At 58.8% G+C, this 461373-nt stretch carries 444 protein-coding genes, 1 tRNA gene and 2 pseudogenes (1 of these 447 cut by a window edge); 216 read left to right on the forward strand and 231 right to left on the reverse strand.

The genetic code is table 11. The features are described from left to right. Positions 1–188, reverse strand: partial view of a GTP cyclohydrolase II gene (locus IEW73_RS02085; protein WP_188670208.1) — the beginning only. Its footprint begins 1096 nt before the window's first position; 188 of the gene's 1284 nt are visible here — the first part of the coding sequence; the start codon lies at positions 186–188; its stop codon lies off the left edge, out of view. Between the two features lie 284 nt (positions 189–472). Between IEW73_RS02085 and IEW73_RS02090 the strand changes: the two genes are divergently transcribed. Beyond that, complete coding sequence (locus IEW73_RS02090) at positions 473–961, forward strand: DUF4112 domain-containing protein (protein ID WP_188670210.1); 489 nt, start codon at positions 473–475, stop codon at positions 959–961. 11 nt (positions 962–972) lie between these two features. Here IEW73_RS02090 and IEW73_RS02095 read toward each other — a convergent pair whose 3' ends face one another. Continuing rightward, the gene (locus IEW73_RS02095; RefSeq protein ID WP_188670213.1) at positions 973–2373 is read right to left on the reverse strand and encodes a WS/DGAT/MGAT family O-acyltransferase; all 1401 of its coding nucleotides are present in this window, start codon (positions 2371–2373) and stop codon (positions 973–975) included. Between the two features lie 9 nt (positions 2374–2382). Further along, positions 2383–2955, reverse strand: coding sequence for a PadR family transcriptional regulator (locus IEW73_RS02100; protein WP_188670215.1), 573 nt, complete (start codon positions 2953–2955; stop codon positions 2383–2385). A gap of 88 nt (positions 2956–3043) precedes the next feature. Here IEW73_RS02100 and IEW73_RS02105 point away from each other — a divergent pair, with 88 nt between their 5' ends. Then, positions 3044–3433 carry a nuclear transport factor 2 family protein gene (locus tag IEW73_RS02105; RefSeq protein WP_188670217.1) on the forward strand — a complete coding sequence of 130 codons (390 nt, stop codon included), beginning with the start codon at positions 3044–3046 and terminating at the stop codon, positions 3431–3433. A gap of 119 nt (positions 3434–3552) precedes the next feature. On the opposite strand, the gene IEW73_RS02110 is transcribed toward IEW73_RS02105, so the two are convergent. Next, the gene (locus IEW73_RS02110; RefSeq protein WP_188670218.1) at positions 3553–4716 is read right to left on the reverse strand and encodes a fatty acid desaturase family protein; all 1164 of its coding nucleotides are present in this window, start codon (positions 4714–4716) and stop codon (positions 3553–3555) included. A 13-nt stretch (positions 4717–4729) separates the two neighbouring features. After that, complete coding sequence (locus tag IEW73_RS02115) at positions 4730–5821, reverse strand: ferredoxin reductase (RefSeq protein WP_188672742.1); 1092 nt, start codon at positions 5819–5821, stop codon at positions 4730–4732. 85 nt (positions 5822–5906) lie between these two features. Between IEW73_RS02115 and IEW73_RS02120 the strand changes: the two genes are divergently transcribed. The 5 genes from IEW73_RS02120 (at position 5907) to IEW73_RS02140 (ending at position 13636) form a co-directional block, all read left to right on the forward strand. Then, entirely contained in the window at positions 5907–7118 is a 1212-nt protein-coding gene (locus tag IEW73_RS02120) for a PucR family transcriptional regulator (RefSeq protein WP_188670220.1), read from the forward strand. 210 nt (positions 7119–7328) lie between these two features. Continuing rightward, positions 7329–9272 carry a YhgE/Pip domain-containing protein gene (locus IEW73_RS02125; RefSeq protein ID WP_188670222.1) on the forward strand — a complete coding sequence of 648 codons (1944 nt, stop codon included), beginning with the start codon at positions 7329–7331 and terminating at the stop codon, positions 9270–9272. 118 nt (positions 9273–9390) lie between these two features. Next, complete coding sequence (locus IEW73_RS02130) at positions 9391–10551, forward strand: PucR family transcriptional regulator (RefSeq protein ID WP_188670224.1); 1161 nt, start codon at positions 9391–9393, stop codon at positions 10549–10551. Between the two features lie 107 nt (positions 10552–10658). Further along, positions 10659–11561: a 1-acyl-sn-glycerol-3-phosphate acyltransferase gene (locus tag IEW73_RS02135; protein ID WP_188670226.1), complete on the forward strand. Its 903-nt coding sequence runs from the start codon at positions 10659–10661 to the stop codon at positions 11559–11561. Then, positions 11558–13636, forward strand: coding sequence for an AMP-binding protein (locus IEW73_RS02140; RefSeq protein ID WP_188670228.1), 2079 nt, complete (start codon positions 11558–11560; stop codon positions 13634–13636). Before IEW73_RS02135 ends, IEW73_RS02140 begins: the two co-directional genes overlap by 4 nt. Here the strand turns inward: IEW73_RS02140 and IEW73_RS02145 are convergent. Next, positions 13622–14305, reverse strand: a complete 684-nt coding sequence (locus tag IEW73_RS02145; RefSeq protein WP_188670230.1) for a TetR/AcrR family transcriptional regulator — start codon at positions 14303–14305, stop codon at positions 13622–13624. The two genes, IEW73_RS02140 and IEW73_RS02145, sit on opposite strands and share 15 nt — an antisense overlap. A gap of 143 nt (positions 14306–14448) precedes the next feature. On the opposite strand from IEW73_RS02145, the gene IEW73_RS02150 reads away from it, so the two are divergent. From IEW73_RS02150 to IEW73_RS02160, 3 genes are read left to right on the forward strand one after another with little or no spacing between them, the layout of a single operon-like run. Next, on the forward strand, positions 14449–15312 hold the full coding sequence (locus tag IEW73_RS02150; RefSeq protein WP_188670232.1) for an SDR family oxidoreductase: 864 nt from the start codon (positions 14449–14451) through the stop codon (positions 15310–15312). Beyond that, entirely contained in the window at positions 15309–16226 is a 918-nt protein-coding gene (locus IEW73_RS02155) for a patatin-like phospholipase family protein (RefSeq protein WP_229675677.1), read from the forward strand. The genes IEW73_RS02150 and IEW73_RS02155 overlap by 4 nt, the downstream gene beginning before the upstream one ends. Further along, the gene (locus tag IEW73_RS02160; RefSeq protein ID WP_268236251.1) at positions 16223–17677 is read left to right on the forward strand and encodes a flavin-containing monooxygenase; all 1455 of its coding nucleotides are present in this window, start codon (positions 16223–16225) and stop codon (positions 17675–17677) included. Before IEW73_RS02155 ends, IEW73_RS02160 begins: the two co-directional genes overlap by 4 nt. Before the next feature lie 4 nt (positions 17678–17681). Here the strand turns inward: IEW73_RS02160 and IEW73_RS02165 are convergent, their stop codons facing one another. The 3 genes from IEW73_RS02165 to IEW73_RS02175 all read right to left on the reverse strand — a co-directional run bounded on the left by IEW73_RS02165 (position 17682) and on the right by IEW73_RS02175 (position 20313). After that, positions 17682–19103, reverse strand: coding sequence for a sodium/glutamate symporter (locus tag IEW73_RS02165; protein WP_188670234.1), 1422 nt, complete (start codon positions 19101–19103; stop codon positions 17682–17684). 263 nt (positions 19104–19366) lie between these two features. Continuing rightward, a complete protein-coding gene (locus IEW73_RS02170) occupies positions 19367–19576 on the reverse strand; it encodes a hypothetical protein (protein WP_188670237.1) in 210 nt (69 codons plus the stop codon). A 50-nt stretch (positions 19577–19626) separates the two neighbouring features. After that, positions 19627–20313, reverse strand: coding sequence for a hypothetical protein (locus IEW73_RS02175; RefSeq protein WP_229675678.1), 687 nt, complete (start codon positions 20311–20313; stop codon positions 19627–19629). Between the two features lie 148 nt (positions 20314–20461). Between IEW73_RS02175 and IEW73_RS02180 the strand changes: the two genes are divergently transcribed. Then, positions 20462–21088 carry a hypothetical protein gene (locus tag IEW73_RS02180; protein WP_188670239.1) on the forward strand — a complete coding sequence of 209 codons (627 nt, stop codon included), beginning with the start codon at positions 20462–20464 and terminating at the stop codon, positions 21086–21088. Here the strand turns inward: IEW73_RS02180 and IEW73_RS16500 are convergent. Further along, positions 21057–21869, reverse strand: coding sequence for an ANTAR domain-containing protein (locus tag IEW73_RS16500; protein ID WP_308422157.1), 813 nt, complete (start codon positions 21867–21869; stop codon positions 21057–21059). The two genes, IEW73_RS02180 and IEW73_RS16500, sit on opposite strands and share 32 nt — an antisense overlap. 57 nt (positions 21870–21926) lie before the next feature. Then, the gene (locus tag IEW73_RS02190; RefSeq protein WP_188670241.1) at positions 21927–22298 is read right to left on the reverse strand and encodes a hypothetical protein; all 372 of its coding nucleotides are present in this window, start codon (positions 22296–22298) and stop codon (positions 21927–21929) included. Between the two features lie 218 nt (positions 22299–22516). Between IEW73_RS02190 and IEW73_RS02195 the strand changes: the two genes are divergently transcribed. Together IEW73_RS02195 and IEW73_RS02200 are read left to right on the forward strand one after the other, a co-directional pair. After that, positions 22517–23323: a HugZ family pyridoxamine 5'-phosphate oxidase gene (locus tag IEW73_RS02195; protein WP_188670243.1), complete on the forward strand. Its 807-nt coding sequence runs from the start codon at positions 22517–22519 to the stop codon at positions 23321–23323. A 52-nt stretch (positions 23324–23375) separates the two neighbouring features. Next, complete coding sequence (locus IEW73_RS02200) at positions 23376–23678, forward strand: thiamine-binding protein (protein WP_188670245.1); 303 nt, start codon at positions 23376–23378, stop codon at positions 23676–23678. A 4-nt stretch (positions 23679–23682) separates the two neighbouring features. On the opposite strand, the gene IEW73_RS02205 is transcribed toward IEW73_RS02200, so the two are convergent. From IEW73_RS02205 to IEW73_RS02215, 3 genes are read right to left on the reverse strand one after another with little or no spacing between them, the layout of a single operon-like run. Continuing rightward, positions 23683–24459, reverse strand: coding sequence for an ABC transporter ATP-binding protein (locus tag IEW73_RS02205; RefSeq protein ID WP_188670247.1), 777 nt, complete (start codon positions 24457–24459; stop codon positions 23683–23685). Between the two features lie 3 nt (positions 24460–24462). Continuing rightward, a complete protein-coding gene (locus IEW73_RS02210) occupies positions 24463–25527 on the reverse strand; it encodes a FecCD family ABC transporter permease (protein ID WP_188670249.1) in 1065 nt (354 codons plus the stop codon). Further along, positions 25527–26645, reverse strand: a complete 1119-nt coding sequence (locus tag IEW73_RS02215) for an ABC transporter substrate-binding protein (protein ID WP_188670251.1) — start codon at positions 26643–26645, stop codon at positions 25527–25529. The genes IEW73_RS02210 and IEW73_RS02215 overlap by 1 nt, the downstream gene beginning before the upstream one ends. Before the next feature lie 60 nt (positions 26646–26705). Here IEW73_RS02215 and IEW73_RS02220 point away from each other — a divergent pair, with 60 nt between their 5' ends. The 15 genes from IEW73_RS02220 (at position 26706) to IEW73_RS02290 (ending at position 41605) form a co-directional block, all read left to right on the forward strand. Then, entirely contained in the window at positions 26706–28139 is a 1434-nt protein-coding gene (locus tag IEW73_RS02220; RefSeq protein WP_188670253.1) for a type III PLP-dependent enzyme domain-containing protein, read from the forward strand. After that, positions 28136–29455 (forward strand): pyridoxal-phosphate dependent enzyme, encoded by a 1320-nt coding sequence (locus tag IEW73_RS02225; protein ID WP_188670255.1) that lies wholly within the window; start codon positions 28136–28138, stop codon positions 29453–29455. Before IEW73_RS02220 ends, IEW73_RS02225 begins: the two co-directional genes overlap by 4 nt. 1 nt (position 29456) lies before the next feature. After that, positions 29457–30665, forward strand: a complete 1209-nt coding sequence (locus IEW73_RS02230) for an aminotransferase class V-fold PLP-dependent enzyme (protein WP_229675679.1) — start codon at positions 29457–29459, stop codon at positions 30663–30665. Next, positions 30656–31906, forward strand: a complete 1251-nt coding sequence (locus IEW73_RS02235; protein ID WP_206050421.1) for an ATP-grasp domain-containing protein — start codon at positions 30656–30658, stop codon at positions 31904–31906. Before IEW73_RS02230 ends, IEW73_RS02235 begins: the two co-directional genes overlap by 10 nt. Further along, positions 31899–33140 (forward strand): MFS transporter, encoded by a 1242-nt coding sequence (locus IEW73_RS02240; RefSeq protein WP_188670257.1) that lies wholly within the window; start codon positions 31899–31901, stop codon positions 33138–33140. Before IEW73_RS02235 ends, IEW73_RS02240 begins: the two co-directional genes overlap by 8 nt. Further along, entirely contained in the window at positions 33137–33856 is a 720-nt protein-coding gene (locus IEW73_RS02245) for a class I SAM-dependent methyltransferase (protein WP_188670259.1), read from the forward strand. Before IEW73_RS02240 ends, IEW73_RS02245 begins: the two co-directional genes overlap by 4 nt. Positions 33857–33903: 47 nt before the next feature. Continuing rightward, positions 33904–34353, forward strand: a complete 450-nt coding sequence (locus IEW73_RS02250; RefSeq protein WP_188670261.1) for a helix-turn-helix transcriptional regulator — start codon at positions 33904–33906, stop codon at positions 34351–34353. A gap of 10 nt (positions 34354–34363) precedes the next feature. After that, complete coding sequence (locus IEW73_RS02255; protein ID WP_188670263.1) at positions 34364–34804, forward strand: VOC family protein; 441 nt, start codon at positions 34364–34366, stop codon at positions 34802–34804. 55 nt (positions 34805–34859) lie between these two features. Continuing rightward, positions 34860–35390, forward strand: coding sequence for a glycine cleavage system transcriptional repressor (locus IEW73_RS02260; protein WP_307816165.1), 531 nt, complete (start codon positions 34860–34862; stop codon positions 35388–35390). 249 nt (positions 35391–35639) lie between these two features. Further along, positions 35640–36089, forward strand: a complete 450-nt coding sequence (locus tag IEW73_RS02265) for a hypothetical protein (RefSeq protein WP_188670265.1) — start codon at positions 35640–35642, stop codon at positions 36087–36089. After that, on the forward strand, positions 36082–36843 hold the full coding sequence (locus tag IEW73_RS02270) for a SigB/SigF/SigG family RNA polymerase sigma factor (protein ID WP_188670267.1): 762 nt from the start codon (positions 36082–36084) through the stop codon (positions 36841–36843). The genes IEW73_RS02265 and IEW73_RS02270 overlap by 8 nt, the downstream gene beginning before the upstream one ends. Before the next feature lie 118 nt (positions 36844–36961). After that, positions 36962–38296 (forward strand): ATP-grasp domain-containing protein, encoded by a 1335-nt coding sequence (locus IEW73_RS02275; protein WP_188670269.1) that lies wholly within the window; start codon positions 36962–36964, stop codon positions 38294–38296. Further along, the gene (locus tag IEW73_RS02280) at positions 38262–40319 is read left to right on the forward strand and encodes a CocE/NonD family hydrolase (RefSeq protein WP_188670271.1); all 2058 of its coding nucleotides are present in this window, start codon (positions 38262–38264) and stop codon (positions 40317–40319) included. Before IEW73_RS02275 ends, IEW73_RS02280 begins: the two co-directional genes overlap by 35 nt. Before the next feature lie 178 nt (positions 40320–40497). After that, positions 40498–40857, forward strand: a complete 360-nt coding sequence (locus IEW73_RS02285; RefSeq protein WP_188670273.1) for an STAS domain-containing protein — start codon at positions 40498–40500, stop codon at positions 40855–40857. 43 nt (positions 40858–40900) lie between these two features. Beyond that, the gene (locus tag IEW73_RS02290; RefSeq protein ID WP_229675681.1) at positions 40901–41605 is read left to right on the forward strand and encodes a GAF and ANTAR domain-containing protein; all 705 of its coding nucleotides are present in this window, start codon (positions 40901–40903) and stop codon (positions 41603–41605) included. A 45-nt stretch (positions 41606–41650) separates the two neighbouring features. Here the strand turns inward: IEW73_RS02290 and IEW73_RS02295 are convergent, their stop codons facing one another. Genes IEW73_RS02295 through IEW73_RS02305 form a run of 3 tightly spaced genes read right to left on the reverse strand, consistent with a single transcriptional unit; the run spans position 41651 to position 44611 of the window. Next, complete coding sequence (locus tag IEW73_RS02295; protein WP_188670275.1) at positions 41651–41944, reverse strand: hypothetical protein; 294 nt, start codon at positions 41942–41944, stop codon at positions 41651–41653. 56 nt (positions 41945–42000) lie between these two features. Further along, positions 42001–43077 carry a baeRF2 domain-containing protein gene (locus tag IEW73_RS02300; RefSeq protein WP_188670277.1) on the reverse strand — a complete coding sequence of 359 codons (1077 nt, stop codon included), beginning with the start codon at positions 43075–43077 and terminating at the stop codon, positions 42001–42003. A 1-nt stretch (position 43078) separates the two neighbouring features. Continuing rightward, positions 43079–44611: an FAD-dependent oxidoreductase gene (locus IEW73_RS02305; protein WP_188670279.1), complete on the reverse strand. Its 1533-nt coding sequence runs from the start codon at positions 44609–44611 to the stop codon at positions 43079–43081. 185 nt (positions 44612–44796) lie between these two features. Here IEW73_RS02305 and IEW73_RS02310 point away from each other — a divergent pair, with 185 nt between their 5' ends. From IEW73_RS02310 to IEW73_RS02325, 4 genes are all read left to right on the forward strand, one after another. Continuing rightward, positions 44797–46029, forward strand: coding sequence for a glycosyltransferase (locus tag IEW73_RS02310; RefSeq protein WP_188670282.1), 1233 nt, complete (start codon positions 44797–44799; stop codon positions 46027–46029). Between the two features lie 119 nt (positions 46030–46148). Then, positions 46149–46352, forward strand: coding sequence for a CsbD family protein (locus IEW73_RS02315; protein WP_188670283.1), 204 nt, complete (start codon positions 46149–46151; stop codon positions 46350–46352). Positions 46353–46707: 355 nt separating this feature from the next. After that, positions 46708–47115: an STAS domain-containing protein gene (locus tag IEW73_RS02320; RefSeq protein ID WP_188670285.1), complete on the forward strand. Its 408-nt coding sequence runs from the start codon at positions 46708–46710 to the stop codon at positions 47113–47115. An 81-nt stretch (positions 47116–47196) separates the two neighbouring features. Further along, positions 47197–47403: a hypothetical protein gene (locus IEW73_RS02325; protein WP_188670287.1), complete on the forward strand. Its 207-nt coding sequence runs from the start codon at positions 47197–47199 to the stop codon at positions 47401–47403. Positions 47404–47481: 78 nt separating this feature from the next. On the opposite strand, the gene IEW73_RS02330 is transcribed toward IEW73_RS02325, so the two are convergent. After that, the gene (locus IEW73_RS02330; RefSeq protein ID WP_188670289.1) at positions 47482–48141 is read right to left on the reverse strand and encodes a hypothetical protein; all 660 of its coding nucleotides are present in this window, start codon (positions 48139–48141) and stop codon (positions 47482–47484) included. Between the two features lie 162 nt (positions 48142–48303). On the opposite strand from IEW73_RS02330, the gene IEW73_RS02335 reads away from it, so the two are divergent. Next, complete coding sequence (locus IEW73_RS02335) at positions 48304–48966, forward strand: HAD family hydrolase (RefSeq protein ID WP_188670291.1); 663 nt, start codon at positions 48304–48306, stop codon at positions 48964–48966. Between the two features lie 52 nt (positions 48967–49018). Here the strand turns inward: IEW73_RS02335 and IEW73_RS02340 are convergent, their stop codons facing one another. Then, on the reverse strand, positions 49019–49480 hold the full coding sequence (locus tag IEW73_RS02340) for an SRPBCC family protein (protein ID WP_188670293.1): 462 nt from the start codon (positions 49478–49480) through the stop codon (positions 49019–49021). Between the two features lie 230 nt (positions 49481–49710). Here IEW73_RS02340 and IEW73_RS16755 point away from each other — a divergent pair, with 230 nt between their 5' ends. Genes IEW73_RS16755 through IEW73_RS02360 form a run of 4 tightly spaced genes read left to right on the forward strand, consistent with a single transcriptional unit; the run spans position 49711 to position 51745 of the window. Then, on the forward strand, positions 49711–49944 hold the full coding sequence (locus tag IEW73_RS16755; RefSeq protein WP_229675683.1) for a metallothionein: 234 nt from the start codon (positions 49711–49713) through the stop codon (positions 49942–49944). A 35-nt stretch (positions 49945–49979) separates the two neighbouring features. Beyond that, positions 49980–50819, forward strand: coding sequence for an SDR family oxidoreductase (locus IEW73_RS02350; RefSeq protein WP_229675685.1), 840 nt, complete (start codon positions 49980–49982; stop codon positions 50817–50819). Between the two features lie 22 nt (positions 50820–50841). Next, positions 50842–51273, forward strand: coding sequence for a ChaB family protein (locus IEW73_RS02355; protein WP_188670297.1), 432 nt, complete (start codon positions 50842–50844; stop codon positions 51271–51273). A gap of 19 nt (positions 51274–51292) precedes the next feature. Beyond that, the gene (locus IEW73_RS02360) at positions 51293–51745 is read left to right on the forward strand and encodes a DUF4383 domain-containing protein (RefSeq protein WP_188670299.1); all 453 of its coding nucleotides are present in this window, start codon (positions 51293–51295) and stop codon (positions 51743–51745) included. A gap of 41 nt (positions 51746–51786) precedes the next feature. Here IEW73_RS02360 and IEW73_RS02365 read toward each other — a convergent pair whose 3' ends face one another. After that, positions 51787–52161 (reverse strand): winged helix-turn-helix transcriptional regulator, encoded by a 375-nt coding sequence (locus IEW73_RS02365; protein ID WP_188670301.1) that lies wholly within the window; start codon positions 52159–52161, stop codon positions 51787–51789. A 114-nt stretch (positions 52162–52275) separates the two neighbouring features. Between IEW73_RS02365 and IEW73_RS02370 the strand changes: the two genes are divergently transcribed. From IEW73_RS02370 to IEW73_RS02415, 10 genes are all read left to right on the forward strand, one after another. Further along, complete coding sequence (locus IEW73_RS02370) at positions 52276–53130, forward strand: SDR family oxidoreductase (protein WP_188672767.1); 855 nt, start codon at positions 52276–52278, stop codon at positions 53128–53130. Between the two features lie 1665 nt (positions 53131–54795). Continuing rightward, on the forward strand, positions 54796–55539 hold the full coding sequence (locus IEW73_RS02375; RefSeq protein WP_188670303.1) for a class I SAM-dependent methyltransferase: 744 nt from the start codon (positions 54796–54798) through the stop codon (positions 55537–55539). A gap of 168 nt (positions 55540–55707) precedes the next feature. Beyond that, the gene (locus tag IEW73_RS02380; RefSeq protein WP_188670305.1) at positions 55708–56001 is read left to right on the forward strand and encodes a lactococcin 972 family bacteriocin; all 294 of its coding nucleotides are present in this window, start codon (positions 55708–55710) and stop codon (positions 55999–56001) included. Positions 56002–56060: 59 nt separating this feature from the next. Then, a complete protein-coding gene (locus IEW73_RS02385) occupies positions 56061–58124 on the forward strand; it encodes a bacteriocin-associated integral membrane family protein (RefSeq protein ID WP_188670307.1) in 2064 nt (687 codons plus the stop codon). A gap of 37 nt (positions 58125–58161) precedes the next feature. After that, complete coding sequence (locus IEW73_RS02390; RefSeq protein WP_188670309.1) at positions 58162–58536, forward strand: YxeA family protein; 375 nt, start codon at positions 58162–58164, stop codon at positions 58534–58536. 53 nt (positions 58537–58589) lie between these two features. Continuing rightward, positions 58590–59189 carry an ATP-binding cassette domain-containing protein gene (locus IEW73_RS02395; protein WP_268236276.1) on the forward strand — a complete coding sequence of 200 codons (600 nt, stop codon included), beginning with the start codon at positions 58590–58592 and terminating at the stop codon, positions 59187–59189. 355 nt (positions 59190–59544) lie between these two features. Further along, the gene (locus IEW73_RS02400; RefSeq protein ID WP_188670313.1) at positions 59545–60147 is read left to right on the forward strand and encodes a hypothetical protein; all 603 of its coding nucleotides are present in this window, start codon (positions 59545–59547) and stop codon (positions 60145–60147) included. A 46-nt stretch (positions 60148–60193) separates the two neighbouring features. Next, positions 60194–60775 (forward strand): hypothetical protein, encoded by a 582-nt coding sequence (locus tag IEW73_RS02405; protein WP_188670315.1) that lies wholly within the window; start codon positions 60194–60196, stop codon positions 60773–60775. Between the two features lie 50 nt (positions 60776–60825). Continuing rightward, complete coding sequence (locus IEW73_RS02410) at positions 60826–61377, forward strand: hypothetical protein (protein WP_188670317.1); 552 nt, start codon at positions 60826–60828, stop codon at positions 61375–61377. A 49-nt stretch (positions 61378–61426) separates the two neighbouring features. Then, entirely contained in the window at positions 61427–61996 is a 570-nt protein-coding gene (locus tag IEW73_RS02415; RefSeq protein ID WP_188670319.1) for a hypothetical protein, read from the forward strand. On the opposite strand, the gene IEW73_RS02420 is transcribed toward IEW73_RS02415, so the two are convergent. From IEW73_RS02420 to IEW73_RS02435, 4 genes are all read right to left on the reverse strand, one after another. Continuing rightward, entirely contained in the window at positions 61997–62674 is a 678-nt protein-coding gene (locus IEW73_RS02420) for a pyridoxamine 5'-phosphate oxidase family protein (RefSeq protein WP_188670321.1), read from the reverse strand. 20 nt (positions 62675–62694) lie between these two features. Further along, the gene (locus tag IEW73_RS02425) at positions 62695–63057 is read right to left on the reverse strand and encodes a hypothetical protein (RefSeq protein WP_188670323.1); all 363 of its coding nucleotides are present in this window, start codon (positions 63055–63057) and stop codon (positions 62695–62697) included. Continuing rightward, positions 63054–63689, reverse strand: a complete 636-nt coding sequence (locus IEW73_RS02430) for a hypothetical protein (protein ID WP_188670325.1) — start codon at positions 63687–63689, stop codon at positions 63054–63056. The genes IEW73_RS02425 and IEW73_RS02430 overlap by 4 nt, the downstream gene beginning before the upstream one ends. A gap of 998 nt (positions 63690–64687) precedes the next feature. Then, complete coding sequence (locus tag IEW73_RS02435) at positions 64688–65098, reverse strand: hypothetical protein (RefSeq protein ID WP_188670327.1); 411 nt, start codon at positions 65096–65098, stop codon at positions 64688–64690. 1058 nt (positions 65099–66156) lie between these two features. On the opposite strand from IEW73_RS02435, the gene IEW73_RS02440 reads away from it, so the two are divergent. From IEW73_RS02440 to IEW73_RS02450, 3 genes are all read left to right on the forward strand, one after another. Next, positions 66157–66585: a hypothetical protein gene (locus tag IEW73_RS02440; protein WP_188670329.1), complete on the forward strand. Its 429-nt coding sequence runs from the start codon at positions 66157–66159 to the stop codon at positions 66583–66585. Positions 66586–66672: 87 nt separating this feature from the next. Next, positions 66673–67584 (forward strand): hypothetical protein, encoded by a 912-nt coding sequence (locus tag IEW73_RS02445; protein WP_188670331.1) that lies wholly within the window; start codon positions 66673–66675, stop codon positions 67582–67584. Positions 67585–67621: 37 nt separating this feature from the next. Then, on the forward strand, positions 67622–68650 hold the full coding sequence (locus IEW73_RS02450) for an alpha/beta hydrolase (protein WP_188670332.1): 1029 nt from the start codon (positions 67622–67624) through the stop codon (positions 68648–68650). Positions 68651–68674: 24 nt separating this feature from the next. Here IEW73_RS02450 and IEW73_RS02455 read toward each other — a convergent pair whose 3' ends face one another. From IEW73_RS02455 to IEW73_RS02465, 3 genes are read right to left on the reverse strand one after another with little or no spacing between them, the layout of a single operon-like run. Further along, positions 68675–69664, reverse strand: coding sequence for an alpha/beta hydrolase (locus IEW73_RS02455; protein WP_188670334.1), 990 nt, complete (start codon positions 69662–69664; stop codon positions 68675–68677). Between the two features lie 36 nt (positions 69665–69700). Further along, positions 69701–70216 carry a hypothetical protein gene (locus IEW73_RS02460; RefSeq protein WP_188670336.1) on the reverse strand — a complete coding sequence of 172 codons (516 nt, stop codon included), beginning with the start codon at positions 70214–70216 and terminating at the stop codon, positions 69701–69703. Further along, positions 70213–70851, reverse strand: a complete 639-nt coding sequence (locus IEW73_RS02465; RefSeq protein WP_188670339.1) for a hypothetical protein — start codon at positions 70849–70851, stop codon at positions 70213–70215. The genes IEW73_RS02460 and IEW73_RS02465 overlap by 4 nt, the downstream gene beginning before the upstream one ends. Positions 70852–71339: 488 nt before the next feature. Here IEW73_RS02465 and IEW73_RS02470 point away from each other — a divergent pair, with 488 nt between their 5' ends. Continuing rightward, positions 71340–71570 (forward strand): hypothetical protein, encoded by a 231-nt coding sequence (locus IEW73_RS02470; RefSeq protein WP_188670341.1) that lies wholly within the window; start codon positions 71340–71342, stop codon positions 71568–71570. A 78-nt stretch (positions 71571–71648) separates the two neighbouring features. Further along, positions 71649–72368, forward strand: coding sequence for a hypothetical protein (locus IEW73_RS02475; protein WP_188670343.1), 720 nt, complete (start codon positions 71649–71651; stop codon positions 72366–72368). 537 nt (positions 72369–72905) lie between these two features. On the opposite strand, the gene IEW73_RS02480 is transcribed toward IEW73_RS02475, so the two are convergent. Beyond that, a complete protein-coding gene (locus IEW73_RS02480; protein ID WP_188670345.1) occupies positions 72906–73334 on the reverse strand; it encodes a hypothetical protein in 429 nt (142 codons plus the stop codon). 18 nt (positions 73335–73352) lie between these two features. Next, positions 73353–73676, reverse strand: coding sequence for a DUF4158 domain-containing protein (locus IEW73_RS02485; RefSeq protein ID WP_188670347.1), 324 nt, complete (start codon positions 73674–73676; stop codon positions 73353–73355). 542 nt (positions 73677–74218) lie between these two features. Between IEW73_RS02485 and IEW73_RS02490 the strand changes: the two genes are divergently transcribed. After that, complete coding sequence (locus IEW73_RS02490) at positions 74219–74896, forward strand: hypothetical protein (protein WP_188670349.1); 678 nt, start codon at positions 74219–74221, stop codon at positions 74894–74896. 866 nt (positions 74897–75762) lie between these two features. Here the strand turns inward: IEW73_RS02490 and IEW73_RS02495 are convergent. Beyond that, the gene (locus tag IEW73_RS02495; RefSeq protein WP_188670352.1) at positions 75763–76401 is read right to left on the reverse strand and encodes a hypothetical protein; all 639 of its coding nucleotides are present in this window, start codon (positions 76399–76401) and stop codon (positions 75763–75765) included. Between the two features lie 1028 nt (positions 76402–77429). Between IEW73_RS02495 and IEW73_RS02500 the strand changes: the two genes are divergently transcribed. The 5 genes from IEW73_RS02500 (at position 77430) to IEW73_RS02520 (ending at position 80715) form a co-directional block, all read left to right on the forward strand. Beyond that, entirely contained in the window at positions 77430–78248 is an 819-nt protein-coding gene (locus IEW73_RS02500; protein ID WP_188670354.1) for a hypothetical protein, read from the forward strand. A 380-nt stretch (positions 78249–78628) separates the two neighbouring features. Next, positions 78629–79180, forward strand: a complete 552-nt coding sequence (locus IEW73_RS02505) for a hypothetical protein (RefSeq protein ID WP_188670356.1) — start codon at positions 78629–78631, stop codon at positions 79178–79180. A gap of 265 nt (positions 79181–79445) precedes the next feature. Then, entirely contained in the window at positions 79446–79841 is a 396-nt protein-coding gene (locus IEW73_RS02510; RefSeq protein WP_188670359.1) for a hypothetical protein, read from the forward strand. Positions 79842–80006: 165 nt separating this feature from the next. Beyond that, positions 80007–80294 carry a cytochrome P450 gene (locus IEW73_RS02515; protein WP_188670361.1) on the forward strand — a complete coding sequence of 96 codons (288 nt, stop codon included), beginning with the start codon at positions 80007–80009 and terminating at the stop codon, positions 80292–80294. A gap of 169 nt (positions 80295–80463) precedes the next feature. Continuing rightward, positions 80464–80715, forward strand: coding sequence for a hypothetical protein (locus IEW73_RS02520; RefSeq protein WP_188670364.1), 252 nt, complete (start codon positions 80464–80466; stop codon positions 80713–80715). Between the two features lie 226 nt (positions 80716–80941). On the opposite strand, the gene IEW73_RS02525 is transcribed toward IEW73_RS02520, so the two are convergent. Beyond that, a complete protein-coding gene (locus tag IEW73_RS02525; RefSeq protein ID WP_188670366.1) occupies positions 80942–81574 on the reverse strand; it encodes a TetR/AcrR family transcriptional regulator in 633 nt (210 codons plus the stop codon). A gap of 83 nt (positions 81575–81657) precedes the next feature. On the opposite strand from IEW73_RS02525, the gene IEW73_RS02530 reads away from it, so the two are divergent. Together IEW73_RS02530 and IEW73_RS02535 are read left to right on the forward strand one after the other, a co-directional pair. Further along, positions 81658–83076, forward strand: coding sequence for a serine hydrolase domain-containing protein (locus tag IEW73_RS02530; RefSeq protein WP_188670368.1), 1419 nt, complete (start codon positions 81658–81660; stop codon positions 83074–83076). A gap of 355 nt (positions 83077–83431) precedes the next feature. After that, positions 83432–84424: a YdcF family protein gene (locus tag IEW73_RS02535; protein ID WP_229675686.1), complete on the forward strand. Its 993-nt coding sequence runs from the start codon at positions 83432–83434 to the stop codon at positions 84422–84424. Positions 84425–84457: 33 nt separating this feature from the next. Here IEW73_RS02535 and IEW73_RS02540 read toward each other — a convergent pair whose 3' ends face one another. Further along, the gene (locus tag IEW73_RS02540) at positions 84458–85099 is read right to left on the reverse strand and encodes a TetR/AcrR family transcriptional regulator (RefSeq protein ID WP_188670370.1); all 642 of its coding nucleotides are present in this window, start codon (positions 85097–85099) and stop codon (positions 84458–84460) included. A gap of 77 nt (positions 85100–85176) precedes the next feature. Between IEW73_RS02540 and IEW73_RS02545 the strand changes: the two genes are divergently transcribed. The 5 genes from IEW73_RS02545 to IEW73_RS02565 all read left to right on the forward strand — a co-directional run bounded on the left by IEW73_RS02545 (position 85177) and on the right by IEW73_RS02565 (position 90496). Next, a complete protein-coding gene (locus IEW73_RS02545; protein WP_188670372.1) occupies positions 85177–87522 on the forward strand; it encodes an FAD-dependent monooxygenase in 2346 nt (781 codons plus the stop codon). Between the two features lie 8 nt (positions 87523–87530). Continuing rightward, a complete protein-coding gene (locus IEW73_RS02550) occupies positions 87531–88490 on the forward strand; it encodes a carbon-nitrogen hydrolase family protein (protein WP_206050419.1) in 960 nt (319 codons plus the stop codon). Between the two features lie 15 nt (positions 88491–88505). Continuing rightward, the gene (locus IEW73_RS02555; RefSeq protein ID WP_188670374.1) at positions 88506–89030 is read left to right on the forward strand and encodes an ester cyclase; all 525 of its coding nucleotides are present in this window, start codon (positions 88506–88508) and stop codon (positions 89028–89030) included. A 132-nt stretch (positions 89031–89162) separates the two neighbouring features. Then, positions 89163–89486, forward strand: a complete 324-nt coding sequence (locus IEW73_RS02560) for a thioredoxin family protein (RefSeq protein WP_188670376.1) — start codon at positions 89163–89165, stop codon at positions 89484–89486. A 152-nt stretch (positions 89487–89638) separates the two neighbouring features. Further along, positions 89639–90496: a hypothetical protein gene (locus IEW73_RS02565; RefSeq protein ID WP_188670378.1), complete on the forward strand. Its 858-nt coding sequence runs from the start codon at positions 89639–89641 to the stop codon at positions 90494–90496. Positions 90497–90530: 34 nt separating this feature from the next. Here IEW73_RS02565 and IEW73_RS02570 read toward each other — a convergent pair whose 3' ends face one another. Continuing rightward, positions 90531–91970 (reverse strand): dihydrolipoyl dehydrogenase family protein, encoded by a 1440-nt coding sequence (locus tag IEW73_RS02570; RefSeq protein ID WP_188670379.1) that lies wholly within the window; start codon positions 91968–91970, stop codon positions 90531–90533. A 506-nt stretch (positions 91971–92476) separates the two neighbouring features. On the opposite strand from IEW73_RS02570, the gene IEW73_RS02575 reads away from it, so the two are divergent. The 3 genes from IEW73_RS02575 to IEW73_RS02585 all read left to right on the forward strand — a co-directional run bounded on the left by IEW73_RS02575 (position 92477) and on the right by IEW73_RS02585 (position 96463). After that, positions 92477–94000, forward strand: coding sequence for a Re/Si-specific NAD(P)(+) transhydrogenase subunit alpha (locus tag IEW73_RS02575; RefSeq protein ID WP_188670381.1), 1524 nt, complete (start codon positions 92477–92479; stop codon positions 93998–94000). 5 nt (positions 94001–94005) lie between these two features. Then, positions 94006–95451: a Re/Si-specific NAD(P)(+) transhydrogenase subunit beta gene (pntB, locus tag IEW73_RS02580; protein ID WP_188670383.1), complete on the forward strand. Its 1446-nt coding sequence runs from the start codon at positions 94006–94008 to the stop codon at positions 95449–95451. A 400-nt stretch (positions 95452–95851) separates the two neighbouring features. Continuing rightward, on the forward strand, positions 95852–96463 hold the full coding sequence (locus IEW73_RS02585; RefSeq protein WP_188670385.1) for a class I SAM-dependent methyltransferase: 612 nt from the start codon (positions 95852–95854) through the stop codon (positions 96461–96463). A 17-nt stretch (positions 96464–96480) separates the two neighbouring features. On the opposite strand, the gene IEW73_RS02590 is transcribed toward IEW73_RS02585, so the two are convergent. Further along, entirely contained in the window at positions 96481–96945 is a 465-nt protein-coding gene (locus IEW73_RS02590; protein ID WP_188670387.1) for a winged helix-turn-helix transcriptional regulator, read from the reverse strand. A 143-nt stretch (positions 96946–97088) separates the two neighbouring features. On the opposite strand from IEW73_RS02590, the gene IEW73_RS02595 reads away from it, so the two are divergent. The 3 genes from IEW73_RS02595 to rox all read left to right on the forward strand — a co-directional run bounded on the left by IEW73_RS02595 (position 97089) and on the right by rox (position 100506). Further along, positions 97089–98054: an NADP-dependent oxidoreductase gene (locus tag IEW73_RS02595; RefSeq protein WP_188670390.1), complete on the forward strand. Its 966-nt coding sequence runs from the start codon at positions 97089–97091 to the stop codon at positions 98052–98054. A 12-nt stretch (positions 98055–98066) separates the two neighbouring features. Further along, the gene (locus IEW73_RS02600) at positions 98067–98903 is read left to right on the forward strand and encodes an alpha/beta fold hydrolase (protein ID WP_188670391.1); all 837 of its coding nucleotides are present in this window, start codon (positions 98067–98069) and stop codon (positions 98901–98903) included. 154 nt (positions 98904–99057) lie between these two features. Further along, on the forward strand, positions 99058–100506 hold the full coding sequence (gene rox / locus IEW73_RS02605) for a rifampin monooxygenase (RefSeq protein ID WP_188670393.1): 1449 nt from the start codon (positions 99058–99060) through the stop codon (positions 100504–100506). Here rox and IEW73_RS02610 read toward each other — a convergent pair. Both IEW73_RS02610 and IEW73_RS02615 read right to left on the reverse strand, forming a co-directional pair. Next, a complete protein-coding gene (locus IEW73_RS02610; protein ID WP_229675688.1) occupies positions 100478–101407 on the reverse strand; it encodes a dihydrodipicolinate synthase family protein in 930 nt (309 codons plus the stop codon). The genes rox and IEW73_RS02610 overlap by 29 nt on opposite strands. Positions 101408–101583: 176 nt before the next feature. Beyond that, a complete protein-coding gene (locus IEW73_RS02615) occupies positions 101584–102390 on the reverse strand; it encodes a DUF6226 family protein (protein WP_188670395.1) in 807 nt (268 codons plus the stop codon). Positions 102391–102467: 77 nt separating this feature from the next. Here IEW73_RS02615 and IEW73_RS02620 point away from each other — a divergent pair, with 77 nt between their 5' ends. The 5 genes from IEW73_RS02620 to IEW73_RS02640 all read left to right on the forward strand — a co-directional run bounded on the left by IEW73_RS02620 (position 102468) and on the right by IEW73_RS02640 (position 108136). Then, a complete protein-coding gene (locus IEW73_RS02620) occupies positions 102468–103310 on the forward strand; it encodes an alpha/beta fold hydrolase (protein ID WP_188670397.1) in 843 nt (280 codons plus the stop codon). A gap of 114 nt (positions 103311–103424) precedes the next feature. After that, positions 103425–104888 carry a flavin-containing monooxygenase gene (locus IEW73_RS02625; protein ID WP_188670399.1) on the forward strand — a complete coding sequence of 488 codons (1464 nt, stop codon included), beginning with the start codon at positions 103425–103427 and terminating at the stop codon, positions 104886–104888. Positions 104889–104987: 99 nt separating this feature from the next. After that, complete coding sequence (locus IEW73_RS02630) at positions 104988–105407, forward strand: YciI family protein (RefSeq protein WP_188670401.1); 420 nt, start codon at positions 104988–104990, stop codon at positions 105405–105407. Positions 105408–105559: 152 nt separating this feature from the next. Next, positions 105560–106840 carry an RNA polymerase sigma factor gene (locus IEW73_RS02635; protein ID WP_188670404.1) on the forward strand — a complete coding sequence of 427 codons (1281 nt, stop codon included), beginning with the start codon at positions 105560–105562 and terminating at the stop codon, positions 106838–106840. A 105-nt stretch (positions 106841–106945) separates the two neighbouring features. Next, the gene (locus IEW73_RS02640; RefSeq protein ID WP_188670406.1) at positions 106946–108136 is read left to right on the forward strand and encodes a Fic family protein; all 1191 of its coding nucleotides are present in this window, start codon (positions 106946–106948) and stop codon (positions 108134–108136) included. Positions 108137–108268: 132 nt separating this feature from the next. Here IEW73_RS02640 and IEW73_RS16740 read toward each other — a convergent pair whose 3' ends face one another. From IEW73_RS16740 to IEW73_RS02655, 4 genes and pseudogenes are all read right to left on the reverse strand, one after another. After that, positions 108269–109813: a DUF4153 domain-containing protein gene (locus IEW73_RS16740; protein WP_444542876.1), complete on the reverse strand. Its 1545-nt coding sequence runs from the start codon at positions 109811–109813 to the stop codon at positions 108269–108271. A gap of 45 nt (positions 109814–109858) precedes the next feature. Continuing rightward, a pseudogene (locus IEW73_RS16745) lies at positions 109859–110869 on the reverse strand (HAMP domain-containing sensor histidine kinase); the annotation flags it as partial. Then, complete coding sequence (locus IEW73_RS02650) at positions 110866–111546, reverse strand: response regulator (RefSeq protein ID WP_188670409.1); 681 nt, start codon at positions 111544–111546, stop codon at positions 110866–110868. The pseudogene IEW73_RS16745 and the gene IEW73_RS02650, both read right to left, overlap by 4 nt. A 209-nt stretch (positions 111547–111755) precedes the next feature. Beyond that, entirely contained in the window at positions 111756–112685 is a 930-nt protein-coding gene (locus IEW73_RS02655; RefSeq protein WP_188670411.1) for an SDR family oxidoreductase, read from the reverse strand. Positions 112686–112905: 220 nt separating this feature from the next. On the opposite strand from IEW73_RS02655, the gene IEW73_RS02660 reads away from it, so the two are divergent. From IEW73_RS02660 to IEW73_RS02695, 8 genes are all read left to right on the forward strand, one after another. Further along, positions 112906–113631: an aquaporin gene (locus IEW73_RS02660; RefSeq protein WP_188670413.1), complete on the forward strand. Its 726-nt coding sequence runs from the start codon at positions 112906–112908 to the stop codon at positions 113629–113631. A 113-nt stretch (positions 113632–113744) separates the two neighbouring features. Then, positions 113745–114482: an AAA family ATPase gene (locus IEW73_RS02665; protein WP_229675690.1), complete on the forward strand. Its 738-nt coding sequence runs from the start codon at positions 113745–113747 to the stop codon at positions 114480–114482. Between the two features lie 30 nt (positions 114483–114512). After that, positions 114513–114800, forward strand: coding sequence for a transglutaminase domain-containing protein (locus IEW73_RS02670; RefSeq protein ID WP_188670416.1), 288 nt, complete (start codon positions 114513–114515; stop codon positions 114798–114800). A gap of 46 nt (positions 114801–114846) precedes the next feature. Beyond that, positions 114847–115089: a hypothetical protein gene (locus IEW73_RS02675; protein WP_188670418.1), complete on the forward strand. Its 243-nt coding sequence runs from the start codon at positions 114847–114849 to the stop codon at positions 115087–115089. A gap of 84 nt (positions 115090–115173) precedes the next feature. Then, a complete protein-coding gene (locus IEW73_RS02680; RefSeq protein WP_188670421.1) occupies positions 115174–115569 on the forward strand; it encodes a tautomerase family protein in 396 nt (131 codons plus the stop codon). Between the two features lie 409 nt (positions 115570–115978). Beyond that, the gene (locus IEW73_RS02685) at positions 115979–117985 is read left to right on the forward strand and encodes a bacteriocin-associated integral membrane family protein (protein WP_188670423.1); all 2007 of its coding nucleotides are present in this window, start codon (positions 115979–115981) and stop codon (positions 117983–117985) included. Between the two features lie 8 nt (positions 117986–117993). Then, complete coding sequence (locus IEW73_RS02690; protein WP_188670425.1) at positions 117994–118647, forward strand: ABC transporter ATP-binding protein; 654 nt, start codon at positions 117994–117996, stop codon at positions 118645–118647. Between the two features lie 83 nt (positions 118648–118730). After that, the gene (locus tag IEW73_RS02695; RefSeq protein ID WP_188670428.1) at positions 118731–119648 is read left to right on the forward strand and encodes a hypothetical protein; all 918 of its coding nucleotides are present in this window, start codon (positions 118731–118733) and stop codon (positions 119646–119648) included. Positions 119649–119897: 249 nt separating this feature from the next. Here the strand turns inward: IEW73_RS02695 and IEW73_RS02700 are convergent, their stop codons facing one another. Further along, positions 119898–120524 carry a TetR/AcrR family transcriptional regulator gene (locus IEW73_RS02700; protein ID WP_188670429.1) on the reverse strand — a complete coding sequence of 209 codons (627 nt, stop codon included), beginning with the start codon at positions 120522–120524 and terminating at the stop codon, positions 119898–119900. A gap of 93 nt (positions 120525–120617) precedes the next feature. On the opposite strand from IEW73_RS02700, the gene IEW73_RS02705 reads away from it, so the two are divergent. Continuing rightward, on the forward strand, positions 120618–121340 hold the full coding sequence (locus IEW73_RS02705; RefSeq protein WP_188670431.1) for an SDR family NAD(P)-dependent oxidoreductase: 723 nt from the start codon (positions 120618–120620) through the stop codon (positions 121338–121340). 33 nt (positions 121341–121373) lie between these two features. On the opposite strand, the gene IEW73_RS02710 is transcribed toward IEW73_RS02705, so the two are convergent. After that, positions 121374–122006, reverse strand: coding sequence for a TetR/AcrR family transcriptional regulator (locus IEW73_RS02710; RefSeq protein ID WP_188670433.1), 633 nt, complete (start codon positions 122004–122006; stop codon positions 121374–121376). Between the two features lie 66 nt (positions 122007–122072). On the opposite strand from IEW73_RS02710, the gene IEW73_RS02715 reads away from it, so the two are divergent. Continuing rightward, a complete protein-coding gene (locus tag IEW73_RS02715; RefSeq protein WP_188670434.1) occupies positions 122073–123983 on the forward strand; it encodes an acyl-CoA dehydrogenase family protein in 1911 nt (636 codons plus the stop codon). A gap of 175 nt (positions 123984–124158) precedes the next feature. Here the strand turns inward: IEW73_RS02715 and IEW73_RS02720 are convergent, their stop codons facing one another. The 8 genes from IEW73_RS02720 to IEW73_RS16690 form a co-directional block, all read right to left on the reverse strand. Further along, positions 124159–124647, reverse strand: a complete 489-nt coding sequence (locus IEW73_RS02720; protein WP_188670437.1) for a hypothetical protein — start codon at positions 124645–124647, stop codon at positions 124159–124161. Positions 124648–124771: 124 nt separating this feature from the next. Then, positions 124772–125632, reverse strand: a complete 861-nt coding sequence (locus IEW73_RS02725; RefSeq protein ID WP_188670438.1) for a hypothetical protein — start codon at positions 125630–125632, stop codon at positions 124772–124774. Positions 125633–126461: 829 nt separating this feature from the next. Continuing rightward, positions 126462–126911, reverse strand: a complete 450-nt coding sequence (locus tag IEW73_RS02730) for a DUF8820 family protein (protein ID WP_188670441.1) — start codon at positions 126909–126911, stop codon at positions 126462–126464. Between the two features lie 14 nt (positions 126912–126925). Further along, the gene (locus tag IEW73_RS02735; protein WP_229675692.1) at positions 126926–128035 is read right to left on the reverse strand and encodes a DUF6745 domain-containing protein; all 1110 of its coding nucleotides are present in this window, start codon (positions 128033–128035) and stop codon (positions 126926–126928) included. Between the two features lie 113 nt (positions 128036–128148). After that, on the reverse strand, positions 128149–128952 hold the full coding sequence (locus IEW73_RS02740) for an SDR family oxidoreductase (protein ID WP_188670443.1): 804 nt from the start codon (positions 128950–128952) through the stop codon (positions 128149–128151). Next, on the reverse strand, positions 128949–129524 hold the full coding sequence (locus tag IEW73_RS02745; RefSeq protein ID WP_188672784.1) for a TetR/AcrR family transcriptional regulator: 576 nt from the start codon (positions 129522–129524) through the stop codon (positions 128949–128951). Before IEW73_RS02745 ends, IEW73_RS02740 begins: the two co-directional genes overlap by 4 nt. Positions 129525–129895: 371 nt before the next feature. Beyond that, positions 129896–130576: a tetratricopeptide repeat protein gene (locus tag IEW73_RS02750; RefSeq protein ID WP_188670445.1), complete on the reverse strand. Its 681-nt coding sequence runs from the start codon at positions 130574–130576 to the stop codon at positions 129896–129898. A 1081-nt stretch (positions 130577–131657) separates the two neighbouring features. Then, entirely contained in the window at positions 131658–131795 is a 138-nt protein-coding gene (locus IEW73_RS16690; RefSeq protein ID WP_373286497.1) for an ATP-binding cassette domain-containing protein, read from the reverse strand. An 801-nt stretch (positions 131796–132596) separates the two neighbouring features. Here IEW73_RS16690 and IEW73_RS02760 point away from each other — a divergent pair. Continuing rightward, positions 132597–132866 (forward strand): DUF4242 domain-containing protein, encoded by a 270-nt coding sequence (locus tag IEW73_RS02760; RefSeq protein WP_188670447.1) that lies wholly within the window; start codon positions 132597–132599, stop codon positions 132864–132866. Between the two features lie 18 nt (positions 132867–132884). Here the strand turns inward: IEW73_RS02760 and IEW73_RS02765 are convergent, their stop codons facing one another. Beyond that, positions 132885–135800: an ATP-binding protein gene (locus IEW73_RS02765; RefSeq protein WP_188670449.1), complete on the reverse strand. Its 2916-nt coding sequence runs from the start codon at positions 135798–135800 to the stop codon at positions 132885–132887. A gap of 204 nt (positions 135801–136004) precedes the next feature. Between IEW73_RS02765 and IEW73_RS02770 the strand changes: the two genes are divergently transcribed. From IEW73_RS02770 to IEW73_RS02785, 4 genes are all read left to right on the forward strand, one after another. Further along, positions 136005–136367 carry a cupin domain-containing protein gene (locus IEW73_RS02770; RefSeq protein ID WP_188670451.1) on the forward strand — a complete coding sequence of 121 codons (363 nt, stop codon included), beginning with the start codon at positions 136005–136007 and terminating at the stop codon, positions 136365–136367. A gap of 61 nt (positions 136368–136428) precedes the next feature. Then, entirely contained in the window at positions 136429–137802 is a 1374-nt protein-coding gene (locus tag IEW73_RS02775; protein ID WP_188670454.1) for an FAD-binding oxidoreductase, read from the forward strand. A gap of 1245 nt (positions 137803–139047) precedes the next feature. Then, on the forward strand, positions 139048–140214 hold the full coding sequence (locus IEW73_RS02780) for a winged helix-turn-helix domain-containing protein (protein ID WP_188670457.1): 1167 nt from the start codon (positions 139048–139050) through the stop codon (positions 140212–140214). A 57-nt stretch (positions 140215–140271) separates the two neighbouring features. Continuing rightward, positions 140272–141687 carry a WS/DGAT/MGAT family O-acyltransferase gene (locus IEW73_RS02785; protein ID WP_188670459.1) on the forward strand — a complete coding sequence of 472 codons (1416 nt, stop codon included), beginning with the start codon at positions 140272–140274 and terminating at the stop codon, positions 141685–141687. A gap of 21 nt (positions 141688–141708) precedes the next feature. Here the strand turns inward: IEW73_RS02785 and IEW73_RS02790 are convergent, their stop codons facing one another. Both IEW73_RS02790 and IEW73_RS02795 read right to left on the reverse strand, forming a co-directional pair. Next, positions 141709–142485: a sulfite exporter TauE/SafE family protein gene (locus tag IEW73_RS02790; RefSeq protein WP_188670461.1), complete on the reverse strand. Its 777-nt coding sequence runs from the start codon at positions 142483–142485 to the stop codon at positions 141709–141711. A gap of 95 nt (positions 142486–142580) precedes the next feature. Continuing rightward, positions 142581–143078 carry a DUF2505 domain-containing protein gene (locus IEW73_RS02795; RefSeq protein WP_188670463.1) on the reverse strand — a complete coding sequence of 166 codons (498 nt, stop codon included), beginning with the start codon at positions 143076–143078 and terminating at the stop codon, positions 142581–142583. A 126-nt stretch (positions 143079–143204) separates the two neighbouring features. Here IEW73_RS02795 and IEW73_RS02800 point away from each other — a divergent pair, with 126 nt between their 5' ends. Next, positions 143205–143648: an SRPBCC family protein gene (locus IEW73_RS02800; protein WP_188670465.1), complete on the forward strand. Its 444-nt coding sequence runs from the start codon at positions 143205–143207 to the stop codon at positions 143646–143648. A gap of 53 nt (positions 143649–143701) precedes the next feature. On the opposite strand, the gene IEW73_RS02805 is transcribed toward IEW73_RS02800, so the two are convergent. Both IEW73_RS02805 and IEW73_RS02810 read right to left on the reverse strand, forming a co-directional pair. Continuing rightward, positions 143702–145783 carry a PhoX family protein gene (locus IEW73_RS02805; protein ID WP_188670467.1) on the reverse strand — a complete coding sequence of 694 codons (2082 nt, stop codon included), beginning with the start codon at positions 145781–145783 and terminating at the stop codon, positions 143702–143704. Between the two features lie 131 nt (positions 145784–145914). Further along, positions 145915–146421, reverse strand: a complete 507-nt coding sequence (locus IEW73_RS02810; RefSeq protein ID WP_188670470.1) for a TetR/AcrR family transcriptional regulator — start codon at positions 146419–146421, stop codon at positions 145915–145917. Between the two features lie 63 nt (positions 146422–146484). Between IEW73_RS02810 and IEW73_RS02815 the strand changes: the two genes are divergently transcribed. The 4 genes from IEW73_RS02815 to IEW73_RS16695 all read left to right on the forward strand — a co-directional run bounded on the left by IEW73_RS02815 (position 146485) and on the right by IEW73_RS16695 (position 148710). Continuing rightward, the gene (locus IEW73_RS02815) at positions 146485–147099 is read left to right on the forward strand and encodes a biotin transporter BioY (RefSeq protein WP_188670473.1); all 615 of its coding nucleotides are present in this window, start codon (positions 146485–146487) and stop codon (positions 147097–147099) included. Continuing rightward, the gene (locus IEW73_RS02820; RefSeq protein ID WP_188670474.1) at positions 147086–147778 is read left to right on the forward strand and encodes an energy-coupling factor ABC transporter ATP-binding protein; all 693 of its coding nucleotides are present in this window, start codon (positions 147086–147088) and stop codon (positions 147776–147778) included. The genes IEW73_RS02815 and IEW73_RS02820 overlap by 14 nt, the downstream gene beginning before the upstream one ends. Continuing rightward, positions 147775–148416, forward strand: coding sequence for an energy-coupling factor transporter transmembrane component T family protein (locus IEW73_RS02825; RefSeq protein ID WP_188670476.1), 642 nt, complete (start codon positions 147775–147777; stop codon positions 148414–148416). The genes IEW73_RS02820 and IEW73_RS02825 overlap by 4 nt, the downstream gene beginning before the upstream one ends. Positions 148417–148518: 102 nt before the next feature. Then, positions 148519–148710 (forward strand): RGCVC family protein, encoded by a 192-nt coding sequence (locus IEW73_RS16695; protein ID WP_194451466.1) that lies wholly within the window; start codon positions 148519–148521, stop codon positions 148708–148710. Positions 148711–148719: 9 nt separating this feature from the next. Here IEW73_RS16695 and IEW73_RS02830 read toward each other — a convergent pair whose 3' ends face one another. After that, positions 148720–149418, reverse strand: coding sequence for a type 1 glutamine amidotransferase domain-containing protein (locus IEW73_RS02830; protein ID WP_188670478.1), 699 nt, complete (start codon positions 149416–149418; stop codon positions 148720–148722). A 227-nt stretch (positions 149419–149645) separates the two neighbouring features. Here IEW73_RS02830 and IEW73_RS02835 point away from each other — a divergent pair, with 227 nt between their 5' ends. Continuing rightward, positions 149646–151466 carry an SDR family NAD(P)-dependent oxidoreductase gene (locus IEW73_RS02835; protein ID WP_188670480.1) on the forward strand — a complete coding sequence of 607 codons (1821 nt, stop codon included), beginning with the start codon at positions 149646–149648 and terminating at the stop codon, positions 151464–151466. Then, on the forward strand, positions 151463–152926 hold the full coding sequence (locus tag IEW73_RS02840; RefSeq protein WP_188670482.1) for a flavin-containing monooxygenase: 1464 nt from the start codon (positions 151463–151465) through the stop codon (positions 152924–152926). Before IEW73_RS02835 ends, IEW73_RS02840 begins: the two co-directional genes overlap by 4 nt. Before the next feature lie 6 nt (positions 152927–152932). Here the strand turns inward: IEW73_RS02840 and IEW73_RS02845 are convergent, their stop codons facing one another. The 4 genes and pseudogenes from IEW73_RS02845 to IEW73_RS02860 form a co-directional block, all read right to left on the reverse strand. Continuing rightward, positions 152933–153259: an ArsR/SmtB family transcription factor gene (locus IEW73_RS02845; protein WP_188670484.1), complete on the reverse strand. Its 327-nt coding sequence runs from the start codon at positions 153257–153259 to the stop codon at positions 152933–152935. Continuing rightward, a complete protein-coding gene (locus IEW73_RS02850) occupies positions 153246–153698 on the reverse strand; it encodes an SRPBCC domain-containing protein (protein ID WP_188670486.1) in 453 nt (150 codons plus the stop codon). The genes IEW73_RS02845 and IEW73_RS02850 overlap by 14 nt, the downstream gene beginning before the upstream one ends. 102 nt (positions 153699–153800) lie before the next feature. After that, a pseudogene (locus IEW73_RS02855) lies at positions 153801–154226 on the reverse strand (ribonuclease H family protein); the annotation flags it as partial. A gap of 10 nt (positions 154227–154236) precedes the next feature. Beyond that, positions 154237–155226, reverse strand: a complete 990-nt coding sequence (locus IEW73_RS02860; RefSeq protein ID WP_268236253.1) for an LLM class flavin-dependent oxidoreductase — start codon at positions 155224–155226, stop codon at positions 154237–154239. A gap of 96 nt (positions 155227–155322) precedes the next feature. Between IEW73_RS02860 and IEW73_RS02865 the strand changes: the two genes are divergently transcribed. After that, complete coding sequence (locus IEW73_RS02865) at positions 155323–155874, forward strand: dihydrofolate reductase family protein (RefSeq protein WP_188670489.1); 552 nt, start codon at positions 155323–155325, stop codon at positions 155872–155874. Between the two features lie 115 nt (positions 155875–155989). Beyond that, the gene (locus IEW73_RS02870) at positions 155990–156508 is read left to right on the forward strand and encodes a C40 family peptidase (protein WP_188670491.1); all 519 of its coding nucleotides are present in this window, start codon (positions 155990–155992) and stop codon (positions 156506–156508) included. On the opposite strand, the gene IEW73_RS02875 is transcribed toward IEW73_RS02870, so the two are convergent. The 8 genes from IEW73_RS02875 to soxR form a co-directional block, all read right to left on the reverse strand. After that, on the reverse strand, positions 156505–157515 hold the full coding sequence (locus IEW73_RS02875; protein WP_188670493.1) for a C40 family peptidase: 1011 nt from the start codon (positions 157513–157515) through the stop codon (positions 156505–156507). The two genes, IEW73_RS02870 and IEW73_RS02875, sit on opposite strands and share 4 nt — an antisense overlap. Then, positions 157509–159626, reverse strand: a complete 2118-nt coding sequence (locus tag IEW73_RS02880; RefSeq protein ID WP_188670495.1) for a CapA family protein — start codon at positions 159624–159626, stop codon at positions 157509–157511. Before IEW73_RS02880 ends, IEW73_RS02875 begins: the two co-directional genes overlap by 7 nt. A 1-nt stretch (position 159627) precedes the next feature. After that, positions 159628–160641: a poly-gamma-glutamate biosynthesis protein PgsC gene (pgsC, locus tag IEW73_RS02885; protein ID WP_188670498.1), complete on the reverse strand. Its 1014-nt coding sequence runs from the start codon at positions 160639–160641 to the stop codon at positions 159628–159630. Further along, complete coding sequence (pgsB, locus tag IEW73_RS02890) at positions 160638–161957, reverse strand: poly-gamma-glutamate synthase PgsB (protein ID WP_188670499.1); 1320 nt, start codon at positions 161955–161957, stop codon at positions 160638–160640. The genes pgsC and pgsB overlap by 4 nt, the downstream gene beginning before the upstream one ends. Further along, positions 161954–162805 carry a diguanylate cyclase domain-containing protein gene (locus IEW73_RS02895; protein WP_188670501.1) on the reverse strand — a complete coding sequence of 284 codons (852 nt, stop codon included), beginning with the start codon at positions 162803–162805 and terminating at the stop codon, positions 161954–161956. Before IEW73_RS02895 ends, pgsB begins: the two co-directional genes overlap by 4 nt. Before the next feature lie 6 nt (positions 162806–162811). After that, a complete protein-coding gene (locus tag IEW73_RS02900) occupies positions 162812–163132 on the reverse strand; it encodes a hypothetical protein (RefSeq protein WP_188670503.1) in 321 nt (106 codons plus the stop codon). 545 nt (positions 163133–163677) lie between these two features. Next, entirely contained in the window at positions 163678–164472 is a 795-nt protein-coding gene (locus IEW73_RS02905; RefSeq protein ID WP_188670505.1) for a MerR family transcriptional regulator, read from the reverse strand. Between the two features lie 92 nt (positions 164473–164564). Next, complete coding sequence (gene soxR, locus IEW73_RS02910; RefSeq protein WP_188672790.1) at positions 164565–165050, reverse strand: redox-sensitive transcriptional activator SoxR; 486 nt, start codon at positions 165048–165050, stop codon at positions 164565–164567. Positions 165051–165143: 93 nt separating this feature from the next. On the opposite strand from soxR, the gene IEW73_RS02915 reads away from it, so the two are divergent. Next, positions 165144–165566, forward strand: a complete 423-nt coding sequence (locus tag IEW73_RS02915) for a DoxX family protein (protein WP_188670507.1) — start codon at positions 165144–165146, stop codon at positions 165564–165566. Between the two features lie 4 nt (positions 165567–165570). Here IEW73_RS02915 and IEW73_RS02920 read toward each other — a convergent pair whose 3' ends face one another. The 5 genes from IEW73_RS02920 to IEW73_RS02940 form a co-directional block, all read right to left on the reverse strand. Further along, positions 165571–167937 (reverse strand): ATP-binding cassette domain-containing protein, encoded by a 2367-nt coding sequence (locus IEW73_RS02920; RefSeq protein WP_188670509.1) that lies wholly within the window; start codon positions 167935–167937, stop codon positions 165571–165573. A gap of 35 nt (positions 167938–167972) precedes the next feature. Beyond that, entirely contained in the window at positions 167973–168383 is a 411-nt protein-coding gene (locus IEW73_RS02925) for a VOC family protein (RefSeq protein ID WP_188670511.1), read from the reverse strand. Between the two features lie 9 nt (positions 168384–168392). Beyond that, positions 168393–168836 (reverse strand): helix-turn-helix transcriptional regulator, encoded by a 444-nt coding sequence (locus IEW73_RS02930; RefSeq protein ID WP_229675695.1) that lies wholly within the window; start codon positions 168834–168836, stop codon positions 168393–168395. Positions 168837–168840: 4 nt separating this feature from the next. Continuing rightward, a complete protein-coding gene (locus IEW73_RS02935) occupies positions 168841–169938 on the reverse strand; it encodes a class I SAM-dependent methyltransferase (RefSeq protein WP_188670515.1) in 1098 nt (365 codons plus the stop codon). A gap of 128 nt (positions 169939–170066) precedes the next feature. Continuing rightward, the gene (locus IEW73_RS02940) at positions 170067–171371 is read right to left on the reverse strand and encodes a condensation domain-containing protein (protein WP_188670517.1); all 1305 of its coding nucleotides are present in this window, start codon (positions 171369–171371) and stop codon (positions 170067–170069) included. A gap of 200 nt (positions 171372–171571) precedes the next feature. On the opposite strand from IEW73_RS02940, the gene IEW73_RS02945 reads away from it, so the two are divergent. Further along, the gene (locus IEW73_RS02945) at positions 171572–171862 is read left to right on the forward strand and encodes a hypothetical protein (RefSeq protein ID WP_188670519.1); all 291 of its coding nucleotides are present in this window, start codon (positions 171572–171574) and stop codon (positions 171860–171862) included. Between the two features lie 254 nt (positions 171863–172116). Here the strand turns inward: IEW73_RS02945 and IEW73_RS02950 are convergent, their stop codons facing one another. From IEW73_RS02950 to IEW73_RS02970, 5 genes are all read right to left on the reverse strand, one after another. Further along, positions 172117–172797, reverse strand: coding sequence for a CE1759 family FMN reductase (locus IEW73_RS02950; RefSeq protein ID WP_188670521.1), 681 nt, complete (start codon positions 172795–172797; stop codon positions 172117–172119). After that, positions 172790–173233 carry a MarR family winged helix-turn-helix transcriptional regulator gene (locus IEW73_RS02955; RefSeq protein ID WP_188670523.1) on the reverse strand — a complete coding sequence of 148 codons (444 nt, stop codon included), beginning with the start codon at positions 173231–173233 and terminating at the stop codon, positions 172790–172792. Before IEW73_RS02955 ends, IEW73_RS02950 begins: the two co-directional genes overlap by 8 nt. A 3-nt stretch (positions 173234–173236) precedes the next feature. Next, positions 173237–174400 (reverse strand): LLM class flavin-dependent oxidoreductase, encoded by a 1164-nt coding sequence (locus IEW73_RS02960; protein ID WP_188670525.1) that lies wholly within the window; start codon positions 174398–174400, stop codon positions 173237–173239. A gap of 214 nt (positions 174401–174614) precedes the next feature. After that, positions 174615–175205 (reverse strand): helix-turn-helix transcriptional regulator, encoded by a 591-nt coding sequence (locus IEW73_RS02965; protein WP_188670527.1) that lies wholly within the window; start codon positions 175203–175205, stop codon positions 174615–174617. Positions 175206–175356: 151 nt separating this feature from the next. Continuing rightward, positions 175357–176025 (reverse strand): TetR/AcrR family transcriptional regulator, encoded by a 669-nt coding sequence (locus IEW73_RS02970; protein WP_188670529.1) that lies wholly within the window; start codon positions 176023–176025, stop codon positions 175357–175359. A 39-nt stretch (positions 176026–176064) separates the two neighbouring features. Here IEW73_RS02970 and IEW73_RS02975 point away from each other — a divergent pair, with 39 nt between their 5' ends. Next, positions 176065–177222, forward strand: a complete 1158-nt coding sequence (locus IEW73_RS02975; RefSeq protein WP_188670531.1) for a DUF2306 domain-containing protein — start codon at positions 176065–176067, stop codon at positions 177220–177222. A 49-nt stretch (positions 177223–177271) separates the two neighbouring features. Here the strand turns inward: IEW73_RS02975 and IEW73_RS02980 are convergent, their stop codons facing one another. Then, positions 177272–177919, reverse strand: a complete 648-nt coding sequence (locus IEW73_RS02980) for a class F sortase (RefSeq protein WP_188670533.1) — start codon at positions 177917–177919, stop codon at positions 177272–177274. Positions 177920–177956: 37 nt separating this feature from the next. Then, positions 177957–178769, reverse strand: a complete 813-nt coding sequence (locus IEW73_RS02985) for a hypothetical protein (RefSeq protein ID WP_188670535.1) — start codon at positions 178767–178769, stop codon at positions 177957–177959. Between the two features lie 505 nt (positions 178770–179274). On the opposite strand from IEW73_RS02985, the gene IEW73_RS02990 reads away from it, so the two are divergent. Both IEW73_RS02990 and IEW73_RS02995 read left to right on the forward strand, forming a co-directional pair. After that, complete coding sequence (locus IEW73_RS02990) at positions 179275–180486, forward strand: bifunctional alpha/beta hydrolase/OsmC family protein (protein ID WP_188670536.1); 1212 nt, start codon at positions 179275–179277, stop codon at positions 180484–180486. Between the two features lie 141 nt (positions 180487–180627). Next, entirely contained in the window at positions 180628–182898 is a 2271-nt protein-coding gene (locus IEW73_RS02995) for a heavy metal translocating P-type ATPase (protein WP_188670539.1), read from the forward strand. A gap of 7 nt (positions 182899–182905) precedes the next feature. On the opposite strand, the gene IEW73_RS03000 is transcribed toward IEW73_RS02995, so the two are convergent. Genes IEW73_RS03000 through IEW73_RS03010 form a run of 3 tightly spaced genes read right to left on the reverse strand, consistent with a single transcriptional unit; the run spans position 182906 to position 184179 of the window. Beyond that, entirely contained in the window at positions 182906–183193 is a 288-nt protein-coding gene (locus IEW73_RS03000) for a hypothetical protein (protein ID WP_188670541.1), read from the reverse strand. Positions 183194–183250: 57 nt separating this feature from the next. Further along, positions 183251–183928: a hypothetical protein gene (locus IEW73_RS03005; RefSeq protein ID WP_188670543.1), complete on the reverse strand. Its 678-nt coding sequence runs from the start codon at positions 183926–183928 to the stop codon at positions 183251–183253. Beyond that, positions 183925–184179, reverse strand: a complete 255-nt coding sequence (locus tag IEW73_RS03010) for an SHOCT domain-containing protein (RefSeq protein WP_188670545.1) — start codon at positions 184177–184179, stop codon at positions 183925–183927. The genes IEW73_RS03005 and IEW73_RS03010 overlap by 4 nt, the downstream gene beginning before the upstream one ends. A 300-nt stretch (positions 184180–184479) precedes the next feature. Here IEW73_RS03010 and IEW73_RS03015 point away from each other — a divergent pair, with 300 nt between their 5' ends. After that, positions 184480–185145, forward strand: coding sequence for a hypothetical protein (locus IEW73_RS03015; RefSeq protein ID WP_188670547.1), 666 nt, complete (start codon positions 184480–184482; stop codon positions 185143–185145). A 197-nt stretch (positions 185146–185342) separates the two neighbouring features. On the opposite strand, the gene IEW73_RS03020 is transcribed toward IEW73_RS03015, so the two are convergent. From IEW73_RS03020 to IEW73_RS03030, 3 genes are all read right to left on the reverse strand, one after another. Next, positions 185343–185792, reverse strand: coding sequence for a hypothetical protein (locus tag IEW73_RS03020; RefSeq protein WP_188670549.1), 450 nt, complete (start codon positions 185790–185792; stop codon positions 185343–185345). Between the two features lie 26 nt (positions 185793–185818). Next, entirely contained in the window at positions 185819–186415 is a 597-nt protein-coding gene (idi, locus tag IEW73_RS03025) for an isopentenyl-diphosphate Delta-isomerase (protein ID WP_188670550.1), read from the reverse strand. A gap of 82 nt (positions 186416–186497) precedes the next feature. After that, positions 186498–187385, reverse strand: coding sequence for a LysR family transcriptional regulator (locus IEW73_RS03030; protein ID WP_188670552.1), 888 nt, complete (start codon positions 187383–187385; stop codon positions 186498–186500). A gap of 218 nt (positions 187386–187603) precedes the next feature. Here IEW73_RS03030 and IEW73_RS03035 point away from each other — a divergent pair, with 218 nt between their 5' ends. Further along, complete coding sequence (locus IEW73_RS03035) at positions 187604–188821, forward strand: MFS transporter (RefSeq protein WP_188670555.1); 1218 nt, start codon at positions 187604–187606, stop codon at positions 188819–188821. Between the two features lie 2 nt (positions 188822–188823). Here IEW73_RS03035 and IEW73_RS03040 read toward each other — a convergent pair whose 3' ends face one another. Continuing rightward, on the reverse strand, positions 188824–191853 hold the full coding sequence (locus tag IEW73_RS03040) for a sacsin N-terminal ATP-binding-like domain-containing protein (RefSeq protein ID WP_229675697.1): 3030 nt from the start codon (positions 191851–191853) through the stop codon (positions 188824–188826). A gap of 11 nt (positions 191854–191864) precedes the next feature. Beyond that, the gene (locus IEW73_RS03045) at positions 191865–192857 is read right to left on the reverse strand and encodes a patatin-like phospholipase family protein (protein WP_188670558.1); all 993 of its coding nucleotides are present in this window, start codon (positions 192855–192857) and stop codon (positions 191865–191867) included. Positions 192858–193057: 200 nt separating this feature from the next. On the opposite strand from IEW73_RS03045, the gene IEW73_RS03050 reads away from it, so the two are divergent. Continuing rightward, positions 193058–194284, forward strand: a complete 1227-nt coding sequence (locus IEW73_RS03050) for an alkane 1-monooxygenase (protein WP_188670560.1) — start codon at positions 193058–193060, stop codon at positions 194282–194284. 51 nt (positions 194285–194335) lie between these two features. Here the strand turns inward: IEW73_RS03050 and IEW73_RS03055 are convergent, their stop codons facing one another. After that, positions 194336–196015: a SulP family inorganic anion transporter gene (locus IEW73_RS03055; RefSeq protein ID WP_188670563.1), complete on the reverse strand. Its 1680-nt coding sequence runs from the start codon at positions 196013–196015 to the stop codon at positions 194336–194338. A 466-nt stretch (positions 196016–196481) separates the two neighbouring features. On the opposite strand from IEW73_RS03055, the gene IEW73_RS03060 reads away from it, so the two are divergent. The 6 genes from IEW73_RS03060 to IEW73_RS03085 all read left to right on the forward strand — a co-directional run bounded on the left by IEW73_RS03060 (position 196482) and on the right by IEW73_RS03085 (position 202784). Then, positions 196482–197708, forward strand: coding sequence for an alkane 1-monooxygenase (locus IEW73_RS03060; RefSeq protein ID WP_188670565.1), 1227 nt, complete (start codon positions 196482–196484; stop codon positions 197706–197708). 102 nt (positions 197709–197810) lie between these two features. Next, positions 197811–199076 carry a glutamate-cysteine ligase family protein gene (locus IEW73_RS03065; RefSeq protein ID WP_188670567.1) on the forward strand — a complete coding sequence of 422 codons (1266 nt, stop codon included), beginning with the start codon at positions 197811–197813 and terminating at the stop codon, positions 199074–199076. Then, on the forward strand, positions 199073–200386 hold the full coding sequence (gene egtB / locus IEW73_RS03070; protein WP_188670569.1) for an ergothioneine biosynthesis protein EgtB: 1314 nt from the start codon (positions 199073–199075) through the stop codon (positions 200384–200386). The genes IEW73_RS03065 and egtB overlap by 4 nt, the downstream gene beginning before the upstream one ends. Next, positions 200386–201150 (forward strand): ergothioneine biosynthesis protein EgtC, encoded by a 765-nt coding sequence (gene egtC / locus IEW73_RS03075; protein ID WP_188670571.1) that lies wholly within the window; start codon positions 200386–200388, stop codon positions 201148–201150. The genes egtB and egtC overlap by 1 nt, the downstream gene beginning before the upstream one ends. A gap of 7 nt (positions 201151–201157) precedes the next feature. Beyond that, positions 201158–202156 (forward strand): L-histidine N(alpha)-methyltransferase, encoded by a 999-nt coding sequence (gene egtD / locus IEW73_RS03080; RefSeq protein WP_188670573.1) that lies wholly within the window; start codon positions 201158–201160, stop codon positions 202154–202156. Between the two features lie 79 nt (positions 202157–202235). After that, positions 202236–202784, forward strand: coding sequence for an AMIN-like domain-containing (lipo)protein (locus IEW73_RS03085; RefSeq protein WP_188670575.1), 549 nt, complete (start codon positions 202236–202238; stop codon positions 202782–202784). Between the two features lie 19 nt (positions 202785–202803). Here IEW73_RS03085 and IEW73_RS03090 read toward each other — a convergent pair whose 3' ends face one another. Then, complete coding sequence (locus IEW73_RS03090) at positions 202804–206250, reverse strand: TM0106 family RecB-like putative nuclease (RefSeq protein WP_188672793.1); 3447 nt, start codon at positions 206248–206250, stop codon at positions 202804–202806. A 214-nt stretch (positions 206251–206464) separates the two neighbouring features. Continuing rightward, positions 206465–206860 carry a hypothetical protein gene (locus tag IEW73_RS03095; protein WP_188670577.1) on the reverse strand — a complete coding sequence of 132 codons (396 nt, stop codon included), beginning with the start codon at positions 206858–206860 and terminating at the stop codon, positions 206465–206467. 143 nt (positions 206861–207003) lie between these two features. Here IEW73_RS03095 and IEW73_RS03100 point away from each other — a divergent pair, with 143 nt between their 5' ends. Both IEW73_RS03100 and IEW73_RS03105 read left to right on the forward strand, forming a co-directional pair. Next, positions 207004–208035, forward strand: coding sequence for an NUDIX hydrolase (locus tag IEW73_RS03100; RefSeq protein ID WP_188670579.1), 1032 nt, complete (start codon positions 207004–207006; stop codon positions 208033–208035). Next, positions 208032–208358 (forward strand): tRNA-binding protein, encoded by a 327-nt coding sequence (locus tag IEW73_RS03105; protein ID WP_188670581.1) that lies wholly within the window; start codon positions 208032–208034, stop codon positions 208356–208358. The genes IEW73_RS03100 and IEW73_RS03105 overlap by 4 nt, the downstream gene beginning before the upstream one ends. Before the next feature lie 38 nt (positions 208359–208396). Here IEW73_RS03105 and IEW73_RS03110 read toward each other — a convergent pair whose 3' ends face one another. From IEW73_RS03110 to IEW73_RS03155, 10 genes are all read right to left on the reverse strand, one after another. Next, entirely contained in the window at positions 208397–209593 is a 1197-nt protein-coding gene (locus IEW73_RS03110) for an RNA polymerase sigma factor (RefSeq protein WP_188670583.1), read from the reverse strand. Positions 209594–209599: 6 nt separating this feature from the next. Further along, the gene (locus IEW73_RS03115) at positions 209600–210007 is read right to left on the reverse strand and encodes a YciI family protein (protein WP_188670586.1); all 408 of its coding nucleotides are present in this window, start codon (positions 210005–210007) and stop codon (positions 209600–209602) included. 84 nt (positions 210008–210091) lie between these two features. After that, a complete protein-coding gene (locus IEW73_RS03120; RefSeq protein ID WP_188670588.1) occupies positions 210092–210535 on the reverse strand; it encodes a hypothetical protein in 444 nt (147 codons plus the stop codon). Positions 210536–210549: 14 nt separating this feature from the next. Further along, on the reverse strand, positions 210550–211341 hold the full coding sequence (locus IEW73_RS03125; protein WP_188670590.1) for an SDR family oxidoreductase: 792 nt from the start codon (positions 211339–211341) through the stop codon (positions 210550–210552). A 74-nt stretch (positions 211342–211415) separates the two neighbouring features. Next, positions 211416–212324, reverse strand: a complete 909-nt coding sequence (locus IEW73_RS03130) for an oxidoreductase (RefSeq protein ID WP_188670592.1) — start codon at positions 212322–212324, stop codon at positions 211416–211418. 36 nt (positions 212325–212360) lie between these two features. Next, entirely contained in the window at positions 212361–213716 is a 1356-nt protein-coding gene (locus IEW73_RS03135) for a wax ester/triacylglycerol synthase domain-containing protein (RefSeq protein WP_188670594.1), read from the reverse strand. A gap of 73 nt (positions 213717–213789) precedes the next feature. Next, positions 213790–214536 (reverse strand): respiratory nitrate reductase subunit gamma, encoded by a 747-nt coding sequence (gene narI / locus IEW73_RS03140; protein WP_188670595.1) that lies wholly within the window; start codon positions 214534–214536, stop codon positions 213790–213792. Continuing rightward, positions 214533–215204, reverse strand: coding sequence for a nitrate reductase molybdenum cofactor assembly chaperone (narJ, locus tag IEW73_RS03145; protein WP_229675701.1), 672 nt, complete (start codon positions 215202–215204; stop codon positions 214533–214535). Before narJ ends, narI begins: the two co-directional genes overlap by 4 nt. Before the next feature lie 23 nt (positions 215205–215227). After that, positions 215228–216838: a nitrate reductase subunit beta gene (narH, locus tag IEW73_RS03150; RefSeq protein ID WP_229675703.1), complete on the reverse strand. Its 1611-nt coding sequence runs from the start codon at positions 216836–216838 to the stop codon at positions 215228–215230. Positions 216839–216846: 8 nt separating this feature from the next. Further along, positions 216847–220506 (reverse strand): nitrate reductase subunit alpha, encoded by a 3660-nt coding sequence (locus tag IEW73_RS03155; protein WP_372433594.1) that lies wholly within the window; start codon positions 220504–220506, stop codon positions 216847–216849. 485 nt (positions 220507–220991) lie between these two features. Between IEW73_RS03155 and ehuB the strand changes: the two genes are divergently transcribed. Genes ehuB through ehuA form a run of 4 tightly spaced genes read left to right on the forward strand, consistent with a single transcriptional unit; the run spans position 220992 to position 224042 of the window. Further along, positions 220992–221867, forward strand: a complete 876-nt coding sequence (gene ehuB / locus IEW73_RS03160) for an ectoine/hydroxyectoine ABC transporter substrate-binding protein EhuB (RefSeq protein WP_188670601.1) — start codon at positions 220992–220994, stop codon at positions 221865–221867. After that, the gene (gene ehuC / locus IEW73_RS03165; RefSeq protein WP_188670604.1) at positions 221860–222597 is read left to right on the forward strand and encodes an ectoine/hydroxyectoine ABC transporter permease subunit EhuC; all 738 of its coding nucleotides are present in this window, start codon (positions 221860–221862) and stop codon (positions 222595–222597) included. The genes ehuB and ehuC overlap by 8 nt, the downstream gene beginning before the upstream one ends. Positions 222598–222601: 4 nt before the next feature. After that, a complete protein-coding gene (ehuD, locus tag IEW73_RS03170) occupies positions 222602–223249 on the forward strand; it encodes an ectoine/hydroxyectoine ABC transporter permease subunit EhuD (protein ID WP_188670606.1) in 648 nt (215 codons plus the stop codon). Between the two features lie 31 nt (positions 223250–223280). Continuing rightward, positions 223281–224042 (forward strand): ectoine/hydroxyectoine ABC transporter ATP-binding protein EhuA, encoded by a 762-nt coding sequence (ehuA, locus tag IEW73_RS03175; protein ID WP_188672798.1) that lies wholly within the window; start codon positions 223281–223283, stop codon positions 224040–224042. 89 nt (positions 224043–224131) lie between these two features. On the opposite strand, the gene IEW73_RS03180 is transcribed toward ehuA, so the two are convergent. Next, entirely contained in the window at positions 224132–224881 is a 750-nt protein-coding gene (locus IEW73_RS03180; RefSeq protein ID WP_188670608.1) for a hypothetical protein, read from the reverse strand. 92 nt (positions 224882–224973) lie between these two features. Here IEW73_RS03180 and IEW73_RS03185 point away from each other — a divergent pair, with 92 nt between their 5' ends. The 7 genes from IEW73_RS03185 to IEW73_RS03215 all read left to right on the forward strand — a co-directional run bounded on the left by IEW73_RS03185 (position 224974) and on the right by IEW73_RS03215 (position 232411). Continuing rightward, the gene (locus tag IEW73_RS03185; protein WP_229675705.1) at positions 224974–226389 is read left to right on the forward strand and encodes a DHA2 family efflux MFS transporter permease subunit; all 1416 of its coding nucleotides are present in this window, start codon (positions 224974–224976) and stop codon (positions 226387–226389) included. 126 nt (positions 226390–226515) lie between these two features. Beyond that, complete coding sequence (locus tag IEW73_RS03190; protein ID WP_229675707.1) at positions 226516–227502, forward strand: alpha/beta hydrolase; 987 nt, start codon at positions 226516–226518, stop codon at positions 227500–227502. Positions 227503–227630: 128 nt separating this feature from the next. Continuing rightward, positions 227631–228920, forward strand: a complete 1290-nt coding sequence (locus tag IEW73_RS03195) for a lipase family protein (protein WP_188670610.1) — start codon at positions 227631–227633, stop codon at positions 228918–228920. An 83-nt stretch (positions 228921–229003) separates the two neighbouring features. Further along, on the forward strand, positions 229004–229930 hold the full coding sequence (locus IEW73_RS03200; protein ID WP_229675708.1) for an ABC transporter substrate-binding protein: 927 nt from the start codon (positions 229004–229006) through the stop codon (positions 229928–229930). After that, positions 229927–231048 carry an ABC transporter ATP-binding protein gene (locus IEW73_RS03205; RefSeq protein ID WP_188670612.1) on the forward strand — a complete coding sequence of 374 codons (1122 nt, stop codon included), beginning with the start codon at positions 229927–229929 and terminating at the stop codon, positions 231046–231048. Before IEW73_RS03200 ends, IEW73_RS03205 begins: the two co-directional genes overlap by 4 nt. Continuing rightward, positions 231045–231743, forward strand: a complete 699-nt coding sequence (locus tag IEW73_RS03210; protein WP_188670614.1) for an ABC transporter permease — start codon at positions 231045–231047, stop codon at positions 231741–231743. Before IEW73_RS03205 ends, IEW73_RS03210 begins: the two co-directional genes overlap by 4 nt. Beyond that, positions 231743–232411, forward strand: coding sequence for an ABC transporter permease (locus IEW73_RS03215; RefSeq protein ID WP_188670616.1), 669 nt, complete (start codon positions 231743–231745; stop codon positions 232409–232411). Before IEW73_RS03210 ends, IEW73_RS03215 begins: the two co-directional genes overlap by 1 nt. A gap of 135 nt (positions 232412–232546) precedes the next feature. Here the strand turns inward: IEW73_RS03215 and IEW73_RS03220 are convergent, their stop codons facing one another. The 12 genes from IEW73_RS03220 to IEW73_RS03275 form a co-directional block, all read right to left on the reverse strand. Then, positions 232547–232990 (reverse strand): GNAT family N-acetyltransferase, encoded by a 444-nt coding sequence (locus tag IEW73_RS03220; RefSeq protein ID WP_188670618.1) that lies wholly within the window; start codon positions 232988–232990, stop codon positions 232547–232549. A 690-nt stretch (positions 232991–233680) separates the two neighbouring features. Then, positions 233681–234604 carry an ectoine hydroxylase gene (thpD, locus tag IEW73_RS03225; RefSeq protein WP_188670620.1) on the reverse strand — a complete coding sequence of 308 codons (924 nt, stop codon included), beginning with the start codon at positions 234602–234604 and terminating at the stop codon, positions 233681–233683. A gap of 138 nt (positions 234605–234742) precedes the next feature. Next, positions 234743–235843: an ABC transporter ATP-binding protein gene (locus IEW73_RS03230; protein WP_188670621.1), complete on the reverse strand. Its 1101-nt coding sequence runs from the start codon at positions 235841–235843 to the stop codon at positions 234743–234745. Beyond that, positions 235831–236502: a molybdate ABC transporter permease subunit gene (modB, locus tag IEW73_RS03235; RefSeq protein WP_188670623.1), complete on the reverse strand. Its 672-nt coding sequence runs from the start codon at positions 236500–236502 to the stop codon at positions 235831–235833. The genes IEW73_RS03230 and modB overlap by 13 nt, the downstream gene beginning before the upstream one ends. A gap of 75 nt (positions 236503–236577) precedes the next feature. Next, positions 236578–237279: a molybdate ABC transporter substrate-binding protein gene (gene modA, locus IEW73_RS03240; RefSeq protein WP_188670625.1), complete on the reverse strand. Its 702-nt coding sequence runs from the start codon at positions 237277–237279 to the stop codon at positions 236578–236580. Next, the gene (locus IEW73_RS03245) at positions 237276–237665 is read right to left on the reverse strand and encodes a TOBE domain-containing protein (RefSeq protein ID WP_188670627.1); all 390 of its coding nucleotides are present in this window, start codon (positions 237663–237665) and stop codon (positions 237276–237278) included. The genes modA and IEW73_RS03245 overlap by 4 nt, the downstream gene beginning before the upstream one ends. A gap of 30 nt (positions 237666–237695) precedes the next feature. Next, positions 237696–238379 carry an urease accessory protein UreD gene (locus IEW73_RS03250; protein ID WP_188670629.1) on the reverse strand — a complete coding sequence of 228 codons (684 nt, stop codon included), beginning with the start codon at positions 238377–238379 and terminating at the stop codon, positions 237696–237698. Continuing rightward, positions 238369–239061, reverse strand: coding sequence for an urease accessory protein UreG (ureG, locus tag IEW73_RS03255; RefSeq protein WP_188670631.1), 693 nt, complete (start codon positions 239059–239061; stop codon positions 238369–238371). Before ureG ends, IEW73_RS03250 begins: the two co-directional genes overlap by 11 nt. 45 nt (positions 239062–239106) lie before the next feature. After that, positions 239107–239733: an urease accessory protein UreF gene (locus IEW73_RS03260; protein WP_188670633.1), complete on the reverse strand. Its 627-nt coding sequence runs from the start codon at positions 239731–239733 to the stop codon at positions 239107–239109. A 1-nt stretch (position 239734) separates the two neighbouring features. Beyond that, positions 239735–241456 carry an urease subunit alpha gene (locus tag IEW73_RS03265; protein ID WP_188670635.1) on the reverse strand — a complete coding sequence of 574 codons (1722 nt, stop codon included), beginning with the start codon at positions 241454–241456 and terminating at the stop codon, positions 239735–239737. Then, positions 241456–241767, reverse strand: coding sequence for an urease subunit beta (locus IEW73_RS03270; RefSeq protein ID WP_188670638.1), 312 nt, complete (start codon positions 241765–241767; stop codon positions 241456–241458). The genes IEW73_RS03265 and IEW73_RS03270 overlap by 1 nt, the downstream gene beginning before the upstream one ends. A 13-nt stretch (positions 241768–241780) precedes the next feature. Further along, positions 241781–242083, reverse strand: coding sequence for an urease subunit gamma (locus IEW73_RS03275; RefSeq protein ID WP_188670640.1), 303 nt, complete (start codon positions 242081–242083; stop codon positions 241781–241783). Positions 242084–242331: 248 nt separating this feature from the next. Here IEW73_RS03275 and IEW73_RS03280 point away from each other — a divergent pair, with 248 nt between their 5' ends. The 4 genes from IEW73_RS03280 (at position 242332) to IEW73_RS03295 (ending at position 246857) form a co-directional block, all read left to right on the forward strand. After that, entirely contained in the window at positions 242332–242934 is a 603-nt protein-coding gene (locus IEW73_RS03280) for a LemA family protein (protein ID WP_188670642.1), read from the forward strand. A 116-nt stretch (positions 242935–243050) separates the two neighbouring features. Then, complete coding sequence (locus IEW73_RS03285) at positions 243051–245006, forward strand: M48 family metallopeptidase (protein WP_188670644.1); 1956 nt, start codon at positions 243051–243053, stop codon at positions 245004–245006. 40 nt (positions 245007–245046) lie between these two features. Next, the gene (locus IEW73_RS03290; RefSeq protein ID WP_188670645.1) at positions 245047–245496 is read left to right on the forward strand and encodes an SRPBCC family protein; all 450 of its coding nucleotides are present in this window, start codon (positions 245047–245049) and stop codon (positions 245494–245496) included. Positions 245497–245585: 89 nt separating this feature from the next. Then, complete coding sequence (locus IEW73_RS03295) at positions 245586–246857, forward strand: amidohydrolase family protein (protein ID WP_188670648.1); 1272 nt, start codon at positions 245586–245588, stop codon at positions 246855–246857. On the opposite strand, the gene IEW73_RS03300 is transcribed toward IEW73_RS03295, so the two are convergent. After that, positions 246820–247152 carry a hypothetical protein gene (locus IEW73_RS03300; protein ID WP_188670650.1) on the reverse strand — a complete coding sequence of 111 codons (333 nt, stop codon included), beginning with the start codon at positions 247150–247152 and terminating at the stop codon, positions 246820–246822. The genes IEW73_RS03295 and IEW73_RS03300 overlap by 38 nt on opposite strands. Before the next feature lie 213 nt (positions 247153–247365). Here IEW73_RS03300 and IEW73_RS03305 point away from each other — a divergent pair, with 213 nt between their 5' ends. Continuing rightward, entirely contained in the window at positions 247366–247710 is a 345-nt protein-coding gene (locus IEW73_RS03305; protein WP_188670652.1) for an RNA polymerase-binding protein RbpA, read from the forward strand. Between the two features lie 64 nt (positions 247711–247774). On the opposite strand, the gene IEW73_RS03310 is transcribed toward IEW73_RS03305, so the two are convergent. The 6 genes from IEW73_RS03310 to IEW73_RS03335 form a co-directional block, all read right to left on the reverse strand. Beyond that, on the reverse strand, positions 247775–248557 hold the full coding sequence (locus tag IEW73_RS03310; RefSeq protein WP_188670654.1) for a polyprenol monophosphomannose synthase: 783 nt from the start codon (positions 248555–248557) through the stop codon (positions 247775–247777). Between the two features lie 130 nt (positions 248558–248687). Further along, the gene (gene lnt, locus IEW73_RS03315; protein ID WP_188672809.1) at positions 248688–250217 is read right to left on the reverse strand and encodes an apolipoprotein N-acyltransferase; all 1530 of its coding nucleotides are present in this window, start codon (positions 250215–250217) and stop codon (positions 248688–248690) included. A gap of 53 nt (positions 250218–250270) precedes the next feature. Beyond that, the gene (locus IEW73_RS03320; RefSeq protein WP_229675712.1) at positions 250271–251875 is read right to left on the reverse strand and encodes an amidohydrolase; all 1605 of its coding nucleotides are present in this window, start codon (positions 251873–251875) and stop codon (positions 250271–250273) included. A gap of 19 nt (positions 251876–251894) precedes the next feature. Next, a complete protein-coding gene (locus IEW73_RS03325; RefSeq protein WP_188670656.1) occupies positions 251895–252518 on the reverse strand; it encodes an FxsA family protein in 624 nt (207 codons plus the stop codon). A 102-nt stretch (positions 252519–252620) separates the two neighbouring features. Then, on the reverse strand, positions 252621–253280 hold the full coding sequence (locus tag IEW73_RS03330) for a response regulator (RefSeq protein WP_188670658.1): 660 nt from the start codon (positions 253278–253280) through the stop codon (positions 252621–252623). Between the two features lie 40 nt (positions 253281–253320). Then, positions 253321–254463 carry a sensor histidine kinase gene (locus IEW73_RS03335; RefSeq protein ID WP_188670660.1) on the reverse strand — a complete coding sequence of 381 codons (1143 nt, stop codon included), beginning with the start codon at positions 254461–254463 and terminating at the stop codon, positions 253321–253323. Positions 254464–254575: 112 nt separating this feature from the next. Between IEW73_RS03335 and IEW73_RS03340 the strand changes: the two genes are divergently transcribed. After that, positions 254576–256096 (forward strand): TldD/PmbA family protein, encoded by a 1521-nt coding sequence (locus IEW73_RS03340; RefSeq protein ID WP_188670662.1) that lies wholly within the window; start codon positions 254576–254578, stop codon positions 256094–256096. Continuing rightward, entirely contained in the window at positions 256093–257466 is a 1374-nt protein-coding gene (locus IEW73_RS03345; protein ID WP_188670664.1) for a metallopeptidase TldD-related protein, read from the forward strand. The genes IEW73_RS03340 and IEW73_RS03345 overlap by 4 nt, the downstream gene beginning before the upstream one ends. A 244-nt stretch (positions 257467–257710) precedes the next feature. On the opposite strand, the gene IEW73_RS03350 is transcribed toward IEW73_RS03345, so the two are convergent. From IEW73_RS03350 to cobN, 4 genes are all read right to left on the reverse strand, one after another. Next, on the reverse strand, positions 257711–258115 hold the full coding sequence (locus IEW73_RS03350) for a PPOX class F420-dependent oxidoreductase (protein ID WP_188670666.1): 405 nt from the start codon (positions 258113–258115) through the stop codon (positions 257711–257713). Between the two features lie 17 nt (positions 258116–258132). Beyond that, the gene (locus IEW73_RS03355; RefSeq protein WP_188670668.1) at positions 258133–259203 is read right to left on the reverse strand and encodes an ABC transporter ATP-binding protein; all 1071 of its coding nucleotides are present in this window, start codon (positions 259201–259203) and stop codon (positions 258133–258135) included. A 128-nt stretch (positions 259204–259331) separates the two neighbouring features. After that, positions 259332–260162, reverse strand: a complete 831-nt coding sequence (locus IEW73_RS03360) for a shikimate 5-dehydrogenase (protein WP_206050416.1) — start codon at positions 260160–260162, stop codon at positions 259332–259334. After that, a complete protein-coding gene (cobN, locus tag IEW73_RS03365) occupies positions 260159–263761 on the reverse strand; it encodes a cobaltochelatase subunit CobN (RefSeq protein WP_188672818.1) in 3603 nt (1200 codons plus the stop codon). Before cobN ends, IEW73_RS03360 begins: the two co-directional genes overlap by 4 nt. Positions 263762–263973: 212 nt before the next feature. Here cobN and IEW73_RS03370 point away from each other — a divergent pair, with 212 nt between their 5' ends. From IEW73_RS03370 to IEW73_RS03380, 3 genes are all read left to right on the forward strand, one after another. Beyond that, positions 263974–265680 (forward strand): alpha/beta hydrolase, encoded by a 1707-nt coding sequence (locus tag IEW73_RS03370; RefSeq protein ID WP_229675713.1) that lies wholly within the window; start codon positions 263974–263976, stop codon positions 265678–265680. 24 nt (positions 265681–265704) lie between these two features. After that, positions 265705–266838, forward strand: coding sequence for a precorrin-3B synthase (gene cobG / locus IEW73_RS03375; RefSeq protein ID WP_188670671.1), 1134 nt, complete (start codon positions 265705–265707; stop codon positions 266836–266838). A 170-nt stretch (positions 266839–267008) separates the two neighbouring features. After that, a complete protein-coding gene (locus tag IEW73_RS03380) occupies positions 267009–268418 on the forward strand; it encodes a S8 family serine peptidase (RefSeq protein WP_188670673.1) in 1410 nt (469 codons plus the stop codon). A gap of 7 nt (positions 268419–268425) precedes the next feature. Here IEW73_RS03380 and IEW73_RS03385 read toward each other — a convergent pair whose 3' ends face one another. Next, positions 268426–269046: a DUF305 domain-containing protein gene (locus IEW73_RS03385; protein WP_188670675.1), complete on the reverse strand. Its 621-nt coding sequence runs from the start codon at positions 269044–269046 to the stop codon at positions 268426–268428. Positions 269047–269131: 85 nt separating this feature from the next. Between IEW73_RS03385 and IEW73_RS03390 the strand changes: the two genes are divergently transcribed. From IEW73_RS03390 to IEW73_RS03410, 5 genes are read left to right on the forward strand one after another with little or no spacing between them, the layout of a single operon-like run. Then, positions 269132–269338: a heavy-metal-associated domain-containing protein gene (locus IEW73_RS03390; protein WP_188670677.1), complete on the forward strand. Its 207-nt coding sequence runs from the start codon at positions 269132–269134 to the stop codon at positions 269336–269338. Between the two features lie 23 nt (positions 269339–269361). Further along, on the forward strand, positions 269362–271698 hold the full coding sequence (locus IEW73_RS03395; protein WP_188670679.1) for a heavy metal translocating P-type ATPase: 2337 nt from the start codon (positions 269362–269364) through the stop codon (positions 271696–271698). Continuing rightward, positions 271691–271999, forward strand: a complete 309-nt coding sequence (locus IEW73_RS03400; protein WP_188670681.1) for a metal-sensitive transcriptional regulator — start codon at positions 271691–271693, stop codon at positions 271997–271999. The genes IEW73_RS03395 and IEW73_RS03400 overlap by 8 nt, the downstream gene beginning before the upstream one ends. A gap of 9 nt (positions 272000–272008) precedes the next feature. Continuing rightward, complete coding sequence (locus IEW73_RS03405) at positions 272009–272686, forward strand: precorrin-8X methylmutase (protein ID WP_372433593.1); 678 nt, start codon at positions 272009–272011, stop codon at positions 272684–272686. Further along, positions 272683–274242, forward strand: coding sequence for a precorrin-2 C(20)-methyltransferase (locus tag IEW73_RS03410; protein WP_188670683.1), 1560 nt, complete (start codon positions 272683–272685; stop codon positions 274240–274242). The genes IEW73_RS03405 and IEW73_RS03410 overlap by 4 nt, the downstream gene beginning before the upstream one ends. Here the strand turns inward: IEW73_RS03410 and IEW73_RS03415 are convergent. Then, entirely contained in the window at positions 274239–275069 is an 831-nt protein-coding gene (locus IEW73_RS03415) for a F510_1955 family glycosylhydrolase (protein WP_188670685.1), read from the reverse strand. The two genes, IEW73_RS03410 and IEW73_RS03415, sit on opposite strands and share 4 nt — an antisense overlap. 47 nt (positions 275070–275116) lie before the next feature. Then, complete coding sequence (locus tag IEW73_RS03420; protein ID WP_188670687.1) at positions 275117–275866, reverse strand: metal-dependent hydrolase; 750 nt, start codon at positions 275864–275866, stop codon at positions 275117–275119. Between the two features lie 214 nt (positions 275867–276080). Here IEW73_RS03420 and IEW73_RS03425 point away from each other — a divergent pair, with 214 nt between their 5' ends. Both IEW73_RS03425 and IEW73_RS03430 read left to right on the forward strand, forming a co-directional pair. Next, on the forward strand, positions 276081–276368 hold the full coding sequence (locus tag IEW73_RS03425) for a DUF427 domain-containing protein (protein ID WP_188670689.1): 288 nt from the start codon (positions 276081–276083) through the stop codon (positions 276366–276368). A gap of 78 nt (positions 276369–276446) precedes the next feature. Continuing rightward, positions 276447–277586: an acyl-CoA dehydrogenase family protein gene (locus IEW73_RS03430; protein WP_188670691.1), complete on the forward strand. Its 1140-nt coding sequence runs from the start codon at positions 276447–276449 to the stop codon at positions 277584–277586. A gap of 20 nt (positions 277587–277606) precedes the next feature. Here IEW73_RS03430 and IEW73_RS03435 read toward each other — a convergent pair whose 3' ends face one another. Further along, complete coding sequence (locus tag IEW73_RS03435; protein ID WP_188670693.1) at positions 277607–278431, reverse strand: maleylpyruvate isomerase family mycothiol-dependent enzyme; 825 nt, start codon at positions 278429–278431, stop codon at positions 277607–277609. 133 nt (positions 278432–278564) lie between these two features. Between IEW73_RS03435 and IEW73_RS03440 the strand changes: the two genes are divergently transcribed. Continuing rightward, complete coding sequence (locus tag IEW73_RS03440; RefSeq protein WP_188670695.1) at positions 278565–279815, forward strand: M24 family metallopeptidase; 1251 nt, start codon at positions 278565–278567, stop codon at positions 279813–279815. A 23-nt stretch (positions 279816–279838) separates the two neighbouring features. Here the strand turns inward: IEW73_RS03440 and IEW73_RS03445 are convergent, their stop codons facing one another. The 3 genes from IEW73_RS03445 to IEW73_RS03455 form a co-directional block, all read right to left on the reverse strand. Beyond that, positions 279839–280261, reverse strand: a complete 423-nt coding sequence (locus tag IEW73_RS03445; RefSeq protein WP_188670698.1) for a DUF1801 domain-containing protein — start codon at positions 280259–280261, stop codon at positions 279839–279841. 31 nt (positions 280262–280292) lie between these two features. Continuing rightward, positions 280293–280634: a hypothetical protein gene (locus IEW73_RS03450; protein WP_188670699.1), complete on the reverse strand. Its 342-nt coding sequence runs from the start codon at positions 280632–280634 to the stop codon at positions 280293–280295. A gap of 321 nt (positions 280635–280955) precedes the next feature. Further along, positions 280956–281390, reverse strand: coding sequence for a DUF6653 family protein (locus tag IEW73_RS03455; RefSeq protein ID WP_229675714.1), 435 nt, complete (start codon positions 281388–281390; stop codon positions 280956–280958). 452 nt (positions 281391–281842) lie between these two features. Here IEW73_RS03455 and IEW73_RS03460 point away from each other — a divergent pair, with 452 nt between their 5' ends. Beyond that, positions 281843–282412, forward strand: coding sequence for a hypothetical protein (locus tag IEW73_RS03460; protein WP_188670701.1), 570 nt, complete (start codon positions 281843–281845; stop codon positions 282410–282412). On the opposite strand, the gene IEW73_RS03465 is transcribed toward IEW73_RS03460, so the two are convergent. The 6 genes from IEW73_RS03465 to IEW73_RS03490 all read right to left on the reverse strand — a co-directional run bounded on the left by IEW73_RS03465 (position 282409) and on the right by IEW73_RS03490 (position 288446). Further along, positions 282409–283032 carry an ABC transporter ATP-binding protein gene (locus tag IEW73_RS03465; RefSeq protein ID WP_188670703.1) on the reverse strand — a complete coding sequence of 208 codons (624 nt, stop codon included), beginning with the start codon at positions 283030–283032 and terminating at the stop codon, positions 282409–282411. The two genes, IEW73_RS03460 and IEW73_RS03465, sit on opposite strands and share 4 nt — an antisense overlap. Then, positions 283032–283988 carry an ATP-binding cassette domain-containing protein gene (locus IEW73_RS03470; protein WP_188670705.1) on the reverse strand — a complete coding sequence of 319 codons (957 nt, stop codon included), beginning with the start codon at positions 283986–283988 and terminating at the stop codon, positions 283032–283034. The genes IEW73_RS03465 and IEW73_RS03470 overlap by 1 nt, the downstream gene beginning before the upstream one ends. After that, positions 283985–284806, reverse strand: a complete 822-nt coding sequence (locus IEW73_RS03475) for an ABC transporter permease (protein WP_188670707.1) — start codon at positions 284804–284806, stop codon at positions 283985–283987. Before IEW73_RS03475 ends, IEW73_RS03470 begins: the two co-directional genes overlap by 4 nt. Next, positions 284799–285752 carry an ABC transporter permease gene (locus tag IEW73_RS03480; RefSeq protein ID WP_188672830.1) on the reverse strand — a complete coding sequence of 318 codons (954 nt, stop codon included), beginning with the start codon at positions 285750–285752 and terminating at the stop codon, positions 284799–284801. Before IEW73_RS03480 ends, IEW73_RS03475 begins: the two co-directional genes overlap by 8 nt. A gap of 116 nt (positions 285753–285868) precedes the next feature. Further along, positions 285869–287503: an ABC transporter substrate-binding protein gene (locus IEW73_RS03485; RefSeq protein WP_188670708.1), complete on the reverse strand. Its 1635-nt coding sequence runs from the start codon at positions 287501–287503 to the stop codon at positions 285869–285871. Between the two features lie 739 nt (positions 287504–288242). Then, positions 288243–288446 (reverse strand): cold-shock protein, encoded by a 204-nt coding sequence (locus IEW73_RS03490; RefSeq protein WP_188670710.1) that lies wholly within the window; start codon positions 288444–288446, stop codon positions 288243–288245. Positions 288447–288788: 342 nt separating this feature from the next. Here IEW73_RS03490 and IEW73_RS16620 point away from each other — a divergent pair, with 342 nt between their 5' ends. The 3 genes from IEW73_RS16620 to IEW73_RS03500 all read left to right on the forward strand — a co-directional run bounded on the left by IEW73_RS16620 (position 288789) and on the right by IEW73_RS03500 (position 291922). Beyond that, positions 288789–288923 carry a hypothetical protein gene (locus IEW73_RS16620; protein WP_268236256.1) on the forward strand — a complete coding sequence of 45 codons (135 nt, stop codon included), beginning with the start codon at positions 288789–288791 and terminating at the stop codon, positions 288921–288923. Between the two features lie 125 nt (positions 288924–289048). Further along, positions 289049–290455, forward strand: a complete 1407-nt coding sequence (locus IEW73_RS03495; protein ID WP_188670712.1) for a serine hydrolase — start codon at positions 289049–289051, stop codon at positions 290453–290455. Positions 290456–290491: 36 nt separating this feature from the next. Beyond that, the gene (locus tag IEW73_RS03500; RefSeq protein WP_188670714.1) at positions 290492–291922 is read left to right on the forward strand and encodes a wax ester/triacylglycerol synthase domain-containing protein; all 1431 of its coding nucleotides are present in this window, start codon (positions 290492–290494) and stop codon (positions 291920–291922) included. Here IEW73_RS03500 and IEW73_RS03505 read toward each other — a convergent pair. Then, positions 291902–293095 carry a hypothetical protein gene (locus IEW73_RS03505; RefSeq protein ID WP_188670716.1) on the reverse strand — a complete coding sequence of 398 codons (1194 nt, stop codon included), beginning with the start codon at positions 293093–293095 and terminating at the stop codon, positions 291902–291904. The genes IEW73_RS03500 and IEW73_RS03505 overlap by 21 nt on opposite strands. Positions 293096–293343: 248 nt before the next feature. Between IEW73_RS03505 and IEW73_RS03510 the strand changes: the two genes are divergently transcribed. Continuing rightward, the gene (locus IEW73_RS03510; protein ID WP_188670719.1) at positions 293344–294909 is read left to right on the forward strand and encodes an arylsulfotransferase family protein; all 1566 of its coding nucleotides are present in this window, start codon (positions 293344–293346) and stop codon (positions 294907–294909) included. Here IEW73_RS03510 and mmsB read toward each other — a convergent pair. From mmsB to IEW73_RS03525, 3 genes are read right to left on the reverse strand one after another with little or no spacing between them, the layout of a single operon-like run. Then, positions 294906–295802, reverse strand: a complete 897-nt coding sequence (mmsB, locus tag IEW73_RS03515; RefSeq protein ID WP_188670721.1) for a 3-hydroxyisobutyrate dehydrogenase — start codon at positions 295800–295802, stop codon at positions 294906–294908. The two genes, IEW73_RS03510 and mmsB, sit on opposite strands and share 4 nt — an antisense overlap. A gap of 30 nt (positions 295803–295832) precedes the next feature. Continuing rightward, a complete protein-coding gene (locus IEW73_RS03520) occupies positions 295833–296972 on the reverse strand; it encodes an acyl-CoA dehydrogenase family protein (RefSeq protein ID WP_188670723.1) in 1140 nt (379 codons plus the stop codon). Positions 296973–296978: 6 nt separating this feature from the next. Then, positions 296979–298484, reverse strand: a complete 1506-nt coding sequence (locus tag IEW73_RS03525; protein WP_188670725.1) for a CoA-acylating methylmalonate-semialdehyde dehydrogenase — start codon at positions 298482–298484, stop codon at positions 296979–296981. A 117-nt stretch (positions 298485–298601) separates the two neighbouring features. Between IEW73_RS03525 and IEW73_RS03530 the strand changes: the two genes are divergently transcribed. Then, positions 298602–299129 carry a MarR family winged helix-turn-helix transcriptional regulator gene (locus IEW73_RS03530; RefSeq protein ID WP_229675715.1) on the forward strand — a complete coding sequence of 176 codons (528 nt, stop codon included), beginning with the start codon at positions 298602–298604 and terminating at the stop codon, positions 299127–299129. A gap of 18 nt (positions 299130–299147) precedes the next feature. Here IEW73_RS03530 and IEW73_RS03535 read toward each other — a convergent pair whose 3' ends face one another. The 4 genes from IEW73_RS03535 to IEW73_RS03550 all read right to left on the reverse strand — a co-directional run bounded on the left by IEW73_RS03535 (position 299148) and on the right by IEW73_RS03550 (position 302557). After that, positions 299148–300065, reverse strand: coding sequence for an SMP-30/gluconolactonase/LRE family protein (locus IEW73_RS03535; protein WP_188670727.1), 918 nt, complete (start codon positions 300063–300065; stop codon positions 299148–299150). A gap of 29 nt (positions 300066–300094) precedes the next feature. After that, positions 300095–301318 (reverse strand): lipase family protein, encoded by a 1224-nt coding sequence (locus IEW73_RS03540; protein ID WP_188670729.1) that lies wholly within the window; start codon positions 301316–301318, stop codon positions 300095–300097. Positions 301319–301517: 199 nt separating this feature from the next. Then, positions 301518–301676, reverse strand: a complete 159-nt coding sequence (locus IEW73_RS03545) for a hypothetical protein (RefSeq protein ID WP_188673170.1) — start codon at positions 301674–301676, stop codon at positions 301518–301520. Between the two features lie 74 nt (positions 301677–301750). Beyond that, positions 301751–302557: a TspO/MBR family protein gene (locus IEW73_RS03550; protein ID WP_188670731.1), complete on the reverse strand. Its 807-nt coding sequence runs from the start codon at positions 302555–302557 to the stop codon at positions 301751–301753. Positions 302558–302813: 256 nt separating this feature from the next. On the opposite strand from IEW73_RS03550, the gene IEW73_RS03555 reads away from it, so the two are divergent. The 5 genes from IEW73_RS03555 to IEW73_RS03575 all read left to right on the forward strand — a co-directional run bounded on the left by IEW73_RS03555 (position 302814) and on the right by IEW73_RS03575 (position 310312). Further along, positions 302814–304199 (forward strand): hemolysin family protein, encoded by a 1386-nt coding sequence (locus IEW73_RS03555; RefSeq protein WP_188670733.1) that lies wholly within the window; start codon positions 302814–302816, stop codon positions 304197–304199. Continuing rightward, positions 304196–305254 (forward strand): hemolysin family protein, encoded by a 1059-nt coding sequence (locus tag IEW73_RS03560; protein ID WP_188670735.1) that lies wholly within the window; start codon positions 304196–304198, stop codon positions 305252–305254. The genes IEW73_RS03555 and IEW73_RS03560 overlap by 4 nt, the downstream gene beginning before the upstream one ends. Before the next feature lie 68 nt (positions 305255–305322). Next, positions 305323–306054 carry a PP2C family protein-serine/threonine phosphatase gene (locus IEW73_RS03565; protein WP_188670737.1) on the forward strand — a complete coding sequence of 244 codons (732 nt, stop codon included), beginning with the start codon at positions 305323–305325 and terminating at the stop codon, positions 306052–306054. A 272-nt stretch (positions 306055–306326) separates the two neighbouring features. Beyond that, positions 306327–309287, forward strand: a complete 2961-nt coding sequence (locus tag IEW73_RS03570) for a hypothetical protein (protein WP_188670739.1) — start codon at positions 306327–306329, stop codon at positions 309285–309287. Positions 309288–309307: 20 nt separating this feature from the next. Next, complete coding sequence (locus tag IEW73_RS03575; protein ID WP_188670740.1) at positions 309308–310312, forward strand: stage II sporulation protein M; 1005 nt, start codon at positions 309308–309310, stop codon at positions 310310–310312. On the opposite strand, the gene IEW73_RS03580 is transcribed toward IEW73_RS03575, so the two are convergent. From IEW73_RS03580 to IEW73_RS03605, 6 genes are read right to left on the reverse strand one after another with little or no spacing between them, the layout of a single operon-like run. Next, positions 310313–311608, reverse strand: a complete 1296-nt coding sequence (locus IEW73_RS03580; protein WP_188670742.1) for a DUF58 domain-containing protein — start codon at positions 311606–311608, stop codon at positions 310313–310315. A 9-nt stretch (positions 311609–311617) separates the two neighbouring features. Then, on the reverse strand, positions 311618–312580 hold the full coding sequence (locus IEW73_RS03585) for an AAA family ATPase (protein ID WP_188670744.1): 963 nt from the start codon (positions 312578–312580) through the stop codon (positions 311618–311620). Then, positions 312570–313730, reverse strand: a complete 1161-nt coding sequence (locus tag IEW73_RS03590) for a DUF4350 domain-containing protein (RefSeq protein WP_188670747.1) — start codon at positions 313728–313730, stop codon at positions 312570–312572. Before IEW73_RS03590 ends, IEW73_RS03585 begins: the two co-directional genes overlap by 11 nt. After that, positions 313727–314395 carry a DUF4129 domain-containing protein gene (locus tag IEW73_RS03595; RefSeq protein WP_188670749.1) on the reverse strand — a complete coding sequence of 223 codons (669 nt, stop codon included), beginning with the start codon at positions 314393–314395 and terminating at the stop codon, positions 313727–313729. Before IEW73_RS03595 ends, IEW73_RS03590 begins: the two co-directional genes overlap by 4 nt. An 11-nt stretch (positions 314396–314406) precedes the next feature. Beyond that, entirely contained in the window at positions 314407–315465 is a 1059-nt protein-coding gene (locus tag IEW73_RS03600) for a DUF7847 domain-containing protein (protein ID WP_188670751.1), read from the reverse strand. 39 nt (positions 315466–315504) lie between these two features. Beyond that, positions 315505–316323 (reverse strand): RDD family protein, encoded by an 819-nt coding sequence (locus tag IEW73_RS03605; protein ID WP_188670754.1) that lies wholly within the window; start codon positions 316321–316323, stop codon positions 315505–315507. Between the two features lie 223 nt (positions 316324–316546). Between IEW73_RS03605 and IEW73_RS03610 the strand changes: the two genes are divergently transcribed. After that, a complete protein-coding gene (locus IEW73_RS03610) occupies positions 316547–318283 on the forward strand; it encodes a VanW family protein (RefSeq protein WP_188670756.1) in 1737 nt (578 codons plus the stop codon). Here the strand turns inward: IEW73_RS03610 and IEW73_RS03615 are convergent. Continuing rightward, positions 318280–319242, reverse strand: a complete 963-nt coding sequence (locus IEW73_RS03615; RefSeq protein ID WP_188670758.1) for an arsenic resistance protein — start codon at positions 319240–319242, stop codon at positions 318280–318282. The two genes, IEW73_RS03610 and IEW73_RS03615, sit on opposite strands and share 4 nt — an antisense overlap. Next, the gene (locus tag IEW73_RS03620; protein WP_188670760.1) at positions 319239–319580 is read right to left on the reverse strand and encodes a hypothetical protein; all 342 of its coding nucleotides are present in this window, start codon (positions 319578–319580) and stop codon (positions 319239–319241) included. The genes IEW73_RS03615 and IEW73_RS03620 overlap by 4 nt, the downstream gene beginning before the upstream one ends. 43 nt (positions 319581–319623) lie before the next feature. Between IEW73_RS03620 and IEW73_RS03625 the strand changes: the two genes are divergently transcribed. Together IEW73_RS03625 and IEW73_RS03630 are read left to right on the forward strand one after the other, a co-directional pair. Further along, positions 319624–319986 (forward strand): ArsR/SmtB family transcription factor, encoded by a 363-nt coding sequence (locus IEW73_RS03625; protein ID WP_188670762.1) that lies wholly within the window; start codon positions 319624–319626, stop codon positions 319984–319986. Beyond that, the gene (locus IEW73_RS03630) at positions 319983–321887 is read left to right on the forward strand and encodes a heavy metal translocating P-type ATPase (protein WP_188670764.1); all 1905 of its coding nucleotides are present in this window, start codon (positions 319983–319985) and stop codon (positions 321885–321887) included. The genes IEW73_RS03625 and IEW73_RS03630 overlap by 4 nt, the downstream gene beginning before the upstream one ends. Here IEW73_RS03630 and IEW73_RS03635 read toward each other — a convergent pair. The 8 genes from IEW73_RS03635 to IEW73_RS03670 form a co-directional block, all read right to left on the reverse strand. Further along, a complete protein-coding gene (locus tag IEW73_RS03635) occupies positions 321876–322346 on the reverse strand; it encodes a GatB/YqeY domain-containing protein (RefSeq protein WP_188670765.1) in 471 nt (156 codons plus the stop codon). The two genes, IEW73_RS03630 and IEW73_RS03635, sit on opposite strands and share 12 nt — an antisense overlap. Before the next feature lie 118 nt (positions 322347–322464). Next, positions 322465–322905: a hypothetical protein gene (locus IEW73_RS03640; RefSeq protein WP_188670767.1), complete on the reverse strand. Its 441-nt coding sequence runs from the start codon at positions 322903–322905 to the stop codon at positions 322465–322467. A gap of 132 nt (positions 322906–323037) precedes the next feature. After that, positions 323038–325449, reverse strand: a complete 2412-nt coding sequence (locus IEW73_RS03645) for a lysylphosphatidylglycerol synthase transmembrane domain-containing protein (protein WP_188672834.1) — start codon at positions 325447–325449, stop codon at positions 323038–323040. Between the two features lie 143 nt (positions 325450–325592). Beyond that, the gene (locus tag IEW73_RS03650; protein ID WP_188670770.1) at positions 325593–326033 is read right to left on the reverse strand and encodes a plastocyanin/azurin family copper-binding protein; all 441 of its coding nucleotides are present in this window, start codon (positions 326031–326033) and stop codon (positions 325593–325595) included. A 26-nt stretch (positions 326034–326059) separates the two neighbouring features. Beyond that, positions 326060–326677 carry a class F sortase gene (locus tag IEW73_RS03655; protein WP_188670772.1) on the reverse strand — a complete coding sequence of 206 codons (618 nt, stop codon included), beginning with the start codon at positions 326675–326677 and terminating at the stop codon, positions 326060–326062. Positions 326678–326764: 87 nt separating this feature from the next. Beyond that, on the reverse strand, positions 326765–328045 hold the full coding sequence (locus IEW73_RS03660) for a copper amine oxidase (protein ID WP_188670774.1): 1281 nt from the start codon (positions 328043–328045) through the stop codon (positions 326765–326767). Between the two features lie 100 nt (positions 328046–328145). Continuing rightward, positions 328146–329477 carry a DNA polymerase IV gene (locus IEW73_RS03665; RefSeq protein ID WP_188670776.1) on the reverse strand — a complete coding sequence of 444 codons (1332 nt, stop codon included), beginning with the start codon at positions 329475–329477 and terminating at the stop codon, positions 328146–328148. A 53-nt stretch (positions 329478–329530) separates the two neighbouring features. Continuing rightward, on the reverse strand, positions 329531–329815 hold the full coding sequence (locus IEW73_RS03670; protein WP_188670778.1) for a HigA family addiction module antitoxin: 285 nt from the start codon (positions 329813–329815) through the stop codon (positions 329531–329533). Positions 329816–330011: 196 nt separating this feature from the next. On the opposite strand from IEW73_RS03670, the gene IEW73_RS03675 reads away from it, so the two are divergent. Then, positions 330012–330674 carry a TetR/AcrR family transcriptional regulator gene (locus IEW73_RS03675; RefSeq protein ID WP_188670780.1) on the forward strand — a complete coding sequence of 221 codons (663 nt, stop codon included), beginning with the start codon at positions 330012–330014 and terminating at the stop codon, positions 330672–330674. Here the strand turns inward: IEW73_RS03675 and IEW73_RS03680 are convergent. After that, positions 330651–333473 carry an FAD-binding and (Fe-S)-binding domain-containing protein gene (locus tag IEW73_RS03680; RefSeq protein ID WP_188670782.1) on the reverse strand — a complete coding sequence of 941 codons (2823 nt, stop codon included), beginning with the start codon at positions 333471–333473 and terminating at the stop codon, positions 330651–330653. The two genes, IEW73_RS03675 and IEW73_RS03680, sit on opposite strands and share 24 nt — an antisense overlap. Before the next feature lie 50 nt (positions 333474–333523). Continuing rightward, a complete protein-coding gene (locus IEW73_RS03685; RefSeq protein ID WP_188670784.1) occupies positions 333524–334297 on the reverse strand; it encodes a maleylpyruvate isomerase family mycothiol-dependent enzyme in 774 nt (257 codons plus the stop codon). 44 nt (positions 334298–334341) lie between these two features. Here IEW73_RS03685 and IEW73_RS03690 point away from each other — a divergent pair, with 44 nt between their 5' ends. Beyond that, a complete protein-coding gene (locus IEW73_RS03690; protein WP_188670786.1) occupies positions 334342–334875 on the forward strand; it encodes a DUF1697 domain-containing protein in 534 nt (177 codons plus the stop codon). 77 nt (positions 334876–334952) lie between these two features. Here IEW73_RS03690 and IEW73_RS03695 read toward each other — a convergent pair whose 3' ends face one another. Both IEW73_RS03695 and IEW73_RS03700 read right to left on the reverse strand, forming a co-directional pair. Next, a complete protein-coding gene (locus tag IEW73_RS03695; RefSeq protein WP_188670788.1) occupies positions 334953–335144 on the reverse strand; it encodes a hypothetical protein in 192 nt (63 codons plus the stop codon). A 100-nt stretch (positions 335145–335244) separates the two neighbouring features. Next, positions 335245–335814: a TetR/AcrR family transcriptional regulator gene (locus IEW73_RS03700; protein WP_188670790.1), complete on the reverse strand. Its 570-nt coding sequence runs from the start codon at positions 335812–335814 to the stop codon at positions 335245–335247. A 46-nt stretch (positions 335815–335860) separates the two neighbouring features. Between IEW73_RS03700 and zapE the strand changes: the two genes are divergently transcribed. Continuing rightward, positions 335861–336877 (forward strand): cell division protein ZapE, encoded by a 1017-nt coding sequence (gene zapE, locus IEW73_RS03705; RefSeq protein WP_188670792.1) that lies wholly within the window; start codon positions 335861–335863, stop codon positions 336875–336877. Between the two features lie 272 nt (positions 336878–337149). Here the strand turns inward: zapE and IEW73_RS03710 are convergent, their stop codons facing one another. Together IEW73_RS03710 and IEW73_RS03715 are read right to left on the reverse strand one after the other, a co-directional pair. Next, positions 337150–337605: a GNAT family N-acetyltransferase gene (locus IEW73_RS03710; RefSeq protein ID WP_188670795.1), complete on the reverse strand. Its 456-nt coding sequence runs from the start codon at positions 337603–337605 to the stop codon at positions 337150–337152. Between the two features lie 4 nt (positions 337606–337609). Next, positions 337610–337981, reverse strand: a complete 372-nt coding sequence (locus IEW73_RS03715) for a hypothetical protein (RefSeq protein ID WP_188673174.1) — start codon at positions 337979–337981, stop codon at positions 337610–337612. Between the two features lie 162 nt (positions 337982–338143). Here IEW73_RS03715 and IEW73_RS03720 point away from each other — a divergent pair, with 162 nt between their 5' ends. Beyond that, positions 338144–338407: a hypothetical protein gene (locus IEW73_RS03720; protein ID WP_188670797.1), complete on the forward strand. Its 264-nt coding sequence runs from the start codon at positions 338144–338146 to the stop codon at positions 338405–338407. Between the two features lie 91 nt (positions 338408–338498). Here IEW73_RS03720 and IEW73_RS03725 read toward each other — a convergent pair whose 3' ends face one another. Then, on the reverse strand, positions 338499–339383 hold the full coding sequence (locus tag IEW73_RS03725) for a LysR family transcriptional regulator (protein WP_188670799.1): 885 nt from the start codon (positions 339381–339383) through the stop codon (positions 338499–338501). A 95-nt stretch (positions 339384–339478) separates the two neighbouring features. On the opposite strand from IEW73_RS03725, the gene IEW73_RS03730 reads away from it, so the two are divergent. The 5 genes from IEW73_RS03730 to IEW73_RS03750 all read left to right on the forward strand — a co-directional run bounded on the left by IEW73_RS03730 (position 339479) and on the right by IEW73_RS03750 (position 343500). Next, the gene (locus IEW73_RS03730; RefSeq protein ID WP_188670801.1) at positions 339479–341020 is read left to right on the forward strand and encodes a malate:quinone oxidoreductase; all 1542 of its coding nucleotides are present in this window, start codon (positions 339479–339481) and stop codon (positions 341018–341020) included. 624 nt (positions 341021–341644) lie between these two features. Next, the gene (locus tag IEW73_RS03735; RefSeq protein ID WP_188670803.1) at positions 341645–342052 is read left to right on the forward strand and encodes a hypothetical protein; all 408 of its coding nucleotides are present in this window, start codon (positions 341645–341647) and stop codon (positions 342050–342052) included. Between the two features lie 79 nt (positions 342053–342131). Then, a complete protein-coding gene (locus tag IEW73_RS03740; RefSeq protein WP_188670805.1) occupies positions 342132–342452 on the forward strand; it encodes a hypothetical protein in 321 nt (106 codons plus the stop codon). Next, on the forward strand, positions 342401–342649 hold the full coding sequence (locus IEW73_RS16700; protein ID WP_373286500.1) for a tetratricopeptide repeat protein: 249 nt from the start codon (positions 342401–342403) through the stop codon (positions 342647–342649). The genes IEW73_RS03740 and IEW73_RS16700 overlap by 52 nt, the downstream gene beginning before the upstream one ends. An 83-nt stretch (positions 342650–342732) precedes the next feature. Further along, positions 342733–343500 carry an NRDE family protein gene (locus tag IEW73_RS03750; protein ID WP_188670808.1) on the forward strand — a complete coding sequence of 256 codons (768 nt, stop codon included), beginning with the start codon at positions 342733–342735 and terminating at the stop codon, positions 343498–343500. Position 343501: 1 nt separating this feature from the next. On the opposite strand, the gene IEW73_RS03755 is transcribed toward IEW73_RS03750, so the two are convergent. Beyond that, entirely contained in the window at positions 343502–344947 is a 1446-nt protein-coding gene (locus tag IEW73_RS03755; protein ID WP_188670810.1) for an HAD-IG family 5'-nucleotidase, read from the reverse strand. 26 nt (positions 344948–344973) lie between these two features. Continuing rightward, positions 344974–345570 carry a TetR/AcrR family transcriptional regulator gene (locus IEW73_RS03760; protein ID WP_188670812.1) on the reverse strand — a complete coding sequence of 199 codons (597 nt, stop codon included), beginning with the start codon at positions 345568–345570 and terminating at the stop codon, positions 344974–344976. A 108-nt stretch (positions 345571–345678) separates the two neighbouring features. Between IEW73_RS03760 and IEW73_RS03765 the strand changes: the two genes are divergently transcribed. The 3 genes from IEW73_RS03765 (at position 345679) to IEW73_RS03775 (ending at position 349104) form a co-directional block, all read left to right on the forward strand. Further along, positions 345679–346647 (forward strand): threonine ammonia-lyase, encoded by a 969-nt coding sequence (locus tag IEW73_RS03765; RefSeq protein ID WP_188670814.1) that lies wholly within the window; start codon positions 345679–345681, stop codon positions 346645–346647. Between the two features lie 434 nt (positions 346648–347081). Continuing rightward, entirely contained in the window at positions 347082–347660 is a 579-nt protein-coding gene (locus tag IEW73_RS03770) for a C40 family peptidase (protein WP_188670816.1), read from the forward strand. 97 nt (positions 347661–347757) lie between these two features. Then, complete coding sequence (locus tag IEW73_RS03775; protein ID WP_188670818.1) at positions 347758–349104, forward strand: TIGR01777 family oxidoreductase; 1347 nt, start codon at positions 347758–347760, stop codon at positions 349102–349104. Here the strand turns inward: IEW73_RS03775 and IEW73_RS03780 are convergent. The 4 genes from IEW73_RS03780 to IEW73_RS03795 form a co-directional block, all read right to left on the reverse strand. Then, positions 349101–349718: a hypothetical protein gene (locus tag IEW73_RS03780; protein WP_188670821.1), complete on the reverse strand. Its 618-nt coding sequence runs from the start codon at positions 349716–349718 to the stop codon at positions 349101–349103. The genes IEW73_RS03775 and IEW73_RS03780 overlap by 4 nt on opposite strands. 144 nt (positions 349719–349862) lie before the next feature. Continuing rightward, positions 349863–350294 (reverse strand): type II toxin-antitoxin system Rv0910 family toxin, encoded by a 432-nt coding sequence (locus IEW73_RS03785; protein WP_188670823.1) that lies wholly within the window; start codon positions 350292–350294, stop codon positions 349863–349865. A gap of 27 nt (positions 350295–350321) precedes the next feature. Then, positions 350322–351803, reverse strand: a complete 1482-nt coding sequence (gene putP, locus IEW73_RS03790; RefSeq protein WP_188670825.1) for a sodium/proline symporter PutP — start codon at positions 351801–351803, stop codon at positions 350322–350324. Between the two features lie 111 nt (positions 351804–351914). Continuing rightward, on the reverse strand, positions 351915–352829 hold the full coding sequence (locus IEW73_RS03795; protein ID WP_206050415.1) for a LysR family transcriptional regulator: 915 nt from the start codon (positions 352827–352829) through the stop codon (positions 351915–351917). A gap of 105 nt (positions 352830–352934) precedes the next feature. On the opposite strand from IEW73_RS03795, the gene IEW73_RS03800 reads away from it, so the two are divergent. Next, positions 352935–356408 carry a bifunctional proline dehydrogenase/L-glutamate gamma-semialdehyde dehydrogenase gene (locus IEW73_RS03800; protein ID WP_188670827.1) on the forward strand — a complete coding sequence of 1158 codons (3474 nt, stop codon included), beginning with the start codon at positions 352935–352937 and terminating at the stop codon, positions 356406–356408. 59 nt (positions 356409–356467) lie between these two features. Here the strand turns inward: IEW73_RS03800 and IEW73_RS03805 are convergent, their stop codons facing one another. Both IEW73_RS03805 and IEW73_RS03810 read right to left on the reverse strand, forming a co-directional pair. Beyond that, positions 356468–358459, reverse strand: a complete 1992-nt coding sequence (locus IEW73_RS03805) for a hypothetical protein (RefSeq protein WP_188670830.1) — start codon at positions 358457–358459, stop codon at positions 356468–356470. Between the two features lie 20 nt (positions 358460–358479). After that, on the reverse strand, positions 358480–359703 hold the full coding sequence (locus tag IEW73_RS03810; protein ID WP_188670832.1) for an ATP-grasp domain-containing protein: 1224 nt from the start codon (positions 359701–359703) through the stop codon (positions 358480–358482). 386 nt (positions 359704–360089) lie between these two features. On the opposite strand from IEW73_RS03810, the gene IEW73_RS03815 reads away from it, so the two are divergent. Further along, on the forward strand, positions 360090–362180 hold the full coding sequence (locus IEW73_RS03815; protein WP_188670834.1) for a RecQ family ATP-dependent DNA helicase: 2091 nt from the start codon (positions 360090–360092) through the stop codon (positions 362178–362180). Here the strand turns inward: IEW73_RS03815 and IEW73_RS03820 are convergent. Beyond that, the gene (locus tag IEW73_RS03820; RefSeq protein WP_188670836.1) at positions 362177–363109 is read right to left on the reverse strand and encodes a DUF3048 domain-containing protein; all 933 of its coding nucleotides are present in this window, start codon (positions 363107–363109) and stop codon (positions 362177–362179) included. The two genes, IEW73_RS03815 and IEW73_RS03820, sit on opposite strands and share 4 nt — an antisense overlap. A gap of 171 nt (positions 363110–363280) precedes the next feature. Between IEW73_RS03820 and IEW73_RS03825 the strand changes: the two genes are divergently transcribed. Beyond that, on the forward strand, positions 363281–364858 hold the full coding sequence (locus IEW73_RS03825) for an SLC13 family permease (protein ID WP_188670839.1): 1578 nt from the start codon (positions 363281–363283) through the stop codon (positions 364856–364858). A 6-nt stretch (positions 364859–364864) separates the two neighbouring features. Here the strand turns inward: IEW73_RS03825 and IEW73_RS03830 are convergent, their stop codons facing one another. Beyond that, the gene (locus IEW73_RS03830) at positions 364865–366130 is read right to left on the reverse strand and encodes a hypothetical protein (RefSeq protein WP_188670841.1); all 1266 of its coding nucleotides are present in this window, start codon (positions 366128–366130) and stop codon (positions 364865–364867) included. A 168-nt stretch (positions 366131–366298) separates the two neighbouring features. On the opposite strand from IEW73_RS03830, the gene IEW73_RS03835 reads away from it, so the two are divergent. Next, positions 366299–366934 carry an MBL fold metallo-hydrolase gene (locus IEW73_RS03835; RefSeq protein ID WP_188670843.1) on the forward strand — a complete coding sequence of 212 codons (636 nt, stop codon included), beginning with the start codon at positions 366299–366301 and terminating at the stop codon, positions 366932–366934. Here IEW73_RS03835 and IEW73_RS03840 read toward each other — a convergent pair. Continuing rightward, positions 366931–368517, reverse strand: coding sequence for a GMC family oxidoreductase (locus tag IEW73_RS03840; protein ID WP_188670845.1), 1587 nt, complete (start codon positions 368515–368517; stop codon positions 366931–366933). The two genes, IEW73_RS03835 and IEW73_RS03840, sit on opposite strands and share 4 nt — an antisense overlap. A 6-nt stretch (positions 368518–368523) precedes the next feature. Further along, positions 368524–370233: an aldehyde dehydrogenase family protein gene (locus IEW73_RS03845; RefSeq protein WP_188670847.1), complete on the reverse strand. Its 1710-nt coding sequence runs from the start codon at positions 370231–370233 to the stop codon at positions 368524–368526. A gap of 171 nt (positions 370234–370404) precedes the next feature. Here IEW73_RS03845 and IEW73_RS03850 point away from each other — a divergent pair, with 171 nt between their 5' ends. Continuing rightward, positions 370405–371982, forward strand: coding sequence for a BCCT family transporter (locus tag IEW73_RS03850; protein ID WP_188670849.1), 1578 nt, complete (start codon positions 370405–370407; stop codon positions 371980–371982). Between the two features lie 17 nt (positions 371983–371999). Here the strand turns inward: IEW73_RS03850 and IEW73_RS03855 are convergent, their stop codons facing one another. Next, positions 372000–372389 (reverse strand): DUF2237 family protein, encoded by a 390-nt coding sequence (locus IEW73_RS03855; protein WP_188670851.1) that lies wholly within the window; start codon positions 372387–372389, stop codon positions 372000–372002. A gap of 154 nt (positions 372390–372543) precedes the next feature. On the opposite strand from IEW73_RS03855, the gene IEW73_RS03860 reads away from it, so the two are divergent. Continuing rightward, positions 372544–373011 (forward strand): RDD family protein, encoded by a 468-nt coding sequence (locus tag IEW73_RS03860; protein ID WP_188670853.1) that lies wholly within the window; start codon positions 372544–372546, stop codon positions 373009–373011. Between the two features lie 11 nt (positions 373012–373022). Here the strand turns inward: IEW73_RS03860 and IEW73_RS03865 are convergent, their stop codons facing one another. Continuing rightward, positions 373023–373484 carry an SRPBCC family protein gene (locus IEW73_RS03865; RefSeq protein ID WP_229675718.1) on the reverse strand — a complete coding sequence of 154 codons (462 nt, stop codon included), beginning with the start codon at positions 373482–373484 and terminating at the stop codon, positions 373023–373025. 117 nt (positions 373485–373601) lie between these two features. Here IEW73_RS03865 and IEW73_RS03870 point away from each other — a divergent pair, with 117 nt between their 5' ends. Next, positions 373602–375248 (forward strand): phospholipase D family protein, encoded by a 1647-nt coding sequence (locus IEW73_RS03870; RefSeq protein WP_206050414.1) that lies wholly within the window; start codon positions 373602–373604, stop codon positions 375246–375248. Positions 375249–375263: 15 nt separating this feature from the next. Here the strand turns inward: IEW73_RS03870 and IEW73_RS03875 are convergent, their stop codons facing one another. Next, positions 375264–375746, reverse strand: a complete 483-nt coding sequence (locus tag IEW73_RS03875) for an anthrone oxygenase family protein (RefSeq protein WP_188670855.1) — start codon at positions 375744–375746, stop codon at positions 375264–375266. 263 nt (positions 375747–376009) lie between these two features. Between IEW73_RS03875 and IEW73_RS03880 the strand changes: the two genes are divergently transcribed. Together IEW73_RS03880 and IEW73_RS03885 are read left to right on the forward strand one after the other, a co-directional pair. Further along, positions 376010–378247 carry an NADP-dependent isocitrate dehydrogenase gene (locus IEW73_RS03880; RefSeq protein ID WP_188670857.1) on the forward strand — a complete coding sequence of 746 codons (2238 nt, stop codon included), beginning with the start codon at positions 376010–376012 and terminating at the stop codon, positions 378245–378247. A 75-nt stretch (positions 378248–378322) separates the two neighbouring features. Beyond that, positions 378323–378748 (forward strand): nitroreductase/quinone reductase family protein, encoded by a 426-nt coding sequence (locus IEW73_RS03885; protein ID WP_188670859.1) that lies wholly within the window; start codon positions 378323–378325, stop codon positions 378746–378748. Here the strand turns inward: IEW73_RS03885 and IEW73_RS03890 are convergent. After that, positions 378745–379278, reverse strand: a complete 534-nt coding sequence (locus tag IEW73_RS03890) for a hypothetical protein (RefSeq protein WP_188670861.1) — start codon at positions 379276–379278, stop codon at positions 378745–378747. The two genes, IEW73_RS03885 and IEW73_RS03890, sit on opposite strands and share 4 nt — an antisense overlap. Before the next feature lie 104 nt (positions 379279–379382). Beyond that, positions 379383–380231 carry a hypothetical protein gene (locus IEW73_RS03895; RefSeq protein WP_188670863.1) on the reverse strand — a complete coding sequence of 283 codons (849 nt, stop codon included), beginning with the start codon at positions 380229–380231 and terminating at the stop codon, positions 379383–379385. A 195-nt stretch (positions 380232–380426) separates the two neighbouring features. Between IEW73_RS03895 and IEW73_RS03900 the strand changes: the two genes are divergently transcribed. From IEW73_RS03900 to IEW73_RS03915, 4 genes are all read left to right on the forward strand, one after another. Continuing rightward, complete coding sequence (locus IEW73_RS03900) at positions 380427–380990, forward strand: NUDIX hydrolase (RefSeq protein WP_229675720.1); 564 nt, start codon at positions 380427–380429, stop codon at positions 380988–380990. A 36-nt stretch (positions 380991–381026) separates the two neighbouring features. After that, the gene (locus IEW73_RS03905) at positions 381027–381305 is read left to right on the forward strand and encodes a hypothetical protein (RefSeq protein WP_188670865.1); all 279 of its coding nucleotides are present in this window, start codon (positions 381027–381029) and stop codon (positions 381303–381305) included. Between the two features lie 316 nt (positions 381306–381621). Then, a complete protein-coding gene (locus IEW73_RS03910; protein ID WP_188670867.1) occupies positions 381622–382860 on the forward strand; it encodes an alkane 1-monooxygenase in 1239 nt (412 codons plus the stop codon). A 214-nt stretch (positions 382861–383074) separates the two neighbouring features. Next, positions 383075–383773 carry a lysophospholipid acyltransferase family protein gene (locus tag IEW73_RS03915; RefSeq protein WP_188670869.1) on the forward strand — a complete coding sequence of 233 codons (699 nt, stop codon included), beginning with the start codon at positions 383075–383077 and terminating at the stop codon, positions 383771–383773. 4 nt (positions 383774–383777) lie between these two features. Here IEW73_RS03915 and IEW73_RS03920 read toward each other — a convergent pair whose 3' ends face one another. Then, a complete protein-coding gene (locus IEW73_RS03920; protein WP_188670871.1) occupies positions 383778–384083 on the reverse strand; it encodes a MerR family transcriptional regulator in 306 nt (101 codons plus the stop codon). 132 nt (positions 384084–384215) lie between these two features. Between IEW73_RS03920 and IEW73_RS03925 the strand changes: the two genes are divergently transcribed. Further along, positions 384216–384638 (forward strand): Hsp20/alpha crystallin family protein, encoded by a 423-nt coding sequence (locus IEW73_RS03925; protein ID WP_188672847.1) that lies wholly within the window; start codon positions 384216–384218, stop codon positions 384636–384638. An 84-nt stretch (positions 384639–384722) separates the two neighbouring features. Here IEW73_RS03925 and uca read toward each other — a convergent pair whose 3' ends face one another. The 3 genes from uca to IEW73_RS03940 are packed head-to-tail and all read right to left on the reverse strand — an operon-like array spanning position 384723 to position 389716. Next, positions 384723–388256, reverse strand: a complete 3534-nt coding sequence (uca, locus tag IEW73_RS03930; RefSeq protein WP_188670873.1) for an urea carboxylase — start codon at positions 388254–388256, stop codon at positions 384723–384725. Continuing rightward, positions 388253–388858, reverse strand: coding sequence for an urea amidolyase associated protein UAAP2 (locus IEW73_RS03935; protein ID WP_188670876.1), 606 nt, complete (start codon positions 388856–388858; stop codon positions 388253–388255). The genes uca and IEW73_RS03935 overlap by 4 nt, the downstream gene beginning before the upstream one ends. Before the next feature lie 27 nt (positions 388859–388885). Continuing rightward, the gene (locus tag IEW73_RS03940) at positions 388886–389716 is read right to left on the reverse strand and encodes an urea amidolyase associated protein UAAP1 (RefSeq protein ID WP_188670877.1); all 831 of its coding nucleotides are present in this window, start codon (positions 389714–389716) and stop codon (positions 388886–388888) included. A 277-nt stretch (positions 389717–389993) separates the two neighbouring features. Here IEW73_RS03940 and IEW73_RS03945 point away from each other — a divergent pair, with 277 nt between their 5' ends. The 3 genes from IEW73_RS03945 (at position 389994) to atzF (ending at position 393923) form a co-directional block, all read left to right on the forward strand. After that, positions 389994–391490, forward strand: a complete 1497-nt coding sequence (locus IEW73_RS03945) for a high affinity choline transporter 1 (protein WP_188670879.1) — start codon at positions 389994–389996, stop codon at positions 391488–391490. 44 nt (positions 391491–391534) lie between these two features. Further along, positions 391535–392206: a TetR/AcrR family transcriptional regulator gene (locus IEW73_RS03950; RefSeq protein WP_188670881.1), complete on the forward strand. Its 672-nt coding sequence runs from the start codon at positions 391535–391537 to the stop codon at positions 392204–392206. 64 nt (positions 392207–392270) lie between these two features. Next, positions 392271–393923 (forward strand): allophanate hydrolase, encoded by a 1653-nt coding sequence (gene atzF / locus IEW73_RS03955; protein ID WP_206050413.1) that lies wholly within the window; start codon positions 392271–392273, stop codon positions 393921–393923. A gap of 73 nt (positions 393924–393996) precedes the next feature. Here atzF and IEW73_RS03960 read toward each other — a convergent pair whose 3' ends face one another. Then, positions 393997–395349 carry a peptidoglycan recognition protein family protein gene (locus IEW73_RS03960; RefSeq protein WP_188670885.1) on the reverse strand — a complete coding sequence of 451 codons (1353 nt, stop codon included), beginning with the start codon at positions 395347–395349 and terminating at the stop codon, positions 393997–393999. Between the two features lie 424 nt (positions 395350–395773). Between IEW73_RS03960 and IEW73_RS03965 the strand changes: the two genes are divergently transcribed. The 6 genes from IEW73_RS03965 to IEW73_RS03990 all read left to right on the forward strand — a co-directional run bounded on the left by IEW73_RS03965 (position 395774) and on the right by IEW73_RS03990 (position 402300). Beyond that, positions 395774–396190: a Fur family transcriptional regulator gene (locus IEW73_RS03965; protein ID WP_188672848.1), complete on the forward strand. Its 417-nt coding sequence runs from the start codon at positions 395774–395776 to the stop codon at positions 396188–396190. Between the two features lie 50 nt (positions 396191–396240). Beyond that, on the forward strand, positions 396241–398427 hold the full coding sequence (gene katG / locus IEW73_RS03970; RefSeq protein ID WP_188672849.1) for a catalase/peroxidase HPI: 2187 nt from the start codon (positions 396241–396243) through the stop codon (positions 398425–398427). Positions 398428–398689: 262 nt separating this feature from the next. Next, positions 398690–399568 carry an RNA polymerase sigma-70 factor gene (locus IEW73_RS03975; RefSeq protein ID WP_229675721.1) on the forward strand — a complete coding sequence of 293 codons (879 nt, stop codon included), beginning with the start codon at positions 398690–398692 and terminating at the stop codon, positions 399566–399568. 97 nt (positions 399569–399665) lie between these two features. Next, positions 399666–401147, forward strand: a complete 1482-nt coding sequence (locus IEW73_RS03980) for a flavin-containing monooxygenase (RefSeq protein WP_188670888.1) — start codon at positions 399666–399668, stop codon at positions 401145–401147. 40 nt (positions 401148–401187) lie between these two features. Beyond that, a complete protein-coding gene (locus IEW73_RS03985; protein ID WP_188670891.1) occupies positions 401188–401802 on the forward strand; it encodes a class I SAM-dependent methyltransferase in 615 nt (204 codons plus the stop codon). A 66-nt stretch (positions 401803–401868) separates the two neighbouring features. Next, positions 401869–402300: an SRPBCC family protein gene (locus tag IEW73_RS03990; protein ID WP_188670893.1), complete on the forward strand. Its 432-nt coding sequence runs from the start codon at positions 401869–401871 to the stop codon at positions 402298–402300. Position 402301: 1 nt separating this feature from the next. Here IEW73_RS03990 and IEW73_RS03995 read toward each other — a convergent pair whose 3' ends face one another. From IEW73_RS03995 to IEW73_RS04005, 3 genes are read right to left on the reverse strand one after another with little or no spacing between them, the layout of a single operon-like run. Further along, positions 402302–403363, reverse strand: coding sequence for a DUF6670 family protein (locus IEW73_RS03995; protein WP_188670895.1), 1062 nt, complete (start codon positions 403361–403363; stop codon positions 402302–402304). A gap of 2 nt (positions 403364–403365) precedes the next feature. Beyond that, on the reverse strand, positions 403366–404172 hold the full coding sequence (locus IEW73_RS04000; protein ID WP_229675726.1) for an SDR family NAD(P)-dependent oxidoreductase: 807 nt from the start codon (positions 404170–404172) through the stop codon (positions 403366–403368). Beyond that, the gene (locus IEW73_RS04005; RefSeq protein WP_188670899.1) at positions 404169–405041 is read right to left on the reverse strand and encodes a sterol desaturase family protein; all 873 of its coding nucleotides are present in this window, start codon (positions 405039–405041) and stop codon (positions 404169–404171) included. Before IEW73_RS04005 ends, IEW73_RS04000 begins: the two co-directional genes overlap by 4 nt. Positions 405042–405131: 90 nt before the next feature. On the opposite strand from IEW73_RS04005, the gene IEW73_RS04010 reads away from it, so the two are divergent. Next, positions 405132–405725, forward strand: a complete 594-nt coding sequence (locus tag IEW73_RS04010) for a TetR/AcrR family transcriptional regulator (protein ID WP_188670901.1) — start codon at positions 405132–405134, stop codon at positions 405723–405725. A 3-nt stretch (positions 405726–405728) separates the two neighbouring features. Next, positions 405729–406460, forward strand: a complete 732-nt coding sequence (locus IEW73_RS04015; protein WP_188670903.1) for a class I SAM-dependent methyltransferase — start codon at positions 405729–405731, stop codon at positions 406458–406460. Here IEW73_RS04015 and IEW73_RS04020 read toward each other — a convergent pair whose 3' ends face one another. Beyond that, on the reverse strand, positions 406461–407663 hold the full coding sequence (locus tag IEW73_RS04020) for a hypothetical protein (RefSeq protein ID WP_188670905.1): 1203 nt from the start codon (positions 407661–407663) through the stop codon (positions 406461–406463). 185 nt (positions 407664–407848) lie between these two features. On the opposite strand from IEW73_RS04020, the gene IEW73_RS04025 reads away from it, so the two are divergent. After that, positions 407849–408163 carry a hypothetical protein gene (locus tag IEW73_RS04025; RefSeq protein ID WP_188670907.1) on the forward strand — a complete coding sequence of 105 codons (315 nt, stop codon included), beginning with the start codon at positions 407849–407851 and terminating at the stop codon, positions 408161–408163. Positions 408164–408296: 133 nt separating this feature from the next. Continuing rightward, positions 408297–409355, forward strand: coding sequence for a beta-ketoacyl-ACP synthase III (locus IEW73_RS04030; protein WP_188670909.1), 1059 nt, complete (start codon positions 408297–408299; stop codon positions 409353–409355). A gap of 8 nt (positions 409356–409363) precedes the next feature. On the opposite strand, the gene IEW73_RS04035 is transcribed toward IEW73_RS04030, so the two are convergent. Continuing rightward, positions 409364–410572, reverse strand: a complete 1209-nt coding sequence (locus IEW73_RS04035) for a PrsW family intramembrane metalloprotease (RefSeq protein ID WP_229675731.1) — start codon at positions 410570–410572, stop codon at positions 409364–409366. A gap of 527 nt (positions 410573–411099) precedes the next feature. Between IEW73_RS04035 and IEW73_RS04040 the strand changes: the two genes are divergently transcribed. Continuing rightward, positions 411100–412167 carry a hypothetical protein gene (locus IEW73_RS04040; protein WP_188670911.1) on the forward strand — a complete coding sequence of 356 codons (1068 nt, stop codon included), beginning with the start codon at positions 411100–411102 and terminating at the stop codon, positions 412165–412167. A 120-nt stretch (positions 412168–412287) separates the two neighbouring features. On the opposite strand, the gene IEW73_RS04045 is transcribed toward IEW73_RS04040, so the two are convergent. The 7 genes from IEW73_RS04045 to IEW73_RS04075 form a co-directional block, all read right to left on the reverse strand. Beyond that, positions 412288–412893, reverse strand: a complete 606-nt coding sequence (locus tag IEW73_RS04045) for a response regulator transcription factor (RefSeq protein ID WP_188670913.1) — start codon at positions 412891–412893, stop codon at positions 412288–412290. Next, positions 412890–414014 carry a sensor histidine kinase gene (locus IEW73_RS04050; protein ID WP_188670915.1) on the reverse strand — a complete coding sequence of 375 codons (1125 nt, stop codon included), beginning with the start codon at positions 414012–414014 and terminating at the stop codon, positions 412890–412892. The genes IEW73_RS04045 and IEW73_RS04050 overlap by 4 nt, the downstream gene beginning before the upstream one ends. After that, positions 413951–414697, reverse strand: a complete 747-nt coding sequence (locus IEW73_RS04055) for an ABC transporter permease (protein ID WP_188670917.1) — start codon at positions 414695–414697, stop codon at positions 413951–413953. The genes IEW73_RS04050 and IEW73_RS04055 overlap by 64 nt, the downstream gene beginning before the upstream one ends. Continuing rightward, entirely contained in the window at positions 414694–415638 is a 945-nt protein-coding gene (locus IEW73_RS04060) for an ABC transporter ATP-binding protein (protein WP_188670919.1), read from the reverse strand. Before IEW73_RS04060 ends, IEW73_RS04055 begins: the two co-directional genes overlap by 4 nt. 98 nt (positions 415639–415736) lie before the next feature. Continuing rightward, positions 415737–417209 (reverse strand): cytochrome P450, encoded by a 1473-nt coding sequence (locus tag IEW73_RS04065; RefSeq protein ID WP_188670921.1) that lies wholly within the window; start codon positions 417207–417209, stop codon positions 415737–415739. Positions 417210–417309: 100 nt separating this feature from the next. Further along, positions 417310–418017 carry a polyamine aminopropyltransferase gene (locus IEW73_RS04070; RefSeq protein WP_188670923.1) on the reverse strand — a complete coding sequence of 236 codons (708 nt, stop codon included), beginning with the start codon at positions 418015–418017 and terminating at the stop codon, positions 417310–417312. A gap of 56 nt (positions 418018–418073) precedes the next feature. Then, complete coding sequence (locus IEW73_RS04075; protein ID WP_188670925.1) at positions 418074–419180, reverse strand: Glu/Leu/Phe/Val family dehydrogenase; 1107 nt, start codon at positions 419178–419180, stop codon at positions 418074–418076. A gap of 157 nt (positions 419181–419337) precedes the next feature. Here IEW73_RS04075 and IEW73_RS04080 point away from each other — a divergent pair, with 157 nt between their 5' ends. Further along, positions 419338–419811, forward strand: a complete 474-nt coding sequence (locus tag IEW73_RS04080) for a M15 family metallopeptidase (protein ID WP_188670927.1) — start codon at positions 419338–419340, stop codon at positions 419809–419811. Between the two features lie 9 nt (positions 419812–419820). Here IEW73_RS04080 and IEW73_RS04085 read toward each other — a convergent pair whose 3' ends face one another. Both IEW73_RS04085 and IEW73_RS04090 read right to left on the reverse strand, forming a co-directional pair. Next, entirely contained in the window at positions 419821–420177 is a 357-nt protein-coding gene (locus IEW73_RS04085) for a DUF952 domain-containing protein (protein ID WP_188670929.1), read from the reverse strand. A 4-nt stretch (positions 420178–420181) separates the two neighbouring features. Continuing rightward, complete coding sequence (locus IEW73_RS04090) at positions 420182–420517, reverse strand: hypothetical protein (protein WP_188670931.1); 336 nt, start codon at positions 420515–420517, stop codon at positions 420182–420184. Positions 420518–420671: 154 nt separating this feature from the next. Between IEW73_RS04090 and IEW73_RS04095 the strand changes: the two genes are divergently transcribed. Then, the gene (locus tag IEW73_RS04095) at positions 420672–421160 is read left to right on the forward strand and encodes a VOC family protein (protein WP_188670933.1); all 489 of its coding nucleotides are present in this window, start codon (positions 420672–420674) and stop codon (positions 421158–421160) included. Between the two features lie 10 nt (positions 421161–421170). Here the strand turns inward: IEW73_RS04095 and IEW73_RS04100 are convergent, their stop codons facing one another. The 4 genes from IEW73_RS04100 to IEW73_RS04115 all read right to left on the reverse strand — a co-directional run bounded on the left by IEW73_RS04100 (position 421171) and on the right by IEW73_RS04115 (position 426127). Continuing rightward, positions 421171–422625 carry a YfcC family protein gene (locus tag IEW73_RS04100; protein WP_188670935.1) on the reverse strand — a complete coding sequence of 485 codons (1455 nt, stop codon included), beginning with the start codon at positions 422623–422625 and terminating at the stop codon, positions 421171–421173. A gap of 195 nt (positions 422626–422820) precedes the next feature. After that, entirely contained in the window at positions 422821–423276 is a 456-nt protein-coding gene (locus tag IEW73_RS04105; RefSeq protein WP_188670938.1) for an SRPBCC family protein, read from the reverse strand. A 99-nt stretch (positions 423277–423375) separates the two neighbouring features. Beyond that, positions 423376–423843: an SRPBCC family protein gene (locus IEW73_RS04110; protein ID WP_188670940.1), complete on the reverse strand. Its 468-nt coding sequence runs from the start codon at positions 423841–423843 to the stop codon at positions 423376–423378. Positions 423844–423853: 10 nt separating this feature from the next. After that, entirely contained in the window at positions 423854–426127 is a 2274-nt protein-coding gene (locus IEW73_RS04115; protein WP_188670941.1) for a DEAD/DEAH box helicase, read from the reverse strand. 353 nt (positions 426128–426480) lie between these two features. On the opposite strand from IEW73_RS04115, the gene IEW73_RS04120 reads away from it, so the two are divergent. Beyond that, positions 426481–426891 (forward strand): hypothetical protein, encoded by a 411-nt coding sequence (locus IEW73_RS04120; protein WP_188670944.1) that lies wholly within the window; start codon positions 426481–426483, stop codon positions 426889–426891. A gap of 1 nt (position 426892) precedes the next feature. Here IEW73_RS04120 and IEW73_RS04125 read toward each other — a convergent pair whose 3' ends face one another. The 3 genes from IEW73_RS04125 to IEW73_RS04135 form a co-directional block, all read right to left on the reverse strand. Continuing rightward, on the reverse strand, positions 426893–428122 hold the full coding sequence (locus IEW73_RS04125) for an APC family permease (protein WP_188670946.1): 1230 nt from the start codon (positions 428120–428122) through the stop codon (positions 426893–426895). A gap of 57 nt (positions 428123–428179) precedes the next feature. After that, positions 428180–428512, reverse strand: a complete 333-nt coding sequence (locus IEW73_RS04130) for a DUF8108 domain-containing protein (RefSeq protein ID WP_188670948.1) — start codon at positions 428510–428512, stop codon at positions 428180–428182. A gap of 91 nt (positions 428513–428603) precedes the next feature. Next, positions 428604–429431: a tRNA (adenine-N1)-methyltransferase gene (locus IEW73_RS04135; protein WP_188670950.1), complete on the reverse strand. Its 828-nt coding sequence runs from the start codon at positions 429429–429431 to the stop codon at positions 428604–428606. A gap of 309 nt (positions 429432–429740) precedes the next feature. Between IEW73_RS04135 and IEW73_RS04140 the strand changes: the two genes are divergently transcribed. The 3 genes from IEW73_RS04140 (at position 429741) to IEW73_RS04150 (ending at position 432144) form a co-directional block, all read left to right on the forward strand. Beyond that, a complete protein-coding gene (locus tag IEW73_RS04140; protein ID WP_206050443.1) occupies positions 429741–430541 on the forward strand; it encodes a RecB family exonuclease in 801 nt (266 codons plus the stop codon). Positions 430542–430580: 39 nt separating this feature from the next. Continuing rightward, entirely contained in the window at positions 430581–431390 is an 810-nt protein-coding gene (locus IEW73_RS04145) for a thioesterase family protein (protein WP_229675733.1), read from the forward strand. A gap of 103 nt (positions 431391–431493) precedes the next feature. Further along, complete coding sequence (locus tag IEW73_RS04150; protein WP_188670954.1) at positions 431494–432144, forward strand: TetR/AcrR family transcriptional regulator; 651 nt, start codon at positions 431494–431496, stop codon at positions 432142–432144. Between the two features lie 8 nt (positions 432145–432152). Here IEW73_RS04150 and hisG read toward each other — a convergent pair whose 3' ends face one another. The 5 genes from hisG to metH form a co-directional block, all read right to left on the reverse strand. After that, positions 432153–433001, reverse strand: a complete 849-nt coding sequence (gene hisG, locus IEW73_RS04155; RefSeq protein ID WP_188670957.1) for an ATP phosphoribosyltransferase — start codon at positions 432999–433001, stop codon at positions 432153–432155. 47 nt (positions 433002–433048) lie between these two features. Continuing rightward, entirely contained in the window at positions 433049–433330 is a 282-nt protein-coding gene (locus IEW73_RS04160; protein WP_504739199.1) for a phosphoribosyl-ATP diphosphatase, read from the reverse strand. Between the two features lie 143 nt (positions 433331–433473). Beyond that, positions 433474–433860 (reverse strand): MmcQ/YjbR family DNA-binding protein, encoded by a 387-nt coding sequence (locus tag IEW73_RS04165; protein WP_188670959.1) that lies wholly within the window; start codon positions 433858–433860, stop codon positions 433474–433476. 24 nt (positions 433861–433884) lie between these two features. Beyond that, entirely contained in the window at positions 433885–434562 is a 678-nt protein-coding gene (locus IEW73_RS04170; RefSeq protein WP_188670961.1) for an HAD family hydrolase, read from the reverse strand. Beyond that, positions 434555–438124 carry a methionine synthase gene (gene metH / locus IEW73_RS04175; protein WP_188670963.1) on the reverse strand — a complete coding sequence of 1190 codons (3570 nt, stop codon included), beginning with the start codon at positions 438122–438124 and terminating at the stop codon, positions 434555–434557. Before metH ends, IEW73_RS04170 begins: the two co-directional genes overlap by 8 nt. Before the next feature lie 227 nt (positions 438125–438351). Here metH and IEW73_RS04180 point away from each other — a divergent pair, with 227 nt between their 5' ends. Next, positions 438352–439245, forward strand: a complete 894-nt coding sequence (locus IEW73_RS04180) for a PAC2 family protein (protein ID WP_188670965.1) — start codon at positions 438352–438354, stop codon at positions 439243–439245. A 13-nt stretch (positions 439246–439258) separates the two neighbouring features. On the opposite strand, the gene IEW73_RS04185 is transcribed toward IEW73_RS04180, so the two are convergent. From IEW73_RS04185 to IEW73_RS04220, 8 genes are all read right to left on the reverse strand, one after another. Further along, the gene (locus tag IEW73_RS04185; RefSeq protein ID WP_188670966.1) at positions 439259–439624 is read right to left on the reverse strand and encodes a hypothetical protein; all 366 of its coding nucleotides are present in this window, start codon (positions 439622–439624) and stop codon (positions 439259–439261) included. A gap of 185 nt (positions 439625–439809) precedes the next feature. Beyond that, positions 439810–441066: a cysteine--1-D-myo-inosityl 2-amino-2-deoxy-alpha-D-glucopyranoside ligase gene (gene mshC, locus IEW73_RS04190; protein ID WP_188670968.1), complete on the reverse strand. Its 1257-nt coding sequence runs from the start codon at positions 441064–441066 to the stop codon at positions 439810–439812. Positions 441067–441147: 81 nt separating this feature from the next. Further along, positions 441148–441969 carry an SCO1664 family protein gene (locus IEW73_RS04195; RefSeq protein WP_229675735.1) on the reverse strand — a complete coding sequence of 274 codons (822 nt, stop codon included), beginning with the start codon at positions 441967–441969 and terminating at the stop codon, positions 441148–441150. Next, complete coding sequence (locus tag IEW73_RS04200) at positions 441938–442528, reverse strand: DUF3090 domain-containing protein (RefSeq protein WP_188670970.1); 591 nt, start codon at positions 442526–442528, stop codon at positions 441938–441940. Before IEW73_RS04200 ends, IEW73_RS04195 begins: the two co-directional genes overlap by 32 nt. Before the next feature lie 52 nt (positions 442529–442580). After that, positions 442581–443264 carry a histidine phosphatase family protein gene (locus tag IEW73_RS04205; RefSeq protein ID WP_188670973.1) on the reverse strand — a complete coding sequence of 228 codons (684 nt, stop codon included), beginning with the start codon at positions 443262–443264 and terminating at the stop codon, positions 442581–442583. Positions 443265–443283: 19 nt separating this feature from the next. Continuing rightward, positions 443284–444117, reverse strand: a complete 834-nt coding sequence (locus IEW73_RS04210; RefSeq protein WP_188672862.1) for an undecaprenyl-diphosphate phosphatase — start codon at positions 444115–444117, stop codon at positions 443284–443286. 41 nt (positions 444118–444158) lie between these two features. Then, entirely contained in the window at positions 444159–445202 is a 1044-nt protein-coding gene (locus IEW73_RS04215) for an LLM class F420-dependent oxidoreductase (protein WP_188670975.1), read from the reverse strand. 87 nt (positions 445203–445289) lie between these two features. Further along, the gene (locus IEW73_RS04220; protein WP_229675737.1) at positions 445290–445655 is read right to left on the reverse strand and encodes a hypothetical protein; all 366 of its coding nucleotides are present in this window, start codon (positions 445653–445655) and stop codon (positions 445290–445292) included. Positions 445656–445980: 325 nt separating this feature from the next. Between IEW73_RS04220 and IEW73_RS04225 the strand changes: the two genes are divergently transcribed. After that, complete coding sequence (locus IEW73_RS04225; RefSeq protein ID WP_188670977.1) at positions 445981–447021, forward strand: NHL repeat-containing protein; 1041 nt, start codon at positions 445981–445983, stop codon at positions 447019–447021. A 40-nt stretch (positions 447022–447061) separates the two neighbouring features. Next, on the forward strand, positions 447062–448138 hold the full coding sequence (locus IEW73_RS04230; RefSeq protein ID WP_188672865.1) for a quinone-dependent dihydroorotate dehydrogenase: 1077 nt from the start codon (positions 447062–447064) through the stop codon (positions 448136–448138). 83 nt (positions 448139–448221) lie between these two features. Here IEW73_RS04230 and IEW73_RS04235 read toward each other — a convergent pair whose 3' ends face one another. Together IEW73_RS04235 and IEW73_RS04240 are read right to left on the reverse strand one after the other, a co-directional pair. Further along, positions 448222–448752, reverse strand: coding sequence for a YbhB/YbcL family Raf kinase inhibitor-like protein (locus IEW73_RS04235; protein ID WP_188670979.1), 531 nt, complete (start codon positions 448750–448752; stop codon positions 448222–448224). A 32-nt stretch (positions 448753–448784) separates the two neighbouring features. Next, the gene (locus IEW73_RS04240) at positions 448785–450179 is read right to left on the reverse strand and encodes a M20/M25/M40 family metallo-hydrolase (protein ID WP_188670981.1); all 1395 of its coding nucleotides are present in this window, start codon (positions 450177–450179) and stop codon (positions 448785–448787) included. Positions 450180–450344: 165 nt separating this feature from the next. Between IEW73_RS04240 and IEW73_RS04245 the strand changes: the two genes are divergently transcribed. Then, positions 450345–450432, forward strand: a tRNA-Leu gene (locus tag IEW73_RS04245). Positions 450433–450588: 156 nt separating this feature from the next. Here the strand turns inward: IEW73_RS04245 and IEW73_RS04250 are convergent. Then, positions 450589–450912, reverse strand: coding sequence for an HPF/RaiA family ribosome-associated protein (locus IEW73_RS04250; protein ID WP_188670983.1), 324 nt, complete (start codon positions 450910–450912; stop codon positions 450589–450591). 192 nt (positions 450913–451104) lie between these two features. On the opposite strand from IEW73_RS04250, the gene IEW73_RS04255 reads away from it, so the two are divergent. Together IEW73_RS04255 and IEW73_RS04260 are read left to right on the forward strand one after the other, a co-directional pair. Beyond that, on the forward strand, positions 451105–452538 hold the full coding sequence (locus tag IEW73_RS04255) for an SDR family NAD(P)-dependent oxidoreductase (protein WP_188670985.1): 1434 nt from the start codon (positions 451105–451107) through the stop codon (positions 452536–452538). 65 nt (positions 452539–452603) lie between these two features. Continuing rightward, positions 452604–452993, forward strand: coding sequence for a DUF2784 domain-containing protein (locus IEW73_RS04260; protein WP_188670987.1), 390 nt, complete (start codon positions 452604–452606; stop codon positions 452991–452993). Here the strand turns inward: IEW73_RS04260 and IEW73_RS04265 are convergent. The 3 genes from IEW73_RS04265 to IEW73_RS04275 all read right to left on the reverse strand — a co-directional run bounded on the left by IEW73_RS04265 (position 452990) and on the right by IEW73_RS04275 (position 455649). Next, complete coding sequence (locus IEW73_RS04265) at positions 452990–453970, reverse strand: Acg family FMN-binding oxidoreductase (RefSeq protein WP_188670989.1); 981 nt, start codon at positions 453968–453970, stop codon at positions 452990–452992. The genes IEW73_RS04260 and IEW73_RS04265 overlap by 4 nt on opposite strands. Positions 453971–453999: 29 nt before the next feature. Next, positions 454000–454827 (reverse strand): nitroreductase family protein, encoded by an 828-nt coding sequence (locus tag IEW73_RS04270; protein WP_188670991.1) that lies wholly within the window; start codon positions 454825–454827, stop codon positions 454000–454002. Between the two features lie 138 nt (positions 454828–454965). Next, a complete protein-coding gene (locus IEW73_RS04275) occupies positions 454966–455649 on the reverse strand; it encodes a TetR/AcrR family transcriptional regulator (RefSeq protein WP_229675738.1) in 684 nt (227 codons plus the stop codon). 166 nt (positions 455650–455815) lie between these two features. Between IEW73_RS04275 and IEW73_RS04280 the strand changes: the two genes are divergently transcribed. The 5 genes from IEW73_RS04280 (at position 455816) to IEW73_RS04300 (ending at position 461146) form a co-directional block, all read left to right on the forward strand. Continuing rightward, complete coding sequence (locus tag IEW73_RS04280; protein WP_188670993.1) at positions 455816–456844, forward strand: nucleoside hydrolase; 1029 nt, start codon at positions 455816–455818, stop codon at positions 456842–456844. 88 nt (positions 456845–456932) lie between these two features. Continuing rightward, positions 456933–457748 carry a histidine kinase gene (locus IEW73_RS04285; protein WP_188670995.1) on the forward strand — a complete coding sequence of 272 codons (816 nt, stop codon included), beginning with the start codon at positions 456933–456935 and terminating at the stop codon, positions 457746–457748. Then, positions 457726–458490: an energy-coupling factor transporter transmembrane component T family protein gene (locus IEW73_RS04290; protein WP_188670997.1), complete on the forward strand. Its 765-nt coding sequence runs from the start codon at positions 457726–457728 to the stop codon at positions 458488–458490. Before IEW73_RS04285 ends, IEW73_RS04290 begins: the two co-directional genes overlap by 23 nt. Position 458491: 1 nt before the next feature. Next, positions 458492–460204 carry an ABC transporter ATP-binding protein gene (locus tag IEW73_RS04295; RefSeq protein ID WP_188670999.1) on the forward strand — a complete coding sequence of 571 codons (1713 nt, stop codon included), beginning with the start codon at positions 458492–458494 and terminating at the stop codon, positions 460202–460204. A gap of 465 nt (positions 460205–460669) precedes the next feature. After that, complete coding sequence (locus IEW73_RS04300) at positions 460670–461146, forward strand: hypothetical protein (RefSeq protein ID WP_188671001.1); 477 nt, start codon at positions 460670–460672, stop codon at positions 461144–461146. Positions 461147–461373: the final 227 nt, after the last annotated feature.

The raw sequence follows: 461373 nt of genomic DNA on the forward strand, positions 1-461373 counted from the left end.
TGGGTGCCGATCACGTTGCGTTGCGCGCGCATGCCGGTCGTTCCGATGACAGGCCCACGGTGGCTCGGTACCGCTGCGCCCCAGTTGATTTCCCGCGAACCTGCGCTGCTTGCGTGTGATGTGAGCCGAATGTGGCCCCCGTGGCTCGCGCCAGTTGCTGGCGGGAAAGCACTCGCATCAATCGCCATGGTCGCCCCCGTTTGTGGGTCCCGGTGCTCACTACAACGCTGGAGTGTAAACCTCAAGAATACTGGTCCGGCGGGGAATGCGCCCGGGAGTGCACTTGCCCCCTGCCCCTCCGGCGAGAAATCCATCAGCGGATGTCAACAAAACCGCCGGAAAGTGGCTAGTTATGTTGACCTGCGCTGATGGATTCGCCGGGAACCGGGAGCCGGGAACCGGGAGCCGGGAACCGGGAGCCGGGCCAGTGGAGGAGTGGGCGGAGGGTGCCGCTTGCTGAAATACTTCAAGAGTGACCATTCAACAGCAGGATCCTGCCGACGTTGTCGAGCAGCGGCGGAGGCAGATCCGCCGATTCGCGAAAGTGATGGATTCGCGGTTCCGCATACCAGGGACTAAGCAGACGTTTGGTGTCGATCCCATCCTCGGCCTAGTGCCCGGGGCGGGGGATGCGGCGAGCATGATGATCAGCGCGGGCATTGTGATCCAGGCTGCCAGGTTCGGGGCACGTGGCCCAACCCTAGCGATGATGCTGTTTAACGTCGCGATCGATGCGATTTTTGGCAGCATCCCATTTTTCGGCACGATTTTTGACGTGATGTTCAAGGCCAATAACCGCAATGTTGCGCTGCTCGATCGTCACGTCACCGATCCGAACCTGACGCGGGCGCAGGTTCGCCGACGCGTCTACTGGTCAATCGCCATCATTGTCGCGTTCACAGTGGCGCTCTTTGTGACGCTTGCGGCTATTACCGTGTGGATTATCGCCTGGCTCATCTAGCGCCCGGTACCTCAGCTTCCGGCAACGAAGGCTTGCTCAAGTTCTTCGACGGCTTCCCCACACGCGAGTGCGAGGCGCTGTAGGCGGGGGAGAGTGTCGCGGCACCCGACAAACCCAAAGTTCAGGGTGTCGCCGTAGCTTTCGCACGTGATGTTCAGGGGGCCGCCGTGCATGAGGAACGACACGGGGTAGACCGAAGCGAGGCGGTTGCCGCGGAAGTACAGGGGTTGCTTTGGTCCCGGAACATTGGAGATGACCACGTTGAAGCTAGGTGGGATGATCTTGCTCAGCCCGAATTGGGCTAGGCCTGTTTGAATCAACAAGGGCGAACCGACGTATGTTGTGTAGGCGATGATCGCGGCTCGCGTCATGTTTTCCATTTGCTGCTTCGCCGCGCTCGTCGATGCGACTACAGCCTTGAGTCGTTCCTCTGCGGTCTCAGCGTCGGTGCCAAGTGAGGCAAGCATGCCGCCGACCATGTTGCCGCCGCCCGGGTCGTCTTTGGGGCGAATGTTGACGGGCACGAACGCGATCAGTGGTTTTGATGGCAGCGCTTCGATGCTTTGGAGGTAGGTTCGGAGCCCACCACCGCAGACGGCAAGGACTACGTCATTGAGCGTGCAGCCCGCAGCGGTTGCGATCGCCTTGAGCCGAGTGATGTCGTATTGCTGGGTGGCAAAACGCCGGTTGCGGCCGATTCGACCATTCAGGATGCTTTTGGGTGCTTGCAGCACAGTGACGATGGGGTCGTGTTTGCGGAATCTCGACCGCGATAGTCGACCGAGGCTTTTGCCGATATCGCGTACCGATGTTGTGTGGCCTGCGACGGCGCTGATGAATGACCCTTGGTCGGCCGGAGCATCTGTGGTCGACCTGAGGCGTTTGCGCGGGGGCGGGATCTGGAAGAAGAACGGTTCTTCAGGTGCGTCTGGGGTTTTCGAGAAGGATCGCATCAGCGTCTTGACAGCGGTGTAGCCGTCGACGAGCGAGTGGTGAACCTTGGTGTACATCATGAGGTTGCCGGACTCGTGGCCTTCGATGATGTAGCACTCCCAGGGCGGGCGTCGGAAGTCCAATGGGCGACTGTGTAGGCGTGATACCAGCACACCGAGTTCACGTTCGCTGCCTGGGCTCGGCAAGGCGGAGCGGCGCACGTGGTACATCGCGTCGAACTCAGTGTCTTCAACCCACCGGTGTACCGGATTCTTGAGGAACCTCGGGGTGGCGAGCTTGAGGTTCCACGGGGACTCCGCAGAGGTCATTTCTTGGAGTTCGTCGCGGATCTGCCTGCTCATATCCCCGGTTGTGCCATTGGTGACCTCAATTTCAATCAAACCACCTACGTGCATCATCGAATCGGGCGATTCCATGTACAGGAACATTGCGTCGAGCGGGGACAACCACTTTGCCATGTACTTAACTTACCCGTTTGCCGGTTTCGATCCGATGCGTAGCCGTAGGACTCGCGCTGACTGCTCGCACCACAGCAGTGTTTCCGTCTCGAAGGCCCTACCCCGCAGGCCTGTCAGGTAAGGGCCGATGCGGCTGTTGGAAGCAAGGTAGGTTTCTTCGTCCGTGCCGCCACGTAACTCTCGGAGCAGCTTGTCGAAAAGTGTGATCTTGGCGCGGGCCTGCACGGCGCGTTCCTCAAGCTGCTCGATGAGCTCGGCGTGTCCGCCGACCTCGCAGGCCCGTACTTTGACTAGCAGGTCATCCCGAATAAATGAGGGGCGTGAGGGTTCGGTGATGAACTGGGTAAGCGTCTCGGTGCCTGGGTCGGCAAGGCTGAATAGCCGCTTGTTGGGGCGGCCTTGCTGGATCACAACTCGGCCGGTGATCAGGCCTTCTTTTTCTAGCTTGGTCAACTCGCCGTAGAGCTGTTGCGGAAGTGCGTGCCAATAGTTCGACACGGAAACGTCGAAGGTTTTGGCGAGCTGATAACCCGACATATCTCCGTCGAGTAGTGCCGCGAGGACGGCGTGCCGCAATGTCACGAGGCAGCCTCCTTCGCTAGTCAGTTATTGACATAGTCATATTTAAGACTATGTTTGCTGTGACCCACATTACACAAGGAGTCCACTCGTGCACCCATTCCGCGCTGCGGTCGAGGCCAATGACTTTTCAAACCTGCCCAGCATCTTCTCCGAGGACGTTGTATTCCGTAGCCCCATCGCTCACCGCCCCTATCAGGGTCGCGACATGGTGGCCCTGATCCTGGGCGCCGTCACCCAGGTGTTCGAGGATTTCGAGTATGAGAAGGAGATCTCTGAGGGAGATGATCACGCGCTGATCTTCCGTGCCCGTGTCGGCGAATTCGAACTGCAGGGATGCGATTTCCTCCACACCAATGCCGACGGCCTCGTCGATGAGTTCACCGTCATGTTGCGCCCACTGAAGGCCACCACAGCCTTCGCTGAAAAGATGGGCGTCATATTCGCGGCCGCTATGCGACAGCGGGAGGCAGGCCAGTAAGTGGCGTCGACGTTGGGTCGAACGTGACGGCGGGGCGACCCAGTGCACAACGAGGGCAACCCAGCACAGACGGAGAGGGCGTGCCAAGAATGCTCGGCACGCCCTCGTTTCGCGTAGGACTACGCTGCAGATTTCGCCGGGGTCCGGTTACCGAATTGTGCGCTGATGACCTTTGCCGGTGCCGATTTGACCTTGCTGCCGAAGTCGTTGGGTAGCGACAACCTAATGACCTTTTTCCACGCGGAGGCGACCTGCTTGGGTAGCGGACCGCTGACGTAGTTGAGGTTGTAGCGGTCGAACACTGCGCGCACCTGTGGGGCGATTTCCTGGTAGCGGTTGCTCGGCAGGTCCGGGAACAGGTGGTGCTCGATCTGGAATGACAGGTTGCCGGTCATGAAGTGCGTGACCTTGCCGCCGGAGATGTTGGCCGAGCCAAGCATCTGGCGCAGGTACCATTCGCCCTTGGTTTCGCCGTCGATGGATGCCTTCTCGTAGGTTTCTACCCCTTCGGGGAAGTGCCCGCACATGATCACGGAGTGGGTCCACCAGTTGCGCATCAGGTTGGCGACGACGTTGGCGGCGAAGGTGGTGGGTGCGGAGGGGCCGGAGAGCAGCGGGTGCACCAGGTAGTCCTTGGTGGCCTGCTTGCGGATCTTGGCGAGTACGCCCTTCTTTTTGCGGTCGAACTCCTCTTTGGGGATCCGGCCCTTCATGTATTTGCCGATTTCGAGGTCGTAGGCGGCGATGCCGTACTCGAAGACGCACGCGTTGATGAAGTTCCACAGCGGCTGGGCGAGGTAGAACGGCATCCACTTCTGATCCTCGTCGACGCGCATGATGCCGTAGCCGAGGTCGTTGTCTTTGCCGATGACGTTGGTGTAGGTGTGGTGCAGTTCGTTGTGGGAGTGCTTCCACATGTCGGCAGGTGAGGCGTTGTCCCACTCCCAGGTGGTGGAGTGGATCTTCGGGTCGCGCATCCAGTCCCACTGGCCGTGCATGACGTTGTGGCCGATTTCCATGTTTTCGATGATCTTGGCGATCCCGAGGCCTGCGGTGCCGAGTAGCCATGCCGGCGGGAACAGTGAGACGAGCAAAACTCCGCGGCTGCCTAGCTCGAGGTAGCGCTGAAATTTGATTACCTTGCGGATGTAGTCGGCGTCGCTCTCGCCTCGGGCATCGAGGACTTGCTGGCGGATCGCGTCGAGCTCGCGGCCGATGTTTTCGATGTCCGCGGCGGTGAGGTGGGCGATTGCGTTGTTGGGCTTCTTCTGGATGACAGTCATGTCAGGTAAGTCCTTATACGTCAAGGGTGCAGGGGCCCGCGGCGGCGGACACGCAGGTCTGGATGAGGACTCCGTCGCCTTCGGCCGCTGAGGTGATCTCGCCGTTGCGGAGGTCACGAACAACGCCGTTGCGCAGTGGGATGACGCAGCCGAAGCACACGCCCATCCGGCAGCCCGATGGCATGAGCACGCCTGCGGATTCTCCGGCGTCGAGCAGGGATTCGGAGCCTGCCGATTCGACGGTGGTGCCAGCGCGCTCGTAGGTGACGGTGCCGCCGTCCCCGGCGACGATCGGGGTGATGCGGAATCGTTCGGTGTGTAGCTGATCGGCGATGCCGAGGGCCGTCCAGCGCTGCTCGATGCCATCGAGGAGTTCGGCGGGACCGCACGCCCATGCCTCGCGCTCGGCAAGGTCGGGAACGAGCATGTCCAGCTCATCGATGCTGAGGCGGCCGCTGGTGGCGGTGTGGCGTTCGATCAGCGTGATGCGGCCCTGGCGGTGCAGTGTGCGGAGCTCCGCGCCGAAGATCGCGTCGTCGGCGGTGGGTGCGGAATGCACCACGATGACGTCTTCGAGTTGGTCGATCGCATTGCGTAGCATGCCCATCACTGGGGTGATGCCGCTGCCTGCGGTGACGAACAGGGCTTTCGCGGGATGCTCGGCGCCTAGGGTGAAGTCCCCGGCGGCATAGTCGAGGTGGACGATCGTGCCCACGGTGGCGTGGTGCACGAGGTGGTTGCTGACGGTGCCGCCTTCGATCGCTTTGACGGTGATGGAAATGCACCCGTCGGCGCTGCCAACCTCAGAGGTCAGTGAGTAGGTGCGCCACTGCCGCACGCCATTGACGTCGATGCCGATGCGGGCGTACTGGCCGGGGGTGTGGGGCCGCCAATCGCGGCCAGGTTTGATGACGACGGTCACCGCGTCGGCGGTCTCGCGGTGGATTGCTGTGATCCGTCCGCGCAGCGCCGAACCGGACCGCAGGGGCGCGACCAGATCGAAGTAGTCCGAGGGTAGCAGTGGTGTGGTTGCCAGCTCGGCCAGCCTGATCAGCCGGTCACGCAGGGTGCCGGGTGCGAGTGTTTTCGAAGCCCGTATTGTCATACCTTCACTTTCCCCCACACATGGGGATAAAGTCTTGTCCAAACCGTGTGAATAAATTGGCTTGTTTTATCCTCAAGGAACAAAAATGCCACGATCGGACGCTGGGCGGGACCCTGGTCGCGTTACCGGGCTAGCTTTGGACCCCGAGATCATCACCGCCCTGCAATCAGCACTGCCCCGGATTGCAGAGCAGACGGTGGCAGCTGTCACCATCGAGGTGCCCAGCTATTCGCGTGCGTTTAGCGGTCGGATGGGCCGAAACATTGAAACCGCGGTGCGCATGACGCTGGGCGCACTGGTGCAAATCGCCGCGCGCACCGAGGATTCGATTCACGCGTCGCCGCTGCCTGCAGCGCTCGACGCGGCATATGAACTCGGCAGGGGAGAAGCGCGCAACGGCAGGTCCACGGACGCATTGCTTGCGGCTTACCGGGTCGGTGCCCGCGCATCCTGGCGCGAAATGGCGGCCACAGCAGTGTCTGGTGGCCTACCTGCACTGTCGGTCGCCCGGTTCGCGGAACTGGCGTTCGCGTTTATCGACGAACTCTCCGCCGCCAGCATTGCCGGACACGAAGACGAAAGCGCCACCTCCGGCCGCGTCCGGCAACACTATCTCGATCAACTGGGACAGAAGATCCTCACAGGGAGGTCGGACGACACACTCATCGCCGGTGCTGAGCGTGCCAACTGGCAGCCACCGTCAACCCTGACGGCAGTACTGCTACCCATCGCACAAACACGCGGCCTCGTATCCCGATTTGGCGAATCCACCTTGCACATCACAGAGGATCTACCCGAGGTCGACGCATCGGACTCACTCGCACTCCTGTTTGTCCCAGACATGGGCGGCGCAGCCCGAGCCGAACTCATGCAGCGCCTCGAAGACAGGACCGCCATCGTGGGCCCACCCCGCGAATGGATGCAGGCACGCTCCTCGTACGATCGGGCCCTACGTACGCGAGCACTTGTGCCGACGGGCACGAAAGGCCCTGTCGACTCCGACGACTATCTCGTTCAGTTGATTCTCACCGCGGACGAACAGGCGTTAGCGGACCTACGGCAGCGCACACTGGCACCACTATCAGACTTGCGCGGAGCCACAGCGGAGCGCCTCGAAAAAACGCTCCTGTCCTGGCTCTTGCACTTAGGGCAACGCGACCGTGTGGCCGCCGACCTCTATGTCCACGCACAGACCGTGAGATACCGCATGTCGCAAGTTCGCGACGTCTACGGAGACCAACTCAACGATCCGCGCACAGTGCTCGAGCTCATAGTCGCACTGTCGGCCTCGGAATAAGAACACATAGTCACGGGCCGATTGTGTGAGCTGCCAAACTAAGCCAGCGGGGTTTGGCAGCACAGCCATGTTCATAGGTCGCGTTAACCCGGAGTATCAGTATGACTCGGGTCATGTTTAGCAAAAATTCTGCTCTGCATCACAGTCGATGCCAGTGGCCACGACCCGGGAACTCATTCGTTATTACCGAGTCAATCCTCTGGAGATCTGATGACTGTGCCCGACCGGCCTTCACGCTGGTACCAATCGCGTTTCGCGCGCCTTGTACTCACCTTGGGCATAACCTTGCCCCTCGCTTTCTCCGCGTTGTTCATGTGGGCCATGTGGAATCCCACGGAAAAGCTGAGTGAACTCCCCGTCGCGCTCGTCAATTCCGATCAACCTGTCGGCGAGGGTGAAGATGCCATTAACGCGGGCGCAGAAATCACCCGTAACTTGGTCGATAGTGGCGCGTTGAACTGGCAGGTCGTCGCCCACGATGAGGCGGCTGCGGGGCTACGTTCTGGGGATTACTACTTCATCGTGGAGATCCCGTCAGACTTCAGCCAGACGCTCAGCACATTGTCCGATGGTGCTACGGCACCGGCAAATATCGCCGTCACCTACAACGACAACAACACAACGATGGCATCGACTGTCGGTACACGCGTGATGACCGCGGTCAACGCCGCACTGCTGGAATCCACCTCCAGCCGGGCTGTCGGAACAATGTTGACCGGAATGAACGATATTGGTGTTGGCCTCAGAGAGGCATCTGAGGGATCTGGTCGACTCTCTGACGGAACCGCTCAACTCGCCGACGGTGTCGACGAACTTGTCGGCGGCGTTACTACTCGCCTTGCCCCTGGCATGCGCGAAGCAGCCGATGGTGCGACCGCACTTTCATCGGGTGCGACCCAACTCTCAAGTGGGCTGACTCGACTGCAGAACGGCACCGTCGAACTCGGTGCAGGCGCCCAGCGGCTTTCGGACGGAATCAGCACATTGGCGGCGAGAATCGACGCCGACAATACATCTGCTGAGCGAATCCGCCTGGTGCAGTCACAGTTGTCGTCGATTTCTACCCCTGCTAGTCAGGAGATTTCGTCTGTCCTTGACCAGGTCGCCGCGCTTCTCGATGGAATTTCACAGCTAGAAGCGGGAAGCGCCGAACTTGCGCGCCAACTGACGGACCCGTCCGCCGACTACCGCTCAGGTGTTGATGCGCTCACCGTGGGTGGGGCACAACTTGCCACCGGTGCCAGCGCACTCTCTGACGGGCTGGGTCGCCTGGACGACGGGGTTAGTTCGCTTGCCGAGAACCTACCTAGACTGCAGGAGGGGAGCCGTCAGGTCGACAACGGGGCAAGGCAGCTCTCAGAGGGCCTCGGCTCGGGAGCTGCACGTGTGCCTGACTTGAGTGACGATTCAGCGCGTAGTTCACTCGCTTCGCTCGTAAGTACTCCGGTCGCACTGCAGTCGGACTACGTGGCTGCGAAAACTGTTCCAGGTTCTTCACAGCTCGGACCCGGCGCTATTCCAGTGCTCCTAGCGGTGGCCTCAGCTCTCGTCGCTGTGTTGGTGTGGATGTCCTTCCGTGTGTCAGGGGAGGATCGCAGGTTGGGGGCTCACCCCCGTCGCCCTCTGCGACGTTTGTTGGCCGTATCAGTCGTGAGCGTGGTGGCGATGGCAGCACTGTTGGCAACGATGTGGTCGATTGTTAGCCCCGCTCCAAGTCCAGCGCACCTCGGCCAGGTTGTGGCGATTGTCGTTGCGGCAACTTTGATGTCAGTCGCATTGACCGGCGCAGCTTTCCGCATATTTGGCTACGCAGGCGGCGCTCTGGTGTCACTTGCGGCGTGGATGCTGCAACTGTTCGCTTTCGGGGGTATTTGGATGGTGGAAACCGTCCCAGCACCGCTGCGAGCTCTGCATCCGGTCGCGCCGATGACGTACACACGCGAAGGACTCATCGCAGCCTTCAACGGCGGTCCCGGCTTTGCGTCTGCTCTCGCGGTAGTTCTGGGCATCACCGCCATCGGCCTGCTCGGCCAGTTCGCCGCCCACCGCAAACAAGCAGCAAACCCCGAAATCGCACCCCTGAACAACGAAGAATCCACGGATTTCGTGGGGGTCGATCACGGTGAGCTAGTCGGCGCTGTGCCTCAGCGTTAACAAACTCAATGCAGGACCGCTGCCCAGCTCCAGTGACTTCGCGTCACAGAGCAGGGCAGCGGTGTTGTATTGACGCGAATGGGACACAGCGGCTCTGACAGGCCGATACCATCACGTCATGACTGAGTCGCCGAAAGCGGACAACGCGGCGCTCGACAATCTGGCGTATGCCCTGCATCAGCGCCTCGACGCGCAGACCGACGCGATCGTCGCACTGATTCGCCGCAGCGTGCCTGAGTACGACGTGTTGCCCATCGAGGATGTCCGTTTCGGGATCGTCGAGATCGTGCGTGAGGTCATCGCCCAGGTCGCATCACTTCAGGTGGATGCCACCCGAATTGCCCCGCTCGCGGATCTTGCGCGAAGGCGCGCCGAGCAAGGATTCCCTTTGGGTGCATTGACCCGAAGCATTCAGCTTGGGGCACGTTATCTGCTCAGCGAGGCCGACACACTCGCCCCCAAGTACCACATCGATGCGCCGACGATGCTGAAAGTGCATGACTTCGCCTGGCAGTTCGTCACCGATGCGGCGAGTGTCATCGCCGAGATTCAACGTGACATTGCTATCGATGCGGGGCATCGGGAGAGTGGCCGCCGCGCAGACTTTCTGCGAGGGGTGCTGCATGGCACCCTCGCGCCAGCCAGGCTCGCCACGGAGGCTCGGGTTTTCGGCATCGATCCCACAGCCCGGTACTTTCCGCTGCGAGCGCGGCCTTCAGGGCAACAAGCGGAGGACCGGATTTCGTCGGCCATTCGACGCACAAGCACCACCGCGCGTCACAAACCTGTCCTCGCAGTCCTCGAAGGTGACCTCGTGGGGCTGCTCCCGCAACCGCCAACGCTGCCGGAAAATACCCTCGCTGCCCTCGGTGAAGCAGTGCGTCTGAGCCAAGCAGCTGACTCGTTCCGGTCGGCGAGCCTCGCACTCGACGCCGCCGCAGCGTTCGGGCGCGAGGGCGTGGTGACGTTAGCTGATCTTGGCCCGCTACCACTTGCATTGATGGCCGACGACCTCGCCGCGACCGTGGAACAACAGTATTTTCGTGATCTCGATAGTGACTACGAAGCAAACAGGGATATTGAGCAGACTGTGTGGACATTTTTCGAATGCGACCTCAATGCTGACGCCGCGGCGGAGAAGCTGCATGTCCATCGCAATACTGTGCGCTACCGGCTCGGCAGGTTTCGCGAAATCACCGGCCTAGACGTTCGGGCGAACACGCATGACTTCGTATTGGCCTGGTGGGCGCTTGCACGGCGGGCGCGTCAACGACAGTGACGAGCGCCAGGCCAATCAGTGGCTTTTCACTCGGCGGCTGGTTCGAACGTCCTAGACTTGCGGAATCGTAGCTCGGCTCGTCCGCTGCAACCGAAGCGAGGGGATCGATGGTTTTCGGCAACGGCGCCGCTGGCCAACTGATTGGCACTGTCCGTGCGGTCTCTCGTGGCGCGACTGGACCTATCCGGCGGCCGTTGTCGGGTTTAATTCCGAGGTTTAGGCCAGGCACCCTTGAGGATCGTGATCCTGACGCGATGCGGGAAATATTGCCTGGCGTGTGGCTTCTCGTCAGCATTTGGTTTCGCCCCGAAGTCCGTGGGTTGCACCATATTCCACGCGAGGGCCCGGCGCTGATCGTTGGAAACCACACCGGTGGTTTGCAGTCCCCGGAGGTGTTTATCTCCAATCTCGCGATCGCGTCCTATCTGGGAACGGAACACCCGTTCTATCAACTTGCCCACCGGATGGTGTTGAACTCGCCGTTCGCGTGGATGTTGCGGCGTTTTGGCACCATCGAAGCGGATCCGCGGAACGCTGATTTGGTCCTGTCGGAAGGTGCGGTGCTGCAGGTGTTTCCTGGCGGTGACTACGAGGTTTTCCGGCCGACTTGGGAGTCAGCGAAGATTGATTTCGGTGGCCGCAAAGGATTCTTGCGCCTCGCCCACAAACACAATGTTCCGATCGTGCCGCAGGTGACTATCGGTGGACAAGAAACCGCGTTCTTTCTGTCGCGCGGCGAGTGGCTGGCCAAATTACTGCAGGTGGACCGTACTCTGCGGCTTAAGACGATTCCCATCATGCTTGCTCTTCCGTACGGGATCGCGCCGCCGTTTATGCCATTTGTGCCATTGCCGTCAAAGATCGTGATTCAGTACGGAACACCCATTGACCTGCGCGCGGAGTACGGTGACGATCCAGATTGGGATGTTGCTTACGACGAGGTGGTGGGACGTATGCAGTACATTCTGACGTCCCTGCAGGCGGAACGAAAGCTTCCGGTGATCGGATGAGGTTCGAGCTACGTATCGATATTGACGCGCCACCGCAGAAGGTGTGGGAATTGTGCGCGGACCCGGTGGGCATTGGTCGGCTTATCGGCACCGACATGACGGTGGAACCACGTACCCCTGGTCAAGAACCTGGGCTTGACGGTCGTTACCGCGTGCTCATCAAAATGGGAGCGGCCCTCGCTGGCGGTGATGTCATCATCGTTAACTTCACCCCTGCGCGAGAGTTTGCGTGGCACGCGTTCACTGGGGTGGATCACAGGTTCCGGCTTCGTTTGCGACCCGCGCAGGGTGGGCGGACATCTGTGACGTTGCGTTTCTCCTACGACGCGCCGGGCCTGCTGGGGTCGGTTTCCGACCTCGCTGCCTATCCAAGGCTACGAGGAATGTTCACCCGTGCTCTGGAAGCGGCGAAGAAAGAACTTGAAGAAGGTGCCCTGAGCCACCCACCGACGCCGTCGATCCCGATGCGTGTCGTGCGGGAACTAGGAAACATTGTCGTTCTTGCTAAAGCCGGTGTCGTTCAACCCATCCGGCCTGATCGGCTGCTTCGGATTGCGTGGGCGGCTCGTACGTGGGGACTGAGTTTGGGGACGTCGGTGGCTACAGGTGCAGTGCTGCACCCCGATACGCCGATGATTATCGACGAGCGCGGACCGTTCAGCTATGCGGACGCAGATCGACGAACGGATGTCATCGCTCGTGCGCTGCTCGACAATGGGCTCACCGAGGGCGACATCATCGGCGTGCTTACGCGTAATCACCGTGGCTTTATTGACGCCGTGGTGTCCGCGGCCAAGATTGGGTCCGATGTGGTGCTGCTCAACACTGGTTTTTCGAGTCCTCAAGTGGGCGAGGTGTGTCTGCGTGAGGGCGTTTCAGCGATCATTTTCGACGCTGAGTTTGATGCTCTCCTGTCTGATTGCCCTCAGAATATTGTGCGCATCATCGCGGACGCGCACGCGAAAGCTGGCGTAGCTAGTCTTGATGCCTTCGCTTCGTCGAACAGTGGGAGGAGAGCGCCCGTTCCCGGACGGGCGGGTCGGGTGACGATTTTGACCTCCGGTACGACTGGGACGCCACGCGGAGCGAACCGTGGAGCTATCGGTGCTAGCGGCGTTGTCACGTTGGAAGCTCCTGCGGCGCTGCTTGATCGGATCCCGCTGCGGGCTGGGATGCGAATAGGGTTGGCGGCTCCGATGTTTCACGCTTGGGGCATCGCGAACCTAGCGCTTGGGTTGAGCCTCGGCGCGACCCTCGTGACGTTGAAGTTCTTCGACGAAGAGGCATGGCTTGCTGAAATTGAACGATCCCAGTGTGAGGCCTTGATCGCGATCCCCGTGATGTTGCAGCGCATCCTGGAACTACCAGCGGACGTCCGCCGAAAGTACGACACGTCGACGCTACGAGTTGTGGCGGTTTCGGGCTCGGTGATACCTGGTGATCTCGCGACTCGGTGGATGGATGCTTTCGGGGATAATTTATACAACTTGTACGGCTCAACGGAGGCCGCCAACGCCACAATTGCGACACCTGAGGATCTTCGCGCCTCACCGTCGACAGCTGGTCGGCCAACACGCGGGACCACGGTGAAACTGTTGGATGACGACGGCTTGGAAGTTCCGCAAGGCGAAGTCGGTCGAATTTTTGTCGGCAATGCCCAACTGTTTGAGGGCTACACCGGAGGTGGGGATAAGGAGCGTCGTGGGGGGTTGCTCGCCACGGGTGACCTTGGCCGATTTGATGAAGCTCGACGTCTGGTGGTGGTCGGGCGTGATGACGACATGATTGTTTCTGGTGGGGAGAATGTGTTCCCCTATGAGGTGGAAAACATCCTTGCGCTGCACCGCTCAGTGCGGGAGGCGGCGTGCATCGGGGTTGAGGACGATCATTTTGGCCAGCGCCTGCGTGCCTTCGTGGTGCTGCGTGACGGGGAGTCTGTCACTGCCAATGAGTTGAAAGACTTTGTGCGCGATCATCTCGCTCGCTACAAGGTTCCACGGGACGTGCGATTTGTGGAATCGTTGCCGCGCACTACTACGGGAAAAGTGCTCAAACGGGAGCTAGTTTCGGATTGAGGTTGTGGGGCAGACGACGCCGAGGACAAAGTCGGTGATTTCTTGGCCTAGTTCCGTGATCGTGCTCGGCGAATCGTGGACGAGATGCCCGACAATCATTTCCATCCCACCTCCAACGATGCCGCGAACGATAGTGCGGTTGAGCGGCGGCAAATCGGGGCTGGTGCTTGACCTCAAAAGGTGCAGTGTGGCTGCGGCAGTATCGACGAATTGGTTGATGGCGGCGTCGCGGCGGCGGCGCACTTCGTCACCTGCGCCGAGGACTTCGAGGAAGAACATGCGCGCAGCGGCGGGATAGGTAGCGAGGACGGTGAGCAGGGCGTGGACCGCTGCGCTTATTCCGTGGGGGGTAGCTAGGTCGGCGCGATTGTCGGCGGTTAATCCGGAGTCTCGAAGGAAGCCGTCGAATGCTCCGTAGGCAGCGAGGATGACGGCTTCTTTGGAGTCAAACATTTCGTAGAAGGTTTTGCGTGATACGCCCGCTTTTTTGACGATGTCCATCACGGTGGTGGCAGCGAATCCGTTGTCGCCGAAGAGTTGTATGGCCGCATTGACGATACGGGCAGATTGGCTGCTTTTGACTTCGGCTCGTGAAAGATTGTGGCGATGGCGGGGGAGGTGGCCGTCAAATCGGTCGGGGATGAGCGCATCGTGTTGGATGTTTGCCACGCCTACGCCCTCTCGTCATGGTTCGGAGTTTCAGTGTAGGAGTCTACGTGTATCACCCGTTGACTTTCCAGAAACAGGCTGTACTCTGACACTGAGAATTAGAGAAACGCTATGTATCTGGATGGCCTATGAGGGGGCAAACGATGAACCGCTACCCAAAAATCGATCTCACAAACGCCACCGTGGTCATCACCGGCGGCGCTCGCGGTATCGGCGCCGCCACGGCACGTGCGTTCAGCAAGCGTGGTGCCACAGTCTGGATTGGAGACCTTGATGCGGCGCTAGCTCAGGAAACGGCCACCAGCATCCCGCGCTGCCACGCCACCGAACTCAACGTCACCTCTGAAACATCGTGGACAGAGTTTCTCAGCACTGTCGCAATCTCATCGGGATCAATAGACGTACTCGTCAACAACGCGGGCGTGATGCCGCTCGGCGGGTTCCTTGAGCAACCAAGCGAACTATCCAAGCTGATTCTCGACGTCAATGTCCACGGCCCCATCAACGGGGTCAAAGCAGCGTTACCTGGAATGCTCGAACAGGGCCGCGGACACATCGTCACAGTGGCATCAATGGCAGGCAAACTCCCCATCCCCGGCATGGTCGTCTACAACGCCAGCAAATTCGGCGCAGTAGGGTTATCCCTCGCCCTGCAGCACGAATACGCCAACAGTGGCGTCAGCTTCAGCTGTGTTATGCCCAGCGCAGTGCGCACCGAACTTTCCTCCGGTGCCACCCTGACCGGCATCCCCACGGTCAATCCTGAAGACGTCGCAGACGCCATTGTGAACACCGTACACACCCGAGCACAGCAAGTGTCAGTGCCACGTTTTGTCAACCCTGCCGTAGCACTCATGGACGCTGTAGTACCGGAAAGGCTCGAACGACTCGCACGGCAAATATTCGGTGACCGCAGGGCGCTTGACGGTATAAACCGTAATGCCCGACGAGCCTACGAAGATCGCGTTGCCAGCCAAACAGTTGCCAGCCAGGGTGGTGCGGAGTGAGACGCGGACTCGTACTCGGATGTGGCGGCACCCTGGGCGGTGCCTGGATGATTGCAGCGTTGAAGGCGATTGAAACGCAATTGGAGTGGGACCCGCGCACTGCAGACGTCCTCCAGGGCACATCAGCCGGAGCCGAACTGGCCACCATGCTGGGCAGCGGCGTAAGCGTCGACGACCTGGTTGCGATGCAGAACGGTTCGACGACAGACCCACGGCTGCAGGCCCATCTCGCTGACACCCCAGGAATGATTCCACCTCTTCCGCGTGCCGCTCTAGGATCGTTTGGACTCTTCCGGCGCGCACAGGGTGTCGTGGCGCTGTCAGGACTGGCCCCACGTGGCAGTGGAAACCCCGCATGGCTGACGCGACTCGCTGAGAGCCTCAACCCTGACGAGACCTGGGTCGAGCACCCCGATACCAGGCTTGTCGCCTTGGACTACGACACAGGCAGTCGTGCCGCGTTCGGAATTCCTAGCAGCCCGCCTGCGACCATTGAGCAGGCTCTTCGGGCGTCGTGGGCCATCCCAGGGTGGTTCCCGCCCGTCCAGATTGGGGATCGCCGATACGTCGACGGTGGTGTCGCATCAACAGCATCGGTGGACTTGCTTGCAGCCGACGAACTCGACGAACTGTTCATCCTCGCACCCATGGCGTCGATGTCCGGGGCACGCGCCCCGGGGTTGAGCGGTTTCGCTGAAAACCAAGCACTCCGCAAAGGCATGACGGCAACACTGCGCAAGGAAATCGCCGCCGTCGAGGCAGGCGGGACACGAGTGTTTCTCCTCGATGCCCCAGCGCACGACCTTGCCGTATTGGGCGGCAACTTCATGGACTATCGGCGCCGCGAACGCGTCTTCACTTACGCGATCAATGCGCTCGAACAGCGCGTGCAGGCTTGGGAGGTACAGAAGTGAGTGTTCGAAAAACTGTCGTCATCATTGGCGCTGGAATGTCCGGCATCGCCATGGGCGCCACGCTACGCAAGGCCAACATCGACGACTTCGTCATCCTCGAAAAGGGGTCGGACGTCGGGGGAGTATGGCACTGGAACCGATACCCAGGGCTAGCCTGTGACGTCCCTTCCCATCTCTACCAGTACTCGTTCGCGACCAAACCGGACTGGTCCCGCGTGTTCGCAACAGGCCCGGAAATCCAGCGGTATCACCGCGACGTCGTCGAAGAACACGGCCTCACGCCCTTCATTCGCACCAGCACCGAAGTGACGTCCGCGCGATTCACACCGACCGGCTGGGTTGTCGAAACAGCCGCAGGCGACACCTACGAATCTGACTTCCTCATCGCCGCAACGGGCGTGCTCCATCACCCCAACATCCCCGACATCAAGGGCCTCGACACGTTTACCGGCCCTGTCGTCCACACCGCCCGGTGGGACGATTCCGTAGAAACAGACGGACGCAGAGTGGCCGTCATCGGCACAGGGTCCACCGGCGTACAACTCGTTTCAGCATTGCACAAGCACGCAGCCCAAGTAACTCAGTTCTCGCGCACACCGCAGTGGGTCCTGTGGGGTCCGACAGATATTAAACAACCCGCGATCCTTGGTGCCGCACTTCGTCGACTTCCCGGCCTCAATCGCGCCGTGTATAGCTCGTCGTTGTGGGCATCAGGCATCCTCGCGGACATCACCACACGCGACACCTGGAGACGGTCCCTTGTGCAAGCCGCAGCCCGGGCGCACCTCCGCACCGTTCGTGACCCCATTTTGCGCGCCAAGCTCACCCCCAACTACGAGCCCCTATGCAAGCGTCAAGTCGTGTCCGGGACGTTCTACAAAGCAGCACAACAACCCAACGTGGAGATTGTGGACACGGGCATCGACCGCATCACCGAAACGTCCATCATCGCCGCTGACGGCACCGAACGTGAATTCGACATCATCATCCTGGCCACGGGGTTCAAAGCGCACAGTTACATGCGCCCGATGAACCTTGTTGGCAGAGATGGCCTCACGATCGACGATGCCTGGGCGAAAGGACCCCGCGCCTACCGGATGACCGCGATCCCTGGGTTCCCCAACTTCTTCACCATGCTCGGCCCCAACTCACCCATCGGTTCAATCTCACTGCAATACACAGCAGAACTCACGTCTCGTTACATTCTGCAGATGATTCAACGATTCCAACGTGCCGAGTTCACCGCCGTCGAACCAACTGAAGACGCCACCAACGAGTTCAACGAGCAAGTACGCGACGCGTTAGGCTCCACAATCTGGACCACCGGCGGGTGCAACTCCTGGTACCACAACGACGACGGCACCATCGACCTGTGGCCGTTCGACCGCAAGACGATGACACGAATGCTCACCGTGCCCGACGATCGGCACTATCACTTCACGAGGGGCTGATCTGTCAGACGGCAGGTTTGGGTGACTTCTTCTTGCCGAAGTACAAGAATCCGGCAGCGAGCGAACCGATGAACAACGCCAACATGCCGGCAAAGAACCACCCGGCACCGAAGCCCACAATGAGCGGAATGGATCCCGCGGTAATGAGACCGCCACCGAAGAATGGTTCCAGCACCAACTGCTTGTAGCCGAATGCGGGGTACGCCGGCGTTTTCAGATCGGGGTCAGCCACACGAAGCAAGATCAAACCGGTGGACGTCACACCCAAGGATTGACCAACGTCAGCGATGGCACGTTCAAACCAGTAGTCAGGCATCACGTGACGAGCAATCACGATAAACGCAAACAACGCCCACGCCAGGCCCGTTACCGCAAGTAGCACGAATGGCCAGAAGTTCGCAGCAATGGCGAGAAGCGACAAAGTGCCCAAGGCGGCAACGATAAGGACATCCAACGACACACCCTGAATGCGTTCGACGAGTTGCCGGTCTACGATGTCGTGTTTGTCGAAGGTTTGAATCGCGATCTGAACGATGATGCCACCGATCATCGCGACCGGGAACAGCGGCACGAAGGCGATGATCTCGATGCTGTCGGCCCACAATTGTTGCTCAATCCATCGCAGGCTCTCCAAAATGATCCACCCGATGAGCACGGCCGTGGCGATGAGACCGAAGTGAAGCGTCAACGGCTCAATCGAAGCGGGCTGCACAGTAAGTGTGCCGGCGCTCTTGCGGTTGTCCTTCTCAACAAGACCAGCTTGCTCAGCGACGGAGAGGTTTCCTTTTTCCTTCAGCTGCGTGGTCTTGCCGGTGCGCACACCCCAGTTGATGAGAATGATGCCGACAACCACACCGGACAGGATGCCGATGGTAGCCAGGCCAAGGGCAAGATCCTGGCCCTCAGGGAAGCCGAACTCTGCGAAAGTTTCGGCCATACCAGCTGCTGTGCCGTGCCCGCCTTCGAAACCAATCTCAATAAGTGTTCCGGAAATGATGGGCATGCCAAAGACAGGTCCCAGAACAAGGAACGCGAGCAATAGTCCGAGAACGTACTGGCCACTACCCAACGCCATGCCGAAACTGATCTGTGGTCCGGCCACATGGAAGGCCTGTTTCAGGGTGGGCAATCGATGGCCCAGGAACAGTGCCGCAAAAATCATCGAGATAAGAAGACCCGGCAGCGAACTCCAGACAGTCAAGATGCCTTCAGTGAAGATGCCCGATTCGGCGAACCGGTCTGTTCCTAAAGCAGACATGAGCCGCCCAAAAACGTCCGGACCCAGAAGTAAAACGAGCGCGCCGCCAATAATTGAACTCGGGATAAAAAGCCGCTGGGCGAAACGCCACTTCACCCGAATAATCTTCGATATCAGCATTACTAAGCCGATGAGAAGCAACGAAAAACCAATAACATTGGCGGACATTGACATCCTTCCCCGCGCGTTAACTCAAGCAGCAGCACAGGCGGCGCTGTGATGGTGATGAAGAAAAACTACAGCACACTAGAAGGTGCTGTGACTTCAACCAAGAGATCAAGAACGCACGGATTTGACCAACTTTTTGATAGAGGCAACAGAAAAATAGGACATACGCAATAAATCCACCAAACTTTCGCCCGCATATGCGCAATGCTCGGGGCACACGGCACGGTGCAGCAAGAAAAAATTTAATGCCGCCGTAACGATGGTCAGTGCTTACGACCCCGCGCAAAGTACACGATAGGGCCAACGAAATTGATCGCAATGATTCCGGCCCATTTCGCCTTCGGGCCGTTTACCTCAGCCGCGGGGCGGCAGGCGAGGTCCGACCACGCGGACACAGCGAGGCTGATTTGAACGGCCACTGCCCCGATGAGTACGCCGCGCTGGGCCGGGGTGAGATCTTCCCATTTGATCATGAACTTGAATTTAGCCCACGCGGGCTGCGGAGCACAGGTGCCGAAAGTCCCTAAACGCTGTCGGTCATGACGGGGGAGAGTGCCTTAATTGTCAGCAGCATCTTCCGGCTCATCACGAAACTGATGGGCTCCAATAGCAGTCGACCGAAAGTGAGTCGGCTTCGCAGTGATTCTCCGTGGGTGCTGCCGCCCCGTTCAATCAGTCTCGTGCGCCCACTACCTTCGGGCGTCAGGTGGAACCCCCAGACGGTCGAATCGCCCGACTGCGCATCCGAGGCGAAGAGCACTAGATGCCGCTCTACTTCCATCATCGCCACCGTCAAAGGAGGCGCCTTCGGATGGAGGCGGATCGAATCCCCCACCTCAAGGTTCTGGCAATGAGGGAGGATTTGGTTCGCGTTGGTGATCCTGCAGCCGACGAGATTTTCAAGAAGTTCGTAGCTATAAAAGCCTCCGCAACCTTGCCCAATCTGCACGATCCACGGCCACACCTGTCCTGGTGGCGCATCAACCGTGACCCCGTGCGTGTAGCTCCAGCATGGATTCGGCAGTAGTGCATCACCAGGGTACGCACGCTGTCTTTCACTAGGGGTGGTACCCCACGTAGTGCGCCAGTTCCGAAGGGGACGACCAAGGATTACGTGGATCTTCATCAGCGCGATGCCACTGAACGTCTCGATGACTGTTCGCACAACTCTGCGGACCGGTTGGAAGTTGACGCTGCGACGGGTCGTCATACTGTCCATCGTCCGCCGCGCGGGGAGTGTGGAACAAGAGTCGGCGGGTCCTTCAGTCATAGGACCATTGACCCAGATGACGATGCCCTCGGGCCCTAACCGCAGGTGACCACAAGGCGGATACTTAAGGCTGAAGCACGGAGGAACCTTGAGTACAGGACGCGCAAGCATCGATCTCTATTGGCTCCCACTCGGAGCGGGCGGCACTGTTGTCCGCTGGAATGGACGCCTCTACGAGGCTTTATCTGCGCGGCGCAACCATAGACCTACCGCAGACCTGTACCACGCGGCGCTCCTTGTCACCGAACATGGCCACACATTCTCGATCGAAATGGGGCCAGTGTGGAATCTCAAGGAAGCCCAACGCGGCGTCGTGAGGGTCGGCCCGGTTGGTGCTCGATGGTTGGGCCGATTTCGGTTGTTCCGATACGAAATCCGCTGCTGGCGAGACGGTCGTATTCCCGACTTAGCGGAAGCAGTGGATGGCCCACGCCGCGTCAGCACCGATGAAGTCCATGCCGCGACCATCCTGAAACTTGTTCACTCAGCGCCGACGTTGACGTGGGGCCGCGATGAGCTGCAAGTGGGCGACATGTGGAACTCGAACTCGCTTGTCTCGTGGCTTCTTGCTAGGACAGGACTCGATACGTCTGCAATTACCCCACCAGAGAATGGGCGAGCACCGGGCTGGGATGCGGGCCTAGCGCTGGCCAACTCTCAAATTGGGCAAGGGCGTCCAGGGATTACGCTGAACGAAGCCCGGCGTTCTCCTTGACCAATGCTGCTGCGACATCTCTTAGTTTCTCGTTGGTGGCCTGAGACATCTGCCGGAGAATCTGAAAAGCCTCATCGGGTGAACAGTGGTGTTGGCCCATCAGGATGCCTTTGGCCTGCTCAATCACCGCCCGAGAGGCTTGAGCCTCGCGCAACTGGTTGTTTTCCTGCGCGAGAGCGAGATAGGTTTCACGGTAGCGGGGCAGAGCGCGACCTACTGTCCCGAGTTGACGCACCACGTCCCACCAGTGGTCGTCATCTGCCTCTGCAACTGACAATGTTCTAGCCAGCGACGCCAAAACACAATCGAGAGCCGTTATATCTTCAGCATGCTGAACTACTCCAATCACCGTGCCGTCATTGCCAACCAACGGCTGATGATTCAACGTCCAGACTTTTTGGATAAAACCACCCGGTGTTGCTGGGTCGGGAATGTCGTAACGCTGCACCCACAACGTGTTTGACCTCCGGCAGCGCAGCACCCGTTCGTAGGAGCCTCTAACTCGGTCAACCTGATTTTCTGAATTATCGGGGCTGTCGGGAAACAGATCGAATAGTAAATGATCTTGCATTTCGCCACGTGAGAGCCCAGTCGCCGCTTCGTAAGCTTCGTTAAAACCCCGGATGCGAAAGTCGCGGTCAATCAGTACACACCCGGTCGAGGTGTTCTTGCGTGAATATTCAACCTCAGCACACCGGAAAGCCGATTCATGCGCCCGTTCAAGAGCTGACCTGCCGACCAATGTGGTTCCTCCCTTCAGAAGGGGACCATAAATCCTCAATCTTGAAGCTTAGCGGGATCCGAACCGTTGGATACGGTTTCGCGCAAACAGGGTTAGTTAGCTTTCGTCCGCTGCGGACCGATTAGCCACCACCCAGGCGACCCAGAGAATGACAGGCGCACAGAGCGTGATCCAAGTGACGGCACCCATGAGTTCCCGGCTTTCCGATAGCCACAGAACACCCAAACCAAACGCAACGAAGGCAACCACAACCAACGCTTTAGCCCACGACGGTAGCCTCGGGTCTTTGCCCCAATTGTTGGCGTAGCGAGGTGCGGCGCCAAACAGTTCCTCCGGGTGCTGCCCAGTTGAGGACGACTTCTGCTCAACTTCAGCGACAATAACGCGGATAGTGCTTTGAGGAACCTTGCGAACTGAAAGCTCCGTAACAAGCTTGTCGAGATACTGAACCGGCCCGGGCGCGCCCATATACTTTTCCTCGACACTCGTGCGGACAAAAACAAACCAATGGTACCCGTATCTGGCCAGAATGTGACCTGGCTCATGGTGGTGCGGGTAACAACCGCGGCGGGGAATCGCACTTTACCTACTGATCCCTCTAGGCCGAGTAATCAGCAGTAGCGTGGGAGCGGAAAGCGCAGTCGCTCGGTGATAACCCGCAGTCAGCCTCACGAAGGAACACTCACATGCCAAATTCGGACCACGGGACAACAAACAATGCGCCCACCCTTGCGCCACCGCTGACAGCCGTCGCTATTGCTACGCAACCCTCCGCTGCCGAAGAAGCCCGCACCATCGTTGCGTCGACCAACTTCGGAACCCTCGCCACCCTCACGTCTGGCGGTGACCCGTGGGCTTCGTTTGTCACCTACGGAACACTGCACGGCGACCCCGTATTGTGCGTGTCCACCCTTGCCGAGCATGGCCGCAATCTCGCTGACGATCCTCGGGCGAGTATCGCCGTTGTGTCACCCGAAATGGCTGATGACCCTCTCGCTACCTCACGCGTGACTCTCGCAGGCGTAGCTGAACGCCCCACCGCCGATCAGCTATCAGCAGCCCGTGATGCCCACGTAGGTGCTGTTGCCGCAGCAAAATACTATGTCGACTACTCAGACTTTCAACTGTGGGTGTTGCGCGTTCAACGGGTTCGCTGGGTTGGTGGCTACGGGCGGATGGCCTCAGCTTCGGGCGTCGATTACTCTGCTGCACAACCTGATCCAGTGATGGGTGCGTCCGGGCACGCGGTGGCGCATCTCAACGCCGATCATGCTGATGCGCTCTTGGAAATGGCCCGTAATCTCGGTGGATACCCGGATGCGACACAAGCGCGTTGCGTTCGTGCGGACCGGTATGGGCTGAGCCTGACTGTGACTACGCCACGTGGGTGGGCACCTACTCGGGTGGGTTTCCCTAATCCCATCGCTAGTGCGGACGAACTGCGCAGCGCCACTATTGAACTGGTACGGCTTGCTCGGCTCGTCAAAAGCTAGACCTGAGCAGCTCCACGGCCGCCACGGACTGTGTGTCAACTACTGTGAAGTGATGGTGATTGCATTTTCCGTCGCGCCAGCAGGGAACATGTCGGGTGACTCGATGTCTGACGCTGTCGCAGCCGCAGTTCGCGTCGTTCGAGAATCTGGACTGCCAAACCGCACCGATGCCATGTTCACGACCATCGAAGGCGAATGGGACGAGTGCATGGCGGTAGTTAAAGGCGCATGCGATGCGGTCGGGCAGTATGGTGCTCGCGTGTCTCTTGTGCTTAAAGCAGACATACGGCCCGGCCGCAGCGGCGAACTCGACGGCAAAGTTGACCGTGTCGAGGCGAAACTTCGTGAACTTTAGCTGATCACCCCGGTACCTTGACGAGACCTGGCACTACGACGCGTCGCAGACCAATCATGCCCAAAGTGGCAGCGCATGCGTAGAGGTCGTTGACTCGGGCTGCGTCGATAACGTCGGCTGCGCCTCCAGTGGCCAGAACTGATCCGCGCTTGTTGAGAACCACTGCATCGTCGGCGAACCATAGTGCGTGGTTCGGATCGTGCGTGCAGACGAGTGCTCCATGTCCTTCGTCGACGAGGCTTCTGATTGTCTCCCATACGAGCATCTGGTTGCCGAAGTCGAGGCTCGCTGTTGGCTCGTCGAATAGCAGAAAACGAGCATTTTGAGCTAACGCCCGTGCGATGAGGACAAGTTGACGCTGACCCCCACTGAGGGTGGTGAACGAACGGTCCGCCAAGTGCAGCAAACTGAGCCGTTCGAGCGCGTAATGTGCGGCTTCTACGTCACTTGTTCGAGGGCCGAAAACGCCGCCGCGCTGGGGGTTGCGTCCCATCAGGACGATGTCGCGGACCAAGAATGAGAACGTGGTGGCGTGGTCTTGTGGAACGTAGGCGATGGCGCGAGCGATAGCTTCTGTGCGCCAGGATCGGATCGATTCTCCGTCAATGGAGACTTCCCCGGTGTGTTTTTGTGCCCCAATGATGCATCGAAAGAGTGTTGATTTTCCTGCACCATTAGGGCCAAAAAGTACACCGAGACGCCCTTCGGCTACGTCGACGGAAATCCCATCGAGAATCCGTTGCCCCCCGAGTGATGTGGTTACATCTCGAACACTGAGCATTTCTTACGTCCCCCACGAAGTTGACTTGCGGCGAAGCAACATGATGAGGAATGGTGCACCGATGGCTGCGGTGATAATTCCGATGGGAAGCTCACCCGAATGCAAAGTGCGGGCAAGGCTGTCGCACATCATCATGAATGATGCTCCAAGAAAAATGGAAAGTGGCACTACGGCACGGTTGTCTGCGCCGACGATCATGCGAGCTGCGTGCGGGATCAACAACCCGACCCACGCAATGATTCCAGCAACGGATACGGCTAGTGCGGTCAATGCCGTCGCGATTAAGACAATGGCTCTGCGGGTTGGTGCTGGGTTAACGCCTAGTGATCGGCATTCTTGGTCGCCTAGCGTCAGAAGGTTCAATCGCCATGCCAGCGCCCACAGTGCCGCAGCCCCGAGGATCGTCGCTGGCAGCACGAGCCATACGTCGTCCCAGCGGGCGGTGTAGAAGCCGCCGAGCACCCAAAAGACGAGGCGCCGCAGTTGGGCATCCGAACCGAAGTACTGGAACAGTGCGAAGATCGACATGAAGAATGATCCGACGATCACGCCGGATAGCACGATGGTTGTTGTGGATTCGCGCCCGCGGGCAAAGTATGCGGCTAGTGCGACGGCTAACGTGCCCATGATGAAGGCCGACAGTTGCATGGACAGGGGAATGTTGAGGAGAACCGACATTCCCGCTCCGCACGCCGCGCCCGCGGATACGCCAAGAATGTAGGGCTCGACGAGCGGGTTGCGAAAGGTTCCTTGGAAAGCGGTTCCGCTGGCGGCAAGGGCTGCGCCGACCGCCGCGGCGAGGAGGGTGCGTGGCATCCGGATGTTCCAGATGACGGTCTCTTGGGTGGAGTCTCCACCACCTGGCAGGCCTAGTCCGCCGGCGACCACACGGACAACGTCCCCGAGTGGAATCCAGTACGCGCCTGTGCAGATGGAGATGAGCAGCACGACGATGGTGGACAGTGCCGCTGCGATGATGGCGAGCCGTCTTTTCACCGCACCGCGTGCGGCCTCTGTAACAACTGAGGTCGCAGCGGTGTTCGTCTGACGGGTGAGTGTGTCAACCATTAGTTGTCCAGTTCGCCGCGGAATTGCTGGCCGTCGATTGCGTCGCGTGCAGATGCGTCGTCGAGGCCGAAAATGTCCTGGTAGTAGTCGAGTTCTTTCTGTGCGATATCAACATCGGCGAATGCTTCGGGGTATAGAACCGAAGCGACTTTGAGGAGCGCAATTGGGGTTTCGAGCGTGGCGCGCCATTCGTTGTAGCCCAACGCTGTCACGCGCTCGGAGCTGATCGCGCGCAGTGTTTGAACTTTGCTCCAGTCGATGCCTGTGTTGGCCCCGCCGTATACCTCGTCGAGTCCGATGTAACCTTCGTGGCCCGCCACGACGAGCACGTCTGGGTCAAGCGCGAGGAGCTTCTCTTCGGAGATGGGCACAAAAGTGCCACCGCCTGCAACATTGCGAGCGCCCAGCATGCTGGCGAAGAGTTCGGACTGAATGCTCTTTTCACCCATCAGGTATGCGATGGAGGCAAAGATGGCGACAGTCGGTCGTTCGTCGTCTGGCAGGTCTGGAATTTTGTTGACGACATCGTCGATGCTTGATTTCATGCCTTCGACGATGCTGTCGGTGGCGTCGCTACGGTCTAGGACGTCGCCGACCTTAGTAATGACGTCGTAAGCCGTGTCCATTGCGGGGTTGTCGAAGTTTGATGGCGACATGAACACGATCACAGGGATGCCGAGACGCTCGATCTGTTCGACGGCGTCTTCGTGCAGTTGGCGGTCTTCGTCGCTGGAAACCCAGGCCTCCAGGAACATCATGTCTGGGGCAAGTGAAGCGAGTACTTCGTAGTTGATTCCGCTCCACGGTGATCCGACGTCGGTGGCGTCGGCAATCGCGGGGACGATCACTTGGCGTGCAGGGTCGCTCTTAGTTGCGGGGTCTACCGCAACGATGCGGTCATCCTCGTTGAGAACGGCAAGTGTTTTAGCGACGAGGCCTTCCCATTCGAGTACGGCGATGCGGCTGGGATCGACTGGAACATCGACGCTTCGATCGAAGTCGTCGACTATTTGCAGGGTTTCGTCGCTAGTGGACGTTGGTTCAATAGCTTGCGAACACGCGCTGGTCAGGAGCAGTGCCCCTGTGAGCACCGCCAACACGCGGAGTTTGGTGACCATTGAGGTCCTTTCGTGAAAGTAACTTGCCGTGGACAAACAGTAATGATAATCATTGTTATTATGCAAACCAGTGCGCCTTTGTACCTGGATCCCTCTCTCACCACCGCGTTAGCCGACACGGTGTGCCAGCAGGAACTCCTCCACACGCTCGTCACTGCCCTCGGCAGCCCACTTAACGTCGTTCTTCCCGACCAGGCAGTAGCTAACGCTCAACAGTTCTATGGCCTTCTTGACCGCTTACGTTTGCGAGGTGAGGTGTACTTTGCGCACAAAGCGAACCGGTCCACCGCATTCCTGCGGCGTCTAGCTGCGAGCAAGACCCGAATTGACATCGCTTCCATCGGGGAGTTGCAGCACGCGCTCGGCTGCGGATTCCACCCCGAACGAATCATGGCTACGGGGCCGAAGACGCCAGAATTTCTCTGGCTCGCTGCCCGGGCGGGTGCCATCGTCAATGTTGATTCCCTGGACGAACTCTCAACCCTGGCAAAGCTCCCGGCCTACCTCGGCCCAACGCGGGTACTCCTGAGGTTTTCTAGCTTCACTGCATCCGGCACTGTGGCGGCACGGACTTCACGCTTCGGCATGGCCGAAACTGATCTGGGCGCGTGCCTCGATGTCGCTGATGCTTTCCGCGACAGGCTCGATATCCGCGGCGTCGCCTACCACCTCGACACGGTGGGGGTGACAGAAAAAGCCGCAGCCCTTGATGGCTGCATACGCATGCTTCTCGAAATCCAACGACGCTCGCACAACGCCGACGTCATCGACATCGGTGGCGGATTCGGGGTCAACTACCTCGAAGACTCGCAGCAATGGGACAACTGGACTTCTGAACTGACACAAGCCGTGCTCGGCCACCGTGATCCCATCACCTGGCGCGGACACGGCTACGGACTCCGGGCAGAACAAGGGCGCCTGAAAGGTGCGCTGAGTTTGTATCCGGCGCACCGCCCCGTGGCCGGACCCCGATACGCGGAAGAGCTTCTGGTGCAACGGTCACCGAGCCTCGGTCAGCGATACTCCGACATCTTGCTCGAAACTCTCACTCAGGTGTACATGGAACCCGGGCGCGCTCTCGTAGACCAGGCCGGACTGGTATTGACGCGCGTCCTCGAAGTCCGACAGACGGCGGGCGAGACGCTCATCCGCCTGGACCTCAACCACTCGGACGTCAGCCTCGAAGAACACGGCGTCGTCATGGACCCAATGGTGATACCGCGAGGTGGTGAGCAACACGGACCAGGTGCTGGCTACCTCATTGGAAATCTGTGCCTCGAAGCTGATCTCATCTCCCGGCGGAAAATCTACTTTCGTTCCATGCCACGCCCCGGCGACCTTCTCGCCTTCGTCAACACGGCCGGCTACTTCATGGACTTCTCCGCCGACCATGCGCTTCACCAACCCATCGCGCGCACGGTAGCGCTCACCGGCGACCGCTGGACCCTCGACGACCAGTACTGGCCAATGAATCGTGAAACGGAAGTGGCATGAGATACGAATCAGTTACCGACGCAATCGGTAATACACCATTAGTACGCATCAGCAGTGACGTACACGGGCTGCAGAATATTGACCTGTACGCCAAGATGGAACTGCTCAACCCTTTCGGATCAGTCAAGGACCGTGCGGCCTGGGGAATGCTGCGCGAACACGTCGGTGACGCTCAAGCCGAGCAGCAGTCGATCATTGAGCTTTCGAGCGGTAACACAGCAAAAGCACTTGCGATCCTTGCCGGCATGCACGGGCTCACTTTCAAATCGGTGACAAACCGGATGAAGGTTCCTGAAGTTAAAGACGTGCTCCAACTGATCGGCGCGGAGATTGAAGAACTGCCCGGTCAAGCCGAGTGCCTCGATCCCACCAACACTGATGACCCGCTGACTCGCATCCATCAGGAAGTAAGCCGTGATCCGGCGTACCTTCACACAGACCAGTACTACAACTCCCGCAACACCCGAGCACATTCTGATAGCACGGGTCCCGAGATCGTCGCCGATCTTGATGGAACGGCTCCGGACCACTTCATTGCCTGCATCGGCACTGCAGGATCATCAACTGGCGTGGCGCAAGTTCTCCGCGCAGCACGCCCAGATGCGCGCGTCATCGGCCTCGTCGGTCAAAAGTCCGACTTCATCCCCGGTATTCGCAACATCGACGAAGTTCACGAAGTGGGACTCTTCGATCCCTCTACATACAACGAAATCGAAGCGGTATCCGCCGACGAAGCGATTGACGGCACCCTCACGCTCATCCGGCGGTGCGGCATTCTTGCTGGCCCGACCGGCGGCGGCGCCTACTTCGGGGCAGTGCGCTACCTAGAGAAAATCGACGCCCAGCTTGCGTCGACGGGGGAGCGGCACACCGCAGTCTTCATTGTTTGCGACCGCGTTGAGAGCTACATGAGTTACTTCCGAAGCCGCCGACCTGATCTTTTCGGCGATACAGTTCGACGCCGGGTTGCGGCCACGGCAGAGCAAATCGAACAGGTTTCCACCCTGGCGCCGCTCAATGCACAAACATGGATTAAAGCCGAAGACCCCTTGATTGTTGATTTGCGTGGCAGCTTCGCCTACTCGGCTGCGCATATCGAAGGATCGATCAACATCCCCGATCAACTGTTCGCTGATCTCCTGCAAGGCGGAGTGCCGTTTCCGCGCCAACGCCCCATCCTGCTCGCCTGCCCCGTGGGCGAACAATCAGCGAAGTATGCAGCGGTACTCGCAGGCCTTGGTCACCCCGATGCACGCAGTCTCGACGGCGGGATCGTCGCCTGGCGTGATGCGGGTGCGGAACTCGTGAGGGATTGATGTGACCACCGCATCGATCCCGGACACCTTGACCGCATGGCATGAACACATGCGCGCACAGTTCCCACAGATAAAAAGTTCACCCCACGCCTATCTCGACTCGTCCGCTACCAGTCAAAAGCCACAGGCCGTGCTCGACGCAGTGGCCCACTACCTCACGACAACAAACGCCAACGCGGGCCGCGGCTCATACCCGTGGGCCAACCGAACAACCGCGATGATTGAGTCAACACGGGACCAGGTGAAGTGTTTTCTCCATGACCCTGACCCGGGCCTGTCTTCGGTTCATTTCACGAGCGGGGCCACTGAATCGCTGCGCAGGATCGCTACCGATTGGCTAGTGGACACACTTCGAGACGGCGACGAGATCATCGTTCCCGCGGCCGACCACCGAGCGAATGTGGTCCCGTGGACCGACGTCGCCGCAGACCTGCGACGTCGCGGCACCCAGGTTGTCGTGCGATCCATGCCGTACGAACCGTCAGGCGACTACGACCCAGTCAAGCTTGCCGAATTGATAACCCCGCGAACCCGATTCATCGCCGCGACGCACGTGCACCACGTATACGGCGTGGATATGAATGTGCACCGAATTCGCGCCGCAGCGGGCAATGACGTGGTTATCTGCCTCGATGCCGCGCAAAGCGTTGGTCACCTCGACGTCTCAGTTGCCGAGCTGGACGTGGACTTCGTAGCATTCGCGGGCCACAAAGCGATGGCCCTACCTGGGGTAGGTGTGCTGTGGGCACGTAATCTCCGCACTACACCGCTGGTTGTGAAGGGATGGTCCGGCACCCCCAATACTGTGGGGATCGCGAGCCTCTCAGCAGCATTAACCTGGCTCACTGAGGCTGGCCTGGACCGAATCGATTCGTGGACTCAGATGCTCGGTGCCGTACTCACTGATGGTCTTTCGCAGATGCGGTCCTATGACGTCCTCGGCTGTCAGTCCAGCCTCACTCTCGACTCGACGGTGCAACGACGCCAGGGCATCGTCGCATTCAGACACCGGGGCATCCCCGCCGGTGATCTTGGTTTCATACTCGAGCGCAGCGGCTACCTTGTTCGCGCCGATCATCACTGCCAAGCAAGCCCAGAAGCTGACACACCCTCAGTTCGCGTCAGCACGCACGCCTACACAAGCATCGACGAGATCACAGGACTTCTCGGCGCCCTCCAGGAACTAGATAAGGAAAAACAGTGGCAGTAGTGGCGATCACCGACGTCTACGCCCCAACGCTCCGCCTCGCGCAGGCATTCAGCGCGGCCGGACATGATGTTGTACGGGTGCAAAGCTCCCGCCAGATTCCGCGCGTCTACCAGCCCGGGCTCCCCCCGGAAGACTTAGCTGACACATTCGTCGCCAACATCAACTGCGATGATCCCGTCAGCGCGCTCGCACCGTATAACCCAGACGCAGTCGTGGCAGGGGGAGAATGCGGCGTCGAGCTCGCCGATATGTTGAGCGAACGCCTCGGTGTTCCCACGAATGGCACCGCCCACAGCCACACGCGCCGCAGCAAGTTTGATCAAGTGGAACTAGCCCGCAAGTCAGGACTCGGCGCGGCAAGGCAGATCCTCGTGCAGAACAGTGACCATCTGCGCGCTTGGCATTCCGACATCGGCGGGAAGATCGTCATTAAGCCACTGCGCAGCGCAGGCAACGACGGCGTTCACTTCTGCACAACACCAGCGGAGTCTGTGGCGGCCTACGAGGCGATCAAAGACGTGGAAAATATCTTCTCCGTCCGCAACGAGGGTGTGGTGGCGCAAGAGTTTCTGGTCGGTACCGAATACGTCGTCAATACGGTGAGCTGCAACGGCACCCACCGGATTACTGATGTGTGGCGCTACACCAAGATTTCCGTCAACGGCGTAAGCGACCGCGTGAGCGCCGCAGTCTCTGTAGGGCCACATTCGTCTGCCTGGCCGACGCTCGAAAAATACGCACTCGCGATGCTCGATGCGATTGAGATTAGCTATGGGCCAGTGCATTTCGAGATCATGCTTACCGACGACGGAGCCAGCTTGGTCGAACTTGGAGCCAGACTATCGGGTGCAGACACGGCGTACTACGCCACCCTCGCCACGGGATCATCGCAAATTGATTGGACGGTTCTGGCCTACACCGACCCCGACGGTTTCGCGCGTCAATGCGCACAACCGCTGAAGCTGCAGCAGCATGTGGCGATGTGTTTCCTGACCTCGCCACAAACGGGAACACTCAAGTCGTACCCGCTGCTCGACGAAGTGAAGCGCCTTGAAAGTCACCACAACATCGTCCCCATCGTCGCCCCTGGCGGCCACCTTCACGTCACGGTCAGCGACACCACCGAACCAATGATGGTGGGGCTCGCGAATGCCACGGAATCGGCACTCGAACGGGACTTGCTCACACTGCACTACCTTGACGGCCGCGGCTTTTACGAACTCGAGGCTGCACATGGATAGGTACGCACAGATGTGGCGGATCCCTGGTGCGCCGACATTGCTTCTAGGCGGAATAGTAGCGAGGCTCGGGCAAGGCGTCACCGTCATCGCATGGCTACTGCTCGTGCGAGAAACTCGGGGTTCCTACGCCGACGCAGCTGCGGTCACCGCAGCCATTTCGCTAGCCACAGCTGCTGCCGCTCCTGTCGTTGGCAGACTCGCCGACCTCTACTCAGCGCAGCGGGTACTGTCGGCGTGCGCCGTCGTGTACTCGTTGAGCCGAATCGCGCTCCTGACAGCCGTGCTCAACGGCCGACCACTCATTGAGTTATGTGTACTGGCTCTGATTACAGGAGCCTCGTTCCCACCAGTCTCGCCTGCGTTGCGCGCAACATGGTCCATGCTCACCGCGCAAGACAAACCTCATGCAGACCTGCGGCAAACCACCATGGCAGCCGAATCAGCCCTATTCGAGTTTGTCTTCGTTGTCGGACCGCTCTTGCTGAGCGCAACAATTCTCATCACGGGCTTCTTCGCGCCAGGGGATCCCGCCATCGGCCCAGCCGCAGCGATCCTTGGTGCCGCAGCATGTTCACTGTTGGGGTGCCTATGGCTTGCGCGTGGCACAGGTATGCGCTCGATGACCCCAATCGGTGAGAACCCACGCACCACAGGACTCGGGCCGTTGCGTGCACACTGCTTTCCGGCGCTTCTCGGCGCTGCAGCCGGGGTGATGTTTGCCTTTGGTGCCGCACCAGTGGCCATTGCCGCCTTCGCTGAGGAAATTCACGCCGGAGGTGGACCAGGCGTAACGGGTGTGCTGATCGCGATATGGAGCCTAGGAAGTGCAATTGGCGGTATCTGGTTCGGCACCATCCGCTTATCCGCGCCGCTACGAACCCAGTTCCTCGTCATCCTCGCGATACTCGCGGCCGGATACTTCCTCTGGGCCGCATCGCCCAACACTTTCGTGCTCGCTGCGATCCTGTTTATCAGCGGCGCGATCATTGCGCCCGCACTTGCCGTCATGGCCAATATCGTTGCCGAACTCACCGTTGAATCGATGAGAAACGAGGCCTACACCTGGCTGACCACCATTTCCATGAGCTTTGCGGCGGTCGGTGCGGCCGTGACTGGATTGGTCGTCGAAAGCGCCGGTGGGGCGCGCGCTGGGTTCATCGTCGCCGGGTTAGCGACCTTTGTTGCACTCATCGTGGCGTTACGAGTACGAACACCAGAAAGGGTGCCCGCATGATCTCACGCAATGTGGCCAGACAATGGATGGAAACCTGGGATGCCCAACAGCAGATCTACGCCGTCCGGCGCGAGCACCGGTTTGCTGTGGTCAGCAAAGCGGTCAAGGCGGCAACCGGGCATAGTGATACACCAATCATCATTGATATTGGCGCTGGGCCAGGATCACTCGCGGAGCACATTGCCCGAGACATGCCTGACGCACGGGTCATAGCTATCGAAGCGGACCCGTTCCTCATTGAACTCGGCCGTGCAGCGTTCGGAAAGCGAATCGAATTCGTAGAAACCACGGCAGGCGCGGACGGATGGCTTGATGCTGTGGGAGTCGACCGGATCGACGCCGCCGTGTCGTCTACAGCACTGCACTACTTCGCCGTAAACGACCTCGCGAGGCTGTACCACGACTTACACAAAGCTGTCTCACCCGGCGGCCTCGTCGTTAACGCCGATCATTTCCCCCTCAATCCACTCGTCGGTGAACTCCTAGGCAACTCTGGTGACGGCGGTACCGCATGGCAGCAATGGTGGAACGCGGCACGCGCCTGCGACGACCTCACTACTGCACTTGCGCTGCGCGAACACGTCGTGTTACCAGACGGCGGGGACAATGACCTTTCCGCGGACGCGCACATGCTTCTGCTCAGCGATGCTGGTTTTACAGCAACCGACGTGATCTGGCGTGATGGTGTCAGCACGATAGTCGCCGCGCGAAAATAGGCGCAGTACATCTACAGGGAGGTGCGCGCCTGGATAGAATCCCGGGCATGGCCAAGCGAGTGCGGCGCGCCCCCGATGAGGTGCTGGTTCATCTGCGAGCGGCGAAGGACCACACTGATCGCAACTACACCACACCACTCACACTCGATGAACTGGCAGCGGTTGCGACCCTGAGCAAATTTCACTTCCAACGACTGTTCAAAGCGACCTACGGTGTTTCGCCCGCAGAGTATTTATCGCAACGCCGCATCGAGCGAGCGCAAGATTTACTCCGTGCCACCAATTTAACAGTGACCGAGGTGTGTCACGCGGTAGGTTTCAGCAGCTTGGGCTCGTTTAGCAGCCGCTTCCGGGACATCGTGGGGGAGTCACCGAGTGCTTTCCAAGCGCGCTATGCGTCCACGGGCGCGCCGCACGTTCCAGGCTGTTGGGTCTTTATGCGTGGGCTCGTCGAAGTGCGCAATCAAGGAGAAGCGAAGGACAAGCCCCGCGCATAAGCTCAAACGCATGATTACTAATGTTTCTCTCACCAGCATCTGGGTCAAAGACATCGACGAGTCACTGGCGTTCTACACCGACGTGCTTGGGTTCGACGTTGGCGACAATATTCACGTAGCCGAGGACTTCCACTGGTGCACAGTGACGCACCCCAAACAACCCGAATTGCACCTCCACCTGACAACGCCGAGCCGCCCCCTGTCGGATGACCTCATCGCGGCCATAAACAGAGCCCTAGACGAAGGTGGGATGCCGGGAATCGGGTTGAATGTTGACGATTGCCAATCGACGTACGAGGAACTTCAGGCCAAGGGCGTCGAGTTTCTTCAGGCCCCTGCCGAGCGGCCGTATGGCATTGAGGCCTTGATGCGTGACAACTCGGGTAACTGGATCGTGTTGGTTGAGCCGCGTGAGTACACCCCAGAAACCATTCAGGCCGGGCTTGGGTAGCAGCTTGGAATGGTGTAGTCCCACGTATCAGCGCTCTGGTTGTTAGCATTCCGGGGTGCAGCGAAATCTCGTGATGACAGTAATAGGGGACGACCGACCAGGACTCGTGTCAGCAATCGCACGTGTCATCACCTCTCACGGTGGCAACTGGGAACGAAGCCAGATGACCGAACTTGCTGGGCTGTTCGCCGGAATTGTTGTCGCCACGGTTGACGACGACAAAGCCGAGGCGCTCATCGCTGCCACACGGGAACTGGACGGTCTCCTCGACGTTTCGGTCTACACGGGGACAGAACTTGTCACCGGCACAGACGAGTCATCTAACCGCTTGTCGATCAGCATTCTGGGCAACGACCATCCCGGCATTGTGCATGAACTTTCCTCTGTTCTAAGCAGTGGTGGGATGAGCATCGAGAAGATGACCACAAATACTCGTGAGGCGCCGATGGCTGGCGGGATGTTGTTTGAGGCCCACCTCGACGTGCGACTTCCGGCGGGTACGCGGTCCGCTGATGTCAGGGCGGACTTGGAACGCATCGCGGCTGAACTGCTTGTTGACCTTGAAATCGTTGAGCCCGGCGAATGACGGCACACAGCACGGCATCTCTGTCTTGACTGCGGTCACTGTCGCTGGTATCTCCAAGGTAGGGACATTGAAGGTAACCTTGTAAATCTAATAGTCGTGAGGCAGTGCTTCTTGGTGACTGGTAACGGTCCAATTGAGGCATCCTGAGATGGTCGGCCCGCAGGGCAGACACTTATTCACCCGCAGGTTCCGGTCCGTTGCGGGGTTTTCGCAAGGATCTACCCACCACAACCCAAGCGGGGGAGATAAGTGACAGGATCAGAACTACGCAGTGTTAGCGACCAACCTTCAGTGAAAGTCGCTGTTCGGGCCGATTTGGCTCTGCTTCACATCTTCCGCGGTGTCAGTGAAATGATCTCGCATGCAGCAGATTTTGACCTCGACGCCTCAGAAGACCTCCGTCTCGCTGTGGATGAAGTGGCTGCTACGTTAATTGGAATTTCTGATTCTGACGCAGATGTGCTGTGCGAATTTAGTGAACACAGCGCGGGTGGGCTCCGCGTGACGATGACAGCAGAGAGAGCTGTTGCGCGTTTGCCAAAATCAAATAACTTTCGTTGGCATATCGTCCGCACGCTCACGGACGAACTTAGTTGGGATGAAGATGTGAGACCCCCTCACACTGATTCGGCAGCGGACTCTTACTCAAAAACGGTTGTTCAGATGGTCAAACGAAAGGCCTCAAGCCCTCGTGGATGATCCGAACTATTCCGACATTCCACGGCGAATTGCCTTATTGCGTAGTGCGAACTGCAGTGAAGCTGAAGTAGATGAGCTTCGAAATGACATCATTGCCCACTGCATGCCCTTAGCGGAGCACATCTCTCGCCGGTACGTCGGTCGCGGCGAGCAAGCCGACGACTTGAAGCAGGTAGCCCTCGTCGGTCTCATCAACGCGGTAGATCGGTTTAATCCTGAATTCGGTGACGATTTTCTGGCCTTCGCGGTTCCGACAATTATGGGTGAGGTTCGGAGGCATTTCCGTGACACCCGATGGGCGGTTCGTGTCCCGCGACGCCTTCAAGAGGTTCATCTCGCGATCGGTAATGCCACAGCCGAGCTGGTCCAGAAGCTTGGTCGTGCCCCGACTTCGAAGGAACTTGCTGACGACCTCGATATAACGCTTGAGCAACTTGAGCAAGCGCAACTCGCTGGTAGTGCGTTCAGCGCACAATCCGTTGATGTCCCACGTGGCAACGACAGTGACTCGCAACCCTTTATGGACGCAGTGGGGGAACCTGATGTCAGCTTCGAGAGATTTGAGAACCACGATGCGCTTCGGGCTGCCCTCGACGCTCTCCCTCCGCGGGAACGCACCATCATCATTATGCGATTCTTCGGAAATAAGACTCAAGAGCAGATCGCAGCGCAACTGAACATCTCGCAGATGCATGTGTCGCGCTTGCTGACAAAGACGCTGAGGTCGTTACGCGGGCGGATCGACGGAGATTAGTTCGCCCGATGACGTTTGACTCCACGAGATTCGGGTAGGGAATCGATCACTACCCCTCGCGCGGGAGGCGGCAGGCTCCGCCAGACGGCTACCGTGCCTAATCGTGAGAGGCTCCGCCATGTCTTTCAATGTCTTTGTACCAGGTATTACTGAAGCACAGCTTGGCATGCTCGACGAATCAGCGGAGTCCTGCGACGTGGTTTTTCATCCACTCTTGAGCTTCGACCGACTCGTTGTTGCGGAAGAAATCAATATGCGGCAGCTACTCCATGATGCTCGTGAGCAACTCAGCGCGTTCGACGGCAGGATCGACGCGATTATTCCGCACTGGGATTTCCCCACGAGCGTCTTGGTTCCCATACTTGCGGCTGATCTAGGGCTTCGTGCGCCGACTCTCGACAGCGTTCTCCGGTGCGAACACAAGTATTGGAGCCGGGTTGAACAACGCGATTGCATACCTCAGGTAGTCCCCGCGTTTGATTTGGTAGACCCCTTCGATGATTTGGCTGAACAGAAAATTTCGCTTGCTTACCCTTTTTGGCTTAAACCCGTGAAATCGCATTCATCCACCTTGGGGTTCCGCATCAATGACGCCGAGTCCTTCAAGGAAGCTCTTGCGCTCGTTCGCGACAAGATTGGTGATATCGCCGATGCATTTGACGAGGTGCTAGATACCGTGGACTTTCCGTCCCACATCCGCAGAGCGTCCTCGACGATGTGTGTTGCGGAAGAGCTGTTGGTCGGGCACGAATTTGCTCTCGAAGGGTATGCGACGCAGGGCGAAGTTGTTATCTATGGTGTTCTCGATATCGATCTAGATGAGCAGACCCATTCGCTCACCTCGTTGATCTATCCGGCTAGCAACACACCCGCGCGTGTGGAGGAGGAAGCCGTCGACGCAACACGTCAGTTTTTGTCGCATATCGGATTTTCTGATGGGTGTTTCAACGCAGAATTTATCTGGGATCGCGAGCACGACCGTTTACGTCTCATCGAAGTCAACACTCGCATCTCCCAAGCTCATACTGACCTTTTTCTTAAAGTCGATGGGGCGCCGAATCATCTCACCGCGCTCAATGTCGCCCTAGGTCGCCAACCCAATTTTCCGTTCCGTAAAGGAGATTTCAGCGTTGCAGGGATGTACTACCTGACGACCACGAAAGAAGGCGTGGTGCGCACGGTTCCCTCGCAAGCTGACATTGATTCGCTGAGAAAGGAGTTTCCCCAGACGCGGGTCAATCTGGCTGTGAAACCGGGTGACGTACTTTGCGAAATGGCACATCAAGACCAGTACCGATATCGCCTAGCGGACTTGTGGATCGGCGCGCAGAGCGTCGAACAGTTGCAGGAGGTCTATGAAAAATGTGTGACCCATTTGCGTTGTGAAATAGATGATCCGAGTGAGCAGGAGGAAACTAATGGAACACATTGCGAAGTTTCCGTATGCAATTGAGTCTACGGAGAATGTGTTTATTCCGATGCGCGACGGGGCGCGCTTGGCGGCGCGTATGTGGATGCCCACCGATGCGCTGAAAAATCCGATTCCTGCAGTAATTGAGTACATTCCGTACCGCAAGAGAGATGTCACTCGAGGCCGGGACAGTTTAAATCACCCGTATATTGCAGGCCACGGCTACGCCTGCGTGCGGATCGATCTGCGCGGTAGTGGGGATTCCGACGGTGTCCTCGAAGACGAGTACCTCGAGGTCGAACATACCGATGCCGTGGATGCGATCTCGTGGATCGCGAGCCAACCATGGTGTGACGGCAACGTCGGCATGATGGGTATTTCGTGGGGCGGTTTCAACAGTCTCCAAGTTGCCGCCAAACAGCCTCCAGAACTGAAAGCAATCATCAGCGCATCAGCCACCGAGGACCTATACGTCGACAATATGCACTACATGGGTGGGTGCTTACTGTCCGACAATCTGTCTGAAGCAACTGTGATGTTTGCCTTCAACAGTTTGCCGCCGGATCCGCTGATTGTTGGTGACAGGTGGCGTGAAATGTGGAGCGAGCGTTTGCGCGACAGCGGATTGTGGATTGAGAAGTGGTTGCGGCACCAGCATCGAGATGACTACTGGCGGCGCGTCGCGATCAATGAAAATTATGCGTCGATTCAATGTCCAGTCTTCGCGGTGGGCGGCTGGGCCGACGGGTATACCAACGCGATCTTTCGTCTCTTGGAGCACCTTCAGGTGCCATGCCATGCGCTTATTGGTCCCTGGGGGCACAAGTATCCCCACACCGGGGTCCCGGGCCCGGCGATTGGTTTTCTCGACGAGGTGGTTCGCTGGTGGGATCATTGGCTGAAAGGGCGCGATACGGGCTTACTGGATGAGCCATCCCTGCGGGTGTGGATGCAGGATTCAGTGCCGCCGAAGTCGTCCTACGAAGACCGGCCAGGTCGGTGGGTGGCGGAGGAGCACTGGCCGTCACAGCGAATTGAAGAAAAGCATTTGCGGTTACGTATAGGGTCACCAGCCGGTTTGAACGAGACGTCTCTCGCCGCAGAGGACGGTGAAAACGGATCGGTTCATGTCGTGCGTTCACCACTGAGCGTCGGCATGTTTGCGGGAAAGTGGGCCTCATACGCAGCACCACCGGATCTTCCGTCTGACCAGCGCGAAGAAGATGGCGGTGCGCTGGTGTATGACACCAACCCACTAACGGAGGATGTTGAGATTCTCGGTTTGCCTAGGCTGCAACTCGCGGTGTCATCGGACAAGCCCGTGGCGATGGTCGCTGCGCGATTGTCTGACGTGGCACCAAGCGGCGAAGCAACTCGCGTGACGTACGGTTTGCTCAACTTGACGCATCGAAATGGGAGCGCGAATCCACAGCCCCTGGAGGTCGGGAAGACGTACCAGGTGGAGGTGCAACTAAATGGCGTAGCGCAAACTTTCCCCGCTGGTCACAAGATTCGAGTGGCTTTGTCAACGTCCTACTGGCCGTTGGCGTGGCCTTCGCCTGAGGCCGCCACGTTGTCGATAGAGCCCGAGGCGAGCGTACTTATCATTCCCATGCGACCCCCTTCTGCGGCAGACGAATCGTTACGGCCGTTCGGACCCCCTTCTGCAGCAGCTGAATTGTCGACTACCCGTTTATCGGCACCTGAACATCATTGGAAAGTCACACGGGACTTAGCGTCGGGGAACTCAACCCTCGAAATCGCAAACGATCAAGGCGCGTTCCGCATCGACGAAACGGACACTGTGCTACGTCGCTCCACTACAGAATGGTTTAGTTTTAAGAACAACGATGTCGAATCTGTCCGCGGTGAGACGCGAACGGTGAGACGGATTTCGCGCGGATCGTGGCAGATTGAAGTGATGACACGGACGGTCATGACATCGACCGCAAGAAACTTCCACATCACGGCCGAGTTAGATGCGTGGGAATGTGACAGCACACGGGGGGATCGACGTGTGTACTCGGAAAACTGGGAGCACCAAATTCCGCGCAACCTTGTCTGAGTATCTTTCGCGTGGGTGGCTTGCTGTTGCCTACCTACGTGTCATAAATTTGGCAGTGGGGTTGAGCCAGCAGCCCGAACCGCTGCGACATGAACCACACGCACCATCATGGCTTCACGTTCGCATTACACGGTTTACCTGACCAGTGGTTTTTGTGAATTACTGCTAGGAGCTGCAGATGGCGCTAGCTATTCGGCGATGGAGCGCTGAGTGGTCCGTGACAATTTCCCCGAAAGCCGACGGAGCCGGACCTGGAACAGGCGTAACTGGGTACAGGGTGGAGTTGCATGGTGAACTCGATGCCGCATCACGCTGCGAACTAGGTGCGCAATTGACGTCACTCGTAGATCGTGGTGTTCCTATAATTTTGGATCTCACGCACCTTAGTTTCTGTAGCGTGGCTGCGGTCGAGGAGGTAGTGCGGGTGGTTCAGGTTGCTCGCGAGCACAATGTCAGCGTGTCGATCATTGCGCCTACCAGGCTTGAGTGCCTTTTTCGGCAGGTAATGGAGCCTGTGATTGACGAAAAGGTAAGGTGATGGATGACGGTCGGAGGTAGATATTTCACAGGTTCCGAGCGGTGTGCATCTGCGCATTGCTGAACTCGCCCGCGCGATGCATGGTCGTTCTAGTGCAGATTTAACGGCAGTTCTTCAACAGACAACAAACGCAGCGGTAGTTCATGTTCCAGGCGCCCGCCATGCGGGGATCACTCTCATCACGGGGCGCCGGGAAATCGAATCGGTAGCACCCACCGATGAGTGTGCGGCGCTGCTCGATGAAATACAGCGCCGACACAGAGAAGGTCCGTGCCTGGCCTCTGCATGGGACCACCAGATTGTGCGTATGAATGACTATGCGAATGACACGCGTTGGCCTGAGTTCGTAGCAACGTCTATTCGCGAAACCCCGGTTAGAGCGTCCCTATGCTTCCAGTTGTTCACACAAAACAAGTTACTGGGTGCCCTCAATATTCACGCGGATCAACCGAATGCCTTCTCCGACGTCGCTGTGGAGGTAGGGATGGTTCTTGCCGCCCACGCAGCGGTAGCGCTCGGTACTGCTCGTCGAGATGGGGAGTTTCGCAGCGCTCTCGCCACGCGTGATGTCATTGGTCAAGCAAAGGGCATCTTGATGGAGCGGTACAAGATTGACGCTACGGAAGCATTTCAGTTGTTGGTCGGGCTCTCACAAGACACCAATTGCTCTTTAGCAGCAGTCTCGGAAGAATTGGTTTCCACCAACATTCCTGAGCGATCTTCGGACAGCGCCGCACAGCTCGATTGAGCCGTTGGTTGCGCTGCCCGAGAACGCTATCCCCGTAGATTCCCCTCAGATTTCCAGCGGCCCTTTACCCTCGGTGGAGATCTCACGGTCCCGAGACTCGGGGTGGGCCTTGGCCTTCTGGTGCGCCTGCCATTTCCAGAGTGAACCGCCAAGTAGCAGTAAGGCAACGGCGCAACCACCAGCAATCCACGCCCACGCGGCTTCTCCTGAAGCAGCGGCGATAAGGGCCAGTGGTATGGGGATCAGAGCGAGCACGATCAGAAGGTAGCTCAACAGTGCGAGCGCACGCCCAGTGGACGAAAAGGTGTCGCCGCTGTCGGGATAGTCTACTTCGCGCATAGTCCCTCCTATGTCGTTGTTCATGCAAAATCCCTGATGGGCGACCCTAACGGAGGTCAGTCCGTATAGGTGTCGCTCACAGCGAGTGCGGGTGCGCGCAGAATCGCACCGAAACCGTCACCAAATTTGACGTCATCTCGTTTGCACACAACGATGTTCCCGCCTTGGCGGAGTGTTGCCGCAAGCACCGCATCCTCGACGCGGCTGTCTTCACCGCTCGGTGCTGGTTGTGTGTCATCGGTGGGTCGAGCCACAAGTAGTGTGTCGACATTCGCTTGTTGTACATGGGCGGCAACTGTCCGTATGCCATCGACGGCAAATCCAGAGGATCTGCCGAATTCGATGCGAAAGCGCTCCAATGCTTCAGCTACTTTTTCGGAACGAAGCTGTTGCACGATCCCAGCAATCGCGTCAGTGAGCTGAGTATCGTCGGCCCCGTCAGCGCGTCCGCCTTCCGGCACCGCAAAGGTCAGATTCCTGACGTGATCCGGCAAGAGCCGTTCAATGCCGGTGCGTGCTTGAACTTCGCCGCTAATCACGAGAATGGACGGTTTTATTTCCTCCACCGTGCTGGTGAGGTGAGCGGCCGTGTCACGAAAGTTTCTCTCGATCATCTCTTCGGTTCGTTCTTCCACACGAGCCCAACTGAAGCGATCCCCAACCTTTGCTTTGTGCACCGGGTGTCGGTCCAAATCTTCGCTGTCCCAGGCGACCGCGTGTCCATATTCATCGATGAGACTGACATCAACACCGTTACGGTCGACCTCAGCGAGCAGAATTGTGAATTCGGCTGCCCCGAACTCAAACAGCGGGAGGAGGTGCGGCATAACCGAGAATCGCACATCCGGCTGGGAGGGCACGACAGGCAGTTCTTCGTCGACGACAACGCCTGTCTGTCCGACGATGAGTGCTCTTCCGCGATTACCAATTGGTGGGCGTCGGTCGGCAAACTTAACCACTCTGGCTGACAGTTCGTCGGGGGCACCTTGACTGCGGAGTTCGTCAAGCACGGTTCGCCAGTGAAGTTCGCGGGCCTTCCCTGAGTCTTCGGTGTTATTGGAGTCGTCTACATAGATCGAAGCAAATGGGCCGCGCGCAGAATCGAGACGCTTCTTCAATGTTGCAGTGTTCATCTTATTTTCCTTTCCATTGTGGTGACGTGGTTGACGCGAGGTCACGTGTAGCGGGCCCCTCAAGCAGCGTGCCGTCGGCGCTGAATCGGGAACCGTGGAGCGGGCAGTCCCACGTTCGTTCGGCCGAGTTCCAGCACACGAGGCCTTTCAAATGTGGGCACACGGCAGAGACTGTGCGGGTGTGGCCATCGACAGTGCTGGAGGCAACTGGCCGCCACCCGCTCCGATGCACGACACCTTCCCCTTCGGCAGGAGGCTGAGCCGTGGTGTGCGCGAACTGGGCCCAACCTGTGGCGACGTGAACGCCGACTTTGGCGTTCGTGGCCGCGAAACTGGGCAGCCGTCTGATTGCAATGGAACGCTGACTGTCAAAAAGTGTTGCCCCAGGAATAGAGTCGCTGGACCCGCCCGCTAGTCGCGCCGACAAGATGCGGCCTGCAGCTACTCCATTTGTCATTCCCCACTTCGCGTACCCGCTGGCAAACAGAACCTTGTCACTTGTGGGGGTGAGTGCACCCACAACAGGTAACCCGTCGACGGTTTGATAGTCCTGAGCTGACCACTGGTGGGTCGGACTCAACGACGGAAAATAATGTTGAGTCCAGTCCACAAGGTTGCGGGCACACATGCGGGTGTTTGCGGCGCGCCCCACGACATGCCCGTTTCCGCCGACAAGCAGGTGTCCGGGCGCGGAGCGCAGCGATCGTGTTGGTGCCACGTCCGGGGGATCAACAGATACGTACATACCTGTTAGCGGCTGAGTCCCATTCGGAACGGCAAACGCTGCTAGGTAGGACCTCTGAGCCTCAAGTTTCGCGAAAAAGAAGCCGCGGTCGAGGATCGGGGTACCCGTGGCGAGCACCACCCGGTCGGTTGGGATGTCACCGCGGGACGTGTGTACCGTGACAGAACCCGTGGTGCTGACACGTCGCACCCGTATTCCTCGGTGGACGGTGCCGCCGAGCTCGACGATCGCAGCGACAAGCGAGTCAGCGAGCGAGACGGGATTGAACTGGAGTTGATTCTTCAGCGCGACGTAACCAGCGACCGGGAATGGCACAGACTCGGCAGGGGCACCCCGCGCGCTCTCGACTCTCAGACCGGCTGCATCAGCCGACTCTGCTTCGCGCTCCACAATCCGGAGTGACGAGTCGTGTTGCGCGAAGGTGTATGCAGTGCGTTGCTGGACCTCGACACCTGAGGTCGCACAGAATGCGCGAATCCAGTCCAAGGCTGCCTGGTTGATGGTCATGTATTCGCGTGCCGCATCCGCGCCGTGTTTGTGGGCGATCTCGCTAGCCTTTGCACCTTGGAGACACGAGGCTTTCGCTGTAGTGAGGCCAGTGGTGACTTCGGCGACGCCACGAGCATCGAGCACTGCGACACGGAGCCCTGCTCGTGCGCATTCAAGCGCACAAACTAACCCGGTCAGGCCAGCACCGATGATCACTACGTCGGATTTTGTTTGGGGTATGCCATCGATGAGTGTCGTGTCGGTGCGTACCTGTCGAGTGTCGAGCCAAAGGGACGTCATGGGTGGGGGGTACCACCGCCACTTGCTCGATAATCATCTGCGGCACAACTTTTTCAGTATTCGGACGTTTAGGGCCCGCAATGTTTGGTTTTCGTTCCCGCGGGTAATGCTGTCGACATGACACATAGTCATGGGGTTCTCTGCGCTTAGCGCCGCACTCACATTCATTTAGAGGAAGGACCACTATGCGCGTTGCGTTTGTATCAGAAAACGTCAGCCCGCTGGTGTCGCCCGGAGTAGCTGAAACTGGGCGGCAGAGCGCGCATGTCGCTCAGCTTTCTGCCGCACTTGCGCGCCGCGGGCACGACGTAGTCGTTTACACCCGACGCCAGGATTTGGACGCGCCTGATCGAGTACATGCTGATGCAAATTTTGACGTCGTCCACGTCTCAGCAGGTCCCGCCCAACCGAGTTCACCAGATAACCACCTGGCCCACATGGCAGATTTTGCACGCTACTTGCGGTGCCAATGGCAGGAAAACCCTCCCGATGTGGTGCACGCTCACTACTGGAGCTCCGGACTGATGGCCCAACTCGCAGCCCGCACCCTCGGTCTTACGTCGCTACAAACCTTTCATGGATTGGGAAGCATGAAAGCGCGCGTAAAAGGTGGGTCTCAGCGACAGTACGAGCACCAGATCCGCACCGAACGCGTAGTCGCGAAAGCCGCATCGCGGATCATTGCTACTCATGCCGATGAGGCGCTTGAACTGGCCCGAATGGGTACGCCACGTACCCGGATTTCTGTTGTGCCAAACGGAGTTGACTTGAATCTCTTCGCACCGTCCGACAGGGTGCCGAGTATCGAAGCCAGGGAATCCAGAATGCGACGGATTGTGTGTGTGGGCCCGCTCGAACCACGCCGGGGCTTGGACGCAGTAATTAAGGCCGTAGCGGTGCTTCCTGATGTGGAATTGATCATTCCAGGCGGCCCTCCGGGGTGCGAACTCGACGATTACGACGAAGCGCAGCGACTGAATCGACTAGCGGTCGAACATGGGGTGGCGAATCGAGTGCAACTCGTTGGACATGTCGCTCACGCGGCAATGCCCGCGCTTTTACGTACCGCAGATGTAGTCATTTGTACGCCGTGGTACGAGCCATTCGCAGTTTTACCTGTGGAGGCGATGGCGTGTGGGATTCCTGTAATTGCTCACGGAGTCGATGGTCATGACGATGCGATTGTCGACGGCGTAACCGGAATGCTCGTTCCACACGGCAGTCCACTCCGGTTGGTTGATTGTTTGCGAGAGATTTTCGACCATCCTTCCGTGGCAGAGGGATTGGGTGCGTCCGGTCGAGATCGCGCTGTTGCGCGGTACTCCTGGGACCAAATAGCCATTGAAACGGAACGCGCGTACATGCGCGCCACACCGAATGTTGTGGGTGACAGGCATGTCAGTGCCGGGCAACATTAACGCTCTTTTGCCCGAGATGTTTAACACGCTAACCCCTGGGTAGACCACAACAGTCCGCGTTGTGAGGCACTACCACGGCCGGACAAAAACTATAGGTTGGATTGACGAAAGGGAAGCTGATGTCTGACTTCACCGATGATATGAAGCACAAAGCCGAAGAACTCAAGGGCCGAACCAAGGAAACTGCAGGCGAAGCCACAGATGATCAAGACCTCAAGAATGAAGGGGCTGGCGAAAAAACGGCTGCAAAAGTGAAGCAGGCCAAAGATAAAGCCGCCGACGCGGCAAAGAAGGCGAAAGATGCCATCACCCCCGACAACTAGCCATTAGCAGCGAATCAGGCGGGGTTCCCATGGGCATCCCGCCTGTGAGCGCGAAGGGGCACGTATTTATATGCCTTTCATATGTGGCAACTTGAAGCATGCTCAAGTAATAGTTTCTGGGTCCATCAGGAATGGCCTACATGGTTTACTTATGTAATGAGCTAGTAAAATGCAAGCAATATAGCTTTCGAATGCTTGCGCCGCCCCTCGAAGTAGGGGATGCTTAATACAGGTTGAGCGAACAGCCGAAAATCCGGATCATAACCCGGAAGGCTGGGAAAAGCCCGGCGCTACTATTGCAGCGCCGGATTTTTATGCTCTCTCGGACTTCCTGGTTTTTAGAGGAGGAGCTGAGATGAAATCTGTCGCATCTATTCGGGGCAAGTCTAAGTGGGCCATGTCGGTGGCTCGTACGCACTCCGCGGATGGAAATATCTGCGTAGCTACGCTGGTCGGTGAGCTGGACGCTTGCGGCTTGGCCACGCTTGATCGTGCACTATGTGAGCTCCTTGCCCTCGGCGAACCTGTGATGCTCGACTTATCCCGCGTTAGTTTCTGCAGCATTGCATGTGTGGAAGCAATCGCACATTGCAGAAAAAAGGCGGTGAAGAAAAATCTTGAATTGTCAATTCGAGCTAATCGACGAACCGCTCGCTATTTAGAAATGTGCGAACCTGATCTGAAAATAGTTGCAGCCGAAGACTTCACTTCCCAAGTAGCCGTCAAATGGCTCAGCAAAGGGCATGCACTGCAACCCGTCTGAGCTAAAAAGATGAGCGCACATTTGAGTTCCAAGAAGAGCCTTGAGACAGACTGATTTATATCGCAACGATCGGAGCGCGCCATGGTGGAACACGAAAATTCGAAGTCTCGACCGGAGCCCACCCCGCCAGCGGAAGATCAGACAAGCCTCGTTCATGAGGAGCACCAACCTAGCAATGGTCCGCAACCCAAACTAGCTGGTGCAGTGGTAACCCTCGCGGTAGTAGCTATTGCAGTTGGATTCCTCATCGTGGCGATCTACGTCGGAGTCCAAGCCTTCAGCGGTTGATAACCGCACGTCGTCTTAAAAAGCCTGACAGGGAGCGTGACTATGCCATCGCGGCTACATGCCACCCCAGCGCACTGCTCAATCTGACAACGTAGCACCACGTGATTGTCGGCTTCCCAGGTAAGCGCTCGAACGGATAGCCGTGAGCCAACCTGGGTAAAGGCGCAGGTATTCCACCTGGTTAACGCCGGGATCGAAAGACAATCCAGGTTCAGCGGTCCGCTCCAGGGTCAGTTCGCCGACCCAGTGAACCGCACCATTTGACGCACCGGAAAGCAACTCAAAGCCCAGCGGAGCACCCTTGATTGCTTCAGTGAGCGCGTTTCTGCGAACCGACACGGTGTGGCCACCCAGTGCGCGCGCGTGCAGCCACATTAATTCACCATCAGCACGCTGATAGGGCATCAAGGTGCTGTAACAAGGCCGTGTCCACAACGCGGACGGTGTGATAATCAAACGACCCAGTACGCCGGTACCAGCACTACTGACCATGAGAACATCCCACGGCTGGGGCCGTTCGATCCGAATAGCGAGGCCCAGCGCGTCAGGAACGGCGCCAACAAAACCTAGTCCTTTCGAAAGCCTGACGAGGCACGGGTACTCCTCGCGTATCCCAAGCGTGCCGGGAACAAGAAGTGTGATCGTTCCGGCGAAGCATTCACCCCAAGGGTGGAAGAGTCGGCGGCTACGCCGGAATCCCGCGGCAGCCTGAGCGACCACGCGAGTGAAAGTCGCCATCCATGTTGACGGTGATGCAGGAACCATACGCTCTAGATACCCGTAGTTGTTGATGCGCAAACTCGTGACATGAACAACTTGTACGACTGCAGATGGGCCTCCGCACACAATTAAAGGAGACATCCCCAGTTTATTTCCAGTGAGAGAGGGTATGCCCACAGGATGCAAGCAGCAGTCCTCTTCGACATCGACGGAACATTGGTTGACTCAAACTACCTACACGTCCACGCGTGGCAACGTGCGTTTGACGACGCGGGAATCCCGGTCGAGAGCTGGCGGATACACCGCTCAATCGGCATGGACGGCTCCAGACTCGTTAGTTCACTGAGCGGTGGTGCAAGCGAAGCTGTGATGAGTGTGGTTAAGAAACTTCACACGCAGTACTACCGTGAACTGAGTCCGCAACTACGCGCATTCGAAGGTGCGCGCCACATTCTCGACAAGGTGGATTCGTGCGGAATGCGTTCGGTACTCGCGACATCCGCCCCGGAAGACGAACTGGTACAACTGCGCAAAGTACTAGACAGAGAAGACGTCATTTCTGCGGTGACATCGGCAGAAGACGTCGTGACCGCGAAGCCCGACCCGAAAATCGTTGAAATCGCACTGGAACGTGCAGGAGTCCCACAGAACCGGGCAGTGTTCATTGGTGACACTGTCTGGGATGTTGAGGCATCTAACCGAGCTGGCGTTAACTGCGTGGGAGTTCTCTCCGGCGGAGTGTCGCGTGCGGAACTCGAAGATGCTGGCGCGATCGCGGTGTACAGCAGCGTCGGCGAATTGTGCGCCAACTTTTCGTCCAGCCCCCTTGCTCGTCTGAAGTAGCGCTCAGCTCCAGGCCCTCAATATGGACCTGGAGCTGAGCTGGATTCGAGCTTTATGGTTTGGGTGGTTCGACGTTTCCCCGCCATGAACCTGTCGACGTTCCCAAGTCTTCGATGTATTCCTTAAAGCGCTTCATGTCGCCTTTGATTTGCACATCGACGATGTTGAGCGCATCTGCGACCTGCTCAGCAATCCCTTCCGGATCAATATCAATCTGAGCTGTTACTCGCGTGGTGTCTTCATCGAGCCGGTGAAACGTGATGACACCGGCGTGCGTTGGCCCCTCGGTGGAGTGCCAGGCCACGCGCTCGTCAGGATGCTGCTCATCAATCACCGCCGCGAACTCTCGAGAAACCGGCCCGAACTTCACATGCCACCGCAGGTGCGTGTCGTCGAGCTGCTCAATCTTCTCAACATGTTCCATAAACAGTGGGTACCGTTCGAATTGCGTCCACTGGTTGTAGGCGACGCTAACAGGTACGTTCACGTCGATTGCTTGGGTGACTGTGCCCATGAGGAACTCCTTACGGTTGCGTTATCCAGAAATTTTCTTAGTCATGCGGTTCCTATCGTCGCGGTGACTTCCCGCGCAGTTTTCCCGTCGCATGGAGTGTGACTACCCCGGATCAGTTCGAATAAACGAATAAGCGGCGGGGCAAATAAATTTCCTTGAGATGTTTGCGGCGCCCAAAAGGGGGAAGCCCATAGTCCCGCGATGAATTTCGACCGGTGGAGGAGGACCCGATGACTACGTGTGCAACATGCGGAAATGATTACGACAAGCCGCTCTTAATCACACAGGGTGATAGAACGGCGGCCTTCGATAGCTTCGAATGCGCAATTCAAAGCATGGCGCCCCAGTGCCATCATTGCCATTGTCGAATCATTGGACATGGCCACGAAAGCGGTGGGCAGATGTTCTGCTGCGCGCACTGCGCAAACCAAACCGGAGTCACAGGTGTAGAAGATCGCGTGTGAGAACACGTCATCAACAATCAACATCAAGGATCGTTATGGATGAACCGATGATCGAACACCCGGGGCACACCGACGAGATGCCGTCGCCGCCCGCCGACGAAATGCGTGGCTATGTAGGTAGATCATTGCTTTCCGGGCAAAAAGCACTCATTACGGGTGGTGACTCAGGAATTGGTCGTGCGGTCGCAGTGGCCTTCGCGAAGGAAGGCGCAGACGTAGCTATTGCATATCTGTCAGAGCACGACGACGCTCAACACACTGTCGACCTCATCGAAAAGGAGGGTCGCCGGGCCGTCAGCTACGCGGTGGACATAGCTGACCCACAAGCGTGCCGACAACTAGTTGCCGACACAGCCAGCGAACTTGGGGGGCTGTCTATCCTGGTCAACAATGTGGCGTATCAGATGCCGGTGGAGGAATTCGAGGACATCAGCGACGAACAATGGCGTCACACATTCACCGTGAATATCGATTCGTTCTTTCACATCACCAAAGCTTCCCTGCAGCATCTTTCGCGCGGCTCCGCGATCATCAACACGTCGTCCATCAACGGTCTCCGCGGCAACAAACAGTTGATCGACTATTCCGCAACCAAAGGTGCAGTTCTCGCACTGACATACTCGCTTGCGCAGTCGCTGCTAGATCGCGGCATTCGGGTCAATTGTGTTGCACCGGGACCAGTGTGGACACCGCTTATACCAGCAACCTTTCCGAAGGAAGCGGTGGAAAACTTCGGGGAGCAAGCCCCTTACAACCGTGCCGCACAACCAGACGAGATCGCCCCCTCGTTTGTATTCTTCGCGGCAAACCAGTTTTCGTCCTACTACTCGGGCGAAGTACTCGCGCCGATCGGCGGCGAAACTCTGCCTGGCTAAACTTTCGACGAAGGGTCACGACATGCCGAAGACCAAGAAAACTGGAGCTGCAAAGAAGGATGAGCTCCCCGAGACGCTGCAGCGATCGGAAGCAAAAGCTCAACGCACCTTCTCGAAGGCCTACGACTCCGCGATGTCGGAATACGGGAGCGAAGCGCGCGCCCATCAGGTCGCCTATGCCGCACTCAAACACACCTTTCAGAAGGTTGGCGACCATTGGGAACCCAAAGAAGAAAAGGGCCCATCCGATGAACGAGCGGAGAACAGCAACGACCCCGATGCACAAACGCGGGGTGGGGTCGATGCCAACGCGACAAAGGATGAGTTGTTGAAGATCGCCCGAAAGCTGGACATCACGGGCCGCTCAACCATGCGTAAGGGCGAACTCGTCGATGCCATCGAAGCGGCAAACAAGCGTGAGACTCAGCGCTCACGGCGCGACAACAAGAAATGAAACCAGAGAGGATCGAGCCATGACCGCGAGCCCGCAGTTTCGCAGCAACCTATCGTCTCAACGCGTCCGCAAAGTCTTTGCCTTCTCAGTAGGACTTGCGTTCCTGGCCATCGGCGTTTTGGGTTTTATCCCCGGTGCCACCACGGGAACTGACGAGTTGTCCTGGGCGGGGCCACACACTGATACGTACCTTTTCGGCATATTCGCCGTGTCAATACTGCACAATCTAGTGCATTTAGGTTTCGGAATCTTGGGTCTCATCATGGCGTTAAGGCCCATCGGTGCCCGCATTTATCTGATCGGCGGAGGCCTTGGCTATATCGCTATCACGATTTATGGACTCATGATCGATCACGGTAGCGACTTAAACTTCCTGCCAGTGAACGACGCCGACAACTGGCTTCACCTCGGTGTTGGTTTGGGGATGGTTTTCCTCGGAATCGTTCCGTTGCGGACACCGAACAAAGGATAGTGAGGCGTTCTACCGGTAAGGCGCGGGCGTTTCTGTCGCGCTTATGAGTTGGAGTCGTAGTTGTGTTGCGCGGTTTCGATCTGGGGCACTGCTTCTTCGACCAGGTCAATGAGCGTGAGCAGTGGGGAAGTGATGCGTTGGCCTAAATCAGTGAGGGAGTATTCGACGTGTGGGGGAATGGTGGTGCGGACGGTCCGGTTGACGAGGCCGTCGCGTTCGAGGTTTTGGAGTGTTTGCGACAGCATGCGTTCGCTGACGCCGTCGATGTGTCGACGTAATTCTGAGAAGCGGCAGGTCTTTTCGGTGAGTGCCGCGAGTACTAGGACACCCCAGCGGCCAGTGATGTCCTGGAGTACACCGCGGGAGGCGCAGGCGCGGGCGAAAACATTCGCGGCCGGGGTGGGGCTTGTGTTCATGGTTTGATTCTAGCGAAAAACGCGCAGCGCTAACCGTCGGTATTGCGCTAACTAAAAGGAAGTGCTGTAATGGTTGTGCAAGCAACTACTCGCATCATCCTGCTAGGAGTAACCATGACCATCGCAGTCACCGGAGCAACCGGCCACCTCGGACGCCACGCACTCACCGCCCTCCGCAACCGCGGCGTACACCCCACCGACATCGTGGCGATCGTCCGCGACCCAGCCAAAGCCGCCGACCTGGCCGAAGCAGGAATCGACGTCCGTCAGGCCGACTACACCAACTCCGAAGCCCTCACCCGAGCGCTCGGGGGCGTCGATAAACTCCTCCTCATTTCCGGCAGCGAAGTTGGCCAACGCGCCACCCAGCACGCGAACATCATCGACGCTGCAGCCACAGCGGGCGTCACCTACATTGCCTACACATCAATCCTCGACGCACAGAACAGCCCCCTTGCGCTCGCCGACGAGCACAAAACCACGGAAAACTTGCTCGCCAAGTCCGGGATCGAGCACACCATCTTGCGCAACGGCTGGTACTGGGAAAACTACGCATCAGCCATCGAAACCGCGAAAGCTACCGGTGCGCTATTCGGTGCCGCAGGTGACGGTCGAGTCGCCGGAGCGGCGCGCGAAGATTACGCCGAAGCCGCAGCCGCCGTCATCACAAACACCACCGACCACGCCGGCAAAACCTACGAACTCGGCGGCAATGAACACCTCACCTACACCGAACTCGCAGAAGTAATCAGCGGAGTAATCGGAACACACGTTCCCTACAAAAACCTCGGCGAAGCTGAGTACGCAGAACTGCTCGAGAACGCAGGTGTGCCAGGGCCCTTCGCCCGCATCCTGGCCGACTCCGATACCGGAATCACACTCGGCGCACTCGATACCCACAGTGGCGACCTGCAGCGACTCATCGGCCGGACATCGACACCAGTCGCGGACGTGCTGTCACAGGCTTAACCGTAAGCGAGTCTTGACCGCGAGAAACCCCCAGTTCTCACGACCAAGAATGGTCCATCAGTGAACGAATAGGGTGGAGGATCCTTCGGTAAAGCACTGATCCGCTACCAAATACGCCGCACTAACAGCGCCTGCCTACGCTGCTGCCGATCATTTGCCAACGAACGAGGTCTGTACAGACGTCTAAGCAGGTAGTTTTGAGGGCACTGAGACAGTAACAACATTGGTCGGTCGACAGATTTTGGCTTTGGCCTCCGTTTACTTTGGTCCCGGAAATATGGAGTCCGTTCTCGCGTTTTCGCTGTACAGTTGGGCGCGACGACGCTGCCAACTGAGTTAGTGCACGAATGGCATTGCAAATGCATTTCGTCGGGTTCGATTGCCCAGATATAGTGCCGCAGCAGGTCGTATGCTCGCGTGACTGTGGATACAGTGCTGTTGGCAGCGTTCTACGCTCTGCGGTCGGCAACACTTTGGGCGATGATGTCCCTATGCCAAGGAGCCTAAACCGATCGGACACTTTCGCGTCTCGACTGGATGGCCGCGCAGTCTCTTTAGGCGAAATAGCGGAAGCTGCGGGGCTCAGTCTTGCCGATGTTGTTCATGTCTCAGGAATTTCGAAGAGCACCATCGCTCGCTTATGGCATTTAACAGATTGGCTGGACCATATCTCCGGAGCTTTGCTGCAGCAAGTAATCGCTGTCGTTCCTTCCGTGTCGCCATATGTCCAGTATCGGAGCGATAAAGCAAGCCTCGATCGAGCGGTACGAGAATGTATGGCAGTTGGTCTTGATGTCCAATTCGATGCGGTTCGATCACTCCTCCATAGTCACTCCAGTCGTGGCGGTGTTGCTGTTGCTCTTTTAGCTGGTGCAGCGGTCATGCGGGGAGATATTAAGCGATCGCTTCATCTTTTCTCCTATTGTTGGGGTAGTTCGACAGACACTGCGATTGATGCTCTCTTCGCGCCTGGACATAACAGTCTCTTCGTCGGTAGAGAATATTTCTTAGAACGCGCTCGAGATTTGATCATTAGAATTAGTTGTAGTTCGGGCACGCACGACCAGTCTGCGGTAGTGGGCCGCGGAATCCTTTCTCACAAGCTTGCCAAATATGGCGCGAACCAAGAAGTGAATGCTTTAGCTATACCTCGGCGCCCAAATGCCCACGATGCTTTTGCTTTGCGTAGTGAGATGATTGCAAGAATCCTCAGGGGCGACGATGATGCTGCAGAACGATACCGGCGTCTGGTACTGAGTAGTCAAGTACTAGCGTGTAACGAGCTGTGGTCGCTGGCAACATATTCAGGTGATTTGACCATTCAGCGTAGCTTAGAGTCGGTTATCAGCGCCAAGATCAGCTTGCCTCGGACAGCTGAAGAAGTTGCCTCCGACGTTCGGACGCAGAGCGAAGCCTACCTATTCTACGTATCTGGTTTGGCTATCCCACTCATGTTGAGCCGAGGTTGCACGATTGGAAGTCGCCTACCAATGTTAGTCGCCGCGTTACAACAACGTCGTGATAGCTCAGACGGCCCTCGCGAGGGTAGAGAAATCGATCGGCTCCTTGAAACGCTGCGCCCACTGTCGGTTTGACGAACGCGAAGCGTTAGGCACAGAACCCTGCAAAACGAAAGCGAGCTACTTTGTGTTAGGCGATGAGCAGGTGACGACGAGTTATGCGGCTAATGCTAGTTTTTGGATTCGCATTGTTCGCGAAGAGCTAGATCGTTTTCAAACTGAACTGACCGACCGAGCTCTGTTTGATTCAATCGGAGATTGCAAAAACTTAGTTGTTCTGGATGCCGGCTGTGGCGAGGGTCATCTCACAAGAGGATTGGTGGCACTAGGGGCTTGTCATGTACACGGTGTCGACACCAGCGAGCCACTGCTCAATTCCGCGCGTCTGCACCCCGAGTCTGATCCCGCGACCAGTACTTTTCACCATGCTGACGTGGCCGATTTACCCTTGTCAGAGTCGAGTATTGACCTAGTCGTCTCCAATCGCTTGCCACATGGTCTGACGAACCCTGAACGGCGGTTTGTTGAGTTCTCGCGAGTCTTAAGACCCGGGGGAAGGATGCTGCTGCTTAGCTTGCATCCATGCTTCTACTCAGGTAGAGCAGACAATAATACATCCGCGCGCACGCACTTCACGGTGACTGACTATTTCGACGGGCGCACTGTGCAACAACATTTGCGCGTCGCCGAGCACACATCGCCGATGCCGACAGTGCAGCGATTCTACTCACTTGAACAATACGTCGGCATGTTGACTGGCGCAGGTTTTGTCATCACAGGCCTATTCGAACCACACCCAACAACGAACCAGATGTCGGAGAGTAGTTGGTGGCGCGAAAACTTCATCGCTCCGCTCTTCTTGCTCATCGAGTGCACCCGACCCGCGTAACACAATCACACATGGTGCGCAACTGTTGTTCTAAAGATGGGTCAGGAGTTCCCTTAGCCAATTTCAGAGAACAAGCTGGTACTGCGGATCGAACCGGAGCCAGCGCACAATCGTCTGCCTTGCGTCAAGTCCGCTGACTGTCAATTTCAATGCGAGAAGGGGATTTCTATGAAGATGAATCGCGTGGTCACGGCTGCCGTACTTACAGCTGGAGTTTCGATGGGAGCGGTCGGCGTCGCTGCTGCCGCCATCGTAAATGTTGACGGTGGTACTTGGAACTATGGAGTTAGCTCAAGCAAGGTGTGGTCCTATTACCAGCATCACCAGAAGGAGCACCGTGCGTCTGTCTCGAATGGCGATGGAAACTATCAAGACTCGTGGTGGAAAGCCCCTGGCGTCGAAGCTAGGGCTGAAACTTATGCAACGTGGTCGGGAAACAAGAGCTACTACGACGTTCGCTAACAGATTGGTGACGAGAGCCTGGGATGCTCGCCCGTCCCAGGCTCGTCCTTATGGACAGCATGGCGAACGGAAGTGAGGGCAGTGTGCACAAGCTAGTCAGGGTTGCGGTGGGCATCGGAGTGGTGTTTGCAGCGGCGTTCGCTCATCTGTTTATGACTGCCAGTGACCGCAGTGAATTTGTCGGGGCGGACACGGTTGTTTCGATTGACTCATTCGACATGACTCAGTCAAATGCTTCGCTCTACGCCTCGATCAATTCCGTGGCGGACGAATCGAATGTTGTCATCTTTAAACGGGTCTATGAAAAGGACCAGAATGAGAGGTCCTTCTACCTGTTCGGAGACCAGTCCTCGGTGCCTAAGCGCATCCAGCCTGGCGGCGCCTACGATCACTTTGCACGTTCGATGCATACAGAAATCTTCGACGCCGGTCTACTTACTCACCAGGACGTCCGCGGAGCCTATTATATGGTCGGCGATGACCTCAGCACTGCTCGGGCTATACAGGGTTTGCAACAACAAGGATTCAGCACCAGCATTGCACCGAACGATGCACCGTTAGTGTTCAAAGTTCACCAAGTGCTTGCAAACACTCACCTGCTGCCACTATTCGTTGTGATCGTGTTCATCATCTCCATCGTGATGATGTATTCCACACTGTCACGTGCGAGATCTCTTGCCGTTCAACGACTACAAGGCTACAGCAGAAGAAGGGTGTTGTTCCAGCAAGAGTGGATGAATGTACGCGAGTTGGTGTTTACAGTGCTCTTTGTAGGCACCGGTACAACATTGTTCCTCAGCTGGTACAACGGCCTCAATCGCATTGGCATGTACATGCAGGTATTCGGCGGCGCGGTGTTAGGCCTACTGCTGCTGGTTGTTGTCAGTACCGTGGCTGGAGTGTTGCTTGCCTTGGCGCCGACAATCGTCAGTGCGCTGAAGGGGCACTCTTCCGCCGATCAACTATACCGGTTCACACTGATGATCAAGGTCACCCTGAGCCTCATGGTAGTACTGCTGACCTGGGCCGCGTTACAGGCAGTTTCTACCTCTTCGCAAGCAACTGCGAACGGTAAGCACTGGGACGAAGCGCGCGACTACGTATGGCTAGGCATGTCCCCACTGGCACATGCCCTCAGTGTTGAGGAAGAAATTAACTACCACGCCACTTTCCGTGAACTCCTCAACGCGTACAGCGAGTCCGGGCATGCACTCTTGACTCTGAATAATCAGCAGCACGTACCAAGCGCTGACAATGTTACAAACACCTCCGGGAACATCATGGTAGTTAACGACAGCTATCTGTCCGACAATCGAGTAATTGATACCGACGGGCACCGAGTTGAAAATCTCAGCCCAGCCGATCTTGAGCTTGTTCTCCTCATTCCCGAAAGTCTTTCAGGAATGAGCGACGCGATTCAATCTGGGTTGACCGATCAGGTTGTGTTCGAGCAGCATCTGCAACGGACTCCCATCGAGAGCGACCAGGTCACAACCCGCCCCCTCATCATTGAGGCAAACCAAGAACGCTTTACATACAACCCTGCGAATTCGCTGGCCGCTTCGATTGCTCACGACCCTGTCATAGTTGTCGCGAATCCGCAGAAACGGCTCCTGTCAGACGGCTTTTATGTTGCAGCTGCGTCCCGGGGCGAGATCTTGTTCACTGACGGAGGTTCATTGCAAAAGGACGTCGCCTACCTAGGATTGGATGATCTTTTTCCGCGTTTGACGTCAGTACAAGGCCTTGCCCAGCAGGAGTTGCAAGAGTCACGGGCAGCAGCACGAAACCAAGTAGCGGTCCTGATCGCGGTTGTCATTGCGAGTCTCGCTGCAGCAACTCTCCTGGCGATGCTCTATTGCGAACGAAACAAAAACCTGAATTTTGTGCGGCGCCTGCACGGATGGCCAATGCGAAGCCGACACCGCGCACTCATAGTCACCATGCTCGCTGGGCTTCTCCTCGCCACCGGAACCGCAACAGCACTCATCTTAGTTTTTGGCGGGAGTATAGCCAGCGTTCTCTATCTTTGCGCGGCGCTGTTTGCTGCCGAACTCACATTAACCCTCACCGCTACTTCCTGGTACGAAAGCCGAACACAAAGCTCTCTCGTCCGCTCGTAACCGTTGAAGCAATTAAGGATTGAAGGGAAGTCCTCATATGAAAAGAAACCGACGCCGTAACACCTTTCGCGTTGTCATGGCTCTGGCGGTGGTGGCAGTAGCCATCACAGGCCTGATGCTATCTCGATACAACATTTCGACAGTCGACAGATTTAACCCCCTTGTAAGTTCGACAGAGTCGTATGTCCTAGTCGAGCCCGGTGCTCGTGAGGTGCGCAACGCGGATCCTGTCGACGAATTGGGTGCCAACAGGCCATACACCTTGGATTTCACTGCTTGGGGCACCGAAGACACCGTCATCAAAGTTCGACATAAAGGCACCTATGTCTCATCGATCGAATACCCCGAGCAAGGTGACATTCCAGAAGCTACGCGAATGAAACTTGACCGTGAAGCTGGTGAAGAATCTTGATCGAAGCGCACAGCATCTACAAAACACTCGGCTCAAGACCTGTCCTCCAAGGAGTGTCCATCACCGTGCCCTCTGGCTCTCTGACCTGCGTAACCGGGCCCAGCGGATGTGGTAAATCGACACTCCTAAACTGTCTCGGCATGCTCGAACCGATCGACGAAGGACGTATCCTGCTCGACGGAGTTGACACCACCTGTGTAAAGGAGCGAACCCGAACACGCCTCTACCGTAGGAAGATTGGATTTCTTTTCCAGAACTACGCGCTGATCGAGTCCGACTCCGTCGACGCCAATCTTGATATTGCGCTTACCTACTCCGATACTCCAAAGTCTGACCGGCGCGAATCCAAGGAACAAGCTTTGGCGACAGTCGGACTGCGCGGCTACAGTGCCCGAAAGATCCACGAATTAAGCGGCGGGGAACAACAACGTGTAGCCGTCGCGCGCCTGCTCATCAAAAGGCCTCACATCATCCTTGCCGATGAACCCACCGCGGCCCTCGATCCTATCAACCGAGACGTGATTCTGACGCTTCTTCAGGCATTGCGGGATAGCGGATGTGCCATAGTCCTCTCAACCCACGACCGGTTCGTAGCAAAACAATGCGATACCGAAATTTCACTACCAACGCACAGTAACGCTAGTAGGAGCTAAATTCGGAAATCCGGTATTGTTATCTGTAAATAACACCGAAAGATGTTTATGACTTCACAAGTATTTCACGCATAAAAGCCGAGACATTTCACGAAACGGGTATTAGAAAATGCATCCCTCGACGCTGTTGTCTCCCTGGTGCTCTTAGAAGAAACGTACCGTTATGATTCCGTACATCCAGCGTTTACCAGGCACCGCAGGGGCTTTATCCCGTTTGCCGACTTTTTAGACGGAAACTAGTGTTGCTTATCACTTTTGGGTTTGTTTCTTTTAATAATCCGGTTTGAATCAATACAACAGCAGTCATCTTTGGCTGAATGTTATTGGCGAATGCGTTAGTCGAGGGAATCGTGTAATGGATACGGTCAAACCTGTGATGGGTGATTTGGAGCGTCAGGCGCAGTTTGAGGCGGTGGAGGCCAAGCGCCAAGAGATGGTGCGGAAGCTTCGGGAGGCTCAGCAGCCGATTTTGGCTGATTTGCGGGCGGTGGGGTTTGACGTACCGTCGGTGTGGAGTTTGGGCCGCGGTGGTGAGGGCTTCAGTGTCGTGTTGCCGGTGTTGTTGAAGCATTTGGAGCGGGGTGGGTATCCCGATCGTATTATGGGCGCGCTCGCTTCCCGGTTGGGTGTGAAGGAGATGCGTCCGTATTGGGACAAGCTTCGCGACATGTATGTGCGCGCGACTGGTCCACATGAAAAGGACTCACTAGCGGCAGCGCTGGCTGAGACTGTGACGCGGGAGCGGGAAGAGGACCTGATTTCCTTGATTCGCGATGACAGTTTGGGCGACAGCCGAATAATGCTCCTGCGTGGGTTGATTCGGTTGCGGTCTGACCGAAGTCGGGCTGTGATGGACAGTTTGGTTGATCACCCGGTACTCGGCAAGGCGGCCACACGTGTTGTGCATCAGCGCAAGCTTCGTCAGGCCCGCAAAAACCGGAAGTCGGCTGCGCGGTGATGTCGATGTCCGTTGGTGGTGGGTTCAGTTCCGGGACGGTGGTGTGATGAGTGATTCGGAGCGTCAGGCGCAGTTTGAGGCGGTGGAGGCCAAGCGCCAAGAGATGGTGCGGAAGCTTCGGGAGGCTCAGCAGCCGATTTTGGCTGATTTGCGGGCGGTGGGGTTTGACGTTGACTCTCTGTGGTCATTGGGGAGTAGGCCTAAGTCGTATACAGCGGCGTTGCCCGTGTTGTTGAAGCATTTGGAGCGGGGTGGGTATCCCGATCGTATTATGGGCGCTCTCGCGTTTCGGTTGGGTGTGAAAGAGATGCGTCCGTATTGGGACACGCTTCGCGACATGTATGTGCGCGCCACGGGCGGGGATGAGAGGCAAGGGTTCGCGGCAGCGCTGGCTGAAATAGTGACGCGGGAGCGGGAAGAGGACCTGATTTCCCTCATCCTTGATGACAATCTAGATGACAGCAGAATATTGCTCCTGCGTGGGTTGACCCGGTTGCGGTCTGACCGAAGTCGGGCTGTGATGGAGAGTTTGGTTGATCACCCGGTACTGGGCAAGGCGGCCACGGGTGTTGTGCATCAGCGCGAGCTTCGTCAGGCCCGCAAAAACCGGAAGTCGGCTGCGCGGTGATGTCGATGTCCGTTGGTGGTGGGTTCAGGTCTGAGTGGGTGGTGACCTGCATGAACCGTTGGTGGCGAGGTTGTATTGGTGTTGCGATTCTGATGGTCACTGCTGTCGGATGTGGCAGTGACCATGGCTCGGAGCAACGAGGTTTCGAAAACGACGAAAGGGAAAACATGGTGGCATCGTGGAGGGAAACTGCTTCACAGCAGACCGTTGATGATCTGGACAAGTTAGCTGGAGTAGCGTTCGATGTGGCTGAGGATCACCTCGCACAGTATGGAGAGTTTTACCCAGTGGCGGTGGCGTTGCTGGAGGGAAACCAAGGTGCGCTCATAGCGCCGGATATGGAGACCGAGTTTCCGGAAACGGAAGCGGTACTCGCTGAGCTGTATAAGGCGATTGAAGCTGGGGCCGATGATTACCTAGCCGTTGCAGTTCTAGTTAACGTCCGGATTCCGTCGACTGATTCAGATGCGGTGGAGTTTCAGGTGGAGCATAACGATGGTACGGCGATCCGGGTCGTGGCCGAGTACGCCCTCGGTGAAGATAATGCGGTCGAGTTTCGGGAACCATCAGTGTCGAACAGTCAGCCGCGCATCTGGGGATAAAAATGTGCCCGGTCAGGTTGGGCCGGGCCGGGGTCGGGAGAGTGGTGTGATGCGTGATTTGGAGCGTCAGGCGCAGTTTGAGGCGGTGGAGGCCAAGCGCCAAGAGATGGTGCGGAAGCTTCGGGAGGCTCAGCAGCCGATTTTGGCTGATTTGCGGGCGGTGGGGTTTGAGGTGCCGTCGGTGTGGCATTTGGGCTATGGCGGTGAGGGATTTAGTGTCGTGTTGCCGGTGGTGTTGAAGCATTTGGAGCGGGGTGGGTATCCCGATCGTATTATGGGCGCACTCGCTTCGGCGTTGGGTGTGAAAGAGATGCGTCCGTATTGGGACACGCTTCGCGACATGTATGTGCGCGCCACGGGCGGGGATGAGAGGCAAGGGTTCGCGTCGGCGCTGGTCGATACTGTGACGCGGGAGCGGGAAGAGGACCTGATTTCCTTGATCCTTGATGACAGTTTGGATGGCAGTCGGATAATTCTGTTGAGTGGGTTGTCGCGGTTGCGGTCTGACCGAAGTCGGGCTGTGATGGAGAGTTTGGTTGATCACCCAGTGTTAGGTATTCAAGCAAGCGAGACGGTGCATCAGCGGAAGCTTCGTCAGGCCCGCAAAAACCGGAAGTAGCTAACTCTGGTCGTCACGACCGCCTGAAAGTGTTGCTACTTCAGCTTCGAGTTCAGCAATCCGCCGTTGCAATGTTTCCCGCTCCCGTGCGGCATCGGCCGCGTACAGCGCAGAAAGTTCCTTGACGTACTCGCGGTCAAAGCGAGGAATTATGCTTCGTGAACAATTCCAGTCAATAGCTTCGACCTTCAGCACGATGCTGCGCTCGCACTTCGCTGCGATTGTGCCCGATGGGGTGTGACGCAAAGTCTCAAGAAGCTCCGGATCATCGCTGCCCTCAATCACCGAGGCGGTCGCGAACAGTTTTAGACGCAACTTGCGTGGATAGTCCACCAGTATCAGTGCGATGCGCTTGTTGTGCTCAAGGTTTGCGACCGTCACAAACTGGTTGTTTCCCCGAAAATCGGCGAACGCGATCGTTTTATCGTCGAGCACGTGGAGGAATCCCTGCGGACCGCTTCGATACTGCAAATAGGGCCAGCCTGACGGTGTGATTGTGGCGGCATAAAATTGGGTCGCCTTCTTAATAAGGTTCGCTTCCCGGGCCCCTAACCCCATCGGTCCGTCGTCGGTGCGTTCCGTGTGGACACCGTAGGCAACATAGCTCCCGTTGCGACGTTGACGGTCTAGGGCATTCTGACCGAACACCAAATGGTGGTAGTGATTGTTGTCGACCAAGGTGAACCGTCCTCCTCATATCAACTCGGAGCAAAACCGTAATACTCGAAGCTCATGAAAGCTGCACCAAGTACACCACCAACTGTGAATAACGCAATCACGTAACCCCATGCGGTCCGCCTCGCGCGCGCCTCAGCTAGAAGCGCAATTCCCGGAAGCGCCAGAATTACGAACGACAGAGCCCAACTCCACCAATATTCGACTGGAACCGTTACTGACGGGTCGCGTTGTGCGATCGGGACAGGGCTAGGATGGGGTACTTCAAAAAACTGCATCGACATCAGCGCCAATGGGACATAGAGGAAGACTGCAATCAGAAATCCGCCTAGAACACCCGGCCACGCACTCCACTTCGGCGGACTCTGAGCGGCGTCGAGCGTCATACCGAACTCCGGATAGGCGAGCGGTCACCCTGAGCAACATTCGCAACCAAGAGTAGGGCCAAACCCATTACCAAGCCTGTCCACGGAACGTGGTGAACCTGCAGCAACGCCACCCACGGATTCGACCACGTGGTAGTTACCCCGTCTAGGATTTTCCAGTGCGCGAGCGCCGAGATCGTATGAACGGCGATCGATCCAATCAGGAGATACCAACCCAAAGCCCTCGTCGTCTTTAGCGAACGTGGCGACGATGCGCCATGCCGCTGCACTGCACTCAAAACGATCGCTGCGCCGATGAAAGCTCCGTACAACCACAGCGCACCTGACCACCATTGAAGATAACTCGCTGCCACCTGCGCTGCGCCCGGGTCAATCACACATACCTCAGCGCCCCCGCGCACCACGGCCGAGGCACCCGGCAACAACGAATTAGGGTAGTCAAACTCGATTGCCTGAACCGCAGCATCGTGCGCGCACACACCCGGACCGGGCGGGACGTGCAAAGAACTCGACAGCATAGGGCCCGCAAGAACAGCGAGGAAGTAGACCCCACCCAAAGTGACAGCAAGGCCAACGACACCTCGCGCAACCCTATGGGGTAACCCGTACAAGTGTGAGCCGCTATCGTTCATCCCGACCCCGGTCCCTCCGCCGATACGTTCGATAACGCAACCGTACATGTGAACCGCTAGCGTGTCTTGACGGAGCTCCCACGGTCAGGCACGACGGTGCACCACCGGAGTCAGTTGCTGGGCACCGGAGTCACGCTGTATCGCAACAGGTTTGAGAAGGTGCGCTTGCACCAGGCACATGCGGCGGACCACCAATTCAGCCAGTCGATCCGGCTCACCGGGCGCAAAGACTTAACATGCCCGGCAAATACCCACCGCGGCTCATCCTTAACGCGGTAATACGTGAGCCCCGAAGAACAATGAGGGTGCGGGCCAGTCACGAACACGCGATCGCCACAAGTCAATGTTGCCTTGTAAGTGCCATTGGATGCCGGTGCGTGCGCGATCAGTTGGTATCCGACCTGAAACATTCTCCGTACCGACGCTTTCACACCAATTACATCGTTGTGAGTCCATAAGACGTTTCAGGTGGCAGCGACCTTCCAGCGGCTCACGCATGCTGATGTGTGGTGCGGCAGCCTGAAAGTAGCCCGTTGGCGACACCGATGTCTTGTGAAATTAGTTGACCTTGCTGAGGCATGATGTCCGGTAGGCAGCGAAAACCCAGGTGAATTAGTGCAATAGCGAAGCCATCGCGCGAGTTGATGAAGTATCCACGTGCGGGGATGCCTAGTGTGGGATCGCCAACTTGGGAGGAGCGACCGCACGACCCCAATCAGACCAGTGCGTCTGGACTAGCGAATACCTTTGTTGCGGAGGACTGTTCGTAATGCCTCCAGCCATCCAGGTTGGTACAGCGCGCACCATGAGGTGCCCATGATCCTCCATCAGGGACGCCATATGTCCGAAGGCTACGACATTGTCGCATTCGCGCTCGTATGCCCCACACGAGAACCCATCAGGAACGGACTACTGGAGTGTCTCGAAATTCGGCGTGAAAACCAGGGGAGGGCATCGCGAACGGCTCATTCTGAGACCCTAGGTGCCACATTGTGGCATCAACGGCCGCGGTGAGAGAACTTTCTCACCATGGCAGGACCCGAGGTGGCCAACGCTGCCGTCCCACCCGCCAATAGCACGCCGACTGCGGAGGCACGGCGGGGAAGTCCTTGCTGTGCCGCCAGAAGAACCACCCCGGCATCAAACAGGTCCATCATGATCCCAGCGTGGAGCGTCGCTCTCCTGACTGCCGCATGTGGGTGCAGCGCAGCCGCACCGAGGACAACATCGCGCACACCGAATGCTCTAATCCAGATTCCCTGGTCTGGGCCCGGATATGCCACCCCTAATGCGCCGTGAACGCGGGAAGGGGCAAGCACAGTCGTCGCACCCCATACGATTCGCCCAAGACCGATCGCTGCGAGAACTAGATCTTCAGCCGAATCATGGTGCACTTCAACCTCAGCCACCGTTGTCTCCTCCGCGAAGGTCCTCTGTGTCAGTTCTGAAATAACCCTAGATCCCTGGCAGCATTCCAGCATTCGATTCGTTCGATCGGGAGAGCGATTGCTTACGGCCCGCACTCGTCGGCCTATGCACTTCACCCAGGAGATGGCTCTACGAGTTGGCGGAACCACACGAAACCGGTGGTCGTCTCAGTCGTGCGTACGGTCAGCCTTACGAGGCGTCGCCCGCGCTGTAGAGGTCATCGAAAAGGTGGCGTCCGCTAAGGGGCGTTGAAACCGTGACCTTCGAACGACTTCCCCTGGTCTCCCGAGATCGAGAGCAGACCAGTGATGCGTTGTCGGTAGCGCAGAAAAGATCCGGTCCAAATCACCGCGGAGCTCAAGGCCCTGCGCCGGTGGTTACTTCGATCGCCGAAGCGTCACGCGATCAGAGCTCATTTCGGCGTCACATGCAGTGCAAATCCAGATCCGACACGGAGGTGTTCGCATGGAGTCCCAACCAACTAAACACGAGTTCGCCAGCGTCAGATCGTGCCCCTGCGGGCAAACCTTCGGGGCTACTTCTTCCATCCGCACATCGTGACGATAGTTACGCAGTCTGACGCTAATCGGAATGACAACCTCACGTGATGGGCGTGAGGACCAGTCAGCTCGGTGCGCTCGACGCGCCAGCTGCTGCGGCTGTCCTTGACTGTTAGTGCACCGACTCGAATCTATTGACACCCCCGCGTATTTGGAATCCAGCAACGAACGCAGCATTCCGCTTTACGAGCGTTTCGGGGTTCCGCATCACCGACGAAGTCCACTTGCCCCGCGGCGGCGCGCCCGTTTGGCTTATGCTTCGACTGTAGGTCTGCGGTCGCACACCGACTGGCCGAAGATGTCACGCTCACTATGTACGGGAGTGAATGTCGTTGCGCGCTGACCGAAAACCTTCCTATTTGCGCAGACCTGGCTTGATTCACCTGTCTTTTGTAGCTGTGGCTTGTGGGTTTCTCATATCAGCGCGTCTGGTGTGGTGGCCGCGTGATTTTGGTGTCGTTTTAGTCTGGCTGGCAGCGATGGCTGTACTCGCCGTGTGTGGGTTGTACTGGTTGATTCAATCTGTTGTTTCTTTGCGCAAGGCGCGGCGCTGGTCCTGGCGGATTGCGTTGAGCCCCATTCTGGTTGTTATGACGTACGTCGGTATCCAGGTGTTTGAGCCAAAGTTCGATAATGCGCTACCGGAATTCGAGCGTGTAGTAGAGGAACTGCACGCGCAACCGGGCTACACCAGCATTGGCTCGCTTCGCCTAGGCGGTTTCGAGATCTATCGCGCCTATGACAGAAGTGATGGTCAGGTCTTCTTTGTTGACGCGACCACTGTATTTTTTTGGGGCTCTGGTGGGTGGGCCTATTCACCGGATGGACCGCCCAGCGATGCCCACCTAGTCTCGGTGAACCACATTGTGGGCGATTGGTACCACGTCCGTTGGTATTTCGATCTCTAGTTCGTATGTGCGTACGTGAGTGAAATCGCTTAGCGCAGAACCAGGCCTGCGCATTGCGGGGTCGTTGATAGTTGCAGAGGAGACGGTATGTCGGCGTGGGTTGAGGTGCTGACTGCGATGTCGGCAGAATTGCATACGTCGATTCGGGGAACGATCCGCTCCAACGAAGCGGGCGAGACGACCAACGACGTGAGGGTGTGGAGAGCACCTGGTGGGAAGTTTCGCGTCGAAGACCCGAGCGGCGAAGTGCTGTTCATCTCTGATGGGCAAAACAGCTGGAAATTCCGGGATGGTGAACCTCCAGTGTCGGGCCCTGCCAAGCGCGTCCGGTATCTCGGTCCAGAATGCGACATGATTTATCCACGACTGCCTGGCGATTGGCTGGGCGATGACTTCACGCAACCTACCGGCGCAGTGCTCGACATCGACTTCCTGGGGCGTAAATGCTGGGAAGTGGAACTGGCGCCACCACCGAGGAAGCCGTCACCGATGCAACTCGTCGTAGATGCAGACACAGGTGCCGTCCTGGCTGAGCGAAATGACGCGGTGGGGTTGTCCATTGCGTATACAGACGTCGCGGTGGGGCAACCACTCGATAGTGGGTTGTTCACATGGACCGGGGCAAGTCGATCTGAAGAAGAAATGTTGGCGGAACATCGTGCGCGAGCGATCGAGGCGGAACAGGCGAATCTCAACTGGTTTCGCGAGCACGTCACCGGGAACAGGCTTGTCGTTCCCATAGAGCTCGACCTCACACCCGACACGATCCGCACACTGGATTCGGCGACAGGTGCATTTGAAGCAAGCGTTAGCCGCGGTTTTATGGTGTGCTTATTTGCCAGGAGACCACGAAGCGATGAACCGTGGGATTTGCATTGGAGCGGCACTATCCATAGGTGGTCGACGGCCACGTTTGACTGGGCCATCGCCGTGCACGGTGCTGAGTTTGGCGACGAAGCACTGAGGGCATTGCAACAGCAGTTGCAGCGAAGTGAGTAGGTAGCGACAGGGGAACATCGTGGTGAGAATCGGTCCGGTGAATTTGGATCTAGCAGCTAGGGGAGCGGCGCGGACGCTATTCTCCGCCCCCGATCCGGTGTGGAGACTATTGGCCCCGATCCGGCCGACCATTGACGGTCAGCGGATGACTCCGCGGTTGCAGTTCCTAGCCAACATTGGCAGTCACGATCTCAAAGCGCTTCGCCGACCAACACCTTTGAAACGCAAGCGTATGGACGTTTTGATGAACCTGGTCGGCTATGTCAAAGGTCTCGATGTCGCTGCTAAGAACCTCGAAGTTCCAGGTCCCGCGGGACCGATTTCCGCACGACTGTATGCGCCGTCCACCGTGGAATCGAGTGGCCTTTTGATTTATGTGCATGGTGGCGGATGGCACCTCGGTAGCACAGCAGGATTCGACGGACTTTCTCGCTTTCTCGCCGACCGGGGGCGAACCAAAGTTTTATCTCTGAACTACCGTTTGGCGCCGGAACACCCATTCCCAGCGGCATTCGATGATGTGCTCGCGGGATTCCGTTTCGCTGTTGACCAGTCGTCTGAGCTCGGGGTCGATCCTCAGCGCATCGCTATTGCCGGGGACAGTGCGGGAGGCAACTTAGCCGCCGCTGTCGCCTTGCACCTTGGCGACGATGAGAAGTATCGGCCCGCACTGGCAGTGCCGATTTACCCTGTGGTGGACGCGGATGTGGGCAATCACCGTTCCATCGACCTTTTCCACAAACCGCTGGACCGCGGGGCTGTGGCTCGAGCAATCGCCTGGTACGGATCGCGCCCCTCCGATTTCGAAGATCCGCGATGTTTCGTCATGGCGGCAACCGACCTGTCGACGATGCCGCCGACCTACATCGCAACAGCAGGGATGGATGTTCTACGTGATCAGGGTGAAGCCTTCGCGGAGCGGCTCAAGGACGCTGACGCCGACGTGACACTGCGCCGATTCGACAACATGCCGCACGGATTCGTCAGCATGCTGGTCGACCCAGACGCCCGCGCCGCGACCGAAGAGATCGCCGCCGTTATCCGTGACCGAATCGGCGAACGCTGAAGCGGCTCAGACTGCGGGACATCGCTATGCGCCACCCTCGGCTGCACTCACAGATTCAACAAACTCGGCGACCTCATCAAGAGCTCGTGACGCCGCCCGTGACACCCGGTGTGCGGCCTGGAATACGTGAAACTTGCGGTGAAACAGGCTGAGTCGAGCATTCCCACCGATCGCATTCAAGCTGTCGACATAGGTCTTGGCGTCACCGGCCAGCAGTTCATTGTCACTCGCTTGGACAAGCACAGGCGGCATCACTGACAGGTCATCGTTGGTCAACAGCAGTTCGGGGTGGGCAGCCTCAACCCCCTTCCAGTTCGGAGCCATCAATGCGCGCCCAGCGTCAGTGAAATAGTCGGGCAGATCTGCACTATTGCTGGCAACCCAACGGCCACTGAGCTCCATCGTCGGATCGACCACGGGAGACAACGCAACTACACCGGCCGGAACAGGAAGACCAGCCCGATGTGCACGAGGGGAAAGGCCGAGCGCGAGATGCCCACCAGCCGAATCACCACACACCACAATCTGCTGCGCACTAAGCCCGGACTCAAGAAGCCAAGCATAAGCACGCAAAACATCGTCCCCAGCAGCGGGATACACATACTCAGGCGCTCTGCGGTAGTCAAGCGAAAACACAGGCCGCTTAGTGCGGGCCGACAGTTCACTCGTGAGCCCACGATGCGACAAGGGCGAACCAGCCACGAATCCGCCGCCGTGTACATACAACACAACAGCGCTATCCCGTGAACCAACACCCGGACGTTCCACCCACTCGCCGCGCACCTGCCCGCCATCAAACCGCTCGCGGACCTGCTCCACGCTCGTCGACGGATCAGCTCGGAACTCAGGCCGCGTCATATACCGCTCCAGCATCACACGCATGGCACGAACCTCAGCCAACGTGATCGTGCCACGTGCAGCGAGACGGCGAACATACAGAGCCGCCGTGTGCCGACTCCTCGTCACCGCCACGCGGCGTAATAATTCCAGTCTGGAAGCCACTATTTGGCGCATCACTCGATAGTGCCACAGCGACGGACAACGGCGCGGCTACCCCCGTAGCTGGTAACTAGGAGCTGGGCCTTTAGGTGTCTGCTGCTTTCTTGCCGCCACGGCTCGCACATATGCATGATGGCCGGGCAACCACAGCATTGCTGCAGCCACGAGCCCCGTTCCAACGCACAACGCCAGCGGGGCCACCAGGGCAGAGGCAGGAATCGCCAGAACGGCAAAGATGGTCACAAAGATCCGTGCGCGCTTTCGACCCTGATGTGCCGCTATTGCAATGACAATGCTGATGACAATGGAGAACCCCAGCAGAACAGCTCCAATTGTACGTGCGACTTCGATGTAGTCATGCATCGTCCGAAAGCTCCATCGGTCAAGCAATGCAGTGACCCGATATAGCCACCATGCGCCCAAAAGTGCAACTAGGACTGCGTTGAGCATTAATAGGGCGGAAGCTATTCGAGTAGACCACGGCGGTCGGGGTTTTCCACTGCGTCGATACCGCGCGAACTCGTCGACAGTTGTGCGCATCGCGACAGCTCGCACTGTGCCGGTCACGGCGTGGGACTCTCTGAGACTCCCGTTGCGCTTCGGTAAAACGCCGTAAGGATCAAGCACGCCAAGGGACCGGTCACGGCGTAGCCAAATCCGAGAAACAGGCTACCGGCAATCGCCAGTGCCATCGCTGTGAAAACTGCGAGCAACGCATGTACGGGGTTCGCGACCACGAGCCGCCAACTCGTCGTTACCGCACGAACGGGGTTAGCACCGTGCGCTGCGGCCTGCGCACTGAAAGCCCCCAGAACAAATGCGATAATCCCCGGGATGATTAATAGAATAATGCCGACCACGACGGTGGCGGTGTACACGAACTGAGCTGCCAAAATTCTCGGCAAGTACGAGAAGTCGAACATCGAGACGATAGTAAGTCGATTTCCCTGGAGTGCTGTGGAAGCGCATGCAACCAACTGGCATGTCAACACAACCATAATCAAAGATGCGATGACCCATCCGATCAGCGGCACCAGGCCAATCGCGATTCCTGCCACCATATAGATTGCAGTTCCAGCAATAAGCGGTAGCGCGTTCCTGCCGTAAGTACTCAACGCAGGGCTATAGACGCTTGCAAAACTTACTACAGGACCTTGTGGACGTTCAATGTTGTCAGCGACGCCATACTGCGAGTAGTTCATTTCCCCCCCAGGACACAATGATCGTTAATAACGTACATGTCCGAACGTGCACCTGCAAACGATGCAACATTGCTCTACTCTCTTTGAGATGCTTGCTTACAGTGAGAGCTTGGGACGAAGTCCGAGAAAGGTACTGGCCGAACATCTACGACGTGAGCAATGTTCGCTGAAGCAAAGCTGGGCAGGGCGTAGCCCCGCCACATGCGGCCTCGCGGCCTGCCTAGCCCGACTGATCGACACCATCACAGAAACACTGTGGCCCTGCGTTTGGGCGAAAAAGACAAGTATGTCCGCGCCGTTGCGAAGAAGACGTGATCTTCGGTCGTAGCATGGCCGATTTTGGTTTTGGGGTCGGTGCAGCAACCCGAACTTGTCGTAGGCGCCTTTTACGATGAACCACATGCAACACAGGTCCACGCGCACAACGGCGTTGTGGGTTCAGCACCAGAACATTTGGTTACCACCATACCGTCGCCGAGTTCGACGGCATGCTGGCCGAAGCGGAGATGAAGCCCGATCATGGGCACCTGCCGGTCGACCTGCCGCCGAATGGGCTCGCATATGAAAGACCTGCCAGTGTTGAAGGGGCGCTCGCCTCGGTTGTTTTCGAGATTGCCCAAGAAATAGGTGCACAAGGAAGGACAAAAAATTTGATCAGCGTAAAAGCGGGGAAGAGTCTGGTGGTGTGGATTCCGACACCACCGTTGTCGTTCCTGTGACTGCACAAGCTGAATCGACAACCGCGACTGAAACTCACCCCGCGGAACCAGTGGATGTGGAACCTGAGACCTAACATCATGGGGAACGGGGATTATCGGTTCGCGCTGGAATCCGGCCGCGAATGCGTTTTTGGCTCAGCAGATCAGGGCCACACGATCTACTGCTCGGTGTTATTCCCCCAAGACACTCGGCATGTTGTGAACCATCCCTTCTCTGGTACGCCCGACACGATTGTGGTTCGCCGTGATGGCTTTTACCCCAGCATCAGTTCAGGGGTACCACCTGGAGCTGTGCTGCTAGCACCAAGTCAGAGACTTCGGATCGGTGGGGCAGAGTGCACTGCACTTGACGGTGGGATTGACTGCCAAAACGGAAACGCAGGATTCACCTTTGTCGATGACGTGCTCATCACCCACGGTTCGCAGCTTGAGCACCCAGATACAACGCCACGCCCTGCCGACCACCAACAACAAGCGGAACAGAATTCACAGCTTGGCCCACCCATGCACGCCCCTTATCAAGATTCCACAAAGCCCGCGCAGTCAGGTGAACTGTGCGGCGCAGCAACAGGACGACGTTTCGTTGAAGTCACATCCGGAGGGATTTCCTGTAAAGACGCGTTGGACCTGATGGACACCTACATTTCGACGAACACCGGACAGTTCGGTAACGCCGACATCCGTCCCGTCGGTGACTGGGACTGTGTAACCACGACGACTGCGGAGATGCAGAGGCAACTGGGGTACGCGGCGCGCTGCACCAACGGTGCTTTAGAGATCCGCTCTCCAGCCCGCTGAGTGGTGTCGCGCTTGTGGTGACATCGCATAGCAGACTCTCGGGCACTAACAATCTCACGGTTCGCCGTTATGACCACCACTCAATGGGGGCGGTCCGGATGGTGAACCCGCTCGATACTGTCACCTCGTCCGGATTTTGAAAACCGCAGAGCTCGGCTACCGATGATGAATGCACGTACCCCAATTAGTTTGGAAGAATCGGTCAACGCTTATCCAAAAGCGTCGACCGCACGGGCAATAACCGGGGATAGCCGTTCCTTGCGCTGTCCATCGCGAACCTGCGCCGATACGGCACACGGGGTCCAGAACTGAAAAATTCGACGCTTGGAGACGACGAGAAGGTTCCGGACGAGATTGAGCGGTGGCGCGCCGAGTGCGGTGATGAGCTTGCGGGCGCTGGCTCAGGTGAGCCGCAAAACCTCCCGGCCGGACTAACTGAGACGACACAGGTCCTGTCGCGGCTCAGGCTAGTCGACGAATGCCCGACTCTTCGAATATGGTCGGCCGTGTGGAGCACAGTTCGATTGTTCGCTGTAACTATCGATATTCTAGGAAATAGGTGTGGACGCGCCAGTCCACGGTTTGTCCAGACTTCCCTCTAGGCTCTAGTTGGTCGAGTCCCTTCACGGTGCCGAGGGTGGCATTGGGGAGCGTGTCGGTGAGAGCGACCAATTCTGCTCGGGTTCCACAGAGGGGCGGCGCCGCGGCGGTGATGGTATTCAGCTGACCCGCCAGCTTCTCCCAGAGTCTCCGGTCGGCTTCCAGTTTGCCGTCTGTGACCTGACGTTCCAGAGTAGTGACATCCGGTAGTCGAGCATTGTGTTCTCGCAGCCATACCATCGCACCGGACGGGAGTGCATTCGGGTCGGCGCCGGTTATCTCAGATTGATCAACATTCGACTCCAGCAGTTCGGCCTCGACATGCGCGAATGAGATCGGCCGCAACCGACGCTGGATCTCCCACACATTCTCGAACTGAGTTTTCTACCAGTTGCTACCGGACTTCACGTACGACGGATCCGCGATCTCGAGCTGTTCCGCAAGATAGTTGACCAACCCTCCTGGAGTATTGACAGGATCCAGTAGGAACGTGTCGCGATAACGCACAGTCAGGAGCTGCAAAGCATAGGCAGGATGATTGAGAATCCGGCTCCGGGTCGCGACCAACTCCCGCCAAGGTGTCATCGAGATGAAAAACCTATCCAGTTCGACCTGAGACAGCGCATCGAAGAATTCGGTCCGGCCCTCATCACCCACAATTCGGTACGCCACAACCACGCGGCCGCCCACCCCCCACTGATTCAACACATTGACCTCCACAGCGCGGCGTTTCGGTCTCTGCTTGGCGCCAGTTTCCGTTCGACTGAACTCCATCGTGCTGTGTTCGAGAGGTTTCGGCGGCACTGGACAGCCGATCTGCCCCTGAGACTGCCAGGCTGCGTAACCCACCGTCCGCTCACACAGGAGAGCCTCATGATGACGATGGGGTCTCTACCATGCTACGAAATACGTTGAGTTACAGTCGTTGTTCGCGCAGAATGGCGTTGAATAATTCGTTTCAACTGCCGCGCCATGGCTTCTGCGGGGGATACTGGCGATGTCGTCCTTGCCTGCGCACGCCGCGGGCGTTTTGGGAGCTGTTTCAAAGCACGATTGGTTGCAGCACCAATGCAAATCCTTGGTGATCAACGAAGACAGCTGCCACATGAATCAAGCCCGAACCAGTAGAAGAAAACCAGCAAGAAACTAGTGGTTCACACACGAGTAGCGGCAACACCATACTGACCTTTGACAAAACTCCATTTCGTCGAATCTTATTAGTGTCAGTGCCAATCGTTACGATCTGCGCTATGACCCCCTATAAGAAGTATGCTGTGTTGGGTACCTTAGTTGACCGCGCTGTCTGCATGCCGTACTCCAAGCCGTATGTGCTCTGTGAGGGAATACGTCAAACGTGGTGGAACAATGTTCCGATTACTGCCGACATCATTAACGCCGCTGATGCGCTCCACCGCATTCTTCAAGAGCCGACTGCGGAACGAGATTGGTCAACCGCGGATTTCGCAGTAGACCCTGCTGGCCCCTGGTGGTCGAAGACCAAAAACGACTTTTTTCAACTGTCCCTGGACGATCAGAGCTGGCTCCTCGCTAAGCTTGTCTCCACTGCTGCGCGGGCTGCGGAAGCCATAGAAGAGAAGGCCGTGGAGGAAAAGTGGACCTGGTTGTGGTCCCAACCGTCGCTAGCGATGCCAGGGGACCACTATCCTCAAATTCTGAGGCCGGACCTCGTAGCTGGCCTCGACAAGGATTCTTGCGTATTAATCGATCTCAAAACCACGAAAGATGCCTCCAATCAATTCAAAAATAGGGAAGGCCTCAAAAAACCAACCGATGACTTTCATGAATGGTCAAAGCGACTGAAACACTCGGGTTTTAACCCCAAGCGGCGCTGGATACTCTCGGTATCGACAGGCGAAGAGGCACGTGATCCCCACAAGTGGATCGGAATCAGGCGGCGTAGATTTTGACCTGCTGGGTCGCGCGGACGGAGATGGCATTGAAGGCGTCTCACGATAATTCCAGTTCCCGGACCATCCCCGAAATCGTCACGCGGTCATCATCAGCCGTCGCGGAGTGAAGCGGGCACACCGTCTCGTGGCCGCCCAGACCCGGCGTACCAGACTGACGTTGTTGTGCGCACGAACTTTCCGGGCGCCAGCTATGACAAAGCGGCAGCCCGGAGCACTTAAACTCAAATACAGCGGTGACCCCACGACGGGCACTGAGCGAGGCGGATTTTGAGCCGGGCTCAGACCACGACCGTTAAATGACCATGTAACACCGAGTTAGTGATCGTGGCACTAATCTCGCCACTGCGGATTATTGTGTCGGCAACAACAGCAGCAGACAACGTAGGCGTAAACACAGGGTCCTTTGGTGTGGATTTGATGCGGAGTAGGCACCTGCATGATTAACCCCCCAGGAGCCCGATTTAACTTGTCGGCGCGATCGGCGCCCGTGGGGTAAACCACCCAACGCTGCAATCCAGTTCCGGAAGAGTAACTTTGCCCCTGTGCGGTTCACAGCGAATAGATGGCACCACCACCGTCACCGCACAGACCAGGTTTGGCTGCAACGATATACGAAAAACAAGGGACATGACCGGCCAAAACCGGCGACCAACCGGTGGCCACAATTTGGGACCGCTAGCTAGCCACCAATGGATATGTATTCGCGGCCATGGACAAGCCTTGACCTGCCCGATGCTTTCCGGGCAGGTAGCTTAGGGGATTCCGTGCCGCCAGGTGCTCATACAGGAATGCGGTGTGAACCCAAATACCCTCAGCAGGAGCATCAATCCTCCCAACTTGGTGTTCACCAAATTGAGTAAGCCTTAGCTAACCAGAAACCCCGTTGTCAGCTTTTGGAAGAGCTCGTGCGGCAAATGATCGGTAGGTCCATCGTTCCCACAACTCAGCACGAGTGTCGCTATGAGGCCCAATGCGTCGCGCGGATCAGCGACTAAAACGCCCTCGTCTCGCAAAATCTCATTCGCGTCCTCATCCGACCCGATCATAGTCTCGATCCAGTCTGCAGCAATGCCAGAAGACAGCATCGCCGCGAGGGCAAGCGGGTTAAGTGGTTTATCCTTGATTCGTCGCGCCGCTACAAGATCAAGTGTGCGCTCCGAAGCCCCCAGCATCGCAGGTACGAGGAGATCAAGCGCCGCCGGTTCCTGACTGCTCTGAAACAAAGTTCCGATAGCACCGTCGCTGGGCCTATTTGCGCCGACCTGGGCGATCATGCGGAGCATGGCTGGTCGGACGCGTCCATGCTCCACGAAATCCCTAGCGGCAGCGAAGCATACGACAATCCAGTTGATCGCAGCCAGTAGCCCCAAAGTTGGCTTGTGGAGGTAGGCGATTGTCAGCCGCGGAAGGACGTCATGGAGATTCGATAAGCGGTGGCGGTCGAAGTCCGTGGCACAACAAGCTGCTGTCTGCAGCGTCGCTACGATATCCGCTCGCTGCATGCCTTGGTTTTCCATCATCGATATACCGGCAATTAACCCCCTAACTGAAGGGTCACCTAAACGTAACGCATGGAAGTTGAATCCCTTAGGCAGAGAACTCCTTCCGGAGCGCTGGAGCTCACGATGGCATGAAAAGGCCCGATAAGACCGACATCCGGTCACATCTAAGCAGGCGCCTGCGTTTCGAAGTGCGGGGATTAGTTTTGGGGTGAACCCTGCCATCGCCCAGGCGACCGCAACCTGCGGGGTCAGACCACTTGTTTTCCAATCGTGAACGAACTGCGGATCCATTGGCAAAACCAAATCGCCACGCGGCGATGCGAGAAGTATGCTACGGAGTGCAGGTACCCCTGCGCTCATCGTCGACGGAAGTCGCGAACTATCGTGATAATCAAGTACTTCCCGGACTGTACGCAGTGGAATGTGTACTTTGTTTTCTTGCCATGCCCGGTCGGTGCCCATCCGATGAGTTCCTCTCTAGTTTGGAACGACGCGTTTCGCCGATGTGGCCGGAATATGTTTCCGCGTGTTTGACCGGGTGGTGGGATTCCGTCGCGAGGTTGCCCCCGTGGCACGAGCGTGCAGTTACGGAATTTGCGTCCCCGCTTTTGGTGGCTACCGACCAGTGTCAACCCTGCCGGAGCTTGTAGGTGAGTTCGAGTTGCCCAAGCCGACCCATGCTGCGCAACTACGTTCGGCAAAAGCTCAGCGGTGTTTACGGTTGTGTGGTGCGACGATCATTTGCAGAGCGATGCCGACCAGGCTTAAGTAGTCGCCAGCCAATGTGCAGACCAGTGGATCACCTTACTCCCGACCTACCTCAACCTATGACCTAGGTTTGGTATCCGCTGATCTTGACTATAATTGAACGTTCTTCACTGTCTAGGTAGCTCTATACCTGGCCCAACACTGTTCGACCTCAAACTTTGGACTGAAGTCTGCCGTAGACTTATAACCCATTGAGGCCGTGCTTCTTGCGGCAACCAATAGGGGTGAGTTGAGGTTCATGGCGCAGGAAGGGAGTTCGCGTGGACCCTTTTAGTGGTACTGAGACGGCTCATTACGCTGCAATCCTGCACGACCTTGATTGCATCCCCCTGCAGGTTGCTCTGGGGTGCGTGGGCGCGTCAGAGGCAGACCTCGTTGTGCTTGACGATGCAGGCACAAAAGTATGCCCCGCCTTCCAGTTCGAATCCGATTTAGTCAGTCCAGTGGTTGTGTATGCGAACCGGCTTCTTGGCGCATCATCAGATCCGTGGCGTGCAGCCGCATGGTGGTGCAGGTCAGCAGAACCTCTTGGTGGGGCAACCCCGGTGGAATGTTTGAAGGACCAGACTCTCACTGAGCGGAAGGTCACGGAAACGATCGCGTGGCATCGCCGGATGCAACATGTGCTGCGGGAAGCGTTGACCGGGCAGGCTGTCGTTGATGATGATGTGCCGTGGGATCAGTTTATTCGCGCCCGGGTGGAGAAAGTGGATGCAGCAGTCGAGACGCATATTTTGCGCAACGACATGCTTACCTTGCCCAGTGCGGCCGAGCGTGCAGGCATCAGTGTCGAGGATTTGACCAACTGCATTAGGTCAGGGGAGCTGATTGCCATTGCGGATGCGGGTGAGCAGGTTGTTCCTGCTTTTCAGATCAGTGACGATATGCAAAGAAACGAACTGGTGCGGACGATCAACGGGTTGTTGGACGTTGCGCGATCACCTTGGGCAGCTGCATCATGGTGGACTCAGCCCAGCGCCTACCTAGAAAAGGAACTCAACCCTGTGCAGCTCCTTGACGCGGGTAAACACGAACTCCTCATGCAGCTCGTCGACGCTGAAATCAATTGTGAAGTGTAGTAGAGCAATCCCCGGGGGCGTCTCTTCCATCTAGATATCTGCGCTCGTTTTTCCTGCCGTCCCACGGTGGGGGCGTTCACCCGTCGCGCGACCTAAACAGCTGTAAATAATCTCGTGAGCTGCGCCGATGAGATGTCCCGGCGCCGGTGTGCACAGGATAAGAGTGACTCTCCGATCAACATTCCGTTCTTGCGATGAGAAGCAACACGAACGTCCTCTGAATGTCGAGGAAGACATCCACCAAAGATTGATGAATGTTGCAATCAATGCGTTCATAACGAACATGGAGGAAGCATATGGAATCACATAGCTCATCTCATCGCCCTCCAATTCGGGTTAATGGGAATCGGACTCGTATCCGGTCTGCTTTCGCTCCCGTCATGAGTCCGCGCCTTCGGCTCGTGCGGGACAGGGATACGGCTCGCAAGGCTCTGGAGATTCAGGAACGGCTTCTGGGGCTGATTCAGCAGCTGCTCGAAAGGAGCGACCGCCATCTTCCATATACGGACTCTCGTCCAGAAGGATACGAAGAGGCTCTGGCTAAAGGAGAGCAGTACATTCGTGATCACCTAGAAACAGTAAAGTCCGGCCAGGCAGGTAAATTGATCTCACCGACCTCGGGATCTGGCGGCAGATCAGCCATTAAGAATCTTCGAGATGCCGGTAAACTCATCGGTCTTCCCGTTGGGAAGCGCCCTGATTACCTGTATCCGGTCTTTCAATTCGATGTTGCTCAGTGCCGCGTTCGCCCTGTTGTCGCCTATACGAATCAACTCATCATGGCGAACGAGGATCCATACGGTTCAGCGACCTGGTGGATCACGCCGACAGATCTCCTTGACGGGGTGAGTCCACTCGACGCACTTAATGCAGGAGAGCTAACCGAGTCCCTGGTGGACGCCGTAATCCGCTTCTCTCAGCAGGGCATGTGAATGGCGGCGCCATGACACGTCGAACTCAAAGACTTGAGCGGAATCGAAGACGCGAATGTGCTGCAGACGGGAATGCTGCTTCGTTGCGTTTCAGGGTAACGGTCAGGCATTCCCCTCGAGGAACTGCAACTCCTAGTCGACGAGAAAGAGCACTTACTTTCGCTGTTGAGGCCGGTCGCGTCGTCTCTGCTTTTCATATCCTGGCCAGTTGTTTTCCCCGCATGGGCCAACGCAACCGATGAGACGGTCTGCGTAGAATTCGCCCATGACGAAGCTTACGGATGATGCTTACCGCAAGGCTATCGAGAAGGGCGAACGGTTTATCCTGCAGGCCCTGCCGTGTATGTCTCTCCGCGATGTAGTGGAACAACTCGGCATATCCGACAAGGAACTGGTCCGAACGGCCATCATCCTCGAAGACAACAGTGAAAGAGTGTGCCCCTCATTCCAATTCGACTTGGTAAACCGGCGCGTTCACCCGGTAGTGGGCTATGCGAATCAAATCCTTAGTTCAGTGTCGGATCAGTTCGATACAGCGGCTTGGTGGATAACATCGACCGATACAATTGATGGCTCGACTCCACTCGATCTCCTTGACAAGGGAGAGCTTACTGAGGACCTCGTAGATACCGTGATCCATTTCTCCCAGCAGGGAATGTGAATGACGGTGCCATAACACGTCGAACTCAAAGACTTGAGCGGAATCGAAGACGCGAATGTGCTGCAGACGGGAATGCTGCTTCGTTGTGTGTCAGGATAACGGTCAGGCATTCCCCTCGAGGAACTGCAACTCCTAGTCGACGAGAAAGAGCACATGTATTGACCGATGCAGGGGCGATCAACAGAATTGTTCGGCGAGGACGCTCACGAATTCAACCCGAAGCGCTTCGATGATGCTGCCCAGCGGCGGGCGTTGGCGACGAATGTTAAGCCTTTCGGTACAGGGGTTCGCGCATGCCTGGGCCGGGCATTAGCGACACAGGAATTGGTCATTGCTATGTCTGCGCTTATCCGTGACTACCGGTTCAGTGACCCCTCCGGATTAATCATGCGCGACACTTTGGGGCTGCGTCCGCAGAGCGAAACTCTTGATGTCGTCCGAGAGCGTTCGTGACAATTTCACTATTCGATAAAGCCGATCTGCTGTCGCATGCAGCAACTACTAAGCACTGGTGAACGCGTTTTACTCTAAACTGGGAGCATCTCAGTCATCAATCGCAAATGTAGTCGTCAACGAGATGGGTTTCTGTGGTGAGTGAAGCGGTCGAACAGCGAGCAGTCAGATGACCGTTAAGGTTCGCGCCTCGATCCATATAAAGGGTTACGCGTTAGCGCTCCTAGCCATGGTGGTAACAGTCAGCTTGATGGCAATGGTTTTGGAATTTCTTGGGCTTCGAGAAACTACTCCCAGTTGGGTGTACGTACTTGTAGCTGTCCCCGTGATCAGTTTCGTCAAAGCTGCCTACACCTCGATTAAGTTTGCACAGATCAGCGAGCTTGAGCGGCTGGAGAAGCTTGAGATGATTGACCCATAGTGGTGTTGGAACCCCGCTAGACAAGCTCCAGACCCACCCGCCTACCCCCAATTTTCGCGTCCGCAGTCGGTTTGAACGGCGCTTGCACCACAACGCTGTGGAATTCCTTAATAGTGGAGAACCATCGCCATCACCCAAAGGCGTCGAACGGCGTGGGTGGTGTTGCGTTAACACGATGGGGGCCGCCGATCACGCGTAGATTGTGATGCCACCGTGCGCCACTGCGCTAGACGGATTGTTCTCGATGGCAAGGCCCGCTGAAGATGTCGCTGATACAGCTCGCCAACGTCGCTTTCACGTGAGTAATGGTGGTGTGCTGCGGGTCTTCGAAGAGTGTCCAGGAAAGGCCACGCACCACGTGGCTCAGGTGCCACGAGACGGCTTCGGCGTCTTCGCCCGGGGCGACTTCGCCGCACAATTTTCCATTCATGACGGCCTGTGCAATGAGTTTCCGCAAGCGTAATTGCCATCGCCGTGACTCTGCCGCAAACTCGGGTTGCTCGACGGCGAGACCCGAAAATGCAAGCATGCAGGATGCTTCGGCGCGACGGTTTTCGTCAAGCGGCAACAACTCACACATGGCTCGATGCAGGATCTGCTCTATCCGTGAATGCTGCTTCTCCATGTCTGAGACGAGGTCCTCAACGCGCTTCTCGATGTCGATAATGAGTAGGCGGTGCGCGGAGATGAGCAGCGACTCCTTGCGTGGAAAATAGTGTTGAACCAATCCGACCGAAATGTTTGCCGCCTCGGCGGTGCGCGAAATCGTCACTGCGGACAAGCCTTTGGCGTCAGTGATCGTCCGTACCGCTTCATAGATTTGCCGTTGTCGCGCGGCGTGGTCGGCTGATCGTGGCATCTTCTTACGATACGGCGAGCGCGCGTGATCCACGCCAAACTTTAACCATATAGTCATACGGTTATTCCGGTAGGGTCTTCACTATGCGCCGCATCGCCCTGCTGTCACTTTTGGCTGCCCTTGTTCTGTCGCCCTTGGGCGTACCCTCCGTGGTTGCTGACTCGCCGCAAAATCCGCCATCAATGGCTTCACTGACACCAGCACCCGCAAAGGTATTTTTGGTCGGCACTGCCCTGGGCGCGCCGACAACCGAAGCTTCTGGAGTCATCGACAAGCGCAAAGTCGACGCTGATACGCCTTTTCTCATTGGATCAATATCGAAGGCCTTTACTGCAGTCGCGGTCATGCAATTAGTCGAAGAGGGGCACCTATTGCTGGATGAGCCACTCGGAAACTCCGTACCGCCGGCACTAGCAGACGTAACCGTCAGGCAGCTGCTGTGGCACACCAGCGGACTTACGACTGGCGCGGGACTGACACGGGCTGACGTAGTCGACAACCGTCCTGGTGCCCTCGGCGGCCTAGTGATGTCATTTGATGAAAGTGATGTGAACGCGGCTCCCGGTGCAACTTACCAGTACAGCTCGGCCAACTACATGGTTCTCGGGTACTTGGTGGAGGAAGCGACCCAAATGCCCTTCGGGGCGTACCTCGAAGGGCGAGTTCTAGCCCCGCTAGGTATGACTAACAGTGGGGCGACTTCTGACTCTGCCAAGAAACTTGATGTGAACGCAGGTCATCGGCTGATCTTTGGGCGCGTTAACAAACTTGAGAGGGGCTATGTATCGAGCGGCGCATCCTACGGATACGTCATTAGCACTGCGGCTGACCTGAATCGATTTGCGCAGTGGCTAGCAAGTCCGGAGACGACCGATGGTCCTCTCAATGCCGACGCTGTCCGCGAGCTCACGACGCCCGGGCCACGAACATCGACAGGGCAGCACTATGCGATGGGCTTGCGGGTAGGGAGCCTAGACGGAGAAGGACCCGAGGTTCTCGAACACACCGGAGCCACACCAGGAACCTTTGCCCACTTGGTCATCGTCCCCAGCGAGAAAACTGCAGTCGTTGTGTTGGCGGATATATATGCGGAAGCGTTGGCGCCTCAGTTGTCTTCTATCGGCTGGAACGCTGTTCGCGAGCACGTCGGCTACCCTGTTCGGGCGGCGGGGAAAAGTAGCCTCTTAATGGCTGCGCCGTGGTTGATCGCTGCATTGGCTATTGGTGGCTTCGTCATCGCTCTGTTTGCCGCACGCAGGCTATTTCGTGCAGATCTTCGGCGCAAAGCTTTGTCCCGCAATCGATCGCTCATCTTGGCGATCGTCGCAGCACTGATAACTGCAGCGGGTGTACTTGCGCCTCGATTGTTCGGATTTGGATGGCGTGAGCTGATGTTGTGGGCTCCAGATGTGGGCTTTGCTGCAATCGCGACCACCGGTGCATGGGGGCTATCTGCGCTCATGTTGCTTGGCTTGGCAGCACTTTCTCGGCCCCGTGCGTGAAAGTGGGAGAGTCGCGCGGCAAGCATCTGCGGGACCGGTGGGCGGCTGCACTAACTAACTCCGTGATGAGCAAAAGCAGGCCACGGAGGTTTCGATCTCCTTGAGGTAATGCGGAGGGTGCGGGGAAATATTAGCCGATCATTTACACGGCTTACCCATGAATGTTTCCCTGCGCGATGTCGAACCCGACCGTGGAGAAGTTGCACAGTTGCCCTGCGCTATTCTCGCCGTCAGAGTCTACGCTCGGCTTCCAGACAATCCTTTTTCGAATACGCCCTCAAACAGGAGCGTTCTTGTTATTGAACTGTTTCCGCAAGTAAGTCGATAAATTTGGTCAGCAGATAGCGTTTCGTCTGTGACTAAAGTAGCTCGTGTTGGCGCGATGGGGCTCGTAGTGATGTCGGCTGCCGCCGGTCTTATGGTTGTTGGCGCCGCATCTTCGTCGACGCCGAGCGGCACGGTGAGTGTGATCAACACAGCGACGACCGCTGATGTCATCACGTTCTACAATTCCGCGCAAAGTAAGTTCGCGAGGCACGATGCCGTCGGAGGACTTGCAGACATTAAACGCGCACTGACGATTGATACTACTGATGTAGATTCCTTGCAGTTGCAAGTTATCTGGGCGGAACAGGTTGACGATACGGTCACGCGTGACGCCGCGCTGAGAACGCTCGACACTGTTGATCCGTCGGCTGCGCAGACGGCCCGCAACGTGATCGCGGGGGTGGACGCCGCCGCCCAGATTGTGCCATCGACCGACCCCGTTGAAGCAGCTTCGGTGCCCGTTGCGATCGTCATTCTCGGACATGGTCTCCGCCCTGACGGTTCCATGCAACCCGAGCTAGTCAAACGTCTCACCGCCGGGCTCGCACAGGCGATCACCACGCCCAACGCGCCAATCGTTGTCACTGGGGGTTCGCCACAGCAGGGGATTACCGAAGCTGCGGCGATGACACAATGGCTGGTCGAACACGGCGTACCCCGATCAAGGATCCTCGTGGAGGATCAGTCCGTTTCGACGGTCGCGAACGCCCAAAACACCACCAAACTACTGTCCCAACAAGGCATCTCAGAGGTCATCTTGGTGACCTCCCCGAGCCACGTACGCCGAGCGGCGGCGAACTTTGCGGCAACAGGTACCAGATTCGTTGGCACTGTCACCACGGACACGGACCTCGACAAGTTCCTTGTGCCGTACACCAAGGCGCAGCACGCCGGTATTCGGCTTGAAGCGACTCGCGCTGCCGGTATCCCAGCGACGAAGAAGCACAGCACGGACGTCATCAGCGATCTGCTCGGGTCGGTCATGCGGTTCAGGGGTTCGCTCGACGGGCTGGGAAGTTAGGCCCCCGTCCCCGCGCGGCACTTGGTGCTGACCTTAGCTGCTGAACCATGTCTGCGATGAGGTATCTGCGTCTGGTGCTTTGTCGCCGAGGCCGATGATGAGGTTGCGCATCATGGGTTGTAGGACGTTGCGAACTCCGGCGCTTGGTGGTGTGTAGTAGCCCGCTAGTTCGAGGACTGTGTATCCGTGGAGAGTGGTCCAGATTTGGGCGGCGACGGCGACGGGGGGTTTCTTGTCGAGCCGTCCGGCTTCGATGGCGCGTTCCGCAGCGTTGACAATGTAGTCAAAGGTGTAGCGCCCGGTGTGCAGGATTTCTTCGCCGGTGCCTCGGTAGCCGCCTAGTGATGCGGAGCCGAACATGACGACATACAGTTCGGGGTTTTTGCGAGCGTTGGTGATGTAGGCGTCGAAGATTCCGCCTAGGTCCGCGATGGGATCGTCGGTCTGTGGGACCTGCGCGAATGCTTGTTCGAGGCGAACGAATCCTTCGTCGACTACGGCTTTGACGAGGTCGGGCATGGAGCCGAATTGGCTGTAGAGGGCCATGGTCGATGTGCCAGCTTCGGCGGCGACTTTTCGGGTGGACAGTCCGCTTGGTCCTTCGGCTGCCAGTAGGCGGGCTGCGCTTTCGAGGAGTCGCAGACGCATCGGCGATTCGTTCCGGCGCACAGTCATAACCATGTACTTATCACACCCACTCGTTTACACTGCTATAACACTGTTATTCACTGTGCAATCGGAAAGGGCGTGCAATGACGGAACGCGCAGACGTAGTAATCGTAGGAGCGCGCTGCGCAGGCACCGCTATGGCCGCACCACTAGCAAGGGCGGGCCGAAAGGTCATTGTTCTCGACAAAGCTGCATTTCCTGCGGACACAATGTCGACGCACGTTTTCTTTCCCATGGGAGTGAACGAGCTCGCCCAGATGGGTGCGCTCGATAGAATCCTGGCACTGAACCCGTCCCGTATGACGCACCTGCGACTCGACCTGTTTGGTATTTCACGCACCGAACGGTTCAAACAGGTCGGTGACATCGACTACGGAATCAGCGTCCCTCGCATCGATCAAGATATGCAATTGGTGGCCACCGCGCGTGAGGCTGGAGCCGACGTCCGCGAGCAATGCACCGTGCAAGACATTCTCATCGAGGACGGGCGGGCCGTTGGCGTCACCTACTTCGACAGCAACGGGGACGTTCACGAAGTGCGCGCACAATTAGTCGTTGGCGCTGACGGACGCCATTCCACCGTTGCTCACCAGGTTGGGGAGTGGGAACCATACCGACGCTCCCGCAACGGTCGCGGGATGGTCTTCCGATATATGGATGATCCGGCCGCCGATACTGAATTGGCCTCTATTCTCTGGGAAGGCCGCACGGCCGATACCATCGCCTTCGCGTTTCCCTGCACACCGAAAGGTCGCTTGCTGGTCCTGTTCATGGGGCCTCGCGCTGAGGTTGCTGAAGCACGCGCCGACGCCGAAGGCTATTGGGCCCGCAAGGTTTCCGAGTTTCCGATTCTTGCTGACCGGCTCGTCGGCGCCACGAATCAATCGACCATTCGGTCAACTTCACAGACACATGCCTATTTCCGACGCTCATCAGGGCCTGGTTGGGCACTGATCGGAGATGCCGGACATTTCAAAGACCCCGTACTCGGCCAGGGAATGCGGGATGCAATGTGGATGGGCCGCACCCTAGCCGACCACGTCGCCACAACACTCGACCACCCCAAAAAACTGGATTCGGCTACACGTAAATGGGAACGAGCCCGCGACATCGAGGTTCTCCCGACTTACCACTACGGCAATCTTGAAACCCGAATACCTGCTCCACCGCCGGAACTGCTCGCCTCAGTGGTCAGGAACTCCGCCGGTACTGAACTGTCCGATATCCACCAGCGACTAACGAAACCCCACGGTGTCTTCACCGTCAGGCGAATTCTCAAGGGCGGTGCGACCGCATTAACAAGCAGAAGGCCCACGGTAGGGGGCGTCGCCGGGCTTGCTGAGCTCCTCGGTGTCGAAGCAGCAGTACGGGTGGAACTTCGTGCAGCCCGGGTATACCGCGGTCGAATGCCATTCCTTGGTCCCGTAGTCGGCGAACACCGCGACAACGCTCCTTGGAGCAGGCCGCCGCGCCGCGCAACCCCTCACCGAACGAGCCTCGCTACCTCCCCAGCAATTGTTGCGGAAAGCCGCACGCTGAGTGGGGATACCAAGTTGCTCGAATTGCGGCGGACAGACGATCAACCGTGGCCACAATGGTCGCCCGGATCCCATATAGATCTCCACCTGCCCTCGGGGAAGGTTAGGCAATATTCGCTGTGCAGCGGCGACAGCGACGTTCTGCGTGTAGCGGTACTTCGCGAACCCGAAGGCCGCGGCGGCTCTGTTGAAGTCCACGATCTTCGGGTCGGCGCAAGCGTCACCGTCAGCGGTCCTCGAAACAACTTCGAACTCCATGACGAAACCGAGTACCTCTTTATCGCCGGAGGGATTGGGATCACCCCCATGCTGTCGATGATCGATGCGGTAGAAGCTGCCGGCAAACCCTGGAGACTCCTGTACTTGGCCCGCACCCAAAACCGCATGGCGTTCGGTACGGAGCTAGTAGCCAAATATGGTGACAGAGTCACGTTGCACAGCGACGACACCGATCCGGCCCCGAACCTTGACGCATGGTTAGACCAGCTCGGCGTTGGCGCAGGCGTCTACTGCTGCGGACCCGCCGGCCTAATGGATGCCGTCGTTTGCCTTGCCGCGCAACGCGAAGAGCTCACAGCCCACATTGAACGATTCGTGCCACTAGAACACAACGCTGGGCAGAACACGCAGTTCGCTGTGGAGCTCGCACAATCCAACACCACCATCGAAGTGCAAGCGGAAACATCCATGCTCGACGCCCTCCGAACAGTCGTCCCGGACTTTCCAGCGTCGTGCGAAAACGGTTTATGCGGCAGTTGCGAACTCGCGGTGGTATCCGGGCGACCGGACCATAGGGACGACATTCTCGGACCAGGGGAGCGGGATCGGACCGACATCATGTACCCCTGCGTTTCACGCGCGCGTGACACCAAACTCGTCGTCGACATCTAAAGGACACCATGACCCGCCAGATCAAGATCGCTGCTATCCAGCCGGCGCTCGCCCTCGCCGATGTCGACAACAACCTGACTCGACTCGAGGCGCTCATCAGGGACGCCCACCGGGAGCATCAGCCCGAGGTGATCGCCGTGCCGGAAGCCGCCTCAGCGCCGAATGTGCATCACCCCGCCATGCGCACAGTGGCACGCCGTGAACGCGGCGAACCCTACCGTCTACTCACTGGGCTCGCCCGTGAACTCGGCGTTGTCATCGGCGGCGGTTACCTGAGCGAACGTGACGGCGACGTCTACGGGCACTACATCCTGGCAGACCCCGACGGCACTGTGAATTCCCACGACAAAGACATCCCGACGATGTGGGAGCAAAACTACTACACCGGAGGCCACGATGACGGCGTCTTCGACAGCCCCACACTCGGTTCCGTAGGACTCGTGTCCGGGTGGGAATGGGCGCGGTATCGCACCGCGGCACGGCTGCGCGGACGCGTCCAGTGTGTCGTCGGCGGAATGTGCTGGCCCACCACACCGCACAACTGGTTCGGTCCCCTCGGTTGGTGGGGAAACCGCGACCATCGCCTACAGAAAGAACTCGCCCGCAAACTTCCGGGCCAAGTTGCCAGGCTCGTCGGCGCACCAGTCGTTCATGCCAGCCACGTCGGCCCCATCACCATGCACATGCCTGGCCTGCCAAAAGTTCCCTACCGCACATCGATGCTCGGCGAAACCCAAATCACCGAACGTGACGGCACCATCTTGGCACGACTGCGGGAGGAAGACGGTGAAGGGCACGTCGCCGCGACCATCGAATTGGCAGAACCACAACCGCTCGACCCCATCGAAGACACCTTCTGGATCCCCGACATGACCCTCACCATCCGAACCACCTTTGACCTAGCCAACATCCACGGCAAAGCGAACTACCAAGTACGCAAAATTCTCGGCCAACACATCACTCGATAGCAGAAAGCACACACCATGACACCTCCAGCTGAATTGAAAACCCCGCCCAGCAACATTTCCAACACTGAACTGATCCAGTGGGTGTTTGAACGACTCAACGAAAACGACTCGCACTCGCTTCGCCAACTCTGGACAGCCGAGACGGTGGAATACTTTCCCGACGTGACCTGCCAGGGCCCTGACCAGATCGCCGCCTGGTTCGAAGACAAATTCGCCGCCATCGAAGGTTTTCGACTTAACGTCCTGTGCATCACCGAATCCGGTAGCGACGTTCTTGTGCACTGGCGCATGACGGGTCGACACACTGGCACGCTAGTAGGCATCGCCGCGACAGGCCGACCTATAGATGTCGAAGGAATCGACCACTTCGTTCTCCAGGACGGAAAAGTCGCCAGCAACACCGTCATCTTCGATCAACTAAAACTGGCTCGGCAACTAGGTTTCATGCCGCCGGACGCCTCACACCTCGAGAACGCGGCCAAGACAGCATTCAACCTCAAGACGCGCGTGCGCACTGCCATTACCAGACGCTCTGCCTGAGAGTGTTCGTCAGGGCTGCTAGCAGGGAGTTTGTGCACGCGGTTCACGTTTTGCCTGCGACTCCATTGACTGCCGCACAGGCGAAACGGGGCGATACGATTGGTCTGCGTGTACAACGATGAGGAGCTTCACATGGCAGCCATCACCCAAGTTGGCAACTCTGACTTCTGGACGAAAGTCCGTGACAGCGACGATGTGTCCCTTGTCGAATTTTGGGGCCCCTGGTGCGGCCTATGCCGCGTATACACACCCACGCTGGAACAGTTCGCCGAAGACAACGGAGAAAAAATCGGAGTCTTCGCAGTAAACGTGGGCAATGAGCCAGATATTGCGAGCGAGTACGGCGTCACATCCACACCGACAACACTTGTTTTCCACCACGGGGTAGTGGTTAAGACATTAAAAGGCGTTAAGACGCGCGCAGAACTTGACACGGAGCTCGCCGAGTTTGTGTAGCTAGTCACGTCCGTTTTATCTGAATTGCCCGTAAAATACGCTAGCGGTGGGGTTAGTTCCGTGTAGTCGAGTGTCCGAACCGACGCAGTCTGTCTCGCGTCCGAGCCTCCGGTGGAAAACATACGGTGGAGAGATCGCGGAGGCGAAAATCGATGTCACAGCGCAAACAGACCCAAAAACTGCGGTACACCACGTCCGCGTCGGATGGCTTCTTTCGGCGCCTGATGTCACCTCTGTCATGGGTGATTTTTGGGCTCACCGCCGTACTGGTGGTGTCACTGCCGTGGTTTGTCGTCACCGTAGCGCAGGTCAACTTCAACCTGGCCGGGTGGCTCGTCATTCTCGCGGCTGCACCGGTCACCGCGTGGGCTGTGCTCGAATCGTTGTGGCGGCCAGATAAAGAAAGCGGTGTTGTTGGCGCGGCTGTACAACGCGCCTGCGTCGTCCCATTCGTCACGGTACCGGTGCTGGTCTTGCTGTCCTTCGCAGCTTCCGTCGTGCCAGCAATACGACAGCGTTTTGAGTCGCACCCGTGGCCGACAAACCAATATGAAAGCGAATGGACTAACAGCAGCATTCTCCCCACTGACGGCACCTCGATAATGAGCTGGCTAGCATTCCTGCCTATCGCGTGGTTCTTCTCGGCCTTGATGGCAGGCTTGGCGATCGCAGTTGTTGTCGTAGCCCCGGTGTCTGCGCTTTTCACGCCCGAGCGCTTCATTCAGGACAACAAGATGAGCGCCAAAGCTGAGGATCGACGACGCAATACAGTCGCCGTTCGAGCGATGGTGTTCATCGTGCCGCTGGCATTCCTGTCCAGCGGCGTGAAGGTGGCCGAACAGGGCAGTGGTTGGTGGTGGATCGGTGTCGCAGCACTCGTCGGGCTTGTAGCAGTGGTGTACTTCATTTGGGCAACGCAGAGGGTGGATCACAAAGCGCGCGCAAAAATGGGTGCATTTCGGGGTGTCCCCAATCCTGCTGACCCCAATCCCGACGACGCGCGCCGATGACATTTTGGTGAGGTGACATTTTGGTGAGGCAGCGCTACTGATCGCGAAGCGCCTCGAGCAACCGAAGCCAAACTTCACTCACGGTAGGGAAGGCCGGCACCGCGTGCCACAGCTTGTCGAGCGGCACCTCACCCACCACTGCGATGGTGGCGGCGTGAATTAGTTCGCCAACCTCCGGTCCGACAAAAGTTGCACCCAAGAGGCATTGAGTGTGGTTGTTGATCACCAATTTGGCGTGGCCCTTGTACTTGTTGCGCAGCAGTGAGGAACCAGCAACTGCGATGTCAAGCTCAACAGTCGTGACGTCGAACCCGTCACTGGCAGCGGCGCTTTCGGTAAGACCAACGGACGCTACCTCAGGCGCTGTGAATATCACCTGCGGAACTTGCTGCAAATCAGCTGTGGCACAGTATCTCGAACCCTCTAGTGCGCGCTTTTCACTGCGAGCGGCAATGACGTCACCGCAAACACGTGCCTGATACTTACCCATGTGAGTAAGTGGTGAGCGACCGTTGACGTCACCAACCGCGTACAGCCAGTCGTTCCCTGATCTCAGTACTGTCATATGGTCGTCGACACCGACGTACCCACCGTCTGTGAGCCCCACAGTCGCGAGACCGAGTTCGTGCGTGGACGGCGCCCTGCCTGCCGCGACGACAATCTCATCCGTCGTGAGGGTCTCATGACCAAGATCGACCGTCACGGGCCCACCGTGAATCCACCCCTCGCCGGTATCTCGCACTTCTGGGCGAACCACACCTTTAGGGCTGGTGCTGAAAAGAATCTCCACCCCATTGCTGCGCAAGCCGGCGGCCACCATTTCCCCAACAAACGCTTCCGCCTTGGGTAGGAGCGATTTCCCACGCACCAGCATGATGACTTCCTCAGCGCCTAGCGCAGCGAGCCACGTCGCACACTCACAGGCCACCACACCGCCGCCCACGATCACTACCCGCTTCGGAAGTTCATGCATATTTGTTGCGTCGCGAGAGGTCCAGGGCAATGCCGCACGAAGACCCGGGACGTCGGGGACGCTCGCGGTCGTACCAGTGGCCAGAACTACCGCATGGCGCGCCCGCAGCACTTGATCGCCGACCTCTACTAGGCGCTCTCCAGCTAATCGGCCGGCACCACGAATGATGTCGATCCCGTTGTTGTTCGCCCATTTGATTTGGGATGAGTCGTTGTGGTGGCTGACAAACGCATCACGCCGAGAAAGAACCGCCTCGAAGTCCAGAGTTTGTGATGAAAGTTGCTCGCGAACACCGGGCATCGATCGCGCCGAATCAAGCACATGACCTGGGCGCAGCAGAGCTTTACTCGGGATGCACGCCCAGTACGAGCACTCGCCACCAACCAAGTTTCGTTCCACTAGCGCAGCCGTCCGGTCGCTACCTGCGATCGCATACGCGGCAGCATTCTCTCCAGCAGGACCGCCGCCGATCACAATGACGTCATACATGTCGTAGGCCATAACCAAAGTTAGCGTGCGCCGCCTATTCCCGCTGCACCATGAGCGACTAGATCATTGTCGGAACGGTGATAACTGCGTGCCACGAGTAAGCCACACAACAATCACTTGTGCAGAAAAATACATGCCGATAGGACTTCGATTCGATGCATTTCTCTGCACAAGTGAACAGAACGCCTGAACGCGCCGTCACCAACGCTCGGTGAGACCAGCGGGACCACCTTTTCCAGCTTTTGTTCACGGACGGTTAGGCGTCGAAACTCACCGGCAACCATCAGGAAAATGGGGGCGTGGCTGCTACGCTGCTGTTCTGGCTGATTCTCGGAATATGGCAGCTGGCAATAACTACCGAAGGTGTGATGAGTTGCACAAATCGGTGACCGGTATGCATATCAACAGCAGAAATGCTGAACGGGTCGGTCACCGACTCGCTGAGTTATCAGGCATACGGCATTGCCGACATTACGGGAATGTAACCTAGTACACCTGTCCACCGATGGAGTATCTTCATGATTATTGGTGTCCTACGGGAAGTAAGTCCCGGCGAGACGCGTGTGGCAGCAACACCTGCCACAGTTGGGCAGCTAATGAAGCTCGGGTACGACGTAGTTGTCGAATCCGGCGCGGGTGAGCTGTCGAACTTTTCGGATGTAGCGTATGCGGATGCTGGGGCGTCGATCGGGTCGGCCTCTGAGGCTGATGTGGTGTTGGGCGTAAATGCCCCATCACCGGAGCAGTTAGATGGGCTCAAGCCTGGGGCGACCCTCATCAGTACGCTCAACGCTCGGTTTGACGAGTCGCTAGTACAGGATTTGTCGAAGCGCCCACTCACGGCACTATCAATGGATGCGGTACCGCGCATATCGCGGGCGCAGTCGTTGGATGTGTTGTCGTCGATGGCCAACATCGCAGGGTATCGCGCGGTCGTCGAAGCGGCGCACGAGTTTGGCCGTTTCTTCACCGGCCAGGTCACCGCGGCGGGGAAGGTTCCGCCAGCAAAGGTACTCATTGTGGGTGCCGGTGTGGCGGGTCTGTCTGCGATCGGTTCAGCCGGATCGATGGGCGCTATTGTGCGCGCAACCGATCCGCGCCCTGAGGTCGCTGATCAGGTCGCCTCCCTCGGAGGTGAATACCTCGCCATTGAGAACCCCGAAGCTGAAGTTTCCGCCACCGGGTATGCAAAAGAAATGGGCGATGACTACAAAGCCCGCGAAGCGCAGCTGTATACCGCGCAGTCCAGCGAAGCTGACATCATCATCACCACAGCCTTGATTCCGGGCCGCCCGGCACCACGGATCATCACCGCGGCGATGGTCGCATCGATGAAGCCTGGTTCGGTCATCGTCGATATGGCTGCTGCCAATGGCGGCAACGTCGAGGGCACCGTCGCTGGGGAGAAGGTCGTCACCGACAACGGTGTGACCATCCTCGGATACACCGATCTGCCAGGCAGGCTTCCTGCACAGGCATCGCAGCTGTACGGTCAGAACCTCGTTAACTTGTTGAAGCTAATGACTCCGGGCAAGGACGGGCAACTTGTCGTCGATTTCGACGACGTCGTCATCCGTTCGATGACAGTGGTCAAAGATGGCGAATGCACGTGGCCGCCACCACCCGTACAAGTTTCTGCGGCACCCGCCGCAGCTGCCGCACCAGCGCCCATGCCGGTGGCAGCGAAGGAACCAATGTCGCAGGGCAAACGGATCGGAATGGTCGCGGTTGCCGCGGCTGTTTTGTTCGCCCTCATCGCAGCGGCACCCGCAGCTCTGCAGGGGCATCTGATCGTTTTCGCTTTAGCGATCGTGGTTGGGTTTTATGTGATCGGGCATGTGCACCACGCCCTGCACACACCTCTGATGTCGGTGACCAACGCGATTTCCAGCATCATCATCGTGGGAGCGCTACTGCAAGTCGGAGTTGACAATGTGATTGTCACAACGCTTGCGCTCGCGGCGATCCTGCTGGCCAGCATCAACATTTTCGGTGGCTTTGCGGTGACGCGCCGCATGCTCGCTATGTTCTCGAGGAGTTGATCTGCGTGCTCACCCTATCTACTGCCGCCGCGGCTGCCTATGTCATCGCGGCCTTACTGTTCATCCTCGCCCTAGCGGGTCTGTCTAAGCACGAAACCGCTAGAGCTGGCAACACTTTCGGGGCGCTCGGCATGGCCGTGGCGCTAGCCGCCACGCTCGCACTGGCATTTGATGACGGCATCAACGTCACCACCTTGGTGTTGCTTGTCACTGTCGTTCTGATCGGTGGCGCAATTGGTTTGTGGCGCGCCCGGGTCGTACAGATGACCGGGATGCCTGAATTGATCGCGTTGTTGCACAGTTTCGTCGGCTTGGCCGCAGTGTTCGTCGGTTGGAACCGCTACCTCCAGGTAGAGGCCAACCCCACCGGGCCATATGCAGCCGAACTCGCCGAACTTGACCTTCTCGGCATTCACGCCGCTGAAGTCACCATCAGCGTCTTTATCGGTGCGGTCACACTCACCGGGTCAATCGTGGCGTTCTTGAAACTGTCGGCAAGAATGAAGTCGACGCCGCTGATGCTCCCAGGGAAAAACTTCATCAACCTGGGCATTCTGGCCGCCTTCGTGGCATTGACTGCATGGTTTGTGATTGACCCGCAATTGTGGATGCTCATCACCATCACCGTGCTTGCACTCGTGCTCGGCTGGCACCTGGTCGCATCAATCGGTGGCGGCGACATGCCAGTTGTCGTCTCCATGCTCAACAGTTACTCCGGATGGGCAGCCGCCGCACTCGGGTTCCTGCTGCGCAACGACCTCCTCATCATTGTCGGCGCCCTCGTTGGTGCATCCGGTGCGTACCTCTCGTACATCATGTGCAAGGGCATGAACCGTTCATTCCTCTCCGTCATCGCTGGCGGTTACGGAATGGAAGCTGGACCAAGCGTCGACAAGGACTACGGCGAGCACCGGGAAGTCACCGCGGATCAAGCGGCTGAAATGCTCGCAGCGGCCCGTTCAGTCATCATCACCCCCGGTTACGGCATGGCTGTTGCACAGGCGCAGTATGCAGTGGCGGAACTGACCCGCAAGCTCCGCAGCCACGGCGTCGAAGTCAGATTCGGTATCCACCCTGTCGCAGGGCGACTACCCGGACACATGAATGTGCTTCTCGCCGAGGCGAAAGTCCCGTACGACATCGTGCTGGAAATGGACGAGATCAACGACGACTTCGGTGACACTGATGTTGTCTTGGTCATCGGGGCGAACGACACCGTCAACCCCGCGGCCGCTGAAGATCCAACTAGCCCGATCGCCGGAATGCCTGTGCTCAATGTCTGGAACGCGCGCAACGTGATTGTGTTCAAACGTTCCATGGCGTCAGGCTACGCAGGGGTTCAAAACCCGCTGTTCTTCCGGGAGAACACCGCCATGCTCTTCGGCGATGCCAAAGACAAGGTCGAACACATTCAGCTCGAACTTGAGCAGGCAATGCACGTCGGCCACTAACGGCAAGACAACCTAATGTTCGCGGCCCCGGAAGTACACACTTCCGGGGCCGCGAACATTTGTTTCCCAGGCGACACCGTGACGCGCGGCAATCAGTGCCGGGTGGGGATTGGGGATCGCATGTGCTGAAGAATGCAGCTTTCTGACCGCCGTTCGTCATGCATTTCTCTGCACATGCGAATCGGTTTGACTCGAACGATCCCCCTAATGTCGCAACCGAACACCCGCTATGGGGAAAGGTGCTTGGTCAACCAAGACACGGCGTAGGGTGCGATCGAGAGCGTATGCCCAGTCATGTCCTTAGTGGGTCCGCAAGTTTGTCCTAAAATCCCGACGGTTATTTCGGGTCGACCGTCAGCGTTACTTGACATGCAGCAACGCGGGAATCGATGGAGACGCAATGGGTGAATTCGACAAAGGTTATTGGGAAGAGCACTGGGCACCCACTGTCGGGAAAGATTCTGCGGAGTTGCCCGTGAACCCTTACATCCCGACGGAAACCAAGCATCTGACCGTGGGAACCGCACTAGATGCCGGATGCGGGACCGGGGCTGAAGCGCTTTGGCTTGCCGCGAATGGGTGGGTCGTCACAGGCGCCGACATCTCAGCGAATGCGCTGACCACCGGAGCCGCGCGAGCGTCGGCTGCGAATCTCACCGACCAGATTGAATGGGTTGAAGCTGATTTGGGCCGTTGGGAGACCGATCGTCGTTGGGACCTGGTAGTGACCAGCTATGCCCACCCAGATACCGGCCAACTAGCGTTCTATCGACGCCTATCGTCGTGGGTTGCACCAGGTGGCACGATTCTGATTATCGGACACCTCCACGGGGCCGATCACGGCCACGGACACCCCGATGGCGCCACGGCCACACTGTCCGGAATTAAGAGTCTGTTTGAGGGGCCAGGCTGGACAATAGATGTCGGCTACCAGACGGTTCGAACCGTCCACGTGCGCGGACACTCAACGCAATTGCACGACGTGGTTGTGCGCGCCCACAGCAACTCCTGACGTTTGGTTCCAGTCTTTCAGTCTTTGGCGTGATAGGCCAGTAGTCCAGGCCCCGGCGCCAATTCGATGTCGCGTGCGGTGAGTTCGCTTGTGCAACTGTCGCATTCGAGACGCACGTGTGCCTCGCCGGAGCACCCGCGGTGCTGATAGTGCACGGGCGGACCATCGGGCGCCATGTAGACGTCGCCCCAGTCTTTAATCGCCATGAGGATCGGGTAGAGGTCGTGCCCCTTCTCGGTCAGTCGATACTCGTCATGGGCGCTCCCGGGGGCCTGTTGTTTGACCAGGATCGCGTGTTCGACCAGGCGGTCGAGGCGATCTTGCAGCCTACTTCGGGAGATGCCAAGCGTGCGTTGAAACTCGTTGAAGCGTCGAATGCCAGTAAACGATGCTTTGAGCACTAGAAAGGTCCAGCGGTCTCCGAGGATCACCAGTGGGCGGGTGATTGAGCACGGATAGTCGGCGAGATCGTCATAGCGCATGACTTGATCGTACCTCACTGGTTCTAAAACGAGACTAGTCGTGGTAGCGTCAGTCTCGAAATGAGACCACGGTGTGCGGAACTCACAACGAAACCTGCTGAGTTGGTACCGCCAGCGCATCGCCGAAACAAGGAGAGCCCTTCATGGAAGCCATCTATTTCGAGAAACACGGAGGACCCGAGGTCCTGCGCTACGGGCCGCGCCCAACCCCTCAGCCGTCATCGAAGCAGGTTCTCATCGAAGTGCACGCGGTCGGGGTTAACCCACGCGACTGGATGCTGCGCCAAGGCAGCTATGTCGGACGATACCTAGTCGGGCGGCCCCCAATCATTCCCGGCTCCGACGTATCCGGCGTCATCGTCGACGTGGGCGCAGAGGTCGAGGACTTCTCTGTTGGCGACGAAGTCTTCGCGATGCAAAGCCAACTCGGCCATATGGGTGGATACGCACAATACATGGCGGTCAACGCCTCGTGCGTCGCACTGAAACCCCCCACAATCAGCCATATCGAGGCGGCGGCAGTGCCCGTGGCAGGCCTCACCGCATGGCAAAGCCTATTCGGGATGGCGAAAATCGGGGAGGGTGACAATGTCGTCGTTGTCGGCGCCTCCGGCGGAGTAGGGCACTACGCAGTCCAACTCGCCCACAACGCCGGAGCACACGTCACCGCGGTGTGCAGCACAGCCAACGTCGAGTTCGTTCGTGAACTTGGTGCGACCGACGTCGTCGACTACACCAAAGAGAAATTCACCGACGTTGTCAGCGGCCAAAACCTTGTCTTTGACGCACTGGGCAGGGAGAGCCTCGACAGCTGCCGCAAGGTTTTGACCTCAGACGGGCTGTACATCACGACAGTGCCAAACCTCGGCACAATCGCCCGTTGGGCGCAGACGAGTTTGCGTCACCGCGTGCTCGGCGGCCAACGCGCTTCGGTTGTCGCAGTGAAATCTCGAGGCCAAGAGCTAAGCGCAATCGCTGAACTCATGGCGCAAGGCCACATCCGATCCGTGGTCGACAGCGTCTACCCCCTCACCGAGGCTGCCGAAGCCCACCGCAAGAGCCGAACATTCCGCACACGAGGCAAACTCGTGCTGCAAGTCCGCGACTAAAGGCGCACAGCGATGATCACAGAGAGTCGAACCGACTACGCCGGCTTTAACACCCGAATCCTTCGCTGCGACGGAGACGGTCCATCAATCGTGCTGCTGCACGGCATATTTGACAGCGCGGACACATGGAAAGGAGTGCTGTCCGCGCTCGCACACCGCGGACGCCGCGCTATCGCGGTAGACCTCCCCGGTTACGGAGACGCAGATCCCAGAGCTCCTGGCCCCGCGCTCCCGCAACTCGACGCCTTCGTCGCGGAACTGGTCACATCGCAAGCGCAGACTAAGCCCGTTGTACTGGTCGGGAACTCGCTGGGCGGCGCCCTCGCTGTGAGAGCAGCGCTCACAGAGGACATGCCCATCCACAGCGTCATCCCAATTGACGTCGCGGGGCTGGGCTACCGGCCATGGATCGAAGCCACCATAGGACGATACTCACCGCCAGCCACCCTGCTCAGCAGAATCCCATACCCCCGTCGGGTAGCCCGCAGTCGCGCCGCTACCAAACTCGTATCTCGGTCCCTCTACGCTCACGCCGCGAACGCAGATCCAACAGTCGTGGCGCGCTTCGTCCAAAGAGCTAGTGACCCCCGAGAAATAGCGCTTGTCGCTGCCGAAGGCCGCGCCATGCTCCGCGAACTCCACACCAGTCGACCAACCGGCGACTCGCCCCCGATGCTGATACTGCATGGGCGCCGTGACTTCCTCATTCCGCCGTCCGGTTCGGAACGTCTGCATCGCCGTTATCCCGAAAGCGAACTCGCGATACTTGAGCATTGCGGGCACTGTCCTCAGCTCGACGACCCGGGCCTCATCGCCGACCTGATAGCTAACTTTTCTCCTCGCGAATAGGCCGCGGCGGCGCATTCCCTGCGCCCCTTTCAAGATATAGCGCACAGGGGGTCTTGCGGCAAGGCCCCCGTCATGGCGCAGAATGGTCCAGCCTGGTCAGCGGCTACGAAAGCTGCGATATTCGCCAAGGCGGGGAATGAGAAGGGGAATACCCATGTTTGATGTGATCATCGTTGGGGCAGGACCGACCGGTTTGATGCTTGCCAGTGAGCTGCGGCTGCACCGCGTTCAGGTGCTCGTGCTGGAGAAGGACCCCACCCCGCCCACATGGGTCCGCGCGCTTGGCCTGCATGTGCGCAGCATCGAGGTGCTCGACCAACGCGGTCTCCTTGAACGGTTTCTTGACCACGGCAAGCAATACCCAGTTGGGGGCGTCTTCGCTGGGATCGACAAACCCACACCACCGGGGCTCGACACCGCACACCCTTACGTTCTCGGCATCCCGCAGCCCGTCACCGACCGCCTGCTGGCCGAACGAGCAACCGAACTAGGCACCGAACTCCGGCGCGGTTGCGAGGTAGTCGGCCTGAGCCAGGACAACGACGAAGTCACCGTCGACCTAGCCGACGGCACTACCTTGCGCTCGCGCTACCTTGTCGCCTGCGACGGAGGCCGAAGCACAGTCCGCAAGCTCGTTGGCATCGACTTTCCGGGCGAACCCTCCAAGGTTGAGATCCTGCTGGGAGAGATGAAAATCGACGCGGCACCAGAATCAGTGATGACGGTGGTGGCCGAGGTGCGCAAAACTGAGAAGCGGTTTGGCCTTGGGCCACTCGGCGACGGCACATACCGAGTCGTGGTGCCCGCAGCGAATGTGACGGATGATCGCTCGGTCGCACCCGTCCTCGACGAGTTCAAGCAGCAACTGCGTGTGTTCGCCGGTACTGATTTCGGGGTGCACTCACCGCGCTGGCTATCCCGATTCGGCGACGCCACCCGGCTCGCCCAACGCTACCGGGAAGGCCGGGTACTACTTGCCGGGGATGCCGCACACATTCACCCTCCGTTGGGCGGACAAGGCCTCAACCTTGGTATCCAAGACGCGTTCAACCTCGGTTGGAAACTCGCTGCCACAGTTCATGGTTGGGCACCGCCAGGACTGCTCGACAGCTACCACACTGAACGCCACCCCGTCGCAGCCGACGTCCTCGACAACACTCGCGCACAAGGTGTGCTGCTTTCGACGGAGCCCGGTCCTCAATCGGTGCGCACACTGGTGACGGAGCTGATGGACTTTGAGGACGTGCACCGGTTCTTGATTGAGAAGGTCACGGCGATCTCCGTTCGGTACCCCTGCGGCGAAGGAAACCTGCTCGGCCGAAGGCTACGCGATATGACACTGAAGCACAGTCGACTGTACGAGTTGATGCACGAAGGGCGCGGCCTACTGCTAGATGGGACGGGCCAGCTCTCAGTGGAGGGCTGGGAAGGTCGGATCGACCACGTAATCGACCGTAGCGACGAGCTGAATGTTCCCGCTGTGCTGCTGCGACCGGACGGCCACGTCGCATGGGTTGGAGACCACCAGGCGGACCTTCTCCACCACCTGCCACGCTGGTTCGGCACCGGTGCACCTAGTGGGCGAGCTGAAGCTCGTCGATGACCTGCGCTACACGCAGTCGTTGGATCGAATCCAATCCTTGAATGGGCAACGGTAGGCAATTCTTCGGTGCCAGTCCGAGGTATTCGGCGATCGCTGCCACTACCCGCAAGCTGCCACCAAATTCTGCGAACAGTGCCCACAGTGGTGCAAGGCGTGCAGACTCAGCTCGTGCGTCGGCGGCGCTACCGGCTAGCGCCGGGCGGACGATGCGGAGTGCTTGTTGGGGCAATGTCCCACCAATCACGGAATACCAAGCGTCGCACCCTGCGTTCAGCCCCTCAGCGGCCATCGCGTCACCTGAGATGCCGATACTCACGTGATCGGGAATCACCGAGCGGATCTTTTGGATCCGCGACATGGTCATCTCAGGGTCAGCTTGGATACCCGGAATCTTGATGGAGGCAATGCCGGGCATCTCAGCGATGCGCGCGTACAAGTCGTTGGTGAACGTGAAATGCGTGGTTATGGGGTTGTCGTACACGATGACCGGCAGTGACGAACGCTCCGTCACGGTTCGGAACAACGCAACAACATCGTCGGCGGTGAGTGCCTGGTACGTCATGGGTGCCAGCAGGACACCCGCGGCCCCGGCAGCCTCAGCGTTTGCGACATTGGTGAGCACCTGCGACGTGCGAAGCGCCCCCACACCAATGAACACGGGAGTCTCGCCCGCACATTTAACGGCAAGACGCGCGACTCGGCTACGTTCCTCCACGCTCAGGTAAGCGTAGGAGCCTGTGGAGCCAAGCGCGGTGATCGAATCGACCCCTGCCGCCGAAAGACGCTCCACAAGAGCGGAAAAGGCCCGCTCGTCAACTTCGTCATTCGACAGCGGCGTCAGAGGAAACGCACTCAGTCCAGTAAACATCGAATTCTGTAGCTGCCCCACACTTGCGTCCATGCGGGAAATATAACCCACCGTGGAGGCACACGCCCGTACGCGGAAGTCCTGGACCCTTGTGCCCGGTCATCGGGGAGCGCATGTGCAGAAAAATGCACCATCCCATCCGTCGTTTGTCGTGGATTTCTCTGCACATGTGAAGCCGCTCGACTCGTAGGCGGGATGGACACGGCCACCTAGGGTCGGCGCAACAGACGACGCACGATCACGCCGACCGTGCTGCGCGGGAACGGTGCGCGAGGTGGTTGCATCTCGAAGCCGGGGGAGAGTGTGCGCGGAGTCCAGTCCGGGGGCCACGGTCCAGCCGTAAACGCCGTAGGTTTACCGAGGTTCTGTACCGAGCCGCCGTGAGCACCGAACGACGTGCGAGTGATGAAGCGGTCCGCAGTGATTTCGGCGTGAAGGGAACCATCAACGACCGAGAGCACCCACTGGTCTAGGTCCTCCAGGAGTGCGTCGGAACCATCATCGCAGGCGTCGCATTCACAGTGGGGAATCGAGGCCAAACTGACCGCCGGGTTCCCTGCAGCGATCCTGACGTTGACCAGATGGTCGCTGTCCACTCGGGTGTGTGTCGTCAAAACAAGTGGAACCGCACCCTCTGCCGCAGGCTCAAGAATTGTGACGGCCCCGTCGGGCACAGTCGGGCGAAACGCCCAGTCCACGTCCGAAGTTTCTCGCGCCCAACCTCGATTGAGGAGAACCTTTGTCCACGCCTGAGCTCGCGCCACGACGATGAGGAACTTTTCCGGGTTGGGACAACGCCCGTACTCCGCCTCATCTGGCGCGACACCAGCGATATGCGGATCCGCCCATCCCGGTGTGTCGGCGCCGGTGATCGTAAACGCCGCGTCGACGTCGGTGAGCAAATTGCAGATTTCATGCGAAAGCAATGACAAATTCTCGCCGAAACCAGTTTCGTGCACTTGGCGAATTCTGTCGTTGTGTTCCTCCCACCACGACTGTTCCGCGTCGGTACCCATGTCGTGGACATTACCTCCCCTGACCGTGCTGCGCGGGCCTAGAGCTGATTGAATTGGCCCATGACGGATGAGGCGCGATGACCGCTCCCGAGTGGTTCCGAACCGCACTCGAGGTACCTGTTGAGACCGGCGCCGTACGAGTCGATGGGGTGGACATCGCCTACCGTGCCTGGGGTCGGATCGGGGACCCGGTCGTCGCCCTCGTGCATGGAGCGGCTGCGAATGCACACTGGTGGGACCACGTAGGGCCATCACTCGCACAGGGGCGGCGGGTAGTGGCGTTAAGCCTGTCTGGTCATGGTGACAGCGGCCGACGTCCACGGTATAGCTACGCATTGTGGGCGCGGGAGGTCGCGGCACTGCTCGATGGTTGCGAAAAGCCGCTCGTTGTGGCTCACAGCATGGGCGGCAGGGTGGCCTACCACTTGGCGCATACCTGCCCTGGCCTCGGTGGCATCGCGTTCATCGATACCGGTTTCGCGGGAATGCCAGGACCTGCCGCTCGGGCGGTTTTCGCGGACATTGCTTCGCGACCGGGCCGTGCCTACGCGACGCGGGAGGAGGCTGTGGCAGCATTCCGACCGTTTGGCTCAGCTGAACCGATCGCTGCCTACTTGCAACGGCACATCGGCGAGCATTCTGTGAAGCCGGTGCCTTACGGGTGGTCTTGGAAGTTCGACCCGGAGATTTTCCACGCCTTAATGTTCCCGCACACAGTGAGTGGCGTGGTTCCGGTTCCAGCCGCGCTGCTGCGGGCGGGGCGGGATTCAGTGGTCACCGAGGAAGTTCTCACAGCTACTCGGCTGGTGCTTCCCAGTGCTGCCGCGTACGAGGCGATCGAACTTAGTGGCCACCACGTCATGCTCGATGCGCCGCTTGAGCTTGTGGCGTGGTTACGCAAGACGCTCGCGTCATGGTGACCCCGTAGTCAGCCGCCAGGCGATGACACGACCCGCCAGCCTGGAGCACTACCCTCCCGACTGCACTACTGTGATACAAGACACATCGCGAAGCCAGATCGGAGAACGCCACGTATGGACGCCCCATCCATCGCGATCATCGGAGCTGGACTCGGTGGCATCGCCGCGGCCATCGAGCTTAAGAGATCTGGCCACGACGACATCACAATCCTCGAGAAGGCTAGTGACGTCGGGGGAGTGTGGCGCGACAATACGTACCCCGGCGCGGCGTGCGACGTACCTTCACCGTTCTACTCGTACTCCTACGAGCCGAACCCGCGCTGGCCACGGCGGTTTTCCCAGCAGCCCGCGATCCTTGGCTACATCAGCGACGTCGCCGATACCTACGACGTGCGCCGACACATTCGCTTCGGCGTCGAGGTCACCGCCGCAAGGTTCGACGAGACTACCGGCCGATGGACGCTGGAACTTAGCAACGGCGAGACTCTCGATACCGACGTGCTCGTGCATGCTGTCGGCCAACTCTCCCGGCCTACAACCCCCGCCATTCCCGGGCGCGACACCTTTGCGGGGGAGTCATTCCACTCCGCACGGTGGGACCACGACATCACCCTCGATGGCAAGCGAATTGCCGTCATCGGCACAGGAGCCAGCGCCATCCAGTTCGTCCCCGAGATTCAGCCCAGGGCCGCGCATCTCGACGTCTATCAGCGCTCCGCCCCATACCTGTTGCCCCGACCCGACCGCGAGTTCACGGAGCTGCACCACAAGGTCTTCAAACTGCTGCCCGCAACCCAACTCGCCGAGCGCGGAACCTGGTACGGGCTAGTCGAGTCGCTCAGCGTCGCGTGGGTGTACTCCAAGCCGCTCGCCGCCCTGGTGCGCCGCGTCTCCCACGCGCACATGAAGCGCCAGGCTAAGGACAAGCCCGGCCTATTCGAGAAGGTCTGGCCCGATTACCCCATCGGCTGCAAGCGAGTCCTGTTCGCCAATGACTACATCCCAGCCCTCGCCCAGCCCAACACCGAGCTCATCACGGACGGCATCCGAGAGATCACCCCCAACGGCATCATCACCACCGACGGCACCGAGCACCCCACCGACGTCATCATCTGGGGCACAGGCTTCAAGGCCACCGAGTTTCTTGCGCCCATGAAGATCACAGGACTCGGCGGTCGCGACCTGCATGAGCAATGGGCCGACGGGGCCAGCGCCTACTACGGAATGACCGTCACTGGATTCCCGAACATGCTCATCATGTACGGGCCCAACACCAACACCGGCGGGGGGTCGATCATCTACTTCCTGGAGATCCAAGCCGCCTATTTACGCGATTTCGTCGACGCAATAGCATCGCGGGGCGCACCCCTAACAGTCAAGGCCGTCGTCGAGCGCGCGTATGACCAGCGCATCCAGAAGAAGCTCGCCGGAAGTGTCTGGAGCCAGTGCGAGTCCTGGTACCGCACCGCCTCCGGTCGGGTCACCACAAACTGGCCGCTACTCGGCATCGAGTACAAGCGCGAGGCCAAGTTCGACCCCACCGACTACCAGGCGATACCGGTCAAGCGGCACGCGTGAAAAAAGAATTGCGCGTCCGTGTCGATCTGGGGGACGCCCACTCGACCTTGAGATGAAGCCCGGCGCATCGGCCCGGGCCCTCCAGCAAAGGTACACCCCATGAAGTACATGCTGATCATGCGGAGCACCGACGAGGCCGCCGCGACGATGGCGGACCGTGATTTCACTGAGATGCTCGAGATAGTCGGCCGATTCAACGACGAGCTCATAGGAGCCGGGGTGCTCGTCGCGGCGGAAGGACTCGACGATGCGGCGGACAGCGTCATCGTTGACTATTCCAGCGAGCCTCCGGTGGTGACCGACGGCCCCTACGGCGAGACTAAGGAGCTTTTCGGCGGGTTCTACCTCCTCAACGTCGCGTCGAAGCAGGAAGCGGTCGAGTGGGCGACGCGAATGCCCTCGTTCGGCGCTGGCTTCAAGACCGAGATCAGGCGCGTCCCCACCATCGACGAGTTCCCTCAGGACAATGAATGGATCCAGCGAGAGCGTGCCTGGCGCGAGGCCACCGGTCAGCTCTGAGCCGACAAAGCTTCTCCCACCGTTCAGCGAACCTGATCGCCAGAGCCGCGGCCTCGTTCTCCACCGTCGAGAAGATCTCGTGGATCGTGACGTTGAAGCAAGTGTCGATGTTGCGCGCAGTTGCGACAGCCCACGGAGAGGAGGCGAAGGGAATGGGCGAAGCATCCGGGGCCACAGTGAGCCGCGCTGCGGTAGCGGCGGTCTGGCGGATCGAATCGGCGCGGATCGTGGGGGCGCTCACCCGCTACACCGGTGACTTCGCGCTCGCCGAGGACCTCGCGCAGGAGGCCCTTGCCGAGGCGCTGGTCACCTGGCCACGCGACGGGGTACCGCGCACCCCTGCGGCGTGGCTGCTCACGGTGGGGCGCCGCCGGGCGATCGATGGGTTCCGACGGCGCGCTGCGCGCGATGAGCGATACGCCCTCCTCGCCCACGAAATCAGGGAAGACGCGCGCACCGGGCAGCCGGGGGAGTTCCCATGGGACCCGGACCAGATCGACGATGACATCCTTGCGCTCATGTTCATCTCCTGCCACCCGGTGCTCTCCCGAGAGGCCCGGATCGCCCTGACTCTGCGCGTGGTAGCAGGCCTTACCAGTGATGAGATAGCGCGCGCCTGCCTCGTTCCCACCGCAACCGTTCAAGCCCGCATCACGCGCGCCAAGAAGACCCTCGCTGAGGCCTCCGCGACCTTCGAGGTGCCCCCGGCGGAGGAGCGGGCGAAACGACTTAGCTCCGTTCTTAACGTCATCTATGTGATCTTCACCGAAGGGTCATCGGCAACTTCCGGCGCCTCGCTGATCCGCCTCGACATGGCAAGCGAGGCGCTGCGCCTCGCGCGCATGCTTTCCCGGCTGACGCCCCGATCCGCGGAAGCACACGGATTGCTCGCCCTGCTTGAGCTCACCGCGGCGCGCTTTCCCGCCCGCACCGGACCCGATGGCCGTCCAGTGCTGCTTGACGAACAGGACCGCAGAAGATGGGATCAGGGGGCAATCCGGCGGGGTAGGGCCGCTCTCGAGCATGCCCAGACGCTCGGCAGCGGCCTCGGCCCCTACGGGGTGCAAGCCGCCATCGCACAATGCCATGCGATCGCTAGTTCCATCAACGAGACCGACTGGCACCGGATCTCGCAGCTCTACGAGACCCTCGCACGGCTCGCCCCCTCGCCGATCGTCGAGCTCAACCGCGCAGTGGCGGTATCGATGTCCCGCGGACCGGCAGCTGCACTACCGATGGTCGATGCGCTTGCCACCGACGAGGGGCTCGCGCGCTCGCACCTTCTGCCTAGCGTGCGCGGCGAACTGCTCGCCCGCCTGGGGCGCGAGCGGGAAGCCCGCGCGGAGTTATCCCGGGCCATCGAACTGTGCCGTAACGAGCAAGAGCGGGGCGTGCTCCAGGCCAAGGTCGCCGCGCTGGGGAACTCGACGTAGAGGTGGTCAGGGCAGTCAACAGCAGAGGCGCGCCTTTCCCGGATATCCGAGCAGAAACGTTGCTCTTATTATCATTTATCTAGCAACTGAGTCTAGAGTGGAATGATGGCATCAGAAGTCGACTGGCCCGCCCTCGGGGCTGAAACCCGCCCCTGGGTGCCCCGCATACCGCCGGACCTCGTCGCCGCCGCCATCCGGCAACGACATGCCGGCCCTTACCAGGCCGCCATCGTTCCGGCCATCGCGCACCAGCCACTCCAGCTGCCAAGCTCGGTGCTCGCCTTCGCCGAACAAGCCGCCACCGAGCTCACCCGGTTCGACGCCGAACTCGGCTCCGACATCGCACCCTTCGCCGCCGTGCTCCTGCGCTCGGAATCCGCATCATCATCGATGATCGAGAACCTCACATCCAGCGCCAAAGCAATCGTCCTCGCCGAGCTTGGCGAGACCGCCAAGCGCAATGCAACCTCCATCGTCGCGAACACCCGCGCGATGCGCGCCGCGCTCGACCTCGCCAACCACCTGTCCCCAGAAGCCATCCTTGACATGCACCGAGCACTCATGGACGGAATCGACCCCCAGGCAGGGCGCTGGCGGGAGGAACAAGTATGGATCGGCGGCACTACCTACGGACCGCACGACGCCACATTCGTCCCGCCACACCACGAGCACGTCCACGCACTGATCGACGACCTTACGATATTCCTGCGACGCACGGACCTACCGGTGCTTGTCCTCGCTGCGATCGCGCACGCTCAGTTCGAGACCATCCATCCCTTTACTGACGGCAACGGCCGCACAGGCCGCGCGCTCGTCCATTCCTTACTGCGCGGCCGCGGCCTCGCTCGCAACGTGACCGTTCCAATCTCCGCCGGCCTGCTCACCGACACCACCCGCTACTTCACCGCGCTCACCGACTACCGCAACGGCGAACCCGAGCACATCGTTGCCACATTCGCCGACGCCGCGTTCGCAGCCACCGCCAACGGGCGCGCCCTCGTAGCGGACCTACGCGGCATCCGAGCACACTGGAGCACCGTCATCACCGCCCGCAGAGGCGCATCAGCTTGGACACTCGCCGACCTGCTACTCCGCCAGCCCATTATCGATGCGGCGACAGTCGCCGCGGAGCTTGGCGTCGCCCCGCAAAACGCGCAACGCGCCATCGCGCCGCTTGTAGACGCAGGAATTCTGACCGAATTCACAGGGCAGCAACGCAACCGTATGTGGCAGGCCCGTGCCGTGCTCAACGCGATAGACGAATTTGCTGACCGTGCAGGCCGACGGGCTCGATAGGCCACTCGAGGCACCGAATAATCGAAGCGTGGCAAGCACACACACTCCGCCCCGCGCGTTACCCACGGCATCATTGTGTTCGGTATCGCCGGATGGGCTTGTATCGCGATGCCCGCGCTCAGCCCCCGCAGATCAGCCCTCGCAGCCCAGCCGAACGGCGTCGGGGAATCCCTCGGCGGCCTGCGCGGCCCGCGACCGACCCAGGTTCCAATCAATCAGGCTGCCACTATCCTGGGGCGCTGCGATGATGCATTCCGCAAGCCCCCGGGGCAGCCCCTCGATGATCGCGGGGGTGGCATCAGGACCGAGCGACCGCAGGTAATGGAGGTCGATCTTGCCGATTTGCGCGTAGCGCTCGATATTGTGCTCCGCCACCCACGCCTCCGGGTTCATCAGCCCGATGCCCAGGATCAGCAGCGCGCCAGAAACGAGCGCTGCCCGCGGGATCCAACGCCCCGTGCGCAGCGCCGTGGCGATCAGCACGAGGACGAGCAGGAAACCCATCCACAGCTCGAAGCCGGTAACAAGCAGCCGCATGACAGTGAACCCGTAGGCCTCCTGGTAGACGTGCATGCGATACAGCGCCGAGGCGACAACCGCGAGGGCTAGGCTGCCCAGCAGCCCGAGCGCGGTGGTAAGCAGCGCGCGATCAACGGATGTCGCACGCGGCGCCTTGCGCGCCACGATTGCGACGGTGATCAGCGTCAGGAACGTCACGGCTACTAGCTGCCCGAACCCCTGGTGCACGTACTCGGCGTAGGTAAGCCCCGTGGTCCGCTGCACGTAATCGTGCCCGCCCCACATCGCGGTGGCCTGGGCTGCGACGAAAGCCATAAAGATCGCGATGAGCATTCCGAGCGGAATGATCCATTCGAACCTCCGGCGCACCGGGGTTGCCGGCGGCAGGGTCGCCTTCTCGACCGGTGGGGGATTGACCGCCACATACGTCGCGGCGAGGACGATGCCTCCGACGAAGAAGCCGACGAACGCCCGGTTGATGAACCCATCGACCTGCATATCGGGGACGATCCGGTCCGCCCACGAGCCGAAGATCGCATCACCGGAGGCAAAGAGCCCGCCGAAGACCACGAGCACCACCAGCGTGACCGCGACCGTGCGCACCACGGGCCAGACGCTGGAGCGCCGTGACAGCACGTTCAAGGTGTGGCCCAGCAGTGGCAACCCCCGGATCGCGGCGAGCACCCACGCCGCCATCGCCGCGACCATCGCCCCGAAGGACAGCGCCCCGGTCAGTCCTGCCATCGCTAGCACCGCCGCAGCCAGCACCGCGAGGACCGTCACCCACTCCGCCGCGCGCAGCACCAGCAACGAGGCCAGGGCCAGGCTGGTTACGGCGAGCATCATCGTCCATGGTTCACGCCGACGAACCGAACCGGCCAGGATCACCCCGCCCGCCGCGAGCAGCACCAGCAGCAGGCCAAGCCCCATGCTCGACTGGGCGGGCAGGATGATGGCCGCGAGCACGCCTACCGCTACGCTGCCCAGCACGAGCCCGGGTCGGGGTCGCTGATCCTTCTCCGGCCACGCGCGGCCGAAGAGCTGCGCTACCGTCGAATCGGCTACTGGCTGTACTGGCCGCATGGGTGGCACCGGCCCGCTGGGCATCTCTCTCGCAGTGAGCGTTCCCGCGCCCGCGGGCCCTGGCTCATCAGGCATGAGCTTCTCCTCCGTGTAATACCCGGCGCTTGGCAGCCGGGGTGCCTTGGGCAGGACAGCGCGCACGCGCGCGCCCCGCCCGGAATCCTCATCCGTGCCGCCGATGACGGCGATGGAGCCACCGTGCAGCTCGCACACCCAGCTCGCGATCGCCAGGCCCAGCCCCGTGCCGCCACCGGAGTTGTCCCACGAGCCGAAGCGCGCGAATACCCGCTCCGCCCGATCCGGCGGGATGCCCGGGCCCTCGTCGGTGACCTCCAGCGCCCACCGATCACCGTCGAGGGAGTCTGCGCGCACCGTCACGATGCCGCCCTCCGGTGAGTGGCGCACGGCGTTGTCCAGCAAGTTCGCCACGACCTGCGCGAGCCGTCCGGCATCGGCCTCGACCTCCCGCGCCCCGTCGGCGATCGCCACCTTGATGCGGATGCCGCGCTGCGCGCCGCCCTGCGCGCGCGCCTCGGCCACGCCCTGCCCGACGACCGCTTCGACATCGACGAGGCCGATATCGAGCCTGGCGACGCCACCATCGACCCTGCTCAGGTCCAGCAGGTCCGTCACCAGTCCGCTCAGCCGCTCGGCCTGCGCCAGAGCCGTTCGCAGGCTCTCGGAATCCGGCGATACGACGCCATCGACCAAGTTCTCCAGCAAGGCCTGCTGCGCTGCCAGCGGGGTGCGCAGCTCATGAGACACTGTCGCGACGAGCTGGCGTCGTTGCTGGTCCGCTGCCGCGAGATCGCCAGCCATCACGTTGAATGCCCGAGCGAGCTCACCTACCTCGTCCAGCGAGGTCGCCGTCACCCGCCGCGAATGGTCGCCGGTCGCCATCACCGCAGTGGCCGCGGTCATCTCCCTCAGCGGGGACGTCATGCCGCGCGCGAGCCATTGCGTGACGAGCAAGGCCACGACCACGGTCACCGGCATCGTCAGCCAGCCCGGCACGCCTGCCCGCGATCCCGCCTGTGCGACCAGGACAGCGACGATGACGCTCGCGCCCACGAGGATGCCCAGCTTCGCCTTGATCGACCGGAAGCCATCGAGCGGCCGCGCCCTGCTCATGCCGCCACCACCAGCGCGTAGCCGACGCCATGAACGGTGCGCACCCGGTGCGCCCCGATCTTCGCGCGCAGCGCCTTGACGTGGCTGGCCAGCGTGCGGGTTCCCGACGCCTCCGACCAGCCCCACACCTCGCGCATCAGCTCCTCGTGCGAGCGCACCACTCCTGGCTCGGTCGCCAGCGCCACGAGCAGGTCGAACTCCAGCGGGGTCAGGTGCACGGCCGATCCCGCCACGAGGACCTGCCGGGTACGTGGCTCGATGCTCAGGCCACCGACGGTCACCGCGACGGCGGCCGCGGCCTCCCGCGATCGCTCCACTCGCCGCAAGAGGGCCTGTACACGGGCAACGACCTCGCGCATCCGGAACGGCTTGGCGACGTAGTCGTCCGCGCCCACGCCGAGCCCGATCAGCACATCGGTCTCCGAGTCCCGCGCGGTGACCATCAGCACCGGCACCGGGCGCGTCGCCTGGATGCGTCGGCACACCTCGAGACCGTCGAAGCCGGGCAGCATCACATCGAGCACCACCACATCAGGCGCGTGAGCCTCGTGGGCAGCGACCGCCCCGGGACCATCGAAGGCCCGCACCACCTGGAAGCCCTCGGCGACGAGGCGATCGCTCAGCGCCTGATTGATCGCTGGGTCATCCTCGACCACCAGCACCACTGGATCTGTCATGCCGCAAGCGTATGCGAGCGCTCCTGCATTGATCGGGGCCAAATCGTGGAGATCCTGTGAAGATCCAGGCTTCCGCGCCCTTGTCCGGGCCGATGGGCCTCGACAGGAGCGTCAAGCGCGAGAGAAGCTGCGACAAACCCCGGGCAGGTTCTCTCGCGCTTGACGCTTTCCGGTGCTTCCGCCGACGGGTGCGGGGTGGGATCGTCGAGCTAGGCGCTGGGCTCGCCGTCGCCGGGGAGCTGCTTGGCCTCCCGTGCACTGAGCGAACGGCCGAGGGCCTGAACCTCCCGCTCCAGGTCCGGGATGATCCGTCGCGACATTCCCCGCGCAAGTTTCACTGCGAGCGGCGCCTGGATCATCGCCCGCGACCAGTACACCGTGCCCACAGATCCTGGGCTGAACACCCTCGACGCCCGCTTCTCCATCCCGGACACTATTGCAGCGGCACACTTCTCGACGGTAGTAGTCGAGTGCAGGGGCCACGGCAGCATGGAGCGGAGCTTGCGGAACGTCGGCAGATCATGTTCTGCGTCGCGCACCATGTCGGTGTCGATCCAGCTCGGGTGCACGGAACCGACTGTGACGCCAAGATGGGCAACTTCCATCGCGAAAGCGTGGGTCAGCGATTCCGCCGCAGCTTTGCTCGCCGTGTAGGCATGCAGACCACCGAGCGGAGTAAATGACGCAACTGAGCACACAGTCAGCACATGCCCCCGCGTTTCGGTGACGTGCGGAAGCGTGGCGTTGAGAGTGTTCCACACGCCTCCAACATTGATCGCCATGGAGAGGTCGAACGTCGCCTTGCCGATTGTCGCCACTGTCCCGTAGGGGGCAACGCCAGCATTGGCCAGCACAACATCAATACGACCGAAACGCTCCACGGCTGCCGCGACGGCCGTCTGAACCGCCTCGAGGTCAACAACATCGGTCTCAAGCGAAGCCGCGTTCGCATTACCGAGCTCCGCGCACAAAGCTTCCATCAGCTGTGGTTCAAGGCCCGCGAGGAACACCTTTGCGCCCTTCGCGGCGCACAGGCGCGCGACCTCCGCCCCAATGCCACGGGAGCCGCCGGTAATAAACACGACCTTCCCATCAAGGTTGATTCGTTCGCCCCGGAGCCTGGCAAGTGGGTTGTCCATGAGGCTAAACCTACCGCCTCCACGCAAGCCTGACTCCGCAAACTTGAGCCATCAACTGACTTGGCTAGCGCTCACAAAATCACCCTAAATCGGGTACGGACAATAACATTGTGGTCATCTGGAGTGATGCGCCTCGCTAATCGCTTCTAACACGAATCGATCTACCATATTGTTTCTCCTCGTTGGCGGCCGTGGGTTGCCCTGTATTAGTGGAGGAAATATGTCCGGATCTATCGAGGTCGAAGAAACCGCTGCACCTGCAATCAGCGATGTTTCCAAGTTCTCCGCCGAAGCGATCGGCACGTTCGTGCTTGTGTTCGTCGCTGTCGGTACAGCTGTGTTCGCAGGCGAATATGTTGGGTTCCTTGGCATCGCGCTTGCCTTCGGCCTCACGCTCGTTGCGTTGGCCTACGCGATTGGGCCGATATCAGGTGCCCACGTCAACCCAGCGGTGACGCTAGCGTTCCTTATCCTTAAGCGCCTCACCCCAGTTCAAGCAGCCGGATACGTCATCGCCCAGGTTGTCGGTGGCCTTATCGCCGGTGTCGCGTTGCTCGCGGTTGCCTCTGGACTGCCGACGTACGACCGCGCGGTAGATGGACTCGGGGCCAACGGATTCGGTGAATTCAGTCCCGCAGGCTATGGGCTTGGGTCAGCGATCATCGTGGAGATTGTACTTACGGCACTCCTCGTGTTCGTTGTTCTTGCTTCAACTGACAGGCTCGGCAATGCAGCACTCGCTGGCATTCCGATCGGCTTCACCCTTGCAGTCATCCACCTCGTGTCAATTCCTGTTGACGGCACCTCAGTTAACCCCGCACGAAGCTTGGCTGTGGCGCCATTCCAGGACGGCGCACTGGGGCAGATCTGGGCGTTTATTGTGTTCCCACTTATCGGTGGCGCTGTCGGTGTCGGCGTCTACCGCTTGCTGTTTCCGCGCAGCTGATCGAATGAGTTGAGACTGTGCCCCGGTTGCCACGGCTGCCGGGGCACAGTGCTGAGATCCATCCCCGGTACCCGGAGCGCACCGATAGATTGGAGCGGCAAAGGAGGAACGCATTGTCAGACGCTGGCCACTTCGTTACTGAGGTCATGTTCGACGGCCCACCAGATCTGCCCGGATACCCATTCGAACTTCCAGTCGTGCGAACACTAGCAACCACTGGCAGCCTTACATTCGCACCTGGGGTGACGTTCTTCGTCGGCGACAACGGTTCTGGTAAGTCCACGCTCGTGGAATCGCTAGCAGTGGCCGCCGGATTTAATGCCGAAGGCGGTTCAAAGTCTTTCCAATTCTCCACGCGATCATCCGACTACGCACTCGCCGATCGGATAAGACTGAGATGGAACCCCGGCAAACCCCGCTCGAACTTCTTCCTGCGTGCTGAATCGCTGTTCAACGTGGCAACGGAAATTGAGCGGCTCGGCATCCTCGACTTTTACGGAAGCCACTCTCTGCATGAACAATCCCACGGGGAGTCGTTTCTCCACCTCGCGAACCAACGATTCCGCCCCAATGGGTTCTATATCCTCGACGAACCAGAAGCAGCGCTGTCAGTGCAAGGGTGTTTGGCACTAGTCGCGCGTATCGCCCATCTCGTTCAACAGAACTGCCAGTTCATCATCGCGACGCATTCGCCGATCCTCCTAGCACTGCCCCACGCGCGCATCCTAGAAATCGACGGCCATGGCGCCATATCCAAGGTCGAGTACGACAGTGCAGAACCGGTACAACTAATGCGCAGGTTCCTGGACCGCCCCGATCTCTACCTGCACCATCTGCTCTCGGACGACTGAGACCATGTTCCACACTGATACGGTGAACAGGTGATTTTTGCGCCCAGTTCGAGCGTCATCGACACATATCTTGCTTCCGACGATGTAATCAATTTCCACACCCGCGAAGTCCTCAATACAGCGCAAATGCTGGGTGGACCCGAAGCCGCCTTCACGTTCGTACGGGACAACATCGCACACTCCAGAGACGCGGGGCGATGGAGCGCGGCATATAAGTCCGCAGATGTTCTCGAAGCGCAAAACGCCATCTGCCACGGCAATGCCCACCTCCTAGCCGCGCTACTTCGGGCGCAAGGAGTTCCCGCAGGTCTGTGCTAGAAAAAGACTAAGAGACGACGTCCCCGGTGGCTTTGTTCTGCACGCATTGGTTGGTATCTACAGCAACGGGAAGTGGGCTCGGATCGATGCCCGAGGCAACAAGCCTGGTGTGGATGCCCAGTTCGACCTCGACCGCGAACGAATAGCCTTCACCGCAGACCCCAAACGCGGCGAGATTGACTACACGCTGGTGTACCCCGAGCCACCGCCCGCCCTACAAGCGGCATTAAAAAGCGCCATTCCAGGCACCGCAAACTACCTCTACCTACCGAGCCGCCTAGACACGTAAACTCTGTGACATTCAGAAGCGTCCCGTGCAAGTTCGGCTCGCATGCGGTCAAAAACATTGCACTCCCATCAGGAGAACATTCGAATGCCCACTGCGCAGATTGAAGTCCGCCGTCAATACTCCGAAGCAGACGAGGTAGGCATCATTGATGCGGTCCACGCTGCGCTCGTTGATGCCTTTCGAATCCCGGCGGAAGACAAGCATGTGCGGCTTGTCGTGCATGAACCGCACAGGTTTGCGTCGTCACCGAAGCACGCGAACCCCGAGTTTTGCACACTCATCACCATCGACTGCTACGCCGGCCGATCCATCGAAGCAAAACGCAAGCTCTATTCGCAGATCGTGCAACGCCTTGCACCGTTCGGCATCGACCCACTCGATGTGCTCATCACTGTCCGAGAATTCCCAATAGAAAACTGGGGGATCAGGGGCGGTCAGGCCGCGTGCGATGTCAACTTTGGCTTCACCGTAGAAGTGTAGGGATCTCACGACAAGCGCAGAGCACGGACTTAATTTGCGCAACAATTTCGTCGCCAAGTTCTCTGCAACATTTGGTGAGTCAAGCCACGCCGTTTTGGCACCTCAGTGCCACCCTTAAATGTTCGCGCGCATACGTCCCACAGGATTCAGTTTGACTGCGCGTGCAACGGTGGCGCCTGGGTGCCACATGCTTTGGACGGAGCCGACCAGGAAGTGTTGCGGGGTTCGGCGGTGGCGGAGATGCTAGGGGCGTAGGCAGCGGAATCAGCTTCAACGACTAGCCATCAAATCCTTGGGGGCGGTAATGCCGCCAGGCCGGATGAGCGTTACGTCGGTTGGCACAGCACCCGTATTGGAAATGATGCGCGCTCAGCTTGTGTACCCAACCTCGTGATAGGCAGGGATGATCGTGGGACGACCGTACCGAATGTTTGCACTGAGCTTGTGCAGTGCAGCAGTGCTTGCGATGATCCTCGCTTTTCTTTTTGCCGCGCGACTCGACGGTGCAATTGGAACCACGTTTTCAGGTGTCCAAATCTCCCAGCCAGACACAGACGCGGACGCTGAGGGAGCTATCGCAGCGCTAGAGGACCTCGCCGCGCGCGAGAACGCGCTGATCGTCACAAGTGACTACGACCTCGTCGACGGCACACGCACCAACTTGTATGTTCTCGATGCCGGGCGCGGCAGCGAGGTGCTTGCCACAGGGCACCGACAGTTCACCCGAGGTGAGGAGCTGGAGACGCTTCCGCTCGCACCTCGGATGAGTGCCGAACTTGCCGGTGGCTACAATGTCGTCGGTCCAGACGGGTTTGCTTCGGAAGTAGTTCGAGTCCTGGATGAGCATGGTGTCTCCGCCCACGAATGGCACGGAAGTGTCATCGTTGAGATGCTCCAAATCCCGTCGAACCAGACGCTGTTGCTGCTATCTGTGCTGACGGTTATCGTCCTCACCGCCGCGGCTACGATGCTGTCGTCAAAACGGTACGCAATCAGTCGGCTCAATGGCTCGTCAATTGGCGGTCTGTTTTTGCGTGATCTGGCCGCAACAGCCCGGTACGGGGCAGCAGCGTTCGCTGCAACAGTGGGTGCGGGTTTCGCTGCACTTTATGCCTATAACCAGTTTGCCGAGGTCAGTAGTTTTTGGTTTTGGCTGGTGAGAGCATGGCTTCTCCTGTTGATTGTGTCGCTCCTGGCGCACTGGATCGTGCTGCTGGAGGTGTGTGCGACCCCATTGGCCGTGGGCATCAAAGGCCGAGTGCGTCAGATTCTGCTGGTCCCGGCGATCTACGCAGTACGTGTCGCAGCCCTACTGGTTGGCGTATCGATCATCACGGGCGCCGTTGCTGGATATCAGCACTACCAGAACTTCACTCAGGAAAATGCTGCTTGGCAGCCCCACAGCGAGGATCTTCTGATCAACATGGGTGGTCCTGCAGCAATGGATCCACATGACGATCGACCAATGAACGCTTTGGGAGCAGCCCTGCACGAGATGGAGGCAACAGGGCAGGTTAAATATGCGGATCGGACCTTCAGCCCTGATCTGATCACTGCCGATATTGATGCGCTGATCACCATCAACGCGTCGGCGGCCCAGTCCTACCTCACGGGTGTCGACGTCACCGCCGACCTCCCGACCACCGCAACGCGCGACACTACGATTGTTATCCCACCCCGATATGACGAGGCGTCAAAACTCCAAGTGTTGGCGAAGTACACCTCAGATTACGACCGGGAGGGTGCTCCGCCGCCGCGCATCGTCGTTGCCGAAGACTATCGACTGTTCTATCCAGACACCACAGGAGGGCCTGTGTTGTTCGACGAACCAGCAGTGGTGATTCGCGCTGACGCCGCTCCGATGGAATACGTCGGGAGCCTGGCCGGCAGAGGTGCGGTTCTGCTCACCGCGGAAGCGGCGGCGGGACTTGAGGCGGACCCGCGCGCGTACGGCGTCTTGCAATTCAACTCCGCCTACGACACATGGCAGGCAAGCCAATCCGTGTGGGTATCTGAGGTTCGAAAACTACAGTTCAACGCTGTAATCTCGGCAGCGCTGCTCATGATACTCGCCGTGGCATCGGTCATTGTGTACGAGTTGCGAAATGCGCAACGGCTGCGCATCCAGTTCGTTTCGGGTTGGTCGCCGCTGCTGTCACGCCGTTGGCTGTGGGCGGGCGAGGCACTGCTGTTCGCCTTTCCATTCGCACTCCTGTACCGGTCCTGGCGTCAGAATCAGGCTGTGCTGGCAGACCCCCTTTTCGCCTCAATGCCATCAGTTGAATATCTGCTCACTGCCGTTACCCCGCTGACCGTCACACTCGTCACGATTCTGGCACTGATCGCGCCACTGACGGCAGTGCTTGCCATCCGCCATCGCGAGCAGCGTCTCAGCGCGTCGAACATTCAGAAGTAGGAGAAACAATGGATATCACCATTGCGGGACTCTCAAAGTCGTATGGGTCGCACCACCTTTGGAGGAACTTGGACTTGACGATCCCATCCGGACGCATGCTGGCGATCACAGGAAAGTCGGGTTCGGGAAAATCGACGCTACTCAACTGCATCGGACTCATTGACAGCCCTGACGCGGGGTCCATCACCGTCGATGGTGCGGACATTACGACTTTCGGGGCGCGCAGACGACGAATTTACCGTCGCAATACTGTGGGTTACCTCTTCCAGGATTACGCACTGGTCGACAATGATTCCGCCTATAACAATGTTCGGCTTGCCTTTCCGTCGCTGTTTGTCGGTTCCGCGACCAAAACAGCGATCAACGAGGCACTCGCCGAGGTTGGGCTCTCCGGACGCGGCAAGTCCCCGGCGTTCAGCCTGTCCGGCGGTGAACAACAACGTGTCGCGCTTGCGCGCTTGTTGGTGAAGAACCCTCCGGTCATCCTGGCTGACGAACCAACCGGTGCCCTCGATGCGAGCAACGCGAAGATGGTTATCGAGGTGCTCCGAGGATTCGCCGACGCTGGTGCGACCGTTGTTATTGCGACGCATGACCCGACGGTCACTGCCGCGTGCGATGACACCCTCTCAATCACTGCAACCGCATCAGAAGTAGCGTAGGAACACCATGGCGGCGGATGTCCCTTAGGGTAGAAGCGGTCGTAGGGGCGGCCACTACCTGACGTCGGGAGGTCCACTGCGGTATGACCGATGACTACCAAGTCTGCCTGGCCCTTGCTCGCAGTGTTCATGCCGGCCTGAGCAAGATCGTAGCCGAATCTGGTGTCACACAAAGCGACTCACAGTCCGCTGTAGAACGGCTTCGCCTGGTTGGACTGGTACGTCGGTCCCGTGACATCGACGAGGCATATCGCCTAGTTCACCCTGCCTTTTGGGCGGCACGTTCCGTGATCCATCGTCTGCACACGCGCCCAGCCGAGACTACCGTTCCGGGTCTGCGAGAAATTGGTGGTTTTGCTGGTTTACAGCAACTCCTTGATGTCTGGCGGTGTACAAGAGCTCAAGCCTCGTCACCGACCTCACTCGACACGTTTTCCACGATGGTCGAGGAAATCCTGATCAAGGCAAGACACGACGTCACGTTGCTCCACACCTACCCAATCGCCGACACAGCGGGATTTTTGCACCACACCCTGGAATATCTGTCGTGCCGAGGTATATCGATTCGGGTCGTACGTGATGCAAGGTTTATGTCAGCGCCCGAATGGACACCGTATAGTCAAACGCTCGCGGAACGTAACATTCCAGTGCTGACCGCCGCTGAACTCCCTGGACGCGGCGTGGTGATCGATGGTGGTCGGCTCGCATTGGTTCATGAGGGTGAGCACACTACGCGAATCTATACCGACCATTCACCGTTTGGCCCCGAAATATCAGTCGGGGAGTTCGCTCAGTTCCCGCAACCACCGCTGCTTGTCATTCTGAACCAGCTCTGTTCCGGGGCTTCAGTTGGCCGAGTGGCCGAGTCGCTCGGAATGGCCAACCGCACGGTGCTGCGTGCGCGTGATCGATTGCGAGCCACGTTTAACGCACACGACACCCCAGGTCTGGTCTTCAACGCAGCAGCACTCGGTCTGATTGACCCGCCGCCGACTGCCTGAAAGTAAAAGTTTTCGGCACCCTGGAAAGCCGCAAATGTGGTTTCCAGCGTGCGAACGCCACCACCTCCGATGCCTGCTAGCGGGCGTCAACGAGTGGAGTGGAAGCCGATTCCCATGCCGCTTTGGTTTGTCGGACCGCCGACCACGACATGTGCAGAGAAATGCACGGTTTCAAGGCAAGAACGGATGTATTTCTCTGCACATGTGGCAACCAATTAGTGCCCAGTGTCGTATTCAACTCCAATAACGTCATCGTAGGTAGATCGCGGAGGTCATTAACCGCGCGACCTGAGCTGCGTCCTCGGCAAGGGTTTGGGGATCGGCTTGGACGCTAGCTAACGCCCAGTTTTCGATAGAGACACGGATCGCAGTGGTGGCGGCGGCAGCGAGGAGGCGCCCTTGCTGCGCGGTGTATTGAGCGACGGCGGGTGGCTCCCCGGATGTGAGGATTTGAGCTAGTTGACGTTCCGAGTGGTCGTTGACGTGTAGCCATACAGCCCGCAGCGCAGTATCAGATTCGGCGGCCTGAAGAAGCACGCGCACTAGTTCAAATGGCATGGCGTCCGTCGCGCCATTTCCCGCTATAGCCTCTCGCGTGGCCGCCTCGATTGCCTCGGGGAGTGCTCGACTGCTGGAGGTGCCTTGCAAGGCGTCGTTCAGGAGGTTCTGCCATCTCTGCGCTCCGAATGTCAACAGGGGGATGACCGAGTCTTGTTTGGAGCGGAAGTATCGGTAGAAGGTTCGCACGCTAACTTCGGCACGCTCTGCGATCGCTTCGACGGTGGTTTCAGCAACGCCCCGTTCTACGAAAAGTGTTTGGGCGGCATGCGCGATGTCTTGTTCCGTCGCCTGCTTGCGTCGGGTTGTGAGACTCATTACATCAGTGTGTCATAGACAGCCTAAGTGACATAGCCTGCCTATATGGCACGATGTGCCATCATGAGTTTCGCAAAGGTAAAAGGTGTGGGCATGGCAAAGAAATCGATCATCGTTGTGGGGGCAGGGCCCGGCGTCGGCTACGAAACTGCGGAAAGATTCGCCAACGAGGGATTTGCGGTAGGTCTCATTCGCCGGGATATTCATCAACTCGAGCCCTTTGCAGACAAACTCCGGGCTCAGGGACGCACTGTTCACGGAGTCTCAGCCGACGCCGCTGATCCGGAATCACTGGGTGCAGCGATAGTCCAACTGGGCGACGCGCTTGGTGGCATCGATGTACTTCTTTACAACGTGCCGGGACCTTTAGGCGAGGCATACGGCCCAGCCCTCGACATAGACCTAAACGCACTGCAGGAGTTCCTGACCTTGCGAGTGGTGAGCGTCCTGGCCTCCGTTCAAGCCGCTCGGCCACACCTTCTTGCCGGCAGGGGATCGGTGCTGATCACAAGCGGCCAGTCTGACCGCAATTCGTTCCCCGGGACCGGGCTCATCGGAGCACCCCAGGCGGCGTTGCGGATGTTGGCACGCCATATGCACGCCGAGCTTTCTGAACACGGCGTCTATGTGGGTTATGTTCCGCTCGACAATCCGCCCCTGTACTCGAACCCCGAATTGGAAAGCCAGCGCACTGATCTACCCGAAGGTTTTTCGCTACCAGCGCGCGTCATCGCCAGCGATGTTGCGGACAAGCTATACGAGCTGACCCGAACTCGTAACGCGTTCGAACTTGCAGTACACGCAAAGGAGCTGTAGCTCGCCACATTTCCGGAAGTATCTTGTCGTGCTTTAGGCTGCGCGGAAAGCTTGACACATGATCCGGCCGTAGAATTCGCCCAACGCGTCTGGGGTCCAGTGGCTTTCGGGATCCAGGATTGTTCGGGCGGCGGCTTCGCCTGATGCCATGAATAGCTCGATGAGTGCCGGGAGTTTTGTATCGAGGTCAGTTTTGCCCCACCATGATTCGAGTGCGGGGCGTATCCAGCGTGAGGAGTGATGCGCGACAGCCTGCTTGGCCGCGGCAAAGTTAGCTGCGACTGCGGGGTCAGGATCGGCGCTGAACAGTAGTCGCCACGCGCCGGGGCGCGACTCAATGAAGCGAAGCATTGCGGTGTACCCGGTAATGAAGGCAGCCTCGGGGTCAGGCCCTTGTGCTTGATGCAATGCTGCGACGAGGCCATCGTGCACAAGTGCGCTTTCGCGCTGCAACAGTTCTTCGATGAGTTCAACGCGGTCGGCGAAGCACTTGTAGACCACGGGGCGAGTCACGCTCATGCGGTCGGCGATGGCGCCGATCGTCACTGCACCAATTCCGGATTCGACCGCGATGTCGAGCGCCGTATCGAGCACCTGAGGGCGGCGGCGTTCGGGCCCCAGATGTGGCGCGCGGCCCCTGGCGGGGGCATCAGCTTTGACGGTCATGACACCAACCTAACAGATTCCTTCATTACTGTAGTATTTGCCTACATCGTTGTATCATTTGGTCTCATGACTAAGCTCTTCAATCCCATGGAACCCGACTTCGCCGAGTTCGACACCCGCACACGCGAGTGTTTCCAGGCCACAATCGATTTCTTCGAAAACCACGGCAAAGCCTGGCTTAAGCAGCAGGACCGCGACCGCGTGTGGTACTCGGAGTTCCTCACCATGGTGAAGAAGGAGCGCATTTTCGCGACCTTCCTGACCCCAGCATCTGAAGCCAACGGCGACCCCGACAAGCGTTGGGACACCGCCAGAAATGCCATGTACAGCAAAATCCTCGGATTCTACGGAATGCAGTACTGGTATGTATGGCAGGTCAGCATCCTGGGCCTCGGACCGATCTGGCAGTCGCAGAACACCGCAGCCCGCAAGCGCGCCGCAGACCTCCTTGAAGCAGGGGAGATCTTCGCGTTCGGACTGTCAGAAAAAGAACACGGTGCTGACGTCTACTCAACCGACATGATCGTGACCCCGCAGGGCGAAGGCACGTACTCTGCCAGCGGTGGCAAGCATTACATCGGCAACGGTAACCTCGCACGCATGGTGTCGGTATTCGCCCGTCGTTCCGACAAGCCAACCATCGACAGCGCCGACATTGAAAGCTACAAACCCGACGAAGACTTTGAGGGTTACCTGTTCTTCGCCGCCGATAGTCAGCATAAAAACTACAAGTTGCGCAAAAACGTCGTCGACGCACAAATGTACGTGGCCGCATTCGACCTCGAGGACTACCCGGTCGAAGAAGAAGACATCCTGCATGAAGGCAAGAGCGCCTTCCACGCCGCGATGAATACCGTGAACATCGGCAAGTTCAACCTTGGATTCGGCGCCATTGGCCAATGCGAGCACGTCCTCTACGAGGCACTCACACACGCCGAGAACCGCATTCTCTTCGGCAAGCGAGTCACAGAGTTTCCACAAATCCGCAGGATGACAGCGGAAGCGTACGTGCGCTTAATCGGCATGAAGCTCTACAGCGAGCGGGCGATCGATTACATGCGATCTGCGAATGCGGATGACCGTCGCTACCTGTTGTTCAACGCCATCGAAAAGATGAATGTCACCCGCGAGGGCGAAAAGATCATCATCCTGATGGCCGACACGATCGCTGCGCGCGGGTTCGAGACAGACATGTACTTCCCGATGGCGATGCTCGGCGCGTTCGGACTTCCACGCCTTGAAGGAACCGTGCACGTCAACATGGCGCTCTCACTGAAGTTCATGCCGAACTTCCTTTTCCGTCCGACCGATGCCGGAATGGCTGCCCTTCAGATGCTTCCCGTCGGCACAGCCCCAAGGGGTGCCGTCCGCGCACTATCGACAGGATTGCGCGCCGCCAGCAACAAGATCGTCCCGCTCGCTGAGCGCATCCCCGGCGCACCATCGGCATTACGCACCCACCCGGTACCTGATGTGCCGCACCGGCGCGATCCAGCAAACGACGACTTCCTGTTCAAGCAAGGTGCAAGTCGCGGCTTGAGCAAAATCGCATTCGCGGACTGGCGGCCCGTCTTCCAGAAGTTCGCACACATCCCGAACGTGGCTGTCTTCACGCAGCAAGCCGAGGACTTCCAAGCCCTGCTTGTCGCGGCGAAGCCGACAGCTGAGCAGCAGAAAGACGTGGACTTCCTGTTCGCGCTCGGCGAGTTGTTCACACTCCTGCCATACGCACAGCTCATCCTCGAGCAGGCCGAGATCGAGAACACTGACCTCGACGTCATCGACCACCTATTCGAGGTCTTCGTCACTGATTTCTCTTCGCACGCTACGAAGCTGCACTGCAAAACCACGGCAACGTCGGCGCAGCGCAAGCGCGCACTCGACCTGGTGCGCGAACCCGTCGGTGACCCGGCCCGCTTCGAGCGAATCGTCCAAGCAGCCCGAGGACTTGCGAACACCTACGAAATGAAGCCGTGACAGCTCTTTGTCTCCTGACCTAGCTTCGACGACGCAGTTTCGCGGGTAGGGATTTATAGGACGACACCGCCTCAACCCACCAGCACCGTGGCTCAGTACTCCAAGCCACGGTGCTGGCGTTTCCGCTGACCGTCTGTAGATAGGGGGACAATGTTTCGCGCACGGTCTCCGTCGACTATCTCGGGCCCTGGTTGCGGAATGGCAACTTCGCTCCACCCTCGTGTGCGACCTTCGCGGCGAAAAAGGCGGTCGCACCGGTCGCGAGTAAGGCAATGATGATTCCAAACGATGGGCCCGACGACGCAATCGTTTCGGGGAGGATCGCGTCAGGGTCATCAAACTGCACCGCACTGGTTCCCCGCACCACGATGTCAATCAGGATGATCAGCGTCAGAACAAAACTGGCCAAGCCTGCTATCGGAAGCACGAGGCGGGCCTTCGCCGACGTCGCAAGCGAAGTCACTACGCCGAGAAGGTAGATAACAGCGACACCAATCGCGATGACTGTCGGCACCCACCAAAGACCATTCCAGCCGTTCTCCGTCGCGGTCAGGCCGAGAAACGAAATCGAATACCACGGCAAGAAGCTCGCCACGACAGTCACTGCTACAGAGACGAGCAAACACCACCCTGCGACCGTGATTCCTTTGGTTGCATTCGACATAGTCGTCTACCTTCCTGAGGGGACATCATCACCGATGCCACCCCTAGAATTCCCTCACTTGGGTCGTTTCAAACCTGAAACAGGGGATAGGCATTGGGACCGTCCACCCAGCGCCAGCCGTGATCTATTCCTCCGGAAACTCGGCGAAAACGTCGCGCACTTCGGCTAGCTCATGTTGCATCCGTTGAATCTCACGACCGGAGAAACGTCGGATTTGCGCGTTAAGTACGACCTCGGCACCAGTTTCACTTGTATCAAGGAGTTTCATCACCGCGCTTATGGCCTCCCCATGGTCGGCCGCGCGCGAGACTGCTTGTAACACTTCAATTGGCCGCTTCGACGCCTCAACTAGGGCAACGAGTTGTGCCATCCGCTCGGCAGTTGCCGCACGTGGTCCGCGTAGATTGAGAGCGGTATCGCCAACCGGGCCATCCCATATGAAGCGTTCACGGGGAATCTCATCGTGCACTGAGAGAGCCGTAACCTTGATGAGAACACCGCCCATCGGATGGTGCAAGCGCACAAGCAGTCCGGTTTCCTCATCGAAGACAAGCTCAACTTGGATGTCGCCTTGGGGCGAAACGAAAGGTACCCGCCATGCCGACCTACCGTCGAGTTCGACGGGTTCAATGGCCCCGGCTACACGTAGGCTTTCACTGATTTTGCTCAGGACCGATTGCTCACCAAGCAGCAAGAACGGGTTGAAGACTGAACCCATCTGCGCGACAACAGAATTAACTGTGGATCGACGACGCATCTCGCCGTCAATGAAAACGAGCGACGCCCCGTCACCGGCCGCGATATACAGGACCTGGCCGTCACTCTCGATCCGCCACAGCCCGCCACCACCGTGCCAAAAGTCGAAACGCTCGTCAATCGTCTGAGTTTGCGGATGCTCGCGATGAACTTGCAAGGAGCCAGACATAGCCAAAGCGCCGGCGGCCATATTCCGACCGGCTAACTCCACCCACGACGGTGTTCTCATCGCACCAGACTACTTAACGACTAACCATTTCGATGATCTGATGATCCGCAGCACAGGACGATCAAACTCAATCGTCATCTGATTCTTCGCGGCCGATCTGCACATACGCGTAGTCCTCCGGATCGGTCTCACGGTCGGATGGTGCGTCCTGAAAGGCCTTGACTTATGCCAGCGGCATCTGCCGGATCTTGGAGCAAATTCACATTCTCGATATCGTCCAGGATTGCGCTTCGCCACGCCGTCGCTTCCCGATTGTCGAGGCCCCAAGAGTCGGAGTTATTCGTTACTGAGGGTTAACGACAGAATGGCCTCGGATCTCGCGCGAGATATATGGCAACCAGCCTCGTGACAGTTGGTGGAGTTCCTGCCCGAATTTGATCGTGCACGGTCGACAATTGTCTTCGTACAGCTTTTCGCAAACTTTCTCAAGAGTCTTCACCGGGATTCGTCATCGATGGAAATGTTACCGACTAGCCTTCGCTTGCCGGGGTACACACCGCAAACGGACGGTTGGGGATGCTGTTGCTCCCGCCGTTGCCTCACGCCACCCCGTATCACCCCGCACCCCCCAAATCCATATGCGCCAGTCAACGAAAATGGCTAAATATCAGTAGTTTTGGTGACACCTACAGATGGATTTAGCGGAAACGACAAGGTTGTTTTTGGGCAGAACCGAGCCGTTGTGCACTGCGTCGCTCCACTGGGCAGTGGTGGTGACAGCGGCGAAGTTGGACTGCAGCAACACCCTCTCAGTTGTCACCACCGCCCTCGCTGCACTTCACACCGCCCAGCACGACCCGCCACAAGCCAATAGCGCAACGACGTCTGACTAGTCCGCAACCAACACAGACCTATGCTTGTCTACCCCGAGCTCGCGTTGCCTCCGAATGACATAAAACCCAGGGGCGAGGCCCATCGCACCATGTTCGGGGTGGAGCAGATACGCGGTAGCCGTGTTTTCGACGACCCCCAGAGCTAGCCCCATGGCATCCCAGACGGGCGCTCTCCACGTGCACGTGCCCTCATCGGCGACAAGTGAATGTGGGTTCCCACCGACAGTGCTCCGCAACAGTTCCACACCGGATGATGGAACAGTGACGGTCCGTGTCCACGGGCTGAGCCCGACGGGGTTGGGGACAATCTCAAGCGGGATGACAATGAGATCCCCTTGAGCCTGCATACCGCCGCTCACGGGGATGGTGACCTCACGGTCTAGGTGTTCGAGCACATCTAGACCTGTGAGGTTGGTCAGTTCGGATAATGTCAGTTCAGATTGCATGAGATCTCCTTGGGTTAGGTACGGCGAACGAGTTGCGCATAGTCGGTTCCGCTGAGCCCGTATGTCCAGGCCGCGGCATTAAGCGCGGAGTTAATCCAATGGGGAACGTGGAGGCCGTAGCGACGACGCTGTCCGTCGCGTTCTCGAGAACCGTTAACGACGAGTAGGACTCGGCCGGTGCGTCCCCAATCGGCAGGATGTGCGTGAAGTTCGAGCTGGCTCTCTGGGTTGCCCGGATCATCTCCACGGTCCACTAGCTCAAGTTCGGCAGTTTCGATGTAACGGTCCCATCCGATGCGTTCGATCGCGCATCGTCGGATCTCGATATTCCGCTCTTTGTTGATCCGCTCGACGGTGGGATCGAGGACAACCCAATCGGGGACGATGGTGCCATGCTGCACAAAAACATGATTGCCATCCAAAAATTGGAGCGCTGGCTGGTCCAAGTGATGTAACCGACGCTCGTTGTGGATACCATCGGGCGTGGGCTCCGTATGCAGCGCAGAAGGCCGTTCAGCCATGACACATACGTCGTCGAATGCCCACCACCAACCGGTGGCACCGACTAGCGTTGCCTGCAGGTCGAGAATCTCTGCATCAGGTTTCAAATAACTTGCGAACCCAAAGTGTCGGAATGCATCGTAATAGGCCACCCAGTGCGCGTCCTGCTGCCCGTACCATGTCACACCGGGTGCTTGGCTCGGTAACAGAGTGCGCATCGCAGTGGCAACTCCGATGTGCAGTGAGGTCCGCAATGAATTCCACACAGCTGCGCGGATGAGCTGTTGGTGTCGATCTTTGTGACCTACTCGGCCATCTATGCGTTTGTCCATGCGCTCACCCGCCCAATGGCGCAACGAAGCTATCGCCGCCGAGGAATGATGGGGACCAGCAAAGCGAATCGGCGGAACCGACAAACCTTCTTCAGCAATCAATTTCAGTGCCGCTGGGGGAGAGTGCACCCAGGCGAACTTCGGTTGCTTCAATCCCGCGCGCTGATAAAGCTCGATGACGGCGGACTCTGCGGAGGATCTATCGGCGGGTTGGGTACATAGTCCCTGACCTAGCCATTGGTCGCGACGAGCAGCAATCGCTGCAAGGGTGTCTGGATCGAGAATGGGCACGGCGCTCACCGGATGGTGGCGGTGGCCGCCTTTCCTGTAGTCATAGTTACTGAGGATGCCACGAGAAGCGCTAGGGCGCAAGAGATTTTTGCTTCAGCGGGCGATGCCGATACTTATCGTTTGAGCCCGAACTGCTTTGCGATGACCCGCTCGACGAGAGCCGAAGGTGCGACACGTTTGAGTAGAAAAACAACGTCCGCCCGGCTTCCTCGGGCGTACAGCGGTTTTGGCTCGTCGGCTGTGATCGCCTGAAGCACCGTTGCAGCAACGTGCGATGCGGGGATCCCTTCCGCTTCCTTGGCATCAAGTGTCGATATGACGGTGTTGAACTCGTCGCGATAGGGGGAGTTGTCCGCGACGTACTTGGTGCGTCGCTCACTGATCCCGGTATTGATCGAGCCCGGCTCGACCGTCGTGATCCAGACGCCGTAGGGGGACAGCTCGAGTCGCGCCGAGTCGGCGAACGCTTTGATGGCTGCCTTGGTGGCGACATATGACGAACGGTAGGCAAGGGGAAAGCTTGCCAGCATCGAACCGATCATGATGACACGGCCGTACCCACGCTCGCGCATGCCCGGCAGCAGAAGTTGTGTCAGCCGGACCTGGCCAAACACATTCAGGTGGAACAACCGTTCAATCGCGTCCGCGGGGAGTTCTTCGAATGGTCCTGACTGACTTTCGCCAGCATTGTTGACGAGAACGTCGACGACACCCACTTGCGCACCAAAGGCCTCAATAGAGGCCCTGTCGGTGAGGTCAAGTGCGCGATACTCGACGCCTGGAACCCGAACAGAGTCTTTAAGGCTGTCTGGGTTGCGACTGGTACCCACGACGCGGTACCCGTGCGTCACCAGCGCCTCTGCGATTGCTTTGCCGATTCCGGAAGATGCGCCGGTCACTACGGCTGTCTTGGTCATTCGATACCTTCAGTTTCTGTGGAGTAAGCCAGGACCACGTGGGTGAACAACTCGATTCGGCGCCGCCGTACCGCTTCATTGTCCGGTTCGGTGAGGACTTGGACCGTCGTACCGTCGTGCACCGCGACCAGTGCCTGCCCGAGCGCGACCGGGTCTGGAATTATTCTTCCGGTACGGCGGAGAAGTTCTTCGATCAAGGGGACAAATTCGTCTGAGATGGCCTGCTCCCGGGACGCCATAACCCGGAGAAGCGACGGGTTGCGCAGCGAATGAGCTGTGAACTCTGCAGTGATCCGATACCACTTATCGTCGACGGGCACTGCCGCCAGGACATGCTCTACGACCTGTGCGGGGGTTCCGAGATGCAGCGTTGGGAGTTCTTCAAGGACGGCATGGATTCGCGCGATTAGGTCACCAGATTTCTGTCTCCACATCTCGAGAAACAGGTCGTCGAGCGAAGCGAAATTAGAGTAGAACGCACCTCGCGTGTAGCCGGCGCATTCGCAGATATTCTCTACGGTGGCACGCCCGAATCCTTCGTCTGCGAACGTGTCAAATGCAGCCTCGAGCATACGCTGACGAGTTTGCGCTCGTCGCTTCGTTACCCGCTGAGGGACCTGAGTTGCATCCACGATACGAAAGTGTATCAGATACGATTCTGTATCGAGTTGACTGACCAAAATCCCTGACCATGAGTACTTGAACTGTTTTGGCGCGGACAAGCGGGCCGGTTGATCGGATTGCTCGACTTTGCACGATGGCACCTGAAAATGGTGGAAACGGTGACGTCTGCAACATAATCAATCTGCGCATACGCGTAGCCGCAGGGGAGCGAAGGTCTCGTACGCCACGCCTCTCGACTGCTTTATGCGCAAAGGAGCACGAACAGTTACACAACCGGCGATGTTGTCGACGCACCCGACAACATCGGATGCGCCCTAACTCACTCCCTTGGTCGCCACCATTTCCGCACAGGCGGTTCCGACGCGAGCTCGTGCAGTCGACGAAGGGTTGACTCGTCGGTGCGGACAACCCCCACCGTCCGATGGTGAGCTAACATCGGGCCTCGATCCGCAAGCTCAAGGGCGGCACTCGCACTCCTGCGCACTGTGTCATGATCGCCCTGCGCCTGGGCCACCTGGATCACCGCCTGGTGCCAGCGGAACAGGCAGTTCGGCCACCCCGGTTGGTCCCCCTGCTTCCACCGCGTTAGCCATTCGAGCGCTTCGTCGAACCGCTTCAGTCGCACGAGTGTCTCGCCGAGTGACAACTCCGCGAGACGCGACGTCGCGCCGAGATCGGGGTGCTCGTCGAGTAGTTGCCGATAAAGCTGCTCGGCCTTGGCGGCGTCGGTCTCCTTGTACGAGTCGGCGAGGTGCTCAATAGCCGATGGTCTGGCCAGGCCGATATCCTCGTAGACGCCATTGACGATGCGGAGCCACAGTTCCCGGGCGTCGTCAACTTTACCTGCGTCGTGCAGTGCGAGGCCTTTGATCCGTACATAATCCCCTCGATTATAGCTACGAGCACGCGAAAGACGGCGTTCGAAGTCGTCCTGAGCGGCGGGGGACCAATCGGTAGTCCTAAACCAGTCAGTTGCCAAGATCGTTCTCCTCAATGTCATGAAACGACAACTCATTGCGTGAAAACCAAAATCCCTGCTGTCGGCCTCCCCATTGCCCTCCCACCTGCGCGGAATCACAGATCGGCGTGTTGCACGGCTCCTGATCCTCCGACTGAAAAGAAGGGAAGATCTCACTCGAATTACTGCTATCGCTGCATCACCGAACTTCATGGTAACTGACGCTAAGCACTACCAAACTTCCCAGCGCAGCATGCGAATCTCACGGTACGCGTGGGTCCGCTCGACCTGTTCGACGTGCACGTTGCCGTCACCCAGTCACGTTCGTGCTCGTACACCTGCATATTCGATCTGTGCATATTCCGGACGAGGTTGACTCAGCGGAGGTCCGCGATTGGCATCCGCACAGCCGTCCCAACAGCATCGGGGTGGAACGAGTTTGAGTCGTAAGGCTGGCATGATGTTCGTGGTCTGGGTAGGTCGTTTGTCTGAGGGGCAGTTCTTGCTAGTTCGCGTCGGATTGATGGAGTCGCCCGACTCGTACTCGGGCCAACAATGGCCTGCGAGTTCGGCGTGTTTGTGGGTGACTTGGTCGGTGTATCCGAGCATCACGGAGACCGCTGCGGGCGCTGATACGAGCGTTCGCAGAGTTATTTTTTCGTGCCAAGCAGATCGATCCCCAGATTGCGGAGTCGTAGCATCAGTGTTTGAGGATTAATATGCCGTCCTGCCCGGCCGCTGCGGTAAACGGTTCATCTCTGTCTGAGAATGGAGCGTCTAGAATGATTCGGCTCGCACAAGAAGAGGATCTGCGCAGGTCAACGAAAATGCCTAAATATCACAAGTTTTGGTGACACCTACAGATGGATTTATTCGACCGGAAGGCAGTTGCCAAACTGGTGCGTGCGCTCCCGCAGCTGGCGGTTGCGGCTGTTGACGAGCTAACAACTACGCTCGACCGAACCGGGGCATTGCCGACCTGTCGCCGCTAAGAAGGCCACAACGTGCTCGACCCCTTCCCTAAACGTGCGCCGAGTTCCATTCGCGGCCATTCACTCACGTCGCGCAGGAGTTGGCGGTCGTGGGTGGCAAGCACCACCGCCGCGCGCGTCACGAACAGCGCCTACGTGAGTTCGTCGACCAGCGCAATCGAGAGATGATTTGTCGGCTCGTCGAGAAGCATCACCTGCGGTTTAGTCACGAGAATCATTGTGAGTTCAAGTCGGCATTGCTGTCCCATAGACAGATTTCCGATTCGCATACAGGCTTCGCGTGGACGAAGAAGTCCGAGGGTGGAGAAACCCAAGGCATCCGAGGATTCCAGCAGACCTACTGCTACCAGCTCGTCGACGTGCGCGGCGGTCCTTAAGAATCACGGACTACTGGCGCACTACCTACGCCTGGCGGCCGCGCGAAGCGAGACTCAACTAAATCGGTCAATTCCGCTCGACCATTGACGATCTGGGAATCCACCAGACTAGCGATTCGTGGGTGTGGAATACGGAAGGGCAGCTTGTCTGGTAGCTAGGCTCTGAACCAGACCCGGGTTTAACGATCAAATTAAGGGCGCCGACCGCGGCGGACAATTCATTGCTGCGCACCTGGGGCGCATTCTGATCCCAATAGAGTTGCGCGACAAACTCGAGTTTCGCGCCGGAACTCCCATCGACGTCTCCCTGGACGGCGCCGGGCTGCAGAATTTTCCAAAGGGGGAGTAGCCCAGCAGGTCGGCGAGGAGCGTCGATCGCCTTTGCTATTGGAAGATTGGAAACAGCGGCACGCACTTTTTGTGCCATGGCTCAGTGCTGCCAACACTTGCTGGAACCCTAGGCACACTCAAGTGTCTTCAGATACGAGTGAAGTCGCGGCAACAATACCGAACTCAATAACCTCAATATTGCTGGACATCGAAGAATCAGGGCTGCCGCCTGCGGTCATACGGACCCCATCTCGCGAACAAGGTGCGCCGACGCCGATGCTTAGCCTAGATTGAGAGCTATCATCGCGATAGCTCCAGACGAGCTCAACAGGGTTCAGTCCGGAGACGAGGGAGACAGTTCCTATGCCGGTTTTCATGGTAGAGCGCGAGTTCGCGGACCGACTGGAGGCTGCGCCCGGCGCATTCGACGATGTAATCCGAGTCAACGACGAGGTAGGCGTGCGCTGGCTCAGTTCCTTCTTATCTGCGGACAAACGCAAGACGTTCTGCCTTTACGAGGCCGATGACGTTGAAGCGATTCGTACCGCCGCGGTTCGCGCCGGAATTCCAGCTTCCGCGATTATGGAGTTGGCTGGCACGATTAACCCCGACGGCACCTTCGCGCCGATGTAGCTGTCTGAGGCTCGAATTTCACATAAGGCCGTGTTCAGCTGCGAATACGGCCGCCTTCGTGCGGTTTGAGGAGTCAGTTTTGTTCAGGATGCTTCGAACATGATTGGCCGCCGTATTCGCGCTGATGAACAAGTGTTCCCCGATCTCTCGGTTCGACAAACCGGCGGCGACCAGTCGCAGTACGTCGACCTCTCGTTCGGTGAGGCCATTCGGCAGTCGCGGGGATGCGACGTCGGGGAGCGGTCCGGCATCCAGATCTCGTAAGACGCCGCGATGTCCGACTTGGCGGGCGAGGGCACGCGCTTCATCAGCGAGTTGGGCGGCGGGTGGTCCTGCTGAGCCTCCATATCGGCTCCGGTGTCTGCTCCACGCGGCGAGCGTTTCGACTTGGTGAGTGACCGCGCCCATGTTTCGGTCCATTGCGAGCGCCTTCTCGAAGTGCTTATCAGCACCTGGTGTGGCGAGCACCGAATCGAGTTCGCCCAAGTAACGGTCGGCGCTACCGAACACTGCCACGAACTGACCGGCCATTAGGTTTGCACCTGAGTAATCTGCGATCAGCGGTCGTAGCACAGCGGCGGCTGTCGGGTCCTCTAACCGCACTGCGGCCTCGGACATGAAAGCAAGAACTCCACCGGCTTGTCCACCAGACAGGTAGTCGTCGATTCGGTCACATAAATGAGTGAGGAGACGGGCCGCCGGATGCCACAACTCCAGTTCTGTGTACATTGCGAGCAGCCCGGGGAGCCAATGGTCATCAAGTGTTTCCTCGCCAGTGATCAGCGAACGGATCTCCTCGAGCCCATTAGTCACGCGGCGGAGCATAAACTGCTGCACCCCCCACGACCCTGCGGTGACACCGTCAAAATCCTGGTTGAATTGGTCCAGCCACTCGACTATGTGCCTCGCAGCCGCATAGTCGCCAACCGAGTAGCGGTGGGCGTACCGGCAACACCCCGCGACATAGCGGTAGAACGGCTGACCACGTGACAACGCCAATTCGGTTAAATCACTCTGCGCACTACTCCAGGCCGCCTGGTCACCGACGATGTAGGCGAATACACCGCGGAAGAACGCAGCCGGACCACGATGGTCGGCATTGCCCAGGTGAGATCCAATCGCGTGCAGCTCCACAGCGCGTGCCGGCAACTCGGGTGCCGTCTGCGGGGAAAGTCCCTGCCACAGCGTCGTCGCAAGCGCGTGCGCGATTAGATCCTGGTCGCCCAAAGCTCGGGCCCGGCGCAGCGCATCCTCGCCAAGAACCCTTGCTCGCGCGGCGTTTCCGGTGAAGGCTGCCGCTCGGCCCATACTCGCGACGGCGCGCACGCACAGCGGATCGTCTGGATCGAGTTCGGCACTGTCTAGCGCCTCTCCGAGCATAGAAAGCGAGAGTTCCCCGCGAACGCCCGGCCGCCACGAGGCGTCCTCGTGGCCGATGGCGGCAAGCAACCTGACTCTAGGACTCGGATCTGCAGCTAACTTTTCGTACAGACATTGGGCCGTGACGAAGTCACCGGCATGCATATGGCACCTGGCGGCCGACGACAGGAGTTCGATCCGGTTCGGACCGTGCGTTCCTCGCACACGCGCAGCCTGCTCGTACAGTTTGGCCGCCTCACCGTGGGCAACGCTCCGCTCAGCCTGCCGCGCGGCAAGGACCAGGAAATGCACTGCCTTGTCCGCGTGTCCCACCGCACGTGCCTGAAAGTAGTGGCGAGCAAGATCGGCGACAAGTGCGGGATCGTCCTCGCCGTGGCTCTGCTCGAGCGCCACGGCGACGCGGGCGTGGACCGTCGCCTTCTCAGTCGCAGACATTCGATCGAGGACAGCGTGACGTGCCAGCGCGTGGACAAATCGATATCCCGCATCATCAGCGACAAGCAGTCCGGCGCGGACGCCGAAATCAACCCCCTTCATCGCTATCTCGGTGCCAAGGCCACATGCGTGGACGAGAAGTCCTGCGTCCACCACGTCACCAGCGACCGCCGCCGCCTCAATTACGCGGGCGTGAGCGGGCTCGAACCCGGCAAGACGGCTTTCCAATGCATCCTGCACTGATTGTGGCGCTGAATCGGTAGGCAACTGGAAAGCTGAGAGTCCACCCCTTTTCGCCAGGTCATGCCAGTATTCCTGCAGGAAGAAGGGGTTCCCGCCGGTCAAGTCGCGTATCGTTGGCGCTGCGACCGAAGCCGCGCCCAGGGACACCCCAGCTTCACGGACGAGGTATGCGGCCACGTGTTCGGTACGCAGTCCGACCAGATCAATCCGATCGACACCGTCGAGCCTTTGCAGGTCGGCTAGGGCAAAAGTCATGGCATCTGACCGGTCCGGCGCCGTCGTCCGCCGGGTGGCGAGGATCAGGAGACGCTCTCCATCTGTCGATTCGACGAGGTGTGCGAGCATTGCCAAAGTTGGTTCGGGCGCCCAGTGCAGGTCTTCCACCACGAGAACTGTCGGGCGATCTTCGGCGACAGCAAGGACGAGCTTTAGTACAGCGTCGAACAGTATTAGCCGGGAGTCACCTTCCCAGTGCGACAGCATCGGCAGGTCCGGCCACCTTCGCTTCGCGTGCGGCGTAATGCGCAGCAGCAGCGACCCAATGTCGGTGGGTACGTCGCCTAGAACCTCCGCTGACTCGTGCTCAAGAATGTGGTCGACGATCGACACGAAGGGGCGGTACGGGACATCTAAGTCGGCACGACAGGATCCCCACAGTACAGCCGCGCCATGCTGTTGAATGGGTGCTACCACCTCGGAGATAAGGCGAGTCTTTCCTACTCCAGGTTCACCACCAATAAAGATGGCGTGACGCCGGTCGTTTTGTACCGCCCGCCACACCGCGTGGAGGCGCTGGACCTCGGCCCGGCGGCCAACGAAGGCGGTGCCTTCGTTTACGGAACCGGTCGGGGCACTGAGCGGAAGTGGTTCGACCACCTATCGACCATATACCCATATCGACTGCGCAGGGGTACGACGTTTCATGTAAGAACTGCTAGGCAATCAATCAGCCGCGCTAGTCAGATCTGACCATGTCGGCCGCAGCCGATCAAGTTAATTCAGGTCATGTGCGTATGGCCTCCTCTCCGTAACGTCAGTAGAAGCGACAAATCGCAAATCAACAGCGCTGAGGAGCACACCATGGCAACACCAATCGCAGACATGCCCATCGAAGTCGCGCAGGGTTACCTCGAAACCCGGTACCTCGAACTGGGTGACATGGCTATCCGTTACGCCAGCATTCCAGCCGGCACTGATTTCGGTCCGGTTCTGAAGGGGCTTCCACACGACCGGTGCCCTAGCCCGCATTGGGGGATCGTAATGGAGGGGTCTCTCCGACTTGAACACGCGGACGGGACATTCGAGACAGCCAGCGCGGGGGAGGTGTACCACTGGCCTGCTGGGCATACTGCTACGTCTTTAAATGGCGCTGTCTTCATCGAAGTCGGCCCAGTCGCCCCGATGCGGGAATTCCACGAACATGCATTGCGCCTTTTTAGCTGACCACACGGTCGACCCTCAGGTACATCGAGCAACCCACTCAGAACTAGCGCACGGAGCAACCATGAACGGCACACCGGCACTCACCATTTTAGAAGGTACGCGTGGCGCAGTAATCACCCAGCATTCCCCGGAGTACGACCAGGCACGATCGGTCTACAACGGAATGATCGACCGACGCCCGCTCGCCATCGTTCAGGCCGTCGATGTTGATGATGTACGTACTACCATCGCCGCTGCTACCGAAGGCGGATTTGATCTTGCCATCCGGGATGGGGCACATAGTGTTCCTGGGTTCGGGACGGTCGACGACGGCATAGTCTTGGACCTCAGCACGATGAAGGGGATCCGAATCGACCCCGAGAAGCGAATCGCTCGTGTGCAGGGCGGCTGCACATGGGGCGACTTCGACCGTGCTGCGCACAGTTTCGGCCTTGCCACTACGGGCGGAATCATCTCGACCACCGGCGTTGCGGGGCTCACGCTCGGGGGCGGCATTGGCTACCTGTCCCGCGCCCATGGACTGTCCATCGACAACCTCCGGTCGGCGGAGGTGGTCCTCGCCGACGGCAGCTTCGTGACCGCGAACGAAGCAGAACATCCCGATTTGTTTTGGGCGCTGCGTGGCGGCGGCGGAAACTTCGGGGTGGTCACCGAGCTCGAGTTCGACCTCCATCCCGTGGGTACGATCTACGGGGGTCCGATGTTCTTCGAACTCGATGCGGGCGAGGAACTGTTCGCGACCTATCGCGAATGGATCGCGGCGGCCCCACGTGCTATGGGGGCGTTCCCCGGGTTTCAGATCGCGCCGCCGCTGCCTTTCATCCCTGCAGATCGGGTAGGAGAGCCATTCTTGCTGGTGGTGTCCTGCTTCAATGGAAGCGATGGCGAAGCAGAGGGGCTGCTTCAAGAATTGCGGGCGGTCGGCCAGCCCGTGGCCGAGCACATCGGAAGGATGCCATACCCGGCACTCAATAGCGCGTTCGACGGCTTACTTCCAGCAGGTCTACAGCACTACTGGAAGGCCGCCTTCCTGTCAGAGCTGACCGATGAGGCCATCGCGGTCCACCTCCAATATGGTCCAAAACTCCCGGCCATGGAGTCCACCATGCATTTGTATCCGATAGACGGTGCCGTTCAAGACATCGCGGCTGACGCGACGGCGTTCGCCTACCGCGACGCCAACTTCGCCCCGGTGATCGCCGGTATGTGGCCCGATCCCGCCGACAATAACGCCAACATCAAGTGGGTGCGCGACTACCACGCAGCGCTCGAACCCCACACTAGCAACGGCGGCTACATCAACTTCATGGCAGAAGACGATCAGAGCCGCATACGGGCCAACTACGGTCCCAATTACGACCGGTTGGTTGGCGTCAAGAAGACTTACGACCCGGGTAACGTCTTTCACCTCAACCAAAACATCGTTCCGATTTAGGTCTAGCACCTGGTTTGTTGCAAGTACCGGGGGAGCTTTAAGTACCCAGGGTTTCTATAGAGGGCCGGAAATCGGTGGTCCTCTATAGGGCCGCCGAGTCAGAATAATGTTTCGATCATCGCCTCGAACCGTGTCCGAGCGTCGTCAAGCGACTAATCAATAGTCTGATCGACTTGTTTGATTCGCGCGGCAACGGGTTCGAAGTACGCTCGCCAAACGACGTCAACAAGTACTGCACCTTGCAGGTGTCGTCGCTTACGCCGACTGGAGAATTTTGGTTGAGGTCGCTGCTGGGGCCGTCGGTGGCCAAGTAATTTGGTTGGTTTGTGCTCCAGGTTTCAATGACGGTATCGGGGGCCAACGAAGTTTGTAACCAGTTGTGTTCGGCCAACCGTCGGCGAAGTATTTAGAGGAGTGCGTTACTCTTACCATTACTTAACATAATGTAGATTATCGGCTATATAAACAGGCGGGCTCAGCAGCAGCAAGTTAACCAATGTGCGCAACATCTTTTGCGTGCGTCGTTGACGATTTGCGCCTGCACCTACCATGCACCGTAACCCCTTAGCCCTATAGCGCCTGTGCCCAGCATTTGGCTTTTGGCCTTTGGCTAAGCGCGCCAAGAACGTAGATGTCCGCAAATCTCATGGAAACGGCTTTTTGTCCGCCCGGATCTCTGTGTCAGCCTTTGTAATGCCATTGACGTAATTTCAGGAACTCCCAACCCCAGGTTGCCGTCTGCGATTTCATAAACGGCCCTACGGCGGGTCCTGGTCAATACGTCACTGTGACGTTTGCACTACGTGTGCTTGTACGCAAAGATCCTGTATTTCACCCCATATCGGGTCGAAATGCAGGATCCATTCACGACAAGTTTCGGCTCCTCACGCGAAAGGCATCGAGCCTGCACGTCGCGGCATGCAGAAACTCATCCAGCCCGTGAGCCAAGGCGGCGGCGACACGAACATCGGCAGATCACTGGAACCTAGCCGTGGAATCTCGGTGACTACCCAGCTGTCGCAGGTTCGCCAGATCGACATCGACCGCCTTAGGTTCAAACTCTGCACAGTCGGCAATCGGTCCGTCACTCCCCAATTGCCATCTACGGTCAGCAGTTCCGTCACTGTGACGCTTGGACCACGTGTGGTGGGTACACAAAGATCCTGCATTTGGAACCTATTTGGGTCGAAATGCAGGATCCATTCAAAACAATAAAATGTCAGTCCTGCCCCGTAGGCTGCAGGCGTGCCAGAACTTGTTCTCACTTCAGATGAGGCTCGCCGAATCGCCCTACATTCACAAGGTTTGATTGGGTCCAAACCGGGCAGTCCGCTAGCGGTATTGAAGCGACTCGGCGCGGTGCAACTCGATACTATCTCCGTGTTGGCCCGATCACACGAATTGGTACCGTACGCCCGACTCGGCGCTGTAGGGCGAGACTCAGTGGAGGCCGCATATTGGCAACAAGGCCAATCATTTGAGTACTGGTCACACGCTGCGTGCGTACTGCCCATCAGCGCATGGCCGCAGTACGCGTTTCGCCGTCGAGCTTTTGCCAAACGTGGCCATCGTTCGCGAGATTGTGCACAACTCGACCGCTCCTGCGCAGAGGTATTGGCCCAGTTGTGCGATGAAGGTCCGCGTACGGCAACCGAACTGGGTGGGGCGAAGAATGGCGGCGATTGGTGGGACTGGTCCGATTCAAAGATTGCGATCGAGTGGTTGCTGAATATTGGTGTCGTGGTCTGCACTGAACGGCGGGGCTGGAAGCGAGTGTATGACCTCGCAGAACGCGCAATACCTGCCGAAATTCACGCCGTCGACATGGATGACCAGAGTTGCCTTCGGGAGCTAACTGAGCAGGCCGGTTCGGCACTTGGTGTGGCCACAGTAAAGGACCTCGCGGATTATCAACGACTGACGATGGCGCAGATCCGCTCGGTGCTACCTGAAACTGGGCTGGTTGAGGTTTCGGTGGCGGGCTGGGGCAAGGACGGCGGCGATGCAGCGGCTTGGGCTAGCCCCTCAGCGCTTCGCAATCAACCGCGAGGCCGACACCGCACCACCTTACTGTCACCCTTCGACAGTCTCGTTTGGGACCGAGCACGCACCGAACGGATCTTCGGTTTCACCCACCGGCTTGAGGCCTATGTTCCTAAAGATAAACGGGTACATGGCTATTTCGCAATGCCGCTGCTGTCGCGCGGGCGACTGGTGGGTAGGGTCGATCCAGCGCGCGAAGGTGACACCCTAGTAGCCCGTCAGATTTCGCTCACGGGCGCAAGCCACGTACCGGCGGCGGCGAAGGCGTTGCGTGAAGCAGCGGATTGGGTCGGCTGTTCAAACGTGCGGGCCGAGCGCGTGCTACCTGAGGCACTCTCGGGACCGCTTGCCGCGGCGCTCACAAACTGAACGATAAGAAGGTGAGGAAACCACAAACTCTGAGCTTTGGGCAGGTAAATTTATTGTATGTCCGGTAGGTGGTTGACCCCGTTCGACTCGATGTTTCTTCACATGGAAACGCCGGACTCGATGATGCACGTGGGTGGCCTTTTCCAGTTTGATGTCACCACCGGGACAGCCGCCGACATGAGTGTTCGAATCCGCGACGAACTGCTCGAATTAACATCAGCCGAGCCGCCGTGGAACATGAAACTGCTGACACCCGGCTTCCTCCGCAACCCGGCCCAGCGCTGGGTGACAGACAAAAAATTTGACCCGATGAACCATATTCACCGGTCTGCCCTACCCAGCCCCGGCGGGGAACGCGAGTTGGGTGTACTTGTATCACGCCTGCATTCACGCCCCATCGACTTTCGGAAACCACCGTGGGAGTGCTACATCATCGAGGGCCTCGAAGGTGGCAAACTCGCGATGTACGCCAAAGTCCACCATTCACTCATTGACGGCTACACGGCTGTCAAAATGCTCATTCGTTCCTTGTCGACCGATCCGAACGATACGGATCACCCACTGTTTTTCCAGGTTCCGCAACCTAAGCGCAGACCGCGAAGCTCGAATGAAGTTGAGGCTGATCAAGGTTCGTTTGTTCAGGCGGCGGCTGGTCACCTCACATCCGCACGGGACATGAGAAAAGCTTTTACTCGGCTCACCCGTACGTTTTTCAATAAAGAAGACCCACTCATTACGCTGCTGCAGGCACCAAAAAGCATCCTCAACGGAAGGATCGGACGGAATCGTCGGTTTTCCACGCAGCAATACGAAATTCCGCGTTTACGGAAAATCGCGGCAGCGTCAGGCGGCACCCTAAATGACGTCGTGCTCGCTGTTTGCGGCGGCGGTTTGCGGTCATACCTGCTCAACCTCAATGCACTGCCGAAGAAGCCGCTCATCGCCTTTGTGCCCGTAAACATTCGCCCAAAAGACGACCCAGGCGGCGGCAACCTAGTAGGTGGAATGCTGGCGTCCCTCGGCACCCACATTGAAGACCCGGTGCGCCGGATGGAAGCCATCATCGCATCCACTGGTGCGGCAAAAGCACAGATGGAAAATATGACCCGCGCGGCGATTGTCGCCTACACCGCCTATGTGGGGTCACCGCTAGTTGGGCAAACCGGCCTTGCCCAGGTCGGGCTCAGCAAGATCGTGCCGCCGAGCTTCAACGTCGTTATTTCGAATGTTCCTGGACCAACAAAGCCTATGTACTTTCGAGGATGCCGCATGACTGACGCATACCCTGTGTCATTCCTCATGCACGGCGGCCCGCTCAACATCACCTGTGAAAGCTACGTCGACACGTTGAACTTCGGATTCGTAGGGTGTCGTGACACGTTGCCACACATGCAAAGGCTCGCGCTTGCGTGCGGAGATGCGCTTGCAGAACTCGAGAAGTACTACGGCGTTGGCAGTGATTACCAGCGCTGATAGAACAAACTCCCCTGCGACTTATAGCACCGAAATCCCTCGAATCACGACTGCGAGTGCGCCCACCGCGGCAAGCACCAGAGCGAGTCGGCGGACAGTCGTTCCGTTTACATGTGCCGCAATCTTGGCGCCCAGCAACAAACCAAGCGTGGCGAGGCCGACGATGCCCGCCAGGACTGGGATGCTTGCCACGGGACCGAAGTCGACACCGGAGATGGCTTTCACTGTCACCGATATTGCCCCTAGGGCAGCAAATGCCGGTTGCATAGTTGCTACGAAAGCCTTCGGTTCCCAACGGGCCAATCGGGCATAAATCACAAAGGCTGGAGATGCGACTCCCGCGGCGGTGTTCAAGAACCCTGCGACTACCCCAGTTACGGCGAGGACAATACGACCATCGCGATGCGGGAGCCTGGGCATCGCGACACTTAGAGCCAGAGCGCATAAGACCACAACTCCGATCCCGATCTGCAACCACGCGGGCGGTAACACGAGAATCAGTGCGGATGCGGCAATCGACCCAAGGATTGTGGTCGGCATGAATCGACCAAAACGAGACCAATCGACTTGTTTGCGAACTGACAGGAAGAGGACAAACCCTGCGACGCACGCCGCGACGTTGGCAACCACCACCCCTTGGCTCGGTCCCAATGCCACGACCAGTATTGGTGCGACAATGAGTCCTACCCCAGTCCCCGCGACTCGTTGCAGCACGGAGCCAATAAAGACGGCGAACCCTCCAAGCACCCATAACATCTGAGCTCGACCCCCATTGTTGATGCGTGGGTGTTGCACCACGCATCAATGCTTTGTCAGATGTGTGGCGCTTTGCGCCACGCTGGCCGAAACTGTTCGACGCGCTTCTGCCTACTGACAGACCGTAGGTGGCTCCGTTAGATTTTGCTCGCGATCCACTTTTCGGTGTCTGCGCATTCGGACTTCGCGAGGTTGGAAATCATCTGGACTATGCCCTTTTCGAGTGCGCCACCGATGACTCGTGCCTTGACGTCGGTTTCGCCTTCGACTGTGTAAGTTGTGGTCTCCCCCTCGGCCTGAATCACAACCCTGCCTGAGGTATGCGACGTCAAACCTGTTGAATCAGCCGTGAATTCAGCCTCAGCACTGCCACCATTGAGTGCGCCCCAGTTATCCACGCGAACAATGGTTAAATCCCCACGCAGGGCTTTGCGCGCTATCGCGGGAAGAGAATCGCCACCGATATGCTGAGTTACCGCAATCTTAAGGGTGCCCGGCTGGGTGCTTTCCGTCGTCATCGTGACGTTTTCAGCACCTTCTACACGGCGTTGCCACAGTTCGGGAGAAACCAACGCTGCGTGGACATCATTGATGGGATACGCAATCGGAAAGGAAAAACTGAACTTCTTCGCCATGGATGACAACAATACTGAAGGTATACGAGGAACAGGCGCATCAGGGTGATGACTGCGTGGCTCTGATTTCGGTATACGCCACATGACAGCACAGCGGGTTCACACGCAGAGTGATTCAATGTTTCTATGACTGATTCGCAGATTGTGAGTGCATCGCTGGAGATTGCGGCGCCGGTGGAACGAATCTTTGACCTCATTGCCGAACCCGCTCAGCAGCCGAGGTGGGATGGCAATAACAACCTGGTTGAAGCGCTGACCAACAAGCGCGTGCGGGCGGTTGGTGAGGTGTTCACGATGACGACGACTAAGGGAAACGTCCGTGACAATCACGTTGTTGAGTTTGAGGAAGGTCGGCTTATTGCGTGGAAGCCGTCGGAATCTGGTGGTCAGCCGTTTGGTCATCTGTGGCGGTGGGAATTGGAACCTCTTGGGGATCTAAGAACCAGGGTTACGCATACCTACGATTGGTCGAAGTTGACTGACGAGAGCCGCTTCGCTCGAGCGCAGTCGACTACTGCGGAGATGTTGCGGGCGTCGCTTGATCGTCTTGCGCAGATCGCTGAGGAGTAGCCACACAATTGAGGGCGCCCCCGACCACGCTCAATGGTCGGGGGCGATCAGTGTTAGGCGCCGATGATGCCGCCATCAATGCGTTGGATTACAACGGTGGCGGATCGCCCGTAGCCCGTCGGTGAGTTGCGATGATCAGGCCAGGTGCCGTCGATGTTTCCGGCGGCGAATGCTTCCGGTTCTGTTGTGGCTCCTGGGTGTTGGACGTTGATGAACAGTGTGCGCTGGTCTGGCGTCATGATGCATCCGGTGATTTCCTGGCCGCGTGGTCCGGTGAGGAATCGACGAATGTCACCGGTGCGTGCGTCGCCGACGAGCATGCTGTTGTTTCCGAACATTACGTATTCCGGATTGGTGTTCATCACGCTTTCGCTCATGTCTGTTTGAATCCAGATCCGGCTGTCTGGGTCGATCCACAGTCCGTCGGGCGAACTAAACATTGCTTCGTATGGAAGCGGATTTCCGTTAAGATCGCGGCCGCCTGTGAGGTTGTCAGGGCCGGTGTCGTCGCCTGCGACAACGTATAGGTCCCAGTCGAATCGGGTCGCGGCGGGGTTGTTGTTGTCTTCGCGCCAGCGGATGATCTGGCCGTGCGGGTTTGGTCCACGCGGGTTGGCGTTGTCGGTGTCTTCGGGGTCACGTGATGTGTTGTTGGTGAGGGTGAAGTACACCTGTTTGGTGTTTGGATCGATGGCTCCCCATTCTGGGCGGTCCATTTTGGTTGCGCCAACTGTGTCGGCGGCGAGTCGCGTGTTGACTAGTACGTCTGCCTGGCTGCTGAAACCATTCGCGGACGTTAGTCCATTCTCCCCGAATACAAGTGGTAGCCACTCCCCTGTGCCGTCATCGTTGAATTTGGCGACGTGTAGGCGACCTTCGTCGAGCAGGTGCCCTCCGGCGGTGGCTGGCTCGTATGGGTTGCTCGAGATGTACTTGTAGATGTACTCATTGCGAGCATCGTCGCCGGAGTAGCAGACGATTGGCTGTCCAGCGACAGCTGTATGGAAAACGATGCCTTCGTGCGCGAATCGTCCCAGTGCGGTGCGTTTTTGGGGGACCCTTTCTGGGTTGAAGGGGTCGAATTCGATACACCAGCCGAAGGTGTTGGGCTCGTTGCGGTAGTCCCCCGTCGCCGAATCTGCCGTCGGGGTGGCGTTGAAGCGGACGTACTCGTCTGCGCCTCCGGCAGCGAGTTCCCACCCGTACCGGCTTGTGCCATAGCTAACGCCGTATCGTTTGTGCTCGCGCGGTTGTGAATCGTCTTCGTCTGCACGGTTGGAGAAGTAGCCAGCCCAGTTTTCTTCACACGCTACGTAGGTGTTCCACGGTGTGACGCCGTGTGAGCAGTTGTTCAGGGTTCCTCTGGTCATGGTTCCGTCGGGGCTGAACTTGGTTCGTACGAAGTCTGTGCCGCGGACTGGTCCGCGAAGTTCCATCGGGGTGAGGCCGGTGACGCGGCGGTTGAGCCGATCGGGGACGGTATGCCAGTTTCCGAACGGGTCCTTCCGAATGCGGACGACCGTGACGCCGTGGCCGTTGAGTTCTTTGAGAACCTCGTCTGCGTCGCGAGTGTTGTCGTCGATGGTGGGAAAGTCGTCGCTGTCCATCGCCTGACCGCGAGCTGATTCGTGCATATAGCGGGGTTCTACGTACTCGTGGTTCATCACGAGTAGGCCATCGGTGGAGCTTCCGCGCCAGGGGTCATCCCCTTCGATGGGGAAGAAATGCATGCCGTCGTGGTGGGTACCTACCTGCATTCCTTGGTCGGCGCCGCTGTTTCCGAGCCGGTATTGAGGCATGGTCCCCGTGATGGGTTCGCCCCAGGGTGCGATTACAGAGATGCGGTATCCAGGTGGCACGACGACATTGTCAGCTTCGCTGACGGGCACAGGTATGAACCCAACGATGGAATCGGTTATGGAGTCGGTAATGGATTGTGCTGCAGCGGGTTGTCGTTGCGCGACGCCGCCAACCAGTGTTCCAGCAAATAGTGTGACGAGAGCGGTCTGCATTCCACCTTTGAGTACTGCCCGTCGACCATAGCGCGCGTTGAGCACGTCATTGAAGTGTTGGTTTCCGGATGTGTTTGACAGCGGTTCGTCGCCAGCTGGAAGGGCGGGTTCTTTCCACGGCATGCTCTGACTCCTCTGGTAGGTCGCGGACCGACCGTATAGAGGGCAGGGAACAAGATCATGAACCCAACAACGCCGTAGGGGTAATCGGAGGTTGCGTAGTGAAGAATTTGTTCCGCTTTACTTTGGGGTTGTTACTTGTTTGGGTTTGCGCCGGTGGTGCCGAGGATGATGCGGAGCCCGCGTTCGAAAGATGCATCAAGGTCGGAGTCTTGGGATATGAGGCCAAGCGCGCTTGCCTGCGTGTGAAGCTGGGTGGCTTGGGTGTGCCCGATGATGTAGATCAGCAATGTTCGGGCAATGTCGGGCGTTGAGAACCGCGCTATCTCTGCTTCGAGGGTGGATGAGCCCAGTTTGAACGCTGTGGCCGTGGCTACGACTTCGGCTCCGTCGCGTATCCCCAGCATGGCTGCGCGAAGCCGGTGTGACACCGTGGTCAGGTCCTCGTCTATCACTACTGGTGCGACGATTCGTGAGGCCATGAGGGTCAGCAATGTTTGCTTGTTGTCGACATGGTGGTAGAGCGCGCTGGGTTGGACGTCGAGTTCGGCGGCGATGCGGCGCATGGAGAAAAACTCCATCCCGCGCTTGTCTAGTACGCGGAGTGCTGCGTCGATGACGTCGTCGAGTGAGTTAGCCACGTGATCAGCATATCGGCTAACCTGAACACCATTCAGGTGAACACTGTTCAGGTAGGGGGCGTTATGGCAACGGCGGTACGGCAATCGAGGGTAAGAACCAGCGACTTGGCGTTGATCTCTTTGTTCGCCGCACTGATAGCCGTGTGCGCGATCCTGCCCGCAATCAAGCTCACTGCTAGTGGTGTACCCATAACGCTGCAAACCTTTGGCGTTCTGCTCGCAGGGGCTGTCCTCGGCGCCAAACGAGGGTTCCTCGCTGTGGCGCTCTACATGATTGTCGGCTTCGCAGGACTGCCCATCTTTTCTGGTGGAGCTGGAGGACTTGGCGTTCTTGCCGGACCGACAGCCGGTTACCTTCTAGCATTTCCATTCGCCGCCGCTCTGTGCGGTTTTCTTGTTCAACGCATAGCCCGTCTCAGGACGAAGAAATGGCACACACCGCTCATATTCTTTGCCGGACTTACCAGCAGTTTCGTGTTCATACACACGTTCGGAATCATCGGACTTTCCATCCAGCTCGACCTCACCCTCACACAGGCTTTGATGCTTGATCTCGCATTCTGGCCAGGTGACGTCATCAAAAACATTGCGATGGCGATAGTTGCGACAGCAGTGCATCGCGCCTTCCCAGATTTGCTCCCCCGCACCCACGCAGGCCAAACCAATGGCAGTCATTGAGCTCGATCGCGTCACTGTCACCCAACCCGGGTCGGTGAACGAACGCACGATACTCGGTCCAGTCACGGTGACGCTCCGTGAACAACGTATCGCGCTCATTGGGCCCAACGGCGCTGGAAAGTCCACGTTTGCCCGCCTTCTAAATGGGCTCGCGCAACCAACATCGGGCAGTGTTCGAATTGACGGTCTAAACACGCGCAAAGACGGTGCTGAAATCCGGCGTGCCGTCGGCTTCTTGTTCAGCGACCCCGCCGCACAACTCGTCATGCCCACGGTGGTCGAAGATGTTGCACTATCCCTGCGTCGTCGCAAACTTCGCAAAGCCGAAAGGCGAGCCCACGCACTCGAACTGCTCGCCCAGTTTGGCCTCGATCACCTAGCTGACGTGAGCGTGCATTCGCTATCTGGTGGACAACGCCAACTCCTTGCGATCACAAGCACACTTGCGGCCGAACCCAAGATCATTGTCGCTGACGAACCAACAACGCTCCTTGATCTGCGCAACAGCCGCCAAGTAGGAAACCTCCTGCTGACGTTGCCGCAACAGGTCATACTCGTCACTCACGATCTGGACCTTGCGGCGCGATGCGATCGGGCGCTTGTCGTCGACGAAAGCCGCGTGGTGTACGACGGGCCTGCCGCAGAAGCTGTCAACTACTACAGGGCCCTGGCAGTATGACGCCCGCTCCAAACTTGCTCGGTTTGTACCAGCCGGGATCGACGGTGATTCACAGGCTTCCTGCGGGTGCGAAACTGGTGGCGTTGTGCGTGTTCGGCACCGTGGCGATGGCGATCCGCACGCCCGAGGCGGCAGTCGTGATGCTCGCACTCGCAGTGGCGTGTGTTGCTTGGTCCAGAACGAACTTTCGCCTGTTTTTGCGCGCACTACGACCAATTCTCATAATCTCGGCAATCCTGTTCGCATTTCAGTGGTGGCAGGCCGATATAGCGCATGCGGTGCAGGTCACGGCACGAATGCTTGCCCTTGTCGTACTGGCGACTGTTGTCACTGCGACGACCGCCACCGACGCCATCCTTGATGCCGTCACTCGAGCACTAGGCCCTCTCCGTCACGTGGGAATCAACCCAGACAGTGTTGGCTTGGCAATCGCACTGATGCTGCGCGCCATACCTGGACTTCTCACTATCGCCATTGAATCACGCGAAGCCGCTCAAGCCCGCGGGTTGGGCCGCAGTCCACGCGCACTGCTCGTTCCCTTGGTTGTTCGCGCTGTTGCGCAAGCCCGTATGACGGGTGAAGCGTTGGCTGCGCGCGGATTTGGGGACGACGAGGGCGATCGAGCAATACAGGCGTAGTGTTGGAGGGGCGCACCCACTCCAAGCAGGGGCGGCAGCAACTGTTGGGACGCGCACGTAACGCCTTGTCGCAGTCCGGCTGGGCAGTCAGGAATGGCCGCAATGAACCTCACCGGATACGCTCCCTCCACCGCCATCGATTCGCATTCCCATGCACGGGCAGCCGACACGCATGTCGGTGAGTGCGAAATGTGCGGGCACCCCAGTAGCGATCATGATGAAATCTCGCGTCGCTATTGCCTAGCGACAAGCCGAGGAAATCTTGCTCGGGGATGCATCTGCCCACAAGGCTAGCTGCCGTTGTCACTCCTGTAGTGCGTCAAGCATCTTTTGCGCTAGGGGTGCTGACGATGCCGGGTTTTGACCTGTGAAAAGGTTACGATCCGCTTCCACATGCGGTGCCCACGGGTCGCTTTCGCGAAAGTCTGCGCCAAGCGCGACGAGTCGGTCTTGCAGTAACCACGGCGCTTTGTCTGCGTGGCCTGCTTGCTCTTCTTCGGCGTTGGTGAAGCCTGTCATGCGGTATCCCGCGAATGGTGATGTGCCGTCCGGCCCAATTGTGGCGAGCAGTGCGGCTGGGGCGTGGCACACAATACCGAGCGGTTTACCTGAATTGAGTGCCGCGATGAGTAGTTCGCCGGAGTTGGGGTCCTTCGCTAGGTCCTCCATTGGTCCATGCCCACCGGGGTAGAAGACTGCCGCGTAGTCATTGAGGTGCACTTCATGGAGTGATATCGGGTTCTTCAACTCGGGGAAATCCTCGAGTGCTTGGAGTGTTTTGTCGACCCCCTCGTCGCCGCCATTGGCTTCAGCAGAGAGGCTCGCCTTGTCGACAGGAGGAATGACGCCGCCGGGGGTTGCTACGACAATGTCGAATCCAGCGTGGGTGAACGCCTCATATGGTGCGGTGGCTTCCTCGGCCCAGAACCCTGTGGGGTGCTGGGTGCCGTCTTTCAGTGTCCACTTGTCGGCGCCGGTCATTACAAAAAGAATTTTCGACATGTCTCCGACTGTACGGAAAATGTGCCTGGCCGTGTTGTGGGACTTCGCGGTTCTCATGTGCAGAGAAATGCAGCGCTATAGGGGCCTGTGGTGATGCATTTTTCTGCACATGCGGAGAGCGCGGCGAACCACACCCCCGCTATTGACTGATACACCCTGACCCAGTTACATTCATGAGACAGTGTGTATCAGATAGTCCATGCGGGATTACGTAAGGCGCTACCACCATGACTACCTACTTCGTTTCCGGCGCGGAAAGCTTGCTCGGCAGAAACCTCGTCACACAACTGCTGAACAACCCCCGATGTACGGCAGTTCATCTGTGTTGCCCGCCCGATTTGGTCAACCGCATGGAACGCGAGTGGACACAGGATTCCCGGGTCCACGCCATCACATGGGGATCCGGCGACACAGCGATAACCGGCGAAATAGAACACTTCGTCAACATCGGCTCAGCCCCCACACAGGAACTCCTCGACTTTGCCGTGAACCATCGCGCCCGATCGTTTCATCAGGTGTGGGTGACCCCTTCATCCGACTCTGAACTCCGACTCACGGCACCGGATGCTCGAACACAAATCGACGTACGGCAATACCGCACCTCGCTCATCCTCGGAGATGCTCAGACCGGCGAACCCGACGCAGCACGGGAAGTTCTCGCGATCGTTGCGCGACTTGCGCGGATGCCGCGCCTCACCCCTGTTGTTCTCCCACACCTCGGTTCAGCCAACATCATCACGGCAGACTTCGCCGCCGCAGCAATCAATGTGCTGATGCACCATCCCAACCCCACTGCTCGCATTGTTTCCATCGCGGCTGCCGAACCAACACCCATTGCGACGCTGGTCAACGCGTTCGGAAAAGTCGCCGGGGCACCCCACATCACCACGGCACCACAGATTCTGGGCCGTCCCGCCACTGCGCTCGCGCAGGCTGGGTTGAGAGTCACTGACTCCAGTTCAACGGTGCGCGCAACACGACGAGCGGTGCTGCGTGAGATCGGGCTGACGAAAGAGGTGTTGGCGCGGTGGCAATCACCCGCTCCGCCGCCGGACGAACGCACCGCTGCGGTTCTCAACACCAGTCACATCACGGTGCCGCCCGTGAGTGAGTACGCCAATCGCATGTATCGCTTTTGGGCAGCGAACATCGACCCCGACAGGCACGCAAGAACACGCCGCGCCAAGAAAATCACTGGACGCATCGTCGTAGTCACTGGTGCATCCTCTGGGGTGGGGCGCGAAACAGCCCTTCGGCTTGCCCGCGAAGGGGCCATCGTGGCACTTGTTGCCCGCCGCGCCGACCAGTTACACGCCGTCAACAACGAGATCGCCCAACAAGGCGGTACAGCGTTTGCTTACCCCTGCGACCTGTCGGACGCTGACGCAGTTGATTCTTTGATCAAGCAGATCCTCGCCGACCACGGAGCAGTGGACGTCCTCGTCAACAATGCTGGGCGGTCCATCCGTCGCGGAATTATGGACGCCACGGATCGGATGCACGACTTCGAACGGACCATGGCGCTGAACTACTTCGCGGCCGTGCGGTTGACGCTCGGATTCTTGCCGTCGATGCATGAGCGGCACAGCGGCCACATCGTCAACATCACCACCCAGGGCTTGCAAAATCACACACCACGATTCTCAGCCTACTTGGCGTCCAAAGCGGCGTTGGAAGAGTTCGGCGCCGTAGCGGGGAGTGAGTTGCTGTCACATGGCATCACGTTTAGCTCCGTCAAACTCCCCCTCGTACGCACAGATATGACGGCTCCGTCTGAGAAGTTCAATGCATTTGCAGGTCTTCCGATGATGAGCGTTAGGCGCGCAGCATCGATGGTGCATCGGGCCGTGGTGGACGCACCGGCTCACGTCACGGTGCTCATGCCGACGGGTGTGCCAGCAGAAGTCGGCGCACTCATCGCGCCCCGCATAACGAGAACACTGAGTCACCTTTTCGGTTATGAAGCAATGCCCGCCGCACACGGCACGGCCCGCGGTCTTCCTGCCATTGCCGCAGCAACTACGAGGCTCCTGTGGAGGCGGCTATGACACGTTCATTGAGAATCGCGATTGTCGGCGCTGGAATGTCCGGGCTCGCGATGGCCGCGAAACTTTTGCGTGCAGGTTTTAGCGACGTCGTCATCTACGAAAGCGCCGACGAAGTGGGTGGAACATGGCGCGACAACACATATCCCGGATTGAGCTGTGACGTGCCCGCACGGTTTTACTCGTATTCGTTTGCGCCGAATCCGAATTGGAGCGCCAACTTTGCCCCAGGTGACGAAATTCAGGCATATTTCGTAAAAACTACTTCGGACCTGGGATTACGACGTCTCATTCGGTTTGGCACCGAGATCGAATCGGCCACCTGGGATGGGCACCGCTACCACCTTCAAACCACGAAGGGCGAGCATGACTATGCCGACGTGCTGATCGCTGCGACCGGCGTTTTGCGGAAACCACAAATTCCGGACATTGAAGGAATCGCAGAGTTCTGCGGTGACGCGTTCCATTCGGCGCGGTGGGATCACTCAGTTAAGTTGCGCGGCAAGAAAATCGCCGTCATCGGCACCGGATCAACAGGCGCCCAAATAACCTCAGCTCTCGCCGGAGTCGCTGCGCCGCTGATGCTGTTTCAGCGCACCGCACAGTGGATACTTCCACTCCCACGGCTGCCCTACAGCCCCCTATCGAGAACCGCAATGCGGCTTGTGCCGCAGCTGAACCGCTCGAGCTACCACCTCTATCGTGAGCTGATGGAGCGCATCTTCGGGCGTGCTGCAGTAGAACCCGGGTGGCAGCGGTCAGCCGTGTCTGCTGTGTGTCGGCTGCACCTTCAACTCGCCATCCGCAACCCTGCTTTGCGCCAAAAGCTGACGCCGCCTGACGATCCAATGTGCAAACGGCTCATCATGTCTGCCTCGTTCTACCCATCGGTGGCCCGCAAAGACGTGCACCTGATCACCGAGGCAATAGAACGGGTGGAGCAACGCGGAATCCGCACCACCGACGGCGCATTGCACGAGTGCGATGTCATCGTCTTCGCCACCGGATTCGATGCGCGAGCATACCTACGACCAATGGATATCATCGGCGAGGACGGCCGGTCCCTGTCAGAAGCCTGGGCTCACGGTGTCCGCGGGTACCGCACCGTAGCAGTGCCTGGCTTCCCGAACTTCTTCACCCTCATCGGACCCCACAGTCCCATTGGCAATCATTCCCTCATCGCGATCGCCGAGACTCAAGCCGACTACATAGTCCAGTGGCTTGAAAGCATGCGCTCGGGCGTCGTGTCATCGTGCGCACCGTCGCAAGAAGCAACGGATGAGTTCAACTCCGCAATACGGGATGTCATGCCCTCCACCGTGTGGACCACGGGGTGCAACAGTTGGTACATCGGGCCAGACGGTGTGCCAGAAACGTGGCCCTGGACACCTGCTGTGCATCGACAAATGCTCGCAGCGCCTGTGCGGGCCCACTTCCACATAACGGACGGGGCCCGCGCGTGAGCGGCACTACTCGTCGGCAGCTTCGGCGAGTTGTTTGATGGTGTTGAGGCGACGGTCCCATGCGGACGCGATCTGTTGGAGGTCGTCGGCGAGCTGGGTGAGCGTCGCGCCGAGTGCCCTGTAACGGAGTTCGCGGCCGTGCTTTTCGGTTTCGGCTAGTCCGGCCTCGCGGAGGATGTCGAGGTGTTTGACGATCGCTTGTCGACTGATGGGGAATTCGCCAGCAAGCGCGGATGCCGACGCGGGTGCTTGCCCTAATCGGACCAGGAGGTTCCACCGCGTTTCGTCGCCGAGCGCTGAGCAGACGGTCGAGACTGCACTAGGCGTCGTCATCGTCGCTTCCGGTGAGGTAGATGCGGGCTGCGATGAGTTCTTCCTCCCACCCGTCTTTGTTGGATTTGATCCGTAGCTGGCGCTGTTCCTCGGACATGCGCAATGAGGCGAACCCGCTTTCGATGACCCTGAGGGTGACGCCCCCTTGTGGTGATTCCTCGATCCAGAATTCGACCAAGGTGGAGTCGTCTAGGCGTGTTGTGTCGGTGTGCCAGCGAAATGCGGCGTAGCGCGGTTTGTCGAGCTCTACGGTGGTGAGCTTGAATTTGCCGTGGACGGGGTCGTGCACAATGTGCACTTCTCCCCTGGTTTCGATGGTGTGGTCGATGATCGTGCCGTCGTTGATGAACCATCCGGGTATGGAGATGAGGTCCCATACGCGCTCTGCTGAGGCGTTGATGGTGATATGGCGTTCGATGCGGTCAAGGTCTGTTTTCATGGCGTTCTCCTCAGTAGGTGCAACTTAATGGTTGCACCTACTGAGCGATAGTGCAACCCCTAGGTTGCAGAAAGTGGCCGGAAGATTTTAGGCCCGAACACCCGCCGCTTCACGTGCCGCTTTGCCCGCCAACGAATCAGCGATCTCATTGTGATGATTGCCGGTATGCCCCCGCACCCACACAAAAGTCACCGGGCCCTGCCGTTCACTAATTGCCCGGTCGATCGCCTGAATCAACGCCAAGTTCTTCACAGGACTCCCCGACGCAGTAACCCAGCCTTTTCTCTTCCATGCAGGCAACCACAACGAGGCGCACTTAATCGCGTACTGCGAATCCGACTCAATAACCAGAGGCTCAACGCCCGGATGCGCCACGATTGCTTCATAAAGCGCAGTGAGCTCAGCGATCTGGTTGGTACCCGAACGCGCACCACCGGACGCACTCGAACCATCGTGATTCACCCACGCCCAACCAATCGCACCACCGGGGTTTTTCAAACAGGAACCATCTGTGCTCACCGTATTCACGGCACAGACCTTACAGCCCACAAACCTCCGCAACGGTCTCCACAGACCCGAGCCACGCATCCCGGTCAAGCGCCGCAGACAAGATAATCAGCTCATCGGCCATCGCCAACTCCGCAAATTCCTCCAAGTAGTCACGCACATCTGCACCGGTACCTACTGCCGAATACTGAGCCATGTGACGAACCTGATCACCGGCGGGCGAATCCATCAACAGGTCAATCTCATCCGGAGTGAACCGGCGTCCCTTGCCGAAGAACCGCGCTGCCCGATACTTCAACGCATCAGCAAAAAAGTGTTCGGCGTCCCGCGACGAATCAGCAGCGACGACGTTGACCCCCGCCATCACGTGCGGTTTCTCGCACTGTTCCGATGGACGAAACTCCTTGCGATACAGCGCCACTGCACTGGTCAGCGCATCCGGAGCGAAGTGTGACGCAAACGCATATGGCAAACCCAGTTGGGCTGCAAGCCGAGCGCCGAACAGCGACGACCCCAAAATGTACAGCGGAACATGTGTGCCTTTTCCAGGCACCGCCCGCACACCTGGCACAGCGGACTCCCCCGACAGGTACCCGCGCAACTCGACAACGTCGTGGGGGAAACGGTCCGCCGACGTGGGATCCCGTCGCAACGCCCTCAATGTGTTCTGATCCGTCCCTGGCGCACGACCCAGACCAAGATCAATCCGACCCGGAAAAAGTGTCTCCAAGGTACCGAACTGCTCGGCAATGACCAGCGGTGAATGGTTCGGCAACATCACCCCGCCCGCGCCCACACGAATTGTTGACGTATTCGCAGCTATGTGTCCGATCAACACACTTGTCGCAGAAGAGGCAATCGACCCCATGTTGTGGTGCTCCGCATACCAAAGCCGGTGGAAACCCCACTTTTCCGCATGCTGGGCCAACGTCACCGACGCAGCGAAACTATCCGCAACCGACTCATCAGAGCCAATCATTGCAAGATCAAGAATAGAAATATCCACCTCAGGCACAACCACGCACCGGCACTGGTCATTCCCGCACGCGGCGAACGATCAAACACTCGATTGTTCGAACGCCGATGAAAAGTGCCAGCGCGGGAGGTCTAATGAGCCATGAGGAAACTAATCTATTCGTTCGGCGTCTCCGTGGACGGTTATATCAACGACCGCGACGGCAACATCGACTGGACGACACCCGACGACGACTTACACCAGCACCACAACGATAGGTTCCGCGAAATCGAGCTGTCACTACACGGCCGTCGGCTCTACGAACTGATGGCGGAGTACTGGCCGCACGTGCCTGACGATGCGCCGCCCATCGAGCGAGACTTCGCCAGGCTCTGGCTTGAGACGCCAAAAGTCGTCTTCTCTCGGACCCTCACCGAAGTCCACTTCAATAGCACACTCGTCAGCGAGAACGCGGTCGACGAGGTTCGTCGAATTAAAGCCGAAGGCGACGGCGTCATCGAAGTCGGTGGTGCAGACCTCGCCGCGTCACTGATTCCCCACGGACTCATCGACGAATACCACCTCTTCATCTCGCCTATGGTGCTCGGCGGTGGCACACCACTCTTCCCACCACTCGACAAGCGCATTCCGCTCGAACTCGCCGAGACCCGGCAGTTCAGCACCGCCATAATGCTGCGCTACGTCGCGGTGTGAGACGACTGAAATCCGCCGGGTAACACTTCGATAACGCACACTCCTTTTCGTCCCCTTAAATGATCTTCGTGATGCAATCAGCAGGAGTGGTTTGGATCACAAATAAGGGGTTGGCATGACCGCAAGTAAAGACACAGGCCTCGACCGCACTATCTCCCGCCGCACTCTTTTCAAAGGCCTCGCCGGATCCGTCGCCGCTGTGGGTATTGGCGGGGCGGTGCTTAATGCCGGCTCAGCCATCGCTAGACCACCGACATTGGGACAACAGTTCATTCGACACGTGTCTACACGCCAAGGTTCGCCGTACGTCTTTGGGGCAACAGGGCCGCGCACATTCGACTGCTCAGGGCTAGTCCAGTGGGCATGGAATCAAATGGGAATCTCCGTACCCCGCACAGCCCACAACCAGTGGAAATCATCAATGCCACTCACGTTTGACCAGCTTAAGGCTGGTGATTCTATCTACTTCATTAACTCTGAAGGAGTCGCAAGACACACTCTGGTGTGGGCTGGAGATGGTACCGGGAATATCTGGCAAGCATCAAACGCATACGCCGCGTGCGCGTGCGTGATGTACGGCCCAATGCCCTTCACTCGCCAGCGAATCGAGTACGGACGACTCATCAACTATTAGAATCGGCGCGCTATCTCGAAGCCCTTGGCGTAGTGGCCATCACCATTGAGGATTGAAGCGCCGTTGATATCCGAAATCGTTGGCCCGTTCACAGTTCCACGACTCGAAATGAACCGGTGATCGCCCTCCGAATCGATGCCGAGGTAAATTCCTGCGTGGTGGATTCTGTCCTCGCCATCGGCGTCGAAGAAGACTAAGTCGCCCGGTCTTAGGTCGTCAATTCTGTCCCGCGCTTCCTTGGTGGTGCTAGCGATGAGCACGCCAGGACCGCGCTTTGCGATGTCATCAGCTACGCGAGGTATCGCATCCCCGTTGCCGGACGCTCGAGTAAGTTCCATGCCCATGCGATATCCGTACACAAGTCGAATGTAGCCCGAGCAATCAACGCTGCCTGCTTGCGACGGAGTGTGGGCATGGAAGGTGCCGTCGGGAAACGTCCAGTCGAGTCCTAGGTAGTCGTGAAAATCTGCGCCGATGGATCGGAAGCCATCTCCGCGCAGGGGTCCGAATTTGGCAGCGCCGCGGTACCGAAGTCCGTCGTCATCATAAAAGTCCGTTGTGCCTGCCGTGTACTGAAATGCAACCTCCAGCACGTCCGGAATAGTCCAGTCGATGCTGGCCCGCATCCATTCATCAAACCATGGCAGCGTGGCTGAATCTTGTTGCCATGGCTCGGGCAACAGCCGTACCCACGCGGTCGTCCGAACGGTGAGCTTGGGCGCTACGCGGTCCGTGAACTCTCGCTCAGGCCCGGTGATTACAACGGTTCGCGCGCCATCCGTAAATCGAGCACGAGTTTTGCCGATTGGGTCGAGTGCAACGGACCCCTTGGAGTCAAGGTTGCGGATGATCTTTTCGATCTCAACTGAGTCGTGCTGCTGTTCCACATTCCTGCTCGTACTTTGGATCGTCGCTGTCGCCCACAGCACACAAATCGAAAGGATTATGACAGCAATCACCAATGTCCATCCCCACGCGGAAGTGTTCTTTTGCGCTGGAGTCACCATTCGTATTCCCACGCATTCGTCAACGGAAGAGACTCGCGCTGCACAGTGATATTCGCGGTATCGATCGCGCGAACCGCGTCCCACCTCTTTGTTGGCTCAGCCGCAAAATCAGACCATTGGATAAGTTTCACATTGTCTACTCGCAGTTGCCGGATTGCCTGGTTCCGTCCAGGTGGCGTGAGCCGAAGAAACGGCTGGACGGCATAGGTGCCGTGGGGCACAGTGACGTCCAACATGATCGTTTCGCACGAATCTCGCCTAGGCGACGGCGGAATTTCAATCGACTCCTCCGCGAAGCTACCTCCGACGGAATCGCTGTACCAACGAACTTCGGCAACCCCCCCAGACAGGGCTGATCTCACGTCGAGGGCGAGGGTCAGTTCGGTACCTGGAGTGACTGGGATGCGATGGTCAATAGTAGCGATTGCGTCCTCGGTACTGAGACCACCACGCGCAAATGCGAGACCATGCTCGTCTTGGTCTCGTGGGAAGCCCTCCCGCGAACATTGGGCATTTCGGTTCCTTACAACGTGCTCACCAAGAGTCCAACGAGCGACATCGTTCTTGTTGCCCACCAACTGATGTTCAAACGAACCGGTTCCTAGAAGAAGATCATGACCAAATTGCACGATTCCAGCGGTCACTTCTCTAACTGAGACCCCAGGTTCTAGGGACCTTAATTCACCAGCTCTTAGCGAAACTTCGTCGAACCTAACTTCACCGGCGCTCTCGTTGGGAACCAACGCTGGTCCAGGTGCGGACATGTTGCCACCACCGGCTGCCGCAAGCGCGGTTCTCGATATTGCCGTCGCAAGATCGCCGACTGCCGGAACTGGAACGAAACGCTGTACAAGCAGCGGGTCCGCTGAGGCATTAAGAACCTTGCCGGACGCAATATCAGCGCGCACAAGGTACGACGGAGCGGTGTCCCACAGAGTTTGATCAAAGATTAAGTTCCCGGTTGTTTCCGCAACCAACGCATGATGCTCCATGCGCAGTGCGCCAACGACGTGCGGATGACTGTTGATGACTGCTGTCGCGCCAAGATCAACCGCCATCGATGTCAAGTCTTGGACGAAAGGGGTTTGCTCAGCGACGTACTCATCTCCGCCGTGAATCATTACCACAACAGTGTCAGAGAGTGTGTTTGCCTCTTCCACGGCTTGTTTAAGACGGTCTGACGTACATGCGGCAGCACCGCCATTATCAGCCCCTGCTACGTAAGGAATCTCATGCTCGTTGCCGAGAATTGATGTGCAACCAACGAAAGCGACGTTGCGCCCATCATCCAATGTTATGAGCAACGGAGCCCACGCCTCTTCTTCATTGCGTCCGCCACCGAAATGAGCAATACCTGCCTCATCGAGGGCGTCAAGCGTGGATTGAACTCCATGTTCGAGAGCGTCATAGATGTGATTGTTGCCCAGTGCGACGACATTGATGCCTGCATCTTTCATTGCCTGCGCGGCAGCCGTCGAGCTTGCGAATGCAAACTCCTTGTCCGCGTGTAGGAGGCCTGCGGCGTCACCGTCGAGTGAGCGCAAAAAGTCTTCGGGCGCCAGCAGCGGCGTTTCTAGATTGACGACCGTAAGATCTGAATCCTTCAGCAACGGTTCGATCTCGCTCATCACAGCGTGATGCTGTTCAACTGACGTTGCGTCTGAAATCAGCGGCTTGGAGCCGTCATCCGTTTGATGGAAACGACGTCCAAACATTACGTCGCCTCCGAAACGAATGCTGATTGCACCCTCCGACACTGGCGTGAGATTGACACTGATGGGTTGTCCAGGCGCTGCTGCCACGACTCGCGGCACGTAACCGTCGGCCTGGAATTCGAGGAGTTTCGGCTCGCGGGATGGAAGTACGAATGCGCCGTCAGCGGCGGTCGATGCCTCGCGGCCATCACCAGCGTCGGAGATGATTTTCACACTACCGTTGGTTACCGCCGTGCCATCGATGCTGTGAACCTGGCCGACCAACGCAATCTGCCCCTGCGCGTTCTCTGGCAAAGGGACAGCCTTCGACGACACAAAGGTCAACGCCACCAACGACAGTACGCAAACGCTGACAACGCCTTGCTTTATTCGAAGTGCTTTCACAGAATGTCTCACTTCACATCAGTCCTGCGTAGCCAAGTCCAGCCCCGACCGCCGCCATTACTAGCACCGTCGAAGCTGCCGTGATCGATGTGCCAACAGCTGTCTTGCGCCAACCTTGTCGTTCAGCATCATTCGCCACCAAAGCGGGCACCATCAGGGTTGCCACCGTCATTCCTCGCCACGGGATGTACTCGGCGTTTGTGAGGACAATCAGGAAAATCTCCACTGTCCACCCGACAAGCGCAGCGACAAGAAGCATCGAGGCCAATTTTCGGCGGCCAAAGATCAGTAACCGCGGCATTAGTACTTTCGTCACGATCAGCCAGGTGATCAGGGCGACCGCAACTGTGAATGCAAGATCGGCCCAACGCGGGCTAATCAGGGCTACGTAGGCGCCCGTAATAAACCCGCCTGAGCGTACGCCGAGTTTTCCGTACACCGCCATGCCAATTAGGACACTTACGGCAACCGCGCCAAAGAGCAATTCGCGGGGAAATCCGGTGACGGAGCCAATCTCCCTCACAAGGCTGAGGTCATCGCCCGGCGACAAAGACAACACCGAGTTGAAAGCAACAAGGAATAAAGCCAGCGCGACGCTCACGATGGTGACAGCGATCAGCGTTTTCCGAACACCCTGCCGTGCGATGTCATGGGCCACAATTCCCGGGAGCAGGAAACCAATCCCTCCGAGGGTAGCGAGCCATGGATCGACATCACCGAAGACGGACGCGAAGGTGGTAAAAAGGGCGCCAAAAGCGAGGCCCACTAGCACTTCGATTTCAAATTTTCTGCGACCGTACAGGATGAATCGTTTTGCGATCAGAATCGTGACGACGAAGTACGTCAGGATTCCGCCGACGAGAGTCATCATCACAGAGAGTGGGGTGAACATGCTGATCGCGAGGTACCCAGGGACGATGGCGCCACCTGTTGTGAGGTGGGTGCGTTCGTACATCAGCACACTAAGAATCACGCCCAGAACTACTGCTACCCGTACGATTTCGGGGGCGAATGCGTAGCTAATCACTGATCGCCACCTCCACGACGACGTATCTTGAGCGAGCCCAAGATGTCTGCCATCGCGAATCGACGCTGGACCGCTAGGTCGAGGTCGGCATCGTGGCTTCCTAGTTCCGCATCAAGATGTGCGAAGTGTTCCATCAATTGCTCGGCTTGATCTGTGTGGATGTTGACCATACCGACGAGCACGCCGAAATCACCGTCGATGGATTGAGCAACGGTATCGAGGAGGTTTTCGATCGTTGCGTTCGATGATTCGCCAAGGTTGCGGATGCGGTCCGCGCTGAACCCCTCGCGCACCATCGTTGCGGTCACCGACTTTTCATAGGCTCCGAGAGTAATGACAGTATCGAGGTAGTCCGAAAGGTCGTTTGGCACCATGTGGGCGAATAGTTCAGCGCGGCGCCCTCGGTCGTTGCGGTTATTCAGCAGGGCGATCGTCGAGGCCTTCGCAGGAATGCGGCCCTTCAACAACTTCATGTTTGCGATGACACTTTCCCGGTCATTGGCTGCAAACATTGGCACCCATAGCACTGTCTTGTCGCGGATCTCGTACTCCCGCAGCCGGATCACACCGATGTCGGGCGCACTGTTCCACATGCCTCGGATGGCGACATGACGGGGAATCCCTGCGAGTTTCGCGATCTCTAACCCGATAGCCACGTTTTCGCGGTGCTGGATGTAGTCGAAGCCCTCCATATCGCGGTCGTCCACCTGCGACGAATCGGCATAGATGAGCTCGGTGTTTCGGCGCTTTGCGGCAGCGGCGAGACGGTTGCGCAGGTGGGGTCGGTCCTCTGCCGTGATCAGATACCCATTGAGCGGCACTGTGTTTGCCAGTGAATCGGCGATTTCCTCGAGCGTTTCGCCCATTTCTTCTTGATGATCCTCGCGAACATTCGTGATTATTGAGATGTTGGACTTCACGATCATGTCCTGCGAGTACTTTTGATAAAGGGGTCGAACAGCCATGCACTCGATCACCATCGCGTCAATGTCAGGCGTGACAACTTGCGACACAAACTCGATTTGCTCGTTGATTGTGGCTGCGCCGTATCGGTGAATTGGCGCTTCAGAACCGTCCCGAAAGATGGTTTTGGCGGCGCTGCCAGTGGTCTTTGCCACTGTGGTGATACCTGACTCGCGGAGCACACCAGCGACAAGACGTGTAACTGATGACTTTCCCCGGATCCCGTTCACATGAACGATGAGGTTCAAGTTCTCAAGGCGCTTGCCGTGCCGGGTCACTGTGAAGTGCCAATACCCCAGTAAGAGCGTCGCCATCACTGTCAGAAGCGCGACGCTTTCGATCGCCCTAATCATCGGCTAGCTCCCGTGGCTAGCGCAGTTCGTGCCGCGATTCGGGCACTTTCTACGAACTCAGCGGCGGTGGATGCGTCGTTCATCGTACTCAATCCCACTCCCACGCTTAGAAAGTCGGAGACCGACCTGCGTTCGCGGGCTTCTGAGAGCGTCACTGTTGCGTGGATGAGCGAATCCGCGAGCCGAGCCCCTTGTATCTGTGCATCGGCTGATTCGGTCTCGATCAGCAGGGCTCCGAATTCTTCATCGCTAAATCTAAAAGGAATGTCGGTGGTCTCAGCGATGTTCGACAGCATGCGCGCCAATTCCCGCTCTGCACGCACGAACTGCGCTTCGTCGGCTGCATTGACTTCCCGCAAACGTGCAACTGCCAACACGAGAACCGCCAGCGGACGGCGGTGTCGCTGGGCACGCTCAAATTCGTCAGCAATTCGTTTGGGCGCCTCGTTTGGCGCCAAAAGCCCAAAACCAGGATCGTATTCATTCTCAACTGATCGGTTGCCGCCTCGATGACTTGTGTGGTGCCGAACGCTCGACGATGCGATGGACACGACCCACACCGAGACAAATGCGCCGAGGGCAAGGCCTGCTGTGTGCGCAAAATCGGCGTGTCCTACTGTCTCTTTGATTACAACGACCGAAGCGGCTGCTGCGAGCCCCGCAATGAGACCCAGGAACTCGTCCACGACGACGGCCAAAACGAGGGTGACAGCGATGACCGCTACGAGCGATGTCCGTGCAACACTAAGCTCCAATCCTGCCAAATACCCTGTCAGAGCAACGGTTACCACAGCAGCAACCAACCAAGAATGTGAAGGCGACCAGCCGATGAAGGATTTGCGTCTCATGATCGATTATTTCTTCTCGCCGTAGACGATTACTTTGGGTGCTGATTCCGCGTAAGAGTTGAGATAGGTGATAGTGATGTCCCCGTCGGCATCACGCACAACCGAGACCGTCGCGCCCTTTACCGCCACGCGGCCAGCTGAAATTCCAAAGGACAGGTTGCACGGATGCGCCCCGGCCGGAACGAGGGCCCGGTCGATTCTTTCGACTAATTTTACGATTCCCTCAGTCGACCGAGGTTTCTCAACTATGAGAACCGGATCTGCGCGCTTGATCTGATCGACATCAGAGTCATGCGCGAGTAGCGCTCGGTCGACGGTAATCGTCATTATTGGTCTCTCCCCGTCCAGGCAATGCGATTAGGCAGACAAAGCATCGTCGCACGCGTAAGCAATGTTTCAATTGGGCATATCGATCCATTTAATCCGGGCGTTACAGTTGTACCTGGAACGATTTGTTAATAGCGAGAAGCGAGTTGCTTTCGTTAGGGAATTACCATAATGTAGACGCCCGACATTCTGGACTTACCGCCCAAACACCCCCAGTAGTCAGCGCCAATCTGATCGGATCAGCGTGACGATTCCGCAGTACACCCGCAGTAATAGCCACTAGCAAACTAGATTCCACGATATGTTACGCATCTATGCGAATGATTCACCCAAGCTTGGCTAGGCCTTTTCAATTCGCCATTCGTGCCCCTAGAATTAGGGGGTCCTAGTCGGTGCACACCTGTACACCGTTTGGTTTGCCCGATGCTCACACCACTAATCTGTTGTGCACATCGAGATTGCTTCAATATGCGCCACGATTGTTATATGAATCACAATGTTTAATGAACTCAATTAAAGTTTTCCAACAATGAATATAGGCGAATCTACTTCTTTGAGCCCCTCACGTCGCACCCATCAACACCATCAGGCAGGTGCTCATCCGCCCAGATTATGAGGGCATCGCGGACGAAGACCGCCCCACCATCACCAGGTGTCGCCTCGTAGTTCGCTGCGAACCGCGAATCCGCCACGTACATCTCAGCCAGCGACAGAAGATGTTGCCGAACGGGCGCTTTGCCTTGGTAGGCGCTGGTGAGCCAGCGGTAGTGGCGTTCAGCCAAAGCTTGAGCCCTCTCGCCGTCCGGGGCGCACTTGTCCGCGTGGGCGTCTTGCCAGTCCTGATTAAGACTGGCGACTTCCGCCATGAAGTCAGCTTTGTCTTGCTTGCTTAGACTGCGCCACCAACGGTCGCCGTCTGCGTAGGCTTTTGTGCCCCAACGCTGCTCCACTTCATCCTTGTACTGTGTGTGGTCAAAACCGTCGAACATTGTGTCAGCCATGATGCTTTCGCCTCTTTCTTGTGCATGAATCGTGCGCCGCACTGCGCGTACCTGCCGCGCGAGCCGGTCTTGCTCCGCCTCGAGCCACACCAGGTGGTGACGCAGTGCGGCCACATCGTCTTTTTGCCCAGCGAGGACGTCGGCGATGGAAGACAACCCGAGTCCCAGCGCACGGAGCATGACTATGCGCTGGAGGACCCTGAGTGCTTGCTCGTCGTAGAAGCGCGTGCCTCCGACCCCTGTGCGACTGGGTGTGAGTAGCCCAATGTGGTCGTAGTGCCGCAATGTTCGCGTGGTGACTCCGCAGAGCCGCGCAACCTCGTGGATAGACCAGTCCATCGTGTGTCCTTCCGTGCAGTTCCCAAACTTTTCCGGGCACATAAAGAACCGTATAAGTTGACGCTACGTCAACCGCAAGGTGAAATCGCCAGCTAAGAATCGTTGGTAGCTGCGAATCGACGTGGGCCTGGGCCAAACCGCGACAGTTTGTCCTCTGGGTTGGCGAGCTGACACCGGTCGAGTGAGAGGCACCCGCATCCGATGCAGTCGGTGAAGGAGTCTCGTAGTTGTTGCAGGAGCCGGATGCGGTCGTCGAGTTGCTGTTGCCAGCAGGCCGACAGGTAGGCCCAGTCTTCGCGGGTGGGTGTGCGCCCATCGGGCAGGTGCGACAAGGCTTCTTTGACGTCTGTCAGTGGTATTCCGACGCGTTGCGCTACTTGTATCAGCGCTACCCGCCGGATGGTGTCACGCCGGTACCTGCGCTGGTTGCCGCTGGTGCGCCTGCTGGTGATGAGTCCTTTTCGTTCGTAGAAGTGCAGCGCAGACACGGCGACACCGCTGCGTTGGGAAATCTCGCCGACGGTGAGTTCCTTGTGTTTCCACTGCTCGTCCTGGGGTTTTCTCCCGGCTTCGTTCATCGCTGTGTGACCTCCATCACTCTTCATTGACCTCAACTTTAGTTCAGGTTTTAGCGTCGGAGGTGATCAATCAACCCGAAAAGGAACAACATCATGAGCCAGCAAACTCTCGCACCTGAAACACACTCCAGCACGCACCCAGTCCGCACAGGCGCCAGATGGGTACTGCAGATCCTGCTCGCCGCTCTATTCATCTTCTCCGGCGTCGTGAAACTCATCGGCGACCCAGAGCAAGTTGAAGGGTTCGAAGAACTCGGATGGGGACAGTGGTTCCGGTACTTCATCGGCGCCTTGGAACTCGCCGGTGGTATCGGTCTGCTGATACCTGTTCTCGCCGCCCTCGCCGCGCTGGGACTCGCAGCCATCATGGTCGGCGCAATCTTCGTGCATCTCGCGGACGAGGCACATGCCTACTTCGCCGTGGTACCGCTTGCATGCGCGCTTCTGTTAGCTGTCGTGGCGTGGGCGACTCGCCACCGGGCACCGCGCTCCGTCCAGCGGTACCTCCCCAGGTAAACCATCACGCGCCGACGTAATCCGCGAGGTGCTTCGCCGTCAGACCTGAACGCCCAGCAACCAGGTCTGACGGCGTTCCCTCGAACACGATGCGGCCGCCGTCATACCCGGCGCCCGGACCGAGATCGATGATCCAGTCCGCGTGGGCCATCACCGCCAAATGATGCTCAATGACAATCACGGACTTGCCGGAGTCGACGAGGTGGTCGAGCAGTCCTAAGAGTTGCTCGACGTCTGCGAGGTGCAGACCCGTTGTCGGCTCGTCAAGAACATAAATACCGCCCTTGTCGCCCATGTGGGTAGCGAGTTTCAGCCTCTGTCGTTCACCGCCGGAGAGCGTCGTGAGTGGTTGGCCGAGTGTCAAATACCCGAGCCCCACCTGGTCCATCCGTTCGAGGATGCGGTGCGCGGCTGGTGTTCGAGCCTCCCCAGCACTGAAGAACTCCTCACCCTCGGCGACGGACATCGAAAGCACTTCGCTGATGTTTCGCCCCCCGAGCTTGTATTCCAATACCGCAGCCTGGAACCTTTTCCCCTCACATTCCTCACAGGTGGTGGACACTCCGGCCATCATCGCCAGATCTGTGTAGATAACGCCAGCACCATTACAGGCCGGGCAGGCACCTTCAGAGTTTGCGCTGAACAACGCTGGCTTCACGGCATTGGCTTTGGCGAATGCTTTGCGAATCGGCTCAAGCAGTCCGGTGTAAGTGGCGGGGTTGCTGCGCCGCGAACCCTTGATCGCGGTCTGATCGACAGAGATGACGCCCTCGTCGGTGGGTACGGAACCATGAATGAGTGAACTCTTGCCGGAGCCTGCCACTCCTGTGACAACCACCAGTACACCGCGTGGGATGTCTACGTCCACGTCCTTCAGATTGTGAGTGTTCGCACCCCGAATCTTCATCGCCCTAGCGGGTTTCCGGACGTCAGGCTTCAGGGACGCCCGGTATCCCAGGTGACGCCCAGTCAGCGAGCTGCTGGAACGCAACCCATCCACGGTGCCTTCGAACACGACTTCCCCACCGCCACTACCAGCGCCGGGACCGAGGTCCACCACATGATCCGCGATGGCAATCGCTTCGGGCTTGTGCTCCACAACGAGGACGGTGTTGCCCTTGTCCCGCAACTGCAGCAGAAGATTGTTCATCCGGGCGATGTCGTGCGGGTGCAAGCCGATCGTTGGTTCGTCAAAAACATAAGTGACGTCAGTAAGCGAGGAACCAAGATGTCGGATCATCTTGACGCGCTGAGCTTCACCGCCTGAGAGTGTGCCGGACGGACGATCCAGTGAGAGGTAGCCGAGCCCGATCTCGACAAACGAGTCCAGGGTGTGGCGCAGTGACTTCAGCAAGGGCGCCACAGATGGTTCGTTGAGGCCACTGACCCACTCTGCGAGCTCGGTAATCTGCATCGAGCATGCGTCGGCGATGCTCACCCCGTCGATCTTCGAGGATCGTGCCAATTCGCTAAGTCGCGTGCCGTTGCAGTCTGGGCAGGTGGTGAACGTGATCGCCCGGTCCACGAAGGCCCGGATATGCGGCTGCATCGCCTCCCGGTCTTTGGCGAGGAACGACTTCTGAATCCGCGGAATCAACCCCTCGAACGTGACGTTAACCCCGTCGACCTTGATCCTGGTGGGTTCCTTGTACAGCAGGGCGTCGAGTTCCTTCTTCGTGAATTTGCTGATCGGCTTGTCCGGGTCGAAAAACCCGCTGCCGCGGAAAATCCTTCCGTACCAACCGTCCACGCTGTAGTTCGGGATCGTCAGCGCACCCTCACTCAACGACTTGCTCGCGTCGTACAGTGCAGTGAGGTCGAAGTCTGTAACCTTGCCTCGGCCCTCACACCTCGGGCACATCCCCCCGGTAATGCTGAAGGTGCGGCGTTCCTTAATTTTTTGGTCGCCCTTCTCGAGGGTGACAGCACCCGCGCCACTGATCGACGCCACGTTGAACGAAAACGCCTGAGCAGACCCGATATGTGGTTCACCGAGCCTGCTAAAAAGGATGCGCAGCATGGCATTCGCGTCAGTCACAGTACCGACAGTCGAACGGGGATTCGCACCCATTCGCTCCTGATCGACAATGATCGCGGTAGTCAGCCCGTCGAGCACATCAACATCTGGCCTGCCGAGCGTGGGCATGAAACCTTGCACGAAAGTGCTGTAGGTTTCGTTGATCATCCGCTGCGACTCCGCGGCGATGGTACTGAACACCAGTGAGCTCTTGCCCGACCCGGACACCCCAGTGAACACAGTCAGCCGACGCTTCGGGATCTCAATGCTGACATCCTTGAGATTGTTTTCGCGCGCCCCATGCACACGAATCATCTCGTGACTGTCCGCCGGGTGTAGGTCGTTGCTCACCATGTTTCCCCCTTTTTTCGTGATGCTACTGGCAATCTTCAACTGATTTGCTGAATACGAACGGTATTGCCAGCCGGGTCCCGAAAAGCACAATCGCGGGAACCCCACGGTTGATCCGTCGGCTCCTGCATAACCTCAGCACCGGTTTCCTGAACCTTGTCAAAGACCCCATCAACATCGGTGGTGGCCAACATGATGGCAGCGTATGTTCCCTTGGCCATCATTTCGGCGATGGTATTTCGCTCATCCTCTGTGATGCCCGGGTCCGCAGCAGGTGGGGTCAGAACGATGTTCATGTCGGGTCGATCGACTGGACCCAGGGTGATCCAGCGCAGCCCGTTGTACCCAACATCTTTGCGAACCTCGAAACCAAGCGCGTCGCGGTAGAACGCAAGTGAGGCTTCAGGATCGGTATGCGGCAAGAAACTTGAATTAATTGTGATGTCCATGGCTTCACTTTAAGTTTGCCGAGGCGGCCACGCTTCTTGATTCCTGATCGGTCTGCTGACGTTCTTCGCCACACACGTAGGAATGCCGACGGTCTCGTTTGCATACTGACTCTGGTACACGCTGGGCGGCACACCGACCAGTTCTGTGAATCGCGTGCTGAAGGTTCCCAGTGACTGGCACCCGACCGCGAAACACACCTCAGTCACGGTCAGATCACCCTTGCGGAGCAGTGCCATGGCGCGTTCAATACGCCGCGTCATCAAGTAGGAATACGGCGGCTCACCATACGCGAGCCGAAACTGCCGACTCAGGTGCCCGGCCGACATATGCACGTCGCGGGCAAGCGCCTCGACATTAAGCGGCTGGGCGTGCTCGCGGTCGATCCGGTCACGAACACGACGCAGCAGCGTTAAATCACGCAAGCGCTGCTCGGCATCCGTTTGCTTGGGCACCCATTCATCCTGCCACGGGATGCAGAGGGTTAGGAGTGCGCAAAATGTAGAACCGGAAGAAGTCATTCTCCAGCGGCAGTACCTCAATCCCAGCAAACCCAGCCTGCTTCGCATATTGCTCCAGGGTGGCAGGCCGCATCACAGTGCCGGTTGCGGCGGACGGCTGGTGAGACATCCCGTCAGGCAAGCAGCACAGCAGGCTGAATCCGTACAACATTTGTTCCCACTCATCGGCGGGAGCCGTGAAATGTTCGTGCGTCCGCTCATCCATCACCACCACGGTTCCGGTGGGAGCAACCATGTTTCGCATTGCTGACAACACACTGACAGGGTCGGACATATCGTGGATGCACTCAAAAGCACACACCAGGTCATACTCCCCGGCATCGGGAAGCTGGTCGAAAAATGTCACCCGATCCGAGACACCGTATTGTTCCGCGTTTCGCCTCGCTGCGGCGAGTGACGGCTCGTCGATATCAAACCCATGCACCGTCGCGTTCGGGTATCCGCGAGCAATGCCAATACACGACCACCCCAGCCCGCACCCCACATCCGCCACTGCCCCACCCGCGCTCAACGCCGCGTCGACAGCCGGAATCTTCGACAGGTAGTCCGGCACCAGCGGGCCGAGGAAAAGTGGCCGATTCGCTGCCGCCTGGCCTTCCCTCGCATCGTGGCCCAGCGTCGCCCAACTGACTCCACCACCGGCGCGGTAAGCATGCAACAGCTCATCGCTGTGCTTGCCAACGGCAGCGGCGAGTTGGCCAAATGGCGCCACAAAATAGAGCGAATCCTCATCGACGAGCACCGCTTCATGCTCGGGAGGCAGCGTGTATCGGCGTTGATCTTCCGGGGTCGCGGGATCGTCGACTTCGACATACCCGCACACCGCCTGATGCTCAAGCCATTCACGTGCATAACGCGGATGCGTGCCTGTGGTGTCAGCCAGTTCTGCGGGTGTGAGCGACGGACTGTCAGCCAAGGCCCGGTAATAACCAAGCGTCGCACCCAAAAACATCACCTGGGTTTCCATCGCGCCGCGCACCGCGTTAAAGACCCGATCCGCGAGCGCACCTGTCTTATCGGTAGCGCTTGAGGTCATATGTCCAGTGTGATCCTTCGCTAGCCCGACACGCTAGATCCTATTTGCGGCGGGGCATTGCTTTCCCGGTTGTGTTCACATTTGAGCAGTTTTCGGCCACCACAACCGCGAGTATGTGCACACAACTGCTAACTCCTTGCGCCGCCACCGCCGGTGATGGTCTCGACATACAGGTCGGCGAAGCGCTGCACAGCGTCGGTGCTGAGGTACTTCCGGAGGCCGCGGAACGTAACGAACAGTTCCTTGCCCACGCCAGCAAGCCCGACACCAGGGCTCATGACGTCACCAAAGCAAGGCGGGCTAAACCACACCTCCGTGACATCGCCCGCGTCCCCGAAGCTGGGTAAATTCATGCGGCCCACGTTGGACAGGACGGTGGTCTCGACGAACTGGTGCTGCACGAGCGGCAGCATGGTGGCGAGGTTCTTCTTGAGGATGACGGGCAGCCTGTTGCCCCGGTCGAGCACGTCGACGATCCAGCCCGCGGCACCGTTCTCCTTGAGCTTCTTTGTGCGATCACGCACCACCATCGTGGCTTCGGCAAGATCGCGCGGCACAGAGGTGGGAACGACGATGGCGAGGAAGCTGGCGTAGTTGGAGATCACCTCGGTGGACCACTCGGCGGGCCTCATGTTGACCGGCATCATGATGGACACAGAATCGCCGATTTTCTCGCCGTGCTCCTCGTTCCAACGCAGCACGGTCAATGCGTGCGCGGCCAGGGCGACATCGTTGATCGTCGCGCCCTTCGGCTTACTGGCGACGATCCCAGCAGTCTGCTCGGCGGTCAGCGTGACAGCAGCGAAGGTGTAGCCAGGCTTGGATGGGTCGCCACCATCGCTCGCCACCCGGGTTATGCGTTTGCGGTCCAGCGTGTCCTGCGCGAGCTTCTGCGCCCGAGGAATCAGATCACTGAGCGAACGAGCACCCGCGATGGCTCGCAGGTCGCGGGCCTCCTTAATGGGCGGACCACCTGCGATGTCCTCAGCACCCGAGTACGCGCGCGCGACCGAGGTGAGAAAACGCACCGCGCCCATACCGTCGAATCCAGCGTGGTGGAAGTTGAACATCAGGTAGTCGCCGCCGGGATGCCGCACCAGAGCGACATGAAACAACGGGCTCCGCGCGAGATCAGGCGCCCGCGATTGAAGCCTGTCGCGCACCACACCCACCGGCTCATCGGTCACCTCAAGAGCTAAATGATCAGCACTATCGGCAATCTCCCACGTCACGCGGGTCGAGGCTAGCCGTGGCGGAGCGAGCCGAGCGCGCGCGAGCGGATGTGTCGCCACAGCCTGCCGCAGCGCTCCCCGCAACCGCTCCTCATCGAGGCTGCCTAATACCCGCACCTCGAACTGCACCGACATAATGACCTTGGAAGCGAGGTTGATGAAGGCCTCATCAAGGGATGTGACCGTGAGCGTTTGCGTCATGCGTGTCTCCTTGCCTGGGGGCTTCCTGCAAGCGTAGGCAGAAGACGCGACAACCGTGCCGACAATTCCGAAAGCCCGACCGCCCCTACACGTCTAGATTGGGCTGCTGCCCGGTTCCCCACCGATGAACGCCCGCGATCGCATGTTCCGTCGTCACGGGGAGCGCAGGCGTTCTGTTCCTGCTCATCGTCGCTCCGCCTGTGACCGAGCAGTGGCCACTGGCCAAATCCTGGTGGATTGTCCTATCAATTGCTGTGGTGGTGACGCTTCTCGATGACGGTGGTCTCGAACATCGCGATCCAGACTTGGTCAGCGTGGTGCACGCGACGGTGATCGTGCGGCTCGAGCAGATCATCGCAGGCCGGATCACCGTGCGGATCCTGCCCTCAGGACGAGAGTCGGTGTGCACCATCGTCGAGGACTCTCCCCGCGGGGCGGAACGCATCGACGTTCCGGTAGGTGGGGACGCCGGGACGATACGTGTCGGGTGAAGGCACCTCCCGCAGACTGCAGGGTGATCGAGCCGCTCGCGCGCACAACGTGCATGCTTCCCTGTTACGCCGCGAACCGCATGAAAGCCCCGATGCGCAAGATGCTTTTTGGCGTGTCGAACTGCTGTCAGCGCATGTGCAGACAAATGCATGGTCCGACGGGACGTTGGTGATGCATTTTTCTGCACATGGCGAGCGGTGGTCGGCGCTAGCGGGAACCGCTCGCGAGGGCCCAGTCAGCAGCGACCCCAGGATCAGCGCTTGGGAAGGGCCCCGCCGGTAGCGATACGCATCAAATCGGTGTTGAGGTCGATGCTGGTTTCCGCTCCCCCGGCGCTACCGAACTGGTGTTGGTAGTTGCCCCAGGATTCTTCGCGGACTTTCTCGGCGAACCCTGATTCCATCAGCAGGACCAGTTCACGCGCCGCCCGGTCGATGCGTTTGGCGAGGTCGTTGTCGCTCCAATCCTCGGAAGCGGCAAACAGCGACGTTGGCACCGTCATCGTGCGGAGGAAGGCAAACAGCGACCGCATTTGGTCGTCGATGACTAGCGCGTGACGAGCTGTGCCGGCCGTGGCGGCGAGCACGACGGGTTTGGCGATAAGCAGGTCGTTGTCGAGGACGTGGAAGAACGAGGTGAACAGCCCGCTCGGTCCCGCTTTGTAGACGGGTGTAGCCGCGATGATCCCGTCCGCAGTGCCGAGGGCGGCGATCGCTTTGTTCATCTTCGGGCCGTTAAGTTGCGACACCAACGCAGTGGTGATTTCGGTCGCCAGTTCGCGGAGATCAATCACGGTGACGTGCACGTTGCGCCCACGCTGTGTAGCCAGCGCCTCAGCCCGTCCTGCGACCCGGTCAGCTAGCAGTCGCGTGGACGACGGATCGCTTGTGCCGCCGCTGACGACAACAATCTCAAAAGGTTTGTGCTCAGTCATTTCTCGTCCTTGCTGCTAGTTTTGCGCCAATCTCTTTCAGCGTGCGCAGTTCGTCATCAGTCAGTTCTGCGGTAAGCGCTCGCGCGACGCTGACCGCGTGTCGGCCACCGACCCATCGCTGCTCATCCCGGCCAGCGTCGGTCAGCGACAGTCGCACGCCTCTGCCGTCGCGGGGGTCGCGGGTCCGATCCACCAAGCCCCGTTCGACGAGGCGGTCCACCAGTCGCGAGAGCGCGGGCTGGCTGAGGACGACGTAGTCGTTGAGTTCAGCCAGCCTCAGTGGCTCCCGACATTTGGCCAGCGCATACAGCACGTCGTACTCGCGCATGCTCACACCGCGCCACACATCATCGGCGGCGAAACGCTTCACCAATGTGGCGTGGGCGGTGAGGAGTGACTCCCATGCTTCGTTCGCGAGTCGGCTGCGGTTCGACATTGCTCAGGCCCGCTTGCTGTCCTGATACGGCGAGGTTCCGGTCAGGTTGTCGCCGCGGTTGGCGTTCGGGCGCGGTTGCCGCGCGGGTCCGTCGCCGTACTTCTTCTGCACTAGTTCCTGATGCGTGGGGGCTAGCGCGGACTGCGGGTCCCGACGTGCTTCGAGTTCCTTGCGAAGAACTGGTACTACTTCTTCGCCGAGCAGATCGAGTTGGTTCAGCACGGTCTTCAGTGGAAGGCCGGCGTGATCGATCAGCCACAGTTGTCGTTGGTAGTCACCGAAGGTGTCGTGGAAGGTCAAGGTTTTGTCGATGACTTCCTGCGGGCTGCCCACCGACAGTGGTGTCATCTCGGCGAAGTCCTCCATTTTGGGCCCGTTGCCGTAGACGGGGGCTTCGTTGAAGTATGGCCGGAACTCGTTGTAGGCGTCTTGCGAATTTTTGGCGATGTAGGCCTGTCCGCCAAGTCCGACGATGGCCTGCTTCTGGGTGCCGTGGCCGTAGTGTTCGAACCGCTGGCGGTAGAAGTTGATCAGGCGCAGTGAGTGCTCGGAGGGCCAGAAGATGTGGTTGGCGAAGAACCCGTTGCCGTAGTACGCGGCTTGTTCGGCGATTTCGGGTGTGCGGATGGAGCCGTGCCACACGAATGGCGGTACATCGTCAAGTGGTCGGGGCGTCGACGTGAATCCTTGTAGTGGTGCACGGAAGTTGCCTTCCCAGTCGATGATGTCTTCGCGCCACAACCTGTGCAGGAGGTTGTAGTTCTCCAGTGCGAGTTCGAGGCCTTTGCGGATGTCCTGGCCGAACCATGGGTATACGGGTCCGGTGTTGCCGCGTCCGAGCATCAAGTCCATGCGGCCACCGGAGAGGTGTTGGAGCATGGCGTAGTCTTCGGCGATCTTTACTGGGTCGTTGGTGGTGATCAGCGTGGTGGAGGTGGTGACGATCAACCGCTCGGTGAGGGCTGCGATGTGCGCGAGGAGCGTGGTTGGTGAGGAGGAGAAGAACGGCGGATTGTGGTGTTCTCCGATGGCGAATACATCGAGGCCGACTTCTTCGGTTTTTTGGGCGATCTTGACGACCGCGTCGATCCGTTCCGCTTCGCTCGGTGTTGTGCCGGACACGGGGTCGCGGGTGATGTCACTGACCGAGAAGACTCCGAACTGCATTAGTTGCTCCCAACCCTTCGATTCATGCGTTTGCATTCATCTCAACATAGTTGAATCTACAACTATTCCCGCGCGGCTGCAACGCCAACAGAGGACCCCAGCAACCTGACGGGGACACCAAGGAAACGCACGACCGGAGGCCATTGCCGTCGTGTGCACGTTCTAGCACTTAAGCCGGTCCAAAAGTGCTAGAACGTGCACACAACCGGGACTTCTATTCGTCGAGCGGGGTGATGTGCATGCGTTGCCCGGCCGGCCCGAAGATTCCGAGAAACTCAACACCATCAGGGGTGGCGCTACCGAACCAGTGAGGTGTTCGGGTGTCGAACTCGGCGGCCTCCCCGGGGCCAAGGATGTATTCCTGGTCGCCGAGCAGCAGGCGCAGTTGCCCCCGAAGAACGTAGAACCATTCGTGGCCGGGATGGACGCGCAGACGCGGCGCGGGCGCAGCACCAGGATGAGTCGTGACACCCGGAAGGATGTGCTTAAACGCGTGCAGACCGGACGAGCCGTGGCTCAACGGGAGAATGGTCCGCCCGTCTCGGCGCAGTGGCCGGATATGCACACGTGGGTCACCCGTTGCCGGTGCGCCGACGAGGTCGTCGAGCGGGATCGAATAGGTGCGAGAAAGCGGCAAAAGCAACTCGAGTGTTGGTTTGCGCTGACCGGACTCGAGGCGCGAAAGAGTACTGGTGGAGATTCCGGTTTGTGCGGAAACATCAGAAAGCGTCAGTTCACGCTGGGTGCGCGCCGCGCGGAGGCGTCCAGCAACAGCGGTAAGGGTGCTTTCAACGGTCTCGTCCACGTCAACATTTTGCCATACCGGCAATCCAGCTTGCCGGTATTACATAACCAGAATTAGCCGGACCTCCGTTGAGCACCAGCACTCAACGTGAATTTGAATGCGGCAGACATCACCCCTTGCTACATGACGCCGCCGTCACGTGACTGTGCCGTCACCCTTCCCCTGGGGGCTGCTCGAGAGCGTCCACCTCAAGTGTCGCAATGGACTTCAGAGCTGCTATTGAGTCATCGCCAAGTCCTACGAAGAGGTTCTCGAGCAGGGGGCTGAGCACCTTCGTCACACCGCCCGTCCTGCTGATGTACCCACCGAGTTCGAGCATTGTGTAGCCGTGGATCGCCGACCACCACTGGGTCGCTACTCGCACCGCGCTCGCGGGCCGGAATCTGCCCTCGTCGAGCGCGCGCTGAACAGCTTCGACGACAAGACTGAATGTTTCTGCCCGGCCGATCCGAAGGTCATCGGGGTCGCGCCTTCGATAGGAGCCAAGCGACGCCGTGCCGAACATGATGGCGTACAGGTTGCCGTTGGACCGCGCATTGGCAAGGTACGCGCGGGTGAACCCGGCGATGTCAGCCACGGGATCGTTCGTGCGCCCAACGCGGTCCATGGCCTCGGCGAGTCGCGCAAAGGCTTCCTCGACAACTGCTTCAACAAGTGCCGGAAGTGACCCAAAGTGGGTGTAGACAGCCATTGTTGACGTGCCCGCTTCCGCGGCGACGCGCCTGGTGGTCAATGCGGCGGGGCCCTCCTCGGCGAGTAGTCGGGCGGCACTGTCGAGGAGCTTCTGGCGCATGTGACTGCTATCGCCTATTTCTGCCATACCTTCCATTCTCGCATCACGGCTGCTATAACAAGTGTTATGGCTAGTAATGGCAGCAAAAGTAACTTCACAGGCAAAGCATCATGGCTCGCACTCGCAGTCATCTGCTTCGTCTACGCACCGATGGCGATCGAGTACATGTGGTCGTTTTTCGGAATCAGCAGCCCCCAACTGTGGATTAGCGCGTTCTCGCAGATCGTCAGCGAGACCCACGCAACCGGGCCCGGCTCTGTAGAGCTTGAGCAAGCCCATGTCTATACCGAAAACCGCATCGCGCTGCTTATCCACACCATGGCCGGGGGTCTTGCGATCCTTCTGGCCATCGCACAGTTCAGCAATCGACTCCGCGCCCGCCATCTCGCCCTGCATCGGGTCACCGGGCGAATATTCGTCGGCCTCGTGGTGGTCAGCATGATCACAGCGATGATCTATCTCGTGCGCGTTGGCCCCGACGGCTCCTTCGACGGCCCCGCCTTCCACCTGCAATTGTGGTTCCTCGCAATCGGCACGCTTGTCGCCACCATCGCCGCCGTAGTAGCGATTAGGTCGCGAAAACTCTGGATCCACCAAAGCCTGATGGCCTACTCTTTCGCGCTTCTGCTCACCGCGCCACTGCTGCGTGTTCAATACCTCATCTACGGAACAATGGATCCCACCTATTCGCAGGAACTCACCAACACGATGGGCGCAATCGTGCTCGGATTCGCCGTAGTGTCTGGCGCGATCCTGGCGTCCCGGCATTTCAGCACACCAGGACAAGCCTCAATACCAGCCATAGGCCGTGTCGATGTCGTCACCTGGACAGCGGGCGCACTCGGTGTGGGTGCAATCGCAGCCCTACACCAACGATGGATCGGCGACGTCACCATCTTGACCGTTACTCTCATGGTGAGCTTTGCGGTGTTCCTCGGGGTGTTCATACTCGCCGAAAGCATCGCCGGACGCGGTACCGATCAGCGCGCCGTCGCCGACTGGAGAATCCACCGCCGTGCACTCACAATGGCGCCGCCAGTGTTCCTCACGCTATGGCTCGTGTACTCACTACCGTTCACCGCATTCGAAGCGTTCTACGGAGCCGCACTCACCGCCCCAGCCACCGCGCTCACTATCGGGTTCGCATTGACGCTCGCAAAGCGCCGCGCGAACCAGCGGTTGCGTCCCGGCGGAAATGCGCGTCCCGCCGTTGTCCAGGGCTAGCGGGTCCTGCCCTGGCAAAACGGCCACAACAAAAGGCCCTGCCGTCTGGTTAGTTTTCGAGTTGCGCGATGACTAAGTAGTTGTCACCGGTGTCGGTTCCGTCGATAACGTCGCAGTTCGCCAGAATCAGTCGGCCGGGCTTGTGTCGGCGTAGTTCGTGATCGGTGAGAAGCGCGCCTTTTGCCAGTGAGGTGACTTCTTCGACACGGTAGGTAAGAACATTGTCGGCGAGTGCGAGAGCGACTGTGTCGCCTTCCGCGACTTCCCGCAGGTGATAGAACGGCGCAATGCGGTCGGTGTAGTTGTGCCCCACAATGACGACTGTTTCGCGTGTATCGGTGCTTGGCAGACCTGCTTCCGCCCACCGAACGGGGAGTTCGGTGTCGGGGTTGAGTTCTGCGCCGTCGAGGCCGTCGCGGTAGACGGGCTCCGGAAAGACTTCGCTGGCAAAGTACGCGTCGCCGCCGGGCCGTGCGAAGCTGATTTGTCGTGGCTCGCCTTCCACTGCCACCACAGTTTCGGAAGTCGCCTGGGCCGACGGCGCACGGTCCAACACAGGGTTCGCGTGGTTGACCCCGCCACAGCCGACCAGTACGACCACACCGATGGCTAAGGCGGCGACGATTGAACGGAAATGCGTGATGTGCCCTCGCAAAGGTTCCCCCAGAGTGAAGGTGAGCGGGGTCCGAGGCGGCACCCCCATGCGCCCCGAACCCCGCTCACATGTGCAAAAACTATGCGGATGTTCCGCGCTTGCGTGACACGGTGTACACCGCCGCGCCACCTGCGCCGACGATGAGTGCGCCGCCGAGTCCGAGTGCTGCGAGCGAGAACCCTTCAGGTCCTCCCAAGGCTAGCGAGACCGGTGGCAGCATTCCATTGTCGTCGTCCTCATCTGCGCTGGTTGCGGACTTAGCAGCGTCCTTTTTGTCGTCGTCAGACGCATCGCTTGCACCTGACGCGTCATGGCGATCGTCGTCAGTTTCTGCGCCGTCGTCGCCCGTGGACTCATCAGCAGTGTCATTGGCATCATCTGCTTCGTCGGAATCGGTGTCGTCTTCCGATTCCGCTTCGTCTGCACTGTCGTCAGTTTCGTCCTCGTCAGCCCCGTCAGTGTCGTCTTGAGAGTCTTCACCCTCGTCCCCCTCGGCACTGCCGTCGTCGTCTGTGTCTGGGTCAGGAGTTGAAGCCTCGTCGTCGTTTTCCTCGGGGCCTTCGCCTTGCCCGCCGCCTTGCCCGCCGCCTTGCCCGGCTCCGTTGCCTGGCCCTTCGCCAGCGCCAGGACCGCCTTGGCCAGGTGTGGTTCCGGTGTCGGCAGGTGTTCCCTCATTGGCATTGTTTCCACCCGGGTTACCACCGCCTTGGCCTTCTTGACCTTGGCCCGATCCGGCGCCTGCGCCGCCAGCGTTCGCACTGTTGCCACCTGCATTACCTTGACCGGTGGGGTTGGCCGCTGCAATGGTCGGCCCGCCGATGGTGGTCGCCAAGACGATGCATGCTCCAGCAGCTGCGGTACGGACGGCACTCGAAGTTCGGTTCAAGTTCATCGTTGGTCTCCTATGTTTTGTGCGCCAATCGCGGCACACCGGAGTCGGTGCACATTGTGCGCATGTGGTTAATACTTCGCTTACGAGCGCGTGACTGTTACGCGTATAGTCAGTAATTGCGGGTGATTGCCGTCACAATTTTGTCACCCATTGTTTATGCCCCCAAAACTACCGTCATTGAAACGACGTACAACCCGCACATCGAGCATCACAGCAGGTCATGACATGGTCCAGGAAACCGTTGCCCTATAATCAAAGTTAACTTCTACATTAAATGATTCATATACCGGTGCGCCATTTCTGGGCAATTTCGAGCACTTTTACAGTAATAACGAGAATGACACCATACGGCTTCTCGGAATAACGCAACACGCGAACCATTAAATTCTCGTATTTTTTACTTTAGGAAATAATGCGCGCCAGGGATTTCTTCCGGTTACGCCGCAGTCCAACGAAAACATGCACACAATCGACGGTCATCGCCGTGATCGGATAAGTTGCAAGCATGTCAGGTGCGATCACTTTCACTGGTTCAACAGGCTCGCCGCTCGCAGGTCATCTCGACATGCCTGATGGCCCCGTGCAGGCATGGGCCCTTTTCGGGCACTGCTTCACATGCGGCAAGGACATCGTCGCGGCATCCCGTATTGCGCGAGCCTTAACCGAGTTTGGGATCGCAGTGCTGCGGTTCGACTTCACGGGTATCGGCCAGTCAGAGGGCGACTTCTCGCACACCACCTTCACGAGCAAGATCAAAGACTTGGTGGCGGCAGCCGATTTTCTGAGGGAGAACCATGAGGCACCGACAATCCTTATTGGTCACTCCCTCGGTGGTGCTGCTGTCATTGCCGCCCGCAGCGAGATACCGGAAACGAAGGCCGTCGTTACGATCGGTGCACCCGCAGATCCTGTGCACGTCACTCACCTGTTCAGTGACCTACGCGATGTGATTGAAGCTCAGGGGTGCGCAACGGTGTCATTGGCGGGGCGAGATTTCGACATTCGCCGCGAATTCTTGGATGACATTGCCGCTCAACCGCAGCGGGAGAGGATTGAGACGCTCGATGCCGCGTTGCTGATCTTGCATTCCCCTACGGACGAACTTGTGGGTGTCGACAATGCGCGAGACATTTATCTTGCAGCCCGGCACCCCAAATCCTTTGTGTCGCTTGACGGTGCGGACCACCTGCTGACGGACCTCCGAGATGCGGCATACACCGCGAATATTATCGCTGCCTGGTCCGCGAGGTACACGCGTCCCGCCGAGGCGAAGAAGCCCGTCGAAACCGCCCCCGAGGGTACTGTTATTGTCGCCGAAACTGACGGTGGCCTCTATGCGCAACATATTGCTGCGGGTCGTCATATTTTGAGGGCTGATGAACCGCGGCCAGTCGGCGATGACTCCGGACCGTCGCCTTACGATCTGCTTCTTGCCTCGCTTGGCGCATGTACGTCGATGACGTTGCGCATGTACGCGAAGCGCAAACGGTTACCCCTAGATGGTGTGCATGTGGCACTCAAACATAAGCGGGTGCATGCCAAAGACTGCGCCGATGTTGCCGCTAAGTCTGGCTTTGTCGATCAGATCGACCGTGTGATCACAATTTCGGGGGATCTTGATGATCAACAACGCGCCGACCTCATGAAGATCGCCGACCGGTGCCCCGTACACCGGACCCTGCATTCCGAAATACACGTGACGACACGGCAGGCGTGACTGTTCGGTCTCGCATCATCTCAGGCGCGAGACCGACTTGCTTCCCCGGCCGGGCCGTAAGAGAGCCAGTAGGGTCGAATACCGATTGGGCGGTGACCTTATGCCCTAGAGCGGCGCGGCCTCTCATCGCACAATCAGGCTATGAGCACACTAGACATTGGCGAAACCACGGCTTATCGGCTCACGGTCCCAACCATGGGCTCGGATCACTGCGCCGGAATAGTGACGACGTCGCTCAAGCGTGTGCCTGGCGTTCGTGCTGTCCACACGAATATTGCCACCCACACCGTGAGCGTTGTCGCTTCGGAGGACTCCGAGCTCCCAGTGCTTACCGCTGCTGTGGAACGCGCTGGTTACAAAGTTGTCTCCGCTTTTCCCGAGGGGGACCTTCCAGCGTCCGCCGGAGCTGATCCGGATGAGATCGAAACTCGGCATCTGAACATCGCCGCCCGCAGACTCATCATTGCAGCTGCCCCGACCACGCTGATCATGATTCTGATGATGGTGCACATGCTGTGGCAGCCAGTTCCTGGTTACCTGGCGATTGTTGCCGTACTTGCGTTTCCCGTCGTGTTCCTATTTGGCGGTTGGGAAACACACCGGTCAGCGTGGCTCTCGCTGACTAATCGCACGGCGAACATGGACGTGCTCATCTCAATGGGCAGCCTCCCGCCGTATCTGATTGGCCTCGTCGGCTTCATCTATCCGATGACGTCGTTCATCGAAATGGCCTCCACGATCATGACCTTCCACATGCTGGGTAGGTACTTGGAAGCGCGCGCGAAGGGAAGTGCGTCGCAGGCGATACGGCGTCTCCTGACTTTGGGAGCGAAGACAGCAAGCGTGATCAGGGACGGCGAGGAGACGCAAATACCTATCACGGAGCTGTCTGTCGGCGATCTGATGGTGGTACGGCCCGGGGAGAAGATCCCGACAGACGGCGAGGTTATCGACGGGCAATCCCATGTGGACGAGTCACTTGCCACTGGCGAATCCTTGCCGGTGGCAAAGCAGGCCGGTGACACCGTACTTGGTGCGACTGTAAACAAAGAGGGCCGCTTGCAGGTTCGGGCGTCGCGCGTTGGTTCAGATACTTTTTTGTCGCAAGTTATCCGCCTCGTTGAAGAAGCGCAGGGCTCCAAGGTTCCTATCCAGGAGTTTGCTGACAAGATAACGGCACGGTTCGTGCCCGCCGTGCTGGTGATCTCGCTAGGAAGCATGGCCGTGTGGCTGCTTTTTGGTGAGAGGCTTCGACCGATACTCCATTGGGGAGCTACCTTCCTACCTTGGGTTAATCCTGATGCTCCGATTCCTGTGATAGCGGTTCTCGCAGCAGTCGCCGTTCTCGTCATCGCGTGCCCTTGTGCACTAGGTCTCGCAACACCAACTGCCTTGATGGTGGGGGCGGGCATGGGTGCCGAGCATGGAGTCCTCATTCGTTCTGGTGAGGCGATCCAGACTCTGAAGGACGCCAAGGTAGTCGTCCTCGATAAAACCGGAACGATTACTCGGGGCGAACCTGAACTTACAGAAATCGTTGCAACACCAGGAATTACCGAGGACGAGGTTCTGTTGGTGGCCGCAGCGGTGGAGAATGCATCAGAACACCCCATTGCGAAAGCTGTGGTCGAGGGCGCGCACGAACGAAACCTCCGGATAAGTGACGTCGCAGACTTCCGGTCTGTCTCAGCCCGCGGCGTCGAGGGAACTGTCGAGGCGACGCGAATCTTGATCGGGAATCGCCGCCTGCTTGAAGAGTCGGACGTTCAAGGTCTCAACGAACTCGATTCGGACCTTGCCCGGCTGCAGCAACGGGGCCGAACTGTCATCCTGGTAGCCAGGGATGGTGTCGCAATTGGGCTCGTTGCGGTCGCTGACTCAATAAAGTCTGAATCTCGCAGCGCAATAGCCTCGATGCATAACCTCGGAATCCGAGTGGTCATGCTCACCGGCGACAACGAGCGCGCAGCTCACACCGTCGCAGAGGAAGTAGGGATCGACGAAGTACACGCCGAAGTTCTCCCCGACGGCAAGGTCGAGACGATCCGCGCTCTCCAGGAGCGTTATGGCCCGCATGTTGTCATGATCGGCGACGGGATAAATGATGCGCCAGCGCTCAAGCAGGCGAATGTGGGCATTGCTATTGGTGCCGGTGCTGACGTCGCAATCGAAGCTGCCGATGTGACGCTTATTAGCGGCGAGTTAACCAAAGCCGTGGAGGCTATACGTTTGTCGCAGGCGACTTTCCGGAAGATTGTGCAGAATCTCTTCTGGGCGTGGTTCTACAACGGTGCTGCAATCCCGGTAGCCGCCATCGGGTTGCTTCACCCCATGATCGGTGTCGTCGCTATGACTGCTAGTTCGTTGTCGGTGATCGGCAATTCGATGCTATTGCGACGTAGCAACCTGTAGATGCGCCTTACATCATCTCGCCATGACCCATTTGGTGATGCATGTGCATCATCTGGTCTTTACTGCACAACTGGCCCATAGCCTGTCGATGCGCTTGTGCCAGTTCGGGGTAGGTGTGCATCAGCTGATGGTGCATTCGCATCACCTCCGGATTGTCCATCATGAATGTCATGAAACACGCACACACTTCGTGCGTGATGGGTCCGTTGGTGGGTTGCGCTGCTGCGGTGTGTGCTCCAACAGTCAATGTTGAAGCGATGATTGCGGCGACGAACGCCGCTTTGGTGAGTCTCATGGCGTGCTCCTTGCCCAGTTAATTTCGTGTTCGAGTGACTTAGTGTGTTGACGGGCGCTACTCGGAGTGCCCGCGTGATTGGATGAACTCGCCATGCCACGTGTGGTACCAGACATGTCCACTCCTGCTATGTACGGACAGCATTCCGACGGTGGCACCATCACGGACCGTGTGCATAGTGAAGTAGCCCGGGAACGCATGCGACTCACCCGTCTGAAGTCCTGGCCGAAACTGCCGCAACCACTCGGTCGCAAGATCACGGGCGCGGTCTGCGTTGACGGTGTGGCGGACTGGCCGCGTGTGACTCGGCATCATCCCGTACGAGGTGTTCCACATCATGGCGGGCCCCCACTCGAGCGCAACATCGCCAGTTTCCCGATCAACAATCAGCTCGGTGGCAGCATCGCCCGCCTCGTCGACGAGAACGACATAGAAGTGGTTGCTGAACTCCATGACTTCATCGGTTTCCAGGCTCCATTGGGCGGCCAGTCGGTCGGCGCTTGCCGCAGCCTCGTCGATTGTGTCGACCGGCCCGTCTCCCTGCTGCAGTGCCCCCATAACGCCCACCGAATCTGACATCATCTGGGATGACATCGTGTGGCTGGGATACGTTCCGCTCCCCCAGCGGTCACCCCATGGCGCGGAAATGCTCCAGGTCACCGTGCCGATTAACACGGCAGTCGAGACCGCCAGCACAGTCAATGGTAAGGCTCGGGAACGGGGCGCAGTCGTCATGCTGATCCCCGCCGATGCTCCGCGAGCCGCTTACGTGCTTCGCCATACTCGTCGGCATCGATTTCGCCGCGTGCAAAACGGCGATCAAGAATATCCTCTGGGGACTCGCGGTAGTCAACGCCGCGATCACGCCCGGGCCGGTCCTGAGTCAGTCGTACAACAGCCCAGACGATGAGAACAATCAGCCCTATCCACACGACCGGCATTAGCGCCATCCACACCCATCCGGTGCCATCAAATCCATACATCATCGCGAGCCTCGTTTCATAACCATGCGCATTCGAAACCGAAGAAAGCCCTGATTATGAGCATGCGCTGCGCAGCCGTCGCACGACAGAGCCCCATGTCCCCTGTACGCGGGACCAAGGTCCCTACTTTGAAGGCGAGGGTTGATTCTCGCTTACCTATGGGCCACTCGGTCGCCGGTATCGCCCTCACGGAACGAACCAACCATCTGCTCCCGGCGCCATGATTCGGGGTCGCCACAGTTCCTCAAAACTCCTATCGAAATACTCTTCCTAGCGACCATTGCGCGGCGTTGGATTTGTTCTATGAACTCGAGAGAAAGCTGGGACGCCGCACAGTTCTCAAACTCACATGGACGGCGCCCGATGCGCTTCACGCGGGCGTGGATCGCCGCGTTTATCTTGGGTGAACTTGTGGGGTTCATTCCGCCTGCACTCGTGGGCGTGACTTTGGCGCTCATCGGAGCGCACGACGTAGCTTTTCTCGTGGCGCTTACACTTGCGGGCGCTGCCGAGGGAGCAGTTCTGGGGGCAGCGCAAGCATGGGTGCTGCGCGCACACGCACCGCGAATAAACCACAACCGTTGGGTGGCGGTGACTGCCGTAGCAGCGGGTTTTGCATGGTTAGTCGGCATGGGCACCAGCACAGTTTGGGGTTTTTCTGATGTGGCACCGTGGCTTTTGCTGCTACTTTTCAGCCCACTCTGGCTCGCCGCACTACTTGGAATGGGTTTCGCGCAATGGACCGTGCTGCGGAGTGCGGTTCCTGGTTCGACGCGATGGATCTGGGTGACGGCTAGCGCGTGGCTCGTGGGAGTCAGCATTCCGATTGTCGCACTGTCGGTCGTACCGAACAGTGGGCCACTGTGGAGCCACGGAATTGTGGGAATCCTGTCGGCAGTGGCCATGGGCCTCACCGTTGGTGCTCTGACAGGCCGAACGCTTGCCACACTGTTGTCGCGGCAAGCGTAGACCGAAACCGTGTTCGGCCTTTCACTCTGGCTACTACGGGTCGAGCGCCGATTTATCAGGTTCGGTGTTCCCGACATGGATGCGGTTGGAACTCTTCCCCGAAATTAACGCCATAGTCACCAGACCCGAAACTAGCAGTTACTACTACCAGTGCTGCGACTGCTGCCGATCCGTGCAGTCTAAAGAATCTGCCACTCTCACGCATGGGCCCGGGAGATGGGCCAGAGACGCCAAACTACTACAGGGACGGCGACAAGGACCAGGATCACGCTAATCAAACTACCGGCGTAAAAACCTGATTCGCCAAGCAGAATCCACCCCAGTTCAGGCAATACTCCCAAAACTATGCACGCCGCAGGCAACAACCCAAGCCATATAAGTTTTTGACTACGGGACCACAGTCCTGATCCGGCAATGAGCACCGCCGCCATGAGCCATATCGGTAGCGAAGATTGCCCTGCAACCAACGCTCCTTCGGCGGCAGCTCCAGCGGTGTAATAGGCCGTAGTAGTTGACTCGCCGCTTGCAATTGCGAAGTTAATACGTGTCTCCGGCCCGGCCACTGAAGCGACACTGAACAGAATCCTGACGAGCCCAAGCAATTGCAGCGACGCTACCGTCATCGGGACCCAGGCGCGATCTAGCATTCTGCTTTGGTTTCCTATGGCTGACATCAGACTCCGCGCACGTCGCTGCGTGTCCCTGCGACCGCTTGAGCACTGGCTGCAAGGTCCGATCCGAGAACGTGTGTGAGACGCTGAATCTGCTCGACGGACCAGGGGCTGAGCAACGACGGGGCATCGCTCGCGATGGTGACGACGGTTTCCCACGGTACCCAGGCCCAGTCGCACACTTCATCGGGATTGGGCTGGGGGTCCGCGTCGAGTGTCCCGATCAGGATGGGGCAGAATTCGTTTTCGACCATTCCGCTGGCGTCAACTGCTCGGTAGCTAAATTCGGGGACGGCGACCTTTAGGTCGAGCGCCTCAACGCCAAGTTCGAAGCTCGCACGGCGAATGGCCGCGCCTGTGAGTGATTCCGTGTGTCCTGGGTGGCCGCAGCATGTGTTTGTCCATACCCCCGGCCAAGTTTGCTTGGTGGTTGCCCGCCGCGTCATCAACACATGCGTTCCTGCCCTGTTAAAGAGGTAGCACGAAAATGCGTAGTGGTACGGAGTGGTGTCGCTATGTACTTCATGCTTGGGCATGATGCCGACCGGTTGGTTGTTTTCGTCTAGCAATACAACCAACTCGTCGGTGCGTGACTGCACGAGCTTTCTCCGATCCCCCTGTTTGGGCGCTTTTTTGGGCTCATCGACCCTGATGTGGCGACACAGTGATCGTACGTTGTGGCTATCGCCTGGTCGCGAACTGCTCAATGACGAACTGGTGAAATGCCTGCACTGGTCGGCCTAGTGCTGTTCCCGATTTCCAGATTAGGCCGACATCGCGGGTGGCGCCGGGTCCTGCTAGCGGTATTTGGACCAGCCCCTCGGGTAGGAGTGGGGTTTGCTCGATCGGCATGATTGCCACACCGAGTCCTGCCGAGACCATGCCGGAGATGGTGAACAGTTCGGATGTTTCGAATGTGATGTGGGGCTCGAAGTTTGCTGCTGCGCAGAGTTCTTCGAGGATTCGTCGCATGCCGTAGCCCTTGTGCATTGTGATGAATGGTTCGGCAGCTGCTTCTGCGAGGTCAACCGTGTGTCTGGTGGCCAAGGCATGCCCGAGGGGCACTGTGAGGGAGAGCTTTTGGTTGGTGAGCAAACTCCAGGCCAACCCGCCAGATATGGGGCGTGGGGAAACGATTCCGATGTCAATGTTGCCGCTTTCAACATTGTCGGCGATGACGGCGGCCGCGTCTTGTGATAGTTCGAACCGTACGCGTGGTTCGACTGCCCGGAATTCTCGGATGAGTCCTGGGATCATGCGGACTCCAAACGAGTGTAGGAACCCTAACCGGACTGTGCCTTGTGAGGGGTTTGCTCTGTCGGCTATTCGCCTTCGAGCGGTGTCGAGTTCGGCCTTCGCGCGGCGCGCGTGTTCGAGGTAGATTTCGCCGTTGATGTTGAGGGTGATGCGCTTTCCGTGACGGTCAAAAAGCTCAGTGCCTACCGCATCTTCGAGTCGCCTGAGTCGTCGCGACAGGGTTGGTTGGGCGATGTGGAGTGCGTCGGCGGCGGCCGTGATTTGACCGTGTTCTGCCACGGTGATGAACAGTTTCAGTTCGTCGCTCTCCATAATCGACCCCTCATCCCCTGCCTTGCCATATGCATTGGTTGCATACAGGACAGCATATGCATGCAGTATCTGGGGATAGATTGTTGCACGTAGTGCGTGAGGCGCGTCACTGCACCTCAGCAGCACACCATCCGCCACCAGTCATTATTACCCAAATACATACTTAAGAGTTGATTCATGCATTTTCTATTTGTGACACACGCGCAGAAGATGTACTCATGACCATCGTCGACGACCGCACCGCACCCCACGGGGTTGATTCTCGCGGCTACCGACGCATCACAGCAGCACTCTTCATCGCCGGTGTCACAACCTTCGGGTCCATGTACGCCACCCAGGCCGTGCTGCCCGAATTTAGTCGTCACTTCGGGGTAAGCCCCGCGATGTCCGCGCTAGCGATGTCCCTAACAACGGGTTTTCTTGCACTCACAATCATTCCCGCCAGCGCCCTCTCCGCGCGGTTTGGCCGCACCCGCGTCATGGCGATCTCCGCGATCAGCGCCGCCGTCGTCGGGGTCCTGGTTCCGCTCTCTCCCAATATGGAAACGGTGCTCGCCCTCCGCTCGTTGCAAGGCGTGGCCCTGGCGGGAGTCCCGGCCGTGGCAATGGCATATCTCGCCGAGGAGGTAGACGGGGCATCCCTGGGGCAAGCCATGGGCCGCTACATCGCTGGCACCACCGTCGGAGCGTTGCTCGGCCGTATCCTTGCATCGAGCATGCTGGACGTCACATCGTGGCAATGGGCGCTCGAAGCTGCGGCCCTACTGGCCGCACTCAGCGCGGTGCTGATGGTCAAGATGATGCCCCCGTCGCGCATGTTCACCCCACAGCGAGTCACACCCTCGACGCTGTATCGCGCAATACTTGGGCACCTGGCAAACCGAGCACTGGTGTTGCTGTTCGGGCTGAGTTTCCTGCTCATGGGCGGTTTTGTGGCGGTGTACAACTTCCTCGGCTACCGACTACAAGCTGACGCGTTTGGGTTAACCGCAACACTGACAGGCCTGGTGTTTCTCTTCTATTTGTCAGGTACGGTCTCCTCGCCGACAGCGGGCGCACTGTCCGACCGGCACGGCAAGGCGCGCGTCTTAATCATCGCAGTCGCAGTGATGCTGACAGGGCTGATCATCACTCTCCCCGACTACCTGCCGACACTCTTAGCAGGGCTTGCCCTGTTCACTGTGGGGTTCTTTGCCGCGCACTCCGTGGCGAGCGGTTGGGTGGGAACCCTCGCGATTACCAACCGCGCAGAAGCATCGTCACTGTATTTGTGTTCGTACTATCTCGGCTCCGCCGTTGCGGGCGGTTCTGGAGGACTTGTGTACATGACGTTTGGGTGGGCGGGAATGGTCGCCTACGTCGGCATGCTGATCGTTACAGCAATTGCACTGGTGTGGCTCCTACACCGCACGGCACAACGCGTCAGCGTGCGGTGACGTCAGTCCAGCTCCACTTCCGCTAGGAGCGTGGGCGCGTTCGTTGGATCGCTCAGTACAGCGGCGATGAGATGACGCTTGGGCCACTGCCCCATCGACCAGCACAGTCCGCGAGCAAGCCCGTCCATTGTGGCCGCATGGATTTCCCCGTCCGCCACCCACCACGGAAGTTCCCGGCCGTCGACGATCAACGGTTCGTGATGCCGGTAGGTAATCGGGTGAGAACCAAGAAACGGTGCCACCACCTCCGGTACTGGCCTGCTTTCACCCCGCGACGTCACAACCCCACCTACCTCTTCGCTCACCAACGCGATATCGAGCAGGTCGGCCAGTCCAACCGCGAGATGTGGTGGGAGCAGAATCAGCGGTTGGTCCTCCACCAGTGGTAGGGCGTCTGGCCTGTCGAGGATGAGCACATCATCAGCGTCAACTACCACGACACGTCCGCGGTCGAGTGCCCGAACATCATTCGGTGCGTTGATCCTGTCCGGAGCCAGGTCCGCCAGAGATGTCCACACTGCGTGCAGCGCGGCCCGTGTGACGTCCCGATTCGGGTCCGCCAGCCTGTCCATTAAGTCTTGTGGCCCGTCGGGGTCTGCCAGCACATCAGCCAATGAATGTCGGATACCGAGAGCGGATGCAAAGGCGGGATCCATCGGGGTTGTCACTTCGTCGTACAACCCATGCAACGCCTCATCCGCATCGGGGCTGCGCAAGTCTCGGGGCCGTGCACCGTCAATACGAGCGTGTGAGGCCATCCACCACGCGGTGTAGGACGGTACATCAATCGCCGAACCAGAAGCCGTCAGCAGTCGGGCGGGGTTCACAATCGCGTCGCGCACATCCGCATGAGCCAACAGTTCGATGGCCTTGGGCCATTGGTCATCGGCGACAAGATCCAGGTCGGCGACCACTGCTAGTTCTGGAATTAAGGGCGGGATGTGTGGGTGTCCGAGCCGTTCGGCGGTGTGAGTGACCCAGTCATCAAGCCGGTCTATCTCACGGCCAAACTCGTCCTCAATTCCGGCACCCAATTCCACATCCGCCGCACGCAGCGTTGTGAAGGACCACAGCGCACCCACTGCGCGTAGTGCATCAGCCCCGTACTTCTCATAGATGGACTCGTGCACCACAAAATACGCCGAATCCGCCCCCAACAAGTCAAGGAGCGGGCCTCCGGGAATGAGCAACTCCCCCGCGGCCGAATAGTCATCCTCGTCATCGCGCAAGGCGAGTTCGGCTAGCCACGGCACGTCCATTGCGGTGATACCGGATGCGGACACTAGGCTCAACACTGCGTCCGCCGTTGCTTCTGGATCGTCGGCATTAAGCGAGTTTCGCACTGCGGCCTCGGTCAGCGGATGCGTCAACACATTCGATGCTGTTGCTCGTTGTGCGCCGAGCAGTTCCAGCAGTGGGTCCGCGGCGTCGGGATGCACCACCCGTAAGCCGAGCGACGCAAACGACTCAGGGTCGACTCCCCAATCCTCGGACGGAACTAACACTGACCGCGCGCCTTGCACTAGTCGGCCATCAAGCAGCGGCACCGGCAGTGCTCCCAGTTCCCCCACATCAGCACCCGGCCCAAGTGAAGCCCGGACCGCCTTGTACACGCTTGACCACCAGTGCGGGTTGTTCTCTCTGCCCGCCAGTATGTCGGCAACGTCGGCAAGCCCTAGGTGGCGCACACTGAGGGCACGCAACGCGGGGAGCCTCGGTGACCATGAGCCGGGCAACAGCCCAGAAACTAGAGGCGCGAGCACCTCCGCGAGCGGTGATGCATCTGTGCCGGTATCCAGAATCAACGCATCAACGGGACAGACTCGGCGACCATCGTGAGTGGGCAAGAACGGTGTGTACGGCAAGAGGGAGTCAAGGGCGTCGCGCAGGTGCGAGTCAAGCGCTGAGCTACTCAAACCCGCACCCGGGATGAGTTGAAGCACTGTGATGTCGTCGAAGCGCATCACGAGATCGCAATACGCTTCGGCGGCGGAGGTGATCAACTGTTGGGTTGCGGCACCGGGAATGATGGTTCGGCGATCTGAGCTCAGGGGGAAGGTACCCAACAGCACCGCAGGCACCGACAGTGCGGTGTCGCTGGGGGTGGGTGCGTACACCACGTTCTCGACATCGGGAGGCAGCGTCGCGACCCTGCCCGTTGCCGTCACTGGCACGGCCCACATGACGGTCCAGTTGCTGCGTTCGCGTTCCTCACGCGGACGGTCCGCTAGCACCGCTGCATCAAAAGCACCGGTCCGACGAACCACACGCCACCGTGTTTCCGCCCCATCGACGGCGGTGGAAAAATCAAACTCCGAGGTGGAGTCGCTGCGCGTGAGAACCCACCGTGTGCCGTCGATCTCAATGATGACTTCGGAAAGCCCCTCCAAAGCCACGAGCAGGGTTTCTCCGGTCGCATGCAGTAAGTTCGCAACCCGGTCGCGATCCCTCGACGACCGCAACAGTAAGCACACTGCTGTGTCGTAGTCGAGTGTGTCGCGCGGTGTTGTAGGGAACGGCAACCGCAACATTGGCACATGCCCGCCGCGGCGATGTAGCTCGTCTGCCAGCGCACTTTGCGGCTCATCTGCCAACATCGCCACAACGGCGTCGTGCGCACGGTCCTGCGAAAACTGCACTGCGTGACCGTGTGACGTCACCACAATGTCGTCGCTCACCGACGCGACTGCCGAAAACCCCACGCCAAAGCGCCCAGCACTGCGCGCGTGCCCACGTTTGGCCGAAGCCCGCAGTGTCGAGAGGGCTTCCACTCCGTCAGCATTGAGCGGTATGCCGGTGTTGTAAGCAGTGAAGACTTGCCCGTCTAACCGCAGTAGTAATCGGCCGTCACCGTGGTGGGCAGCGTCTGCGGCATTCTGCGCCAACTCGACGACAATGCGATCGCGGTAGCTGCTCAGCGCAAAGTCTTCCTCCGCATTCGAGTCTTCACGAAAACGGGCAGGAGCATCAGCCCACGCGGCAAGAACTCTGCGGCGAAGGTCAGCGGTATTAAAGAAATCGGCGTGTGCCACAGTGGGCAAGCCTAGTGAACCGTGTGGGGACCCGTGGTATTCGTTGTGTGCTGGTGCGGCGCCAATGCCTGTGACGCTGCATCGAAGCCGATCGTGACAGCGAGTCGGAGTAGCTGTTCATCCCGCTCGCCCGTACTAATCATCGGTGCGGTGTCGGGTGGTCTGATCAGTCCAATGGTGGCTTCGGGCTCGGACAGGAACTGTTCAAGTTGAGTGGCGCGTTCTTGACGCTGCGACCACGCCTGCACCGCTGCGCGGGAGCGCCGCGCAAGATAGCCGTGGATAGTCAGTAGTTCGATCACGGCTGACATCCCCGATGTTTGAGCCAGGGCGTGGGCAGCGCTGCGGGTGCGCAGGATAAGGACATGAGTTGCGCCCCATCGCAACGCGGAGTCCAGTGGCACTGACTCTGCAAGTCCACCGTCTAAATACCGGTGACTGCCCAGATGGACGGGCGGTCCAGCGACGAGGGGCAAGGCGCAGCTCGCGCGGAGGGTGGCGCGTATTCCTGCCGCGGAGCTGGTGTGCGGGTGCAGGTCAGTGGCAGACCCGGTGTCAAGCCGGGTGGCGATGGGATGCAGCGTGGAGGGGTGGCGAAGGATCGCGCCGAAATCCATCGGCGCTAAACCCATGTAGATCGTTTCAACGAGATGTTCGACGTCGAAAGCGCGACCACCGGTGATGAGTCTGCGAGGGTCGAGGACGCGGTGCAGGACGCGCGGGTCCCACCATGTCCAGACCGATTGGGAAGCTGTGCCGGTGAGGAACCAGGCGGCGTTAAGCGCACCGGCCGACGTACCGAATATGGCATCGAACGCATGTGAGTAACCGAGTTCCTCGAGGGCTGTAATCATGCCGCCGGAGTACGCACCGCGGGCTCCCCCGCCTTCGATGACTAAAGCCACCTTGTGCGGGTCGGTGCGGCTGTGTGCTGTACTTCCGGCTGCGCGTCGGTCGGCAAGGACCTCTGTGACGCTACGCAGGGATGGGGAAGCACTACTCATTGGTCAAAATGTACCGGCGATCTGCAAGGACTGCTATGACTCGGATTACTGACATGGCTCCTTGCGTCCGCTACAAGAGTGCTCATCCACGAAGATCAATTAACTGTGATTCAAATCACTAACTGGACAAATTCGGCGTAATGTCGGTGTTGATGGCAGCACATCGGTGTGGTGCCTTTGCGGTGAGCCAAGGAGGGCCAATGACTTCGTCGGATTCACTTCGTGACACCCCCGTCGAGGAGTGGCGCGACAAGAAGCGCTACTGGTGGATGCTCGGCATGGCGGTTCCCAGTTTGTTTTTGATCGGCATGGGGTTTGTGGCGCTGTACAACAGCCTCGGGTGGGGCGTAGCTGCGTCTGTGTCCTGGTGGATCGGACCCATCCTGGTGTACATGATCATCCCGTTGATTGACGTCGCGCTCGGCCCCGATGGGGCGAACCCGCCAGACGACGCGATGGAGCGACTCGAGAACGATAAGTACTACCGGTGGATCCTGTACGCCTACACACCAATCCAGTACACGGCGTTTGTCCTGGCGTGCTATTTCGTCACCGCCTCGAACCCGAGTTGGATTGGGTACGACGGGCCGCTGTCCTTCATCGACAAAGTTGGCGTCATGGCCACCATGGCTATGATCGGCGGCATCGGTATCAACACCGCGCACGAACTCGGCCACAAAAAGGTGAGCTTGGAGCGGTGGCTTTCGAAGATCACCCTCGCGCAGACCTTCTACGGCCACTTCTACGTGGAGCACAACCGCGGCCACCACGTCCGCGTCGCCACCCCTGAGGATCCGGCTAGCTCACGGTTGGGCGAAAGCTTCTGGTTCTTCCTACCACGCACAGTCATCGGAAGTTTTAAATCTGCCTGGCATATCGAGAAGCAACGGTTCGACCGCATGGGTAAAAGCCCGTGGTCTATTAAGAACGATGTCCTCAACGCCTGGCTCATGTCCGTCGTGCTGTGGAGTGCCATGGTCGCAATCTTCGGCTGGGCGGTATTGCCGTGGATCATCTTCCAGGCAGTGTGGGGATTCTCGCTACTTGAAGTGGTCAACTACTTGGAACACTATGGACTGCTCCGGCAGAAGACAGCCAGTGGACGCTACGAACGCTGCGCACCCTCGCACAGTTGGAACAGCGACCACATCTGCACCAACGTGTTCCTCTACCACCTGCAGCGCCACAGCGATCACCACGCCTACCCCACCCGCCGCTACCAGATTCTGCGATCCTGGGACGGCGCACCAAGCCTGCCCGGCGGCTACGCATCCATGATCGTCCTCGCCTACTTCCCGCCCATCTGGTACCGGGTGATGGATAAGCGAGTGCTTGCCCACTATGACGGTGATGTGACCAAGGCGAACATCTATCCGCCGAAGCGCGAAAAGATCCTCGCTAAGTACGGCGCCAAGCAAGAAGGCTGATAGCTCCGACACAGTGGCCCTGGGGAATGAACCCCGGGGCCACTGCTCTGCCTAGTGTTCCGGATACCGCGCTCGGTACGCCTCGACGGCGGTAGGCAGCGTCGGGAAGAGCAAATGGGATCCGATCATATCGAGTAGATCCGCGGCCGCAAGATCGTCACGCAACTCTTGCTTGGCACGAGCGAAGGCAAGAGTGATATTGCGTTGTGTGAGTTCATTTTTTAGATCTTTGAGCATGTCTGCGGCGGTGATGTCGAGTTCGACGATTGCTTCGGCGTTAATAACGAGCCACCGCGTAGGCGTCGCGGCGGATTCGATCGCAGTGATTGCTCGCCGATGAAAGTCTTCCGAATTCGCGAAAAACAGCGGTGCGTCGTACCGGTACACGACAAGCCCGGGCACAACCTCCGAGTTCGGGTAATCATGGATGTCGTGCATTCCTGCGATTCCCTTCGCGTATCCGAGAACGGCGTCCCGGGGACGAGCTACTCGCCTCAAGAGGTCCAGTAACGAAAGTACGACGGCTGCGACGACTCCGTACAGCACGCCGAACAGCAGGACCGCGATGACAGTGCCTACGGCGAGAAACAGTTCACTGCGTCGGAAGGTGGCGATGCGGTGAAACTCGCTGAGTTCGATGAGTTTGACTGCCGCGTAGATAACCAAGGCTCCGAGAGCTGCAAGTGGAAACAGCGCAAGTACCGGACCACCAACAAAGAGAGCCACAAGCACTACAACGAGGGCGACGAGTGAATGAACCTGCGTCTTGCTGCCGAGGCTGTTCCCCAGTGCGGTTCGACTGGCGCTACTACTTACTGGAAACCCTTTGACGAGGCTGCTCGCGATGTTTGCCGCACCTAACGCTAGGAATTCACGGTTCGCATCGATCCGGTATCCGTTGCGCGAAGCAAACGAACGGGCGGTAAGCACGTTGTCGGTGTATCCGACGATGGCGACGCTCAGAGCTGGCAGGAGCAGCATTGTCACGTCGGCAAGCGCGAGCGGCGGGACTTCAGGAGCGGGCACACCGACGGGGATTGAGCCCACAACATCGATTCCATGATCCGCCAATGAGAAGGCGTACGTCGCGGCAGAAGCAATGATCACCGCCAAGAGCGGAATGGGCAGCCGAGGCCAAATGCGAGCTCCCAGAAACAGAAAAATTACGGTGCCGAGAGCGAGCGCAAGTGTAGGTGGATGCACTTGATCAAGTTGCGCTATAAACGACACGACTTCTTCAGCAACAGATGTTCCTTCGACGTTTGTCCCTGTGACGGTGCCGAGTTGGCTGACGATCATAATCACGGCGATACCTGTCATGTACCCGATCAACACTGGTCTCGATAGCAGGTCCGCAAGGAACCCGAGTCGAGCCACCCAGCCGATGAGGCACAGTACGCCGACAAATAGGGCAAGCATTGACGCTAGTGCCGCATAGCGTTGTGGGTCGCCCGCGGCGAGCGGACCGATTGCCGCTGCAGTCATGAGCGCGGTGGTTGATTCTGGCCCGACGGATAGCTGACGTGACGAGCCTAGAAAGACGTAAACGATGAGCGCTGCGGAGATCGCCCAAAGGCCGACGACAGGTGGGAGTCCAGCGACTGCTGCATACGCCATCACTTGAGGAATCAGGTAGGCCGCGACGGTGATGCCTGCAAGTACATCGGGGCGAAGCCAGGCACGTCGGTAGTGCCGCATTGTGTAGCTATTGGATGACCCGCGGTTGTTCATGGCCTGCCTTTGGGTACGCGCGTGCGGCCATGTGCCATGAGTAAAAAGCTACTCCTGAGGGCGGTGTGCCGGTGCTCCTTCTGCGGTTGGGGGCGCGCCTATGTCGAAACCACGTGAGCTGAGACAGAATTGTTATCAACAATGCTTACAGCCGAGTTAGTGATGCACAGCCCAGAGGCATCCAACCCGACTCGATTGTTAGTTGAATTTTATTGCAGGTCAATAGTGCTTTCCTCCCAGTCTGGACGGTCTGAGTCCTCAAGCTTTCCGTGCGATATGTGAGTCACCAAGTCCGCCTTTTTCTGCGCAAAACTCGAAAGCCCCCAGTTCAAGCGGCTCGGCTTGTTTTTTCTGTACAAAACGCCGGGTCTGTGGTGCGCAATTACCTTTAAAGAGCTATCGTCAGCACGGTATACAGATCACTCGCATTTGTCTGCGAGTGTCCGTTTCGCTGGAGAGGACAAAGGTGTCGTCAGCAGAAGTAGTTCCCGACAGCCCAGTAAGCGAGTGGCGCGACAAGAAGCGTTACTGGTGGATGTTGGGCATGTTTGTACCCGGTGCGATGATCATCGTGCTCGGCCTCGCGGTTTTGTTCAACCAACTTGGTTGGAACGCCGCAACCCACGTCCTATGGTGGGCAGGCCCCATTCTTGTTTACATCCTGATCCCACTAATCGATATCTTCCTGGGCCCGGATGGTGAGAACCCACCAGAAGAGTGGATGGAACGGCTGGAGAACGATAAGTACTACAGCTACATCCTCTACGCCTACATCCCGCTGCAGTACATCACGTTCTTCATGGCGATGTACCTGATCAGCGCGGACAGTATCAGCTGGATTGGGTACGAAAACGGTCTCAGCTTGGTTGACAAGATCGGCCTAGCGGTGAGCATCTCGTTCGTCGGCGGCATCGGAATCAACACCGCACACGAACTTGGCCACAAAAAAGAGAACCTCGAGCGTTGGCTGTCAAAGATCACCCTCGCCCAGTCGTTCTACGGTCACTTTTACGTGGAGCACAACCGCGGCCACCACGTCCGCGTCGCCACCCCGGAGGATCCGGCTAGCTCGCGCCTGGGCGAAACATTCTGGGCATTTTGGCCGCGCACGGTATGGGGCTCACTCACCTCTGCCTGGCACATTGAGAAGACCCGCTTCCAGCGCATGAACAAGTCGCACTGGACCATCAAGAACGATGTCCTCAACGCGTGGCTCATGTCTGTCGCGCTGTTCGGTGTCACGATTGCCATCTTCGGCTGGCAGGTGCTCCCCTACATCATTTTGCAGGCAATCCTCGGGTTCTCCCTGCTTGAAGTGGTGAACTACCTCGAACACTACGGGCTCAAGCGACAGAAAACGGCCAGTGGACGCTACGAACGCTGCGCACCCTCGCACAGTTGGAACAGCGACCACATCTGCACCAACGTGTTCCTCTACCACCTGCAGCGCCACAGCGATCACCACGCCTACCCCACCCGCCGCTACCAGATTCTGCGGTCGTGGGACGGTGCGCCAAGCCTGCCAAGTGGATACGCATCCATGATCGTCCTCGCCTACTTCCCGCCCATTTGGCGGCGCGTCATGGACAAACGAGTTGTCGCACACTACGAAGGCGACCTCACGAGGGCCAATGTTCACCCCAAAAAGGTGGATAAGTACTACGCCAAGTACGGCGTAACCGCCAACAGCTAGAACGCAGCACGTGTGGGTCCGAGCCGTCATGGTTCGGACCCACTGCTGTACTTAGGGCCACGTTTGTCGACTCGGTCGTCTTTTGGTGGCACGATCTTGATCTTGCCGGTAGCTTTTGAATATGACCCACGGCACAACCGCGCACGCACTGCGGTGAGCGGCGTGACAGTCACCGTCACCACTGCAAGCGCCCTCGATGTGGTCAGCGACCGCGGCGCCGCCCACGCGATCATCGCCCATGCAACTCTGGCGGTGTGTCCCGGTGAGGCAATTGGCACCGAGGTTGAATGGTTCGCCCACCAGTCCGCTCGACGCCGAACACGCCTATCCGAGAACGAATTACGCACAGCGCTGGATTCACTTCCCAGCAATCCTCTGCCACATGGCGGCACCGTCACCTTGGAACCAGGCGGGCAGATCGAAATCTCCAGTGCCCCTGCGGCACGAACTTCCGAAGTCATCGAGGCTGTGCGGGCCGACGCGACAGTCCTTGCGCGCCACCTTAGCGCCTCCGGCATCACGCTGCGCTCCGCTGCTGCGGACGTTCACCGACTTCCCTCCCGGGTTCTGGATGCGCCCCGCTACCAGGCAATGGAAGCAGCATTCGACCGTGTGGGACCGCTCGGACGTCTGATGATGTGTAATACCGCCGCGGTACAGGTGTGCGTCAACTCTGGTGCCACCGCATCCGAGTCGCAGAACCGTTGGGACATGCTCAACGCGGTGGGTCCTGCCTTGATCGCGACGTTCGCCGCGTCCCCCCGTATAGCCGGCGGCGTACCGGGGGCATGGGTCTCCCAACGCATGCGTTCATGGCTGTTTCTCGACCGCCAGCGAACCGACTTCCCGCAACAGCATCATTCGTTGAGCGACTACCCAGAATGGGCGCTAAACACGCCACTATTGTGTGTGCGTTGCGACGGCAAGGATTGGTCCGCACCGCCCTTGACGCTTGGGCAATGGGTCGACGAAGGGGCGCGCTCCGCAATAGGACGTGCCCCCACCGTGTCGGATGTGGAATACCACCTCACGACGCTGTTTCCCCCAGTGCGCCCCAAAGGCTTCTTTGAAGTCCGCTACATCGACCAACAACCGTCAGACCAGTGGCACATACCTATCGCAGTGGTCGCAGCCCTCACAAGCAATCCTGCCGTGATTAGTCAGGCGCGCGACATCGCCGAAGAAACGGCGCGCTGGTGGTTGCGCGCCGCACGCCTTGGACTTACCGAACCAGCAGTAAAGCGCGCTTCTCGACGGCTCCTTGCCCTTGCCGCCGAGCACGCTGACAGCCCCGAACTGGCCCGGGAAATCGATACTTTTGCGGGTCAGCGAACATGTCACCCGTCACCGACTGTGGGAGCACGATGACTCAACCGCCCCTGGAGCGAACCGAAAGCTTGCGCGACACCATCGCGAGTGTGCTGGAACGCGCACGTGCGCGGAGCACCACCCTGACAGGTTCGGTTGATGACGTCGACCTCACCGCCCAGCATTCGCGGCTGATGAGCCCACTCGTGTGGGATCTAGCTCATATAGGCAACCAAGAGGAACAGTGGCTCGTGCGCACCGTCGGCGAACGCACACCGATTCGGGCGGATATCGACGAGATGTACGACGCATTCCAGCACCCCCGCGCTGACCGGCCCCAGTTGCCACTTCTCGGACCCGATGCGACGCGTGACTATATCCGTATTGTGCGTGAGAAGGTGCTCGGCGTTCTCGATAGCACCTCGTTTGACGGTACTCCCCTGACGTCTGGCGGTTTTGTGTTCGGGATGGTGGCCCAGCACGAACAACAACACGCTGAGACCATGTTGGCCACCCACCAACTCAGGCGGGGCGCCCCCGTGCTTACAGCGCCCAACCCGCCGACAGCTGACGTCGACGTCACTGGTGAGGCGATCATTCCAGCAGGGTCGTTTGAGATGGGCACCTCCAGCGACCTGTGGGCGTTAGACAACGAACGCCCCGCGCATACCGTGTGGGTCGACGAATTTGCCATCGATCGCGCTCCCGTCACAAACGGGCAGTACATGGAGTTTCTCGCCGACGGCGGGTACGACCGACAAGACCTCTGGTCTGCTCCTGGTTGGGAGCATCGGTGCGCAAGCGAGTTGAACGCTCCGTTGTTTTGGCGACATGACGGAACGTGGCGACGCAGACGGTTCGGGTACGAGGAACCTATACCGGAAAACGAACCCGTGATGCACGTGTGCTTCTACGAAGCCGAAGCGTTCGCGAACTGGGCGGGTAAGCGACTACCAACGGAAGCTGAGTGGGAGAAGGCAGCCCGCTGGGATCCCGCGACGGGAACCTCGCGGCGGTACCCGTGGGGCGACGCCGAACCTACGCTCGACCACGCAAACCTGGGGCAACGTCACCTGCAACCAGCTCCGGTGGGCGCGTACCCTGCTGGGGCGTCACCGCTGGGCGTTCATCAGCTTATAGGCGACGTGTGGGAGTGGACTTCCTCCTTCTTTCACGCCTACCCGGGGTTCCGGTTCTTCCCCTATGCCGAATATTCCGACGTGTTTTTCGGCGAGGACTATCGGGTGCTGCGTGGAGGTTCGTTCGGCACGGACTCCGTGGCGATGAGGGGCACATTCCGTAATTGGGACTACCCCATCCGGCGGCAAATCTTCGCGGGATTCCGACTAGCACGCGACATCACAACCTGATGTGTCGACACTTGGCCTACATTGGCGAGCCTGTCCGCGTGAGCGACATCTACACCGCTGGGGATCACTCGCTGGTACACCAGTCCTACCTGCCGAAGGACATGCGTGGCGGCGGCGTCATTAACGCTGACGGCTACGGGGTTGCCTGGTGGTCCGACGGCGAGGCGTCCCGGTATCGCAGCGCCTCACCCATTTGGGCTGACCGCTCCGGAGAGGCTGCTATGTCATCCTGTCGATCACACGCCGTTGTCGCAGCCGTACGAAGCGCGACGGTGGGGATGCCCTTAGTCGAGACCGCGTGCGCGCCTTTCATTTCGCGGCAGTGGGCGTTTAGTCACAACGGGTACGTTGCACAGTGGCCACACAGCGTGGTGCCCCTGGCGGGCGAAATTCCTCTCGCGGATCTGATGACCGTTGATGCCCCCACCGATTCGGCAGTGCTGTGGGCGTGGGTGCGCCACCAACTCCACAACGGACGCGCGGCATCGGATGTTCTGACCGAACTTACCTGCAGAATCGGCGCCGAGTTCCCCTCGTCCAAGTTGAACTTCCTACTGTGTGACGGCCACACAATCACCGCCACAACCTGGGGGCATAGTTTGTCGGTGCGGTCGGACGGAGCCACTGTTCTCGTCGCAAGTGAACCCACAGACTCGTCTCCCCAGTGGCGGGCTGTGCCTGATCGGCACCTCGTCGTCGCTACAACATCCCTAGTGGATGTGCACCCACTTGCCTGCACGCCGATTGAAGAGCCCCAGATCTAGGAGAGGTATGCCGGTGCCAACAACGCAACGCCATGATGTCCATATCGAACCGCACGATCGCGAGCGGGCACTGATTAAAGATGTGCAGGACGGTTTGGGTTCGCGACCCTACACATTGCCGCCGAAATGGTTCTATGACTCCACCGGCAGCGAGCTATTTGACCAGATCACGACGCTGGCGGAGTACTACCCCACCCGAACCGAACGCGCAGTTCTGGAATCATGTGTGTCCGATATAGCAGAAGCGACAGGTGCGCACACCGTTGTCGAACTGGGGTCAGGGTCGTCCGAGAAGACACGACTGCTGCTCGATGCGCTGCAAGCCCACGGAACTCTGCGCACCTATGTTGCGCAGGATGTGTCGGAAAGCGCGCTGACTGCTGCCATGAATCACATAATGGTCGACTACCCAGGTGTGGATCTGCACAGCGTCGTCAGTGACTTCTCCGCCGCAAACTACCGGGACGGGTTGCATTGGTTGCCGGACTACCCCCACCGCCTGTTGGTGTTCCTCGGTGGAACCATAGGAAACTTGGTGCCTGCGGAACGCGCGCACTTCTTCGGTGCGATGCGTGAACTGCTCCACGACGGCGAACATGTCCTACTCGGCGCAGGGTTGATCATTGATGAGACCACCATGGTGGCGGCGTATGACGATGCACGTGGTGTGACGGCGGACTTCAACCGCAATGTGCTGTCCGTGATGAATGCGGAATTGGGTGCCGACTTCGATGTGCACGAGTTCGACCACGTTTCTCTGTGGGATGCGGAAAATCAGTGGATTGAGATGCACCTACGTGCACGCAAAGACATGACTGTGCAGGTCCCCGGCGCTGGTGTAGTGGTGAATCTTGAAGCGGGTGAGACGATCCGCACGGAGGTATCAGCGAAGTTTGAACTGTCTGCACTCGTTGAGGAGTTGGCGGCGCATCAATTGCACGTGAGGCTGGTGTGGCAGGACCCCGATTCGCGTTTTGCGGTGTTGCTCGCTGAAGCAGCACAGTAGTATCACGATTCTCATCACAACGGCGATACTCCATTATCATGAAGGGTAGGTCGGGACAACCTATTCGAGGTGAGGTGTGATGAAAAAAACATTCTCGGCCCTGGCTGGCTCAGCCCTTGTGGCGGGCGCTTTGGTCTTAGTTCCTGCGTCGGCATCAGCAGCGCCGTACTGCGGAATCGTGTGGGGTTCACTGCAAAAGACTCAACAAGTGATGTCCACGGCGCCGGTTGTCAACGTCCGCTCTGGTCAGCACAACTGTTTTGACAGAGTGGTGGTCGACATTAAAGGCCCCGTGGCCGGGTACCACGTTCGGTACGTCGATGTGGTGCGCCAAGATGGATCCGGGCACGCAGTTCCGCTGCGAGGTGGCGCGGCCATCCAGGTGATTGTTATGTCGCCAGCGTATGACTCGTATGGCAACGCTACGTATTCACCGGCGAACAGGAACGAAATCGTCAACGTGAACAACTATCAAACATTCCGCCAGGTGGCGTATGCAGGCTCCTTTGAGGGGCAAACTACCTTCGGTGTGGGTGTTCGTGCGCGGCTTCCATTCCGGGTGTTCACCCTTGATGGTCCTGCTGAGTACTCACGCGTTGTTGTTGATGTGGCGCACTACTGGCAGTAACGCCGCACGTGGGTGTTGTTTAGTTTGCCCCCACATCGCACAGGGCAAGGAACGCTCCGAGCTCTTCTAACCCTTCCGGTGTGGTGGGCATGAAGTCAGTGAGGGCGTGTGACCGCACCACAATGGCTAACCATTGGCCGCGGGACACCGCCACGTTAAGCCTGTTGCGCGACATCAGAAAGCCCATTCCCCGCGGAACGTCTTCCACGGCGGACGCTGTCATGGATACGATCGCTACTGCTGCTTGTCGGCCTTGAAACTTGTCTACCGTCCCGACCATGACCTCTGCGAGGCCCGCAGCTTTGAGCGTCGCGGCGATTGTTTCTACTTGCGCGTTGTACGGAGCGACGACGATGACGTCGGATGCATTCAACGGGCGGGGTTGCTCGCCACCTTTTTCTGTCCAGGGCTTGCCCAGTAGTCCGATGATGGTGTCGCGGACCGCTTCGGCTTCTTCTATCGATGAGGTTGAGTTGCCGTGATGGTCGACCATGATGGTGCGCACGCCTGGTGCCACGCCTTCGAGGTGTCTGGCTGTGGTGACGGACTCTTCGCTATAGAGACGACCCTCGTACGACAGGGTTGAGACGGCCTTGCATAGTGCGGGATGCATACGGAAGGTCCGTTCCAAGAAGTATCCATAGCCCTCTGGCAGTGTCCCTCGTTGTCCGATTAACCATCCGAGTGCCGAGTGGTCTACAGGTTCGGGGTGGGTGCCTTGGCTTACCTGCGGGAGTTGTTGGGGGTCGCCGAGCAGCAACAGATTTCGGGCTGAACCGGCTACGGCAAGTGTGTTGGCGAGGGAGAACTGACCTGCCTCATCGATGACGAGGAGGTCGAGGGACTGGGCGGGGATTTGATTCGTGTTCGAGAATGCCCAGGCGGTCCCCCCGACGACGATCCCGTCGTGGGCGGCATCGATCAACGCGGCAATGTCGTTCTTGTTTTTGGTAGTCGACCACTTGTCTGACTTCAATCTGTTTTCGCCTTTAAAAACCGCCGTTCCGGCAACGCCAGCGTCAACGATGCCGTCGAGCATGTTTTCGACGACGGAATGGGACTGCGCTACAACTCCAACTTTCCAGGCATGGTTGTTGACTAGTTCCGCGATGACCCGCGAACCGGTGAAGGTTTTCCCAGTCCCCGGTGGTCCTTGCACTGCGACGTAGGAGTCCGCGAGATTACGCAGTGTGGTGACGATGGCAGTTGCTGTGTCGTGTGCGACGACCGTGGCCGGTGGGCGCCCGGCTTTGGTGCGCGGCGCCGAGCGGAGAAGGACGTCGATCCCTGCGGTGGCAGGCACGGTCGGCCAACTGTCGACGAACTGCTCTCCGGCTTCCGCGAGTGCTTGTTCCAGGCTTTTTGTTGCAGGTGGGCTACCTGGTGTGAACGCAACTGGAATGTCGTCGAATGGTTCTACGCCTTTAGGGAGGCGCTCCCACACGATTGCTCCGTGATCGGGATAGCGGATACCGGCGCTGTTGCATTCGTCTTCGCTGAGCAACTTGGCGTTGCGTCCTACCCCACGCCCCTCTGGAACTGGTTGCGGTATTCCCTCCGGTGGGGGCGACTGATAGAGGGCGAACACGTCTTTGCCTTCTCCGAGCCCTGAGCCTGGGGGAATTTCGCCCGTGACGTGGACATACCGGCAGTAGTTTGAACGCGGTGTGGGTTTTTCCCACGGTTGCACTGTGACGGCTTTGTCGACGACGAACGCTTCGTTGGAATCGACGAGGTCGCCGTCGGTGGCGGATAGTCGGTCGAAGTGCCCCCACCAGAAGGGTTTGCGTTCGCGCCAGTGGTAATTCAACGCCGCGGCCATCATCGCGGCGGCCTGTTGCGGATCAGAGCGCTCATGCCGCGGGATGTCTTCGGTCAACTCGAGTAGTGCACGTTCGAGTTCGGAGTCGTCGAAATTGTCGGGAACATCGTCGACCAGGGTCATTTCACGATGCCGCAACGCGATGCCGTGGTCGGCGGCGTGGTGGGCCAGCCAGTTACGTAGGTGCAGGGTGGAGTCGCAGTCGTAGCGGTTGTAGTCCGCGATGGAGTTGAGCACGGCGGCTGCGGCGGTGTGGTCTCCTGCCCGCACGAGGTCCGTGTAGTGGGCGTACTCGACGATCGAATCGCCGGCGGTGGTGACGTCGCCCCCGCGAAGGTGATCGCCCATGTAGAGGGGTTCGAGTTTTTTGATGCTGTAGGACGGTTTGCCGATGCGCAGAGCTTTGCGAACAAGTGGGTACAGGTCGATCAGAACATTGGCGCGTAGTAGTTCATCGACTTCGGTTTCGCACACTCCGTGGCGCCCGGCGAGCCGCCGCAGTGCTGTTTTTTCGTACGGTGCGTAGTGGTAGATGTGCATATCGGGGTACTGTTCGCGCCGCTTGCCGATGTAGGCGATGAAATCACGCAGAGCCTGTTTCTCCTGGGCACGGTCGTGAGCCCAGAACGCCACAAAGGTTGTCTGCACATCGGGGGTGTGGCTAATCGTGCCGTCGGGAGCTTCCACCAGTCCGAATAGGTATTCCAACCCCCAGTCCGGGGAGTCGCCTTCCGTCCACAGCGGGTCACCTTCAAAGTCGAAAAATACGTCTCCAGCGCTCGGCGCGGGCAGTTCCGTCAGCGCGTGTGGGTTGTAGACGGAGAAGTGAGGCTTTCCGGTTCGCTCCTCAATAAGTTGCGCTTCGGCTTGCGCTTGCAGTCGCGCCAACGTGGGCGCGGAGATGCCGGAAACGGGTTTGCCTGGACTGAGTTCGGCGACATCATCGATCGTGCGGATATTCGCGGCGAACAGCCTGGTGCGTTGCACCGTCGTTAATCCTGCGATGAGGATCGGGTCGCGGGTCTGAATGAGATGGTCCGCGACGAGATCACTGTGAATGTTGATGCTGTAGCGAGGGTCCCCCCATTGCACCGGCGCCGCTTCTGCGAGGTGCTCACGGAGAATAAAGTCCAGACGAGCGCGGCGTTGCCTGTACACCGGCAGCACATCGGCGAGTTGGTGATTAGTCACTGTGCCATCACCGAGAACCAGATGCACGTGGGGTGCAACAGCAACGCCCGACGAGAGTAGTTGGTCGGCATAGGCGGCGAGCTGGAGCAACGCGGTGACGCGAGCGTGCCGCGACAACTTCGTGTCATACACCGCGTACGTAGGCTGCCCGTCGAGGCCAACTTCGCGCAGCAGAAAATCGCAGAAACCAGCAAAATGCCCGTCGTAGAATGTGCCTTGAAAGATCACAGGCGCACCTTGACGAATTGCGTCCAGGGTGGCTTCCCGCGCGGCGATCAGAGCCGATTCAGTGAAGGCGGGGCGTTGCAGTTGCACCACACCGTCACCATGCTTTGCGATCAAACTGTCAAGCATGCGCTGCTCGTGCTCATCCCCGAGTTCCGCAGCGCGAGCCATCATCGCATCGTCGGCGACCGCGGGAGCATCCCACCGTCCCAACTTGATGTCGAGCATGCGAAGAGTGTCGAATTCGCTGGTGGCAGCCTGAGCAAGGTCGGTTGCGCTGTAAATCACCCGCACATTGTCATCGTGTGCTGACGAATCGTGGTGTGCGGAATCTGGATGGCGCAGGATGAACACAGCGGCTCCGGTCTGTAATTCTGAGCGGGCATTCTTGAGAACGGGCGAATCAGGTTCAGACCTTACGTGGTGCCGCTGACAGTTTTGGTTAATCCTCGATGAGTTTGAGGGCGTAGAGACCAAGGGCCGCAATGACGATGAATGCGGTGCTAGGCATCGACGGGCCAAGTACGGCACCACCAAATGGGTTGCTGAGCAAAACAACCCAGCCGCACACCAAAACTATGAGCAGCATCGAGAATCCGGCCGCACTGACATGCGTGGATCCCACGCTGGGGATTTCTAGTCGCAATGCTCCGCGCCGTGCTTTGCGGCGACGTTCCGCGAGAGCACGCGCGGCCTCAGCGTTGTGGGGGCGCTTGGCCGATCGTTTGGTCGGTCGCTTCGCTGTGTCTCGATAGCTGCGCCGGACCTGATCAGCGGTGTGTGACCTGCGCGGAACCGCGCCGCGAACTGCGCGGTCGGGAGTATTTCTCCCTGCCATGGCCAACACCTCCCCTACGTAACCCTCTACCTTAGGTTGATTGTAGGCACACGGGAACCTCCCCTACTGTGGATTTGTCCGTAATCTGCGTCACGACAAACTCTCAAAACCACTTTCCGCCTTAAGCCGATACCCTGTTAGGCGTGGGAGAACCAAGCGCGCAGCATCCCGAACCCCCCGTACTCACCGACGGGGTCGTCACGCTTCGGCCGTGGACAGACAACGACGTCAACGCCGCAGTTGCAGGCAACGACGACGAACTCACTAGATGGGTGGGTCAAACGTCCCTTAATAATCTTCACGACGCACCAACATGGTCGCGCGAAGCGTTCGCCGATAACCGGCGCGTAGTGAACCTCGTCATCGAACACCAAGACTTACCAGTCGGCTACGTCGAAGTACGCCGCACCGGCGCCACCACCGGCGACCTGCAATGGGCGCTGTTCGCTGGGCATCGGGGACGCGGCCTCGCGACACGATCTCTCGCATTACTCGCTGACTACGCATTCACTGAACTGCACCTTTCTCGGCTGCAAGCGTATGTGGACGTCGACAACCACCGGTCCATACGTCTTGCCACGCGATCAGGTCTGCGCCGTGAAGGGGTCTTGAGGAAGGGCGACGCTCGCGACAACAAAAGTCACGACACCGTAGTTCTGGCGCGGTTGGCAGACGATCCGCCACTGAGAGACCCCGCGGGTTTCCGCGAGATCCTCAATGCCTTCTTGCCGCGCAAACGCGCGATCAGCCAACTTCTCATCAGGGACGATCAAGACCGCGTATTGCTGTGTCAATTGACCTACAAACGCGACTGGGACTTGCCCGGCGGCGTCGTCGAAGTGGGCGAATCACCCCACCTCGCCGCGAGCAGGGAAGCAGAAGAAGAACTAGGAATCACAGTGACGACCGGACCACTGCTCCTCACCGATTGGCTACCGCCATGGGGTGGGTGGGATGACGCTGTGTGCCTCGTTTTTGACGGCGGAACTTACCCACCAACCCTGACCGACCAGATCACCGTCGACGGCAAGGAAATCAAGTCAGCAATGTTCTGCACACCATCGCAAGTGCAGCGACTCTGTGCTGATTTCACTGCCCGCCGAATCGAAGCCGCACTAAATGCCGCACAGGGTGGCGGTACGAACTACACCGAATCAGGGCGCACCACGGCATGAATCTCCCGGAACTTGGACCACTCGACCTGCGAATCGGCACGGTTGTCAGCGCCTACAAACACCCCACAGCGCGAATACCCGCGTACGTCCTGACAATCAACCTTGGCGAACTGGGGACGAAGACGTCCAGCGCACAAATCACCGACCTATACGACGCGTCTAACCTCGTCGGGAGGCAAGTGATCTGTGTCTGCAACCTCGAACCAAAACGTATCGGCGGGGTCACCTCCGAGGTACTGACCATCGGCGCCTACCGCGAAGACGGCGCAGTCAGCCTCATTCGCGTTGACCACCCCGTCGCCGACGGCACCCCGTTGGCTTAAAACCACGTCGGCTTTGAACTACAGCGGCAGGTCAGTCGTCACTGTGTTTCGCCACCGGCACGGATGCTCGCGGCCCGGCGGACAAGGTGGTTGCGCTCAGCTATGTTTGTTGCGAGTCGCGCAGCCTCTGCATACGCTGCTGCCGCAGACGCCAGATCACCGCCGAGTTCATACAGGTAGCCACGGACCGCATGCCAACGATGGCGATCCCCCATCACCGCACCCAGTGCTTCGGTTTCGCGCAACCCCGACGCGGGGCCGAAAACATGCCCAACCACTACCGCCCGACCGAGCACGGCAGCTGGGTCTTGCCGTACTGGGTCGTCTGTGAGGTCGATAAGGTCGTCGTACCAGGCAAGGATCTGCACCCAGTCGGTCTCGTTCGCACTGGCAGCATCATCGTGGAGGGCCGCGATTGCGGCTTCGATCTGATATCGGCCCGGCCGGTAGAGTGCCAGCGCTGACTGGAGGACACGGACTCCCTCGGCTATCTCACGTGTGTCCCACAGTTGACGGTTCTGTCGATCGAGTGTGACGATCCGTCCTTCTTCGTCGAAACGCGCCGCTGACCTTGCGTGGTTGAGAAGCATCAGCGCGAGGAGCCCACGCGCCTCGGGTTCGTCAGTGGCGAGGACGAGTTGCCGTGTGAGACGTATTGCCTCGCATGCCAGGTCGATCCGGCCACCATGACCGACAGTGTAAACAAGGTAGAGAACGCGAAGAACGACAGCGAGGTCGCCGGGCTGGTTGAGGCGGCGCCCCCTTAAGGTTCGCTTCGCCCTGCTGATCCGCTGTGCCATTGTTGACTCTGGAACATAAAACGCATCTGCGATCTCTTTGGTTGTGAGGCCGCCAACTGCGCGCAGTGTCAACGCGACTTGTGAGCCGGGTGCCAGTTCGGGATGGCAACAGCAAAACAGCAGGAATAGTGTGTCGTCGCCTTCTTCGGCCGCGGTGGGGCGAGGTTCGGCGGAAATCAGGTCTTCGCGGCGACGACGAGCAGCCTCGTTACGGCGGGCGTCGACAAGCCGCCTGGTGGCTACCGTCGTAAGCCATGCACTCGGGTTTCGGGGAGGATTTCGGGGCCACGATCGCAGCGCTTCGAGTAACGCTTCCTGTACCGCGTCTTCGGCATCATTGAAATCTTCACCGCGCCGAACAAGCGTCGCCAGCACGCGAGGTGTGAGGCCGCGTAGTTCGCCCTCACACTCCGGTGATCGCGTGATGTCGCCCATGCTGTGTTACTCCGACGGCGCCTCGGACATCACTTCTCGTATGTCGATCCACTCAAACAACGGTGTGCCGCCCGGTCCTGGCTCCGATGAAACATAGGCCGCCAGTTCTACTGCTCTCTCGTGAGACTCGACGTCGATCATGTACCACCCAGCCACAAGATCACTGGTCTCTGGAAGTGGGCCGTCAGTGACGACGGGCGCGGCATCGGGACCTCCGTACCGCACCCATGTTCGGTCTGGAGTGAGGGCCTGCGCGTCAACGAACTCACCGGTGTTGGTCAGAAGTTCGCTGACATGCCGCAGAAAAGCGATGTGTGCGTCAAGGTCCTCAGGTGCCCACTGGTCCATTGGTGGCACACGTCGGTGCGGTTCCGGGCCGCCGCGATAGTGCTTAAGGAGCAAGTACTTCGGCATGATGGTCTCCTGTCGTTGCGGGGCCATGCAGTTGTGGCCCTTCACTAAGTGAGCGAAGCTGGCCCGAACTTTTCGACATCGCCGTCAGTGGGGTGGTTCGGGCTCGTGACCAACGCGCCCCTCGGTGCGGCGATCTTCTTTCATTTCCGCCTCAAACACATGTCTCACACCTTGCACTAGGTTGTCCCGCGCGTGTTTTTCCACCGCCCGGAATGTCGACCAATATCCGTCGTCGAATTCTTCTACGACTTGGAATGTCCACCGCCCGTCCAGAACATTCAAACCGATGAGTTCAGTGCGGATTTTGGCGGCGATGTCGGGGTGACCGGCATTCTCAAACATGGTTGCCGCCTCGTCGAGCTTGATGTCTGCACCGCCGACGAGTTGATGAAAATCGTAAAGGTAGCCCCGTGCACGTTCGACAGTTTCCAGCGCTTCCGATAGCTTGCCCAACGCTTCTACCGTGTTGTCATCCACACCGTCTGGGCGGCGTCTCTGCGATGACTTTGCTACCGGAAACTCTTCCACAGCAACTCTTTTCGTCAGTGTTGTGCGATACGTCGATTCACCGCACGCAACACTCGCAGCGGTGTGAATTGGGCGGTGGTAAACAAGGCGTGCGCTTGTGCACCAACTGGAATATGGGTGGGTTGCGGGAACGGCAACCGTTGCGGCTTTGCGACAGAAAATATCTTGTTCGCGACGTCTTCTGGGCTCAGCCGAACACCAAGCGTCGACATGGACGATGTTTTTTCGTCAGCGATCATGCCGGTGTTCACGAACAGCGGCCACACCGCGCACACCCGGATGTCGTCGTCTTTCCACTCAACATCGAGCGCTTCGGTCAGTCCTCGCACCGCGAATTTTGTTGCCGAGTAGGTGGCGAGTTCGGCTTGGCCGTAGATCGCTGACGCCGAACAAACATTGATGACTTGAGCTTTGGGCGTCACTTTTAGGAAGGGGTAGGCCATGTAGCAGCCGTTGATCACTCCGTCGACGTTCACTCGCACGATTTGCGCTTGCGTATCGAGCGGGATGTCAACGAATCGCCCCGCCCTAAGCAGCCCCGCATTGTTGACGAGCACATCAAGTCGGCCGCTCGTGTGCCCCATGAACTCGTCGAGAACGTCGTGCCACGCATCTGCATCGGTGACGTCGAGGCGACCGCCGACAATGCGTCCGCTCGGCGCAGCACGCATCAAGGATTCGATTCCCTGTTCGTCGACGTCGTAGGCACCCACCAGGTATCCGGCTTTGAGGAACCGCAGCGCCGTTGCCCGGCCAATGCCCGCAGCGGCTCCCGTCACTAGCACCGATGGTCGAGTCTTTGGCATTGTCACGTCCACTTCGTCGCGCAGAAACCGGGCATAACCCTAAGCCTATATCGAACTATTGCAGTCTCGGCTCGTCAGGACAGCGAGTACGTAACTCCGGTGAGTTTTTCACTCTCTACCCATAACTTGGCAGCAAGTTCGGCGTCCTGAGCAGTGCGGGATTTCTTCGCCGGACCGGGCTTCCCGCGGGTTTCAAACAGAGCACGCGGACCGGTGTAGTCCCCCGGTCCCCCGTGATTGATTGCGTGCAGAGTTGGCCACGCACCCGCTGCTGCGGATTGGCTGACGATGCGCGCACCTAGTGGCGCGAGGACTTTTAGAATGCGGTTGCTGCCCATTCCGTCGTCGCTGCCATACAGGCCGGTGGCGGAAAATCCTGGGTGCGCACCACAACTCACCAGAGGTGACCCGGCGGCGCGGGCGCGGCGATCAAGTTCGAGGGTGAACAGAAGGTTGGCGAGCTTCGAGTTTGCGTAGGCCCTGTGGGGGTTGTACCCGCTTGCGGCTTGCAAGTTGTCGAAGTCAAGGTGTGGGCGTTGTTTGTGCGCCACTGATGAGATGGTGACAACTTTGGGTGACGTGGCGGCCAGCAGTTGAGGTAGCAGCCTCCCGGTGAGGGCGAAGTGGCCGAGATGGTTCGTTCCGAACTGCAGTTCAAAACCGTCCACTGTTTCGATACGTGACGGCGGCATCATGACGCCAGCGTTGTTGACTAGCACATCGATCGGTTCGGTTTGGGCTTCGGCAAAGTCTTTCACTGATTCGAGGTCAGCAAGGTTGAGTTCTTCAACGATCACCGACGCCGCAGGGACTTCGTTGATGATGGCTTCAGCAGCAGCTTCGGCCTTTGCCCGATTCCTGCAAACGAGTACCACCGTGTCGCCCGACCGGGCGAGTTCGAGTGCCGTGAAGTATCCGATGCCCGAGTTTGCGCCGGTGATGACGATACGCCGAGAGGTGTGTTCGGCTTGTGGGGAATTCATAACAGCAGCCTACCGACGGTTATGCAGGCTCGCTGTCTACGTGGCGCTGGCTGAGAGGTGTTCGTTGAAAGAATCGATCAACGCAACACGGTATGCCTCGGGGTTGGCCAACGATGAGCGGTCCGCGACAAAGGCAATGCCGAGCCGGTCCTCGAGCGAGGTCACATGGTGGGCGACTGGAGCACGCGGATTGAGCAGCGGCAACCCGTGCGTACGTATAGCCCGTGCGTCGCCAAAGTACATGGGGTTTCGTCCGCGGGGAACATTGACCACGCTTGTTGCGTGGATCGGCTGTTTGGCGGGTATGCGACGGGCCAGAGCGGCCAGAATTCCTGGTGGGATGGCACGGATAATATTTTCGATGTGGACTTGCGGTCCGAGTTGCAGGCGTTGCTTCGTGGTGCTGCTGGTTTGATGGATCTGTCGCAAGCGTTCCCGCGGGTCAGCGATGTGCGTTCCGATGGGCAGCAGAGCACCTGTGATGTCATTGCCAACGTGTTCAGTTGACCCTGCCGCGCGCTGGTGCCCGTGCTTTTGCAGCGCAACAGTAATCGCGCACAGCAAGGGCTTATCGGGAACCTCCGCATAGGTTTGCAGGTACCGGCGCAACGCGCCCGCAACTACGCTCAGTGCCACGTCGTTGATGGTTGAACCGGGCACAAGTTGGCGGATTTTCTGACAATCTTCGAGGCTGACTGTCGTGGCATCAAAGACACGTTCGGTGAACTCGGTGGCCGCCATTTCCTCAGGCGGCAATGCGGTGGTGACTTTGTTTGCCGGTGAAGTCTTCGGCTTCGTTATTGCAGAAACCGCACTGCGGGCGTGTCGTGCAGCGGTCGCGGCCCTTGCTGGCAGTTCACGAACCGCACCGGCGACACTTGGCCTGGCTGCTGTGAGTGTTTGTGCCTCCACAGGAACTTGAACTGCCGCCGCCGAGGTGTCTGGGAAGAGGGTGCGCGCGAATGCAACCAAGGAGGCACCGTCCATTGCCGCGTGCTCTACCCGCAAGATCACACCGATTGCCCCGGTAGGAATTGATGAATCGCCATGGGCGACGCGCATTGCGGAGATGTGCCACGGCGGACGGCCGTGCGGCAGCGGGGTTTCGGCAAGACGGACGAAGTCTCGGCACAAATCAGTCCACGATCCACTACCGCTTAGTTCATGCCAAGAAATGTGATTGCGAACGTCAAAGTGCTGATCCGCTGTCCATGCAGCGTTTCCTAGCCCTAAAGGCGCCGGCGAAATAACATGGTCGAATATTTGGTGGTGAGATATGCGGGCCGTCACGTAGTCGGCTAATTCGACCTCGGTAGTCGGAACATGTTCTGCGCCAGCAGCATCGAAAACATACAGTGACGCCATATTTCGTCGCGGCATTGACTCGGACATGTGGTGTAACAGTGAACTGGTGTTGTCGAGTTTCCGCATACCTCACCTTTACATACAAACTTGCCGCGATGCCCTATTTCTTCGCGCGCACGTCAAGTCCGTTGGCGGATTCCCATGCCTTGTCGTACGGGCTGCTGCCCCGCTTGCTGACGTCTTTGCTGCGGTAGACCACATACGGGCGGAACAAGTATCCGACTGGGGCGCTGAATACGTGGACGAGTCTGGTGTAGGGCCAGATCGTGAAAAGCACCAGTGCAGCGATGGCGTGGAGCGCAAAGCTCGGCGGGATACCGACCATGAGTTCAGGATTGGGGCTGAGAGCGAACACGCTGCGGAACCACGGTGACACGGTTTCGCGGTAGTCGTATCCGCCGCCAAAGATATTGACCCCGATGGTGTTCATCATTCCGGTCAGAATGGTGATACTCAGGACGGTGTACATCACAACATCGCCCTTGGTGGTGGCTTTGCGGATCGCCGAGACTGTGATGCGACGGTAGAGCAGAATACTCAGACCCGTCACCACGGCAAGCCCTGCGAGGGTGCCGGGAATGACCGCGAGGTAGTGATAGGTGTGGTCGGATATCCCAACGGCCTGCGTCCACGATTTCGGGATGCCCAGTCCGCCGATGTGCCCGCCAATGACGGCGAGGAGTCCGAAGTGAAACAGCGGGCTAGCGATTTGCAGCAAGCGGCTTTCGTACATTTGTGACGACCGTGTAGTCCAGCCGAATTGGTCGTGACGGTAGCGCCAAATGTGTCCTAGTGCGAAGGACATCAGTGCGATGTAGGGCAGGATCAGCCACAGCAGGGTGTTCACTGGGGTCCTCCAGTTGGGAAGGCTGGGGTGGGTAGCAGTTGCGCATTGTCGTGCAGGGTGGGGTCGATCGCGTAAGGGTCGAGGCCAACTTCTTCTTCAGGTGGCCCGTCAGCGGCGAGCACCTGAATTTCGGCACGATCGGTGGTGGTCAGCGGTCGCAACGTGGAACACAAGGCGTCCAGAATGTCAGCGTAGGGTGACTCGCTTTCGTGCAAAGACAAGCGCAGAAGCTCGAGCACTGCGCGGTGACGTGCCAAAATGCGTCCCCCTGCGAGTGGATCGGTGGTCGCGGAGAATTCCAATACCACCGGCAGGTAGTCGGGTAGCTCTTGTTCGTCCATGACGACACCAGCGCGGCGGTATGCCTGCTTCATCATCAGCAGCGCTCCCCCGCGCTTACGGGTATCCCCATAGGCGTAGTAGGTCAGATGCAGGCTTGACCTGCGGCGTAGGTCGAAGGTTTCGACGTAGTGTTGCGCCAGAACGAGCGGATCAGCGTGGGTTGCGTGGTCACAGAACTTGCGCAGTTGGTCGCCGACTGGTGTGGGGAGTTCATGTGATGCCTCGACGAGATCGGGCAGCATCACGAGTGTTCGCGGGTGCGGGTAGTCAAGCACGAGAGCGCATATCCGCCAGATGAGGCGGCGCTGCCGGTCGGTGTAGTTCACGGTCTGGTTCTTGCGTAACAGTTTCACTGCACTCGCTCCGGGACGATTCCATACGTCGACTCGCCATCCCAGTTCAGGAGGTTGACCCGAGCTTTCTTGTCTTCCGGTGCCGCTGTGTTTGCGTCTTCTAGGAGGTGGAACTTATCCGCCATCGCATCGAACGCAGTCATGCCCGCTTCGTTCATTCCGGGTCCACCGTCGCTGTTGAGACTGCACTCAGTCGCGATGGCTTCAAGCCGGTGGGCGTCGGAGCTGGCACCCGTGGGAATCACATATCGCTCGTCGTACTTTGCGAGTGCGAGGAGCCGGTACATCGCCTCAATTTCGTAAGTTGATAGCCGCACCGACGCCGCGATAGTGGGATCAATTTCTTCTTTGAGGTTGACCTTGCGCATGTGCGCACGCATCGCGGCGAGGCGCTGCAGTGATGCTCGCACTGGTCCCACGTCTCCCGCGGTGAACAGTTCCGCGAGGTATTCGATGGGGATACGTAGGGCGTCGATTGCGCCGAAGAGGTTGTTTTCGTCCTCTCCGTCCCCGCCAGACTCCGTGATGGCATCAACAACCGGCGACAGTGGTGGGACGTACCAGACCATCGGCATGGTCCTGTATTCCGGGTGCAGAGGTAGCGCGATCTGGTAGTCGGCAATCAGTTTGTACACCGGTGAGTTCTGGGCCGCCTCGATCCAGTCGGCGGAGATGCCGGCCTTTTCGCACGCGTCGACCACTCGGGGGTCGTGCGGGTTGAGGAACACATTGAGTTGGGCCGGGTACAGGTCTTTATCGTCGGGAACCTGGGTGGCCTCGGTGACGGCATCTGCGTCGTACAGCATCACACCGATGTAGCGCAGGCGGCCGACACAGGTTTCAGAGCAGATCGTTGGCATTCCCACTTCGACGCGGGGGTAGCAGAACGTACATTTTTCGGCTTTCCCGGTTTTGTGGTTGAAGTAGATCTTCTTGTACGGACACCCGGTGACGCATTGACGCCATCCGCGACATTTGTCCTGGTCGACCAGCACGATGCCGTCTTCGGCACGCTTGTAGATTGCACCCGATGGGCAGGATGCGGCGCAGGACGGGTTGAGGCAATGCTCGCAAATGCGGGGCAGGTAGAACATGAAGGTTTGATCAAACTCTAGGGTGATCTTTTCGTTCACCCGCTGCAGAATCGGATCTAGTCCGACCTGCTCAGGACCACCGCCGAGGTCGTCATCCCAGTTGGCGCCCCACGTTACTTTGGTGTCTTCGCCCGTGATGGCAGATTTCGGTCGCGCCACTGGGGTGGTGTCCATGGGACCGGAACCGAGGATCGTGCTGTAGTCATACGTCCACGGTTCGTAGTAGTCCGAGACTGTGGGGAGGTCGGGGTTGGCAAAAATGTTGCCAAGTCGCTTCAGCCGGGAACCGGATTTGAGTGTCACCTTCCCGCGCTTCGTGCGAGTCCAGCCACCTTTCCAGCGTTCCTGGTCCTGGTACTGACGGGGATATCCCTGTCCCGGGCGGGTTTCAACGTTGTTGAACCACGCGTACTCCACCCCTGACCTGTTGGTCCACGCCTGCTTGCAGGTGACGGAACAGGTATGACACCCAATACATTTGTCCAGGTTCATCACCATGGCTATCTGTGCCATAGGTTTCATCAGTACTGCACCTCCTGCGCGCGGCGACGAATTGTGGTGACCTCGTCGCGCTGATTCCCCGTGGGACCGTGGTAGTTGATGGCGAACGACTGCTGTGCGTAGCCGCCGATCATGTGAGTGGGTTTGATCATGATGCGAGTGAGCGCGTTGTGGATGCCGCCTCGCTTTCCTGTGCGTTCGATGCGCGGGACGTCCACGGCACGGTCCTGTGCGTGATACATGAATACAGTTCCCTCGGGCATGCGGTGGCTGACGATGGCGCGAGCGACCACAACACCGTTGCGGTTGACGGCTTCGATCCAGTCGTTGTCTTTGATGCCGATCTTTTCTGCGTCGATCGCGGACATCCAGATTGATTGCCCACCACGCGACAGTGTGAGCATGTGCAGGTTGTCCTGGTAAGCCGAGTGGATGGACCACTTGGAGTGCGGGGTGAGGTACCGCACGGTGACGCCAGCTGTGCCTTCCCGGTTAGCGACATCTCCGATTCGTGGTTCGCTGAACAGCGCCGTCATATCGAGCGGTGGCCTAAAGATGGGCAGTTGCTCCCCGAGTTCCGCCATCCAGTCGTGGTCGAGGTAAAAGTGTTGCCGTCCGGTCAAGGTGTGCCACGGTTTGAGGCGTTCCACATTGATGGTGAACGGTGAGTACCGCCGTCCACCTGATTCTGAGCCCGACCATTCAGGTGACGTGATGACGGGAACCGGGCGTGCTTGGGTGTCCGCGAAGGTGATGCGTTTACCTTCGTGTTCAGCGGAAAGATCCGCGAGTTGAGTGCCGGTTCTGGTCTCCAGGCTCTGGAAGCCTTCCGTCGCTAGGCGTCCGTTAGTTGTTCCTGACAGCGCCAGGATCGCCTCTGCCGCGTGGGTGTCTTTCTTCAACGACGGGCGGCCAGCTGCGGGGCCTGTCGGAATGACGCCGTTGGCTGCTTTGAGGTGTTCCACTTCCTCACCCGGATAGGTGGTGACACCCTTGACGGTCAACCCAATTTCTTCCACGAGAGGCCCCAGCGCCCCGAGCTTTTCTGCGATGGCAGAGTAGTCACGTTCGACCACAGTAAGTTTGGGCATCGTCTTACCTGGAATGGGTTCGCATTCGCCCTTCTTCCAGTCTTTGACGGTGCCGCCTGGTTGCGCGGTGGCATCGTTGGTGTCGTGCATGAGGGGCGTCGCGACAATGTCTTTTCGCACACCAAGGTGCTTTTCTGCTAGCCAGCCGAACCCGCGAGCAATGCGGTGAAACGCATCGAAATCGGTTTTTGATTCCCATGGCGGGCTAATTGCTGGCGAGAACGCGTGCACAAAGGGGTGCATATCGGTGCTCGACAGGTCATGTTTTTCGTACCAGGTGGCCGCGGGCAGAACGATGTCGGAAAACAGGGTCGTGGAGGTCATCCGGAAGTCGAGCGACAACAAGAGGTCGAGCTTTCCTACTGGTGCCTCATCTCGCCACTTCACATCCTCGGGGCGGATTCCTTCAGCATCAGTGGCCCGCAGGTTGGTGTCTGCGCCGAGAAGGTGCTTGAGGAAGTACTCGTTACCCTTCGCTGAGGAGCCGAGCAGATTGGATCTCCACACCGTCAGCACCCGTGGGAAGTTCTCCGGCGCGTCTGGGTCTTCGCACGCGAACTCCAGGTGGCCGGACTTGAGGCCGTCAACGACGTGTTCTGCGGGGTCCTTGCCGAGACGTTCAGCGTCATCGACGAGGTCTAAGGGGTTGCGGTTGAACGTGGGGTAGGACGGCATCCAACCCAGCCGGGTCGCTAGCGCAATGTTGTCTGCTGCTGTCCTGCCCTTGAACGCGCCCTTGGCAAGTGGCGATGCCACAACCTCCGAGGTGAAGGGGTCGTAGCGCCACTGTGATGAGGCGAGGTACCAGAAGATGGTGCCTTGCATTTGCCTCGGCGGCCGCGACCAGTCCAGGCCGAACGCCAATGTTCCCCACCCGGTCAGCGGTCGGCATTTTTCCTGGCCCACGTAGTGAGCCCATCCGCCGCCGTTGACGCCCTGGCAGCCGGTGAGCAGCGTCAAGGCCAGGAAGGAGCGGTAGATCTGGTCGGAGTGGAACCAGTGGTTTGTGCCCGCTCCCATCAGGATCATGGACCGTCCGCCAGAGCGATCCGCGTTGTCAGCGAACTCGCGGGCAACCTTGATAGCCGATTTCGCCTTTACCCCGGTGATCGTTTCCTGCCACGCGGGTGTGTAGGGCTGTGTGGCGTCGTCGTAACCTGTGGGCCACGAACCGGGAAGCCCGTCGCGGTAGACGCCGTACTGGGCAAGCATGAGATCAAACACGGTGGTGACTCGTTTGCCGGCCACCATTCGCGTCGGTACACCGCGGACCAGAACCTCAGGAGTTGAGGTATCAAAGCGCGGAAGTTTTACTCGCGCCGTCTCGCTTGAACCATGCAAGGTGAGGACTGGGGTGACGCCGCCGAGGTCGAGATTCCATTTGCCCTTCCCCGAGGGGGTGAAGCGGTGACCCAATGAGCCGTTGGGCACAAACGGGTCGCCGGTTTCAGCATTGAGCAGGACCGTTTTGAACTCTGCGCCTTCAGAATTCGAACCAAGGTCTTGAGCTGTGAGGAATTTGCCCGGCACGAACTCACCGTCGCGCTCCTCCACCGTCACCAGGTATGGGAGATCGGTGAATTGACGGACATACTCCATGAACCGTGGGGTTGTCTTGTCGACAAAGAACTCTTTGAGAATGACGTGACCCATCGACATCGCAAGTGCGCCGTCAGTTCCAGGTCGTGCTGGCAACCACTCGTCCGCGAACTTGGTGTTGTCCGCGTAGTCGGGTGACACCACAATGACTTTCTGACCGCGGTACCGCGCCTCGGTCATGTAGTGGGCGTCGGGTGTGCGGGTAACGGGCACATTTGAGCCCCACATGATGAGGTATCCCGCATCGAACCAGTCCGCTGACTCGGGAACGTCTGTCTGGTCGCCAAACACCTGAGGTGATGCCTCGGGAAGGTCTGCGTACCAGTCGTAGAACGACAACATGGTCCCACCGAGCAGCGACACAAAACGGGCGCCAATTGCATGCGACACCATCGACATCGCAGGAATGGGTGAGAAACCAGCAACCCTGTCCGGGCCGTATTTCTTAATGGTGTGCACATGTGCGGCAGCAACCATTTCTGCCGCTTCCCACCATTCAGCGCGAACAAATCCGCCTTTTCCGCGCGAAGACTTGTAGCGCTTCGACTTCTCCGGGTCCTCCGCAACATCAGCCCACGCCAACACCGGGTCTTTCAGACGTTCCTTTGACTCGCGGTACATCTCCAGCAAAGTTCCGCGTACATACGGATAGCGAACGCGCGCAGGCGAATACGTGTACCACGAGAATGATGCTCCACGTGGGCAACCGCGAGGCTCGTACTCGGGCTTATCTGGGCCGATTGACGGGTAGTCCGTTTGTTGGGACTCCCAGGTGATGATCCCGTCCTTGACGTAAATCTTCCAGGAACACGAACCGGTGCAGTTCACACCGTGGGTGGAACGCACGACTTTGTCGTAGGACATCCGGTCGCGATAGAACGCATCTGCTTGGCGACCACCCGACTTCTCGATGGTGCGCAGATCCGGGGATGTTTCTCCGCGTTGAAAGTGGCGCCCTAGATTCAGGAGCGATTCGGCTATATCGGTCACAACTGTCCTTTCGAACAGCGCACAACAAGGTGCAAACTGCGATGGGCTGAGCAGGTTCCCATGACCCTATAGAGCCTCTGACCTGCGAATCAACGCTCAAAACGTGTCGCACATGCCCGTATTTTCCGGCGTGCGGTAGCCGCAACACAGCAGTTACACCGCTGTTGGACATTTCCCAACATCGCGGCAGATAGCGAACCGTTTTAGCTCACCCTGTGTGATCTGGGTCATGTGTTCTAGGTGAGCTGATGAGAACAAAGAATTAACAACACATTCCCTGCTTACGACGTCACGGAACAGTCACGCTTGCCGAATTCCGCACCAACCGATTTATGCGTCGCCGATATGGTCGGCAGGTACCCCCTTGGCGCGGACACCACAACGAGCATGCGAGTCACATTCACAGAGTTACCTCTACGACGCCTCGCGAGTCCGGTGCATGACCACCTCACTCGTATGCCAAAACCAAGTAAGGAACCTTTTTCATGGCACAACTCTCCATACGGAAAACAGCAATAGTTGTTGGCCCACTCTCTGCCGCAGCACTATTAGCAGGCTGCTCCTCAGGTTCGGTAAGCGTCGAAGATCTGCAGGAGGAAGGGAAAATCACCGTAGGGTTCGCCGGTGAAGCGCCCTACAGCTTCGAAGACAACGGCCAACTCACTGGCGGAACAGTCGAACTCCACCGGGAAATCTTCGGTGCGCTCGGAATCGACGAAGTTGAAGGCGTGCAGACTGAGTTCGGGTCACTTATTCCCGGCCTCAACGCTGGTCGCTTCGATGCCGTCAGCGCGGGAATGTCCATCCTCCCCGACCGGTGCGAGCAAGCACTGTTCAGCGAACCCGAGATTGTTTACACCACCGCTCTGATGGTGCCGGAAGGCAACCCACAAGGCCTATCCGACATGCAGTCCCTTGCCGATGCGGGAGCACGCATTGTCGCCCTCACCGGTGCAATCGAGGTGGACTACGCAGGAGAACTCGGTATTGACGTAACCCCAGTGGGCAACCCCATTGACGGAATGGATGCCGTCATCCAAGGCCGCGCCGACGCGTTCGCACTCACAGGCGTATCGCTGAACCACATGAAGAACACCCGACCTGAAGCGCCCGTGGAGGTGACTGAGTCCTTCGTCGCCGTCATCAACGGCGTTCCGCAGGTGGGTGCCGGAGGTACCGTCTTCAGGCAGGACGACGCTGAACTGCGTGACGCCTACAACGAACAACTCGCCGAGATCAAAGCCGACCCAGAACGCTGGTTGGCCATCATGGAACCGTTTGGGTTCAGCATCAACGAACTCCCCGGCCCCGAACTGACCACCGAGCAGCTGTGCGCCGGTGTTCAAGAGCTCGATGAGTAATCTCGACGCGCTCGTAGCGGCGCTGCCCCGCATCGTCGACGGCATCATTGTCACCGTGCAGTTGACGCTTGGCGGGGCGGCGCTAGCCCTCGCTGTTGCCGTGGTGTTCGGCATCTCAGCCCGAACCCCCAACCGGCTCATCCGATACAGCGCCCGCACCGTCATTGAGGTATTGCGCGGAACATCGCTGCTCGTCCAACTCTTTTGGCTGTTCTTCGTCCTTCCCGCGTTCGGGATACGCCTCGAACCGATCCTTGTAGGCATCCTCGCCCTCGGATTGAACTACGGGGCCTACGGCGCCGAAGTGGTACGCGGATCCCTCAACGCCGTGCCGAAAGTCCAGTGGGAAGCAGCGATCGCCCTGAACTTCAGCCCAGCACAACGCATGCGGCGAGTCATCTTCCCCCAGGCGTGGGTGCTGATGATTCCAGCGCTAGCGAACCTGCTCATTCACTTGCTTAAGGGCACCGCAATTGCCACTGCGATCACGTTGCAGGACCTGACGTTCCGCATCGACCGACTTCGGGAAACGACCGGTGATACTTTCTTCGCCTTCGGCATTGCACTACTGATCTACTTCGTCCTCGCCTACATCCTCACGTTGTTTATGCACATCGTGGAAGCGCGGGCGAAACACCGCCTCGGACGCGGACCGTCGATGCGAGAAATCTTCAAGCTGAAGCCCGACACGCTCACCGCCGAACTCGCCATCGCGAAACGAAAGGACTGAGCGCATGTGGAGTTGGCAACATGCCTGGGATTCAATACCGGTGCTGCTCGAAGGTTTTCGCATCACCGTGTTCGTCACAATCGTGGCCTTCGCGATCGCCGCCGCTGTGGGATTGATAGTCGCAGTCCTGCGAATCGCGCTCCCACGCTGGCTGATCTTTCCCATCAGCGCCATGATGGAGTTCGTCCGGCTCACGCCCTTGGTCGTGCAGCTGCTTTTCGTGTTCTACGCCGTACCGCCTTCCATTTCGGGCATTCAAGTCGGCATCATTGTGCTGGGGATTCATTACTCCGCATACATGGCCGAGGTGTACCGCGCAGGCATCGAAGACGTGCCCACGGGCCAGTGGGAGGCCGCACGAGCCCTATCGATGTCCACGAGCCGCACCTGGCGAGCCGTGATTCTCCCGCAGGCGATCCGCCGCATCGTCCCGTCCCTCGGCAACTATGCAGTCTCGATGTTCAAAGACACACCATTCTTGTTCGTCATCTTCGTGGCCGAAATGGTGACCCGCGCCCAGCAATACGGTGGGCAGACATTCCGCTACGTAGAACCCATCACACTCGCGGGAATCATCTTCCTCATCGCCAGTTTGATCACCGCCTACTTCATTCGACGTCTGGAAAGCCACTATGACAAACAGCCTGGATAGCGTTCCCACCCCACCCACCGCGAAATCGTCGATGATCTACTTCGACGACGTCGTCAAACAATTCGGGGACAATGTTGTTTTGAACCACCTGGACTTTTCCGTGGAACGAGGCCAGCGGGTCACCCTCATCGGTCCTAGCGGTTCAGGCAAGACGACCATCCTGCGACTACTCATGACGCTCGAAAAGGTCAATGAGGGAACAATTTGGGTTGCGGGAGAACCGTTCTCGCACGAAACACGTCGCGGAAAACTGGTCCCGGCCAGCGAGAAATACCTCCGCCAGGCACGAAAGCGCATCGGGATGGTTTTTCAGCACTTCAACCTTTTCCCCAACATGACGGTCATGGAGAACCTCACCGAAGGTCCCATTCATGTTTTGGGTCGCGACAAAGCCACCGCCGTCGAACGGGGCCGTGAACTGCTCGCAACGGTAGGGCTGTCCGATAAAGAAAACGCCCACCCGTCCCAGCTTTCGGGCGGACAACAACAACGGGTAGCTATCGCACGAGCGCTGGCGATGGATCCTGACATCTTGCTGCTCGACGAAGTGACATCAGCGCTTGACCCGGAGCTCGTCGTAGGTGTGCTCAATGTTCTGCGCAAGATCGCAGACACCACAGACATCACCATGCTCATCGTCACCCACGAGATGCAGTTTGCCCGCGACGTTTCCGACCGCGTCCTAATGTTCGACAAAGGGCGCATTCTCGAAGACGGATCACCCGATCAGATCTTCACCCAACCTGAGCACGACCGCACCCGAAGCTTCCTCAAAGCCGTCGTAAGCCACTGAGGCGCGATCACCCCGTGCGGGGCGGTTGGTGAATTCATCATGAATCTACCAACCGCCGTTTTCACCTCAGAGGGTCGTCTGACAACCAATTAAACACAGAGCCCATCGTTGGTAACGCCTCGCGCACACAGAACCGTGCGCTCAACTGTGCGCAACGCCAGTGTTCCGGCTTCCTCCATTCCAAACACAACCAACCGGTAGCCAAGCACCGAGTCGTCGCCGAGGCCAATGACGTCAAAAGTCACCTCATGCAAATCGCCCGTTGTTCCTGGCGCGGTCTGCACAACACGCGATGGTGGCTCCTCCGATGTGTACACGTCGGCCACAGACTCACCAATTTCGGTGATGTCGTTACCCTCGATCCGACCAATATCGGCAATGACTTCGCTCGTCACGTCATCAGTGGACCCAAGGTAGGCCAACTCCTGCGCGGCGATCCAACCTTCCCGGCTATCGTCTGACGGATCAACGATGCCGAACCACGTGGATCCATCGTCGAGTGTGCGATTGACACCCGTGGCAATGAGCCCGGTGGCAAGTGGGTCAATTTCGGCGAGACTGTCAGCACCGGGCCGCGCGAACAAGGGGGCGCTGCCTTCGTGGTCGACACCGACAATGGCCAGTTCTGCGCCCTCCTCTGGTCCGAAGAAGCTCGGTTCGCCAGGAAGGTCGTTGGGATCAGCGGGCGGCGTTGTTTCCGTTGCTGTTTCCGTCACCGTTTCCGTTGGTGCCGCTGTGGGGTCAGGAGCGTCGGCGTCGTTGGCGCTTGTGCAGCCCGCAAGCAGCAGCGCGGACGCGGAAATACCTACTAGGGCGCGTGTGCGCATACGTATAGTCATCCTTTGACTCTACGATTTGCGGGTAGTGCCGTCATCGATTGATGCACAACCGTGCCACGACATTTGGTAGGCCAGTCCGGCACTATGGTGTGGTGCCCGCATCTGCCACCGAGATAACCCCGGTTCGTCCGTGGCCTGCACTATGGGCCTTGTGCCTCGGGTTCTTCATGATCTTGATTGATGTCACGATAGTAAGTGTCGCCATTCCTGCTATCCGCGCCGAATTTGACGCCGACATTGCCGCAACAATCTGGGTCAGCAGTGCGTACCTACTAGCGTTTGCTGTCCCTCTGCTGATTACAGGTCGGCTGGGCGACAGATTTGGTCCCAAGCGCGTCTACCTATTCGGGCTTGTGGTGTTCACCCTTGCCTCGCTGACGTGTGGGTTCGCAGGTTCACTCACAGCACTGATTCTTGCGCGCATCGCACAAGGCCTCGGTGCGTCGCTGATGAACCCGCAAACGATGGCAATCATTACCCGCATCTTCCCCGCAGAACGGCGCGGAGTGGCGATGGGAATGTGGGGCGCAGTCGCTGGAGCGGCAACGCTCGCTGGCCCGCTCCTTGGCGGCATCTTGGTGGGGACACTCGGCTGGAAGTGGATCTTTTTCGTCAACATCCCGGTAGGGGTACTGGCATTTGTGATGGCATGGCGGTGGGTCCCGCACCTACCGCGCGCCGCGCGCAGGATCGACCTCATCAGCGTCGGTTTGGTGTTCGTGTCGATGTTCTTGATCGTGTTTGCCCTCCAAGAAGGGCCACGGTTCAACTGGGGCACCATCATTGGTCCGATTACCGTGCCAGTCCTTATTGTTGTTGGCCTAGCAATTTTCGTATTGTTCGTGGCTCGCCAAAAAGGGCTAGGACGCAACGCCTTGCTGCCGCTGCGGCTGTTCCAGGAGCGAAACTTCAGCATCGCCGCCTTTGCGATTTCCACGATGGGGCTTGCGATGACGTGCATGTTCCTGCCCATCATGATTTACGCGCAGGACGGGCGCGGTCTCACTCCGATCGCTGCAGGACTCCTTGTTGCCCCGGTCGCTGTATTCTCCGGTGTTCTGTCGCCATTTGTCGGGCGGATCATTGACCAGATTGATGTGCGGTACATGGTTGTGCCGTCACTAGCGTTGCTGAGCGTGGCGACGGTGTGGTTCGGCCTCGTAGCCAGGGCCGACACGCCCCTCTGGCAACTTGTCGCGCCGCTAATACTTATTGGAGTCGCAAACGCTGGGATCTGGTCCTCTCTATCCACAACCGCGACAAGAAATCTGACCGCCGACGTTGCAGGGGCTGGTGCAGGTGTTTACAACACAACACGGCAAACAGGGGCAGTGCTAGGAACTGCTGCCATTGCCGCCGTAATGGAACAGCGGGTTCGGGCATTAAGCATCGATGGTGCTAGTCCAGATGTCGTGAGCGCGGCGATGGGCCAGTCACTTTTTCTACCCGCTTTTGTTGTTCTACTCGGTGCAATATCTGCACTATTCCTACGTCCTGTTAAGAAATAGCGCTTCTGCGGTTTCGTACCAAACGTTGCGAAACAGTCAAATTTCAACCCGATTACATGGTGAAATCAACCTTGATGTGTCCGCACGTTGCGGCGAGACGCGAGGGCCAAGGGAAGGTTTTGACGAGTGCAGCGTTTAGAGCAGAAGCGTTCGCGCAGGATGCTGAGTGGAATATTCGTGGCAATTGCCGCACTCATCATGCCCCTGCTTGTCGCGAGCCCCGCATCGGCAGCACCGCGCGTTGACCGCATCGACTGGGTTAACGCACGCTTCGCGATTGTTCACGTGTACTCGCCTTCGATGAACAAGGTCATTGCCAATGAAGTGCTGTTTCCCGCAAACAGGGGCGCAGCAAGTCCCACCTTGTATTTGCTTCCTGGAGTTGACGGTGGCCAGGAACACCACAGCTGGTTCCGCAGCACACGCTTGAATGAATTTTTCGCCAACAAGCACGTCAAGGTGGTTAGCCCCATTGGGGGCCGGTACAGCCTCTACACCGACTGGCAACATGACGATCCGATACTGGGGCGCAACAAGTGGAAGACATACATGGCTGAAGAGCTACCCCGCGCGATTGACAGCGCATTTCCTTCCACGGGGCGCAATGCCGTCGGAGGCCTGTCCCTGAGCGGTGCTTCCGCGCTCGACCTTGGTATTCAAGCGCCACACCGATTCCAGGCCGTCGCCTCCTACAGCGGTTGCCCGCGCGTGAGCTCACCAGAAAGCGTGGCCCTCTACACCGCAGTTGTCGCGTTCGGCGGAGGAAACGTGTTCAACGCATTCGGGCCTCCCGGCGCCCCAGGCTGGACAGCTCATGACCCGTCACTGAACATCGACCGGCTACGCGGCACCGCCGTGTATCTAGCCGCCGCAAGTGGCATACCAGGTCCCGCTGACAACGTGACAGGTTCTGCTGCCATTCGCCACGCTCTCGGCGCCGGAGTTATTGAAGCAATCACCTTGAGCTGCACACAAGCGTTCGCCAACAGCATGCGCCAGCGCGGAGTTCCGGCAACATTTGCTACCCAGGAAACAGGTGCGCACACGTGGGGGCTTTTCGAGCAGCAGATGCGTGACTCGTGGAGAGTGATAGGCCCCGCAATTGGCGCATAGAATGTAGCGGTGAAAATTTGCACGAATTGCACGGAAACCTGTTGTTGCATAGACACTTTCGTGCAACAGCTCAATAACCGCCCGTAGTGCCACTGGGAACCCTCGAACTTTTCACCTAGCGTGGTGTCATGATCGAGACACAGTTGCGACAGCGAGCACATCGCTACCCCCTGCGCGTTTACATGCGCGCTACAGTCGCAACCCTAGTTGCCACCACGGTCGGCCTCACCGTCGGCGCCTCTGGTGCAGCAGCAAACCCACTTCTGCACCAAACAGGACCCTATTGGTCTGAACTCGATGTCCGCGATTACTCAAACGCTGTGCCCGCACCGGGCACCCTGGTGGACTCATCCCAACTTGATCCCGCTGTGAAAATTGCTGATTCCGGCTACGGCTACCGCATTGCCTACTCCACCACCGACCACCGCGGCGAAGCAGCGCTCAGCACGGCGAGCGTGCACGTCCCACCCGGCACCCCACCGCCCGGCGGGTGGCCCGTCATTGCGTGGGGCCATGGCACCACGGGTATTGGTGACACGTGCGCACCCTCGACACAACCAGCAAACGCGACCCGCTCGGTCACAGCGAACTATCCCGGCTATTGGCTGCGTCAAGGATTTGCGGTGGTTGCCACCGACTACGTGGGGCTCAGCACGCCTGGAATCCACCCGTACCTACATGCTGAAGCAGCGGCCAACAGTGTCATCGATTCGGTGCGCAGCGCCCACGGGCTGAACCTACGACTGTCACGCAGTTGGGTCGCCATCGGGCATTCCCAAGGAGGCGCCGCTGCACTGTCGGCAGCCCACCATGAACCACGTGTCGCTGGAAGCGATCAACGCTCTGACTTCCGGGGTGCCGTCGCCCTCGCCCCCGCGACCCACGTCGAAGACTTCCTTGATCTTGCGGCCCCACTGCCACAAGCCATCGCCGGAAATGACACAGGCTATCTGATGTACATCCTCGCAGGCATGCGCGACACCTACCCCGACCTCGACATTGATGGCTACCTCACCGCGCGGGGCAGGTCGTTGCTCAACAGTTCCCTCGACCTCTGCTCCAGCGAACTTGCTGCAGAAGCGTCGGGTCTTCGCCTCGACACCCTGTTCAGCCAACCCATGAGGGATATGCCAGGTTTTGTTGATGCTGCGTTTGATTACATGGCCTTGCCTGAGCAGGGGTACAACACTCCCTTGCTCATCGCGCAAGGACTCGACGATTCTCTCCCACCGAACCGCCCCATCGCGCTCGCCGACAGAATCGCAGTGAGCGGTTCCTTCATCGCCCTGCGTACCTACGACGGTGTGGACCACAACGGAGTTCTCGAAGCATCACTCTCCGACGTCCAACGTTTTGTCGAAGCGCTCTTCACGTCAGCACCCGAACGAACCCTCCGCGCAAGCGGTTTCGGCGGATAATTTCTCAGAAGTACCACCCAGAGCGCGTCTGTTTGCGTCACAGTAGTGAACAACATCAAGTTCCACTCTCTTAAGGAGTAGCTGTGCTTCGATACCGCAACCGGGCACGTGGATTTCAAGTAGCAGGGGCGCTCCTGATGGGCACCGTGCTCGCAGCGGGTTGCGCAAGCGACCCAAGTGACCCACTAGCTGGTGATGGAGCCACAGACTCTGTGGTGGTGGGGTCAGCGAACTTCCCGGAGAACGTGCTGCTCGCGGAAATTTACGCGCAAGCACTAGAGGCGGGCGACATCGCCGTCCAACGGCAGTACAACATCGGCAGCCGCGAAATCTACTTCGGCGAAATTGAACGAGGATCGATCAGTCTTCTCCCCGAGTACAACGGCGCCCTGCTGGCGTTCATCGACGACTCCTCAGAGGCGCGCACAACCGACGAGATTAACGACGAGTTGCGGGCGCTACTGCCGGGCGGGTTGACCATCTTGGATTCTGCGCCCGCCGAGAACAAGGACTCCCTCGTCGTCACCGAAGACACCGCGGAACGGTTCTCACTGGAAACAATTGCGGACCTAGCCCCCGTTGCTGGCGAATTGACCATCGGCGCGGCCTCGGAATTTGAAGTGCGGCAACAAGGAATCATCGGTCTACGCCAGGTGTACGGGGTGGAGTTTGGGGAGTTCGTCACCACCGACAACTCAGGCCCGCTCACCATCAGTGCCCTCGAACGCGGCGACATCGACGTAGCGAACATCTACTCCACCGACCCGTCGCTCGCGACACGACCATTTGTGTCCCTCGACGACACCGATGCAGTGTTCGGGTCCCAAAACATCACCCCACTCGTTGCCGAAGGCGCATTCGATGCGAACGCCGAAAGCATCGTCAACGACGTTTCCGCACGTCTAACCACGACCGTGCTCACCGATCTACTGAGCGCAGTCGTCACCGATCGTCGCGACGTCGACGACGTGGCGCAAGAATGGCTCAGCAACGAAGGACTTATTGGGTGATCGTTTTCGACGATGTCGTCAAGCGCTACCCCGACGGGACCGTAGCCGTTGACCACCTTTCGCTGACCGTCCCCGAAGGAACCCTCACAGTGTTTGTGGGGCCTTCGGGGTGCGGCAAAACAACATCGCTGCGAATGATCAACCGCATGATCGACCCAACCGCCGGCACCATCACGTTAGGCGGCGTCGACGTCATGACACGTGACGCCAACCAATTACGCCGAGGCATCGGCTACGTCATTCAGCACGCAGGACTGTTTCCGCACCGCAGAGTCGTCGATAATGTCGCGACAGTGCCGCGATTGCTAGGCGTCTCGCGAAAGCAAGCACGAACCCGCGCATACGAACTCCTCGAACGTGTCGGGCTCACCGCCGAGCACGGCAACCGCTACCCCTCGCAACTGTCCGGTGGGCAACAGCAACGCGTCGGAGTGGCGCGCGCACTCGCCGCCGACCCCCCAGTGCTCCTGATGGACGAACCGTTCTCCGCCGTCGATCCGGTGGTGCGCAAAGACCTCCAAACAGAATTACTCCGACTCCAAGGAGAACTGCACAAAACCGTAGTTCTCGTAACCCACGACATCGACGAAGCCATCACCCTCGGTGACCGTGTGGCCGTGATGCGCCCAGGAGGGACGCTCGCCCAATACTCCACACCCGACGAACTACTCACCAACCCCGCCGATGACTTTGTTGCAGACTTCCTAGGCCTAGATCGCGGCGTCCGATTGTTGTCGTTTTTCCCCAGTAACGGGGTGCCCCTACGCACAGACAATGTGGCTGCGGATGGCGACTCGGTACCACCGGATGACGACTGGATCTTGATCACCGACGAAAACCGGCGCCCCCTAGGCTGGCTGAACGGCCCCGTTGCCACTGGCGAACGTGCATCCGAAACACAGGGACTAATCAGTTTCGGGCACACCTTCACGCCAGGTTCGGATTCCCTCCGCGCCGCGCTCGATTCGGCCGTGCTCTCCCCTGCCGGATACGCCGTAGCCGTCGATGGTGACGGTCGCGTACTCGGTGTGGTGAGCCAGGAAAGCCTCGCCGCACACATCAGGCTGTCCCACGGACATGCGCGAAGTGTACGACCAGGAACTGCCACTGCCCCATGAACATTCCCGGCATCAATATCCCGTCGTACCTCGGCACATTCGGGGACCTTTTGGCGGAACACCTCACCATGGCACTAACTGCCTCGCTGCTGGGGCTGCTGATCTCGGTGCCAGTGGGATTGATGTGCGTGCGATGGCCCCGCTGGTACCCGCCAGTCCTCGCAACCGCAAGCGTGCTGTACGCAATACCCTCCTTGGCGTTCTTCGTACTCCTCATCGCGTTCACCGGCATCAGTCAAACCACGGTGATCATCCCATTGGCCCTCTACACACTCTCCGGCCTGATCCCCAACGTCGTCGACGGACTACGGTCGGTGCCGCAAGAGGTTCGACAGGCGGCCACAGCGATGGGAATGTCCCGCGCCCGCCAACTAGCCACAATTGAGTTCCCGCTAGCCTTTCCAGCCGTCATGGCCGGGCTGCGAGTAGCTACCGTCGCCAACATCAGCATGGTCAGCGTCGGGGCGCTAATCGGCATGGGCGCCTTCGGCTCACTGTTCACCGCCGCAGCACAACTCGACCGCTACGAACTCGCCGTCACCGGAATCATCGTCACCATCGCCATGGCCCTCGTCGTCGACTTCATCCTCATGCTGATTCAGCGAGCAGCCACACCATGGACACGAACCGGCACCGCAATGAAGCGGCGCCGCCCAGTCACCGCGCTGAAAAACTTGCGAAGCACGGGTCGCTGATGACAACACTGTGGTTCTACCTCACCGACTTCTTCGCCAACCCCGACAGCTGGACCGGCACCAACGGCATCCCCAACCGGATGTTCGAACACTTCACCTACACAATCCTCGCGTTGATCGTTGCAATCGCGATCGCGTTTCCGCTCGGCCTCTGGACCGGACACACCGGACGAGGCGGCTTTCTGCTGTCCACGTTGGCCAATGCAGCTCGCGCACTCCCGACGTACGGCGTGCTGGTTCTGCTCGTCGTGACCATGGGCATGGGATTGGTCCCGGTTCTGATCCCTCTCGTCGCACTCGCGATTCCCCCCATCCTGCTCAACACCTACGAAGGCATTCGCAGCATCGACCGAGCCCTACCCGACGCCGCACGAGGAATGGGCATGTCAGGCCTACAGGTGCTCGTCAAAGCCGAACTACCCGTAGCGATGCCGCTAATTCTGGTGGGGATGCGAACCGCGGCTGTGCAGATTGTCGCGACCGCCACCATCGCAGCCGCAGTGAGCTTCGGCGGGGTGGGGCGGTTGATCGTCGACGGCCTCGCACGGCGCGACTTCACCCTCGTCGTCGGCGGCGGTGTACTCGCTGCTTTCGCGGCACTGCTTATCCTCGCTGTGTTCGCAGTGCTGCAACGGGTGCTGATCTCCGACGGGCTGCGCGACCGCTGACGGTGGGTGGGTGAAGGTGCTGCTGCTGCCGCGCGTCGTGTGCACAAACTAGCGGTTCTGCGGCCCCAAATCTGCAAGTTTGTGCACACGAGTGGCATACGCGCAGTGGCGGGTGTAGGTCGCCCGCAGTGGCGATTAAGTCTGGCTACGCCTCCAGATAAGCATCCCGTGGTCATCAGTGAAACCGCATCGGAGATACAGCGGCACCGACTCCTCGCTAGGTGACAACACAACTTTCGAATACGCGCGCTTCTCAGCTTCGGCAAGAACTTGACCAACAAGAGCCGAACCAAGACCCATACCGCGTGCCGTCGCCCGAACGTAAAGTTGGCCCAGGTATCCCCAACTGCCACTCGCCAACACTGCGGGGCTGGGCATCCGTTCGAAGTGGGTCAAGCAAACCATGCCTACAGCATCCCCCGCATGGTAAGCAGTCCACACAGTCCGCGGACCTGACATCCATCGATCGACGGCGTCAACAAAGGCTTCGTCAGGTTTCGACCCGAGAACCCCATGCCACTCCTTGGCCCACTCCCACCGAAGCGCCGCAACATCACGGGGGCAACCAAGCCTGATCATGAATTCAGTAGAACATTGCCTGCGTGATCAGGTGGTCGACTAACTTCCTTGTGACGCATTGTCCGCAGCGTGTGTTCGCGCATCAATCCAGTCCCTAAACCGCTTATCAAAAAAGATCACCGCAATCAGAGGGAGTGTGACAAACCCGATCACCCCTCGTGTTGTTGATCCCGCTAAAAGCTCAGCCGCGAAGAACGGCACTGCAACCGCAAAATATATAACGAGAATGAATACTGAACACGACCGACTTCGGTTTCGAGTGCCCCATACGGCCACGCCAACTACTGCTGCGACACAAAGTGTCAAACCAACGGTTGTCGTAGTGAAACCCGCCGCGACCGCACTGACCCACATACTGCCGATCGGTATCCCAGCAACGAGAAGAAGCAGGCCTCCCACCGCGACATTGATCCGGTCGTACCCTTTAACGGCGTAACCTCCTGTTTAAGTGCTCCGATGTCACTTCGGGCGAAGCGAGCTCAGTTAATCGTACCGGCGGAAAGTCAACCGCAATAGGCCGCTGAGTGAACTGTCGGTGCATCATGGCTTCGCGGTCGGTGCGGAAATCGCGCTTGGGGATTCGCTCGCGTCTGGTGCCCTAGTCCGCTGCGCGTCGTGTGCACAAACTTGCAGGATTCCGGCCGCAGAACCGCTAGTTTGTGCACACAACCGGCATGCGAGGCGCTTCGCTCAGTCGAATGGCGAGTCATGCACCGGCGTCAGCGGTGTGGCGTCGCGATTGCCGAGGTACTGCGGACGAGGCGCCGTACCCGCGTACGGTTCGCGCAGTGCGTTCTCCACACTGTTGAACACTACGAAGATGTTTGCTCGCGGGAATGGTGTGATGTTGTTGGCTGAACCGTGCATGGTGTTGGAGTCGAAGAATAATGCGCTCCCAGCTGGTCCGGTGAATTGCTCCACACCGAATTCGTATGCGAGTTTGGTGATTGTTTCCTCGTCGGGTACACCAATTTGTTGGCGTTGCAGTGATTTTTTATAATTGTCTTTTGGCGTTTCTCCAACGCATGGAATGTACGTTTTATGCGATCCTGGCATGAGCATCAACCCACCATTAAATGGGTAGTTATCGGTTAAAGCGATGGACATGCTCAGCGCGCGCGGAAGTGGCATGCCGTCTTCGCTGTGCCAGGTCTCGAAGTCTGAGTGCCAGTAAAATCCACTGCCGGAGAATCCGGGCATGCAGTTGATGCGACTCTGGTGGATGTACACCTCGGAACCGAGGATTTGGCGCGCCCGATTGAGGATGCGTGGTGTGCGGATGAGTTGATCAATAAGTGGGCTGACTTCGTGCACCGCGAACATCGAACGCACACTGCCCGAGTGGCATTCCCGCACAATAGCGCCCATTTTGTCAAGTTCGATATTGTTTTGAAGTCGTTCAACTTCTGACCAACACTGTTGTACCTGCGCTGGTGTGAGCATGCCTTCTTCGATGTGAAATCCGTTGTTCCCGTACCTCTGCACCGCGATGGGAGTGAAGGGTCCCGACTTCTCCTTGCCCCATACTGCGGGGTGTGTGCGGGGGAAGTTATCGGCTGGCGCGGAAAGCCGCGAGGGATAAGGATCTGCAATGGTTGTATGAGCTGCCGTCATGACAACACCTCCTAGTTTCGAACAATATTGTTATCTGTTCTCAGCGAAGAGTTGAGTCACCGGTAGGGTAACGCAAGCGCTCCATTCAGTAAAATAACCAAGTTCGCCCGATTTAAACAATGAGCGCTAACACACGATTTAAATGGTAATGAGGTGCACGCCGGGTGCCTTTACAGCCGCTGTTACTGTGCTTCCCGCCATTAGGTTCATCTCGCTAATTGCGTGTTTGGTGATAAGTGCTGTCAGCGTCATTACCGGCGGGGCGGGGACGGACGCGGCGAGGGTTGCGCGCACCAGGGGGCCTTCCGGAACGAGGGAAGTCACGACTGCGGTGACCTGGTTGCGGGGGCTCGCTGACGCCAACGTGTGCTGAGCGGCGAGGATCGAGACTTCCTCCGCCCGAATGCACGCGTACACCTGGGCGCCGATATCGAGGCGACCGTAGTGAATCGCCGCGAGTGTCATTCCCCCTGCGTCCACTGTGACAACGCCGTCGCTCACTTCAGTCACACGAGCTGCCAGTACGTTTTCTGTCCCTACTACAGACGCGACGGCGCGGGATTTTGGTGCATGAAAGACCTCGCTGACGGTGCCTTCTTGGATGACGGTGCCATTGTTCATCACGACAATGTGGTCCCCCAGCGCGAGCGCTTCTGTGCGGTCATGGGTTACCAGCAGGGTTGGGGTTCCTACCTCGGCGATGATGGCTCTCAGTTCGTGGCGCAGTGCGGCGCGGGTGGGAGAATCCAATGCGGATAGGGGCTCGTCGAGCAGCAACAGTTGTGGTGACGGGGCGAGCGCCCGGGCTAGTGCGACGCGTTGGGCTTCCCCGCCAGAGAGCGATTTCGCGCGTTGTTTCAGCAAATGCTCTGCGCGTACGAGCGTGAGCACTTCGGCGACGCGTCGGGCGCGGTCACTGCGATTCCAGCGGGGTAGCCCGTAGCCGACGTTGTCTTCGACGGTCATGTGCGGAAACAATGCATGGTCTTGGAACAGGAATCCGATGTTTCTCCGCCGCACACTCACGAGAGCTCGACGGTCAAACCACGGTTCGCCATTGAATGTGATGTCGCTGTCTCGATCCGGGCGGTCTAGCCCAGCGAGGCACCGCAGCACTGTGGTTTTTCCGGCACCTGACGGCCCGAACAAAACTGCGATGGGCTTCTCGGGGGTGAGGTGCAGGCTGATCCGTGCATCCACAACGTGTCGGCGGATGTGCGCGTCGATTAGCGTGGCCATGCTGGCCCCCCGCGACGATTGAGTGCATATGTGGTGACCAGAACGACGAGCGAGAATGCGAGCAGTGCCGCACTGGTGCGCCCGGCAGATGCGTAGTCGAATGCTTGGACGTCGTCATAGATTGAGATCGCGACGGTTCGTGTTTGGCCTGGGATGTTCCCGCCGACCATGAGCACGACACCGAACTCGCCGATCGTGTGCGCGAAGGTGAGTACCGCTGCGGTGGCGAAGCCGGTGCGCGACAGTGGAACTACGACGCGCCAGAGGGTGGTTCCGGCCCGGCGCCCGAGCACTGTGGACGCTTCGATCATGCGTTTGTCGAGCGCCGAGAATGAGGCAAGGAGGGGCTGCACTGCAAACGGCAGACTGTGGAGCACCGAGGCGATGAGCAGGGCGTTGAAGGTAAACACCAGCGGGGTTCCGGTCATCTCAACCCACCACCGACCGATTGGTGATTGGTTTCCCAAACTGACTAGCAGGTAGTAGCCCAGAACTGTCGGTGGGAGCACCAGCGGTAGTGCAACGATGGCTTCGACAATGACCGTCCACCGTTGCCGTGAGAATGCTAGCCACGCTGCGAGCGGGACAGCTATGACCAGGAGAATGATGGTCGTCAAGACTGCTAGTCGCACCGAAAGCGCGATTGCTTCCCAGTCCATTAGCGGTCTTTAGGGTGGAAGCCGTAGCTGACGAGGAACTGTTCCACCTCGTCGCTTGCGAGGTGGGCGGCGAAGTCATATGCGGCCTGCGGACGACAGAACCACCCCGGCCTGGTGGAGTGGTGAAAATAGTCCAGCATCGATCTCTACGTAGACACCAACCTCTGACAGTTGGGGGGAAACAGCCAGGGACAAGGCGATGATTCCGACGTCAGCGTTGCCGGATGCGACGAATTCGGCTGCCTGCCCGATGTTTTCGCCGGTGACGATTTTGCTTCGAACCGCATCGGCTACCCCCGCAGCGTCCAGTGCTTCTTGCGCGGCTCGGCCGTAGGGTGCGTGGGCGGGGTTGGCGATGGCGATGCGGCGAACATTCTCGTTAAGGAGCATGGTGAGGCCGTCGCTGACGTCTATCCCACTGTCGTTGCGGGTCCACACCGCGAGTCGTCCCCCTGCGTAAGCAAACGTGTCGGATGCGCTTGCGAGACCACCGTCGACGACATCGTCAACGTACGTGCGGTCTGCGGACAGGTAAATATCAAATGGGGCGCCGTTGAGTAGTTGCTGCACGAACATTCCGGACGATCCGTAGGACACGGTGATGTCTACATCGGGGTTGTCGTTGGTGTATTCGTCGATGATGTTGTCGAGGGCAAAGCGGAGGTCGGAGGCGGCGGCTATCCGGATCGTTTCCGTGCCGGGTGACGTTCCGCACGCCGTGCCTATGATCGCGAAAATCGTCAGCAGGACGGCGAGTCGGGTGGCGACGCGGGTCACGGAGTTCGCTCCACAATCGCGGTGGTGGCTTTAATTACGGCAGTTGCGGCGACACCTGGCGCGAGTTGCATTTCTTCCGCAGCGTCTCGAGTCATTAGTGACACGAGTCGAAATCTGCCGACAGCGATCTCAACCTGCGCCACCAGGCCCTCAATCTTGACGTCGGTGACAATTCCGGGAAGCCGGTTACGGGCGGAGACGCGATCGCCGTCCTGGTTGTCGTGCGTGAGCGAGCGCGCATACCTCGCGACTTCTACCCCGTCGACGATGTGGCGACCGGAGTTATCCATCGCGGCTGGGAGCTTGCCTGCGGTGATCAGTCGGCGGACTGTATCGTCGCTCACGTCGAGCAACTCAGCAACCTGACTAATCCTAAACTGCGGCATGATTCCGATACTAGCACCGCACTTGCGGGACTAATGGGTTCTGATTGTCGGCAGTTGCGAACCCATCCACGTTTCCAGCTCGGCGCCGTGCGGTAGGGGCAAGCGCACTCGGGCGTCGCGCGGATCGCCCTCTATCCCGATTTTCGATAACTCATTCGAACGGGTGGCGTCGGTGAATCGGAACACGCTCTCGAGGGCACCGGCTGACCCCAACGCGTCGTCACTACCGAGGTGCAATGCGTGCACCAATAGCGGAACACCACTGTCAAGCCGGGCTTCGGTTTCGCCCCGCCACACCCCAAGACCTACCTCACCGGAGCGGCCAATCTGCACTTGCTCGCGCAGACTCACTGACGCATCTGGGGCGCAGATGACGGACGTTGTCACCTCGTGTTCGGCTGTTCCAGCGATAATGAGCGGCTCGGGTGAAAAGTCCAGCACACCGCCCGCGCCGACGGTGAAATCCCATGCCGCCGTGGATCGTTGGGTGGAACGCCCCGGGAGCGCAACCGACGCTGCGACGGTGCGCACACACAACTGCGCACCGTCAGCAACACGGACCGTCACCGAGATGTGGTCCCCGCCCAAAGGTGTGATTGCCGTGCCCACGAGGTAAACCGTGTGTGGCCCTGTCTGCCGAACAGCTAACCCGCCAGAGGCGCGAATTCGTGGGCTACGCCCGACCGACGCTTCGATGGTGACGTCAGTGCGCATGCGCCCCACGAAGTTTCGACACTTGCTCGCGCACCCACTCCAACACTGGAGTCGCCGCAGGATCTTCGGTCAACGAACTGAACACGAAGGGCCTACCTTCGCGCACGCTGCTGGCGTCACGATCCATCACCCCAAGGTCTGCCCCGACCATGGGGGCAAGGTCCGTCTTGTTGATCACGAGTAGATCGGAGAAGGTGACGCCCGGTCCGCCTTTGCGCGGCACCTTGTCGCCGCCAGCAACATCAACGACGAAGATCTGCACGTCGATCAGCCCCATCGAAAATGTCGCGGTGAGGTTGTCGCCGCCCGACTCCACCAGGATGAGATCTAACGGTGGATTGGCGTCAATAAGATCGTCAATGGCGTCGAGGTTTGCGGTGATGTCATCGCGGATCGCGGTGTGGGGGCAGCCACCCGTTTTCACTGCGGTGATTCGTTCGTCCGGCAGAACCGCATTACGGCGGAGGAAATCCGCATCCTCAGTGGTGTAGATGTCGTTGGTGAGCACCGCGAGAGACATTTCATCGCGCAACTCACGGCACAACGCCGCCACGAGGGCTGTTTTACCGGAACCGACGGGTCCTCCGATACCGATGCGCACTGGCTCGTCACGGGTGCGTTCGCGCTTCGGGCGGTCGTGAGAATGTGAGTGGGGTTCTCCACCCATCAAATGGGGAGGCATAGTGCCGTGTCCTTTCAGGTCGAGGGTTCAAAGTGTGATCGATAGCTACGACACAAAGAGCGGCATCTCGCGCACCATGTGCCGCTCGGCAAGCACATCAAACAGTGGGTCTGACAACGAATGTAGCTTCGTTGCCGCAAGCGACGCCGTGTCGTCACAGACTGTGGAGAGCCGAAACGTGCACACCGCAACATGGGCGGGGTCCAGCGCCAGAAGGCGCTGCGCTGCTGTGGCCGAACCTGTCATGACGGTATAGATGACTGCGAGCGCGGTATCTCTTGGCGTTAGCGCACACAGCGAACCTGCTACACCTGTTACGACTGGCAGATGCGGTTTGCGACCTAACACCGACCATTCGTAGTCGGGCCACACCGACTTCGCGAGGCGCACAAATCCTCGACCCTGGATGCGTGATGCGTCGCGCGCCGCAGGCGACGGAGTGCGGGCATCAGTTTCACCATCCGCAACGACGGGATCGAGCCCGTTGCATACCGCAGCCGCAATCGACCCCGTGACGAGGCCAGTTGTGCGGATCCGCCGCTCGAGAAACGCCTCGACTGTGGCGACGTCGTGGACCACTCCGCTGGTGACAGCCTCTTCCATTCCGCCGGAATGGACGTGTCCGCCTATGGGTAGTCGCGAATCCGCTAGCGCCAGAAGATCAGTCAGCATCTCAGAACAGGTGGTAGCGCTGCGCGAGTGGCAGGACGTCCGCGGGCTCCGACTCCCACACCTCACCGTCGATGCGCACCGCAAACGTATCCGGGTCAACCTCGATGTGTGGTTGCGCATCGTTTAACGGCATGTCGGCTTTGCCAATGTTGCGTGGGCTCGCCGTCGGTACCAGACGCCTGTTGCAGGCTATGCGGCTCGACAAGTTGCTATCCAATGCTGCGGACGACACAAAGTGCACCGCTGTACCGGCCGCCACCTCGGGGTATGCGCCAAACATGGGGCGCGGCAGATACGGTTGCGGCGTCGGGATTGAGGCGTTCGCATCGCCCATCGCGGCCCACGCGATAGCCCCACCCTTAATGACCAGATCGGGCCGGATTCCGAAGAACGCCGGGTTCCACAGCACTAGGTCTGCGAGCTTGCCGATCTCAATCGAGCCCACTTCACCATCGAGTCCATGCGCTACGGCTGGGCAGATCGTGTATTTGGAGATGTACCGGCGCACCCTGTTGTTGTCGGCACCGTTGTCTCCTGAGAGGTACCCGCGCCGCTTTTTCATCATGTGCGCGGACTGCCACGTACGCGAGATGACTTCCCCAACGCGACCCATCGCTTGGGAGTCACTTCCAATCATGGAAATGGCACCGATGTCGTGGAGCAGGTCCTCAGCAGCGATTGTCGATGGGCGGATGCGACTTTCAGCAAACGCGAGGTCTTCAGGGATCGACGGGCTGAGGTGGTGGCACACCATCAGCATGTCGAGGTGCTCGTCGACAGTGTTCACGGTGTATGGCCGGGTGGGGTTCGTTGAGCTCGGCAATACATTGGCGTACGACGCCACGGTGATGATGTCGGGAGCATGGCCCCCACCAGCACCTTCGGTGTGGTAGGCGTGGATGCTGCGTCCCTTAATGGCCTTCAAGGTCGATTCGACGTAACCTGCTTCGTTCAGCGTGTCCGAGTGCAGCGCCACCTGGATCCCGGCCTCGTCTGCCACCTTCAAGCACACATCAATTGCTGCGGGGGTGGAGCCCCAGTCTTCATGCAACTTCATGCCGGAGGCACCTGCGCGGATCTGCTCCCAGATCGCCGCTTCGTTGACCGTATTGCCCTTGCCCAGAAGGGCAATATTCATTGGCCAGGAGTCCAATGCTTCGAGCATACGCGCAAGGTGCCACCCACCAGGGGTGACCGTTGTTGCCTTAGATCCCTCAGCAGGTCCAGTTCCGCCACCGATCATGGTGGTGATTCCCGAACCAATGCCTTCGTCTAGCAACTGCGGGCAAATGAAATGCACGTGGCAGTCGATGCCACCGGCCGTGAGGATCTTTCCGTTACCAGCGATGATTTCTGTGGATGGACCGATGACCAGACTCGGGTCAACACCATCCATGGTGTCCGGGTTGCCGGCCTTACCGATTCCGCAGATGCGACCGTCGCGGATACCGACATCAGCTTTGATGATGCCCCAGTAGTCGACGATGGTGGCACCGGTGATGACGGTGTCCGGCCCGCCATCGACGCGCAGTGCGCGCCCCTGCCCCATCGACTCACGGATCACTTTCCCGCCTCCGAACACCGCTTCGTCACCGGCTTTACCCGGTCCGCCGCTGCGGTCTTCGGTGATTTCGATAAACAGGTCGGTATCGGCAAGGCGGATACGGTCGCCTGTGGTGGGACCAAAAAGTTCGGCGTAGCGTGCGCGACTCACATATGTCATCAGTGATCCAGCTTTCCTGGAGGGTTCAGGCTCAATCCGTACACTTCCCGCGTGCCACCGAGTGCGACAAGAGACACGGTGTGGGTCAGCCCGGGTTCAAAACGAACTGCGGTCCCGGCGGGGATATCGAGGCGAAAACCGTGTGCGGCCTCCCGATCAAACCGCAACGAATCGTTCGCTTGGGCAAAGTGAAAATGGCTGCCCACCTGAATCGGCCGATCCCCATCATTGACGACGTCAAGTTCGATGCGCTTCGCGTTGACGTTGATCGCGATGTCGCCGTCGACGGTAATAATTTCGCCCGGAATCATAAACTTCGCCTCCTCAACTGATCGGGGTGTGCACGGTGACGAGTTTGGTGCCGTCGGGAAATGTTGCTTCGACCTGTACGTCGTGAATCATCTCGGGCACGCCTTCCATCACCTGCTCACGGGTGAGCACCTCCCTGCCGCTCGTCATCAATTCGGCGACCGACCGACCGTCCCTAGCTCCTTCGAGCACATGGTCGGTGATGATCGCGATCGCTTCGGGATAGTTGAGCGTGAGGCCGCGTTTTTGCCGACGGCGCGCCACCTCAGCTGCGTAGCTGATCATGAGTCGTTCTTGTTCATGTGGCGACAAGCGCATGACATCTCCTGGGTGGTCGACACCGTGGTGGTGTGACGTGGCTGGCGACGACTGTGACGTTAGCAGCACCGAGCACCAGGTATCTGCGTTCGCCGTGCATGTACTGGTGAAACGCTGGCCGGTTTAACCAGTGCGTTACATAACTAGGGCATTGGTCCGATAACGGGAGTTTTTCGTCACCCCCGCTAGATCGAACGTGCCAGGTATCGTTTACACCAACACAACCGTAAACAAATGAGGGGGTTCACGTGCCCGGTGCAGCTTGGGTAGTGCTGATACTGCTACTGCTCGCCGTCGTCATCTCCGTTGTCGCCGTCATTGGCATCTACAACGGACTGGTTACACGACGCAACGGTTACCAAAACGCGTTTGCACAAATTGATGTGCAGCTCACGCGTCGCCACGATCTCATCCCAAACCTTGTCGAAACCGCCAAGGGTTACATCAAGCACGAACGCGAAACTCTGGAAGCCGTCATTCAGGCCAGGAACTCCGCTGTTAATGCGCAGAACTCTGCACGCCAGAACCCAGGCGACCCCGCCGCGATGGGGCAACTGTCGGGCGCGGAAAACATGTTGACCCAGTCATTGGGCCGCATGTTTGCGCTGTCGGAGGCATACCCCGACCTCAAGGCGAACCAGAACATGATGCAACTGTCCGAGGAACTAACCTCGACGGAAAACCGTGTCGCCTACGCACGTCAGGCATTCAATGATGCCGTGATGAGCTACAACATCAAGCGCGAAGTCTTCCCGTCGAACATCATCGCGGGAATGTTCAACTTCAAGCCAGCAGCGCTTCTCGAAGCTGAGGGTCCAGAAAAGCGCGAAGTGCCAAAAATTTCGTTCTGACGTTTCACAGCAGCTGTGCGGCCAAGCGGGAACTAGCACACCACTAGTTTTTCGCTTCGCTGCATGGCCGCGAGCGTTCTTACCGCACGAATACAGTCACACCCCGGGGGCACCAGATGAATTTCTTTGAACGGCAGATCGAAGTCAAGAAGTCGTCGAGACGGCTTGTTGTGCTGTTCATTCTGGCCGTGCTTAGCATCGTGGTGCTTGCGAACCTCCTCGTTGTGTTCCTCTCCCTCTCCGGTGGTGCCGAGCCCGCAGATATCGCCACTTTTGCGATCGCCGCCACAGCGATCACGTTAGTTTTCATCGGCGGGGTCTCGTTCTTCAAGACGATGATGCTGCGCAACGGTGGCGGTAGCCAGGTGGCCCGCAGCCTCGGCGCGATTCCGGTGCCCGAGGACACCACTGACCCGCGAATGCGCCGCTACCGCAACGTCGTCGAAGAAATCGCCATTGCCTCATCCACGCCTGTGCCGGAACTTTTCATTCTTCCCGGTGAACAGGGCATCAACGCATTCGCCGCTGGGTACACCACCGCTGACGCCGCCATCGCCGTCACTGAAGGTGCGCTGGAACGCCTCAACCGTGACGAGCTGCAAGGCGTCATAGCTCACGAATTTGCGCACGTCGTCAACGGCGATATGCGACTGAATATTCGCCTCATCGGCGTCATCGCAGGACTCACCGCACTCGCCGTCATTGGCCGCGTACTTCTCTACAGCGGCGGTGGACGAAGCAGCAAAAACAATAATGGTGCCCCCATTTTCATCATTGGCCTCATCGCCATCAGCGCTGGATTCATCGGGGTGTTTTTCGGTCGCCTCATCAAAGCCGCCGTATCCCGCCAACGAGAACTCCTCGCTGACGCCTCCGCAGTTCAGTTCACCCGCCAAACAGCAGGCCTAGCCGGGGCACTGAAAAAGATCGGTGGTCTCGACGCGGGATCAAAGATGAAAAATGCACGCACCGAAGACGTCAGCCACATGCTGTTCGGTGAAGGAATGCGATTCTCATCGATGTACGCCACTCACCCACCGTTGGTGAAACGCATCAAGCTCCTTGAACCTGAATTTGATGAGCGCGAACTGCAGGAACTCCAACGACGCTGGAAATCCGCACCACCGTCTGGCCTACGCGAAGACCAACAGATGGGACTCGCTGCACCCAACGACCTCCCGCCCCGCCCAACGCAAGAAACGCCGACAGGGACCCCCCGTCAAGCGCCGAAACCCCAACCTATGGCCCCATCACCCGGGCCCCGCAATGCTAAGGAAATCGTCGCTGGCATCGGCGACCCAGGCGCGGCATCCTACGAATACGGTGAACAGGTTCGACGCAGCATCCCCGAGTCCCTAGCCGACCGCGCACACCACCACGAGCACGTCGTCCCCCTCGTGTTCGGGCTTCTTTTCTCCGCCGACGAAAACATCCGAGTGGCACAGCACGGCATCGTCTTACGGACCTGGGGCAAAACCACCGCTGATGCAGCCTGGTTTTTCGCTGGCGAATACACAAACCTCGACCCACGCCTACGCCTGCCGTTGGTCGAAATCGGGTTCCCTGCATTGCGTCGACGCAGCAAGCAGGAACTTGAATCAATCATGGCGACACTCAGCGAACTCATCGCCGCTGACGGCAACGTCAGTGTGTTCGAGTACTGCCTAGGCACCCTCATCTTCACCGGGCTTCACGAGTCGATTCACCACCGCCCCAAATGGAGCGGGAAACGCCACCACCTTCGGGGCAGCGCCAAGGAAATAGCGACCTTGCTTGCGGTCCTCGCCAAAGTGGGCCACCCCCAGCAAGGCGAAGCGGAGTCGGCGTACCAAGCAGGTATGAACGTGGTGCTTCCGCAGTCCCGCATCCCCTTCGCGCTTCCCCAGCAAGGGATACTGGAACTCGAATCCGTATGGCCCTCCATCGACGGTCTCGAAGGCAAAGAAAAGCAGCAACTCGTCGAAGCGCTCGTCACCGTCGTCATGCACGACAACGTCATGTCAATCGAGGAGAACGAACTACTGCGCACCGTCTGCGCCGTGCTGCACTGCCCCGTTCCCCCTATCGTGTAGGTAACCGGCAACCACCGGCACACCGATGGAAGGCAACATTATGGATGGCGACACCGTCAGCGTAGAAAAAGTGATCCCTGCTGCACCTGAGGACATCTTCGCTTTGCTCTCAGATGCTCAGCAACACAGCCAGTTCGACGGTTCCGGCACTGTTGTGGGTTCCAAAGGCAATTCAGAGCCGCTGACGTTGGGTTCGAAATTTGGGATGTCCATGAAGATGGGAATCCCCTACAGCACCGTCAACACTGTCATCGAATTTGAATCAAACCGCCGGATCGCCTGGCAAACGACCGGGTTAGCGGGACTCATCGGTGGTCGTATTTGGCGCTACGAACTCGAACCGGTCGACGGCGGCACACTGGTCCGCGAGACCTGGGACTTGTCCGAGGACAAACAACGGTTTTTCCTCAAGCGCGGGAAACTTCCCGCGATGACGAAACGCAACATCACCCGCACACTCGACCGTATTGCTGAGGCTGTCACGGCCTAGGTGGCACCGTGCTGTGGCCCGGTGAACACGGTGTGTGAATCGGGCCAGAGTGGACAAGTTGGCAGCTGATACCTGGCACACTGAAAGCCGTGAACGCACCCGAATTGTCAGGCGAAATGATCATCCGCGGCGGCACAATCCTGACGATGGATGACGCTGCAACGGTCTGGGACGACGCCGCTATTCATATCCGAAACGGCGTCATCGTCGACATCGGCCCCAGTCACACCATCAAAGCCCACGAGACTGGGTGCCGGACAGTGGATGCGCATGGGTGCGCGATCCTTCCTGGCTTTGTTAACGCACACACGCATCTGGCGATGACGTTGTTTCGCGGCATCGCCGATGATGTGCACCTCCAAGACTTCCTCCGCCGCGTGGTCGCCGAAGAATCAGAAACACTGTCTCCGCAACGGGTATACACCGGTGCCCTTAATGCCTGTTATGAGTCGCTACTTGCTGGCACCACTGATGCGCTCGACATGTACTGGTTCCCGCACGAGGCAGTCTCGGCCGGGCGGGATGCCGGGTTGCGTGTCCACGCGGGCGAAGCGTTCGCCAACTTCCCCACGCCCGAACACACCAGCGTCGAAACAAAACTGGATAGCCTGAACGCAGCCGACCGCCGTGTGCCTTGGCTTATGCCACATAGCGTGTACGCCCTCACCGAAGATCAGCTTTCTCGGATTGCGGCCAGCGCTCAGGAGCTTGGCGCCCGAATCCACGTGCATGCGGCTGAAAACGAAGGCGAACTAGCCACCGTGCGCGCACAACACGGCACCACCCCCATTGAGGTCCTGCACCGCACTGGGCTGCTTTCGTCGCGAACCGTCATCGCCCACGCAGTTCATCTCACCGACAACGACATTTCCCTCATCGCCGAGGCGGGAGCGAGCGTCGCACACTGCCCCTGGTCGAACCTGAAACTAGCGTCCGGCATCGCCCCAGTGCGCGCACTTCTCGACGCGGGCGTCCGAGTCTGTCTCGGTACGGACGGAGCTGTGAGCAGCAATACCCTCGATATGTGGACAACAATGCGGCTCGCTGCGGTGCTCCACAAGTGGCGCGACCACGATCCAGCAAGCATCGGGTCACGAGCTGTGCTCGCAATGGCCACACGTCACGGTGCTGAAGCATTGGGCATTCCCGGCGGTGGTGTTCTCGCACCGGGTATGCCCGCTACGCTGCAGATTGTTGACCTCAGCGGCCCGCATCATTCAGGCGTCGGCGATATCTGGTCGCAACTGGTGTACTCCACACATCCCGGCGACGTTCGTGACGTCATTATTAGCGGCGTCAGCGTAGTCGCCGACAAGAAAGTTGTTAGCGAAGACGTTCGGCGTCCCGCGCTAGCTCAGTAAGCACCACAACCAGTTCAGTTAACTCGCGCTGCGGCGCGCCCTCTTGAAGCGCTGTGGCGACGTCCTCGGCAGCACAGCGCACAGCGAACGCTCGATCAACCAGTGCGGACGCTTCGTCCGCTGACAGCACCACCGAATCCTCCGGAATGGAGGTGCCTCGCACACTGGTCCGGTGCTCGTAGGCGCGCTGACGGCAGGACTGCCGACAGTACTGCCGTCGACGGCCCACGCCCGAATCAGGAACTTCTCTGCCACACCATGCGCAAGGGTGCGGGCGCCGCGCTACTCGTGCCACGGTCGCTAAGCGTAGCCGCCAACTGCGACGTTTTCACCTACCGGGCGGACACGGTCGCGTGAACGGAGTAGGATATGTCAGCCGCCTCATGTGGGAACTTTTTCGTGTGCGGGCGCGTTTAACGCTGTGTACGGTCCAGCGCACCGATAGTGCGTGGAGGGGAACGGATTGCTGATGTTGGCGATTCGACTCCGATAGAGAGAGGGTAATGCGATGGCAGATCGGGTTCTTCGAGGAAGCCGCCTTGGTGCGGTCAGTTACGAAACGGACCGGGATCACGACCTTGCCCCTCGCCGCTACGCCCGCTACCGCACCCCAAGTGGTGAAGAGTTCGACATTCCTTTCGCCGATGAAGCGGAGATCCCCGGTACGTGGATGTGCCGCAACGGTGAAGAGGGCGAACTTATGGAGGGCGGCGCGCCGGAGGCGAAGAAGGTGAAGCCGCCGCGCACTCACTGGGACATGTTGCTTGAACGGCGCAGTGAGGAAGAGCTTGAGGAGTTGCTCCAGGAGCGCCTTGAGTTGCTGAAGAAGCGTCGCCGCGGTATCACTACCTAGGTCAGATAGCAGCGAGCCCTCCCGAGAACCAAATCCGGGAGGGCTCACTTTGTTTTTGCGGTCGTTACGCTTTCTTGCGACGCAGTTTGTCGATGCGCTGATGCCAACCCCACTGGGTGACTTTCCAGAGTGCTTCACGCACAATGTTTCCGCTCATCTTGGATTCGCCGCGCTCGCGTTCCGTGAAGGTAATGGGGACTTCGCGAACATTGAATCCCGAACGGATCGTTCGCCACGCCAGGTCGACCTGGAAGCAGTACCCGTGTGATTCCACCGCATCGAGGTCAAGTTTTTCGAGCACGGTTCGACGATAGGCGCGGTAGCCGCCTGTAATGTCGCGCAGTGGCACACCGAGCGCGAGGCGCGCGTAGACGTTGCCTCCGCGGGACAGCCATTCGCGGCGTTTTGGCCAGTTGACCACAGAGCCGCCGGCCACATACCGCGACCCGAGGACCAGGTCGTATCCTGCGTCGATTTGGTCGAGCAGTCGGTGGAGTTGCTCTGGTGCGTGGCTGCCGTCGGCATCCATTTCCACCAGGACGCTGTAGTCGCGGTCAAGGCCCCAGCCGAATCCTGCGATGTAGGCAGCGCCGAGGCCGTTTTTGGCGGTGCGGTGCATGACGTGAATGCGGCCGTTAGGGTCCGCGTCGGCGAGTTCATCGGCGAGTTGACCTGTGCCGTCGGGACTTCCGTCGTCAACCACGAGGACATGGACATTCGGCAGAGCTGCATGGAGTCGTTCGACGATGATCCCGAGGTTGTCTCGTTCGTTGTACGTCGGGATGATTACCAACGTCCGTGCGCTTGGCCGCAGATCGGGGTCGTCCCCTGGTGTGCCCGCCGTCATTGTGGTCCTTCCTGCTGCAATGTTTCCTGCCGCGATGTTTACTGCACTTTCGTTACAGGTGAATCTATCCCCTCACCGAAGTGAATGCAGGGAAGCCGGTACAAATTGTTCTCCTACGAGCTGACAATTCCTAATTTGGTTGCCTCCGCACATACACAGCCGCGAGGGCTGCGAGGGCGAACACAACGAGCACTCGCTCCGGCCATGGCCCCAAACGTGTCGCCAATGTGAGGTCTGTGTGCAAGGGCACTTCGGTTGTTAGCACCTCGGGTACGAAGATTCCGCTTTGCTGCTCGATGGTGCCGTCGGGCCGAACCACGGCACTAACCCCGCTGGTGGCGGCCACGACTACTGCGCGGCCGTGTTCTGCGGCACGGACCTGCGACATCGCTAGTTGTTGGAATGTCATGTCGGTGGAGTCGGCGGTGGTGAAGGTGGCGTTGTTGGTGGGCACCGCGAGGTATTGGGCGCCGTCGCGGACAGCGGTGGTCAGCGCCCGGTCGAACGCAACTTCGAAGCATGTGGCGATTCCCACAGGTATTCCGGCCGCGTTGACAACCCAGTTGCTGTCGCCGGGCACGAAGTTTCCGGCCATGTCGACGAAATCTGAGAAGAGTCGGAAGAAGTCCCGCATCGGCATGTATTCACCGAAGGGTTGGATGATGGCTTTGTCATGCCGATCGCTTGGTCCGGTGAAGGGCTCCCACACGATGGCACTGTTGGAGAATGTGCCGTCACCGTTGTAAATGACGGCGCCGACGATGATGGGTGCGTTGATGGCTGCCGCTGCCGCGTTGATTCGCTCCGTCGCTTCTGAACTGCGGAAGGGGTCGACGTCGGAGGAGTTCTCCGGCCAGATCACCACATCTGGCTGTGTGGCTTCGCCGCTGCGCACCGCTGCTGCGAGCTCAAGAGTTCGGTTGACGTGGTTGTCGAGGACTGCACGGCGCTGGGCATTAAAGTCCAGCCCCAATCGAGGAACATTGCCCTGCACCGCAGCAACATTAAGAGTGTTGGTGGAGTTGTTGGCGTTGGCGACTGAGGGCTGGAATGCGAGTGCCAATACGAAGGGCGCGATTGCAGCGGCCGCACCTACACCGATCCACTGCGGGTTGCGCCGCACAATGCTCGATACAGCGATGAGAAGTCCGACTCCGGTGAGTGCCACCATGAAGCTCAGCCCTGGCGCCCCGATGAGCGCAGCGATCGGCAGTAAGGCACCGTCGGGTTGCCCGAACGCAAGCCTGCCCCATGGGAACCCGCCGAATGGGAAGGACGACCGGATCCACTCTGTGGCCACCCACCAGGCCGGGATGGCAACTACAGCGAGCAGTCGTGGGAGCTTCCATAACCACACAGTGCCGAGACCGAACAGTGCCACATACCCGGCACACACCAATGCGAGTGCCAACCAGGGCAGAGGGCCGACGTACATCCCTATCCACGGCAGCAAGGGCACGAAAAGCCCTACCCCAGCAAGAAATCCGTAACCTAAGCCGGTGCTGGCCCTGATGGGTTCGCGTGTCCAGTTGGTGAGTACACCGACCAGCACTGCTACTCCAACAGGGGCTGCGTACCAAAACGGTAGGGGCGGGAAGCTGAGATACATCAGCACACCCGCCAGGACCGCAGCTACCGCATTGGCGATGAACCCGCCCATACTGCGGGCGGTAATTCCGCGCGGTGGTGCGGCGGAAGCGTCGACGGCGGAGATCATGGAGTCCGCTCGAAAATAGTGCGGCCGCGGTGGACGGTCCGCAAACAGGTCGGCAGCGTTGCGGTGAGATCTGGCAGAGGTGGGACACGCGAACGCGGGTCGGTAGACCATCGCTGTACGGAATCTCTAGGTGCTGAGATCACGAGGTCACCCGCGTCCCATACTGCATATGAGGCTGGAGCGCCCGGAACGAGTGTGCCAGCCAGCCCGTCGCGCACCCCTCCTGCACGCCATGCACCTCGGGTCGCGGCGGAGAAGGCCGCACGTGGCGACACACCGCTTCCTGGTGTCTTGTGTTGAACGGCTGCACGGATCATGGGCCAGGGATCAATGGGCGTTACCGGTACGTCAGACCCGAAGGCAAGGGACACTCCGGCCGCGGCGAGCATGGAAAAGGGGTTCATGAGTGCGGCGCGCTCGGCCCCAAGCCGTTGCGCATACATGCCGTCTTCCCCACCCCAGAGGTCGTCGAACACAGGTTGCATGCTGGCAATGACGCCGAGGCGCGCGAGTGTTTGCGCCTGATCTGGTGTGATCATCTCTACGTGCTCGAGGCGGTGACCACAGCGAGCGACCGCGGGGACTCCGCAATGCTTTTCGGCCCGCTCGAACGCCGCCACCGCGGCCGTGACAGCTGCATCGCCGATAACGTGAAAACCGGCCTGAATACCGGCCGTCGTGCACGCAATGATGTGCGTGGCCATCACATCTTCATCGAGGTACGTGCGCCCGAAGCCGTGCTCACACCCGTGGTCGGCATAGGGCTCAGTGAGCCACGCTGTCCGCGAACCGATTGCACCATCTGCGAACAAGTCCCCGCCAAGCGCGTGCGCTCCGGTGGCGGCGAGCAATTCTTCGGCTTCGTCTGCTGTGCTGACGGCTTGGCCCCAGTATCCACGGATCTCCACGCCGTGGTCTGTGCTGAGAAGTTCCATGAAGTCGCTGAGCCCAGCGATTTCGGGGCCGCCGCATTCATGGACGCACACCACCCCGTGTGAAGCAGCCTGATCCAGCACGGCATGTCGGGCGGCGATTCGTTGCTTAGGGGTAAGTAACTCCCCCGCTGTAGCCCGCACTAGGTGGTGCGCTTCCGCTGTCAGCGGACCGGCGGAGGAGAAGCCTGGTGCGCCTGTTAAACCCGGCGTTTGTTCGCGCAACGCGGTAGACGCCGCGGCGGAATGCGCATCGACGCGCACTGCATACACCGCTCGCCCGGGAGCTGCGGCGTCGAGCTCAGCCGTCGTGGGCGGTGTGCTGTCCGGCCACAGTGTTTCGTCCCACCCTGTTGCCCAAAGAACGCCATCGTTGTGACGCGCAGCGTGGGCGCGGATCTCGTCGACAACGTCTTCTCTGTGGCGACAACCGGTGAGGTCGACACTGGTGAGCAATAGTCCTGCTGCGGTGGTGTGGACGTGCGGATCAACAAAGGCGGGCGTGACAAACGCTCCTTGAAGGTCAACGATCTCGGCGTCCGGATGTAGTGCCCGACCGGGGCGGTCTTCACCGAGCCACACCACGACCCCCTCGGTAACCGCCATCGTTGTGGCATCGGGGTTCGTGGGGCTGTATATCCGGCCGTTGACGAGGAGTTGCGTGCTCACCGGTGTCTAATTCCTCTGTTCAGCGTTGGGTGTCGTTGCGCGGGTCGTCTGGGTCCACCTCGTACGGTGGTGGATCGAGTTCGCCGGAAATGATGATTGTGTCATTGTCGCCCGCCGGATTATCCGACGGCGTCGACTCGCCGGTCGTCGTTCCGCTTGCGGGCTCCTCGACAATGTCGCTGTTTACCACGTCCCCGTCTACCACTTCCCCGTCGATCACTTCAGTCCCACGATGGTGGCGAACAGTCCGAACCGCACCAAAACCTGCCGACCCCGCGGTCGCGGCCAAACGATACTTCTTCATCAACACAAACAGGATGGCAGGGCGCATGATCTTGCGTGTCGGAGGGAACAGGACAAGCAATCCGAGCACACTGGTCGCCACACCAGGAATGGCTAGCAAAAGCCCAGCTAACGCCACGAGTGCAGTGTCCGCTACGGCATTGGCGGGCGAACCAACTCCCTGAACAGCAGCAGCGAGCTGCCTCAAAGCGGTTCGTGACTGCGAAGCAAACAGCACCAGACCCAATACAAAGCTCGCGACGACGATAGCGAGCGTCCACAACAGGCCAACAGTTTTGACAAGCACCACAATGGTGGCGATTTCCACCACCACGTAGGTGAGGAACGTCAACAAGATCACAACAAACCCTTCCCGAACTCACGCCGTGCTGCAGGCGATTGGTCCCAGTCTTCCCGATCCGCACGCCCTATGCCATCCTGGGCGCCGCAGGTCACACCGAGATTACGAACCAGGTTTGACCAGACCGTGCTCATAGGCGAAAACCACAGCCTGCACACGGTCGCGCAAACCCAGCTTGGCTAGCACCCGCCCGACATGGGTTTTGACCGTCGCTTCAGTCAGGTGCAGTGCCGCCCCGATTTCACCATTGGACAGCCCCGACGCGATGAGGTCGAGAACCTCACGTTCCCGGTCAGTCAACTGCTGCAACGACTCGGGAAGGTTCGGCTCCGGCGTGGATGGCGACAGCATTCGGTCGAGGAGTCGGCGAGTAATTTTTGGCGACACCACGGCATCGCCGCCCGCCACTGCGCGAATCGCCGACACTAGCTCCTCTGGCGGGGTGTCTTTCAACAGGAAACCGCTTGCTCCCGCATTGAGCGCGCCTAGCACGTGTTCGTCCAGGTCAAACGTAGTCATCACCAGGACTTTGGTCTGCGGGCACTCCTGAGTAATTTTTTCGGTTGCTGCAACACCATCCATGATGGGCATCCGGATATCCATCAACACAACGTCAGGGTTGAGTTCCCCTGCGGCACGCACTGCGGCGAGACCGTCGGCAGCTTCTCCCACCACCGAGACATCCTCGTGGGCGTCCACAATCATTCGTAAACCCATGCGCATGAGTTCTTGGTCGTCAACGAGCAGGACAGTGATGGGCACGTCAACACCTTAGTTGGTTTCCGCGCCAACCGTGCGTCAGCTAGTCGATCGGTAGTGCCGCATGCACCCGCCACCCGTCACCGGGGAGGACGGATGTCTCAAGCGTTCCGCCTAGAACAGCGACGCGTTCACGCATTCCAACAATTCCGTTACCGCTGCCATGGTCGTGGCCCGGCCGGGTCATACCGTTCCCGCCCTGGTCACTGATAGTGACGTACGCAGTATCGGCGTCGCGTCGCACCACAACAGTGGCTCGCGCTCCGTCACCGGCATGACGCAGAACATTGGTCAGTGACTCTTGCACGATCCGTTTGATACCCAAACCCACGGCGGGGCCGATGGAATCCACATCACCGGTAATTTCGAGTTCAACGGGCAAACCAGCGTCCCGCATGAGCTGCGATGTCCGCGCCAAACCCGCCGTGCCATAGTCGAGCACCTCGTCTGTCGAATTGTCGGTACGCAACAGCGACAGGGTGCGTCGAAGTTCGGTCAACGCTTCACGGCCCGTGCTCGCGACCGTGCGCAACGCTTGTTCAGCAAGCTCGGGGTGAGTGCGCACGGCATATGACGCCCCTTCGGCTTGGACGATCATCACACTCACAGAGTGCGCGACAACATCGTGGAGTTCCCGGGCAATGCGGGTGCGTTCCGCAGCGACAGCGTCTTCCGCCCGGCGATCCCGTTCAATCTCTGCAACCTCAAGGCGGGCCGCTATCTCCTCGTGGTGGCGATGCCGCACCGCCAATGCCTCTGCGACCAACCATGCAATGGCATAGAAGAACGCCAGATACAGTGCCGTAGCGGGCATTTCGTAGCCCAACAGCATGCCTTTGAGTGCCGTGTCGACAACGAGGCCGAGCACAAACACCACGCCCCACCCGCGGCTTGAATTCACCACCAGCGTGTAGAGGGCAACAATGAGCAACAGTGAAGCCGGGTGACCTATCTGATCATGATCGACTAGGTGAAGTTGCAGCGTGCTAAGCCACGAGAACAGCAAGATAGCGAACGATGACAGCACCGGAAGCTCACGACGACACACCATAGGCAGGCACATAGCCAGGCCGACGGCAAAAAACAACCACGGCGTATTGCTGCGTGGTGCGGATGCGGCCTCAAGAATGACAAACACTGAGGCGATAAGGATGTCCGCTATCCGCGGTTGGTCACGAAGCCACATGCTGAAACGATGCACCCGTGTAGCTTACGGGCGTTGCTGCACTGTGCGCTCGGGTCGGCTGTCGGCGGTGTTCTCCTAGCGGTGTTCTTCTAGCACCGCTAGCCTCAACTGTGTGAGCCACCCGCGAACTGTTGACGCAGACTTTCTTGACCTTCCTACGAGACTTCTCTCCGATGCGGCACTCAGAGCCGCAACCGCTGCCGGTGCATCGCATGCTGATATTCGGATTCATCGGGTGAAGTCACAGACCCTGCGTCTGCGTGACGCGAAGGTGCAGTCCGCCACCGACAACACTGACTTTGGGTTTGCAGTGCGGGTCATTGTCGATGGCACGTGGGGTTTCGCTTCGCATGCACTGCTGAGCCCTGATATCGCGGCGGACACCGCGCGCCGGGCTGTTGCGGTCGCCCGCTCATTGCGTGAACTTAATAGGGAGACGGTGGAACTCGCTGACGAACCCGCGTATCCGGGTGCTACTTGGGTGTCGTCGTATGAGGTCGATCCTTTCGATGTTCCCACTCGGGACAAGGTCGAGGTGCTCGCTGACTATTCGCAACGGCTCTTAACTTCCTCAGGGGTTGACCACGTCACGGCTCACTGTCTGATGGTCAAGGAACAAGTTTTTTACGCTGACACGGCGGGGTCGTCGATTTCTCAGCAGCGGGTTCGTCTGCACCCGCAGTTGGAGGCTGTAGCCGTTGATGCAGACGCCGGAAGTTTTGAGTCCATGCGCACCCTCGCACCCCCTGTTGGCCGGGGCTGGGAGTACTTGACGGGCAATTCGCAGTGGGATTGGGCCACTGAACTAGCCCGTATTCCCGACTACCTATCCGAGAAAATCAAAGCGCCCACCGTTACTGCCGGGCCCACTGACTTGGTCATCGATCCCACGAATTTGTGGCTCACCATTCACGAATCCATTGGCCATGCCACCGAGTACGACAGAGCGATTGGCTACGAAGCCGCCTACGCTGGCACGTCATTCGCCACCCCGGATCAACTTGGCACACTCCGGTACGGCACTCCGATCATGCATGTCACCGCCGACCGCACCGTTGACCATGGTCTGGCCAGTATTGGTTACGACGACGAAGGCGTCGCCACTGGCTCGTGGGATCTCATTCGAGACGGCGTTCTTGTGGGCTACCAACTTGACCGGACATTCGCCCCTCGGTTGGGCCTTGCGCGTTCGAATGGCTGCTCATATGCGGATTCTGCACACCACGTACCGATTCAGCGCATGCCGAATGTGTCGTTGCAACCAGATCCGGATGTGGACAGGTCGACCGATGACCTCATCGCCATGGTCGATGACGGCATTTACGTGATGGGTGACCGGTCCTGGTCAATCGATATGCAACGGTACAACTTCCAGTTCACTGGCCAGCGCTTCTATCGCATCAAGGGCGGTGAAATTGTGGGCCAGGTCCGCGACGTCGCATACCAAGCTACGACGACGGACTTCTGGGGTTCGATGGAAGCTGTAGGCGGTGCGCAAACGTGGCAGCTCGGTGGGGCGTTCAACTGCGGGAAAGCGCAACCGGGGCAGGTCGCTGCCGTCAGCCACGGGTGCCCTACGGCGTTGTTCCGCGGAGTTAATGTGCTCAACACGAAGCAGGAGGCGGGCGCATGATCACCGCACACGATCTGATCGAGCAGGTCCTTGCGCTGTCGGTCGCTGACGACGCCGTCGTTGTGGTTACTGACGTGAGTGAAGCTTCACTGAGGTGGGCGAACAGTTCCATGACGACCAATGGTGCATCGACGTACCGCAAGTGGTCGCTCGTCTCGTTCATACACGGCGAATCTGGGACCTCCATTGGTGTGGTTAACAGCACGAGCGTCGACGCTGGCGACATCCCCGACATTGTCCGTGCCAGCGAAGAAACAGCACGTAGCGCCGAACCCACTACCGAGACTATGCCTTTGGTGGACGGAAGTAGCGTTGACGACGCCTGGACCGAGCCACCGGTTTCCACTGGGGCGGAGGTTTTCACGGCACTTGTTGGTCCGCTTTCGCGCGGGTTCGATGGCACGGACAATCTGTTCGGATTCGCGCACCACCAGGTCCACACGACCTGGCTTGGCACCAGCACCGGTGTTCGTCGACGCTGGGTTCAGCACACAGGCTCGCTCGAGATCAATGGGAAACGCGACTACGGCACGCACGTCGCCAGTGCATGGGTGGGCGCGGGAACGAAGGACTTTACTGACATCGACGTCGATTCCATGCTCTCGTCACTCGATGTGCAACTTGGGTGGGCGCGGACCCGCGTCGAGTTGCCAGCAGGCCGTTACGACACCATCCTTCCTCCGTCAGCGGTGAGTGATCTTCTCGTGTACATGCTGTGGAGCATGAGCGGCCGTGGTGCCCACGAGGGGCGCAATGCGTTTGCGCGCAGTGGTGGCACACGCCTGGGCGAAAAACTCACCGACCTCCCGTTGACTCTCACCACCGACCCGCACGCCAGTGGAATCGAGAGTATGCCGTTTATTGCCACGTCACATTCCGGCGATGACTTGTCAGTATTCGACAACGGTCTGGACCTTCCTGCCGTGGATTGGATCCGCGACGGACACATCAATGCCCTCGCGTTTTCACGCGCAGGAGCCCAAGAGTTTGGTAATCAGTTCACCTTCGCAGCGGATAACGCCACCCTCACAGGCGGTTCGGACGCCACCGTGGATGACATGATCCGCAGCACCAAACGCGGATTACTCCTGACGTGCCTGTGGTACATCCGCGAAGTAGACCCGACCTCACTGCTCCTCACCGGCCTGACACGTGATGGTGTCTACCTCATCGAGGACGGCAAGGTTGTGGGGGCGGTGAATAACTTCCGGTTCAACGAAAGCCCCATTGACTTGCTTCGCCGAGTAACCGAGGCTGGGGCGTCTGAACGCACTCTTCCGCGCGAATGGGGCGATTGGTTTAATCGCGCAATTATGGCTCCGCTGCGGATTCCGGACTTTCATATGTCCTCTGTCAGCAAGGCAACGTAGCGAGTTCGGTCCGTACCTTGTCTGTATTCGCATTCGTCCGCATTTACGCACACAAGCGAACCCAACGCAATGCCGATAAACAACGCTGTTCCAACCAAGATCAAGAATTTCCATAATGGAAATGGCGCGGTGGTATTTCCTTCGTGATTCATGGTTTCCCCCTGCAAGTCGCGTGGTCAACGCAGTTGCGTGACCTGTTACGGCGACTATGACAGCGAGGTCTGACAAACTACATACGTGTAAGTTAATTCTCGTTTGTCACGTTGCTGTCGTCTAGAGTTATGGCGACACCAATTGTTCCGCGACGTCCTCGACGCAGAAGGCTCCCTTTCACCAAAAGCCAACCCGTGGCACCGTATTTTTTGGCAATGAGACCGCGCACGTAATTGGTTCCCTCTTCGCCGAGAACTTCTGCGCTTGCCCGCACAGTTTCACCGTCGGGTTGACCCCGCTTCCCGCACACAGCGATCGTCACACGGGGGTCCCGTTTAATTCGCTTGACCTTGTACGAGTTCGTTTCCGTCCACACAAACAGTCGATTGTCTTCGGCTGCCACCCACAATGGGGTGGGTACCGGGGTGCTGTCCTTACGGAAGGTCGTCAGAAGCACGTATTTTGCGGAGGCGAGCTCGTCGAACGTCGGTGCCATGAGGTCAGAGTACTTCCCTACTGTGCTAATCGCTCGCCATCGCCATGCGCGGCGAATAGGTGAACGTGTTCTGGGTCTACTTGAACGTGAATTGTCGAACCTTTTTCTGGTGGTTGCCGCCAGTCGACGCGCGCCACGAGCTCACTCTCAGCACCGTTGATCATTGTGCGGCCGTACACATATGCTTCCGAGCCCAGTTCCTCCACCACGTCAACCTCGACGCGCATGCCAGATTCGGAGATCACGACGTGCTCGGGCCGAATGCCGACCACAACCGAGCCATCAGCTGAGTCGTGAGGCGGAACCGTGAGCGTCAAATCGCCAAGAATTACGGTGCCATCTTGAGTGGGGATGGTGTACAAGTTCATCGCTGGTGAGCCAATAAATCCGGCAACAAAAACATTGGCTGGGTTGCGATACAGCTCACGCGGATTGTCACACTGCTGCAGGACGCCGTTGTTCAGAACGGCGACCCTGTCGCCCATGGTCATCGCTTCTACTTGATCGTGGGTGACATACACCGTCGTTGTACCGAGTCGCCGCTGCAACTGCGCTATTTGTGCGCGGGTCTGTACGCGAAGTTTTGCGTCGAGGTTGGACAGGGGTTCGTCCATGAGGAACACCTGCGGCTGGCGAACAATCGCGCGTCCCATCGCAACGCGCTGGCGCTGGCCACCCGACAACGCTTTGGGTTTACGGTCCAAATAGTCTTCGAGCCCAAGGAGTTTCGCCGCGGCTTGCACGCGTTCGCGGATCTCCTTTTTCGGTGTCTTGGAAAGTTTCAGCGAGAAACCCATATTTTCGGCCACAGTCATGTGTGGGTAGAGGGCATAGTTTTGGAACACCATGGCGATGTCGCGGTCTTTGGGGTCTAGGTGTGTGACATCGCGGTCACCGATGAAGATGCACCCAGCGTCGACGTCTTCGAGTCCTGCGAGCATTCTGAGGCTCGTGGACTTCCCGCAGCCAGAAGGTCCGACGAGGACGAGAAACTCACCGTCCTCGATGTGGAGGTTCAGTCTGTCGACGGCAGGTTCCTCCGACCCGGGATAGACCCGAGTGGTGTTGTCGAACGTGATGGCAGCCATGGTCTGTGGTGGTTCCCTTCACCGGCAGGAACGTGCCGGACGATCCGAGTGTGGGGATGTTCTGCGCGAAACTCTAGGCCACTTCACCCTCGAGGTCGCGTTTCTCGCCTCTGGTGGTGTCGTAGTCGTTACCTGCGCGAGAACTCGGACGCCTCACGAAGCAGGTCATCTGGCGGCACAATTCCGGTATACAAAGCGAATTGTTCTGCTGCCTGCAGTGCGATCACTTCCGTGCCCGCGATCGTTTTTTTGCCCGCCTTACGCGCGTAGGCAAGTAACTCGGTAGTTGCAGGCATCGCGATGACGTCGAATACGGTGTGCGCGGCATCGATTGTTTCGGCACTGAATGGGAGCCCTGGCTGATGCTCCATACCGATCGGTGTCGCGTTGATGAGCACGTCATAGGCGGACGTTGTCTCGGGGATCCAACGGTACCGGTAGGTATCGGCTAGTTTTCCCCCGCTGTGTGCGTTACGGGCGACGATGGTGACGTCTGAGAATCCGCTGTCTCGCAGCGCGGCGGTAGTAGCTTTGGCCATTCCGCCGCTGCCACAGACCGCGACCCTGGATGAGGTGGAAACTTCGTGTGTGCGGAGCAGCGATCGCACCGCTAGATAGTCGGTGTTGTATGCAGCGAGGTGACCATCTGTGTTGACGATTGTGTTCACAGATCCGATGGCACGTGCGGATTCATCGAGTGTGTCGACCAAGTCGATGACGGCTTCTTTGAACGGCATGGACACAGAGCAACCTCTGATGCCCAGTGCGCGAACACCCGCTACCGCACCCACGATGTCCTCTGTGGTGCACGCCTTGTACAGGTAGTTCATGCCTAGTTTTCGGTACAGGAAATTGTGAAACCGAGTACCGATGTTGCTCGGCTTGCCCGCAAGGGAGATGCAGATAATGGTGTCCCTGGTGGGCATGAACATCGATACATCCGCGGTGCTTGGGTTCATTCTTGTTCCAGGTCGCCTTCGCTGCGCAGGTAGGCTTCTTTAAGCGCCGCCAGGGTCGCCGGAGCAGGGTTGGCCCACATTCCGCGTTGCACCGCTTCCAGAAGCCGCTCGGTGATGCCGTGCATAGCCCACGGGTTGGATTCGCTCATGAACTTCTGATTCTCGTCGTCGAAAACATAGTTTTCGGTGAGTTGCTCGTACATCCAGTCATCCACGACGTGCGCTGTAGCATCAAGTCCGAACAGGTAGTCCACTGTTGCGGCCATTTCGAATGCACCCTTGTAGCCGTGTCGACGCATTGCAGACATCCATCGCGGGTTAATGACGCGGGCCCGGAACACTCGGCGGGTTTCCTCGGTGAGTGTACGAGTGCGGACGGATTCCGGCCTCGTGCTGTCTCCCACATACGCCTCAGGCTCTGTACCGGTCAGCGACCGAACTGTGGCGATCATGCCGCCGTGATACTGAAAGTAGTCGTCAGAGTCGGCGATATCGTGTTCGCGGGTGTCAATGTTCTTCACGGCAACACTGATCCGGCGGTACGCGTCGCGCATGTCGTCTGCAGCGGGGATGCCGTCTAGTCCTCGACCGTAGGCGTACCCACCCCAGGTGGTGTACACGTCGGCGAGGTCGGCGTCGGTGCGCCAGTTTTTAGCATCTACGAGCTGCAACAACCCTGCACCGTATGTACCTGGTTTGGAGCCGAAAATCCTTGTGGTGGCGCGGCGTTCGTCACCGTGCCGGTCCATATCGTTTTGGGTGTGTGCTCGAATAAAGTTGTCATCGGGTGACTCGTCGAGGTTCGCGACGAGACGCACGGCATCGTCGAGGAGCGCGAGGACGTGTGGGAACGCATCGCGGAAAAAGCCACTGATTCGGACGGTGACGTCGATTCTTGGACGCCCGAGTTCGGCGAGCGGGATGACTTCGAGGTCGCGTACGCGGCGCGACGCTTCGTCCCAGATGGGGCGCACTCCGAGGAGGGCGAATACTTCAGCGATGTCGTCACCGGACGTGCGCATCGCGGATGTGCCCCACACCGAGATTCCCACTGACTTTGGCCACTGCCCGTGGTCCTTGTAGTACCGGGTCAGTAGCGAATCGGCCATCAGCTGGCCCGTTTCCCACGCCAACTTCGACGGAATTGCTTTGGGGTCAACGGAGTAAAAGTTGCGACCTGTGGGGAGAACATTGATCAGCCCACGCAGTGGTGATCCGCTTGGACCAGCCTGAATGAAGCCGCCAGCTAATGCGTGCAGAACCTGCGGAATCTCCTGTTCCGTCGCACGCAAGCGAGGCACGACCTCATTGCACGCAAAGCGGAGAATCTGCGCAACCGTGTTGTCGTCGGTGAGCTTTGCGACGTGCTTCGATTTCCACTTCTTCTCAGCCAGCGCCAGGAGAAGTCCACGCGCCTGCGCTTCGACGTCGTCAACGCGGGTGCGTGACTCGTCGCCGTCCTCACTGAGGCCAAGCGCTTCGCGCAGCCCAGGAACAGTCTGTTCGCCGCCCCACATTTGGCGCGCCCGCAGCATCGCGAGAACGAGATCGACTTCCTCTTCGTCGCGTGGCCGGCGACTGAGAATGTGTAGGCCATCGCGAATTTGGACGTCCTTGATTTCGCACAACCATCCGTCAACATGCATCAGCATGTCGTCGAATACGTCCTCGTCTGGTCGCTGTTCAAGCCCAAGGTCGTGGTTCATTTTCGCCGCCGTCATCAGCGTCCAGATTTGTTGCCGAATGGCGGGGAGTTTCGCTGGGTCAAGGGCAGAAATGTTGGAGTGCTCGTCAAGGAGCTGCTCAAGTCGCTGGATGTCGCCGTACGATTCGGCGCGCGCCATCGGCGGAATGAGGTGGTCGACCAGGGTGGCGTGGATGCGCCGTTTCGCTTGCGTTCCCTCGCCCGGGTCGTTGACCAGGAACGGGTAGATGACGGGGAGATCACCAATGGCCGCATCGGTGGCGCAGTGTGACGACAATCCGAGCGTTTTACCTGGCAGCCATTCGAGGTTGCCGTGTTTGCCTAGGTGAATCAGTGCGTGCGCGCCAAATCCGCCGTCGTCCTGGGCGGCTCGAACCCACCGATAGGCGGCAAGGTAGTGGTGGCTCGGCGGCAGGTCGGGGTCGTGATAGATCGCCACTGGGTTCTCACCGAATCCGCGTGGCGGTTGCACCATTATGACAAGGTTTCCGAATTGCATTGCCGCGATGACGATGTCGCCCTCGGGGTTGGTGCTGCGGTCAACGAACAACTCTCCAGGAGCCGGTCCCCAATGCTGTTCTACCTGCTCGCGCAGTAAGGCAGGCAACGTCGCAAACCATTCCCGGTACTTACTTGCTGAAATGCGGATTGGGTTTGATTCAATTTGTGACTCTGAGAGCCAGTCCTGGTCTTGCCCTCCGGCTTTGATGAGGGCATGGATCAGCGCATCGCCGTCACGTTGAGCTAACCCAGGCACCGCGTCAGGCCCGTCGATAGGCCCGAGGTCATACCCCGCCTCGCGCATGGCGGACAAGAGCGCGATCGCACTTGCCGGGGTGTCAAGACCCACTGCGTTTCCGATGCGTGCGTGCTTGGTGGGATACGCCGACAACATCAGCACCACGCGTTTCGACGACGGATTTAACCGTCCAAGGCGGGCATGGTTCACCGCAATACCAGCCACCCTGGACGCCCGTTCCCGGTCGGGAACGTAGGTGGACAAGCCATCATCGTCGATTTCCTTGAACGAAAACGGCACAGTAATGATGCGACCATCAAATTCGGGCACAGCAACCTGGGTGGCTGCGTCAAGAGGTGACATGCCGTCATCGTTTTCGTTCCACTGTTCCCGGGACGACGTGAGGCACAGCCCCTGCAAAATCGGTATGTCGAGCGCGGCGAGTTCGGTCACATCCCACGCTTCGTCGTCTCCCCCGGCGCCGACGGTGGCGGGCTTCGTACCACCGGCCGCCAACACTGTCACCACCATGGCGTCGCTTTGGCCCAACGCGTCGAGTAGCGCTGGGGATGCCGAGCGCAAGGACGCGCAGTAGATCGGCACCGCGCATGCGCCGTGGCTTTCAATCGCATCACACAGTGCATGAACGTATGCGACGTTGCCTGCGAGGTGTTGTGCGCGGTAGTACAGCACCGTCACCACTGGGCTGCCCGGCGACAACTCTGCGGATTCGCGGTCTAGGTAGCCCCAGTCGGGAAGTGACTGCGGATCATCAAACCCAAACCCTGTGAGAAGCAGGGTGTCCGACAGGAAGTTGAACATCTCCCGGAGGTTGTCAGCGCCACCTTGAGCCAAATAATTATGGGTCTGCGCCGACACGCCTGCCGGAACGGTAGACAGTTCCATCAATTCAGCGTCCGGGGCCAACTCGCCACTGACCACTACGACGGGGACATTTGCTGCGAGAACAACCTCGAGGCCGTCCTCCCATACCCGTTTGCCGCCGAGTATGCGGACAACGATCAGGTCCACCCCATCAATCCACTGCGGCAACTCTGCAATGTCAACGCGTGCCGGATTAGCGAGGCGATAGTCGGCGCCACTTGCACGGGCAGAAAGCAGATCAGTGTCTGACGTGGACAGCAGAAGTATCACGCGCACCCTTCCCAAGGATCAGTCCACCCAAGTGAGGCGAACGCCACGCATGCTACCGGCTTAGCCGAACAAATTCGCGGCCACCTTTTTCGCCCACCTTTTTCGCTGGGGCACCGTCGCGCGTCGCTTCGGCGCTGATGGCGTGTGCTGTTCGTCTCGTACATGCCTTTCGTTGTGGGCGGTATCGAACTTCAGTCCCTACAATTCCTCACATGATGCCGTCCGTACGCTCTGCTGCCACACGCGTGCAACAGAGCTATTTAGTCGGCGTCTTCTCCACTGTTGCGCGCACATTTCACCCCGTTGGCCTTGCCTTCGCCGTGTTGTTTTTCGCCTGGTCGATGAGCCCATCACTGCTGCCCCGGCCCTGGTTCCTGCAGGCGCTGGCCACCGGCATCAGCATGGCAATCGGATACGGTGTCGGGCGACTGCTGGCGTGGCTGACGCTCCATCTTGGGTTCGCCCCTCGATGGTCGGCTCATGCCCGCATTGCGGGATGGACCATTCTGTCCCTGACTGCTGCTGTGACCATTCCGACGTTCACGATTCTGGGCGCGCGCTGGCAAGATATTGTGCGAGACATCGTAGGTACGCAGCGCGATGGCGGCCATTTCTACCTCCTCGTTGTGTTCCTTGCCTTCACTGTGGCGATTACGCTTGTGTTTTCCGGGCGTGCGTTGCGCTGGTTGAGCAACCGAATCACCCACCTCGGAACTCGGTTTGTTCCCACTCATACGGCCCGGCTGGCTAGCATCGCCCTCCTTTTCACCTTTGTTGTCTTTGTTGTAGACGGGGCAGCCCAGCGCGTCATCGTCAATGTGGCGGAACGATCAGCAGCCGCGGTAGATGTCGACACGGCACCGGGAGTAACCGCACCGATCTATCCGGAACGATCCGGGTCGCGGCATTCAGCTCAAGCATGGAACACGCTCGGAAACCAGGGGCGTTCTTTTGTTGCGGGTGGCCCAACGTGGCGAAACATCGAGATCGCTACCGGGCAGCCCGCCATGACCCCAATCAGGGTGTATGCGGGTCGGGATTCGGGCCCCACATTCGACGACGTCGCGGCCCTCGTCGTTGACGAACTTGAGCGCACAGGCGCTTTTGACCGTTCCGTGCTCGCAGTGGCGACAGCGACGGGAAGCGGCTGGGTGAACCCCAACGTCGCCGCAGCCCTGGAATTCGTAACAGGTGGCGACAGCGCGATCGCCTCAATGCAATACTCCTACCTACCGAGCCCAGTGTCGTTCATTGCCGACCGCGAAACTCCCCAGCAAGCAGGTCGCGCACTCTTCGACGCCGTCTACGAACGGTGGAGCAGCAAGCCGATAGATTCCAGGCCTGCGCTTGTCGTGTTCGGTGAAAGCCTCGGATCATACGGCGGACAAGCAGCGTTCTCCGGCGGCTACGAAATGCTCGCCAAAGTTGATGGCGCCCTATGGTCTGGCACCCCCAACTTCACCGAACAGTGGCAACTCATTACAGCCTCACGCGATGCCAACTCACGCCAAGCGCGCCCCATCATCGCATCGGGCGACCACATTCGGTTCGCCGCACAGCCAGCCGATGTACGTGGCGCAGGTCTGGCAGCCGAGTGGCGTTCGCCGCGAATCGTGTACTGGCAGCACTCTTCCGACCCGATCGTGTGGTGGAACTCCGAACTCATTCACACCCGCCCAGAATGGTTAAACAAACCCCTCGCGCCGGGCATCGACCCCAACCTTCAATGGGTTCCCTTTGTGACTTTCTGGCAAATCACAGCCGACATGGTTTTTTCCATTGACGTTCCGTCCGGACACGGCCATAGCTACGGACCCGAAGCGGCCTATCTGTGGGCTGACATCCTCGACGGAATTACGGACAAAAAATTATCGCCGGAACAACTCGACCGTGTCCACGCAGCGATAGGGCGTCGATAGGTGAACAGGGATTACGCTGAACATATGGCCGATGACCGATGTCCTGGAGCGTTTCGACTTCACGAGGCAGCTGACGGTTTGCTTGCCCGTGTGCGCCTTCCCGGCGGAATGTTGACGCCAGCGCAGGTGCACACCCTTGCGGAGGTGGCGCGCAACCACAGCAACGGCGTACTGGAGTTGACTTCGCGGGCCAATATCCAACTTCGCGGAATTCCAGATGCCGACGCCGCGGACGCTGTCGTGGAACAGCTCACTACGGCGGGGCTTTTGCCGTCTCGCACCCATGAGCGGGTGCGCAACATACTCGCGTCGCCGTTGTCCGGTGTTATGGGCGGGTTCGTTGACGTTCGACCATGGGTCACGCGGTTCGATGAACTTCTCTGCTCGCAGCCTGAACTTGCGGCGCTCTCGGGTCGGTTTCTCGTGGGATTCGATGACGGCCGCGGCGATATCGCTGGCTTGGATGCGGACATTACGGCAATGGCGTTCGACGAAACGACGGTCGCGTTGCTCGTCGGCGGGAGCGACACCGGTATCCGTGTGCCCGTTGACGATGTTGTGCCCCTGGTGCTTGAGGCCGCGCTCGCCTTCGCTGCGGTGCGGACTGGTGAATGGAGGGTGAATGATCTGCCTGAACGTGGTCGTGAGATCACGGCATCCTTGTCAGTGGCGCCTACTCACGGCGCTGAGGATGTGTACGTGCCGGAGCGGACTGTACCGCCGGTGGGCTGGTTTGCCAGTGACGACGGGGGCGTCGCACTTGGCGCGGCCACACGACTGGGGCGAATTGACGTCCGCCTTGCCGAGTTCTTGGCTGCCATTGAACAACCAGTGGTGGTGACTCCGTGGCGCACACTAGTTGTCACGGGCCTCGATGAGTGGCGCGCGGAGCAGGTAGTCCGGGTTCTTGCTCCGATGGGCCTGATCTTTGATGCTGACTCGCCGTGGGTGTCTGTCAGCGCTTGTACGGGGCGTCCAGGATGTGGTCGAGCCGTGGCTGACGTGCATGCTGATGTCACCCAGGCGGTCACCGAAGACTCGTTACCCGTGCAGGGACGCCAGCATTGGGTGGGGTGCGAGCGGCAGTGTGGCACTCCGGCAGGCGAGGTTCATGTGGTGACGGCGACCACCAGCGGCTACCGTACGGCCCGCACGTAATCCAACGCCCCGGACCACCAAACGGTGCGCATCCGACGGTGAGCAACATCAACATCAGGTAAAGCGTTAGCAACGAACTGGATTGCGCACCGCTATCCCACTTTTGCCGCAGTCCAAACCCATACCATTCGCGCAGAGTCATCACTAATACTGCTTGTGGAAGGGTTTGCATGCGCAGATCGCTGCTCGGAATTGTTGCGACGTCCGTCCTCGCTGGGGGTCTTGTGGTGGTGGGAGCGCCCGCAGCGGTGTCGGAGCCACCAGACGAGTCGTACATCGTTGTGTTCAACGACAATGTGGAACAGGCACCGAAGGTGCGTGCATTGGAACGGGCGAACGGAATCGCAACGGACCGCGAATTCCGCAACGTCCTCAATGGTTTTTCGGCCCGGATGCCCGGTGCGGTTCGGGATCGGCTCGCGCAAGATCCGGACGTCGCATTCATCGCACCAGATCTGCCTGTCCGCGCTCTCCCCTCAGACCCTGTTCAGTCCGGAGAGAACGTCCCGACGGGCGTTAAACGTATCGAAGCGGAATCAGCGGGTTTAGTAAATAAGCCGAGCAATGTTTCGGTGGCGATTATCGACACTGGGATCGACCTTGCGCACAGTGATCTCAACGCAGTTGCAGGAAAGGACTGCATCACCAACGGCGGTACCTCTCAAGACACGCATGGTCACGGCACTCACGTCGCAGGCACAGTGGCTGCAAGGAACAACGGAGCAGGCGTGGTGGGAGTTGTTCCCGACACCACCGTGTATTCGGTTCGTGTGCTCAACTCGGAAGGTGACGGCACCATTTCGAGTGTGATCTGTGGGATCGATTGGGTCACCGAGAACTCCGTGGGTCTGAATATCAAGGTGGCCAACATGAGCTTGGGCACGGTGGGAAGCAGCGACGGAAACTGCGGCGCAACGAAGGGCGACCCGATGCACCTTGCAGTGTGTCAGTCGACGCAGCAGGGCATTACCTACGTTGTAGCGGCTGGTAACGATGCGACAGATTTCGCCACTGCGATTCCCGCGGCGTACCCAGAGGTGCTTACGGTCACCGCGATGTCGGACAGCGACGGCGCCCCAGGTGGTACGGGCGGCGCACCGTCGTGTTCGTCAAATCAGGGCGACGATGTTGCGGCAACATTTTCCAACTACGCAACATCCACAGTTGATAGAGCGCACACGGTCGCCGCACCGGGCGTATGCATCGCGTCGACTCGTCGCGGTGGCGGCACTACCTTGTTGTCGGGAACGTCGATGGCCGCCCCACACGTCGCTGGTGCTGTCGCGAAGTGCATTGGCACTGGCGGGATTGCTGGGCCATGTGACGGGATGACACCGGCGCAGATCATTCAAAAGATCCGTAGTGATGCCGCAGCGAAACCGGCCTCATTTGGATTTACCGGTGACGCGGTGAACTCGCCAACGGCAAAGCATTACGGTCGCCTCGTGCACGTGGGTGTCGGCGCAGGTGACGGGTCGCCGACTGATCCAGAACCAACTGACCCGGAGCCGACTGACCCCGGGCCGTCCCCCACCCCGCCACCGTGCCAGCCCACTGGCAGCTTCGGTGGCGGATGCTGATCGCTTTTTACAGGGTCTCGAGCAGTTCCTTCATGTAGTCGATTTCGGTTTCCTGGGCGTACAGGATCTCTTCTGCGAGTTCATGTGCGTCCGGGTTACTGCCGAAAGCGAGGAGGGTGTCGGACATGGCGAGGGCACCTTCGTGATGGATGATCATTTGCTCAAGAAATAGCCTTGCTGCTTCGGTGCCTTCAGCAGCGCGGAGTTCCTCAAGGTCCTCATCGCTCATCATTCCGTGCATGTCGTCATCCGCATGCGCGGCATGGTTGTCTTCGGCTCCCCATTGCGCGAGCCATTCGCTAAGCAATTCAATCTCGGGCTCTTGGGCTGCCTTGATGTCCTCGGCCAGCGCGGTAACCCGTTCGTCGATGTTGTCCTTGCCCAGGATGATGTCACTCATCTCGATGGCTTGTTCGTGGTGCACGATCATGCCCTGCGCGAATGCGATGTCGGCATCGTTAAATTCGCCGTCTCCGAACTCAGCACCGTCCTCGGGGGTTGCTCCCACTTCGGTGGTCGCGTCGATACCTGGTGCGGTGTCAGTTGTTGTTTCCTCGTCGGAGGCACATCCGCTCAGTGTGAGGGCTGCGGTTGCGGCGATTGCTACGAGTGTGCGGTGGGCTCTCATTTTTACTCTCCCTGGTGATCGAGTGGTACCGTGACATTTATACCCTACGGGGGTACCGTAGGATTTATCACGGAAGGAACAAACTATGTCTCACACCACCACAATTATCGTCTCTGACATGACATGCGGCCACTGCGTGTCGGCAGTCAAGGAAGAAATCTCCGCCATCGACAACGTGACCGGCGTCGACGTCGACCTCGCCTCAGGCAGCGTCTCCATCACGAGCACAGCACCAATTGCAGACGAATCCATTCGCGAAGCAGTAACCGAGGCCGGATACACCGTCCGCTAGATGGCCCCATCCAGGAAAGCGTCATGAAAATAAACCTAGACACCCCCACCGCCTCCACCATTGAACTCGCTGTCTCGGGAATGACCTGCGCTTCCTGCGCGGCGCGGATTGAAAAGAAGCTCAACAAACTTGATGGTGTAACCGCGGCCGTCAATTACGCCACCGAGAAAGCACACATCACCAGTTCCGACCCAATCAGCCCAGATCAACTCATATCTGTCGTGGAAAAAGCCGGGTACTCAGCCCGACTCGCTGGACCAAACTCCACCCTCAGCGCCGCCGACATCGACGAAAAAGACGACCGCGCAGTAGCAATTCTGCGCCGTCGCCTCATCGTCGCCGCTGTCCTCAGCATCCCCATCATCGCCCTCGCCATGGTCCCTGCCCTGCAGTTCCCCTACTGGCAGTGGATCTCGCTCGCGCTCACCATCCCAGTAATCACCTGGGCTGGCTACCCGTTCCACCGCGCCGCCGTGGTCAACGCGCGGCATCGCACCGTCACCATGGACACGCTTATCTCCATGGGAACGCTCGCCGCGTTTGGTTGGTCCGTCTACGCACTGTTTTTCGGTATGGCAGGACACATCGGGATGACGCACCAATTCAGCCTCATCCCCGACCGCACAAGCGGCACAGCAAACATCTACTTCGAAGCCGCCGCCGGAATCACAGCCTTCATTCTCGCCGGTAAATACATGGAGGCAAAGGCGAAACGAAGCGCAGGTGCGGCACTACGGGCCCTCGCTGAGCTTGGTGCGCACGATGTCGCTGTCTTGCGAAATGGGCAAGAAGTGCGCATCCCCACCGAACAACTCCAAGTAGGTGACACATTTATAGTCCGCCCTGGGGAAAAGGTCGCGACGGACGGCATCGTGGTCGAGGGGCAATCCGCCGTCGACGAGTCCATGCTCACGGGCGAGCCGATCCCCACCGATGTAGGGCCCAACTCCCGGGTGACCGGTGCAACCCTCAACACCTCAGGACGCCTTGTCGTCCGCGCAACCGAAGTCGGTGAGGACACCGCACTCGCCCACATCCGCACCCTCGTCGAAAACGCTCAATCCGGAAAGGCGCAGATCCAACGCCTCGCGGACCGTATTTCCGCCACCTTTGTGCCCTTTGTTATCGCCCTTGCGCTGATCGCACTCGCTTTTTGGTGGTGGCGTGAAGGATCAGTCGAATTCGCGTTCACCGCAGCCGTCGCAGTCCTGATCATCGCGTGCCCGTGCGCTCTTGGACTCGCCACACCCACCGCTCTTCTTGTGGGAACCGGTCGCGGCGCGCAACTTGGCGTACTCATCAAGGGGCCCGAAGTTCTCGAAACCACCCGCACAGTCGATACGGTAGTGCTCGACAAAACCGGCACCATCACCACCGGGCAGATGACACTCCTCGACGTCATCACACAGTCGGGCACAACCCGCGACGAGGCATTGCTCGTAGCTGGTGCGCTGGAAAACGGTTCAGAGCATCCGATTGCCCGTGCCATCGCCGACGCCGCACAACGCGTGGCCCCTCTGGTCGACGTCACCGATTTCACAAACTTCGCGGGCCTTGGTGTGCGCGCCACCATCACCGACCGTGACACCGTTGCCTACATTGGCCGACCCGAATTTCTCACCGAACATGGACTGGCATTGCCAGCGGACCTCCGTGACGCGATCGTAGAAGCGCAAAATCACGGCCGCACCGCCGTCCTCGTCGGTTGGGGCAGCACCGCACGGGCTGTGCTCGTGGTCGGTGACACCATCAAGCCCGAATCAGCCGACGCGATCGCCACCATGCATTCGTTGGGTCTGCGTACGGTGATGCTCACCGGTGACAACCAGACCGCCGCCCAGATCATTGGCGACACCGTGGGCATTGACGAGGTCATCGCAGGTGTTCTTCCAGCCGACAAGGTCGCTACGATCACGCGACTGCAAGGCGAGGGACACACAGTGGCAATGATCGGCGACGGCGTCAACGATGCGGCCGCGCTCGCCCAGGCTGATCTCGGCATCGCAATGGGGTCAGGCACAGATGTCGCAATCCACGCCAGCGACCTCACCCTCATGCGATCCGACCTTCGGGCCGCGGTCGACGCCATCAGGCTTTCGCGAGCCACACTGCGCACCATCAAAGGGAACCTATTCTGGGCCTTTGCCTACAACGTCGCTGCCCTGCCAGTGGCCGCTGCTGGTCTGCTGAACCCGATGATCGCGGGCGCCGCGATGGCACTGTCATCGTTGTTCGTGGTAGGAAACAGTCTGCGACTTCGCCGATTCCGCACATCAGGAATCTCCCCAGCGCGCAGCACCTCAGCGATCAGCCCCACGCCGAATTCGGCACCGCAGAAAGGTCCACGCAACCATGTCTGACACCACCTGCCATGCAGAACACCATGGCTACATCAGCAACAAAGAAGACCTCCTCAAACGTCTCCGCCGAATCGAGGGCCAAGCACGCGGAATTCAACGCATGGTTGAGGACGAAAAGTACTGCATTGACATCCTCACCCAGGTGTCCGCGATGACGAGCGCGCTCCGCTCAGTTGCACTGGGGTTGCTCGACGACCACATGAATCACTGTGTCGTTAACGCAGTGGCAGTAGGCGGAAACGAAGCGGACATGAAGCTCAAAGAAGTGTCCGATGCAATAGCTCGGCTCGTTCGCTCGTAAACTCGCCACATGCCCGTCACCACCACAGCGGACAACGCTGACCGATACACCGCCCTCATGCGCGTGGGTTATGAACACGATGGACGTGCCATCTACCGGCAATCCTTCGCAATGATTCGCGCTGAAGCTGACCTCACGCGCTTTCCTGAGAGTGAAGCGCACGCTGTGGTGCGGATGATTCACGCATGCGGAGACACCCAGCTGACGGATGACATCGCGTTTTCTACCGGGGTGGTCGATGCGGCCCGCGCTGCGCTACAGGCTGGGGCACCGATCTTGGCTGACACCCACATGGTGGCTTCTGGCGTCACCCGCACCCGGCTTCCCGCCGACAACGACGTCATCTGCACCTTGCGTGACGCTCGCACACCCGGCCTCGCCGCCGAACTCGGCACCACACGCACGGCCGCCGCCGTCGAACTGTGGCGCGACCACCTCGATGGCGCAATCGTCGCCATCGGCAACGCACCCACCGCGCTCTTTCACCTGTTGGAAATGATCGACAACGGCGCACCTATGCCCGCTGCAATTGTTGGCGGACCAGTGGGGTTCGTCGGAGCGATCGAATCCAAGGAAGCGCTTATCGCACACCCCGGGAGGGTCCCCCACATTGTGGTGCGCGGGCGACGCGGAGGAAGCGCCATCACCGCCGCGGCGGTCAATGCGATTGCGAGCACTGAACTATGAGCGGAAAACTGTACGGAATTGGGCTTGGTCCAGGCGACCCGGAACTTGTCACGGTGAAGGCCGCGCGGCTCATCAGTGAGGCCGATGTGGTGGCATTCCACAGCGCGAAGCACGGGCGCAGTATCGCCCGCAGTGTCGCTGAACCATACCTTCGGCAGGGTCAGATCGAAGAGAAGCTCGTCTACCCCTTAACGACTGAAACAACGACCCACCCACAGGGGTATCAGGGCGCGATTAACGACTTCTACGAAGAATCCGCTGCACGCCTCGCAACACACCTCGCAGCAGGGCGCACCGTCGCACTGCTCGCCGAGGGCGATCCCATGTTCTACAGCTCCTACATGCACATGCATAAACGGCTCAGCCACCGTTTCGACACTGAGGTGGTACCCGGCGTTACCTCCATATCGGCCGCATCCGCAGCGATGCAAACACCGCTGGTGGAGCGTGACGAAGTTCTTACAGTTTTGCCTGGAACATTGCCAGTGGAAGAACTCACCGACCGCTTGGTAGGCAGCGACGCCGTCGCCATCATGAAGCTGGGACGCACCTTCGGCACTGTTCGCGACGCCCTCGAGCGCTCGGGACGACTCGACGAAGCGGTGTACGTAGAACGAGCGTCGTGGTCGGCGCAGAAAGTCGCCCCGCTCCGCGATATTGACCCGAACGATGTGCCCTACTTCTCCGTCGCTATCGTGCCGTCGCCCCTCAACAACACCGAACGGCAAGGCGACGCCACAACGGGCGAAGTGGTCGTTGTGGGGCTTGGGCCAGGCGACCCTGCCTGGACCACACCAGAGGTGAGGCGGGAGCTACGTGCGGCCACCGACTTGGTTGGGTATGGGCCGTACTTGTCACGGGTCGCGGCCAATGCGTGGCAGCGCCATCACCCTTCCGATAACCAAGTGGAGGAGCAACGCGCCGCGTTTGCGTTGGACCTAGCGCGTTCCGGCGCCCGCGTGGCTGTGGTCTCCTCGGGCGATCCCGGTGTGTTCGCGATGGCCACCGCTGTCTTAGAGGTGGCGTGCCGTTCGGAGTTCGAGAACATTCCGGTGCGGGTGGTGCCTGGGATGACGGCAGCCAACGCCGTCGCGTCACGGGCGGGCGCCCCGCTTGGGCATGACTACGCCGTGATTTCGTTGTCTGATCGCCTCAAACCCTGGGATGTTATTGCGAAACGTATTCGCTCGGCTGCCGAGGCTGATCTTGCGATCGCGATTTACAACCCAGCATCGCGGTCGCGCCGGTGGCAGGTAGAGGAGTTGAAGGCAATTCTCCTCGAAACTAGAGCTCCGGACACTGCTGTGATCATTGGTCGTGCTGTCGGCAGCGCTGTTGAAGAGGTGACGGTAGTGACGCTCGCGGACTTCGCCCCCGACAGCATTGACATGCGGTGCCTCATCATTATCGGCTCGTCGCAAACCGTCGTCGCACACCGTGCAGGTGGAGCGGTTGCCTTCACCCCACGCCGGTACCCAGACGCAGCGACTGCCCCAGTCAACAGTGCTGTGAACGGTTCAGTGAATGGTGTTGCGCAGGAAACGACCGAAGTTTAGTAGTCGTGGATGGCGGTGAATGTTTCGCCGCCATCCGCTGACCTAGCGATAGTTGATTCGGTTGCGACGTAGATATCGCCCGCTGGATCAATGGTCAATGCGTGCGGAACAGCGCCGAGGTCAGAGACGATATCCCAGTGTTGTGCGGTTCGCGAGGAGCGCACAACCGTCCCACTGATATCGATGCCGATGAGCGTGGTGGCGTCGAGCCAATCAACGTGAGCGATCGCGGGAGCGTTCTCCACGACCGCAAAGGTGGACCCGCCGTCGATGCTGCGGTGCAACCCTGTTTGCGCGGTCACCAGAATATGGTTCGGGTCGACTGGGTCAATTGCGATGTGACGTGCTTCAAGGGTGGCCAGTTGTTCCCAATCGGTGGCGTCCTCGGACCGCATGATGGTGCCGCTCACGCTGTCGAAACCATAGATGGTGCCATGCCGAACAGCGAGAGCGTGAAAATCAGCCTCACCGGCAAGCGACACCGCGGACCACGTTTGTGCACCATCAGTGGATTCAATCAGCCCCAAGTTGATGGGTTGTGACAGGTCGTCTGGGCTGGGGTGACCGCTTGCGTAGAAGTGGTCTGGGCCCGCGTTGGCGAGACTCATGAAGTCATATTCGACGTCACTGTGCAGCCGTGGCGTGCCGCCGTCGTAGCGGAAAACCCCGAAGTGTGACGCGATATAGAGACTGTCGTCGTTCGCGTTTGTGGCAAGCGCGTGAATGTGGCCGAAATACGGAGGCTCAGCCCGGTCAAAAACTCCACACCCGCTGACTGCTAGCGCCATAGCAAGCGACGCCACCGCAATGCGAAAAGTCCTACGCACCATCTCTCCCCTGTATAGGCCGGGCCTTATCAAGCGTCCGGCCATCCTTAAGCGCCGAGCCATTCGGCAGTCCACCACACGTGCCCACTCAACACTGCTGGCGCTATCCATAGTGCCGCAATCAACGACGCACTCGTTAACATCTGCTCCCGGGTTCCGCCCGCACGTCCAAGAACAGGGATGCGAACGCGACGCTTGGGTAGTGGCCAGAAGAAGTTCGGCAACCCGCGCACCGTCATCGAGTCCTGTAAACAATGCAGCAAACACCCGACCGCAGCGGTGATGGGCATCCACCACCAATCGTTAGGTGCGAGCCATAAAGCTAACGCGACGATAGCGACTGCTTCGACCGCAATAATTTCGTCTCCGATCAGCCGAGATCGGAACACGGACAAGCCGAGTGTCAGCATCATCGTGTACGCGAGAAACCACATCAGCACGATCAAGGCCCAGTTCGGAGGCAACGTCATTCCGGCAATTTCAGTGGGAACGGTGGCCAGCAATCCGGCGAGAAAACCCATCGCGAGAGCAAACACCAGTGTGTGGGTTTTCCCTACCCTGTGCCCGCCCGACACCTTGTTGACGATCCTGGCAAACGCTTTCGATAACGGACCCAGCGTTTGCGATAGTTTTGCGTCGGAGTGATCCCAGTCGGGCCAGACTGACCACCCGGCGATGGCGATGGTGGACACAATAATTTCACCAGTAGTCAGTGGAGTGCCAAACGCATTGGCGATGGGCGGCGCACACGCGAGCCACAGCACGCTGGTTGTCGCCATATGGCCTCGGGCCATCATCGTGGGGAATCCCCTTTTCTGTCTTTACATCGGCTAAGTCCGAAAAGCTCTGTTACACAACGACATACACGACAGGACCGACAAAAGTGACTCCAGAACCGAAAGGTTGTGTGGCACATCACGTTTAACGAAACCCGGAGCCCTATTTCGTGATCGGGAACATTTCAGTTCTCCGATGGTGTTGCACCTATCAACTACCCACGAAAGGCACACCATGATCCGGGCAGTCTGGAACGACACAGTGATCGCCGAGGCCGAATCAACAGTGAAAGTGGAGGGAAACCACTACTTTCCGCCCGAGTCGGTCAAACGTGAACTGCTGCGCGACAGTACGCACACCACGGTGTGCCACTGGAAAGGCACCGCTCACTACTACGACATAGTGGTCGACGGCAGTACAGGAACAAACCTCGGGTGGTATTACCCGACGCCCCACAGCGCAGCGGCCAACATCAAAGACCACGTTGCCTTCTACCCTCAGGTCCGCATCGAACAAGACTGACCCGCACAGGACTGGGGCGAACGGCTCGCACCAACACCATTAGAGTGGACACACTGCCTCAGATGGTTTGGAGTTGGAATGCCTGTTGACCGCTTGCTGCCCACACGCGAAGCCCGCGACCTCATCGACATGGTGCGCGACGTGTGCGCTAAAGAACTCGACCCCCGCGTGGTCGACTGCGAGAAGCACCAGGAGTACCCAGAAGGCCTGTTTGGCACGCTTGGCGAACTCGGACTTCTGAGCCTCCCGTACCCCGAAGAGCAAGGTGGCGGCGGACAGTCCTACGAGGTGTACCTCCAAGTCCTCGAGGAACTCGGTGCTCAATGGGCCGCCGTTGCAGTAGCCGTCAGCGTGCACTCCCTATCCTGCTACGCCATGTCCGCATACGGGACAGACGAGCAGCAACAACAATGGCTTCCCAGAATGCTCGGTGGCAACCACATTGGCGCCTACAGCCTGTCTGAACCTCAGGCAGGTTCCGACGCCGCAGCGCTCCGATGCGCAGCAACACCAATCGACGGTGGCTACCGCATCAACGGCAGCAAAGCGTGGATCACCCACGGCGGTCGCGCCGACTTCTACACTCTCTTCGCCCGGACTGGGACCGGTCAACGCGGCATCAGTTGCTTCGTCGTCCCCGCAGACACAGAAGGGCTTTCATTCGGGAAACCCGAGGAAAAGCTGGGACTGCGGGCCATTCCCACCACCGCCGCCTACTACGACAATGCCTTCATCGCCGATGAGCAGCGGATCGGCGACGAAGGCGAGGGTCTAGCAATCGCATTCAGTGCACTGGACTCCGGCCGCCTCGGAATCGCAGCTGTCGCCACCGGACTTGCGCAACGCGCACTCGACGACGCCGTCGCCTACGCCAAAGAACGCCACACCTTTGGCAAGAAAATAATCGACCACCAAGGTCTTGGTTTTTTACTCGCCGACATGGCGGCCGCCGTCGAATCCGCGCGCGCCACCTACATAGACGCGGCCCGACGACGCGATGCCGGGCTTCCCTACTCGCGGCAGGCCAGCGTCGCCAAATTGATCGCCACCGACGCCGCCATGAAAGTAACTACCGACGCAGTTCAGGTATTTGGTGGGTACGGATACACCACCGAGTATCCAGTCGAGCGGTACATGCGAGAAGCCAAGATCATGCAAATTTTCGAAGGAACAAACCAAATTCAGCGACTCGTAATATCCCGCCACCTAGCTCGGTGACACGAGAGTTACAGGCTAATTCACGGAACATAGTTCAGGTTGCGGATGATCGCCGCCCCAAGCCCCTGATCACGAAGCAATTCCACATCGTCCCACACTTGCTCTGGGTCAACACGGCCGCAGGCGAGACGAACAAACAATGACGAACTGATCCGAACGATGGTTGTTGGTTTCTCCTCCGGTGCCTTGTCAAGTACGCGTGCCTTCTCCTGCACGCCAACGTATGTCGTAAATTCGATGGGCCCCGTGAAGTCGAACTCCACGACCGACCCTTCAGGCGCATGCGCCCGCCGCCCCACGATGTACCCCAAAGAATTAACGATGGTCCCGAACGCCGCCTCCGCACGTGGGCCACTCTCGTCGCCAGGCTTATCGACACTGTCACGAATGTCCAGTTCATGCACCCAGCAGTCGAACAAGCGCATGAGCATGAACTTTCCATACTCCGTAGGCCCAGCGGGCCCTATCGTCGGGGCATACCACTCCTCGATCGTCATAGCCTTCAAAGCTTCAGCGCGACGGTCCATCGTCTCTGCGAACAACATCCGCATCTCGGTCGGCGACTTATCTCGGAAGTGTTGGACCCACCGCTCGTTAATCCCGGCGAGATCATTGCGAACATACTCAAGTTCACGCACATCAAAATCTACCGTCGGCAAATCCGACCCAAGCAACAGCAGTTCGGTGCCCACAACATGCGACACGATGTCGTGGACCGACCAACCGGGAAGGACGGATTCCGCCGCCCACTCATCATCAGTCAGAGTGTCTAATAATTGGCCGAGAGTGCCCCATTGCTCAATGAGGAAACTAACCGTGTCGGCCCGTTCCAACTCCCGAGGCATCGCTACTCCCTTGTGGGCTAAACCAAACTTCTATCTTCGCAGTCCATCACGACGAGAGACGATGCACTACAGAAACTTCTAAAAATCTTCTCTACGGCGGGCACATCTGATTGTTCGCACGTATGGTCGGAGTATGAGTGCGAACCCAGATGCGAACCCAGATGCGGCGAAGTCTCCTCGGCTCGAATCTTTAGCTGGATGCACACCGCCGGGATGGTTGTCAGACCCTGACCGAGTGGCAGCAGTTGCCTCGGCCGAGCCGCCAGCGTTCAGCGCCGCGGAGTATGCCCGTCGGTTAACCAACGTGCGCTCCGCAATGCTCAACAACGGTCTCGACGGACTCGTGGTGTCACGGCCATCCGCCGTGGAATACATCTGCGGATACTTCTCAGCGGAAACAATCCCGCAACCAGTCCTGATCACCCAGGACGAACTTGTGCTATTTGTGCCTGATTTCGAGGTAGGACGAGCGGTGGCAAGCTCCCTCGCCCCCGAGGTGCGCTTCTTCCGGTACGCCACAGCGCACACTGCCTACGCTGCTGTTGCTGAGTTTGTTGCCCACAAGATCAAGGCCGGGCGGGTGGGCGCCGATTCACGTACCCCAGTCGAGATTGTGGACGTCCTGCGGGACGCGGACAGTGTCGTCGTACCAGGATCCGACCTAGTTGATGCCGTTCGCATCGTTATGTCAGAAGACGAAATTCGGTGCGTCGAAATCGCAGGCGAATCCACCGAACGCGGCGTGCAGGCAGGACTCGCAGCCGCCGCCGAACCCGGCGCCACAGATGCCACAGTTGCAGCAGCCATCAGCGCTGGTCTGGTTGAACAGGCAACATCGCGGTCTGCATGGCAAGTCGTTGTCGCCACCGGCAACCGCGCCGGAATTCCGCACTCCACCTGGCGCGGACTCCCACTCGCCGAGGGCGCCACATTTATCGAATTCGCCGGAACACACAACCGCTACCACGCACCCATCATGCGGACGTTCTGCCGTGGCAAAGCCTCCCCACTGGTGCAGACACTAAGTGAACTCTCACGCACAGCAGTCGAAGGTGTCCTCAGCACCGCCAAAGCCGGGATGCCATGCGACGAAGTGGCACGCACCGTAACCAAACAACTCGGCCCGCTACCCGAAGGCGTGGTGTTTCACGAACTATTCGGCTACCCCGTCGGATTAGCTCACCCACCACACTGGATGGACAGCGTGCCCTTCAACATCACAATCGACAACCCTGAACCCTTGCGTGAAGGCATGGTCTTCCACATGCCAGGGTCATTCCGCTCCATCGGTAAGGCAGGCGTTGGCCTAAGTCAGACATTCGTGATCGAAAAGAACGGCACACGAGTCCTCACCAAGGGTGACGCCGAAATGGTCTACCTCTAAGGCCTCTAAGGCCTCTAAGGCCTCTAGGGCCAATCCGAACGGACCTGCGACAACCCGTCGTCAATCAGGTCAGCAAGTGCGTCACGATCAATGGCGTTGAGCCTGGTGACATAAATGCAACTTCTGCCCGTCCGGTGTGGACCGAGACGGGCAAGAAGTTCAGACCGCGACTCGTTGTAGCCATACACATACAGCGAGATCGCGGCCTTGCGGGGCGAGAACCCGATAGGGAAAAAATCGCCCTCCCGCCCACTTCCACTCTTGTAGTGGTAAGAACCAAAACCGACGATGCTTTCACCCCACATGGTCGGCACACAACCAGTGCGCGCCTGCATCAACTCGACAAGCTCACGCGCCTCACCACGGCGCCGCTCATCAGGTAATGCGGCAATGAAGTCATCAACACTGTTGCTATTGGGAACTGTTTTGTTCTGATTCGTCGCCACCTCCCAAGTCTGACCTAAAAGTCAGCAATGCTTAATGCAAACCCTGTACTCCCCACCCGCGCAACGTAAATGGTGCGTCGCAACTCGTCCACGACTGCTGCCATCCACTCACATAGGGCCCGTGCCGGTCATACGTCAACCACGGAGCCCACCAGGCAACACACCTCACGGTGACACGATGCACGGCAGTCGGGACTGCACATTGTGAAAACGCTCCAGTCCCAAAAACTGGGTAAGCAGTACACGTCGCATGCGACGCTGGTGTTGGAGCCGGGGCGGCCGATGCTGTCGCGCCCATACCAAGAATGCTGGCTCCACCAATGAGAGCACCCGCGCACAGTCCGCTCAGAGTGCGCCGAACGCTGATATTCATCTGTTTCTCCTTGCTGGGCCTGCACGTCCGCAAAGCAAGGGGGCACACAGGCCCTGTCCGCAATCATGGGTAACTAACACCCGATTAATATTTTACTCAGCACAAAAAAGTGACGGAACGATACAAATTGGTCGGACCTGCGGACGCTGTGGGCGCTGGGCTGCATTTCAGTCGTGTGCACAAACTAGCGTTTCAACCACCGCGAAACTGCACGTTTGTGCACACAACGCGCAGCGGATTGGCACCTATCGAGAAAGCGCCCGAAAAGGCACTCGCGCGCGCCAACGCCGGGTGCTTTTGCGTTGGTAATGGGCGTGATGATCAGGGTGCTCGACTCACGCCACCGTTGCGGTCGTAATAGCGAACCATCAGTTCCCAATACACCATCAGCAGCCCCATCTCCAGCGCTATCGCTGCTGCAGCTGGTACTGCGCGGCGCTGATGGGCGGCGACCATCGCAGCGATCAAGGCGGCAGTCGCGCCGACGTTGACCGCCATCGCGGTGTCCATCGGCCTCTTGGCGATCCACTGCTCCTCACCTAGCGCCGCCCGCGTCGACCAGGCCCTGTCGTGCGCGGGTTTACCGAACACCACCGGGTTAATTGCCATCCATAGGGTCACCAGGGCGGCGTCGCGCCTACTACGCCGCCACAACGGGACGAGCACCAGCGGTGTGCTCGCCCACCTCGACCACATGCTCCACGGATTGCTGTGGCGCGCGAACATAGCGTGCTTGGCCTTCCCCCAGTCCGCCATCGACGACTCCTCTCGAACCTGCTCTACTCTGTATTCTGCTCCTATAAACCGTCTAGCACCGATTGTCTGCGCAGAGCTGGCGGGACTTATCAAGACATCTGGATCGGCGGGTCACGCGGTATGGGCGAAGTCAGTAAGCAACTGGGACTCTCGAAGTCCACATTCGCGCGTACTCTGCAGGTTCTGATCGGATTTGTCGCGGGCGCGTCCAGTTGGGCACTTAGCGCACGCGCACTTTACGAACTCGGCATGCAGACTTCGTGGTATTCGGTGTTTGGGATTTCAACACTTGCTTGTGTCGCAATTGCAGCAGCAATCAAGTTATGGTTTCCACAATTTTCCCTATTGGCCTGGTCTTTCTTACTTGGTGCGGTGACGTGGATTGCCCTCGTGTCGGTGGTTGTGTACCAGTTCTCTAGCGTCACGCCATGAACCGTTCAAAGGAGGCGACTATGGACTCGCGCCCCCGCAAGAAGTTCTTTCCTGGCGGGCCAATCCTTTTCGCAGTCACCGCAATTGCCTTGGCGCTTTTGGTAGCGGCGGTCGGTCATTGGTGGCCGCGAGGATCCCTCTGGTACGCGGCAGCGTTGGTTGCGGTTCTGGTTCTATTAGCGACCGCTCTGGCGTGGGCAATCGATATGGTGCGACTGCTAAGAACACGCCAGGCACTGCGGTGGAGGGTGGTCGTGTGGCCACTGATTGTTGTTATCGGAGTTGGTGCAGCTTTCGGTAGCCGCCCTAGTTTCGAGAATCATCGGCAAGAGTTCACGACTATTGCGGTAGATCTTCTTGGCGAACCTGGACGAACCGAACGTGGTGGGTTCCGTATCGGACGGTTCGACGTAGCTCGGGCGTACGACCTTAACGGCAATGTGTTTTTTGTCGACGCCCGCGAGACACTGCTTCTCACAGAGGTTGGGTGGGTATTTTCACCCGACGGAGAACCTCACCAACGATATGGGGATTACTCAACGGAGCATGTGAGTGGACCTTGGTATCGGTATTCATACAGGCTCACTTAGTCCACGACCGCTAGTGTTTCGATGCGGCTCGTGCAGGCTCGCAGTAGTGCGTTGTCGTGGCTGATAAGCAGGACACCCACGTTGTGTGTGGTGCCGTGGTGGACGAGTGCGCGCACTATTGCTGCAGTGGTGGCGGCGTCGAGCATTGCGGTGGCTTCGTCACAGACAACAAATTGTGGTTGCTGGGCGAAGGCTCGGGCTACGCAGGCGCGTTGAAGTTGGCCGTCACTTACTTCGTGTGGTCGTCTCTCGAGCAGGTCTTGCGTGAGGCCGACGGCTTCGGCGAGGCGGGTGGTGTCGTCAGGCGAGGATGTGCCGCGGAGGCGGGCGGGTTCTGAGATGACGCGCGCGAGTGTGTGGCGCGGGTTTGTGGCATTGCGGGGGGATTGAAAGATCAGCGCAGTGTGGCCGCGCGGTGCCGACTTAAGGTGCTGCCCCGCGATGGTAACGGTGCCGTTTTGGGGAGTGGTCAAACCGGTCAATACGCGCGCGAGAGTGGTTTTACCGCTTCCGGATTCACCGGTGAGGCCAACGATTTCTCCCCTTTTAAGGTCAAAATCGGCGTCGCTCAGAACAGTGTTTGCGCCGTATCGCACTGTGATGTTTCGGGCGGAGAGCATCACGGCCTCCGGGTTCTTACCGTGCGATTCTCACGCGTCACAAGCATCGTCGGACCACCCAAGTGTTGAGTTTCGGGCCTGCGCAGGTGGTAAACACAATCGTCGCCGAGGTTTGTTAGTTCTGGTGGCATCCCTGGGATTGGGTGCAGGCCCCGTTCGGGTAGGGCGTTGAGCAGGTCGGCGGTGTAGTCGTGCCACGGGTCTTCCAGCACATGCTCGGCGGGGCCTTCTTCCATGATGCGGGAGGCATACATCACGGCGATCCGGTCGGCGATCGATGTGCGGAGCAAAGCCCCAATATCGTGCGTAATCAGCAGCACGGCGCTGCCTCGTTTGGCGCATCCTCGGAGCAGGGCCAGGACAGTGTCTGTGTGTTGTTGATCGAGATGTGCGGTTGGTTCGTCGGCTATCACCACCGGTGGGTCGGCGGCGATGGCTGCGGCTATGGCCGCACGCTGCACCATCCCGCCAGACAGTTCGTGCGGGTACCGGTCGAGTGCTTCGGCGGGGAAATCGACGCGGCGGATCAGTTCCGACACCGAATATGGTGACCCGACGGCACGAATGGTTTCGGCGATTTGTGCGCCCACGGTGTGCACCGGGGTGAAGTGGGTCGACGGTGACTGCGGCACCATACCGATTGTTCTGCCTCGAAAACTCTCCGCAGTGTGAAGCAGATCAACGATGCGCCCATTATCGCCGACCGTAATGCGGCCACCAATGCGCGCAGACGGCGGAAGGAGGCCCATGGCAGCCAGCGCGACGACTGATTTCCCGCACCCTGACTCCCCCACCAGCGCCGTAATCGTTCCTGGCTCGATCCGAATACTGACGTCGGTGACAGCATGAACCGTCCGACCTCGACGCCACGGAATACGCACGGTCAACGCATCGATCGACAGCCCAGTTCCGACCACCGGCGTGACGTGTAGAGGGGTGCTCGCGATGGTGGTCATGTCGGTACCTTCGACGGAATGGGTGGGATGAGCATGGTCCGTAAATGCGAACCGGCAATTGCTACGGAAACCGTGGTGAGGACGAGGACTCCGGCGGGGAAAACTAACGTCCACCAGCCACCGAGGAGCAGCGAGCTGCGCGCCTCCTCCAGCAATGTTCCCAAGCTTGGTTCATGCGGCGCGAGGCCGAACCCAAGAAATGACAGCGTCGACTCGTGCCACACCGCATGGGGAAGCAGCAGAATCACCGCGATCAGCGCTTGCGGTGCGGTTGCGGGCACGATGTGATGCAACAGAATGTGGCGTCTCGGCGCCCCAGCGAGTCGCGCCGCACTGATGTAGTCGCGTTCCCGCAGGCTCACCGTCTCACTGCGCACAATACGCGCCACTTGAACCCAGTGCGTGAGGCCAATCGAAAGGATAATGGCGACGACATTGCCCCTGAACATCGCCACAATGACGATGCCGAGCAGCAGATGCGGGAGCGCGTTTGCGGCATCGGCAAGTCGCATGACGACCCGGTCGTACCATCCCCCGGCGATAGCTGAGGTGGTGCCGACGAGTACACCAATGATCGTGGCAAGCAGCGCGGACGCAAGAGCAACCAGCAACGACGTACGGATTGCCGACGCGATACGCACAAACAGATCGCGCCCCGCTGAGTCGGTGCCAAACAGGTATTCACTCGACGGTGGTTGTCGGGCTACCGCAAAGTTTGTCACCCGGTCATTGACGTCCGTCAGCCAGGGAACGAGTAGCGCATAGGCGATTACGAGGCCCAGCACCCCACATGCGACGACGAACTTCTTGTTAGCCATCGGCTTCTACCCTCGGGTCAAGAAGAACGTACGCAACATCGGCGAGCAACGAACCGAGAAGCCCTGCCAGAGTCGTTCCCACCGTCAAAATGGCCAACAACGGCATATCTAAGTTGTGCGCAGCGGTGACAAGCGCCCCGGCAACACCGGGCCAGGAAAAGATCTCCTCCACTAGAACAGCGCCCACCACGATTTCCGGCAACCTCACGCCGACAATGGTGACGAACGGGGCCAGAGAAGTCGGCACAATATGCTTCCGGGTGATATCGCGTTCACTGAGTCCCCGCGCGACTGCTCCCGCAACGAAATCCTCGCCCCTATTAGTCGAAATCGACTCACGTACCGCCAGAAGCAACCACGGCATTTGCGATATAGCCAAAACCCCTGCAGGAAGAATGAGATGCCGAGCCACCTGAGCCACGGTCGGGTCAGCGCCCGCATCGGTGAGCCCCGCTGGCGGTAACCATCCCAACGCGAGGGCAAAAACACCAATCGCAACAAGTGACAGGACAAATGGCGGGATCCCTTGCAGGATGATCGCCAACGCCGCAATTGCCTGATCGATTCGCCCACCGCGGTGCATCCCACACCAAATGCCGACAATCAACGACAACATCACGGCCACAGTCATCGCGACACCAACAAGCAGTATTGTCCACGGAATACGTTCCGCGAGAACGTCAACCACAGGTTGGCTGAAGCTGCGCGACATCCCAAGATCACCGGTAAACAGTCCCTGCACCCAACTCCCGTACACGACGTACCAGGGCGTATCCAGCCCGAGTTGTTCAGCAATGAGGAACTTGTCGGCCTCCGTGGTGGTCATGTAGCGGGACCCGAGGTAGCCAACAAGAGGATCAAACGGCGACAATGCAGCCGCAGCAAACAGACCGGCAGAAACAACGATGAACACCGGCGGAAGCATGACCAACCGCCAAAAAATCATGCCGCCCAAACCGCGATCGTGGTAGCGACGCCGCACCCGGCGAGCATGGGCGCCCACGGCCTGCGCACTGGTTGGCCCGGCCTCAAGTCGGTTGTGCAAATCCGGGTGAGCGCTCATTAGTCACGCGTCCACGTTTGCACTGACCACCAAGGTCCCCACGTCACCCCGTGCGAGTGCGGTTCCAGTATCGGCCCAGACATGGTCCAGTCGCTGTCCTTGGCGACGTAGGTGTGATCAAGGAACGTGAGGAACACATAGCTCGGATCGTCAATGTACGCCTCCTGTACAGCTCGATATTGTTCGGCACGTTCCTGCTCGTCAATGCTGCGACGGGCGACGTCGAGTGCTTCGTCGATGCTGGGGTTTGCGTGGCGGCTCGCATTGTCGAACACACTGCCCACACCGGAGTCGAGATACTGTGAATGCAGCGTCTTATAGCCCTGAGTATCGGGGTCGAACGGTTCGTCACCGCCGCCAAGAAGGATCGCATCCTGTTCGATCCGTGGGGTGATCCTGTCCCACGACAACGCTTCAAGATTCACCTCCACACCAATCGCGAGGGCGTCGGATGCGAATGCCTGGGCTAGATCCCTACGAACAGTGTCCACCGAGTTGTACATAACGGTGAATTCCGCTCGCTGGCCGTCGCGCACACGGATACCGTCGGACTCCTCGATCCATCCGGCGTCATCAAGAATGTTGCGGGCCTCGGCCTGATCGAAGTTAAACACTGCGTCGGGATTGTGGAAGGCACCAAAATCTGGCGGAAATGGTGTGTGCGCGGGGCGACCGAAGCCTGCAAGCACATTGTCTACCATGACATTTCGATTCGTTGCGCGGTTGAGCGCAAGACGAATAGCTGCATCACCTGTCACAGGGTGGTCCGAAGGCATGGACACTCCACGCCAGTCTGCGGAGGAGTGTGAGTACACGCTCATGCCATCCCGATTGGCGAAAGTGTTCGCAAGTTGCGGCGGGAGGGTGGTGCCATCAAGTTCTCCCGACGCCATCCGCTGAGCACGCGTGTTGTCATCGGGGACATACAGCAATGTCAGGGAGCTAACCTCAGGTTCGCCGTCCCAGTAGTCATTATTTGCTTCTAGCACCGCCCGGTGTGGAGACAATCTCGACAATTTGTAGGGCCCTGTGCCGATGGGCGTGGTGTTGAGTGGCGATTCAGTTGCGAGCCCTGGTTCTGCAACTGTGTGCGAGGGAACGATGCCTATCAGCATCTTTGTCGGCAACGCCGCATACGGATAATCGAGAACGAAGCGAACAGTCGTGTCGTCGACTGCTTCCACGGTTCGAATCATTTCGAATGACGACCGGGCCTCCGATGCCGAGGCAGGGTCCAGAATTGCGTCATAGGTTGCCACCACGTCGCGGGCTGTGAACTCAGATCCGTCGTGGAACAGCACACCCTCACGAAGCGTGACGGTCCACTCCGTGGCGTCGGTATTTGGCGTTGGGTCATCCGCTGCCAACGCCGGAACTAGATTCGGTATCCCCTCGCCGCTGCTCAACCGCAAAAGGCCGTCAAACATTTTTGCCTCACCCGCGGGCCCGTACCCGGCAACAGGGTTGAAACCACCGAGTTGATGTCCGTCCGCGAGCACAATGCCATCAGCGGATGATTCGGCGCTGGGATTCGAGCAAGCCGACGTAGCTAGCGACAAGGCCGCGACGACAGCGATTACGGCGGATACGTTGCGGCGAAGGCGTGAGTCGGCGACCAATAGATACCCTCTCATCTGTACAGATGTTCAGATATTGATGTTATCGCGTTGAAGATAGAGGTGGCGGACCTGGGTGCTGGTTTTCGGCAACACCAAAGGATCCTGCATTTAGACCCTTTAATGTTCGAAATGTAGGTTCCTTCGAACCCGCCAAACCCACGTAACGCGCAACACTGCGCAATAGCGGCAAAACACTGCTGGTCGACCCAACTTATGGTGATTTTTCTACACCACATGTGGTCAACTCACCACAAGTTTCCATCGGCCATGCGGTCCAGGGGGCTTTCAGGGTTAATAGCCGGAGTGGTGTATCCCCGATATCTGGCGTCTGACTTTCCCTGACAGTGGTGTGAACATGCTTTGAATGAATATTCGGTGTCATGTCATCGGAATTCGCTGTCGTGTGGTGCAGTTGGTCGCAAACTCGTCAAGAACGAAACGACGCATTCAGCTGGGAAGGCGGCAACCGAATCCGAAACGGAAGGGGAGGCAGCCCCGACCAACTAACCACCCAACCCGCCACCGCTATACACCGATTTCGGCTAATAAGAACCAAAGGATCCTGCATTTAGACCCTTTAATGTTCGAAATGTAGGTTCCTTTGAACCTGCCAAACCCACAGTCCGCCAAACCCACAGTCCGCCAAACCCACCACCCGCCAAAACCGAAACAACCCACAAACAGCACTGTGGCCCCCCACCGTAAGGTGGAGGGCCACAATGTTTAAGCGAGTTTTACCTCAAGACTGATTGACTCAGACTGGGCGAACCGCGATGGCCTGCTGGCCCTTGGGGCTCTGGCCGATCTCAAACTCAACTCGCTGGTTCTCCTCAAGCGAACGGAAGCCGTTCGTCTGAATCTCGGAGTAGTGGACGAATACGTCAGCCGATCCATCTTCGGGGGCGATGAAGCCGAAGCCCTTCTCGGAGTTGAACCATTTGACAGTGCCCTGCGCCATGTTACTTCTTTCTCTTACCGGAAATGATGGGTAGACGTTCCAGCCCATCCAGCCGGTTGTGATCGCACGCAGTGGTTACCCAATGCTCTACGACCGCAACTTCGATCTCGAGCACGTTTGTAACGAACACCGAAAACTACGACCGGACTTAAGTAGACCACATCCATGGGCTATGCGCTACCACTTGGCGAAAAACTTTCTGCCGCAACCTAAGAAAAGCCGACAACCAGGTGAGGGGCGAAACCGCTGATGCACCAGGTGGGAGCCCTATTGATGACAACCTGAAGGGGTAATAAGACAGACTAGCAAGACTTTGGATATCCGATAAATTGCGAGGCAGGTATGACAACCGATGACACCAACGTCGTCTTTCGCGTTGGAGAGCCAGTACTTTTTTCTGGTGCCACCGCGGTCACATTGGCGTCAAAAGTGGGCACGCCTGCGCTCCTGGCGTTCCTCGGTGTGGGCCCTTACTAGGATTTAGCTCGACGTCACTGAGAAAACGACCTCTACGCTGGGTGAGCCGCGGGCTGGAACCACGACACAGTAACGAGATCTCCGCAACTTCGCCTAACTGCGGTGAGACAAGGTAGTAAAGAGGGATGCGACTTACGTCTATGTCCTTGCGCTCTGCCGCAGTCCCCGCCATCGCACTGTCAACAGCTGCAGTTCTGGGTTTATCCCTCGGCGCATGCGGCACCAATGACTCGACGGACGGCGTCGCGGACGGTTCATTCGCTGAAGAATTTGGTATTGATCTACCCGACACCCCTGTGGGCCGTCAGATGGCGTGGTTCATTTCGGCTGTGCCGCAGGCGCCGCTGTCCGAGGAGTTGCTGTCGTCTCGATTCACTGAGGAGTTTTTGTCGCAGGTACCTGTTGACGACATCAACAACAGTCTGCTCGATTTCGGTCGACTCAACCCGGTATCAATCGAGCGTGCTGACGAGTTCGAGATGATGCTGATCGTCACCGCGGGCGAAGAACGCTTGAATTTGGCGATGTCAGTTGATGAGAACAATGACATCTCCGGCCTGACCTTGACGCCCGCTGGCCCTGAGCGTCCCGACTCCCCCGAATCTTGGGATGAGTTCGATGACCGCCTTGATGCACTTGCGCCCGATTCAACATTCGTTGTCGCTTCCGTTGATGGCGATGGCATGTGCGTTCCTGTGCGTGAAAAGCGGGGCGACGACGTCATGCCCATCGCATCCGTCTTCAAGCTTTATGTCCTCGATGCGGTTGCCGGGGCTGTAGAACGTGGCGACATCGAGTGGGAAACGACCATGGCTGTCACTGATGAGTTGAAGAGCTGGCCGACTGGCATTCTCCAAGATGAGCAAGCTGGCACTGAGGTCAGTGTCGGCGAATCTGTTGAACTGATGATGGCACTCAGCGACAACACGGCGACCGACATGCTTATTGATCTCGTCGGCGCGGAGGCCGTCGAGGATTCGATTGCCGCATCGTCGCGTAACGCTGAACGTAACCAGCCGTTGCTTACGACGCGAGACATGTTCATCTTGAAAGCAGTTGACTATCCGTCCCTTGCCGACGAGTTCGTCGGACTCGATGCAGATCAACGTCGCGATTTTCTCGCCACGACCCTCAGTGAAACGCAATTGCCCCCGCTGTCTGAGGCCCAGGATTGGACAACGCCGCGGCACATCGACTCTATTGAGTGGTTTGGCTCCGCTGAGGATGTGTGTGCCGCATATGTCGGCCTTTCGCAGCGAGACTCCGAAATGGTGGATAGGGCCCTGTCGCAAAACGACGGCGGCATAGGCCTTGACCGCGAGGAATTTCCGACCGTGTGGTTCAAAGGTGGCTCCGAACCAGGCATACTCGCGTTGTCGTATCTTGTTGAAACCCCGGAGGGCGACAGGTTTGTTATCTCGATTAACACACGAGATGAACGCGCTGACATAACAGATAGTCGCGTTACCACAACGGATGTCCAGGAAGCATTGTCGTTGGCAGAGGGCGCATTACGCTTGGCCACATCGTGAAAGACCTGACGAGCATTGCTAACGAAAGGTTCTAGGATGCGCCAACTCGATCCGACAAGTGCAATCATGCTTCACCTTGAAGGGTCAGGCCATCATCACAACCTCATGAGCGTGTATTTTGTTGACCCGCTCACCTCGACCAGCGCCGACGAACTTACGGCACTGGTCGAGGCGCGTCTTCGCAATTCGCCCACATACTGTGCTCGTCTTCAGAATGTTCCCGCTGCTCTCGGTAATCCGTTTTGGGTGAGGGACCCAGAGTTCGCGGTCGAGAACCATGTCAGCACAGGAGTGGTGTCGGGGCGCGGCACGTGGCGCGATGCGTGCGACGACATCACCAGCATCTTCGACAAACCGATGGACTTTTCACGTCCTACGTGGGAGGTACACATCCGCCACGGGGTAGCGCCATGTGAACGATTCCCTGTTGGAGCCTCGATTGTGATAGTCAAAGTCCACCACGTCGCGCTGGACGGCCTTGGGTTGGTGCAGTTTTCCTTGCGACTGTTCGATACCAATCCAAATACCGGTCTGTCCCCTATCGCAGCCGACACTCCGGCGACTCATACACAGCCAGCTGGCCCCTTGCGCGTTCTTGGCAAGGTTGTCGCAAGCTCTCCCGGCAAAGCCGCCGCCTTTGCACGTGACTTAACCAAGACAGTGCGACTGAACCGCAAACTGGTGTCGGCGGTTGCGGAGGGTGCCATCGTGCCGCGTCCTACCAAGTCGGCTCGAACGGTCCTCAATGACACAACTAGTTCGCTACATAACTTCACTGGGATCGCATTGCCTTTTGCGGACGTTGCTCGATGCAGGCAACTTGCTCCTGGCGCCACCATCAACGATGTCGCACTGGCGGTCATATCAGGAGCCCTGCGCAAGTTTCTAGTCGAGAATGACGAAATTCCGACGGAGGATTTGATCTGCGGTGTTCCAAAGTCACTACACGGCGATGCTGTAGAAGAAGGAATTAACAAGGTCACCGGACTGTCGGTCATTCTGCACAACACCATCGCTGATCCGGTGGAGAGGTTAGCAGCCATCCGCACGTCATCCGGCCATGAAAAGCGTCGCGCTGAAAAGTTCAGTGCCGCCGAAATTGCGAGCATGGTGATCAAGCTCCCCCCATTCATGCTGAAACCGATTGTCACCGCAGAAATGAAGTCCACGCAGTCACAATCTTCGACAGTCAACCTCAGCACGGTGGCAACAAACATGCCGCGTGGAGTTAAGGAGCTCTACTTCCAGGGCGAGAGGGTTCGCGAAACGTACACGCTGCTCCCGATGAACAGTGGAGTCGGGATGAAACACGAGATCACCTCCATCGGTGACACTGTGTTCATCTCAGTTGCCGCGGACCGGGACTTGCTGCCGGATGCCGAGTCCTATGCCGACAAGCTGCGGTTGTCATTCGCCGACCTCTACTCGCGCACTAATGCAGATCGCTCACCTGTCACGGCCTCGTAGTGTTGTGATGTCACCAAACAGCATGTGCTGGTAGCGGAGCAGAATTTCGTCACTGCTACTGACCTGCTCGTCCACTAGTCGTATGTTGTCGGTGGATATTTCGCGTACCCCGGAAGTCGACAACAGTTCGTCGAGGCGAGCATCAAGGTGCTGTTCGGCCCTATCTGCCTCGAGGTAGCGGAATTGCTCCTCCATACGTGACACGGTGAGATCAATGCGCATCAGCGCAGCAACCCTATTGACAATCTGGTCCCAGACAGCAGCGATTGAGTCGTCTCGAGTACGGATCGCCGCCCGCTGCGCACTTGTAGTTGCGGACAGTAGCGCTGTTTCGCTGTCCGCAACTATTCCTTCGAGGGCAATCGTGTCGACGGCGATGTTGGTGAGTTCTTCAGCAAGGTCGACGTGCGTGCGCTGAGATGCGAGGACCTCGGATTGCCAGGCACGCGAACGGCTGATGTCATTGCATAAAACCCCGGCGAGATACAACACAGCGTCGTACTTGGTGGTGAAGACCAGTGTTGTATCGGCTTCACCTCCGAGGCGATCTAGGAGTGCCTTTCCGACTACTTCTAACCGAACCGATTGCTCCCATCGTTGCGCCCGATCGTGAAGTGCATTTCGCATTGCGTGGGTGACTACGCCAGTGATGTCGGTGTGACTCTGCGGTGCTGGGGTGCGACAGAGGGCATCGAACAGGGCGTCTCGTTCGCCTACGTCGAGGTAGATGCCAGCTTTGCGTTCTTTACGAATCGTGCTGACTTTGCTGCTGAAGTGCTCTCGCGACATCGTGAAATCTGAGCGCAGGCGGCGCAGTTTGGCAGTTAATGATCGGGCCCGCCTGATAAGAAGCTGTTTCGCTGGCCCTTGGGGTAGTTCTGCGATCCTGTCGTTGGTGGCGTCGCGCCGGTCGCACAAATTGCGCAGTTCGCTAAAACCACCCTGCGCACTCAAACCACCCTGCGCACTCAAACTACTTAGCGCCGGAAACTCCGCACCGTTGCGAAGCCGTCGCACGAGCGTGTCGCGGGTAGGTTGCGGCAGTCGGCCTGCCGCAATGTAGAGCGCTACGCCGTCGTCGAGTGGGCCCACAAGTGCGGGGAGGGTCCGCGATTCGCAGCGGGTGCGGACCCATGTTTCGGGAGTTACATCACCAAGTTGTGGAGGTGGCATCACCGCTCCTTAGTCTTGCCAATACTGACAATTGTCGCAGTTCGTCGGCGACCCTGTGCGCGTGATCCAGCACACTTTAGGCGTCCGCTGGTATGTCACTGTGCTGACGACCGCGGAATGCCGTAGCGTGGCGTCATTGTATTTGTGTCCACGTCAGACTGAGTGCGGGCGTCGCAATCGCTGATACAGGGGTGGTGGGATCGGTGCAGTGGCCGGGGTGCTGGCGTGCAAGGTTACGTCTCGTTGCAGTGGGTGCCACTGTGTTGCTCGCTGGTGGGTGCATCAAACCTGAGGTGCCTCCGACATTCCCCGCCACACTCGATCTCGGAGCCGAGACGTTTATCTCTGCGCCCCACTTGCGTCCGCCGGTGGTTAAGGACATGTTCAAACTTGAGTCAGCAACAACTGGCATGTTGCTGTTTGCGCCTCATTTCCGATCGAGTTCCGATGCTGATGAATGGGACGCTTTAATCGAGGACGCTGCGGCCGAGGACTCAGCAGCGCGGGATGCGGAGCCGTTGGCGGCGCGCCCGGATGCAGGCATTTTGATGGTAACTAACGGTGGGGAGACGAGCTGGTTCCTCCCGGCCTGGGACGATATCGAACTGCGCAATGTGGCGGTACAGAACTTGGGTGATCAGCAGGTGATCACCTACTGGCGTGGCAGTGTCGTGGACGAACAGACCGGTGAGGGCGAGTTTGTCATCGTTGGGTCGGACATGGGCGAATTGCGCACGGTTAATGCGGCCAATGATCTCCGTGCGAGCTTCCAAGATTTGGTGTTAACCGCGCGTAATTCCGCGCTGCTTATCGCCCACCCGGTCGTTCGCCTCGACGAGGGCGACATTCGTACGACGATCGTCCAGGAGGTCGCCCTCGACACGGGTGAGGTGCTTTTCGAGTGGAATGCCCTTGATCATGTTGATCCATCGGAATCAACCGTCGAGAAACCTCAGGATGATGAAGTTCCCTGGGATTACTTCCATGGCACCTCCGTCAGCGAAGGCACAGACGGCAGTGTTTTAATTTCTGCGCGCAATACCAGCACTGTCTACAAGGTAGATCGTGAAACGGGCACTATCGTGTGGCGTCTCGGCGGGAAACTGAGCGACTTCACCGGCGATGATGACGCGCGGTTTAGCTACCAGAACGACGTTCGGTGGCGCAATGAGGGGCGCATAAGTTTGTTGGATAGCGGTATCCCACCGGTGGACCGCCGTGACAGTGACCGTGACAGTGACACAGACACAGACACAGACACTGAAAGCGACGATGAGGATGTGCCGCTACCGCCCTCCCGTGGGCTGATCCTGGGTATCGACGAGGTGGAACGAGCTGTCACGGTGGAGGCTGAGTTTCCTCACCCTCTCGGATTTTCAGGTAGCACCGCAGGTAGTCACCAGGTGCTAGAAAATGGGAATAGTGTTGTGGCGTGGGGTTCTCACGCCAGCATCACTGAGTTCACCCGTGACGGCGGCATTGTGCGGCACGCAGTGTTCCCGGCCTCGATGGCGACGGATCGTGCGATCCTCGCGCAGTGGGCAGGAACGCCCTTCGCTCGTCCTGCTCTCAACGCACGCAGCAACACGACTACTACCCGACTGAATATGAGTTGGAACGGTTCCACTGGTGTGACCAGGTGGCGCATCCTTGCTGGCGATGACCGCGATGACTTGGAGGTCATCGAAACTGTGCCGAGGACGGGTTTCGAAACTGAGGCGACACTTGACCGCCGGTTTGGTTTTGTGCGCGTTCAGGCACTCAATGCGATTGGTGAGGTTCTCAGCCAATCGGATGTCGAGGAAGCCAGCTAGTCCGCTGGCTGTTCTGACCGGCGCCGGATGTCGTTGATGATGGCGGAGAAGTCAAGACCGTGTCCGCCTTCTTTGGCAACACGGTGGTAAATCTGTGAGGCGTGCTGCCCGAGTTCGCCCGTGACGCCACTTTTGGCGAGCGCGTTGGCGGCGAGGCCGAGGTCTTTATCCATGAGTTCCACAGCGAACCCAGGCTGGTAGTCATTGTTTGCTGGCGATGTGGGCACTGGGCCTGGAACCGGGCAATACGACGTCAGCGCCCAGCATTGGCCGGAAGCTTGCGAAGCGACCTTGAAGACGGTGTCGTGAGTAAGACCGAGCTTCTCCCCCAGTACGAATGCTTCACTGACCGCGATCATAGAAATACCAAGGATCATGTTGTTGCAGATCTTGGCGGCCTGGCCCGCACCTGCGGCACCGCAGTGCACTATGTTGCGGCCCATGATGTCGAGTAGTGGGCGTACCTGGTTGACGTCGTCTGCCGATCCGCCGACCATCATCGTCAACGTCCCGGCTGTGGCACCTGCTACCCCACCCGATACTGGTGCGTCGACAAATCGGTGCCCTGCTTTGACGGCCTTGTCGTGCGCTGTGCGTGCATCATCAACATCAATGGTGGAGCAGTCGAGGAAGAGAGTATTGGGTGTTGCTGTGGCGAGCACTGTGTCATACACCTGGTGCACGTGGGCGCCGCTGGGCAGCATGGTGATGACGACAGTTGCGTCTGCCACGGCTTTGTCGAGCGAACCCACTGTCGTGATGCCGTTTTCCGCGGCGAGCGCCAGTGCTGCGGGTACTACGTCGTAACCCTGAACTGGGTACCCAGCCGTGACGAGGTTGTGGGCCATGGGGCCACCCATGTGTCCAAGTCCAATAAATGCGATTGTTGGCATGACGACTGCTCTCTCTTCAGTACTGTGCGGTCAGGTGACGTTGAGGGTGGATCGTGCGACGACCATGCGCATAATCTCGTTGGTGCCTTCGAGGATCTTGTGAACCCTTAGGTCGCGAACGATCTTCTCGATTCCGTAGTCGGCGAGGTACCCGTATCCGCCGTGGAGTTGCAAAGCCTCATCGGCGACGCGGAATCCAGCTTCTGTGACGAAGCTTTTCGCCATCGCGCACAAGGCGATCTTGTCTTTCGAGTCATCGTCGAGTGCCTCCGCGGCGCGCCATAGGATGCTGCGTGATGCTTCGAGGTCAATGCGCATACCGGCGATTGTCGACTGGACTGTTTCCCGTTGGGACAGTTTTTGGCCAAAAGCGGATCGCTCATTTACATAGTGAACTGCTTTGTCGAGTGCTGCCTGCGCACCGCCAAGCGAACATGCGGCGATGTTGAGCCGCCCACCGTTGAGTCCATTCATTGCGATGCGAAACCCATTGTTTTCGCCACCGAGGATATTGGTAGCGGGGACACGGACATTGTCGAACATGACTTGCCGGGTGGGCATCGCGTTCCACCCCATCTTGGTTTCGTTCGCTCCGAAGCTTAGGCCCGCTGCTGAGCCTGGTACGAGGACGGCGGAAATACCATGCGGACCCGCGCCCCCAGTCCGGGCCATGACTACGTATGTTGAGCTCACCCCGGCGCCGGAAATGAACTGTTTCACTCCATTGATGACGAGTTCGTCCCCATCGCGGCGGGCCGATGTCGTCAGCGCTGCCGCATCGGACCCGCTGTTGGGTTCTGTGAGGCAGTAGCTCGCTAAGCTGTCCATCGTCGCCAGTGGGGGCAGCCAATCGCGCCGCTGCGCTTCGGTTCCGTATGTGTCGATCATCGAGGCAACCATGTTGTGGATTGACACGTAGGCGGCGATGGTGGGGCATCCGTGCGCAAGATGTTCGAAGATGCGGACGGAGTCGAGACGAGTGAGACCAGAGCCGCCGACGTCTTCGCGGACGCAGATTGCTCCCATGCCGAGGGTTGCGGCGCGGCGAAGTACGTCTACGGGGAAGTGTTTACGCTGGTCCCAGTCCAGTGCGTACGGTTCGATTTCCTCGTGGGCGAACTGTTGCACGGTGTCGAGAATCGCCTGATCATCTGCGGTTAACGTGAACATGTCTGATCACTTCATGGTGGGAATGATGAAGTGGCCTTCGTTTTCTTTGATGCCGGATGGCCACCGCTGGGTCACTGTTTTGGTTTTGGTGTAGAAGCGGATGGAATCGGGGCCGTGTTGGTTCAGGTCACCGAAGTTTGACGCCTTCCATCCGCCGAAGGTGTGGTAGGCGACGGGTACTGGGATTGGTACGTTTACGCCAACCATTCCTACGTTGACTCGGGTGGTGAAGTCCCGTGCCGTGTCACCGTCGCGGGTGAAGATGGCGACACCATTGCCGTACTCGTGCTCGCTCGGGAGTCGCAGCGCTTCGTCATATGTGTCGGCGCGGACCACGGTAAGGACGGGTCCGAAAATTTCCTCGATGTACGCACGCGATGTGGTGGGGACGTTGTCGAGCAGTGTGGGTCCGGTGAAGAATCCTTTTTCATGTCCGGGGAGCGTGAATGCACGGCCGTCGACGACGACGTCTGCTCCATCGGCGATGGCGATGTCGATGTAGCTGTTGACCCTGTCGAGCGCGTCTGAGCACACGAGTGGCCCAAAGTCTGCGTCCTCGTCGTCTGATGTTCCGACTGTGAGGTTGCGGACTCGTTCGGTCAGCTTCGCTACTAGCGCATCAGCGGTGGCTTCACCAACCGGTACTGCTACGGAGATCGCCATGCATCGTTCACCCGCTGACCCGTATCCCGCGCCAACGAGTGCGTCGGCAACCTGGTCGAGGTCCGCATCCGGCATGACGATCGCGTGATTTTTCGCGCCACCGAAGCACTGAGCGCGCTTACCATTTGCGGTGGCTGTGGAGTAAATGTATTGGGCGATCGGTGTTGAGCCAACGAACCCGACTGCAGAAATATCCGGGTGATGCAGGAGGGCGTCCACTGCTTCTTTATCGCCGTTGACGACGTTGAAGATGCCGGGTGGAAGTCCTGCTTCGAGGAATAGTTCGGCTAGACGTAGCGGTACCGACGGGTCACGTTCTGATGGTTTGAGGATGAACGCGTTCCCGCACGCAATGGCGGGCGCTGCTTTCCATAGGGGGATCATGGCGGGGAAGTTAAACGGTGTGATTCCGGCAACCACACCGAGCGGTTGGCGCATGGAGTAAACGTCGATTCCTTCGCCAGCACCGACGGTGTATTCGCCCTTGAGGAGGTGTGGAATGCCGCAGGCGAACTCGACGACCTCGAGTCCGCGTTGGATGTCCCCGTGGGCATCGGCGACGGTTTTGCCGTGCTCTGCGGAGAGTAGTTGTGCCAGTGATTCTCGTTCTTGTTCGACGAGGTGGAGAAACTTGGTGAGGATGCGCGCGCGTCGTTGTGGATTCCATGTGGCCCATGAGCGCTGCGCTTGCACGGCATCCGCTACTGCTGCGTCTACTTCGGCCGAGCTCGCTAGCGGCACTCGTGCCTGAACCTCGCCAGTGTTGGGGTTGAATACGTCGCTGTACCGACCAGAGGTCGATGCGGAGGGTTTGCCGGCGATGAAGTGGGTGAGGTCGCGAACGGGCATTGGTAGCTACCTTCTCAATCAGTTGCACAAAACGTGGTAGTCCAATAGTAGGACGTCCAAGTGTTTCCTGTCACGTCCGTGAACCAACACTTCTAAAATAAGTGACAAGATGAGTCGGTGAGCACCAACCACGCACTCCCCTTTGACCCCATCGCGCGGGCACAGCACCACTGGACCGAGCATGGGTGGGACGCCGCCGCAGACGGAATGGCGGCCGTCACCTCAATCATGCGAGCTCACCAAATCATGATCAGCAAGGTCGAAGATGCATTAAAGCCGCACGGCCTCACTTTCTCGCGCTACGAAGTGCTCATGCTTCTGAGCTTCACCAAGCGCGGCGAAATGCCGATGAGCAAAGCAAGCGCGCGACTTCAAGTTCACCCCACCAGCATTACGAACGCGGTCGACCGGCTTGAACGTGCAGGCCTTGTCCACCGAGTAGCCCACCCCGACGATCGCCGCACGACGCTCATCCGCATCACCGAGGACGGCCGGGAAAAGGCCACAGTCGCCACAAAGCAGCTCAACTCTGAGGTGTTCGGCAACATCGGGCTACCCACACAAAAAGCCCGGCAGCTGGTCGAAATTCTCACCGAATACCGTTACCTCGCAGGTGATTTTACAGAGCCACCAAGCGAGCGGTAACGGCATACGCCCCGACTACTACAGGTGCATGTGGGCGATCGCTGAACTCGACAACGAACCAAACCACAAATCGCCATTGCGCTCACGAACGCTAGTGAGGAGCTCGAACCCCTCCACACGGCCATATTCCTCATGCGCCACGGTGCCATCAGCGTTGATGCCGAGAAAACCAACGCCGGACTTCGGCTTCGGCAATACCTTCTCGGGAACCTTCGACACCAAGCGTCGAGCCGCGTTTGGCAAATACTGCACGAGCGACAACGCGCGGTTGGTTGGGTTTGCAAGCGCGACCCAAATCAACCCGTCCGTACCTGTTGAACAATTGTCCGGATACCCAGGAAGGTCATCAATCCACACTTCCGCCGTGCCAGTTTTTGGCCCCGTCAACCACACTCGCTGGATTTGCCTCGTTGACGATTCTGCAACCACCACAAAGGATTCGTCAGGCGCTAGCGCAACTCCGTTCGCGAATTGCAGCCCCTCCGCGATGACGTCAACTGCGCCGTCCGGTGAACGCTTGAGCAGTCGCCCTGTTCCGGTCTGCGCGATCATTTCGGCGCGCCACTGCGGGATGACAAACTCTGTCGAGGAGTCACTGAAGTAAATTGACCCATCCGACGCCACTGCGGCGTTGTTGCAGGTTCGCAGCGGGATACCAGCCACCTCCGATACCAGCGTCCGCACATTCCCGGTCGCAATATCCACGGCAAGCAAACCTGCATCTGACGCACACACCACCAGCTCGCCATCACCGAACAATTCGATACCCAGTGGCCGCCCTGGCAATTCAGCGATCGTCGAGAATTCACCATCCGGACTGCGGCGGATTATCTGACCATCAACCAACCCCGCGAAAACCGATCCGTCCGCCGCGATAACGACATCCTCAGGGCCTTCGCCCGGTACTGGATGAACAGCAAGAAAGGTGGTGCTCATACACAATCCTTAAAGTAAAGCCACGACGATTAGCACGTCGAAGGTGCGGGTTCACCGCGAAAACGTGCAGCGAGGTACTCATAGGCATCGCCAAAGCCCGCCGCTGCCGGGATTAGGTGCTCTGCAATATCGTAGGTGACAAACGTCAACTGCACCCCTGCGGAACAGTACTTCTGCGCGATTTCTTCGATGCCGTCATACGGAGTCAATGGGTCGAGCCGTCCATGCCACATGTACACCGACACCTCGGGAACACCCTCAAAGTGGCGCAGACTGTTCTCCCGCAGCACATCTCGCGCATCCCCGTTGTTGAGCCACCCATTCGAACGGGTCAGCACGCCTGCGTTATGAAAGACACCGTGGAACAGAATGGACCGGCGGCACTCGTTGCTGAGGAAGTTTCGCAACGACAGCCCCCGCTCATTGAGTTGCTGCGACATCCTGAAGCGATCAGGGTATTCACGCTCTAAACCGATGGCGGCAGCAAAGCCCAAACCGAAGCCGGGGTGCGGTTCGTTGCCGATTAGATCTGCCATTTGTTCCAAGTCCGCTGGAACGCCGCCTTGCACTACACCAACGATGTCAAGTTCGGGAGCGTAGGTCGGTTGGAGCGCAGCTGCCCATCCACTCGCCATTCCCCCGCCGGAATATCCAGCTAGAGCTACTGGGCTCGACACGAGGCCGAGTTCGGTCGCATTTTTCACTGCTCGCACGCTGTCGAGCGTCACCATCCCACCCAACCGTGCGGCGCCATAAGCATTTGTGGGACCAAGATGATCAGGCACGTTCACTGCCCAACCGCGCTGCAACGGGATCAACAGCCCCGGAGCCTCAACCTGCTCAAGGTTGAACAATCCGCGAGAGGGGGCACACTGCGACCCCAACGCATTAACAATCGCTTGATACGACAGCACTGGAGGTTTCGTCACACCACGGGGAACCAACACCGTGGTAACGCCGAGAATGGGATCGCCTTGAGAGTTTGTCGACCTAAACGCGAGCTGCCACCCCATGGAGTCTGCGTAGACACGCGTGTCGACAGAGCGCACCCGCACAACGTCGCCAGGCTGCAATTGAGCAAGGTCGGCAGGAGGTCTATAGAAGGCGTCAGGGTCCGGGATTGCATATGCCGGTGTGCTGTCACCTAACTGTGCGGTGGCTAGACCAGGACTAGTCAATCCATGAAGTATTGCTGCGCCAGCGACAATAACCCCAGCCAATACAGCGGCAATGCTCCGCGTTTGGACGCGCATCGATAAAGCTCCCCCTCGAAATGGTGCACCTAGGCAAAACTCACCCCGTCAGTACTCACAGCGACAGCGTTCAACTGTGATCTAGGCGTCACAACTAGATCACAGCCTGACACGAATTGCGACTTAGGGCACACCGATATGTTAAAGGGAGTCGTACGACTAGCGGCAATAGCGCGGCGCTAACCGGAAAACTGGCACGTCATTTGCCGTCCGCTATGTCCTCTTCAGGGCGCGGCGGGACAGTTTCGTCAACCTCCAGAATGTGGACATCTGCGAACTCTGGGTGTTCATGCAGAATTGCTTCCGCCAATTCGTGACCGTGCAGAGTCTCTGGGGACGGGTCAAACTTTTTGCCCATCTCGCACCTCCATGATCGTCTACTTCAGTGTAAAACTCTGCCGCGCAGAACTCACGTGAGCGGGACTCAGGCAGCTACGACAACCTGGGCCCGGTTGGCAACCGAACCAGTACGGTGATAACTCCAATTGTCACTGCAGCCGCCAATGCGGTCGATGCAGTCGTCGCATTCACGAGTTCACCAGAGAATCGGGCGTAGGCAATCCAGCCCAACCCCCACACGAGCGCGATGGCGGGTGCTGTCCTGCCGCCCGTGATCCACGCGAGAGCAACACCGACTACGGTAACCAGGCTCAGAGCAATAACGGACCAGAAAGTGGCACCCCACGTGGTGCCCTCAGCATCAATTCCGATGGAAACAAGCCAAGCGGTGATGTTTGCGAAAGTCGCCAGAGCGACCCAGCCGAGGTAGAGCCCGAATGTTCCGTCGACAATGACGCGTTCCGCTCGGCTTTCGGGGCACGTGTCTAACAGCCTGCCCATGATGGCGATGAGGGTTGTGAGCAACATCAGCATGATAAAGACACTGACGAGCAGCTGATCCATGACTGCGCTGACCAGCCAAGCACCGTTCAGGATCATCGATGCGGCCGCCAACGGCCGGAGTTGCTTCTGCCGGTAGGATCGCTTTTGGCCTGGCAGCGCTTGCCAGACGGCGTAGGCGATCAGTCCAATGTAAATCACTGTCCAAATACCGAACGCCGCGGACGCAGGTGCCACCAACGTGCCGGTTTCCCCGAGTACACCGTCGCCAGCATCGGCAATCGAACGCTCCCCGATGCGTCCAGCACCCACAAATGCAGCGGCAACGGCGACGAGAATTGCGGCGATGACACCAAAGCGCATGCTTGCTCGTGCACGGTCATCAAGTACTGCTGTCATGAAGCGAAACTCCCCTTTGTAGCCGTGCACGCCGCCATCGGTCATCCTGACACAAATCGCCAGAATTTCAGCGTTCCGGTTTGGACAGTGTCGCCACCTGATCCTCATCGAGGTCCAGCACGAACAGGTGTGATGTCAAGGCTGTGATGTCGCTGACGAATCCCCCACCTAACTGCGCGTACAGAGGCTGTGATCCGATACATTTAACACTTATGGACGGTAGCGATTTATGTAGTCACATTGCACGGGTGAATTCATGCTAGATGCCTGGTTACTCCTTGGCCTTGTGATTGTGCTGATTGCCGCAAACGCGCTGTTCGTTGCCTCTGAGTTTGCATTGGTGACTGTGGATCGCCCGACAATCGCGCAGGCGGCAGAGCAAGGTGACAAACGCGCTGCTTCAGTTCATAAGGCACTGAAATCGCTCTCAACGCAGCTATCAGGTGCACAGTTGGGCATTACGGTGACGAGCCTGGTTATTGGCTTTATCGCCGAACCCTCACTGGCGCGCATTTTGCGCGGACCCCTTGACTTAGCTGGACTGCCCGAAGCGACCACTCTTGCGATCGCCCTCGGTGCAGCGCTTCTGCTTGCCACTGTGACACAGATGGTGTTCGGCGAATTGGTGCCGAAGAACTGGGCGATCTCGGAACCCCTGCGAGTGTCGCTGGCTGTCGCGGGGCCACAGCGCGCCTTTACCGCAGCCACACGTCCTCTGATCGTGGTCCTGAACGGCGCCTCCAACGCTATCGTGCGTGCGCTCGGAGTTGAGCCGCGTGAAGAGCTCGCGTCAGCACGAAGCGCGCAGGAGCTCGGTTCGCTTGCGTCGCGGTCAGCGTCCGAAGGCCTACTTGAACAAGATGTCGCAGACCGGCTCACGCAGGCTGCTGAGTTTGCTGATCAGACGGCGGCCGACGTGATGACGCCTCGACCTCGCGTGAAGTTTGTCAGCACCGACACCACCGTCAGTGAGGTCCTGGAGCTGGTGGCAAAGACGGGACATGCCCGTTTCCCCGTCGAAGGCACGTCCGTAGACGATGTAATCGGTGTAGTGCACTTTAAGGATGCCCTAGCAGTCCCAGCGGACGACCGCGAAACAAAAACAGTCCGCGACATCATGGGCGAGGTACCGGTGGTGCCAAGTTCATTGCCAATCGACGACGTGTTGGCTGCCCTGCGTGGCGGTACCCACCTCGCTGTTGTTGTCGATGAATACGGCGGCACCGACGGCATCGTCACCATCGAAGACTTAGTTGAAGAAATTGTTGGCGAGATTGATGACGAGCAGGACCGTCCTTCAGCACGGGCACGGCAACTTGCCGACGGAACGTGGACGCTACCGGGCCAGCTCAGGCCTGACGAAATCGGCGACATCACAGGGATTGACCTTCCCGAAGGTGAGCATTCCGACACCATCGGTGGCGTCATCGTCGAGCAACTCGGACGGCTCGCCGTATCTGGAGATGTCGTGGTAATGACAGGGCGCAACACACAAGTCCTTGACAGCGACGGCATCGCTACTGACGCCGACGTGAAGTTGACAGTGACACAAATCGACGGACACAGGGTGGCGCGTGTTCGCCTGTCGCTCACTCCAAAAGACGTCAAGTCTTCGTCGCAGAGTGAGGACACACAGCGATGATCAACATAACCGGGATGCTTATCGGCATCGCCCTGTTGTTCGGCAACGCGTTCTTCGTCGGCGCCGAGTTCGCTCTGGTATCGACACGTCGAACACAGATTGAGCCACGAGCCGAAGCAGGAAGTCGCGTTGCGCGAATTACCTTGCGGGCGCTAGACAACGTGTCGTTGATGATGGCTGGGGCGCAGTTGGGCATCACCATGTGTTCGCTCGGGTTGGGTGCCGTCGCAGAACCGGCGGTGGCCTACGCGCTCGAAATCCCTCTCGAAGCTATCGGTGTGCCGTCCGCTTTCCTCCATCCCATTGCCGTAGTCATCGCGTTGACGATTGTGTTGTCCCTACACATGACAATTGGCGAAATGGTGCCGAAGAACCTGGCGATCGCCGGTCCCGAACGCACAGCGATGATTCTTGGTCCAATCTTGTACGTTCTAGTTCAGATCATGAAGCCGCTGTTGCTGCTCATTAACTTCCTGGCCAACACTGTGCTCCGCATCTTGCGGGTCACGCCCAGAGAGAAAGTGGCGACGGCATTCACAGCGGACGAGGTAGCTGGATTTGTCAGTGAGTCGATGGCAGAAGGTCTGATTGACCACGAAGAACATCAACTTCTCACGGGTGCGCTCACGATGAGTCGCGAAACGATTGAAACCATCACGGTGCCGCGTTCAGAGCTAGCGGTCTTGTCCATGAACGCGACAATCAGCCAGGCCCAGCAGGAATGTGTCCGCACCGGATATTCACGTTTTCCTCTCGCCGACGCTCATGGAGACCTAGCTGGGTACGTTCACGTTAAGGACCTTTTGTCGAGTGAACTCAACGCAGACGATCCCCTACCTGCACGCGTCATGCGGCCACTTCCCCGGTTTACGGCCAACACGTTGCTCGACGACGCACTGGAAGGCATGCAAGCTGGTGGCGTCCACGTTGCGCTCGTCAGCGGAACCAGTGGGGACATCATTGGTGTTGCCATGCTTGAGGACGTCGTGGAACGCCTCATCGGCGAAATTGGAGAGATTGGCGAGGTAACCGATCGGCCCACTTCGTCGTCGTGACACCTCCAAACATGCACAATCACCCCAACTAGCGGTGAAGTCCGCCGCTCACCACTACGCTTGTTCAAGTGGCATTCACTTTGACCGCCCATGCCGTAACTGATCGTGGCCTGTACCGGGAACGCAACCAAGATGCTCTCGCCGTAGACGGCTGGTTTAACCAATCGGATCATGGCGCGCTGACAAGCATGCGCATCGCCATTGAACATCCAACAGTTTTAGCGGTTGCAGACGGTGTCGGTGGGCAACTCGCTGGCGATGTCGCGAGTCGCATTGCTTTGATGGAAATGGTGTCCACGAAGGAACAGTGGGTATCACATGAGAATGTTGCCGCGTGCCTTCAGGCGATAAATGATCGCATCAGTGTCGTCGCTGACAACGCAAACCTCGCGGGGATGGCCACCACAATCGCGGGGATCGGCATCAGTGCTGATTCCGTCATCGCATTCAATATCGGCGATAGCAGGGTTTACACCTGCGCAGAAGGTCGTCCTCTGGAGCAAGTATCAGAGGACGATGTCGTGCGTGATTCGTTTGGGAAGCCGACCCATATGATCACTCAGTGCCTGGGCCGCCGTGATGAACCGCCCGTCCCCCACATCACTGAGTTCAATCTAGAACCTATGCGGGTCGTGGTGTGCAGCGACGGGATCCACGGGGTCATTGATGATCGAACGATGAATGCTGCGTGCGAGGATTTGGGGGGCGCCGATTGCGCGCGATTCCTCGCTGAGACGGCGGTAAACCGGGGAACGCGAGACAACTATTCGCTCATCGTCGTTGATATCGCTAGTGGTTGATATCGCTAGTGGTTAATAGCTGCGGCATTTGATAGCCACCGCCCGCAGTGACAGCGCTCAATCGGGATCGCACCAAACAGTGGCGCGGAGCGCTCTCACTACGGGACTGCAGCCCGTCCTTGGACTGCGGGTGTAGAACTCCCCAGCACAATTGCAAAAAATGCTGCACACCCCTCTGCGCAGCGATCACGCAACCATGTCCTGGTGAGTTCATCGGTCCTGCGGTCAAGAGCGTTACACCTAGGTGGACGCGGATGCCATGCTCTAATCACATGGTGACAACGAGAACTGCGCCGCCACTCCCGGTCGTTGCACTTGTTGTTAGCGCCACTCTGCTCGGCCTCGTCATCACGATGGGTGAATTGAATCGCCTTATCGAGACTGCGCATGGGCTAGGGCGAACCGCTGACTTCAGTTCTGTTCTTGTCCCCACTCCATGGCACGATCAACGAGCTTGGTTGGTATGGAGTGAGTCTGGTTATGGCCGTGCAGTGCAGTGGTGGATTCTCGCCCATACTATGGCGGGCCTCACTGTGGCAGGCATCGTTGTGGGTGCGCTGTGGAACCTTTTACCTGTCATCTCGCGGCCTGTCCGTCGGGCCGCCCTCACATTCGTGGCGGTCAAGGTTCTAGAAACCCTCATTGTCGGGGTACATGCACTACTGCTAGGCGGGGGCTCGGCATCTCCTGTGCTGATGGGGTCCGGTGAACTGATCGCGACTGCGAAGTGGCTGAGCATCGTCGCGCTGAGCACGGCGGTGGTTCTTACTCCTGGGGTTGTGCGCTTGACCCAACAATGGGTTCTACGGGCAGCTCGCGCGCTGTGGGTGCAGCGGCTATCTGCGGTGCTGGTTCTCCTCCTCGGTGGTTTGGGTTTGGTTCCTGCGCGGGACATTCTGGATCAACTACCTGATGTGCAGCGGCAATGGTTTGAGTCGTGGGCAGGTCTCGGCCATGCGAGCGCCGCGACGATCGGGACAATTTTTGTTGCGTTTGTTCTCTTCACGCACGGCCGTTTCCGCTCCGAACTAGCAGTACAGCCTTACTCGACGCGTGCTTCGACTTACCGCCCGTGGCTAGTTTTTCCGGCGGCGCTCCTAGTGCTTGCTGCGGTGGTTCAGATCACTTTAGGCAGTGATTTTGTGGAGTGGGCAACGGTGGCCATTGTCGTCACTGTTCCTCTTGTTGTCGTAGCGCTGTCGGTGGCCGTCCGGCGGTCATCGCCCCGTAGCGTTGGTCAGAAGGCGGCTGTCAGTCAACGAGACGCCTACGACATCTGGATTGCAGGTGATGTTCTCGCGGTAGCACTTCTGCTCATCGCTTGGCTCGGCTTAATTCGGTCACTCACTGCCCCTGTCGCTTTGTTGTTAAGCGGACTCATCCCCGGTACCGGCGCACTGCCGTTCATCGTCGGATTGTGCATCGCATGGGCGCTGGCGCTCTGCACACCATTGATCTGCGCAGCGCTTATTCGGCGCGCGGTTGTCACCGGCGAACCGCCTACTGGCGTGGCGGTAACGCGGCTACTCGATCCGCGGTGTCACTCACCCGCCCCCGGTTGGTTGCTGGCGTTCATTGTTGGTGTGCCCATTGCCCTGCTGGCTTTGGCTGCACTCCTGCCGCTGGATGTTCCGCCGCTGCTCGGTGTTATTGGTACGACGATCGTGACACTAGGTTCGTGGGTGTTGCTCATCAGCTTCCTGACCGTGCATTTTCAACGTCACGCACCCCTGCCTGTTTTCACTGCTCTGCGGTTGAGGGAAACGCCGTTCCTCACCATCGTTGTGATCGCCTTGGTGATGACGGCGTATTCCACAACCACCTCCGATTTGCATCGGGTGTCGAGCGATGCGGCGCGGGCTGTGGACGAGCCGCTAACGCTGTCTCAGCTTTGGGATCAATGGCTCGAGACCTCATCTGACTGCGATCGCATCGTCCCCATCCCTGACGGTGGCACTGTGTCGGTGCGACCAATGCTGCTAGTGGCCGCTAGCGGCGGCGGTATTCGGGCTGCGGAGTGGTCAGCTGGTGTCATCAGCGCGTTCGGTGATCACGGGTGTGGAAGCTCTGCGGTGCTGTTGTCGAGCGGGGTGAGCGGCGGATCAGTGGGACTTGCCCTTACCCACACCCACGGTGGCGCTTCGTCGGATGATCCGTTGGCTCTCACGAGCACTATCTCTCGGTCTGACGCCCTGGCGGTTGCGTTGGGAGGCCTCGCGTCCCGTGATTTCGTGGCCGGGGCGACTGGTATCAGGGTTCCGTTGATTGGAGACAACTCAACATGGCGGGATCGGGCAGCGCTGATGTCTGAAACATGGTCCACGCAAGAACCTGCGCTGTCGGGTACATCCAATACTGGTCATGTGATGGGCCCCGGTGGTGCTCTTATTTTCAACGCGACCGACGCCCGAACTGGGTGCCGAGCTGTACTCAGCCAGGTGGAGTTACCCGCACCGAACATAGGCGGAATGGTGCCGGCCTCGTGCGGTCCCGCAGGTCTGACCGACAGTGAGCACGGGGCGCTAGCACAGTCCGCTCCCAGCATGATCGACCTTGCCACACGGTTGGGCACATGCATGCCGGACCAGTCGTGGGCAAGCGCGGCGCTGGTGTCGGCTCGCTTTCCGTGGATCACACCCACTGCGCAATTCCGGGGACCCCACAATGACACGTGCTCTGGCGAAACCTTCCAACTTGGCGACGGCGGCTATTCTGATCCGTCAGGGATCGCCACGCTGGTCGAGATCGCCCCTCCGCTCGCGTCGCGTGTTCTGCAACACAACATTGCTGTTCTCGCAAACGCTGCTGACAACGAGGTACCGAACACGCTCATCATTCCGATCGTTGTGCATTTAGACGATTCCCCGGTCGCTGAATTCACCACGCTCGACAGTCGGCCGACGTCAGAGGTCCTCGCCCCGCTGGTGTTGCTTCAGGGAGCGGGCACAGTGCAGAACACCACCACTACGTGGATGAATAGGGCTGCTTATTCCTACGGCGTAACGTGCCCCACCGGTATTGCGCAGTGCGACGCCGCTGTTGAGCACGTCGTTGGTTTCCTTGGCGCCAACATGGTCACCATCGCTCCCGATACCCGGCCCACATTGAGGTCCCCGCTAGGGTGGACATTGTCGGAACTGAGCAGGTCATCGACGCGTGCGGCACTGCACGAAAACGCTGACAGTGGCACACTGGGGTCACTCAAAGCGCTCCTCGACGGAGAGGATGACTGAAGGGGAGGGCCGTCTTCACCGTGGACATCGACTTGTTTGTGGCGCAGCATGAACGCGACTGGCAACGCCTACGCCAGTTGACGCGCCGCGCGGGGAAACTCAGCGGCGCAGAAGCCGATGAACTAGTTGAGTTGTATCAGCGCACAGCAACGCATCTTTCGGTGGTGCGCTCATCCGCCCCTGATCCCACTGTGGTTGACCGGTTGACGATGCTGGTGGCGCAGGCGCGTGCCGCGACCGCTGGGACATCAGCACCAGGGTGGCGTGTGGTGACGGATTTTTTTGTCGAGACGTTCCCTGCGGCGGTGTACAGGTCCCGAAACTGGTGGATCCCCGTCTCTGTTCTGTTTCTCCTCTTCTCAGGCATCGTGGCGGCGTGGGTAGCGCAGAATCCGACTGTGCAGTCCGCGTTGGCGACACCCGAAGCGATTGAGGAACTTACCCGCCCGGGTGGGGACTTCGAGACCTATTACTCGTCAGAACCTGCGGCGTCGTTTGCTGCGCAGGTGTGGACAAACAATGCCTACATTGCGGCAGCATCACTCGTCGTGGGCGTGCTGATTCTGCCCGTGGTTTACATCCTGATTATTAACGCACTCAATGTTGGTGTCTCGGCAGGACTTATGGCCGATGCCGGGCGACTCGACATCTTTTTTGGCTTGATTACCCCGCACGGCCTGTTGGAATTGACGGCAGTGTTCATTGCCGCTGGGGCCGGAATGCGGCTCGGTTGGTCGCTTATTGATCCTGGCCCGCGAAGCCGAACAAAAGCCCTCGAACAGGAGGGACGCACGGTCGCAGGTATGGCTCTGGGGTTGGCGCTGGTGCTGTTCATCTCCGGGATCATTGAGGGTTTTGTCACGCCGAGTGGGTTTGGTACCGCAGTTCGCGTAGGTATCGGTGTTGCCGCTGAAGTGGCATTCCTGGCCTACGTATTCGTCCTTGGTCGACGCGCGGTAGCGCTGGGAAATCTCGGTGACATTGATGCCGCGCTCGCTGGCGATGCCGCACCAACAGCGGCGTAACTACAGCTTCCCGGCGGCCTTGAGATCGATGTATGTATCGGCAAGTGCCGGTGGGAGTTCTTCTGGGGTGTGGTCGACGACCGTCACACCTGCTTTGGTGAGGACTGCAGCTACGCGGGTGCGGTCGGCGATAGTTCGTTCGGCGGCGGCAGCGGCGTAGACAGCGTTCCGGTCGCCCCTGCCCCGCGCGAGTTCAGCAATGGTGGGGTCAGCCACGGACGCCACGATGACCCGGTGGCGTGCAGTCAACGCTGGCAATGCGGGGATGAGGCCCGCCTCAATAGCAGCCGGTTCGAGTGGGGTTATTACCACGACGAGCGCTCGTTGTTTAGCGCGCCGGAGAACTTCAGAGACCATCCCCCTGGTGTCGGATTCAGCAAGAACCGGCGAAAGTGGAGCCATTGCGTTAACAAGGGTCGGCAAAAGTTGCGTTGCCCCAACGCCTGCCACCGAGGCGCGAGTAGTCCGGTCGTAGGCCACAAAGTCCACTCGGTCCCCAGCACGTGACGCCAGCACAGCGAGCAACAGTGCCGCATCCATTCCCGCATCGAGTCGTGGTGCATCACCTACCCTGCCAGCCGAGGTGCGTCCGGTGTCCAACACGATGATGATGCGCCGGTCGCGTTCTGGTCGCCAGGTGCGCACCATGACGTCGCTCGCACGGGCAGTGGCTCGCCAATCGATGGACCGTACGTCGTCACCAGCGACGTATTCCCGCAACGAGTCGAACTCCGTTCCTTCGCCGCGCTGCAAGATGGCCTGCCGCCCGTCGAGTTCACGCAACCGCGCCAACCGGGAGGGCAAATGCTTGCGACTACTAAATGGCGGTAGAGCGCGGATCGTCCACGGAACAAGGTGATGGCCCTGGCGCGCAGCCATACCGAGGGGGCCTACCGACCGGATTGTGGTGCGGACCGCTCCCCTGTCGCCGCGCCGCGTCGGGGTCAGCGAAAGCGTAACTTTTTGCCGTTGACCAGGTTTTAGATGCAATGGAAACCGCGTTTGGTGCGCACCTGCGCTCGGTACCCACGCGTCGCGCATCACCCCGCGGACGGTGCGCTTACCAGTATTGGTCACCGTCAGGGTAACTGTCGCTGTGGCGCCAAGACGGACTGACTCGCTGCCTTCGCGCACTATCGCGACGTCCCGCACGGAGCCCGCACGAACAACATCGACCCACACCAGGGCGATCAGGACAGCACAGACGGCGGCGATTCCCCACCATGATGGCGCGAACACCCCCACGATGAGTGCCGCAGCAGTGGCGAGTAGTCCAATACGCCCGGTTAACGTCATTGGTGATCCCTACCGTGGTACCGGCACCGTGTTGAGGACATGGTCGACAACACCGTCGGCGGTTGCGCCTTCCAATTCAGCTTCGGGACGCAACTCGATTCGGTGCCGCAGTGCTGGGCGGGCAATCGCTTTGACATCATCGGGTGTGACGTAGTCGCGACCGGTGAGCCACGACCACGCACGGGCTGCATGCATCAGCGCCGTGGCGCCGCGTGGCGAGACTCCGAGCTGCACGGCCGGTGACTCGCGGGTCGCCCGACATAGGTCGACAGCGTAGGTGACGATCTCTTCACTGATTTGCACTTGCGCAACTGACTTACGCGCCGCGTGCAAGTCGTCAACACTTGCCACCCGGCGCACTCCGGCTCCGTCGAGGTCACGCGGGTCGAACCCGGCCATGTGTCGGCTGACAATAGCGACTTCGTCATCCCTGCTGGGCAGCGGCATGGTCAGCTTCAGCAAGAACCTGTCCAGTTGGGCTTCCGGAAGCGGGTATGTGCCTTCGTACTCCACGGGGTTTTGCGTCGCGATCACCATAAACGGATTGGGCAGCATTTGCGCTTGCCCATCGACCGACACTTGGCGTTCCTCCATTGCCTCAAGCAACGAGGATTGAGTTTTGGGTGGGGTTCGGTTGATCTCGTCTGCCAGCAAAAGGTTGGTGAAGATGGGCCCCTCGCGGAACGAGAACTCTGCCTTTTTCGCGTCATAAACCAACGATCCGGTGACGTCGCCTGGCATCAAGTCTGGTGTGAACTGCACGCGCGCGGTTTCGAGGTCAAGCGCAGCGGCGAGCGTGCGCACCAGCAGTGTCTTCGCCACACCGGGAACACCTTCGATCAGGACGTGCCCACGGCAGAGCAGCGCCACCAGGAGTCCACTCACGGCGGCGTCCTGACCGACGACTGCCTTCGCTAGTTCTGTGCGGAGGGCTACCAGTGCCGCGCGGGCATTGTCTGCGTCAGTGCTCATTGATTTCGTTGCTCCTTGTCGTGGTGGCGTCGTCAATAGCGCATTCAAGGTCGTCAAGCTCACGGGCTAGCGTGATCAGGGCGCCGTCATCTGTGAGTGGTTGGCCATCAAGCAATGTCCGAATGGCATCCACGCGTAGGCCCGTAAGCCGTGCTGCTTCTGTGACAATGACGTCGATATCTGCGGCTGACGGTAGGTGCAGTTTGTGACGTATTCGTCGAGACGCGGCGGCCCGCAATGTTGCGGCGGCATGGTTGGTATCACCAGAGCGCTGATATAACCGTGCTCGACCTTCAGTGGTTTCAGCACCGCGAACAATGACGGGCAGGGGTTCAGTAACCAGTGGCCCTAGTCTGCGGGCTCGCCACACAGCAATCAGGATCGCGGCGATCACCAGTTGAATAGCGCCGAACCGCCAGCCCGCAGGCACCAGTTCGATAATGGTGCTGCCTTCGTCACCGAAAGCTGGGTCATTCCAGCTGGGGAAATACCACGTCAGGTTGTCATGCTGTCCGAGCAGCCACATGCTCAATGCGGCGTTGCCTTCGTCGCCCACATTGTCATTGACTAACGGATCGGACGAGCCAAAAACAACTATTTGTGTGTCGTCGTGCTCGAAAACTAGCAAGTTTCCTTCGTAGCAGGACTCAATCGGATCGTCCGATACGTACACCGGTCCGCCCAGTGTGACGGGCCCCGCTGCTGTTGCTGCGGGCGATTCGCAGTCGGGCTGACGCGTTGCTGCGCGCGCTATTACGTCGTGGGAAACCTCCACGCCAAAACGGGCCAGAACGTGTTCTGGAGGTTGGATTAACACTACTGTCGCTGCGGCTGAGGCGAGTTCGGTGAGGTTGCCTGCGGGTATCCGCGCTGGTCCAGCAATGACAACCGTGCCGCCTGCGCCGGACTGCAGTGCGTCCGCAAAAACTTCGGCCTTGTGAGTGGTGACGCCTTCGTCCTGCAACAACGTCGTGAGCGCACGGGTCCCGCTCGGTGCCGGGGACTGTGGATCCAGTGCCGTCGCGGCTTGATCTCCGCGAACCAACACGGTAATCACGGCGAGCATGACGACGGCCACGACAATGAGGACCGGGGTGCGCGCCGCACGCCATGCGCGGCTGACATCTACGGTGTCGCTGTGGTGTGTCATGACGGCGCAACCACCGGCTCTGCCTGGGGATTCGACGCGATAATGCGTCCTGTACGAGCCAACTCATCAGCGGCAACAACGATCTCGTACTTCGTAGAATCTGCAGCGTGGTGGCCATAAAAGACGTCACCGAACACTCTGGCGGCGTCGACGAGGACGGAACCATCAACGTCCAATGAACCTGCGGCAAGACTCGCGAGTTCGATCGCCGTACGGCCCGTGGTGGTGTCCACGACGGTTCGCTCCTCAATCTCAGCGACAAACGCCCGAAATCGCTCCGAAATGGCAGTGGAAAAGTCGCCGGCTTTTGCGGCGGCTTCCGCGCGTTGGCGATGCTGCCGCGCCGACAGTGTTGCCACGACAGATGTTGTTGTCTGCACCGCCCGAGACCGCGCTATCCGCCCCATCCGGAGACGAATCGCTACCAGCGCAGCAATGAGCACCGCCACCAGGATGACCACGCTTGCCCACCCACCGGGGGCAAGCGTGGTGACTCCTTCTGTGAACGAATCGAGAATGCGCCCAAGCTGTTCGATAGCCCACTGCATTGCTTGCTGCGTGAGCGAGGGTTGGGCATCCAAGTAGATCTGCCTCGACAATTCCTCGCGTGCAGCAGCACCCGCCGTGTCGCGGTCTATTTCCACCGGTACGCGAAGGGACGTCACGCCAGCCAACACTACAGCGACGGCCCAGGCTCTGTTCGTGGCTGCTCGCCCCCACTTACTCGGCGAGTCAACTCAATGTCGAGGCCTTCCTTGCGCATACGGAGGTCCGTGTACAGCAACGCAAGCGTCGTCGTCATGAAAGGCGTGACAATCAGCGAACTGAGAATCCCTCCGATGGACCCGATAACCAGAATAAGGAACGGACTATCGACGACGACACCGACGATGCCAGCGACGATTCCGATCGGGATTTGGACGATCATGGTGACAATCAAAACGATGACGCCAACGAGGAGCAGGATTCCGAAAATTCGCCACCAAGTGCCGCGGACCAGTGCGATTGACCTCTTGATACCGCCGATAAGGGTCGCTTGTTCGAACACGATCGCGGGTACCGCAACCGAGACGAGCACCGCGATCCATACTCCTGCGACGAGTCCAGTCAATACCGCGACAACGCCGACAGCGGGGTGAATAAAGAATGACCCTACAATTGCCGCTATCGCTGCGATGAGCACAATGATGGACAGAATGTAGAGCCCGATAATGCGCAACAGGTGCGGCTTGGCTCCTGCCCAGGCATCGGAGAACGACACGGGCTGGCCTAGCACAGCCCTGCTGACCACAAAGGTGAGCATGGCGTACAGCAGTATGGTGACGAGACCTGCCGCCAGCCCAGCAACAAATTGACCGCCGAGCATCCCGATGAACGCGGCGTCGTCGAGTGGATCAACAAACGGGTCGGCAAACGGGTCCAGCGCCGTACCAGCAGTGGGAGCCTGGGCAATCAGCGAGATGAGTTGCCCAATTGTGACGAGAATAGCCGTCAAACCGAACATTGTCGCCGCATATTTGGTCATCGTGCGCACAGCGCCATCGAGGATTTCGCCCACACCAAGTGGTCGCAGTGGAATCACGCCCGGTTTCGGAGCGTCGTAGCCGTGCGGCTGAATCGGCGACATCGGTGGCATCGGCTGATATTGACCCGGTGGGTGCATCTGGTGGGGTTGACCACCCGTGTCGTATGGGTCAGGTCCGATAGGTGGCCATTGGTCCGGTTCGTGGCTCATCTCGCTCCTTTTCACTATCAACAATCGGAAACGTAGTTTTTATTTGGGCGGGGCAAACGGCGACTGCGGGCCGGTGTTCGGTGTATCGGGAATATGTGTGGGCGGCGCGACACCACTGAAGCGGGCTGCCTCACGCGCGCGGCGCTCTGCCAATATCGAATCAAGCACCAGTTCCGGGGGGTGATCGGCTGGTGGCACGATGCCAGCAATTCCAATGAGTTGCTGCACAAGTCCCTGTGCAATGCGATGCCGTGCCTCTGGCCGTAGAGCGTTTGCCCGGCTCAAGAATTGTCGAATTGTGAGGACAAGGTCGGGTGTCAGCCGTGATAAATCTAGGGTTCTTGTCCATTCTTGGCGCTGTGCCTGCGCTTGCCACCCGGCCGGTGGGCGGGTGAGTCGCTCGCGAACCACGACGGTGCCTGCAAGGTAGTCGCCCACGCGTTTGTGACGTGGTGACAGCAGCGACACGATCATGGCGACTGCTCCGAAAAATCCCAGCACCCAAAAGTCGAGGAAGAAGCCTGCAAGTCCGCGGATCAAGGAATGACGAAAGCGTACTGGACCGCCATCATCGCGTACTACGCGCAACCCCATCGCGAATTTTCCGAGGCTACGACCACGCGTTAATGTCTCCACAGCGACCGGAAGAGCAATCATCGTCAACACCACCACCAGGATCACAATGGCGCTGTACAGGGCATCGTCGAGGTCGGGTGCGGCTGCGAAAAGTATCCCAACTAGGGTGAAGAGGAGCATCAACTGCACGATGATGTCGATAAATACCGCGACAGCACGACTCGCGAACGTAGCTTCGCGCAAGTCGAGATGAACGGCTTCACCGGAAACTATTGGGGACACACTTTTTACGTTAGACGGCTCTTGGCCAATCTGCTCGGTCCGAATGCCGAGCCCCCGACGCCGCATTATTAACCGCCACCCATGATCAGTGCGTATGCGGTGGTCGTCGACAATGTTGTGCTTTGCCCGCACATGTATGGAGACGTTTGTCACCTACACCATGTGAACATGGCATCGGATTCGCTAAGATTTCGTCTACCAGCAATAACGAAGCGGAGAATGCGTGACCGACGAATCACAAGACCAGTCTGAGGCCGACGATGTTGAGGCCACAGCGGATGATCCTAAACTCCGGTCACGGACACGCATTTTGGTGATCGCAGGGGCCGCCATCGTCGCTATCGCAGGCGCTGCCTACATCACAGATATTGTCGTCACAAAAGACTCCACAGTTCGTGGCGCTCATGTTTTAGGCACCGATATTGGCGGGTTAACACCAGCCGCGGCGGAGGAGAAGCTTCGTGCTTCCGTCGGCGAACGCGTCACCACTCCCATCACGGTCGTAGCCGGGGACGTCACAACTGAAGTCGTACCGCGCGATGCCGGATTGGAGTTCGACTTTTCCAGCACGGCGTCACGTGCGGCGCAACAAAGCCTGAATCCTTTCACGCGAGCCGCATCGTTCTTCCGTGAGACGGACATTCCGCACCGATACACCGTTGATGTCGAAAAGCTCGACGAAACAGTTGAAAGGTTGGCGTTTGAGGTCAATCGCGAACCTCAGCATGGCGGAATCGCCTTTGACGGTGCCGAGCCGGTCGTAGAACTCCCCCGGCAAGGTCAACAATTGCTCGAGCAGTCAGCCAGGTCTCATATTTTGCGGACCTGGGGCGACGGAAGCGTCATCGAGTTACGCACCGATGTTGTTCCGGTGGAACTCACCGAAGATGACGTCCGCACAACATTTGAAACGATCGCTGAACCCGCCCTCGCGAATGAACTTGTCGTCAAGGGCACCGGCAGCGCCACCGCTACACTGCCGCGTGATCGCATAGGCGAGGTTCTGTCGTTCGCTATCGAGGACGGCGAACTTCGGCATTCTTTTGATCGCGACGCTGCTGAGAAGATCCTTGCACCACAGCTATCTTCCACGGAGTTTAATCCGACCAACGCCACGGTACTTATTGGAAACTCTGGCCCATATGTGGTTGCAGACACCTCCGGTAGCAAGATCTTGTGGGATGACACGCTCCGAGACTTCGACTCGGTGATGCTGCAGGTGGATGACCGCACAGTCGATGCGGAATATGAAGAGGTCGTCGCAGAGTTTCGAACAGCCGACGCCAATGCGCTAGGTATCCGGGAAGTGGTTGCCGAATTCACGACGGGCGGATTCGCGCAAGCATCAGGGATTAACATTCGCCGAGCCGCACAGCAGGTCAATGGTGCAATCGTCAGACCCGGAGCGACCTTCTCACTTAATGGGTGGACAGGCAGCCGTGGAACCGCCCAAGGCTACGTAAAGTCTGGCATCATCCTCAACGGTCGTCCTTCAGAAGCTATTGGGGGCGGCGTGAGTCAGTTCGCTACCACTCTGTTCAATGCCGCCTATTTCGCGGGAATGGACGATGTCGAACACCAAGAACATTCGTATTACATCCCCCGCTACCCCGCCGGACGCGAAGCAACAGTGTGGGAAGGCGCGATCGACGTGAAGTTCCACAACCCGTACGACACCGGCGTCCTCATTCAATCGTGGGGCACCGCATCCAATGTCACCGTCCGCATTTGGGGAACCAAAACGGTGAATGTGCAGTCCATCAACGGGGGACGCTGGGCTTACACCAGCCCGCAACGAGTGACATTGCCCGCTGGCCCTAACTGTGTGCCATCTGAGGGGGCGCAAGGTTTTACCACCAGTGATACTCGGGTGATTCGTAGTGCTCTCACCGGTGCGGAGATTTCGCGATCAACACGGACCGTTCGCTACGATCCCCAGCCGAACGTGGTGTGCCGCTAAGCATCGTGTTCCGCAAATAGTCTGCGCGGAATCCACCACAGGTAAATCACCATCCCGAACAGTTCAACGAGTGACTGTACGACGATGACTACCGCGGTGATTTCCCAGCCGAACGGCAGTGCTAACGCGAGAGGAAGCACAACAAACGAGTTGCGAGTTCCCAGGCTGAACGCGAGCGTCCGGCCTTGGGGAGTTGGTAGCCGCAGCACCCACGCCAGCGCCTTGGCCAGCAGTGCAGCAGACACCAAGAACGCGATGAAGACAGGCACAACCACCGGAAGCACACTCATCGCATCGATGACGGCACCTACCTGGGCACCAGCGATGAGGAACATCACCACGGCCAGAGCGGGAATCGGCCACCACGCCAAGTGGTCTCGAACCACCGACCGTGCAGGTTTCGCTTCTATCCAATACTCAGCGACTATGGCCGCACCCAGTGGTACGAGCACGATCGCTATCGCATGCCAGAGGTCGCCTATGCGCAGAGCACCGGTTATCTCCGCACCGGCGAACAGCCACAGGTAACCAGGTAGCAGCGCTAGTTGAAGGATGAGGTTGAGCGGGGTGATGGCGATGGCCCGCGCTGTATCGCCACCACCGAGCTGTGTGAAGGAAATGAACCAGTCGGTGCAGGGCACCAGCAGCACGAGGAGGACCCCGAGCCGCAGCACATTGTCGTCGGGTAGGAACTGAACGAGCCCCCACACCACCATGGGGATGAAAACGAAGTTTCCGATAACTGCTGCTGTGGTGAATCGGTAGTCTGCGAAAGCGTCACGCAAGTGCAACAGCGGCACCTGCACGAAGGTGGCGAATAGCAGGACTATCAGCACGGGCCACAGTGCCGCCTCAAACGCGGATTCGACGCCAGGCCACGCACTTCCGACGCCGAGTCCAATGATGATTGCCGCCAGGTAGACCCATACCTGATTGCGTTCTAATGCTAGCCGCGTCATTGTGCTAAACGTGCGGCGATAGCGTCAGCAAGCATCGCGGGGGTTGGCACGGCAGTGATCTTTCCTTCGTATTGGTAAATCCGGCAACTCAGTCCTGGTTGTTGATTTGCTGCCCCGAATGGATCAACGCCGTCGATCAGGAACGTGGGTGATCCCACGAAATCCCGTTCTTGTGCTTCTTCGTGGTTTCGCACCATTGTTGTGTGCACGGCAATCGTGCCGCCCGGTATTTTTGGCTCGAGCAACGCCAGTGCCGCATCAACATTCGACCGTGCAACGTCTGCGTTGGGGCATTCGGTCACAAGGAGAATTTCTACCACCACCGTCTGATTATGCACATCTCCATTGTGCCATCATTTCAATACTCGTTAGAATATTGAAATGACGGTAGAACCCGACGTATGCGAACTGCTCTGTCTTGATCTCCCCCACGCCGAACGCATTCGCAACGCTCTCCCACCGCTAGATGCGCGCCAACCCGCAGCGGCCGCAGCACGGGCATTGTCCGACCCCACACGCCTACACATCGCCACCGCACTACTCGAAGGCGAAGAACTCTGCGTCTGCGATATCTCCTGGATCGTCAACAACGCCACAAACCTCGTCTCACACCACCTACGGCAACTACGCGCAGGCGGGATAGTGACTTCGCGACGCGACGGCAAACTCGTCATATACCAACTGACCCCCACCGGACGTTCGCTCATCGCATCACTCATTGCGACAACCGCTCCACCGTCATGATTCGCGACATCACACGTACCCGCGAAATCCAAGCGGCCATCGCCGCTGCCATCGCCCTGTCGATCGCATGGATTACCGGATCGCTGGCATTAGAACTCGTTGCCGTCGCTATCGGCGCCTGTACCTTTGTGCCCCGCGCACTATGGCGACTGCGCATACCCACAATAGGTGTCGGTACATTGATGACCATCGCGGTCATCGGCGCCCTCAGCCTTGGCGCATTCACCGAGGCCGCCCTGCTCGGAGTGCTTTTCTCGCTCGCCGAAGGCCTAGAACGCTTCGCTATTACCCGCACACACAAAGGAGTTCGAGCGCTCCTCGCGTTGGTGCCGACTGCTGTTCCAGTAGTACGAAACGGCCGCGAAGTCACCGTTGAACCACACGAACTCGTTGTCGGCGACACGATGATCCTGAAACCCGGAAGCCGCTCAGCCACCGACGGCACTGTCACCACGGGCACAACAACGCTGGATCTGTCCGCGATTACCGGCGAATCCATGCCCCTCGAAGCAACACCAGGAACCCCGGTTCCCGCTGGGGCAATCAATGGCGATAGTGCCATCGAAGTGTCGGTGACCACGCTTGCACAGGACTCCACCCTCGCCCGCATTGTCGCACTCGTCGAGGCAGCGCAGCACAACAAAGGCACGGGACAGCGGCTCGCTGACCGTATCGCCAGTCCGCTTGTGCCCGGAATCCTCATTTTCGCGACCATCATCGCCAGCGTCGGGTCGCTACTCGGTGATCCTCGTGTATGGATTGAACGTGCACTCATCGTGCTCGTCGCCGCATCACCATGCGCGCTGGCCATTTCAGTACCGCTCACCATCGTCGCCGCCGTAGGTGCAGCCGCCCGCAACGGCGCACTCATCAAAAGCGGTGCCGCACTTGAACAGCTTGGGCGAATCAGCACCGTCGCCATTGACAAGACTGGCACCCTCACCCTGAACAACCCGCAAATCGTAGCCATGAACAGCTCAGCTGGCTGGACCGACGAAGAGGTCATCAGCGCTGCAGCGGCAGTGGAACTACGGAGTCAACATCCACTCTCGCGAGCCATCGCCGCGGGTGTCAGCCCCCGCCCCGCCGAGGACGTCACTACCCTTCCCGGACGCGGCATCGTCGGCACTGTGCAATCGCAAGAGGTGCGCGTGGGAAACCCGCGTTGGATAGCACCACAGGGGTCGCCTTTCGACGAGTTCGTACATACGTGGGAGGAGAGCGGTGCAACCGTAGTCCTGGTTGAAATCAACCAACGTGTCATCGGTGCGATCGCCGTCCGAGATGAACTTCGCTCCGAAGCCTCTGAGGCGATGCGCGAGCTAGACGAGCTGAAAATATCCACGGTGATGCTTTCGGGCGACAACAAGCGGACCGCCAACGCTCTAGCCCAGCAGAGCGGTATACGTACTGCCTACGCCGAACTGCTTCCCGAGGACAAAGTCAGCCACGTTGCCACTCTGCAAGCCGACCGCCACGTCGCGATGGTGGGCGATGGCATCAACGACGCCCCCGCACTTGCCACCGCTTCCGTGGGAATCGCCATGGGCGCTCTGGGAACAGATGTTGCGATAGAAGCAGCCGATGTGACTCTGCTCGGCGACGACCTCAGGCACTTGCCCCAACTACTCAGGCATGCTCGTCGCGCCCGCCGCATCATGCTATTCAACATTGGAGCGTCGCTCGCTATCATTGCGACACTTATTCCGCTCGCGGCCACGGGGCTGGTTAGCTTTGCAGCCGTCATTGTGATTCACGAAGTCGCCGAGGTGCTCGTTATTCTCAGTGCGCTTACCGCCGCAAAGCTTAAGCCGCTGCCCAATGTGACCGTCATAAGCGCACTAGCCAGCACAAACGTGAGCAACCGCGGCGACGAACCGCAATGTTGTTCAGCTTGCTAGCTGAGCTTTTACTTCTGAAGCGACGCGAGCCCCGTCAGCGCGTGCTGCAATGGCAGCGTTGGCGGTCTTCATGACCTGACCCATTTGGCGCATACCAGGCTTCTCGCCGAGTTGGCTTTCGACGTCTGCAATAGCTTGCGCGACGATGGCACTTAATTCGTCATCACTGAGCTGCTGGGGAAGGTAGCGGGCGATGATCTCACCTTCAGCCTCTTCCTTTGCTGCGAGTTCAGGGCGTCCATTGTCGGAATACACCTGAGCTGACTCGGCGCGCTTTTTCGCCTCCCGCGTCAACACTTTCATGATGTCTTCATCCGACAGATCTTTCACCTGATCACCGGCGACTTCTTCGGTCTGCACCGCGGCGAGGATCATCCTCAAGGTCGCGAGAGTGTCGGTGTCCTTGGCTTTCATTGCTGCGGTCAAATCTGCGCGCAGCTTCGCTTTCAATTCAGACATAGTGTGATCAGCCTACTGCGATCCGATGTACTTCACAGACGCGCAACGCTCAAACGCACCAGAACCTGATCTACGGGTTCTGGTGCGTTTGAGCTAAAGAGAAGTATGAGCGTCCTGTTCAGCTGAACAGTTCAGTCAACAGGTCAATAATCGCTTGGGGGTCGTCGGAGAACGTGACCTCAACATTGGATTGCGTATGTGCCCACCGGTTCGGTGGATCTTGGGCGGGGTTGGTGTTGACGCAGTCGCTGGCAACTGTGTAGAAGCCCGGAATCAGCGGCACAAACTGGAAGTTCAGTTGCTCACCGCCGATATCGCTACCGCTTTGCGTCATACCGATACCAAAATCTTGGTGAGTCACGGTGACGTCGCAGTCCTTAGGAAAGCCGACTCCGCCTGGCACTGTTAGTGCCACATCAATAGCTAGGTCGCCACCGGTGGCCACCGGCGCAGGGTCGAAAGCCAACGGCTCCGCCGCCGCTGCGCCCGCTCCAAGCGCCAATGCCCCTGCCGCGGCAGCCGCAACAACCAGTGTTTTGCGTGAAATGCTAGATGACATAATTTGCTCCTGTTTCCATGAGCGCTGTGCGCACTCCATCAATATCGTTCGCGTACGCCCCGTCGTATTTACCGTAACGTGACACAGCGAACTCGGTTGGTGGAATACCCAAAAAAATCGCCAGGATTACGCCTAGATCATGTCTTTTGCGCCCAGCCAGCGCAGCGTCGGCCACCCGAGCGCAACCGGCAACCACGTGGTCAGCACGCGATACAACAACACTGCTGGCACAGCGGTCGCAGCAGGCAAACCAAACGCCACCAGGCCACCAATGAGAACAGCCTCCACTGCGCCAACCCCGCCTGGAGTCGGTGCCGCCGAAGCGAGTGTGCCGCCAATCATGGTCACGACCGTGACGGTGACAAAAGTTGTGCCACCGCCGAACGCTTCAATACTCGCCCACAACGCCAGGGCCATCCCTAGAGTCGTCATGGCGCACCCTAAGAAAATGATCGAGAAACGCTGCGGGTCCCGCGCCAAATCGCCCAACTCACGGATGACATCGCGAAGCTGCGGCAGAATCGAGCGGCCGAGCCAGCGCCGCAAAGCTGGGACCAGCACCGAGACGCCGAAGATCCCCAACGCAACACCGATGATCAAATAAATCACCGTGGGGTCCGGAACAATCTGGCGGATCTCGGCAGTTGTACCCGCCATGATTGCGAAGAACACGAGCAAACCCACATGCGTGATCACCTGAACCGACTGCTGCAACGTCACCGCAGCGGTCGCACGAACTACACCCAAGCCACCTTTTTGCAAGAACCGAACACTAAGCGCGAGCCCACCCACGCCTGCCGGGGTTGTCGTAGCCGCGAACGTATTGGCAATCTGCATAATCGCCAGGTTGCGGAAGCTCACTAAACGGTTAGCGCACGCCCACAAAGCCGCAGCGGCACCGATATACGTCAAGCCGGAAATAACGAGACCAACAAGCGCCCAAGTCCAGTTGACTGTGCGGAGTTGGTCATAAAACGTCGGAACGGCACTGATAAACGGATATGCGACGTACACGAGACCAATCAGCAACGCCAACTGTATCCATTGGTTGCGGGTAAACCGCGTCACCTGTTCTGGCTTGATCTGGTCTGCACCGGTCTGTCTCAACACCTCTTCACGTGCCGCAACCATAACGGAACCGCAATCAGGCACAGATCGGCGCAACAATGCAGGAATCGCCGCCCGCGTGAGCCGAGCGGACGCAGCGAGAACAGCGTCGGTGCCCATTGCATTCACCGCGCACCGCACCGCAACCTCATGGCCAAAAATTGAGGTGGTTGTGACCAGAAGCTGAGCTATATCGGAAAGCAACTGGGGCTTCGATGCGCCGTACTCCGCAGCGCCAAAACCATCAAACAGCGCCACTCCGTCGTCCATGCGGATTTGCTCCGCGCGAAGGTCGCCGTGCGAGATCTGGTGCGAGTGCAGCAGCTTCAACGCATTCCAGATGCTTTTGGCCGCTGCTTCGCCGTCAGCGTCCGTGACTATCGAGCCGCGAACTGGGGTTCGGGCGTACAACACCCAACCACGATCAAGTGCCGCTACCAACAATGGCCGACTACTTGCCACACCCAGATCGTTGATCACAATGCCCATCAAGGCTCGATGTTCTACTGCTCTGCGCATCGAAACGTGAAGCGGTGCGGTTTCGTTCTCCCGAAACGACAACCACCGCCAGTACTGCCACAAGGCGCGATTGCTTCTCTGGTAGGGGCCATAGAGTTCGACGATGACTTCGTCGTCACCATGAAACCCACCAACAGGTCCGGTCGGTGTGCTGGTAGCCGCACCAGTGGACGACAACACCAGGGGCCCAGCCCCGGCCGGGCGCAGCACCGTGAAATGTTCCGTCATATGCCCTTGGCGCCCCAGCACCTTCGCCGCTGTCCGCAAGGGAACTTCCAGGGCTGGTGTCCCCACGATGAGGACGGTCAACGCCCCAACGGCCCATCCCACTGAAAGCCCGAGCACCGACCGCGCCGGGATTACCGTACTGGCAACTAGATGAATGGGCACGAAAGCGAGAAGTAGACCCCACCACCACCGGCGCCACACCTTCGGCAACCACGGGCCAGACACTGTCAACACTGCGGCCAGGCCTGCAATCCACCGTGAGTCAATGAGAAATTGTGACAAGAAGGAATCGAGCTCAGTAGCGCCCTCGAACGTCAAAGTCGATGTCGTGAGGCCCTCTGGCGTAATGGACAACAAGAGGCCCGCGACATTGCCAGCCACAAAGTACGCCGCAAGCAGACGCCACTGCAGACTCGCTAGAACTCCGATGAGGATCGCGAACGGCAATGCCAAGATAACGAGGCCGTACAGCAGAAAAACCAAGTTGGCTTGCGCAGGCGTCAGTACACCCACAATGCCTGAGACTGACTGTTCCAGCGCCGACCATTTGCTGCGAGTGATCTCAGATGCCGCAATTACCGCACCAAGGACCGACAAAGACAGGGCGACGCGGATGAGATCTGTTGTACGACGGGCACGCGGCTGCAGCAAACTTCCCGAAACCGGGATGTCTCGCCCATCGACGCGCATTGTCAGCTCTCTCGCCCCTAGTTCGTGGCCGCGATCACGACCAGACCACAACATATCGCGTACATACGTCTAAGAGCTGCCTATCCACGCGGGTTGGGTGGAATGCCCAAGTCGCCAATGCCCCCAGTAGCTATTCCGAGTAGCTATTCCACGATCACTGTTGCGACCATCCGCGGGTGATAGAAGCACACGTAGGTGTAGGTGCCGGGTTCGGTGAAAGTGCGCGCATAAGTGTCGCCTTGTGTCATATCGCCTGATTCGACACCATCGTCAAAGTCGACGGTGTGCAGAGAGTTGTCTTGTTGCACCCAAGTTATGGTCGAACCCCGCGGCACGGTGATATCACCTGGGGTAAATCGAAACTCCGCTATATCGATGGTGCGTTGAACGGGAGCAGGCGAAGTTGTTGCAGGTGCCGTTGTTGGTTGTGCAGTGGACGGTTGTGCAGTGGACGGTTGTGCTTCCTCGGTCGTCACTGGTGAGCCTATTCCTGTGCTCTCCGACTCTGGGTCTTGCGCGAATGTTGCACATCCTGCGGCGACAATTGCGGCGGATACGAATACTGCTGAGAGGGTCTTACGCATGGTGATACTCCAGTGCAACGGGTACCTCACTCTGCGAGTGAGGCAAAAGCAATGATGTTGTCGCGGTAGCTACGTTCACGCTGGTCGAAGTCGCCACCGCACGTAATCAGCCGCAATTCCGGTGTGGTCGACGGAAGGTAGACGGCTTCGGTGGGGAATTCGTCTTTCGAGTGCTGTTCTACTCGGGTAACGACGAAGCGGAGGGTTTCCCCGGATTCGGTGGTAATAGTGACATCGTCGCCGGGATTAAGTTCATTGAGTCGGTAGAACACATCCGGTGCGATGTGGGAATCTACGTGTCCAAGTATTGCTGCCGGTCCTGATTCTCCAGGCTTCGCTCCGCCGTTGAACCAGCTGATGTCACCAAAGTCGGGGACTTCGAGTGTGCGATCCGGGTTCAATCCCGTGTGGGTCAGTGGTCCGTCGATGTCGATTGCGGGGATGCTGATGCCGACTGGTGGTGATACTTGCCGTTGCTGCCTGGTCGACTGGAAACCTCGGACAGTATCGATGTTCGGAGTTGTGGAGATTATGTCGGACGCTATTGGTGGTTGTGAGGTGGGGCTCTCTGTTGCCGTGCCGCACCCGCTGACCAGCAAGATGCCCGCGATCAGCGCTGCGAATAGCCGGTATGTGACAGTCATAACTCCCCCGGGGTTGAACTGCTGGTGACACGAAGTGTGTGGCGGCGTGCCACCAGCAGGTCAGTAGTGGTGTTTGCCTAACGCTTGTTAGCGTGCGGCACCACCGGCTCCTGTTTCGACGCCACCTTCGGGCATTCCGTCACCCATGAAGGCAACGATGCCTCCCGCGAGGGCTTGGGCGGTGTCGTACATGTGGTTGTAGGCGTGGTAGGCCGACCGGTACGCGGCGGTGTAGTCCTCCGCGTGATAGGCGTCTACCTGTGCGACGAGGTCATCGACGTGTTTTTGCAGACCATCAGCAACTACATCGGCGGGGATGTTGCCGTTGGAGGCGGTGTCGAGGAACTGGGAGAAGTCGTCGCGGTATTGGCTTAGCCTGCGAAGTGCGGCCTCTTGACCCTGCTCGTCTTCTTCTGCAACTGCGACGGTGTACTGGACGAAGAAGTCAATGTGGTCGGCCCACATTTCCATGAATGCTTGTCCACCTTCGGCACCAAATACACTGCTGATCGATGCGGTGAGATCTTGGGTGTTGGCATCGAGTGCACCTGCAAGTGCTGTGAAGTCGTCGCGGCCGGTCACCCCTGATCGCATGGCTTGCACGGCAAGTTGGGCGTGTTCGCCGAGTTGCTGCCCGAGCCCTGACCGAAGGTCGATGGCGGAACTTTCAAGCGGTCCGCTGAATCCTTCTTGTGAAGCGACTATTGCACCGGCGAGGCCCTGTGCTGTTCCAAACATGTGGGCATACGCTTCACGAGTCTGGTCAGTGGCCACCGTGAAATCACCGTTGGCGTAGGCGCGGACTTGTTCAACGAGTTGATTGACGTGCATCTGTAGCAGGTCAGCAACTGCGTTGGCGGGAAGTTCTCCGTCTGTTGCGGTTTCGAGGAATCCGCTGAAGTCGGCCCGGTATTGGTCAAGCCGAGCGAGTGCTTGGTCTTGTGCGTCCTGGTCGTCTTCTGCCAGCCCTACAGTGAATTGCACGAAGAAGTCGATGTGGTCGCTCCACAATCCGTTAAACGCATCCGCACCGTCGTCGCCGTAAACTAGCCGGATAGATTCGGTGAGGTCATCGGTGTTTTGGCCCAGCGATGCGGCGGCGGCTTCGAAATCGGGTTGTCCCGCGATGCCAGCACGCATAGCTTCGACGGCAAGTAGCGCGTGGTGGCCAAGTTGCCGTTCGAGAATGATGCGTAATTCTTCAGCAGAAACGTCGCTACTTTGTGTGAGTTCGATGCTGTATGAAATTTGCCCGCGATCTGTGCTCGCGACATTGCCGACGGACGTGGTTCCGATTGTGACGACGCCTCCGGCAAGGACCCCTGCTGCGAGCAGAGCGGTGAGTTGGTTTTTGGTTACCTTGAGCATGATGCTCCAATCGTTGGGACGTTCTCTTCCCCCCTGTGAAGTATTCGGAGAGGGGCAAGGCATCAGATTGGTGCAATTCGTACTTTTCCTGCTTCCTGCGCTAATCAGGAAGGCGACTGCGAGGCCAGTCCAGGCTTAATAGTGGATCGGCGAGGGTGAGGTTCTCATCATCGAGGGCGAACGTCCGCGCTTTCCCTGGCCCCGTACTTCGCGTTTCGAATCGCACTGTGACGACGCCGTGGCCACACCCTTGCACCCATCCGAACCCGTATTGGACGTGCTGCACGTCGGACCCTGTTGAAATTCCGCTCCAGGAGCGGGTGGGGAGGTTCGCAGTTGATTCGCCTACTGGTTCGCTGTCAACGTCGAGTTCCGGGAACAGTACCTGCTGCTGCGTTGACGTGAGCCCGGAAAGGCTAACGCCGACGAGTCGAATCGGCCCCACATCGATGGGGTCAGCTGCGAGTTTGTGTGCGGTTGCGATGAGCACGCCGCGATCAGTAGTGGCATAGGGCAGGGTTGCGGAGCGCGAGACGATGCTGAAGTCCGCCTTACGAAGTTTGACGGTAACTGTTCGCGCACCGCGAGTGTCTTTGAGAAGCCGCGCGTGAGCGGAGTTGCCGGTTCTTGCGATGGCCGCGCGTACTTGCGCTTTGGTGAGAAGATCTTGCGCGAACGTGGTTTCAGCGCTGATTTGTTTTGCGACGGCGCGTTCCGTGACCGCGCGGGTATCGATGCCTTGTGCGAGGGCGTGCAAGGCGGGACCGGTTGTTGTCCCCAGTATTGATGCGGCATCGGCAACGCTGAGGGCCGCAAACTGCCCGATTGTCGTTACCCCCATCGTGCGCAGACGTTGGTCGGCCACGGGGCCAATGCCCCAGAGCTTGCGCACTGGAAGTGGTGCGAGTAGCTCGCTTTGCTCGGCATGGCCAACGACGAGTTGCCCCGCTGGTTTTGCCAGGGCGGAAGCAATCTTGGCAATCTGCTTTCCTGACCCTGCCCCGACGGAGGCGTTAAGGCCCGTGCTGTTGTACACCTGGGCACGAAGTTCTTTACAAAACTCCTCGACTTCCTGCCGTGCCGCACCCTTCAAGGAAGGCGGTTCGCCAAATGCCTCGTCGAATGACAGTTGCTCAATCACCGGCATCAGCTCACGAACTGCCGCAAAGGTTCGTTCACTCGCGGCTCGGTACACACTGCCTCGTGGCGGCACTACAACTGCTGTGACGCCGATGAGCCGTTGAGCTTGGTGCATCGGCATCGCCGATTTCGCCCCGAAGGTACGCGCTTCGTAGCTGGCACCGGCTACGACCCCTCGCCCGCCGATGCCACCCACAAGTACCGGCCGCCCGCGAAGTGTTGGGCGTGCGAGCTGCTCGACTGACGCAAAAAATGCGTCCATGTCGAGGTGCACTACCCATCGCGATTCCACAGTCTCATTATTGACGACTGCTACGACATTCTTTGCTACGACAGTCTTGCGCGCTAGCTGACGCTGATGGGCCGAATGGCTCCCAGGGCGGCTGCAATACGTTCACGTTCGAACACAACGTCATACCGAGTTTGAAGATCAAGCCAAAAATGCTCTGTCGTTCCAAAGTAGCGGGCGAGGCGCAAGGCTGTATCGAGCGTTACTCGGCGTTTGCGATGGATAATCTCGTTAATTCGCCCTGCGGGAACACCGATTTCGGTTGCTAATTGAAGCTGAGTGAGCTTAAGCGGAAGCAGGTATTCAACCTCAAGTACTTCGCCCGGGTGTACGACATCCATCGTGTGATGGTCCTTTGGGTATTGGGGTTTCAATTTTTTCAAGCAGTGTTGGATTCGGTCTATCCGGCACTGCCGTTGAGTCGTACTCAACGGTATGAGGTCGTTGATAAATAGTCAACATAGGACTGCATTTCTTTTCGACATTGTTTTCGACAACTGATTTAATTCTCATTAAGTACACGAGTACGATAAGGCTGTGGCTGCAACTCCGAAAATGCCGGAAGTCCGACGAGCGCAAATCCTCGCGACGGCAATTGACATGCTTGCCACACACTCATTCGAATCGCTCACCATCGAAAAGGTCGCGCGCAAAGCCGGTGTGTCTCCCCCGTTGCTGTTCCATTACTTCACCAACAAAGAGGGTTTTCACAACGCACTCCTTGCTGAGGCGGCAGAAACATTCCTAGGGCGGATAAGACCAAAATTCGAATTACCGGCTGACCAACAACTTTGCGACGCAGTTCGTTCATTCTTCGACACAGTCGACGAACTACCGACAGTCTTCCTCGCCGTGAAACGCCTGTCCTCAAGTGGGCAACCTCAATTGCGAAAACGCTACCGCGAAGTTCGTACCATCACGACCGGATGGATCGTCGACAACCTCATTGCACTCGGTGTGAAATCCACCCCACAATTGCCCGCACTGCTCGAAGGGTGGCAGGCATTCATGGAAGAAGTGGCCGTGAAGTGGTTAGACGATCCAATTTTGGCCAAGAACGACCTCTGCCAACTCTGCGAAACCGCGTTGTACCTACTACTGCCGGCCGCCAAACTCGATGCTAACGAACTTGAACGCGCCTTGGCGTCGTTGGGGCGCGACGCCACCGGTAGGCATCTAATCCAAGACGGCAGCGAGTAACTCCGCGAGGTGGTGGCCGTCGCGGGGGGCTAGGTCATGCAATTGCGTGCGACACGAAAACCCGTCCGCCAAGATGACAGTATCCTCACTCGCTGCACGAACAGCGGGCAAAAGCTGGTGCTCAGCAACCTTGACAGACACCTCGTAATGCCCCTGTTCGACCCCGAAGTTGCCTGCTAAACCGCAGCAGCCGCCAAGCCGTTCCACTGTCGCCCCAGCATTCGCCAGCAGTGCGGCATCCGCACTCCATCCCATAACCGCATGATGATGACAATGCGGTTGCGCCACCACTTTTGTGCCTTCCAGCGAGGGCGGCACCCAGCCACGGTCCGCTAGTAACTCCGCTAGCGTGAAAAAGTTCTCTGCTACTGGCCTCGCTGCGGACTCACCAAGTAACTCCCCCGCGTCTGACCTGAACACACCCGTGCATGACGGCTCCATCCCCACGACCGGGACTCCCTGACCAGTAAATGGTGTCAACTCACGAACGGTGCGCCCCAAAATGCGAGAAGCAGCATCGAGTTGCCCCGTGGAGATCCACGTAAGCCCACAACATTGTTGACGATCGGTGAGTTGGGGGCGCAATCCAGCAGCTTCCAACACCTTCACGGTCGCGACACCCACTTCAGGAGTGAAGTAGTTCGTAAAAGAATCAACAAAAAGCACCACCGGATCACCAGAATCCCGACGATCATTTTGGGTCCGCGTAAACCATGACCTAAATGTCACAGGCGCAAATGGAGGGATGTTGCGTCGAGGGTCAGCTCCCGCCGCTTTCAACGCCAAGGATCCACCGATCTTGGTGGTCGTATTAACTAACTTCGGTGAAATAGCAGCGAGTTTCGACCACCGCGGTAGCCAACCCAACGAGTAATGAGACGGGGGCCGAACTTTGTTCTTGTATGTCTGGTGCAGAACTTCGGCCTTATACATCGCCATATCGACCCCGGTTGGACAATCCGAAGCGCACCCTTTGCACGATAAGCACAGATCAAGCGCCTCGTGAACTTCAGGCGAAGCCCACCCCTTGTTCACCGCGGTCCCGTTGAGCATTTCTTGCAGCACCCGTGCGCGCCCGCGCGTGGAGTCTTTCTCTTCTCGTGTCGCCAAGTACGACGGACACATGACCCCACCGGCACCCGAGTTGTCGGCCCGGCATTTGCCCACGCCAGTACACCGGTGCACTGCTTGTGTGAAGTCACCGCCGTCACCGTGGTACCCAAACATCAAATTCTTGCGCAGCGGCGGAGCCGCAGGAATGCGCAAGTCGGCATCAACCGCGGCGGGATTCACCATCACACCAGGGTTCAACAAATTGTCAGGGTCAAAAACTCTCTTAACCTGTTGGAACAACGAGATAGCAGCCGGTGAATACATGTAGGGCAGCAATTCACTTCGCGCTCGCCCGTCACCATGCTCCCCGGACAACGAGCCACCATACTGTTTGATCAGCTGCGCGCCCGCAATCACAAAGTTGCGGTATACCTTCTGACCATCTGGCTTATCTAAAGGCAGATCGATCCGAATGTGCATACACCCGTCACCAAAATGCCCATAAGGGATGCCCGTACACCCGTACTCGGCCATCAAGTCATCGAGATCGCGAAGGTAGCTACCAAGCATCTGTGGAGGAACGGCCGCGTCCTCCCACCCCGCGTGAGCAGGCTTTCCCGCAGGGCTACGTGCCGACAGTCCAGCACCGTCAGCGCGAATGCGCCACAGCGCAGCGGCAGTCAACGGATTCTCTTCGATTAACGTGTCGACGGCGCCAGAATTGTCAGCGAGTTCCTCCGCCTTGGCGCGCGCTTCCTCACGGGATTGGCCGACAACCTCGACAAAAAGCCACGCAGCACCGTTCGGCAGCGGAGGAACGGCGTGCATTCCGCGCCGCTCGCGCACGACGTCCACGATCCGTTTGTCGATGCCTTCGCACGCGGTCAAATCAAAGCGCAACAGCGACGGCGTGGCATCGCCCGCAGTTCCGATATCGGGATACCCCAGTACCACAAGGATTTTCACCTTCGGTTCGGTAGCGAGCTGCACGGTCGCTTCCGTCACGACCGTCAGTGTGCCTTCCGTTCCCACCATCATCCGCGCTACGTCAAACTTCTTTTCGGGTAGCAAATGCTCCAACGCGTACCCGGACACTTGCCGACCAAAACGGCCAAACTCTGTGCGGATAGTGGAGAGATCGCTGTGCGCGACCTTGTTCAACCGAGCGAGCGTCCCTGAATCTGCGGTCTGGGTCGAGCTCGCGACCGGTGAATGGAGAACCATCTCCTCACCATGGGCAGTGAGCACCCGCATCGACACAACATTGTCGACGGTTTTTCCGTATCCCAGTGTCCGTGTGCCGCAAGCATTATTTCCGATCATTCCGCCGATGGTGCACCGGGTGAACGACGACGGATCGGGTCCGAAAAGCAACCCGTGAGGCTTCGCCACCTTTTGCAGTTCGCTCTGCACCACACCAGCTTCGACGGTAGCGGTGGCTGATTCGGGGTCAATCTCAAGAACTTTCGTCATGTGGCGCGAAAAATCAACAATGACACCAGTACCGACAGCGTTGCCGCACAACGATGTTCCCCCACCGCGGCTAGTCATAGGGACACCGAGCTCCCGACAGACTTCCAGAGCCGTTGCGACTTCGTCACGGTGCCGCGGCCTGACCACCACCAACGGCGGAACCCGGTAGAGCCCGGCATCTGAGGAGTACGCCGCAATGGTGGTGGAATCACCAAGAACGTCGCTGATTCCACGTCGCCGGAGTTCGGTCGCTAGTTTCTCAGCCACACTCATCTACTCGATGCTAGCTGCGATCCGCTAACACGGCAGGATTGTTCGCCCAGTTACAGCCGAACGGCTTCAAGGAGACGGTGCGCCAACTCTGCATCACCAAACATCTGCACCGTATCGAGTGGCTGGCGCCGCCACAGAGTGAGTAGCAGGTCCTGTGCAGTACCGCGGATTGCGACATCGCCTTTGCCATGTTCCCGCGTCACTGTCACATCATCATCGCTGATCGTTAGCATCCATTCAGCATGGTCAGTATCAGTGCCGTGAATATGCACGGTTCGGCCCGCGAGCTCCGCAGGCACTCCGCCATGCTTAGCCACATAGTGCTTTAGGGCCCGTGGAACCATGAGGTAACACCACTCATCAACGCCATCGGCCGCCACCGGTGGGTCGGCGGGTGCCGATTCCACGCCCCGTGCAGCATCAATGTCGAAGCGATGAACAGTAGTCTCATGGGCCTGACGCCGCAGCCACCACCCGACCGTGGCAGGTTCAGCGAACGTCAGTGCAGGCTCGGCAAAATCTCGCGAGTCAAACAGTTCCACAAGACCAGTCACAGCGCGCTCATACTCAAGAATGCAACTCGCCCCAGCAGAAATGTCAGGTATCTCGCGTAGGCGCGGCGCTTGATCAGAAGGTGTGCGGCGCAACATCTCCATCGCCCACAGATGCATTTTCGCGGTGTGGCGCACGACGTCCTCGACGCTCCAATCGCCCAGAGTTGGAACCACGTTTCCTAGAGATTCCACAGGCGTTGACGCAATTCGACGCCCCTCAGTGAGAAGTACCGATTTCAGCTGCGATGATTCCACTTGCGACGCACTCATGTTCTGTACAGTACCGGTGAAACGGGGATGCGAAGGCAGGGGTCATGGCAGTTCGTGTGCATTTCATCCGTGCTATCAATGTAGGTGGCGCGTCACTTCCCATGGCGGAACTTCGTTCACTAGCAACTGATCTCGGTGCTGAGAATGTGCGAACTTATATCGCGTCGGGCAACCTAATATGCTCCCCGCCCGGCATCCCGGAGGACTTCGATCGAGCCTTAGAGCGCGCAATTGAAACGCACTGTGGTTTTTTCCGGGAAGTAATCTCACGGTCTGTTGATGAAGTGCGCGAGGCGTTGGCCGCACACCCTTTTGAAATACACAACCCAAAGTATTCATACGTAACTTTCCTATCGAAATCGCCTACCCCAGAGGCGTTGGATAAGGCCCACACATTCACGACGGGAGACGACAAGTGGGCTGTAGTAGGCCGCGAAATGCACATTCGCTACCACAATGGGGCAGGCCGACCACAGATGAAAGACGCGTCAATTTCGCGGGCGCTCGGAGTGCCGGGCACAGCACGCAACATCAATACCGTTTCTAGCGTTGTGGAGCTGGCGAAATCAGTCGGTTAGTCGGAGCCGCCGGTCCGCACACCGTCGTTAAACCCGATAGAGGGACATGCTCTGGCCCGTCGGGCGTGTCTCCCTCGCTACCCAGCGGTCAACGCCGACGCATCTTGCGCCTGGGCCGAATGCTTGCCTCGGTCCTGGGTCAAATCGGCCCATATTTGGTCAAGAGAGAGACCAAGAACTGCGGGGAGCGCGTCAGCAATGACCTCTGGGTAGTGCCAGAGTCCCGGCGGGGTCGTCGCTGGTACCCAGTGCGGACTTTCCGTGGCCATCCGAACATTCCCAGCCTGGTGGAGCCCTGGGCTTGCCAAGAGGTGCCGAAGCGGCCAAGTCAAATGCGGCAGGAATGACATTCGGCGACCCTATATTGCGCTATTCGATGCCAGCCTGAAGGCAGCGCTCGATTGTTGCCTGTGTCGTGGCCTTGCTGCCGGATTCCGGTCGCAATCCGAACAGGATGCTGATAAGTCGCCCGGTCAGCAGATCAACGAGATCGTCAGCGATCTCCCGGGATGGATCACACCCGAGTGCGATGGTGAGCTCCCGTGCGAGCTCATGCGAGAAAAGGCACCGTCCAAGACTGTCCCGATGCTCCGAATCCTTAGCGACTTCCGGAAGCAATGCGATTACTGCGAGTGCCTGTTCCCGTCGTTCGGTAGCGAGGGAGTGCAAGTGCTCGGCGATGAACGCGGAGGCAGTCTGAACGGACAGCGGTTCCGGTAGTGGCGCGGCTTCGAACGCCATGCGGGAGTGTTCTCGGATGCGGGCTACAGCTGCCGCAACAAGTGCATCGCGAGTGCGGAAATAGTAGGAGGTCGATCCGATCGCCAATCCCGCGTCGCGATCCACAGCTTGATGCGTCAGTGCCCGTGCGCCGCCGTCGGCAAGCATTGCAATCGCGTGGTCTGCGATCAGTGGGCGCCGATCTCCAGGGCGTGCCATCACCCCTCCTGTTACTCTATGCCTATAGAGTAACAGGGGGTTGTATATGTTTCGACCGCTTCACCGGGGGGTGTCCCGCAGCCGACCCAACCAACTCGCGGTTCTGACAGGACCCCGATTCCGACACGCGGCGGAAGCGTCCGCGCTCACGTTTGATCCCGCGCAGACTGCTGCGATCGCAGCACTAGCAGGACCTGTGGCTTATGGCCACTACCTCTTCGGCGATGTTGGACGCGGCAAGACGATGCTCTCGGAGCTGTATTACGACACGGTGCCGACCACACACAAGCGTCGTTTTCACTTTCACAGCTACTTCCGCGACTTGCAATCGGAGGTTGTAGCGACTCGGCAACCGGTCGAGAAGTCAATCACAAGAATTATCGGGAATGCCCGCGCCGTGCTATTCGACGAGTTCCACGTGCACGATGTGGCAGACGCCGTGTATCTCACGAAGACTCTGCAATCACTCATTGAGCGAAACATACTTGTACTAACGACATCCAACTACGCACCAGCAGATCTGATGCCCAACCCGCTCTACCATGACAGGTTTCTGCCAGCGATCAACATGATCGAATCCCGGCTAGACGTAGTTTCACTGGCACAAGGCCCCGACTATCGACAGATGATTGTTGACCCAACACGCCTCTCGGGATTCAGTGCTGGCCGTTGGACCCTGGACCCGACTCGTGTCCCCGGTGGGCTTCGGAGCCCGGTAGAACTGACAGTAAACGCCCTTCCCGTCCGAGCAGTCGCCGCCAAAGATGAGGTTGTGACGTTCACATTCGCGGAACTCTGCGAACGACCTCTCGGGGTCAGGGAGTATCTGCGGATCGCTGAGAACTATTCGGCCATCTGTGTTCTCGCTGTTCCCGATCTCGCAGAGGCCGATCGCGATCCTCTACTCAGATTCAGCAACATGGTCGATGTGTTTTACGACCGGAACCAACGGATTGATATTCAAGCAATCGCGGTGCCTGCGCGGATGCTCCAGGCAAAGGAGCCTCCCTACGATGCAGCGCGAACCCTCAGCCGCCTGTCAACGCTGTCAACGACGGGCTGACGGTCAATGAACGGCTCCGCGCTCTCAGGTTCGGCGCGTTGTGAGAGCATGCGAAGGTCACTTCGCTCGCCGCGTCGGTCTGGGTCAGAGTGCGTGTTTGCAAACCAAGGCCACAACGCGATGATGCGCTAGCGCATGTCTGAGCTGTGGCACTCGTGTACCAACCGCTCTCGTAGGTTGCCTGTGGTCACCTGGCGGGCGGATCAGGAATAGGAATTGAACAGAAAGACAACAGCGACTAGATCTCGTCGCTGTCCTCTAGAAACTGGCATTTACTGGCTGAGCTCCAGGTGGAGCGTTGGGTACGGTCGACCATCGCCGTCCAGCTCGTCGCGTCCAACCAGCACGAATCCGCGATTGAGATAGAAGCCATACGCGCCCTCGTTTTGTTCATTCACATCAACCTTGGTTACGCCGAGGCCAGAGATCGCCTCTCGGAGCAGCAATGTTCCGACACCGCCGCCTCGCACGTCGTCCGTTACGAACAGCATTTCAAGATTGCCCTCGGCGACTCCTGCAAAGCCGACCGGCGCTCCGTCTCGTTCAGCAACGATGAGAGCCACAGCCGGGAAGTACATCGAGGCGAGGTTCTCCTCGATTCGTCCAAAGTCCTCCTCTTGGAGGAAATCGTGAGTTGCGCGTACGGCGCTGCGCCAAATTTCGACGAGGTCCGAGTACTCTTCTTCGCCTTTCGAAGGGCGAACTGTAGTTTCAGGGTTGTCCTGCATGCAATTATCGTCGCAAAGTTGACTCCTCAACACCAAGCTGTTTGCCAGCCAATTGAACAGCCGCACGCGCTCCGCGCGCTTGCCCTCGAGGGAGCTCGGTCACATACTTCCGCCAGCGGGGCCACTTCGGCATCCCGCGCCCCGTCCACGTCTCCACCAGCTCAGCGACCCAGCGAACTGACGCGAAGAGCCCGTAGCCGACGCCGACGAGGCCGACGACGTCGGCACCGGCACGGTCTGCGACCGGCTGCAGCTTCGCGTGCTGATCGAGCATCGGGCGGAGCAGCACATCGCCGATCCGGTACATCGCGGCCTCGCGCTCATCGTCACTCTCGATCGAATCGACCGCCGTGCAGACGACCTTCATGCTCGCCACATGCGAGCGCCCCTCTGGTAGCCCAGGAAGTCGGCGGAGGCATCCACGAAGCCGCGGTTGCCGAGCATTTCGATGCTGTCCGTCGTCACCTCGAAGACCACAGTGAAGCGCCCCCTCGACTGATTGCGGTCCTCGGCCTCGTCCGTGTTCCCGCTTGCACCGGTGTACTCACCCGCCAGGCTGTCAAGGGACTCCGCGAACGGCGAGTTCTACCCGAGCCTTTACCTCAACATCGCCGACAACCTACGCCGACTTATGGCATTCGAAGCAGCGTCTGAGTACATCGACCTCGCCAAGCAGCGCATCTCCGCGCTCTCCTCCGATGTCTATGGCGAAACCATCCGCTCCGCCGTCAACGAAGTTAGCAACGCTATTCGCAACTGCGACACTGCCCGTCGACCGTCCACACCGGGGGGCGCAACGTAACCAACAGCGGGCTCCACATGCGCTCATCACTCAAATTGCACTTGTGATTGGAGTAATTCCGCATTCTGACACGCAGCACAGTCACGGTGAGTCAATCGAAATTGGTAAGTAGGAAGCTGCTAAGGCGAGCGGTGGGAGGAGCTTCGATGGTGGCGGCCCAGGCGAGAGTGATGTCTCGGCGGTATTGCGGCCCGGCAATCGGCAACTCCGTTAACCCTGGAGGGTTGCGTTCGTCGTGCGGGAGAAGCGCGATTCCGATGCCGCGGCTGATCAGTTCACGGATGGTAGCGAACTCCGTGACTTCGAACGCAATATCGGGTGTGTACCCCGCTTCCTGGCACCACGATTCGGTCAGGCGACGGAGGTTATAGCTAGGCGGGTTGGCGATGAAGATCTCACTTTTCAGGTCCGCGAGCTCAATGCGTCGTCGCAGTGCGAGAGGGTGATTATCAGGAACCACGACCCGGATCTCCTGGACGCCGATGCGGACGTGCCTAAGCCGTTCGGGTGCGGGAATGACGATTGCCAGATCGAGATCACCTGCGAGAAGATCCGCACTTAGCGCTGCGCCGTGAGCCTGTTTAAGGAGAACCTTGACACCGGGATGGCGGTGCCGGAACTCCGCGAGTAGGTCGGGGATGTGCCCGGAACCCATGGTTAGCGGGAACCCGAATCGAACAGTTCCGTGATCGGGGTCAGCTGCCCCGGTCACCTCAGCGATTGCCAGTTCCAGTTGGCGAAGTGGGTCACGCACTCGTGCAGCTAGCTGTTGAGCTGGGGGCGTGAGGCGGACGATTCGTCCGTCGTGAATAAGCAGAGGCACACCAAGTTCCTCTTCCAAGGCGTGGATGCGACGGCTCATCGATGACTGAGGTACGCCGAGTGCCGCAGCGGCCTGAGTCATGTGCCCCTCATGCGCTGCCAGTTCCACGAGAGCCCGCAATTGCGGGGCCAGCCGATTGGTCCATTGATCCATATCCTGATTGTAGTATCGCAATTCTTCATTGGACGGAACGAATGTTGTGGGTGGATTCTTAATGCACTAACCCTCTAGCCGGGAGCGTGTTTCACATGGAGAACCCCTTAACTACCGAGTCTGGCGCACAAACTGAGCTCGTCGCCGACGTCATCTTGATCGGCGGCGGGATAATGTCCGCAACACTGGGATCTATGCTTGCGGTTTTGCAGCCAAACTTGCGGATAGTCCTACTGGAGAGGTCAATTGAATTGGCTGGCGAAAGTAGCGGACCTTGGAACAACGCCGGCACCGGGCACACCGGGTTCTGCGAACTCAACTACATGCCCGACCCGACAGATGGAAGCAAGGCATCATCGGTCGCACGGCAGTTTCATCTCAGTCGCCAGTGGTGGACGCACCTTGCACGAAAAGGACTGTTGGAGCCGGGCGCATTCATCCAAACCACCCCACATATGGATGTGGTTTTCGGCCAACGCGACATTGATTACCTCCGGCAACGATTCGAAACCCTGACGCGCGACCCCCTATTTCGCGAGATGGAATACACCGAAGATCCAGCCACAATCAGTGAGTGGGTACCACTACTAGCCGAGGGCCAGAAACCTGACGAGCCGATGGCCGCGACCCGCCACCCCGGCGGGACCGACGTCGACTTCGGCGCACTGACAAAAGGATTGGCACAAATCATCACCGACGCCGGTGGTCGAATACTGCTCGAACACGAGGCGCGCTCGCTCCGACAATCTCCGGACGGAACATGGGTCGTCGGTGGAAGCAACGGACGTGGCGGCACATTTAAGATCCGCGGCCGACGCGTATTCGTGGGAGCGGGGGGAATGGCGTTGCGTCTTCTGCAGCGTGCTCGTCTCCCCGAGGTTCGTGGCTACGCCGTGCTACCAGTCGGGGCCGCCTTCTTTCGCTGCTCAGAACCGGACGTCGTGGCTCGCCATGAGGGCAAGGTCTACGGCCAAGCAGCGATCGGGGCGCCGCCCATGTCTGTCCCCCACCTCGACAAGAGGTTCATCAACGGTGCCGAGCATCTAATGTTCGGCCCTTACGCTACGTTCAGCACCAAACTACTCAAGCGCGGACGGCTCACCGACTTCTTCGCCACACTGCGTTGGCACAACCTTCACGTCATCGCGGCTGCACTCATTCAGAACCTGTCGCTGATGCGCTACTTGTTCAGCGAACTCGCTGCTAGGCCCCGGAAGAAGTTCGCCAAACTACAACGCTTCTGCCCCCATGCAGACATCGATCAGTGGGAACTTGCACCCGCTGGCCAGCGTGCACAACTCGTCACACCCGACCGGCGTCGTATCGGAGTACTCCAGCAAGGAACAGAGTTGGTGGTCAGCAACGACGGCACCCTCGCAGGCCTTCTGGGCGCATCCCCCGGCGCGTCAACAGCAGTGCCCATTATGCTTGACCTGCTCCAGCAATGTTTCCCACACCAATGGAACGCATCCTGGACCAGCATCATGAGAGAAGCGATACCAGGCTTCACCGCAGCAACAGACTGGAACACCGCCACTACTGCCGGCGACGTAGATCTCGAAAGACAACCGAACGAACGCGGCGACCATAAGCCGACTCGGAATGGTCAATTAGGTAATGACAAGAGTAACTCGTAACCGCAGCCCCTCAAGCCGACGTGTTCAGGGCAAGCGGTCGAACGACCAGGCCATCGCCGACAGTTCTGCACATTGCGCGGCCGCAAGGATAAGACTGCCGGCTAATTCAGCCGGACGACCGCGCTTTGGTCACCGAGGGCGAGGTGCCGCCCTCAGCTGGACCGTACGAACTAGGACAGGACACCTCGTTACCCCCCCTACTGACCCGCATGACCTTGTCCTGGACGGTTCGTACCATCGTCGTGTTCCGTGAGGACTCCGATAGGGCGATGGACCATTTCGCCCGTCATTACGCCCAGCGCTCACCCGCCAACTCGTGGCCGATCTCCGGCAGTATGCAGACGCTCGGCTGAGCATGCCGATGGTTGGCCCCTTTGGCCAAATGGCAGATAGCTTCGTCCACATGCGGGACCTAGCTAGGCCATTGGGGCTAGCTAGGTCACCTAAGCCGGAAGAATGGCGCCGCGCCTCGCTAGACCATAAATGTGCGGACTGGAAGTGACCTACCGAGTACTTCCCTAGCTCACCAGTGGGGTCAGGCCTACAAGCGTTCGGCTGGATCGACCACGCCCACCTATGTGCTGATTGTCGAGGTTGTCGCGCGCTCTTGGTTAGATTGGCGAGATGAAGACTTTGACCGTCTCCTCTGCCATATCCGTACTGTGCGCCGTTGTGGTGGTGCTGTACTTCGTTCCGCAACTTCTGCTGAACGGAGTGGTCGAGATCAATGCTGCTTTTGAGTTGATGGTCGTATTACCGACACTAGTCGGAGTTGCATCCTCTTTCGTGGGCGCGTTATTCGGGCTGATTGCTCTCGTGCGACGTGTTGACCTCGGTTGGGCGAAGATTCTGATGGCTGTGGGGCAAGTGGTTTCCTGGGCGCTGGTCATCGTGGTCATAGTGTGGGCGACGAAGTTTGGCTCGACAGGATGGGAATTGCTCGCCTTGCCACATGCGTTGCTAGTGGGCCAATTCGTAGTTGCCACTGGCTTAGTCACGGCGGTTTACCGTCGCCGCAAGCAGATCGGATGACTTACGCGAAATCTGGCGGATATCTGAAGGCGCATGACGGAAGGACCTGCACGCCCAGCTCTGCCGCATAATGATAAGCGTGACCAAACACGACCCCAGCCTTGAGTCCGTACCGCCCATCGGGGAGGCGCAGATCGATCAGTTTTGGAACACTGTTGACCTCAACGATCCACATGTTGCAATCGCACAGATGAAGAGTCTCATCACCGAATTCGGTCTGGATGATGCCATAGCGCATTTTGAAATGGCAAGCGTCTACGACGCGATTGGCTTCGAGAGTGAAGCAGCCACTGAGTACGAAGCGGCTCCGCCATCGGCCTCAAGGGCGCTCGTCTGTCGCAGGCACACATTCAATATGGCTCGACGCTTCGCAACCTCGGACGAACCCGCGAAGCGATAGATGTATTGCAAGCAACGGTCCCTCACCCCTCTATCGGAGATGCAGGAACGGTATTCCTTGCATTGGCTTTGCGTGACGCGGGAAGGACCGACGAAGCATTGCTCCGGACTATCGAGGCGCTGATTCCCCACCTGCCTCAATATAGGAAGTCAGCTACCGATTACGTGCGGGCGCTCCGCTCAGCGTCGACGGCATAGCACGACGATAAGAACCAACACCGAATTACGTTTTGCACGACAGTGACCACGTCAACAAGTCCGCGCCGCGCTACTGTCGTGTTATGTGCTTGGTACTGCTCGCATGGAAAACGAACCCGCATTTCCCTCTGATCGTTGCAGCGAACCGTGACGAGTTTTATCAACGCCCGACCGAACCAGTGCACTGGTGGGGCACCGACCCAGACGTTTTGGCCGGGAGGGACGTCACGGCCGGGGGAACGTGGATGGGGGTCACCACCGAGGGCAGATTTGCCGCTGTAACGAACTACCGTGACGGTGTTCGTGAAGCGGCTGCGCGGTCACGGGGCGAACTCACTAGTGGGTTTCTTCTCGGTCGTGCGTCTCCCGGCGACTACGCCAATTCGGTGAAAGAATCCGCAGGCGATTTTGCCGGGTTTTCATTGCTGATTTCAGATGGCCAGGAACTATGGTGCGTCACGAATAAGCCCACCGTTCACGTCCAGCGGGTGCAACCGGGGGTTCACGGGCTGTCCAACGGTGAGCTCAACGAACCATGGCCCAAAGTGACCACTGGCATCGCTGCTTTATCAAGCGTGGCCGAACGGGACGTCTCGCTGAACTCGACAGATGACTACATGAATGTTCTCGCTGACCGCACCGCTGCGGATCCCGCACAGTTGCCAACGACCGGTGTCGGTGAGGATTTCGAGTATTTGCTGTCGAGTCGGTTCATACACTTCGACAGTTATGGCACTCGATCAAGTTCGGTTCTGAAAATTTCTGCCGACGGCGCATTGGCTATGGCTGAACGTAGGTTTGACAGTAATGGTGAATTTGCTGGACAAACCGACGTGAGGTATCCCAACTAGTTCACTCTTGTGGTCGGCTTGCCTCACGAACAGCTGTCACATCGTGCGGCAAACTGGTTCGTGTTGCTCGAAGAAATGCGTACGGCGTGTGTTTGCCGAAGTTGGCTACGCGTGAGGTGTAGACGTCAGCGAACTTTTCTACCTGTCGTGCAAACAGACTTTTGTCGGTTCCGGCGCGCATGAGTGGTCCCCATGTGGCATTCCCGAGTGTGCCGGATGCTTTGGCGAGTGGGGCGATACGTTGGTCAAGTTCACGAATTGATTCGTAGTACTTATTGATTTGTGTGTCGCTGGATTTCGCGGACTCGCCTTGAGCAAGGGCACGTGTTCGCTCAAGGCGGGCGTGCGACAGTTCGTCTTCAAGGCGGACTTTTTCGCCCATGAGGTCGCGAAGTTTGATTTCGTCGTCCGCAAAGGAAGCAGAATCGCGAATTTCGGCCTCGAGTTCACGCATGATCAGGGCTGTTCGCCAACGCAGCACCGACTTGGACACGTGGACATCACCAAACAGGTGGTCGCCAACATAAAGGATTTGTGCACCGTTGAGCCCGAGGCTTTCTTCGACTAGTCGCGCGCAACCACCGTGGTAGACCCCTCCTGGTTCCATGATTCCCTGGTGGGGTTCAAGGAGGCTTCGCTTTTCGTCGACGACACGAAACACCGGCGGGGTTTCCGAGAAGAACCGTGGCTTAGATGCGGCGACGACAACGATGTCGAAAAGGTCACGCCAGTTCCCGGTGGGAGCGTGCCTGTCGAAGGCGTAGCTCATCATGGCACGGGTGTAGGTCCACTCACTGTTGGTGATGAGTAGCAGCCTTTTCCCTGCGAGGCGCTGGTCGATCAAGGTGGTGGCAGTATCGGAGTCGAGATCACAGAACCGGTCGGGGTCGGCGGTAATTTCGGCCTTTAGCGTCCCAACCGTGTGAGACATGTCGAGAGCAGACGAGACGACCTTGAACAGTTCGTCGTAACCCAACGGGCGGCTTATCGCTCCGGCGTCGAGCAAGTCAACCAGTTGGGCGTAGAGGCACGCCTCCGAGATGGAAAACATTGTGTTGAGGAAACGGAAACGCGGTTCGGCGAGATCAACGAAAACACCGTCGTAGCTGCGGCGTAGTTCGTCGAATGGCAACTTGGTGGTGCCGTGGTGCGCTTGAATTACATATCCGAACCGGGTGGCCTTAATCAGGTTGCCTAGTTCGAGGTCGAGGACGAGACCTTGCAGGTACTTGTCGGCATCGAAGACTAGGTCGTGGACGGGGTATCCGCGTTCGGCTAGGACTCGGCGGGCGTGCTCGAACGCCGCGCCTTCCCATTCTTCGGTGCGGTAGTGCAGCAGTGTGTAGTCCATGTCGTAGCCGATGGCTTCGACGGTCCGCAAATTTAGCGTCCGGTTGGCGTAAACGCGACGCTCGGGGACATCTGCACCTTTATCTACCCATGACACAGTTAGAACCTACATGGTCGTTTCGGTCAGGGCGTGTCGATTGCGGCGAGGACGATCTGCGCCAAACGTACGAGACGTTTGGTTGCTTCCGACGATTCGATGGTCGGGACGATGGCGTGTGCCACCGCGAGGCGTGCAATCGAGTCAGCGAGAATCATCGCGTCATAGTCATCAATGTTCGGTTTGACCGTCTGCAGAAGTGAGGACAGTTCCTCGACTGAGCGTTCGTTGACGTCGCGCAGAAGATCCGTGAGGCCGGTTCGATCGCCACTACCAGATAGCACGGTACGGATTAGGGGTTCGTCAACGAATTCGAAAAAGAGGGTGAGTGCGCCGTGCAGTCCGGTTTCGAGGTCTGGACTATTTAGAACTGTGTCGCGAACGGATACGAGAAGTTTATCGAGGCGATGGGTTATGTATGCCTCAGCGAGAGATTGTTTATTGCCAAACTCGTTGTAGACCGTTTGGCGACTAATTCCTACTGTCTTGGCAACTTTTTCTACAGTGGTGGCGGCCCAGCCGTCTTTGCGAACGAGTTCATCAACGGTAGTGAGTACGGACTCGCGCAGTAATGAACGTGCTGCCTGTGCGTATGACAAGCGGGGGCGCGCGGACTCACTCATTTCTACCTCATCCACTTTGGTGTGATTGTTATCTAGCTTTCCAGACGATGCACGGTTCGCAAACTTCTACATGCTGCGGCGTGTGGTGGCACGTTCTATTGTCATGGGATGACTCTTGTGACAGTTGAGGATGTTCGCAAGGCATCGAACAGGCTTGCACCATATGTAGTGCATACGCCACTGTTGCGTGCGCCTCGGTTGTCAACTGAGCTGGACCTGCGCGTGCTGGTTAAGCCGGAGAACCTCCAGCGCACGGGGAGTTTTAAGGTCCGAGGTGCCTTGAACACGTTGTTGTCGTGGCAGGAATCCGGGAGTTTGCCGCGTGGCGTGGTGTGCTATTCCGCAGGCAATCACGCTGCCGCAGTGGCGTATGCCGGTCAGAGCCTGGGTGTGGAAACTGTCATTGCGATGCCGCATGGTGCTGTTCAGTCGAAGATTGACAATGTGCACCGGTTCGGCGGGGAAATCGTCGAGACTGACGACCTCATTGGTACGTGTAACTCGTTGTCCGCTGAACGCGGGTTTCCGATGCTTCTTCCGTTTGATATGCCCGAGGTAATTGCCGGGCAGGGAACTGTTGGTCTTGAAATCCTTGCCGATGCCGTAGCGACTGGTACGGCCGTTGATGCCGTTCTCGTTCCTGTAGGTGGCGGAGGCTTGATAAGCGGTATTGGTGCGGTGGTGAAATCGCTGTCTCCCCGCACATTGGTAATCGGGGTGGAGTCCGAAGCGTCAAATGCGCTTGGGCTCGCATTGAACGCCGGTGAGGTTGTGGATTTGCCCGCCCGCCTTCCCACTATCGCTGATGGTTTGGCAGCTCCGCGCGCTGGTGGACACACGCTCGCGCATGCCCAGGCTTATGTGAATTGCATGGTGGAGGTGTCGGAGTCGGCGATCACGCGAGCCTGGCGGGACATGGTTGATGCTACAAAGCTTGTGGTGGAGCCGTCGTCTGCGGTGGGGCTTGCGGCACTGCGCGAAATTAGCCTCGCTGACATGGGCTTACGTGCGGGTATGTCGGTTGTGCTGGTAGCTTCGGGCGGAAATGTGGATTTTTCTCGGTTCGCTGACTTTTAGCGCGTGGGGCCCTGTTTGTAACGGGCGTAGCGCGTCTGTTTGAAAATGAGCGATACCTCACATGAGGATCAATCTGTGCTCTGTGTGTGCCCTCTTGCTTCTTCTTGTTTGCTGCCTTGAACTGGCGATTCATAATGCTGCGTCCATTGGGCGCAGGTTTCGGCACAGCAAACACTCTATTTGCCCGCCTTGACAGCTCCCCATGCGGCAAACCCCAGCTCACAGCCCATCACCGCCCTGACTAACGCACACAATCCGCCTGTCGTGACCGACGTCATAAAACCCCTGGTGAGACGAGCACCACAGACACCCCCGTGACCTTTTCGTAATCTATTCGAGACACAGCGGAGTTCATCCCGACAGATACGAACCCCGCCACCACAGCCCCAGAAGCTACCGGGGCGCACGTAACGCACTAGGAGACTCGAAACCACATGGCTAACACTGTGAAACGCGCAGCACGCACCACACTCATCGCCGGCATCCTTGGCACCACCGCCATCATCCCCGCAATGCACGCAGCCGCCGACCCAGTAGAAGTCCCAGGCATCGGAACCTTCGAGATCCCCTCACACGTAGCCGAACAATTCGCAGCACCCACATTTGACGTACCAGCAGGTACTCCATCCGCAATCACTGACATTGCAGCGCCCGAACAAGTAGCGTCACAAGGCCAAGCCGTCGCCAACGCAGCACTCTCCAAAGTTGGCTCACCCTACGTCTGGGGCGCGACCGGACCTGACTCATTCGACTGCTCCGGACTCGTCCAGTGGGCACATAACCAGGTTGGAGCATCAATCCCCCGCACCAGCCAAGCCCAAGCAGGCGGCGGCGCACCAGTCAGCATCAACAACCTCCAGCCCGGCGACGTCATCGCCATGTACGGCGGCGCCTCACACGTAGCCATCTACATCGGCAACGGCCAGGTTGTGCACGCCCTCAACTCATCGTCACCAGTGAAGGTCGACAACCTCGGCGACTTCCCATTCCACAGCGCACGCCGCTACGTCTAAACCTCCAGTCTGAAAGTTCAGACCAGAAAAAGCCCTCACATTGCGTGGGGGCTTTTTCGGCTGCCACCGCAACGAATTCTCCGTACGCTTGTCGAGTATGGGCATCGAGTACACGACATTCGTTGACGACGACATTGATTCCGTATTCGCGTGGCATGGTCGGCCTGGAGCTTTCCGCAGGCTCGTACCGCCGTGGCAGCCGATGAAACTGGTGAGCGAAGCATCATCACTTTCCGATGGAACAGCGGTTCTTGGCCTTCCCGGCGGTTTGCGCTGGATCGCCAAGCACGACCCCGAGGCATATGATCCGCCGTACCGATTCGCTGACGAACTCTCACGCGATGGCGCAGCATCCATTCCAGCCAATTTGGCTGTCTCATGGCGCCACACCCACACGTTCTCGTCCGCTGGCACCGGACTTACAAAGATTGTGGATCGGGTGGAAACGACGGTGCCGGAGTTTGCGCTTCGCTCAACATTCCAGTACCGCGAACGCCAACTGCACGATGATTTTGCGCGCCACCGCGAGTATCCCGGTGTCACCCGCACCATTGCTATCACGGGCGCATCGGGCCTGGTAGGGACTGCTCTCTCCGCGTTCTTGTCGACAGGAGGCCATCGCGTAATCCGGCTGGTGCGCGGTGAATCGAATGGTCCAGATGAGCGCACGTGGGACCCCCAAAACCCAAGCAAGGACCTTTTCGACGACGTCGACGCCGTCATCCACCTTGCGGGCTCCTCAATCGCTGGCCGGTTTACGGAGGAGCACAAACAAAAAATTCTCGACAGCCGTATCGGGCCCACCCGCCTTCTTGCCACATGCGCGGCCCAAGCTTCGAACGGTCCAGAGGTTTTTGTGTCAGCGTCAGCTGTCGGATTTTATGGCAGCGATCGCGGCGATGAAGTCCTCAACGAGGATGCGTCTCCTGGTGATGGTTTCCTCGCCGATGTCGTTGCGCAGTGGGAGGACGCAACGCAACCGGCTCGCGAGTCTGGCCTCCGGGTTGTGAACGTGCGCACAGGAATTGTGCAATCGCCGAACGGTGGAACGCTGCAGATGTTGCGACCGCTCTTTAGCGCTGGTCTTGGCGGCAAACTTGGTAGCGGACGTCAATGGTTGTCGTGGATTGACCTCGATGACCTGGTCGACATCTATCACCGGGCAGTGTTGAACACGACGATTTCCGGCCCTGTGAATGCTGTTGCTCCGCTTCCCGTGCGCAACATCGAATACACCAAAGCGCTCGGTGCGGTGCTGCGCCGCCCTACGATCCTGCCCGTCCCCAGCTTCGGCCCGAAGCTGCTGTTAGGCAAAGAGGGAACTGAAGAACTCGCGATGGCTAGCCAGAATGTTCTTCCGTACAAATTGCTCGATGGTGGGCATAATTTCCGGCGTCCCAGCATCGTCGAATGCCTACGTCACCAATTCGGAAAGTTTGTTTAGCGGGTAGCCACGACGATTTCGGTTGCTGGTTTGCGCCGGAGCATGGGGATTCGCGCGACGAAGTCGTTCACCGCGTTGGCGGGGTTCAGCATGTCCTGAAGGGACGTCGCGGTGGAATTGAGGGCGTCCAGTGTTGGCACAATGCGATCGACCGCGGGCCCAAATCGTTCGAGTGTGTGCAGGAGTGCAACAAGTCTGCCGATGACATCTCGTTCGGCAACCGTCGCCACGAGGCCGTCGTCGGCGAGCAACCGATCCACGGGTCCCCCTGAGATGATGGCGCGTTCCACGAGACCATCCTTGACCGCTATTTGGTCGAGCACTCCCCCTTCGGCGAGCAGACGGTCCAGCGGACCGCCCTTCTCCAGGACCTTTTCGAGAACGCCTTCCTCATCGACGAGCCGTTCGAGTAGCCCACCTCGCGACAGAAGCCGGTCTAGCGGCCCATCGGGGTCAAGCAAACCGCTCTGCGCGATCCGGCCGAGCACGGCCAGTTGGGGCCGAAGGTCAACGGTGTGGACAAGGACGGGTGTCCGTCGGGTCAGTTGACCGACTGTGTCAAATGCTGTGTCACGCGCTGCTCTGGTGGCTGAAGCTAGCATTCGGACTGGCAAGAAAATAAGTATGAACAACGTGCTCCCCCTGTGACGCCACGGCCATCTGCCTCCGTGTGCCAGCCAATGTAGTGCACTTGTTCGCCAATTTCGTGGGTGACGCGGCCATCACCCACGATAAGTATCTGTGACAGCTGTCACAGCTTATTGTCCGAGGTGTGTGAACAACTCCAGCGACTTACGAATGTCACCCTTTAACGACTTCGCGACCGCAAAGCCGATCGGTCCGGCAACCGCAGCCCCCGTGATGTCAAAGTCGAGTGCAACCCGCGACCCCATCTCAGTAGGAGTGACAGCAAGGTCAACCACAACATTGATGCCCATCATCCCTCGGCCCTCCAACGTCAGGAGATGAGGCTCTTCCACACGCAACGCAGTCCACGACACCTTCTGCCGTAGCCCCCGCACCACGACTTCTGACACGGCTGTGCTGCCGTGGACGATCCGGGCTGGAACCTCACTGCACCAACCGCCATGCAACGTAAACCACTGGTCATACCCAGCGAAGTCGCATGCTCTCGCCCACGCCACTGCGGGTTCGATCGGAATTTCCGTCGTCATTGATGCTCGGGCCACCCGGCAACAATAGTGGACGAGTAGCGGTTAGCGCATTGCTGCTTCCATCTCGGTGAACTCATCCTGGACACCCTCATCGGGACGCGGGACGAGCAACGACACCGCTACTGCGACGACGAGGCACGCAACGAATCCTGGGACGATCTCGTACATCACTCCCTTGAGCGCATCGATATTGCCCCAAATGCCAACAACGACGGCTCCGGTGATCATTCCGGCAAGAGCCCCGTTCGCGGTGAGTTTGCGCCAGAACAGTGAGAGCAGAATCAGTGGTCCGAATGCCGCACCAAAACCGGCCCAGGCGAAGCCAACGAGCTGAAGGATGGTCCCACCCGGATTCAGCGCTAGGAGCCCGGCAACTAAGGCGACTGTCAGCACGCCGATACGGCCGTACAGGACGTAACGCTGCGGGCTCGCTTCCTTACCAAAGATTTTGTAGATGTCTTCCACTAGCGCTGATGAACACACAATCAGCTGCGACGACACGGTCGACATGATTGCCGCGAGCACAGCAGCGAGAATAAACCCAGCAATCAATGGGTGGAACATGATTTGCGACAGGCGCAGGAACACCGTTTCGGGGTTGGCGAGGGTCGCCGGATTCGCGTGGAAGTACCCAATGCCAACGAGGGCTGTCGTGATCGCGCCAGTCGCGGTGAGCACCATCCAACTGATGCCGATGCGCCTACCTGCCTTGGCGTCCTTTGCTGATCTCAGCGCCATGAACCGCACAATGATGTGCGGTTGCCCGAAATAGCCCAGGCCCCACGCCGCGGCGGAGATGACGGCGAGCACGCTGCCGCCGAAGAACAAGGACGTGCGGTTGAGGTTTTCTGCCGCATCAGCTGCATCGATCGCAGTGAATACCTCGCCGAAACCGCCCATGGCAATGATGGTCGCAATCGGAACGGTGATCAGGGCCACGAACATCAGGATGCCCTGTGCCACGTCGGTGAGGGTGGCGCCAAGAAAGCCACCAAACAGTGTGTACGTGAGGGTGATTCCGGCGACTAGGAGCATGCCGAACAGGTAGGTGGAGTTGAACGATGATTCGAAGAAGACACCACCGGCGACCATTCCGGAAGAGACGTAGAACGTGAAGAAAACGAGAATGATGATTCCCGCGGTAATGCGAAGCAGGCGGGTTTTGTCGCGGAACCGGTTCTCAAAGAAGCTCGGCACTGTAATCGAGTTGTTGGAAATCGCGGTGTAGGTGCGAAGCCGTGGGGCGACGAACCTCCAGTTGAGGTAGGCGCCGATAACGAGGCCGATGACGATCCATGATTCGACTAGACCACTCGCGTAGATCGCGCCGGGAAGCCCCATGAGCAGCCACCCCGACATGTCCGAGGCTCCTGCGGACAACGCTGCGACTCCCGGTTTGAGCTTGCGCCCGGCGAGCATGTAGTCATCGAGGTCAGAGGTCTGGCGATACGCGTAATAGCCAATGGCGAGCATGGCGCTGAAGTAGATCGCGATCGCGAGCACTTGATACGAATAGGCGGTCATGGCGTCCTCGGTTCTGTTCGTTCGGCCCGGGATGTGTGCCCGTGAGGCCAGATGTCCGTGAGGTGGGGTGTCCGCGTGCGATTGGAATGTTTCGCAGGAGAGAGCGCCAAATTACCACAGGCTCTCCAGGTCACGGACGGTTTCCTGCAAAGCTTCTCGGATCGCCATAATCGCAGGGTGACGGGCACTTGCGGTGCGCTGGGAGGTGAAGATGGTACGGCTTGGGCTGGTTTCGAGCGTCACCAGTCGCGCCTCCGGTTGCCTTCCCACCCAGACCAGATCTGGCAAGAAGGCGACCGCGTTTCCGGACTCGACGAGCCGAACGTGAGCTTGCAGGTCCGCAGTTTCAAATCGCACGTCAGGGTCAAAACCGGCTTGTCGGCACGCTTGCTCTGCCCAGTGCCGTGATGCGGCCCCGTGCGGTTCCATCACCCACGGTGCCTCCCGTGCGCTGGCAAGATCTTCGATGTCGAGGAAACCGCGCGGGGGTAGCGCGAGTCGAATTTCGTCACTAGTGAGGTGTTGCCGGTCTAAGCCTTGATAGTGCTGCGCAGCGTGGCCTGGGTACTGTTCCGCGACGACGAGGTCAAAGTCGCGGGCCCAGGTCTCGTGGAGGGCTGTTTCTGGTTCGTGCTGCACCATTTCAATGCGCACGTTGGGGTGTCGATGCCGCATTAGGTTTAACGATTGTGGAATGAGTGCGAGGGCTGCGGTTTGGAAAACAGCGAGTCGGACCGTTCCGGAGACGGTGGTGTCGGATGCGGCGAGGGCGGATTCTGCGCGTTCTAAACAATCGAGAAGTTCGCCGGTGTGCTCGACGAGCAACAGTGCCTGGGGTGTGAGTTGTAGCCGTCGGCCTGATTTGCGCAGGAGTTCGGCGCCAGCCTCCCGTTCCAGGATTGCTAGTTGTTGCGACACCGATGAGGGGCTGTAGTTCAAGGCTGCGGCGACTTCCGCGATGGTGCCGCGAATGCTGAGTTCGCGCAAAAGGTTTAGGCGGTGGACGTCGAGCATCAACCCATCCAATCATTCGGTTTTCCTTCACGATACTCTTCGGAAAACATCGCTATACCTGATGGGTGGTTGCGGCGCATACTCAAAGGAACCGAGCAACCAGAGGAGGTCGTAGCCGTGAGCACCCCCACAGGCCATGCACCGCACAATTCCCGCGAAGCCAACGTCACGCCGCAGGAACTCACCGACGAGGCAGTTCAACTGGTACGCCGCTGGTTGACCGAAGGCTCAAAATTCCCCGTCGACAAATCCGCTGAGCAACTCGCCGGAGTACTCAACGACCCCAACGGTCTCGACTTCACTGTCGGCTTCGTTGACGGCGTCGTACGCCCCGAAGATCTGCGCGTCGCCGCCACCAACCTCAAAGCGCTGGCACCCATCACGCCCGGCTTCCTCCCGTGGTACATGAAGTTCGCAATCCAACTCGGCGGCATTCTTGCCGTCGTCGCACCGCACCTCGTGATCCCCATAGCCCGAAAAGTGCTGCGCCACATGGTGGGGCACCTCATCATCGACGCCACCGACGCCAAGCTGGGCAAATCGATCACCAAAATCAAAACCGACGGAGTTCGGCTCAACATCAACCTCCTGGGCGAGGCCATTCTCGGCGAAAGGGAGGCCGCCCGCCGCCTCGATGGCACTCGCAAACTGCTCACCCGCGATGACGTTGACTACGTCTCCATCAAAGTCTCGTCAACGATGGCGCCGCACAACCACTGGGCATTCGATGACGCCGTCACCCACGTCGTAGAAAACCTGTCCCCGCTCTATCGCATCGCCGCGAATGCCACACCGCGACACAAGTTCATCAACCTCGACATGGAGGAATACAAAGACCTCGACCTCACCATCGCGGTCTTCACCACACTGCTTGACCAACCAGAGTTTGAGAAACTGGAAGCTGGAATCGTGCTCCAGGCATACCTGCCTGATGCTCTCGCGGCGATGATGCACCTCCAGGAGTGGGCAGCAGCACGCGTCGCCCGCGGCGGAGCCCCCATCAAGGTTCGTGTCGTCAAAGGCGCAAACCTACCCATGGAACATGCCGATGCGGACCTCCATGGCTGGCCCCTGGCAACCTGGCACACCAAACAAGAATCAGACACGTCCTACAAGGCAGTGCTCGACTACGCTCTGCGCCCCGAGCACACCCGCAACGTCCGCATTGGCGTGGCCGGACACAACCTGTTCGATATCGCACTCGCCTGGCTGCTCGCCACCAAACGTGACGTCACCGATGGCGTCGAATTCGAAATGCTCCTCGGCATGGCCACCGGACAGGCCGAAGCAGTGCGTCGAGATGTTGGTTCGTTGCTGCTCTACACCCCAGTTGTGCACCCACGTGAGTTTGATGTCGCGATCGCGTACCTCATCCGTCGGCTTGAGGAAGGCGCATCCAAGGAAAACTTCATGTCCGCGGTGTTTGAACTCGACAAGAACGAAGCACTCTTTGAACGCGAGAAGCAACGCTTCCTGGCGTCGGTCCACGCACTCACCGATGAAGTTCCCACCCCGCACCGCATCCAGGACAGGAACCGGCCACAACCCCCCGCCCCACGTACAGGGTTCATCAACACTCCCGATACGGACCCGGACCTACCCGGCAACCGCGCCTGGGGTCGGGCCATCGCTGAGCGCATGGAACACTCGACGCTCGGCAGCGAGTTAGTCGAAGAATCCTGGGTCGCCACCGAAGACGAGCTCGACACCATAATGTCGCGCGGCGCGAAAGCGGCGGCGAGTTGGCAAGCACTCACCGCAGATGAACGTGCGGAAATCCTCCACCGCGCAGGTGACGTCCTCGAACGCAAACGCGCAGACCTTCTCGAAGTAATGGGCTCTGAATGTGGGAAAACCCTCGACCAGGGCGACCCTGAAGTGTCAGAAGCCATCGACTTCGCGCACTACTACGCAGAACTGGGCCGCGAACTCCAGAAAACCAACGGAGCGGAGTTCGTACCCTCTGCTCTGACGGTAGTTACTCCCCCGTGGAATTTCCCCGTGGCCATTCCCGCAGGTTCAACCCTGTCCGCACTTGCCTCCGGCTCCGCAGTTGTCATCAAACCCGCTGGACCAGCGGCGCGATCAGGCGCAGTGATGGTGGAAGCATTGTGGGAAGCTGGCGTACCGCGCGACGTCTTGCAGTTTGTCCAACTCGGCGAGCGCGAATTGGGCACCCAGTTCATTTCACATCATCTCGTTGAGCGGCTCATCCTCACCGGCGCTTACGAAACAGCGGAACTGTTTCGCTCATTCCGGCCGGACTTGCCCTTGCTCGCTGAAACATCAGGCAAGAACGCCGTCATCGTCACGCCCTCCGCTGACCTTGACCTAGCAGCAAAAGACGTCGCATACTCTGCTTTCGGCCACGCAGGACAGAAGTGCTCGGCGGCCTCACTTGTCATCCTCGTCGGTTCAGTCTCGACGTCCAAGCGGTTCCGCAATCAACTCATCGATGCCGTGCAGTCCCTACACGTCGGATATCCGTGGGATCAGCGCACCCAAATGGGCCCGATCATTGAACCCGCCTCGGGGAAACTACTGCGCGGCCTCACAACGCTTGGCGACGGCGAAAACTGGGTGCTCAAGCCCACCCAGCTCGACAGTTCCGGAAAACTGTGGAGCCCCGGCGTGCGAGACAACGTAGAACGCGGCTCTGAGTACCACACCACCGAATACTTCGGACCCATCCTCGGCATCATGACGGCAGGGACGCTCGACGAAGCCGTCGACATGGTCAACGAGATCGACTACGGGCTCACAACCGGCCTCCACTCACTGAATCCCGACGAAATCAAGTACTGGATGAACCACATCGAGGCCGGAAACCTGTACGTCAACCGCGGCATTACAGGCGCTATCGTGCAACGGCAACCCTTCGGCGGGTGGAAAAAATCCGCCATCGGAGCGGGCACCAAAGCAGGCGGACCGAATTACCTCGTCGGTCTCGGTACATGGAGAGATGCACCCGTCGAACCAACGCTTGCCCCAATCACCGGCCCTCCGTCTGCCATCGCGACAGCTCTAGAAGGCGTACTGAGCACAGCGGACATGGAATGGCTGCGCGCTGCGATCGCCACTGACGCTTCCGTGTGGAATTCCGAGTTCGGCATCGCGTACGACCGCACCGGTCTACACGCCGAGCGAAACCTACTCCGCTACCGGACCGTCCCCGTTGTTGTCCGGTACGAGGAAGGCACATCCGGACACGGTGTCGCCGAACTCGCTCGGGTTGTGGCCGCCGGACTGCGCTGTGGCGCACACATTAGCGTGAGCAGTGCCGCTGCTCTTCCGCCAGAAATGCTCGATATCATTGGCGCACAAGGAGTCTCCATTAACACCGAGACCACGCAACAATGGCATCAGCACGTCGCCCACCTCGCTGCGGGTGCAGCTCGGATTCGCCTCATCGGTGGGGACTACACCGCGACAGCTAAGGCCGCGAACGGCAAACCCGATATCGCGATCTACGCGTCACCTGTGGTGTCCGCTGGCCGCGTTGAAATGTTGCCTTTCCTTCGTGAACAGGCAGTTTCCATCACGGCTCACCGGTACGGCACACCCAACCACTTGACCGACAACATCATCTAAAAAACCTGGGTGGGGTGCCTAGTAATAAAACTTGGCACCCCACCCAGCTCCACCTTTAACTACTCGGGGATGCGGTCCGCAGCCCAGCTCCCGTACGCAAGTGCGCGCACCGTCTCAATTTCAGACTCCGGCACTGGCGTATCGCTCAGCGAACCCGCCGCGTCATCGTGGAAAATGTAGAGCCGCGACACCATCTCGGCGAACGGCAACGATGCCTCACCGAAACGCTCACCGTGCCCCTGCGTCGACACCAGAACTCCGTTGCCCCAGTTCTGCCGACTGTCATTGTTCGGGTTGTAAAAATACACACGCATCTCGCCTTCTTGATCAAGGCCAACTCGAATGAGTGTGATGGCATGCCACCCGACAAACACTGCCGAACTATCCGTCACCGCTAATCCCGCCGGTTGCGGATGAATCAGAGGCTGGTTTCCGTTGTACAGCGGGTGATAACTCGCGTAGAACTCCCGGACAAATCCTTCGTAGTCACGCAGCTTTCCTGTCGCCACATCTACCGCGATGTAGAACTCGCGGCCCACCCACCAACCGTGAAACTCAGGGTTGATCCACCGATGGGGGTCTTCTCCACGGTCGGAACACAGCCGTCCCATTTCGCCATAAATCCGGTCCAAGTGCGGCACGAGGATCGTCGACACGGCATCCGTATCGAGCATTGACGATCGTGCCAACGCGTCTGGCAGTTCGGCGGACGAAATCGGGGTGCCTTCAAAATGCATGAGCACCGTATCTTGCCGAGTTGCGTGGAAAAGCACATGCAATAGATACGCGGGATCGCTGTATGACCACATCGAAATCGCCCGAGCTGACTGGCACGTCGGGTTGTTTCCTTGCCCGATCCCCAAAGGCAGCCCGAGGGCGAGGATAGTCCCAGCGAGCAAGTGCACCCGTGGTGGAAGCGCTGCACCAAAAGTGGCCGTCAGTGCCGCACTTGCCTTCTCGGAAGGCTGCAACGCAATTTGCCGCCACAGCCCAGGTGCGATGGGCGGCGAATACAGAATCCCGCGCTCCAACAAGTTTACCAGCCCGTACAGCGCCTGCGCTGTCCCCGGATGAATCGCCTCGACGATCAGGTGGTGCACCAAATCCGAGTAACACTGCAATGCGTCCTGGCCCGTGCTGCTCAGTCCTAGTGCAGTAGGCAATAGCGTTACCTGACCAGTGTCGAGAATCCACCGCACAAACAATGCGTGGTAATCCGACACAAGCCCAGTATCGAGCATCGCTCGCGCAAGCCCTGAAGCTTCTTGCTGCAACCCAGGGAAATCAATCGTTTCCAGCCGAGATTGGTACTCGGTAAGCCCAGGATCGTCACGACACGTTTGTGTAGGGCCAAACAGTGAACTGATGAGCCGGTCTGCTCCCAGCCGCGCGTCACCGAGGCTTCCCGCCCCATTCGCCATCGTGATCGCGATTTCAGTGATCATCGCTTTTACGTGGCCGACTTGGATGGGGCGTTGCGCGAGAATCCGCCAGATCTCGTCGATCAAACTCTGCAGGATGTCGTCAAAACCGATGTGATTCAGCAAAAACTGAAACAACTCCGACACTGCACCGTCGAGTGGCCCGGCCTTTACGCGCGCCGCTTCATCCATCATTCCGAAGACGCGCTCAAGGTTCATCGCCAACACTTGTGTCAAGAAGTGGCGCGCTAGGTCCCCTGACAACTCGGTGCTGTGCATCCGCCCGGTGGCAACGGCGAGCATGCGCAATTCGCTCAGGCATTCAATGGTGATGGTCTGCGCTGAACCACCGCGCATCGTTGCCGTGACCAACCCTGGAATTAAGGAAGCCGGGGCGGCCCAATCTGTACCGGCGAATACTCCGGCCCGATCAAGCCGGGGCGCCATCTCATATAACACTTCGATGCCACCTGATTTGGTGAGCAGCCGACGCGCGACATCAATGACCGGTGCCTGATGGTTGGACTTAGCGAACGCACTTGCCTGCTCAAGACGTGACACGGCGTGCTCAAGTTTTTCCGTGAGCTTGCCGACGCCGGGGTCAGTAACAACGGACTCCGCAGAGTTCACGTCTCAGTCCACCTCTCGTGTCATACGTAAAAGTCAAGCTCTTCTTGCCTGGTAAGTAGTTCCTTCATGCGATCAGGATCGTCGCCGAAGAAGTACACCAGACCCCAGTGGGTGCCAAACGCCGAACGCTTCGTCACCTGATTAGCCACAGGTGGTGTGAGTTCGTGGAAATCAAAGTACTCGTCGTCTTCAGTCTCCGAGGGAATCTCGAGTTCGCTCACGACACGGCGCCGTGGGTAGACACCGAAGCAACCAGCGTGGCCTTTAGCATCGACCACTGGTGTGGGGAAGAAAGCTTCGATTTCTTCTTCTGTTGTCTTCGGGTCGAACATCAACACCAACGCCTGGTACGCGTTGAAACCGTATGAACGCTCAAGAAGTTCAAAAACCTTGAAGCCGGGCGGCCGGTAGGCGACCTCGCCGAAATACATTTTGCCGTCGCTGGTGACAAAGTATTCGGGGTGAATGAACCCGAAATCAATATCGAATGTTTCGATGAGTTTTTCGATCTCTTCGGTAATCCGCGGGCGCCACTTCTCCAACTCGGGGCTGGCAGGCACAAACACTGAATATCCGAGGCGGACGTACTCGGAAATATTGAGGAATCGAATCTTGCGATCCTGCACCCACGCCTCGACTGCGAATTCCCACCCGTCAAGGTGGCTTTCGAGCAGCGCTGGGAATTCATCGTCATTGATATTCGCGACGTCTTCCACAGTCGAAATGACTCGGTGACCTAAGCAGCCGGCCTGATCGAAGGCCTTGAGGTGAATAGGATCGTTCGGGTCACCATCGAGTTTCAGCAAGGTTTGGTTTACGCGCTTGAGGAATCGGACCACATCATCACGGTCGTGTGCTTCCTCGAAGATGCCCACGCGGATTCCGCCGAGTTGAGCGCGGCGCTTCATCAACGCCTTGTCGCGGAACAACATTGCCTGACCGTGCAGCCTGGGGTTACCGTGCAACACGGCATTGATGGCCCCAGCCCATTCCACGGTTTCTTCGAATAGTGGAATTGCGGCGTCAACACCCATGTCTTTGAGTGTTTGAGCGATTTCTAGCGAACGATCATTTAAGCGTTCAAAGTTCCAGCACACAAACGGAATATTGTTTTCTTTGGCGTAGTCTTCAGCCCATTCAGGTGCGACTACAACGTACCGTCGGTCGAAACGCTCTACAGCGTCTATCGCACCGAGGCTCCAACCAAGAAGTGCAACATAGCCCTTTTCGGGATCTTTCTCCATGCTCTTCAACTCCTCCAATGTAGGTTTCGAGCGGTGATCGATCTATCGGCCACAGTTCCCTAGCCTGCCACCGTTGACGACTAACCGCCACCATCGCTCCGGCCGTGGACGTGGCTACGGACTTCGTGCAGAGAGCGCATCACCCAACCAACATTGACCGAACTTCGCAACCTAAATTCAACAACGCAAACACCGTGTATCACCAGGCGTTATGCAGTCATAATTCCGCTGCTTTTCCGTTCAGAACACACATCTGCGTCACGAACGCGAATGCGCGGTAATGGGGCGCCTCTTGTTTCCCGAACGCTACGGCGTGTCGCCCATGCCTACTCACAACGGGGGGTTCAGCCGGGGTGAATGTCAGCCGCATCGGGCAGGATGTGCACATGCTTCAAAACGATCTCCGGGCCCGCGCTGACGAACTGCTACGCAAACTCGCTGGCGAACACGCTCAGCTACGCGACGATCAATGGTTGGCGATCGAGGCGCTGGTCGCCCACAACCGCCGCGCCCTCGTAGTGCAACGCACCGGGTGGGGAAAATCGGCGGTGTACTTCATATCGGCTAAATTGCTTCGCGCATCGGGGCGAGGTCCGACAGTAATCGTGTCGCCTCTCTTGGCTTTGATGCGAAACCAGGTAGCCGCAGCCCAGCGAGCAGACGTCGTTGCAGCGACCATCAACTCAGGCAATATCACCGAGTGGTCAGCGATTCACGAACGTATTGCTGGAGGCGAGATCGATGTACTCCTCGTCAGCCCTGAGCGGCTCAACAACCCCGATTTTCGTGACCAGGTTCTACCCCACCTGGCACGCGACGCCGGGCTGGTCGTCGTCGACGAAGCACATTGCGTATCTGACTGGGGCCACGATTTTCGCCCCGACTACCGCCGCATACGCACGCTCCTCACCGAACTCGAACCCAATACCCCCGTGCTTGCCACCACCGCAACTGCGAATGACCGAGTAGTCACAGACGTCGCAGCTCAACTTGGTGTCGGTGGTGACGACGAAACCCTCATTCTTCGGGGAGGACTCGATCGCGAGTCACTGCATCTGAGCGTTCTTAACGTCGGTGGTGGTGCCCGACGTGCAGCGTGGGTAGCGCAACACCTCAACGACCTGCCTGGCAGCGGAATTGTGTACACCCTCACTGTCTCCGCGGCGGAGGACCTGGCTGCGTTGCTCACCGACCAGGGTCATAGCGTGGCGGCGTACACCGGCAAAACCGACACAGCTGAACGCGAGCAACTCGAATCGGACCTTTTAAACAACGAGGTCAAGGCACTGATTGCGACGTCCGCACTCGGGATGGGCTTCGACAAACCTGACCTTGGTTTTGTGTTGCACGTAGGCGCACCGTCGTCACCCATTTCGTATTACCAGCACATTGGCCGCGCTGGACGGTCCGCCCAAAGAGCAGAAGTGATTTTGCTACCAGCGGCCGAGGATCGCGACATTTGGCGCTACTTCGCTTCGGTAGCATTCCCACCAGAGGAATCTGTCAAAAGCGTCTTGGCAGCGCTACGAACCGACCGTGCATTGTCCACGCCCGCGTTGGAACCGTTGGTCGACCTGGGTCGCAGTCGGCTAGAAATGGTGCTCAAAGTTCTTGACGTGGATGGCGCCGTCAAACGTGTCAAAGGCGGGTGGATCAGCACAGGTGCCGAATGGACCTACGACTACGAACGCTACGGACGGCTCAGTGAGGCACGGGATTCGGAACAACGCGCCATGCTCGACTACGCCGAACTGAAAACCTGTCGGATGGTGTTTCTTCGTCGGCAACTTGACGATCCTTTGCTCGGTACGAATCCCGCGCCGTGTGGTCGCTGCGACAACTGTGGGGGCGCACGATTTAGCGCAACGATTTCCGACAGCACCACAGCAGCCACCGATGCGAGGTTGTCCCGCCCCGGCGTCACCCTCGCTCCGCGCAAACAGTGGCCAACAGGGATGCGCAGTCTTGGGGTGGCGCTGAGCGGGAAAATCCACACTGGTGCCGAACAAGGCCGGGCTATTGGCCGACTGACAGACCTTGGTTGGGGGCAGCGCCTGCGAACGCTTCTCCAACAGCCCGACGGGCCCGTAGACGAGGACGTCGTGTCGGCCGCGGTGGAGGTCCTCAAGGCGTGGAACTGGGGACAACGCCCAAGTGCCGTCCTAGCGATGCCACATCACACCCACCCAATACTGACCGAGACACTTGCTCAACGGCTCGCTCAAGTAGGGAAACTGGACTTTCTTGGCGTCCTACCGCGTCGTGCGAACCACCCAGTCGCCAACGCGCACAACTCCGCCTACCGCGTGGCCGCGCTACATGAGAGCTGGGAACCACCGCACGTGGCTGAAACTGGTCCGATCCTGTTAGTCGACGCGACCACAGATACTGGGTGGACGTTCACCGTCGCCGCTCATTCACTCCGGCAAGCGGGTGCGCCCGCTGTACTGCCGTTCGCCATAGCTAGCGTCAGTTAAGCCGAGGGAACCAAGAAAATCCAGGTTGTTCCCTCTGCCACTGTGAGAGGCTCCCCCGCCGAAGTGAAGAACAGCAGAGGGTCCTCGCTGCGCGTACGGCGCCACTGACCGACGTGTCGTTCCCCGTCGCGCAAGACGGTCACGGCACCAGAACCGGTGGTGCGCGCTTCGGGTGAACCGAGCAAACCCGGCCGAATGTCTACTTCCTGCAGAACCACGGTGTCGGCGACAATGTTTCCGCTATCCGTGGTGCTTAGTGGCCGGCTATCGACATCGATCGTCCATGCGGATTTGTCACTGTCCCAGGTGATGGCATACGAGGCGAGACCGTAGTCGACTCGCTCGCCGGTGGTGATTTCACCGCCTAGTGGCGACTCCCCCACAGCAAGTACGGCACCTGCAGGAGGCTCCGACGGCTGGGGCAGAAGCCCAGGTCGGACGTACAGGTTGTGTGGTGAACTACGGCGGTTGTCTCGGAAGAAGGCTCCCGGAGTGTTTCCTTCTGTTGCGTTAATCAGAGGGGCGTCACGGAATCGGTCGAGTACCTCATTAGCTGCACCAGAGTACGCAAATGTTGGCTCCCCTAGCAGCCTCAACAAATCTAGGTCTGTGATGCGAGCACTACGCACAGGACCGACAACCTCCGGGAGGGGCGCCTCAAAAACCGCGAGCAAGCGAGTAAGGCCTGCTTCAACAGGTTCAACGATGACTATATGCGCATCCCCAATGCCAGTTTGAGGCCGCGCCGCGGCAACATTGTCGACCTTCACTGCTATCAGCGGGTTCGGCTCCGGAGGCAACGGCTCATCTGTGGTTGGCGTGGCTGTTTCTTGCGGGTCTTCTTGCGGAGTTGGTTGCACGCAACTAGTGAGCATCAATGTCGGCGCGATGACCGCGACGGCAAGGGTGCGGAGGATCGCCCGAGTCATGCGGACATTCCTACCACAGGGACACCCACCACAGAGGCGCACACCACCGGCAAGCCGATAATTCAAACAGAGTTGCAAAACCCAAATTCTGCACCTGCCGCTGACCAATTTTGCTTCCAAAAACCACCGTGACCGTCAAGATGGAGAGCAGTCCAGAGTTGGGAGCTCACGATGGCATCTGAGAACGCGACAGCCACCAAAACAGATCAAGTTGGCTTCGGATCTGCGGTTCCTCCGGCCATCATCCCACCGGCAAGAATTTGGACAGGAAGGCTAGCCGGTCCACTCTTGGCGTTGGCCGCATACTTCCTCATCCCAGATCACCCGGAACTGTCAGCAGCCGGACGCACCACTGCGGCCATCGCAGTGCTGATGGCGGTCTGGTGGATGACCGAAGCGCTCCCACTTTCGGCAACTGCGCTGGTCCCCATTGTGGCTTTCCCAGCCCTCGACATTCTGCCCATTGGTGACGCAACCGCGCCGTATGCCTCCCCCACGATTTTCCTTTTCATGGGCGGGTTCATGATTGCTCTCGCCATGCAGAAATGGAACCTGCACAAGCGAATCGCATTGCACACGGTGCAAATTGTGGGCACCCGGCCTAAACAGGTTGTGCTCGGGATGATGATCGCCACCGCGTTCCTGAGCATGTGGGTGTCTAATACCGCAACCACACTAATGATGCTGCCCATCGCAGTCAGTGTGCTCGCACTGGTAATGGCAGGGAGCGACAAACTCGCAGATAAGGACGTGCGCAACTTCGCCGTCGGATTGATGCTCGCGATTGCCTACGCTGCATCAGTCGGTGGATTGGCAACCATCATCGGTAGTCCCCCAAATGCGATCATGGTTGCGTTCGTCGAGGAGAACTACGGCATCAGTATCAGCTTCGCCGACTGGATGAAGATGGGCGTTCCCATCTCCGTCTTATTCCTCTTCATTGTTTGGGGTCTTCTCACCTGGGTCATATTCCCCACAAAGATCAAATCTATTGTTGGCGGAAAAGCGATGCTGCACGACGAGCTTCGCGCATTGGGCACAATCTCGCGCGGTGAGTGGAATGTGCTCGTCGTGTTCGTTGTGACCGCATTGCTGTGGGTGTTCCGTGAACCCCTCGCCGACATTGATGTTCTCGTGCGTGTGCTGCCGTTCATGGCGAATCTGTCTGATGCTGGCATCGCGATTGCGGCCGCATTGGTGCTGTTCTTGCTGCCGGTGTCAGTCAAGACGAGCCCGGAGTCTGGGCAACGAGAAATCATCAATACTTTGGATTGGAAAACCGCGCAATCCGGTGTTCCATGGGGCGTCTTGTTGCTGTTTGGTGGTGGGCTTAGCCTGGCAGGCGCTGTTAGCAGCACCGGGTTGGACGCTTATATTGGCGAGCAGGTCGGCGGACTTGGTGCTCTGCCCATCGTGCTCATCGTCGCCGGGGTCGCGGTAATCGTGTTGCTGCTGACGGAGTTGACATCTAATACAGCAACCGCAGCAACGTTCTTGCCAGTTCTTGGTGGTGTGGCGCTCGGCTTGGGTATGGACCCAATGCTGTTGCTAGTTCCCGCTGTCTTGGCTGCCTCGTGCGCATTTATGTTGCCCGTCGCTACCCCGCCGAACGCTATTGTGTTTGGTTCCGGGTACGTCACCATCGGTCAAATGATGCGCGCCGGGATTTGGCTCAACGTCATCGGCATTGTGCTGATAACGGTGGCTGTCTTCACGTTCGGCGGGTGGGCGCTAGGTATCGAGTTTTGACGTCAGCTAGTCTGCGCTGCCTGAATCTTGGTCGGCATCGGCATCATCAGTCAGGTCATCCTCAGTGACCGGGTCGGGAAGCACAAACGTCATCGTCACGGTTTGGCCGTCGTCGACGAGTTCCGCGACCTGTGGACCTATGTTGGGGTGTGTGTCAGGGGATATTGCCGCACCGTAGCAACCGGTGGTAGCGGTCAAAGATGCAGAACCACTGCTATCAGTGACGACGGTACCGACGGCGGTTGACGCACCTTCAAAGCTGCTCAATGGGCACGTTGGGGTACGGACTATGCCGATGGTGAGGCCTTCGACCGGTTGTCCGGACTCGGTGCGCGCAACGATGGCGATCGTGCCTGACTTTTCGCCTACGGTGTCAGGAGCGTTCTGCGTGACAGAGACATGGTTCGGACTACTGCCGACATTAAAATAGACCACAGGTTCTGTGAGAAAGTAGCCGGTGTTTCCACGCACGTGTGTTGCGGCGTAGCAACCAGGGTCTAGCGCGATGTGGATGCGCCCACTCGCATCAGACGGCGGGGTCCCCCAGCTAGTAGAGGGGTCTCCGCAGCGATGAATTGTGATTTCGTGTCCAGCAATATTGTGCTCAGACGACGCATCATTGACGTTGATTGTGGCAGGTACCCAGTTTGAGGAAAGACCTCTGGGACCATCGTAGAACCGCAGTTCCCCAGTGGCTGATTGTCCACTTTCGAGGTTGTTGACGGTGTGCATGCCTTCAGGGATTGGATAGACGCTGTTGGGTAGTGACTCAATTCCGTAGTGAAAACAGCCGGCAGGGACGGTGATGGTTGCATAACCTTCGACAGAACTCTGCGCGAAGTAGTCGCGTTCCGGCTCCGCGCCAAGGATTGGGCCATCTATGTCGCATTCGGTGAAGTGGCTTGCGCGAACGGTGACGTCGCGGATGGGTGCTCCGGCGAGCGTGCGGGTTTCGATGGTGAGCGTAGATCGCGTCGCTTCGGCACCTGGAGTGTCGCGAATAGTAGGGCGCACGTTCGGATCGGGTTGTGGTTGTTCGGGTGCCTGCGTTGCGCTGGGGGTGCTTCGCGGCGCAGTTGGAGTTGTTGCAGCAGGAGTTGTTGCAGTAGGGCCTGGGGCATCGGTGGAGCGCGTGTCGGTTGGTGCGGGGATCTGCTGAGTAGGCAGCGGTTCGGCATAGGTGTAGTTGAGGTCCGTCATGCTGCCGCAGCCGGCAACCATTAAGCCGACCGATGCGGCCGCAACCGCGAGTGCATATTTGTGATGTCGCACAAATGTCCCTTCGTTCCAAACTCGTACACGTTTTACTTACTAGGTTTCTCGGCTGGGGAGCTGCCACCGTTACCAAGATCGCCATATCTGCAGTGATCGTGATCACTCTGTAACCTGAACTATGGCGCAGGTTGCGTTGAAAACGGAGGCGACAGGAGGGCCGTCACTATGAGGCAGATTCAACCCGACCTATGGGAAACTGAGCCCGAATTCCCCGCTCCGGGGCTCAAGACGCACGCATACTTGTGGGTACGCCCGGACGGAAATGTGTTGCTGTACAACACCACTCTCGAATCCGAACTCGACGAAATCGAACGTCTCGGTGGTGTACGCCACCACTACCTGAGTCATCAGGATGAAATTGCGTCGTCCCTGCGCACTATCCGCGACCGATTCGGGTCAACGCTCCACATTCACGCATCAGAGGGCCATCTGTTAGATGAGGTGGTGCCGGAGCACGAGACGTTCAGCGACCGCCACGTCATCGACGGGGAATTCGAAATAATCCCCACGCCTGGCCACACACCAGGCAGCACATGCTTTATCGTCCACGGCGCAGGCGGGCAATACTTGTTTACCGGCGACACACTCATCCGCGGCAGTAACGGCCACTGGTTTACGGCCTACTTTGACGGCTTCTCCGACTACGACGCACTAGTAAACACACTAGAGATGCTGTCTACCTTGTCGCCGGACATCATCATCTCCAGCGCATTCTCCGGCGATTCTGGCGTGACGGTATTAGGCGACGACCTGTGGCCATTGTGTGTCAACGAAGCGCTCGATGGGTTGCGGCGAAGCTAGTGTGACTTGATGTAGTCGGCTGCCTTCTCCCCAATCAGCACTGACGGTGCGTGTGTGTGCCCGCGGATGATCGTCGGCATCACCGAAGCATCGGCAACCCTCAAACCTGACACACCTCGCACACGCAGTTGAGGGTCGACCACACTGTTCTTGTCCATGCCCATGCGGCACGTTCCCACCGGGTGATAGAGAGTGTGCGCGTACTGCTCAAGGCAAATCTCAATTAGTTCATCTACTGGAGCGTCGGCTGGAGCAGGCGGTTGCAAATAGTCGCCGAAATGGCGAGCAAGCGCTGGCGAGGCAGCAAGCTCGGTGCAAGTACGAAGGCCGGCGATCATGGCCGCACGATCAACCCCACCCGGATCTGACAGATACTTCGGATCAATACGAGGTTTGTCGAAGGGGTCTGGCGTCACCAAGGTGATATCCCCTGAGCTTTTCGGCTTGAGAAGCACTGATCCGAGCACAGCACCATGGCCGTCTGGTTGCACAAGACCTTCGCGGATAAACGGACCAGGCCCAAAAAGTAGTTCAATATCTGCATGTTCCAACCCTGCGCGGCTATGCACAAACCCGTAGGCCTCCGCTACGGGCGAGGTCAACATTCCTCGCCGACGCACAAGATAGTTCACCAGTTCAGGCGGGCTTTCCGCCGACAGCAAGCTGCCTTTTTCAACGCTATACACAATCCCTGCAACCAGGTGATCTTGCAGGTTCTGCCCGACCTCGGGGGCGTCATGCACAACGGCGATACCGTGTTCGACAAGATGTTGAGCTGAGCCAATTCCAGACAGCATGAGCAGGTGTGGAGTGTTGATTGCACCGCCGCAAAGGATGACTTCGCGTCGAGCCCGGATGTGCGTCAGTTGGCCATCGCGTGCAAACGCGACGCCCTGTGCGCGAGTGCCGTCGAAGGTAACGCTGGTGGCGTAGGCATTAGTGAGCACGGTCAAGTTGCTGCGTTTGGCCGCGGGCCGGAGATAGGCGTCCGCTGTACTCCAACGTGCGCCGCGCTTCTGGGTCACCATCGTTTGCGAGAACCCGGATGGGTGCGGAGTGTTCGCCCGCTCAATCTTGAAACCGCACTCCTGCACGGCCGTCAGAAAGTCACCCGTGAGGGCGCGTGGGCTTCGTTGTTCCGAAACAACGATCGGGCCGGATTTGCCATCGCCCGGTGAACGCCCATTCTGAACATTCTCTATTCGTTGAAAGTAGGGCAGAACTTTCTGGAACGACCAGTCATGGCCTGCGTGGGTGGACCATTCGTCGTAATCGGCGGCATAGCCGCGAACCCACATCATGGCGTTCATAGAGGAACAACCACCGAGCGTTTTGCCTCGCGGCCAGTATATTTGCCTGCCCCCAAGTTGCGGTTGAGGCGTCGTGGAGTAGTCCCAATCGACATCGGTCCTATATAGCTTCGAAAAAGCCGCAGGAATATGAATGAACTGGTTGGTGTCCTCCGGTCCGGCTTCAAGGATCGCAACCGTGGTCGAGAGGTCCTCACTCAACCGGGCAGCAACGACTGCACCGGCTGATCCGGATCCGACAACTACGTAGTCAACTTCTACTGGCGTGGTCATGGGGCCCTAACCGCGCAGCGCTGACGCGAAGATGCCTGGAAGCTTCACCCAAGAAGGGTTTGCAGAGAACTCGGTGAGTCTTCGGCCTGTGGTGGCCGCGGTGGTGTTCGTGACGAACCACGGTGGGCGGGGCGACAGCGCGAGTTCGCGGTTGAGTAGTGAACGTGGGGCTGGGCGGAATGGCCCATACACAACGGTGCGTTCAGGCTTGTCGATCAGGAATGCGTTGTGTACTACGCCAATTCCGCTTTGCACGTCGTTGAGTGTGTGACCGGGGAACGCCCCCCATGTTGCTCGCGCAGTGAGGTAACCGACACCCGTCCATGCGTTCAGCGCAACGGTGCCGTAGTGCAGATCCTCAATAGCCTGATCAAGCTTCTTACCGAGACTGTTGATCGTATTGGGGTGGGCAACGAGGTTCACACCTAATGTTCCGGCACAATGTTCGTTCGCGAATGCCACCGCGTTAGCTAGGAAGTCAGCAGCATCGCCGGGCAACTCGGCAACGGCGAGGACGGGTGCGAAATACTCAGTGTGCAGCGCTGGGGAATCTGAGGTGATTCCCGAAATGAGCACGCGGGTACCTATCTTCTCCGCAATTTCGTGGGTATCGAGCGCTGAACTGATCCTTTGATCGCTTCCCGGGTAGTACGGGGTGCGCGGCGGCGCATTCGTCAGCACTTCGCGGAGCGCAGTTAAGAACTGTTCCTTCTGTGCCCACTCGGCGGGCACCACGACGATTTGTGATGCGACGCAGTTATAGCCGCCGTTATGGAGTCTCTGGGTTGCGACGTGTTCAGCTTGGAATTTGATGTCGGCGGCCGACCACTCCCCAGGAATGATGATGACCGGTGACACACCGCCAAGTTCGCTCGTGATGGGTTTGGTGAGCAGTGGGGCGTTGTCACGTTTCCGCTTCTCCCCTTCTTCGCCTGTGCCGAACACGATCGCGTCGTGAGTCACCGCACTGCCAGTCATGTGGACATGGGCGACCGCGTCGTGGTTGACGAGGTAGGTTCCGACATCAGCCCCACCCGTGACGATCCGCACGACGCCAAAATCAATAAGCGGCCGAAACACCTTCTGAAACACCGGAAGCATTCGGTCCATGATCGGGTTGAGTTTCAGAATGACCACGCGATTGTGGGCGAACAGTTCGTACAAGACGTCGAGTGGTGCGATGGACGTAATGTTTCCTGCACCGAGCACCACTCCAATGCCATGGGTTTCGGTGGGGTTGCGTTGAGCTAGCCCGGCATTGCTCCGTGCTTCGTCTTCCGTGACTCCTGGCTGCAACCACACATTGGCTCGGAAACCGTTCATCAACAAAGTGTCGAATGCGTTGAGCGGCAGTACTTTCACGGCTACACGGGCGCCTGGCGCTTGAGAAAATTCGGCATTATCGAGTGGGCTCTTGCCACCGTCGAGGGACTGCACGGTCTCCGCCAACGCAGCGGTTGCTGTAATAACCGGGTACGGCCCGGACATCCATTCCTCACCCACCAGCGCCGACTCAGCAGGTAGGTCTTTTATTGCGGACGCTGCCTCAACCCACTGTTCGGCGCATTGGCCCGTCAGCAGCCGAATTTGGTCTAACAGTTCGCGTCTGCGCACGAGCGGCGTGGATCCCCAGAGCTTTTCTCCTGCGCTTAGCTCAGCCAACGCTGTATCGATGTTCGGGAAACTGGAGGGCGGCGGCGAACTTTCTCGTGGCACGGGTACCTACTCTCACTTGTCGCACGCGCATGTGGTCTACGACACACATTAGCGCGTTTCGAGCCGACGGACGGATTTGTGTTGGCATATCATTTTTCGCAACTCGGTGTGACATAGACCACAAAGTGTCATGATCATATAAGGACACCGCCTCGGCCAAGGAGCACCCACATGCTCAAAAAAGCGCACGACCGCATGGGCCTCAGGACAGACCCCATAATCTTCTTCGTCTCCGCCGGAATCGCCATCGGTTTCGTACTATTCGCCATCCTGTTCACTGGATTCGTTGACAGCGTCTTCACTGCCGCACGGGACTGGCTACTCACGTCGTTCGGTTGGTTCTACATCCTCGGCGTCACCTCATTTCTCTTGTTCCTCATCTGGATCGCGTTCAGCCGATACGGCCACGTCAAGCTAGGTGGAGAAGACGAAAAACCCGAGTACAGCAACATGGCGTGGTTTTCGATGCTGTTCGCCGCTGGAATCGGCACGATCCTCATGTTCTGGGGCGTTGCCGAGCCAATCAGCCACTACGCGAACCCGCCGCGCGGGGATGTGGAACCCGAATCAATCGCTGCGATGGACGAAGCGATGGGCTTCACGCTCTACCACTTCGGGCTGCATACCTGGACGATCTTCTGCCTACCAGCGCTGGCATTTTCCTACTTTGTCTACAAGCGCGGACTGCCAATGCGGGTCAGTTCGATCTTCTACCCCATCCTCGGCGACCGGATCCACGGCCCCATCGGAAAATCGATCGACATCCTTGCCGTCATCGGCACACTTTTCGGCGTGGCCACCTCCATCGGTTTGGGCACCTTGCAAATCAATTCCGGACTCAACAGCCTCTTCGGTGTACCGGAAGGCAAATTAACCCAAGTCCTGCTTATTTTCGGCATCACACTGATTGCAATCGGATCTGTCGTTCTCGGTCTCGACAAAGGCATCAAACGACTGTCCAACATCAACATCACGATGGCGATAGGTTTGCTCGTTTTCATCTTCATCTCCGGCGCAACCCTGTATCTGGCCAAGGGGATCATCGAGACCACGGGGACCTACCTCAAGTGGATAGTGCCGCTGTCATTCTGGACCGACGCCGCCGACGTCAACCCCGGTTGGCAAGGCAACTGGACGGTCTTCTACTGGGCTTGGACCATCACGTGGGCACCGTTCGTGGGAATCTTCATTGCCCGCATTTCGCGCGGCCGCACCATACGCCAGTTTGTCGGCGGCGTTCTTGGCCTCCCCACCGCGTTTTCCATCATCTGGTTCAGCGTCTTCGGGCTGTCATCCTTTGACATCGAACGCAACCGAGATGGCAACCTCATTCAAGAAGTGGTGGTGGAAAACGACATACCGGGAGCGCTGTTCAGTTTCCTCGAAAACTTCCCATTCACTACCTTTGTCGCCGCAATATCCGTGCTCATAGTCGTCATCTTTTTCACAACGTCGTCCGACTCAGCGTCACTAGTGATCGACATGCTGTGTACAGGTGAGTCAGGGATGGGCCCCACCCGTCAGCGCGTATTTTGGGCGGCCCTCGAAGGTGTCGTCGGCGCAACACTTCTCGCAGCGGCAGCCGGAACGGACGGGCTCACAGCATTACAGCAAGTCATTACTGTCATCGGTTTGCCGTTCTTCCTTATCGGGTTCCTGATGATGTATAACCTCGTCAAGGCCCTTCGCGAAGACCACGTATCTACCGGAGATCCAGTACGAGCGTGGAAGCACGCCAAATTCCGATAGGTCCCGATCGTCGAAAACTATTCCAAACCACTCAGATCAGAGGGGACGTCAACAGCATTTTCTTTCAGAAACGACAGGTCGACGATACTCAGAACCTTCTCATTGGTGGCAGCCAACACCACTGGAGCAGCTACGCCATCACGGTGCGCCTGTAACCAGTTGCGCGCCGTCACACACCAACGGTCACCCGGGTTCAACCCTGGGAAGCCATACATTGGCATTGGACTGCTGAGGTTATTCCCAATCGACTTCTGGTGCTCCAAGAACTCGGCCGTCACGACCGCACAGATGGTGTGACTTCCGCGATCATCGTCACCTGTACTGCAGCAACCATCACGGTAGAACCCTGTTAAAGGTTCCGTGCTACACACCTCGAGTTCGCCGCCAACAACATTGCGTTCCGCCATAGGACCACTGTAGGCGCGTAAAGCGTTTCCCACCGCCCGCACGGCGGCAAATGCGGCATCTCACTTCAGCCCCAAGCAAGATCGAACCCGGGTAGCGTAAGAACCGCAATGTTCCCGAACTGTGCTTCCGCGCAGAAAAAGCGAGGTGATGACAATGAGCTACCCAGGATATGACCCCAGTTCAGGCGCTCCTGTTGGTGGACAACCAGCCGGACTACTAGTGCGATTCACCGCCCGAGTTATTGACTGGTTCGTTTGGATCGTCCTCAGCGCATTCGTGTTCTTCATCCTCCGCGCCGTCAACGCTCCCGAACTTCTTGCTGCGGCACCCGGTGTGGTTTTCGGATACCTATACTTTGTCGTGTTCGAGGTGACGACAGGCTCGACGATCGGTAAGAAGTTTGTCGGACTGTCTGTACGCGGCAGTGGAGGCGCAGCCCAGCCGTCCGTGAAGGACTCAGCTGTGCGCAACGCATTCATGATCTTGAACTTGATTCCGTTCCTCGGCACGTTGCTGTGGTTGGGTGCAAGTATCGCTATCGCAGTGACAATCAGGTCGAGCTCCACCAACCAGGGCATTCACGACGGCTTCGCTGGTGGGACACAAGTAGTTCGCGGATAACAGCACCAAACCTAGTGCGCTGCGGTGGCGGCTCGGGCGATGTCGTCAAGGTCTTGACTGATCATCCGTTTCGTTATCGCAGCGCCCAGGTAGCCGAGAGTATTGCTCACTAGCTTTCGAAGCCCATGCAACTCCGGCAACTCAGCGGAAAACGTATAAACCACGTCCGTTCCGCCGTTCACCTCCGTGAGGTGAATTTCGGATACGTAGCGAACCCCGCCGTCCTCCGATGTGATGACAATGCGCCCAGGAACCTCCATCGCCGACACCCACATCTCTTCAGTGGCTTCTTTGCCTAGAAGTTTGCGGGTTTCTCGCCATCGCATCCCGACTCGAAAACTACCCTCTGTTAACCGCTCCACCCTGGTGACAGAGCTCAGAATTTGCGGCGAGTGGTCGAGATCGGTGATGACACGCCACACATTTCCAATCGGTGAATTTACAAACTTTTCGACCTCGACAATGTTGCGCACCAACTGGTCCCTTCGCGCTTGGAGTAACACTGTCTACGCTACTTCGAATAGACGTGTACTGGTGGGACACCAGGCCGGATTACTAACGCGGTTCGTTGAGATGGAAAGGACACTGCTGTGCGCCTCAGCCAATTCATCAGCAGATCGTTAGAGAATCTCGCTGAGCCCCGCGAGGGATTCAACCCCGAACTGCCGTGGTTTCTGACTGAGGATGAACGCGATAATCCCGACACCACGATGCGACTCTGGTCAACAGGCAACGCCGTAACACCACTCGTTGATGGCCGCACATACTTTGCACGCTTGGCCGACGCTTTAGCAGCCGCCGCTGAAGGTGACATCGTTTTCTTCACCGACTGGCGCGGTGACCCCGAACAGCTACTCACCGACGACGGCATCACTGTCGTGGAGGCACTCGTGGCAGCCGCCGAACGCGGCGCCTTAGTACGTGGGCTCATGTGGCGATCACACCCCGAAACATTCGGGTTCGCCGGTGCAAAAAACCGTGAACTAGCGGACAAGATCGGCGCCGTCGACGGCGAAATAGTTCTTGACCAACGTGTGCTCAACCTGGGCAGTCATCATCAAAAATTCTTCGTCATCCGCTACAGCAACCCAGATATTGACGATGTGGCGTTCGTTGGTGGTATCGATATCGCCAGAAGTCGAAGAGATGATAGTTCTCATGTGGGTGACCCACTGAGCAGGCCGTTTCCGCCCGAATATGGGCCACGCCCACCGTGGCACGACATTCAGGTGGAAATCCGTGGCCCCGCCGTACGCGATGTGGAAGAAACATTCCGCGAACGCTGGAACGACCCGGCTGCGCCCTCACGACTGCCATGGCAATCGATTCCAGACATGCTCCACCCCCGCATTCCTTTTGTCCCAAGCGAACTTCCTGCGCCAACGCCCGAGCCTCCTGCCCTGGGAACGTGCGACGTTCAACTGTTGCGCACCTATCCCAGCCGACGCCCCACGTATCCTTTTGCTAAACGAGGTGAGCGAAGCGTGGCCCGGGCCTACGCAAAAGCACTCCACCGGGCGCGGCGACTCGTGTACATCGAGGATCAGTATCTGTGGTCCCTCGACGTGGCGCGCGTATTCGCGCATGCGCTGCGCACCTCCCCTGACTTGCACATCGTTGTCGTGGTGCCGCGATACCTCGACGATGACAGTCCCGTCACCATCCCGTCCGCACTACTCGGGCACGCAGAGGCGCTTAACGAATTACAGACAGCCGGACCCGACCGGGTGGCGGTGTATGACATCGAGAACTCCGAGTCGACACCTATCTACGTTCATGCCAAGGCCTGCATCATTGATGACGTGTGGGCGACCGTGGGCAGTGACAACTTCAATCGCCGGTCCTGGACCCACGACTCAGAACTCACGGCGGCCATCGTTGACAACCGCGAAGACCCCCGCGAACCGCTCGACCCTGCCGGGCTAGGCGACAAAGCGCGCGTGTTCGCCCGAGACCTGCGCCTCCAATTGGCCGCCGAACACCTTGACCGCCAGCCCGACGACGTTGATGATCTGCTCGACCCCCTACGTTTTTTCAACGTACTTCACGACAGTGCACGCGAGCTCGAACAGTGGCACCAACGGGGGGAACTCGGGCAACGCCCACCCGGCAGGCTGCGCCCTCATTCGATAGATCCGTCGCCGTCGTGGCAACGCACACTTGCATCGCCGATGTACCGGCGAATTGTGGACCCAGATGGTCGGCCCATGCGTATGCGCCTAACGCGGCGGTTTTGAGCCTCAGCACGCGCTTTACAGAAGCAGCGCCACGCCCAGGCAAATAACTGCACCAATCGCAAGACCCATTCGAATGACATTAAAGCGACACCACGGAACTTCAAACCGTTCACGCGCAGCTGACAAGTGCGCACTGTCATCGACATCAACCGCAGCGAACTCCACGTTCAGCGGAATATTCCGCACACCCGTAAGCGCGAGAACTCCCCCATACAAAACCAGTGCAGCCACCGTGAAAGCAATGACACTGGCATGGCCGTTGACAACGGCTATCAATGCAGATGCCGCGATTAAAACACCTGCCCCGATGTACACCGACAGGAACCACGGGTTAAGGATCGTGGTGTTGATCCGTTGCATCATGTCCACAAAGTCGCGGTCAGGGACTGTGCGCAATGCGGGCATTATTGCCACCGCAAATCCGAAAAATAGGCCCGCCACGAGGCCCGCAGTCACAGCACTAGCCACCAAAGTTATCGCCATGAGGATCTCAAGCATCAGCAATCGCCTCCTGCACTCATTGTCTCATTTGGCGAATTATTGGCAGCCAGAAAACACCGCGCACCGCACCCTCTTGGGGTGTAAAACCCGAGGATTTGGGGCGAAAGGCACAACCAACTATGGCGATCAAAAACCCCAGGTGCCCGCCACGAGCGAGGTTTTCATCCCCGTGTCGTGTTCCGCTGCCGTAACATGGTGCCCGCCGTTCGCACGAGAACTCAGAATGTCGGCCATGCAGTGAAAGCGGGAAGAGAGCAACCATGAGCGCCCAAAAGCCCACCATCATTTACACGCTGACAGACGAGGCGCCTCTGCTTGCGACAGCCGCGTTTCTCCCTGTAGTGCGGACATTCGCCGAGTCAGCGGGGATTGCAGTTGAAACGAGTGACATCTCTGTTGCTGCCCGAGTGCTCGCTGAATTCTCTGACTATCTTGATGAGGATCAGCGCCTGCCCGACAACCTTGCTGAACTTGGTCGGCTAACGCAGCTACCCGAAACAAACATTCTTAAGTTGCCCAACATTAGTGCGTCTGTGCCGCAGCTTCTGACTGTGATCAAGGAGCTTCAAGGAAAAGGCTACGCAGTCCCGGACTACCCACAGGACTTGAAAACGGACGAAGACAAAGAAATCCGCGACCGTTACTCCAAGTGCCTAGGCAGCGCGGTAAACCCTGTGCTGCGTGAAGGAAACTCCGACCGCCGCGCCCCCAAGGCGGTGAAAGAGTATGTGCGCAAGCATCCGCACAGCATGGGTGAGTGGTCGATGGCGTCGCGCTCCCACGTCGCACATATGAAGCACGGCGACTTTTACCACGGTGAGAAGTCAATGACGTTGGACCGCGCTCGTGACGTCAAGATGGAGCTCGTGACCGACAGCGGGCAAACAATCGTGCTCAAGCCGAAGGTCTCCCTCGGCGAAGGCGACGTGATCGACAGCATGTTCATGAGCAAGAAGGCTCTCGTTGAGTTTTACGAAGAGCAAATGGAGGACGCACGCAAGACCGGCGTCATGCTGTCGCTGCATGTCAAGGCAACAATGATGAAAGTTTCGCATCCGATCGTCTTCGGCCACGCGGTCCGGGTCTTCTACAAGGAAGCCTTTGCGAAGCACCAGGAGCTTTTCGACGAGCTTGGCGTGAACGTCAACAATGGACTTGGGGATCTGTACGACAAGATTGAGTCGCTGCCCAGTTCGCAGCGCGACGAGATCATTAAAGACCTGCACGACTGCCACGAGCACCGTCCGGAACTGGCGATGGTCGACTCGGCCCGAGGTATTTCAAACTTCCATTCGCCAAGCGACGTCATTGTCGACGCTTCAATGCCAGCGATGATCCGTTCTGGCGGCAAAATGTATGGTGCCGACGGGCGAACGAAGGACACCAAGGCTGTGATGCCGGAGTCAACATTCGCCCGCATCTACCAGGAGATCATCAACTTCTGTAAGACCAACGGCGCTTTTGACCCAACCACCATGGGAACTGTGCCCAACGTCGGATTGATGGCTCAAAAAGCTGAAGAGTACGGCAGCCACGACAAGACCTTCGAAGTGCCGGAAGACGGCGATGCCAACATCGTCGATCTCGAAACCGGAGAGGTGCTGCTGACGCAGCGTGTAGAAGCCGACGACATCTGGCGGATGTGCACTGTAAAGGACGCGCCCATTCGAGATTGGGTGAAGCTCGCCGTTACCCGGGCCCGCGATTCGGGCATGCCCGTGTTGTTCTGGTTGGATCGCTACCGCCCACACGAGAACGAGCTCATCAAAAAGGTCCAGACGTACCTGAAGGACCACGACACCACTGGACTCGACATCCAGATCATGTCGCAGGTGCGGTCGATGCGCTACACGCTCGAACGCGCGATGCGCGGTCTAGACACCATCGCCGCTACCGGCAACATTCTGCGCGACTACCTCACCGACTTGTTCCCGATCCTGGAATTGGGCACAAGCGCCAAGATGTTGTCCATCGTGCCGTTGATGGCCGGTGGAGGTCTGTACGAAACAGGTGCGGGCGGTTCGGCACCGAAGCACGTGAAGCAACTGGTGGAAGAAAACCACCTGCGCTGGGATTCCCTTGGGGAGTTCCTCGCGCTGGCCGTCAGCCTGGAAGACCTGGGTCGCAAGACAGGCAACAAACAGGCGGTCATTCTTGCTACGGCGTTAGATGCGGCGACCGGAAAGTTGTTGGAGAACAATAAGAACCCCTCGCGACGGACCGGCGAACTGGATAACCGAGGCAGTCAGTTCTACCTTGCGCTCTATTGGGCGCAGGAACTCGCCGCACAGACCGAGGACGAGGACTTGCGTGCCCGCTTTGCCCCGCTGGCAAAAGCACTAGCCGAGAACGAGGAAGCCATCGTCAGGGAACTCGCCGAGGTGCAAGGTTCGCAGGTCGACATTGGCGGCTACTACCTGCCAGACAGTGAGAAACTCGCATCGGTGATGCGCCCGAGCAAGACGTTCAACACCACACTGGAGTCCGCAAAGGCCTGATACCGGCCAGCCGCGATCGTGAGCTCTGTGGGCAGTTAGCCGCGGTTCATAACCGATAGGCAGTATTGTTTTCACATGCCCAACGATCGGCTTCTTAAGGCCGCCAATACTCTGCACAAAGCTCTGCTCAAAGCCACGGGTGGACGCATCGGCAGCAGTATTGGCGGCATGCCCGTTCTTGAACTCATTACGGTCGGCCGCAAGTCTGGCCAGGAGCGTCGATCGATGCTCACTGCCCCCATCCACGACAACGGCGAATACGTTATCGTCGCCTCGCGCGGTGGCGACCCGATGCATCCAGCGTGGTACCACAATTTAGTGGCACAACCCGACGTCGACATCATTGTCGACGGCACGCGGATGCAGATGCGAGCCCGCACCACTACGGGTGACGAACGCACTGAACTATGGTCCCGGATCGTGAAAGCTTTTCGCGGCTACGCCGACTACCAGAAGCGCACAACCCGCGAAATACCCGTGGTGGTCCTTACACCGCGCTAAAACACGAGGATGAATCGCTCGATTACCCTTGGGGCGCCGGACCTGTCGTAGGCAAACCCCGCGTACACGCCTGGTTGCACTTGGCGTATTTCATCCCGCACGAAGCCGAGCGGCCCACCCGCATAGTCGATGACGATGGTGGGTCTGCCGTCCATGAATGATGTCCCGACGTAAACCGACGCTGGGAAAACTTCAGCGCCCAGAACCCGGTTCGACACCGTGCCTGATCCGAATGTTTTGCCGTGCCACACCAACTCGGCGACCGGGTTGTCGCGCACAAACCCTTGCGCGACAGCATTGACGGGGACGGGGCCGGGCGACAGCGAGCGATAGAGCGCATCATATTCTGCTTGACTGCAACTGAAACGAAGATCGTTGACCGTCGCCGCGGCGTTGCTGGCGCTCACCCCACAGGTGGGGCTCACCCGTGGCTGCGCACTCACTGTGCCCGCATTGATCGTCCCCGCTCCCACAGCGACGAGCGCGGCGATCGCAACAGTTGCCATTTGTCGAACAATCTTGCCACCCATGGGTCCCCTACCTTCGCGTGACGGAGTTGCCCCCCCAACCCTACTCTTTGTGATCTAGAACACACATCAACTTGATCGTAGCTGGTGCAGGAGACCCTCAATCGTCAGCACGTGCCGCCCAAATCAGACCGAGTGTTAGTCACGTGAAACGCATGGTCAAAGTCGGATCGCAACACGACCTCCTGGCCCTGTTCGTCCACTGAGCACGGGGACGTACGGCCCCTGAGGCCTTCGACCTGAAGACAGTCCGCTGCGCTCGCTACGCGCACCACACCCTGGGAATCAGTGGCGTCAGTGAAGCGAAGCGCGCTACCACCGGTGCAGGAGGCTAATGTCAACTGCTTGCCCACGACTGGCGCACCAGTGTCGGAGTTCACCAGCCGAAACACTCCATCAACCAACTCTGCTTGCGGGTCGTTGAACAGAAGGTCAATCGTGACGCGGGACCCTGCAGTGAGAGCGGTTCCGAGATAGCTCGTCGGCACTGGACTACTGGAGATTGGGGTTTCAATGAGACCAAACCCGTAGCAGCCTGGGGGCAGTTCAGCCAGAACGGCTGTCCCATCAGTTTCTGTTACCGGAATCCCGGATGTCGGAAGTTGAAACTGTGCAGGACCAGTCGCTTCGCAGTGGTTCGACGGAACCACATTGACGGCCACCCCGACGACTGGTGAACCTGAAGTCGTTTGTGCTGAAAAGACAAATGTGCCGTGTGTTGCCTCTGGTTCAACCTCCCCTGGCGCCGTCCCAGGGGTCGGCTGCGGGGATTCCGGCTGCGGGGATTCCGGCTGCGGGGATACTGGTTCACCAGGCTCGAGCGCTTCCGAAGCTTCATCAACAACCGACGGCGAAGGAGCTTCGGACGCCGCTCGTTGTGGGTTGTCGGCACCACATCCGATTGCCAATAAAATCGGAAACGATGCTGCGGTTGCGGCAATTCTGCGTAGCTGCACAAAAATCCTTCCAAGAGCCACCATTAAGTGTATGCGTACGATTTATATTTCGGATTCCAAGATCACGCCGTTACCCGCCGACTTTGACTGTTGCCGAGCCGAGTCGCAAGCGAGACCAAGTTGATACTCACCATCATTGAGACCTCCCCATCAACAACTCAGGTACCCGCCGGATCATCGCGGTAGCCTCACTCCGTGACGCTTTCTGTGGATCTGGCTCTCGATCACATTGCTCGGACCCCTAGGACGGCCGTGGACGCGCCTGGGATGCAGGCAGCGACAGCACTCATCATCACGGAACAAACCGAACCCCGAGTTCTTCTCATTCGCAGAGCCGTCCGTGATGGCGATAGGTGGTCGGGGCATGCCGCATTGCCTGGAGGAAAAGTAGAACCATCCGATGGCACCAGAATCGATACCGCACGCCGGGAGGCCGCAGAAGAAACTGGGATTACCGGCCTTTCCGCCGTGGGCGCGATGGATGACATCAAGGGATGGTTTCGCACAGGTGTCGTCACTCCGGTGGTGTTCACCGTTGCACAGCCACAGGCTCTCGTCATCGATCAACGCGAGGTAGCCGAAGCCGACTGGGTTCCACTTCAATGGTGTGCCAGTCGGCAGTTTCGCGCCCGCTACCCGTATCCCCTCATCGGGCCGTGGAGTTCGTGGGCCATTCCGTTTGGCACCCACGGCGAACAGCTGGTCGTATGGGGCTTGACGTACAGGATCCTTTCGAACTTCATCGCACTGTGCCGATAGCGATGACTTAGCAAAATTGCCCGGTACGGTGGAGTCATGGCGCCGTCAGCACCCTGGGAAGACCCTTGGGACGATCAGGACCTCGACACCGACGACAACGAGAAACCCCGAACGGGAACTCGGTGGACCACGGTTGTCGCCTGGATCGCGATCGCGGCGATGGTACTCATGCCGATGATGTCGCTATTGAACTTGTATCGCGCTGAACCACTTCTCGTGATCGCTGCGATCTCACTGGTGGGTGCGGCAATATACCTGGTCAGCACCCGTAGTGGTGATCTCATCGCACGGATTAACGAGCGATTCAAGCGATAGGACGTCAACTTCACTGGGCTACGATGCAGGGCGCTGAGACGTCCAATGTGACGAAGCTCGCACACTTCCGTCGGCTCGACTTTGCGGGTCCACTGGGCTGATTTTTCCACATTTCCCATTGCGTTGACGTGCCGTTTTGTTACCCACTCGTGTTGTTAGGTTCGGCTGACCTTAAGCTCCATTACGGGCACGGCTGACTGATTTTGGACAAAATCGCGGTTGCCGTCTACCAAACAAACGATTCGTTCTTTATAGTCACTTCTACGAGCTGCTGAGACATCGGGGTCCAGCACAACGACACCATGAGGGTGGATGTATGACTACTACGGTGAACGACGAGGGGACGGCCGCGACCGTCTCCACCAACGACGAAGTTCTTGAGCGCTGGCGAGATAAGAAGAAATACCTCTGGCCGCTATCGCTCCTACCAGCATTGGTCACCTTTATCGCGTGGGGTCTTGTTGAACTCACCGGTAACGGAATCTTCTGGTGGTCAGGCCCAGTCCTCGTATTCGTCCTCATTCCTATCCTCGATGTTCTCATCGGCGATGACGGCCAAAATGCGCCCGATGAGTTCATGGACGAACTCGAAAACGATCCGTTCTACCGCTGGGTCACCTACCTCTACATTCCCCTCCAGTACGCAGGCCTCGCCGTCGCGGTAGCAATGTGGGCCACCGGCACACTGAGCATTCTTGAAAGCATCGGTCTTGCTGTCACCGTCGCCATGACATCCGGCATCGGCATCACCGTTGCCCACGAGCTCGGCCACAAGAAGCAAGAACACGAGCGCTGGCTCTCCCGCATCGTGCTCGCGCAATCCTTCTACGGGCACTTCTTCATCGAGCACAACCGCGGCCACCACGTCCGTGTTGCCACCCCTGAGGATCCTGCATCGTCACGATTCGGCGAAAACTTCTACCAGTTCCTCCCCCGCACCGTTAAAGGTTCGCTGACTTCTGCTTGGGAGCTGGAGAAGAAGCGTTTCGAGCGCCTCGGCCAGTCGCACTGGACGCTGAAGAACGATGTTCTCAACGCCTGGTTGATGTCGGTTGTGCTGTTCGGTGGCATCCTTGTCGGCCTACAGGCCCTGAGCTTCGCTGGTGTTCTCACCAACTACAGCATCTGGAATGTTGTTCCTTACCTGATCATCCAGGGTGTTATCGGCTTCGGTCTGCTTGAGATCGTCAACTACCTCGAGCACTACGGCCTGAAGCGCCAGAAGCTCGAAAGCGGCCGCTACGAACGCTGCAGCCCGCAACACTCATGGAACAGCGACCGCATTGTCACCAACCTTGCGTTGTACCAGTTGCAGCGCCATAGCGACCACCACGCTAACCCAACCCGTCGCTACCAGACGCTGCGCACGTTCGATGAGTCACCACAATTCCCAGGTGGATACGCCACCATGATCGTCATCGCCGCGATCCCACCACTGTGGCGCAAGGTCATGGACCACCGCGTACTCGACCACTACGACGGTGACATCACCAAGGCCAACATCTACCCGCCCAAGCGCGACAAAATCCTCGCCAAGTACGGGCAAACCAGTTAGAAACCACCCGGGGTCAGGCAACCGCTCACTGACCCTGTCCCGATAACAGGGTTAGGGAAACGGAAGCCAGATTCGGGAAGCTATGGCCCGCAGGTAAATACCTGCGGGCCATACTCGTGTCTACACATGAACTGCACGCAAAATGGACATTACTTACGCGCCGCATACAAGTTAGTGCGCACAATGTCCGACAAATCTGGAATGCTTGGGTGCTGTGAAGCAATCCGACGTAGCACCAGTTTATCGCGCAGTTATGCGCCTTTCGGCCCCCGTCGTCAAGCATTGGGGACAACTCGAAGTTGTCGGCGAGGAGCACCTCCCGCTCGACGGCCCTGTACTACTTATTGCCAACCACGACAGCTACTGGGATCCGGTGACATTCGGAACAGCTCTGATAGGCCGTCGCCAGGTTCGTGCCCTCGCCAAGTCGACCTTGTGGAAGTACCGGCCCGTTGCGTGGGTTGTTACCCGAATGGGCCAGATCCCACTCCACCGCGACAAGAGTGATGCGGGAGCGTTGGCGTCGGCGATTGAGGAACTCAAGGGTGGCGCTTGTATCGGCATTTTCCCGGAGGGAACCATCTCGCGGGGCGCTCCGATGCGTGCGCGCAGCGGTGTCGGCCGACTAGCGCAAGCGGTTCCTGAGGCAAAAGTTGTACTCGCGGCGGTGACTGGAAGCGTAGATATCGTCCGCTTCCCCAAGCGGCCCTCCATTCGAATTGAGCTGTTCGAGCCCAAGGATGGGCAGATGAAGCCTGACGAGTCTCCTGCCGATTTCTCGAACCGAATTATGGCGGAGATCCGTGAGCGCGCTCCGTTTGCGTTGCCTGGTCGGAAGAAAACGGCCACCAAGTACCGCACGCGAATCGAAGCCGGGTTGCCACCCAAAGAGCCCAAAGCGAAGCGCAGCTAAGAAGTTATTGGCCTAGCTGGCGCTTCATCTGCGCCAGTTTCGCCTCTAGCTGACGGTTTCGTTCTTCGAGTGCGAGTATGTACGCCACCCCCGCTAGGTTCACCCCGTCGGAGATAAGGTCGGTGATACGCGCAAGGACCGTGAGGTCCTCGTCGCTGTAACGCCGCGTGCCGCCGGAGGTGCGCCTCGGGGTGAGTAAACCTACCCGCTCGTAGTGGCGCAGCATTTGCACCCCAACCCCCGACAATTCTGCGGCAACAGATATTGCGTACACGCCGCGGCGGGAATCGAATGGGTTGTTGCTTGTCATTGTCACCTCCAATGTTTCGCACAATACATCTTGCCGTCTGGGCAGGACAGTGCTACAACATCTATAAGAGAGATTAACAGGTTTTCTCATCGTCTCTCTATCAACATTGGTGAGTGTATGGAGGTGGAAAAGATGCTCATGCGCACAGACCCATTCCGTGAACTTGACCGCCTAACACAGCAAGTTCTCGGCACATCGAACCGACCAGCCGTCATGCCAATGGACGCCTGGCGCGATGGCGACAAGTTCGTCATCGAGTTCGATCTCCCCGGTGTGACGACAGATTCAGTCAACCTCGACATCGAACGCAACGTACTGACCGTCCACGCCGAACGCCCAGACCGAAACGACGACCGCGAAATGCTCGCCTCGGAACGGCCACGTGGCGTCTTCAGCCGTCAACTATTCCTCGGCGACAACCTCGATACCGGCGCTATTGAGGCCCACTATGACAGCGGAGTTCTTCGGGTCACGATCCCCGTCGCGGAGAAGGCAAAGCCGCGCAAGATCGAGATCACCAACTCCAAGGCAGGCGCGCAGGCCATCGACGCCTAGCCGGTTCCCGAGCTAGGAGTCCTACAACGAGGCCCTGCTAGGCACACAACACCTAGCGGGGCCTCTGCAGTTTCATCAACGCAGTTACCGCATCACCACCAGGGCATCACCAGCCAGCACCTGCGTCCCAGCTCCGATTACCACTTGGTCGATTACCCCATCCTTTGGTGCCGTAATAACTGTTTCCATCTTCATCGCTTCCAACGCGAGCAGAACGTCTCCTTTGCTCACTGTGTCGCCTGCGGTGACGCTGACTTTCCACACGTTCGCCACAAAAGGCGCCTCGACGAGGGTGCCGCCATCAGGTACCGCGATGGCATCGGTGGGCGGTGCGGCTGGCTCGGCGTCCTGCCGGTCGAACTCGCCAGACGCTTCCCAAGCTGCCCGTTCAGCACCGAACGCCGCGTGCTGCTGCGCCCTAAAATCCGCGATAGGGTCAGCGTTCGCCGCGAGGAACTCCCGGTATTCAGCGAGGGAGAACTCGCCGTCGGTGATATCCGGCTCAAATCGTCCCGCCGCCATATCGGCTCGCATCTCCAAAAGCTCGTCCGGTGATACCGGGTACCAAGAGATCCGGTCAAAGAACCTAAGCAACCAAGGTGTTTCCGCGTGCCTCTGCCAGATCTGAGTGGTGCGTCCAACAAACTGGTAGCCACCGGGGCCCTCCATCCCGTAGACACACATGTACGCGCCACCGATCCCGACGGCATTTTCCGGTGTCCAGGTGCGCGCCGGATTGTATTTGGTGGTGACGAGTCTGTGCCGCGGATCCAGCGGTGTGGCAACGGGCGCCCCAAGGTAGACGTCACCGAGCCCGAGGACGAGGTATTCGGCATCGAATACGGTTTCAAACACTTGGTCTACCGTGTCAAGGCCATTGATTCGGCGTATGAACTCAATGTTCCACGGGCACCACGGCGCATCGGATCGCACACCAGACATGTACCGTTCGATGGCTTCCCTCGTCGCTGGGTCATCCCAGGAGAGCGGCAACCGCACTGTTCTGCTGGGGACCACTAGCTCAGACGCGGCAGGAATGTCCTCCTCGAACTGCTGAAGCAACTCCACCAGCGTCGCTACAGGTAGCACGTCGGGGTCCACGTGCACTTGCAGAGACCTGATACCCGGAGTGAGGTCCACGATCCCGTCGATAGCGGCAGATTCGACCTTGGCATGAAGGGCATGGATGCGGGCGCGGAGTTCAAGATCGAGCGTGATGTCGCCATACTCGACGAGCACATTGTCGTTACCGGTTCGCCGGTACGTCAGTGAAGGCAAATCGCCCCGGTCGGGTTGATGCAGCAACACACCGTCGTCACCATCCCCACCAGTTGGTGGCATGATCCAGCGCGTTGAGTTCAAAGGCTTAGCGGTTGCCGCGGAATCACTCCGAACTGGAACAAAGCGCACCGTGTCACCCGGACGTAGTTGGCCGAGCTTCCAGCGTTGTCCCGCCACCACCGTGACGGGGCACACGAACCCGCCCAGGCTAGGTCCGTCTGGGCCAAGCAAAATCGGGGTATCACCCGTGAAATCTAAGGACCCAATGGAGTACGCGTTGTCGTGAATGTTTGACGGGTGCAGTCCCGCTTCTCCCCCGTCGGTACGGGCCCACTGCGGTCTGGGCCCGACTAGCCGGACGCCGGTGCGCGCGGAATTGAAGTGCACCTCATACGGGGTACCGTACAGCGCTTCCATGTCTGCACGAGTGAAAAATTCGGGTGCGCCGTGAGGACCCTCCGTGACGGCGAGTTCCCACTGGTGCGTGAACTCGGGCCGCTCCGATATTGGTTCGCCATCCACCTCCGGTGATTCGGGCTGTAACGCGCGCAGTACGTCTCCACTTCGAAGGGCGCGCCCGCCATGACCACCAAACTGGCCGAGGGTGAACGTGGAGGCACTCCCAAGGTATTCGGGAATGTCGAGTCCGCCATCGAAGAGGATGTAGGTGCGCAGGCCTGCGTCGTCCGCTGTTCCGACGTCAAGTACGCCACCGGCCGGGACCGCCACGGGCTGCCACATCGGTACCTCGACCCCGTTCACTGCGACAGTGGAATCCGCGCCTGTGACGCACACGGTGGTGGCATGGGTGAACCGCAAAGCTGGACCGCCGACAGTGCATTCCAAGCCCGGCGCCCCCTCCTGGTTTCCCAGGGCCTTATTGCCGAGCCTGAACGACAAGTCGTCCATCGGCCCACTCGGGGGCACACCTACCTGCCACAAACCGGTTCGGCCCGGATAGTCCTGCACGGTCGTTTGCATCCCGGGGCGTTCCACCACAATGCGCGGTTCCTCGTCGGCGACATCGGCCAAGGTCGCGGTGGAGTGTTCTGCAGCCAGAACGGTCGGGACGCCTGTGATGGCGCGGAGCAAACCGAGGTTCGTTTCGATTCCATCAACCCTGGTGTCGACGAGTGCGGCACGAAGTTTGCTGAACGTCTCAGCTCGGGTTGGGGACGAAACGATAATTTTGGCGAGCATTGGATCGTAGGCAGTGGAGACTTCTGTGCCCGTTTCTACCCAGGTGTCCACACGCGCACCCTGCGGCAGCACCACTTGGGTTAAACGCCCCGCAGATGGCAAGAAATTACGGGTGGGATCCTCGGCGTAGACGCGGGCTTCAATCGCATGACCCGTCACTGGCACCGCGTCCGGGTAATCACCCATCCCATCGCCCCGCGCAAGTTCAAGCATCAATCGCACAAGGTCAACACCGGTCACCTCTTCGGTGACGGGATGCTCGACCTGAAGCCGCGAGTTGACCTCAAGAAACGATGCCTCTTGCCGTTCCGCGTCGTACACAAACTCGACCGTGCCTGCGCTGCGGTAATTGACTGACTCAGCCAACGCGCGGGAGGTGTCATGCAGTTGCTTCCGAAGATCGTCGGGCAGCGTCGGCGCGGGTGCTTCTTCGACCACTTTCTGATTTCGGCGTTGCAGGGAGCAGTCGCGGTCGCCGAGAGTGATCACACGACCGTTGCCGTCCCCAAAAATCTGCACCTCAATATGGCGTGCGTTTTGCACATAGCGCTCAGCAAACACACCAGTTGCGGAGAAGCTTTGAGACGCAAGCCGCGCGACCGTCTCGTACGCATCAATGAGTTCGGCGTCGTTCCAGCACACCTGCATTCCGATCCCGCCGCCACCACCGGTGGCCTTAAGCATCAGTGGGTAGCCGATGCCTGCGGCGATGACTTCCTCAGGGCTTGAGACCAACCCTGTGCCGGCGATCATGGGAACCCCCGCTGCGTGGGCTGCGTCGCGTGCGGTGTGTTTGGTTCCGAAAATCCGCAACTGCTGCGGCGTAGGGCCGACAAACGCCATACCTTCGGCTTCGACCCGCTCCGCGAAGTCGGCATCCTCGGACAGAAACCCGTAGCCCGGGTGAATTGCGTCCGCCCCGGATTTGCGTGCGGCAGCGAGGATTGCCTCCACGTTCAAGTAGGACTCACGCGGCGGGGTCGGCCCTATATGTATTGCTTCATCGGCTTGGCGAACATGGGCTGAACCACGATCGGCGTCGGAAAACACAGCGACCGTTCGTATTCCCATTTCGCGGGCGGTGCGGATGATCCGACATGCGATTTCGCCTCGGTTGGCGATCAGTAGCGTCTTCATTTTCGCGTCACCACCATGCGTACTGGCGTGGGGTTGAACCCGTTGCATGGGTTGTTGATTTGTGGGCAGTTGGACACCAGGACCAGGGTGTCGATTTCAGCACGGATAGACACCTGCTTGCCTGGTCCGGAGATGCCGTCGACGATGCCCAGTGTTCCGTCAGGATCGACGGGCACGTTCATGAACCAGTTGATGTTGGACACCATGTCACGTTTGCCTAGACCCCATTTGGCGCCTTCGATCAAAAAGTTTTCGACGCACGCGTGCTGGTGTTTAGTGTGGTGCCCGTAGCGCAATGTGTTGGATTCTTGGGAGCACGCACCGCCCAGAGTGTCGTGGCGTCCGCAGTTGTCGTCCACAATCGTCATCAGTGCATCGCCGGTGTTGGCACGCAAAACACTGCCTTTGGTGAGGTACGCGTTGCCCTGTGCCGCAATGGTTTCTGGTGCGCAGTAGCGAACAGTGTGGTCTTTTGCCGAGTAGAGGATGCAGTCGACCGCCTGGTTTCCCTCAAGGTCAATGATGGTGAGGGTGTCGCCAGCTTTGACGACAGTTGACCAAGGGGCGAGTGCGGAGACGGTTTCGTCGAGAACAAGTGTCATGGTGGCTCCTTGTCAGGGGGCGGCTGGTCAGAGTGCGCCGCGGGCGGCGAGATAGTCGTTGGTGTTGGCTACTGCGCGCAGATACTCGGGGTCGGTGTTGGGTAGGTGGTCAAGGTCCTCGGGGGCGGGCCATGCCAAAATTTCGACGCCTGTGGTGGCGAATACGGGAGACGGGTCAAGACGGTGCGCGGTGTTGGCGAGCAACACGATCGCGGGCATGTGCAGCAGGAGGTCAACTGATGTTCCGGGGCCTGCTGTGCCGTCGCTGTGGAGAGTGCCATCTTCGTCGACGCGGATGCCGTGGAAAAACGACACCGATGGGGGTAGATCCCGCACAGTCAGACCATGTTTGGCGGCGGCGACGGTGAAGAGTTCGAAGCCAGCAGGGGTCGCGGAGTGGACTTCCCCTTGGCCGTATTTCGCGGTATTTGACGCCAGTGTTGTTGTACCGCACAGGAGGTCGTGCCGCCCCGACGTGTCCGCCACGACGGTGGCGATAATTCTGCCTTGGTCGGTCAGTAGTGGGTGGCCTCCACTGAGATAGGCCTGCCACGGAACTTTGACTGAATCTGCCGCGTTCAGTCGTTCCCATGGCTGGTCGGCGTTAAAAAGGAGCAGGTGGGCACAGGCATCGCCGTGTACGTCAGTGATGCGGATTCGAGTGCCGCGTGCGACAAGTTTCGATGTATATCGGCCGCCCGCGAGGGTTTCGGCCCACATCAGACGTTGCGCTGGTACGCCGTGGGGCGGAGTGGGCCAAGCCGAGGCGGGGACAGTCGGCATGGATTCACTGTGGGTTCCAGCTTGGGCTCGTGCGTGTTCGCGGGCCGCTTTTGTGGTCGCGGTGGCTGCAGTCATGACGTGTCCTCCATCGGCAATATCTGTCAGTTGACAGTTTTTACCATCATGCAAGCCCTGTGGTGTCAAAAAAGTAAATGAATGTTTCGGCCATGTTGCGCCACATTCACTTTGGCAAATGTCAACAAATCACCGGCGGTCCGTAACTAAGGGTTTACGTCGCCGAAACCACACTCCGCGAATCGCGTCGTAAGTTTCTGTCAACCGATAGGTACCGATTTGTCGCGCTTCCTCGCACCACCCCGACAGCTTCACACCCACCCGATTTGAGGCAACCATGATCATCACAGGCGTAGCCCTTTGCGTGCTCGCACTGCTCATCACCGGTGTGTATGCCGCGCGCCGAGTCCACGGCAGCAGCAACAACTACCTACTCGCAGGCCGTACACTCGCCATCCCCATCGTCGCGATCCTGCTCGCCTCCCAAGCGGTTGACTCCAACGGCATCCTTGGCAACACCGACCTCGCTGCATCGTTCGGATTTTGGGCCGGAGCAGCACTTCCCGTCGGCCTCGCACTATGCCTCATCATCGCCGGAATCTTCTTCGCCAAACCCATGCGCGAATACCGCATCGTCACGCTCCCCGACTTTTTCGAACGCCGATTCGGGCGCAGCATCGAACTCCCAGCATCAATCCTCACCGTCACCGCATTCGGCATCCTTGTCGCGGGAAACCTCGTTGCCCTCGGATTCCTACTCGAACACTTCGCCGGAATCCCCTACACCGTCGCCATCCTCATCGCCGTGCCGATCGTCATCAGCTACACCATCGCCGGTGGCATGTTCTCCAGCGCCTACATCGGCATCGCCATGATCACCATCAACTTCTTCGGCATGCTCGCACTGTTCGGGTGGATGGTCGCAAACTACGGCCTCAGCTCCCCCGACGGCTTCAGCGCATTCGCCCTGTCCCAACTCACTGACCCGGCAGAAGGCGCCGTCATTAACTGGGCGACCATCGTCGCACTCGCACTCGGCAACCTCGTCGCAATTGACCTCATGCAACGAATCTTCTCCGCCCGCTGCCCTCGTACCGCTCAGAAAGCCTGCTTCGGCGGCGCCGCCCTCATCCTCATCATCTGTATCCCGTTCTCACTCGTCGCGCTCACCGCAGTGTCTGTCCTTGGCGACTCGGCAGGATCAGGCCCAGTGCTGTACACACTGCTCGGCGAGTACGCACCCCCCATCCTTGCCGTAGTCGTGTTGTCCGGCATTGTTACCGCGTCGCTCACTACCGCAAGCGGTGTGTTGCTTTCCTGCGCAGCGGTCATCACCCGCAATATATTTAGGCTCGGCCAGCAAGAATCACTCGAATCTTCGGGCGCCATGACCGCCACCCGCATCGCCATGATCCCGATGGCACTGCTCGGCGCGTTTGTTGCACTGCGTATCCCGCAAACCGGAATTTTGCTCACTCTCACATTCGATCTACTGCTAGCCGGACTTGTCGTGCCATTCATCCTCGGGCTGTACTGGAAATCTCGCGGAACCGTGTCCGCCGCGATGGCCGCGATCATTGCCGGGGTATCCGTGCGCGTCACCTTGTTTGCGCTCACGCCCACCATCTACGGGATGGACAACACATTGCTATACATCCCGAACAGCATCTTTGACGAAGCGATGGATGGGTGGGCAACCTTCATCGCCGCCGCAATTTCACTCGCCGCCTACGTTGCGGTGGCCATGATGACCAAGCCAGTCCACGTCGCCATCCCAGCCCCACCCGCAACTCCAGCGCCAGTCCTTCGCCAGCCCGAACCAGTTCACGTTTAGTCGCCGCTCCGGCATCGTTGAGTTGAGCCTGCAAAGATAGAGGTGTGACAACTCAAGGTGCCGGACGGCCACGCCTCACTGACCGCAAACGACCCGGCGAGACCGCACGCGAGGAAATTCTCGATGCGGCAGCCGAACTTTTCACCACCCGCGGTTACGCGTCCACGTCGACACGCAAGATCGCAGACGCAGTCGGCATCCGGCAAGCGACGTTGTACCACTACTTCAAAACCAAAGACGACATCCTCGATGCTCTGTTGAGCACGACAGTGACACCCACACTAGAAGTTGCCCGCCGGATCCTAGATAGCGACGCAACCCCGGCAGCTCGCTTGCATGCCGTTGTGACATTCGACGGTGTGCAGTTGTGGACTGGCCGCTGGAATATCGGAGTCTTGTATCTGCTACCCGAACTCCGAACTGAACGGTTTCTGCCTTTCGTGCGAGCACGCGAAACTTTGCGGGCCACATACCGAGAACTAGCCGCGGCAGTACTGGCGGAGCTTGCTGCAGCGGGTACACAACATTTGCCTGATTCCGAGGAAGACATTCCTTTGCGCCTAGTGGAGACGCTGGTGAACCTGCGGTGGGATGGAATTGGACGTGAAGATGAGCCTCAGCGAACTGCTGACGCGGCAATCCGCGCGTTGGGGTGGACGGGCGACTGGGAGGCGATGCGTTCGCAGTCTTCGGCGCTTCTTGCGCAGAAGGAATGACGAGTTCACATCACGGAAATAAACCCACTGCATAATATCTATCATCCGACAGAAAGGCGGGATGATGACCGCGGTGGAACGAGTCAAACGCGCATACGCACGAATTGCAGAAGCAAACAGGCCAGAGGCCTGGATTCACCTACGCCCCATACGCGATGCGATAGCAGACGCCGAAGCAGTAGACACGAACCTGCCGTTGGCCGGAACCGTATTTGCCGTCAAAGACAACATCGACGTCGCTGGGATTCCCACCACCGCCGCAAGCCCGTCATACTCCTACATACCCACCCGAACCGCCACCTCAGTGCAACGCCTCCTCGACGCAGGCGCAGTGCTACTCGGCAAAACCAACCTCGACCAGTTCGCCACCGGCCTCGTCGGCACCCGCAGCCCCTACGGCGCATGCCGCAACGCGCATAATCGAAACCTCATCTCCGGCGGATCAAGCTCAGGATCCGCAGTCGTAGTCGCCCTTGGAATCGCAGACTTCGCGCTCGGCACCGACACAGCCGGATCCGGACGAGTGCCCGCAGCGCTCAACGGCATCGTCGGCATGAAAGCCACCATCGGTCTCGTGCCCGTCGACGGCGTTGTGCCCGCCTGCCCCTCATTCGATTGCGTCACCGCATTCGCCCCCACCGTGCCAGACGTGGTGAAAGTAATGCGACTCATGACCGGCGCTAGCGCAGACGATCCAGGTTCACGCGCCTGGCCGTCATCAATCCGCCTCGGCGCTCCGCCCACCCCACGAGTAGCAATACCCACCGAGGCCAACCTCGCTGTGCTCACACCACAAGCCCGGCAACGGTTCTCCGAAGCCAAAGCCGTCCTGGAAACTCGCGGTGTTGAGATAGCCGAACTCGATATCACCGACTTCCTAGACGCTGCGAAACTTCTCTACGACGGAGCACTCGTGGCAGAACGCTGCGCATCCTTCGGCGCACACATCAACGAACCCGACACCGACCCCACCGTCCACACCATCACCCTCAAAGCCGGTTCCATCACCGCACACGCACTAGTGCGCGACCAGCAGAAAATCCGCGCGCTGCGCACCCACACCCGCAGGCTCATGGATGGCTTCGACGCGCTCCTCGTACCCACCGCACCCGAACACCCCACCATCGCTGAAGTGCAAGCCGATCCCATCGGCGTCAACTCCACAATGGGCACCTTCACCAACTTCATGAACCTGCTCGACATGGCGGGCATCGCGGTTCCCGCAGGCACGCTAGACACAGGGCTATTTGGCGTCACCCTGGTTACGCGCGCATTCGACGACCAAGTGGGCGTAGACCTCGCCGCACTTTTGACGGATAGCATCCCTGGGCTGTACCCGGACGTTGGACTCGACATCGCAGTATTCGGTGCCCACATGCGTGGATTCCCACTTAACCATCAACTCATCGATTGCGGCGGCCGCTTCATACGCGAAATCGCGACCAGCACCAACTACGCAATGTACGCACTACCTGGTGAAATCCCAAAGCCCGCCGTCATCCGCAACACCAACGGCGTGAGCCTCGCCGGCGAACTATGGGCACTACCGCCCGCCGGGCTAGGCACGTTCCTCGCTGCACTTCCCCGTCCGATGTCCCTCGGAAAAGTGGAACTCGCCGACGGGCAATGGGTCACCGGATTTGGCTGCAGCGAACCCGACGGAGACGACATCTCGCACTACGGTGGATGGCGAGCATTCAAAGCCGCAACGAGTTAACTGGCGACGGCTCACCCATTAAATCGGCTCGGCGGCCCCCAGTAGCCGCCTCCGGTGGCGGCCTCCCGGCGGCTCAGAACAAACTGCCCGTTCGGCTTTGCCTCCGACTCGGCGGCTGCGGCTGGGGCTGAGGTTCCGGGTTTGGCTGGGGTTGGGGCTGAGGTTCCGGGTTCGGTTGGGGCGTAGCTGTATCCATATAGGCTTGCGCCGAGTTTCGGATCTGAACTAGGTAAGGGTATGCGCGATCTCCGGGGCACGCGGTCCGACCAACATCACGATGTCCGAAGACGATCGGCAAAGTAATCGCGGCACCGCGGGGCAGGAACGTATAACTCGTTCCCTCGGAATACATAACCGTCTTGCCGTTTGGGGTGAGCTTGGGCTGGGAACCTGCGGGGTTTAGTTTGTTCGCGACGGATAGGCGCCACCCTGTCAGTTGCGAAATCGCTTCCCGCTGTGCGGAAGTTGGCGTTATGGTTTGGAAATTGCCAAGCATGGCAAATCCCGCTGTATTGACGTTGAATCCGCCCGTATGTGCGCCCTGGATTGGGCGTTCCATTCCGCCAAATCGACCCTCGTAGATGTTGCCAAACTTGTCGACGAGCGCGTGATACCCAACGTCTCCCCACCCGAGCGTACGAGCGTGGTAGGCATAGATGCCACGGACGATCGCGGGTGCCTGCGCTTCTGTGTAGTCATTGCTGCCTGCGGTGTGGTGTATGACCACACCTCCCAAGCTGTCATTCACCGTCAGGGTGCGTCGCCTAATTGATTCATCTGCGCCCCACTGCTTGCGACTAATAATGCGTGGTTTCGCAACCGTCCCGGCAATGTCCTTTACGCCGTCGCTGCGGGATGCTGTGGGCTCGACTGGCATCGTACTTGGACGTACTAGCACGGCTGTGAGGTCACTAGGCCCACCGTCACTTATATCGGTGACGCGCTTGCCGTGTACTTGCAGCTGTATAGCTGTGCATTCGCCTACATACAGGACCTCTGTGGCGTTTCTCGAGCTTTCGCCGAAAGGCTCACCCGCCGATTCGATCCCGTGCCCGTCCTCAAAGTCGAACCACGGGCCCCATTCGCCGTCTAGACCGCGCGCTCTGACGTGCGCATCGAGGGTCCCGTCGCCAGTCCACGTGATTCCCAGCATGCTGAATGGGCTGTCTTGGGTTACGTCGAACACACGAGTGCTTTGGCCGAGGCTGCGAATATCGGTGAGGCGCACCGACGGCTGCACGGTTGTTAAGGGAACCTCAGAGATCGTTGTGCCATCGGTCAGTGTCTCGGAAATTGTCCCTACCGCACGGGCTTCCTCCGGTGAACGTGACGCACTCGCGACAGATCGACTCAGCAGAGCCACCGGGAACGCCGCCGTCACAGCGGCAGCTCCTGCGATTACATGCCTGCGCGAAACTTGCTTCACGAAACCTCCTAGATGCCCAAACGGAGACTGCGGGAGTGACTTTGCCTCTCGCTGTCCGTCCACTAACGCTAGGGCTGCAAGACGGTCATAACGGCCACGAGGCCATCTCTATTGCGCATCATTCACCGCTATCGAATTTGAAACTTCGTCAGCTGAATCCTGTTGGAATCCTTGACCCCAAAGCTTTTTATCCGGTAACCGGCGTTTTGAGTTCGGCACACCGTATTTGTGATTTTTACGTGACAGTCGCCCGGCCTGCCATCCCCCCTTGTGAGTTCGCCCGTGGCGCCTGCTGCTTCAGCGGCAACCCAAAGGGCGCGGCTAACGCTTGGAATCGCGCAAAAACGACTCCCCGCCAAGACTTGATTGATTCCAGAAAATGGGGAAGACTGTGGACGTGCACGCGACACCAAACTTTGAGCAAATGCTGCGAGAGGCGTCACTCCGTGTGACAACTCCCCGCATCGCCGTGCTCAAGGCGGTGCACACCCATCCCCACTCGGACACCGACACCATCATCAACACAGTTCGACAATCCGTTGGGTCCGTCTCCCATCAAGCCGTATACGACGTCCTACGTGCCCTCACAACCGTAGGTCTCCTACGCCGAATCCAACCAACAGGTTCGCTAGCTCGCTACGAAACCCGCGTCGGCGACAATCACCACCATGTAGTGTGCCGATCATGCGGAGCAATCGAAGACGTCGACTGCGCGACTGGTGATGCTCCCTGTCTGGATACCTTCGATGATCACGGTTACGAAATAGACGAAGCCGAGGTCACGTACTGGGGCACATGCCCCACTTGCTTGGCCTCACATAATTCCAAACGCACTCTCTGATAACCGGAAGGATTACCGTGTCTGACAGCCCAGATGCCGTTGTTGAAGAGATGAACGAGGACCAGGCAGACAAATGCCCGTTCTCAAAGCACCCCACTGCGGGCGGAGGAAACCGCGACTGGTGGCCCAACCAACTAAACCTCAAGATTCTCCGCAAATACCCCGCCAAAGCCAACCCAATGGACCCCGACTTTGACTACGCGGCAGAGTTCAACAGCCTGGACCTCGCGGCAGTAAAAAAGGACATCGCCGAAGTTCTCACCACCTCTCAGGACTGGTGGCCGGCCGACTTTGGGCACTACGGACCACTCATGATCCGAATGGCCTGGCACAGCGCGGGCACCTACCGAATTAAGGACGGCCGCGGCGGCGCTGGCAGCGGGCAGCAACGATTCGCGCCCCTTAACAGCTGGCCTGACAACGGAAACCTCGACAAAGCACGCCGCCTACTGTGGCCCGTCAAGCAGAAGTACGGGAAGAAGATTTCCTGGGCCGACCTGCTCATTCTCACCGGTAACGTCGCACTCGAAACCATGGGCTTTAAAACATTCGGGTTCGCTGGCGGCCGCGAAGACGTATGGGAGCCTGACGAGGACGTCTACTGGGGCCCTGAAACAGGGTGGCTCGACGACAACCGCTACAGCGGCGACCGCGACCTCGAAAACCCGCTAGCCGCTGTCCAGATGGGTCTGATTTACGTCAACCCTGAAGGCCCTAACGGCAACCCTGATCCCCTAGCTGCCGCAATCGACATCCGCGAAACCTTCGGCCGCATGGCCATGAACGACGAAGAAACCGTCGCGCTCATCGCCGGTGGCCACACATTCGGCAAGACACACGGTGCAGCCGACCCGGACGCAAATGTCGGACCGGAACCTGAAGGTGCACCGCTCGAAGAGCTAGGCCTCGGCTGGCGCAACGCTCACGGCACAGGAAAAGGTGGCGACGCCATCACCAGTGGCCTCGAAGGCATCTGGACCAACACCCCCACAAAGTGGGACAACACCTTCTTCGACATCCTTTTTGGATACGAATGGGAGAAGTTCAAGAGCCCAGCCGGCGCATGGCAGTACAAACCAAAAGACGGCGCAGGCGAAGGCACCGTGCCCAACGCCCACGGCGGTGGAACAACTCACCCCGTCATGCTCACGACTGACCTCTCGCTGCGGTTCGACCCAATCTACGAACCCATCTCACGGCGCTTCCACGAAAACCCAGACGAGTTTGCCGACGCTTTTGCTCGCGCATGGTTCAAGCTCACCCACCGTGACATGGGGCCAATCGCCCGGTACCTCGGCCCGGAAGTTCCGTCCGAGGAACTCATCTGGCAGGACCCAGTCCCCGCTGTTGACCACAAGCTGATCGACGACAAAGACGCCGCGAAGCTCAAGGCCCAGATCCTTGACTCCGGTCTCACCATCAGTCACCTTGTGTCCACCGCATGGGCGTCCGCATCCACATTCCGTGGCGGCGACAAGCGCGGCGGCGCCAACGGTGCACGCATCCGGCTCGAGCCGCAGCGCAACTGGGAAATCAACGAGCCGCAGCAGCTCGAGACCGTTCTCAGCACACTCAAAGGCATTCAAGAGTCGTTCAACGACGGCCAGAAGCGCGGAAAGCAGGTCTCCCTCGCTGACGTCATCGTGCTAGCTGGTTGCGCTGCAGTCGAAAAGGCAGCTCAGAACGCCGGAATCAAGATTGAGGTGCCGTTCACGCCAGGTCGAACCGACGCATCGCAAGAGCAGACCGACGCCGAGTCGTTTGAGCCGCTCGAACCGACTGCCGACGGTTTCCGCAATTACCTACGCGACGGCCACCAGTTGCCAGCGGAGCACTTGCTCATCGACCGAGCAAACCTCCTTACCCTCACCGCGCCAGAACTGACTGTTCTCATCGGCGGGTTGCGGGTTCTCGGAGCGAACTACAAGCAATCCTCCGCAGGAGTGCTGACGGACAAGCCTGAGACGTTGACCAACGACTTCTTCACCAACTTGCTCGATATGGGCATCGAATGGAAGTCAACGGACAAGTCGCAGAACCACTTCGAGGCACGAGACAGGGCAACCGGCGAGGTCAAATGGACCGGCACCCGTGTTGACCTGGTGTTCGGATCCAACTCTGAACTCCGCGCCCTCGCCGAGGTGTACGCATGCGACGACGCGCGCGAAAAGTTCGTGCGTGACTTCGTCGCAGCGTGGGACAAGGTTATGAACCTGGACCGGTTCGACGTTAAGTAGCACTGGCATGTGGGTGGGTCCGCGAGAATGTTCGCGGACCCACCCTTTGTTTTGCCGTGCACTGCCGTGCGGTGCCGTGCGGTGCCGTGCGCTGCCGCGCGGTGAAAATCTACCTGCGGAAGTACCCAAAACCCCATCAGTTAACGCGTATAACGCAGCCTTCCGCAGTCAGATTTTCAGCACAGCCCCAATCAACCGCGAAGCCGACCAAAACGTATCGTTAACCCCAATACCCAAGGTGCCCAATAAGCGAGGTAGACAGGTGACGCACGCGGAAATTTTTGAGCAACACCGTGGGCTGCTGTTCACTGTCGCGTACGAAATCCTGGGTGCCGCCACCGATGCTGAAGATGCTGTGCAAAACAGCTACCAACCATGGTCGGAAAGTGATCTCGACCAGATTCGCGATCCTCGCGCTTACCTCGTGCGGGTGGTAGGACGGCGTGCGCTTGACGTGTTGAGAGCCCAAGCTCGGCGCCGCGAAACCTATGTTGGGCCGTGGCTTCCTGAACCCGTCACGACCGGCCCTGATACCGAGGTCGATCTTGCCGAATCGGTGTCGATGGCCATGCTGCTGGTTCTTGAAACGCTGTCACCGACCGAACGGGCAGTGTTCGTTTTGCGGGAGGTTTTTGACTTTCCGTACGACGACATCGCGAAGGTTGTCGGCAAGACGCCCGATGGTGCCCGGCAGATCGCGCACCGCGCACGTGAGCATGTTGCCACCCGCAGGCGTCGCTACACCGCAGACATGGAGCAGGCCAGCGCGATTACTGTCGCATTCTTGGCGGCCACTCAGCAGGGTGATATCGCCTCGTTGGTGGCGATGCTCGCGCCGGATGCCGTTGCTATTTCTGACGGCGGCGGCATTGTGTCCGCGGCACGGCGTCCGGTCTCTGGCGCGGAACGTGTGGCCCGGTTCTTGGCTGGCCTTGCAGCGAAGAGTGCCCGTGGTGAAGCGAGCATCGACATCAGCTTTGCCATATCCAATGGGCTTCCCGGCGTTGCCGTACGCGAGGACGGTGTTCTTAGCGTTGTGCTGCAGTTCGAAATTGTCGATGGCGCTGTCCAGACAATTTATATGCATCGCAATCCACACAAATTGAGCATGGTTGGTTCAACTCCGACGATCATGCGGTGAGGATGCCCGGTGACCATCGACACCACCCAAACTAATAGGTACAGTCTGTCTCAGTAATTGTGAACGTCTAAGTTGACAATTGACACAAGGGGCAAGCATGGCACCGCATTTTGACGCCGTAATCGTAGGCGCAGGCTTTGGCGGAATGGGCGCTGCAATAGCGCTCAACGAACTAGGTCTTCACAACCTCGCGATACTTGAGCGCGAAGACGACCTCGGTGGAACGTGGCACGTCAACCGATACCCAGGACTTGCGGTCGACATCGCGTCCGTCACGTATTCCTACTCGTTCGAACCGAATCCCTACTGGTCGAGACTGTTCGCGCCCGGCGCTGAACTGAAGAAGTACGCCGAGCATGTCGCCGATAAGTACGACTTACGCAAATACATGCGCTTCGATACCGTCGTCACCGGAGCCGTCTGGAATAGCGAAGAACAGTTGTGGACCGTGTCCATCGCTGACCAAGAGCCTGTAACCGCGAGGTTCCTACTCACTGCCACAGGCTTCTTGTCACAACCGCACACACCTGACATCCCCGGTATCGACACCTTCACCGGCAAGATCATCCACACAACGGACTGGGACGACTCCTACAACCTCGATGGCCGCACAGTTGCCATCATCGGCACGGGCGCCACCGCTGTCCAACTCATTCCGAATCTCGCCAAACGGGCCAAAGAGCTGACTGTATTTCAGCGGACACCGATCTGGGTGACACCCAAAATCGACACCCCAATACCTCGCGCCGTGCAACGCATGTTTAGCGTTGCTCCCTTCACGCAGCGCGCCGCCCGCTTCGTTAACACGGCCATTCTCGAACTGATCATGGTCAGCGCCGTGCTGCACTTTAGGCAAGCACGGTTGCTTAACGCCGTAGCTGCTTCGGTCGCCAAACTTCACCTTCGGACACAAGTTAAAGATCCGGACTTGCGACGCAAGCTCACACCCGACTACGACTTCGGCTGCAAGAGGCCAACATTTTCCAACGAGTACTTTCGGACATTCAACAAACCACATGTGCGCCTCGAAACCTCCACCATCGAGCGGGTTGAATCGGATGGGATCGTCACTGTCGATGGCACCAAGACGACGATTGACACACTGGTGCTTGCTACCGGCTTCAACATATGGGACGTTAACTTTCCTGCCATCGACATCGTCGGGCGCGAGGGCCGCAACCTCGGTAAATGGTGGCGCGAGAACAGGTTCCAAGCTTTTGAAGGAATCAGCGTTCCGCAGTTTCCGAACTACCTAACCCTCGCGAGTCCGTATTCCTACAGCGGCTTGTCCTACTTCACCACGATTGAAGTCCAGATGAAGCACTTGCGACGAGTCATTCGCGAGGTACTACGCCGCGGCGCCACAACTTTTGAGGTAACAGAGGAAGCTAACAGCAATTACCTCGACCGGATGACCGCCAAGCTTGGAGATTCGGTGTTCTACCAGGGGAACTGCCAGACTGCGCGAAGCTACTACTTCAACCAGCACGGGGAAGCTGCGATCTTGCGCCCCACGTCAACTGTGACTGCCCTGCGGGAGGCATCACGGTTCCCGCTTGACAGCTATAACTACGCATAGGGCCCCTATGCCATCACGCTCAACTCGCCTACGCTGAGGTATGGCCATCTATCGCGACCGAATCCTGCCGCGGATCATCGACTGCGCGTGCGGCATGAAGATGACTGACCCACAACGCGAGCGAACCTGCGCAGGGCTCACTGGTGATGTGGTGGAACTCGGGTTCGGCTCAGGGTTAAACGTGCCGTTCTACCCATCAACCGTCACCAAGGTATCGGCGATTGAGCCCGCCGACGCTGCGTGGAAGCTGGCATCCAAACGGGTTAAGGCGTCGCGAATTCCGATTGAACGGTCTGGTCTGGACGGTCAGCAACTCCCATTAAGCGATGCAAGTTTCGACTGCGCGCTATCGACGTTCACGATGTGCACCATCCCGGACCTCGTCGCCGCGTTACGGGAGGTGCGTCGCGTCCTTAAACCCAATGGACGGCTACATTTTGTCGAACATGGCCTGGCACCTGACGCGAAGGTGCAGCGCTGGCAGAACCGGCTGAATCCTGTGCAGAACAAACTCTTTGGCGGGTGCAACCTGAATCGGCCCATTGTTGAAATGTTGGAGCAGGAAGGGTTCGTTGTCGACTGGGTGGATCGATTCTACGACCGAGGTGCCCCGAAGTTCCTGGGTGCAATGTCGTTGGGTGTCGTGCGCGTGTGACGTCGCCAATCCAGCGACCGCTCGGCTACGAATCATGAGGGACCCCTCCAACAGAAAGGGCTCATTATGGTGCACGTCCAGCGAACTTTCGTCGTCGACAAACCAATCGATGTCGTCGTCAAGTATCTCTCCGACTTCAGTAATACCGTGGATTGGGACCCGGGCACAGTTGCTTGCACGCGGCTCGACGACGGCCCGATTCGAGTGGATGCACAGTGGCGCAACGTCTCGCGCGTTCTCGGTAATGAAACTGAATTAACGTACGAGCTTGAGGTGTTCGAAGCCGACCGCGTGAAGTTCGTTGGCAAGAACAAAACCGCCACTGCGATCGACGATATTCGTTTGCGTTCTGAGAACGGCGAAACCGAAGTGCACTACACCGCGGACATCACATTTCACGGATTCGCGAAGCTCGCTTCACCGGTGATGCGATTGTTCTTTGAGCGGTTGGGCAGCAAGGTAGTCATCGACATGCAGGCTGCTGTCGCGGCTCTGTAAGTTACTCGCAGTCGATCCATTCGATGTAACCGCTGCCGGTGATCTCGTTTCCTTGCCAGTTACCGGTGTAGGTGTATGCGCCGACGTATCCGCGACCGTGTCCGTATCGCCACGGCGCGTCGATACGACCTTCGATGTTGAGCAGCGTCGAATTGCCGTCTCGAACAGTCCACCGGATTCGGGTGGGTACGCGCATCGGGCGGCCGTGAGGATCAAGAACTCGTTCTGGGTTGTATTCCAGGACCTCAAAATCGACGTCGTCGAATACGCTCGCTACGCCATCGACGGTTCGCATGTGCGCCAGTTTGCACGCTGTCACACCCGCTGTCCGGACGTCAGTGAGCAGCAGTTGCGTAGTGTCGTCAAGGTTCAGCACTTGATAGGTGAAAAAGTCGAGGGGCAGCTTCACCGGCTCTGGTAGCGGGGTCGACAGCAGCGATTGTGGTGACATATACCGGGCGTACTCCACTGTCCCGAGCCCACTGATGGGTGTTGTACCGCGCTCATCGGTGATGGTGCCGCTGTACGACGCCAACATGCTGAAATGGTCGCTGACCGGGTTCTTCAAGAACCACGACACTGCGTCTGTGGCACTGAGGGTGAGGTTGACGGACATGTGTTCGTAGCGCGCGTCGACGGTGTACGTCGGATGATCGCACGTGATGGTTAGGTCATCTCCCCAGCTGAGTGTGGATCCATCATCGGCGAAGTCACACTCGTCAATCGAGTCGTACCCCTGATAGTGGTGGGACGCACCGTGCGCCGTCGAGGACATGACGGTTGCGGTTGTTCGGGGATCGTCGCGCAGAATGTAGTTGTCGTCGAAGCACAGGGCCCCGGGGGTTCCGATCAGCGTCATCGTGTTGAGGTACCGGTATGGTTCCGGCAATGACGGAAGAAAGATTCCGAAGTGCGTGCATGCCCAACGCCGAGACAGCGTGTGCGGGACCATCATCGTTGGGTCGACACCAGGTGCTGTCGACGCTGTGATCCGCCGGTCAAGGCGTGGCAGCAGTCGTTTCACGACGGCAGTTGCGAATGCCTGCTGAGTGATATGTGCCATGGTTAGATTCCTGCCCGGAGAATGAGTGTGTTCGCTGCGTGTGGAGAAATCGAATCGATCAGCCGAATAATCCCGGCGTACCGAGAGTGCATTTGTGTGGGGCGCTTCTTCATAGCGGTGATCACCCAGCTGCTCGCCTGCTGTGGTGTGAGCGCGGCCAAGTTCTTGTAATGCTCGGTGGGGGCGATCATGGGTGTGCGGATGAGCGGAAAACCGATAGTTGTGACGTGAACCCCGGTATTTTCGGCGGCGAGGCTCCGCCCAAACGCGGCGATCGCGGCTTTTGATGCGTGGTAGGCGGCGAACTTCGGCATTAGTCCTGCGTGCACGCCCCAGGTGGCGATGTTGATGATGTGCCCATCACCCGACCTAGCCATTGTTGGCAGCACGCCGAGGCTCATCCTCACTGCTGCCAGGTAGTTAAGGTCTATGGTCCGTTGAAAGTCGTGGAGGCGGTCGACCGATTCCATGACGGGACGTCGAATTGAACGCCCCGCGTTGTTCACGAGGATATCGATTGTTCCCACTGTGGCGAGAAGCTTGCTGACCGCAGTCTCATCGGTGATGTCGCACTGATAGGTTTCGCAGGAACCGCCCTTGCTGACGATTCCCTGTCGAACCTCTGCTAGTCGATCTGCATTGCGCGCCACCGCAATGACGTGTGCACCTTCCGCGGCAGTGTCCTGTGCGAGCTGGGCGCCTACCCCGGATGACGCTCCAGTGATGAGCACCCTTTTGTCGCGTAGTTCAATGCCCCTGGTGAACAGTGTGCGGGGCGAGATCGGTGGACTCAACAGCCATGACGTCATCGGGAGCTCAATTCTTTTTGTTTGGGCTTCCATCCTGGTGGAGCGAAGATATAGCCCAGTTTGTCACGCCAAGTTGTCGCAGAGCGGACGTCTCGGATGATGCTTCCGTATTCGTGGTACTGGAGTTTGATGATGTTGTACGTGCCAACCGGTGTGGTGAGACCGTATGTGGGCTGGTGCTTTTCCTCTTCAAAGGTGCCGAACAGTCGGTCCCAGATGATGAAGACGCCACCGTAGTTCTTGTCGAGATATTCGGGGTCACTTCCGTGGTGCACGCGGTGGTGCGATGGTGTGTTGAAAATGTATTCGATCGGTCGCGGTAGCTTTCCGACAGTCTCTGTGTGGACGAAAAACTGGAAGATGAGGTTGAACCCGAAAACGACAAAGATTGCCCACGGTTCAAATCCCAATAGCGGAAGGGGAAGCCAGAAGAGTGCTTCCGCCCACGGGTTCCACTTTTGTCGGAGTGCTGTTCCGAGGTTGAAGTATTCGCTGGAGTGGTGGGCTTGGTGTGCGGCCCAACCGATGCGGACGCGGTGGGAAAACCTGTGGTAGCAGTACCAGGTGAAGTCGACGATGACGAATAGCAGGACCCAACTCCACCAGGTGTCAGCAGGAATATGCCAGGGCGCGAGATATGTCCAGATGAAAACGAAGAGCAGCAGGGTGAAGAGTTTGAAGAGTGCGTATGCGACGAGGGAACCGGCACCCATGCTTAGGGAGGTCCTTGTGTCCACACGGTTGTATCCACGAGCGTGGCCGTGTTCGTGGAACCGAAGCGCTGCAAGCTCGATGGCGATGAACACTGCGAACACTGGCAGCGCGTACACAACTGGGTTGTTTATTTGGTCCCAAATGTCGCTAAACATGGACCCCTCCTTAATTGACTGATTCGTAAGTTACGCTTTAGTCAATTAAAGTGTCAATACCCCCACCACTACACATGGTTGGATAAACCAGTGAGCACAGCAGGAACCAAAGGCGTCCCCCGCGCCGAACGCGAAACCCAAATACTCGACGTTGCCGCCAACCACATCGCACACGTCGGATACGCCGGGCTCTCCATCAACGACATAGCCACCCGTGCAGGAATCTCAAAACCACTGATATACAGCTACTTCCACACCAAAGACGGGCTCTACACCGCGTGTGTAGAACGCGCTGGGGCGAACCTCGGCCACGAAATCGAAAATGTAGTCACCGGCAGTGAACACAACATCACCATGGCGCACCGCACCCTCAAAGCGATCTTCACCGCACTCGAACCCCGCCCCGCAGACTGGAATGTCATCTTCGACCGGTCAGTTCCGCGCGACAGCGAAGCCGGAATCGCCGCAACCAAAGTCCGGCGCAGCATTGCCGCACAAGCCCAACGCGGCAGCGCCAACGTCTTGAACACTGCCGGAATCACCGACCCACTCGACGTGTCCGCATTCAGCGAAGTGTGGATGGGCGTCGTGACCTCTCTGGTCAACTGGTGGCTCCGGCACCCGTCCGAATCGGCATCAGATATGACCGCCCGCAGCGAACGACTCATCGCAGCAATAAGGTGAAGTATGGGCATAAATCCATCGAGAAGTTTTGGTCAAGCTGCACGCACCTACGCTGCCGCACGCCCCACCTACCCGCAGCAATTGCTGGCAAAAGCACTACGCGGAGTCACAGGACCCATCGTTGATTGCGGCGCCGGAACCGGCCTCCTCACAACAGTTTTGGCTGACCTCGGGTTAGAAGTCATCGCCGTTGACCCAGACCCAGCGATGCTCAACGAACTCGCCGCCACAGCGCCACACGTCCGACGCCTCATTGGTACAGCCGAGTCAATGCCAATCCCTGCCGGATCAATCGGCGCCGTCGTGTTTGGTCAAGCATGGCACTGGGTTGACCCCGATCAGGCATCGCACGAAGCAGACCGCGTCCTCACCCCAGGCGGATCATTAGTACTGGTGTGGAACATCCGTGACGACGCAACAGAATGGGTAGGCCAACTAACCAACATCATGGGTTTAAGCCCAGCAGAGCGGTTGATTCGAGACGGCGGCCCCACCGTCACCCAACCCTTTCAACAACGAGCGGTATTCACCCAGGAATGGGTGCGCACCTTGACCCCCGATGCGCTCCGAGGGCTCGTCCGCAGCCGCAGCCCCTACATCACAGCCAACCCAGAGCAACAGCGCGACGTCGATCATGCAGTAGATCAGCTGATCGCCACCCACCCATCGCTGGCAGGCAAAACAGAGCTGCACCTTCCCTACCGGACCTACGCGTTCGTCTACCAACGCGACTAGCTAGTCCTCGTCCCTCCGACGCCCGCGCCACCAACCTTTCAGCTTCCCCGGAGCGCCCGTCAGTGACCCAGTCGTCGTAACAAGCACGTGCGTCGACGCTTCAAGCGCAACATTCAACGCGATCTTCGCAACAGTTCCCGTCACCACATTCCGCACAGCAAGCGTCGTCGTGGGCTCAACAACTGAGCGGATCACTTCGCCAATCGCATCCTCGACTGCCTTACGCAACAGCGCATCAACTTCGTCGGATGACTGAAGGTCACGCGCATCGACGATACTGTCGACCGTCAGCACAACCCGTCGGGCAATGACAAGCGGAATACCGACAGTGACTTCCCCAGCAATCGTCCGGATAATTTCACCGCGAGCCTGCTCAGCAGCAAGATGAACCGCCGGACTCACCACCCCTGTAGCGGCACCTCGCGCAGCAACCCCGATGCTTTTCACAAGCAACGTCTGTGCGGATTCGCTCAACGGGTTGTCCGTCGCAAAATTCAACGCAGCCGTCAACGCGCCGTGCCCCGTATCCGCAATCTTCCCCGCACCTACCGCTGACGCAGCACCACCCACGGTCGCGGTGCCGTGCAGGATCCCCGACTTAACAAGATCAATCGACGTCGACACCGACGTTTCCACCAATGCCGGTATCGCAACATCCACAGTGGAATCCAAAGCCGCATCGACCATCCGAGTCACAGCCGCCATCGTCGTCTCGTTGACAAGAGCTGTACCCACCGCCTCTTTTGCGGCAGCCTCAAAACCTTGAGCAACCTGCGTCGAAGCGATAAACGACCCCACACCTTTCACCGCGTGCCCGAGCGGTGAAATAGCAAACAGGTGCGCCACCGTCGTCGCTACGCGACCCGGAGGACTCACCAACAACACTGCGGAAACAGTAATAGCCGTGTCGACAGCGGGATGCTTAACGACGACACGAGAAATGTCACCCGAAATACGCTTCGACACTTCGGCTGTCGCTGCGGAAGCAGCACCCTCAGCTGACTTTCGCGCCGAATCCCGAATGCGACGCACAGCCCGAGATACCGACAGCCCATCCTCGTCAGACGCCACGGGAATATCAGGTACTTCGCCGTCACCATCAGATGTTCCACTAGGCCTGCGGACGATCTCCACGACATTGCGCGCCACACGCAACGACACCCCCGCCACTGACACGGCATTGTGTATCGAAATCCAACTCATCGGGTAGCTCCCACCCAACACAACCCTCGACAGTCGTACATGGGTGCATGGTAAGCACCAGCAGCGCGGTAGCATTCCGAAACGGTCGAATCCGAAGGGTGCATGTTCAAACAAAAGGGTGGATGCTAGTAAGAACAGGGTGCCCGCCGACGAGTGCCCCACAAATTGGAAGGAGACCACCGACGATGTTCGCTGTGCTCGTCCTCGCACTGGGCGCATTGGTGACAGCGACAATCATGTCCTTCACCTCGCTGACTGGTGCAACATACTGGCGGGTAAGCGCCCTAATCTTATGGACCGGAGTTGGTTCCCTCATCGCCCGTGCAGTACTCGGCGACCGATCCGGACCAGTAGGTCTCACACAGGACTACGCATTCCTAGCGCCCATGGGAATCCTGCTTCTCGTCGTGGGAATCGTTGCAGTATTCGCCAAGGTCGCCACAAATGCGATGGACGCCATGGACCGCTACCGCCGACCACCAACACGGATGCGCCGGTGAGCCACACTCACACCACACAACATCCTTACGAAATTGTCACTTGCGCCCAAGTGATCCTACGAAGTATTCCGGATACGCTGAACCGGATACTTTGTGATTCGAATCTGCGTTTACGGCAAAGGAGCCGACAATAGTGGTCAATATCGCAGCTAATCCGGTGAATCAAAACGTCGCCATACTCAGCATTGGTGCGTACCGACCTGAGCACATCGTCAGCAACGACGAACTGTGTGAAGTTCTCGATTCCAACGATGAGTGGATCTACGAACGAAGCGGTATCCGCAACCGACGCTGGATAAGCGGCGACGAAACAGGCCGGTCCATCTCCGTTGCCGCCGCAGAGCGCGCCATCCGCAACGCAGGAATTGATCGCGCCGAGATCGGCACCCTCATCTTGGCAACAAGCACCTGGCGAACAATAACCCCACACGGTGCACCCGAAGTCGCCTTTGATCTCGGCATCAACGGCGTCGCCGCATTCAACGTCACATCAGGGTGCAGCGGATTCGGATACGGTCTCGCTTGCGCAGCCGACCTCGTGCGTGCAGGCACGTCCAAATACGTGCTCGTCATCGGCATGGAAACCATGTCCGAAGGCATCGACCGCACCGACCGCGGCACCGCTTTCATCTTCGGCGACGGCGCCGGTGCCGTCATCGTTGGCCCAAGCGAAGTCAACGGCATCTCCCCCACCGTATGGGGAAGTGATGGCGAAAACGCTCCAGCAATTCGCCAAAACCTCGACCTCGTCGAATACATGGACCGCGCCGAAGCCATGCAAGGCACAGACGCCTCCGTCGAAAAAATGGGACGCCTCAGCCTCGTAATGGAAGGCCCACGCGTCTTCCGCTGGGCGGCGATCACCCTACCCAAAGCCTTGAAGAGCACCCTCGACGCATCCGGGCTTTCAGTCGACGATATCGACGTCTTCATCCCCCACCAAGCCAACTCCCGCATCAACGATCTAATGAAGAAGAACCTTGGTCTTCGCGACGGCGTTCCTGTCGCGAACGATATCGAAAACACAGGAAACACCTCAGCGGCATCCATCCCCCTCGCCATGGAAGAAATGCTCGCCACCGGAAAGGCGAAGGGTGGCCAGATCGCACTCCTCCTCGGCTTCGGAGCTGGTCTGAGCTACGCCGGACAGGTCGTCATGCTCCCGCCAGCGCCCGCCGAAGCAAGCTTGTAGAGGGGCATTTAGGTCCGCAAGTACGGGTTCGGGTGGTTCACGGTTTTTGATGCCGCCGACAAAGCAGCAGGATAATTCCGCGCCCGAGCCTTCACTTCATACAAACCAGCGAACAACTCTTCCTTGAGCTTCTCCTGGCCGTCTCCGATCGCGCCCCGCTCAATACGGTCAAACAGAATCGCAATCTCCGTCACGACGGCATGGTAATCGCGCAAACCCTTTTCCACCTCAGAGCCATACTGGCGACGAACGTGCTCACGCCAACGACCGCGGCTCACCAAACATGCCAGGTGTGGAACCTCATGCGGCGGAATGAGCTGCGCAGACACCATCGCAGGCAACTGCCGTGCCACTACCTTCTGCAAACGGCGACGCTGCCACACCACAAGCACAATCGTTGCAACGAACGTAGGAATCATCACCAGCGCGTAGACGTACAGGAAGCCCACACCGTCAAGAATCAGCGTCGAGCCGTTCCACAAACCATGCAAAACCATTCCCAGCACCAACCCAACAACCGGTGCTAATACCTTGACGGACTTGTATCGGCTTTGAACCGCCAGACCCAATCCGATACCAAACATCACGGTAAACAACGGATGCGCGAACGGGCTCATCACACAGCGCAAAATGAAGAGAACTAGGCCGCCCTCCAGGCCTTCTTCACGCAGAGCAGCTGATAAGTAAAAAATGTTCTCCGTGAAGGCAAAACCTAGTCCCACCAGGCCCGCATAAACGATCCCATCAACAACACCATCGAACTCACGACGCCTAAACCAAAACAACCACACCAAGAACAGGCCCTTGCAGACTTCCTCCACAACAGGTGCCGTGATACTCAGACTCAACGCCAATTCATTTGACGTCGGCAGCACCGCCATCCAAGTCAGGTTAAACAGCAGGCTACCGATAACTGCCGCAACAATAGCGATGCTCGCACCCCACAAAAATGCCGCGAGCAGCATTCTGCCGGGCTCTGGCTCCCACCGATCAATCCACAAGAACAACATCGCGATCGGAATCACCGGGAGAAACGCAAGACCCGTCGCCACCACAGCAACGTCAATGCCCATCGTCACTGCTGACAACGCGACCAACATCATGGCCACGATGGCCATAGCCACCATCACAACAATCGGCACCAATGCCCTGCGATTGTGCTGAACATTCCACTGCGTGTGGTGTGGCATCGGCGGTGCCTGCTGCAGATGGCGCACTTATCCCCCTGAGTTCGGTATATACGCAAGTACACGTTTCGTCTTCGCAGTATTTCACGCGCCAATCGAGTAAATGGCTGTCGCATTAGCGAGATCACACGACCATCAGAGGCCGCACCGCGCGTGGTCCTCTCCTCCCGACGCGCAGTGCGGGTGTGCGATCTCCTCCTTTGATGCCCATTTCTGTGCATCTGTTGGGGTATGACGCAAGGGAGGTGGATCTGGTTCCGTTTCCGGATTTTTCTTGTGGGAGCTGTCCTGCCGCCGGGCCGGGTCCCGGGGCCGCCGGGCTCAGCACCCCTGCCCGGCCCGGCTCGGCACTCCGCGCCCGGGCGGCCCGGCTCGGCCCGGCTCGCCAAATTCATCTGCGGACGTCAACGCAACCCCCGAAAAACAGGCAGTATCCGCGACATACGCAGATGGATCCGCAGCATCGAAGCACACGCGTAATCCCCAACGTGGTGTTATCCACACCTCTCCGCCACGGTCGCTCACCATCTCCCCATCGGTAGCCAAACTGTTCACACATGGCGCGTCCCAGAAGAACCCACCTACCAGACTCACTACAAGCCGCAATCGCAGCTGGGGAAGGCCTGATCAGCGCGGATAAACCAACCTCGCGCCAGTATCTCCACTCCCTGGGCAGGAAAGGACTGCTGACGAAACTGGCGCATGGTCAGTACACCGGCACCGAATTGTGGGGCGGCCTCAGTGGTTGGGAGCAATTTGCTCTAGCATCGCGCGCATACCAACGATCCTGCGGTGATCACACGTATCTCGCCGGGTGGTCTGCGGCGACGCTGAACGGATTGCCCCAACTGGGGCGACCCCCACAGCTACCCGACGCGGTCCACTCTAACCCGAAACCGGTAGGTGCCCAACGCAATCAGCATGGTCGAACCCGACGGGAGTTCGTTCCCCCACAACATTTGCGCGAGTATAACGGCGTCCCAGCGACTGGCGTTGGGTACACGGCGAGCACCATCGCGCTGTCGGCTTCGCTGCCTATCGCACTTGCGGTGGGCGACCATGCTCTGCGGCGTGGAGCAAACCTCATGAACGCAACCAGAGATATGAAGGGACGCAGTGGGATAACCCGCACGCGATGGGTGGCTAACCATGCGACGGGACTTGCAGAATCCCCGTTGGAGTCTCTCGGTCGATTTGCTGCGTATGCGGGCGACCTCCCGCTCCCCATCCCCAATGCCTGGGTCGGCGATGGTAAACCGATGTTTCGCCTGGATGGCCTGTGGCCGTGGCACTGGGCGGGGTTTGAAGCAGACGGCGCAGTGAAGTACAACAACCGGGCTGATGCGTCGAAGATCGTGTTTGACCAAAATGAACGGGAGTGGTTGTTGCGGCGGCTGTCTCTTGACCTGTGCCGGTTCGGCTGGCAGCTGGCGTATCCCCGACTCGATGAGCTGATACTGCGGTTTGCCCAATTGCTAGCTGCCAACCCGGTTCGCCACGAGCCGATCCGATGGTGGAAGCACGATCCGCTGCTTGGTCCGGTGGAGCCGGAACCTGATGACTGGCCCAGTAAATACCCCTCGGGAATCGTCCTGCCGCCCCGCTGGTGGGTCGACACCCGCTGACCCCCTGAGCCCCTGAGCCCCCAGAGCCCCCGCGCCGAATCCATCTGCACACGTCAACAAAACCACCCGAAAACCAGCAGTTTTGACGACTCCCGCAGATGGATTTGCAAAAAGGAGGCGTCACAACCAGCCTCGTGACTGCGCGATCTGCGCAGCCTCGCCGCGTGTGGATGCACCAGTTTTTCCGATGGCGGATGACAGGTAGTTGCGAACCGTCCCTTGAGATAGGTGGACGTGCCGTGCGATCGAGGCGACGGTGGCTCCGGTAAGTGCATGTAGCAGCACCTGCCGTTCGCGTTCTGTGAGCGGGTTGATCCCATCGACGAGGGTTTCTGAGGCGAGGGCTGGGTCGATGACGCGCAGGCCAGCATGGACGCGGCGAACGGCATCGGCGAGCTCACGCGCCGGGGTGTCTTTCACAACGAAGCCCCTAGCTCCCGCATCAATCGCGCGGCGCAAATAACCCGCCCGACCGAACGTCGTCACGATGAGCACGTGTGTATCCGGGAATCGCTCCCGCACAGCGGCTGTTGCTGCGATTCCGTCGATTCCGGGCATTTCGATGTCGAGCAGACAGACGTCGGGCTGGTGTTCCAGCACTGCCTGGACGACTTCGTCTCCGCGGGCTACTTCGGCGACCACGGACAGGTCGGGTTCAAGCTCGAGCAACGCGGCGAGAGCGCCTCGGACTAGGGCTTGGTCGTCGGCGAGCAGAATCTTGATCACGGCACTGACACCTCTACGCGTGTTCCTTTACCTTGGGTGGCTGCGATGTCGACTTGGGCGCCTGCTGCTGCGGCTCGTTCGCGCAGTCCGCGTAACCCTTGGCCTTCGGGCAGTGGCCCGTTGCCGTGCCCGTCGTCGCTAATGGCGACTGAGCGTGGGTCCAGCGTGATCACGCAGCGGTTCGCTCCGCTGTGCCGAATGATGTTGGTGACGGCTTCACGGACGGCCCACGCGAATACCTCCTCCGCACCGTCGCGTACTTCTGGGACGGTTTCGGGGAGGTTGCCGTGTATCCCGGCGGCTGTCAGCGCTGTTCGTGCACTTAACAGCTCCTCTTTGAGGCTGCGGGTTCGCATTCTTGTCACTGTAGAACGTACCTCCGCGAGCGCTTCCCGAGCGAGGGTGTGTAGTTCGGCGAGTTCGCGTTTAGCCCGGTCGGGGTCAGAGTCGATGAGGCGCGCGGCCAGTTCGGCCTTCACAGAGATCACGGTGAGGCCGTGCCCAAGAATGTCGTGGACGTCTCTGGCGATTCGGTCTCGTTCGGCCACCGTGGTCAATTGTTCTTGAAGTTCTCGTTGCGATTCTTCCTTTTCGAGCATGACCCGTGACAGTGCGGATACAAAACTCACTGGTACTAGGAAGAGGAGGAATACCCAGTACTCGCCGAACTGGCCGGCACCAATGAGACTGGGCCCCACGAGCACCAGCACGACGGTGGCAATTGCTAAGCCAACAGCCCGGCGCATCGGCCAGGCAAAGAACACGTAGCTGATGATGAAAGCCGTCATGCCCATCGCGCCTAGTCCGATGAGGATCGCCATGAGTGACGTGATTGCGACCATCCCGAGGACGACGAGGTTGGCCTGGAGGTCGTCGTCTCCGATGCACCGCAGGGAAACCAGGCCGTAGACAAAGACTGCGGCGAAGACGATGAGCAGCGCCACACCGATCATCATGCCGACTAGTGATTGATCCGACATGAAGAGTTCTCGCGCGGGAAAGACGAGGAAGACTAACCACACCGCGCCGAACACCCAGCTGTGGTCCTGCTCTTCGGTCATCTCTTTGCCAGAGCTCGACGCGACATGATGGTCGCGACTGTCCCGAAGATGATTGCCCATGCGATGACGTTTACCACAGGAATCCACAACGATTCGCCCGACATTCCTGCGTAGGTGCCTTCCGTTTGCGGATAGCGCGCGAGCGCCACCATGCCGTACATCGGTGTGAACTTCGCGATTGTCAGCATTGTCCCGGTCAGGGGGATGAATACGTTGCCTAGGAACGCGAGGATGACGAGGAGTCCTCCTGCTGCACTCAGTGCTGCTTCGGTGCGGAAAGCGAATCCGACGGCGAGTCCGAAGAGCGCAAAGATTGCGGAGCCTAGCCAGCACAGAAGCGCGGAAAGGATCCACACGTTTGGTGGGGCTTGTGCGCCGAAGAAGAAGCCGAGTGAGTACACCACGAGGATGGGCATTGCGGCGACGCCGAGAGCCACGATGGCTTTGATGGTGACAAACCCTGATGATGTGAGCGGCGTAAGTGCGAGTTGCCGACCCCATCCCTGAAACTGCTCGACAGCGACGGAGCCGCCGATTGACAGTGTCGCCATCGCGGCGCCGTAGCAGGCCATGGACGTCATGATTACGGCGGCGACGTTGCCGGAACCGGCGGGTTCGGACCCAAATTCCGTTAATGCGCCGAAGACGAGGTAGAAGGCACCCGGTAGCAGCGCGATGAAGAACATGTTGGGGAAGTTCCGGATTGTTCGCCAATACTCAGTGGTGACGTAGGTGGTGCTCATAGTGACACCTCTTCCTTGGTATCAAGGCTGTCGGAGGTGAGGGCGACAAATGCTTGCTCAAGGTTTGCTGAGGTGATTTCGAGGTGGTTGCCCAGGTTGTGCATGAGGAGGTAGCGGGCTACTGCGTCGGAGTCTCGGCATGTGATTGTCATGCGTCCTCCGCGCACTGTGACATCGTGGACACCGTCGAGCGTGAGAACGGCTTCGCGCACGCGCTCGACCGCCTGGACAGCGACCTCGGCAACGACGGTTCTGCCTGTTGTTCGGGCTCTTATTTCGGCGGTGGAGCCGTCGGCGACGATCTTTCCGCGCGACATCAGGATCACTCGGTTGGCGAATGTGTCTGCCTCTTCGAGGTAGTGGGTCGCAAAGATGATCGTTCGTCCTTGCCGCGCTTCGGCGTGCATGGTGTCCCAGAATTCGCGGCGGGCACGCACGTCCATTCCTGCTGTGGGTTCGTCCAGGATGAGCAATTCGGGGTCGGCGAGCAGCGCGAGCCCAAACTTCAGGCGTTGCTGTTGGCCACCGGAACACTTTGACACCATGTGCCGGGCAATGGTGGTGAGGCCAGCACGGTCGAGCACTTCGTCAAGTGGTAGTGGCCGGGGCATGAGGGACGCGACCGCTTTGAGTGTCTCGCGGACGGTGAGGTCGGCGAGTAGTCCGCCTGTCTGTAGGACTGCTGACACTGCACCGTCCTCGATTGCGGCGCGGGGTGATCCCCCGAAGACGCGGACTTCGCCGTGATCTGGTTGGCCGAACCCCAATACGAGGTCGAGTGTGGTGGTTTTTCCTGCACCGTTAGGTCCGAGGAGCGCGACTACTTCACCGCGCTGGATCGTTAGGTCGACGCCCTGAACCGCGTGGACCTGTGTGCCGCCTCGTTGCCGGAAACTTTTGTGTAGGTCGCGTATTTCCACTGCGGGTGGTTGGTTGGTCATGCTTCTACGGTGTCAGCGCCAGCGCTTGAGGCCTCGGATCAGATGTCACGAGATTGATGTGACAGTTGTCATTCCCGATCGACCCGGGAAGGTGCCGTTCAGCCACGCCGAAGGGCGGTGAGGCGCATCGGCAATCCGTCCGCGGGAAATGGCAGCGAACTGGTGTCCCACCGCACCTGATACGACTCGGGAAGTTCGAGTTGATAGGTAGCGAGAAGGCGGCAGAGGATAGTTTTCACCTCTAATATCCCGAATCGCATTCCGATGCACCGGTGCGCACCGCCGCCGAATGGCACAAAGAGGAACGGGTGCTGTTTGTGCTCGTTGCGGTGTGAGGAGAATCGGTCTGGGTCGAATGTTTGTGGGTTTGTCCAGTACTCCGGGAGTAGGTGGTTGACCCAGGGGTCGACGAGGAGGAAACTGCCTCCGGGAACGTAGTGGCCGAGAAGTTCAGTGTCGGTGGTGGTTTCGCGGACGAATGCGGGGACGGGGCCGACGAGTCGGAGCGATTCGTTGATGACGTTATCTAACGTGGTGAGGCTGTCGAGAAAAGCTGGGGTGATGGGGCCGTTGTGGGCGGCGATTTCGTCGCGTACGGCGTTTTGCCACTCGGGGTGGCGTGCAAGGTTGTAGGCCGCGACGGTGGTGGTGATCGTTGCGGTGTCGTGCGCCGCCATCATGAGGAAGATCATGTGGTTGACGATGTCGTCGTCGTGAAAGGTTTCGCCGTCGTCGGATGCGGCGTGACACAGCGCGGAGAAGAAGTCTGGGCTGGTGGTGCGGCGCTTTTCAGGTATTGCGTCGCGGAAGTATTTTTCTAGGACGCGTCGACCGTGGATCCCGCGAGACCACCGTCCGCCAGGTACTGGGTAGCGCACGATTGCTGTGCCACCGCGGACAGCGGCGATGAAGGCATCGTTGAGGTATTCGACGTTAGTGTCTGCCGTGTTGGTGTCTGCAGCCATGAACACATGTGCGGCAACGGTGAGGGTGAGTTGTTTGAGCATTGGGTACAGCTCGAGTTCGTGGTCGTGCGGGGTGGTTGCGATCTGTTCGTTGATCACGGCGTCGGCGATGTTGGTGTAGCCGTTGAGTCGTTCGCGGGTGAAGGCTGCTTGCATGATTCGGCGGTGGTAGCGGTGTTCGTCGCCGTCGAGGAGCATGAGTCCGCGGTGGAAGAAGGTGTCGATGAGGTAGCGCCAGCCACCTTGGGAGTAGGTGTTTTCTTTGTTGGCGAGTACTGCTTGGGTGCCTTCGGGGCCTGCGACTGCTACGCCGCGGCGCCCGAATACGGTGGCCCATGAGATGGGGCCGAACTGCTGGTATCTGCGCAGTTGGTAGTCGGCACCGAGGCGCATGAGTTCGAAGGTGTGGCCAATGAACGGCAGTCCGGGGTCACCGGGAATTGGTTTGAGGTCGCTGCCTGGTGGGGGTGTCGCGAAGGGTTGGGTGCGCCAGTGATGTTTTTCGAGTTTTTCGGCGATGTACCCGGTGCCGGGGGTGGTGGCGAGTGTGGGTTTGTGCCGTTCGACGGCGTCGCGAATTTTTTGTGGGTTGATGAGTGTCGTCATTGCGGGCCTCTCCGTTGACGCCAGCTAGCTCTACCTCACCACATCGTTGTGGTGTATCTCACAATGTACCCGTTGACACTTAACAATCAAACGTAAATGATCACACCTTGTTGGCTAAGTACACCGTGTTGGCTGAATCCTTGCCTTGCAGACGATTCTCAAAGGTCACTATGTGAGCGGAGGCAGGACCGATCGCGTTCCCGAGCATTTCGGTGAACTGATCGTCAGGGGCGTCGTTGGACCACAGTGCGAATACGCCACCCGGCGTGAGGTGTTTCGCCATGCCTTGCAGCCCTTCGGGGGTATAGAACGACGCGTGGCTTGGGTGCAAAACGTGACTGGGCGAATGGTCGATGTCGACGATAACGGCATCGAATTTTGCGTCGGCAATTTCGGGGTCGAGGGACTCTGAACGTGCAAGTTCGAAGAAGTCGGCGTGTACGAACTGGCACCGTAGGTCTTCGACGAGCCTGTCTCCGGCGGGAATCAGTTGACGTTCATGCCATGAGATCACATGCTCTAACGCGTCAATGACGATGAGTGATTCGACGCGAGAATCAGCGAGCACAGTAGCGGCGGTGTACCCGAGACCAAGTCCACCGACTGCCACTGATAGGTTTTCGCCTTCAAGTTTCGCAAGTGCGAGTAGCGCCAGTTCTTCTTCTGCCACCGTGAACAGGCTAGACATGAGGAAATCATCGTCGAGTTTTACTTCGAAGACGTCACATTTAAAGGTGGGGTCGAAACGTCGCCGTAGGGAAATTTCGCCCATTGGGGTTGTGCCCCAGCCAAGTTCTTCGAAGCGCATCGCACCACCCTACTCTCGCGCCGCGCTGTGGGCGCGCGACGCGAGGGGCGTGACAATTACCGATTTACAAGTCGATCATTCCGGGGGCGGCTGTGCTGTTGCGCATCGGCAATTCGCTTCTCAGCAATTTGATCGGCGGCCTTGGCTGGCGTGATGTTCGCGGCCGCGGCGAGGGTGAAGACCTCTTGCGCGGTGTCAAAGATTCGCAGAGTTTTCGCACGGGCGCGATCGGGATCAAAGCCTTGCAGTTCGTCTTCGACTTGGATCACTCCACCAGCGTTGACGAGGTAGTCGGGTGCGTAGAGGATCCTTCGTGCGGCTAGCTGCTCATCCACCCCAGGGTGGGCGAGTTGATTGTTGGCGGCGCCGCACACAATGTTGGCACGCAGTTGTGCGACCGTCTCTGTCGTCAGTGCACCACCGAGTGCGCAGGGCGCGTAAATATCGATGTCACCGGAGATGAGAGTGGCAGTGTCGGCGACAGCTTCGACGTCAGGGTGTGCCTGCCGAAGCTGGTGAACGGCAGCGTGGTTGACATCTGTGACATAGACCTTTGCGCCGTCTTTCACGGCGTGTTCGGCGAGGAGTCGGCCGACTTTGCCGACGCCAGCGATGCCTACGCGCTTTCCAGCAAGCGACGGTGAACCCCATCGGAATTCTGCGCTTGCTCGCATTCCTTGAAACACACCGTAGGCCGTCATGACTGACGAGTCACCGGAGCCTCCGTGTTCCACGGAACGCCCGGTTACGTAGCGGGTTTCTTCGCCGATGATGTCCATATCTGCAACGTATGTGCCGACATCGCAGGCTGTGATGTATCGACCGCCGAGGGATTCGATGTAGCGGCCATATGCGCGTAGCAAGTCAGGTGTTTTGATCGCGGCGGGATCGCCAATGATGACGGCCTTGCCGCCGCCCAGGGGAAGGCCCGCGAGTGCTGTCTTGTAGGCCATGCCGGTGGACAGGTTCATGACGTCAGTGAGGGCGTCGTGTTCGCTGGCGTAGGGGTAGAAGCGCGTGCCGCCGAGTGCAGGGCCAAGCGCTGTGGAGAAGATGCCAACTATGGCTTTGAGGCCGGTGTGTTGGTCGGAAAAGAATACGACCTGCTCATGATGAGTGGGCCGGTCAAAAACGCCCGAAACTGGTGTAGCTGCGGAAGTCACTGTGGTGTCTCCTTGAGTTATGGTGCGGTTGTTGGCTTGTGGCTACAACCTGGTTGAGCAACCCCGTGTGATGTGGGTCACTGAACACCATTGTGACATGAAAGCATCAACGGTTGTAACCCGACACCGGGCGGCCGCAGACGTGCTTAAGTGAGGTATGCGCCGAGTTGCCGTGGGTTTGGCTGTCACTACTTCACTTTTTGCCGTGGGAATGTCGTCCGTTGCGGCGCAACCGCTGACGGGGTCGGCGGATGGAACTGACGGCCTGAATCCCCTTCTTGCGGTGGCGTACACACTCGCCGAAGCCGAGGCTCGCGCTCAGGGGGTTCCGATGTGGGTGACATCGGGATTTCGAACACGCGCAGAACAGCAACGTCTATGGGAGCAAGGCGTTGCAACGTATGGCAGCCCGGAAGCTTCCCGCCCTTGGGTGCTGCCCCCGGATGAGTCGACGCATGTCACTGGTGATGCGCTAGATATTGGACCGGCGGAGGGTGCCGCGTGGATGAAGGCGAACGGGCATCGTTACGGCGTGTGCCAGACGTATGCCAACGAGTGGTGGCATTTTGAGTTTGCGACGCTGCCAGGTACTCCGTGTCCGGCCCCGCTTCCTGATGCAAGCTGGCGATAGCCTCTGGGCTCACTCGAAACCTGTGTAGCGCCCCTCGGGTGTGCGTCGCGCCTGCAGAACACCAACAACGGCTGCAGTGTCTAGCGGGCCGTAAATATGGGGGAAGGAAATGTTGGCATCCACCCCTGGTGGTGGCGCAGGAGAGGGAGCTTCCCACCGGATCGGAGCGGCCACGTTCTCGGGGTTGATCTCCAACGCCACCACGTCACCGACCCAGTGCACATAGAAGCGGTTGGCAACTGCCACGAGTGTGTCGAGGTTGCCGGTGCAATGGATAAAGCCTTCGGCGTCCAGTGAGGGCGGTCGAAACAACGCGTCGTTGCACGATTCGAAGTCGTCGCGCCGCACAAGGTGCCAGATACTCATCTATCTAGTGCGCTAGTGCGCGTTGAGATCCGCGATCCTGGTAGGCGGTTTTGGATGCATCAATCATGTCGAAACCGTCAGTCACGATGGCGCCGATCTCATACACAATCGCCGCGATAGCCCGGGTGATGAGCACTGCAATCTGTCCCACGTGATTGACCGCGGACTCCAACAGTGTTTGGACGTGCTGAAGCGACTCTGTGAGGAAGTCTCCTAGTTCACGCACGACATCTGCTAGCAGTCCGGTGGCAATGACGGCGATCTGGCCGACGTGGTTGACAGCAGAAACGATTAGTTCCTGAACATTGTCTTTCCCCGTTTCTACGGCGCCTACAGTCATGTCGTCCTCCCCGAGCACAGTGTGTTGTCTGCGATGACAGTACAGGGGCGCGGAGGGCGTCGTCGATAAGGTGCGATGAACTTCTCTTTCCGTGCAAGTCCAACTATGTGAGGCCCGATCTCACGGGACACCAGGTGCAGACTAAGGAGAAGCGATGCCGTCAATCAGCTCACCACGAATCATCCCCAACCTCTGGTTCAACACCAACGGGGCAGATGCTGTGGACTTCTACGTTTCCGTATTCCCTCACTCCCGTGTCACCAACACGACTTACTACACAGACGCAGGCCCGGGCCCGGCGGGATCGGTGCTGACCGTTGATTTCGAACTCGGCGACCTGAAGCTGACAGCAATCAACGGCGGCGCAGATTTTCCCTTTACCGAGGCAATTTCCTTCCTGGTGCTGTGCGCCAACCAAGAGGAGGTCGACTATTACTGGGACATGCTCACAGATGGTGGTTCGGAGGTTCAATGCGGTTGGCTGAAAGACAAGTTTGGGTTGTCGTGGCAGATTGTCCCGGAGGGCATGGAAAAGTTGTTGGCTGGCGATGACGCAGAGGCTGCCACCCGCGCATTCAACGCGATGTTCGGCATGAAGAAGATTGACCTCGCCGCACTGCAGGCTGCATACAACCGAGAGTAAATCCGGGTCATCACCCGTTCCATCCGATTGCTTGCGTCACAAGAAGAAAGACGACAGCGATGCCGCACCAGGCCGCGAAAAGCGGAAGGTAGAACCGCACCCACTTTTGCCACGGCACTCCCGCAATCGCTAGTGCAGCCATGAAGTACCCGGATGTGGGAAACAGAATATTGCCCAGTCCGTCGCCGAATTGGAAAGCGAGTACTGCGGTTTGCCGGGTGACGTCGAGGACGTCGGATAGCGGCGCCATGATGGGCATTGTGACGAGTGCTTGTCCGCTGCCTGATGGAATAACAAAGTTGAACAGCAATTGGCTGACGAACATCCCGAGCGCGGCTAGCGCCACGGGCATTCCACTGACAGCGTTTCCGATCCCGTAGACGATGGTGTCCATGATCTGGCCGTCTTCGAGAATGACGGCCACGCCACGGGCCACGCCTGCGATGAGTGCACCGAGGAGTACTTCGCGGAATCCCCTCTCAAATGCCTCACTGATCGCTGTTGGGGTTAACCCGGCGATCAGGCCGACGACGATTCCTATCCCGATGAACACGCCCGCCATCTCGACCATGAACCATCCGAGGCGGACTACACCGAAGATCATCACCGCAAACCCAATGGCCGTTGCGGCGGCAGCGAGCTTGTGTCGAACGGTCATGTGAGGCGGGTCGGCGATGAGTACGTCGCGGTATTCGTTTCGCTTGGCTGCTTCTTTGTCGTCGTTGGCTAGGAGCCCGAGGGACGGATCGCGACGCACCTTTCGGGCGTAACGCAGCACAAACCATGTGGCGCTTCCGACGAGTGCGGCGAGGACAAGTAGGCGGACGAGAGCGCCGGAGTATCGGTCGACCTCTGCGATTTCCTGCCCCAAACCGGTGGTAAACGGGTTGAGCACGCCTGCGGTGAAGCCCGCCGCGGTGGCACACAATGCGACTGCTGCTGCCGTTACTGAGTCATAGCCGAGCGCGATGAGGAGCGGCAGGATGACTGGAATGTAAACGAGCGACAATTCTGACGTTCCAATGATCGACGCGATGAACGCGAAGATTGCCATGAGCACGGCGATCATGAGGAGACTGTTGTTGGCGAAGCGTCGCCCGAGTCGATCCACTGCGATACCGATGATCCCGGTTGAGCGCAAGACCATGAACATGCCGCCCGTGACGAGCACGAAGATGACAACAGCGCTTGCGCTGACCACGCCGCGCGGAACTGCTGTCAGGAAGTCGAGAATGCCTGCGGGTGCGGAGTCGATGAATCGGAACGTGTCGGGGTCGATGCGTGACCGACCGTCGTCGGTGGCGATGCGCTGGTACTCCCCCGCTGGGATGATATGTGTCGCTATCGCGGCGACAGCGATTAACCCGACGAGGATCGAAAAGATGTGCGGAAAAACGAAATTGCGAGCGGAAGGCTTTTCCGTCGCGCAAGTTGAGGCACCCGGAGTGCCGTCTTTCACCGTCATGTCCACGCCTTACCGTCATCCCACTGAGACCGATATGGGATGACGGTAGGTTTCGTGAATAACGCGGCACAACGCCGATGTCGGACTCGGCGATACTGTTGACGGAAGTGTTACTCGCGCGTGAATGCCTAGGTGAAGGTGGTCACATCGCGTTACGTTGCGGCAACCCCGGAGCGTTTCCGCCGCAGGCTCGAACTACTTTTCGGCTTCTGCTTTGATTCGTTCGAGGGTGAGGTTCATTCCTTCGATGAGTTCTTTCTCGAAATCGTCATTTCCGCCAAGCACGGTCTTGACGAGGAACTGCGAAACTTTGGTTGTGCCTTTGGGTGCCTCGCGCCGTTCAATGATGCGTGTGCCGGTTTGTGTTGGTTCAAGCGTGTAGGACCACACTGTGTTGTTGTCGAGAACTTTGAATGCGACTTTTTCGTTCGGGGTGAAGGTAACTACGCGTGACCGAGTCGGCCATACGAGAAACCCTTTGCGGTTGATGTTGATGGCGAGTGAACCTTCGCCGATTTCACCACCGAGAAAAAAGCTCTTGCGACATTGTGGGCTCCACTCGCCCATGCGTGGCAGGTCCGACACGATTTGCCACACCTTTGCTGGTGGTGCGGTGGTTTCGATTGTTGCTTCAAGTTTGGGGCTTGACATCGTGAATCCCTTCGTTGGTGGGCCTCGTGGTTAGCCAGCTTCGAGCAGCCAATAAGGCGTCAGTGTGTTAGAAATTAGTGTACCGGCATGGTGCCGCGGTCACTTTGCCTCAGCTGCGGCTTTCATGTCGGCGAGCCCCTTCTCAAAGTCTTTCCCGATCATCTTGTCCATGCCGCCGAACAGCTTTGCGAAAAGCGAAAAGATTGTTCGAGGGCCGACCATTGTCCAGGTGACGGTGCTGGTGTCACCTGCTTCGGCAATGGCGAAAGTTGTTGAGTTCGTTGACTTCATGGGCTTCACGAAATCGAGTTTGATGGACACGTTGGAAGGCTCGGTGGCCTCGACAATCTCCATCGAGCCCTTACCTGCTTTACGATTTCCTGACCACGAATACTTGGCGCCCACACCGCTTTCGGCCCCGGCATATTCCGTATCCATATCGGGGTCAAGCTTGTCCCACGGAGACCACTGCTTCCAGTTCCGAAGATCTGCGATGAGACGATAAACCGTCTCTGCGGGGGCATTGATGTCTATCGAGCGTTCGATAGTGAATGTTTTGTCGGCCACAGCATCTCCTTCAGTTGGATGTCTTACTAGTAGTAAATCGGTTTGTGCGGCTTAATGACACCCCTATGCGCGCGCGTTCCGCTGCGATCACTGCGCGTTCAGTGGCGGCGCCGGGTTCTTTCTCCGATGCCGCCTCCGTGAATACGGCAAGCGCGTCCGCGTCCTTCGCGTCGCTCTTACGTGCGTACTCGTCGAATAGGGCTTGTTTTTGTTCTTGCACCAGGCGTATATGTTCATCCACGGTGTCTTTGGCGAGGATTCGGTGTACTTGCACTGTGCGAATTTGGCCCATCCGGTGAGCGCGGGCGATCGCCTGCTCTTCCACGCTCGGTTTCCATTGGGGTTCGGTCAAAATGACAATTGATGCCGCCTGGATGTTGAGGCCAACACCGCCCGCTTCGATTTGGCTCAACAACACAGCACCGCCCTTTTTGGCGGTGAATCTGTCGACGAGTTCCTGCCGTTTGGGCGGCGAAACGGATCCTGATATGACCCCAACTACTGACGAGCCAAGGTCATGCGACACGCTGTTTAGGACGTCGAGGAAGTAGGAGAATACGAGAACTTTCAGGCCGTCGTCGCATGCTTCTTCGACGAGTTCCCTGAGTCTCTCTCGCTTAGCTGATCGGGATGAGACGTATGCCGCCCTCCGCATCGACATGAAGTTTCCGCTAAATACAGCTGTGCGGTATTCGCGGTCGTCCTCGGGGCTGAATTCAACCCATTCCTCGACTTCGATGCGTTCGGGAAGTTCAGTGAGGACATCTTCCTGGTTGCGCCGCAAATACACTGGTGCGACTTTGCGTCGGAATGACCGCGCACCGGCAATTGTCACCCCCGGATTGAGCGTCTCGCCTACGTCGGGCTGGAGGTATCCAACAAGCGCCTTGAATTCCGAAACCCTGTTTTCCATGGGAGTTCCCGATAAAAAGGCCACGTACTCAGCCTGCATTGTCAGTTGCCGGATAACTCTGGAACGTATCGTGTCAGGGTTTTTCACATAATGTGCTTCGTCGACGACCATGATGTCGATCTCGCTGTGGTCTAGGCCAAGGTTGCCGACAGTACCGAAGGTTGTCACCGCGATTCCCCCGTCGCGTCGCCATTGCATCGACGATATATCCCGGTCTCGTCCGTGCAAGCTGTGCACATCAATTTTTGTGTGCTTTTCGCTTTCTTTTAACCAGTTCACGTGAACACTCGTCGGGCACACAACGAGTGCTCGGTGCTGTCCAGCGCGGGCGAGGTGCGCGATTGCAGCGAGTGCTTGAACTGTCTTGCCAAGGCCCATCTCGTCACCGAGGATGATCCGCCTTCGGTGAAGGATGAACTGCGCACCGAACAGTTGATACCCGCGCAGTGTGGCTGCGAGAAGTGACGTATCAACGTGGACGTCGCTGACTCGTTGTGCGAGTTCGTCGCCTATAAACCCGTGCGAGGCTTCGGTGTCGGGTGTACCACCGAGGCCCATAGTCGACAGGAATGAATAGAACGCTGCTGGATCGCGTTCAAATTCCGCCCACACTGTTACTGGGTCGTAGGGGGACGGCTCCACTGCGGATAACGCATCGCTGAGTTGGTGTTGCAGCGCAATGACATCGGGGTGCGTGATGAGTCGCTCAAGTTCCAGCAACCCGGCGAGCACTCGATGTTTTGTGCGTGATCCTGAAAAGAACATTCGGGTCTTGCTCACGGCCGGGGCAGCGGCATCTGCGGCAGGTCGGAGGCTGAGTGCGAGCCGTTGTAGCTGTCGGCCTGTGCTGAGCGTTGCTTCGTCAGCTTGTCGCAGCGCCGCGACGGTTTGTAAGAGCGCAGTCTGGGCTGGTGTCCTTCGGTTTGGGTCAAGCCGAACGGCAACGTCGCGGGCAATGTCCTCCGCGACTTTGTTGGCTGCAACGCTGACTTGCATTGCCGTATGTGCCCCAACGCCAGGTATGGGGGTGAGGGAACTTGGCGGTCGTGAGCGGACGTCTTCGACAGTCTTGATTCCGGCATTTTCTAGGGCGCCGAGGCGGACGCTCCCGTCGAGGTACGGTCGCAGATCTGCCAGTGACACGGTGCGAAGAATGTCGCTGATCGACGATTCGGCTACCTCGCGAGCGTGCATTCGCACTTGTTCGCGCAATGTCTCCGGGGCGCGCATGAGGATTTCGGTGTGGTGCAGGATCCAGGACGAGATCTTGAGGGCTTGTTGGGCGGGTGCGCCGATGCGGGATTTGGCTGCCACGAATAGTTCGCGCGGCAAAGTCGGTTCGCTACGGGGGGTGTGTTGGGGCGACACCATGTATCGGATCCTAGGCGGCAACTCAGACACGAGCGGACACTAGCGCAATCTATTTTCAGTCAGTCGTATTTGAGTCAATACGTATTGTGCAATGATCGGAACTGGACCGCATGGCAGAAATCCACGCTGAACTGGATGATCTAGACCCTCCGAGTCCGCAAAATTGTCTTCGTTTGCACCCACTCTGATGCACCAACCCGAAAAGCTCTCATGATAACGAGCACGCTGAGGGCATTTTCGGCAGAGAATCCATCAAACGCTGCATGCACTCCGCCCACGGTATGACGCTCACCCCCGCGACATCAGCCGACAAGGCGACGACACCCCCACCGGAGCCGCGATCAAATAGATGCATGAAAAACATCGCCCGCACCCTCACCGCAACCGCCCTCACCGCAACAGCGGTTATCTCCCTTTCTGGTTGCAGCGACATCGCTAAACCGTTCTCCGACGCATGGGCCATCCACTACTACGTGGACACAACAGACGCCGACACTGGCAGCGCGTCACTCACGTACCTCGGTTCCGACAAACGCGGCGCGGACTCAACCGAACGCACCGACATCGCGGCACAACTCCCCTGGACCGAACACGTTGTAATCACCGACGGTCAACCAGCGGAAATCACCGCCACCCCCGCCGCGAACGAAACCCTCACCTGCCGCATCCTGCTCGACGACATCAAAGTCCTCGCAGAAACAACGGGCACGCCAGGTGAAACCATCACCTGCACTGCCACCCCGACCGCTGAAGAGACACGGTGACTTAGGTCAAACGGTGACGCACCCAATAGGTGCCTGCCCCAACCGCTAGCACCACCATTCCCCACAGAACAGAACTAGCGGGAAGCGTCACCGCCAGCACAACGCAACCAACCGCTCCGAGCACAGGGACAAACCGGGACTTGAACCCCGGTGCCAACGTCCATGCAGACACGTTCGTCACGAGGTAGTACGTCAGAACCGCGAACGACGAAAACCCGATTGCGCCGCGAAGATCAACAAACAACACCAGCGCTATCACACATGCTCCCACGACCAGTTCCGCCCGGTGCGGTACGTGAAACCGCGGGTGCACGACAGCCAAGGAGCTTGTCAGGTGACCATCTCGAGCCATCGCGAAGGACGTACGAGACACCCCCAGAACGAGCGACAACAACGCCCCGGTAGCCGCCACCACCGCACCCACACGCACGAGCCATTCCGCACCCGGCACGCTAGCGACAGCCTGAGCCAACGGGTCGGACACTGCGGCGAGCCCATCGACACCGAGAACTGAGAGCACTGCTAATGCAACGATCCCGTACACCACCAATGTGATGCCCAAAGCCCACCCAATTGCGCGTGGGATTGTTCGCTTCGGGTTTTGGACTTCCTCCCCCAACGTGGCGATGCGCGCGTAACCGGCAAACGCGAAGAACAGCAGTCCGGCACCTTGCAACACACCCGCGAAGCCCACAGTGGTCGCACTCGAGTGTGCCTTCACGCCGCCCGCATCCAACAAGGCGATAACAACTACTGCCGCGAGGACTAGAAGAACAAACGACACGATGATGCGCGCCGCCTGCGCCGACTTCTGCACTCCAACGTAATTGATACCTGTAACTGCGAGCACCACAACAACTGCCACAAGTCTTTCATTGCCGGGCCATGCATACGCGCCAACCGTCAATGCCATCGCAGCACAGGAAGCGGTCTTGCCGACAACAAATCCCCAACCCGCTATAAACCCCCAGAACGGGCCAAGTCGCCGCGTTCCATACAGATATGTGCCACCCGATTCCGGGTAGATAGCCGCGAGCCGCGCAGACGAATTGGCATTGAAGTAGGCAACAAGCGCAGCGATGGCCAACGCCACGAAGACCAACGAACCTGCCGCAGCGGCAGCGGGCGCGAGCGCTGCGAAAATGCCTGCACCGATCATGGCGGCGAGTCCGATCACGACCGAATCACCAAGCGTGAGCGTTCGAGAAAGCCTGTTGCCGCTTGTGATCACCCGATCACAATAAGCGAGTTCGCTACCCCTTGCTTGGCGGGGCACAACGCCGTAGCGCTAGGAAATCCATTGGCGGTGCGTGTGACCGTACTCATCGATGCCCACGCGCACGCGCTTTTCCTTATTCGAAAGCGCAATAACGAGCCACACGAACACCCACAACAAGAGAAGACCACACGTGAACACTCCCCCGAGCACGGTGATCAATAGGTGCAGTACGTGATTTGTTGGCTTGCCGACAACTAGGATGGCTTCGAATTCACTCTGCCACTCGACTCGCCCTCCACGGGATACCTCGTTAGCGATTGCTAGCGAAAGGTACTGCTTTCGCATGGCGTCTGGCATCAACGGTTGCCCCATAGCACCGGATGAGAACTGTGGATCCGTCACCTAAATTTCCCCCCTAGCGAACATTTAGTACCGCGAAGGATCATCCTATAACTGGATCTACACGTCGCAACTTGGGCGACGAGGTCACAACCTAGCCTTTGCTGGGTCGGCGCTGAGGCTTAGGCGCTACCGCACCTTCCGCAAGTCGCCTAGTGGAGACAAGGAACGCTGTGTGTCCCTGCATGCGATGCCCTGGGCGGACGGAAAGGCCGACCACATTCCAATCGCGCACGAGTGATTCCCATGACCGCGGTTCGGTCCAACATTGTTGCTCACGCAGCGCTTCGACAACTCGCGACAACTGCGTTGTCGTTGCCACGTACACGATGAGAACTCCGCCCGGGATAAGCGCTTTGGCGACCGCTGGCAGCACTTCCCAAGGTGACAGCATGTCGAGGATGACGCGGTCAACCTGGCCTTCGAACTCGGAGACGTCCGCGACAGTGAGTTCCCAGTTGCTGGGGCGTTCTCCGTAGAAGTTTTCGACATTGCGGACGGCATGTTCGGCGTGATCGTCACGTACCTCGTAGGAAATTACTTTCCCGGTGGGGCCAACCGCACGTAGCAATGAGCATGTGAGTGCGCCAGAACCAGCGCCGGCCTCCAGAACCCGAGCGCCTGGGAACACATCACCCTCGTGAACAATCTGGGCGGCGTCCTTGGGGTAGATCACCTGGGCACCACGGGGCATCTTCAACACGTAGTCGGTCAGCAGCGGGCGCATGGCTAGGTATGGGGTCCCGTTAGCAGATTTCACTACCGAACCTTCATCCGAGCCGATGAGGGAGTCGTGCGTTATGTTGCCCTTGTGTGTGTGGAACTCTCCGCCAGCCTGGAGAACCAGGGTGTAGTGCCTGTTCTTTGAGTCGGTGAGTTGCACGCGGTCGCCCTCACGAAATGGTCCACTGCTGGCGCTCATGCTGGGGTTGCCCTCCCTCGGTGTGTGACCGTGCAACACTACTACGACATTTCGCCAGGAGAAATTGACGCCATGAAGCATCTGCTGCGTTCGTGGGGATGCGAAAGTGACGGACCGGCCGATTAGAGTAGGGATTTCCCGGTAGACAAGGTCACCGGACCAGCCTAAAGAACGCACCAGCCACAAGCACGCACCTAGTGAAGCAAGAGTAGTGACGCGAAAAAAGTGACAAGCAAATCTGAAGTAACCGAACCAGAGACCACACCAACTGAGACAGCGGCCGCAACCAACGTCGATGCGGGGCAGCCCTTGGCTCGTCGCCCGTTGGCACTCTCGGCGTCTCGGGCCAATGACTTTAAGCAATGCCCGTTGCTGTATCGGTTTCGGGCAATAGATCGGCTCCCTGAGTCATCTAGCAAGGCGCAGGTGCGCGGAACGATGGTGCACTCCGCGCTTGAGTCTCTGTACGGCCTTCCCGCGCCTCAACGCGTGCGCGATCAAGCCGTCCGGTTGCTTCGCCCCGCGTGGGATCAGATGGTGGCTGATGATCCAGACATCGCTGAGCTAGTTGGTGATGACGTCGACGGCTTTCTTGCTGAAGCCGAACGGTTGGTTTCGCGTTATTACACGATGGAAGACCCGACTCGTTTCGAGCCTGAGTCGTGTGAACTCTTCGTCGAAGCGGAAACTGCAGACGGGGTGCGCCTCCGGGGTTTTGTCGACCGTATCGATGTTGCTCCCACTGGTGAAGTTCGCGTCGTCGACTATAAGACGGGGAGATCACCTAGCCAGCTCTCAGCGGGCAGCGCATTGTTCCAGATGAAGTTCTATGGCCTCATGTTGTTGCGCACCCGTGGGATCGTTCCAGATCAATTGAAATTGATGTATCTCGGCGATGGCGGAGTGATGACACTCAGCCCAGATGAGGCCGAGTTGCTTCGTTTTGAACGAACTGTCAACGCGATGTGGGGTGCGATCCGAAATGCTGGCGTGACGGGCGACTTTCAACCGAGTCCGAGTAAATTGTGTGGGTGGTGCGACCATAAACCTATGTGTCCCTCGTTTGGTGGGACGCCGCCCGAGTACCCAGGCTGGCCGGACGCTGCCTGATATCTACAAGAAGTAGCACCTCAACGAAGAGGAAACCACGTGGTAGATGAGCCGTTTTACAGGTCCGTATCCCAATCCGATGATGACGGTTGGGAGTATTTCACGCCAACTCCGTCCACGGTGAGCGTCTGGGCGGACACGATGCAACACGGTTCGCCTCCGTCGGCGCTTTTGGTTCGCTCGCTTGAACGGTGTGTTGCTCGACCCGACGCGCACCTATCCAGGGTGACGGTCGACATTCTTGGTCCGATTCCCCTCACCCAGTGCCGCGTGCGTTCTGCTGTCACCCGCCCAGGGAGCAAGATTCAACTGGTCCGCGCGGAACTTCAATCGTTGCAAGACGACGGTTCATACCGGTCGGTTGCCACAGCGCAAGCATGGCAACTGGCCACATCCGATACGAGTTCGGCAGCGATGGATCACGATCCCACCATGGCTAACTACACCGCTGGTCGCACAGCCGACCCAACAAAGTTCTTCCCGCCTGGATATGTGCACGTTGTTGAATGGGTTTTGCTCACCAAGCCTGGTGCTGACGGTCCGGGTCAATTCTGGGGCCGACCGAAAGTCTGCCTGGTCGATGATGAGCCACTCACCCCACTCCAGCGGCTCTTTAGTGTTGTCGACTCCGCCAACGGTCTCGGCGCGAAACTCGACATCCGGGCATGGACGTATCTCAACACGGACCTGTCGGTGCACTTGTACCGCCAACCGGTAGGTGACTGGATTGGAGTTTCCGCTCAATCATCTGTCGGCCCGGATGGCATAGGAATGTGCGCTGCTGTGTTGCACGACGAGAAGGGCCCGTGTGGCCGATCCGCGCAGACACTTCTCGTACGCGCCCGATAATATCCCGTGGATTGACCGGCACGATCACCACCCAAATATCGGTTTTGTCCACATTGTTGAATTGCCAAACATGCTGTGGCACAGGGAAGTAAAGTCCGGACATATGGCATCGGCTGTTGGTGGAAAGAAGACTGGGCGCCCGCGTTCACTGCACGAGCATGACATCATCGCGGCAGCCCTCGCTGAGGGATTAACTGAGGCGACAATGCCGTCAATTGCTCGTCGCCTCGGGGTGTCACATTCTGCGTTGTACCGCTACTACGCTGACCGCGATGCACTGCTGCTTGAGTGTGTAGGAACAGCAGTCGACAGCATGCAATGGCCAAGTGACGACGAACCGTGGCGGGACATTCTTCGAAGCGTCGGCAATGTCATGTGGGAGATGCTCGGACGATACACGGGCCTCGCAGAAACGATGCTGACTCTGTCTGGCACACCGCCACAGATCGTCAGTCGCGCATCAGCCCTCACTGAGGCGCTCACCAAGCAAGGCTTTTCCACCCGCGATGCGATGCTGGCTATCGATTTCATCGGCGACCTCACCCTCACAACATTCGTGAACATGGCTCGCCTCGATGCCCCGCTAGACGACGGTGGCACCACCCGCGACCGAGTCCGTCAGGAGTGGGAGCAGCCTGGTGTGCTCGCTGAAGCTTTGCAGGACGACTCCACCTGGTTTGGTCGCGGGTGGCTCGACGACAAAGTCGAAATCTTGCTCGACGGCCTAGCCCACCGGGTGCAGGCCGCCAGCTAACCTAACCGCTAGAGCCTGCAGGACCGGATGTCTGAGGCAAGAATGGCCTTAGCGCCCACTGCTGCGAGGTCGTCCATCACATTGTTCACTCGTCGCCTCGACACCATGGCACGAACAGCTACCCACCCTGGGTCGGCAAGGGGCGCCACAGTTGGTGACTCGATTCCAGGGGTGATCGCCGTCGCTTGTTCAAGCAGTGTTTTCGGGCAGTCATAGTCGAGCATCATGTACTGCTGGGCGAAAACCACGCCTTGGATGCGGGCAACGAGTTGATCCCGCGCTGGTGTGCTTGGTACGTCCTGAGCCCGTTCGAGCAGCACGCCTTCCGAGTCACACAACGATTCACCAAACGCGACGAGGTTGTGTTGGCGGAGAGTGCGCCCAGAACCAACAACATCCGCGATAGCGTCGGCGACACCGAGTTGGATGGAGATTTCTACGGCGCCATCGAGACGAATGACTGTGGCGTTGAGTCCACGGCGAGACAAATCCGCGCGCACAAGGTTGGGGTATGACGTCGCAATCCGGAGACCTTCGAGGTCGTCTACGGTCCATTCTTTACCTTGCGGGCCCGCATACCGGAATGTTGACTTGCCAAAACCTAGGGCAAGTCGTTCACGGATAGGGGCGCCGGAGTCGGCGGCAAGGTCGCGCCCGGTGATGCCGAGGTCAAGTTCGCCAGAACCGACATAAATAGCAATGTCTTTGGGCCGGAGGAAGAAGAATTCCACCTGATTTGCTGGGTCAAGGACGGTGAGGTCTTTACTGTCCGACCTGGTTCTGTAACCCGCTTCGGAGAGGATTTCGGCGGCAGCTTCGGAGAGTGCACCTTTGTTGGGGACTGCGACGCGCAACATCTGAATGTTCCTTTTGTGGTGGTGAGCTGAGGGCGAGGGTTCGATATCTACAGATGTCGGTAAACGTCGTCGAGGCTCAGCCCTCGTCCCACCATCAAGACCTGCACCCAATACAAGAGCTGTGAGATTTCCTCGGACAGTTCTTCGTCGCTCTGGTATTCAGCTGCGATCCACACTTCGCCGGCTTCTTCGAGTATCTTTTTTCCTTGCGTGTGAACTCCAGCGTCTAACGCTTTCACTGTCCCCGACCCTGCAGGTCTGGTGGCAGCTCGTTCTTGCAACTCGGCGAACAGCGCTTCGAAAGTCTTCACGGGCGGTAATTGTGTCACGAAAGCACCGTGCGGTGCGACATGCGGGTGGAGATACCCACCCCACGCTGCCGGTTCGATATATCGCTAGCACTGCTGGAGGTGTACATCAAACACGTTTCCCAACCTGCGATGCGATTCAGTCAACACCTTGAACATACATTTCACGGGGTTCGCGGCGACGCATCAAGCGCTGCAATCATTCGCTTGAAGGCGACCCGCCGAAACGACGATTCAAGCAACTCTGCGATTTCAGCGAGATCAGGTTCTTCGGCAGTGAGGTCGAGGGCCAACCAGCCGAAAGCACCGGAGTATTGAGGAACGTAAAACCTGGGGTCCTGCCGAAGTGCTTCCAGTTCACCGTGATCTGGAAGAAACTCAAGGCTGAGCCTCTGGGACATGCTGCCGCTGTAGATTCCAAACATCTTCTTGGCCCGAAAGGTTGGCCTACCCCACGCTTCTACCTCAGTAGCCTCGGGAAACCCGAGGGCTATCCGCCTAATCTCGGCAAGGTAGGGGTCATCGTCGGTGTACATCCTGGGATGCGCCATGGATCAACAATAAGGCAGTTTCGATCAGTTCTGGCCGCGGAACCAATAATCGTGCAGGTGCTCAGCCGTGAGGCCGTCAAGGCTGACTCGTTGTGTTCGACGACGGCCTTCCGGCACGGCCACTTCGCAGGGCACAACCAAAACCGAACACCCAGCAGCGTCGGCGGCCGCCGTGCCTGTGGGCGAATCTTCGATGGCGAGGCAATCGCCGGGTGCAAACCCAAGTTCAGCCGCGGCTTTTGCGTATGGCTCAGGGTCCGGTTTGCCCCGGGTTACTTCGTCACCGCAAATTATTGCCGTGAACCGATCGCGACCTAGCGTGCCGAGCGCTCGTTCAGTAAGGAACCGTTCCGTGTTGGTGACAAGCGCCATCGGCATCCCAGCCGCTGCCACCATATCCAGCGCTGCCTGAGCTCCCGGTCGCCATTCGAGTCCAGCATCGAAGAGTTCGGCGGTTTTCATGCGCAACCACTGCCCCGCTGCCGTGAGGTCATCCGGCGTGAATTCCAGACCAAGGTCGTTAAACAAGATCGGCAGGCTTTGCGCCATGTTTGAACCGACCATTGCTTCGCGACCTTGGTGTGACAGGTGTCCGCCTAGGTGTTGGGCTAACGCTTCGAGGGACACGTCCCACAGCTTTTCACTGTCGAGCAATGTTCCATCCATGTCCCACAGCACAGCACGGGGGCCGCCATTAGACATTGAAGTACTTCGCTTCCGGGTGGTGGAGAACAAACGCGTCGGTCGACTGTTCGGGGTGGAGTTGGTATTCCTCGGATAGCACCACGCCCAGCCGGGATGGTTCGAGGAGGTCCACTAGTTTCGCGCGGTCCTCCAGGTTGGGGCACGCGCCGTACCCGAAGGAGTAGCGTGCGCCCCGGTATCCCAGTTTGAAGAACTCCTGGACATCGTCAGGGTCGTCCGCTGCCACTTGAGCGCCACTGGAGAACACGAGATCTTCGCGAATGCGTCGATGCCAGTACTCCGCTAGCGCCTCTGTGAGTTGAACGCCAATGCCGTGCACTTCGAGGTAGTCGCGGTAGGCGTTCTCGGCGAACAGTTCGTTGGCGAAGTCCGCGATGGGTTGGCCCATGGTGACAAGTTGGAATGGAAGCACGTCTACATGCCCGGTTTCGCGAGCGAGTTCACGCGACCGAATGAAATCGGCAACGCACAGGAAGCGGTCACGCTGCTGCCGTGGGAATTCGAACTCGAACCGCACTGGTGCGTCAGGTTCAGGTGATTCCAGTACGTAAACAACGTCCTTTTCGGAGACAGCCGGGAAGTACCCGTAGACGACCGCGGCGTGCGCGAGAATGCCTTCAGTCGACAGTCGGTCAAGCCAGTACCGGAGACGTGGTCGGCCCTCGGTTTCGACTAATTCCTCATAGGACGGTCCCTCGCCGCTGCGGACCCCACGGAGCCCCCACTGTCCGAGAAACAGCGCTCGTTCGTCGAGCGTTGTCGCGTATTCACTCAGACTTATGCCCTTGACGACGCGGGTACCCCAAAATGGTGGGTTTGGTACGTCGAGGTTCGCAGCGACGTCTGACCGCTCCGGCACGACGATGGGAGCCTGCGCAGCTTTACGCTTCTCGGCGATGCGCTTGGACCGCTCGTGGCGGGCTTTGCGTTCCTCTTCCTTCTTGCGTGCGGCAATAGCTTCGGGGCTGTCGGGGTCGGGTGCCTTCCCGCGCTTTTCACCCATGATCGTGTCCATGAGCCGCAAACCTTCAAACGCATCACGCGCGTATCGAACTTTGCCGTCATACACCTCGGTGAGGTCGTTTTCGACATAGCCACGTGTCAGTGCGGCTCCACCGAGAAGTACCGGGAACTTGGCTGCGACACCTCGGTTATTCAGTTCGACAAGGTTTTCTTTCATCACCACAGTCGATTTGACGAGCAGGCCTGACATCCCGATGACGTCTGCCTTATGTTCGACGGCGGCCTCGAGGATCGCTGCAATCGGCTGCTTAATCCCGATGTTGACAACGTCGTACCCGTTGTTAGACAAGATGATATCGACGAGGTTTTTACCAATGTCGTGGACATCGCCCTTGACGGTTGCGAGCACAATGCGCCCTTTACCGTCCTCGTCAGTGGCTTCCATATGTGGCTCTAGGTACGCCACTGCAAGCTTCATTACTTCTGCCGATTGCAGCACGAATGGCAGTTGCATCTGGCCAGAGCCGAACAGTTCGCCGACCACCTTCATGCCCTCGAGCAGGTGATCGTTAATGATCGCGATCGGTGATTTTTCCTTCATCGCCTCAGCTAGGTCATCACCTAGGCCGTTGCGTTCACCGTCGACGATGCGACGTTCAAGTCGTGTAAACAGCGGAAGCCCCGCGAGTTCCGCGGCACGCGATTCACGAGCCGATGCCGCCGATACGCCTTCAAACAGCGCCATGAACTTCTGCAGCGGGTCATAGCCTTCACTGCGCCGGTCATAAATGAGGTCAAGCGCTACAGCTCGTTGCTCGTCACCGATTTTGGACATCGGCAGGATCTTCGACGCGTGCACAATGGCGGTATCGAGCCCTGCTTCGGTGCACTCGTGGAGGAATACCGAGTTCAACACTTGCCGAGCGGCAGCGTTAAGCCCGAACGAAATGTTGGAAACACCCAAAGTGGTATGCACCTTGGGGCGCTTTTCTTTCAGCTGACGAATGGCCTCAATTGTCTCGATGCCGTCCCGACGCACTTCTTCTTGACCAGTCGAAATAGGGAACGTCAAGCAGTCAACAATGATGTCTTCATCGCGCAACCCCCAGTTGGTGGTGATGTCGTCGATGAGTCTTTCCGCAATCCGCACTTTCCAATCCGCTGTGCGGGCTTGGCCCTCTTCGTCGATGCACAGCGCTACCACCGCAGCGCCGTGCTCTTTTACGAGCATCATGGTTTTGTGGAAGCGCGAGTCAGGGCCAGTGCCGTCCTCATAGTTCACGGAGTTCACCGCACAACGTCCACCGAGATGTTCGAGTCCCGCTCGAAGCACGTCCGGCTCCGTCGAGTCCAGCATGATCGGCAGCGTCGACGAGGTAGCTAGGCGACTAGCAAGTTCCGCCATATCCTGCGCACCGTCGCGACCGACATAGTCAACACAAAGGTCGAGCATGTGGGCGCCATCGCGGGTTTGATCCTTGGCGATATCGAGGCACTTCTGGAAGTCACCTTCGAGCATCGCGTCGCGGAACGCCTTCGAGCCGTTGGCGTTTGTGCGCTCACCGATCATCAAAATTGAGCTGTCCTGCTCAAACGGCACAGCCGCGTAAAGAGACGCCACACCTGGCTCGGGTTGGGGGTTGCGCTTAGCTTTCTCTGCTTTACGCACCGCGTCACGAACCGCAGTAATGTGCTCCGGGGTTGTACCGCAACAACCACCGACAAGACCAAGACCGTAGTCGGTGACAAAGCCAGTGAGAGCAGTTGCCAACTCATTCGCGCCGAGTGGGTACTCCGCGCCCTTCGCCCCCAAAACGGGCAATCCAGCGTTCGGCATCACCGAAACAGGAAGGCGGGAATGCTTCGACAAATGCCGAAGATGCTCGCTCATCTCTTCGGGACCCGTCGCGCAGTTCAGACCGATCATGTCGATGCCCAGAGGCTCCAGCGCCGTAAGAGCAGCACCAATCTCGCTACCGAGCAACATCGTGCCCGTCGTCTCCATCGTCACGTGCGTGATGATGGGCAGTCGCACATTAAGCCGATCCATCGCATTCTGCGCGCCAATGATGGCTGACTTCACCTGAAGGAGATCCTGGCACGTTTCGATGAGGATGACATCGGCGCCACCGTCGATCATTCCCAGGGCGCATTCCGTGTAGGCATCACGCAACGCTGAGAAAGGCGCGTGCCCCAAAGTGGGAAGCTTCGTTCCAGGGCCGATTGAGCCGAGCACGAAACGCGGGATGCCGTCCTCACTCGGCCCCATCTCGTCACACGCTTCACGAGCTAACTGAGTGCCCTTTTCGGCCAGTTCCCGAATGCGGTGCTCAATGTCGTAGTCGGCAAGGTTCGGCAAGTTGCAGCCAAATGTATTCGTCTCAATGGCGTCAGCGCCTGCTTCGAGGTACGCGAAGTGGATATGACGCAGCACATCGGGGCGAGTGTCATTCAGAATCTCATTGCAGCCTTCGAGGCCAATAAAATCATCAAGCGTGAGATCCGCATCCTGCAGCATCGTGCCCATTGCACCATCGCCAATGAGTACACGGCGAGCGAGCGCATCAAGGAAAGACGATGAAGGTGACACAGACATGATCTCCAGAGTAATGGTCGGGGCGGACAATACTGATATCACTGACCACCGGTAGAGACAGCAATACTTGCGAGGCCTACAACCGCACAAGGATAACGACAGTACTGCCATAGTGTATTCCCTGACGACTTGCCACTCGTCGCGCAGAGGTTTCAGCTACGGGGTTCTTCGCCACAAAACTGAGAACCGATACCCACGGTTTGCACTTTGCGTCGTAGGCTTCAGGTGTGACCCTCCGCTATCTGACCGATGAGAAGCCAACACTACGCAGCCCCGTCCTGGTAGCTGCGTTTGAAGGCTGGAACGATGCGGGCGACGCAGCGACGGACGCAATCGAATATCTCGAACTTATGTGGGACGCCGCACCGTTAGCAGAACTAGATTCAGACGATTACTACGACTACCAGGTAAATCGCCCCACAGTACGGCTCGTCAGCGGGGTGACGCGAGAGCTCACGTGGCCGACGACCCGATTGTCGACGTGCACACCACCAGGATCCAGCCACGATTTGATTCTCCTGCGCGGAACCGAACCCAACTTTCGGTGGAAATCATTCTGCGCGGACCTGCTCACCGCCGCCGAAGAACTCGGCGTCAGCAGCATCGTCATGCTCGGCGCGCTGCTTGCGGATACTCCGCACACCCGCCCCGTCCCTGTGACCGGCACCGCATTCAGCAAAGAAGTCGCCAAGAAGTACAACTTGGAACAAACCAAGTACGAGGGCCCCACTGGGATCGTGGGGGTGCTTCAAGACGAATGTGTCCGCGCCGGTGTGCCTGCGGTGAGCTTTTGGGCAGCTATCCCGCATTACGTTTCACAACCGCCGAACCCCAAGGGCACCGTCGCATTGCTGCGCCGCGTGGAAGACATCCTGGACATTGAGGTCCCACTTGGTGACCTACCTGCACAAGCCGAGGAATGGGAACTTTCCATCAGCGAAATGGCTGATGAAGATGAGGAAATAGCCGAGTACGTCCGGGCGCTTGAAGAACGCGGCGATGCCGAAGACGATCTTGGACAACTAGCTTCCAAGATTGATGGCGAAGACATTGCTCATGAGTTCGAACGCTACTTGCGCAGGCGTGGCCCTCGGGGCCACGGAGGCAACAGCGGCGGATAGCTGTGCGGGCGTGTCACCTATGTAGCAATGTCTTTCGCGCTGACGTCCGGTACGGCGCAATCGATACCGCGTACCGGCCAGAGGCTGTGCTGAATACTTCAGTCGTGCAGACTGGCGGACTCCAAGCCTGCACAGCATCCTGCTCCGCTGCGGTGGCTTGAAGGAAAACGGGCCTGTCGCGGTCGCCGCCTACGTTGTAGGTGACGCCTTCGTCGGCCTTCGTGGAGATGCTGAACTCTACGGAGGTGTGTCGGTCAATTGATCGCGGCGGCGCGGAAATAGGAAGCTCTACGCCGGGTTGCCCGGAGAAGTCGTCTTCCAACACGAGGGGCTCATTAGTTAGGTTGGTCACGGTGATGGTGACGAAGTTGTGTGTCATTGTCTTGCTCTCCACCCGGTTGTCACATCTTGCTTGTGCGCGGTTGCGCGTACGCACCTCTACTAGATGTATCGGCGATTGCGTGCGCAACGTTTCCGGTTTTGATTGAGCATTCAGCGATCACGTTGTGACGTGCACAACAGCACCTCATAACGTGGACGTGATTTCAGGCACGCAGCAAGATTTCAGACACTCAGCAAATCGATACCCAACAATGCATCAACTGCAGCAGCGACTTCCACACCCGCTGAGGTTGAAGCGCCACCCCTGTCCACTGCCTCACGAGCCCAAAAATCAACTGCGGTAAGCACATGCGGCGTATTCACGTCGTCGGCCAGATGTTGACGCACTCGACTAATGACATCGGTCGCGTCGGGAGCGGAAGCTTGCCTTACCGCCTCACGCCACAAACTCAGCCGGTGGTCAGCATCCGCCAAAACTTGATCAGTCCACGCACGGTCGGTTCGATAGTGACCGCTCATCAGCCCTAGCCGAATTGCCGCCGGATCCACCCCCACCCCACGAAGCTTTGACACAAAAACGAGGTTGCCGCGACTCTTCGACATCTTTTCGCCGTCGAGTCCGATCATCCCGGTGTGTACATAATGCCGAGCCATCCGAGCCGAACCAGTTACAGCCTCAGCGTGGGCAGCGGAAAACTCGTGATGCGGAAAGATGAGGTCGCTGCCTCCGCCTTGAATGTCGAAACTCGGCCCGATCCGATTTAATGCGATCGCTGAGCACTCGATGTGCCAGCCAGGCCTGCCCATTCCAAACGGAGAATCCCACGACGGCTCACCGGGCCTAGCTGCGCGCCAAATTAGTGCGTCGAGGGGATTTCGTTTGCCCGGCCGTTCGGGGTCGCCGCCACGTTCACCGAAGAACCGACGCATCGTCTCTAGGTCGTAGCCGGACTCGTAACCAAATTGCTGGGTTGCCTCGATGGGGAAATACACATCGGGATAGGTCGGGTCATCAACCACGTACGCAAGCCCAGACGCCATGAGCTTTTCCACCATTTCAACGACCTCACCGATGGCTTCAACAGCCCCAATGTAGTCACGGGGTGGAAGGACCCGCAGTGCCTCCATGTCTTCACGGAACAGTGCGGTTTCGCGCATCCCGAGCACCACCCAGTCTTCGCCATCGCGATCAGCGCGCTCAAACAGGGGGTCGTCGACGTCCGTAACATTCTGTACGTAATGCACGTCATGGCCCTGATCCCGCAGGATACGGTTGATCAAGTCAAACGTGATGTACGTGGCAGCGTGACCCAGGTGGGTTGCGTCGTACGGCGTAATTCCACAGACGTACATCGTCGCCGTCTGCCCTGGTGCCACGGGGCGTATCGCGCGATCAGCGGTGTCGTAAAGGCGCAGCGCCGGACCGCTGCGGTGCGACGCCGCGATTGTCGGGATTGCAGGTGAAGACCAGGACAGCATGGCTTCTACTGTAAGCGGTGTGCACCAGTTCCCCCATATGTGCTGGTTACGGCAGCCGCTAAGGACACGACGATGCGGCTGTCACCACAGCGGCCAGGGTATGGGGTTTGGCACTGCTGGATACGGGAAATGCCCCTCGGCTAGCACTCGTTCGGTACGTGCGCGAAGCGCCGAGAGTTCAGTGCCCGTGATGTGCTCGCGGAGGGTGTCACCAAATGAACCAGCAAACGCTTTGCTGAGCTTTTCCAGCGTGTCCAGTTCTTCCGCTGTGAGTTGCTCGCCAGCCCATCCCCACAGGACTGTGCGGAGCTTGTTTTCAGAATGCAGACAAATGCCGTGATCGATTGCGTAGACCTGCCCCGAATCACCGCACAGAAGGTGGCCGCCCTTACGGTCGGCATTGTTCAGAACGACATCGAGCAACGCCGTTGTTCGCACAGACGGATCGGTGCTGTGCGCAACCTCTAATTCTTGTGGTGGGTCATCATCACTTTGAGCACGCAGCACACCACGAAAGCCAGGGGGAACTTCACCGAGAGGGAAGACGCCCACAAACTCCCGATCGGTCGTCTCGATCCATTCCTGCAGCATTCCCGTTCCCACAGGGCCATCCCGGAGGACTGTTGTGGGGACCAGGTGCCATCCGCATTCCTCCGCAATCAGGTAGGACGCGTATTCGCGGCTGGCCAACGTGCCATCGGGAAAATCCCACAGGGGACGCTCACCTCGCACCGGCTTATAGATGCATCGAATTGTGGTATCGAACAGGGTTGCGTCGCACAAAAAACTCACATTGCTTGCGGCCCGGATTTGCCCAAGGATGGTCAGTTCACCAGACTTCAAGATTGCACCGACGTCCAGGTGCGGCTGCTTAGTCAACGTCTTGAATATCGGTCGGGTCAATCTCTGCGCCTCGGCGGTATCCGTTAAGGCGAATGCACAGGTGCCCTTCGGGATCCAACGGTTCGCCGCAGAGCGGGCACACAGGTCGACCAGCGGAGATAACGCTTGCCGCCCTCGCCACAAATTCGCGTGCCTGATGCGGCGTGAGGAACACTCGGACAGCATCTGGTCCTTCTTCGCTGTCGCCGAGCACCACCGATTCGTCGATTTCCCCTTCTGTGATCGCAAGGAGTTCGACAACTACTGCAACTGCTTCAGCGTCCCATCCCAGCCCCATGGTTCCTACACGGAACTCCGGCTCTACAGGCGCGATAAGTGGATTGACATCGGTGAAGTCGGTAAATGACGGTGGTATTGGTGCGCCAAATCGCTTCTTCACCTCATCAAGCATCGCCCCAACGCGGTCAGCGAGCACTGATAGTTGTTGTTTCTCAAGCATCACGCTGACAATTCGTTTGTCATGCACTGCCTGCAGATAGAAGGTGCGTTCGCCGGGTTGCCCGACCGTTCCAGCAACAAATCGGTCAGGGCTGCGAAAGACGTGGATCACACGAGACATGGCATCTTTACCCTACTTGTGCGGAGGGATTGGTGCGAACGGCCGGGCTCGGCTACTCAGATACCGCACCTCCTACGGTGGCATCGGAACCCGAGTCTTTCCGTTGTTTGCTGGCAAGCATCGGAAAGGTGGAGCCGTGGTCGTTGAGGTGATACAAGAACGGTCGCGTTTCCGTGTAGCGAATGACACTCACAGAGCCAGGTTCAACGACAATGCGCTGAAACCCGTCGAGGTGTACCCCAAGGGCGTCGGCAACAACCGATTTGATGATGTCGCCATGTGAACACGCTATCCACAGAACATCTTCCCCGTGCTGTTCCCGAAGCTGAGCATCAAACTCACGCACAGCCAACACCGCCCGCGCCTGCATCGCCGAAAGTGATTCACCACCAGGGAACATTGCGGCAGCAGGGTGTTGCTGCACAACTTTCCACAGCGGTTCGTCCACTAGCTCCTTCAACGGGCGCCCCGTCCATTGGCCGTAGTCCACTTCCAGCAGGCGTGGGTCTGCCACTGGAGTGAGATTCCGCGCCTGAGCAAGCGGGGACACCGTCTGCGCACACCGGAGCAGAGGGGAATGCACAATGTGTGCGATATCGATATCCGCGAAGCGGTTGACCAATGCTGCGGCTTGGGCAAAACCAAGTTCATCAAGGCTGACGTCAGCACTACGCCCCGCAAGAACCCCTGCGGTGTTTGCGTGAGAACGCCCGTGACGCAGCAACAGAACAGTCATGCTTCCACCCTAGCTACTGCTAGGTCGCACTGATCACTCCCGCCGACAACAGCCCCAACATTAGTGCGCCAACAACGAGCCGGTACCCAACAAACCAGTACATCGAGTAGACCTGCACAAACTTCAAGAACCAGGCAATACAGGCGTATCCGATGACGAACGTAATGATGGTGGTAACGATGAGTTGCATCCCGGTGGCACTCAGGCCAGTGCCCGTCGGGTTAATTGCATCAGGCAGGCTGAAAAGGCCCGACGCGACGACTGCTGGGATGGCAATGAGGAATGAGAAACGGGCCGCTGCGTAACGGTCGAGTCCCATCGCGAGACCTGCGGTGATCGTGCCGCCTGAGCGCGAAACACCAGGAATGAGCGCGCCCGCTTGGGCAATACCCATAACTACGGCGTCACGGCCCTTCAGTTCCGTCATGGGGCGAGTTTTGCGTCCCCAGTATTCCGCTGCGGCGAGAAGGAGGCCTGCGAAAATGAACATCGACGCAATGATCCACAAGTTGCGGGCGCCAGTGCGCACCTCGTCCTTGAACATGAACCCCAAGACGCCGATCGGTATCGACGCAATGATGATGTACCAGCCAAGTTTGTAGTCGAATTCTTTTCGGACTTCTTTATCTACGAGACCACGAAACCAGGCCCGTGCGACGCGAAAGATGTCCTTGGCAAAAAACAACAGAACCGCTGCCTCGGTGCCCAACTGGGACACAGCCGTAAAGGAAGCTCCCGCGTCGGCGTTGAACAACAACTCATCAGCGAGGCGCATATGGCCTGAGGACGAAATCGGCAGAAACTCGGTGAGACCTTGGATGACGGACAACACCACGACTTGCAGCCATGACATGTGCTCCGGCGCAACAGTCGCTGCCTGAGCAACGAAGGTCGTCACTCAGCGACCCCTGACTTTTCATACGCCTCTGCTGCAGTCCGCAGCACATTAAATGGGTCGGTGCCCGGCATAACGCTGATCACAAGGTTGGTGACACCAGCCTCCGCGTAGGCCCGCATCTTCTCGGCAATTCGATCAGCTGAGCCCAAAAGTCCGACTTCGTCGAGGAACTCAGCCGGGAGCGCAGCCTGGGCTTCTTGGTACTTCCGTGCGAGGAAAAGGTCTTGCACCTCGGCTGCAGCGTCCGCGTATCCCATCCTCGCAGCATTGCTGTTGTAAAAGTTCTTGTCCCGACTACCCATTCCACCCACGTACAGCGCAGTGAACATCCTGGTTGCATCCGCAGCGGCCCGCCAATCATCGCCGGGAACAAGCGGTAGTGTTGGCGCGACGTCAAAACCGTCCAATGTTTTGTTGGCCTTCGAACGTCCCGCGCTGACAGCAGCTAGTTGCTCGGGCAGCGTGCGAGGAGCCACAAACATGCCAAGCCATCCGTCAGCGATCTCTCCCGTTAGCTCGAGATTCTTCGGACCGATCGCAGCGAGGTAAATCGGAATGTCGGCGCGGGCGCCCTGCACTGTGAGCTGAATAGATTTTCCAGGCCCGTCCGGCAACGGAAGCGTGTAGTGCTTACCGTCGTAGCGGAGCTTTTCTCGGCGCAATGCCATTCGAACGATGTCGACATACTCACGAGTGCGTGCAAGCGGTTGCCCAAATCGGACCCCATGCCAGCCCTCGGAAACCTGCGGACCCGACACGCCAAGTCCGAGCCTAAACCTGTGACCTGACATCGTGTCTAGGGTGGCCGCGGTCATCGCGGTCAGCGCTGGTGTCCGCGCTGGGATTTGCATGACGGCGGAACCGATATCGATGTTTTTGGTGTGCGCCGCGATCCACGCCATGACCGTAGCGGCGTCGGAGCCGTAGGCTTCCGCCACCCACACAGAAGAAAATCCAAGCTTGTCGGCTTCGATTGCGACGGCCAGGTTGTCTCCGTCGTTTCCAAGCCCCCAGTAGCCAGCGTTAAGGCTAAGTTTCATGGTTAGAACGGTACCGCGATGGGAGGCTTTGTGTGGGGCAGTGTGCTGCCAATCGCAATTCTGTGCAATTCGTGTCGCATGAGCTGATCAACCGTGAGTAAGGACCCGGCGGTCGCGGCCGGATGTCAGCCAGTTGAGAAACGACCAAACGGGCGCTGTGCGCTCCTGGTGAATTGTGTTTTCCGCGTCAGCTACTGCGTCTCGCACCGCAGCGGCGACGCTGCGCTCGTCCGAAACATCAATGTCGGCAACCGACGTGTCCACCACGCACTCGACGTCAGAGGTGTCAGGTACCGTTGTTTCGAAGTCGGCCCGGTACACCTCGACATGGAGCGTTCGGTGACGCACTTGAAAGCTGAACGTACGGCCGTCGGGTGATTGCCCGAAACCGTGCGCATAGGGATCTAGGGAAAGGTCGTCAATGACAAAGACGGAAGTGTTGTCCGCTGTCATGCCACTACCTCCATGCTGATGAGTAACTTCGTTGTTCCTCGTGGCGCGGTTGTTCCTCAAGAATCCGTTGATCCTCGCGACGCGCCTTGCTCGATCGACGCAGCATGTCGGTTTGCCATGCTTAGCGCCCGTAACTCGGTTCGTCCGCAGCGGAAAACCTGGAGCGACGACCGTTGTCGCGAAGGTTACTGCTGCGGAACTTACGGTACCGTATTCAACTTTCTGTCGTCGCTGTTTCCGCAGTCCCAGATACCTTTCTGCAATCAAAACGCGATGCACGCGCGTCGACGCACACACAGAAATATGATTGAAAGCGAGAGTTCTTGTGCGGCATAAACTACCAGCGTTGGCCCTCGGTTTCGCCGTCGCGCTCACTGGTTGTTCCTCGAACGACGGCCCACCAAATGTGCAAACCGTTCCAGCAGCAACTGCCGAACAATCCCCGGCTCTTTCCACACAACCAGATGGCGTTGTTGTGCCACTCGACGACAACATCATTGCTACTCACTTCGACGCGACGACCGAATCAGTGGTGCTCCTCACCGACACGAGCGAACTCCTGATCGGACGCAATCTTGCCTCAGCATCGCCTACGGAGGCGCTAAATTTCGACAGGGTTGCTCTCCACCATGCCCCAGCTTCCTTGGCGCTCGACAACCGTGGAAACGCCTACGTCGCCGCAGGAAACGAAGTGATCAAGGTCGACCTCAGTACGTCTGAGACAACCCCCGCACTTCGCGCCGACACAGACGTCAACCTGACGAGCATTGCCTTGACCGACGACTCGACCGCAATCGTCGGCACCGAGAACGGGCACATCTACTCGTCGCCGCTACCCACGTCGCGAGAACCCGTCAGCATCAACGAACCCGACATTAGAGGACTTGTCGGCACAGACGTACTAGTGGCGACAGGCGGTGCCCTCGCCGCACTCGACCGACAACAGTCCATGATCGTTGAAGTGTTCCCCGACCGGAACAGCACTGGCTTTTCTCTCCGCGCAGGCAATGGCGCTAGCACAATGATCGCCGACGAACAGGGCCGAATCCTGGTCGCCAACACTCGCGACGGAGAACTCCTCGTCTACAGCCTTGACCGGCTGATACTGCGTCAACGCTATCCAGTGGCAGATTCGCCCTATGGCATTGCATACGATGCTCACAATGACCTTGCCTGGGTAACACAAACCGGACGCAATGAAGTAGCGGCGTACTCGTTAGCGACCGGAATTCCCGAAGAAGTAGTTCGGTACTCGACTGTTGAGCAACCCAACTCTGTCACGATCGATACAGTCAACAAATACGCCTACATATCATCAGCAATTGGTGGCGGTGTGCAGCGCATCCCGCTGGATACGGCACGTTAGAAAGCTAGATCAGGGATACATGCAAGATCAGGGAGCGATTGTGTACCGAGTACTACTGAGGCTGATGTTCCTCCTGCCACCGGAGGTGATTCACCGATTCGCTTTTGGTGTGATGAAGATGGTCGGGATCCTCCCACCATCGAGTTGGCTGTCCCGCCGAGTGTTGGCGACCGACGACCCCGCCATTCGCAGCACCGTGTTCGGCGTCGAGTTCCCCGCACCTTTAGGACTCGCGGCAGGTTTCGACAAGAACGCAGCAGCAGTAAATTCGTGGGAACCGCTGGGGTTCGGTTACGCCGAAATCGGAACCGTGACAGCGCACCCCCAACCCGGCAACCCGGCTCCCCGACTGTTCCGATTGCCAGCTGACCATGCGCTCATCAACCGGATGGGTTTCAACAACCACGGCGCTGGGTTCGCCGCGAACAACCTACGGAAACGCCGCACGTCCATCCCTATCGGCGCAAATATTGGCAAAACAAAGCTAGTTCCCACAGAAGACGCTATCGAGGACTACCTCGCGAGCGCCCGCCTCCTTGGACCACTGTCAGACTTCATCGTCGTCAACGTCAGTTCACCAAACACCCCTGGCCTGCGAGACCTGCAAGCCGTGGAATCATTGCGACCGCTTCTCACAGCAATTCGCAAGTCCGTCGCAGTGCCGGTTCTGGTCAAAATTGCGCCAGATCTATCCGACGACGACATAGATGCCGTGGCAGACCTTGCCGTTGAACTCAACCTCGCCGGCATCGTTGCCACAAACACCACAATCGGCCGCGCCGGTCTCAACACGCCCCAACACGACGTTGAAGCGATGGGACCCGGTGGTCTATCGGGCGCCCCCGTAGCCGACCGATCACTCGAAGTGTTGCGCCGCCTGTACCGCCGCACAAACGGCACCATTCCACTCGTATCGGCTGGCGGCATAGAAACTGTCGCCCAGGCATGGGAACGGATCCTTGCCGGAGCGAGCCTCCTCCAGGGGTACACCGGATACATCTACGGCGGTCCGCTCTGGCCGCGCCGCATCAATCGAGGAATAGCACGAAAACTGCGCACGCACGGATACGCCTCGCTAGCCGACGCAGTGGGAGCCGAAAACAAAGTGTTGCCCTAGAACGAACCTCGAAAGCTGAGGGATGACACACTTGGGGTAGCCGTGACGGACTGTGGCTACCCCAAAATGTCGTCAATATTCGGTCATTCCTGGCTGTAGGTACCCACAATCACAGCGCGCGCGATGGCGTGAGAAAACAGATTGAACCCAAGAAATCCGGGTGTCGCGGTTTCGGGCAGATCAATTGATTCCACACCTACGGCATGGACGACGACGTAGTAGTGGTGCGTTCCGTGCCCAGCTGGTGGCGCTGCGCCTAGGTAACCGCGAAACCCAGCGTCATTCGTCAATTGAACAGCACCGTCGGGCAAGCCAGGGCTTTCACTCCCGCCAGCACCTGCCGGGAGGTCCGTCACCGATGCCGGAATATTCGCGACCGCCCAATGCCAAAAACCTGATCCCGTCGGCGCATCGGGGTCCAATACGGACACAGTGAAGCTCTTGGTCTCAGCGGGAAACCCCGACCAACTGAGCTGCGGTGAAATATCTTGTCCCCCGGCACCGAAAATGCCAGAGACCTGAGGAGTATTCAAACGCTCGCCATCGGTTACATCCTCCGAAGTCACAGTGAATGTCGGGAGGATCGGAAGCGATGCGTACGGGTTGGGAGCCATGTGGTGTCCTTTCGCGTCGATTGATCTGTGGTCTAGCAGTTTCGAAAGAGATGCCCAAGAACGCGGGTACCAAAGCGGACCGCGTCAACGGGAACACGTTCGTCCACGCCATGGAACAGCGCTGTGAAATCAAGATCTGGTGGTAATTGCAGCGGGGCGAACCCAAAGCAGCGGATCCCCAATTTCGCGAAGGCCTTCGCATCGGTCCCACCAGACAACATGTACGGAACAGTCCGACCGTTCGGGTCCTGGGATAGCAACGCTTCATTCATTGCGTCAACGAGGTCGCCGTCGAACGTGGTTTCGTAAGTATCAAGTTTCGTCACCCACTCACGTGTCACATGTGGACCAAGTAGTTCGTCCACTTCCTTCTCAAACGCGGCAAGTCGACCAGGCAACACCCGACAGTCAACCACCGCTTCGGCCGTTTGAGGGATGACGTTTGCCTTGTACCCAGCCCGCAACATCGTTGGATTCGCCGTGTCCCGCAATGTGGCGCCAATGATTCGGGCGATGTTCCCCAGTTTCGCCAGCGTCCCATCAAGATCTGGAGATGCTGGGTCGAAATTCAGCCCTGTTTCCTCAGAAACCGCACCCAGGAATTGTTCAACGGACTCGGTCAACACCAATGGAAATTCGTGCCTGCCCAGTCGGGCTACCGCTTCGGCGAGATACGTGACGGCGTTGTCGTCGTGAAGAAACGAACCGTGCCCCGCTCTAGCCTTCGCGGTGAGCTTCATCCAGGCGATGCCTTTTTCGGCAGTTTCAACAAGGTATAGGCGCCGTTCGGTGCCATCTGGTCGCGGAACCGTCAACGAAAAGCCACCGACTTCACCGATTGCCTCAGTGACACCTTCAAAAAGATCCGGCCGATTCTCAGCGAGCCAATGAGAACCGTACTTCCCGCCCGCTTCCTCATCTGCCACAAACGCGAAAACCAAGTCACGGGGCGGGACAATGCCTTCGCGCTTAAACTCGCGAGCCAACGCAATGGTCATCCCGACCATGTCCTTCATATCAATCGCGCCGCGACCCCAAATGTAGCCATCCTCCACAGCCCCAGAGAAAGGATGCACACTCCAGTCCGCTGGCTCAGCAGGAACAACGTCAAGATGGCCGTGGATCATCAGAGCACCCCGACTGCGGTCCGCTCCCGGCAGACGCGCAAAAACATTGCCACGGCCCGGAGCGCCCGACTCTACGTAAGTGGTTTCGTAGCCAACTTCCTCCAACTGAGCCGCAACCCACTCTGCACATTCACGCTCCGGCTTAGTCGTCGCGAGATCACCCGTGTTACTTGTGTCAAACCTGATAAGTCTGCTCACAATGTCGACAACTTCATTCTCAGCCTGAGACGTTTTTCCCTCCTCGCCGTCAAAGTTGGTTGGTGCAGGATTCGGTCGGTGCGGAAAGTTGTCAGACGTCACCCCACTTTCCTACCACCGTCTGACGATTTACGTCAGCAAGCAACCCAGGCGCAACCGTTGTTAACCCATTCGGGAGCGCCGAAACATACCGGGTGAACAGGCGATTTTGGGGACGGCCTATTCATGGGCTAACCTATCTCGGCACGCGCAAAACAAATGGCGCATGTCCGAGTGGCGGAATGGCAGACGCGCTAGCTTGAGGTGCTAGTGTCCTATATTGGACGTGGGGGTTCAAGTCCCCCCTCGGACACCACATGAAGATCGTTTAAAGCCGAACCCCTTGTGGGGGTTCGGCTTTTTTGTGTTCACAGGTTGGCCAGGCTAGTTGGGGCTCAATGAAGCCGACATTTCACCACATAAACGGTCGAAATGTCGGCTTCATCGGCGAAACATTCACCGACTAACATGCTTAGCGCTTGCGTGCGGACTCAGCTTTTGTCACTTCGCGGTTGATTTGGTTCCATAGGTCGTCACGTACCTCGACAAGCGCCGTGTCGATTTCCTGCTCGGTCGAGGTGGCCACAAAACGCGGCATTTTCGCGATCCAGCACTCGAGTATCGTGCGTTGTGATGGGGTATCGCGTTCTTTCACAGACAGTTCAAGCTCGACCTGGTCGGGCGACCAACGCGCAAGCCTGGAATTGAGCCGACCGAAGAGGATGTCTTTGATCTTGTCGGCCTCGTCGGGGCTGAATTGGGCGATGATGCGTAGTCTGTCGCTGAAGTCGCTCACTGGGTAGTCCTTTCGACGTGTGCGGGTGACCTTGATGCTACGTTGCCACACCCTCGGAGGCGTTCGAGTGGATCAACCCGTACGTTGACCGTTATTATCGTCGCAGTTCGGCTGATCATTCTGCGATTGCGGCAAACGTGGCACTGAACGGCCAACAACATTGACTCAAGAAACGGCTGGAACGCGCACCCTATGATCGACCCTGATGAGCTAGCGACATGTTTGCGTGTTTTGGAGCAAGCCGGTGAGCTTGACAGTGACCACCCCGACGCCGTGACGGTGCAGCGCGCCGTTGGTGGTTTGTTTAAAGCGTTGAAGCGCCGACGTAGGGTCGAAGCACGAACGGCTAAGTCGTCCCACGACAACGCCATCATTGAATCCACAGCGACAGGGTCTCCGCAACGAATTGATGATGAGACTCAGGGACTGAAGCTGACGTCGTCGGTGAAAGGCGCGTCTGCGGGTACGTTGCTCAAACCTCAAGGCTGCTACATCTGCAAAACTGAGTACACGCGAGTGGACGCTTTCTACCATCAGCTCTGCCCCACTTGTTCTACCTCGAGTCATGCGAAGCGTGATGCGCGCACCGATCTCACTGGGCGTAGAGCACTGCTGACTGGTGGTCGCGCCAAAATTGGGATGTACATTGCGCTGCGTCTGCTTCGCGACGGTGCCCACACCACCATCACTACGAGGTTCCCTCGGGATGCTGTGCGCCGGTTCGCTGCGATGGATGACAGCGCTGATTGGATGCATCGTCTCCGCGTTGTCGGTATCGACCTGCGCGACCCCGCACAGGTGATGTCCCTCGCTGATCTGATGATCAACGATGGTCGACTCGATATTCTCATCAATAATGCGGCGCAAACTGTACGACGCTCCCCCGGCGCATACAGCGCGCTTGCCGATGCGGAGTCCGAGTCACTTCCGGGCGGCCACGAGGCTGAGATGATCAGCTTCGGCAAACCGAGTCAACTGCATCCCGCTGCGCTGACTGGGAGCCTCGACACAACCAGTCTTGATGCTGCCCGTCTCAATGCAGCGAGTGTGACATCGCTAGCGCTCATTGCTGGTTCAGCCACACCAGACCGGATTGCCAACGGCACAGCGATTGATGCGGGAGGGCTGTTGCCGGATCTCGCTGAGTCCAACAGTTGGGTCCAGCGGGTCCACGAGGTTGACCCACTGGAGTTGCTTGAGGTTCAACTGTGCAATTCGGTAGCACCGTTCATACTCGTTTCACGGCTGCGGCCCCTACTCGCGTCGTCACCAGCTAGACGGACATACGTGGTGAATGTTTCCGCAATGGAGGGTCAGTTTTCCCGCCGGTATAAGGGTCCTGGTCACCCGCATACCAACATGGCGAAGGCTGCGTTGAACATGTTGACTCGCACTAGCGCTGAGGACATGTTCGCCGATGGGATTCTGATGACTGCGGTGGATACGGGGTGGATCACCGACGAGCGGCCTCACCCAACCAAGATGCGGCTTGCTGAGGCAGGCTTCCACGCACCGCTCGATCTCGTTGATGGGGCGGCGCGGGTGTATGACCCGATCGTCCAAGGCGAAAACGGGGTGGACCTTTATGGCTGCTTCCTTAAGGACTACGCGCCGTCACCCTGGTAAGGATCTGCTCAACGCCGCTACCCTGGATGTACGAGCTAGTGGAACGGGCACAGGGGTGATGCAGGATGGTCTACCGAATCATCGGTGAAACCGCCATGCTCACGCACTTCCTTTTCATCGCCTATGTCATGCTCGGTGGTTTTTTGGCCTGGAAATGGCCACGCACCATGATCGTGCATGCGATTTGCGTTGCGTGGGCTGTTGGTTTGACAGTGGTTAACCTCTTTGGGGTCGGGTGGCACTGTCCATTGACCTATGTGGAGGACTGGGCCCGGCGACAAGCAGGCGAAGCCGGTCTGCCGGAGTCAGGGTTCATTGACCACTACCTCACCGGGGTGGTCTACCCGCAGGAGTATCTGAACTTGGCCCGCGGGGTGCTGCTCGCGTGCGTGATTATTTCTTGGATTGGGTTTGTTTACCTTCGGCGACGGGCCAACCTATCCAAAGTCGGTTAGGAATACTCAAATACGTCTTCTAGTTTCCTCCGCGGTGTCGCTGCGAGCTGAGGCCCAGTTGGCTTCCCCACCCGCACGGCAACCTGGGGAACTGCCCGAACGGTTCCGGACTGCGAGGCTGCGCGATGGGTCATGCTGCGAACATCGTCACCTTCGGTGATGTGCGTCAATGTGCACGAAGCAACGCCTCGGGCTGTGGCTTCGAGGAGCACGGCGGATAAGGCCTGCCCCGCCCGCAACCACGATTCAACTGAATCATCGTCGGTGCTTATCACCAGAACGTGCGCATGGTCGTCGATAGTCTCGGACGATAGCGTGCCTCGTTCGGTGTGAAAATCGCGACCGACGCCCACGCCTTTCGCTGACTTTTCCGACAGTGCGGACGAAGGAATGCCGTCGCTGCGGGTGCGAGCACCCAGCCACCAATGCATTTCGTGGTGATAGTTCGTGTCATAGCGGTGCGCTGCAGCGGACCTGTTTGACGCCTCCACGATGAGTGGCATCAAATCGGGGCGTACAACAACAAGAGAGCAACCATAGTGCCCTGCACGCTGAGCCAGAGCAGCAAAAGTGTCGTCGGCGTCAGCGCCGAGTGAACGATAAGGGCGTCGGTCGGTCCGCCGATTCGCCATGGCGTCCATCAGAGCGCGAGCGTCAGTGTTGGGGTTGCCGGGTGAAAAATGTAGTTCTGCAAGGCGGTAGCGAGATTCGCCTGGTAGAAGACTGACGGAGACGTCCCACCCTTCGGCTTCTAGCGCCAGTTGGACATGATGCACCATGGCACCACAGCTAATGATGGATTGTCTGCCGTTAGGGTCTGCTGTTGCCAATGTTCGACTTCGGTCGAGCAATAGGGTGAGGGTACGACCGTCTGTGGTCCACAACCACGGTTGCGAATTGTGCACAGACGGGGCAGCTCGCGACATATCTACAGCGTTTCGCTGGGTCGAGATTTCGGGGACTTTGAGGGTGTCCATGGTGCTTCCTTACCGAGCTATCAGCGTTGCTACCTGGCCTGCAGGACGTCGTGGGTGGTGCGGCGGTGGGTACGAGGAGGAATGGGAAAGCGTCGGAGACCGATTCGCACAATTGCTTGCGGGTACTGGGCGCGGTTGCCGCATCGTGTCGCTTCGTCCCTCACCACGTCCCGTTCTGGGATATCGACGACTGGGGATGTAGCGAGTTCGTGTGCTGTTGCTAGTAGAAGCACAGCTGACAGGGTCTCCCCAGCTGCCAGTTGATCCGCTGGTGTATCGGACTGAGTGCTGATCACGGCGACGGCCGAATGATCGGGATCTAAGCCCCAGGGGCTCAGACGCTCGGTACGAATTGGTAGGCGTGCCGATGGTGCAATCACCCGGGCACCCGCGTCGTCGAGATACGTCAGTGTCGTTCCATTGTGCACGGCTTCATGCGGAAGTTGCCGCAGGTGTTGTGCTGCCGCCCCGGGGGCTGCAAGCGGCCGATTCTCGGTACGCCGCTTATCGAGGGCGAAGAACATGCTGAGATCTACAGCGCTGGTGACCAAGGATGGGCGGATGACCAGCGTTGCTAGCAATGTTTCGTCTGCTGGTTTGGGGAACCGCACGACTTCTGTCGCCCAACCAAGGCCCCGTAACGCCACGATGCAATGGTGCAGCGCAATTCCACAGCTGACCATAGCGAGTCGACCGTCAGGGTCGCGTACACCGGACATCCGTTCGCGGTCGGAATACAGGTGTAGGTTTTCTCCGTCGAACCGCCACTGCCACGGCTGTCGGTTCCACACCGATGGTGCGCGTCGCGCCAAGCTGAGCGCTTCTCGAACAACCTCGAAGTCTGGTGTTTTTTTCATTGCTGGCTCCCCGATTCGCGATGCGCCGCCTAGCGTTGTGCTGGCTCCTACTTCAACGATCGCGCAATCGGGGAATTATCGGCACGGTCCAAGGTCCCCGTTGGGGCCCTTAATGTTCCTCAATATGAGGGACTTTTGTTAGTCCACTTGTGAACTGATGAGGAGGGCGAGTTCTGCTGTGACCTCGTCGAGTGGAGTCAGGGATCGCTGCGCTCGGCAGAGAATGATCGCGCCTTCGTACGCAGCGATGATGAATCGAGCTAGCGGGTCAACCCGATGTGGGGGGAACCCTTCGTCGACGAGCGCAGCTACAAGAATTTCCTGGACGTCAGCGAACGCTTTAGCAACCTGGTCAGCATTGTGGGCACCATCTTCGCCACCGCCTGCTATGACGGCCACGATGGGGCATCCAGCCTCAAAGTCGCTGCCGACAATGAGATTCTTCCAGAATTCGCGCATCGCGCTGAGGCCTTGTTGGATTCCCTGAGCTGACGCGTCGCGAATTCGGCTTGTGATGACATCACTTGCGGCAGCGAGTGCCTCCGAGATGATTTGCGTGCGTCCGCCAGGAAAGTGGTAGTAAACCGACCCCCGCGGTGCACCGCTGTGAGCAAGAATTGAATCGATGGTGACACCAGCTGAGCCGCGTTCACTCATGAGCGCTATGGCGCTGTATATCATCCGCTGCCGCGTCGTCGGCTTTGTTGACCCGGCCTTTGGCGATTCAGCAGTTATGCTGGACGCGTTGTCGACATCACCTGAGGCCAGCCTGCGGTTAGCCTCATGCATATCGTCGGATACAGATGCATGACGGGTTGGCACAGCCACTCCTCTTTCGGCAAGTCATTCTAGGAATTAAGGCTAAAATTACTAATCCCAGCATATGACATGTTTCCGAATAATGCTTGCACGCTACGCAGACAAGAGACCTCGATAATGCTTGCGCCGCGCTTTTCCGCTAGGTTCCTCTGGGGAGGAGGTTTCCTATATGCGTCAGCATTTGATGCTAGATCTTGATACTGGTATCGACGACTCGCTAGCACTGGTTTATCTACTTGCCAGCCCAGAAGCCTCAATTCGAGGTATCGCAGCGACTGGCGGAAACGTGTCGACTGCACAAGTCGCGGCGAACACCCTCGCATGGCTCGACGTCTGCCACGCCGGTGAGATCCCGGTCGCAATGGGTGCACAGAACCCACTCGTCGGCGAACTAGCGACCAGCGAAGAGACGCATGGTCCGCACGGAGTCGGATACGCTGAATTACCTGCGACTTCCCGCGCGCTATCAGACGTAAGCGCCGCAGTTCTATGGGTTGAGCTAGCCAGGAAGCATGACGGCCACCTGGTGGGTCTTGTTACTGGCCCCATGACAAACCTCGCGCTAGCCCTCGAGATTGAACCTAACCTGCCGCGCATGTTGAAGCAGCTAGTCATAATGGGCGGCGCATTCAATCACCCCGGCAACACGACGCCCACCACCGAGTGGAATGTGGCCGTGGATCCTGAAGCCGCCAAGCGCGTTTTCGACGCCTTCGGCAATGCTGACAATCTTCCTATCGTGTGCGGGTTGGACCTCACCGAGCGCATCATCATGCGCCCTGAACATGCCACTCGTCTCGCCGAAGCCGCTGGCGTTGCGGGCGAACGCATTTGCGCGGACGACCCACTCGGTGAACGCTCCCTCGCATCAAACCTAGTGATTCGTCACCTGCTTAACGCCATCCGCTTCTATATGGAGTTCCACCGCGCCTACGACCAAGGATTCCTTGCACACATGCATGATCCTTTTGCCGCCGCCGTCGCACTCAATCCGCAATGGGCAAAGACTCGTCTGGCCACCTTAGATGTCGAACTCGTCGGCACTCTCACACGAGGCACCACCGTCGCCGATTGGATGGGAATGTGGGGTCGCGAACCTAACGTCAACATTGCCGTCGACACAGATCCAGACGCTTTTATGGATCACTTGATCACCCGCGTTGGCGAATTCGCGCGGAACCTCGCGCCGCAAAGCTGATATTCTAATCGTCGCCGTCGGGGCAGCGTCGGCTCAGTAGACCATTACCACCCAATCGTGGTGACGTTCGTGATAGCAGGAGTGACACATGACCGCCCCCGACGCAACCCTACTTCGGCACCGGATTTTTCTGACCGCCGGGACGCTGCTCATCATCGGCACATACGTCTACCTAGTTTTCTTGCGGCCCGAAGGCCTGCCTGAAGGTAGCGGCATAGCCAGTGTCGTATCACTCGTTGGCAATACGCTCGGCGCGATACTGCTTCTTGCTGGTGTTATCCACCGCCTTCCGATGACCACCGTGGTTCTCATCCCCAGTGCTATTGCGCTGAACATTGTCATCGGGCACATCACCTCATGGCTCGGGATTCCGCTGTACCTTGATTCGCTCGGCACCGTTCTCGTCGCCGCGTTGGCGGGACCCGCGGCAGGCGTCGCAGCCGGTGTGCTCGCGAACGTCGTATGGGGGATGACAATCGCCCCCGTCGCAGTGGCATTCGCTGCAGTAGCCGCGCTAACAGGCGCCCTAGCTGGTTATATGGTTCGGGCTGGACTCTTCAAGAAGTTGTGGCTCGTACCGCTCGGCGGTGCCGTCACGGGCATCCTTACCGCGCTGGTCGCCGCACCCATCGCGGCCTTCGCGTTCGGCGGAGTCACTGGAGGTGGTGCAACTGCAGTGGTTGCCGCATTCCGCGCCATGGGAACAGGACTGCTGCAAGCAACAACCCTGCAGGGGCTGCTGTTTGATCCGCTGGACAAAGCAATCATGTTCACTGTCGCAGCACTTGTCGTGATGTCGATCCCGCGCCGACTCCTCCATCAGTTCCCGTTCGCTGCCGCTCACCTCACGACTTCAAAGCAAACCCCGGCAGGACCATTACGTGCGCCTGTACGACCCGAGTGACTCGTGGCTCCACCGCCGGAACCCCCTGACGCTGCTGACGGTCGCGGTATGCCTCGCAATCCTAGTGTTCACGGTTCCGGTGTGGTGGTGGCTGTGTCCCGTCCTCCTGGGATTGCTCCTGCTCATGGCGACCCTCAACAACCGGCGCACCATTTTTTCCGTGTGGCTGGTCATGATGCTTCCGTTCGCAGCGTTGTCGTTTCTTCTCCAAGGACTTTTCTTTCCTGAAGCGCTGACGAGCATGTGGGAATTCGGCCCTGCCCGCGTTACTTCCGACGGATTGCAGCTCGCCGCATTAATCACGTTGCGGGTGGGGTCGGCAATTGCTGGTTTCCTCATATTTTTGGCCGCAACATTTCCGCCGACCCTCATGAATTCACTCACGCACGTCGGTGTGCACCCAAAGATAAGCTTCATAGTGATGTCCGGCGTCACCCTAATACCCACTTTTCACAGTAAAGCCAACATGGTTTTGCTGGCCCAACAGGCACGAGGCGTAGCCACACAAGGATCGTGGCTGTACCGCATGAAAGTCCTGATCACCGTCGTCAAACCCGTAACTCTGACTGTGTTATCGCAGGTCGGTGACCGTGCGTTTGCGCTGGAGCAACGAGGATTCGGGTCCACGGTCCGACCGACGATATATCGCCCGGTGAATTTCCCCCGAACAGAGAAGGCGGCGTGTGTGGCACTTATAGTGATCACTGTTTCGACCGCGTTACTACTTGTGGCGGTGCAATAACGTGCCTGATCGTCATGCTGTTGAAGTCACCGGACTTTCCTACTGGTACCCCGATAGAGCAGATCCCGCGCTAAACGATGTTTCGTTGACCATCAGTGCCGGGAAAATCTGCGCAGTAGTCGGCGCGAACAACAGCGGCAAAACTACGCTAGCCCGACTTGTTGCTGGATGGCGAGGGTCGGGCGTAGTCGAAGGCAACATCACCATCGATGGGTACTCGTTGGCTGATATGGCTGCACATTCGCGAAGTTCACTGGTTTCCTACGTCGGCGATAGCCCTTCCGTCTTCTTGACAGGTTTTGCCCCCACTGTCGTCGACGAAATGGCATTTGGGCTCGAACACCATGGCGTATCCCCCGACGTGATGCACCAGCGTATAAACCAAGTTTTGCAAGGACTCATGCTGGACCATCTGGCTGATCGGGCACCCGCAACTTTGTCGGGCGGCGAGCAGCAATGTGTCGCGATTGCGTCTGCGTTGGTCTTGGAACCACGCCTGCTCATACTCGACGAACCGACAACGATGCTCGACCGTCCTGGCACCGATCGAGTGTTTCGACTGCTCCACGACGCATCGGCTGCGGGGACTACTGTCCTGCTCGTTGAACATCGAATCCCCACCCTGTACGACCACGTTGACGACGTTGTGGTGCTTGATGCAGGTCGTGTACAGACAAGCGGCGGCCCCAGCGCCGTACTGAGTTCGACCACCACAATTAATCACGGAATTAAACCGTCGCGCTATTCGCTCGCGGCTGAAGCGACTGGCGCAACTTCCGGGCGACTCCCCGTATCGCTGGCAGAGGCCGAAGGGTTCTTCGGCGGAACTCCCCTACCTCCGCCGCCCCCACCGCCAAACGTGCGGCGGTCGCATCACTCCGTTCTCCACCGACCACCAGGTGTACCAATACAACTCAACGACGTTCACGTCGCATTTTCTGGGGGCATCGCTGCGCTACGCGGGGTAAATCTTGAGATCCCCGCAGGAAACCAGGTAGCGCTGGTAGGACGAAACGGAGCCGGAAAATCAACCATCGCGAACATTCTTAACGGAACTGTCCGCCCGGATAATGGTGTCGTGTATGTCGGTGATGCCGACACAAGCCGGACCGCACCGCATAAGATTTCTCGCCGTGTTGGCGTTCTGTTTCAGGACCCCGACAACCAACTGTTCTGCTCAACCATTTATGACGAAGTTGCCTACGGTCCCCGGCACTGCGGCTTTGTCGATGTAGACGAGCGGGTGGCCGACGCACTGTCACTCACCGGTCTTTCCGCGCATGTTGATGACCATCCCCACGAACTCGGCCATGCAGAACGCAAAATGGTGGCGCTCGCATCTGTTCTCGCGATGCGTACACCAGTCGTTGTTTTAGACGAACCCACCGTGGGCCTTGATGGGCACGGCCTGGCGCGACTCACTCAACTCGTCGCAGCATTGCGCGACCAGGGCCGCACCGTCGTCACCATCAGCCATGATCTTGATTTTGTGGCAGAAAATTGTGATCGCGTCGTCCTCATCAACGGTGGGCAGATTGTCGCCGACCGCCCTACTCGAGCGCTCTGCGCCAGCGAACTATTGTTAGACGTCTACGGCACTCTTCCGCAGTTGCCGACACTAGCCCGGTCGTTGGGATGGTCGTGGACCCCACTGACTCCTTCTGAAGTGGGTGCCGCCGCCGCGCCGAGATCTCCAGACACCTTGCCCGAATAGCGGTATACCGGTCATGCCCGTACTACCTACCTAGCAGCGCAATCGCTGTCATCTGCCCGTATGTCACTTCAAGGCGTACGAACCATGTGTTACTGGACGTGTTCGTTCGCCGAGTTTCGGGGTTGCCAGTTGTGCTTCGGGCCGATCAGCGCGGCTCTGCATCTTTTTGTGGTTCCGCGTGGACCTCGATCGCGGGCCGCAACATCACCAATGTGGCGCATCGTGCGCAGTGCACTGAGGGCGTGAGGACAAAGGGGAATTGCGCCATCCGAGTCTCTGCCGGGCACAGAGCCCCTTCATAAGCTTCTGTCTCGGGTGCAGGGCTTTATGCCCGGGCTAAGTTTCAGCGCGCTAGTAACCGACCGTCATTCATGGTCAACGGGCTGGCGGCAGTCTTTGCCCTTAAAAGTGCACCTACCGTCACATTGTCCAGACGACACCTCGTTTTCAAGCTAGCTTGGAGGCATGGGTTGGGTTATCAATGTGCCAGGCGCTCGTGGGTATGAGGGATACGCGCAAGTCCTAGACACGGACGGCAAGGTCGTTAAAGACAGGAAGTCGGATCAGGCGGTAGCGGAGCGGTGTGAGCGTGAGGGTGTGTTCTGGCGGGCAGCGGATGTAGCCGGCTGGGTATCGCCGACGTTGCACCGGATCCCAGAAGGGTTCACCGGCAAGGTCGATCCAGATGAGCGGTTTATGGATGATGTGCTGCGCCCTGAATGGGAGCAATTCGTGTACGACACCGTTCCGCTGGTACACATCCGTGTGCTTCTCGACCGGATCGCCCACCATAAGCAGCGGATCACCAAACTTGATGACGAACTGGCCGCAGCGGTGCGCCACGCAATGCGAAATGGGTCTCACTGGGCCACCATCGGGGAAGAGACGGGCCTCGGCAAACAGGCTGCTAGGGAACGCTGGACGCAAGCGGACGAGCTCTAGACGCCACGATGGCGAGGTATCAGTCTCCATTTTCGCACATGACCCACGCGAAAGTCTCAGTGGCTTAGCGGGACTGGAACTGCTTTTAAATTCACCATGGCACGTACTTTCGGATATTGCGGCCTGTCTCCGAGTTTAGAGGCGCACAAACCCGAGAAGCGTCACTCTCTATCCATCTCATAACGCGCGGGCAGATCCGGCTTTGCGCCTATTTAAAGGCTGTGGAC

This window comes from Hoyosella rhizosphaerae (assembly GCF_014643175.1).
Lineage (GTDB): Bacteria > Actinomycetota > Actinomycetes > Mycobacteriales > Mycobacteriaceae > Lolliginicoccus > Lolliginicoccus rhizosphaerae.

Coding starts and splice junctions, on each gene's coding strand:
- IEW73_RS04185 (WP_188670966.1), bottom strand. CDS start 439,624: ATGACACACAACTTCGTCACCATCACCGTGACCAACCTAACTAATGAG.
- IEW73_RS02140 (WP_188670228.1), top strand. CDS start 11,558: ATGAGGTTCGAGCTACGTATCGATATTGACGCGCCACCGCAGAAGGTG.
- IEW73_RS02245 (WP_188670259.1), top strand. CDS start 33,137: ATGATCTCACGCAATGTGGCCAGACAATGGATGGAAACCTGGGATGCC.
- IEW73_RS04235 (WP_188670979.1), bottom strand. CDS start 448,752: ATGGCTCCCAACCCGTACGCATCGCTTCCGATCCTCCCGACATTCACT.
- IEW73_RS02655 (WP_188670411.1), bottom strand. CDS start 112,685: ATGGACAACCCACTTGCCAGGCTCCGGGGCGAACGAATCAACCTTGAT.
- IEW73_RS03490 (WP_188670710.1), bottom strand. CDS start 288,446: ATGGCGCAGGGCACTGTCAAATGGTTCAACTCCGAGAAGGGCTTCGGC.
- IEW73_RS03020 (WP_188670549.1), bottom strand. CDS start 185,792: ATGCTAGATCGCGCCTGGGTCCCGATGACGGTAGCGTCGCTGCAATTG.
- IEW73_RS03010 (WP_188670545.1), bottom strand. CDS start 184,179: ATGATGTATGGATTTGATGGCACCGGATGGGTGTGGATGGCGCTAATG.
- IEW73_RS02620 (WP_188670397.1), top strand. CDS start 102,468: ATGACCGCTCCCGAGTGGTTCCGAACCGCACTCGAGGTACCTGTTGAG.
- IEW73_RS02350 (WP_229675685.1), top strand. CDS start 49,980: ATGGATGAACCGATGATCGAACACCCGGGGCACACCGACGAGATGCCG.
- IEW73_RS02495 (WP_188670352.1), bottom strand. CDS start 76,401: ATGCAGCGAGCGGATATCGTAGCGACGCTGCAGACAGCAGCTTGTTGT.
- IEW73_RS02195 (WP_188670243.1), top strand. CDS start 22,517: ATGCCAAATTCGGACCACGGGACAACAAACAATGCGCCCACCCTTGCG.
- IEW73_RS04105 (WP_188670938.1), bottom strand. CDS start 423,276: ATGTCAAGCCCCAAACTTGAAGCAACAATCGAAACCACCGCACCACCA.
- IEW73_RS03735 (WP_188670803.1), top strand. CDS start 341,645: ATGAAGACTTTGACCGTCTCCTCTGCCATATCCGTACTGTGCGCCGTT.
- IEW73_RS03095 (WP_188670577.1), bottom strand. CDS start 206,860: ATGGCAGGGAGAAATACTCCCGACCGCGCAGTTCGCGGCGCGGTTCCG.
- IEW73_RS03115 (WP_188670586.1), bottom strand. CDS start 210,007: ATGCCGAAGTACTTGCTCCTTAAGCACTATCGCGGCGGCCCGGAACCG.
- putP (WP_188670825.1), bottom strand. CDS start 351,803: ATGACCGCCTATTCGTATCAAGTGCTCGCGATCGCGATCTACTTCAGC.
- IEW73_RS03990 (WP_188670893.1), top strand. CDS start 401,869: ATGGTGCACGTCCAGCGAACTTTCGTCGTCGACAAACCAATCGATGTC.
- IEW73_RS02550 (WP_206050419.1), top strand. CDS start 87,531: ATGACCCGCCAGATCAAGATCGCTGCTATCCAGCCGGCGCTCGCCCTC.
- IEW73_RS03525 (WP_188670725.1), bottom strand. CDS start 298,484: ATGCCCGTTCGCGACCTCACCCACTTCATCGCCGGCAAACCCTCCGCA.
- IEW73_RS03460 (WP_188670701.1), top strand. CDS start 281,843: ATGGACTCGCGCCCCCGCAAGAAGTTCTTTCCTGGCGGGCCAATCCTT.
- IEW73_RS02490 (WP_188670349.1), top strand. CDS start 74,219: ATGACCCCCTATAAGAAGTATGCTGTGTTGGGTACCTTAGTTGACCGC.
- IEW73_RS03495 (WP_188670712.1), top strand. CDS start 289,049: ATGCGACTTACGTCTATGTCCTTGCGCTCTGCCGCAGTCCCCGCCATC.
- IEW73_RS03965 (WP_188672848.1), top strand. CDS start 395,774: ATGCTGCGAGAGGCGTCACTCCGTGTGACAACTCCCCGCATCGCCGTG.
- IEW73_RS02225 (WP_188670255.1), top strand. CDS start 28,136: ATGAGATACGAATCAGTTACCGACGCAATCGGTAATACACCATTAGTA.
- IEW73_RS02240 (WP_188670257.1), top strand. CDS start 31,899: ATGGATAGGTACGCACAGATGTGGCGGATCCCTGGTGCGCCGACATTG.
- IEW73_RS02775 (WP_188670454.1), top strand. CDS start 136,429: ATGAACGGCACACCGGCACTCACCATTTTAGAAGGTACGCGTGGCGCA.
- IEW73_RS03695 (WP_188670788.1), bottom strand. CDS start 335,144: ATGGCCACGGAAAGTCCGCACTGGGTACCAGCGACGACCCCGCCGGGA.
- IEW73_RS02200 (WP_188670245.1), top strand. CDS start 23,376: ATGGTGATTGCATTTTCCGTCGCGCCAGCAGGGAACATGTCGGGTGAC.
- IEW73_RS02310 (WP_188670282.1), top strand. CDS start 44,797: ATGCGCGTTGCGTTTGTATCAGAAAACGTCAGCCCGCTGGTGTCGCCC.
- IEW73_RS03290 (WP_188670645.1), top strand. CDS start 245,047: ATGGATGGCGACACCGTCAGCGTAGAAAAAGTGATCCCTGCTGCACCT.
- IEW73_RS02575 (WP_188670381.1), top strand. CDS start 92,477: ATGATTATTGGTGTCCTACGGGAAGTAAGTCCCGGCGAGACGCGTGTG.
- IEW73_RS03590 (WP_188670747.1), bottom strand. CDS start 313,730: ATGACACACCACAGCGACACCGTAGATGTCAGCCGCGCATGGCGTGCG.
- IEW73_RS03910 (WP_188670867.1), top strand. CDS start 381,622: ATGACTACTACGGTGAACGACGAGGGGACGGCCGCGACCGTCTCCACC.
- IEW73_RS02715 (WP_188670434.1), top strand. CDS start 122,073: ATGACTAAGCTCTTCAATCCCATGGAACCCGACTTCGCCGAGTTCGAC.
- IEW73_RS03130 (WP_188670592.1), bottom strand. CDS start 212,324: ATGAATTCCCCACAAGCCGAACACACCTCTCGGCGTATCGTCATCACC.
- IEW73_RS03485 (WP_188670708.1), bottom strand. CDS start 287,503: ATGAGAGGGTATCTATTGGTCGCCGACTCACGCCTTCGCCGCAACGTA.
- IEW73_RS02720 (WP_188670437.1), bottom strand. CDS start 124,647: ATGTCGAATGCAACCAAAGGAATCACGGTCGCAGGGTGGTGTTTGCTC.
- IEW73_RS03135 (WP_188670594.1), bottom strand. CDS start 213,716: ATGTCCGAGTCAATGCCGCGACGAAATATGGCGTCACTGTATGTTTTC.
- IEW73_RS02630 (WP_188670401.1), top strand. CDS start 104,988: ATGAAGTACATGCTGATCATGCGGAGCACCGACGAGGCCGCCGCGACG.
- IEW73_RS16740 (WP_444542876.1), bottom strand. CDS start 109,813: ATGCCTGATGAGCCAGGGCCCGCGGGCGCGGGAACGCTCACTGCGAGA.
- modB (WP_188670623.1), bottom strand. CDS start 236,502: ATGGACTGGGAAGCAATCGCGCTTTCGGTGCGACTAGCAGTCTTGACG.
- rox (WP_188670393.1), top strand. CDS start 99,058: ATGTTTGATGTGATCATCGTTGGGGCAGGACCGACCGGTTTGATGCTT.
- IEW73_RS02565 (WP_188670378.1), top strand. CDS start 89,639: ATGTCACAGCGCAAACAGACCCAAAAACTGCGGTACACCACGTCCGCG.
- IEW73_RS04065 (WP_188670921.1), bottom strand. CDS start 417,209: ATGACGACACTCATCAACCCACAAAAAATTCGCGACGCCGTCGAACGG.
- IEW73_RS02470 (WP_188670341.1), top strand. CDS start 71,340: ATGCTGGCCGAAGCGGAGATGAAGCCCGATCATGGGCACCTGCCGGTC.
- ehuC (WP_188670604.1), top strand. CDS start 221,860: ATGAGTAATCTCGACGCGCTCGTAGCGGCGCTGCCCCGCATCGTCGAC.
- IEW73_RS03125 (WP_188670590.1), bottom strand. CDS start 211,341: ATGCCAAAGACTCGACCATCGGTGCTAGTGACGGGAGCCGCTGCGGGC.
- IEW73_RS03825 (WP_188670839.1), top strand. CDS start 363,281: ATGGCATCTGAGAACGCGACAGCCACCAAAACAGATCAAGTTGGCTTC.
- IEW73_RS02540 (WP_188670370.1), bottom strand. CDS start 85,099: ATGACTGTGCGCCGGAACGAATCGCCGATGCGTCTGCGACTCCTCGAA.
- IEW73_RS03980 (WP_188670888.1), top strand. CDS start 399,666: ATGGCACCGCATTTTGACGCCGTAATCGTAGGCGCAGGCTTTGGCGGA.
- hisG (WP_188670957.1), bottom strand. CDS start 433,001: ATGTTGCGCGTCGCAGTCCCCAACAAAGGTGCACTCTCCGAAGCTGCC.
- IEW73_RS02110 (WP_188670218.1), bottom strand. CDS start 4,716: ATGACTGTCATCCAGAAGAAGCCCAACAACGCAATCGCCCACCTCACC.
- IEW73_RS02130 (WP_188670224.1), top strand. CDS start 9,391: ATGACTGAGTCGCCGAAAGCGGACAACGCGGCGCTCGACAATCTGGCG.
- IEW73_RS03385 (WP_188670675.1), bottom strand. CDS start 269,046: ATGAGAGCCCACCGCACACTCGTAGCAATCGCCGCAACCGCAGCCCTC.
- IEW73_RS02465 (WP_188670339.1), bottom strand. CDS start 70,851: ATGAACTACTCGCAGTATGGCGTCGCTGACAACATTGAACGTCCACAA.
- IEW73_RS02825 (WP_188670476.1), top strand. CDS start 147,775: ATGACGCCCGCTCCAAACTTGCTCGGTTTGTACCAGCCGGGATCGACG.
- IEW73_RS03520 (WP_188670723.1), bottom strand. CDS start 296,972: ATGTTCACGTTAACCGCAGATGATCAGGCGATTCTCGACACCGTGCAA.
- IEW73_RS02690 (WP_188670425.1), top strand. CDS start 117,994: ATGGATATCACCATTGCGGGACTCTCAAAGTCGTATGGGTCGCACCAC.
- IEW73_RS02870 (WP_188670491.1), top strand. CDS start 155,990: ATGACCGCAAGTAAAGACACAGGCCTCGACCGCACTATCTCCCGCCGC.
- IEW73_RS02365 (WP_188670301.1), bottom strand. CDS start 52,161: ATGAACACAAGCCCCACCCCGGCCGCGAATGTTTTCGCCCGCGCCTGC.
- IEW73_RS03660 (WP_188670774.1), bottom strand. CDS start 328,045: ATGCTCAAGGTAACCAAAAACCAACTCACCGCTCTGCTCGCAGCAGGG.
- IEW73_RS03250 (WP_188670629.1), bottom strand. CDS start 238,379: ATGCGCACTGACGTCACCATCGAAGCGTCGGTCGGGCGTAGCCCACGA.
- IEW73_RS02865 (WP_188670489.1), top strand. CDS start 155,323: ATGAGGAAACTAATCTATTCGTTCGGCGTCTCCGTGGACGGTTATATC.
- IEW73_RS02410 (WP_188670317.1), top strand. CDS start 60,826: ATGAACCGTTGGTGGCGAGGTTGTATTGGTGTTGCGATTCTGATGGTC.
- IEW73_RS03750 (WP_188670808.1), top strand. CDS start 342,733: ATGTGCTTGGTACTGCTCGCATGGAAAACGAACCCGCATTTCCCTCTG.
- egtD (WP_188670573.1), top strand. CDS start 201,158: ATGCCGGTGCCAACAACGCAACGCCATGATGTCCATATCGAACCGCAC.
- IEW73_RS04300 (WP_188671001.1), top strand. CDS start 460,670: ATGGGTTGGGTTATCAATGTGCCAGGCGCTCGTGGGTATGAGGGATAC.
- IEW73_RS02215 (WP_188670251.1), bottom strand. CDS start 26,645: ATGGTCACCAAACTCCGCGTGTTGGCGGTGCTCACAGGGGCACTGCTC.
- IEW73_RS03940 (WP_188670877.1), bottom strand. CDS start 389,716: ATGACTGCAGCCACCGCGACCACAAAAGCGGCCCGCGAACACGCACGA.
- IEW73_RS16620 (WP_268236256.1), top strand. CDS start 288,789: ATGACAACCGATGACACCAACGTCGTCTTTCGCGTTGGAGAGCCAGTA.
- IEW73_RS02515 (WP_188670361.1), top strand. CDS start 80,007: ATGCAGGGGCGATCAACAGAATTGTTCGGCGAGGACGCTCACGAATTC.
- IEW73_RS02925 (WP_188670511.1), bottom strand. CDS start 168,383: ATGGACATCACAATTAATTCAAGTTTCTTGCCGCATACCGATCCTGAA.
- IEW73_RS03005 (WP_188670543.1), bottom strand. CDS start 183,928: ATGACGACTGCGCCCCGTTCCCGAGCCTTACCATTGACTGTGCTGGCG.
- IEW73_RS03220 (WP_188670618.1), bottom strand. CDS start 232,990: ATGATCAGGCTTGGTTGCCCCCGTGATGTTGCGGCGCTTCGGTGGGAG.
- IEW73_RS02220 (WP_188670253.1), top strand. CDS start 26,706: ATGCAAACCAGTGCGCCTTTGTACCTGGATCCCTCTCTCACCACCGCG.
- IEW73_RS02165 (WP_188670234.1), bottom strand. CDS start 19,103: ATGTCCGCCAATGTTATTGGTTTTTCGTTGCTTCTCATCGGCTTAGTA.
- IEW73_RS03035 (WP_188670555.1), top strand. CDS start 187,604: ATGACCATCGTCGACGACCGCACCGCACCCCACGGGGTTGATTCTCGC.
- IEW73_RS03045 (WP_188670558.1), bottom strand. CDS start 192,857: ATGAGTAGTGCTTCCCCATCCCTGCGTAGCGTCACAGAGGTCCTTGCC.
- IEW73_RS04205 (WP_188670973.1), bottom strand. CDS start 443,264: ATGACTGTTCTGTTGCTGCGTCACGGGCGTTCTCACGCAAACACCGCA.
- IEW73_RS02615 (WP_188670395.1), bottom strand. CDS start 102,390: ATGGGTACCGACGCGGAACAGTCGTGGTGGGAGGAACACAACGACAGA.
- IEW73_RS03395 (WP_188670679.1), top strand. CDS start 269,362: ATGAAAATAAACCTAGACACCCCCACCGCCTCCACCATTGAACTCGCT.
- IEW73_RS03535 (WP_188670727.1), bottom strand. CDS start 300,065: ATGAGCACCACCTTTCTTGCTGTTCATCCAGTACCGGGCGAAGGCCCT.
- IEW73_RS03030 (WP_188670552.1), bottom strand. CDS start 187,385: ATGGAGAGCGACGAACTGAAACTGTTCATCACCGTGGCAGAACACGGT.
- IEW73_RS02895 (WP_188670501.1), bottom strand. CDS start 162,805: ATGAGACGCAAATCCTTCATCGGCTGGTCGCCTTCACATTCTTGGTTG.
- IEW73_RS03670 (WP_188670778.1), bottom strand. CDS start 329,815: ATGGATGTCGTACACCCGGGCGAAGTACTTGAGGTTGAATACCTGCTT.
- IEW73_RS03905 (WP_188670865.1), top strand. CDS start 381,027: ATGGCGCCGTCAGCACCCTGGGAAGACCCTTGGGACGATCAGGACCTC.
- IEW73_RS02570 (WP_188670379.1), bottom strand. CDS start 91,970: ATGGCCTACGACATGTATGACGTCATTGTGATCGGCGGCGGTCCTGCT.
- IEW73_RS03555 (WP_188670733.1), top strand. CDS start 302,814: ATGCTAGATGCCTGGTTACTCCTTGGCCTTGTGATTGTGCTGATTGCC.
- IEW73_RS03310 (WP_188670654.1), bottom strand. CDS start 248,557: ATGACGGCGGGCACACCAGGGGACGACCCCGATCTGCGGCCAAGCGCA.
- IEW73_RS04085 (WP_188670929.1), bottom strand. CDS start 420,177: ATGAGTATCTGGCACCTTGTGCGGCGCGACGACTTCGAATCGTGCAAC.
- IEW73_RS02560 (WP_188670376.1), top strand. CDS start 89,163: ATGGCAGCCATCACCCAAGTTGGCAACTCTGACTTCTGGACGAAAGTC.
- IEW73_RS03245 (WP_188670627.1), bottom strand. CDS start 237,665: ATGCCGCAGTTTAGGATTAGTCAGGTTGCTGAGTTGCTCGACGTGAGC.
- IEW73_RS02115 (WP_188672742.1), bottom strand. CDS start 5,821: ATGACAATACGGGCTTCGAAAACACTCGCACCCGGCACCCTGCGTGAC.
- egtC (WP_188670571.1), top strand. CDS start 200,386: ATGTGTCGACACTTGGCCTACATTGGCGAGCCTGTCCGCGTGAGCGAC.
- IEW73_RS03645 (WP_188672834.1), bottom strand. CDS start 325,449: ATGCGCGTCGATGGGCGAGACATCCCGGTTTCGGGAAGTTTGCTGCAG.
- IEW73_RS03685 (WP_188670784.1), bottom strand. CDS start 334,297: ATGAGTGCGTCGCAAGTGGAATCATCGCAGCTGAAATCGGTACTTCTC.
- IEW73_RS02730 (WP_188670441.1), bottom strand. CDS start 126,911: ATGCAATCTGAACTGACATTATCCGAACTGACCAACCTCACAGGTCTA.
- IEW73_RS03350 (WP_188670666.1), bottom strand. CDS start 258,115: ATGGCACCGACGTTCGACGAGCTCGCCTCCGCAAAATACGTGCTTCTG.
- ehuD (WP_188670606.1), top strand. CDS start 222,602: ATGTGGAGTTGGCAACATGCCTGGGATTCAATACCGGTGCTGCTCGAA.
- IEW73_RS03435 (WP_188670693.1), bottom strand. CDS start 278,431: ATGCCTCGGGAGTTGGAACGGGCCGACACGGTTAGTTTCCTCATTGAG.
- IEW73_RS03690 (WP_188670786.1), top strand. CDS start 334,342: ATGGCAGTTCGTGTGCATTTCATCCGTGCTATCAATGTAGGTGGCGCG.
- IEW73_RS02770 (WP_188670451.1), top strand. CDS start 136,005: ATGGCAACACCAATCGCAGACATGCCCATCGAAGTCGCGCAGGGTTAC.
- IEW73_RS03275 (WP_188670640.1), bottom strand. CDS start 242,083: ATGCGCTTGTCGCCACATGAACAAGAACGACTCATGATCAGCTACGCA.
- IEW73_RS02740 (WP_188670443.1), bottom strand. CDS start 128,952: ATGACCAAGACAGCCGTAGTGACCGGCGCATCTTCCGGAATCGGCAAA.
- IEW73_RS03875 (WP_188670855.1), bottom strand. CDS start 375,746: ATGCTTGAGATCCTCATGGCGATAACTTTGGTGGCTAGTGCTGTGACT.
- IEW73_RS02835 (WP_188670480.1), top strand. CDS start 149,646: ATGACTACCTACTTCGTTTCCGGCGCGGAAAGCTTGCTCGGCAGAAAC.
- IEW73_RS02295 (WP_188670275.1), bottom strand. CDS start 41,944: ATGCGCGAAGTAGACTATCCCGACAGCGGCGACACCTTTTCGTCCACT.
- IEW73_RS03400 (WP_188670681.1), top strand. CDS start 271,691: ATGTCTGACACCACCTGCCATGCAGAACACCATGGCTACATCAGCAAC.
- IEW73_RS02335 (WP_188670291.1), top strand. CDS start 48,304: ATGCAAGCAGCAGTCCTCTTCGACATCGACGGAACATTGGTTGACTCA.
- IEW73_RS03710 (WP_188670795.1), bottom strand. CDS start 337,605: ATGCAGGACAACCCTGAAACTACAGTTCGCCCTTCGAAAGGCGAAGAA.
- IEW73_RS02370 (WP_188672767.1), top strand. CDS start 52,276: ATGACCATCGCAGTCACCGGAGCAACCGGCCACCTCGGACGCCACGCA.
- pgsB (WP_188670499.1), bottom strand. CDS start 161,957: ATGATTAGGGCGATCGAAAGCGTCGCGCTTCTGACAGTGATGGCGACG.
- IEW73_RS03775 (WP_188670818.1), top strand. CDS start 347,758: ATGGGCATCGAGTACACGACATTCGTTGACGACGACATTGATTCCGTA.
- lnt (WP_188672809.1), bottom strand. CDS start 250,217: ATGGGCGGGTTCATCGCCAATGCGGTAGCTGCGGTCCTGGCGGGTGTG.
- IEW73_RS02545 (WP_188670372.1), top strand. CDS start 85,177: ATGACGGAACGCGCAGACGTAGTAATCGTAGGAGCGCGCTGCGCAGGC.
- IEW73_RS02975 (WP_188670531.1), top strand. CDS start 176,065: ATGGCTAGTAATGGCAGCAAAAGTAACTTCACAGGCAAAGCATCATGG.
- IEW73_RS02520 (WP_188670364.1), top strand. CDS start 80,464: ATGACCGTTAAGGTTCGCGCCTCGATCCATATAAAGGGTTACGCGTTA.
- IEW73_RS02585 (WP_188670385.1), top strand. CDS start 95,852: ATGGGTGAATTCGACAAAGGTTATTGGGAAGAGCACTGGGCACCCACT.
- zapE (WP_188670792.1), top strand. CDS start 335,861: ATGTTTCGACCGCTTCACCGGGGGGTGTCCCGCAGCCGACCCAACCAA.
- IEW73_RS03550 (WP_188670731.1), bottom strand. CDS start 302,557: ATGACAGCAGTACTTGATGACCGTGCACGAGCAAGCATGCGCTTTGGT.
- mmsB (WP_188670721.1), bottom strand. CDS start 295,802: ATGCCAACAATCGCATTTATTGGACTTGGACACATGGGTGGCCCCATG.
- IEW73_RS03085 (WP_188670575.1), top strand. CDS start 202,236: ATGAAAAAAACATTCTCGGCCCTGGCTGGCTCAGCCCTTGTGGCGGGC.
- IEW73_RS02695 (WP_188670428.1), top strand. CDS start 118,731: ATGACCGATGACTACCAAGTCTGCCTGGCCCTTGCTCGCAGTGTTCAT.
- IEW73_RS03700 (WP_188670790.1), bottom strand. CDS start 335,814: ATGGCACGCCCTGGAGATCGGCGCCCACTGATCGCAGACCACGCGATT.
- IEW73_RS03635 (WP_188670765.1), bottom strand. CDS start 322,346: ATGTCTGAATTGAAAGCGAAGCTGCGCGCAGATTTGACCGCAGCAATG.
- IEW73_RS02640 (WP_188670406.1), top strand. CDS start 106,946: ATGGCATCAGAAGTCGACTGGCCCGCCCTCGGGGCTGAAACCCGCCCC.
- IEW73_RS02760 (WP_188670447.1), top strand. CDS start 132,597: ATGCCGGTTTTCATGGTAGAGCGCGAGTTCGCGGACCGACTGGAGGCT.
- IEW73_RS03655 (WP_188670772.1), bottom strand. CDS start 326,677: ATGACTGTCACATACCGGCTATTCGCAGCGCTGATCGCGGGCATCTTG.
- IEW73_RS02725 (WP_188670438.1), bottom strand. CDS start 125,632: ATGAGAACACCGTCGTGGGTGGAGTTAGCCGGTCGGAATATGGCCGCC.
- IEW73_RS04165 (WP_188670959.1), bottom strand. CDS start 433,860: ATGGCGCATCCCAGGATGTACACCGACGATGACCCCTACCTTGCCGAG.
- IEW73_RS03560 (WP_188670735.1), top strand. CDS start 304,196: ATGATCAACATAACCGGGATGCTTATCGGCATCGCCCTGTTGTTCGGC.
- IEW73_RS03360 (WP_206050416.1), bottom strand. CDS start 260,162: ATGAACCCAAGCACCGCGGATGTATCGATGTTCATGCCCACCAGGGAC.
- IEW73_RS03055 (WP_188670563.1), bottom strand. CDS start 196,015: ATGAACAACCGCGGGTCATCCAATAGCTACACAATGCGGCACTACCGA.
- IEW73_RS03820 (WP_188670836.1), bottom strand. CDS start 363,109: ATGACTCGGGCGATCCTCCGCACCCTTGCCGTCGCGGTCATCGCGCCG.
- IEW73_RS03215 (WP_188670616.1), top strand. CDS start 231,743: ATGACAACACTGTGGTTCTACCTCACCGACTTCTTCGCCAACCCCGAC.
- IEW73_RS03090 (WP_188672793.1), bottom strand. CDS start 206,250: ATGCTCGACATCAAGTTGGGACGGTGGGATGCTCCCGCGGTCGCCGAC.
- IEW73_RS03640 (WP_188670767.1), bottom strand. CDS start 322,905: ATGTCATCTAGCATTTCACGCAAAACACTGGTTGTTGCGGCTGCCGCG.
- IEW73_RS02905 (WP_188670505.1), bottom strand. CDS start 164,472: ATGGACTGGTCTATCCACGAGGTTGCGCGGCTCTGCGGAGTCACCACG.
- IEW73_RS02995 (WP_188670539.1), top strand. CDS start 180,628: ATGAGCACACTAGACATTGGCGAAACCACGGCTTATCGGCTCACGGTC.
- IEW73_RS02390 (WP_188670309.1), top strand. CDS start 58,162: ATGAAAAGAAACCGACGCCGTAACACCTTTCGCGTTGTCATGGCTCTG.
- IEW73_RS02610 (WP_229675688.1), bottom strand. CDS start 101,407: ATGGACGCAAGTGTGGGGCAGCTACAGAATTCGATGTTTACTGGACTG.
- IEW73_RS02680 (WP_188670421.1), top strand. CDS start 115,174: ATGCCCACTGCGCAGATTGAAGTCCGCCGTCAATACTCCGAAGCAGAC.
- IEW73_RS02170 (WP_188670237.1), bottom strand. CDS start 19,576: ATGATCAAATGGGAAGATCTCACCCCGGCCCAGCGCGGCGTACTCATC.
- IEW73_RS02255 (WP_188670263.1), top strand. CDS start 34,364: ATGATTACTAATGTTTCTCTCACCAGCATCTGGGTCAAAGACATCGAC.
- IEW73_RS02935 (WP_188670515.1), bottom strand. CDS start 169,938: ATGACCTCAAGCGCTACCGATAAGACAGGTGCGCTCGCGGATCGGGTC.
- ehuA (WP_188672798.1), top strand. CDS start 223,281: ATGATCTACTTCGACGACGTCGTCAAACAATTCGGGGACAATGTTGTT.
- katG (WP_188672849.1), top strand. CDS start 396,241: ATGAACGAGGACCAGGCAGACAAATGCCCGTTCTCAAAGCACCCCACT.
- IEW73_RS03335 (WP_188670660.1), bottom strand. CDS start 254,463: ATGTGGCTTCGTGACCAACCGCGGATAGCGGACATCCTTATCGCCTCA.
- IEW73_RS02950 (WP_188670521.1), bottom strand. CDS start 172,797: ATGACTGAGCACAAACCTTTTGAGATTGTTGTCGTCAGCGGCGGCACA.
- IEW73_RS02405 (WP_188670315.1), top strand. CDS start 60,194: ATGAGTGATTCGGAGCGTCAGGCGCAGTTTGAGGCGGTGGAGGCCAAG.
- IEW73_RS16695 (WP_194451466.1), top strand. CDS start 148,519: ATGAACCTCACCGGATACGCTCCCTCCACCGCCATCGATTCGCATTCC.
- IEW73_RS03405 (WP_372433593.1), top strand. CDS start 272,009: ATGCCCGTCACCACCACAGCGGACAACGCTGACCGATACACCGCCCTC.
- IEW73_RS03835 (WP_188670843.1), top strand. CDS start 366,299: ATGAGGCAGATTCAACCCGACCTATGGGAAACTGAGCCCGAATTCCCC.
- IEW73_RS02830 (WP_188670478.1), bottom strand. CDS start 149,418: ATGTCGAAAATTCTTTTTGTAATGACCGGCGCCGACAAGTGGACACTG.
- IEW73_RS02315 (WP_188670283.1), top strand. CDS start 46,149: ATGTCTGACTTCACCGATGATATGAAGCACAAAGCCGAAGAACTCAAG.
- IEW73_RS03920 (WP_188670871.1), bottom strand. CDS start 384,083: ATGACAAGCAACAACCCATTCGATTCCCGCCGCGGCGTGTACGCAATA.
- IEW73_RS04150 (WP_188670954.1), top strand. CDS start 431,494: ATGGCATCGGCTGTTGGTGGAAAGAAGACTGGGCGCCCGCGTTCACTG.
- IEW73_RS03355 (WP_188670668.1), bottom strand. CDS start 259,203: ATGGCTGCCATCACGTTCGACAACACCACTCGGGTCTATCCCGGGTCG.
- cobG (WP_188670671.1), top strand. CDS start 265,705: ATGGCCGATGACCGATGTCCTGGAGCGTTTCGACTTCACGAGGCAGCT.
- IEW73_RS04135 (WP_188670950.1), bottom strand. CDS start 429,431: ATGAGCGCCAGCAGTGGACCATTTCGTGAGGGCGACCGCGTGCAACTC.
- IEW73_RS03505 (WP_188670716.1), bottom strand. CDS start 293,095: ATGCCACCTCCACAACTTGGTGATGTAACTCCCGAAACATGGGTCCGC.
- IEW73_RS03625 (WP_188670762.1), top strand. CDS start 319,624: ATGACGGTAGAACCCGACGTATGCGAACTGCTCTGTCTTGATCTCCCC.
- IEW73_RS02120 (WP_188670220.1), top strand. CDS start 5,907: ATGCCACGATCGGACGCTGGGCGGGACCCTGGTCGCGTTACCGGGCTA.
- IEW73_RS03265 (WP_188670635.1), bottom strand. CDS start 241,456: ATGACATATGTGAGTCGCGCACGCTACGCCGAACTTTTTGGTCCCACC.
- IEW73_RS02250 (WP_188670261.1), top strand. CDS start 33,904: ATGGCCAAGCGAGTGCGGCGCGCCCCCGATGAGGTGCTGGTTCATCTG.
- IEW73_RS04055 (WP_188670917.1), bottom strand. CDS start 414,697: ATGAGCACCACCTACGTCACCACTGAGTATTGGCGAACAATCCGGAAC.
- IEW73_RS04220 (WP_229675737.1), bottom strand. CDS start 445,655: ATGACAGCGGACAACACTTCCGTCTTTGTCATTGACGACCTTTCCCTA.
- IEW73_RS02845 (WP_188670484.1), bottom strand. CDS start 153,259: ATGACGACGCCTAGTGCAGTCTCGACCGTCTGCTCAGCGCTCGGCGAC.
- narH (WP_229675703.1), bottom strand. CDS start 216,838: ATGGCACAGATAGCCATGGTGATGAACCTGGACAAATGTATTGGGTGT.
- IEW73_RS03270 (WP_188670638.1), bottom strand. CDS start 241,767: ATGATTCCGGGCGAAATTATTACCGTCGACGGCGACATCGCGATCAAC.
- IEW73_RS03925 (WP_188672847.1), top strand. CDS start 384,216: ATGCTCATGCGCACAGACCCATTCCGTGAACTTGACCGCCTAACACAG.
- IEW73_RS02190 (WP_188670241.1), bottom strand. CDS start 22,298: ATGGGCGCGCCCGGGCCGGTTCAGTATCTCGACAAGCTTGTTACGGAG.
- IEW73_RS02205 (WP_188670247.1), bottom strand. CDS start 24,459: ATGCTCAGTGTTCGAGATGTAACCACATCACTCGGGGGGCAACGGATT.
- IEW73_RS03855 (WP_188670851.1), bottom strand. CDS start 372,389: ATGGCGGAACGCAATGTTGTTGGCGGCGAACTCGAGGTGTGTAGCACG.
- IEW73_RS04260 (WP_188670987.1), top strand. CDS start 452,604: ATGGTCTACCGAATCATCGGTGAAACCGCCATGCTCACGCACTTCCTT.
- atzF (WP_206050413.1), top strand. CDS start 392,271: ATGACCGCGGTGGAACGAGTCAAACGCGCATACGCACGAATTGCAGAA.
- IEW73_RS03210 (WP_188670614.1), top strand. CDS start 231,045: ATGAACATTCCCGGCATCAATATCCCGTCGTACCTCGGCACATTCGGG.
- IEW73_RS03285 (WP_188670644.1), top strand. CDS start 243,051: ATGAATTTCTTTGAACGGCAGATCGAAGTCAAGAAGTCGTCGAGACGG.
- IEW73_RS03770 (WP_188670816.1), top strand. CDS start 347,082: ATGGCTAACACTGTGAAACGCGCAGCACGCACCACACTCATCGCCGGC.
- IEW73_RS03885 (WP_188670859.1), top strand. CDS start 378,323: ATGCCCAACGATCGGCTTCTTAAGGCCGCCAATACTCTGCACAAAGCT.
- IEW73_RS16755 (WP_229675683.1), top strand. CDS start 49,711: ATGACTACGTGTGCAACATGCGGAAATGATTACGACAAGCCGCTCTTA.
- IEW73_RS02430 (WP_188670325.1), bottom strand. CDS start 63,689: ATGAACGATAGCGGCTCACACTTGTACGGGTTACCCCATAGGGTTGCG.
- IEW73_RS03680 (WP_188670782.1), bottom strand. CDS start 333,473: ATGAGTGTGGCTGAGAAACTAGCGACCGAACTCCGGCGACGTGGAATC.
- IEW73_RS02175 (WP_229675678.1), bottom strand. CDS start 20,313: ATGACGACCCGTCGCAGCGTCAACTTCCAACCGGTCCGCAGAGTTGTG.
- IEW73_RS04115 (WP_188670941.1), bottom strand. CDS start 426,127: ATGGTGTCGCCCCAACACACCCCCCGTAGCGAACCGACTTTGCCGCGC.
- IEW73_RS02415 (WP_188670319.1), top strand. CDS start 61,427: ATGCGTGATTTGGAGCGTCAGGCGCAGTTTGAGGCGGTGGAGGCCAAG.
- IEW73_RS03840 (WP_188670845.1), bottom strand. CDS start 368,517: ATGACCACGCCAGTAGAAGTTGACTACGTAGTTGTCGGATCCGGATCA.
- IEW73_RS04000 (WP_229675726.1), bottom strand. CDS start 404,172: ATGACGTCATGGCTGTTGAGTCCACCGATCTCGCCCCGCACACTGTTC.
- IEW73_RS03380 (WP_188670673.1), top strand. CDS start 267,009: ATGCGCAGATCGCTGCTCGGAATTGTTGCGACGTCCGTCCTCGCTGGG.
- IEW73_RS02380 (WP_188670305.1), top strand. CDS start 55,708: ATGAAGATGAATCGCGTGGTCACGGCTGCCGTACTTACAGCTGGAGTT.
- IEW73_RS03475 (WP_188670707.1), bottom strand. CDS start 284,806: ATGGCTAACAAGAAGTTCGTCGTCGCATGTGGGGTGCTGGGCCTCGTA.
- IEW73_RS04200 (WP_188670970.1), bottom strand. CDS start 442,528: ATGTCTCGTGTGATCCACGTCTTTCGCAGCCCTGACCGATTTGTTGCT.
- IEW73_RS04080 (WP_188670927.1), top strand. CDS start 419,338: ATGCGCCGAGTTGCCGTGGGTTTGGCTGTCACTACTTCACTTTTTGCC.
- ureG (WP_188670631.1), bottom strand. CDS start 239,061: ATGCCTCCCCATTTGATGGGTGGAGAACCCCACTCACATTCTCACGAC.
- IEW73_RS02705 (WP_188670431.1), top strand. CDS start 120,618: ATGGCAAAGAAATCGATCATCGTTGTGGGGGCAGGGCCCGGCGTCGGC.
- IEW73_RS04170 (WP_188670961.1), bottom strand. CDS start 434,562: ATGTCTAATGGCGGCCCCCGTGCTGTGCTGTGGGACATGGATGGAACA.
- IEW73_RS02525 (WP_188670366.1), bottom strand. CDS start 81,574: ATGCCACGATCAGCCGACCACGCCGCGCGACAACGGCAAATCTATGAA.
- IEW73_RS02355 (WP_188670297.1), top strand. CDS start 50,842: ATGCCGAAGACCAAGAAAACTGGAGCTGCAAAGAAGGATGAGCTCCCC.
- IEW73_RS04120 (WP_188670944.1), top strand. CDS start 426,481: ATGAAAAACATCGCCCGCACCCTCACCGCAACCGCCCTCACCGCAACA.
- IEW73_RS03420 (WP_188670687.1), bottom strand. CDS start 275,866: ATGATGGCCCGAGGCCATATGGCGACAACCAGCGTGCTGTGGCTCGCG.
- IEW73_RS03850 (WP_188670849.1), top strand. CDS start 370,405: ATGCTCAAAAAAGCGCACGACCGCATGGGCCTCAGGACAGACCCCATA.
- IEW73_RS02820 (WP_188670474.1), top strand. CDS start 147,086: ATGGCAGTCATTGAGCTCGATCGCGTCACTGTCACCCAACCCGGGTCG.
- IEW73_RS02425 (WP_188670323.1), bottom strand. CDS start 63,057: ATGACGCTCGACGCCGCTCAGAGTCCGCCGAAGTGGAGTGCGTGGCCG.
- IEW73_RS03945 (WP_188670879.1), top strand. CDS start 389,994: ATGATCATCACAGGCGTAGCCCTTTGCGTGCTCGCACTGCTCATCACC.
- IEW73_RS02815 (WP_188670473.1), top strand. CDS start 146,485: ATGGCAACGGCGGTACGGCAATCGAGGGTAAGAACCAGCGACTTGGCG.
- IEW73_RS02360 (WP_188670299.1), top strand. CDS start 51,293: ATGACCGCGAGCCCGCAGTTTCGCAGCAACCTATCGTCTCAACGCGTC.
- IEW73_RS02635 (WP_188670404.1), top strand. CDS start 105,560: ATGGGCGAAGCATCCGGGGCCACAGTGAGCCGCGCTGCGGTAGCGGCG.
- IEW73_RS02400 (WP_188670313.1), top strand. CDS start 59,545: ATGGATACGGTCAAACCTGTGATGGGTGATTTGGAGCGTCAGGCGCAG.
- egtB (WP_188670569.1), top strand. CDS start 199,073: ATGACTCAACCGCCCCTGGAGCGAACCGAAAGCTTGCGCGACACCATC.
- IEW73_RS04255 (WP_188670985.1), top strand. CDS start 451,105: ATGATCGACCCTGATGAGCTAGCGACATGTTTGCGTGTTTTGGAGCAA.
- IEW73_RS03580 (WP_188670742.1), bottom strand. CDS start 311,608: ATGACGTTAACCGGGCGTATTGGACTACTCGCCACTGCTGCGGCACTC.
- IEW73_RS03180 (WP_188670608.1), bottom strand. CDS start 224,881: ATGACTATACGTATGCGCACACGCGCCCTAGTAGGTATTTCCGCGTCC.
- IEW73_RS02505 (WP_188670356.1), top strand. CDS start 78,629: ATGAGTCCGCGCCTTCGGCTCGTGCGGGACAGGGATACGGCTCGCAAG.
- IEW73_RS04280 (WP_188670993.1), top strand. CDS start 455,816: ATGCGTCAGCATTTGATGCTAGATCTTGATACTGGTATCGACGACTCG.
- IEW73_RS04215 (WP_188670975.1), bottom strand. CDS start 445,202: ATGAAACTTAGCCTTAACGCTGGCTACTGGGGGCTTGGAAACGACGGA.
- IEW73_RS02875 (WP_188670493.1), bottom strand. CDS start 157,515: ATGGTGACTCCAGCGCAAAAGAACACTTCCGCGTGGGGATGGACATTG.
- IEW73_RS02940 (WP_188670517.1), bottom strand. CDS start 171,371: ATGACGCAAACGCTCACGGTCACATCCCTTGATGAGGCCTTCATCAAC.
- IEW73_RS02320 (WP_188670285.1), top strand. CDS start 46,708: ATGAAATCTGTCGCATCTATTCGGGGCAAGTCTAAGTGGGCCATGTCG.
- IEW73_RS03730 (WP_188670801.1), top strand. CDS start 339,479: ATGGAGAACCCCTTAACTACCGAGTCTGGCGCACAAACTGAGCTCGTC.
- thpD (WP_188670620.1), bottom strand. CDS start 234,604: ATGACGGCAGCTCATACAACCATTGCAGATCCTTATCCCTCGCGGCTT.
- IEW73_RS02595 (WP_188670390.1), top strand. CDS start 97,089: ATGGAAGCCATCTATTTCGAGAAACACGGAGGACCCGAGGTCCTGCGC.
- IEW73_RS02990 (WP_188670536.1), top strand. CDS start 179,275: ATGTCAGGTGCGATCACTTTCACTGGTTCAACAGGCTCGCCGCTCGCA.
- IEW73_RS02095 (WP_188670213.1), bottom strand. CDS start 2,373: ATGGCAAAGTGGTTGTCCCCGCTCGACGCAATGTTCCTGTACATGGAA.
- IEW73_RS02805 (WP_188670467.1), bottom strand. CDS start 145,783: ATGCCGTGGAAAGAACCCGCCCTTCCAGCTGGCGACGAACCGCTGTCA.
- IEW73_RS02340 (WP_188670293.1), bottom strand. CDS start 49,480: ATGGGCACAGTCACCCAAGCAATCGACGTGAACGTACCTGTTAGCGTC.
- IEW73_RS03725 (WP_188670799.1), bottom strand. CDS start 339,383: ATGGATCAATGGACCAATCGGCTGGCCCCGCAATTGCGGGCTCTCGTG.
- IEW73_RS04070 (WP_188670923.1), bottom strand. CDS start 418,017: ATGCGCTTCGAAGAACTTGGCTGGGGCACAACCCCAATGGGCGAAATT.
- IEW73_RS02985 (WP_188670535.1), bottom strand. CDS start 178,769: ATGAACTTGAACCGAACTTCGAGTGCCGTCCGTACCGCAGCTGCTGGA.
- IEW73_RS02590 (WP_188670387.1), bottom strand. CDS start 96,945: ATGCGCTATGACGATCTCGCCGACTATCCGTGCTCAATCACCCGCCCA.
- IEW73_RS02955 (WP_188670523.1), bottom strand. CDS start 173,233: ATGTCGAACCGCAGCCGACTCGCGAACGAAGCATGGGAGTCACTCCTC.
- IEW73_RS04060 (WP_188670919.1), bottom strand. CDS start 415,638: ATGACCAACCAACCACCCGCAGTGGAAATACGCGACCTACACAAAAGT.
- IEW73_RS03015 (WP_188670547.1), top strand. CDS start 184,480: ATGAACTCGAGAGAAAGCTGGGACGCCGCACAGTTCTCAAACTCACAT.
- IEW73_RS03455 (WP_229675714.1), bottom strand. CDS start 281,390: ATGGCGGACTGGGGGAAGGCCAAGCACGCTATGTTCGCGCGCCACAGC.
- IEW73_RS03410 (WP_188670683.1), top strand. CDS start 272,683: ATGAGCGGAAAACTGTACGGAATTGGGCTTGGTCCAGGCGACCCGGAA.
- IEW73_RS16690 (WP_373286497.1), bottom strand. CDS start 131,795: ATGCGAATCGGAAATCTGTCTATGGGACAGCAATGCCGACTTGAACTC.
- IEW73_RS02150 (WP_188670232.1), top strand. CDS start 14,449: ATGAACCGCTACCCAAAAATCGATCTCACAAACGCCACCGTGGTCATC.
- IEW73_RS02750 (WP_188670445.1), bottom strand. CDS start 130,576: ATGACATTGAGGAGAACGATCTTGGCAACTGACTGGTTTAGGACTACC.
- IEW73_RS02445 (WP_188670331.1), top strand. CDS start 66,673: ATGTCGGCGTGGGTTGAGGTGCTGACTGCGATGTCGGCAGAATTGCAT.
- IEW73_RS03430 (WP_188670691.1), top strand. CDS start 276,447: ATGCCTGTTGACCGCTTGCTGCCCACACGCGAAGCCCGCGACCTCATC.
- IEW73_RS02510 (WP_188670359.1), top strand. CDS start 79,446: ATGACGAAGCTTACGGATGATGCTTACCGCAAGGCTATCGAGAAGGGC.
- IEW73_RS03480 (WP_188672830.1), bottom strand. CDS start 285,752: ATGATTTTTTGGCGGTTGGTCATGCTTCCGCCGGTGTTCATCGTTGTT.
- IEW73_RS03540 (WP_188670729.1), bottom strand. CDS start 301,318: ATGCGCGTCCAAACGCGGAGCATTGCCGCTGTATTGGCTGGGGTTATT.
- IEW73_RS02135 (WP_188670226.1), top strand. CDS start 10,659: ATGGTTTTCGGCAACGGCGCCGCTGGCCAACTGATTGGCACTGTCCGT.
- IEW73_RS03545 (WP_188673170.1), bottom strand. CDS start 301,676: ATGGGCAAAAAGTTTGACCCGTCCCCAGAGACTCTGCACGGTCACGAA.
- IEW73_RS02900 (WP_188670503.1), bottom strand. CDS start 163,132: ATGACGATTACCGTCGACCGAGCGCTACTCGCGCATGACTCTGATGTC.
- IEW73_RS04020 (WP_188670905.1), bottom strand. CDS start 407,663: ATGAGTTGGATTTCGATACACAATGCCGTGTCAGTGGCGGGGGTGTCG.
- IEW73_RS03110 (WP_188670583.1), bottom strand. CDS start 209,593: ATGGGCGACATCACGCGATCACCGGAGTGTGAGGGCGAACTACGCGGC.
- IEW73_RS04025 (WP_188670907.1), top strand. CDS start 407,849: ATGTTCGCTGTGCTCGTCCTCGCACTGGGCGCATTGGTGACAGCGACA.
- IEW73_RS02600 (WP_188670391.1), top strand. CDS start 98,067: ATGATCACAGAGAGTCGAACCGACTACGCCGGCTTTAACACCCGAATC.
- IEW73_RS03810 (WP_188670832.1), bottom strand. CDS start 359,703: ATGGAGAAAGATCCCGAAAAGGGCTATGTTGCACTTCTTGGTTGGAGC.
- IEW73_RS03470 (WP_188670705.1), bottom strand. CDS start 283,988: ATGACCACCATCGCGAGCACCCCTCTACACGTCACGCCGGTGGTCGGA.
- IEW73_RS02800 (WP_188670465.1), top strand. CDS start 143,205: ATGACTGATTCGCAGATTGTGAGTGCATCGCTGGAGATTGCGGCGCCG.
- IEW73_RS02300 (WP_188670277.1), bottom strand. CDS start 43,077: ATGAACACTGCAACATTGAAGAAGCGTCTCGATTCTGCGCGCGGCCCA.
- ehuB (WP_188670601.1), top strand. CDS start 220,992: ATGGCACAACTCTCCATACGGAAAACAGCAATAGTTGTTGGCCCACTC.
- IEW73_RS03425 (WP_188670689.1), top strand. CDS start 276,081: ATGATCCGGGCAGTCTGGAACGACACAGTGATCGCCGAGGCCGAATCA.
- IEW73_RS02455 (WP_188670334.1), bottom strand. CDS start 69,664: ATGCGCCAAATAGTGGCTTCCAGACTGGAATTATTACGCCGCGTGGCG.
- IEW73_RS04090 (WP_188670931.1), bottom strand. CDS start 420,517: ATGACTGTAGGCGCCGTAGAAACGGGGAAAGACAATGTTCAGGAACTA.
- IEW73_RS03465 (WP_188670703.1), bottom strand. CDS start 283,032: ATGCTCTCCGCCCGAAACATCACAGTGCGATACGGCGCAAACACTGTT.
- IEW73_RS02970 (WP_188670529.1), bottom strand. CDS start 176,025: ATGGCAGAAATAGGCGATAGCAGTCACATGCGCCAGAAGCTCCTCGAC.
- IEW73_RS03600 (WP_188670751.1), bottom strand. CDS start 315,465: ATGAGCCACGAACCGGACCAATGGCCACCTATCGGACCTGACCCATAC.
- IEW73_RS03630 (WP_188670764.1), top strand. CDS start 319,983: ATGATTCGCGACATCACACGTACCCGCGAAATCCAAGCGGCCATCGCC.
- IEW73_RS02625 (WP_188670399.1), top strand. CDS start 103,425: ATGGACGCCCCATCCATCGCGATCATCGGAGCTGGACTCGGTGGCATC.
- IEW73_RS02960 (WP_188670525.1), bottom strand. CDS start 174,400: ATGCAGTTCGGAGTCTTCTCGGTCAGTGACATCACCCGCGACCCCGTG.
- IEW73_RS03985 (WP_188670891.1), top strand. CDS start 401,188: ATGGCCATCTATCGCGACCGAATCCTGCCGCGGATCATCGACTGCGCG.
- IEW73_RS03765 (WP_188670814.1), top strand. CDS start 345,679: ATGACTCTTGTGACAGTTGAGGATGTTCGCAAGGCATCGAACAGGCTT.
- IEW73_RS03230 (WP_188670621.1), bottom strand. CDS start 235,843: ATGGCCACGCTAATCGACGCGCACATCCGCCGACACGTTGTGGATGCA.
- IEW73_RS02305 (WP_188670279.1), bottom strand. CDS start 44,611: ATGACGTCCCTTTGGCTCGACACTCGACAGGTACGCACCGACACGACA.
- IEW73_RS04040 (WP_188670911.1), top strand. CDS start 411,100: ATGGCGCGTCCCAGAAGAACCCACCTACCAGACTCACTACAAGCCGCA.
- IEW73_RS02275 (WP_188670269.1), top strand. CDS start 36,962: ATGTCTTTCAATGTCTTTGTACCAGGTATTACTGAAGCACAGCTTGGC.
- IEW73_RS02330 (WP_188670289.1), bottom strand. CDS start 48,141: ATGGCGACTTTCACTCGCGTGGTCGCTCAGGCTGCCGCGGGATTCCGG.
- IEW73_RS04270 (WP_188670991.1), bottom strand. CDS start 454,827: ATGAAAAAAACACCAGACTTCGAGGTTGTTCGAGAAGCGCTCAGCTTG.
- IEW73_RS02210 (WP_188670249.1), bottom strand. CDS start 25,527: ATGGTTGACACACTCACCCGTCAGACGAACACCGCTGCGACCTCAGTT.
- IEW73_RS03500 (WP_188670714.1), top strand. CDS start 290,492: ATGCGCCAACTCGATCCGACAAGTGCAATCATGCTTCACCTTGAAGGG.
- IEW73_RS02745 (WP_188672784.1), bottom strand. CDS start 129,524: ATGCTCGAGGCTGCATTTGACACGTTCGCAGACGAAGGATTCGGGCGT.
- IEW73_RS03570 (WP_188670739.1), top strand. CDS start 306,327: ATGGTGACAACGAGAACTGCGCCGCCACTCCCGGTCGTTGCACTTGTT.
- IEW73_RS04265 (WP_188670989.1), bottom strand. CDS start 453,970: ATGGACACCCTCAAAGTCCCCGAAATCTCGACCCAGCGAAACGCTGTA.
- IEW73_RS03000 (WP_188670541.1), bottom strand. CDS start 183,193: ATGAGACTCACCAAAGCGGCGTTCGTCGCCGCAATCATCGCTTCAACA.
- mshC (WP_188670968.1), bottom strand. CDS start 441,066: ATGCTGTCCTGGTCTTCACCTGCAATCCCGACAATCGCGGCGTCGCAC.
- IEW73_RS03890 (WP_188670861.1), bottom strand. CDS start 379,278: ATGGGTGGCAAGATTGTTCGACAAATGGCAACTGTTGCGATCGCCGCG.
- IEW73_RS03390 (WP_188670677.1), top strand. CDS start 269,132: ATGTCTCACACCACCACAATTATCGTCTCTGACATGACATGCGGCCAC.
- IEW73_RS03370 (WP_229675713.1), top strand. CDS start 263,974: ATGATGCCGTCCGTACGCTCTGCTGCCACACGCGTGCAACAGAGCTAT.
- IEW73_RS04005 (WP_188670899.1), bottom strand. CDS start 405,041: ATGTTTAGCGACATTTGGGACCAAATAAACAACCCAGTTGTGTACGCG.
- soxR (WP_188672790.1), bottom strand. CDS start 165,050: ATGAACGAAGCCGGGAGAAAACCCCAGGACGAGCAGTGGAAACACAAG.
- IEW73_RS04285 (WP_188670995.1), top strand. CDS start 456,933: ATGACCGCCCCCGACGCAACCCTACTTCGGCACCGGATTTTTCTGACC.
- IEW73_RS03440 (WP_188670695.1), top strand. CDS start 278,565: ATGAGTGCGAACCCAGATGCGAACCCAGATGCGGCGAAGTCTCCTCGG.
- IEW73_RS02700 (WP_188670429.1), bottom strand. CDS start 120,524: ATGAGTCTCACAACCCGACGCAAGCAGGCGACGGAACAAGACATCGCG.
- IEW73_RS04210 (WP_188672862.1), bottom strand. CDS start 444,117: ATGTCATGGCTGCAAGTCGTGGTGTTGTCCGTCATCCAAGGTCTCACC.
- IEW73_RS02710 (WP_188670433.1), bottom strand. CDS start 122,006: ATGACCGTCAAAGCTGATGCCCCCGCCAGGGGCCGCGCGCCACATCTG.
- IEW73_RS02795 (WP_188670463.1), bottom strand. CDS start 143,078: ATGGCGAAGAAGTTCAGTTTTTCCTTTCCGATTGCGTATCCCATCAAT.
- IEW73_RS02385 (WP_188670307.1), top strand. CDS start 56,061: ATGGCGAACGGAAGTGAGGGCAGTGTGCACAAGCTAGTCAGGGTTGCG.
- IEW73_RS04050 (WP_188670915.1), bottom strand. CDS start 414,014: ATGGGCAATCATCTTCGGGACAGTCGCGACCATCATGTCGCGTCGAGC.
- IEW73_RS03860 (WP_188670853.1), top strand. CDS start 372,544: ATGAGCTACCCAGGATATGACCCCAGTTCAGGCGCTCCTGTTGGTGGA.
- IEW73_RS02125 (WP_188670222.1), top strand. CDS start 7,329: ATGACTGTGCCCGACCGGCCTTCACGCTGGTACCAATCGCGTTTCGCG.
- IEW73_RS03880 (WP_188670857.1), top strand. CDS start 376,010: ATGAGCGCCCAAAAGCCCACCATCATTTACACGCTGACAGACGAGGCG.
- IEW73_RS03650 (WP_188670770.1), bottom strand. CDS start 326,033: ATGCGTAAGACCCTCTCAGCAGTATTCGTATCCGCCGCAATTGTCGCC.
- IEW73_RS02440 (WP_188670329.1), top strand. CDS start 66,157: ATGGCTGTACTCGCCGTGTGTGGGTTGTACTGGTTGATTCAATCTGTT.
- IEW73_RS03995 (WP_188670895.1), bottom strand. CDS start 403,363: ATGGCACATATCACTCAGCAGGCATTCGCAACTGCCGTCGTGAAACGA.
- IEW73_RS02555 (WP_188670374.1), top strand. CDS start 88,506: ATGACACCTCCAGCTGAATTGAAAACCCCGCCCAGCAACATTTCCAAC.
- IEW73_RS03195 (WP_188670610.1), top strand. CDS start 227,631: ATGATCGAGACACAGTTGCGACAGCGAGCACATCGCTACCCCCTGCGC.
- IEW73_RS03615 (WP_188670758.1), bottom strand. CDS start 319,242: ATGACGCGGCTAGCATTAGAACGCAATCAGGTATGGGTCTACCTGGCG.
- IEW73_RS02660 (WP_188670413.1), top strand. CDS start 112,906: ATGTCCGGATCTATCGAGGTCGAAGAAACCGCTGCACCTGCAATCAGC.
- IEW73_RS02920 (WP_188670509.1), bottom strand. CDS start 167,937: ATGGTGAGCAACGACCTACACCCGGCGGACAGTCACGAGATGATTCGT.
- IEW73_RS04100 (WP_188670935.1), bottom strand. CDS start 422,625: ATGACGGTGAAAGACGGCACTCCGGGTGCCTCAACTTGCGCGACGGAA.
- IEW73_RS03260 (WP_188670633.1), bottom strand. CDS start 239,733: ATGCTGACTGATCTTCTGGCGCTAGCGGATTCGCGACTACCCATAGGC.
- IEW73_RS03345 (WP_188670664.1), top strand. CDS start 256,093: ATGATCACCGCACACGATCTGATCGAGCAGGTCCTTGCGCTGTCGGTC.
- IEW73_RS03450 (WP_188670699.1), bottom strand. CDS start 280,634: ATGAATATCAGCGTTCGGCGCACTCTGAGCGGACTGTGCGCGGGTGCT.
- IEW73_RS02915 (WP_188670507.1), top strand. CDS start 165,144: ATGAGCCAGCAAACTCTCGCACCTGAAACACACTCCAGCACGCACCCA.
- IEW73_RS04015 (WP_188670903.1), top strand. CDS start 405,729: ATGGGCATAAATCCATCGAGAAGTTTTGGTCAAGCTGCACGCACCTAC.
- IEW73_RS02785 (WP_188670459.1), top strand. CDS start 140,272: ATGTCCGGTAGGTGGTTGACCCCGTTCGACTCGATGTTTCTTCACATG.
- IEW73_RS02650 (WP_188670409.1), bottom strand. CDS start 111,546: ATGACAGATCCAGTGGTGCTGGTGGTCGAGGATGACCCAGCGATCAAT.
- IEW73_RS02850 (WP_188670486.1), bottom strand. CDS start 153,698: ATGAAAACAGACCTTGACCGCATCGAACGCCATATCACCATCAACGCC.
- IEW73_RS02530 (WP_188670368.1), top strand. CDS start 81,658: ATGCGCCGCATCGCCCTGCTGTCACTTTTGGCTGCCCTTGTTCTGTCG.
- IEW73_RS03760 (WP_188670812.1), bottom strand. CDS start 345,570: ATGAGTGAGTCCGCGCGCCCCCGCTTGTCATACGCACAGGCAGCACGT.
- IEW73_RS02285 (WP_188670273.1), top strand. CDS start 40,498: ATGGCGCTAGCTATTCGGCGATGGAGCGCTGAGTGGTCCGTGACAATT.
- IEW73_RS03815 (WP_188670834.1), top strand. CDS start 360,090: ATGCTTCAAAACGATCTCCGGGCCCGCGCTGACGAACTGCTACGCAAA.
- metH (WP_188670963.1), bottom strand. CDS start 438,124: ATGTCTGTGTCACCTTCATCGTCTTTCCTTGATGCGCTCGCTCGCCGT.
- IEW73_RS03305 (WP_188670652.1), top strand. CDS start 247,366: ATGGCAGATCGGGTTCTTCGAGGAAGCCGCCTTGGTGCGGTCAGTTAC.
- IEW73_RS03935 (WP_188670876.1), bottom strand. CDS start 388,858: ATGACACTTGTTCTCGACGAAACCGTCTCCGCACTCGCCCCTTGGTCA.
- IEW73_RS02475 (WP_188670343.1), top strand. CDS start 71,649: ATGGGGAACGGGGATTATCGGTTCGCGCTGGAATCCGGCCGCGAATGC.
- IEW73_RS02280 (WP_188670271.1), top strand. CDS start 38,262: ATGGAACACATTGCGAAGTTTCCGTATGCAATTGAGTCTACGGAGAAT.
- IEW73_RS04095 (WP_188670933.1), top strand. CDS start 420,672: ATGCCGTCAATCAGCTCACCACGAATCATCCCCAACCTCTGGTTCAAC.
- IEW73_RS03105 (WP_188670581.1), top strand. CDS start 208,032: ATGAATCTCCCGGAACTTGGACCACTCGACCTGCGAATCGGCACGGTT.
- uca (WP_188670873.1), bottom strand. CDS start 388,256: ATGAAGACGCTACTGATCGCCAACCGAGGCGAAATCGCATGTCGGATC.
- IEW73_RS02325 (WP_188670287.1), top strand. CDS start 47,197: ATGGTGGAACACGAAAATTCGAAGTCTCGACCGGAGCCCACCCCGCCA.
- IEW73_RS03585 (WP_188670744.1), bottom strand. CDS start 312,580: ATGAGCACTGACGCAGACAATGCCCGCGCGGCACTGGTAGCCCTCCGC.
- IEW73_RS03050 (WP_188670560.1), top strand. CDS start 193,058: ATGACTTCGTCGGATTCACTTCGTGACACCCCCGTCGAGGAGTGGCGC.
- IEW73_RS02840 (WP_188670482.1), top strand. CDS start 151,463: ATGACACGTTCATTGAGAATCGCGATTGTCGGCGCTGGAATGTCCGGG.